A 461373-nucleotide genomic window follows, 5' to 3' on the forward strand; every position below is an offset into this window, starting at 1 on the left:
TGCCCTGCGTGCCGGAGGCGTCGTCCAGCACGCCATTGCCCAGCATCGCCATAGCGGTAGTCGGCTTTTTGCGGATGTAATACTTGCCCAGACCATCGCTGAATTCAAAGCTGTCGCCCACCACCTTGCCGTTGAATGTCCCTTGCAAATTGGTGAAGGTCAGGGTTTCGCTGCGGTATTTATCCCACACCCAGTCGATGTACTGATCCATATAGTGCGCATACGGGCCGCCGTCGTTAAAGGTGGCGTGCGCCGGGGCCATGATGCGATACGGTGCGAACGGCGGCAGGGCCAGGCCTTTGAATTCGGTCGGCGCATCAGAGGCAAAGCGCATGAACAGATTATCGCGCCGCTCGGTTTCGCCCACCGTCTGGTCATAGCCATCCATGCCCTGTAAACGTAAGCGCAGCGGGAAGCCGAATTGATCGACGCGCGTGGTGTTGCCGAAGAAGCCCAGATTCGGCACGATGGCCATTTCAGCAAAATCGAAAATCACATCAATATTCGGATCATCCGGGTTTTCGATGTTGGCGCCGGCATACGCCAGTTTGCCATTCACATCGGTATTCACCCAGATATACATCGGACTGCCGACCGAAATCATCAGGCGCGCCGAATTGATCGGCGGAATCGTCACCTGCTTGGCGTCGGCTAAGGTATGGAAGTAATTCGCATACGGTTTGCCGTTTTTCATCAACGCGCCATTGTCGCGCAAGCTCATCGGAATCAAACGTCCCTGCAAATCGACATGCACGAATTCATCGGTGTTCCAATCTTTGCCGATGATGGCCCAGTAAATCTGATTGTCGGCCCACTTGCCGCAGGTGTCATTCACCAGTTTGAAGGTGGTCATCTTATTCCACTGGCAATCCGCGCCGCTGCAGCTGGCCGGCGGATTCGGTTCCGGCGCCGGCGCCGGGTTGGCGCAGGCCGGGGTCGGTTTGACGCAAGCGCCGTTGACCAGCACATCCGGCGGCGTGCACACCGGCGGAATCTGGCATACGCCATTGATCAAGACTTGCGGCGGGGTGCAGGTCGGCGGCATGGGCACGGTGTATTCATAATTCGGACTGTCTTGCGCAGCCGGATTGCCATTTTTGCCGCCATACGTGAAGAAATACCTGAGCTGTGCGCCGCCGGCCACCGGATAGATTTTTTGCTCATAGCGCGCGGCTTGCGGATTGTATTGCATGGTCAAATCGCGCTGCGGATCATTATTGCGCTTGTAATGCACAATCTCCATATCAATCGCCGGATTGTTCGGCTTGAACCAGATCACCGCTTGATTGCCAGCCACTTCCACCCCCTGGTTGTAGCCGGGGACGGGCGTTGGCGTCGGTGTTGGCGTCGGCGTAGGCGTTGGTGTCGGTGTCGGTGTCGGCGTCGGTGTCGGAGATGGCGTGGGGCTGGGGGACGGCGTGGTTGCGCCGCCGATTTGCGCGCTTTGCCATGGGCTGTCATGTGCGCCTGAAGCATCGCTCCAGGTGTAGAAATAGCGCACATTCGATCCTGCCGGCGCATCCACTTGCGCTTCCCAGGCGGCGCGCTGGGCATTCCAGTTCATACGCAGATTTTGTTGCGCGCCTTGATTCACCTGGTAATGAATGTCCACCCACTGCACGCCATTGCCCTTGACCCACAGATAATGTTTGCCATCGACTGCCAGCAAGCCGGCTTGCGGCAAGCCCGGCGTCGGCGTCGGCGTAGGCGTTGGCGTAGGCGTTGGCGTGGGTGTCGGGCTGGGCGTGGGCGACGGGCTGGGTGTGGGCGTCGAGGAGCCGTCGCGCACGGTATGCGTGGTGGTCGGCGAATCATGCGAACCGCGCGCGTCATTCCAGGTGAAGGACAGGCTGACGCTGTCGCCCGGTTTGACCGATACCGGCTGCTCAAACAAGGTCGAGCCGGCTTGCCCGCCCATGCGCAGGTTTTGTTGCGCGCCGCCATTGATGCGGTAATGCACATCCACCCAATTGCTTTGATTCAGCGGGCGGAAACTGATCACGCCCTGATTATTGCCCTGGTAAATCACTGCATCCACATATTCCAGCGTCGGCAGGGGCGGCGGCGTCGGCGTCGGGCTGGGCGTCGGCGTCGGACTGGGTGACATGCCTAAAATCTGGAACGGGCTGTCATAGGCCGATGCGCCATTGTTATAAGTCCAGGCCGCATTCACCACCGAGCCGGGAGTGTAGGGAATCGTGAATTCAAAGCGGCTGCCATTTTGCCGCATCGTCACATTTTGCTGTGCGCCGCTGTTGATGATGTAGTGCGCATTCACCCAGGATGTGGAGACTTGCGATTTAAACCAAATGGTGGCGGTATTGCCGCCCCAGTATTCGAGGCCGCTGCTGAAATCCGCTGCGAATGCGGATGGTATGGCCCAACACAGGGCCGCAAACAGGGCAGTTTTGCCTGCCGACAGACGTTTTGACATGGTGTCTTCCTTTTCCTTGCTGGAAATACAGGATTTGTTCTCTTGTTGTGGGTGTTTCATCAGGATTGCTGTCTTTACATGCAATCATGGAAACGGCGCCAGTTTACATGTCGAAGATGGAACCAGACTTAGCCGGGCTTGCGCTTAAATACTGCAGCGTGGAGTAACGCTCAGCCTGCGCTTTTGTTGTGGGAGCTACTTCAGTCGCGAATCAGGTCATCAGATTGACCGGCTGTGGCGCACGATGTTGTGGCCTGGTCTTGGGTGGCGGGACAGTGTAAGGCTGGCAGCGCTGGCAAGCGGCAGTCCTGCGGATACCTTGGGAGGGGCTTCGGGCTTGCGCCCGCATGCGTTTATCTGAGTTGCGCCAGCCCCGGCATGGCGCCGTGATCCAATTCACATTGCCAACAGGCTGCCGCTTCCAGCATACATGGAGTGTTTTCGAAGCAAGCTTGGATGTTGCTGCAGCGGGAGTTTATTCCAACTTGTCAGGCCCGACATGACAAGTTACAACAAGCGCGTGCCGAATTGCGGTTGCAAAAGGCAAGGAGATGGTTTGTTGCAGTAATTTTTTTAACTCTTCACGCTTTTGGGCATCGGCTTCAGCTGCAGAATATAGGCCCTCTTGTTGCAGCACATCTATTTCCTGCAGTATCTCGTCCAGGCTTTTCCACCAGCCGCTTATTGCTTTCATTCTTTTTGCGCGCAAAGGACTGCCTGCACAATCCAAATTGAAAACCCGAATAGTCTCCTGGGCCTTGTGTCGCAGCTCCTGCGGCAGTCCGGGTTTGGGATGGATCTCGCCGGATGTCAGAAATTGCAAAAAATCATCCGTATCATCCTGATCCGGTTTGATCAAGTCTTCGCAACGCCAATTCTTAGCGCTGTTGTCTTTATGCTTTCCACAGCAGTACGGATCGTTGCATGAGCCAAACAAATTGGCCCATGCAAATCTGAGTTCGCGCCGCGCTTGCTGGCCGTTGCGCGGGTAAAAATGTTCAATGTGGCGCTTGTTTTCTGCAAGCTCAGACTCGCAATATGCACACAATTTTTCCTGCATGGCGTCCAGTGCAGACCAGATGGCTTTTTTATCCTCTCCCTGTGCCACATCCCAATCCAGATTGGCATTTTTTTTCTGCGCACGGCGCAGTCGTGCTAAGGCTTCTGGCTCAGGGGAACGTGTTAATTTACGCATTTGCACTTCCTGTGCGCATGGCGGCGTTGCGTTGCTTGAATTCAAACAGACGGATCAAGCGCTCACATTCAATCATTTCTTCATGCATCGCGCCAAAATGTGCAATCAATTTTGTGCGTAAGGTAAGCGCCTCCGCCTGATGGTGTTGTCCTCGTTCAATCATGGCGCGATACGCAAGCAAATCTTGCAGCGGGGGCGTATCAGGAATCGGGTTGATATGCATCACATGGGCAAGAACCGAAGACGGGTCGGCGCCTTCAGTTTGCCAATCGGGCTCCTGTGCCGTACATACGCCTTCTGGAGTGGTTTCAATGATGCGAATGCACTCTTTGGGCACACAGCTCAGGATTTGCGGGCTGTGTGTAGTCACAATGAATTGCATTTTTGGAAATGCGATGCGCAGCTGTTGCACCACGTTTTGTTGCCATTGCGGATGCAGATGCATGTCGAGCTCATCAATTAACACCACGCCGGAAGATATGCGCACGGACTCTTTGCCGAGATGAGGATTGAGTTTGACGCAGCGCCAAGCCAGGTCGCCGACCAGGGCCAGCATGCCGCGTATGCCGTCGCTGAGTTGGGTGACTTTTAAAGTCCCATAGTCATCATGCCGCATCACCAGCGAACGTTCGAGTTCAATGCTGAAATCCAGACTGTGCCAACCGCATGCCGGGCGCAGAACTGTGTCGATAGCCTCGCGCACGGCAGACAGCATCGGCCCCCATTTGCTGCTGCTCATCAATTCTTCTGCGCTGGCCTTATTGCGCACAATGTCTTCATTACGCCATTCACACAGCCAGGTGAACCATGCAATGAATTGGCTGAAATCTTTGTTTTCCTCCAGTGCGTCACGGTATGCATACAGCCTGAAATACTGTTCGTTGCCTATAGCCTGCCGGGATGAGGCAGGAGACTGTCCCCACAATCGGGCTGTGCCGTAGTTGGCGATCACCGGCAGGTTTACCGTCAGGTCGCTGGATTGGCGCAGCTTTTCTTGCAATAGAACGCCATATTTCTGCAAATCGTTGTGCGCGCTGGCATCCACTATTGGCGCTTGCTTATCGTCCGCGCGTTCATGATCGCGGCTTATGCGCCATTCGCAGTTGGCGGCGCCGGTCAGCAGCCTGACTTCCACTTCACAGGGCAGATCGCGCCGCAGGCCACCATAATCGTCCCGGCGTAAGCGGATATCGTCTTGCCGTAAAGTCGGCCCAGGCATATTCGCCAAATCAAAACGGGACAAGAAATCTTGCAAACACAAGCGCAGTGCGTGCAAAAGATTACTTTTGCCACTGCCATTGGGCGCAATCAAGACCGTAAAACCCGGGTGTAAATTGAGTTCTGCTTGTCTGGCTTGACGGAAATTGTGCAGCTGTAACGACTCGATTTGAATCTTGGCATTGTGTGTGATGTGCGCCGCAGCTTGAAGAACGGCAGTCTGAACGGAAGCGCCGGAGAGGTTGATGACTTTGCTTGTTGGAATTCTGCGTGGCAAATCAAACTGCCATACACCCTCGTCCGCATGTTGCGCTATCGGATGCGTAATCCAACCATGATTGAAGCGGAATAAATGTGCCGCGCATTTCTGCCCATCAGGATTTATTTCAACCAAATTCATGCCGAATTCATCTGCTGTCGCCGCGCCAAGCGCCCCGGCCCCAATCCGCACATGGTTCGTCGATGCTTCGATCCAGCTGTTGTTCATATGCCCAAACAGCCAGAAATCAAAATCGGAAGCAATGCGCACAGTGGCGTGCTCGCGGTCTGCCTCGCACAGCCAGTCCAACGGATGATGGATTAAACCGATGCGCACATCCACATCCTGCAATTTTGCAACTGCATGGTTGAATTGCCATTCTGCTCCTAACCATAGATCGCGCTCGTCTTCGTCGCCAGCGCAAGACCAGGCGGAATTGAACCCCGCCACGCCGAGTTTTACGCCGTCAATCTCAAGCTTGCATTCGTAGATGCAGCGTCCTTCTGGATCGCGCTGATGTGGTAAAAAATCCGCGATGAAGTCAGCGTAAGATCGCAAGCGCTTCATGGCGTTTTGAAAGGGTGCGGGTTTTTGCTCCAGTCGCTGATTAATGCGCGCGACATGTTGCCGCGAGTCTTGCGCCAACATGCGCAATGCGCTCTGCGCATCTTCATCCACTTTATTGCGGTCAATATCATGATTGCCCGGCACAAGAAACAAGCGCTCTTTATCCAGCTGGCACAGCGATAGCAGTTCTGTCAAAAACTCCCTGGCCTGCGCATACTGTTCGGCCATAGAGTGAGCCTGAGTTGCGCCAAATACAATATCGCCGGTGCAAAAAATCAAATCCGGGCGCGGCAGCTTGCCACTTTCAAAACGCTTTTGCAAAAAACTCAGCAACTCACGGCGGGGACGTGCGTCGCGCCAATTGTTTTTCGCATGAAAATGAATATCCGACAAATGCAGCCAGCTAAGCGCCATGGCAAACCGCCTGAAATGTGAGTTGCATGAGACTTGGATTGTAGCATTGCGCTCACCACACAAGCCCTCACCCCAACACCCGCGCCACCCCCAACACCCCATCCCCCTCAACCCGCCACTGCCACAACGCCACCTGCCGCTGCATCCCTTCCAGCTGCACCGTTTGCACGGCGCCATCCACAAAAGATTCCGCTTGCAGCACGATGCGTTTCGGCGAGAACAGGAAGCCGCAGCCCAGCGCTTTAGCGACCGCCTCTTTGCCGCACCACAAGCGCAAGAAAGCCTGGCTGACGGCGCTGTCCGGCAGGGCGTGCAGGTGGGCCAGCTCTTGCGCGTGGCAAAAGCCTTGCGCCAATTGACGCAGTTCCGCTGCGCTGACTTGCTGTGGAAATTCAATGTCCACGCCCAACCCGCCGCAGGGCTTGAATGCGGCTGTGCCGGCAGGCGCGGCAGGTGGGCCCAGGACGAGGGCGAAATGGCCATGCGCATGACTGAGATTCCAGGCCGGGGCAGCCTGTCCCGCCGGGCCGGGCAGGGCATAGGGTTTGTGTTGCGCGCTGAAAGCCAGCCGCACTTGCTCAGGCTGGCAAGCCAGTTCGCGCGCCAGCAGCCAGCGCAGCCAGGCGTGGCCGCACAGATATTCCGTGCGTCGCGCGGCGCTTTTGATGCGCGCCAGCGCGGCCTTTTCCTCTTCCTGCAGCCAGTCGCTGTCTTGCGCCAGCGCGGCCAGCGCTTGCAAATCGGCCTGCTGCGCCAGATACAGGCGCAGCCCGTCCACCTCGCGCCAAACCTGCCGGGCCGGGCCGGGCAGGGCTTGCAACTCAGCGTCGCCAGACATGCGCGGTTTTACGCCCAGCTCAAAGTCGAAGACGGCAGCTTATGCGCGCTGATGTGCGGGCTTAAACTCTGGCTGATGATGCGGCAAATCGCTTCTTGCTGTTCATTGATGAAAAAATGCCCGCCGGGGAAGTCGTGGATGGCGAAAGTGGCGCTGGTGTAGCGCTCCCATTCCAGCGCTTCTTCACGCTTGACCAGCACATCCTGGTTGCTGGCGAAAAACACAATATCCGCCGGCGTGATATGGATAGGCAGGCTTTGCCGGTACAGCTCAATGATGCGGTAATCATTGCGCAAAATCGGCAAAAACGCTTGCAGCAGACTTTTCATCTGGAAAAAATCGACCGGCGTGCCGCCCAGTTTTTTGATTTCATCCAAAAAGCTCTCATCGTCGAGTAAATGCAAATTGCGCTGCGGGTAGGCATAGTGGGGCGGATTGCGGCCCGATAAAAACATCGCTTGCGGCGCCGGCAAACCGGCTGCAGCGGCGGCTTTCACCAGCTCATAACACAGGGTGGCGCCCATGCTGTGGCCATACACCGCCCAGTTTTGTTCAGCACCCAAGGCGGCTTCCAACTGCCGCAGTAAATCGGTCACCGCCATTTCCAGACTGGCGGCAAACGGTTCCGCCATGCGCCGGCCATGGCCGGGCAATTCGAGCGCGTGCACCTTGATAGTGGCCGGCAACAAACGCGACCAGCGGCCATAAGTGGCGGCGGCCGAGCCGCCGGCATAGGACACGCCAAACAGATGAATAGACATAGGCCGTCCTTCCTTAAAAACCGATTTTCAGACTGAGTTCAGCATACCATTTATAAGGCACGCTGCCGAATTCACTATTTGCGCGACCATACGGAAACAGGGTGCGCAGGGTGATTTCCGAACGGTCCCAATAATTCGAGATGAAGGCCAGTGAATTCATGCCGGAATGGTCAGCCAGATTGCGCAGGCTGGCCACTTCCACGTTAAAGGTGTCCGTCAGACGCGAGCTGCCTTCCGTCAGCGGGCCTTTGCTGATTGACAGATTGAAATAGTTACGCTGACTGCGCCCGAATGACAATTGATTCAGCCAGGGCTTGGAGAGCGTGGCGCGCAAGGTGGTTTTTTCCGCCAGGGCGTCAATCACCTGTCCCAGCTGCGGTTTGGAAAGCGCATCGCCGATGTGATACAGCTCGCCCAGGATCAACACATTGCCATCCGCCTGATAACTCGCACCCAGCAGCCAGGAATGATAGCGGCCCGGCGCGCCGGCTGCGCCGACTGCCGGATACTGCGTTACGCTGCCATCCGCGTTTGCCAATACGCCTTGTTGCAAGGCCGGGAAGCGTGAACGTGTGTGCATGGCCCAGCCGCCAAACAACACCAGGCCGCTTAACTTCGGGTGCAGGATCTGTTCTGCATCGATGGAATACGAGGCCCCCACCGCATTGCCGGTGCTGGGGCCGTGGTAGGCGATAAAATCCAGATCCAACCCGGATTTCCAGGCCGGCGAGTATTTCACCCCGACACTGTCGAGCCGTCCGCGTTCGCGCCGCACCAGGGCGGTCACGGCGTAATCCGGGCGCACCCAGTCAAATGAGAGCGCCGGCACGCCGACCTTGGCCACATCCAGGCCGCTCGGATCAATCGGCGGATTGATCAAATCTGTCGGCACATAAATAAAGCCGCGTCCCCATAACACACGCTGTTTGCCGACCCGCATCTTGAGCGAGGAACTCAGATCCACTGACAGATTGAATTGATTCACCCGGCCCTTGTCCTGGCCGTAGGGGCGGAAGTCGTATTGCCCATCCCATACCAGGGTGTATTTGCCCGGCGAAGTCACTTTTAACACGCTTTGCACTTTGCGGCTGACTTGTGAAGTGGATGTGCCGGAGCCTTCATAGCCATACACGGAATCCGGGTTATACGCCTGCCAGCCGAGCAGGGAGGAGACGTGACCGCTGACTTTCCAGCCATCGTTGCCCCCTTGCGCGGCCTCATCCGCAGCAGGGGGCGCGCTTTGCGCCCAGGCCAGATTGATGCAGGCAGCCCCGAACAGGGCGCTGAGTGTGCGTTTCATTTACATGCCTCCAAAGTTTCAGCCGCAGGAAGCGGTGTGTTATGTGCCGTGGCGGCGGCAGCCGGCGCTGCGGGCGCGGCAGCTTGAAAGTCTTGCTGCGGCAAGAGTTTGTGCGCTTGCTCATCAAACACGCGCCAGAGCTTTTGCATATCCGGCTCAAAGCTGCAGAAAATATCAAAATGGATATTCCGCTCGACCACCGAGACCACCGCATACAGACTGGCGTAGCCGGTTTTTTTCTCGGTTTCTTCAATCTGGCGGCTCGAAAACTCAACGATTTTTTGATATTCCTCCTCGGCCTTGCCGACATAGTTCAGCAAAATCATGGGGTCAGTGCGGTGCAGCTTTTTCGGGTCTTGGGTTTTCAGCACATCCCACCACTGCATGCGCATTTTCCAGTTCAAGAGCATGTTCATGAAACTGACGTTATAGCGGTTGACGCAGCGCACTTTGCGCTGGATGCCATCGAGCATGCGCGCCGGGTCTTCCGGTGTGACTTTCACCAGCAAAGGCAAGACGTCAATGAACAGGCCCATGGTGTCAAAGTAAGACAGATCCTGGTATTGGCGGCCCTGATACAAGAGCTTGAGCGGTACGCTGTCAATCTCCAGATACTGGCCAAGCGCACAACACAGCAACATCAGGGTCAATTCCCAGGCGGCGTCATCGTCATTCGCCAGCCGGTATTGCGCCAGATCCAGGGTGTAACGCATTTTGGCGACGCGCGGCTGGCGGTTGGCGGCGATGCGCGCCTCGACCACATGTTTGACCCGCTCATATTCTTTCAATTCAAACAGATCAATCAGCTGCTCTTTGCTGATGCCTTGCGGGCCACGGTTGAGTTGATCCAGATAATGGCGGAAGCTCTTTACTTCTTCCATCTCGGCCTGACTGCCGGAGAGCAGCACGCGGTAGCGGTTTAACAATTGGCGGCGCAAGACCTGGCCGCTCATATTGTCAAAAATCGAGTGATCCAGATTGAACAGCAGGGTGTGGCGGCGGCGGTCAAAACGCAGCAGGCTGACGCGGAACATGACCCCGCCGCCAACGTCCAGATCGACCTGGTTTTCCGCTTGCATCAGCGCTTCGCACAGCCGCAATTGGGCCGGCGGCGTGAAGCCGCTCAAATCAATCAGCGGCAAGGGCAGCAGCGCTTGCGGGGCCGCGTGTTCTTCCCATTGCGCTGAGAGCAGGCTGTGGCGCGGCGTGCTGCGCAACAGACCTTGCACCCGCACGATGTCGGTGAAGGCGCGCCGCAACAGATCGACTTGCAATTCTTCATTGAAATCGATCAGATAAAAAGCGAAGCGGTTGTCTTCCTTCAAAAACATTTTCTGGAATGGCGACATGGGGTAGCGCGCTGCAATCGGCGCGCTGCAGATCTGCCGGTTCATCTCGCGCATCGCGCGCTGCACCAGGGCGATCTGGGCCGGCAGGAAATCCGCCGCTGCTTCCTCTTGCAGTTGCCAGGCTGACCAGGGGCTGTCCGGCTCGCTTTGCAATAAGGCCTGGGTGGCCGCCAGTTGCGACAGCGGCAGGATGCGGTGCGCTTGCAAATGCAGCGGCAGGCGCAGGCCGCGCAATTCGCGCTCCAGCATGGATTCTTGCGCCATCGCAGCGTCGCTGACAAACAGCAATTGCTGCGGCATGCCCTGAATCTGCACTTCCAGCGCCTGGCTTTCGCAGCCGCACACGCTGCGCAGATGCTGCTGCAGCCCAGCCCAGTCGCGCACCGCGCCGTGTTCGCTTTGCCGGTGCTCGTACAGATAGGCCGCCAAGGTGCGGATGGTGGGGCGGTTGAATACTTCATTCGACATCAGTTTGATGCCGTGCCGCTCCAGTTCGCCGGTCAGCTGGGCGACTTTGAGCGAGTCGCCGCCCAGTTCAAAGAAGTCGTCATCCGGGCGCACTTGCTCCAGGCCGAATAACTGGCCCCACACTTGTTGCAATAATTGCGCATACGCCTGCGCGCCTTCGAGCTGGGTGGCGGCGGCGCTTTCTTTGCGCACCGTGTGCGGTTTGGCCAGGGCGTACAGCGCTTGTTGCGCCGGGCGCAGGCAGACTTCCGCGCCGCCGGATTGCAGCGCATCCAGGGTTTCTTGCAGCAACTCGCCTTGCGGCAGTTCCGGCAGCCAGAGGCGGCGCCAATTCGCCGCGCCCAGATGGCTGCGCATGGCGGCGTCCAGCGCGCGTCCATGGCGCAATTTCACAATTGCATCGCCGCTGTGTGCGCCGCTGTGGCCAGGGGCCAGGGCGGCGCCAAAGCGCAAGCCGCTTTGCCCTTTGACCCACTGCAACAATGCCGCGCGCCAGCCCGGCAGCCAGTCGTGCGCTTGCTGACCGTCCAAGAGCTTGTCGCCAAACGCCTCAAAGCGCAGTTCGCCGTCAAACGGCGGCTGCTCCAGCAAGAGCAGGCCGTCAAGCGGCTGCGGCGGGGCCGGCAGGCGCCATTCGCCTTCAATATGCGCGCTTTCACGCGCCGGATTGTGCACGCTTTGCGCGATGATGATGCCGGTTTCCTGGCGCGCGCGTTGCAGCTCGCGCGGCGGATACACCAGCACATCGGTAAAGCCGGCGCGGCGCGCCACCCTTTCCCATTGGTCCAAGCCGATCAGCGGCGAGAGGGTGCGCTCGGCATCCTCAAAATGCCACCAGCCATCGGCCAGGCCCCAGACCAGATCGGCGTAACGCCGCATCACCGTGCGCTCCAGCAGGCACAGCAAGCCGCCATCTTTGAGCAGGCGGTGCAAATTCGGCACCGTGACATCCAGGTCGCGCGTGGCGTGCACCACGTTAAAAGCGAACACCAGATCAAAGCTGTGCAATTCCAAACCCTGTTCCGCCGGGTCGCGCGTGATGTCGAAATTGCCGAAGGTGAGGAAGTCGATATCCTGCTCCAGCGCGAATTCGCGCGCCTCGTGCAAAAAGGTTTTGCCGATGTCGGTGAAATAGTATTCGACCTGCCGCCCGCGCATCATGGGCGCAATGCGGCGCATGGTGAGGCCGAAGCCGCCGCCGGCTTCCAGAATGCGCAAGGGGCGTCCGCCGGCGGCGTCCAGAATCTGCCGGATCCAGTCTTCAAACACCACCCGCACCACGGCTTCTTCGAGTTCTTGAATCGAGCCTTGCGAGGCTTGGATCAGCATGCTGTTGCTGCCATCCGGATACAGCACTGAAATCGGCGAAATCTCTTCGCGCAGCGCTTCTTTGTAGTGGCGCACGCAATGCTCGACCAGACGCAAATTGCCGGGGAACATCGGGCTTTCCGCCACCACTTCCTGATATACCGTTTGATACGGGCGCAAAGCTTCGATGCCGCGCAAGACGCGGTAGTGTTCGCCATCGTGCTGGAGGATGCCGTCCTGGCTCAAAATCGCGAGGAAGTAATCGACATATTTTTGCATGCGCTCGGTGACGCCCAGCGCTTGCGCCAGATCCTGCCGGCTGAATTTATTGCCCGGCAGCAGCGGCAAACCATGCTGATGCACAAATTGCGCCACCAGAATGCCGCACGCCTCATCCACCAGATTGTGCGCCCGGCTGTAATCATGCAAGCCGTACTGGGACAGATCGCGCTCCAGGTACGGTTGCAGGAAATTGCGCAGGGCGGCGCCGTCCAGCGCCAGCGCGGAAGGGCTGCGATGCGGCAAGATCAGTTCGGCCGGCATGGGGTGTACGGTGGCCCCGCAGGCGGCGCTGATCTGCTGCGCCAGGCTGTGCAGCGTGGCGTGGCTGCGCTGGCGTTTTTCCAGCTCCGCCGCGCTGCCGTCCTGGCGCACCGGCAGGGGCAGCATCAGGCCCAGGGTTTTGCCGTGCAGACTGCGCGCCGCGCCTTGCGGCAAGTGTTGCGGCAGCAATTGGAACAGGCGGCGCACTGCGCCGTCATGGGCGGCCAGCAGCACATCGCGCGCATGGTCATTGAGCTCGTCTTCCATGATTTGCGCCAACTGCGGCAAGGCTTTTGCGCGCAGCAGGGCGCGGCCCGGCAGCACGGCGCGCAAATCGCAAGCCGGGCAGGCCACGCGCATGCGGCGCAGCCAGCCATCCAGATACAGGCTGGCGCTTTCATCCGCCTGTTCAAGCGGAATAAACAGTACGCATTTGAACATCTGCTGCGGGCATTCGGCGCGCAAACCATTCAGCATGCGCTGCACGCGGTCAGTAAACGCCTCCAGCGCGCCGCTTGGTTTGAGATCGGGGGCCAGCCAGACCACCAGTTCCGGCACGCCATCGACTTGCTTGAGATGGCGCAACAGGCGCCGGTAATCGGTGGCGCGGCTCAAATCGGCCTGGTGCAGACCGGCCCCGAAGGCGCGGAAAGCGGGGCCGGGACGCACCCAGTCCAGCCGCAAGCCTTTGACCTTGCCCAGGCCGGCATGCAGCGCTTTGTGCTCGCTGAAGCCAAGGCAGGGACGCACGCCAAGATTGTCTTCGGCAAACGGCTGGGCCGCGTTTTGCCATGTCGGGCAGGCCGCGCTGAAACTGGCCGCCGCCGGCGCGCTTTTCGGCGCGCTGCCGGCGCCGCTGTGTTTTTCCAGCAGGGTGTAGATATTGCCCCGGCCTACCGGGAAGCGGGTTGGCGCAAACGGGTAGAGCGGCAGCGTGAGGCGCTGGCGTTTTTGATTGGCGTACCAGGTTTTCCATTCAAAATGCAAACCCTGGGCCCAGATTTCACCCAGCGCGCGGGCGAAAAACTGCGCGTCGGAAAGCGGGCTTTTCGGGCCGGGGTGTAAAGCCACGCAGCGCGCTTGCCGCCCCGCCGGGGTGTTTTGCCGCATCAAAGAACACAGCACCGCGCCCGGCCCGGCTTCCACCATGGCCAGCTGCTCATCGGCCAGCAAAACTTGCGCGCCGGCGGCAAAGCGCACTGTGCCGCGCAGATGGCGGCAGTAATAATCCGGGTCTTGCGCCTGTTCCGGGGTGATCCAATCGCCGCTGACGTTGGACAGATAGGGCAGTTGCGGCGCTTTCAGCGGGATGCTGTTGAGCAGCGCGCGGAATTCTTCCAGCATCGGCTCCATCATGGCGGAATGGAAGGCGTGCGAAGTGTGCAGCGGCTTGCATTGAATGCCGGCGGCCTGCAATTGCGCCGCGCAGCTTTCCAGCGCGGCATGCGGCCCGGCCACGGTGCAGGCTTGCGGGCCGTTTTCCGCCGCCAGATCGACTCCTGGCGGCAGCAGCGCGCGCAGGGTGTCGGCGGCGGCGGAGACTGCCAGCATGCCGCCTTGCGGCATGCTTTGCATCAGGCGGCCACGCGCAATCACCAATTGCAAACCTTGTTCCAGGCTGAATACGCCGGCAATGCAGGCGGCCACATATTCGCCCAGACTGTGGCCGAGCATGGCGGCGATTTCCAGGCCCAGGCTCTGCAGCACGCGCGCGCTGGCGTATTCGACGATGAACAGGGCTGCTTGCGCAAATTCGGTGCGTTCGATCAATTCCTGCGCCTGCGCATCGTTTTCTTCCAGCAGCAGGCCGCGCAATTCCGGGCGTCCCAGGGTGGCGCAGATTTGCAGGCAGTTTTCGACTTCCTGCTTGAAGGCCGGCAGATTGGCGCTCAGGGTGCGCGCCATGCCGGGGTATTGCGTGCCCTGACCGGAAAACAGCAGGGCGCAGCGCAAGGGGGCCTGGCTGGCGGCGATCGGCTGGCTGCGGATCTGCGCATGCAGCGGCGGCGCTTCTGCTTCCGGCGGCAGCAAAGAGCAGGCGTGACGCAGCGCCGGCAGCAACTCGGCGCAATCGGAAAACGCGACTGAGGCGCGCAGACGCAGGCGGCGCCGGGTGTTCATGGTGTAGGCAAAATCGGCTGCCGCCGGCAATGTGCTTTGCCCTTCCAGCCAGCTCAGCAATTGGCGCTGCAACCTTTGCATGCCCTCTTCATCGTGGGCCGACAGGCACAGGGTATGCCAGCCCGGGGCCGGATCGGGGGCCGGCAGCGCCGGCGCTTCTTCCAGCAGCACATGGACATTGGTGCCGCCCACGCCGAATGAGCTGACGCCGGCGCGCAGCGGCCATTCGCCGTCGTCGCTTTGCGGGCGGCGCCAGGCCTGGCCTTCGCGCACCAGATAAAACGGACTGTTGGCGAAATCGATTTGCGGGTTGTAATCGTGAAAATTCAGGCTGGCCGGCAAATAGCGGTGGTGCAGCGCCAGCACCACTTTGGCAAAGCCGGCGATGCCGGCGGCGGCGTCGAGATGGCCGATGCTGGCTTTCAAGGCGCCGATGCCGCAAAAGCCGGTTTGTTTGCTGCGGAAGGCTTTTTTCAAGCCTTCGATTTCCACCGGGTCGCCGAGTGCGGTGGCGGTGCCGTGCGCCTCCACATAGCTGATGCTTTCCGCTTCGACTTCAGCCATTTTGATGGCGCGCCGGATCACTTCGGCTTGTCCCTCCACGCTGGGGGCGGTGTAGCCGACTTTGCGCGCGCCGTCATTATTGGCGCCGCTGCCGCGAATCACAGCCAGAATGCGGTCGCGGTCTTCCAGCGCGTCTTCCAGCGGTTTTAGCAGCACCGCCACCATGCCATTGCCTTCCACCGTGCCATTTGCATCGTCAGAGAAGGGGCGGCAGACGCCATCCGGCGACAAAATCATGCCCTGTTCATACACATACCCGTTTTTATAGGGCAGGGTCAGGCCGGAGCCGGCGGCAATCGCCATGCGGCAAGCCCCGGTCAGCAATTGGCGCACCGCCAGGTCAATCGCATACAGCGAGGTGGAGCAGGCGCAATGCAGGGTGATCGCCGGCCCGGTCAGATTCAGTTTGTAGGCGATGCGGGTGGCGAGAAAATCCTTGTCATTTAATTGAATCGCGGCAAATTGCGAAGCGCTGCCTTCGGCGCATTGCAAAATCGTGTCCAGTTCCCAGGTGAAATTATTCGAGGAGCCGATAAACAGACCGGTATTGCCCGGCTTGGCCGAATAACCGCCATCTTCCAGCGCGTGATACACGCATTGATGCAGGGCGCGCATTTGCGGGTCGAGCATGGCGGCGTCGGCGCGCGTGTATTCAAAAAAGCTGTGGTCGAAAAACTCCAGATTCGGGAACACGCCTTTGGTGGGCACAAAATTATTCCGCTTCAATAATTCCGGATGCACCCCGGCTTGCAGCAATTCATCGTGACTCAGGGTTGATAAGCCGGACTGGCCGGCCAGCAGATTTTGCCAAAAAGCCGGGATATCGGCAGCGCCGGGAAAAGCGCCGGCCATGCCGATCACGGCAATTTCCAATCCGGTGCGGGAGGTGTTAACTTTCATCGCTGTCCTTTCAATCCTCGTCATCCAGCGCACGCATCAAGCGCCGGGTTTTTTTCAGAGCGTCTTGCGCCTGCTGCAATTCGCGCGCCTCGGCTTGCTGGCGGGCGGCTTGCGCGGCCCCATCCTGATCCAGGAAGGCGGCCAGACGCGCAATGCTGGTGTGTTCAAACAGCGCGGTTAAGGGAATGTCACGGGCAAAAGCTTCTTTCAGGCGGTTGTTGATGGCGATCAGGTTTAAGGAATTGGCGCCGATGTCAAAGAAATTGTCATGGATGCCGATTTGCTCAAGGCTCAATACCTGCATGCAAATGGTGGCGATGGTTTGTTCGTTTTGATTGCGCGCCGGCGCGGAGTGCTCGCGCACCGCCGGTTTGCAATCGTCCAGCGGCAGGCTGCGTCTGTCCACTTTGCCGCTGGCGTTGAGCGGCATCTTGTCCAGCTGTAAATACCAGGTCGGCGTCATATACGAGGGCAGGCTGGCTTGCAGCGCCTGACGCATCTCCGCCGGCGTCCATTCGCGCGTGGCGCAAAAGAAGGCGTACAACTGTTTGCCGGACTGGTTTTCATGCACCACCACGGCGGCGGTGATCACGCCTTCGAGCTGGCACACATGGCGTTCAATTTCCCCCAGTTCAATACGGAAGCCGCGCAATTTCACCTGATGGTCATTGCGGCCGCGCAATTGCAACAGCCCATTCGGCAGCCAGCGCGCATAGTCGCCGGTGCGGTACAAGCGGCCGCCGGGGTTAAACGGATCATCCAGGAATTTTTGCGCATTCAGTTCGGGTTTGCCCAGATAGCCGAGCGCCACGCCATCGCCGCCGCAGCACAATTCGCCGATGGCGCCCAAAGGCAGCAGGCGGCCTTGCGCATCCAGCACATGGCAGGTCGAATGCGCAATCGGGCCGCCGATGGGCGGGCCTTCCGGCCAGTCGCGGGTGAAGGCGAAGGTGGTGGAAAGGGTCGTGTTTTCGGTCGGGCCGTAGCCGTTGATCACCAGCAAATGCGGATTGGCGGCGCGCACTTTGGCGATATGCGGCGGCGATAAGGAGTCGCCGCCCACCATCAGCGTGCGCAAGGGCGCAAACAGGCTGGGATCAGCATCCACCAGCTGATTGAACAGTCCGGTGGTAGTCCACACGGCATTGATCTGCTCATCGCGCAACACCGCTTTGAGTTGCTGCGGATCGAGAATCTGATTCAGCAGCGGCGTATGCAAGCTGCCGCCGCGCAGCAGACAACCCCAATATTCCAGGCTGGCCACGTCAAACGCCACCGAGCAAATTTGCAAGACGCGTAATGCAGGCCCCAGCGGCAGCGCCTGATTGCTCAAGGCTAAGCGCAAAATATTGCGCTGGCTGACCAGGCATCCCTTGGGCTGGCCGGTGGAGCCTGAGGTGTACATCAGATACGCCGCTTGCTGCGGCGGCGCATAGACCGGCTGCAATTGCGGCGCGCGCGCCAAGCGCGCTGCCGCGCCCAGCTGCAGGCGCGGCAAGTCTTGCGCAAGGCCGGCTTCGGGCTGGGCGTCTTGCAGCACGCAAAATAATTTCGCATTGGCGTCGCGCAAGGTGAATTCGAGGCGCTGCGGGGCCAGATCCATATCCAGCGGCAGATAGGTCGCGCCGCAATACAAAGCGGCCAGCACGCCGGCCACCATCCACGGGCTGCGCGGCATTTGCAGCGCCACCACATCGCCCGCCGTCACGCCGGCAGCGCGCATGGCTTGCGCAATTGCTTTCACTTCGTCCAGCAGTTCGCGGTAAGTCCAGCGCAGCACGCCGCCCTGATCTGCGCCGGAGACGGCTGGATTGTCGCTGTATTTGTCAGCGGCGATGCAGAATTGCTCAATCAGACAGGAGTCGCGCGCATACGGCTCGCCCGGCGGATTGAAGGTTTGCAGCAGCAGGCGGCTTTCCTCTTGCGCGCACAGGCTGACCTGATCCAGCGGGGTTTGCATATCCTGCGTCATTTGCCACAGGATATGGCGCAGACTGCGGCCTATGGTCTCTACCACTTCGGTGCGGAAGCGGCGCGGATTGTGCACCAGATTGATACGCAGCTCAGCGCCCGGGTTGACCACGATATGAAAATCATATTTCGCCGTCGGCTGCATCTCGGCGGCGCCGATTTGAATCGCGCCGCCTTCCAGGCCGCGCAACTGTTCTTGCAGCGGCAGGTTTTCAAAGGTGAAGATGTGCGAAATCAGGCGGTTTTTCAGCGGCGACAGCGACTGCACTGCCGACAGCGGGTAAAAATCCCAGGCGGCGGCGGCGAATAATTGCTGTTGCACGCGCTGCGCCAGATGCAGCAGGGTATCGCCGGCCTGGCTGCGCACGCGCAGCGGCTGGGTATTCAAAAACATGCCGATCATGGATTCGACCCCGGCCAGGCCGGGCGGGCGGCCGGCGATGACGCAGCCGAACACCACATCGTCCAGATTGTTATAGCGTTGCAGCAAAAAGCCCCAGGCGCTTTGCAGCAGGCTGTTGACGGTCAGTTGGTGTTTGCGCGCGACTTCCTGCAAGCGGCGGGTGAAATCCTGATCCAGCACAAATTCGCAATCCGCCGCATTCGGGCCGTCCGCTGCGCCGGATACGCCGCAGGCCTGCGCCGTGTCCGGGCCGACATCGCTATACGGGGTCAGGGTTTCGTTTTGATAGTCTTCCAGTTGTTGCCGCCACCAGTTTTGCGCCGCCGCCATATCCTGCTCTTCCAGCCAGCGGATATAGCCGCTGTAGGGATGGCTTTCGCGGTCGTCGATCTGGCAATCCGGATCGTTCGCATAGCGCTCGTAAAAGCCGAACAGATCGCGCAACAGCATGCCCATGCACCAGCCATCGAGGATGATGTGGTGAAAACATAAAATCAGATGGTTGCGTGCGCCGGCGCGCCGCACCAGGGCGAAGCGCAACAAGGCGTCCTGGCTCAAATCAAAAGCCTGGGCCCGTTGAGCGTTCTTGAATTCCTGCAAAGCCGCCTGCGCCGCCGCCTCATCCATGGCGCGTAAATCCAGCTCTTGCAAAGCGAGTTTTTCCGGCGCGCGCTGCTTTAACACAATCTGGCGCGGCAAATCGGTTTTGCGGAAGCTGAACACGGTGCGCAACACATCATATTTGGCGACCAGGCTGTAAATGCTTTTTTGCAGGGTGGGGGAGTCGATTTCGCCTTGCAGGGAAAAGTCGAATTGCTCGAAATACGCATCCGAGGCCGGATCCATCGCAAAATGCAGCAGCATGCCTTGCTGCATCGGGCTTAATGCGTAAATATCCTGCACATTTTCTTTGCTCAACATACTGCTTCCCCTAGTTCATATTCAAATCGGAAAAAATACCGTCGAGTTCATCCGCCGCCAGCTTGCTGCTGAAGTCGCTGGCGCTCTTTTCGCTGCCCTGCTGCGCTAAGCAATGCGTCGCCACGCTTTGCAGCGCTTGCGCCAGCAAGCCCGGCAGCTTATCGGCGCGTTTGGCCAGTTGCGCGCTGACATGCACCTGAACCTGGGCGCGCGCCAGATCGAGCACCACTTCCAGCTCCAGCGCATGCAGGTAATGCATCAAGAGCGGCGCGGCGACTTGGCGCCCGGCTTGCGGCGCAAGGATTTGCAGCGCGACTTGCGGATGCCAGGCCGCCAGCCAGCTGGCATGCGGCTGCGGGCAGGCCGGATTCAGATAACGCAGCGCGGCCCAGGCGGCGCCTTGCTCTTCATACTCGCGCTGGGTCTGTTTGCAGCTGCGGATCTGCTGCGCGCAATCGGCCTCAAAGCTCAGCGGCAGCGGGTAGGGCAGTTGCAGCGGGCCGGGGCCGGCTTTGTATTTGCGCAAGGCGCTTGCGGCGCGCGCATCGGTTTGCAGCAGCACATGGCAGTATTCGATTTCCGCCCAGGCTTGCAGCGCTTGCGCCAAGGCCGCCAGCGCCAGATCCTGGGTGCTGCTGGTGTAAGCGCGCAGCGCATCGTGTTGCAAATCGTCGCACAGGGCCGCCGGCAGCGCCTGGCTGAAACTGTGGCGCGCAAAACTGCGCAGCGCGCGCGGGGTGCAGATGGCGCCCAGTTCTTGCAGGCGGCCCCAGAAATCGAGCGCCTCCAGCGCTTGTTCCTGCGCCCAGCTGTGCAGAGCTTGGCCGGCGGCAGCCAATTCGGCAGGGCGCGCAGGCGGTTCGCTTTGTCCGTCTTGCGCCGCTTGCAGACAGGCTTGCCAATCGGCGTACAGCAAATCCAGGCCCGGGCCGTCGCACGCCAGCGGATGCAGCAGCCACAGCATGCCGCTCTCAGCGCCGGCGCGATCCGGCGCGCGCCACAGACCAAACACCGCGCTGGCGCCATCCGGCTGCGCCAGACTGAGATCCAGGGCGGCGCGCAAGGGCGCCTGGGCGGCCTCATCATCCAAGGCCGGCAGCGCGGCGGCAAAGCTGTGCAGGGGCGCGTGCGCATCCGGCCCCACGGCAGCCCAGGCCGCGCCCTGTTCCTGCAGGCGCAGACGCAAAGCCGGCTGGCGCCGCCACAGCCAGTCCAACGCCTGTTGCAACACGTCCTGCGCCGGCAATTCTGACAGCGGGATGCGCAGCTGCCAGGCTTGCAGCCCCTGGCGCCGGCTTTCGCTCAGGCTGCGCCAGGCGCACAGCGCCGGCACATCCGGCAGGACGCCGGCGGCCGCGTTTTCATTGGCCGGCGGCGGCAGGCTGACGGCCAATTCGGCAATCGTCGGGGTTTGGAACAGTTGTGCGACCTGCACTTGCAGGCCCTGATCCTGCAGGCGGGCGCAGATTTGAATCGCCTTGATCGAATCGCCGCCCAGTTCAAAAAAGTTTTGCTCAATCCCGACCTGCTCCACGCCCAGCGCGCTGGCGAAGGCTTGCGCCAGGCTTTGTTCGAGCGCATTGCGCGGCGCGGTTTGGCTTTCGCCGGCCCCGGCCAGCGCCGGCGGCAAGGCGCGGCGGTCGATTTTGCCATTCGGGTTCAGGGGGAAGGCCGCCAGCACACACCAGGCCGAGGGGCGCATATATTCCGGCAGCAGGGCGGCCACATGGCGCCGCACTTGCATCAGCCAGTCGGCTTGCTGCACATGCGCCGCATCTTGCGGCACGACCCAAGCGGCCAGACTGCGCCGTCCTTCCGCGTTCGCATCCGCCGTCACCAGACATTCCTTGACTTGCGCGTGCTGCAGCAGCACGGCTTCAATTTCGCCCAGTTCAATGCGGTAGCCGCGAATCTTGACTTGATGATCGCGCCGTCCCAAAAATTGCAGCACGCCCTGATCCACCCATTTCACCAGGTCGCCGCTGGCGTACAGCTTTTCACCGGGGCGCCAGGGATCATCGACAAATTTTTGCGCGGTGATCTCAGGCTGGCCCAGATAGCCAAGCGAAACGCCAGGCCCGCCGATGTACAGTTCGCCGGTCACGCCATACGGTTGCGGCCGCATCTGCCCATCCAGCACCAGGCAGCGGGTATTCGCCAAAGGCCGTCCGATCGGCACACTGTGGCGCGGGAAGCTGGCTTCCAGCACCGGGTAAGCGGTGGCGAATACCGTGGTTTCGGTCGGCCCATACACATGGATCAAGCCGCCCGGCCCCAGCAGTTCGCAGGCGCGCCGCATATGCCGCAGCGAAGCCGCTTCGCCCCCGGTCAGCACATGGCGCACTCCGCGCAGCGCTTGCGCATTGCAGTCAAGCAAGGCGTTGAACAGCGCGGTGGTCATGAAAAACACGCTCACGCCGCTGCTTTCGATAATCTGCGCCAAGCGCGGCATATCGGTCAGTTCTTTACGTCCCGGCAGGCGCAGGCGGCCGCCGTGCAAGAGCGCGGCCCAGATATTGAAAATCGAGCCGTCAAAGGCATAGCTGGAGGCGTGCAGCAGGCAATCCTGTTCGCTCAAATTGATGTAATTGGTCTCGCACACCACGCGCGTTGCGCTCATGTGGCGGATCAGCGTGCCTTTCGGCTTGCCGGTCGAGCCGGACGTGAAAATCACATACGCCAGGCTTTCGCCATTCGCATCGCAAGCGGGCGCGCTGGCGGGATGGGCTTGCAGCTCCAGCAGTTCCGGGCGGATCACTTCCAGGCCCAGGCCCTCGCCCAGCGGCTGCAGCTCAGCCCCGCACAGCAGGCGTTTGACGCCGGCCTGTTGCAAAATATCGTGGCAGCGCTCGCGCGGGCTGTCCAATTCCAGCGGCAGATAGGCGGCCCCGATTTTAAACAGCGCCAGCATGCTTTCAATCATGGCGAAGCCAGGCTCAAACTGCAGCGCCGCTAATTCGCCCGGCGCCACGCCGGCTTGCCGCAGCCAGTGCGCCAGACGGTTGCTGCGCGCGTCCAGCTCGGCGTAAGTCAGGCGCTGCGCGCCATCGTCCAGCGCAATCGCCTGCGGTGTGCGCGCGGCCTGCTGCGCAAACAATTGCGCCAGCGTGGCGTGGCGCGGGAAGGCGCTGGCGCAGTCGTTGAGTTCTTCCAGCAGATGCTGGCGTTCGGGCGCATTCAGCAATTCCAGCGCTTGCAAAGGAATTTGTGCGTCTTGTATGACTTGACGCAAGATCCGTTCATACCAATCCATCATGCGCTGCATGCTGTCAGCGGCGAATAAGCTGGTGGCGTATTCCCACTCCAGATGCAAGCCGTCAGCGGCTTCACGCAAGATCACGGTGATGTCAAATTTCGCGCTGCCATTATCAAAGCTGACGCTCGATACGCTGCCGCTCTCCAAACCCATATCTTCGTTTTGCAGCACGAAGTAAATATCAAACAGGGGATTGCGGCCTGCATTTCGCGGCAGCTGCAAATGCTCCACCAGTTCGTCATACGGATAATCCTGCTGCGCCAGGGCTTGCATGACATTGCTGCGCACCCGCGCCAGCAAGCTGGCGAAGCTGTCCGCTTCCTGCACATCCTGGCGCAGCGCCAGGGTGTTGACGAACATGCCTTGCAGGCTGTGCAACTCATGCCGGGTGCGACCGGCCACCGGCGCGCCCAAGACCAGATCGGCGCCGGCCCCGACGCGCCACAGCATGGCGTAAAAACCGGCCAATAAACACATGAACAGGCTGGCCCCATGCGCGCGCGCGGTGTGGCGCAAACCTTGCGCCAGCTCCGGCGGCAAGACGCGGGCTAAGCGCGCGCCTTTGAAATCCTGCCAGGCCGGGCGCGGGTAATCGGTTTGCAAATCCAGCACCGGAATCTCGCCGGCAAAGCGTTCCAGCCAATACGCCTGCTGCGCGGCATATGCGCCATCCAGGAAACGCTGGTTTTGCCAGGCGGCGAAATCCTGATATTGGCAGGGCAGGGCGGGCAGGCTGTGGCCGGCTTGCAAGGCCATGAATTCGGCGATCAGCACGCCCATCGAACTGCCATCGGTGGCGATGTGGTGCATGTCCAGCAACATATGGCATGCCCCATCCGGGGACAGGAAGAAATGCAAACGCAGCAAAGGCGGCTGGCGCAGATCAAACGGTTGCACCGCTGCGCGTGCGGCGGCGTGCAAAGCCTGTTCCACGCTTTGCCCGGCAGCCGGGGTGATGTGGTGCAAAATCGGCTGGCAGGGCGGCAGCTCATGCGCTGCGTACAGGGTTTGACGCAAGTCGCCGCTTTGGCTGTCATAGGCGCAGCGCAGCACATCGTGGCGCGCAATCAATTGCGCCAGCAGTTGTTCTGTTTGCTTCAGATCCGGCATCTGTTCCAGCCGCACCAGGGCGTGCACATTGTAGGCGCTGGCGCCGGGCGCAATCCGTTCGATCAAGAGCATGCGCGTTTGCGCACGCGACAGGGCGTATTGCGGGCGGCCGGCGGCGTCATGGCCAATCGGCTGGGCCGGCGCGATCAGGTCTTGTGCGGCCTGCGGCTGTTGCAGACGGCTGGCGAAGTTGTGTTCGGCCAGCAGTTTGGCGCCAAACGCGCCCAGGCTGGGCGCGCTCATCAAATCGGCAATCGTCAATTCCAGCGCGCAGGCGGTGTTGATGACATGAATGATTTTCAAGCCGATGATGGAATCGCCGCCGAGTGCGTAAAAATCATCTTCCAGCTTGACTTGCGGATAACCCAGCGCTTCGCTCCAGACCCAGGCCAGGGCCTGCCAGGCGGGGCCATCCTGCGCCGGCATTTGCTGCGGCGCTAAGCGGCATGGCGCTTGCAAGGCTTCCTGCACCCAGTCATCATTTTTGGCTTCTGCTTTGGCGACGGGCGCAGCGGCCCCGCGCACCGCTGCCGGTCTGTCCCAGAAATGATGGGCGACGAAAACCTGGCCGGGCAGGCTGATGCGGCGGCAGGGCCGGCCCTGGTACAGTTCTTCCCATTTCACCGGGACGCCTGCCAGCCATAATTGGCCCAGACGGGTCAAGGCGGCGGCGTCGCCGGCGCGTGCTGCCGGCAGCACATCATTGCGCTCGGCGCGCATGGCCGAGAGTGCGCCAGCGTCCGGCTTGGCCGGGCTGCGTTGCAGCTGTGCATGTTGTGCGCCGTCTTGTAAAGCGCTCAGCAGCGTTTGCAAGCCGCTTATCAGTTCACTGCGCCCGCTGTCTGGTGTGAGCGGCAGAATGGCGCGGCAAGCTTGCTGCTCGCGGCCGATGGCGGCGGTAAAACACAGATCCGCCAGGGCGAAATCATGTCCGGCTTGCAACCAATCGAGCCAGCGTTGCAGGCTTTGCGCCAACAGTTCAGGGCTGCGCGCGGACAAAATCAAGAGTTCGGCGCGTGCGTGTTCGGCTGCGCGCGGCTGCGCCGGCGCTTCTTCCAGCAAAACATGGCAATTCGTGCCGGACAGGCTGAAGGAACTGATGCCGGCTAAACGCGGCGTGGCGCTTTGCGGCCAGTCTTGCAAATGATCGACCACATACACCGGGCTGGCGGCGAAGTCGATAAAAGGGTTAGGTTGCTCAAAGTTTAAGCTGGGCGGCAATTGGCGTTGTTGCAGCGCCATCACCACCTTGATCAGCGAAGCCAGACCGGCTACGCCAACCGTGTGGCCGATATTGGTTTTGACCGAGCCGATGCCGCAAAACTGGCGGCGTGCGCCGAATTGTTCAAAGGCCCCGCTGATGCCCTTGATTTCAATCGGGTCGCCCAATTGCGTGCCGGTGCCATGGGTTTCGATATAAGAAATCTGCTGCGGATCAATGCCGGCGCGCCGCCAGGCCTGGCTCAAGACTTCTTTTTGCGCTTTCGCGCTGGGCGCGGTCAAGCCGTTTGAGGCCCCGTCATTATTCACCGCCAGTCCTTTGACAATGGCGTGAATGCAATCGCCATCGCGCAGCGCGGCGGATAAGGGTTTGAGCATGACCGCCGCCACCCCTTCGCCCCACACCGTGCCGCTGGCGCCTTTGTCAAATGCGCGCACCTTGTAATCGGTGTTTTCAATTTCCCCCACCAAGCCCTTGGCCGGAGTGAAAAACAGATTCGCCGCACCCACCAGCGCGGTTTCGCAATCGCCATTGCGCAGCGCTTTGCAAGCCTGATCCAAGGCCACCAGACCGGAAGAGCAGGCGGTGTCGGTGACCAGCGCCGGGCCTTTAAAATTGAACAGATACGACAGGCGGCTGGCCAGCACCGCTGTCCAGGAGCCGGTAATCGCATTGAAATCAATCTCGCGGATGAAGTTCAGATAGGAATTCACCAGGCGATGGGTGTGGTCATTGCCGACAAAAATGCCAACCGGGGCGCCATACAGCGCTTCCTTGTGATAGCCGGCGTCTTCCATGGTTTCCACCAGCACTTCCAGCAATAAGCGCTGGTAGGGGTCCATGCTGCGCGCCACCACCGGCGGAATCTGGAAGTATTCGTGGTCAAACCTTTCCACATCCTGCAAAAAACCGCCGTCAAACAGCGGCGTTTCATAGTTGTCCAGCGCGCCTAACAAATCGCGCCGGCGCGCCGGAAACGCGCCGATGCAAGACTGGCCGGCAGCCAAACGCTGCCAGAATTGCCATTTATCGTCAGCATGCGGAAAGCGGCAGGCCATGCCGATGATGGCGATTTGTTCTTCCTGCGCCGCGCTTTTTCCGGGGGGCGGGGTTTTCGCCAGCTCTTCCAGAAAACTCAGGGCCTGCTCTTTGGGCAAGTGTTTTTGTTTAACTTGCTCCAACAAAAAGCGCGCCAATTCTTTGCGCACATTTTGCCCGCCGGCGCTTGGCGCCCCATCGGGCGCCGCAGTGGACTGGGTATCGGTATGTTCGGCCATATGTTTTGCGTGATTCAAACTTCACTATCGGGCTTGACTGGCCGGCAGGCGCGCAGCGCCCGCCGGTAAGCGCGGCATCTGTTCAGAATTTATCCAGGAATGACTCCAGTCCTTCATCGCCTTCCAAGGCCTGATCCAGCATATCGGACAGTTGCGGGGCCTGTTCCGTCGCCGCCGGCTGTGCCGCCGCCGGCTGCAGGCGCGCCAGTTTTTCTTCCACATACGCCGCCATTTCATCAATTGAGGCGTAGGAGAAGATGTCGGAAATGTCCACCATCTGCGGGAAGTGGCTGTCGATCAACTTCAATAAATGGGTCGCGATAATCGAATTGCCGCCCATGTCGTGGAAGTTGGTGAAGACATCGATTTCCGTCAAACCCAGCACCACCGCATAAATTTTGGCCAATTTCAGTTCAGTCGCGCTGACATCTTCCTCATTCTTGCCGCGCAACACGATTTGGATATTGTCGGCATTCATTTCGGTGGCGCCGCCGCTGTCAGACAGACGGCGTTGCAATTCCGGCGCCAGCACAAACGGCAGTTCGCTGACAAAGGGGGCGATGCCGGCGGGGTTGATCGAGGAAGGCAGCAGCGCCTCGCGCCGGCCGTTTTGGGCATGTTGCAAAATCCGGCTCAGACGCGCAAAAGCATGTTCCGGGGCCAGGGCGGCAAAGGGGCTGTTTGACTCGTCCACGGCAAAATCAACCGCCATGCCGATTTCTTTCCAGGACGGCCAGTTCAGCGCCATCAAGGGCCGGCCCGCCTGCTGCGCCAGGGCGCAATACGCATCCATAAAGGCGTTGGCGGCGGCGTAATCGCTTTGTCCCTCGCCGCCGGTGAGCGCGGTGATGGAGGAGAAGCACAGCAACCAGTCGAGCGGATCGGCGGCGCTGGCTTGCTGCAGATTGTGCAAGCCTTGCAGCTTGGGCCGCAGCACGGCGTCAAAACGGGCATAGTCTTTGCGCAAGATAAAGCCTTCGCCGGCCACCCCGGCCAGATGCATGATGCCTTTGAGCGCGCCATGGCGCTGGCGCACGCCGTCCAGCGCGGCGCGCAGGGCGGCGCCGTCGGCGATATCGCAGGCCAGGCATTCGAGTGCGGCGCAGTCTTGCGCCAGTTTCACCAGCTGGGCGTATTTCGGCTCGCTGGCGGCGCGGCTTTCCCATTCGGTTTGCGGGGCGACCTGGCTGCGTCCCAGCAAGACAATTTTGCAGCGCGCCTGTTGCGCCAGATAAGCGGCGCAGGCCAAACCCAGGCCGCCCAAGCCGCCGGTGATCAGATACACCCCGTTTTCCTGCACCACCGGCGCTGCCGCCTGCGGTTCCGCCAAGCTCAGCGGATACATTTCCCGTTGCAGGCAGCGGCCTTCGCGCAGGGCGAATAATTTGCCCGGCGGGATGCTGAGCAGGGTGGCGGCGCTTTGCGCCGGCGTGCTGGCGGCGTCATAGTCGAGCAGACGGCACGGCAGCTTGCTGTATTCCATGCCGGCGCAGACGCCCAGCATCGCAGCGGCGGCGCCCATCGCCTCGCCCGCCGCGCTGGCCACCCCCAAGCCCCAGGGCAGCGCGGTTTTGGCGGCCAGCAGGGCTTGCACCAGGTGCAATAACAGATCCACGCTGGCGCCGCGCTGCGCAGCAAAGCTGGCGGCGTCGGCTTGCAGCAGGTTGCTGCCGGCGATGGCCGGCAACAGCACAATCCCTTGCGTGCCTTGCAACATATCGCCCTGGCACAGTTGGCGCATGCCATCCGCATCGGCGCTGACCGAGGGCGCGCCGGCGCCGTTGAGATACATCACACGGCACTCGACCCCGCAGTCTTGCAGCGCCTGGCGCCAGACCTCGGCGCGGCTGTCGGGGCCGGCCAGCAGCAGCAGGCGTTGCGGGGCTGCATCCGCCTCCGGCAAGGTGACAGGTTGCCAGCGCATCGCCAGATATTCGCCATCCGCGCCCGGCTCGGCCTTGCCGCCAAGACCGGCGAAGCTGTTGACCTTTTTCACCACATAGTCGCCGACTTCGGCAATGATTTGCCCATCCGCGCCAAACAGCAGCACGTCATAGCTCATGGTTTCCGCCGTGCCGGGGGTTTGCCCTTCGGGCAGGCGGCGCGCTTGCACATGGCTGTACATCGGCGCGCTGAATGGGGCATAAATTTTCAGCGATTTATAAGAAAACGGCAGATAGGTCACGCCGCTGTTCTGGCTTAACAGATTCATGGCGTTATCCATCACCGACGGATGCAGCTGGAAGGTGGCGACTTCATGCGCGAGTTGCGGCGGCAGCGCCAGCTTGGCCAGGGCGTCAGGCCCGATCAGCCAGGCCGAGCGCACCGCATCCCAGTGCGGGCCGAATTGGAATACGCCGGTATCGGTTTCGGCTTCAAAGGTTTCGATGCTTTCATGCGCCTGCGCTTTCAAGGCGGCGATATCCGGCGCAGTCGCCTGGCTTGCGCCGCATGCGGCGATTTTGCCTTCCACATGGCCTTGCCATTCTTTGCCGCCGGGGGCCGCGCTTTCAATCGTAAAGCGCAGTATCCCGCCATCCGGCTGCAGGCTTAAGCGCACATCGCGTTGCGCATCAGCCTCCACAATCATCGGTTGCAGGAAGAACACATCGCGCAATTCCACCCCGATCCAATCGGTGGTGTGCTGTGACAGGCGGGCGGCGGCGCGCGCCATTTCCAGATAGGTGGTGCCCGGCACCACGCACACGCCCTTGATTTTGTGGTCGGCCAGCACCCAATGGCTGTTGGCGCCAAAACGGGAGGAAAACACTTCGCGTCCGCCTTCCTGCGTGCTCTTGCGCTCTAACAGCGGATGCAATTTTTCCTGGCTGGTGACTTGGCTGACTTTCGGCCCGGCCCAGACGCGGATGCGCTGGAATGGGTAGGTCGGCAGCGCCAGCCAGTTGCGCGCTTCGCCGGCGTACAGACTGGCCCACGGCAAATCAGCCCCGGCCACATGCAGTGCGGCGAGTTGTTCCAGCCCCGTGCGATCCGGCGCGGCGAGCCAGGCGGCGACAGCTTGCGCAGCCTGGCCGTTCAATTCTTTTTTGCCCTTATCGCTCAGTTCGCCGGCGGCCAGTTGCTTTTTCTTGTCGCTGACCATCTGGTGCGACTGGTAAAAGCCGCCCGCCACGCTGACGCCATCGCTGATCAGCGCCGGCGCTTGCGTCAGTTGCGCACGCAATTCATCCAGATTGGCCGCCACCAGCGCCAGCCGGTGGCTGTAATGGCCGCGTCCCAGATTCAGGGTGTGGCACAGATCGGCCAGGGCCGGCAGCTGGCCGGCGAAATCCTGTTCTTGCAGATAGCGCTGCAGACGCGCCACGTAATCCAGCAACACCTCGCGCGTCTGGCCCGACAGGGTGCAGCAGTAAAAGGGTTTGCCCGGCGCCAGTTCGGCGCGCGGCGGCGCTTCTTCCAGCACCATATGGCAGTTGGTGTGGCTGAAGCCGAAGGAACTTAAGGCGGCGCGCCGCCCATGTCCCTCGGGGGCCGGCCAGGGCCGCAAAATATCATTCACATACAGCGGGCTGGATAAGAAATTGATATAGGGGTTGGGTTGCTCGAAGTTGATGGTAGGGGCCATTTCGCGGTGTTGCAGCGATTTCACCACCTTGAACAGCGAGGCCACGCCGGAGGCCGCCACCAGATGGCCCATATTGGTTTTCAGCGAACCGATGGCGCAGAACTGGCGTTTGGGCGTGAAGCGGCGGAAGGCGGCGCTCAAGCCTTTGAATTCAATCGGGTCGCCCAACACGGTGCCGGTGCCATGCGCTTCCACATACGACAGGGTGGCCGGATCAATGCCGGCTTTTTGCCAGGCTTTCACAATCACCGCTTCCTGCGCCTCAGGGTCTGGCGCGGTCAGGCCGGACGCCGCGCCGTCATTATTGATTGCGCTGCCTTTGATAATCGCGTGAATCGGGTCGCGGTCGGCGATGGCTTTGGCCAAGGGCTTGAGCATCACCATCGCCACCCCTTCGCCCCACACCGTGCCGTTGGCGCGCGCATCAAAGGTGCGGATGGTCGAGTCTTTCGATTCCACCGCATCCATTGACATACTGCCCTGAAAGCGCGGGTTCATTTCGCCGGTGATGATCAGATTGATGCCGCCGGCCAAGGCGGTGTCGCATTCGCCATTCAAAATCGCCTGCGCCGCCATATGCACCGAGACCAGCCCGGCGGAACAGGCGGTATCGACGATCATGCAGGGGCCTTTGAAGTCGAATAAAAACGAGATGCGGCTGACCATGATGCTCTCCCAGGAGCCGGTCAGTTTCATCGGATTGTTTTCGGTGGTGTAGCGGTACAGCGAGTAATTGGTGTTTTCACGGCCCAGATACACCCCGGTATTGCTGCCATACAGGCGCTGCGCGCCGTAGCCGGCGTTTTCCATGGTTTCCCAGGCCAATTCGAGCGCCACGCGCTGGTGCGGGTCCATGAAGGTGGCTTCGGTCGGCGGGATGCCGAAAAACTGGGCGTCGAATTTGTCGATTTCATCCAGATAGCCGGCGGCTGCATGCGCATGCGGGATGTCTTCTTCGGGAATCGCATCGCCGATCAAAAACTCGGTGTAGGAAGGATTGCGCAAAATATGTTCAAAGTCAGCCGCGCGCTGTTTGGGGAAGGGGCGGATGCAATTTAAACCATTGCGCAAGACTTGCCAGAATTGCTCAGCGTCGGCGGAGCGTGGAAAACGTCCGGCCATGCCGATGATGGCGATATCGTTGTTTTTCGGCGCGCCCGGCTCACTGTCTTTGCTGTTGCTCAACTCAGTCAAGAGTTTTTTTGCCTCATCTTGCGTCAGATTGCGCTTGGCGACTTGTTCCAGAATGTATTTTTTAATGCTTGACATAGGTGCTCCCTGATTGTGCGTAGCGCTTACAGCAGTTTCTGGGCTTCTTCCGCCGAAATATCGCCTTGCGCCAAGAGCGCGAGAATGCGATCCATTTCCTCATCTTCATTTGCCGCCGGCAGCGTGATCGGGGCCGCCGCTGGCGTGCCGGCGGCAGGCGTTTCGCTCAGTCCCAGCGCCTTGTGAATGAAGGCGCTTTGCGTGCGCAAGGTGGTGTAGCTGAACAGGTCCACCACATCCACCGTTCCAGGCCAGAGCCGGTCGAGTTCGGTATACAGCTGGGTGGTGAGGATGGAGTTGCCGCCATAATCGGCAAAATGTTCATCCGCGCCCAGCTCATGCAAGCCGAGGATGCGACCCCACAGGCGCGCCAGTTGTTGCGTCACCTCATCGGCTTCCATGCCGTCAATCGCCACCTCGCTGGCGCTGCCGCCTTCGCTTGACGCGCTCTTGCGCGCCGCCGGGCGTGCAAAGCGGGCGCGGATGCCATCATCAACTTCGATGTGCAGATTTTCGATGGCGGCAAGATTGGCGCGCGCATTGATTTCACTCAAAATCAAGACCGGCGGCAATTCGCCTTCATCGCACAAGACCTGTTCCATCAATTCCAGCGCTTCTTTATTGTCAATCGGCGCAAAGAATTCATTTTCATCCACCGCGCCATATTCGACCGCAATGCCGACTTCGCGCCAGGCCGGCCAGCACAGCGTAATCCCGCACAGGCCAATGCTGCGGCGGTAGTGCGCCAAGCCGTCCAGATAGGCGTTCGCGGCAGTGTAATCGCTCTGTCCCGGGCTGCGCAGCACGGTGGCGACTGAGGAATACATGATGAAAAAGTCGAGCGGATCGCCCAGCGTCAATTGATGCAAGACCCAGGCCCCGTCCACTTTCGGGCGCAAGACGCGGGCAAACACATCATGCGGTTTGTTGTGCAAAAAGCCGTCGCCGGCGCGGCCCGCAGCGTGCACCACACCGTTGATGCGGCCATATTCGCGCCGCAAATCCTGCAACACTTCTTGCATGCGCGCCATATCGCCGCTGTCGGCGGCGATGAATTCGACCCGGCTGCCGGCTTTTTCCAGCGCCAGCACACTGGCGATGCTGCGCCGCACTTTTTCCGCCGCCGGGCTGATTTCGCTATCGTCATTCACGATGTCATCCCACTCATCGCGCTGCGGCAGGCCGGTGCTGGAAATCAGCGCCAGATTCACCGCGCCTTTGCGCGTGAGCCAGCCGGCCAGCTCCAGGCCGAGTGCGCCCAGGCCGCCGGTGATCACATACACGCCTTCATGACGCGGGCTGAAGCGGGCGCGCTCAATCCGCGCAATGCTTTGCAGCCGCTCGCGGTAGCGCACTTGCTGACGGTACACCGCATGATCGAGTCCGTCCTGCGCTTGGAGTTGGGCCGCCAGCTGCGCGGCGTCGAGCGTGCCGTCGCTGTCAAAGCAGCGCCATTTCATTTGCGGGTTTTCCAGCCGCACGATGCGCGCCAAGGCCGCCAGCGCGCTTTGTTCGGGCCGCACCGGGGCCCCATGATCAGCCACATTGAAGGCGTGCTGGCAGTACAGCAGATAATTGCCGGCTACGCGCAGGCGCGCTTGCATGCAGGCGCTGTTGAAGTGGTAAAACTCATTCAGCAGTTGCGCCGGATCGGCTTGCAGCAGGGCGGCCTCGTGCGCGCTCTCGCTTGCCGCCGGGCTTAAATACAGCACGGCGGCAAGCGGCGTGTCGATTGCCGCCAGCGCGCGCGCATAATCGCTGCCGCTGGCCGGCAAATCGATGATGCGGCGTTCCGGATAAGCTTGTTGCAACAGCGCGTGCATGGTTTGCGGCGCGCTGTGCAGACCATGCGCCAGCAGAATCGCGCCCGGCGGCAAGGCTGCGCTGTCCGGCCCCAGTGCGCACTCGGCCAGTTGCAGCGCATGCATGTGACTTTCGCGCGCCGTGCCGCCCAACTCGCCTTCGGCCACCAGTTTCACCGTGTAGTCGTTGACCCGGGCGCATAAATGACCATGCAGATCAAACAATTCAATATCGAAGTGGAAGGCTTCGATGCTTTCGACCGCTTCTTCCTTCTTCTTCAAATGCACCCAGAATTCGGAAGGCAGGCGCTGCAAAATCTGCAGCCGGCGGTAGGCGAAGGGCAGGTACAGACCGCCATCGCCAACCAGATGGTTGGCGGCGTTGACGGCGGTGTCCAGCAGGGCCGGATGGAAGTGATACAGCGCGTTTTCGTATTGGTAGATGTCGGGCAGAGATAAGCGCACCAGCACTTCCGTGCCTTGCGTATTGAACCAGCCTTCCTGTACCGATTTATTCCAGCGCGCGCCGATTTCCAGGCCACGGCTGGCGTCGTCCTTGCTGGTGTAGATCATGCGCTCCGGCAGATGCGTCAGCAAACTGGCGGCGTCGCGCAAACGGGTGTCGGGCGTGGCTTCGGGGGTTAAGCGCAGAATCGCTTCGGCATGCACCTGCCATTCGCCGTCAACACAGCTGAGCACGCGCACCTTGTGCGCGCCATCCTGTTCCAGCAAGCTCAGTTGCAGTGCGCGTCTTTCTTCTCCTTCCAGCATGAAGGGGCGTAAAAACACCAGCTGTTCGAGTTGCATCGCCGGCACCCCAGGCCCGCCATGCAGGCGCGCGCCGACTTCCAGCAGCATTTCGATATACGCCGTGCCGGGCAGCACATAGTGTCCCTTGACCTTGTGTTCGCCCAATTCCCAATGCGAGGCGGCCCCCAGCATGGTTTCGTAGAGCTGGAATTGATAGCTGCTGGCGGCTAAGCGGTCGAGCAGGGGATGGCGGAATTGCTTGGCCGGCGCATGGCCGGCGGCGCGCGTGCCCAGATCGCTCACTTCCACCCAGCAACGGGTGGCGGCAAAGGGATAGGTCGGCAGCGGAATGCGGCGGCAATCCATGCCGGTGAACCATTGTTCCCATTCCAGATCCGCGCCGCGCACATACAGTTGCTGCGCTTCTTGCATGAGGCGGGCGCGGTTGGGCGCATCGGCGCGCGCAAACGCCAAACCCAGTTCCTGCGCCTGACGGTCGAGCTGTTTTTTATCGCTTTCGCTGATTTGCCCATCTTCACGGCTTTGTGCGCGTTTGTCGTCCACCACCCGGTAAAAGCCAAAGGCGACGCCGGGCGCATGGGCGCTTTCGGCGCCTTCCGCGCCATCGGCGCGCGCATGCGCCAAGCTGTGCGCCAGTTGCGTGCGCAATTCGTCCAGACTGGAAAACAGCAGGGCGGCGCGGTGATTATGATGGCCGCGCCCGGTGGCGGCGGTAAAGCACAGATCCTGCAGCGCGCCATCCCAGTACTGCAAATGCTTATGCCAGGCTTGCAACAGGCGTTCCAGCGCGTGCTCGCTGGCGGCCGCCAGCGGCAGTAAAAACGGCCCGTTGGCGCTGCTGCGCGCTGGCGCCGCCGGCGCTTCCTGCACGATCACATGGCAGTTGGTGCCGCTCAAACCAAAGGAATTGATGCCGGCCCGCAGCGGCTGGCCGGGTTCGCCCAGCCAGGTGCAAAAGCGGTCATTCACATACAGCGGCGATTGCGGGAAATTGATATTGCGGTTGGGCCGGTTGAAATTCAGGCTGGCCGGCAGGCTGCGGTGACGCAGGGCCAACACCAGCTTGGCCAGACCGGCCACGCCGGCGGCGTTATCCATATGGCCGATATTGGTTTTCACGCTGCCGATGGCGCAAAACTGGTTGCGCTTGGTGAAATGGCGGAAGGCGCGCGTGATGCCGGCCACTTCGACCGGGTCGCCCAGCTTGGTAGCGGTGCCGTGCGCCTCGATATACGACACGGTTTCCGGGTGGATTTGCGCATCTTCCAGCGCTTTCACAATCAAATCTTCCTGCGCCGCCATATTCGGCGCGGTGATGCCGACTGATTGCCCGTCCTGATTGATGGCGCTGCCTAAAATCACGGCGTGAATGGTGTCGCCATCGCGCTGCGCGGCGGCCAGCGGCTTTAATACAAACGCCACCACGCCTTCCGCGCCGGAAGTGCCTTCGCTGTCATCGTCAAAGGTTTTGGTGCGGCCATCGCTGGCCATGGTGGCCTGGATATCTTTGACGCCGACCTTGGTTTGCGGATCGTCCGCCACCGGCACCAGATCAATTTTGACCGCGCCGGCTAAGGCCACATCGCAATCGCCGTTTTGCAGCGCGCGGCAGGCTTGATGCACCGCCACCAGGCCGGAAGAGCAGGCAGTGTCGATCATCATCGACGGCCCGTGCAGATCGAGGTGGTAGGCGATGCGCGCGGCGATGATGGATTTGACATTGCCGACCACCGCCACTTCCGGCGCGTCCGGAGCCAGGGTGCGCACAATGTCGCGGTAGGCGTCGCCGAAATCCGCCGAAAAACCGACAAACACGCCGCAGCGCCGCCCTTTGAGCGCCGCGCCGCCATAACCGGCGTGTTCCAGCGCGCCGCAGGCGGCTTCCAGAAACATGCGCTGGTTAGGGTCGGTCAGATTCGCTTCCTGCTTGGCCATGCCGAAAAAACGGTGGTCAAAGCGGTCGATATCGGTCAGATATGACTCTTTAAAATAGTGCACTGCACGGCTGGAATGCTGGGCGCCCTTCAAACGCAAAAATTCATCGACATCGGCCTGGCGCGCATGCGGCAGACTGCGCCGGGTCATTTTGCCATCGCGCAATAATTCCCAGAACGCATCCAGGTCGGCGCAACTGGCGATTTTGCCGGATAAGCCGATGATCGCGATTTCATGCGCGCCGCGCGCCGCCGCCGGCTCCAATTGCACGCCGTCGGCGGCGCTGTCTTCATCAGCAAGCGAGAGCAAATCGCCCAATTCGAGCGATGACAGATCGGCCTCTGCTAAGGTCTTCATTGTTATTCTCCACTGGCGGCTTAGCCGCTGGTTTTTTTACGCAGCGCGAAGCGTTGCGTTGCTGCGCTGGCGTTTATGCAAAGCGGTAATCGGCGAATTGGGCTTTGCAAGCGCTGACTTCCAGGATCTGGTTTAAACGCCAGGCCCGCTCTTCCATCGGTGCGCCCTTGGTGGCGAAAATCTTGCCCAGCAAGTCCAGCGCCTCGCGCAATTCTTCCGGGCTGGCTTCGCGCGCATTGCGCTCGATTTCTTCTTGCAGCGCTTGCAGTCTTTGATACGGCTGCACCACGCCCTGCTGGTAGGCCGCGTCATCCCAGTTATTGTTGCGGGTGGCCACCGCCACCGCCATACATTTACCGATCAGGGACGGTTTTTCATGCATAGCGCGCAGATCGGCGGCAAAGGCTTGTTCAATGCCTTCCTGGTCTTCCTCATCGTCCAGCGCGAAGGCTTGCGCGCCCGGCACATTCGCCTGCGCCAGCTTGCGCAGCACAGCGCGCGGGCCGGCTTCCAGATAGCAGTCAATCCCTTCAGCGCGCAAATACAGCATGCAATCTGTCCAGCGCACCGGGCTGACCAATTGCTTGAGCAGCGATTGGCGGATCGCTTGCGGGTCGCCGTGCAATTGCCCATCCACATTCGCCAGCACCGGAATGCGCGGGCGGCGGATCTCGGTTTCTTCCAGCGCGCGCGCAAATTCCTCCGCCGCGCCTTGCATATACGGGCTGTGGAAGGCGCCGCTGACTTTGAGCGGAATGATGGTGGCGCCGGCTTTTTTCAGGGCTTCGGCGGCGCGTTCCAGCGCAGGCGCAGCGCCGGACAGCACGCATTGGTTGGGCGCGTTGTAGTTGGCGACCACAAATTCAGCGCCAAAGCCAGGCACGCCGGCGCACACTTCCTCCACCTTGGCCAAAGCCAGTTTGGTGACGGCTTGCATGCCGGTTTTTTGCGCCGCTGCGCAGCGGCTCATGGCCAGCCCGCGCGCACGCGCTAAACGCAGCCCGTCTTCCAGCGAAATCGCATCGGCGGCGGTGAGCGCGCTCAGCTCGCCCAGCGAATGCCCGGCCAGCAAATGCGGCTGCAAGCCGGTGCGGGCCTGGAAGTGGCGATAATCCAGCACGCTGCACAAGAGCAGGGCGGCTTGTGTGTTTTCGGTTTGATTCAAGCTGTCTGCGGGGCCGGAAAAGCAGAGTTGACGCAAGTCCAGCCCTGGCAGTGCGCAGACCTGATCGAACAGAGTGCGGCTCGCTTCGTCTTTCTCATACAGGCGTTTGCCCATACCAACATATTGCGAACCTTGGCCGGAAAACAGGATGGCTATTCGTTTCATTGTCGCGAACTCCCAAAAAGTTATTTTTCTGCGGCCAGCATGGCCGATTTTTCTTCAGCTTTGGCCTCACTCGGCGGCAGACGGCTGCCAAGCAGGGCTTTGATGAGTTTTAAATAATTCAGCAGGAAGGGCTTGAGTCTGGCCCCGTCCAGCCGGCTGGCGTCATAGTCCAGGCTGAACATCAGGGCGCCGGCCTGCTGACGCATGCGCAACACCAGATCATGTCCTGCGCGTTCTTTGTCCGGCAGCGCATTGCCGCTGGCGAACAGCATCAGGGCGCCATGTTGCATGCCTTCGCGCGCCGGATTGCCGGCCAGGGTGCGCAAGGGCGCCTTGGCTTGCGCCTGGCGTAACTGCTGGGACAGTCCGGCTACGCTCTTGGCCTGCTTGAAGTCAATCGCCAGCATCTGGCTGGTGTGCGGTGCGCCGAGTGCGGTCGGCAGACTGCATTCCTGCAGATTCAAGAGTTTGTGCAGATACAGCAGGAACAGCACGCAGGAAAATTCAGCCGGGCTTAAAGCCATTTCCTGCGCTTGCGCCTGCAGGCGGCGGCTGGCGTCGGCGTCCAGCGCGGCGCTGATGTTTTCTGCTGCGGCGCCGGCCCCGGCGGCGGCGAAAAACACGCCCGGCAACAAAATTTCCGGCAGCGCCATGCTGTTTTGCTGGTGCGCTTCAATCTGCGCTTTGAGCGCGGCAATGGTCGGGTTGGCGAAGATGTCCGCCACTTCCAGCGCGTCCGGATATTTTTCCGATAAGCGTCCATGCATCGCCACCAGGCTGAAGGAATTGCCGCCGACATCAAAGAAGCTGTCACGCGGGCCGATGCGGCGCGCGCCTAAAATTTCTTGCCACACCGCTAAAATTTCCGCTTCCAGCGCGTCGGGCGTAAACGGCGCTTCCATGCTGTCTTCTTCCATTTGCGGCAGGGCCGGCAGGGCGCGTCTGTCCAGCTTGCCATTCGGCGTGCTGGGCAATTCATCCAAGACCATGATGAAGGCCGGCGTCATGTAGTCGGGCAGGGCTTGGGCGCAATGTTGACGCAGGCGCGCCGCCAGATTGGCGCGCACCGCACTGTCCTGCGCCACACAATAACCGACTAACACCGGATTGCCGCTGCTTAATTCGCGCACCGCGACTGCGCCCTGGCGCACTTCCGGGTGGCTTTGCAGCACATGTTCAATTTCACCGATTTCAATCCGGTAGCCGCGCAATTTGATCTGATTATCGCTGCGTCCCCGGTACAGTAAATTGCCGTCAGCAGTCCAGGCCGCCAGATCGCCGGTGCGGTACATTTTCTCGCCCGGCGCAAAGGGGTCGGGGACAAAGGCGGCGGCGGTTTTTTCGGCGTCATGCAAATAGCCGCGCGCCAAGCCTTCGCCGGCGATGTACAGCTCGCCATGGCAGCCGATCGGGCGCAATTGGCGTTCGCCATCCAGCACATACAGGCGGGTGTTGGCGAGCGGCCCGCCCAAGCTGACCTGGCTGGCCTGGCTCAAGTCTTTGATGCTTGACCAGACCGTGGTTTCAGTCGGGCCATACACATTGAAGATGCGCAAGCCCGATACGCTTTGCAATTGCGTCAAGAGCGCCGGCGGCAGCGCTTCGCCGCCGACCAGCAGGGTGTGCAAGCCGCCTAAAGCCTGTTGCGGGCTGTTTTGCGAGAGCAGCATTTGCAGCCGGCTGGGGGTGGCTTGCATTACCTGCACCTGCTGTTGTTGCAGCAGATTGGCGAGCGCCTGCGGGTCGCGCTGCTGTTGTTCCGAGGCTAAGCACAGGCAGCCGCCGCGCAGCAGTGTGAGGAAGACTTCCAGCACAAAGATATCGAAAGAAATCGTGGTTAAGCCCAGGGTGCGCGCTTGCGCCGGCAGGCCCAATTTTTCTTCCATGCTGAACAGGAAATTCAAGACGCTGCGCTGTTCCAGCATCACGCCCTTGGGCGCGCCGGTCGAGCCGGAGGTGAAAATCACATACGCCAAATCTTCCGGCGCGCTGACGGGCAGTTCGCGCGCTTCGATTTCATGGTTGCGCAAGCTTTCCGGCTCCAGCAGCAAGCCGGAGAAGCCGGCGGCTTGCGCCAGGCCGGCATCGCCCAGCAGGATGCGCATGCCGCCGGCTTGCAACATATGTTGCAGGCGTGCCGGCGGGTAGTCCGGGTCCAGTGGCACATACGCGGCCCCGGCCATCAAGACCGCCAGCATGGAGGCGATCATGCCAGGCCCGCGCGGCAGCAAAATCCCGACCAGCTCGCCCGGCGTGACGCCGGCTTGCAAGATGTGTTGCGCCAGATTGTGGGCGTAGGCGTCGAGTTTGGCGTAAGACAGGATCTGGCTGCCAAAGGTCAGCGCCGGCAATTGCGCATGGTTTTGCGCGCTCTTGCGCAGCAGTTGCGCCAGCGTGCCTTGTTGCGTCCAGTTGCGCTGGCTGCGGTTGAATTCATCCAGCAGGCGCAGGCGTTGCGCCGGGTCCACCACCTGGTAGGTCGAGAGGCTTTGCTGCGAATCCTGCAAGACCTGTTGCAACAGCCAGCGGTAGTGGCCGGCCCAGCGCTCTACCGTTTGCGGTTGGAATAAGCGGCTGGCGTAGATCAGGGCGCAGTGGAAGTTGTCGCCTTCTTCGGTGATTTCCAGCGTCAAATCAAAGGGCGAGCCGCGCATCGGCAGGGAGATCGGTTCAACTTGCAAATCCTGGCTGGCGTATAAGCGCCGGTTGCCATTTTCAAAGATGAACATGGTGTCAAACAGCGGATTGCGGCTGAAGTCGCGCGTCAGCTTCAAGCGATCCACAATTTCTTCCAGCGAGCAATCGGAATGGTCATACGCATCGGTGCAGGCGTTGCGCACTTCTTCCAGCAATTGATCAAAGCGCACATTTGCCTGCGGTTGCGCGCGCACAATCAGGGTTTGCGCGAACATGCCCACGGTTTGCTCAAAATTGCCATGGCGGCGGCGGTCAAACGGGGCGCCGATGCAAATATCTTCCTGCAGGCTGAGTTTGTGCAGGAACAGGAAATAAGTGGAGAGCAAGAGCATGAAGGGGGTGGCGCGCTGCGCGCGCGCCATGGCTTTCACCCCTTGCTGGAATTCGGCCCCCAGCACAAAGCGCACCACGCCGCCGGCGAAGTCGTTTTGCGGCGGACGCGCAAAGTCGGCCGGCAATTCGAGCAGCGGCGGCATGGGCGTGAGGCGCTGCTGCCACCAGTCGAGCTGGGCGCGGTATTGCGCGGTTTGCACAAATTTTTGTTCCCAGGCCACGAAATCGGCGTAATGCGCCGCCACCGGGCTTAAGGATTCGCCTTGGTACAAGCGGAACATTTCTTCGATCAGGATAGACATCGAGATGCCGTCCGAAATCAAATGATGCATGTCCAGCAGCAAGACATGTTCCTGGTCAGTGATGCGCACCAGCGCTGCGCGCCACAGCGGCGCGCGGGCCAGATCAAAGCTTTGCACCAGATTATTCAAATGCGCATCCAGGCTTTGGCCCGGGCTTAATTCGGCATGCAGCAGCGGCAAATCGATTTGTTCTTCGCAGCGGTGCCAGATGCCGCCTTGCTGGAACACATAGGCGGTGCGCATGGTCGGGTGGCGTGCGGTCAGCATGCGCAAAGCCTGTTCCAGACGCGTTTTTTGCAGCGGCCCGCGCAGACGCAAAGCGCCGCTGACGTGGTAGGCGTCTTCGCCGCCTTTCATCAAGCTCAGCACATACATGCGCCGTTCTTCGCTGGACAGCGGGTAGGACAGCGGGGCCGGGCTTGGGGCCGGCAGGGCGGCGGCGCTGCTTTGCGGCGCGCGCGCGGCGCGGAATTCAAACCCGCCGGCGCGCAGCGCAGCGCAGGCGCGTTTGATCGCCTGCAAAATCTGCGCCGCATCTTCTTCGCTGTGCGCCAGTGAGAAAAAGGCGGTGCGGCGTTCCCAGAAGTACACCCCGTCCAGCAATAAATATTTGAACAGCAAATTCATTTCCAGCGAGATGCGGGCCGGATCGCGCGAGGGCCGGTTTTCAAAGCGGTACAGTGAACCGAAGCGCAAGGCGCGGATCGGGATTTCTTCCGCCTCAAAAAAGGCGTTGGCCTGTTCGATAAAGTCCTGGGTTAAGCGGTTGACCTTGGCGATTAAGGTCGCGCCTTCCGACTTCAAGCGCAGCAGCACCGCGCGCGCCGCCGCCATCGCCAGCGGATGTTTGCAGAAGGTGCCGGCAAAGAAGGTGGTTTCGCGCGAGGGGCCGGAGCGGTCGCCAAATTGCCATGCGCCGCCGTCAATCGCATCCATATACCAGGCTGAACCCGCCACCACGCCAATCGGCATGCCGCCGCCCACCACTTTGCCGTAGGTGGCCAGATCGGCGCGCACGCCGAACAGTTTTTGCACCCCGCCCGGATCGCTGCGAAAACCGGTGATCATTTCATCAAAGATCAGCGCGGCGCCCAGCTCGCTGGTGATAGCGCGCAATTGCTGCAAATAGTCTTGCGAATAATTTTCCGGATTGCGGCTTTGCACCGGCTCCACCAGCACCGCCGCCAAGTCTTCGCCCAGGGCGCGGATGGCTTGCAGCGAACCCGGGCTGCCATAGTGCAAGACCACGGTGTCTTCCACCGCCGCCGGCAAAATCCCCGGCGCCACCGGCACGGCGCCTTCTTCGCCGGCGTCGGCTAACACGGTGTCTGCGCTGCCGTGATACGAATTGATAAAGCGCACCACTTTATTGCGCCGTGTGACTGCGCGCGCCAGGCGCACCGCCACCATCACCGCCTCGGTGCCGGAATTGCAAAAGGCGACCCGCTCGGCGCCGGTCAATTCGGCGATTAAGCTGGCCACTTCGCCGGCGATATCCGATTGCGGGCCGAGTTCAAAGCCTTCGGCGATTTGCTCTTGCAGGGCTTGTACGATGAAGTCGGGGTTGTGGCCGAAAAACATCGCGCCATAGCCGCAGGCAGTGTCGATATAACGGTTGCCATCCTGATCCCAGAAATACGCGCCTTTCGAGCGCGCCGAGACGATGGGGTAGGCCATTTCCTTGGTGGTCAGGCTGAAATTGAGGGTCGCAATCCAGTCCGCCAGCACACCCCGGTAACGCGTCGCATAGGCGCGCGATTGCGGGGTTTTATCTGTGATTTGCTGCGCCAGCTGGCGGATGAATTCGAGTTGCAGCGGGGTGACGTCTTCTTCATGCAAGGTGATGTCGCGCAGGGCGTTCTTTTCTTGCAATTGATGGCTGGGATTGGCCGGGGTCTGTGCCCGCCGCGCCGGGCGGGCCGGGGCGGCGCTGTCAGCTGCGCCGCCAGCCTGAGCGCCTTCGCCGCGCAGCAGGGCTAATTGCTCGCGCATCAAATTGAGCTGGCTTTGAATCAGCGCCTCCAGCGCGCTGCCGGGGGCGGCTGCCGGCGCGGCGGCGCCGGCTGGCGCAGCGCCAGCCGGCAGGATGGCGGCGGCGGGCGCGGCGGCGGGCGTCGGGGCCAGCTCGGCTTGCAGCGCGCTGCGCGTGGCCGGACTTAAATTGGCCAGGATATGGCGGGCGATTTTTTGCGGGCTGTCCAGCTCTGAGAAGAACAGTTTGACCGGGATTTCCACGCCAAAGCGTTTGACCAGACGTTTATCGATCTGGGTCAGCATCAGCGAATCAATGCCGAGCGAGAACAGATGTGCGTCCGGGCCGACATCGGCTTGCGGCACGCCTGTCACCATGCTGATGGTTTCGCTGATTTCTGCGCTGATGAAGTCGGCGTCAAGCTGACGCCCGCCCTGTGTTTCCGCCGCTGCGACGAGCGTTGTGCTGGCGTGCTTGTGGCTGATCGCCAGCGGCATGGCGCGCGCCGCATCCAGCACATGCCAATAACGGCTGCGCTGCCATGCGGTGTTGGGCAGATCGAGGGCGCAGCCGCCGGGTGTGCTGCGCGCAGTTTCGCCATACAGGGCATGCCAGTGCAGGGACTGGCCGCGCAACCACAGCGCAGCCGCGCTTTGTTGCATTTGCTCCCAGGCGTCGCGCCCATCGCGCAGCGAGGGCAGGAAGCTGATTTTTTCGTCTTTGACAATTTGCGCACCCAGGCCGGACAGCGCTGCTGTGCCGCCGATTTCAATAAACACATCGACTTCTTGCGCCAGGGCGCATTGCAGGGCTTGCAAAAACAGCACCGGCTGGCACAGATGGCGGCTCCAATAAGCCTGGCCTATCTCTTGTCCGTGCTGAATCAGTTGCCCGCTCTGGCTTGACACCAGCGGCAGACGCGGATCGTGGAATACGCTGTGCTGCAAGGCGGCCGCCAATTCCTGCGCGCTGGCTTGCATATGCGGCGTGTGGAAGGCGTGTTGCATCGGCAGGTTTTCGGTGAAGATGCGGGCTTTGCGCGCGGCCTGGGCAAAGCCCGCCACCGCTTGCTTCTCCCCGCTCACCGTGACATTTTCGGCGGTGTTGACCGCCGCCACCCAGACATTCGGATGCTCGGCCAGCATGCGCTCAACCGTGGCTTGATCGGCCAGCACGCCCAGCATGGCGCCGTCAGCCGGCGCGTCTTGCATCAGGCGGCCGCGCAAGGCCACCATCTGCACTGCCTGGCCCAGACTCAGCACGCCGGCTTCGCAGGCCGCCACATATTCGCCAATGCTGTGTCCCATCAACAGGGCGGGGCGCACGCCCAGCGCTTGCCACAGGCGGCATAAGGCGTATTCGACGCAGAAAATCAGGGCTTGCGCATACAGCGGCTGGCGCAGGCGTTCATCTTCGCTGCTGCTGGCGATGTCGCGCAGGCTGGCTTGCAAATGCGCTGCGAACAGGGCGTCGCATTCGGCAAAGGCGCTGGCGAATTCCGGCGCATCACGCAGCAAAGAGGCGGCGATTTGCGGATACAGCGAACCTTGGCCGGTGAACAAAAAGCCGATTTTCAGCTGGCTCTTCGCGGTCACGCCCGGATCCGGATCTTGCGCAACTTTGCGCAGCCGTTTTTCCAATTGCTCATAGCTGTTGACCACGGTGGCGTAGCGGCAATCGTGGCTGCTGCGGGTGTAATTCACGGCGCGGCAGACTTGTCCCAAGCTTGGCGCCGCGCCGCCTTGGCGTGCGCGCTCAGCCAGAGCGGCGAAGTCTTGCGCCATCTGGCGCAGCGCTGCCGGGCTTTTCGCGCTCAGGCTGAACAGCCAGGCCGCGCGCTCAGCCGGCGCAGCGGCGCCGGCCGGCCCCTGATATTCCTGCAAAATCAGATGCGCATTGCTGCCATTGATGCCAAATGAGCTGATGCCGGCGGCGCGCCGGCCCTGTTTTTCCCAAGGCTGCGCGCGGTCCACCACTTGCAGCGGCAGGCGGCTCCAGTCCAGCAGGCGGTTGCCTTGATGGAAATGCAGATTCGGCGCAAATTCGCGCGCATTCAACATCAGAATCAGCTTGATCAGGCCGGCCACGCCGGCGGCGCTTTCCAGATGGCCGAGATTGGATTTGACGCTGCCGATTTTGAGCGGGCGGCTGCGTTTTTTAAACACTTGCGCCAAGGCGTTCAATTCTTGCGGGTCGCCCAGCCGGGTGCCGGAGCCATGCGCCTCGACATAATCGATTTCATCCGCCGCCAGACCGGCGTCTTGCAACGCCTGTTCAATCAAGCTTTGCTGCGCCGGGCCGCTGGGCACGGTCAAGCCGCCGCTGCGCCCATTGTGGTTCATGGCGGCGCCTTTGACGATGGCCAGGATGCGGTCGCCGTCGCGCTCGGCGTCACTCAAGCGTTTCATGACCACGATGCCGCAGCCTTCGCTGCGGATATAGCCATCGGCGCTGTCGTCAAAACTTCTGCAACGGTTGCTGGCTGCGAGCGCATTCAAGCGCGAAAAACTGATATGCCCGTCCGGCTTCAAAATCATGCTGACGCCGCCGGCCAAAGCCATATCGCAGCTGCCGGCGCGCAATTCGCGCATGGCTTGCGCCACCGCCACCAGCGATGAAGAGCAGGCGGTGTCTATCGCCACACACGGCCCCTGCAAGCCGAAGGTGTAGGAAAGGCGCCCGGCGGCGGTGTTGAACATCGAGCCGGTGAAGCTGTACGGGCCGGTCGGCTCGCCCTGTTCACGCGCGATGCTTTGGTATTCATTGGTGGAGATGCCGATAAACACGCCGCCGCGCACGCCTTGCAGCGCAGATGGGGCCCAGCCGGCGTTTTCCAGCGCTTCATGCGCGACTTCCAGCAGCAGGCGGTGTTGTGGATCAAGCGCTTGCGCTTCTGCCGGGGAAATATTGAAAAACAGCGGGTCGAATTGGTCGATGCCATCCAGAAAACCGCCTTCGCGCGTAGTCAGCGGCTCGGCCTGCTGCGGATCGGCTTGCCAGCGTTCCGCCGGCATGGGCCGCACCGGATCGCGCCCTTGCCGCAGCGTGTCCCAATAGGCGGCAGGGGTCGGGCTGGCCGGGAAGCGGCAGGCGCAGGCGACAATCGCGATTTCCGCCTGGCTGTGGGTAATTTGCAGCGGCAGCGGGCTGGGCGCGCTGGCGCTCGCGCGCGCGGCGCGGCGCGCTTGCGCAATCACGCCGGCCAGCTTGCGCACGGTGGGAAAGTCGAGCGCGCTGGTGCTGTCGAGTTCGACCTGGAAGCTTTCTTCCAGCGCGTTTTTCAGATTCAGCAGGCGTAAAGAAGTAAAGCCAAGCTCAAAGAAAGAGCGGTCAGGGTCAATGCTGGCGACATCCAACAGACGTGCGGCGACGCTGCAGGCTTGCTGCAAAATCGCTTCATCCGCAGCCAGGCCGCTGTCGGCGCTGGCCGGGGGCTTCGGCGCAGGGGCGGGCGCAGTCTGGCCCAGGCTGCGCTGCTCGCCCAGATCAGTCAGGGCGGCGTCATATTTGCCATCGCGCAATTCCTGCACCAGCAGATAGCGCTGCACTTTGCCGCTGGTGGTTTTCGGAATCCGCGCCACCGGCACGACGTGCAGGATGTCCAGACCAAAGGTTTGACGCACAATCTGACGCACTTCGCGCGCCAGGGTGGCGAAATCGCCTTCGCTCTTTTTGTGATAAATAAAGATCAGCAATTGCTCGCTGCCTTGTTGCGCATCGAAGGCGCCGCAGGCAATGTATTTATTGAGCTGGTTTTCACCCTTGGCGCGCAAAATCGCCTGTTCGATATCGTGCGGGAAATAATTTACGCCGCCGATGATGATCATTTCCTTGACCCGGCCCACTACATGTAAGCGGCCCTCGTGCAATAAGCCCAGATCCTGGGTGTTGAGCCAGCCTTCGGCGTCGATCGTGGCGGCAGTCGCGGCAGGGTTGCGGTAATAGCCATTGCTGACGGCCGGGCCACGGATCTCGATATGGCCGATGTGTCCCGGCGGCAGGGCCTGACGCGCACTGTCGGTGATTCTGACCTGGGTGTGCGGATAGGGCAGGCCGCAATCGACAAAATTGGCGGCGTTGGCGTCATCGGCGGCGACGATGCGCGCGGCTTCGCCTGCGCTCAGATGGCGGCGGTCCAGGTTTAAGGAGCGCAGACCGGATTCCTGCTGCGGGCACAGGCTGACGATCAGGGTTGCTTCGGCCAGGCCGTAGGCGGGTTTCATGGCTTGTCGCGGCAAGCCGTAAGGCGCCATTTCGCTCAGGAATTCTTCACATAATTCCTGCGAGATCGGTTCCGCCCCGTTGATGATCACGCGCACGCAGGACAGATCCCATTGCGGTTTTTTGCCGCGTCCGCGTTTGAACAGTTTCAAAAAGTGGCGATAGCCGAAATTCGGCGAACCGAGGATGGCGGCGCGATATTTATCCACCATCGCAAACCACAATGTCGGGTTCCAGACAAAGGCGTCGGTGCTCAAATGCACCTGATCGGCGTCCGCCACCACCGGGGTCAGATGGAAGGCGATCATCGCGAAGTCGTGTGTGATCGGCTTCCAGGTTAAAAAGCGTTGCTCCGGCTGGAATGCAATCGAGCCGAGAATATCGCCGACATTGGTCAGCAAATTGCGGTGCGACATGCGCACACCCTTGGGCGTGCCGGTCGAACCGGAGGAAAATTGGATGAAGGCCAGATCGTCCAGGCCGGGGTTGGGCAGTGCGGCGGCGCTGGCCTTCAAAGGGGTGGGATTTAGCAGGCGCGCTTCAATTTCCTGCCACAGCGCGGCGCGGCCGGTGTTTTGCGCATGGCCGCCGATTTTTTGCGTGACGCGCGCCGCATCATCGCAATACAGCCAGGGATGTTCCAGCACGCCCCACACCGACAACACCTTGTCGATGGCGGCCGCCTGTTCTCCCAATTCCAGCGGCACCGAGATGATGCCGCCGGCGATACAGGCCCAGTGCACCGGTATCATGCTGGCCAGATTGGAGCATTGCAGAATCAGTTCATGGCCGGCTTGCACGCCCTGCGCCTGCAGCGCAGCCAGAATCCCCAGCGCCTGCTGTTGCAATTCGTGATAGGACAGGAAGCTTTCTTCTTGCGAGCCTTCGACCAGATACACGCCATGTGCGCCTTGCGCGGCTTGCTGCAAGGCTTGATACAGATTGCTATGCTTCATCCCGGCTTCCTCACTGCTTTCTTGACGGTTGTTATTGCGCGCTGCGGCCTTTGCCCGGCAGGCGGTAACGGCGCACGGCGTAATCGGAAATCATCTGTTGCTGAATTTGTGAAGAACCTTCGATGATTTCCAAGACCTTGGCTTCGCGGAACAGGCGTTCGACCGGGTATTCCGGCGCGATGCCATTGCCGCCAAACAATTGCACGGCTTCGGTGCAGACTTTCATGGCCAAAGTCGAGCTGTGATATTTGGCGATATTCGCTTCTGTCACCGCGTCGTCGTTGTTTTCCATGCGCATGCGCGCGACCCGCTCACACAGGGCGCGCGCGCTGTGCGCGGCGCTGACCGCATCGGCGATCATGTGCTGGATCATCTGGTGCTGGCGCAGTTTTTTGCCGCCTTGCTCGCGGTTGCGCGCATAAGTCGCCATTTCTTCCAGCGCCGCTTCAAGCAGGGACACGCCAGCCCAGGCGATGCTGCAACGGCCATAGAACAGGGCGGTGTTGGCGACAAAGGAAAAACCGGCGCCCGGTTTGCCCAGCATGGCGCTGGCGGCGACTGGCGTGTTGGCGAAGTCGATATACGCCAGATGTGCGCCCCGGCTGGCCAGCAAATCGCGCATCGGGCGCGTTTCCAGGCCGGCGGCGCCGCGTTCGACTAAAAACGCGCAGCCCCCTTGTTCGCCATTCGCAAACACCAGCATCAAATCCGCCAGCGCACCATAGGTGATCCATTTTTTATGTCCGCTGATCTGGTAACTGCCATCGGCTTGCAGCTGGTAGCTGGTCTTGGCGGATGCGGCGTCGGAGCCGACTTCCGGTTCGGTCAAGGCGAAACAGGCCAGCAGCTCGCCGCGCGCCATGCGCGGCAGGTATTTTTCTTTTTGCGCGGCATTGCCTAAGCGCGCCAGGGTTTCGCCGACTAAGCTCGAATGCACCGTCAGGAGTGCGCGTGCAGAGCTGCAACCCTTGCCGATTTCATGCGACAGCCAGCCCCAGTTCAAGGCGTCCAGGCCGGCCCCGCCGTATTCCTGCGGCAAGGGCGCGCCTAAAAAGCCTTCCTGCGCCATTTGCTGCAATACTGCGCGTGGCACTCCCTGTTCGCGGTCAAACTGACCGGCTTGCGGGCGCAACACCTCTTGCGCAAAGGCGCGCGCCCGTGTGACCAAGGCGTGTTCAGCACTCATGCCGCACCTGCGCGGCTTTTGTTGATCAAGCCTATCATCGCGTCCACCGTGCTGAAATTGGGCAGCACGATATCGTCATCGGCGACGCTGATGCCGGCCAGATTTTCCAAAAAGGTCAGCAGGCGCATGGCGAAGATCGAGCTGACATAGCCTTTGCTGAAAATATTGTCATCGTCTTGCAATTCGACGTCATCATCGACGTTCATATTGCTTTCAATGAATTGGCGGATTTTGCTGCGCATGGTGTTTTCATCGTGGCTCATTTGCGTCCCTTTTTTCTTGGTTAGGCGGCAGCATCCTGCGGCGTGCGCAGGCGCAGGTAAGGCGGATAGTGTTGAATTTGGCTCAAATCGTTTTCAAACAGAATTTGGCCTTCCTCAGTGCGTGAGATTTCGCGGAAATTGGCGAATTGATAGGTCATCAGCATTTGCCGGTTGCGCTCGGTGCGGCGGAAATCGGCGCGCAGCCGGCGCCCGGCGGCTTGCGCCTGTTTCATCAAATACGTCAGCAGTACGCCGCCCACGCCGCGCGAGACGATGCGGCAGGACATCAAGAGCAGCATGATGTGGTCGTATTGTTCCTGATGTTGCACCAGGCACAGGCCGATTTTGCCGTAGCTGCCGTAGCGGTCAGTCAGCTCACAAATCAAGAGGCTGTGATCGGGCGAATGCATTAACGCACGCAATTGCTCGCTGTCATAGGTGACGCCGGTGGAATTGAGTTGATTGGTGCGCACCGTAAGTTCTTCTGCGCGCAGCAAATCGGCTTCTTCCGCCAGCGCGATCGTGAATTCCATGTCCAGCGTGGCGAGAAAGGCTTCGGGCGTGCCGGAAAAGCTGTCCTCATCCTGTTTGCGCGCCATGTCTTCCAGATACATAAAGCGGCGGCGCGCGGCGTCGTCGCTGATCTGCGCCGGATTCAAGCATTCCAGTTCGCACATCTGGCGATAATGGGCGGAGTCGAACACGCGCACTTGCGGGTGCGCCGCCTTGACTTCGTCGCGCTCAAACGGTTGGTCATCGATGAAGAAAAAAGTGTCGATGCCGATGTTTAAATCTTTCTGGATTTGCGCCACGCCTTGCGATTTGGCGTTCCAGGAGATTTGCGGATACAGAAAATATTGCGCCACATCCAGCGCCTGCAGCCGCGCCCATGCATCCTCATGGCTGTTTTTACTGGCGATGGAATGCAGAATGCCGCGCTGATCCAGGGTGCGCAGAATCTCCAGGATGCCCGGCTTTAATTGCACATCGTCGCCTTCGGCCAGAATCCCATCCCACAGGGTGTGGTCGAGATCCCACACCACACATTTGACCGGCTTGCCGGCCAGTGCTTCCAGTTCAGCTGTTGTAATCATAAAAACCCCGTCCCGATTTTTTGCCGTGCAAACCGGCGTCCACCATTTGCCGCAACAGCGGGCAGCAGCGGAATTTCGGATCCTGGTAATGCTGGTACAGCACGTCCAGCGAGTGCAATACGGTGTCCAGCCCGATCAAGTCGGCGGTTTCGAGCGGCCCCATTTTGTGGCCATAGCCTTCGCGGAAAATCGCATCGATTTCGGCTGGCTTGGCGACCCCGTCCTGCACCAGAAACGCAGCCTCATTCATGAACAGATGGGACAGGCGGTTGGCGACAAAGCCGGGAAAGTCTTTGACCACGATGGCGTTTTTGCCAAGCTGCTTTAACAACCCTTTGGCGGCCTCGATGCTGGCGTCCGAGGTGTGAAAGCCGCGCACCACTTCCACCGCTTTTTTCAAGGGCACTGGATTCATGAAGTGGGCCCCCAGCACGCGCGAGGGATCAGGCATTTGCGCCGCCAGTTTGGTGATTGGAATGCAGGAGGTGTTTACCGCATAGTACGTATCAGCGCGGCAGACGCGCGCCAGTTCGGCATACACCTGCTGCTTTAATTCGACATTTTCCGGCGCGCTTTCGATGATCCAATCGACATCCGCCAGCGGCGCATAGTCCAGCGTCGCCTGCACCAACTCCAGCATTTGCGCTGCAGTGCGGGTGAAGGTGCAGCCCATCATCTTGTAGCCGCGCAGTTTTTGCGGCAATTCGACGGCGAATTTGTCCAGCACCGCCTGATCCACATCTTTCAACACCACGCGCATGCCATGCGCCGCGCACAGGAGGGCGATATCCGCCCCCATCACGCCAGCGCCAACCACACCAATTGTCATCATGTCTGCCTCCGTCCGGCTCATTCCACGGTTTCCAGATAACCCAGGGTGAACATGGAGTCCTTCAGTTCATCCGCCTTCTTGGGCGTGACTTTTAAAATTTCCATCAGCGTGCTGCGGTCTTTATTGACCATGCTGGTGATCAGGACACTGCGCGGAATGCGGAATTTGCCGACTTCCTGTATGCCCTTAAATTGCACAGTTTTGATCATCGAGCCGGAAATGGAATAGCATTCATTCTTGATCAGACGCTTTTCTTTCGGCGAGATATAGCTGATCAGCTTGGCGTAGCCTTCCGTGTTGGGTTTGGCCGCCAGTTCCACCTTGAGCACGTTTTCGCCATCCAGCTGCACCTCGGAAAAGCTGGTCATGTTGTAGTCTTTGAGCAGATTGGTCTGCATCACGTCGTAGTTGTTGGCGTCGGTGCCCATGAAGGAGTCGCGCGCCGAAAGGCGGATGGAGCGCCGCACATCGCTGAAATACATCCACAGATTCAAGCCTGACTTGAGCAGGTATTTATGCTTGGATGTGGCCGGCCATTGCATCGCCAGCAGACTTTTATCATCCTTTAAGGACATCTCGAACGTGAAGTTTTTGATGACCTGGTCTTTTTTGTAATGCGACAGATTGAAGTTGGAAACCGAGTACTCCGGGAAATTCGTGCTTTCAATCTCGGTCAGAAGGCGTTGCACTTCTTTGACGTCCATCGCCGCATAGGCCGGCTGCGCCAGCAGGCAGACTGCGGCAAGCAAGGAGGGGGACAGAAATTTCATAGTGGTTCCTTTGCCTTTTTTCAATTGCTGATGATTTGCCCGCTTTTCATGCGCACCACACGGTCGCATTGGTCGATGATTTCCTGGTCATGGGTGGAAAACACCAGCGTGGTTTGCTCCTCACGATTGAGCTTGCGCAAGAGTTCGAGAATTTTTTGCGCCGTGTCGGCGTCCAGGTTGGCGGTCGGCTCGTCGGCCAGCACCAATTGCGGTTTGTTGACCAGGGCGCGCGCAATCGCCACGCGCTGGCGCTGGCCGCCCGAGAGTTCGTCCGGGCGGTGGGTGACGCGTTCATCCAGCCCCACGGTTTTAATCAAGTGCATGATCCAGTCACGCAATTGGTTTTTATCCTGCTTGCGCTGGCCGATGCGCGCCGGCAATTCGATGTTTTCATACACATTCAAAACCGGCATCAGGTTGAAGCTTTGAAAGATGTAGCCGATTTTTTCATTGCGCAACATCGCGCGCGCATTCAGATCCAGGGTTTTGACGCTGACGCCGTCAAACAGAATCTCGCCGCTATCCGGGCTGTCCAGACAGCCCAGCATATTCAACAAGGTGGTTTTGCCGCTGCCGGAGGGGCCGGCGACAGTGATGAAGTCTTGCGCCTGCACCTTGAAATTCACGCCCTTGAGCGCTTCCACCCGGGTCTTGCCCAGGTCGTATTCTTTTTTGACATTGCTCAGTACGATTTCCATGCATCATCCTGTAGAAGTGAGTGTCAGCGATCAGCCAGGGCTTCGGCCAGCGGCAAGCGCGAGGCGCGACGGGCAAACAAAAAGCTGGAGAAAAACGCCACCAGCAGTGGAACCAGCAATCCGGCCACATACCCCGCGCCATTGAAAGCAGGGAAGAAGTGGGACGAACCTAAAAAGCCGCTCAAATCTTTGTTATTGATCGGGATGCCATAGTGCGCGGTGATTAAATACAAGAGAATCGCGGCGAACATGCCAGCCAGGGCGGCAAACAGGGCCAGCACCATGCTTTCCCCCACCAGAATCCGGCGCACTGTGCGTGGCGTGGCGCCGAGCGCGCCCAGGGTGGCGATTTCTTTGGTGCGTTCGAGAATATTCATCATGGTGGAAAAAGCCAGGCTGGCGCCAACCATAATGATGATGATGGTGATTACCACCATATAACTGAGTTGCTGGGCGCCGATCAAATCATTAAAGGTGGAGGTGCCTTCTTCCCAGGACGTGATTTCGAGCGGCGGATTATCCTTGCTTTGATTTTGCTCCATCCAGCTTTGCACTGCGCTGCGCACCTTGGCAGGGTCGGCATCGTCTTTGAAGCTGACATTCAGACGGGTCAGGGTTTGCTTGTCGTTGACCAGCACGCGCGCCACATCAAGATCCAGATACACATAGTTGTCAAACCAGGCGGATAAGCTCTTGGTGTTGAACAGGCCGGTGACGGTGTAGTCGATCAGATTGACTTGATTGTTGGCAGCTTTCGCCAGCAGGCGCACCGAGTCGCCGACTTTGATCTGATGGCGGCGCGCAAAGTCTTGCGGCAGGATCACGCCGAATTCGCCGCTCTTGAACATGCGGCCTTCAGTCATTTCAAAATTCTGCTGCAAGCGGGTTTCGTGTTTCAAATCAAACGCCATCACGCGGAAGGGTGTGATGTCGTAATCGCCGACCACTTTGGCGTCAAATTCCAGCCGCTGCACCACATCAGACACGCCGGGCAGGGCGCTCAGGGTTTGCAGCGCTTGCGGACTGGCTTTGAAGTACAAGTACTCGCGGTCGAAAATGTTTTTATCAATGTCGCGCGTGATTTTTGATGACACATAAATATTGCCGCTGGCCAGCGAAACCAGGTTTTGCGTGAAATTGTGCTGCACCCCTTGCAAAAACTGGGAGAAATACACAATCGCCAGGCTGGAAGTGAAAATCAGCAGGCCCAACATCAAGTTGCGCGAGCGTTGCCGCAGCACGCTGCGCAGCACCAGCTTCCAGCGGCTGTTGGAAAACAGTCCTTGCCCGATTGCGGTTTGGTTTTGCATATCCGGATGTCCTCTCATTTACGGCCTGACAGTAACTCGATGGCGTCTTGGCTGCCCGACTTCCAGCAACTGAAGAAGGTGATCAGTAAAGAGGTGCTGATCACCAGCGCAAAGCCGCTCAGGGCATAAACGGGGTCAATCACCGGCACCAGGATCTTGCCGCCGTTCATGAATTGCTCCACCAGTGTTGCGGCCTTAATGCCGCCGGATTTTTGGATGCCGGTCAAAATGAACAGCGCCACCAGCATCCCGGCCAGGTAGCCAATCATGACCTTGATGGTGATTTCAGATAAAAATAATTGCAGCAAGCGGGAACGCGTCATGCCAAGCGACATCAGGGTGCCGATTTCTGCGCGCCGTTCAAACAGCCCCATGCGGGTCACAATCAGCACAATAATCAACATGATGAACATCACCACGCCGACCTGAATCGCCGCCATGCCGGTGGCGATATTGCCGACACTGTTGATGGCTTTCGCCACTTCCAGGTAGGTATATACGCCCAGCACCTCTTTTTGCTCTTTCGAGAACACAGCCTGAACCCGGTTTCTGACTTCTTCCAGGCGTTCTTCGTAACCTGGTTTGACGCGGATCGCGATTTCAGTCGCTATCTCATCGACATAGATCATTTTGCGCGCGCGTTCAATATTGATCATGAACATCATGTTCATGTACTCATCAATCAGCACGGGCGATTCGGCCAAGCCGACGATGTCATACGGACGGCCATTCACGTTTTCATCCGGCGTTTCAGACAAGACCAGAATTTCCTTGCCAATGCCGACGCCGCTTTTTTTGATCAGGTGCGGCGAGACCAGGGCGGCTTGCGGATTGCTTAACATTTTGGCGTACAGCGGCGCCATATCCGTCGTGACTTTGGCTTCCGCCACCGGGTCCAAGGCCATCACAAGAGCAGGGGTGGAGCTTTCGCCATTCCCGATCAGCGCGGAAAAACGCAAACGCGGCGCCGCCGCCGCAACGCCTTCGACCTGGGATACCCGTTGCAGCAGCTCGCGCAGCTCGGCCGGCTGAATCATGCTGATGCGGCGGCCCGAGGTTGCATCAAAGAACTCGCGCGGCGATTCTTTGGCCTTGATTTGCAAGTGGCCGGTGAGCGTGTCGGTCATGCCGCGCACCAGGGCCTGCTTGACCCCGCCAATCTGGCAGGTGGCGGTCACCAGCATCAGACTGGCGATTGCGATCACAAAGGTGCTCAGAAAAAAGCGTCCCTTATGCCGGAAAATATTACGCATTGCTAGTTGCAGTATCATCGTCCACTTTCCTGTTTTAAAACTGAGTGGCAGGCGCTGGCGGCTGCCGGATCATGGGCGCAATGTATTTTCACTCCACATTGCCGCACCGCTTTGTTTAAAACTTTTCATGCTTATGATCGCGAGAAAGGGGCAGTCCTTTTCTCTGGTATTGCATTGGGGCAATGCTGCACATCTGTGTCGGCTGGCAATTGTTTCAGCCTGAAATTTATACACGAGCAGCTGCTTTGCATCAAATCGCTTGCATCTTATGACTGTGCCTTGCTGCGATGCTGTACTGCTTATTTCCATGCGGCATCATCGTATTTCATTGCTGAGTCATCACTGTTCTATAGCGGTGCAAGCTGACAGTATGTGATTTTTATCAGCTGTTCTGCAGCGTAGAACATTTGCTGCATGTTGTTTTTTATTTTGAAGCCATCAATGAATGGCATTTACTATTATTTCATTCTGTTTAAGCTGGAGTAGATAATAAATTGCTTGATTCACGTTTTATGACTTTGCAGTCAGTAATTTGCGCACAATACCAAGCGGCTGCTTTCTAAACATATTTATCAGTTTGTCTTTTTCCAGGCAATAAAAACCCCTTTGCCCAATCAGCAAATATATAAGTAAGCACAACCTTTTCAGTTTGTGTGTGGCACAAACTTGGCAGAAAGAAAATATTTAACAATTGATCCCGAATTAACGGGAAATTGGTCATGCCGAAGCATCTCGCCATCCATGTCACGCCGCACACTGACACATACGAAGCGGATGACATTTCGTAAAATTTACTGCAATCCTATTGTCACGATATTTGCCGGGGAGCAGCACAGACTATTCGGAAGTATTGCTTCTGAAAAAACTGAGGCTGCATGCCATCCAGTTGTGACTCTCTTTTGCAAAATCAAGTGTAAACATATGAGTGAAATCGTATCTGAATTTAATGAAAGCTCGATGAAAATACTATTATGGTCTGCCCTGCAAGTAATTATGCATGTGACGCAAGTTTTAATTATTTTCAATCCTGCCAGGACGTCAAATTTTCCCGTCAAAATATGACAAAACAGCCTCCATTACACAAGCAGGCGAATGTCCGCGTCTTCGTTCAGATTAAGAATGAGCGCGCAAATATCCAGCTCAATCCAGTGAACGATGGATACACTTGTCTATATAACTATTCCGGATGGTGCGCATTGCCATTCATCTTGCGGATGGAATGCATCTATATTATGAGGATGATCGCCAGCATTGCCAGCTGGGGTATGCGCTTTTATTACTTTTTTCTGCGCCTTTGTTATGGGTTGCTATTATATGCAAAAAAGCATCATATTTCCAGCAGGCAGTAAAAAAATTTTCCTGAAAGCATGAAAATGCCCATTCTGCCTTTTTGCAGGTAAAACAGCAAGCGCTTGCTTACTGATATTCCCGCCTTTTATATGGCGGCGGGGCCATATTTAAATATTGCACAATGCGCGGTGATTCTCCTGTATTGGGCCGGCTGCCATGCGGCAGTGCGGCTTGCCAGATCAACAGATCGCCGGCCTGGCCGGGTATCGGCATGCCGCTTTCTTCGCTGCGCAATTCCTCGTCCGGGATGATGCCCTGCGGCAGCCGTTTGAGCCAGTCAGCCAGACGGTGCTGAAAACCGGGGACGCAGGTGAAGGCGCCTTGTTCGGCTGGCGTGTCGGTCAGATAAATCAGGGCCTGGGTATCAAATGGGACGGGGTTGTCAGGGGACAGCGCCAGATCCCAATGCAGATAGGGGCCTTGGAAGGGGTAGCCCTCACGTTCCGGCGGATGGAAGCTGCAATGATCAATGCTGCAATATAAATCATGGCACTCCCACAGTTGGGCGAAGGCTTTTTGTATGCGCGGCGCCGTGCGCGCAGCCTGCAAGGCCGGGTCTTGAAACAGGGTGGCCATGATGCCTTGGCGCTTGCGTAAATCGTACCAGCTGTCGGCTTGTTCCGGTTTGGCCTGCACATGACGGTACACCGCTGCGGCTGCGGCGGCGCAGGCGGCGGCGTCCAGCGCTTGCGGCAGCACGATATAGCCGTGTTCTTGCCAGAAGTCGAGTTCAGCATTGGAAAAAACCGGCGCCATCTGCGCCAGCGTTTCGCATTCCGCTGCAAGTTCCGGCGGATAGTCTTTTTGCTGCAATGCGCAGCTCAAGCGGCGTTGTGACAAGTCATGCAAACAGCCGTGACCGGGGCCGCCGTTCAGATGCGCAATCCAGGCGCATACGGTGTCAAAGTCGGCCAATTGCAGGGCTTCGCTCTGAAATTGCTCACGCCCCACGCCTAAACCGAACAACAGCATATCCTGCTCCAGTTGCTGGCGCCGGCTGGCGGCCGGGCGGGCTTCACGCACCTGTCCCCACAACTGACGCAAGGCTTGCAAAATCACGGGATCAAAGGCAGCTTGGCTCATATGCGCTTCCTGCTGTGACAGAATGTGACAGATTCTAGCCGCTTAGCTGCGCTTTGGCTTGCGGCAGTGCACAAAAAAGCCACTGCGCGGGCAGTGGCTTTTTGCGGTGAGGGTGCAGGTTTATTGCACTTTCGCCTTTTTCTTCAGATCTTCGATGAAGGCTTGCAGCTTCTTCTGGGTCAGGCTTTGTTCGATTTGCGGCTTGACTTCTTCCAGCGCCGGCGCTTTGGCGTCGCGCACATCATCCAGACGGATCACGTGGAAGCCATATTGGGTCTTGACCGGGGTTTCGGTCATTTTGCCTTTTTGCAGTGCTGCCAGAGCGTCGCCGAATTCCTTCACATAGGCATTCGCCGGGGCCCAGTCCAGAGCGCCACCGTTGGCGGCGGAACCCGGATCTTTGGATTCTTTGGCCAGATCTTCAAACTTGGCGCCGCCTTTGATCTTGGCGATGATGGCTTTGGCCTGGTCTTCTTTTTCCACCAGGATGTGACGGGCATTGTATTCTTTGCCGGACATGCCTTTCACCAGATTGTCATATTCAGCCTTGATATCGGCGTCGCTGACTTTGGCGCTCTTCATGTGCTCAGTCACCAGGGCGCGCGCCAGTGCGGATTGGCGCGCCATTTCCATTTGGTTTTTGAATTCGTCGCTCTTGCTCATGCCGCGCTTTTCAGCTTCCTGCACCAGCACTTCGCGCTCGATCAGCTGTTCTTTGATGTATTTGCGCAGTTCCGGGGTATCAGCCTGGCCTTGCGCGGCGGCTTGCTTGATCAGCATATCGGCGCGGGAGGCGGGGATCGGTTTGCCGTTGACCACGGCCAGGTTTTGCGCCGCAACCGGCAGGGAAATGGCAGCCAGCAGCGCCACCAACAAACGTGCAGAGTTAGACTTCATCTCTATTTCCTGGAAAAAAATCAAAAAAGCGCCGGCGTATGCCGGCAGGGGAGTAAAACGCATGCGGCAGCGCACGCATGGCGCGTCTGCCATTCCGCTCTTGCTTGCGCCTTGTTATCCGTCGCATTCCTGCGGCGTGCGTGCGCTGATGGCCAGAGCGTGAATTTCATGCGGAATCATTTCGCGCAGCGCATCATACACCAGCCTATGACGGCTGACCATGTTCAATCCATCAAATTTCGTTGATACGATAGTCAAACTATAATGCCCTGCGCCACCGGCTGCGCCGGCATGCCCGGCGTGCAAGTGACTCTGGTCGCGCAATTGACAGCTTTGCGGGGTAAAAGTTCGCTGCAAAATTTCTTCGATGCGCGCAACACGCGGATTGGGCGCGGCGGTTTGCTCATTTGCCATCTTTGCCCCCGTTTTCCGGTTCCAGATAAGGAGAAAGATAAAAACTTTGCGCAATGATGAAGACAAACATCAATACCGGCATGCCAAAGGTTTTAAAGCTGACCCAGGTGCTGGTTTGCACATTAAAGGCGACCAGCAGGTTTAATACACCGAGCGTGACAAAAAAGCCCATCCAGGCCAGGCCGAGCCGGTTCCAGACCTGATCCGGCAGGCTGATTTCTTTTTCCATCATGCTGCGGATGGCGTTTTTCTTGAACAGAAATTGACTGATGGCCATCGAGACCCCGAAACACCAGTACAGAATGGTGGGCTTCCACTTGATGAAGGTTTCATTGTGGAAATAAATCGTCAAGCCGCCAAACACGCCGATGATGCCCAGCGAGAGCATGAACATGCCGTCAATTTTTTGCCGTGTTCCCAGCAGCCACAGCAGCTGACCGAGGCTGGCCAGAATCGAGACCGAGGTGGCCAGCAGCACCGGCGCCACTTCCTTCGGCACTTTGCCATCGCTGATTAAAAAGCCGATGTAGTGCGAAACCCATTGCTGGCTTAGTTCGACATTTTTTTCGGCGTAATTAAAGACCACAAAGAAAACGATGACAGGAAACAGATCAAACAGGAATTTTTTCATATTCTTATTCAGAGTCAGGGGTAAAAGTCAGGGAAGCTGAGTTGACGCAGTAACGCAAGCCGGTCGGGGGCGGGCCGTCCGGAAAGACATGGCCAAGATGGGCGTCGCAGCGCTTGCATAAAATTTCCACCCGCACCATGCCATGGCTTAAATCGCGCTTTTCTTCGATCAGATCCGGCCCCAGGGCGCGGAAATAGCTGGGCCAGCCGCAGCCGGATTCAAACTTGGCGTCGGAGGCGAACAACGCCGTGCCGCAACACACGCAATGGTAAATCCCTTCATCGTGGTGATTCCAAAAATGCCCGGTGAAGGCGCGCTCTGTTGCGGCCTGGCGCGTAACCTGGTATTCCAGATCGCTTAACTGGGCGCGCCATTCGGCTTCGGTTTTGATGATTTTTTCTTGACTCATCTCATTATCCTCAGGAAGAGCAGGACACACACAGCTCACACGCCCAGGCCGGCGGCGGCCCGGCATAGGCGGCGTGTTCCGGCTGTTCGTCAAACGGTGTTTGCAGTATTGTCAGCAATTTTTGAATCTCGCTGAAGTCATTTTTTTGCGCCGCGTCGATTGCCGCTTGCGCCAGATGATTGTGCAGCACAAATTTGGGATTGCAGGCCAATTGTTGGCGCCAGCGCGCTTCATCTGTCAGGTTTTCCTGCTGCAAGCGGGCTTGATACTGCGCCAGCCAGGCGGCGCAGGCGGCGTCTGATTCCGCATTGCGGGTTTGCGCCAGCGCTTGCAGGTCTGCGATCTGCGCAGAGCCGCCGCTGCCGGGAAAGCGCGACAGGCTGCGCCAGAAGCTGGTATGGTCAAACTGGCCCAGCGTCAGCAAATCGTACAGCGCTTGCACCAGATTGCGATCAGCCGGCAGGCCGGTTTGCAAGCCGAGTTTGGCGCGTAGTTGCTGCAGTTGGGCCTGGGCGAACAGGGCAGGGTAGTCGTCCAGCGCGTCTTTGATCGCCTCGATATCTTCCACCAGCGGCACAAAGGTTTGCGCCAGGGCCGCGCAATTCCAGTGCCCGATTTGCGGCTGCATCTGATAACTGTAGCGGCCCTGATTGTCGCTGTGGTTGCAGATATGCGCCGGATCAAAGCCGGCCATGAAGCCGAACGGGCCGTAATCCAGCGTCAGGCCCAGAATCGACATATTGTCTGTATTGAGCACGCCATGCATGAAGCCGACCGATTGCCACTGCGCGACTAAACGCGCGGTGCGCGCAATCACTTCTTTGAGCAGGGCCAGATAAGGTTGCGGCTGGCTTTGCAGGGCGGGATAAAAACGCGCGATCACATAATCGGCCAGCTGTTTTAATTCTTCAGTGCGGCCCTGATAAAACCAGTGTTCAAAAGAGCCGAAGCGGATAAAGCTCGGCGCCACGCGCGCCACCACCGCTGCGCTTTCTGTGCTTTCGCGAAACACCGGATAATCGGCCCCGATCAGACTGAGTGCGCGCGTGCTTGGAATCCCCAGCCCGGCCATGGCTTCGGAACATAAAAATTCACGGATCGACGAGCGCAGCACCGCGCGCCCGTCGCCCATGCGTGAATACGGGGTTTTGCCGGCCCCTTTCAACTGCACTTCAAGGCGCTGGCCGGGCGTGGCGCTATCTTCCAGATCGCCCAGCAAGAGCGCGCGCCCATCGCCCAATTGCCCGGCCCAGACGCCGAACTGATGCCCGGAATACACCGCCGCCAGCGGTGCGCTGCCGGGCAGCACAGCATTCCCGGCCAGGCCCGCCACCCATTCTGGATGCGTGATGCAGTCCGCCAAACCCAGCCGCTGCGCCATCTCCGCGCTGTGCGCCAGTAATTGCGGCGCGGGCAGGGGCGTACCTTGCAGCCGGGTGTAAAAAGCCGGCGGCAGGGTGGCGAAATCGTTACTGAAAAGGGGCGCGGATGTCATGGGATTCCGGGTCATGAAAACGCACTATTTTGACAGAGTTTGCGAAAGCATGAGTGCGGCTGTATTTGCGCATCGCACAGCTGGCGCCAAGTTGCGCAATCGTTGTAAAAAGCAAGGCAGCGCCCGGCGCTGGGCCGGGCTTGGGGTCGCCTCAGGGGGGGGGCTTATTTGCCCTGATACTCTAAAGACGAGTGGTGCAGATTAATGCGCAGATTGCCCGCATCATCTTTGATGTAGCCCCATGTTTTGTCAACTGTGGTTACTTTCCCTGCCTTGTCGGTGAAGTGCACTTTGCCCATGCTGATTGCGCTGTTGCCATCAATGAAAATACCGGCATTCACGGCTTCGCATTTTCTCCAGCCCTTGAGCGCAAAGCCTGTGTCTTTAGGAAAAGACGCATCGCCGCCAACGAAATAGGACAAGGCGCCGGCGCGCGTCAGGCGGAATGTTTGCGGGTTGACGGTCAGGGTTGGCTTAAAGAGAACTGTGCCCATCTGGTAGGCATAAGCTGCATCGATCACCTTCCCGGCCAAGGCTTTCGCTGCGGCTTGCCCGTCTTTTTCGTAAGCGGCGTTGATATCAATCAGGGCATTGCACCAAGCCTGCTGGGCAGAAAGCACTTCCTTTTCTGTGACGGCTTGATTGACAACGACGACTTGATCCGCGCTTGCAATATTTGAAGCCAGCGCGAGCACTGATGCCAGAACGAGTGATTTGATGATCATGCTTATCATTCCTTTGGGTTGAAAGATTCGACAGTTTTTGGTCAAAATCAATTGCGTTTGATGTGGATATCATGGAGATAGACAATTTTGCCAGCGCAGCCCCGCACAGTGATGGTCGCAGAGCATCGCACCGCATTGCGTCAGATGATGATATCCGCCAGCATCATACGTCAATCGTGGGCTGCCCGTGGTTTTTGCCTGTGCCTTCATGCACATGGGGCGCAGCATACACTGATATTGTTGTTTGATCGCAATCGCATATCTGTAAAAGTGCATGCAGGCCCCAAGCCGGGAGGGCGGCGTCAGTGGCCGGCAATGTAAATCAGCGCGCATGCCTTCGGCCCGGCGTTGTGGAAGGCAGGAGGCGCCGCTATATCGAATCAAGCCAAGCTTGCATGTTCCCCCATCAGAGCCGATCTCACCATGCGCATAAATGCTGCACTGCAAAATTGAAAGCATTTGACCGTCTGCAATCCGCTTGGAAAAATCAAGCGCTTGTCTTCCCCTGTCGTCTTTCACCTGAATCGGAGTGTTTCGCATGACTTCCAGCTTTGCCACTGCCCAAGCTTTAGCCGCCGCCACGCCGTCTGATTTGCCGCGTTCGCCGCTGACCGGCTTGATGATGTATCAACCGCTCTTGATTTCCACCATCATCGAATATGCGCGGCGCCACTATCCGCATACGGAAATTGTGTCGCGCCGGGTGGAGGGCGATTTGCACCGCTATACCTATGCCGATTGCCATGCGCGCAGCTGCCAGCTGGCGCATGCCTTGCAACAAGCCGGTGTTGCGCTGGGCGACCGCGTCGCCACCCTGGCCTGGAATGGCTATCGCCACCTGGAAGCGTATTACGGTGTGTCCGGCATCGGCGCGGTCTTGCATACGATTAATCCGCGTTTGCATCCGGAACAGCTGGCTTACATCATCCGCCACGCCGAAGATAAATTCCTGTTGTTTGATCTGACCTTTTTGCCGCTGGTGGAAGCGATTGCGCCGCATTGCCCTGGCGTGCAGTGGGTGGCGCTGTGCGGCGCCGCGCATATGCCAAAGGAAAGCAAGCTGGCGCAGCTGATCTGCTATGAAGATTGGATTGGCGCGCAGCCGGCGCAAATCGACTGGCCGCAATTTGATGAATGCAGCGCCGCCAGCCTGTGCTACACCTCGGGCACCACGGGCAATCCGAAAGGCGTGCTGTATTCGCACCGCTCGACCGTCTTGCATGCTTACGGCTCGGCTTTGCCGAACGCCATCAATGTCAGCGCCTGCGATGTGGTGTTGCCGGTGGTGCCGATGTTCCATGTCAATGCCTGGGGTCTGCCATATTCCACCTTGCTGTCGGGGGCCAAAATGGTGTTCCCCGGCCCGGCGTTGGATGGCAAGAGTTTGTTTGAGATTTTTGAAAACGAGCGCGTCAGTTTTTCCGCCGGCGTGCCGACCGTCTGGCTGGGCTTGCTGACCTATATGAAGCAAAATCAGCTGCAATTTTCCACCTTCAAGCGCACTGTGATCGGCGGCTCGGCCTGTCCGCCGGCGATGATGGACAGCCTGATTGATGATTTCGGCGTCGAAGTGGTGCATGGCTGGGGCATGACGGAAATGTCGCCGCTGGGCACCGCCGGCAGCCTGATGGCCAGCCATCTGGCGTTGCCCAAAGACCAGCAGCGCAAGATTTTGCAAAAACAGGGCCATGCGGTGTATGGCGTGGATATGAAAATCGTCAATGAAGAGGGACAGGAGCAAGCCTGGGACGGCAAGAGCTGGGGCCATTTGCTGGTGCGCGGGCCGTGGATCGCCAGCGGCTATTTCAAAGGCGAGGGCGGCGATGTGTTGCATGATGGCTGGTTTGACACCGGCGACGTCGCCAGCATCGACCCGGATGGCTATATGCAGATCACCGACCGCAGCAAAGATGTGATCAAATCCGGTGGCGAGTGGATCGGCAGTATTGAGCTGGAAAACATCGCCATGGCGCACCCTGCGGTGGCGCAGGCCGCCTGCATCGGCTTGCCGCATCCGAAATGGGATGAGCGCCCCTTGCTGGTGGTGGTCAAAAAACCGGACGCAGAAGTGGATGCGCCGGCCTTGCTCGCCTTCTATCAGGAAAAAGTGGCCAAGTGGTGGATCCCGGATGATGTCGCGTTTGTGGAAGCCTTGCCGATTGGCGCCACCGGCAAAGTGCAGAAAAACAAAATCCGCGAGCAGTTCCAGGATTACCAATTCCCGGCTTAAGGCGCGCCGTTTGGCATGCAAACCGGCTGAACCTGGTTTGCATGCCCAATGGGTTAAGCGTTCGGATACATTTGTTGCAAAATAATTACTAAACAGCGATTGAAATCTTTCCTCGCTTTACATCGCGCTGTAGTGCGCTATATGCTTGCGGCTTGGTTTTACGCTCCTTATTCACTGATCCTTTTTTGCGAGTCGTTATGCGTGCATTCATTCCCGGTTTCGCCGCGTTGTCCCTGTTCTGCGCCATGCCTGCGCTGGCCGATACCATCAAAATCGCTTTTATTGATCCGCTCTCCGGCCCGTTTGCGCCGGTCGGGCAAAATCAATTTAAAACCTTCCAACTCGCCGCCGAGCAGGCCAATGCCGGCAAATGGGCCGGCGAACATAAATTTGAAGTGACAGGTTTTGATAACAAGGGCAGCCCGCAGGAAGCCTTGACCCAGCTCAAGGCGGTGATTGATCAGGGTTACCGTTTCGTGGCGCAAGGCAATGGTTCGGCAGTCGGCCTGGCCTTGCTGGACGCAATCAATAAACATAATGAGCGCAATCCCGGCAAGGAAGTGATTTTGCTGAATTACGCCGCGATTGATCCGGATATGACGAATGGCAAATGCAGCTTCTGGCATTTCCGTTTTGATGCGCATTCCGATATGAAAATGGAAGCGCTGACCACCTATATCGCGAAAAACAAAGCCATCAAAAATGTGTATCTGATCGGGCAGAATTATTCCTTCGGCCAATCGGTAAGCCGCTCGACCAAGGAATATCTGGCCAGAAAACGCCCGGATATCAAAGTGGTCGGCGATGATTTGCATCCAATTGGCCAGGTCAAAGATTTCTCGCCGTATATCGCCAAGATTAAAGCCTCCGGCGCGGATACCGTGATCACCGGCAACTGGGGCGCAGATCTGTCACTCTTGGTGCGCGCCGCCAAAGACGCCGATCTGAAAGCCAATTTCTACACGCTGTACGCCGTGACCTCCGGCGTGCCGACGGCAATGGGCGCGGCTGGCGCGGAGCGCGTGAAAGTGCTGGGCAACTGGTTGCCGAATGCTGACAATGCCGCCGCCAGCGCATCGGTGGACGCTTTCAAGAAAAAATTCAATGACGATCTGTACACCGCGCAAGCACATACCGCGCTGGCCATGGTCGGGCGCGCAGCCAAAGAAACCCGCTCGCTTGACCCGGTCAAACTGGCGTTTGCGATGGAAGGCATGAAGGTCAACAGCCTGAATGGCGAAGTCAGCATGAACAAGGTGGATCATCAATTGCAGCAGCCGCTGTACATCGCCACCTGGACCAAAATCAATGGCAAGGACGTCAAATACGATCAGGAAAACACCGGCTATGGCTGGAAGATCGAACAAAAGATTGATCCCTGGGTGGCGGCGCAGCCCACTTCCTGCCAAATGAAGCGTCCCGCTAAATAAGTCTGACGGTTATTTTTGCGGGAGTGCGCTTGGAGTTTGTGTTTTTCACCCTTCTGAATGGCTTGGCGTATGGCTTGCTGCTCTTCATGCTGTCTTCAGGTCTGACCCTGATTTTCAGCATGATGGGCGTGCTCAATTTCGCCCACGCCAGTTTCTATATGCTGGGCGCGTATGTTTCCTACAGCATTACGCGCACAATCGGTTTTTGGCCGGCCTTATTGCTGGCCCCGCTGGCGGTCGGCGTGTGCGGCGCGGCCATTGAACGTTACGGTTTGCGCCGCGTGCATCAACATGGCCATATCCCGGAATTATTGTTCACCTTCGGCCTGTCCTATGTCCTGCTGGAAGTGGTGCAATTGATCTGGGGCCGCGCGCCGCTGCCCTCGCAGGTGCCGGCGCTGTTGGATGGCCCGCTGTTTTCACTGTACGGCGCCAGTTTTCCGCGCTATCGCGCATTCATGATGTTAGTCGCCTGCCTGATGCTGGGCGCAATCTGGCTGTTGTTTGCGCGCACCCGCATCGGCCTGGTGATTCAGGCCGCCTTGACCCATCCGGCCATGGCCCAGTGTCTGGGACATGACGTGCCGCGCATTTTCACCCTGGTGTTTGGCGGCGGCTGCGCGCTGGCTGCTTTGGCCGGCGTGATTGGCGGCAATATCTTCCCGACTGAGCCGGCGATGGCCGGCGCGATGGGGTCGATTATTTTCGTGGTGGTGGTGGTGGGCGGCATGGGTTCTTTGCTCGGCGCCTTCGCCGCCTCGCTCTTGCTGGGCGTGCTGCAAACCTTTGCCGTGGTGCTGGATGTGTCCGCCGCCCAGGCTTTGCAGGCGCTCGGCTGGCAGGCTGCGCCCGGCAGCATCAGCCATGCCTTGCTCTCGATCACGGTGGCGCAGGCGGCGCCGATTCTGCCCTATCTTTTATTGATTTTGATGCTCTTGCTGCGGCCGCAGGGCATTGCCGGCAAGCGGGTGGATTGAGATGGCTGCTTTTCTTTCCGCCCATGCCAGCCGGCTTGTCTTGTGGAGCGGCTATGCCGCTTTGCTGGTCTGCCTGCCGCTGCTGTTTACCCAAGGCAGCGCGCTGTCACTGCTGTCGCAAATCGGCGCGCTGATGATTTTTGCGCTGTCCTACAATATGCTGCTGGGACAGGGCGGCATGCTCTCGTTCGGCCATGCGGTGTATTCCGGCCTCGGCGCCTTCATGGCGGCGCATGCCATGAACCAGGCGCGCGCCGCCGGCTGGGATTTGCCGCTGCCCTTGGTGCCTTTGCTGGCCGGCTTTGCCGGTCTGGGCGTGGGCGTGGTGTTCGGCTGGTTGTGCACGCGCAAATCCGGCACCGCCTTTGCCATGATCAGCTTGGGGCTGGTCGAATTGGTCTCGGCCTGCTCGCTGATGCTGCCGCAGTTTTTTGGCGGCGAAGGCGGGATTTCCACCAACCGCGTCGGCGCACCCTGGCTGGGTTGGAGCTTCGGCCCGCAAATCGAAGTCTATTACCTGATCGCCGCCTGGCTGTTTATCTGCACCGTGGCGATGTATGCCTTCACGCATACGCCGCTGGGACGCATCATCAATGCGGTGCGGGATAACCCGGAACGGGTGGCTTTTTTAGGTTATGACCCAAGCCATGTGCGCTGGCTGGTGCTGATCTTATCGGCATTTTTCGCCGGCATTTCCGGCGGCCTGGGCGCCATCAATTTTGAAATCGTCAGCGCGGAAAATGTCGGCGCCTTGCGCTCCGGCGCGGTGCTGCTGGCCACCTTCATCGGCGGCGTGGCGTTTTTCTGGGGGCCGATGTTGGGCGCGGTGTGCGGCGTGCTGCTGGCGGTGGTGCTGCCGGAATACAGCAAAGCCTGGATTTTGTACCAGGGCCTGTTTTTCATCGCCATTGTGTTATACGCGCCGGGCGGCCTGGCCAGTCTGCTGTTGCTGGCCTGGCGTTTAAGCGTGCGCGGCCTGTGGCGCCGTCTCGGCTGGCCGTTGCTGGGCCAGTTCGTGTCCCTGTTGTTGCTGATGTGCGGTTTGATTTTGGCGATTGAAATGCTGTATCAAAAAAATCTGGATGTGACAGGCGTGACGCAGATGCGCTGGTTTGGCGTGGAATTTGACAGCGCTGCGGCTGCGCCCTGGCTGCTGGCCTTGGGCTTGGGCGGGGCCGGTCTGCTTGGCATGCGTTTGCTGGCGGCGCCGTTCGCGGCGCGCTGGGCGCAGATTGTTCCGGCGCTCAAGGAGGATGGCCATGCACACTGATTGCGCATTGGCGCTGCGCGCCGTGCACAAATATTTCGGCGCCAGCCATATTATCCGTGGCGCCGAATTAGAAGTGCGGCGCGGCGAGCGGCTGGCCATCATCGGCCCCAACGGCGCCGGCAAATCCACCCTGTTTCATTTGATCTCGGGGCGCATCGCGCCATCCAGCGGTGAGATTTTGCTGAATGGCAAGCCGATTCACGGCTTGCCGCCGCAACTGATTTTCCGCCAGGGCTTGGCGCGCAGTTTTCAAATCAATCATGTGTTTTCCAATTTGAGCGTGTTTGAAAACATCCGATGCGCGCTGTTGTGGGCCTTGGGTTGCCGCTATTCTTTTTGGCAGCGCATCGCCGGTCTGCGTCATTTGAATGCGCGCACTGAAGAGGTGTTGCAGCGCATCGGCCTGTACGAGTGCCGCATGCGCATCGCTTCACAGCTCAGTTATGCGCAATTGCGCGCGCTGGAAATCGGCTTGGCGATTGCCGCCGATGCCCAGGTCTTGCTGCTGGATGAGCCGACCGCCGGCATGAGCCGCGCGGAAACCGCGCAGGCGGTGGAATTGATCCGCAGCGTCAGCGCCGGCAAAACCCTGCTGATGGTGGAGCATGATATGAATGTGGTGTTCGGCCTGGCCGACCGTATCGCCGTACTGGTGTATGGCGAAGTGATCGCCTGCGATGCGCCGGCGGCGGTGCGCGCCAATGCGCGCGTGCAGGAAGCCTATCTCGGCAGCCTGGGACAGGCCGGGGAGGGCGCGTCATGAGTTTATTGCAGATCAATGATTTGCACGCCTGGTATGGCAAAAGCCATGTCTTGCACGGCGTCACGCTGGAAGTGGGGGCGGGCGAAATCGTCAGCCTGATTGGCCGCAACGGGGCAGGGCGCTCAACCCTGGTCAAAGCCTTGATGGGTTTGGTGACACGTCGCGGCCAGGTCAACTGGCGCGGCCAGGACATCAGCGCCTGGGCCCCGCACCAGATCGCGCGCGCCGGGATTGCCTATGTGCCGGAAAGCCGCGAGGTGTTCCCGGCCTTGACGGTGGAGCAAAATCTATTACTGGGCGAGCAAAAGCGCAAAGCGCGCGCGCCGCGCTGGCGGCTGGACGATATGTATCAGCTGTTTCCGCGTCTGCACGAGCGGCGTGATGTGGCTGCCGGCGTGCTTTCCGGCGGCGAGCAGCAAATGCTGACCTTGTGCCGCAGCTTGATGGGCGACCCGGATTTGATTCTGGTCGATGAGCCGACCGAAGGGCTGGCGCCGAAAATTGTCGAGCAGGTGGCGAATTGTCTGGCCCAGCTGCGCGAGCGCGGCGTGGCAGTGTTATTGGTCGAACAAAAGCTGACCATCGCCTTGGCCTTATCGCAGCGTCTGTATTTAATGGGCCATGGGGAAATCGTTTTTTCCGGTGCGGCCCGGGAGTTGATGGACAACCCCGCCATCCGCCGCGAGTGGCTGGAGGTGTAGCCTCCAGCCGCCAGACACGGATGCGGGATGTTGAAAAAACAGTCGCAATCTTGAACAACCTTACCAGCCAATGCACCTGATGAATGCCCCCATATCCGCCCTGCGCACCCTGGCGCTGAGTTTCTTTTGCCTGGCCAATTTGCATGCCGCGCCGAATCCGGCAGGCGCTGACAGCTTTTCACCGGATGACTGCAAAGACGCGGAAAAAGCGCGTCAGATCGTGGCCGAACTGGAAAAACGGCAAGATGTGATTTTGCAGGAAGACGCTGAGCGCAATGCCAAATTGAACAAGCTGCTGGAGCAAAAGAGCGCCCAGGCCGGCATGGACCGCGCTGCGCGCAGCCGTTTTATGACGCAATTGCTGGCGGCCCCCGGCTTGCAGGCGCACCAGGCCGAGCGTAAAGATTTATCCAAAGCCATCAATCACTTGATGAACGCCGCTGAAAACAATCCGCCCGGCAGCCCGCAAGCCTGCTCACATATGGTGCTGGGGTTGACGCTGGCGCAAAAATTGCGCGAGCTGAATCAAAAAGAGCATGAGATTCTGCTGCAGGAAATCAATAAACTGGGCGCTAAAAATAAACCGGCCCGGCGCGAGCCTGAGCCTGATTCAGGCCGGGGCCAGCCTTAAGCTGAAAACAGCAAGCGGCGCAAGCGTGTCAGCCGATTGCCTGTCAGCCGGTGTCAGCTGCGCTGCAACATTTGCGGATTTTGCTTATCATTTATGCTTTCTTTCATTCGGGAAATATAATGTCTGCCAAAATTCTCCTCCCTCTGCTGTTCTGCGCCCAGTTTGGTTTGGCGCACGCTGCCCCTAAAGAAGCTGATTGCGCCAATCAGGCCAAGGCGAAGCAGGTGATGGCGGATTTGAGCAAAAAGCAGGCTGAAGATCAGCAAGCGGAAATGCAGCGCAATGAGGCCTTGCACAAACTGATGGAGAAAAATCCCGCCCTGGCCAAACTGGGCAAAGAGCAGCGCGCCAAGTTTTTGCTCGGTTTGATGAGCAAACCCGAGGTGAAAGCCATCGATGCGGAGCGCCAGAAAGTGATGGAAAGCATGGCGCAGTCGGTGGCGGAATTGTCCAAGGACAAAAAGCCGGACAGCGCCACAGAGTGCAAAATCATGTTGAAAATGGCGCAGATCAGCGATAAAACCCGTCCTTTGAATTTGCGCCAGCACGCTTTGCTGGAAAAAGAAATCAATCAAGCCAAATAATCCGCACCCCCCGGGATTGCGCCCGCGCCGTGCTCTGCGCCAGGAGATTGCTATGACAAGCGCCTTATTGATCATCGATGTGCAACAGGCATTGTGCTATGGCGAATGGGCGGCCTGGCAAGCGCAAGCGCTCATCGGGCGCGTCAATTTGCTGGCGCAACAGGCGCGCGCCGCGCGCCGGCCTGTGATTTGGGTGCAGCATGAAGAAGACGAGGGGCCGCTTGTATTTGACGCCCCCGGCTGGCGGCTGGCGCAAGGCTTGCAGACTGCGCCGGACGATCTGTATGTGCGCAAGCGCGCTTCAGACGCCTTTCATCAAACCGCCTTGCATGAGATCCTGCAGGCGCGCGGGGTGACTAATCTGGTGATCTGCGGCATGCAAAGCGAATATTGCATTGACTCCAGCTGCCGCCGCGCGCTGGCCTTGGGCTATGCCGTGCAACTCGCGGCAGACGCCCATTCCACCCTCGACAATCCGCATTTGCCGGCAGCGCAAATCATCGCCCATCACAACCACACCTTGAGCAACTTGGGCAGTTATGGCGTGCGTCTGCAGGCGCTGGCGGCGCAGCAGATTGTGTTTGCCTGATGTCAGCGGGATACTTGCAGCCTTGCATGCTTTGTCGCAAAAAAACATGTGTCCAAATCCCCTCACTGCCTTAGCTGTCCGGCTTCTTATATGATGGCGCAATAGCCTGATCCAGTTCATATTCTTTTGACAGCGCGCAATCAAGCATGGGACACAACAGTTTCAACATTGCATGGTGGAATACCGGCTTGGCGCCGGGCGCCAGGTCGAAATCTGCGCAAAACACATTGCTGCTTGCCTTGGGCCTCATTTATGAATTGCTGCATGAGCAAGCGCTTGACCTTTTGGTCTTGTGTGAAATCTCAGAAACAGAATTGCGCGCGCTGGCTGACTTGCTGGAGGCCAGTCCATGGCGCTTGCAGTCAGGTTTGCAGAGCGTTGGCCGGGCAAGGTTTGACACCTGTTTTGTGTATCGAGAGGAAAGGTTGGCGATTGCCGGATTGTTGGCTTTGACCCACCCATGCGGAGAGCGGATCCGCCGGCCCGGGCAACATTTGCGGCTGTTATTAGATCAGCGTGATCAGTTTCATTGCTTTGTCTCACATTGGCCAAGCCGCGTGTATGCTGATAAAGACGAGCGGAATCGCTTGGGGATGGAGTTGCGTGATGAGGTCAATCGTGTGCTGCGTGGCGACCCTGAGGCAAACATCATCATGATGGGCGATTACAACGACGAAGTCTTTGACGTTTCAATCACAGAGTATTTGCAGGCAAGCAGAGACAGGGAGTTGGTGCTGAGAAAACGTCATCTATTGTATAACCCGTTTTGGCGCAAACTTGGCGCCAGTCTGGATGGCGACTACTTCAGCGGCACAATTTTCGATTGGCGCGGTGAATTTACGAGATGGCGCAGCTTTGATCAAATCATGCTTTCCGCCGCGCTGCTGGATGGCGCTCAATGGCGCCTGGATGAGAGCAGTGCTAATATCTATTCAAGCGCCACGCTGTCAGCGTGCCTGCGCAAACATGAATTTGATCATCTGCCGGTGATACTGAATATGCAAAAGGTGATGTAAATGGTCGATGTGGATTTCTTAAGTGCAGTCAAGGCTGGCCTCGACTCGGCGCAAATGGCGCAACAAAACCAGGATGAGATTTTGCAAGTGTTCAACGAGGTGAATCGGCAGTTGAGCGCTGGATTTGACGGGCGCTTGCAGATCAAAAGTATCGCCAAAATTGAGCAGATGGGATTGGCCGGGGCCGCTGCCAAGGCAATCTTGAAAGCGACAGGGAACGCAAACGTGGAAAAAATCCAAGTCCCGCAATGCCTGGTCGCATACAACCCCAACACACCGGAGCGCGCGTTTGTGCTTGCTGAATGGGATTGGGGGGAGCATGGCTATCCCTGCTCGATTCAAGCGGATCAGGTGCGCACCCGCTGTGACAATGCAGAAGAACTGGCGCAAGCCTTGCAAACCTTGCTGCAATCCACTTCCGCAGGTAAGAAAATTCACCAACTGCTATTTGAGCCGCAAGCGGCCTGACAGCATGGCAGATAAACAGCGTGATCAAGCGCATAATCCTGCCGCCACTGTTGTCCACGCGCAATAGCTGGTTTATGATCCTTCAGCACACGTGCAATCTTTCCCGCGCCCACAGGTCGGAAGACCGCACGGGAAGCTTGCCAGAGATGTCAACTGACCAGGATAAGCAGATCAGATGAGTGTAACGCCGCCACATTCAGCAGCGCATGCATCCACGCCGGCGGCCCCCGGGTTTGATGCATTCGCACATGTATTGCAAATGCTGGCCGCGCCTCTGGCTTTGCTGGACGGGGGCGGGCGTTTTATCCATGCCAATGCGGCGCTGCAAGCGCTGCTGGAATTGCCGCCCGAGGCAAATCAGGGCCTTGCGCTGACGGATATGATGGACCCCGCCTGGCGTCAGAATTTATTGCAACAAATCAAATATTTGCAAAAAAGCGGGCAGGCCACGACCTGGGAGCTGAGTTTGCGCCGCGCCGGCGATGAACCGCTCAAGTTGCAGGTGTATGCGATCTGGCTGCCGCAACTTGCGCTGGCCGCACTGGCCTTCTTCGACATCACGCAATATCACCACGACGAAATGACGCTGCGCAAAACCCTGCTGGAACAGCAGGCGATTTTGGAAAATGCGGCGGTCGGGATTTTGTTCAGCCGGGATGGCGTGATTGTCGAATGCAATATCCGCGCCGCCGAAATGTTCGGCTTTGCAAGGCGCGATCTGGTCGGCCAGGTCAGCCGCGTGATTTTCCCATCAGAACAAAGCCATGCCGAATTATCGGTGCACGCGCAACCGCCTTTGAGCCAGGGGCTGGCGTTCCAGACCGAATGGAAATTGAAGCGGCGCGATGGCGGGCTGTTCTGGTGTCGCCTGTATGCGCGCGCCATCGATCCCTGGCATACCGAGCACGGCACAATCTGGATTGCCGAAGACATCAATGCGCATAAACAAGATGAAGCGCGCCTGCGCAACACCTTGCTGGAAATGCAAGCCATCATGGCGAACGCCCCGCTGGCGATCGGCTTTCATCGCGATAACCGCATCTTGCGCTACAACCAGCGCTATGCCGCCATGTTCGGTTTTTATGGCGACGAGGGGGCCGGCCAGGTGTCGGAAATTCTCTACCCCTCAATGGAGGCCTTCACCCAAACCGCCTTGCAAGCGCTGCCCTTATTGCGCCAGGGCCTGCCGTTTCAAGCCCAGATGGAAATGCGGCGCCAGGATGGCAGCCTGTTTTGGGCCCAGGCCATGGCCTATGTGGTGCACGCCGATGCTCCGGAGCAGGGGACGGTCTGGATCTTTGACGACATCACCTCGCAGCGCGAGGCGCAAGAAGCGCGCAAACATTTGCTGCTGGAGCAGCAGGCGATTTTGGATAATGCCCCGGTTGGCATCATGTTTACCCGCGCGCATCAAATCCAGCGCTGCAATCCGCGTCTGGAGCAAATGCTGGGACAGGAGAATGGCGACCTGATCGGCATGTCGGCGGCGCAAATTTTTGTCGGCGATGGTTACGCCAACGCGCGCCGCGCCGGCCAGGCGCTGCTGGCTTGCGGCCAAGCCTATGAAAACAATGAAGTCGAAATGCGGCGCGCCGACGGCAGCCACTTTTGGGCCAGCATCCGTTGCAAAGCAGTGGATGCGCAGCGCAGCGAAGAGGGCACCATCTGGATTTTGCAAGACATCAGCGAAAAGCGCGCCGAAGAACAGCAATTGCGCCGCACCTTGATGGAGCTGGACGCCATCATGAGCAATGCCTCGGTTGGCATTGTGTTTACCAAAAACCGCGTGATCACCCGTTTTAACCACCGTTTCCATGAAATGTATGGTTATGACGAGCGCCATCTTGGCATGCCGGGGCGCAATATGTATCCCAGCGAAGAGGCTTACCAGAAAGTCGGCATGCAAGCCGCGCCCCTGCTTTCCGCCGGCAAACCTTATCAGGCTGAGCTGGAAATGCTGCGCGTCGATGGCACGCCGATCTGGACCCAGTTAATCGGCTATGTGATCAACCCCCAGGACCCGGGACAGGGCACAGTCTGGATTCTGGAAGACCGCACCGAGGCGCGCCGCAATGAACAGTTTTTGCGCAACGCCTTGCTGGAAAACCGCGTGATTTTGGAAACCGCAGCCATCGGCATCGCCGTGATTGAATATGGCCGCACCCTGCATTGCAACCGCCGCATGGAAGAATTATTCGGCTATGACACCGGCGAATTGATCGGCGTCTCGACCTTGCATTTTTACGCCAGCCGCGCGGAATGGGATGCGGCGCGCGATGGCGCGCGGGTGGATTTTGCGCAAGGGCGCGAACATTGTTGTGAGCGCTTAATGGTCAGGCGCGATGGGCGCAGCTTCTGGGCGCGCTTATCCGGGCGCGCATTTGATCCCAGCCAGCCGCGCGGGCGCAGCGTCTGGCTGGTGGACGATATCACCGAGCGGCGCGCCGCTTCGCAGGCGGTAGAGCGCTCGCGCGATGAACTCGAATTGCGGGTCGCCGAACGCACCGCCGAGCTGGCCGGCGCAAACGCCAAATTGCAGGCCGAAATCATCGAGCGGCGCCAGATTGAGCAGCAAATGCAGCACATGGCGTATCACGACAGCCTGACCGGCCTGCCCAACCGCGCCTTGCTGGCCGACCGTCTGCAGCGCGCCATGCTGGCCTGCCAGCGCAATCAACTGCGCTTAGCCGTGATGTTCATCGACCTGGACCGCTTTAAAAATATCAATGACACACTGGGACACTTCATTGGCGATCAATTGCTCAAAGAAGTGGCGCAACGCCTGTTGCTGGCGGTGCGCGCCTCCGACACCGTGGCGCGTTTAGGCGGCGATGAGTTTGTAGTCTTGCTGCCGGAATTGCAGCAGGCGCAGGAAGCCGGCCTGGTGGCGCAAAAAATTATCGACAGCCTGGCCAGCCACTTCTTGATCGAAGAATGCGAATTGCATATCAGCCCCTCCATCGGCATCTGTCTGTACCCGGACGACGGCGATGATGTGGATACGCTGATGCGGCATGCCGATGCCGCGATGTACCACGCGAAAGACAGCGGGCGCAATAACTACCAATTCTTTGCGCAGCAAATGATTCAGGCTGCCGCCTTGCAATTTGACTTGGAGAGCCGTTTGCGCGGCGCCCTGGCGCGTGAGGAATTTGTGCTGCACTTCCAACCCATCATCGATATGGCGTCGCAAGAGGTGCGCGTGCTGGAAGTCTTATTGCGCTGGCAGCGCAGCGATGGCGTGCTGGTCAACCCTGACCACTTCATTCCGATCATGGAGGAAACCGGTTTGATTGTGCCAGCCGGCGCCTGGGTGATGCGGCGCGCCTGTTTGCAAATGCAGGAATGGATCGCGGCCGGCCATCCAGCCCTGCCGCTGGCAGTGAACCTGTCACCGCGCCAATTCATGCAGCGCGGCCTGATCGAATCGATCGGCGCGATTTTGCAGGAAACCGGCCTTGATCCGGCCTTGCTCGAATTTGAAATCACCGAAACCGCGCTGATGCAGCACGGCGCGCATACGCTGGACATCCTGGATCAAATCAACCGCATGGGAATCCGTCTCTCGATTGATGACTTCGGCACCGGCTATTCCAGTCTGGCGTATTTAAAACGCTTCCCGGTGAATAAACTCAAGATCGACCGCGCCTTTGTCAAAGATCTGGAACTCAGCAGCGATGACCGCGCGATTGTGTCCGCGATTATCGCGCTGGCCAAGAGCTTGCAATTAGCTGTGGTGGCGGAAGGGGTGGAGCAGGCCCAGCAATATGATTTGCTGCGTCAGGCCGGCTGTGATTATGCGCAAGGCTATTTGTTTGCGCGGCCATTGCCGGCCGCTGCGCTGTTGCAATGGCTGGCCGATTACAAATCCAGACTGGCCAGTACCGGGGTGTGATCCGAAGGTTGCTCCCATTTGCGCGGCAACTTGTCGATCTCACAAGCGCTGCACACCGCGCGCAAGGCGTCTGACAGCAAAATATGGTCAATCCGCAAACCCTTGTTCAGGCGGAAACCCATTTGCCGGTAATCCCACCAGGAATACAGCTTGGGCGCTTGCTCAAACAGGCGGAATGCATCATGCAAACCCAGTCCCAGCAAGCCCTGAAACGCGGCGCGCTCCGGCGCCGAGACCAGCACCTGTCCCTCCCATGCAGCCGGATCATGCACATCGGCGTCCGCCGGCGCAATATTGTAGTCGCCCAGCAACGCCAGCTTGGGATAGCGCTGCATTTCTTCTTGCAGCCAGCGCGTCAGGGCATCCAGCCACGCCAGCTTGTAAGGATATTTATCAGAATCCAGCGCCTGCCCATTCGGCACATACACAGAAATAATCCGCACGTCGCCAATCGTGGCGGCAATCAGGCGCTGCTGTTCATCCGGGAACAGGGGATTGTTCTTGACCACATCGCGCATTTCGCTGCGCGCAATAATCGCCACCCCGTTATATGTTTTTTGCCCGGAAAACACCACTTGCCAGCCGGCCTGATTCAATTCAGCCAGAGGAAATTTATCGTCGGTCAGCTTGGTTTCCTGCAGGCACAGCGCGTCAACCGGATTGTTTTCCAGCCATTGCAAGACTTGCGGCAGGCGCACTTTGAGAGAATTGACGTTCCAGGTGGCGATTTTCATGATGGTTTGGCAGAAAAAAAGCCGTGGGCGGTGAAGCCCACGGCTTGGGACAGACGAATTACTTGGCGGTGCGTTGACGCAGGAATTGCGTCAACAGGCCAACCGGACGCCCGGTTGCGCCCTTGGGCGAAGAACGCCAGGCAGTGCCGGCGATATCCAGATGGGCCCAGGTGTATTTGCGCGTGAAACGTTCCAGGAAGCAGGCCGCAATAATCGAACCTGCGCCCGGCGTGCCCATATTCGGGATGTCGGCGAAATTCGATTTCAGCTGGTCCTGATAGATGTCAAACACCGGCATACGCCAAGCCACGTCGCCGCTTTGACGGCCAGCCGCTAAAATCTCATCGGCCAGCGCATCATGCGCCTCATCGTGACGGGTAAACAGGCCGCTGGTGTGGTGACCCAAGGCCACCACGCAGGCGCCGGTCAGGGTGGCGATATCGATCACCGCCGCCGGGTTGAAGCGCTCGGCATACGTCAGCGCATCGCACAGAATCAAACGGCCTTCCGCGTCAGTGTTCAAGACTTCCACGGTTTGTCCCGACATCGAAGTGAAAATATCGCCCGGCTTGGTGGCGCGGCCCGAAGGCATGTTTTCACAGGCGGCGACAATCCCCACCACATTCAGCTTCAAGCCCATTTCAACGATAGTGCGCATGGTTCCAAACACCGAAGCGGCGCCGCCCATGTCGTACTTCATTTCATCCATATTCGCCGCCGGCTTGATCGAAATGCCGCCGGTGTCAAAAGTGATGCCCTTGCCCACCAGCACCACCGGCGCTTCCTTGGCCTTGCCGCCGTTGTACTTCATGACGATAAAGCGCGGCGGCTCGTCGCTGCCATTCGCCACAGACAGGAAGCTGCCCATTTTCAGCGCTTCAATCTGTTTGCGCTCCAGCACTTCGACATCAAATTTGAAATCTTTGGCCAGCTTTTTGGCGGTATTGCCCAGATAAGTCGGGGTCACCACATTGCCCGGCAGATCGGCCAGCTCGCGCGCCAGATTGACGCCGTTGCCGGTCGCGATGGCGGCTGCCAGATGCTGCTTGGCCAGCGTGGCTTCCTTGGCGGAAGCCACGCCCAGCGCCAGTTTTTTGAGGGGATAAGCGTCTTCCCGTTTGCTCTTGAGGAAGTCCGGCTTATATTCGGCATTAAAAGCCGCCAGGGTGGCGGACTCGATGCGCCAGCCCAGATCGCGTTTTTTCACATCCACCAGGGTCAAGGCGTTGATTGCATCAGCCGCGCCCAGGTTGGCCAGCGCTTTGTAAGCGCTTTCGTTGGCATTGAGGAAGTCGCGTTCGGCCACTTCCTCATCAGCCCCCAGACCGACCAGCAACACACGCTCTGCCGCCACACCATCCAATTTGCGCAGCAGCAGGGTGCTGCCGGCTTTGCCACTGATATCGCCGGCTTTCAAGGCGGCGGCGATATGTCCGCCGGCGTCAAGCGCGGCGGTGAAGGCGGGAAGTTTGCGGTTTTCAAACACGCCGCAGATGATGCAGGCGGTCTTGGCGGATGCTGCTTTGGGGTCCAGAGTTTTTATGCTAAAGTCCATAGGGTTCTCCTGTCTATCTTCGCCATTATAAAGTCAATGATCTTTCAGCGCGCATTGCAACGCGAATTAATCAGCACCGCGTCAGCAGTTTTCACGGCGATCTTCACCATCATCATTACCTTCATGCTGATCAAGATCCTGGGACAGGCGGCGGGCGGTAAAGTCGCCACCACCGATGTGATTGCGCTGATCGGCTTTGCCGCGCTCAATCATTTACCCATCTTATTTATCCTGACCGGCTTTATTTCCGTGCTGATGGTCGTCACGCGCAGCTATCAAGACTCGGAAATGGTGGTTTGGTTCGCCTCCGGTTTGAGTTTATTGCGCTGGGTCGGCCCGGTTTTGCGCCTGGCCCTGCCGCTGGCCCTGCTGACCGCCGTGCTCAGTCTGTGGGTGACACCCTGGGCCAACCGGCAAAGCGAAGTGTTTCGCGAACGTTTTGAAAAACGGGAAGACATTGCGCGCGTGGCGCCGGGCAAATTTCAAGAATCCTCAGCCGCCGAGCGCATCTTTTTTGTTGAAGGCTTATCCGGCGATGTGACGCGGGTGCAGAACGTGTTTGTCGCCAATACCGGCAAAGAAGGCGGCGTGATTGTGGCGCGCGAGGGACTGATCGAAACCAGCCCGCAAGGCGATAAATTCCTGGTCATGGAAAAAGGCCGGCGTTATGAGGGACTGGCCAGCGGCGGCATGCAATTGATGGAATTTGAACGCTATAAAGTGCGCATCGCCAGCCAGGGCGCGCAAATCGACTATGAAAAATCCTCGAAAGCCACCAACACCCTGGATTTGCTGCGCCTGCCCGGCGTGCACGCCATGGGTGAATTATTGTGGCGCATCTCACTGCCGCTGATGGTCTTGCTCTTGATGTTGATCGCGATCCCCTTAGGCTTTGTCAACCCGCGCGCCGGCCGCTCGGCGAATCTGATTATTGCGCTGCTCTTGTATATCACCTACAGCAATCTGGTCAGCGTGGCGCAGGCGAATGTGATCCAGGGGCGCGCCGCGTTTGCGCTGGCCTGGTGGCCGGTGCATCTTGGCTTTGTCTTCTTGATTTTGCTCATGTTCGCCTGGCGTTTGAATGTCAACAGCGTCTGGCATCCGCTCTCAGTCTGGGCGCGCACGCGTTGCCTGTTGCGGAGGCGCGCATGAAAGTCTTGCAACGCTATGTCGGACGCGAGGTGATGCAATCCGTCGCCTTTGTGCTGATCGCATTTTTAGCCCTGTTCGCATTTATTGATTTAAGCGGTGAATCGCAATCCATCGGCAAGGGCGCTTACCGTTTTCAGCACGCCTTTCTGTATGTGCTGTCCGGTTTGCCGGCCTATGTCTATGACGCAATGCCGATTGCCGCCTTGATCGGCACGGTGTATGCGCTGGCGCAATTGGCGGCGCGCTCGGAATTCACCATCATGCGCGCCTCCGCCATGTCCACCTGGCAGGCCGCGCGCATGTTGATGCGCATTGGCGTGCTGTTTGCCTTGATCACATTTGCCTTTGGCGAATTCATCGCCCCCGCCAGCACGCTGTGGGGCCAGCGCATGCGCCAGAGCCTGCTTGACGCCAGCAGCAAACTCGAATTCAGAAGCGGCATTTGGACCAAGGACATCATCAAAGACAAAGACGGCAAGGCGCAGGGCACGCGATTTTTAAATGTGCGCGAAAGCCGCCCGGATGGCCAGCTGCTGGGCCTCAAACTGTATGAATTTGACCATGAATTCCGCCTGATGGCGCAAATCAGCGCCGACAGCGCCCGCTATCAGGGACAGCACACCTGGCGCCTGCAAAACGTGACAGAAACCCGATTTGAGGCCGCCGCCCGCAGCGGGCAATGGGCGCAAATGCAGCCGCAAGCGCAGCAAATGCAGCTGGTTTCGGTGAAACAGGAAGCGCAGCGCGATTTGCACACTGAACTCACGCCGCAACTCTTGACCGTCCTGCGCGCCACCGACCCGGATCGCATGTCGGCCTGGGATTTGGCGCTGTACTCCAACCACCTGGAAGAAAACCGCCAGGACAATCAGCGTTATTCGATCGCATTTTGGAAAAAGCTGACCTATCCGCTGGCGGTGTTTGTGATGATGGCCTTAGCCCTGCCGTTTGCTTATCTGCAGGTGCGCAGCGGCGGCGTGAGTTTTAAAATTTTCATCGGCATCATGATGGGCATCAGCTTCCAGCTGTTGAACAGCCTGTTTTCCACGCTGGGCCTGCTGCACGCCTGGCCGGCGGTATTGACTGCGCTGGCCCCTTCCGCCGTCTTTCTCATGCTGGCCGCCGCCGCCCTGCGCTGGGTGCAGCGACATTGAAAGTTTCTATGGAAAAGCCTGACGCCCTGATTTTATTCGCCCACGGCGCGCGCGATGCGCGCTGGCGCATTCCCTTCGACAAACTGGCTGGACTGGTGGGCGCACAGCGCCCTGACTTACCCTTGCGCCTGGCGTTTCTGGAATTCATGCAACCCGATTTGCGCGGCGCAGTGCAAGAGCTGGCGCAAGCCGGCTGCCAGCGGATCTGTTTAACCCCGGTGTTTTTGGCGCAAGGCGGACATTTACTGCGCGACTTGCCGCCCATGTTGCGCGAGCTGGAACAGGAATTCGGCGTCGAGATCGCGACCCGCGCGGCGATAGGCGAAGACGACGATGTGTTGCGCGCGATTGCGGGGTATTGCGCAAGGGTGTGAGGCGGCTGGTGGCACAGATTGTGGGAACGGCTTTAGCCGCGAATACGCCCGCAAGCATCGCAGCCGCCGGTTTTCGCGACTGAAGTTCGCTCCCACAAAAACTCAGCGCAGTTGCGCAGCAGCAATTGTCAGCGTAAGCGTGCGGCACCGGACTTGCGAACGGATTTCTTGTGCAAACTTCGTATGGCGGGCAGCAAGCTTTGCTGCGCCAACGGCGGTTTTGCGGGCGGTGGACATTTGCGTCTTCTGTTGTTTTGATCCCCAAAGCGCCAGATAAAATCATTCCCATGCTTGCAACGCCAGCCTATCCAATGTCAGACTGTGTGCATTCGTGACTATTTGTAGGCAATGATGCAAGCAAGCGATGAAACCGTTGTCGCAACTCCGCGCAAGCAATGGGTGCTGCGTTCCAGCGATGCGTCAATCGAGGCTGGACAGTTTTCTGTGCTGGCCCTGGTTGAAATGGTGCTGGCGGTGGCGCTGTATTGGTTTATCGCCTGGCGCACCGGCTGGCCTTGGCTGATGTTCATCGGCTTGTTTGCCGCGCCCATGTTATTGATGCGCTCGCCGCAGTCGCTTGAATTGGGGCTGCGTTGGGCTGATGCTTACCTTAATCGTGAAGATGAGGATGTCACAAGAAAAGAAATAGTTTTTATCTTTGCCCTGGCTTGTGTTGCGAGTGCGCTGCTCAGTTTTTTCATCGCAAAATATTGGCTGATTGGCGCTAGCGATTGGGAATTATTCTGGAAAAGTGGGCTGATTGGATGGCTTGCGTTTGCGGTTGTGGGTACGTTTGTGGTTGCGGTTGCGGGTGCGGTTGCGGTTGCTGCTGCGGTTGCTAGTGCTGGTGTGGTTGCTGGTGTGGTTGCTGGTGCTGGTGTGGTTGCTGGTGCTGGTGCTGTTGCTGGTGCTGTTGCAGGTGCGGTTGTTGGTGCGGTTGCGGGTGTGCTTGCGGGCACTTTTTCTGAGAATAATGCTATACGCAAGATGCTATTGCTATTATTTTATTTTTCATTAACACTGCTATTTTTTATTGGTTTCTTGCTCCGAATTACAGCTATTCGCTTTTTCTCCTGCTTGCGCCATCCATTGCATGGAGTAAGTTCCTTGCCCGAAAATTGGCGCGCCATATTGTTGAAAATCGATTTCTGGCATCCGCCTGAATTGATGCCGAAAATCGCACTCGTGCGTGAGAAGTATTCTTTTCCAGTTTTTTTGGATAGGATTCGTGATGAAAAGGATTCTTCTTTGAAGATATTGTTAGTAGCCGTTCTCCCCATCCTTTATCTCCCCGCAATCGCCTACCGCTTGAGCTTAAAATCCACAGCATGGTTTTGGTGGCCTCTTGCCCTGGCCTTGCAACCGCCGCTCTATGGTTTGCAAGAAGAAGAAATCCAAGACCGCCTCAAACTGCTCAGCGCCTGGCAAAAATTTTTATTACTAGCGGCATGCGCCGCGTTGGCCTGGGCCTGGCTGCCCTTGATCCCCGCTTTGCAGCAATTAAACGATGAATTACCCAAAATCCTGCAAGTCTTGATTGGGCAGTTACCGGTTCTGCCAGCATTCAGCCTGCGGTTTTTGTTTTTGAATCTGGCATGCTTGATTTTGTTGTTGCAAGCAATACGCGTATTTAATATCAATGCGATCAATGATTCCAAAATTGATATGCAAAATCCAAGAGACTTACGCATGATGCGTCAGATCGATGCACTACGTTTGCCATTGGTCGCCTGCATTTTATTTTTCGGCCAAGCCTGGCTATTGGTGCTGGCAAATGAACGCTTCCCGGCATTTTTCCATGGCTGGTTGCCGAAAGGCGTGTTTGAAGTTTTGTAAATCTGGATCAGATTACAGTGTGCGCTATTGCGGTGACCATTCAGCCGAAATCAGGCCAAAAAACATAGGCTGGATTGAAAGCAGCGATAACCCAGCGTCCGACAGCGGTGGATCAACGAACGCGAGGGGCAAGCAATATGTGTCTCAGTCCTTCAAATACCTTGAAACAAGTTGGCGAGAATAGATACGTTGAGGGTTGAATAGCCACCTATTCACTAACAAGTCGGTTTATATGCCAAGCGGGTTGCAGCTTCATTGTGCGGAGCTTGTCGAACCATGGTTTTGGTTTTGCCGTTCGTGGTGAGCCTGTCGAACCACGGTTTTCCATGATCAACCATGCCCTTCGACAGGCTCAGGGCGAACGGAATCTGCTTCGTCCATCCTTATGATGGCTGAACAGTCACAATTCAGCATGAAAAAAACACTTCGGGGGCAAGCCGCCGACGGATTGCCCCCAGAAAATCTACGTTCAAGCGCTTGGCGCGCCAGCCTTAGCGCGTCACCCGCGTCTTCTGCCCATGGCTGACCAAACGCACTTTATCCCCCACTTTGAAGGTTTCATCCGCATCTTGAATCACGGCGCGCAATTCGCCGTTTTCCAGGCGCACCGTGATTTCATAGCCTTTTTTCAATTGGCCGCTGTTTTCCACTTGCTGGCCAATGATGCCGCCCAATACTGCGCCGGCCACGCCGGCAGCGGTGGCGCCGTTGCCGCCGCCGATATTTGAGCCTGCGGCGATGCCGCCTAAGATTGCGCCGGTGCTGGCGCCGACGCCGGTGCGGCCTTGTTCGATCTGCACTTCGCGCAGCGCTTCAACGGTGGCGAAACGCACTGTCATTTCGATCTGGGTTTCACGCGCTTTATACACATTGGCGGAATTGTTTTGGATCGCGCAGCCGGTGAAGCCAAACGCAGCGGCCAGGGCGAGCGGCAGCACGCGGGTGAAGAAAGTATGAGACATGGGAAAACTCCGGGATTGAAAACGCTGCCTACTTTAGCAGCACACATGAAGCAGCCGCGCCAGCCCCGGAGTCGCCACATAAAGTAGCAGATTTTTACCAGGACAGGCCCAAACGGCGATACAGGAAGCTTAACACGAATAAAGGCCCGATCAGCAAGAAGCGCAAATCATCCAGGAATGACGGTTTCTTGCCTTCGATTTTATGGCCGATGAATTGCCCGATCCAGGCCAGCACAAACACCACGCCGCAGGTTTTCAGCACATAGGCCGATGGAATCTGCCACAAAATCGCCAGCATCGCGCCCGACATCAACAACATGCCGGCGGCAAACGGCAGCGACAGGCTGCAATAGTAGAGCAGGGCAGCGATGGCCACCGCCAGCGCCACACCGGGGTGCAAGCTCCAAAACAAGCCCAGCGCGGTAAACACAATCACCGGCACGCACACAATATGTATCCATTCGTTGATGTGATTGCGGTGGCTTTCACGGTATTTTTCCAGCAAAGCGTCGATTGCGCGCAGGCTGCCAACTTGAGTATTCATCTGCCCCTCCTGTGATGATGGTGCAGACATTTTAGGCTGCTGGCGGGGCCTCTGGCTTGAACGTAATTGTCATCTTTTGCAGATGCGAAGGGGCAATCCCGATGGTGGCGTGAAAACTGCGGCTCATATGCGCCGCATCGGCGAAGCCGGCATGGTGCGCCGCTGCGGTGATGCTGGCGCCGCCGGCGATGGCTTGCGCCGCCGCTTCCAGCCTTTGCCATAAAACATAGCGCGATAGCGGCAAGCCCATTTGCGCGCTGAACCAGTGATGAAAGCGGCTCTCTGACATATGAATCGCCCCGGCCAGACGGGCGCCCAGGCCTTGCGCCGCTTGTCTGCTTTGCAAATCGGCTGCAATCAGGGTGCGCACCGCCTCCAGTCTTTGCGCATGCAGACGGGCGCGCATGCCGGGGGCGGGGGCCGGCTGCAAAACCAGATCCAGCCAGGCGCGTGCGAGTGCGCCGGCCTGACTCAGATCAGCATGTGGCGTCAATAAATCCAGCAAAGCCAGGCGCAGCGCGGCAAACCCCGGCGCCTGCGCATAAGCCGGTTGCGCGCCGTGCTGGCCGGACTGCAAACGCATGCCCGGCGGCAGCACCGCAAACACATGCAACAGACTTTGTCCCTGATTCCAGAGTTGATGCGCCTGATTGGGTGCAATGCAGGCGGCAGAGCAGGGCAGGCTGGGGCCATCGCCGCATTGCAGCGCGAAGGGCTGCGCAGCCAGACTGAGTTGCAGGGCGAAATGCGCATGCATGCGCGAATCGACACTGCTGCCGATCACCAGCGCCATGCCGGGCCACAGCAAAAGGCGGGCCGGCGCGGCGCGCTTCATAGCATGCCGTGTTGCTGGAAAAAGCGCTGCATGCGTTGCACCGCTTCGCGCATGCGCGGCAGCGCGGTGGCGTAGGACAGGCGCAGATAATCGCTGGCGGTGGCCGGGCCGAAATCCTTGCCGGGCGTGAGCACCACGCCAGTCTCTTCCAGCAGCGCATTGCACAGCGCATCCGCATCCGGCCAGCGCGCACCCAGAAAACGGCGGCAATCAGCGTACACATAAAAAGCGCCGTCCGGTTCTTGCGGAATCACAAAACCCAACTCACGCATGGCCCCCAGAATATAGCTGCGGCGCTGCGCGAATTCTTCTTTGCGCGCGCGGTAAATCGCTTGCGCTTCGGGCGTAAAACAGGCCAGCGCGGCATATTGCGCGATGGCGGACGGGCAGATAAACAGGTTTTGCGCCAGCCGTTCAACCGCTTCTAATAAATCTTCCGGCACAACCATCCAGCCCAGACGCCAGCCGGTCATATGAAAATACTTGGAAAAGCTGTTGATCACCGTCACCTGATCCGACAGCGCCAGCGCGCTGTGCGGCGCGCCGGTGTAGCGCAAGCCCTGATAAATTTCATCGATGATGGCAAAGCCGCCGCGCGCCTGGCACAGCGCCAGAATCTGCGCCAGTTCGTCTTGTGCAATCGACGTGCCGGTCGGGTTGGATGGGGTGGCCAGCAAGACGCCGGCGCTGTCGTCTGCCCAAGCTTGTTCGATTTGCGCCGCGCGCGGTTGAAATCCCTGTTCCGGGCCGCAGGGCAGCAGCTGGGCGCGGCCATTGAAGGCGGCCACGAAATGCCGGTTACAGGGGTAGCAAGGGTCGGGCATGATGACTTGCGCACCCGGCTCGACCAGCGCGGCGCAGGCCAGCAGCAGGGCGCCGGAAGCGCCGGCGGTCAGCACAATCCGCTGCGCCGGCACATCCAGACCAAAGTTGTCGGCATAGTGTTGCGAGAGCGCTTGACGCAAAGCCGGCAAGCCGAGCGCATTGGTGTATTGCAGCCGCCCTTGCGCCATGGCTTCGGCGGCGGCGGCCACCACTGGCGGCGGCGCGCCGAAATCCGGCTCGCCTATGCTCATCGAAATCATATCGCGGCCAGCGGCTTGCATCGCCTGCGCGCGCTTCAAGATTTCCATCACATGAAACGGCGCGATATGCGCAAGACGCGAAGCCGGCATGATTTATTCCTCTTCGCTGTCAGCGGCTTGCGGGCCAGCGACTTCCACCGCGCGCAGACGCGGGGCCAGTTTGTCCAGCACGCCATTGACATATTTATGGCCATCCGAGCCGCCAAACGATTTGGTCAGCTCCACCGCTTCATTGATCACCACGCGATACGGCACTTCCGGGTGCTCGCGCAATTCATACACCGCAATCAAGAGCACGGCATGCTCAACCGGCGAGATATCTTGCAAAGGGCGATCCAGGCAGGGCGCAATCACTTCGCGCAAGCTTTCGACCTGTTTGATCGTGCCCATCACCAGCGCGGTGAAGTGCTCGCCATCGGCTTTCTCAAAGCCGTGCGCATTGCGGATATTCGCCACTACCGCGCGCGCGTCGCTGGCGTTGAGCAGCCATTGATAAATCCCTTGCAGCGCAAATTCACGCGCGCGGTGGCGCGGGGTGCGGTGTTTGTTCGGGTTCGCATGTATGCTTTTATCAGTCATATTTCCATCCATCTAAAACAATTCCGGCGCCATCAGCGGCGCCAATAGGAAAAAGCGCCTTTGCCATTTTGCATCGGCGCTTCCCTGAAACAGCGGCCAGCCAGCCGCCGCGCATTTTTACCTTATTCTTCCTGTTCGATCTCGTCCACCAGCGTTTCCAGCGCCATGCACAGATTCGCCATCTCGACTGCCACGCGGGCGGCGTCGGTGCCTTTTTCCGCCATGCGCGCTTCGGCCTGCTCATCGTTTTCAGTGGTCAGCACGGCGTTGGCGATCGGAATGCCGTAGTCCAGGCCGATGCGGCTGATGCCGGCCCCGGATTCATTGGAAACCAGTTCAAAATGGTAGGTTTCGCCGCGAATCACCGCACCCAATGCAATCAGGGCGTCAAATTGCAGGGTTTCCGCCATTTTTTTCAACGCCAGCGGGATTTCCAGCGCGCCCGGCACGGTGACGTGCAAAATATCCTCATCGGCCACGCCCAGATGTTTTAATTCCGCCAGACAGGCCGACAGCAGGCCGTGGCACACATCCTGGTTAAAGCGCGCCTGCACGATGCCGATACGCAAGTCTTCGCCACTCAGATTGGCTTCGTAGTTTTCAACGCTCATAGTTTGCCTTTGTTGTGGAATACAGTTGATCGGGGCGAAGCATTATTCGTCATGCGGCGCAGCTTGATAACCCGCCACTTCCAGTCCATAGCCGGTCATCGAAGGCATTTTACGCGGATTGGCCAGCAGCACCATGCGCCCCACGCCCAGCTCTTTCAAAATTTGCGCGCCGATGCCATAGGTGCGCAAATCGCGGCTGGCGTCGCGTGCGCGCGCTTTCGGCGCTTCCGCGTTCAAGGCTGCAAAGCCGGAAAAGATTTGTTCCGCGCTGCCGTCGCAATTCAGCAGCACGGCCACGCCGCGCTCGGCTTGTTGCAAGGTTTTGAGGGAGGCGTCCATGGTCCAGGAATGGGTGGTGGCGCCGGTTTCGAGTAAATCCAGCACGGTCAGCGGCTGGTGCACGCGCACCAGGGTTTCCAGCTCGGGCTTGAGTTCGCCTTTGACCAGGGCCAGATGGGCGCCGCCGGAAGGTTTGTCGCGGAACGCCAGCATGCGGAAAGGGCCGTGCGCGGTGTGCACTTCGCGCTCGCCCACGCATTCGATCATGCTTTCGGTTTCACTGCGGTAGCGGATCAAATCGGCAATCGCGCCGATTTTCAGATTGTGTTGTGCGGCGATTTGCAGCAATTCCGGCAGCCGCGCCATGCTGCCATCGTCATTCATGATTTCACAAATCACCGAGGCCGGGCTTAAGCCGGCCATCTGCGCCAGATCGCAGCCGGCTTCAGTGTGGCCGGCGCGCATCAGCACGCCGCCATTCACCGCCCGCAGTGGGAAGATGTGGCCGGGCTGCACCAAGTCCGCCGGGCTGCTGTTTTTACCCACCGCCACGCGCACAGTGTGCGCGCGGTCTGCGGCGGAAATGCCGGTGGTCACGCCTTCGGCGGCTTCAATCGAGACGGTGAAATTGGTGCCGAAAGAGGTGCCGTTTTTCTTGGTCATCATCGGCAATTGCAAAAAGTCGCAGCGCTCTTCACTCAAGGTCAGACACACCAGCCCGCGCCCGTATTTGGTCATGAAGTTAATCGCTTCCGGCGTGACGAACTCCGCCGCCATCACAAAATCACCTTCATTTTCACGATCTTCATCATCAACCAGGATCACCATACGGCCAGCGCGCAGCTCGGCGACGATTTCTTCAGTAGTGGACAGGGGCATGATTGTCTTTCTTTCAAGAAGGCCGCCCGGCAAGCCGGACGGGGAGCGATTGCAGGCGGTATTGTAGCCGATTCGACCCCGCCCCGGGGCGGGGCGGCTTGTCGGCAAGTGGAGAGTTTTCTCAGTTAGTGAATTTCACTTTGTTGGTTTTAAAAAACAGAAAAAAGCTCTTTGGTAAAAAAAAATTGTATCATTAACTGAAATGGTGATGTTAGTCACAATCTACAACGTGTTAAGGGCTTGCTGAATGGTGACTCAGGTCATAAAGATCATGAAAATGGAAAATAAAAGAAGAGGGCGAAATGCTGGAATTATTACATTCGGCTGTAGTCGTAAAAGCGAAGATTTTTCACCTTTAATAATATGTAAATATAAAAAAATTCGAGTGGTTAGGAAAGGTAGGGTAGGTAAAAATACCGGAAAGGTTGTTGGTTCTGATGTCGTTTACGAGCAAAAAAAAGTTGATTCTGCAAAGGCGATTCTCGACAAGTCCGCTGAAACTAATCGAAACTTATTAATCGCATTTTATGCATTGCTTCCACTACTTATTGTTTTTTGTTTAAGTGTGACTGATGAAATGCTGCTAAATGGCAGTGCAACGATTCGGGTGCCTCTATTAAGTGTGGATTTGCCAATATTAGCTTTTGCGCTAATTGCCCCACTGTTGCTTACGGCAATTCACTTTGATCTCTTGCATAATTTGAACGAACACAGTCGTAAATTGGCAAATTGGGTCAATCTGTGGCTGGCTCTTAATAAAGAGAGGGATTCTGATTGGAGGGGTAAAGTAAGAGAAAAATTAAGAGATAGCATTGGATGGAGATTTGGAAAATTTATTTTGAAAAAAAGGAAAAATGCAATAAGTGAAAAAAGTGCAAAAAATAAAAACCAAGAAAAAAAAGAAATTTCTCGAAATTGCTACCCTTTTATTTACGATTATGCATGGATTTATGAGAAAAAAATGGGGCATAAAAACTCAAGTGTGCATTTATTGCCACTGCTTTGTTGGATGTTATATTGTTGGATACCATTTTCTGCATTATTGATTTTTATGATTAAATTTTCAGCTCTTCAAGATTACATTTATACTGGATGGCATGTTTTGCTATTGATTCTAGATTTTGTTTGGATTCGTAAATTTTGGCCTCCATTTGTTAATCAACAATATATTTCAAAATTTATTCTAAATACAATTTCTCTAACTCCAAGTTTATGGTTTTTTTCTCTTTATTGCAGTATCTTGTATTGTACAGATGAGAAAAGGTTGAATTCAGCTGGGGACTCTTTTGCAAAAAAATATGTTGAGTATGCATTGGAGGTTGAGTCTAATAATAAGCAAAATTTTTCATTTTCTATTGTTCCTCGAATTTCTATACCAGGATATCAATTGTTTTCGAAGCAGGAGGTTCTGCAAATGAAGCATGGAAGTAATGAAAAAAAATTAGATGGGCGAGATTTTAAGTTCGTTTATGCTAAACAAGGAAAAGATTTTAGTGGTCGACGTTTTGCATTTGCGGACTTTTCTGGAGGGGATTTTCAAAGCTCCTCATTGGAGATGTCTGTATTATGTTTTGCAAAGCTTAATGGTATAAATCTTGAAAATTCGCAACTTTCGAATATAAACATGTATGGGGCAACTTTGAATGAGGCGAAATTTCAAAGGGCAAATCTGGAAAATTCAAATTTTCAACGAGCAAGTTTAATAAGAGCAGATTTTCAAGGGGCAAATTTAAAAAAAGCTCAGTTGCAGCATGCAACATTGGAGAATTCTTTGTTATATGGTGCTTATCTATATGAGGCTCAAATGCAATACTCCATTGCAACAGGAGCACATTTTGAGGGAGCGATCCTGGACTATGTTCAGCTTCAGGATTCAAGCTTGGATTTGGCATCTTTGCAAGGGGCAAGGTTGAATTTTGCGCAATTGAATAATTCAGGGCTTGAGAAAACAAAATTTAGTGGTGCATACGTAGAAGGATCTGCCTTTGATGGTAGTAACTTGTCTCTGAGTGAAGGATTTGATGCTAGTTATGGAAACTATAGTTTTGATGCGATATGCAATCCTATAAATAATGAAGGTAATTTAACAGATAGATTTGGTAGGAAAAGATCTAATCTTAAGGGCTGCCTTCCTGCTTCATCCCAGATGCTTCCAATACAAAGTAAAGGAAATTTCATGTACTATTGGATGGAAAAAGTATGTGAGAATGAGTATACTTTTAAAAGCATGTTATTACATCATCCTCATATCATCACAGATCAGGATTTGGATGAATGGATTAAAAAACATAATAAATGTAGCGCATATATTAAATATATTGATAGAGGGTGATTTTTGGGAATTAGAATGTAAGCGCCCAACAGCCCCATCTCCCCAGCCCATAAAAACCAGCGCATGCTATGCCCATCAAAAAGGAGGCATAGGATGCACAGCAAATCACGCAAACAACGCAGGGAAGAATGGCTCGCGCACGTAAGGGCATGGCGCTTGAGCGGGCAAACGCAAACCGCATATTCCCGTCAGCATGAAATCAATCTGCCGGTCCTGCAATATTGGATCAAACGCAGCCGCACGACAGCAGAGCACAGCGCGCCGCTAACGCTGGTCGCCACGCAAGCGCCAGCCGACGTCATGCCGGCTTCCCCCGCTGGCCATCTCACCCTCGAAAGCGGAGTGCAGCGCCTGCATATTCCGCTGCATGTCACGCCGCAATGGCTGGCCGCATTACTGCGGGAGTTGGCATGAGTTGGCCGCAGCCTGGGCAAATTTGGCTGGTGCAAGAGGCGATTGATATGCGCGCCGGCATCGACAGTCTGGCCGCCCGTATTCAACACACCTTGGGACGCACGCCCAGCGACGGCGCGGCGTATGTGTTTCGCAATCGGCGCGCAAACCGTCTCAAGGCGCTGGTGTTTGACGCCAGCGGCATTTGGCTGTGTCAACGCCGTTTGCATCAAGGCGGCTTCACCTGGCCCGAAGCTGACGCACAACTTTTTATACTCAATCCTGCGCAATGGGAATGGCTTTGCAAAGGCGTCGATTGGCGCCGTTTGAGCGCGGATCGCATCCCGGATTGGCTGTATTAAAGCGCATTTTTGCAGCCATCGCATGGGCGCTTTCTCAAGCAGGAAAACACATGAAAAAAACCGCAAAAATCATGCCGTTTGCACAGAGCAATACACCGGCAAATGCTACACTTAGCGCATGGATTTCACTGCGCAAAAACACCGCTTGCAACACGCCGAAGGCATCCCGTCCCCGCTGCGGGAAGAGCTGCTGGCGCTGCTTGAGCAAGCCGCGCACGTCGAGCAAAATGCGTCCGCATTCGCGCAACGCGCCGCGCACGCCGAGCAAAAAGTCACATTGCTCGCACAGCAAGCCGCGCACGCAGAACGGCACGCTGCGCAACTGCAACAGCACAACGAAAGACTCCAGCAAGAAGTCGCGTATTTGCGCCGCATGCGTTACGGCGTCAAGAGCGAGCGGGTGGTGGATAGCCATCAGCGCAGCTTGTTCGAGGAAGACATTGAAGCCGACCTTGAAGCTGCGCAAGTCGAGTTGGATAAACTCGCGGCTGCGTCCCGGCAAGCCAAGCCGGCCAAGCAAAGGCGTCCCGGACGCCTGCCGTTGGCGGCGCACTTGCCGCGCGAAGACGTGTTGCACGAGCCGGCCAGTTACGACTGCCCGGAATGCGGCAAAGCGATGCGCAAAATTGGTGAAGATGTCACCGAAAAATTATCGGTGCAGCCCGCTGTGTTCAGCGTCAAGCGCCACCGCTATCCGAAATACGCCTGTCACGCTTGCCAAGCCATTCATCAAGCGCCAAGTGCGCCCTCGATTATTGACGGTGGCGGCGTCGAACACGATGTGCTGGCCTGGCTGGCGGTGGCGAAATACATCGATCATCTGCCGCTGTATCGCCTGGAACAGATCGGCGCACGCCATGAGGTTGCCTTGTCGCGCACCAAGCTGGCGCAGTGGGTGGGGCGTTTGGGCGTGGCGCTGGCGCCGCTGGCTGATCGCTTGGCCGAATTGCTGCGCCAGCGGCAATGCTTGCATGCCGATGAAACGCCGGTGGCGCAATTGGCGCCGAAGACGGGTAAAACCGAGCGCGGTTATCAATGGGTGTATCGCAGCAATGATCTGGAGCCGGGGCCGCGCATTGTGGTGTACGACTATCAGCCTTCGCGGAAGGGACAGCATGCGCGCAACATGCTGGATGGTTGGCGTGGCTATCTGATGGTGGATGCGTACTCCGGCTATGATGCCTTGTTTACTGGCGGCGTGGTGGAGCTGGGCTGCATGGCGCATGCGCGACGAAAATTCTTTGATTTGCATGCGACGCAGCCAACGCCGATCACGACCGAAGCCTTATTCCGCTTTGGCCAGCTGTACGAAATTGAGCGCGAAGCCAAGGAGATGAGCATCGAAGACCGCGCGGCCTTGCGACGACGAAAGAGCATACCATTGTTGACGGAGTTCGAGGCGTGGCTCACAGAAATCGGGGCCAGGGCGTCACCGTCCTCCGGCTTGCAAAAAGCGGTCATGTACACCATCAGCCGTTGGGCTTCGCGGGTGCGTTATGCGCACAGCGGCGATTTGCCGATTGACAATAATCCGGCAGAAAACGCCTTGCGCCCGATCGCTATCGGACGTAAGAATTGGCTGTTTTACGGCACCGAGCGCGCCGGCCACCGCGCATCAAGCATTATGTCTTTACTGACAACTGCCAAACTCAATGGCCTGGAACCGTATGCCTGGCTACTGGATACCCTCAATAAATTACCCACTTGGCCTACCAGCAGACTGGATGAGTTATTGCCGCTCGCGCCACTGCCTCAAGTTTGAAGGGGGGGCGTGGGCGCGTTGGGCGGTTACATTAGAATGCTATCGGATGCTTTCCGATAATCAATCCGAAAGTGGATATTGGAGCAAACAGTTGTAGTAATACATGCATATCAGCAATTTTCCTTGCTTGCGGGAGTATCAGTCTTCAGCCTGCAAAGGCAGCCACACCACAAACCGGCTGCCTGCGCCCGGGGTGCTGTGGACTTCAATCTTGCCGCCGTGTTGCTCGACAATGCGGCGCGTGACGCCCAAGCCTAAGCCGCAGCCCTGGCCCTCGCTTTGGGTGCTGTAAAACGGTTGGAAGATCTGCTCCATTTGTTCCGGTGTGATGCCGCAGCCATTATCCTGCACCCAGACTTGCAAGCCTTGATCGACTTGACGCAGGCCGATTTCCAGTTCGCCCCGGTAGGCCATGGCTTGCAAGGCGTTGTGGATCAGGTTGGCCCAGACTTGATTGAGCTGGTCCGGCTGACACAGCAGGGGCGGGCAAGGCTCGTAATGCCGCTTCAGACGCACGCCCTTGTCTTCATCCAGAAAGTGGCGGTACAGCGTGAGCACATTTTCCAGACTTTGCTGCAAGTCGCATACGCTCATCGCGCTGTCGCCTTCTTCGTGGGCGAAGGAACGCAGCGCGTACACAATTTTGCCCACCCGCGCCACCGCCTGAGCGATATTCCCGGCGTGCTGCAGGATTTGCGCAGTGTCGCGCGCGGCTTGCAGCAGGCACGGCGCGTCTTGCCGGCGCAGCAGCGGCAGCAATTCGTGCAGCGGCTGTTGGCAGTCCAGATCATGCAGCAATTCGGCAATCCGGCGCGCTTGTGCAATTCCCAGCTGCTCCAATAACTGGGCCGATTGGCGCAGTAATTCGCGCCGCGTGCGGCTGTTGTGCGCGCTCAGGCTGGCCGGGTCTTGCAGGCTTTGCAGGGCGTGTTGACAAAGTTGCAGCACGCTGGCGCGCATATCCGGCTCCAGGCTTTGCAGCAGCGCGGGGAAGTCGCGCAGGATGGCCGGCAATTGGCTGGCGATTTGATGCGCGCTGGAGTTGATCGCGCCCACCGGGGTGTTGACTTCATGCGCCACGCTGGCCACCAATTGCCCCAGCGCCGCCATTTTTTCCGCATGAATCAATTGCATCTGATTTTCTTGCAGCTCGTGCAGGCTGTGATTGAGGGCGGCGTTGGCGTCAAACAGGGCATGGTTTTTTTGCGCCAGTTCTTCGGTGCGCTCACGCACCGCTTGTTGCAGCTGGCTTTGCTGACGGCGCAGGGCCACGGTGCGCCATTGCACCAGGGCGGCCACGCCTTCCACCAGGCATAGCGCGAGCAGGGTGTAAAACCAGGCGCTTTGATGCCAGCGCGGGTGGATTTGCAATTCCAGGCGGCGCACCTTGCCCCATTCACCCTGCGCTTGCGCGCTGCGCAATTCGAGCGTGTATTCTCCCGGGGCCAGATTGGTCCAGCGCAAGTCTTGCGTGGCCGGGCTTTCCTGCCAGGGGGCCGGGGCGCTCCAGGGCCAGCGCCAGCCTTGCAGGCGCCAGCCGATTTTGCCGCTTTGCGGCGCGCCATAGTCGGGGGCCGCCATTTCCAGCCGCAGACTGTCGGCGGATGGGCCGAGTTCGAGCCGCTGCTGTTCATGCCAGCGCCCCGCCGGCAGGGGTTGCGCGCCGGCATGCAGGCCGGAAATGATGCTGGCCGGACGCAGTTTCTTGCTCTGTATGCCGCCGGCGGGAATCAGGCTGACCCCGCCCACGCCGCCAAACAGCAGGTCGCCATTGCCCAGCAGCGCGCCGCTGTTCCAATAAATCCCGATCACATCGCCGTCCGCGCTGCCATAGCTTTGCACTTGCAGGCTGCGCGGATCAATCGAGGCGATTCCGCTATTGGTGGAAACCCAGATTTTACCGGTGGCGTCGGCCAGAATTTTTTCCGCCTGGTCGTCCGGCAAACCTTGCCGGCTGCCGATATGGCTGAGCGTGTGCGGCCCCTCTTCCTGCAAGATGTCATGCAGCAGATCAATCCCGCCGCCCAGCAGACCAACCCATAAACGCTGTTGCGCGTCGGCATACAGGGTGGCGATGAAGGGGCCGCTCAAGCGCAGCGCGGTTGGATTTTGGTCAGGGACGGCTTTGCCGCTGGCCGGCAGCGCTGCGCCGCTGTGGGCGATGCGGCGCAATTCCTGGCTGGCGGGACGCCAGCGGTACAGATTGCCGCTGATGGCGCCCAGCCATAATTGGCCACGGCTGTCTTGCGCCATCGAGACAATCGCTTCGCGTTGCAGCGCCTCTGTGCCGGCTGGACGTTGCAGCTGGCCGCTGGCGTCGCTGTGCCACAGGCCGTCGCCGGCGCCGATCCAAACCTGGGCCGCATCCAGCAGCATGGCGCGCACCGACAGCGGCTGACTGCGGCCGGCGATGGACAAGGCTTGCGGCGGCGCGCCTTTGCGTTGCCGGTATAAACCCTGATCCGTGCCTATCCACAATACCCCGCCATGCGTGTCAGCCTGGTGCGCCAGAGCGTAGATGCGCGCCGCCGGCAAGCCGTTTTGCGGCGCCTTGCTGTGTTCAATCCGGCTGCCGCCATGTTCCCAGCTGATGTTGGCGAGTGCGCCGTCATCCATGCCCAGCCACAGTTCGTGGCGGCTGTGTGCAATCGCGCTGACTGTGCTGCGCGCGCGCGGCACGGCGGCCCCGCGCAGGGTTTGGATGCCGTCATTGCCGCCCAGTCTGCGCTGCAAGCCGGCCCAGGTCGCCAGCCACACCAGCCCATGCCGGTCGCGCAGAATGTCGCTGACCATATCGTCGGCCAGTCCGGCGGGGCGGCCTTGCACATGGCGCACTTCGCGCACCTGCAGACTGTGGGCGTCGATCTGCAAGATGCCCTGGCCGCTGCTGCCGACCCAGATTTCGCCCGGACTGGTTTCGGCGATGCTCAAAATCGCTGTATCGCGCCAGCTCTCGGGCAGGCGCACTTCGCGCGCTTCGCCGCGCGTTTCAATCAAATACAGTTTGCCGCTGCGGCTGCCGGCCCAGATCCGCCCCAGCTTGTCTTGCGCCAGCGCCAACAGCACGCCGGCATGGCTGGGCAGGGAAATCGCTTGCAGGCGCGGTTCACGCAGATGCACATAAAACAGACCTTGCGCGCCGCCCAGCCATAAACGGCCATCCGCGCCGCGCAATAATGTGCGCGCGCCGACGCTGTTCAAGGCGCGTTCCAGTTCAAGCGGGGGCGCTTGGCGCTGGCCGTTTGCGTCTAAGTGGTCAAGGCCGGCGCGGGTGGCGATCCACATGCCGCCGCTGTTATCCGGGGCCATGGAAAAGACGCCGGGGTGGCGCAAACCCTGTGCGCCGATGCTGCTGCGGATAAAGCGCCCCTGCGCCGCTTCAAAACGGGAAACCCCGGCCCCAATCGAGCCGATCCAAATCCGTCCCAGACTGTCAGCGCGCACGCTGGTGATGAAGTTTTCCTGCAAGCTGTAGGGATCTTCCGCATCATGTTTGAAGGCGCGCATGCGCAAGCCGTCAAAGCGCGCCAGCCCGGCCCCGGAGCCGATCCAGATCATGCCCTCGCCATCTTGCGCCAGCGAATTGGCGAATTCGCTGACCAGCCCTTGTTCCCGGCCATAGTGGGCAAACACCGGCTCGCTTAAATGCGCCAGGGCGGCGCGCGCGGCGCTTTGCGCATACGCCGGCAGCTGGAGGCACAGCCATAACAGCAGACAGAGTTGGAGCGCGCGCCTCATACCGCCTCCGCTGGCGCTTTGAGCGGCAGGAATACGCAAAACGTGGCCCCGGCTCCCGGCTCGCTGTGGACTTCGATTCTGCCGTGGTGCGCGGCGATGATTTTTTGCGCAATCCCCAGCCCCAGGCCGGTGCCTTCGCCCAGCGGCTTGGTGGTGAAAAAGGGATCGAAAATGCGCTCCCTGATTTCCGGCGCGATGCCGCAGCCGCTGTCGCTGATGGCCACCATCACTTCGTCGCCGCACTGACGCAGTTGAATGCGCAGGCGGCCTTTGTGCTGCATCGCCTGCAGTGCGTTATGGATCAAATTGGTCCAGACCTGGCTCAGGGCGTCGGGCTGGCATTCGATTACGGGAACTTCTTCGTATTCGCATTCCAGCTCAATGCCGCGCCCCGGTTTGAGTTGATGCTGATACAGGGTCAAGACGGTTTCCAGGGTGTCGCGCAAATTCACCGCCACGCGCAGGCCCAGGCTGTCGGCGCGTGAAAAATTTTTCAGCGCCAGCACCAGTTTGCTGACTTTTTCGACGGCGGCGCTGATGGTGTCGAGGTTGCCGCACAGCAGGGCGAGTTGGCACAGCTGCTGCAAGACCGCTTCCGCCTGCGCGCTGCGCAACAGCGGCAGACATTCTTCCAGCATGTTTTCGGCTTGAATCGCCAGCAATTGCTCGGCGCGGCGCGGGGCCGGGTTGATTTCCAGCGCTTGCAGGCGGCTGCTCAATTCACGTTGCGCGGCGCGCGCCTCGCGTGTGCTGCGCACCGCGCGCGGGCGGCAGGCGCAGGCCAGCAGGCGCAGGCACAGCGCCAATTGTTCTGCCGGCAGCGTAAGCAAGAGTTGCGGCCAATGCAGCATGGTTTCCGGCAGTACTTCCTGCATCAGGTCGCCGCTGGACTTGATCGCCCCCAGCGGATTATTGATTTCATGCGCCACATGCGCCACCAGCTGGCCGAGGGAGGCCATTTTTTCAGCCTGGATCAATTGGTTTTGCGCGGCTTGCAAATCCTGCAGGCTGACCGCCAGCGCCGCATTGGCTTCTTCGGTGCGCATTTTTTCCTGCATCAGCTCATCGGTGCGGCGCAAAATCAGCGCATTGGCTTGCTCCAGCCGTGAAAAGGCTTGCGCATTGTGCAATGCAATCGCGCCATAGCCGCACAGGGTGCGGAAGATCAGGCGTTCGCGCTCGCCAAAAGCCTGCTGCCGCTCGCTTTGCACCGAGAGCACGCCGACCACTTTTTGATCCACCAGAAGCGGTGCGAACAGCGCTGAATGCATCACCCGGGTGCCGGGAATATGACTGGGCGGAACTTGATCGGATGGCGTTTCGGCCAGAATTTCACGCTGTTCGCGCACGGCGCGCGCGGCCAGCGATTCGCTGTCATGCAAATCGATTTCATGGGCTTCGACGGTTTTGCCGTGCTCGACTTCAAACAGCGACTCCAAAGCGGCGCCGCTGGCATTGACGCGGTACAGCGCCACGCAATGCGCCTGCACCAGCGAACTCATATACAAATAAATCGATTGAAACACGGTTTGCGCATCCAGGCTGGCGGCGATTGCGCGCCCGATATCGCTTAATTGCTCCAGCGTGCTGGCGGCTTGCTCCAATTCGACATTCGCGTCATTTAATGCCTCATTGGCCTGATTCATGCGCGTATTGGCGTCGTGCAGCGCTTGATTGGCGCTTTGCAACTGTTCGCTGCGGCGGCGCAGATTGCGGGTGCGCCAGCATACCAGCATGGCGATTGCGCTGATGGCGCCCAGCGTATAAACCAGGCGCGCCCACCAGGTTTGATGCCAGGCTGGCAGCACTTCAATTGCGATATTGCGTTCTTCACCCCAGATGCCGTTGCGGCCCATCGCTTTGAGGCGCAATTTATATTGTCCCGGCGGCAGATTGGTCCAGGCCGGGTTGCGGCGGCCGCTATGGCCCTCCTGCCAGGCCGGGTCCCAGCCTTCCAGCCACCAGCCGACGCGATTGACCGCCGGCTCGGAGTAATCCAGCGCCGCAAGTTCGAGCGACAAGCTGTTTGCATGCGGCTGGATTTGCAATACTTTGCCTTGCCGCAGGTAGGGACGGGAGGGCAGCGCCTGATTGCCAACCCGCAGTTCCGACACCAGCGGCAGCGCGCGCGGGCGCCAGGGCGGCGGCGTATCGCGCACCACGCTGATCCCGCCATTGCCGCCAAACAGCAGCACATCGTCATAGCGTAATCCGCTGTTGGTGCGATACACCCGGATGGCGTCGCCATCGGCGCGCAACAGCGGATGCACATTCAGATTGCGGCTGTCGATCCAGACCAGGCCGGCCCCGGTGGCGGCCCAGATTTTGCCATCAGCGGCTTGCAGGATTTTTAAGACCTGGGGATTGGGTAAGCCTTGTTGGGCGTCAATGCTGCGCAAAAGTTGTGCTGCCGGTTTGCTTGTTTCTCCGCCCGGCCCGGGCCTCAACACCGCCATGCCGCCACCTTGCGTGCCGACCCAGATTCTGCCGTCGGCATCTTGCATCAGAGCGCCGATGGAATTGCTGGCGATTTCCAGCACGCCGGGCGCAGTCTTGTCGTCTTTGCGGCGCGCGGCGATTGCATGCGCTTGCTTGCCGTCGAATAAAAACAGTCCGTCAGACATGGTGCCAATCCATAAGCGCTGCTGGGCGTCGCACAGCATCACGCTGACATGCATGTGGTTTAAGGCTTCGCTGCCGCTTTGTCTGAATAAACCCTGACTTTTGTTGTAGCGCCATAGGCCATGGCTGGAGCCGACCCAGATTCCGCCGCAGGCTTGCGCAATGCTCCAGATAATTGTGTTTTCTCCCATGCCGGGCAGGGTAATCGGCTGTATTTTGCTTAAGCTGGCATCGCTGCGATACAGTCCATTGCGGGTGCCCAGCAGCAAGTCTTGTTGATCCTGCTGCACCGCATTAATCCGCACCTGGGGCAGATTGAAACTGCCCGGCGCATGCAGTTTGACCGCGCCATCCGGTTTGATGTTGATCAGTGCGCCATTGTCCTGGCCCAGCCACAGGCTGCCATCGGATTGCCGGGTGATGGCGGTGACCGCGCTGCGCGCAGCGCCGCTGATCGGTGTGGAAATGGTTTGAATCAACTCGCTTTGGCCGATACGCTGATTCAAACCGCCCCAGGAGCCAAGCCACAAGACGCCGCTTTTATCGCGCATGATGGCGGTCACTGAGTTATCCAGCAGGCCCAGTTTGGCCCCGGCTTGATAGCGCAGATTGCGGCTGCTGAGAGTTTTGCTGTCAATCCGCAAAAGGCCCTGGCCGTCTGAGCCGGCCCAGATTTCTCCCAGCGAGGCTTCATACAAACTCCACCAACGGGTTTGCTGCAGGGCAGGGGGCAGGCGCAAGGCTTGAATTTGCGTATTTGCCGGGTCCAGCACAAAAATCCCGGCGGCTTTGCTGCCGATCCAGATCCGGCCATCGCTGCTTTGCGTGAGCGACCAGATTTCAGGCTGTTCAATCACGCCCGGCAAGGGAATGTGCCGTATCGGCTTGCCTTCGCCGTCGATTTGGTACAAGCCGCGCATGCTGCCTATCCAAATTGAGCCGCCGACATCGTGCAGGACGGCGCGCACGCCGCCAGGCGGCAGCGCTTTGCCGATGCCGGCGCTGAAATGTTCCAGGCGCAAGCCGTCTTTACTCAAGTGGTCCAGCCCGCCCATGCTGCCGACCCACATGCCGCCCATATTATCTGCCGACAGCGCATAGACGGCGCCATTGCTGACGCCTTGCGCATCAATCCCGAAGCGGATAAAGCGCTCGCTTTGCGCATCGTAGCGCGCCACGCCGCCGCCCATCGCCCCGACCCATAAGCGCCCCATGATATCGGTCTGCAGCGTCACCACCAGATTTTCCGGCAGGCTGTAGGGATTGCCTGCCTCCTGCTTCCAGAGGCGAAAGCGCATTCCGTCCCAACGCACCAGGCCGCCTTCTGTGCCTATCCACAAATATCCATCGCCGTCTTGCGCGAGCGCATTCACAAATTCGTGCGGCATGCCTTGTTCCTGCCCCAATTGTAAAAACGCCGGACGGATCAAATCATCCCAGGGCTGGGCCGCAGCATGTTTGGGAAACAGGATAAAAATGAAAAATTGAAAGAAAGAAAAGCCAAAAAGAGCAGCGCATATCAGAGCGCGCCGGCGCTTGATGCTGGCAAGTGTGACATGCGGCTGAGGACTGGCTGGGACGCGCGTCATCTCCGTATCCTTAGGGCTGAGCGGATTGGGGCGCAGCTCATATTTGCTGCTCATCATAACGCCAATTTTGCGGATGGGGCAGGTTTTTGCGGGACAGTTTTTATCACACACTGCATCAAGCCTGGCTGTGTCATGGTGCGGCTGGCGGGATGGGGATTAAAAGCATAGGTTTGTACGCGGCATTGGCCGCTGCCATTTGCGCTCATTGCAAGCGCATGGCCGGCAGGACATCCACATGCGCCAAACTCGGGCGCGGGGCAAAGCACTTTTTGCATTTCCAGCAGCCCAACGAGCGTTGCAAGGCGAACGGCCCGTCAAAATACTGCTGACAGTTGTGCAGTATATATATGTGATGCCCTTGTTTCCCCTCCCCATACGCGCTGCGACTGCGCGCCTGCCCCCCTTCTGCGGAAAAAGACCGTGTTTGCCCGGCTGTTTGCCGGTTTGTTTTGCTCTGCTGCAATCAATAATCCATCCTGAGCGCTCGCAATCCGGGCGTATGGCTGAATCGTTGCGCATTGAGATGGAGTCTGCAGACAATCTGCGGGGAGAGCAGCATGAATGTGAAAAAATTTATCGCCGCCACATCGCGCGAAGCCTTGCGCAAGGTGCGCGAGGCCTTGGGGCCGGATGCGGTGATTTTGTCGAATCGCGCCGTGGAACAGGGCGTGGAAATTCTGGCCTTGGCCAGTGAAGATATTTCTTCTCTGGCGCAGCCGGCGGCGGATGAGGCGGCGCAAGAGGTGCATGAGCTGGACGGCGTGCCCAGTCAGGCGCGCGGGCATGCCGACCGGGGGCGCGCTTTGTTGCGCCCTGAGTCGCGCGAACGGCGCCCGGAGCCGCGTCAGGACAGCCGGGATATCAGGCAGGATGCGCGTCAGGATTACCGCCAGGAGGTGCGGCAGGAAGTGCGGCAGGAGGTGCGGCAGGAACCGCGTTTCGGCTGGGGCGAGGAAGAAGATGATGAGGGCGGCGAGGCCGGCGGCCTGCCGCCTATGCATGCGCCGCTGTTGGCGAATGTCCCCACGTATCAAACCAGCGCGCAGGCGCAAAGCCATAATGCGCTCGGGCTGGGGCAGGTCTCGAGTATGGCGGAATCGCTGGAAATGGCGCGCCGCGTGAATCAGGGCGCGGGTCAGGCTCAGGCGCCGGGCAATCTGGCCGGCAGCCGCGCCGAGAGTTTCGCCAGCCGCGCCGGTGCGCAAACCATGCGCGGGCAGCAGCCGGAACGTATGCAATCCGAACGTATGCAGCCGGAACGCATGGCCCCTGAGCGGGTGCAGGAGCGCGCCGCGCCGCGCAGCCGCAGTGACAGCGCGGTGCGCCAGGCGGCCCCGGCAGCGGCGCCGGCTCAGGCCGCGCAGCCGGTGCGCAATTGTGAGACGGAAATGGCGGAAATGCGCAACGAGATCCGCGCCATGCGCGATCTGATGGAAACCCAGTTGGCGGAAATCGCCTGGGGCGCGACGCAAAAACGCGAGCCGCATAAGGCGCAAGTGCTGCGCGAATTGCTGAGTGCGGGCTTTTCACCGAATCTGTCCCGCTTCTTAACGGAAAAAATGCCGCAGGCCGGTAATGAAGAGCAGGCCATGCAATGGATTCGCGGGGTGTTGGAGCGCAATATTCAAACCCTGAAAAATGAGCATGAAGTGTTGGAAAAAGGCGGCGTGTTCGCTCTGGTCGGCCCGACCGGGGTTGGCAAAACCACCAGCACCGCCAAGCTGGCGGCGCGTTGCGTGATGCGGCATGGCGCCGACAAGCTGGCCCTGATCACCACTGACGGCTACCGTATCGGCGGGCATGAGCAATTGCGCATCTACGGCAAAATTCTGGGCGTGATGGTGCACAGCGTGAAAGACGAAAGCGATTTGCGCATCGCTTTGCGCGAGTTGCGCGGCAAGCATACGGTTTTGATCGACACCATTGGCGTCAGCCAGCGCGATCAGATGGTGCAGGAACAGGCCGCCATGCTGGCCGCCGCCGATGAGCCGGTGCAGCGTTTGCTCTGTCTGAACGCGACTTCCACCGGCGAAACCCTGCATGAAGTGGTGCGCGCGTATCAGGGGACGGGGCTGGCGGGGGCGATTTTGACCAAGCTGGATGAAGCCGCCACCATTGGCAATGCGCTGGATGTGGTGATCCGTCACAAATTGTTGTTGTATTACGTCGCTAACGGCCAGCGTGTGCCGGAAGACCTGCACCTGGCTGAACGTCAATTCCTGCTTGACCGCGCATTGCGCAATAACAACAGCGCCAATCAGCTGCAAGATGCTGAATTGCCGCTGGTGATGGCGATGGCGCGGCAGCGTGAGGACAATCGCTCGATGGAGGTGCGCCTTGGCTAATTTCGATTTCGATCAGGCCGAGGGCCTGCGCCGCATGCTGGCCGGGGCGCGGCCACGGATTGTCACTTTTCTTTCCGCCACTGATCAGGAAGACCGCAGCGCGATGCTGGTCAATCTCTGCGCCTCGCTCTCAGACACCGGCACCGATGTGGTTTTGCTCGACACATGTTGCCATAGCCGCAGCGTGGCCAACCGGCTCGGTCTGGCGCAAGGCCCGGCGCTGTCCGATCTGGCGCAACACGCGTGCGAGCTGGATCAAATGCTGCGCCAGGCGCCGCAAGGCTTTCAAGTGGCGACGCTGGCGCCGCACAGCATCAACCCGCGCCGCCTGCTGCCGGCGGCCAGACAAGCCTTGAATCAAGCCTTTTCCACTCTGTGCAAACGCGCCAGCGTACTGGTGCTGGAGGCGGAATTTGATCCGGCCTGCGGTTTTGCCTTGCCAGCCATGGCTGAAAATGAGATCGTGCTGCAGGTATCCAACAGCGCGCGTTCAATAAAAGCCGGCTATGCATTGATCAAAAGCATCAGTCTTACCCTTGGCCGCCGTCCTTTCGGTATACTGGTGACGGGCGCCAGTGAAAGCGAAGCAAAACTGGTATACGATAATATGGCCCGGGCAGCGAGCCGGTATCTGGCGGTGGAATTGAAATCAATGGGCAGTGTGCCTGCTGATGAATATGTCTATCGTGCGGCGCGCCTGGGCAAGGCGGTGATCGATGCTTTTCCCTTGGCGGGGGCATCGGTTGCTTATCGCCGTTTGGCAGGCCGCCTGCGTGTGGTTCCAGGATGGCCGCAGATGGCTGGCGAGCGGGGCGGGGCGTTTTCCGCAAGGCTTGCCGGAACTTGATAGCCACAACCATAAAACATGTACACGGCCAAAGGGAAAACGGAAAAAGATCACCTGCTGGAGATGCATGCGCCGCTGGTCAAAAAGCTCGCCCATCAAATGAAGGCGAAGCTGCCGCCCAGCGTCGAAGTGGATGATTTGATCCAGGCGGGCATGATGGGTCTGTTAGACGCCATTGGCCGCTATGAAGAGACCCACGGGGCCCAATTTGAAACCTATGCCGTGTTGCGCATCCGGGGCGCTATGCTCGATGAGTTGCGCAGCAGCGACTGGATGCCCAGAAGCGTGCGGCAGAATATGCGCAAGATCGAGGAAGCAATGAGTATTTTGCAGCAGCGTTTAGGCCACCCGCCGAGCGAATCTGAAGTCGCCAAGATGCTCAAAATTTCCCTTTCCGAATATCAGGAGATGCTGTCCGACAGCGGCGGCCATCAGCTGGTGTATTACGAAGATTTCCATGATGGTGAGGGCAGCGACAATTTCCTTGACCGCCATCTGGTGGACGAGGGCAGCGACCCTTTGCAAAGTCTGTTGCAGGATGATTTCCGGCTGGCGGTGATCCAGGCGATTGACGGTTTGCCTGAGCGCGAAAAGCTTTTAATGGGCTTGTATTACGAGCAGGAATTGAATTTGAAGGAAATCGGCGCGGTGATGGGCGTGTCTGAATCGCGCGTGAGTCAATTGCATACCCAGGCGGTGGCGCGCCTGCGCGCCGCCTTGCGGGAGCAAAAGTGGACTGGGGAAGTGTAGCCGGCTTAGCGCTCGGCCTGGCTGCGCTGTTAGGCGGTCAGTTGCTCGAAGGCGGCAAGCTTGCCGTCTTGCTGCAACCTACCGCCATGCTGGTGGTGGTGGTCGGCACGCTGGCGGCGGTGTTGTTGCAAAGCCGTCCGCGCGCTTTCCGCCGTGGCCTGCTGATGCTGCGCTGGGTGTTTAAGCCGCCGCCTGATCGCAGTCTGGAAATCGGGCGTGAGCTGACCAACTGGAGTTTAGTCGCCAGGCGCGAAGGCATGTTGAGTCTGGAGCGCTACGCCAAGGCGGTCAAAGATCCGTTTCAAGCCAAGGGTTTGCGTCTGATTGTGGACGGGGTGGCGCCGGCCAAATTGCGTGAGATTCTGGAAGAGGATATCAATGCCTGGGAAAGCGCCGAGCAGCAGGCGGTGCGCATCTGGGAAGCCGCCGGCGGTTATGCGCCGACCATCGGCATCATGGGCGCGGTGCTGGGCTTGATTCATGTGATGGGCAATTTATCCGAACCGTCCAAATTGGGCAGCGGGATCGCCGTCGCGTTTGTCGCCACGATTTACGGCGTGGGCTTGGCGAATCTGGTGTTTTTGCCGATTGGCGTCAAATTGCGCACCCTGTTGCAGCGCGAAACCACGCTGCGTGAGCACATGGTGTCGGTGTTTGTGGATATCGCCAGCGGCGATAATACGCGGGTGGTGGAGGAACGCGTCACGCATTGGGGAGACTAGCATATGGCGCGGCGCAAACCCGAGGAACCGCCTGAAAACCGCGAACGCTGGCTGGTGTCCTACGCCGATTTTATTACGCTCTTGTTTGCCTTCTTTGTGGTGATGTATGCGATTTCCTCGGTGAATGAAGGCAAGTACAAAATTTTGTCCGACGCGCTGGGTTCAGAGTTTGGCGCTGCGCGCGCCGGCCAGCCCGGGCCGGATACCATCCCCCTGATCACGCCGCAGCAGATCGCCAGCCGCAAGCGCTCTGAAGCGATCAAACGCGAGCGTATCGCCATGACGCAAATGGCGCGCAATCTGCAAAAAGTCTTGGCCCCGCTGGAAAAAGAAGGCAAGGTGCGCGTCACTCAGGGCGTGCGCGGGGTGAGTGTGGAAATCAACGCCAGCGTCTTGTTTGCCCCCGGTGAGGCGCGTCTTTCGCCGGAGTCTGATCAAACCCTGCGTTTGGTGGCCACTGTGATGAGCGAGGATGAGCACGCGATTCAAGTCGAGGGGCACACCGATAATCTGCCGATTGCGAATGCGCTGTTTGCTTCCAATTGGGAATTATCCAGCGCGCGCGCATCCGCCGTGGTGCGCTTATTTATTGAGGCCGGGGTGGATGAAAAGCGCATGAGTGCGGTGGGACACGCCGCCACCCGTCCGGTGGCCGATAATAATCAGGCCGAGGGACGGGCGCGTAACCGGCGCGTGAATATCACAATTTTGACCGGCATTCCCGATCAGGTGGTGGAAGTGCCGACCAGCGGCCCGCTGCCCGCCGTTGCGCCCTGAGCGGGGCCGCCTCATACTTTGCGGATATCGAGCAGGAGCGAATTTTTGCGGCGTTTGTTATAAAACTGCTGCCAGTTCGCGCCACTGATTTTGCTGTAATCGCCGTCTTTCACCAAAAACACGATTTCTTTGTCCGTATTGTGGCCTTGCCGGTGTTCCAGCCCGGAAAACTCCCGTTTGCTGGCGTTTTGTACGTGATAACTCATGCACATCTGGCCGGATGAGTTCAAAAAGCCGGCGTAGCCCACCACGTGGAAATTATTAAAACCGGCATCCACCAGCGCGGCGGCAAAGCGCTCGGCATACGGGTCTTTGCGCCATAAACAATAATTGGTGCGCACCGAGGCCCCGGTAGCACAGGCGTGCAGGTAGATCGTGATCAGATTCGCGGGATTGACTGGCAAGCCTTCTTCAGTCAATTGACGCAGCAGGGTGCGGGCGCCGACTGAGGGATGGCCATGGGCGCCGATGCGGCCGCCGGCGTGGCCATGTCCCACCACATATAATTCGCCGCCCGGCGTATCAAGCCGCTCCAGCCCGGCTGCGCCATTGTGCCAGGTGATGCTGGCGTTGCAGCGCAATTTGAGATCTTGCATTGAATAATAGACATCCATATCTTCACTGGCTTTCACCATCCGGGTTCCGGTGTGATAGGCGATAACGGTCATGTTTTGCTCCTGTATTGTGATGAATGGCGCTGTCCGGCGCCGGAAATGCGGCGTTTGTTTTATGGGACTTTATGGATTTCGTAATACGTCTCCGGCCACCAGCCTTCGAGCGGATGGCTGACCTCCTGTTTCCATTTGCTGCCATGAATCTTGTTGTAATCCGTGGTGGTGACTTCGTACACCACCAGAATTTCATCGTCGAGCTTCAGATTTTTATGCATGCTGCCTTGATTAAAATTGCGCTTGCTTTCGTCGCTGGTGTTGTACTTGGTGGATACCCGTCCCAGATTGTTGACAAAACCGGCATAGCCGACCACTTTGAAATTGCTGCAGCCGGCTTCACGCAAGGCGCGGCAGAACCGTTCGACATACGGTTGTTTATGTTTGAAGTGATATGCGACGCGCACCGATGCCCCGGTGGCGCAGGCGTGCAGATGAATCAAAATCTGGTTTTTCGGGTTTTTCGGCATGCCTTCTTCCAATAATTGCTGCACCAGGGCATGCGCGCCTGCGCTTTCATGATGATGAGCGCCGATCGCGCTGCCGCCATTGCCATGGCCGACCACGTACAGGCGGCCGCCCGCAGTATCGAGCCGCCCGAGTTTGGCATTGCCATCGTTGATACAAATTTCGGCCTCACAGGCCATGCGGATATCATTCAATGCGCCATAGACCAGATTGTCGTCTTCTGCGGTGACTTCAGTGGTTGAGGGGCAATAGGCAATTGTCAGCGCCATGTTGTCTTCCTTTGCTTGGGTACGGTTGCGATGAAAGACATGATGCGCTGCAAATATGGAGCAAATATGGGGGCGCAGTAGAATCTGTCGCACCATGGCCGGCACTGTGCCTGCTTCGGCAATGTGTGCGGAAAAACAGACTTGGCGCGGCCAGCCCGGGCAGGGTTGTTTGCAGCCACGCCGTATTTTTTGGGGTTGGCAAACTTGGATGCCTTACTTTTTTATGATGCAAGGCGTAAAGGTAAAACTGAAAGCCTATAATTTGACACCCATCTCATAAGCCGCCCGCACATTCCAGCATGACACGACGCCCACCTGAAACCACCATCACCTTGAAAATTGCCGCTGGCAGTAAGGGCAAGACTTTGAACAAAGGGCAAAAGCTGTTCAATCAGCTGACCAAAAAGATCCAGAAGTTGCGCACCCAAATCAAAGATTGGGAAGTGCTGCTTCCCATGTATCAGCAGCACTATCAGGAAAAATTTGCGCCGAAAGTGCTTGCATACAAAGACCGGCAACAAGCTTTGCTGCGTTTGCTTGATCAGGCTTATCTGCAACAGAAATTCAGTAAAGCAGAAAAGAAATTCCTGCTCCAGCTGATCCATTCCCTGCTTGAGGAATTATTGGCGCATCAACCGAACCCGGAACTCAAGTGCCTGTATGCGCGCTATCACGGGAAAAACTATGATGTGGTGGAAGAAGGCATGCAAAGCAGCTTGCAAGCCATGATGGCGGAAATCACGGGGCAAGAGTTCACAGAAGAAGTTGATTTCCGCAATCCAGAAGCGTTTTTGAAAATGCTGGCTGAACAAGCGCAGGCGCAAAAGGAACGGCAAGCTGATGCCGATGAACAGGCCAAAAGCGCCAAGCCGGATAAGCGTGCCTTGCAACGTGAGGCGGCGCAGGCCTTGGCCGAGCAACAATTAAGCCAGAGTTTGCGCGAAGTGTATCGCAAGCTGGCCGCTGCTTTGCACCCGGATCGCGCGCCGGATGAGAACGAGCGCAAGCGCAAAACCGAATTGATGAGCCGGGTGAATGTGGCGTATGACAATAAAGACTTGTTGCGCCTGTTGGAATTGCAATGGGAGGTTGAGCAAATCGACGCCGCCGCCATCAATGCCTTGGATGGCGAGCGGCTGAAGCATTTCAACAAGATTTTGACTGAGCAGCACGAAGAGTTGAGGCACGAATTGCAAACCATCTTCAGCATTTTTGAGTTGCGCTTCCCGCAGATGTTGATCGAGTCCGGGCGTGGCGACAATATGCCTGAAGCTGCGCAGCAAATGCCTTATTTATTCCAGTTGATACAGGAATTGGATGAGGATCTGATGGATTTGAATCAACAATTGGAAGAATTGGCTGAACCGCAGGCGTTGAAGCAATGGCTGAAGGAGTATATGGAAGAACAGCGCTGCCGCGAGCGGGAAGAAAAGAGCGCGCGCCAGTTTGTTGAGCAATTCCTGAGTGAGGATGAGCGTGAGTTGTTGCGCTTTATGCAAAAGAAGGGCGGCGGGCTGTTTTAAGCCTGCACTGGTAAATATGCGCTGCTGAAGCAGGTGCGCCAAGCTGTCTGTCAACTTGGCGTGTGAGTCTCTTGCCAGTGTCAGCCTATCACCAGACGGCGTGAACCCTGGCTCAAGGTGGAGTGGCCGCTGGGGCCGTAAAGATGTTGCGCCGGTGTCGCGGCGGAAGGGGGTTGCAAGGCTTGCAGGGCGTTTTGCGTATTCGCCAGCTGGCGATTGATCAGCATGCCGTTCAAGCGGTTGATTTCTTTGGCCTGACGTGTCAAGTCGAGCAGGCTGTGCCAGGATTGTTGCAATTCGCTGCGGCCCAGACGCGTCAGCCAGGCTGCCATATTGGCTTCTTCCTGGGCAAAGCCGGCGGCGGCCAGTGCGTTCAGTCTTTGTTGCGACAATGCTGATGCGCGCTGCACCAGTTGATTTTTTTGCTCAGTAAGCTGGAGCAATTGTTCAACATCGGCGGCAATCAGGCTGTTTTGCTCTTGTTGCAAGGTTTCCAGCAAGTCCGCCATGACGGCGCGCTCGGCCTGCATGCCGCTGTCTAATTGATAGCCGGTATTGCCGGAAGATGCATTCATTGGTATTTCCGCCTGAATCAACGCTTGCGCGAGTGCAGCAAGTCTTTCACTGTTTCCAATAATCCATCGGCCACTTTTTCCGAATTGACCTGGAATTGACCGTCGGCAATCGCCAGCTTGATTTTTTCGACTTTTTTCGCGTCGAACACATTGCTGCTGGCGATCTTTCCTTCCAACGACTGCAGCTGGGAAGACAGACGCACGCTGTCCGTCGCTGCCGTCGTTGTCGCAGTGCCGGCCTTGTCGGCGTTACGCGCCGTGGCCGTCTGAGACTGACCTTGGCTGACCGGCAAACCGGTCTGGCCTTTGAGTGAATCGGTAATTTTCACAGCAGTTTCCTCGATTGGTTGGGGCAGGTTTCCCCGGGTTCTGCTTGTTTATCGGCGCGTGCCGCGCAAACTTTAGCAAACTGCGCGCCTTTTGCAGTTTCTGCCGCTTATGCCAGCATCTACTATAAACGCAGCGCGCCGGGATCGACGAATTGCTGTTTTATTTTCAAGCTTGTCCGTTGCAATTGTGCATAATCATCAGCCCGGCGCGGCGGGCTTAAAACTGCACCGCAACCACGCCTTCTGCTTGGGCCAGTCCGCTGATCTGTTGCCCATTTGCCAATTTTACCGTCACCGCACCGCCCAGGCTGGCGCCGCCGACAGCGCGCCCTTCGCCTTGCAGCGCGAATCCGGCCCCGCTGGCGACCAGTTTCACCTGTTGTCCATGTTGAATCAATGCCGGCTGGCGCAGTTGACGTGCGCTGATGGCTTGGCCGGCGCTGATGCTGTGGCTGCTTTGCTTGCCCAGCGCCTGTTGCATATCAGTCAGCACGCCGGGCGGCAAATTGGCCAGATCGCCTTGCTGCATGCTCAAGTGTTCGGCCTGCAGAATCTGGCCCGGAGCCAGCGCGCTGTTGGCGCTGACATAGGCCACTTGCACGCTGACGTGGGCCTGGGTGAACGCTTGCCAGGCCGGTTGCATGCAACGCACCCCGACCAGGGTTTTACCCCAGGGTTTGGCGCCTTGCGGGGTATAGGCTTGCAGTTGGGCGCAGGCCGGCAAGTGCAGCCGCGCATCAAACGGCGTCACGTTGATGCTGAGCGGGCCGGGCGCATTGCGGCTTTGCTGCTCCAGCCAGCTCTGCGCCACTAAGCGCATTTGCTCTAAATCCTGGCGCTGCGGCAGGCTTTGCGCGCGCGCCGCGCCGCACAGCGCAAGTCCAATAACTATATAGAGGTATCCGGGTTTCATTGTGTGCTCCAGCAAATCAGGCAGACGGCTTGATTGTAGGCTGGCAGGCGTAAAGGCAAAGCCTGAACTGGGCCGCTTTTCCCGCCTTTCTTGACGCTTTGCGCGCGGACTGGCGGGCCTAAGATGACAGGCATCGTAAAAAGATGTCCGTCGGCAACATTGGAGCTGAACATGATAGGCAAACTCGACCAACACTTCCGCTATAACGAATCAGTGCTGTCCTTGCGCTCAGAGCGGCAAAGGGTGCTGGCCAGCAATATCGCCAATGCGGACACGCCGAATTACAAGGCGCGCGATTTTAATTTCAGCGAGGCGCTCAGCAGCGCCATGTCCGGCCCGGGGCCGGCGGCCCTGGCGCGCACGGCGCCGCGTCATTTGCAGGCGCAGGATGTGGGGCCGGGCGGCGCGCCGCTGTTATACCGGCCTGAGGTGCAGGGCGCGGTCGATGGCAATACGGTGGATATGGATGTCGAGCGCACCCAGTTTGCCGACAATGCTTTGCGTTATGAGGCGGCGGTGACGTTTGTCAACAGCCAGATCCGTGGCATGCTGACAGCCATCACCGGCGGTCAATAAGTGACCTGAGGGAGCGCACAGATGTCACTCTTCAATATTTTTAACGTCGCCGGCAGCGCCATGAGCGCACAGGCGCAGCGCTTGAATGTGGTGGCCAGCAATCTGGCCAATGCTGATTCGGCCACCAGCGCAAACGGGCAGCCGTATCGCGCCAAACAGGTGGTGTTTGAGGCGCAGGCGGTGGACGCCAGCAATGCGCAAGGGGTGCGTGTAAAACAGGTGGTGGAAGATGCATCTCTGCCTAAAATGGTGTATGACCCGAAAAGCCCGCTGGCCGATGAACGCGGCTATGTGGCGATGCCGAATGTGAATGTGGTCGATGAAATGGTCAATATGCTGTCTGCCTCGCGCTCGTATCAAAATAATGTCGAGACATTCAACGCCGCCAAGACCATGGCCTTGAAAACCCTGACCATTGGTCAATGATGTGAAGCTGGAGATCTGTTATGGCGAATTCCATCAATAGCGTGTCAGATAATCTGATGCAGAGTATGAATCCAAAGTCGGCCAGCGCCGCCAAGGGCACCAGTGCGGAAGAAGTGCAAAACCGCTTTCTGACCCTGTTGGTGTCGCAGATGAAAAATCAAGATCCCTTGAGCCCGATGGACAATGCGCAAGTCACCAGTCAGATGGCGCAATTATCCACCGTGACCGGGATTGATAAGCTCAATGAGGCCATGAAAAGCTTGCAGGATAGCTATGCTTCTACCCAGTCTTTGCAGTCCGCATCCCTGATCGGCCATGGCGTGCTGACGCCAGGCAATCAATTGGTGCTGGATAAGGGCAAGGCGATTTTCGGGGTGGATATCCCGGAGCCGGCGGACAGTGTCAAAGTGTCCATCGTCAATGGCTCGGGTCAGGTCTTGAAATCGGTCGATCTGGGCGGTCAGGATGTGGGTGTGGCGCCGATGACCTGGGATGGTTTCAGCGATAACGGGGTGCAGCAAAGCGATGGCCGCTACACCATCAAAGTCGAAGCGATGATCGGCGATAAAAAAGTCGAGAGCGTGCAACCCTTGAGTTTTGGCATGGTCAGCAGCATTACCTCCGGGGTGCAGGGGGTGAAGGTGAATGTGGATGGCGTGGGGCCGGTGGAACTGTCCAAGGTGCGGCAGATTCTGTAAGCAGGGCGGATTGAATTCAGCAGGCAGCAAGACAGGAGAACATCATGAGTTTCCAACAAGGTTTGAGTGGTCTGAATGGCGCAGCGAAATCGCTGGACGTGATTGGTAATAATGTGGCGAACGCCAGCACGGTCGGTTTCAAACTGTCCAAAGCCCAGTTTGCAGACGTGTACGCCAGCTCACTCACCGGCGCGACCGGCAATCAGGCCGGTATCGGCACCAAGGTGGTGAATATCGCCCAGCAATTCACGCAGGGCAATATCGGCAATTCCAACAACCCGCTCGACATCGCCATCAATGGCGGCGGTTTTTTCCGCATGACCTATAACGGCACGGCGCAATATTCGCGCAATGGCCAATTCCAGCTTGACCGCAATGGCTATATTGTGAATGCGCAAGGGGCGAATCTGACCGGGTATATGGCCAATGCGCTGGGCGTGCTGTCCACCGGCGCGCCGGTTTCGCTGCAAGTCAATACCGCCGACCTGCCGCCGAAAGTCACAGAAAAAGTCGCAGCGGTGCTGAATCTGGACTCGCGCGCACAAGTGCCGCGCGATGCGCCGTTCAGCCCGGACGTGCCGACCAGTTATAACAGCGCAACTTCGGTGAATATTTTCGATACGCTGGGCAATCCGCACGTGATGCAAACGTTTTATGTCAAAACCGGCCCCAGCACCTGGGATGTGTACGCCACCAGCGATGGGATTGAGCGCTCCAGTCTGACTGTGCGTGAAGCGGCGAATGACGCCGACCGCGTGGTCGACCCGCCCCCGACGCCGGCTTCGATCGCCGCTGCTGTGCGCGCATTGGCCAACGCCACCCAGGCCGACGCGACGGCGGCGCGCACTACAGCTGATGCGGCAAGAGCGGCAGCGGTGACGCCGGATCAAATCGCGCAAGCTGAAGCGCTGACGCAGGTGGCGGTGCGGCTCGAAAGGCTCGCCACCTTCCAGGATAATGCTGCTGATGCCGGCGATGCCGAAGCGGCGGACCCCAACGCCACCCGCGCATCGGTGATTTCCGCTGTCACCATCGGCACCCCGGCCAATCCGCTGTTAGCGCCGCCGGCCCCGATCGCGCGGCTGGTGTTTACTCCCCTGGGCGCGCTGGACACCGCGACCAAGGCCGGCATGCCGTTCCGCGTCGATATTCCGGTGCACCCGCCGACCGGCGCGTTAAGCCCGATTTCGATGGAAGTCGATTACTCCGGCACCACCCAATTCGGCTCCAATTTCAGCACCAACGCCTTAAAGCAGGATGGTTACACCTCGGGCCGCTTGTCAGGTTTTTCCACCAGCTCGGATGGCTTGATGGTGGCGCGCTATACCAATGGGCAATCGAATGTGCTGGCGCAATTGGTGTTGGCCAACTTCACCAACCCGAATGGCTTGGCGCCGCTGGGCAATAACGCCTGGGCCGAAACCGCTGCCTCCGGCGCGGCCCTGGTCGGCGTGCCCAACTCCGCCAGCCTGGGCGTGTTGCAAGCCTCGGCGGTGGAAGATTCCAATGTTGACTTGACCCAGGAACTGGTGGAAATGATTACCGCGCAACGGGTGTATCAGGCCAATGCGCAAACCATTAAGACCCAGGACTCTGTGCTGCAAACCCTGGTCAACCTGCGTTAAATATTGCGCTCAAACCGGGACGTTCGCCAAACCTGCCTTGTTGCGTGCAAGGCCGGGCTTGGCGCGCCCATCACCATGCAAGAGGCGGCATATGGACAAGCTGATTTATACCGCAATGACAGGCGCGCGCCATATTCTGGAAAAGCAAGCCACCAATTCGCACAATCTGGCGAATGTCTCCACCAACGGATTTCGCGCCCAGCTCGACAGCTTTCGCGCTGTGCCGGTGGTTTCCTCCGGTTTGCCGACCCGCACCATGGTGGTCGATTCCACCGTTGGCAGCGACTTCACGCCCGGCGCAATTCAACATACCGGGCGCGAACTCGATGTCGCCTTGCATGGGCCGGGCTGGATTGCGGTGCAAATGCCGGACGGCAGCGAAGCCTATACCCGGCACGGGGCCTTGAAAGTGAGTGAGAATGGTTTGCTGCAAACGGCATCCGGCTTGAATGTGCAAGGCGAGGGCGGGCCGATCACGATCACCCCGGAAGTTTCGATCAGTATTGGCCGCGACGGCACGATTTCCGGCATCGCGAACGGCTTCAAACCAGGCGCCTCGACCGAAATGGGGCGCATCAAACTGGTTAATCCGCCACCCGGGGAATTGGAGCGCGGCGCGGATGGCTTATTCCGCCTCAAAAACGGACAGGAAGCCGAAGTGGATCCCACTGTCAAAATCGCCGGCGGCGCGCTGGAAGGCTCGAATGTGAATATGATTGACTGCATGGTCGATATGATCAGCATAGCGCGCCAGTTTGAAACGCAAATGAGTTTGCTCAAAAACGCCGAGAATAACGCGGCAAAAGCCGGTCAGATCCTGAGTTTGAATTAATCTCCTTCGCCGCATAATTATCCTCAAGGCACACAGGCGTCCATCCCGGGCGCCTGGCATCAGGCGCCAGGAGGAATCATGATACGTTCGCTGTGGATTTCCAAAACCGGGTTGGATGCGCAACAAACCCAGCTCGATGTGATCGCCAATAATCTGGCGAATGTCTCGACCACCGGCTTTAAGCGTTCGCGCGCCGTGTTTGAAGATTTGCTGTATCAAAACCTGCGCCAGCCCGGCGGCCAAACCTCGCAACAAACCAGCCTGCCTTCCGGCTTGCAACTCGGCACCGGCGTGCGCCCGGTGGCGACCGAGCGCATTCAGACCCAGGGCAATTTGCAGCAGACCAATAACGACAAAGACGTGGCCATCAACGGGGCCGGTTTTTTGCAAGTCTCGCTGCCCGACGGCACGCTGGCTTACACCCGTGACGGCTCCTTCCAGACCGACGCCAACGGTCAGCTGGTGACCGCCAGCGGGTATGTGGTGTCGCCCGCGATCACGGTGCCCAATAATGCGCAAAGTTTGTCGATTGGCCGCGATGGCACGGTCTCAATCACCACCGCCGGCAGCCCGACCCCGACCCAGATCGGCAGCTTGCAACTGGCCACCTTCATCAATCCAGCCGGTTTGGAGAGCAAGGGCGAAAACCTGTATGTGGAAACCGGCGCATCCGGCGCCCCCAACACCAATACCCCGGGCACGAATGGGGCCGGGATCTTGATCCAGGGCTATATCGAAACCTCGAATGTGAATGTGGTGGAAGAACTGGTCAGCATGATCCAGACCCAGCGCGCCTATGAAATCAACAGCAAAGCGATCACCACCTCTGATCAAATGCTGCAAAAACTGTCGCAACTCTGATACCGGAGGCTGTCATGAAACTGTTGCATTACCAAGCCCTCGGACTTGCCGTGTTATTGGCCGGCTGCGCCGCCACCCCGACCTCAATCATCAGCACGCCGCGCACCGCGCGCCCGGTTTCGCCAGAGCCGGTGCAGGCTTTAAGCGGCGCCATTTTCCAGGGCACGGCATACCGCCCGATGTTTGAAGACCGCCGCGCGCGCATGGTGGGCGACAGCATCACCATCACCATCAGCGAATCGACCTCGGCGATTAAATCCGCCTCCAGCAGCGGCAGCAAGAGCGGCAGCGCAGCGGTGTCCGTGCCGACTGTCACCGGCTTTCCGCTGAAAACCATGCAAGGCGCGCGCCTGACCGCCACCACCGCGAATAAATTTGAAGACAAAGACACCGAAAACGCCAGCAATACCTTCACCGGCACCATTTCCGCCACCGTGATCGACGTGCTGCCGAATGGCAATCTGGTGGTGGCCGGGGAAAAACAATTGGCCTTGGACAAGGGCACGGAATTCATCCGCGTATCAGGCGTGATCAGTCCGGATAATATCCAGCCCGGCAACACGATTGCATCTTCCAAAGTGGCCGATGCGCGGGTCGAATACCGCACCAATACGCAAATCGACCGGGCCAGCTTCACCTCCATGATTTCGCGCTTGTTTATGAGCGTCTTGCCATTTTGAGGGGAGTCTGCAAATGGCTAAATTCCTGCTCCTGATTGTGCTGCTGGCGCTGCTTACCCCGGCCCAGGCGCAAAGCGCGCGCAACGCCCAAGCCAAGCCCGAGGTGGTGGTGGAAAGCGCGCCGGCGCAAAGCGGATTGCGCATCAAGGATTTGGCCAGCATCCAGGGCGTGCGGCAAAACCAGCTGCTCGGTTACGGCCTGGTAGTGGGGCTTGATGGCAGCGGCGACCAGACCACGCAAACCCCGTTCACAGTGCAAAGCGTCTTGTCGATGTTGCAGCAATTGGGCGTCAATCTGCCAGCGGGCACAAGCTTGCAGCTGAAAAACGTGGCGGCTGTGACCGTCACCGCCAGCCTGCCGCCATTCGCCCAGCCGGGGCAAACCCTGGATGTCACGGTGTCATCCATCGGCAACGCCAAAAGCCTGCGCGGCGGGGTCTTGTTAATGACCCCGCTCAAAGGCGCTGATAATCACATCTACGCCATGGCGCAAGGTCAGGTGGTGTTAAGCCAGGTCGGCGCCGCGCCGAACGGGCAAAAAGCGCCGGCTAACCATTTAAGCGTGGGCCGGGTGCCGGATGGCGCCACAGTCGAGCGCGCGGTGGCCAATAATCTGGGGCAAAACAATCAGATTTCGCTGGAATTGCTGCAAAGCGACTTTTCCACCGCCAGCCGGGTGGTGGATAAAATCAACGCCGCTTACGGTTCCGATATTGCCTACGCCCAGGATGGCCGGGTGATCAAGGTGCGCGTGCCATCTTCCAGCGATCAGCGGGTGGCGTTTCTTGGCGCCTTGCAAAATCTGCGGGTCGAAGCCGATACCGCCGCCGCCCGCGTGATCATCAACGCGCGCACCGGCTCGGTGGTGATGAACCAGGCGGTGACGCTGGAGCCGTGCGCAATTTCGCATGGCAATTTGAGTTTGACCGTCGAGCCGGCCCCCGGCAGCGCCGCCGCCGCCAGTGGCGAAATCAAAAAAGAGCCTGGCAATGTGCTGGCCATCAAAGGCGGGGCCAATCTGGCCGAAGTGGTGAAAGCCTTAAACGCCATCGGCGCCACGCCGCAAGATTTGTTAGCCATCTTGCAGGCGATGAAGGCCGCCGGTTCGCTCAAAGCCGAATTGGAAGTCATCTGAGGGAGGCGCCATGATCAAGCAACCCGATATCAGCGCACGCTTGGTGCAAGACAGTAAAAGTCTGGACAGCCTGCGTCACAGCGCCAAGCAAAATCCGAAAGAGGCGGCGAAAAGTGCGGCCCAGCAATTCGAGGCGCTGTTCTTAAACACCATGATGAAGAGCATGCGCGAGGCCGGTAAAGTCGAAGGCGGCATGTTCGACAATGAGCAAAGCAAGATGTTTACCGGCATGCTGGATCAGCAATTGACGCAGCAGATGGCCAAACGCGGCATGGGCTTGGCCCAGGTGCTGGAAAAACAGCTGACTCAGCAAACCGCGCCGCCGCAATCGATTAAAAACGGCGTCGCGCCGGAACAGCTCAATAACAGCATGCCAGCCGGCCCCGGGCTTGGCGGCAAACTCAATAACAGCATGCCGGCTGCGCCGCAAAACGAAGCAGCGCTCAAAAGCAATGGCATGCGCGCCATGCAAGCGCCGGCTGCGCTGCAATTGCGCGGCAGTGTCGGCGATGCGCGCCAAACCCTGGCGGCATATGATCCCGCCGCCCGGCCTGCGCTGGCCAATCTGGCGACCATGGAAGATATGCGCGGCGCGGATTCGGTGCAGGATCTGGCCGAAGAGATTGATGATTTGATCGCCAGCCGCGAGCGCAATGTGGCGCAATTTTCCAATATCAGTCCCGGCGTCAAAACCCTGCTCAACGAAAACGGGGCGGCGATTGGATCATTGAAAAGCATGAAGAACAAGGCGATTGCCGAGCTTGGCGCCAGCACCCGCAGCCAGCCGGCGCATGTGCGGCATTTTCAAAGCAAGCTGGCCGGGGCTGCGGAGGAGGCCAGCCGCAGCACCGGCATTCCGCCCAAATTCCTGCTCGGCCAGGCCGCGCTGGAATCCGGCTGGGGCCGGCGCGAGATCACCGGCGCGGATGGGCGCGCCAGCCATAATCTGTTTGGCATCAAAGCCGGCAAAAACTGGAAAGGCAAGGTGGTGGAAGCCAACACCATCGAATACATCAACGGTAAGCCGCAAATGCGGCGCGAGCGCTTTCGCGCCTACGACTCTTATTCCGACGCCTTCCGCGACTATGCGCGCCTGTTGAGCAAAAATCCGCGCTATGAAAATGTGTTGGCCAATGCGCAGGACGCCAGCAGCTTTGCACGCGGCTTACAACGCGCGGGCTATGCCACTGACCCGAACTACGCGGCAAAACTGACCCGCATCATCAAGAATTCCTTGAGTTGATGTGAGAAAAATACAACAATGGCCTTGACGCAAATGGATTGTTTGATTCAAGTTTTGCGGCAAAATGCCGTAGAACAGGCCATATCAGGGAAGAAAGATCATGCCATCCAACCTTATTTCCATTGCTGGCACCGCAATTCAGGCAGCGCAGGCTGGTTTGAACACCACCGGCCATAATATTGCGAACTCCAGCACGCCTGGCTACAACCGCCAGCAAGTGATTCAAGCCACCGCCGCCGCGCAATACGGCGGTTTTGGCTTTGTGGGTGGCGGCACCAAAATTGCGGAAGTAAAGCGGATTTACAATGAATTCCTGTCTAATCAGGTGACCAGCGCTTCCACTTCGTACAGCGCTTTAAATGCTTATCACAGTCAGATTACCCAGGTCGATAATCTGCTGGCGGATCAAACCGCCGGCCTTTCCCCGGCCTTGCAGGATTTTTTCAAAGGCGTGCAGGATCTGGCCTCCAACCCCTCATCGGTGGCTTCGCGGCAGGCGATTTTATCCACCGGCGACGCGCTCGCTTCACGTTTTCAGGGTTTGAACAACCGGCTTTCGGAAATCCGTGAGTCGGTGGATGATCAAATCGTCTCCAGCGTCTCAGTGATCAATTCGATCGCCCAGCAAATCGGCAAACTCAATGAATCGATCGCCTTGCTGGCCGCAGACGAATTCAAACCGCCGAATGATTTGATGGACCAGCGCGACAAACTGGTGGCTGACTTGAATAAGGAAATCAAGGCCACCGTGATCACCCAGACCGACGCCACCTACACCGTCTCGATCGGCAATGGCCAGCCGCTGGTGGTGGGGAATAATGTGTTCCAGCTGACTCCCACCGTATCCAACTTTGACTTGAGCCGGGTGGAAGTCGGTTATGTCACCAATGGCAATATCAGCTCAATGCCGGAGAGCACATTGGTGGGCGGGCGCATGGGCGGCTTGTTTGAATTCCGCTCACGCACCCTTGACCCGACCCAAAATGCCCTGGGCCGTGTGGCCGCAGGGCTGGCCTCGACGTTTAATGCGCAACACCGTCTCGGGCAGGACTTGAATGGCAATCTGGGCGGTAATTTCTTCAATTCCGCCAGCCCGGTGGTTTCGCCCAACCGTTTGAATATCGGCAATGACGCAATTGTCGCCGACATAACCGACGCCACCCGCCTGACCATCAGCGACTATCAAATCAAATACGACGGCACGAATTACCAATTCTTGCGCCTGTCAGACAATGCGGTGCTGGCCAACACCACTCTGGCGGCGGCGGACACAGCGGCGCGCAATGAAGGCTTCAGCCTGACCCTGGTGGCCGGCACCCAGCCGATTCGCGCCGGCGACAGCTATCTGGTGCAGCCCACTATTAACGGCGCCAATGGTTTTTCAGTGGCCATCACAGACCGCTCCACTATCGCCGCCGCCGCCCCGATCCGCACCATTAACGGCGGCGCCAACAGCGGCACCGGCAAAATTTCCGGCGGCTATGTGGACAGCACCTATCTGCCGGCGAATGGCGGCAGCCCGATCATCGCCCCGGCGGAAGTCACGCTGACCTACGATGCGACGAATAATACCCTGTCCGGTTTCCCCCCGACCCAGGACGTGACCGTGACCGTGAACGGGGTGCCGACAGTCAACCCCGCCCCGGTGGCCTCGATCACTTATGCCGCCGACGCCTTGATCAGTTTTGGCGGCGTGAATGTCAGCTTCACCGGACAGCCGGCGAATGGCGACACTTTCACGATTCAGCAAAATCTCTCCGGCGTGGGCGATAACCGCAATGCCCGCCTGCTGGGAGAATTGCAGGGTAAAAACACACTGGAAAACGGCACTGCCACGTATCAGGGCGCATACGCCCAGCTGGTCGGGCAGGTCGGCAACACCTCGCGCGAAGTGCAGGTCAACACCACCGCGCAAGAAGAATTTTTGCGCCAGGTGCGCGAAGTCGAACAGGCCGAATCCGGCGTCAATCTGGATGAGGAAGCGGGTAATCTGTTACGCTACCAGCAGGCTTACCAAGCCGCTGGCAAACTGATGCAGATTGCGGCGCAGGTATTTGAATCCCTGATAGCCGCCGCGCGTTAAGGCGCGGCGCTCTGGTTTTTGCAAAAGCGTTAAGCAGGAGGCGGCAATGCGAGTCAGCACCAATGGCATCTTTGAGGTCGGCATCAATCAGGTAGGCACCTTGCAGGCCAATCTTGCACGCACCCAATTGCAACTCTCCACCGGACGGCGCAACATCACCGCCGCCGACGATCCGATTGCCTCCGCGCGCGCACTGGAAGTGATTCAATCGCAATCGGTGAATGAGCAATTCGTCACCAATCGCTTAAACGCGAAAAGTTCGCTGTCGCAGGCTGAAATTGCTTTGGCCGCCGCCACCACCTTGTTGCAGGATGTCAAAACCATCGCCATTAATGCCGGCAATGGCGGTTTGTCCGATTCCGACCGCGCCTCCCTGGCCACCGATCTGCGTGGCCGTCTGGATGACTTGTTAGGCTTGGCCAACGCCCAGGACGGGGTGGGCAATTATCTGTTTTCCGGCTTCAAATCGACCACCTTGCCCTTCATCAAGACCGCCACCGGCGCACAATACCAGGGCGATCAGGGGCAGCGTATTTTGCAAGTCGGCACGTCGCGCCAAATCCCGGTGTCAGACTCCGGCAACTCGATTTTTGAAGGCAATATCACTGGCAACGGCACCTTTGTCACCGCCGCCAATCAAGCGCCGCCGAATCGCGGCTCTGGCATTATTTCGATTGGCTCGGTCACCAATGCAGCGCAGCTGACCGGGGAAAATTACAGCATCACCTTTGCCATCAGCGCCACCCAGCCGCCGCAAACCACGTTTGATGTGGTCAACACCACCACCAACACCCCGGTTTTGACCGGCAGCCCGTTTGTCGCCGGGCAGCCGATTGCATTTGACGGCTTGCAATTTGACATCAGCGGCACGCCGGCCAATGGCGATGTGTTTACGGTTGAACCGAGCCAAAAGCAAAGCATCTTCACCACCCTGACTTCGCTTATCAATGCGCTGGGCCAGCCGGCCAGCGGCTCCACCGGACAGGCGAATTTAACCAATGCGCTCAACACCGCCAACGCCAACTTGAACAACGCGCTTGATAATATGCTCTCGGTGCGCTCAACCATGGGTTCGCATCTGCGCGAACTGGACTATCTCGACAGCTCAGGCGAAGACTTGGATATTCAATACAAGCAAACCTTATCCGACCTGCAGGACTTGGATTACACCAAAGCCCTGTCCAACTTCGCACAACAGCAAACCACGCTGGAAGCGGCGCAACGCTCCTACGTCAAAATTGCCGGCTTGTCGCTGTTTAATTACCTGTCCTGATCCGCCGTCTGGCGCAATGAGCAAGCCGCCCGCAGGCGGCTTGCTCAGGGCTTTTACCTTATTGCGCAATCAAACTCATTTCATCCAACAGGAAAGAAGTCTGGCGTTGCGCATCTTCCACCATCTTGAAATGCACCCGCACGGTTTTGCCTTTGTAGGCTGACATGTCCAGGGTATAGAGTTTATACGCGCTGGAGGCTTGCAGATTCGAGTAGCTGGCAAGCGTGCCCAATACCGCGCCGCTGCTGCTTAACACTTGCAAGCTCAGCTTATCGCGCGCCGTGCTTCCGCTTTCCGCCGTCGCCACCCGCATATAAAAACGCAGTTGCGCGCTGCCCGCCGTAGCCGGAATGCTGATTTGCTGATACAGCGTTTCAGTCGCGCTGGCGCCATGCCCGCCCAGCCAGGCCAGTTTTGTCCCCAGATGCGCCTGATAGCCATAGCTGGTGAAGTCGCCGATCGCCGCAGTCGTCCCCTGCCATGGCGTCACGCCGTTTTCAAACCCGCCGTTTTGCAGCAGATTGACGCTGCTTTGCGCATTCACCGTCAGCAACGCATCACTGCTGGCCACACTCCCCAGCGTATTGCTGACCAGCACGCTGTATGTCCCGGCGTCAGCCAGCGCGGCGGCGGCAATCGTATAAGTCGGGCTGGCGGCGCCGGCCAGCGGCGCACCGTTTTTGCGCCATTGATAACGCAGATCGCTGCCTTTGGCGACAACCGCAAAGCTGACCGGCTGCCCCACCGTCACCGTCTGATTTTGCGGTTGGCTGGTGATGGCCGGCGCAGTCGGCGTATCGCCGCCGCCGGCCCCGCCCATACAGTGGTCATCCAGCCGGGTCGGGAATTTATAGCCGGAAAACTCTTCCAGAATCGCCAGATTTTCCGGCGCATACACCCGTTCAATCAAACGCGGCACATTCGCCGAACCCAGCTTGGCGGCATAGCTTTCCGACATTTTGACGAAATACGACATGCGTAAAAATTGCACCAGCACATATTTGCGCAATTGCGGCTCAGCCTTGATTTTCTGCCAGAAGGCCGGATAGTTTTGCTTGGCGATGCGCAAATACAGCTGCAGATAACTCATATTGGTCAAGGCCAGATCGCGCGAATTCGAGGCCCCCACGCCATCGATATACTCGGCCACCATCAAAGCCGCCGGCAAGCCCATCAAGCTGGCGTTGAGTTCCGCCGTCACCCCTTGCAAATGGTATTCGCCTTGCTGGGCGTCTTTCAAATAAACTCCGTCCGTTGAAGCCGAGGCATCATCCTTGATCAGCGGCAAAATCTCCTTGCGCGCGAAGCCGTCATGCAGGGGCATCTTCATGAATTGGTAAGTACTGTCTATCCATGAGGAGGTGTAGTTATTCCATTCGGTGCGGCCAGCGGCCAAATCCCACATATGGGTTTCTTCATGAATCGCCACCATCATCGATTCCGCCAGTTTATTAAAGCTGGAGGTATCGACAAATTGTTTGAAATATTGGTCATTCGCCTGGGCTTGCGCCAGCGCTTGCCCGCTCGGCCAGCGCCGCCCATACATAGCGGTAATGGTTTGCAACCAGTTATTGGCGTTAAAGTTGTTTTTGATATCGCTGATATCCGCCGTGCGGTTATGCGTCTCCGCATAGCAGAATGTGCCTTTGTCGATATCATCCGGATTGATGCCGGCCAGCGCGCGCAACTGGCTGACGCCCGAATGCGTGGCCGGGACTTTGCCGGCCTGGCTGGATTGACTGCCATGCGCGAGCAGACGTGGCGCAGACGTGGTGGGATCGGCTTGGCCGCCGCAACCTTGGGTAAGGATAGCGGCGAGCGCAAGCGCAAGCGTGGCTTGAGATTTCATATTGTCTCCTGATTATGATAATGAAAAACGGGAACGCGATGCCGCATACAGCAGGCAAGGTGACAGATCAGCAGTGATAGCGCCAAGGCCATGCGTCCCGCATGGCGCAGCCAGCCTTGTGGGATGGTGCGCGATGTTGCGCAACGGCGATGTGCGCCGCACAACGTATCCGGCCAACTCAGCGCGTGGCCTGCCACATGGCGTTATCTGTCCCAATGATGGGGATGGACACGCGCGCTGTGGCTGCGCTGGTATGGTCGTCGGATGGAAAAAGTATAGTTATAAAAAAATTCATGCTGGAAATAAGAAATCAGGATGGCCCCATCATGAATGCTTATGGCCTGCCTGAAAACTTGCCGCCGGGGAAATTGTTTTTGAATCCTGTGCAGAAATGCGCGCAAGCGCTGCATATTTTCGTTGCAATATATGGGCTGTCGCCGATGAGTATTCAGGCGCAATATTTTGCATACAACGTGGCAAACCTGCCGCACCGGCGCGCATGATGCAGGCAGCAGTACAAAGTGGTATGCAAGCCCGCAGGCAAGTGGCATGCAGGCTTGCGGCGGCATCGGGGCCGCGCAGCGCACATGCTAAGATGGCAGTCGCGATATTAATTCAGGAGTGCAAGATGAGTATGGTGATTTGGGCGGAATTGGAAACCGAACACAGGCGTGCGCTGGCGCGTGGCGAAGAAGAGCTTGACATTGATTCCCTGCCGGATGATTTGCCGCAACTGCATGAAGCGCTGGAAACATTGAATGCGCGCAGTCTGCAGCTGGGGCAAACGGCGCTGATGGAAATGGTCGATTTTTCCGACCTGGAATACAACCATTCCGAAGAAGAGTTGCCGGACGACTGGCTCGACCAGCATGCCAAGTGGCTGGAGCCGCAAGCGCTGCGCCAAGTCATCACCGCCCTGGCCAATGATGTGGCGGCACAGGGCGGCCAAACAGACTTGCTGCAGGAGCTGCACCATGTGCTGGCGCGCTGCGGCCAGGCGCAAGCGGAAGAAAGCAGAATCCGCCTGGTGGTGGTGATGTAAGGCCGGTAAGTTTTGTGGCATTAAGTGCAAGGCTGTCAGAGGCTGATTTCTCACCATTGATCAACCTCACACCCCTCATGGCCATATTTGACAAGCCGTTGCGACCACCTTCCGCTGCAGTCAACAGCACGGGATCGACGCGTGTTGAAGCGCCTGTTGAAGTGCTAATGACGAACCGAAACTGCAGACAGGCCGGTTTCCTTCACGGCTGGAGGATTAAACTCCAGCCGTTGCGCGGAAGTTAAGCCGATTGAAGTCCGGGGTACGGTAAATCCGGCGTTTCCCGATTGAACATAAGGCGGGGGCTTTTGCTGAATTGTTGCAGCCGCTGCATTGAATGCGCCAATCGTTGTGCCCAGGCGTGTTTTGCACATGCTTTGGACGAACGGCGGGCGAAAACTGATCCGTCATTATGTCTAACAGCAAGCGAGTGCAAGCGCGCATAGTCATGCAGCGCCTCGCAGTATGCGGCAGCCGGGCTGTTTATTGAGCGCAGATCAGCTGCGCCTTTTCCCTGGCTCTTTGCGCACGCTTTTGTGCTTGCGTCTGTTGGCGCGGGTTGGCGCTTTGCGCATCCTGCTCTGACCAGCGCTGGCGCTGTTGCGCCAGTTTGCAGCGATCTTCTTTGGCCTTGGCGCGTTTTTGTTCCAGCGCAGCTTGTTTGGCGGCGCGCGCCTGGGCTTGTTCTTCCTTGGCTTTTTGTTTTTCGATTTGCGCTAATTGACGCTTGTCTTGTTTGGCGCGCGCCTCGGCGCTTTTGCGCTCGGACTCAGGGACAGAGGCCGGCGCGCTGATGGTGCTGTTTTTGCCTTGCGCGCAGGGGTTTTCACTGTAGATGGTCTTGCCGTCGATTTCGCATTTATTGATGGCCTGCGCAACATCCATGACGCTGAATGATCCGGCCAAGGCTGTGAGCAATAGCAGGCGGCGCGGCCAGGTGGACTGTGGCTTGGCGCGCGCGCATGCAGATGGAGTCGGCGGGACGGCTATAGCCGGTGCGGCGGCAGTGCGGAACAGCAGATGGGCGCAAGGCATGGCAAGCTCCAGGCAGTCAGGTATGCTGCATGATAAACCGGGGGCGCTGGTTTAGCGCTGCTCACGCGGAGTAATTGCGGGATGCCGGCCAGTCCTGTGGGGCCGGCGCCACACTCAATTGCAGTAATAATTGAATTCTTTCAGACGCATTTCGTAGTCTTTCTTTTGCTCTTCGCCGTAGCTGTTGCGCTTATCGTTCATGTCTTTTTGATTGGCGGCCATTTCCTGGCGCACGATGGCACATTTTTGTGCATTTAATGCATTCCGGCTGCGCCGCGCCTGCTCTTCGGCGGATTGTTGCGCTTGCTGGCTGCGGCGCTCAGCCTCTTCCTTGCGCTTTTTCTCGTCTTCCAGCGTTTCCAGTTTGCGCTTGAGCGCATCCAGCTTGGAAGGACCGGCGCTGCCCGCTTCATCTGAGGGATAGCGCTCGTTTCTTGCAAAGTGCGATGCCTGGACGTGGTTTGCCTGACTGGCGCCGTTTGCGCGCAATGGTCTGGCTTGACGTTCTGGCCTGGGTTCTTTCAACAACTCCAGCGTTGTCGTTTTGCCATTCGGGCAGGGCGCATCTGTATAGCTTACCTTGCCATTGATTTCACATTTATTGACGGCCATGGCGGGCAGCGCCGTGAGCAGCATGAAAGCGAAGCCGGTGAAAAGCAATTTCATAGTATTCCTGTAGCAAAATGCAGCACGGTGAGCGCATGCATGCCATCAATGCAAACTGGCAGCGAAGTGGGTAATGGCTGAGTGTTTGAGTGGCCCGAGCAGCGCGCTTGAGGCTGGCGCTGGAAGTGCGGTGGCGTCAAGTGCAGCCGAAAAATTTCTCAATTGCAATATTGTATGAAATTTTTATGGGATTTGATATAGATGACGTGTACTGACTGGGAAAAATTTACAGTGCTTTTACGCTGCTCAGGACAGTTCATCGCTGCGTGCAAACGTTGTCTCACGCGCTTTGCCGGGACTGGGCTTGCTTGCCTGCAGTCGGCGTTTTTTGCACAGCAACGCCGCGCGCCTGTGTATCCGACTCCTGCAGGGTTTTACTGGTTCAGAGTAATTTGCCGGGGTTCATGATGTGCAAAGGGTCGAGCGCTTGTTTAATGCTGCGCATCATCTGCAGTGCGGTCTCGGACTTATAACGCTGCAATTCTTCCCGCTTCAATTCGCCGATGCCATGTTCGGCTGAAATGGAGCCATCATGCGCCGCCACCGCATCGTGCACGATGCGATTAATCGATGTTTGTTGCAAGAGAAAATCCTCAGCCGCAATTCCGGCAGGGGGCGCGACATTGAAGTGCAAATTGCCATCGCCCATATGCCCGAAGCACACCAGCCGGCAACCCGGAAACGCTGCCTGCAGCGCGCTGTCAGTGCTGGCGATAAACTGCGGGATGGCCGAGATCGGCAGCGCGATATCGTGTTTGATATTTTTGCCGGCGCGCGCCTGCGCGCCTGAAATCGCTTCGCGCCAATGCCACAGCTGTTGCGCCTGACGCTGGTTTTGCGCTAACACCGCTTGCTGCAAATCGGCGGCTTGATACAGCGCTTGCAACAAATCCAGGGCGTGTCCCTCATCCTGATGGCTGGAGATTTCCATTAAAACATAGTATGCCGCCTCAAAAGAGGGCAGCGGCGCGGGCAATTCCGGCATGTATTGCGCCACCAGACGCATGCAATAGCCAGAAATCAATTCAAAGCCGCTCAAATGCGGCCCGCACAAAGCTTGCGCCTGTTGCAACAGATCCAGCGCCGCTTGCGCTGAGGGCAGGGCGGCGAGGCAGCATAATTCAGCCTTGGGCCGTGGAAACAGTTTCAAGACGGCGGCAGTGATGATGCCCAGTGTGCCTTCCGAGCCTATCATCAAATTGCGCAAATCGTAGCCGGTATTGTCTTTGCGCAAGCCGTGCAAACCATGCCAGATCTGGCCATCGGCCAAGACCACTTCCAGCCCCAGACACAGCTCACGCGCATTGCCATAGCGCAGCACGGCAGTGCCGCCGGCATTGGTGGCCAGATTGCCGCCTATGCTGCAACTGCCTTCAGACGCCAGTGAGAGCGGAAATAAGCGCCCGGCTTGCTGCGCGGCTTGCTGCACGGCTTGCAACGTCATGCCGGCTTCGACGCAGATCGTATTATTTTGCGCATCCAGCGCGCGCAGGGCTTGCATGCGTTTGGTGGAAATCACAATCGCGCTTGCGCTGGCGTCAGGAATGCCGCCAAACACCAGGCCGGTATTGCCGCCTTGCGGCACGATGGGGATGCGGTATTGCGCGCACAGGCGCACCAGGGCGGCGCATTGCGCGCTGTCCGCCGGCAGGCAGACCGCCAGCGCGCGTCCCTGGCGGCGCTGGCGCCACTCTTGCAAATAGGGTGCCTGGGCCGCGCTGTCGGTGAGGCAATATGGGCCAAGCAAGGCTTGCGCCTGGCGTAAAAACGCCGCACTCACGGCGCGGCTTCCTGTGACGATTCACGGGCTTGGGCGCGGGCGCGCGCCAGCGCCTCTTTGGCGGCGCGTTTGGCGGCTTGTTTATAGGGGCGCAAATACAGCAAACAAGCCAGGAAATACAATAAAACCAGGGCGATTTCAGCTTGCGCCAGATGCACCGAGAGGCGGTTGAGATCGCTGTAGCCGCGCACCACACCTTCGGTGAAATACAGCAAAATGAACATTGAACTCCATTGCATGGTGTAGATATTGCGCTTATATACCCCGCGCAGCGGAATGAAGAGCGGCAGAACTTTCAGGGCCGGCCACCACTGACCGGGGAAGGCCGGAGCCAGCCAGAGTTCCCAGGCCAGACACAGTGCGATCAGGGCGATCAGTGAATACAGGGCGCAGGCATGCCAGCGGTTGGCGCGTTTTTCGGCGGCGGCGTCAAGCATGGCGGCTCCGCAAGGCCTGCGCAGTGCGCGCTAAACGTGCGCCTTGCAAGATGCACAGGCTTTTTTCTTCGGCGGAAATGGTTTTTTCCTGATTTGCACCGGCCCAGTGGCTGACGCCGTAAGGGGTGCCGCCGCTGCTGGTTTGCATCAAACCGCTGTCGCGATACGGCAAGCCCATGATCAGCATGCCATGGTGCAGCAGTGGCAGCATCATGGACAGCAGGGTGCTTTCCTGTCCGCCATGCAAGCTGCCGGTGGAGGTGAATACGCTGGCCGGTTTGCCGCAGAGACTGCCGGCATGCCATTCGGCGCCTGTGCCATCAAGAAAATATTTCATCGCCGCCGCCATATTCCCGAAACGGGTGGGCGAGCCCAGCGCCAAGCCATGGCACTCGCGCAAATCTTCCATCTCGCAATACGGCGGGCCATCGGCGGGAATATCCGGGCTGCTGGCTTCGCAATCGGCGGAGACGCCGGGCACGGTGCGCAGGCGCGCACTGCAGCCGGGCACGCTTTCCACGCCTTGCGCAATGAGTTGCGCCATACGCGCCGTGGCGCCCTGGCGGGAATAATACAAAATCAAAATCAGAGTGTCAGAGTTCATACGCGTTATTATAGTCGTCCCTGTTGCAACATCGCGAATCATGGCTTTAAGCAATCACCCTGAGTTTGAAAACCGCCGCTTTTCCTGGCAGGAAGTGCGCAATCTGCTGGCTTTTGCGCGCAAGCGCCTGCGCGAAGAGCGTTTGGATGAGGTCGCCGGCAGCCTGACCTTTACCAGTGTGCTGGCCTTGGTGCCGATGCTGACGATTGCCTTTGCCTTATTTACCTCTTTCCCGCTGTTTAATCAGATGCGGGCTTCGCTGGAGACGTATTTTATTCAAAGCCTGATTCCAAAAGGCATCGCGAATACGATTTTGGGCTATCTGACCCAGTTTGCGAACAAGGCCAGCGGCCTGTCTTCGGTGGGCGCGGTGGCTTTGTTGGTGACGGCAGTGGCGATGATGAGCATGATTGAGCGCGTGTTCAATCAAATCTGGCGCGTCAAGACCGAGCGCCCGCTGCTGCAACGCTTTTTGCTGTACTGGGCGATTTTAAGCGTCGGCCCGATTTTGATCGGCGTCTCGTTTTCCGCTTCCACCAATCTGTTTACCGCCACCAGCCATGCGGTCGGGGCCTCGCGCGCGGTGAGCAATTTTTTACTCGGCGTTTTATCGCTCGGTCTGACCGGCGCCACCTTCGCCTTTTTATATCTGGCGGTGCCCAACCGCCCGGTGGATTGGCGCGACGCCGCCTGGGGCGGGTTTGTCGCCGCGCTGGCGTTTGAAATCGCCAAGCGCCTGTTTGCCGAATTCATCTCGCGGTTTCCCTCGTATGCCATGATTTATGGCGCGCTGGCGGCGATTCCGATCTTTTTGATCTGGCTGTATCTGTCCTGGATGATCACTTTGGCCGGCGCGGTGCTGACATCCAGCCTGGCGGTCTTGAAACATGAGCGCTGGTGGCGCGAACGTGTCACCGGCAGCGAGTTTGTGGACGCCATGGCCTTGCTGTTGCCGCTCACGCGCGCGCGCATGCTGGCTAGCGGCGCCGGCGTCAGCCTGCAGGATTTGCGCAGCCAGACCGGATTGGGTTTGCAGGAAATCGATGATTTATTGTCGCGCATGCAAAGTGTTGGCTGGGTCGGCAAAATCAGGAGCGAAGGCCAGCGCGGTTCCTGGCGCAGCAAGCGCAGTCATTTGCAACAGCAATGGGTTTTGCTGGCGCATCCTGAGCAATTGCGCTTATCCGATATCTGCCGTTATTTCATTTTGGATGGCAAGGAATTGCCGACATCCGTCAGCGGCAGCCTGGCGCTGCAGAGCGCGCAGCAATTGGCTGTGCAGGTGCAGGCTGCGATTGGCGATGGTTTGCCGCTCAGTCTGGGACAGTGGGCGCTGGCGCAGCCGCAGCCGCCTGCGCCAGCGGCCCCTGTTTTACAGTAAAAACATGATGGCCGCCATCACAGTCGGCAAGCTGGCGCCGAGCAAGAGCCAGAGCGCATTAATACTGTGGTTGGGAAAGCCGGTTTTCAGCAAGGCCGCGCCAGCCGGGTTGGGCGCATTCGCAATCACGGTCAAGCCGCCGCCGCCAATCGCGCCGGCCACCAGCATATATTTCGCTTCATCGCTCATGCCGGTGATCAGGGAACCCAGATAGGTCAGGGCGGCGTTATCGGTAATCGCGGTCAAGCCTAATGCGCCGAAAAACAGGGCCAGCGGCGGCAGGGTCGAGATAATCGGTTGCAACCACCATTGCTGCATGCCGCCCAACACCACCAAACCGGCCAAAAAGAAGCCGACCAATAAACTCTCTTTTAAGATCAAGGGGCTTTGGTGACGGTAATAAGCTTGGGTGTAGCCCAGGAAAAATAAAAACAGGCCGATGAACAGCACCGGATGATGCGCAAATAACACCACCATCGCCAAAAACAGCAGATGAATCGCGCTCACCAGCAAGGGGACGGGTTGATCGTCAGACTCAATGCTGACTTTGCGCAAATGCGGCGCCAGCAGCATGGTCAGCACGCTGGCGTTGATCATTACGGCAATGATGACGCGCCAGCCGAATGTCTGGAACATAAACAGACTGTCCCATTGCCAGGTTTTGGCCACCATCAAGACCGGCGGCGCGGCATACGAAGTCAAGGCGCCGCCGATGGAGATATTCACAAACAAGACGCCCAGGGCGGCGTATTTGAGTTTCGCCGGAATCGGGGTGTGAAACACCAGGGGGGCCAAGGTCAGCGCAGCCAGAGTCATGGCCGCAGGTTCGGTGATGAGGGAGCCGAGCAGCGGCAAGATGGCCAGCCCCAGCCAGCACAACACCACCGCATCATTCATCGGCAGCAAGCGCGCGGTCGCCACTAACAGACCGCGCACCAGGGACAGCACAGGGCGGGACGCAGCGATCACCATCACCACAAACACAAACAAGGGTTCGACGAACTGGCGCGATTCGGCATACGCCACCGCCTTTGCGCCGCCTTCGCTGATGGCCATGAAAACGATTAAGACAAAGGCCCAAAAGCCGAACACCACCTCCACTTCGCCCAGTAAGTGAAAGAGGCCGGCATGACGCGGTATTTTCTTCGACAGTTTTTCAAACAGGGTGGCGGAAAATGTGTGCAGCAAAGCGATGCCGAAAATCACGGCGCCAATAATTTGAATGGTGCTGGCTTGCATGGCAGGCAGTCCTTGAAAGAAAACATCATGATAATGCATTACAGCGTGCGCTAAATTAAGCTGCCGCAATACAGCGCAAATACGCTTCTTCCAGATTCGCGGCTTGTTGCTGCTGTATGCACTCAGCCGGGGCGCCGACAAAGCATAGTTTCCCGCCATGCAAGATGGCCATGCGATCACACAGCTGTTCAACATCAGATAAGGCGTGCGAGCTGAAAAACAGGGTGGCTTTGCGCTGGCGCAAGTCTTGCAAACGGGTTTTGAGGGCGGCGCGCGCGCGCGGGTCCAGCCCGCTCATCGGTTCATCCAGCACATACAAATCACGCTTGGCCAGCAGAGCGGCGGCCAGTCCCAGCTTTTGCGTCATGCCCTTGGAATAGGCGCGCACCGGTTTTTCCAGCGCATCCACGGCCAAATCCAGCGCATGCAGCATCTCTGCGGCGGCCTGGGCGTCCCAGGGCAAGTCCTGTAACTGCAGCATATATTGTAAAAAATCGCGTCCGCGCAGGTAGTAGGGCGGATTGAAGCGCTCCGGCAGATAGGCCAGCGGCGCGCGCGCCTGCGGGGCGCGATGATCATGGCCGAAAATCGCAATTTTGCCGCTGTCCGGCAGACAAAAATCGAGCAGACATTTGAGCAGCGTGCTCTTGCCCGCGCCATTCACCCCGACCAGGCCGAAAAATTCGCCGCGCGCCACCGTCAAATCAATGCCGCGCAACACCTCGCGCCCGTCAAACCGCTTGCAGACGGCGGAAAATTGCAAGGCAGGGGCGTCAGACATGGCAGGCTCCAGGATGGGGAAAATGGCAGCAATGTAACATTGCAGGAGCCGATTTGTCCTGGATTTTGCCCGCGCGCCGGGCTGGTTTGCCATGATTGTGGGCATTCCCCCGGGAAATTTCTTGTATTGTCAGGAATAAACTGCAGAACAGCCACGCGCCTGGTCTAAGATAGCGGAGTTGGCGAAACTAAGGGGGCAGCAGCATGGCAAGACCGGAAAAAATCCGCTTGGGGGAAATCCTGGTCCAGCAGAAACTCTTGACGGAAGAGCAATTGATTGCCGCGCTGGGCGAACAAAAGCGCAGCGGGCGCAAGCTGGGGCGGGTGGTGGTCGAATTGGGCCATGTCACTGAGGAACAGATTTCCGGCGCGCTGGCCAAGCAATTGGCGATTCCCTACATCAATCTCAAATTCTTCAATCTGCAGGCCGATGTGGTGCGCCAGATGCCGGAAACCCAGGCCCGGCGTTTTCGCGCCATTGTGCTGGAAGAGCGGCGCGGCGGGCTGTTGATCGGCATGGCCGACCCCACCGATTTATTCGCTTACGATGAAATTTCGCGCCAGGTCAAGAAAAATATCGATCTGGCGGTGGTCAATGAAAGCGAATTGCTGCAAACGATTGACCGCTTTTACCGCCGCACCGATGACATCACCGATTTTGCCCGCGAATTGGAGCTGGATCTGGGGGATACGCTGGTCGATTTCGGCGCGCTTGCCGTCACCCCGGGACTCGAAGAAGCGCCGGTGGTCAAACTGTTGCAATCTGTGTTTGACGACGCGGTGCAGGTGCGCGCTTCGGATATTCACATCGAACCGCAAGAAGGGCGCTTGCATATCCGCTTCCGCATCGATGGCGTGTTGCATTTGCAAACCGAGGCCGATATCAAGATTGCGCCAGCGTTGGCCTTGCGTCTGAAATTGATGTCTGACCTGGATATTTCTGAAAAACGCCTGCCGCAAGATGGCCGCTTTGCCGTCAAAGTGCGGCAGCAGCGGGTGGACGTGCGGATTTCCACCATGCCGACCCAGCATGGCGAATCGGTGGTGATGCGTTTGTTGAATCAGGGCGGGGTGAATCTGCGGCTGGATGCGCTGGGCATGCCGCTGGCCATGTTGAAACGCTTCCGCAGCATCATCCAGCGCCCGAATGGCCTGGTGTTAGTCACAGGCCCTACCGGCAGCGGCAAAACCACCACCCTGTATTCCGCGCTGTCTGAACTCAACTCCCTGGAAAAGAAACTGATCACGGTGGAAGATCCGGTGGAATACCGCATCGCCGGCATTAATCAGGTGCAGGTGAATGAAAAAATCGAACTCAATTTCGCCCGCGTGCTGCGCTCAGCGCTGCGGCAAGACCCGGATATTCTGCTGGTGGGCGAAATGCGCGATCAGGAAACCGCGCAAATCGGTTTGCGCGCCGCCATGACCGGCCACCTGGTGCTGTCCACCCTGCACACCAATGACGCCGCCAGCACGCCGCTGCGCTTAACCGATATGGGGGTGCCGCGCTATATGGTCAGCTCGTCTTTGCAGGTGGTGCTGGCGCAGCGCCTGGTGCGCCTGATTTGCGAGAGTTGCACCGAGCCGCACAGCTTAAGCACGGCGGAATATGAATGGCTGCAGGCGGTGCAGGGCGAACAGGCCAATGCGCAAGGGTATTTTCATGGGCGCGGTTGCGCGCATTGCAATGGCATGGGCTATCGGGGCCGGATTGGCGTCTATGAAATGCTGGAAGTCACGCCGGCGGTGGCGCATGCCGCCAGCCATCACGACCCGAATCATTTTCTCAAAGCCGCGCATGAGCAGATGCAGGGCCAGACCTTGCGCAGCCATGCGCTGGAGCTGGCGGCGGCTGGCCGCACCACCATCGCCGAGGCGATGCGCATTTCCAATCAGCAGGATGACTGAGGCCGCGCATGCCGTACTACGCATATAAGGCGCGCGATGCGCGCGGGCAATTGGTGGCGGGGGTGCTGGAATCGACCGACAGCAACAGCGCCGCCGAACAATTATTCGGCAGCGGCATGACGCCGGTGGATATTCATTCCACCAGCGGGCCGGAGGAAGAAAACTGGTTTGGCCGCCTGTTTGAAAAAAAAGTGCGCTCAATTGATGTGCAATTATTCAGCCGCCAAATGCATACCCTCTTGCGCGCCGGGGTGCCGATTATGCGCGGGCTGGCCGGTTTGCAGGAATCGGCCACCAATCCGGCGTTCGCCAAGGTGATCGCGGATTTGCGCGCCGCGCTCGATTCCGGGCGCGAACTCTCCTACGCCATGCGGCAGCATCGCGAAGTGTTTTCCGCCTTTTATCTGTCCATGGTGCGGGTGGGGGAGATGACCGGGCGTCTGGATGAAGTGTTTATGATTTTGTACGACCATCTGGAATTTGAGCGCGATATGCGCAACCGCGTCAAAACCGCTTTGCGTTATCCCATGTTTGTGGTGATTGCGATGTTGGCGGCGATCACCATCATCAATCTGCTGGTGGTGCCGTCTTTCGTCAAAGTCTTTAACAGTTTCAATGCGCCGCTGCCATTGATGACGCAAATTCTGATCGGCAGCTCGAATTTCATGGTCAAGTACTGGTGGCTGCTGCTGCTGGGGCTGGTGGCGGGCGTGTTTGGCTGGTTCCGTCTGCTCGGCACGCAGCAGGGGCGGATGAGTTGGGATCGCTTCAAACTGCGCATCCCGATTGCCGGCAAAATCATGACCAAGGCCACGCTGGCGCGTTTTGCGCGCAGCTTCGCCCTCGCTTCCAAGAGCGGGGTGCCGATTGTGCAAGGCTTGAATGTGGTGGCGCAAACCGTGGATAACGCCTGGCTCTCAGCCAAGGTGGAAGGAATGCGCGACGGGGTTGAGCGCGGCGAAAGCATTTTGCGCACCGCCACCGCTTCCGGCGTATTTACCCCGGTGGTTTTGCAAATGGTGGCGGTGGGCGAGGAAACCGGCGAACTCGATGATTTGATGGAAGAAATTGCCGATATGTATGGGCGTGAAGTCGATTACGAGCTGAAAACCCTGTCGGCCCAGCTTGAACCGATTTTAATTACCGGCTTGGGCATCATGGTCTTGATTTTGGCGCTGGGTATCTTCCTGCCGATCTGGGACTTGGGGCGCGCCGCCTTGCATAAATAAGGAGATAAGCTTGTTGCGCCGCCGATCTGCCGGATTCACGCTGTACGAATTGGTGCTGGTGGTAGCGCTGGTGGCGATTTTCATCGGCGTGTTGTTTGATCGCATGTTGTTTTATCGCGACCAGGCCGAACGTACTGCAATGCAGCAAGTGATTGGCAACTTAAACAGCGCGCTGCATTTGCAGCTCGGTTTGATGATAGTGCGCAACCGTGAAATGGAGCTGCCCTTGCTGCTGCAACAGAACCCGATGAACTGGTTGGCTGAGAAACCGCGCAATTATCTGGGCGAAGTCGGCCCGGATGATAAAGTGACACTGAGTCCGGGGCATTGGTACTATGACAAAAGCAGCGCGCGACTGGTGTATCTGATTGCCGGATCAACTGGAAAAAACGAAAGCAATCGGGTATATTTGAAGCTGAAATTGCTGCAGGCCAACACTTCAAGACAAGCGCCGCGCGGCGGTGGAGTGGAAGGTGTGGTGCTGGAACAAACCGGGCCAACATCCCTGCAGATTGATTAATGTGCCAGACAGGCTTTTCAGGCCGCAATGCACACTTTTTGGAGAAAGCGATGAACATGCAGAAAATGAGTTCCACCGGCGGCAGCGCACAAGCCGGTTTCACCCTGATTGAATTGATCGTGGTCATCGTCATCCTCGGCATTCTGGCCGCGACCGCTCTGCCCAAATTCGCCAATCTGGCCGGCGATGCGCGTATCGCCAGCCTGAACGCCGCACGCGGCTCCCTCTCCGCCACCGCCGCCATGGCGCATGGCAAATACCTGGTGGCCACCACGCCGCCGACTTCCATCACCGTTGAAGGCGCCACCATCACCTTCGCCACCGTGGCCAAATCCGGTTATCCGAAAGCCGATTCCGGCCTGGCTGCCGCCGCCGGCCTGAGCAGCACGGATTATGTGATTGTGCCGGCAGGCTCAGCCGCCACCGCCAACACCCCGGCCACCAGCGCCACCGAAATCGCCTTCATCCCGAAGAGCCTGGAAAACTCCCCGGGCGGTTTGAACTGCTATGTCAAGTATGTTGAACCGGTCACTGCGACCGATGCGCCGTCCGCGCCGGCTCCGGTGACCTCCTCCTGCGGTTAAAGCTGAATCTGTTTTTGCTTTGCACCACAGCCCGACCGCGTTTGGTTGGGCTGTTTTGTTTTGCGTGTCTGATTTTGCCCTGATTTTTCTGCCGATTTCTGACTGATGCCGCCTTCCATGCCCAGCCCCAAGTTGCCCCGGTTTGCAGCGTTCCGCCATGGTTTCACCCTGGTCGAATTGGTGGTGGTCATCATCCTGATTTCGATTTTGGCCACCGTTGCGGCCAGCCGCATGACGGAGCGCGAATCGTTTGACGCACGCGCCCTGAGTGAGCAGCTGCACACCATGTTGCACTATGCGCAAAAGCTGGCGGTGGCGCAAAACCGCCCGGTGTATGTGCGTTTGAACGGCACAAGCGTGGCCCTGTGTTTCAATGGCGTGGCCTGCGCCGCCGCCGACCGCGTGTTGCACCCTTTGGGTAAAAACAGCGGGCTGGCCGCCACCAAAAGCGCATGCAATAGCGATGACGCTTGGTACTGTGAAGGCTTTACCGCGCCGCTTACTGTGGCGCTTAACCCAAGCATTACCGGCTTTTATTTTGATGCGCTGGGCAAACCGTATGCCTTGAGCGACGCCTACCCCAGCCGCAATTCCAGTTTTGCCAGCCTGAATCTGACTGTGCAAAGCGGCATGCCCGGCGCCAGCACCGTGCTGACAGTTGAAGCGGAGAGCGGTTATGTGCATCAGTAAGCGCATGCGCCGCCAGACCGGCTTGACCATCATCGAATTGCTGGTCTTTATTGTCATCATGTCGATTGCCGTCCTGGCTTTATTGCGGGTCTGGGCCTTGGTGGTCAACCGCAGTCCCGATGTGCAACAGCGCAAGCAGGCGCTGGCCCTGGCCGAAGGGTTTTTGGAAGAAGTCAGCAGCGCACGCTTCACCTTTTGCGATCCGTTTTTGGATGCGCAAGCCGACGATCCGCTTGCGCGCCCGAATCCCGCCGCCTGCAGTGTGCAGGAAGATGTCAAACCGGAAGCCGGCAACAGCCGCCCGTTTGATAATGTGAATGACTACGTGACGCAATTCAATACCGCGACTGCTGCGTTTAACAGCGGCGCCAATCTGGTGGACGCCGCCGGCAATGCGCTCATTGATTTGCCCGGCTACAGCGTGAGCCTGAAAATCACACCTGAAAACTTGAATGGCATCACTTCCGGCAGCACGCCAGCCACCATGGAGGTGCTGAAAATCAGCGTTACTGTCAGCTATAACGGCGGGGCCGACAGCATCACCCTGGATGGCTATCGCACCCGCTACGCACCCTGGGCCACGCCATGATGCCGCGCATTGCCGCCCGCGCGCCGGGCTTTACCTTGGTCGAAGCGATTATCGTGATCATGCTCACCGCCATCGTGGTCGGCATGGTGGCGATGTTTATCCGCTTACCGTTTTTAACCCAGCTGGACGTGAAAGCGCGCGCCGAACTCAGCGATGCGGCGGATACCGCCCTACGCCGCGTGGCGCGCGATGTGCGTCTGGCCTTGCCCAACAGCGTGCGCCAGAGTGGCGATTATCTGGAACTGCTGCCAACCAAGACCGGCGGGCGTTATCTGGATGAGGAGGATGGCGTGGCCGGTTTTCCTTTGCAGTTTGAAAAAGCCGGCTTGAACTGCGCCTTGACGCCTGCCGATGCGGCTTGCAAGTTCAGTGTGCTGGGCGCGATGCCGGCAGCGCCCTTGGATATCGTGGCCGGTGATCAAATCGTGGTGTATAACCTTGGCATTTCAGAGGCCAGTGCCTGGGAAAATAATAAAAACCGCGCCACGGTGGCGCAAGTCAGCGGCAATGAGGTGCGCTTGAGCAATCAGCCTTTCGCCACGCAAAACCCGGCGCTGCGCTCGCCCACCAAGCGTTTCCAGGTGGTCAGCACGCCTGTCACCTATTTTTGCGACAAAGCCAATCGCCGCCTGTTGCGCTATGCCGGTTATGCAATCAGCGCAATTCAGCCGACGCCGCCAAGCGGCCCCGGTTTGCAGACTGCGCTGGTGGTGGATGGGGTGGAGAATTGTGTTTTCAGCTATGACAGTCTGGCGAATCAGCATACCGCCTTGCTGGGAATGCGGCTGGCCTTGCGCCGCCCCGGCGCGGGCGACAGCGGCAAGGTCGAGCTGTATCATCAAATGCATATCGACAACACCCCATGAGTACGTTCGTCAGGAGGGAGGGACAGATGCGGCATAGCGGATGGCGCACACAGCAGCAGGGATTTTCCCTGATGGTGGGGATTTTTCTCATTCTCGTGCTATCGCTGCTGTCTTTAGGACTGGTGACGGTGTACGGCGTGCAGCAACAGCAAAGCAGTCTGGATGTGCAAGGCGCGCGCGCTTATCAGGCCGCGCGCGCCGGCGTCGAATGGGGTTTGCACCGGCATTTGCGCGGCGCTCTGGCCTGCAGCGGCGCCACCACTTCCTTCATGCTGCCGGCCGGCTCCAGCTTGAGCGCATTTGCGGTCAGCGTGACATGTGTGCAAACCCCGTCCGGCGTGGTGACTGCCACCACCCGGCGGCAACTGACGGCGGTGGCCTGCAATCAGCCAGGAGCAGGCAATCTGTGTCCCAATCCGGGGCGCAGCAATGATTATGTGCAAAGAAAGGTGCAGGTGGAATTTTGATGCGCGCATGCAGATTTGCCGCTTGGCTGTGGTCGCTGGCTTGCCTGCTGTTGCTGTTTTGCGGCCAGGCCGGGGCGGTGGCGATTTCGATCACCGCCAACACCAGTTGGAATGCGATTAACAGCGGCAGCGGGCCTTCAGGCCGCCCCTCGGCGGCGGACACCATCACGGTCAGCAATAACGCCACTCTGACCGTGAATTCGACCGCAGCAGTGAGCGGCAATATCACCCTGGGCGGGGCCAGTCCCGGCACGCTGGCGTTTTCCAATTCCAGCGCGCGCCTGACTATTTCCGGCAGTCTGACGCTTGGGGCCGGCAGCGTGGCCGGGAATTTGAATCTGGGCGCGGGCAGCCTCACTTTGCAGCAATTTATCTACGTCAATGGCAGCTTTACGCCTGGCAGCGGGAGTGTCACCATGACCGCGAACAACAGCTTGCCCAACAGCAGCCAGTTCGCCTCTTTTTTCAATTTCACGCAAAACGGCGGCGTCACCACCATGACGCGCGATGTCAGCATCGGCGGCGTGCTCACGCTCACCAATGGCAGTATTGACAGCAATGGCCGCACCCTGACTGCGGTGGCGGCCAACTGCGCCAGCGCGGTGACGCGCACAAACGGTTTTGTGAATGGATTTTTGCGCCTGGCGCATCCTTCCGGCAGCAGCGCTTGCACCTATCCGCTGGGCAGTGCGACCGGCTATGCGCCGGTGACGATGAATTTCACTGCCAGCAGCGCAGGCACGCTGACCGTGGCCAGCCTGGGGGCTGAGCATCCGCAAATTTCCAGCTCCTCCATTGATTCGACACGCAATGTGAACCGCTATTACAGCATCTGGCAAAGCGGCGATACGGTGAATGTCACGGCCTGGGGTTTTACCTTGAACTATGTGGCGGGCGATCTGGATCTGGCGGCCAACAGCGCAAATTTTGTGCTGGGGCGCTACAACGGCGCCGTGTGGAGTCTGCCTTCCGGTTTTACTCGCACCGCTAATGCGATCACCTTGAATTTGAGCGGCGCTTTGAACAGTAATTTGCAATATGCGATTGGCGAAGTGAGCGCGACTTGTAATTTACCGAGTGATATCACCACCGCCATGTCTTGTGTCTGCGAAAACTTCCGCAGGCCGGTTCTCAACCCCTCCACCATTTATGGCGGCGATTGGGTCTTGTCTTCCAGCGGCGGCACGTTTGGCGTGCCGCGCATTGTCAACCAGGGACAGTTGCGCTTAACCGATAACAGCGCAACAGTCGCCACCGCCGCCACCATCCCGGCGAATTTTCCGGCGGCGGGCAATCTGATTCTGGTCGAATTCAAAGCCTATGCCTATAACGGCAGCGGCGCGGACGGCATGGCGATCACGCTATCCGATTCCGCCATCAACCCCTTGCCCGGCGCATATGGCGGTTCGCTGGGATATGCGCAAAAAGTGGGTTCTGACTGCACCAATCCATCCGGTTGCGCCGGCTTTGCCGGCGGCTGGATCGGGGTGGCGCTGGATGAGTATGGCAATTTTTCCAACCCCACCGAAGGCCGGGTCGGCGGCCCCGGTTCGCGCGCGGATGCGATTGTCGTGCGCGGCTCCGGCTCAGGCGCCTCCAGCAGTGCGGGCAATTATCCTTATCTGGATGGCACCGGCACGCTGTCACCCGGAATTGACAACCCATCTTCCAGCACTTTGCCGGCGGCAGTGTCGTATCGCGTGATGGTGGATGCGCGCGCCTATTCGCCGTCCAGCAAAACTGCACAGGTCTCGGTTTTTCGCGACACCACCGGGGCCGGCAATTTCACCCCCGCCACCCAGCTCTTGAATTTTGACGCTTATGTCAAAAATCCATCCCAGGCGCCGGTGCCTTCGAGCTGGAAATTGTCATTCACCGGCTCCACCGGCGGTTTATCCAATATTCATGAAATCGGCGATTTGAAAGTGTGCGCGCAAAGCTTGAATCCGCCCACCAGCTTTCGCATTGATGTCGATAATCTCTCGCCCAGCACCTGCACCACTGCGACCTCCGGGCGCCCGGTGATCACCATTACCGCGCTCGATATCAATCGCAACACCAACACCAGCTATAACAAAACCGTGATTTTGCGCGCCGTCAAAGCCGATGGCTCGCTCTCTTCGGCGGTCTGGAGCGTGTCTTCCGGCAGCGGCGTCTTGAGCGGCAATCAATACACGTTTGCCTTGGCGGATAAGGGGGTGGCCAAATTTGTCTTGACCGACAGCACGCAGGAAGATGTGTATGTCGGTGTGGTGGAAAACGGCAGCCCCTACAGCGTGAGTTACGCCAGTCCGCTGCAATTTCGCGGCGGCAGTTTTTCAATCGCCAATATCGACGCGCTGGCTGCCGGCAGCACCGAGGGCGGGGTGGTGGCCGGGCGGCCGCACTTATTTCAAATCACCAAAAACAATGGCTGCGGGGTTTCCAGCAGCTTTAATGGCAGCGTCAACCTGGATGGCTGGTACAGCCCGGCCAGCACCCACCCGGGCGGCGCGGCCGCGCCGCAACTCTGTCAGCCGGTTGGCAACGCCTGTATTCCGAATGTCGGCAGCTGTGTCAGCTTGCCGAATTCGCCGCCCGCCTTGTCGGCCAGCTCAAATAATCTGCCGGTTTTGAACTTCGTTAATGGACGCGCCAATGTTTGCCTGGTGACCACGGATGTCGGGCGTTATTCACTCAATGTGCGTGACGACAGCGATATCACAGCGCCGCTGGCCGGCGCTTCCAGCACCCTGACCGCGCGCCCCTTTGCGATTGTGCTGCGGGACGTGAAAGCCGGCGCCATCAATAATCCGGCCTTGGACAGCAACACCAATCCGGCGGCGCCGTGGAATGTCAGCAACCCGGAAAATGCGCCGCTCTTCATTGCCGCCGCCAAACCGTTCTCCGCCACCGTCGCGGCCTATCGCTGGAGCGCGGCGGCAGACAGCGGCAATAATGGTTTGCCGGGCGCGGGCGCCACCCTGGCGCAAGTCAGCGCCGCCGGCCTTACCGCTTCGTATGCCGATCTGGTCAGTCTGTCAAATCAAAGCGCGGCCGGCAGCTGGACGCCCGCCGCCGGCGTCGTCGGGGGGCTGAATTCCTCGGTCAGCGTGGTCAATGGCGGGGTGACGGTGAGTAATTTGAGCTATCCCGAAGTGGGCAGTTTTCAAATCAAGGCCACGCCCACGCAAAGTTTTTTAGGCAGCGGCGTGGATTTGGCCAACCGGGTCGCGATTTACGCCAATCCGGCGTTTGCCAGTCGCAGCGCCTGGATCGGGCGTTTTAACCCGAATCATTTCAGCCTCACCTCCAGCGTCACCCAACGCAGCGATATCAATAGCGGGGCCGGTTGCAGTCCGGCCTCGGCCTTTACCTATATGGGCGAAAGCTTCAACTTGAATTTCACGCTCAGTGCGATGAATTTCTCCGGCGTGCGCACACATAATTATTTCGGCCCCTTCGCCAAACTGGATGGCGCGAATTGGTTTGGCCTGGCCGCGAATAACTCTTTGGGCTTGGGCGTGTTAGGCGCTGGGGTGGTGCAGGGCGGCGCCACTTGCAATGCGGTGTTTGATCGCAACACGCCGGGCCGCACCAGCTTCAGAAATTGCAGCGGTGGCGCGCCCTCCGATATTCTGCGCAGCGCCGGGCCGCGTTTGAGCCTCTTGTCCGGCAGCGCCAACCCGGTCTGGAGCGCAGGGCAGGCGAATTTTTCCGCCAGTTTGCAATTTGAGCGCGCCGATGTCGCCGACGGCCCGTATAACACCTTCCAGATCGGCCTGGCGCCGACCGATGCCGAGGGCGTGAGCTTGCAAACGCTGGATCTGGACGCGGATCAAAACGGCGTCAATGAACGGCTGCGCCTGCACAGCATCGTGCAGCGGCATGGCCGGATGCTGATTGCGAACGCCTATGGTTCGGAATTGCTGCCGCTGCCGGTCAGTCTGCAAGCGCAGTACTGGGACGGCGCCAAATATGTGCGCAACAGCGATGACAATTGCACGCCATTGCCGGCGGCGTCGTTCAGCATCAATAACTGGAGCGCGAACGGCGGTTTGACTTCAAACAATATGAATGCGGCGAATATTCCGGCCAACAGTGGAGTCGTCAGCAGCGGCAATGGCGTGCTGCGCTTGAGTAAACCGGCCCCTTTCCCGGACCCTGCCACGAACATCAGAAAGCCCGGCAGTGTGAATTTGAATTCCCTGATCAGCTATTTACCGGGGACGGGGCGTTTGAGTTTCGGCCTGTATAAAGCCGGCCCGGTGATTTATATCCGCGAAGTCTATTAAGAGGAGAGTGCAAGATGAAGAAAAATGCCTTCCGGCCCGCCGCACGCGCAATCATCCTGGCGGGTTCGATCTGCAGCGCGCCTTATCTGGCGCAAGCGCAAACCTCGCCGCCGCCAGCCGCGCCGGCCCCGCCGCCCTGCGCCGCGCCGGAATGGCGCGCCTTTGATTTTTGGCTGGGCGAATGGAATGTCTATCTGCCGGATGGCAAACTGGCCGGACAAAACAGCATCACGCGCGAATATGGCGGCTGTGTGCTGCACGAGCGCTACAGCACGCCGCGCGCCTATGCCGGCGAAAGTTTGAACACCTGGGACGCACAGCGCAAAGTCTGGCATCAAACCTGGGTAGATAACAGCGGAACCCTGTTGTTGCTGGAAGGCGGCATGCAAGGCAAGAGCATGGTGATGCAGGGCATGGGAACAGACAATGCCGGCAAGCCGCAAATGCAGCGCATTACCTGGACGCCGAATGCCGATGGCAGCGTGCGTCAATTATGGGAAAACCAAACCGCCCCGGATAAGTGGGGCGTGGTGTTTGACGGCTTGTACAAACGCAAATCCTGAAGGTCTCAAATCTCGTAGTGATCCGGCTCTTTGGGCTGGACATGGTTTTTCGCATGGCGCAGCTTTGAAATCGCCTCGTACACCACCCTGCGTGCGCGATTGATGCCACCCAGGGGACGGTGCTCCGGCAGCGCATGCCAGGGGTTGAAAGACAGATTTTCGCCATACACGCGCTGCTCCGGGCTGTCGCATTCCTGCTGCGGAATGCGCAGCTCGGCCAGTTTGATAAACGGCGAGCGCGCCTCATCCCAGACAATGCCGGGGTCTTCAATCGGCATCGCTTTGGCATCAGTTTGCAACTGCACCATAAAATCAAAGCAAATGCCTTGGCGGCGCAGACTCTGCACCAGCGCTTCACGCATAAAATCCGGCCCCGGATTATCCGGCACGGCATCGGCTTTGGCGATTTGCGGGCGCAGGCAATAACGCACCGCCCGCCCTTCGCCAAACAGATACGGGGTCACGCTGTTGTAGGTGATGTGCAGCGGGTTGCCTTGCACCTTGTTGGCGCGCAAGAGATTTACGCCGCTGCGGATATGGGTCAGGAAAAACCAGATCAGGCTTAGCCAGCCTTTACGCATGGCGCGCACCAATTCCACAAACTCTTGCGTATTGCGCGTCACGAAAGACGTGGCGGAGATGGTGATGAAATCGTGGGTGGTGGCTTGCGCCTGATCGCTCAGCAGTTTTTCGCCAGGCACATGCATGAGCTTGACGGCCATGCCGCGAATATCCGGTATGTTGTCGCTTTGCGCTTTCGCATTCTGATTGGAAAAGCGCACCCAGGCCGGATATTGTTTGCCGGGTTGAAATACGCCCAGATGAAATTGCTGCGGCAAATCGGGATTCACCACAAATTCGGCCTTGACCAGTCCATGCATTTTGGGATGCGCATCGCGCCGCACGATATTCCCCGGCGGATACAGCTCTTCAATGTTTTTGCTCAGTAATTCGGTAAGTTCGGCAAAACTCGCCGCCTCGTCCGCACTGATGGTTTCCTGCGCCAATTGGCTGGACATTTTTCTCTCCTGTGGAATCTGTCCCGCCACAAAAACGGGACAGATAAAACGCCGCAGATTGTATGGTTTGCAAGGCATTGGCGCAAGCATTGCCTGCGCCGCAGATGGTCATTGTTTTGCCTTGGCCGCCTGCGCTGCGACAATGCTCTGACGCCGCCGCTCCAACGATTGCACCAATAATTGCCGGATCTCATTGAGAATTTGAAATTCCGCTTCGCTGGGCGGCGTCGGGGCCAGATCTTCGCCCCAATCGCCATAAATAAAACCGGCAGGATGTCCATTCAAACCCATCGGCAGGATTAAAAAAGAATGGGCGCTGTGCAAGCTCGATTTCCACCAATGCGGCAAACGCGCGGCGAATTCGGCATCCTTGGCATGCTCAATAAAAATCAATTTATCGCTTTGCAGCGCGGCGTGAAACACATCATGGTGAAAGGAATCTTCAAAAGCCAGATGCGGCAACATGGCGTGCATGCCGGCGCCGAAACTGATTTTGGCGACATATTTCGCATCTTTGTAGTTGTGCATAAAGGCCACCGCGCGCTTCATGCCCAAGCCAAGATAAATCGTCTCCAGCGCCATCGCCATCAATTGGCTGGGTGAGGCGGATGCGCTCATTTCGTGTAAATCGCTCAAACCCTGGCGCAAAAGATTGAGCAATTTTTGTTGATGCTGCAGATTGATTTGCGGATCTTTGCCTTGCACGCCTTTCTTCTCGGCATTCACGCGGCGCGCATTATGCACCGCCGTCAGATCCGCCGCCGAGCTTTGGCGCGCGCTTTCAATCGCCACCAGCATTTGTTCCGCCGGCACCCCCAGCATGCCGGCATAGCCGCGCGTTAATTGCTGCAATTGCGCCGCGCTGTCCTCATCAGCCTCGCACAAAGCGCTGGCGCAATCGGCCGACATGGTCGAGAGCGCGGCCATCCATTCCTGCGGCGGCAATTGTTGCGCCTGCTCCTGCGGCAAAATGCTGCGCATGGAAGACAGCAGATTCGGCGGAAAACCCCAGCGGCTGGCGGTGGCGCGCCCGATTTCCTCTAAAGAAATATGCAAGAGTTCATGCGCATATTCATCTTCGAGCTGGTTCAGATTGCGTGCGCCGGCGCTGCCGGCGTTCTGGCAGCGCGTATGAATTTGCTGCCAAAAATCGCTCAGATAAAACACCACCATCATCCGTCCCAGCGTGTGCAGCATAGAGCACACCACCGCTTCTTCGGCATCGTGATAGTTGGCGGATGAGGCAATCTGGCGCGCCACATGGCCGGCCAGCACCGCTTTTTCCATTTCCAGATGGGCGTTATTCGAGTCCGGCTGCGCGCTGCTGAGTTCATCGATCAGTTTTAAACCCAGCGCCAGATGGCCGATCGTTTCCGTGCCTAGCACAAACACGGCTTTCGAGACGGTGCCGATACGCTGCCCGAACGCGGAATACATGCTGCTGTTGGCTAAGCGCAATACTTTTTGCGTCAACGCCGGATCAGACAGCACGGTTTGCGTCATATTGAATTCCAACTCTTCTTCGCCGCGCATAGCGGACAGAATCGAGCTGATGGCTTTGGCGAAACCCGGCAGATCGCCTTGCATGCGCACACGTTCCCACAGCAGTTGTAAGGTCTGCTCTGCGTTGACGGGGGGAGCGGAAGAGGGACTCGGGGTCATGTCGGCCTTCCCATCGAAGTCAGAATGGAGGCATAGGTTTTTTCTTTCAGCGCCTCCAGCGCCACATGCGGCGGCATCGGCTTGCCGGTCAGATAACCTTGCACATACTGGCAGCCGCGTTCTGACATAAATGACATTTGCAACTCACTTTCGATGCCTTCGGCCACCACCGCAAGATCCAGATGTTTGGCCAGATCCAGCACAGCATGGCAAATCGCCGCATCTTTGGTGGATGCCGGCAAGTCTTTGATGAAAGCACGATCAATTTTCAACACAGAGATCGGAAAACGTTTCAAATACGCCAGAGAAGAATAGCCGGTGCCGAAATCATCAATCGCAATCCGCACCGCGCGCGCAATCATATTGTTTAACACCAGCTGCGCATGTTCCGGATCAATCATCAGGGTGCCCTCAGTGATTTCCAGCAGCACTTTCTCACCGGGGATGCCGGAATAGGCGATGGCTTCATCAAGCACGCGCAAAAATTGATCATTGCGGAACTGGCGCGGACTGACATTGACAGAGATATACAGCGGGCGTTTGGCCACTTCCTCAAAGCTTTTGAGCTGCATGCAAGCCGATTTCAAGGCCCAGGCGCCGAGCAGATTGATCAAACCATTGGCCTCAGCCAGCGGCACAAAATGCAGCGGCGAAACCATGCCCAGATTCGGATGCAACCAGCGCATGAGCGTCTCAAACCCCTGGATCTGGCGCGTTTGCGCATCCACAATCGGCTGGTAATACAGTAAAAATTCGCCTTCGCGCACCGCATGGAACATGGCCGCTTCCAGCGTGATATCGTGCTCCGGCGGCGGACTTTGCTGCGGGCTGTAAATCACACAGCGCGCCTTGCCGGTTTCCTTGGCGCGGTACAGTGCGGAATCGGCATGCGCCAGCAGCTTGACTTCATCATCCCCGTGTTCCGGGTAGAGCGCCACGCCGACCGAGGCGCCGATATAAATCGTATGCCCGTCCACCTCGAATGGCGATTGCACGGCGGCGATCAAGCGCCCCGAGATGATCTTGATTTCCGCCTCGCTGGTGGCGCCGGGCAGCAGGGCGACGAATTCATCGCCGCCCACCCGCGCCAGTGTGTCCGAGTCGCGCAGGGCTTTGGCCAAACGCATCGTCGCCACCCGCAGCAAATCATCGCCCACCGGATGGCCCAGCACATCATTGACTTTCTTGAAGCCATCCAAGTCCAACATCGCCACCGCAAAGCCCTGGTTACTGCGTTTGGCGCGCGCAATCGTCATGCGCAAACGGTCAGACAGCAAGAGGCGGTTGGGTAAGCCGGTCAGGGCGTCATGCGTGGCCATATGGCGCAAGCGCTCTTCAGTGGCTTTTTGCGCTGAGATATCGCGCCCCACCGCCAGGATTTCCAGCGTGCTCTCACGGTTTAAATACACCGCCAGCTGCAATTCCAGCCACAGATATTGCTCCGGTGTGGAAATGCGCACATCGACCCGGTCTGAACGCCCCTGACCGATCGCCGCCACCAGGGCGGCTTGAAATACATCCTGTTCTTCTTCATGCAAGAGTTGGGAGAAGGCTTTGCCATGCAGCGATTGGCGCGCGGCCAGCTGCACTTCATTTTTGTCATGCGGGGAACGTTGATTGTCGAATAACAGGATTTCCGCACCGCGTCGCGAAATATGGATGATTTCAGCGCGGGTGTTCAGGCGCAGCACGACATCGCCTGCAGCTTCCATCAGGCTGTCCAACTCACGGCTGGCGTCGGGCGCAGAAAAAGGGCTGGATAGCATCGTCCTGTTTGATTTCAATGCGGCTGGCCGGTGAGGGCTGCCTGATTAACGATAAGCGGCGGGGCTTGGGCCACATTATGTTGATGGCGATGTTATAAGAGGTTGCACCCGCTGCAAATCAAACGCTACGGCATCATTCCTGTTTGCAATAAATGTACCACCGTATCGTGGCGCTGTGGTGCAAAAAAAACGGCGCCGCGATGTGCAGCGCCGTTACAAATGCTCAGGAAGAATTGCTGCTCAGTCAAAATTTGGCAAAAAGACCACCTTGCGGCTTGAAACAGGCATTTAAAAGTCAGCTTTTCCCTGTTCCGCCCATGTCTGCAAAATCTGCGGTGGCGCAAAGCGTTCGCCATATTGCTGCTGCAATTGTTTCGCGCGCGCAACAAAGGCTTGCGCGCCGACATGTTGCACAAACTGGATCGCGCCCCCGCTCCAGGCCGGGAAGCCGATGCCAAACAGCGAGCCGATATTTGCATCGCGTGCGCTCATCAACACGCCTTCTTCCAGGCAGCGCAGCGTTTCCAGGCTTTGGATATACAAAATGCGGTCGCGCAAATCTTGCATCGGATACTCGCCGGCGCGGCCAAAATGCTGCGCCAATTCCGGCCACAGATATTTTTTGCCTTGCTCCGGGTAGCAATAAAAACCGGCCCCGGCGGCCTTGCCCTTGCGCCCGAATTCCTGCGTCATGCGCTTGATCACAGCAAACGCAGGATGCTGCTGCCAACTCTGGTCGCCTGCGGCTTCGGCTTGCCGGGCAATCGATAAAGTCAGACTCAGACTGACCTCATCTTGCACCGCCAGCGGCCCGACCGGCATGCCGGCTTGCAGCGCTGCCTGCTCAACTTGCGCCGCCGGCACGCCTTCGCCCAGCATGGCGATGCCTTCCTGCACAAAGCTGCCAAACACCCGGCTGGTGAAAAAGCCGCGCGCATCATTTACCAAAATCGGCAGCTTGCCGATTTGCAGCACATAGTCAAATGCGCGCGCCACCGCCGCATCGCTGGTGTTGCGGCCACGGATGATTTCGACCAGCTGCATTTTGTCCACCGGCGAGAAAAAATGCAGGCCGATGAAATTGGCCTGATCTTCCACCGCTTCCGCCAGGCTGGAAATCGGCAGGGTTGAGGTATTGCTGGCGAACAGCCCATCTTTCGCCAGATAGGGCAGGGCGGCTTTGCTGACCCGCTGTTTTAATTCCAGATCTTCAAACACCGCTTCAATCAGCAAATCACAGCCGTCAAAGGCGGCCGGCTCACAAGCCGGCGTGATCAGCGCCAGGACCTTGGCCGCATCATCCGCCGTTTTGCGGCCTTGCTTGATCTGTTTTTCCAGCAGACGCGCGGAGTAAGCCTTGCCCTGTTCCGCCCGTTCCATGCTGACATCTTGCAGCACACAGGGAATGCCACGGCTGGCGTTGGCCCAGGCGATGCCGGCCCCCATCATGCCTGCGCCCAAAATCCCGACCTTGGCCGCCTTGCGTTTTTCAAAACCTGTGGGACGGCTTTTGCCGCCTTGCACTTCCTGCATCTGGAAAAAGAAAGCGCCAATCATATTTTTCGCCACCTGGCCGCAAGCCAGCGAAGTGAAATAACGCGCCTCGATTTGCAAAGCATTGTCAAAATCGACCTGTGCGCCTTCCACCATTGCCGCCAAAATCGCCGCCGGGGCCGGGTAATTGCCGCGCGTTTTGGCGTACAGCATGGCCGGCGCAACTTGTTGCATGCCCATGGTGGCCGGCGTATTCGGCGCGCCGCCCGGCAGTTTCCAGCCTTTTTGATCCCAGGCTTGCGCGCAATTCGGGCTGAATTCCGCCTCTGCCGGCGCGTCTGGCAATGCGTGGCGCAAAATCAGCGCGCGCGCCGCCGGCAGCAAGTCTTGCGGCTGCGCCACCAGTTCATGCACAAAGCCAGCCGCCAGCGCATCCGCAGGCCGCATTTTCTTGCCTTCTGACAGATAGGGCATGGCGTTTTGCATACCCAGCATGCGCACCGTGCGCACCACCCCGCCGGCGCCCGGCAGCAAACCCAAGGTCACTTCCGGGAAAGCCAGTTCGAGCTTAGGCGCATTCAGACACACGCGGTAATGGCAGCACAGCGCCAATTCCAGGCCGCCGCCTAAAGCGCTGCCATTGATGGCCGCCACCACCGGACGGCCTATGGTTTCCAGTGCGCGCATGGCGCGGTGATTCGCCATCAGCATTGCATAGCACTGCGCGCGCGAAGCCTGGTCTTGCCCCAGCGCCAGTAATTCTTTCAAATCGCCGCCGGCAAAAAAAGTCGATTTGGCCGAGGCAATAATCACGCCGCGCAAGCTGGCGCGCTTTTCATACAGTTCTTTAACGCTGGCGGCAAAGGCGTGTTGAAACGCCTGATTCATGGTGTTGACCGATTGCCCCGGCATGTCGATGGTGAGGGTGGCGATGTGTTCGCTGTCATAGCTGATGTTGATCATGTCGCCCTCTTAAATACGTTCAATAATGGTGGCGATGCCCATGCCGCCGCCCACACATAAAGTCGCCAGACCATAGCGCGCCTGACGTAATTCCAATTCATCAAGCAGCGTGCCGATCAAGATGCAGCCGGTTGCGCCCAGCGGATGGCCCAGCGCAATCGCACCGCCGTTCACATTGATTTTTTCCAGCGGCACATCGAGTTCGCGCGCAAAGCGCAACACCACCGAGGCGAAGGCTTCATTGACTTCAAACAAATCAATTTGCTCCACCGTCAAACCGGCCATCGCCAGCGCCTTGCGCGTGGCCGGGGCCGGGCCGGTCAGCATAATCGTCGGTTCGGTGGAGGTGACAGCGCAGGCCACGATGCGCGCCCGCGCACGCAAACCCAGCATGTCGCCAATGGCTTGATTGCCGATCAGGCACAGCGCAGCGCCATCGACGATGCCGGAGGAATTGCCGGCGCTGTGCAGATGCTGGATTTGCTCAAGGTGCGGATATTTGGCCAGCGCCACCGCATCAAAACCCATGCCGCCCAATTGTTCAAACGCCGGTTTCAGTTTGGCCAGGCCTTCCAGCGAGCTGTCGGCTTTGATGAATTCATCTTCCGCTAAAAGCAGCGCGCCATTCATATCATACACCGGCTTCATGCTCTTAAAGCGGCCGGCGGCGCGCGCGGCGGCGGCTTTTTGTTGCGAAGCCAGGGCAAAGCGGTCTAATTCCTCACGCGAAAAGCCGGCCAGGGTGGCGATCAAATCCGCGCCAATGCCTTGCGGCACAAAGCCGGTCTGCATGCTGGTGGCCGGATCTGCGGCCCAGGCGCCCCCGTCATAACCCATGGGCACGCGCGACATACTCTCGACCCCGCCCGCCAACACCAATTGATCCCAGCCGGCGGCGACTTTTTGCGCCGCCATATTCACCGCCTCCAGGCCGGAAGCGCAAAACCGGTTGATCTGCACCCCGGCGCACTGTGTGTCCCAGTCTGCAGCCAAGAGAGCGGTCTTGGCGATACAGGCGCCCTGATCCGCCACCGGCGTGACGCAGCCGATCACGGCGTCATCCACCAGCGCGGTATTGAGCTGCAGGCGCTGGCGCATTTCACGCATCAAGCCGGCCAATAAATCGACCGGCTTGACGGTATGCAAGCTGCCATCTTTCTTCCCCTTGCCGCGTGGTGTGCGGCTGACATCGTAGATCAAGGCTTGATTCATGCAAAAAACTCCCGCGCCGGATGGCGCAATGTTGACGCCGCGACAGGCGGCAAAATCAGCGAAACACGCGCCGGCCATGATAGGAGGGATTCGGGAACAAAGCAAATGCTTGGTGTTTTGCCCTGGCTTGCGTGCTTTTGACAGTGACAACGCTTCACAAGACCTGATAAAAATTACAGTATGCCAATACTACTAATTGAGTTAGATTCTATTTTTGATATGCAATGAATTCCTGATTCTCTTGAAGTCAGGATTTGTTATGCACTTTTAAAGATGCAAATTAAGTGATTTGTATCTGACTGGTGCATCATCCAACAGCTTTGAGCATACCGGGCTGTATAAAAACCATATGCGCGATTGTGTGCAACTTAGGAGGAGTAATTTATGCGTAAAGCATTGCTATTTGTATTTGCTTTTGGCATCAGCGCCGGCTCAGCATTTGCGATTCCACGGGAAATCTGTCTTGACGATTGCTATAACAGATATTTAAACTGCGAAATCTGGGGAGGGAACAATTGTTTGTCCAGCTATAATCAGTGCACTTTGCGCTGCAGATAACCGGGCTTGATGCGTCATTGAAACAAGGCAGGGAAGTTGCGCTCAACTGCACTTTCCTGCTGCATGCGCCGGGTGAGGCAGAGGAAATAGTTGTCCATGCCGGTCGGCGTCATCAGCGTGTAAGTGTCCCCGATTTCCCCAAACCATCGAAAACCAGGCATGCCAGGCCCGCGCACCGTGGACTTAATCAAACGCCTTCAGCGCCATCCCTTTTTCCAGCATTTCTTGGGCATGGCGCGCCACCACATCTTCGGGCCAACCCGTGATCCGGCGCAAATTGGGCAGTAGCGCAGCATCAGCTGGCGAATGTACTTCAAAGCTGTCGCATTTGCCATCTCAATACAAAAAGATCTGGCGATAGACTTTATTGCCGCCATCAAAGCCTATGCTGCTGACTTGCTCCAGCAATGCCGGCGGGATCAGCAGGCCGGCAAAATACGCCAGGGCTTCCGGCACGATGGCATAGCCTTCTTTTTCGATCTGGATTTCGCGTGCGCTGTATTCATGCTTTTGCTGCGGGTTTGCAATGCATGCTGCAGATTTTTGATGCTCATGGTCTGGCCTTTTGTTGGGTATGCCAGATTTTGCATCAGATTGCGCAGAGATGTGGATAGAACAATCTGTGTGGCCGGGGGGGGCAGACAGGAGGCGCAGCACAAGGCTGTGCTGTCAGGAAAAGGAATAGTGTGGGTTAAATCTGCTTGTACAGAAAAAACGGGGCGCCACAGGCGTCCCGTTTTTTGCTGGTGAAATCAGATGTTGAGTGCGAGCAGTCCTTGATAGCTGACTGCCGGCTTGGCTGCGTTTACATCAGCATACAGCCAAGTTTGCACAGTCTGGTCTTGAAATTTGACTGGCGGCGAGGGTTCATGCAGACCGCTTGACAGCGTGACGGTTTGCGCACCGGCTTCCTCGAATTTGACCGGCGGCGAAGGTTCATGCAGACCGTCAGACAGCGTGACGGTTTGCGTACCGGCTTCCTCAAATTTGACCGGCGGCGAGGGTTCATGCAGACCGCTTGACAGCGTGACGGTTTGCGCACCGGCTTCCTCGAATTTGACCGGCGGCGAGGGTTCATGCAGACCGTCAGACAGCGTGACGGTTTGCGCACCGGCTTCCTCGAATTTGACCGGCGGCGAAGGTTCATGCAGACCGCTTGACAGCGTGACGGTTTGCGCACCGGCTTCCTCGAATTTGACCGGCGGCGAGGGTTCATGCAGACCGCTTGACAGCGTGACGGTTTGCGCACCGGCTTCCTCGAACTTGACCGGCGGCGAGGGTTCATGCAGACCGCTTGACAGCGTGACGGTTTGCGCACCGGCTTCCTCGAACTTGACCGGCGGCGAGGGTTCATGCAGACCGCCAGACAGCGTGACGGTTTGCGCACCGGCTTCCTCGAATTTGACCGGCGGCGAGGGTTCATGCAGACCGCTTGACAGTGCAACTGTTTGTTGCGCTGCTTGTTGGGTAATCAGGAGTGTGTTGGCTTGGCTGATCAAAAGATTGCCGGGTCCTGCTGCAAGGTGCAAGCCACGGTGCGCGGCGCAGACTTCAATCGTGTGAATGTGGGCTTGGGGCGGGATATACAGGTCAAGCATAGTGGCTCCTTGAGTTATTTTGATGCTGATTATTTCTTCAGCGCATCAATTCTACCTGTCCCTTGCATGAATGCCAGTAAGGGGCAGGCAGGAAGCTATGATCACACTGATAATGTGATGGTCTGGATTGTTGTGCGCCCAATCTCATTGGCGGCATGCCTGGGCAGGCAGACGGCAGGGCTTGATGCGGGCTTACTGTCAGATGCGCTGCCCGGCTATCACTATTCGTCCCTTAAATGCTTAGCCGCCTCGCGCAAGGTCAAGCCTGAAAAACGTTCGCGATGCTGTGCTAAAAACGCAGCCACCGCCTGCGGCGCAACGCGCGCATATTCCCGCAGCGCCCAGCCTATCGCTTTGCGGATGAAAAATTCCTTTTCATGCGCCAGCGCCAGGGCAAAGGCAAACAGGCGCGCCTGGTCGGTTTTTTCTTTGCAGGGCAATTGGTGCAGCATGGCGATGCGGCGTTGCCAGAAATCAGCATCCTGCAGCGCGTCTTGCATGGCGGCTTGCGCTGCCGGCTGATCCGGCGCATGCAGCACCAGATAGCCGATGATTTTGGCGAAGCCGTCAATACTGTCCCACCATACATGACGGCGCGCGAGTTGGCGCAGCCAGACGATATCTTCTTGCAGCAAGAGTTTGCGGTATTGCCACAGCCAGTCGAGTGCGACGTAATGACATTCGCGCTGCGGATAGTCCCACAATGCAGCGCAGGCTTGCAGCAAAGCTGTGCGTTCGCGCCAGCGCACGCCCAGCTCGCGTATCGCCGCGCGCCGTTTCGGCGTGGCAATGCCAAAGAATGCAAAGTGATGTTTCATATACGCCTGCATAGCGGGCGCGGCGCTGGCGTCGGCCACGGCTTGCAGGCAGGCGTGTGCTTGGGCGGCTGGAGTGGGCATGGCGGGGCAAAAATCATCAGCATAGCAGTAATGGCGTGAATACATGTTTTGTGCATTGTGATTGTTTGGCAATGCGGTGTCTGGCGCGGCAAGCCAACTTGTCGCATGCTTCATTGGAAGAATGCTTCACTTCACCGTGCAGCCTGAACATGCCATGAAAACTTGCGCCCCGATTGCCGTATAATCAGTTTTTTCCAGTATTGCCAAGCCCTGATGGGCGCAATCCCGCTAACTCAATAAGCCAGACACATGAAATCCGCAGAAATCCGGGAAAAATTCCTCAAATTTTTTGAATCCAAAGGCCATACCATCGTCCGCTCCAGCCCGCTGGTGCCGGCCAATGACAAAACATTGTTGTTGACCAATAGCGGCATGGTGCAATTCAAAGATGTTTTCCTGGGCACAGATGTGCGTCCCTACAGCCGGGCCACTTCGGTGCAGCGCTGTGTGCGCGCCGGCGGCAAGCATAACGATCTGGAAAATGTGGGCTATACCGCGCGCCATCACACTTTCTTTGAAATGCTGGGCAATTTCTCCTTTGGCGATTATTTCAAGCGCGATGCGATCCGCTACGCCTGGGAATTGCTGACCGAAACCTACGCTTTGCCCAAGGAAAAACTGTGGGTCACGGTGTATCAGGAAGATGATGAGGCGTTTGACATCTGGGCCAAGGAAGTCGGGGTGCCGGTCGAGCGCATCGTGCGTATCGGCGACAACAAGGGCGCGCGTTATGCTTCTGATAACTTCTGGCAAATGGCGGATACCGGCCCCTGCGGCCCCTGTTCTGAAATCTTCTACGACCACGGCCCGGACGTGTGGGGCGGCCCTCCGGGCAGCCCGGAAGGCGATGGCGACCGCTATATCGAAATCTGGAATCTGGTGTTCATGCAATTCAACCGCGACGAAGCCGGCAATATGACGCCGCTGCCCAAGCCTTGCGTGGATACCGGCATGGGCATGGAACGTCTGTGCGCGGTGCTGCAACATGTGCACAGCAATTACGAAATCGACACCTTCCAGGCCCTGATCAAAGCCGCTGCGCGCGAAACCGGCTGCACCGATCTGGAAAATAATTCGCTCAAGGTGATCGCCGACCATATCCGCGCCACCAGCTTTATGATTGTCGATGGCATCATCCCCAGCAGCGATGGACACGGTTATGTGTTGCGCCGGATTATCCGCCGCGCGCTGCGCCATGGTCACAAACTGGGCCAAAGCCAGGCGTTTTTCTACAAACTGGTGGAAGATCTGGATCGCGAAATGGGCGCGGCCTACCCCGAGTTGCGCGAAGTCAAACAGCGTGTGATGGATGTGCTGCGCCAGGAAGAAGAGAAATTCGGCGAAACCCTGGAATCCGGTATGAAGATTCTGGAAGCCGCGCTGGGCGGCGGCGCCAAACAATTGGATGGCGGCACCGCCTTCAAACTGTATGACACCTATGGCTTCCCGCTCGATTTGACTGCTGACATTTGCCGCGAGCGCGAAGTGGCGTTGGATGAAGCCGGCTTTGATGCGGCCATGGAAAACCAGCGCAAAATCGCCCGCGCCGCCGGCAAATTCAAAGGCAGCGATATCAAACTTGACTACGAGGGCGAGAAGAATCAATTCGTTGGCTATGAACATTTGCAGCAAGACAGCCGCGTACTGGCGATTTATGTCGAAGGCGTGCAAGTGCAAAGCGCCACCGCCGGTCAGGATGCGATTGTGGTCTTGGACAGCACGCCTTTCTACGCCGAGTCCGGCGGCCAGTGCGGCGACAGCGGCGTATTGCAAGCCGCCGGTGTGCGCTTTGAGGTGCACGATACGCAAAAAGTCAAAGCCGATGTGTTCGGCCACCATGGCCATGTGCAAAGCGGCAGCCTGAAAGTGGGCGATGCGGTGCGCGCGCTGGTTGACGCCGAGTTGCGCGCACGCACCATGCGCAACCACTCCGCCACCCACTTGATGCATAAAGCCCTGCGCGAAGTGCTGGGCAGCCATGTGGCGCAAAAAGGCTCCCAGGTTGATCATGAAAAAACCCGTTTCGACTTTTCTCACGGCGCAGCTTTGAGCGCGGCGGAAATCGCCAAAGTGGAAGAAATCGTCAACCGCGAAATCCTGGCCAACAGCGCAACCCAAGCCCAGGTGATGGCGTTTGACGATGCGGTCAAACACGGCGCCATGGCCCTGTTCGGTGAAAAATATGGCGACAGCGTGCGCGTGCTGGATATCGGTTCTTCGCGCGAGCTGTGCGGCGGCACCCACGTTGGCCGCACCGGCGATATCGGCTTGTTCAAGATTGTCGCGGAAGGCGGCGTCGCCGCCGGCGTGCGCCGTGTGGAAGCGGTGTCCGGCGAAGGCGCGCTCGCGCTGGTGCAGGAAAACAGCCGCCGTCTGCAGGAAGCCGCTGCCGCCTTCAAAACCCAGCCGGAAGAATTGAGCGGCAAAATCGCCCAGATGCAAGACCATGTCAAAGCGCTGGAAAAAGAGTTGTCCCAGTTGAAAGCCAAGATGGCGGCAGGCAAGGGCAATGATCTGGCGGCGCAGGCGATTGAGTTGAACGGCGTGAAACTGGTGGCGGCGGAAATCGACGGCGCTGATGTGGCCAGCCTGCGCAATACGGCTGACCAGTTGAAAGACAAATTGAAGAGCGCGGTGATTTTGCTGGCCGCCAAAGGCGATGGCAAGATCAGCCTGATCGGTGCGGTCACATCTGATGTGTGCGGCAAAGTCAAAGCCGGCGAATTGGTTGGCCATGTCGCGGCGCAAGTCGGCGGCAAGGGCGGCGGCAAGCCGGAAATGGCGCAGGGCGGTGGCACGGATCTGGCCGCGCTGCCGGCGGCGCTGGCCAGCGTGCAAGGCTTTGTCGCCGCCAAGCTGGGCTGAACATGCCGGATAAAATCGAGCCGCAACGCATCCGCATCCGCCGCATGTGCGCAGCGGATGCGCCCGCCTTGGCGGCTGTCATGGAATGGCCCAATGCGCAGAGCCAAACCATGCAACTGCCTTACCCCAATCTGGCCGGCTGGCAAGAGCGGGCCGCGCGCAATGAGCCGGAATTAAGCGCGCTGGTGGCTGAAGTGGATGGCAATGTGGTGGGGCATGCGTCTTTACGCCTGTTTGATGCGCCGCGCCAGCGCCATGTGGCGCATTTGGGCATTTCCCTGGCCGATCCCTGGGCCGGTTGCGGCATCGGTTCGCGCTTGATGGCGGCCTTGATCGAAATGGCCGATCAATGGCTGCAAGTGTTGCGGATTGAATTGACAGTGTTTGCCGACAATGCCGCTGCTGTTGCGCTGTATCAGAAATTCGGCTTTGAGCAGGAAGCGTGCTTACGCGCGTATGCGGTGCGCGATGGCGAATTGTGTGATTGCCTGCTGATGGCCCGACTGAAAAAAGGGAAGGGGGCGCCAGATGCATGCGCGGCTTGAGAAAATTGCGCCGGAACAGATAACGATCCGGCGCGCCACTGCAGCCGATGCCACCGCCATGGCGCAGGTGGCGGCCTCGCCTGGAACCTATCAGAATACCCTGCAGCTGCCCTACGCCAATCTGCCGCTGTGGCAGGGGCGGGTGGGGAAATTTGACCCACTCCTCACCTCCTTGCTGGCGGAAGTGGAGGGGGAGGTGGTTGGCATGGCCGCCCTGCTGCAGGAAAGTCAACTGCGGCGGCGCCATGCGGCATCGCTCGGCATGATGGTGGCGGGGCCTTGGATCGGGCGTGGCATCGGCGGCGCTTTGCTGCATGCTTTGCTGGAGATGGCCGATAATTGGCTGCAAATCGTGCGCATCGAACTCAATGTGTATGAAGACAATGCCGCTGCAATCGCGCTTTACCGCAAATTCGGCTTTGAACTGGAAGGCATGCGGCGGGCTGACGCCATGCGCAATGGCGCTTTTGCCAACAGCCTGGTGATGGCGCGCATCAAAGCTTTGCCGCGCTTGTGAAAAGTCTGAACGGAAAACAAGGCGCTCTGTTGCGGCGCATCAAGTCAGCCCTGCCATCTTTCCATGCCGCATTGTTGCCGCATACCAATTTTTGATTGGTATTGTGTTAAACTAATACCAGTTGCGTACCATACGCGCCTTCCGATGCAAATCCCAATTTTTGAGTAAATCCTCGAAAAAGTGCTGACAGCGCTTCGGCGCTGCCTGTGATGCAACTGTATGGTGCAGATGCGTCCCTGGAAAAGGGAATTTTCCCTGGCGCGGTGCAGCAAAAACCTGCGCATGCAAGGTTTTGGTGCGGCACACAGCAAGCGTCCGATTGGCGTTGCCATGGCGCAACGTGTCAAAAAATCAATTTGATGCATTGCGTCAAGCTTTGCGATTTGGAGTAAGATGCATTCATTCTGCGCAGGCCGGAGTTGCCCCGACTGACTTGCGCCAGGCCATTCTGATGGCGGCTGATGGGAGTTAAAAAACATGACGACAGCATTATTTGAAGAAACCCGGATCATGGAATACGACAAAGAGCTTGACGCACGCGGCCTGCATTGCCCGCTGCCGATTTTGAAGGCCAAGAAAGCCCTGGCCGATATGTTCAGCGGCGAAGTGCTGCGCATCGTCGCCACCGACCGCGGTTCTGTCCGCGATTTCCAAGCGTTTGCGAAACAAACCGGCAATGAATTGCTGCTGCACTCGCAAAACGACAACGAATTTATCTTCTTCCTGCAACGCAAATAAGTCTGCCGCGCCGCCATTCCCGCGTTTTCCCGCAGAGTAACGGTCTTTCCTGACGCACACGCGTTCAGGACAGGCCGTTTTTTGTTTGCAGCGGCGCCAATCTGCGCGCAATGACTGCATGATCTAGAGTTACGCCTCCAAAATAGCACGAGCGTTCTTAATTTTTCCGGCAAGCCCTGCAATTCTCTTTTATAATGCGATGGCAATTCGCAAACGGCAGAGGGGGCGACCCCGGGTCAGTGCTGACGTCTGCCTTCAACCGGTAAAAAAATTTCCCCAAGGGACAAATATGAAAGTATTGGTGCCAGTCAAACGTGTGGTTGACTACAACGTCAAGGTGCGTGTCAAATCGGATGGCAGCGGTGTCGATATCGCCAACGTCAAGATGTCGATGAACCCTTTCGATGAAATCGCGATGGAAGAGGCGATGCGTCTGAAAGAAGCTGGCAAGGTCAGCGAAGTGGTGGCCGTTTCCTGCGGCGTGACCCAGTGCCAGGAAACCCTGCGCACCGCGATGGCCATCGGCGCCGATCGCGGGATTCTGGTCGAATCCGCCGCCGAATTAGAGCCGCTGGCCGTGGCCAAACTCTTGAAAGCGGTGGCTGACAAGGAGCAGGCGCAATTGATCATTCTGGGCAAGCAGGCGATTGATGACGATTGCAATCAAACCGGCCAGATGCTGGCCGCATTGCTGGACTGGCCGCAAGCCACTTTCGCCTCCAAAGTCGTGCTGGAAGACGGCAAAGTCAGCGTCACGCGCGAAGTGGACGGCGGCCTGGAAACCGTGGCCCTGAAACTGCCGGCCATCATCACCACCGACCTGCGTTTGAACGAGCCGCGTTATGTCACGCTGCCCAATATCATGAAGGCCAAGAAAAAGCCGCTCGACACCGTCAAGCCTGAAGATCTGGGCGTCAACGTCGCGCCGCGCTTGAAGACGCTGAAAGTGGCGGAACCGGCCAAGCGCTCCGCCGGCATCAAGGTGGCGGACGCCGCCGCCCTGGTCGCCAAGCTCAAGACCGAAGCCAAGGTGCTGTGAGCCGCCCGCCAACTGCAAAGAATACAGGAACCATCATGACTGCATTAGTGATTGCTGAACACGATAACGCTGCCATCAAGGGCAGCACGCTGCACACGGTTGCCGCCGCTGCGCAATGTGGCGGCGAAGTCCACGTTCTGGTCGCCGGCCACAATGCCGCCGCCGCTGCGCAAGCCGCCGCCGCGATTGCCGGCGTATCCAAGGTGTTGCACGCCGACGCCGCGCATTTTGAACACGGTCTGGCCGAAAACATCGCCGCGCAAGCGCTGGCGGTCGCCGCCGGCTACTCCCACATCCTGGCCCCGGCCACCGCTTACGGCAAAAACATTCTGCCGCGCGTTGCCGCCAAACTCGATGTTGGCCAGATTTCTGAAATCACCAAGGTTGATTCCCCCGACACTTTCGAGCGCCCGATCTACGCCGGCAATGCAATCGCCACCGTGCAATCGTCTGACGCGGTGAAAGTGATCACCGTGCGCACCACCGGCTTTGACGCCGTGGCCGCCACGGGCGGTGCGGCAGCGGTGGAAAGCGTGACCGCTGTGGCTGACGCCGGCACATCTTCCTTTGTCTCGCGCGAACTGGCCAAATCCGACCGTCCGGAGTTGACCGCCGCCAAGATCATTGTGTCCGGTGGCCGTGGCATGGGTTCGGCTGACAACTTCAAGATTCTGGAGCCGCTGGCCGACAAACTCGGCGCCGCCATGGGCGCGTCGCGCGCCGCAGTCGATGCCGGCTTTGTGCCGAACGACTGGCAGGTGGGCCAAACCGGTAAGATTGTCGCACCGCAACTGTATATCGCCGTCGGCATTTCCGGCGCGATCCAGCATCTGGCCGGTATGAAAGACTCCAAGACCATCGTCGCCATCAATAAAGACCCGGAAGCGCCGATTTTCTCGGTGGCCGATTATGGCATCGTCGGCGATCTGTTTGAAGTCGTGCCGCAGCTGGTCAAGGAACTCGGCTGATTTCTATCGCAATCTGATCTGAGGGCCACAGGAGTTAAGCCGCCTGTGGCCTTTTTTCTTGGAGCAAAAAAATGACATACAGCGCACCTATCAAAGACATCAAATTCGCCATCAATGAATTAGCCGGCCTGGCGCAAGTCGCTGCGCTGCCGGGTTGCGCAGACGCCACCCCGGACACCGTGGAAGCGGTGCTGGAGGAATACGCCAAGTTCTGCGCCGAAGTGGTGGCCCCGTTGAACCATGATGGCGATAAAGCCCCCAGTTTCTGGCAGGAAGGCAAAGTCACCACCAGCAAGGGTTTTAAAGAAGCGTTCAAGGCGTATGGCGAAGCCGGCTGGCAAGGGGTGCAGCATCCGGCGGAATTCGGTGGCCAGGGCTTGCCCAAGCTGGTCGCCACGCCCTGTCTGGAAATGTTGAATGCGGCGAATATTTCCTTCGCCCTCTGCCCGCTGCTTTCGGATGGCGCGATTGAAGCGCTGTTGACCGCCGGCAGCCAGGAACAAAAAGACATCTATTTGCATAAGCTGGTGTCGGGCGAGTGGACCGGCACCATGAATCTGACCGAACCGCAAGCCGGTTCCGATCTGGCGGCGGTGCGCACCCGCGCCGAGCCGCAGGCCGATGGCAGCTACAAGATTTTCGGCACCAAGATTTTCATCACCTACGGCGAGCACGATATGGCCGACAACATCATTCACCTGGTGTTGGCGCGCACACCCGATGCGCCGCCGGGGGTGAAGGGCATTTCCCTGTTCATCGTGCCCAAGTTCATGGTGAATGCTGACGGCAGCCTGGGCGCGCGCAATGATGCGCACTGCGTCTCGATTGAGCACAAACTGGGCATCAAAGCCAGCCCGACCGCCGTGCTGCAATTCGGCGACCATGGCGGCGCTGTCGGTTTCCTGGTGGGTGAGGAAAACCGTGGTCTGGAATATATGTTCATCATGATGAATGCGGCCCGTTTCGGCGTTGGCATGCAGGGCATCGGCTTATCTGAGCGCGCCTATCAGCAGGCGGTCGGCTATGCGCGCGACCGCGTGCAATCGCGCGATGTGGGCGGCTCGCCGGCGGCGGTTTCCATCATCCATCACCCGGACGTGCGCCGCATGCTGCTCTCGATGCGCAGCCAGATCGAAGCCGCGCGCGCGCTGTCCTATGTGGCGGCGGCCATCAGCGACCATGCGCACCACCACGCTGACGAAGCAGTGCGCAAGCAAAATCAGGCGGTGTATGAATATCTGGTGCCGATTGTCAAAGGCTGGAGCACGGAAATCTCGATCGACATCGCCTCCACCGGCGTGCAAGTGCATGGCGGCATGGGCTTTATCGAAGAAACCGGCGCGGCGCAGCACTATCGCGACGCCAAGATTTTGACGATTTACGAAGGCACCACCGCAATTCAGGCGAACGACCTGGTGGGGCGCAAAACCGTGCGCGACAATGGCGCAGTCGGTAAATATCTGGTCGGCCAGGTCTTGCAAACCGCAGAAAGCCTGATGCAGCACAGCGATGAGAGCTTGCGCGGCCTGGGCAATGTCTTGCAGATGCACGCCGGTCTGCTGCAAAACGTGGTCGAATTTGTGGCCGCCAATGCGCGTGAAAAAGTGCGTGAAGTGTATGCCGGCAGCGTGCCGTATCTGAAGATGGCGGGCGTGGTGTTAGGCGGCTGGCAAATGGGCCGCGCCGCGTTGATCGCTTCCCAGCGTTTGCAGGAAGGCGCAGCCGACGCCGCGTTTTATCGCGCCAAGCTGGCCAGCGCCAGTTTCTATATGTCGCACATCCTGCCGCAAGCGGCAGCCTTGGGCACATCGGTGCTGACCGGCGGCGATGCGGTGATGGCGATGGAAATCGAGCAATATTAAGCGGGGCGGCGGCACACAGCTTCAGCCGTGTGCCGCCTGGGCCTCATGCTGCGCATGGGGCAGCGTTGCGCCCCGTCGCTGCAGCGCAGCGCTGCCAACAGGTGTGCTGTGTTGCACAGCAAAAAACACCCGCTCATGCGACAATAGGCCGCTTTCAGACAGCAAAAAACAGCGCCATGCAAGCGGAATACATTCTGACCTTATCCTGCCCGGATCAGCGCGGCATCGTGCACCGCGTTTCCGGTTTTCTGGCCGAACACGGCTGCAACATCCTCGATTCCGCCCAATTCGGCGACCCCGATTCCAAACTGTTTTTCATGCGCGTGCACTTTGCCGCCGAAGACGCTGCGCATGATGATGCGCGCCTGCGGGGGGACTTTGCGCAATTGTCCGCCAGCATGCAAATGCAAGCCCAGCTGCATGACGCGCACCGCAAAGTGCGCCTGATGTTGATGGTTTCCAAGATCGGGCATTGCTTAAACGATTTGCTGTTCCGCTATAAAAGCGGCTTGCTGCCGGTGGAAATTCCGGTGATTGTCTCGAATCACATGGATTTTTACCAATTAGCGGCTTCCTACAATATCCCGTTTTACCATTTGCCGCTGGCTACCGGCGCCAGCGAACAAGCCAAAGCCGCGCAAGAGGCGCGTGTGCTGGAACTGGCGCGCGAACATCAGATTGATCTGACCGTGCTGGCGCGCTATATGCAAATTCTGTCGCCCGCCATGTGTGATGCGCTGGCCGGGCGCGCTATTAATATTCACCACTCGTTTTTGCCCAGCTTCAAAGGGGCCAAACCGTATGCCCAGGCGCATCAGCGCGGCGTGAAACTGATTGGCGCCACTGCGCATTTTGTCACCAGCGCGCTGGATGAAGGCCCGATTATCGAGCAAGACGTGGAGCGCGTGGATCACAGCATGCGCCCGGAAGAATTGACCGCCATCGGGCGCGATGTCGAATGTGTGGTGTTAGCGCGCGCCGTCAAATGGTTTGTCGAACACCGCATTTTGCTCGACGGCCACAAAACCATTATTTTCAAATAAAGCCATGGCGCTCAAATCCAGTATCTACAAAGCTCAATTAAATGTCGCCGACATGGAGCGCAATCACTTTGCTGATTACAGCTTAACCCTGGCGCGCCACCCTTCGGAAACCGAAGAGCGTTTGATGATGCGCATTCTGGCCTTCGCCATGCGCGCGCAAGAGCGCTTAGAACCGGCGCGCGGTTTATCCGATGTGGAAGAGCCTGATTTATGGGCGAAAGATTATGGCGGCCAGATTCTGGAATGGATAGAACTGGGCCAGCCGGATGAAAAACGCCTGCAAAAAGCGCAAAGCAAGTCCGACAGCGTCTGGGTCTTGTGCTACAACCATGCCGCGCATGTCTGGTTTAAACAATTGGAAGGCAAACTGGCGCGCAGCGACCGCCTGCAAATCTGGCATCTGCCCAGCCAGCAGGCGCAAAGTCTGGCCGCCGCCTGCCAGCGCAATATGCAGGTGCAAGTCACGCTGCAGGAAGGCAGCATCTGGTTCACCGTGGATCAACAAGCGTTTGAGCTGCAGCCTGCGCGCTGGTTGTAAGGTTGAACATCATGGCAAAAGCAAAAACCCTGTTTGTCTGCAATGAATGCGGCGGCCAGAGCAGCAAATGGGCCGGCCAATGCCCCCATTGCCAGCAATGGAACTGCTTGCAGGAAGTGGTGCAAGAAGCCGCGAATAACCGTTACAGCCAGACCCCGCAAGCGCTCGCCGTGACTGCGCCGGTGCTCTCACTGGCCGAAATCGAAGCCGAAGAAGTGCCGCGCTTTACCACCGGGCTGGAAGAATTCGACCGCGTATTAGGCGGCGGCCTGGTGGCCGGCGGCGTGGTCTTGATCGGCGGCGATCCCGGCATCGGCAAATCGACCCTGCTCTTGCAAGCCTTGGCGCAAATGAGCAAAGAGCGGCGCGTGCTGTATGTCAGCGGCGAAGAATCCGGCGCGCAAATCGCGCTGCGCGCCAAACGGCTGCAAGTGGAAGCGCCGCAACTCAAGTTGCAAGCCGAAATCCAGCTCGAAAAAATCAGCGCCACGATTGCCCAGATGCAGCCGCAAGTCGTGGTGATCGACTCGATTCAGACCGTGTACACCGACGCGCTCGGCTCCGCGCCCGGCAGCGTGGCCCAGGTGCGCGAATGCGCGGCCCAGCTCACGCGCGCAGCCAAGCAGCAGGATATCAGCATCATCATGGTCGGCCATGTCACCAAAGAAGGCGCCCTGGCCGGCCCGCGCGTGCTGGAGCATATCGTCGATACCGTGCTGTATTTTGAAGGCGATAACCATTCCAGCTTCCGCCTGGTGCGCGCCGTCAAAAACCGCTTTGGCGCGGTGAATGAATTGGGCGTATTCGCCATGACCGAGCGCGGCTTGAAAGGCGTTTCCAACCCTTCCGCGCTGTTTCTGTCGCAACATGACAGCTATGTGCCGGGTTCTTGCGTGATGGTGACGCAAGAGGGCAGCCGCCCGCTGTTAGTCGAAATCCAAGCCCTGGTGGACGCCAGCCATTTGCCGAATGCGCGCCGGCTCTCGGTCGGCCTGGAGCAAAACCGCTTAGCCATGCTGCTGGCTGTGCTGCACCGCCACGCCGGGATTGCCGCCTATGATCAGGATGTGTTTATCAATGCCGTGGGCGGGGTCAAAATCACTGAACCGGCAGCCGATCTGGCGGTGCTGCTGGCGATCAATTCCTCCATGCGCAACAAAGCTTTGCCGCGCGGCCTGGTGGTGTTTGGCGAAGTCGGCCTGGCCGGCGAAATCCGCCCCGCGCCGCGCGGCCAGGAACGCTTGCGCGAAGCCGCCAAACTCGGCTTTTCAATCGCCATGATTCCCAAAGCGAATGCGCCGAAACAGGCGATGGAAGGGATGCAAGTGATTGCTGTCGAACGGATTGAACAGGCTTTCCAGCGCTTGCGCGAGTTGGATTGAGCGTGGCGCTGCCAAATTGCCATCCTCACGCTGAAGACCCAAGCCCCGGATGCGCCTCCGGGGCGATGCGGCGCGATGCTGGCGTTGCAAGAGCGCATGCTGCACAAAAAAATACCGTGGCAATGTGCATTCTGCCAAGCGGCTCAGCTATAATGCTAAAAATTGCATAAAAATAAATAGTAAACCGCTTTCATGTGGTTTATTTTGCATAAACCACCCCGCCTTTGCATCAAATAATCAACCCTGACCTTGCTGCGTGCAGACACGCCAGCATGGTTTGTCGCGTCCTCTGTATCAAAAACTTTCTTTCCAAAAAGGAGATGAATCCATGTCGCATCGCTTGTTGACGTCCGCATCATCTGGCCGATTCTGTGGCCTGTCCATCCTGACGCTGGGTATCTGCGCCTATTTTCCCCTGGCCGCACAAGCCGCCGCCCCGGCTGCCGGCATGTTGCTCAGTTTGATCAATCCGCTCAGCAATAAGGCGCTGGATGTGGCCGGCGCCAGCACCAGCGATGGCGCGAATGTGCAAATCTGGAGCAGCAATGGCAGCGGCGCGCAGCAATGGAAATTAAGCGCCAACAGCAATGGCAGCTATACCCTGATCAACCCCAACAGCGGCAAGGCTTTGGATGTGGCCGGCGCACGCACCGCCGACGGCACAAATGTGCAAATCGCCACCGTCAATGGCAGCGGCGCTCAGCAATGGCAATTCCGCGCCAATGCCGATGGCAGTTACACCTTGATCAATACCTTGAGCGGCAAGGCCTTGGATGTGGCCGGCGCGCGCACCGCTGACGGCACAAATGTGCAAATTGCCTCCCTCAATGGCAGTGGGGCGCAGCGCTGGCGTTTGCAGGAAGTCGGCAACAGCGCGTGGCGGCTGGTGTGGAGCGATGAGTTCAACGGGCCGGCGATTGATGGCAATAAATGGTCGTTTGAGGTGAATGGCAAGGGCGGCGGCAATAATGAATTGCAGTATTACACCGCACGTTCGCAAAACGCCAGAATTGAAAACGGCAAGCTGGTGATTGAAGCGCGCAAAGAGCAATACAGCGGCGCGGACGGGGTGCGGCAATACACTTCCGCCCGTTTGCGCAGTTTGAATAAGGGCGATTGGCTGTATGGCCGTTTTGAGGCGCGCATGAAATTGCCGCGCGGGCAGGGCATGTGGCCAGCGTTTTGGATGTTGCCTACTGATAATAAATATGGCACATGGGCCGCCAGTGGGGAAATCGATATCATGGAAGCTGTCAATATGCAGGCGGCTGGCGGCAATAAGGTGTATGGCTCGATTCACTTCGGCAATACCTGGCCGAATAACAAGCACATCACGGTGGCGAACACGCCGCCATCCAGCATCTCGGACAATTTCCATGTGTATGCGGTGGAATGGGAGCCGCGCGTGATCCGCTGGTATGTGAATAATGTGCTGTATTCCACCCAAACCCAATGGAATACCGGCAGCGCCCCTTACCCTGCGCCGTTTGATCAGCGTTTTCACTTATTGCTGAATCTGGCGGTCGGCGGCAACTGGCCGGGCAGCCCGAATGCATCCACAGTCTTCCCGCAGCGTATGGAAGTGGATTATGTGCGGGTGTATCAGAAATAAGCACGCTGCATGGCAAACACAGGCGCGGGCGTCTTTTGAATCGGCGGCGCCCTTTCCTGTGCGAATTCAGCATCAGCCCTCGAACGGCGTCCGCCTCACTTCTTACCACTCTTTCGCCGCCAGCCAGCCTTGCCAATGCGGCTTTTTCTGTTCCTCAAAGCTGTCTGTGGCGGCGCCGGTATGCGTTTGGAAGCGCGCCATTTCCTGCGCCGCCAGACGGCTCCAGTCATTGGCCGGGACCGGCGGCGCATTGTTTTGCAGCATGCCGGCGCCTGGTGTGCTTGCGCTCTGCGCGGTCAAGCCGGCGGCCAGATTCGCATTCAGGCGTGCGCTGACTTCAGCCAGATCCGCGCCGCGCCGCCCCGGTGTGATAAACCACACATCGGCAGTTTGATGCACGCTGCCATCGCTGGCCTGCCAGGTGCTTTGCAAGCCGACCCAATTGCCGTTATTGCGCAAATTCGCCGTCTGCGCCTGCACCGAGAGCGCGGCGATGCCGAGTTGCGCCGGGCTGGCCAGTTCCTGCGCCTGGCTCACGCCATCGGCATTATCGTCTTGCCAGATGCGCAGTTCGCCCCATGCCGGGTCGGCTGCATCCAGCTTGCCGTCGCCGTTGGCGTCGAGTTGCGCCATTGCCGCATAGCCATGCGCGGCGCGGCTGCCGTCGGCCAGCCGGGTGTGGTCGCCGAATAATTCGCCGCCATCGTCAATCTTGCCATTCCCATTCAAGTCGCGCGCCAGGATGCCGGCGCCGGGCGCGGCCCAGCCGCTGGCTTCGGCCTTGCCGTCTGCATCCAGATCAAAACTCACGCCGGCTTGCGGGGCCAGGGTTTGGATGCCATGGCCGCGCAAATCCAGCAAGACCGGGCTGGCCGCCGGCAACACCGCCAGCTGGCTGGTGGTGAGCGCGGCGTATTGCGCTGTGGTCAGCGCCATTACCTGGGTGCCGGACAAGACCGCGATATCCGCCGTGCGGATATAGGTGATCTGGGTGGTGCTGAAATACGGAATCTGGGTCACGCTCAAGGCCGTGGCCTGGGTCGTGGTGAGGGCATCGACCTGGGCCAGGGTCAGCGCTGCGATCTGGCTCGAACTCAAGGCGGCGGTCAGACTGGCGCTGAGGCTGCTGAACTGGCTGGTCGATAAAGCCCCGATCTGCGTCGCAGAGAAAGCCGCCAGCTGGCTGGCTTTCAAATTCGCGATATGCGTCGTGCTCAGACCGCCGATTTGTTGCGCGGTCAGCAAGGCCACCTGGCTGGAGGTGAAAGCGCCGATCTGGGTCGCACTCATTGCGCTGATCTGCGAAGCGCTCAAAGCCCCCATCTGATCCGATGTGAACACCGCAATCTGACTGTTTTTCAAGCCGCCGATCTGGCCCGAACTCAGGCTGCCCAGTTGCGCCAGACTCAGCGCCTGCACCTGACTCGTGCCCAGGCTGCCGATCTGGGTGGCTGACAAGGCCCCGATTTGCGAGACGCTGAAGGCGCTGATCTGGTCTGCGCTCAGCAAGGCCACCTGGCTGACTTTGAACACGCTGACCTGCGAGGTGGACAGCACGCCGATTTGCACATTGGTCAGCGCCAACACTTGATTTGTGCCCAGCGCCTGAATCTGGGTGGTTGAGAGCGACTGCGCCTGGGTGGTGCTGAAGGTGGCGATCTGGTCGGCGGTGAAGGCCACAATCTGGCTGGCCGTGAAGGCCGCCACCTGGCGACTGTTGAAGGCCACCACCTGATTCAGCGTCAGGGCGCTTAATTGCGAACTGGAGAGCGCGCCCAGCTGGCTGTTGCTCAGCGTGGCCAGGGCGTCATTCGACAAGGCTTGCACTTGCTCCCCGGAGAGTGCGGCCAATTGGCTGTTGGCGAAAGCGCCAAACTGGCTGCTGGACAGGTTTTGCAATTGATCCACCGTCAGCGCCTGGATTTGGCTGGCGCCAAACGCTTGCACCTGGCCGGTGGTGAGCGCCAGCATCTGGCTGGTGCTCAAGGCTTGCAGCTGGCTGCTGGAAAGCGCCTGCAGCTGGCTGGCGTACAGATTGGCCATTTGCGTACTGCCCAGGAAGCTCAATTGTTCGGTGCTCAAGACCTGCATTGAGGCTGCGCCGATGGCGCGCAACTGACTGGTGGCCAGCGCGCTGATCTGCGTGCTGCCCAGACCCTGGCTGATCTGGCTGGTCGAGAGCGCCGCCACATCACTTGTGCCAAAAGCGCCGATCTGGCCGGCGCTCAGCGCCGCCAACAGCGTGCTGGACAGCGCCCGGCTCTGGCTGGTGGTGAGCGCACTGATTTGCGCCGTGCTCAACACATCCAGCTGCGCCACGCTCAGACCGTAAGCCACCTGGGTGGTGGACAAGGCGGCGATCTGGCTGCTGGTGAGCGCCATGATTTGTCCGCTCAACAGTGCGGAGAATTGGCTGCTGCCGATTGCCGCGATTTGGCTGCTGCGCAATTGCTCCAAATCGCTGGCTTCAATCGCCGCCACATTATCCGCATTCAGCGCAGCAATCTGGCTGCTGGAGAAGGCGTACAACTGGCTGCTGGTGAGCGCTTCGATATGCTGCGGCGTCAGACCGTCGGCAATCTGGCTGGTGGAAAGCACGTTGATGCTGCGCGTGGCCAGCGCCTGCACCTGGCTGGTGGAGAGCTGCAAAAGCTGGCTGGTGGAAAGCGCCTGGGTCTGGCTGGTGGCCAGCGCTGCAATCTGGCTGCTGCTCAAAGCGCTGACCTGGCTGGCGGAAATCCCGTTGACCAATTGATTTGTGCTCAGTGCGGCGAATTGGCTGCTGCTCAGATAGGCGATTTGATTCGTGTTCAAGTAGCCAATCTGGGTGGTGCTGAGCGCAACGATGCGACTCGTCGAGAGCGCCGCCAGATCGCTGCTTTCCAAAGCCTGCAGGAAAAATTCACTCAAGGACGCAACTTGGCGCGTGCTCATATTAAACACCTGGCTGGTGCTGAGCGCGGCGATCTGGCTGCTGCCAAACGCCTGCTCCAGCTGGGTGGTGGTGAGCGCAATAATTTGCGTGGTGTACAGCGCCGCCACCTGGCTGCTGCCGAGAGCCGCGATTTGACTCGTGCCCAGATTCGCCAGCTGCGCCGTGGACAAACCTTGCGCCTGACTGGTGGAGAGCGCGGCAATTGATTCCAGCGTCAAGCCATAGGTCAGCTGGGTGGTGGAAAGCGCGCTGATAGTCTGGCTGGAGAGCGCGCTGACTTGCGTGGTGCCCAGGCTTTGCAACTGGCTGGTGGTGAGCGCGGCGAGCTGGCGGCTCAGCAACACATTCAAATCCGTGGTTTCCATCGCCCACAGCTGGCTGGTCGGCAGCGAGGCGATTTGGCCGGTGCTCAGGGCCTGCACCTGGCTGGTGGTGAGCGCCATCAATTGACTGCTGGAGAGCAGGCTCAGTTGCGTGCTGCCCAAGGCCGCAATCTGGGTGGTGCGCAAATTGCTGATTTGCGTGGTGTCCAAGGCCGCCAATTGGCTGCTGGTGATATTCGCAATCTGGGTCGCATTCAGGCCGCTGAGTTGCGCGCTGCTCAAGGCTGCGATATGAGTCGATGACAAGCCTTGCGTGATTTGCGCTGTGCTCATGCCGGACAGCGCGGTGCTGGAAAGCGCCGCCAATTGGCTGGTGGCCAGCAAGTCGAGCTGATAAGTGGTCAGCGCAATCACGCCTGCCGTGCCCAGACCTGCGATTTGCGCCGTGCCCAGCGCCTGGATTTGCGTGCTGTTCAAGACTGACAGCTGGCTGCTGCGCAAGAGCGCGAACTGCTGGCTGGTGAAGGCATTGATCTGGGTGCTCGATAAGCCTTCGCCGATCTGGCTGGAAGTCAGCGCCGAGATGCGCGAAGTCGGCAGCGCCACAATATGATTGGTGGACAGCGCTGTCATATGGGTGCTGGAGAGTTGCTGCAGCTGGTTGGCGCTCAAACTGGCCAGATCCGCAGTTTCCAGCGCCGCCACCTGGCTGGTGCTCAGGGCGATCAAGATAGCCGAAGAGAGCGCCTGCGCCTGGCTGGTGGTGAGCGCGGCGATCTGGCTTGTGCCAAAGCCTTCCTGTGTCTGGCTGCTGGCCAGCGCCGCCACCACACTGGTGCGCAGCGCCGCCACCTGGCTGGCGTCCAAGGCGTTAAGCTGGCTGGTGGTGAATCCGGCGGCCTGGTTTTTGCCAAAGGCGTTGATCTGGCTTGTGCCAAGCACAGCCAGATTGGCCAGCGTGATGCCGCCGGCGATTTGGCTGCTGCCAAGCGCGGCTAAGTGGGCGGTGCGCAAGTTGGCGATCTGGCTGGTGCTCAAGACTTCCAGCGCGGTGGTGCTCATACTGCCAATGCGGCTGGTGCGCATGGCGTTGAGTTGCGCACTGCTTAACACCTGGATCTGGCTGGTGGTGAAAGCCGCCATTTGCGCGGTGCGCAAGTCTTGCATCAAGGTTGTGCCCAGCGCAGCGATCTGGCTGGTTCCCAGGTCGTCAAATTGATTACTGGTGAAGGCTTGCAATTGGCTGGTGCGCAGCGCCGCCATCTGTGTGCTGGTCAACAGCGGCATCTGGGTGGTGGACAAACCGGCCAGCTGGCTGGTGCGGAAAGCGCCGATCTGGCTGCTTCCCAGCGCTTCAATCTGACTCGAAGTCAGTTCAATCAACTGGGTGGTGCTGAATGCGGCAATCGCACGCGTCGGCAGCGCCGTCACCATGCTGCTGCTGATCATGCCGATCAAGCTCGACGAGAGTGCGGCGGCCTGGCGGGTTTGCAGCGCCGCCATTGCCGTCGTGCCAAAGCCGCTGAATTGACTGGTCGAAAGCGCCAGCATCTGCGCCGTCGAAAGCGCCGCCACCTGGCTGCTGGAGAAGGCTTCCAGATGACTGGAAGACAAACCCTCACTGATCTGGCTGGAGGTCAGCACCGCGATATGCGAGCTGCGCAGCGCGCTGAAATCGCTGCTGCCCATCGCCCCCAGCTGGCTGGAAGTGAAGGCGCGCAATTGGCTGGTGCGCAGGCTGGCGAATTGGGCGCTGGTGAAAGCCTCGATATGGCTGCTGGACAAACCTTGCGCAATCTGGGTGGTGCTGAGCGCGGCGATTTGCCCGGTCGAGAGTGCGGCCACATCCGCGCTTTCCATCGCCTGCAATGCGCTGGTGGACAAATAGGCAATTTGCCGCGTGTTCAAGGCTTGCGCCTGACCGGTGTTCAAGGCCTGCAACTGGCTGCTGGAAAACGCCGCCAGCTGACCGGTGCTCAGCGCTTGCGCCTGACTGGTGGAGAGCATGGCGATTTGCGTGCTCGACAAGCCTTCCGTGATCTGGCTGGTGGATAAAGCGGCGATCTGGGCCGTGCTCATGGCGGCGAAATCGCTGCTGCCCAGGGTTTCCAGCTGGCTGGAGGTGAGCGCGCGCACCTGGCTGGTGCGCAAATTCGCCAATTGGCGGCTGCTCAAGGCATCGATTTGCGCGCTGCTCAAACCTTCTGCAATCTGGGTGGTGCTGAGCGCGGCCAGCTGGCCGGTGCTGAGCGCGGCGATATCCGTGGTTTCCATCGCACTCAGCAGCGTGGTCGAGAGCGTGGCGAGCTGGCTGCTGCGCAGGGCTTGCGCCTGGGCGCTGCTCAGGCTTTCAATCTGGCTGCTGGAGAAGGCCGCCAGCTGGCTGCTGCGCAAGGCTTGCAACTGACTGCTGGAAAGCGCGGCGATCTGGCTGCTGGCGAGCAATTCAATCTGGCTGGTGGACAGCGCCGCCGCATGGCGCGTGCCCAGGGCCAGAATCTGGCTTGTGCCAAGCAGCGCGATTTGCGCCGAACTCAGGCTGGCCACCTGCGCAGTGCGCAAATTGGCGATTTGCGCCGAACTCAAGGCTTCCAACTGGCTGCTGTACAAGCCTTCCTGAATCTGGGTGGTGGTGAGCGCGGCCAACTGGCTGGTGCTCATCGCGGCCAGATTGGAGGTGGCCAGGGCCAGCAGGGTGGCGCTGGACAAGCTGGCGACCTGACGCGTATTCAGCGCGCGCACCTGGCTGGTGCTGAAGGCGGCGATTTCACCGCTGTTCAAAGCGTCCAGCTGGGCGGTCGAAAGGGCCGCGATCTGGCTGGTGCGCATGCTGCCGAAATCGCTGCTTTCCAGCGCGCTGATCTGGCTGGTCGAAAGCGCGGCGATCTGGCTGGTGCGCATGCTGCTCAGCTGGCTGGAGGTGAGCGCTTCCAATTGGGTCGAGTTGAGCGCGAGCAGATGCCGGCTTTGCCAGGCGTCGAGCTGGCTGGTCGAGAGCGCGGCGATGTGGTTCGAGCTTAACATCGCAATCTGGGTGGTCGAGAGCGCCGCCACATGGCTGCTGCGCAAACCGGTGATTTGCGTGGTTTCCAGGTTTTCGATCTGGCTGGTGCTGAAAGCCGCAATCTGGCGCGTCACCAGATTGGCCAGCCAGGCCGTGCTCATATACGGCAATTGATTCAAATCGCCACTGATCTGGCTGGTGGTGAGCGCGGCGATCTGGCTGCTGCGCAAAGCCGCCAGCTGGGTGCTCGAGAGTTGCCCGATCTGGGTCGAACTCATGGCCGCAATGCGGGTGGTGGACAGCGCCGCCAGATCCGCCGTTTCCAGCGCCGCCAATTGGCTCGATGTCAATTCCAGAATCTGGCTGGTGCTCAAACCATCCAGCGCGCTGCTGGAGAGCGCCGCAATCTGGCTGCTGGAGAGCAGCACAATTTGACTGGTATACAGCGCCGCCGTCTGGCTGGAGCGGAAATAGCCGACCTGGCTGCTGGACAAGGCTTCGATTTGCTCCTGACTCAGCGCGCGCAATTGGGCGCTGCTCAACGCGGCGATTTGATTGCTGGCCAAGGCCCCGATCTGGCTTGTGCTCAACTGGTTGATGCGGGTGCTGGAAATACCGGCAATCGCGCTGCTGCGCAAAACCGCAAAATCACTGCTGTCCAGGGCATTCAGCTGGCTGGAGGTGAGCGCCTGGGCCTGGCTGGCGGACAAGGCCAGCGCCTGGCTGGTGCTCAAGGCGGCCAGCTGTGTAGAGCCAAGTCCTGCAATTTGCCGTGTCAGCAAGGCGGCAATCTGGGAAGTCTGCAGGCTGGCGAACTGGCCGCTGCTCAAACCCTCATTTAATTGGCTTGTGCCAAGCGCGCCAATCTGGCTGGCGCTTAAAGCCTGTAAATGGGTCGTTGAAAAACCATCGGCCAGCTGGCTATTGCTGAGGACGGCAATATCGCGGCTTTCAATCGCCGCCACCTGCGCAGCAGACAGCACACTCAATTGGGTGGTGGAAAACTCCACCCAATCTGAAGTGGCCAACGCGATGATTTGCGCATTGCTCAGCGCCATCACTTGCGCAGTTGACATTCCCGTCACGATAGACGCCATGCAGACTCTCCCGGTTTTGCCTGAACCTCAAAAAATTGCCATAAGGAAATAAGTGCTATCTTAGCGGCGCGTATGTGGCAGTCAAGGGCAAAACCGGCATTACTGTCTGTTGTTGCCAAGCTGATCAGCTTAGGCGCGCCGGCTTGCCTGCTTGCTATTTCCAAAGGCGTGGGCAGCCTTGCGGCTACCTGACCAGCTTATGCCGGTTAACGGCAAGGGAATGCCCGGAGCAAAGGGGGGAATAGGGGTTTATTTTGCGCTTTCAAAGCAGACGTGAATGCTGCCAGCGGCGCTGATCCGCTGTGCCAAGGGGAGGGCGCTGTTATTCGCCCGGCGTATTTCTTGCTTCACCGCAGCAGCCTTGCCAGAGGCGCAGCCAGCTTGTGCGCGCGCCATCACCGCAAGTTGTTGCTGGTGGCAAAGTTAATACTAATTTTGTCGAGCTATTTTTTGTAAATCGGGTTAATAAATGTATTCTTCTTGCGCCTGATCGGGCTGTGCGTTTTTCGATTGCTATAATGCGCCCAGCCTTTCACAGGCACTGAGTATCTCCCATGGAATTGCTTGCGCACAGCACATCATGCGCTGACCTCAAGCCACATTCCCGGCGTTTCGCCAAGCTCAGTCCAGCCCAGCCTGGTTATTCACAACCCTTCCCACCCACCTTTGCCTTAAATCTTGCCACGCAATCCCAGCCGGCAGCCGTGACATCTTTATGCTGATTTTGAAAGGACTTTCCATGCAAGTTGAAAGTGCACGCGAGCGTATGGTGTTTATTGACGCAATGCGTGGTCTCGCCATTATTTTTATGGCGCTTGATCATGTCCGCGACTTTTTTGGCGTGACCCCGTTTGCATTGCTTGATCTGAAACAAACCACCCCGGCCTGGTTTGTGACGCGCTACATCACGCATGTTTGCGCGCCCATCTTCGTCTTCCTGGCCGGTTGCAGCGCCTGGCTGTATGGCCAGACGGTGTCAAAGCGCGCCTTGAGCCATTATTTGGCGACGCGCGGCCTTTGGCTGATTTTTTTAGAGTGCACTTTCATCAGCCTGAGTTGGGGCGCGCTGCTGGGCGGCGTGGTTTCCTTGCAGGTGATATGGGTGTTGGGCTTGTCAATGGTGCTGTTGGCCGCGCTCCAGTATTTACCGCGCTGGGCTATCGGCGCGCTCGCCGTGCTGTTAATCGCTGGCCATAATCTATTGGATGGCTGGCATAGCAAAGATTTTGGCCAGTGGGGCTGGTTGTGGAGCGTCTTGCACGAGCCAGCGTTTCATCCCGGCGCCATCGAGGGAAGCGGCGTGTATGTCGCCTATCCCTTATTGCCCTGGCTGGGCGTGATGCTGGCCGGGTATTTCTGCGCGCCCTTCTTACAAGGCGATGCCGGCCTGCGTCAGCGCCGCTTGCTGGCCGCCGGCGGCGTCTTGCTGTTGGCGATGTTGCTGCTGCGTGCCGGCAATTGGTATGGCGATCCGCAGCCATGGCAGGCGCAAGCGCGCGGTGCGCTGTACACAGTATTTTCATTTTTGAATTTTGAAAAATACCCGCCCTCGCTTTTATATCTATGCATCACCTTGGGATTGAGCGCCTGGATGCTGGCCGCCCTGGCACGCATCAATCCAGCGCGCCTGGCATGGCTGACGGTGTATGGCCGTGTGCCGATGTTCTTTTACCTGCTGCATCTGCCTATGATTCATATCGGCGCACAAATCTGGGCGATTTTGCGCTATGAACAATTAAGCGGTTGGAACTATGCGAATGTGCCGGCGCCGCAAGACTATGAACCCAGTCTGCTGTTTGTCTATCTTGTTTGGCTGGGCTATCTGCTTGTGCTGTATTTCGCCTGTCGCTGGTATGGCGCACTCAAACGGCGCAAACCAAACAGCTGGCTGCGTTACGTGTGAAAAACAGCCCAGCCGCTCCGGCCTGCTTGATTCAGCTTGTGGCAGCGGCTTTGCGGGACGCAGCAAGCGCATTGGCCTGGCTGTGATATGCTTGCTGATAAATGGGGTCAGGTTGCATGCACAGCCATGTCAACCTGGCGCCATTATCCCCCCCAATCCCCCTTCCTTTTTAGATTTGCCATCATGAATGTTTTATTGCTTGAAGATGATCTTGCGCTCGGCGACGCCTTGTGCCGCGCCTTGCACCAGGCGGATATACGCGTTGTCTGGGTGCGCCGCTTGCAGGAAGCGCGTGCGTTTTTGCAGGAAAAAACGCAAGACGCCCTGTTACTCGATTTAAGCTTGCCGGATGGCGATGGCTTGAACTTGCTGCGCGAGTTGCGCAGCCATTGCAGTATGCCGGTGATTATTCTTTCCGCCCGCGACACCCTGGAAAACCGCCTCGAAGGCTTGCGTTGCGGCGCGGATGACTATTTGGTGAAGCCATTCGCCATCGCCGAACTGCTGGCGCGCCTGCAAGTGGTGACCCGGCGCAGCAGCGGATTTTTGTCATCGCAATGGCAAATTGGCGATTTGGTGATCAACACCGAAAACCGCTCAGCCAGCTTGGCCGGGGTCGATGTCGCGCTCTCGCCCTCAGAATTTTCCCTGCTGTTTGAACTGGTGCGCAAAGGCGGCAAGGTGCTCAGCCGCGAATACCTCATTACACATTTATGCTGCGACTCAGATAATGCATTAGAGGTGCATGTCTCCAATCTACGCAAAAAATTAGGCAAAGATTGGGTGCGCACGATTCGCGGCGTCGGATATTTATTGCCAAAGCCATGAAGACATTCCCTGTTCACTATGTTTCTTTGTATTGGCGCCTGCTATGGGTCAGCCTGAGTTCCATCCTGCTGGTCTGGTGCTTGTTGCTGGGCTGGTTTTATCTGGAAGTGACTAAAGTTGGATCAGGCCATTTTGATCGTGATCTGCGCAGTGTCGCCGATACGATTGCCATGGTGCACAGCGGGGCCTTCAAAGAAGCTGAGCGCAGCCAATTGATTAAAAAGAAAATTGACCATTTCAGCCGTTCATATAGCGATGCGGCGATGCCGGAAAACGAGTTTTCCTATCGCGTGATGGATCAGCAGGGACGGGTCTTGAAGCAATCGGCAAACTGGCCGGGTTTAGCGCAGACAAGCACAGCCGAATTGCCGCAGCGCGATGGGGCCTGGCGCAGTTTGATGGTCTCAAGTGAAGATGCGGAACTCACAGTGCAGGTGGCGATTGAAGAAAGTTTTGTACAGCGCGCCACCTTTGGGATTTTAATTTTCTTCTTGCTGCCGCTGTTGCTGGCCCTGCCGGTGATGCTGCTGTTATTGCAATATGGTTTCCGCCTTGCCTTAAAGCCGGTGACGCTGCTGGCCAATGCGATACGCAATAGCGAGCCGAAGCAAACCCAACCTTTAGTCAGCAATGCCTCGCACTATAAAGAGCTGGCCCCGGTGTTTGAAGCGGTCAACAGCCTGCTGTTGCGCTTAGCCGCGCACCGCGAAGCGGAGCGGCGTTTTTTTGCCGATGCCGCGCACGAATTGCGCACCCCGCTGGCGGCCCTGGGCGCGCAGGTGCATTTATTAAAACAGGCGGAAAACGCTAATCAACGCGCAGTCATCGCCGACATGCTGCAAACCAGCATCGAACGCAATGCCGAGCTGGTCGGCAAAATATTGGTGCTGTCCCGCTTGGAAGCCGAATCGGCGCAAGCCAATCTGCAGGTCTTCAATCTGGCGGCCCTGGCCCGCGCGGCAGTCGCGCGCAATGCGCCACATGCGATAGCACGCGGCAGTGAACTGTCTTACGACGGTATCAGCGAGCTGCGCTGTTGCGGCGATCCGCTGGCGCTGGAAAGCCTGTTTGATAATCTGATTGATAATGCGATTCGCCATTGCCCGCCCGGGGCGACAATCAGCGTTGAGGTAGAAGACGGGGTTTCCTTTTGCCGCATCTCCGTGCTGGACGACGGCCCCGGGATTGCGCCGGCCTGGCGCGAAGAGGTGCTCAAACGCTTTGTGCGTCTGCCCGATACCCTGGGCGCCGGCAGCGGCTTGGGCTTGGCGATTGTGCAAAAAGTGGTCGATCTGCACGGCGGCACCCTTTTATTAGGCGAGGGTTTGCGGGGCCGTGGTTTGGGGGTGGAGATACGCTTGCCGCCGATTGACTGCAAGCGGCATTAAACGCGCTGCAAGACGGCGCTGCGCATGCTTGCCGGGTTTGCCGCGCTTGATTCCTGATGCAGAACGCAACGCGTGATCAGATGGCGCGCATGAATCGCAAAGCGAATCGGATAAGCCCGGCCTGCCGGGTGCTGTTCGGATAAGTGCGTGCACAGGCGCAAGCTGAGCCGGCCTTGCGGCAGATGCAAATCATGCGCCAGCGCAGCGAGCCGCGCGCACTTGCGGCGCATCATGATCAAACCAGGGCATGAAATCCGGGACAGGCGTGCGCAATAGAGCACATGCGTGCAAGGCCAGTGCGTTCAGGATAGGTTCGGCTTGTGTACTCAAGCATTGTTTATGAAGATGCAATTCAATGTGTCAAACACTGTATGCATTCGTTCGTTTTCTGCTCAAGCCGCAAGCGCTTGCAACAATCTCGCCAATTCCTGTTGCTGCTCCAGGCTTGCCGCTCTTGTTTCAAACAGCGGCCATTGCGCATGATGCAGCGCGAGTGCGTTAGCAGCGGCATAGCGGGCGGCTTGCGGTGCATAGCTCACTACGCGCAGGCAGTGCGCGGCGTCTTCGGCTGCGCCTCCATACACGCGCCGACCTTGTGGTGCGTTTTGCTGGCGCCACCAAGCCTGCAAAGCGGCGTGGTGTGGCCAAGGCAAACCGGCGTCGGCATCGCTGACGGGGCGTTTGCGCTCGCTTTCCTCGCTGGCTTCAGGTTCTTCTGGCGCAGCTTGACTCATGCCGCGCGCCTCCAGGTCAATGCCTGTCAGCATGCTGATGGCCCAGCCGCATAAACGGGCTAATTCCGGGCGTTGGCTGGCGTCAATCAGCCAGGGCATACAGGCCAGATTGCCATGGCAGGCCAGCATCAGCACCATTTGCCGTGGTGGCAGCGCTTGCAAGCCGCTCATCCATGCCGGATCGCCATGCGGCAGGCACATGCCCCAGTGGCGCACCAGTTTCAAGGCTTTTTCTGCGCTGAGATCACGGCGCAACCCCCGTTGGCTTTGACTGAGTGCGTTGTATTCCAACGCGGCTTGATGTAAGGCTGCGCTGGCGCTCAGGCCAAGATAAGGGGCGGCGATAGCGGCAGCGGCGCGCACGCTCAGGGATTCATCCTTGAGCAATGCCTGCACTTGCAAGGTATATTGTCGCCAGCGCAGGCGGCCTGCCAGTTCTGCCGCAGCAGCGCGCACCTCTTCTTCGTCGGCATCAAAAAAAGGCATCAGCGATAAATCCGGCAAAGTGCGGCGCAAACCCACTGCGCGCAGGCTGGCGGCTTGTTGCATGGGTGTTGCGCCCGGCATCAGCCATGCAGCTATCCAGCGCTGCGCTGCTTCCGGGCGCAGCCATGCCAGGGCGGACACCATGCCATCCAGCATGGCTTCGGGGTCTTGGCGCAATATCTGCCATACGCTATCTGCGCGCGCGGCCTCGTTATGCTCCAGCGCTAACACACTGGCGACAAAGCATTCCCCAGCGCTGCGCCAGCGGCGTAAATTAGCCAAGGCGATTTGCCAGCCTTCATCGCCTGCTGTGCGTAAGCCTTGCAAGTGCGCATTGAGCAAACCATCAAAATGCGCCAGACGCTCCAAGGTCAGCAGAGGGGAATAGGTATTGCTGCTGCGTTGCATCCAGTAAAACGCGGCGTCTTGCGCATGGCGCATGACAAGCCCTTTGATGTTGGATTGCGCCAGCGCTTGCAGTTCATTCGTCTTCAAATTCATATCCTGAAAAAAGAAGTTCCCAGCGCTCGCCATTGTGCAAGGCGGCGCCACTGCCGCCACACACCAGCATTTGCTTGCCATCCGGGGAAACGTCGATGCGGTGCGCATGCAGCGCGATTTCTGTGGGAATCGGGTCTTGCTTGGCTTGGTGAGCGGCAACCAGCTTGCCATCTTCCAACACCATCATGCCGTAGTCGTTGGCGCACCAGAAGCGGTTTTTAAACCAGGCTGAATCGGCGTAGGGGATGCTGGTATTGCCTTTGTGCAGCAATTTCCAGCGTTCGCCCCTGCCTTGCCAAAGCGAACCACGAATGTCGGTGATATACACTTGGCCATCGCCGCCACAGGTAACGGTTTGCAAGGTTAGATTGCTGGGAAAGGCAAGGCTTTTCCAGATATTCCCGTTAAAGTGCCAGATTTGGCCCGCATCGCCTACGACATACATATCTTTCAGAGAAAAACCAGCAAGATCAAAGAAATTGCTGTTACCTAGGGTTTCGGTAATGACATCATCATCTTTACTTGACAACCCAGCAGGCAGCGGAATGCCTTTATGTTCGTACCATTGTTGATTTGGCATGCGCTGGAAAATGCGCGTAGGCCCGCCAACCGCAAACACGGTTCCTTCCACTCTTGTCACCCGTGAGATAGAACAACCCACTTCACCTGCAGCAGCATAACCATAACCTTTGCCGTCAAAAGGGATTTCAGGTTCGCTGCCTTTGTAGGCATTGGGTTTGTAGCTCCATAAACTCCGACCGACATCGACAAGCAAGAATTCAGTTTGGTTCGGTTCCCAGGCTGCGCTGAGTCTTGCCAAATCCAAATTGTCGCCTCCTCGGACATAAAATCTTTTCTCAATTGGATTGCTTAATTTAACGGCAACAAATCTAGTATACCAACCATAATCCAGATGTTCTCTGTCATCGTCAGGAACCAAATAGAAGCCGATGCGTCCATGTTCAAAGCCTAAAGTGCAATCACGCACCATGTAGCCTTTGAAAATTTGTTCCCACATGTATTTGTTGTAAAACATAAAATATCCCCATTAGTCTTCAAAACTCACATCTTCTTCAATGTCTTTCTTCCCTTTGCCATCATGCGGTACGACACTTGCATGCTTGCAATCCGGGCAACCCGGCCCTTTACTTGCAGCTTTACCGCAATAGTAGGCATCCAACTGTGCTTGCAAGCATTTCTTGTCACACCCATAAAGCTTGGATATTCGCCCCAAAATCAAGTCACGAGCTGATGTGTATGGCATCTCATTCTTGCTTGCAAAGCCAGCCTGTTTTAATTCTGCTGATGTCACTTCATGCAACACCCCATGCGAACCCGCATACTGATTCGCTCCTTCCGCACAAATCGTCGGCGAAGCCCCTTCAGAATACCCATCCCAGCACTTCAGCTTGGGCAGCTTGCTGCGCGGCATATCCTTGATTTTCCCTTTGTCGTTTTTATTTTTCGGGTCTTTATCCCATGCCTCTTTCGCGGCTTTGCTGCCAACGGGGTCACGAAACATTGCATCTGGCAACAGATGGTGGCCAGTCTGTCCCGGACAGCAGCCTTTGCCCATCCATTTATCCGCTGCGCCTTTGTTGTATGGAACCAAGGTGCATTTGCGCGCCCGCAAGCAGGGATTGGCGGCGGCGTAGGCCGCTTGCACATCCACCATCACTTCGCGCGCTACCTTGGCCTTGTCTGCCTTGGACAGTTTGCTGTAGTTTTTGAGCTGGTTCTCGTACTTCTGAAAGGTTTGTGTGATGTTGGCGGCTTGCTCTTTCAGGTTGCTGACGGTCGATTTGAGTTCTGTCACCGTGGACTTCAATTCATCAACCCTGGTCGCCACATCCACAGCCGTAACAGCCACATCAACCGCCGTCATGATCCAGCCAACTACAGGAATCCAACCGGTCAAGCCGCGCCTCAGCGCCATTTTGCCAAGTGCCTTGGCCCCATATTCCAGAATTTCTTTTTCAATCTTGGTGATGACTTTATCGCCCAAATCTTGCGCCAGCTTCGACATCACACTGCTGATGTCCTTGAAATCATCAAGCCATTCCTGGAAATTATCACCAGGCTGCACCAAGAGCGGCCCGCAATGATCCAGCACCCAGGCAGCATCTTTCTCGCCTGCTTTCAAAGTTGTACGCGATTTTGGCCGGCCTTTGCCGCGATGCTTGTTCTTTTCATCGGCCTTGCATTTCTGTTCTACCTGTTTCTGATCCTTGGCGCACTCCTTCTTTGCTTCGGCAGTGTCCATGTAGTAGTTGACTGGTGTATTCGGCCCGCTTGCCATGGTGCATCCCTTTTTCTGCTGCTGTGCTTATTTGTGGTTATGCGTCATCAGATCGACATGGCGGCATACATTGAAGCCTTCGATTTTGACATCGGCTGACCAGCTCGCAAAATAGGCTTTACCCTTGATCACCCCGCTGACAATGCCTTTCTGGAATTGCTCTGTGGCCGGTTCGTTGCCGGTACTGGTGGCGAAGTAGGATTTGTCTTTCAGCGATACCGATGTGCCGCAAATAAACACAGTCGTCGAGCCATTCGCCAAGTCTTTGGTGAAGGCGGTATTGGTGTAAGGAATCGGGACAGGGCCGGCTGCGGGGCCGGGCGGACTCCAGCAGACATCGGGTGTCGCTGCTGCGGATTTGCCGTCAGCGGCTTTGCTGCTGATTTCATTGCCATTGGCGTACACATGCGTTTCCATCCGGAATTCCTTTATTTAAATGTATTGCACGACACAGGCGGCGCGCAGGCCATTGTCATTGCCAAAATGCAGCAGTCCTGCTTTGCCAGGGCCATCCGGCGCAGCCATGATCTGGCTTAAATAGGCCAGACTGAGCGGGGCGGCTGCGGCGCCGGTTTCGCCGACACAATCAGCAAGGTGCAACATCGGCAGCAACTTACTTTCATCGGCCATGATGCGGGTGCAGGCATTGGCGGCTTCTTTGGCGAAAAACTGTTCCCCGTTCAGGTCGTTCATGCGGAAGTCCAATTGCGCAGGACAGATATTGGCGGCAGCCAAAGCTTGCCGCATGGCCTGGCTTAAACCCATGGCGCGGTTTGGCGTGTCGCCGCCTATGGTGGCGGCTTCACGCGCTACGCCGGCGCCTGTCAAAAGCAAACCCCGGCTGTGCGGCTGGGCCAGTTCCAGCAGCAGCGCGGCTGCGCCTTCGCCGGGAATAAAGCCATCGCTGTTGTCTGATGTCAGCAAACGTTCCTGATCCAAATAATGCCCAATGCTGACGTTGTTCAAATAGCTGTCCACGCCCAACAGCAAGACGCGGGAAACGGTTTGCCCGGCCAACAGGGCTTGCGCTTGCAACAACGCAGGCCCGATGCCGGCGCGCCCTTGCGGGGAAATCATGGACGTTTCATGAAACGGCATTAAGCCTTGTGCGGTGATGTGTTCCACGCAGGCATGCCAGATATCGGTGTAGCGTTCTGTCTCAGTATGCGGGCGTCCGCGCTCAGCCGCCATCAGCATCAGGGCGGTGCGCGGTGGACTGAAATCCGGCGCTTGCTGCAGGCAATCTTGCAAGGCCAATTGCGCGATTGTCGCTAAGCGCTTGGTTCCCCAGCTATCGTCAAAAGGCAGGCGTGCTAATTTCAGCGCTTGGCCTTGCTGATCATAGAATTCACTGAATTGAAAATGATCCATATTCGCACGCAAGGCGCTGACTGCGCTGGCCATGCGATAGCCCACGGCGCAGCACATCCCGGCGGCAACGATATGCAGCGGGCGCCATGGGGCTGTTTGCTGGTCTGGTGCGCTCATGCGGTCTCCTCATTGCACTCTTCTTCGCCTGGTGCGGCGTCTTGCGTAGAGCGCTGCTTGTCACAACTGGCGCAGGCATCCAAGCCCATGGTTTTGGCATCCCACCAATTTTTGCAAATGCCGGCAATGGCCACGGTTTTGACATCTTGAATTCGGCGCTTGAGCGGCAGACTGCTGCGCCAGACCACAGTAAAGCGTGACTGATCAGGCTCAAAGAACAGGGTATCGGCAACTACTGGCGGCTGATGTACGCTGAAATCACGCATCAAGATCCGTACCGGGGCTTTGTTGAGTTTGGGCAGTTTGAAACGGATTTCCGGGTGGCCGGATGTGAGATGCCATAGCACCACTTCCTCCCCGCCCTGCGGATAGTCGATTTGCTGATCTTCGGGCGCAGCCTGATAAAAGCGCGAATCAAAATCCTCCGGCAAAAAGGGAAACACGTCCTGTTTCCAGGCGGCGTCATAGGTTCCTGCCAGCAGGCGGCGCGGCAGGCAATTGCGCCCCAGCACGGACAAGGCCATCGGCGCATAAGGTTGATCGGGACGGGTGACAGGCTGCTGATGCGCTTCCAGTGATTGCATGTCCAGATCATGCGCGGCGGCAGGGTCTGTGCAAAAGCCGCTGCCCAAAGGATTGGCAGCGTAGATTTCACTTTGCCCGGTGTTTGCTAACAGGCGTGAACCGCCAAAGGCGTAGCCATAATGCAAGGGCATGACGTGAAACGGCTCTGCCTGGCCGGGCGCGGGTGGATCGCCTTGCCATCTGCGAGGGCCATGCACGCGCAAGACTTTTTGCTGTGTGCCTATTTGATAGCCGGCCAGCAATTCGCGCACTGCCTGTCCATTGGGAGCATATGCTTGTGCGGCAAACAGCACATCGCAGCGCGGTTTGTGCAGCACAAAATCACTTTCGTACAAAGTGGCGGATAAGCCGGCTTTGCCTGCATACAAATCGCTGTGCTGGATTGGCATTGCAGGAATCGGGCGCACAAAGCCAGGGCCGAATTGCCAGCTTCCTTTTGCCACAATCAACAGATGTTCTTGCCCGGTTTTATCCACCGCAACGGTAGCGTCCGCCACCAGGTATTTTGAGCCGATTGCTATTTCCATCTGGCGCGCTTTAGTTGATTTGTACTGATCCACCCAGCAGGCGCTGTGTGGCGCTGGCTTGGCTGGAGATATAAACGCCACGCAACAGAATCCGTCCGTCACTGGTCAGGATGATGGCGGCATCGCCACAGCGCAGGCTTAATTCTTCGCCTGCCTGCATCGTAATCTGCCGTTTGTCGATTTCCCATACTGCGCTGTGCGCTTGCTCGCCGGCGTCTGTGGGCTGCACACGCATTTCCACCGCTGCCCCCGCCTGCGCGGTAGCAGCATGGCTTTCATGCATGGGGCCAATAATCAAAGGACGGTGCGTATCGCCTTGCAAAAACATAACAGCAACGTTCATCCCCGGCGCTAACAAAGCCGGGGCGCACGCAGCTTGCGCCTGCGCCTGCGGTATGCCAATAGCATCCAGCGCAATCAGATAACTGCCTTCTGTCTGCACGTCGCAGAGTGTACCGACGACTACGCCATGCACCGCTGGCGGTGGCGGCTGAAACTCTTTTTGCAAGAGACTGGCCAAACCTGCCGGGTCAGATGTGGTAAATGGATTGTGCGCCAGGTCATCGCTTGAGGGCGTGCCGCTTTGCTGCGCACCGGATTGGCTGCTTGCATCTGTCATAACTCAATTCTCAAGAATGTTTTTAGCCTTAACGGTAATGTTGCCGTCTGCTTTGTAATGCTGTTCGCCTGTCGCACCGAGCACAATTTCATGCCCGTTAATGCTGATATGTCCATCCTTATCCATGCGCAGCACCGATTTACCACAGACGAATTCGATGCTGTCGCCGACCTCTACACGCCAATTGTTGCCGACTTTTTTTGTATCGTCTTTGCCAACTTCAGTTTGCCGATTGTCGCCAATGCTGATGGTTTCGTTATGATCCACCCGCTCTTTGCGGTCGTTGTGTACGGTGATGGTTTCATCATGATCCACTGTCTCGGTGCGGTCGTGTTTGACATGCACGGTTTCATCGTTGTCGATGGTTTTGCTGCGGTCATGGCCTACCCAGTGGCTTTCATCGTGCTCGACTTCGATGCGCTGATCTTTTTCAGCGTGCAACCAAACTTCCTCTTGTCCTTTTTTGTCTTCAAAACGCAAGGCGTTGGCGGTGGTGGCGTCGCCGCCTTTACTGGAACGGGTCAGGATGCCGCTTTGCGTCTGATTGGCTGGCAAAGACCAGGGCGGTAAGTGGCGTTCGTTGTACAACTGGCCGACCACTAAGGGCCGGTCTGGATTGCCTTGCAAGTACTGAATCACTACTTCCGTGCCGATACGCGGCACAGCGATGATGCCAAAGCCATTTTTGATGACGCCTTAACGAAGAAAAGGCGTTAGCGTTTTCTTTAGCAGCGATTCAAAGCGTTTATCATGGATCAAGTCTACACATCCCGGAATACGCAAAGTGACTCCATTAGGTTCCAAACTGGCTGCTGGCGCGCGGCTCGCCAGCTTTGCGAGCACGGGATACGCTTCTGCAGGCAAATTTCCGGCTTCAATCAGGCCGCCAGCCCAAGTTTGTGCTTCTGCCTCAAGCGGACTTCCCTTGTAGCGTTCCACTAAGCAGGCGGCAAACACATAATCACGCGCCAGTTTATATTCTCCACCTGATACGGCTGCGCTTGCCAGAGCAGGAGAAAGCAGGCAGATTGCATGCGCCAAGTGTTTTAAAAAGCCCATACTATGCGCCTTCCTGCTGCAATGACAATTCATGCAGCGCATCAGCTCCCCATTTCATCCGGCTTGCACACTGGATGAAGCAAGGCGCGGATAATAAGCTGCGCCTGTGCGCAGTAAAGACCAGGCCGCCACTTGCCGCGCCGCCATGCGGCCTTGCTGCAAGACCTGGCGCATGGCTTCGGGGTCTTGTTTCGGCATGCCACACAGTACCGCAGCTTGCCCGGCAAGCGCTGCCTGCATGTGTGGCAAGCCGCTTTGCACGGCGGCGACATCCGGCCATGGCAAGCCGGCGTCTGGATCAGCAAGGGGGCGCGCACGATCTGCCGCCATGCTGTCATCTTCGCTGGGCGCTGCTGCGCTCCAGCCGGCGCGCTCTAAGTCAATGCCACTGATCATGTGCAGGGCTGCGCCAGCCGCGCGCGCACTTTCTTGATGCGCGCATGCTTGCACCAGCCATGGCAGATTGGCAGGGTCGCCATGACAAGCCAGTAAATAGCAGAATTGGCGTAGCGGAATCGCACGCGACAAGCTGCCAAGCTGGGCGCTGCCGGGCGCCAAAACCTGTCCCAGCATGCCAGCCAATTGCTGCGCGGCGTCTGCCGCCTGCACGGCGCGCAGACCTTTGCCTTGTGCTGACTGATTGCAGGCCAACAATTCCTGTTGCGCCAAGTCCAGCAAGGCGGCATCGTGTGTTGCATTGGGCGTTTGCAGATGCAATAAACGGGCTTTGATGGCTTGCATTCTGACGTTGGCGTCTTCATCCCGCGCCAGCGCTTGCAGCTGCCATTGCCACTGCCGCGCCAAGCTCACTCCAGCGCAGCGCGCTGCTGCTGCGCGCACTTGCGGCGCATCATGATCAAACCAGGGCATAAGATCAGGCGCAGGCGCACGCAATAAAGCGCATGCGTGCAGCGCCAGTGCGTTCAGAATGGGTTCTGCTTGCGCACTCAACCATTGCGGCAACCATTGCAAGCAGGCATTCCCCTGCCAGGCGATAGCGCTGGCCATGCCGCGCAATAAATCGTCGTCTTGCCGAAGCATGGCGCATAAGGCATCAAAGCGGCTGCGTTTTTGTGCGGCATCCATGGCGGTGTGCAAGAGCAGCATGCCGGCCACAAAGCATTCGCCTGCGCCACGCCAGCGCTGCAGGTTTTTCCAAGCCATATCCCAGGCGCACTCACCCGCCAGCATCACGCCATCCAGATGCGCTTGCAAAAGGCGGTCAAATTGCACAAAACGGGCGTAAGGCATCAATGGGGAGGCGCGATGTGCGTCACGTTGCGACCAATAAAAGGCGGCGTCATCGGCATGGCGCTGGATGACTGGCTGAATCTGTGGCGGCGACTTTTCTTCAATCTGGAACATTTTTTGGTGATCGTTTTACGCTGGTTGAAGGTGCAATATGCGCTTATTTTTTAGTGGGGCTAACGAGTAACCCCTTGGATAATATAGAAATTCCTTAGGTAAGCGTCATTCAGAACTGTCACAACTATTGGGACACACTATCCCAATTAACCGTGACTGCCGCACTGTAGATGTAGTTTGGATCATCCACTTCTCGATAGTGTTTTGCATCAGGGTTAGCTTGCTTGGATTGCATATAATGCTGCTCGGCCAGTTCAATTTCTCCATCCAACCAATATAACAAACCTAATAACCAGTGATTCGAGTAGAATGAGCCTTTTTGTGCCGATTGTTCCAATAGGCTGATTGCCTGCTTGGCATTGCCATTGCGCCATGCAATTTCAGCTTGCACCCGCAATGCAAATGCATTTTCACTATCACGCTGCAAAGCCTGCAGCGCGATTTCTGCGGCTGCATTCCAATCCCGTAGCGCCAAAGCACAAATTGCGCCCTGGGTTAAACAGGTAAGTTCGGTATATGCCAACCTTTGAGGAAAACAGTCATATGATTTACGCAATAATGGCAGGGCTTGTGCGTATGCGCCAGCATTCTTCAAGCACAGCCCAGCATGTAATAACGCTTTGCTATATGTTGGCCACAGTCGTAATGCTTCTTTGAATTTCTGATATGCTCCATGATAGTCACCTTGTGATTTTAAACATAATCCAGCATTATAATGCGACAAAGCTTCTTTATTAAATTCTTCAACAAAGATGGATTTTTCATTTTTTAGTTTTTCGTAGATTTCGAATATTCGCCAGATGCTGCCGTTGTATCGTTCTGTTTCAATAGTTGTATAACATTCCGGTTTTAATGCATACGCCGACTCATGCCAAGTTAGCAATAAGTGGCATTCATCCATATCCTGCTCATAACAATCCAATTCATCAGAATCATACAATGCAAAAATACATGTATCTTGCTGGAGAATAAAGCTGTTTAAATCTATATACCATGAAAACAAATGAGGAGTATCAATCCGTCTTTGTGGTAGTTTCCTGACATCCTCATCATCTTCTGCGGATGCATGTGCAAGATACTTTATCTTTTCATCGCCACAAGTGACCTGTAGTGTGTGTATGCGAAGAAACTCAAACCTGCTATTCCCCGTCACATAATATTGACAAGCAACTTCACCGTGCACAATGAAGTTTCCATTTACCACCAACAAGCTGGATAAATTCCAATAACCAATCGCATCAAAATCACCATGTATTTCCAAGTCCCCATCATGATAGTAAACTTCCAAATCATCAAGTTCAAATTCCCCATAATATGTATCGGCATTATCTAAAAAATCGAATAAACAATCCAAGCCAAGGTTTTCACAGGCTTGTTCATAATTAATTATGCTGACTTGATGTTTTTCTAAGAAATCTGACATCATGCTTCCTTGTATTTTATATGATGGTGTTATTCAAAGCGGGCATTTTCTGCCGGCATGTGTTTAGCAAGCTATCTGATTACGCCAATCTTGAGCGCAATCAGATATTTGTCATGTATTACCCTATCAAGATGATAAATTTATTTCTTGCTGGCATACCCAGGTGAAAGTTTATGCCAAATTGTTGAAATCTATAATCCGATTCCACTGTTTTCCATCAAACAGGGTAGCGCCATACTGCCCGGCCAAGAGCAAGACGCCATCCGCAGCGGATAAATGCCCGGCGCACACGCGCACGCCATCGGGCAAATGGGCGCGTTTGACTTTGCCATTTTGGATATGCCAGACACCATAATCTGACGTACCCCATACGCGGTCTTGATACCAGACCAAATCGGTGTAGGACAAGGTAGTATCACCACGATGGATCAGCTTCCATTGCTCACCACGTCCTTGAAAAACCGCGCCCTCGTCCGCGCCGATATACACCATGCCATCACCGGCGCAGCACACCGTTTCCAAGCTCATATTGCTGGGAAAAGGGATCGCACGCCAGGTTTTTCCATCAAAATGCCAGACATCGCCATGGCCGCCTGCGGCGTAGATGTCGGTGCTGGAAAAGCCGTCGATGTCTTCAAAACCGCCATCGTCCATCAGCGATCTGTCTGGAATTGCGCTGTGCCATTCCCAAGTATTGTTACCTTGTCGGCGCATAACTGAGCGACCGCTGCCTACAATCCAAAGCCATCCGTCAATAGTCTTAGACTTTACGGCCCCACCTCTCATACCAGCCCATTCACCAGCATCGTTTTTCCCTGAGGACAAATCTTTCTCAAAGCCGACTTCTCCACTGCCAATCGCATATATATGGTGGTTGAGTGAAAAACCAACAAACTGCTCTTTCGGTTGATAGGCAACCGATGCCTTCATGTTCAGCATACCTTTTAACTCAGCAATACCCCATGGGCGGAGACCTGGCCTGTCATTGCAAGTAATCACTCTCGTCCAGGTTGTTTCCGTTTCTGGTCTTGGCGCATCATCTTCAAAGATGAAATAGAGCATATCTTTACGCCGGACTACTGCATCAATGAGCGTCGATCCTTTGATATATTTATCGAATGAAATTTTATCTAGTTTCACATTTATCTCCATTGTTATGCGGCATCAACTTCTACAGTACCATCACCTGTGTTTTCAACTGTTTTTCCTTTGCCACTCCTTGGCTTCATCTTCCCATTACACAACTTATCGTAGTAGCTCTTAAGTTGCGCTTTAAGGCATTCTGGATTGCATCCTGACTTGAAGGTTTCTTTAAGAGATTTAACGCCGGCGTCTATTGCTTGCTCGTTACTGATAGTGTCTTTGTGTTCTAGTCGATGGCGTTCCATCAGCTTATCCATACTATCATGCACCTTTTTGTGGCTAGCCGTGTTCTGGTTTGTCCCCTCAACACACAGCACTGGCGCATTATTATGCACACTGTTTGTGTAATCGGTGCAATTCTCAGGATCATCCACCTTTTTCATGATCGGCTTGCCATTCTTGTACTTCTGTCCTGTATCAACTTCAATCTTTCGCTTGAACATCTCCTTAGGCAGCAAATGATGCCCGGTCTGTCCTGGGCAGCAACCCATCCCGTGCTTTTTTGCGTTGAGCGCACTGGTTTGCGACATGGAGACCAATTGACAACGCCGCGCGCGAAGGCAGGCGTTTAAACTGCCGGCAAGTTCCATCGCTTCCGCCAGCACTTTGTCAGGATTGGTTTGCAAATCATGCAATGCCTGCGAAACAACTTCGCCAATTTTCAAGTTCTGTTGCACTGCTGCAAAAATTGCAGCACCTTCTTCCCCAGCCATGGCCGCCAACTCTGCGCCAGTGCTCAGCACATCAGTCACTGTCCAGGCAATCATGCCTGCCTCAACAGCAGTGCCGACCGTTCCAAGCGAGAGTACCGTGGTAAAAATACCGACGATATGTTTAGCCGCAGTTCGCAAGGCCAGGTTGCGCAATTTGGTTTTTGCGGCATCGCCAGCCTTTTCAATTGCTAAATCGGACAGCTCGGATATGCCATGCCGCACTAAACCCCATTTTTCGTTCTTCAGTTGTTCCAAGCCTTGCTTGAGTTTCTCAATCTCAGCTGCATTCATTGGCTCAATTGGCTTTAACCACATGAAATCACAGTGCGAATCCATCCAAGCGTTGCTTTGATTACGTGTGTAACCAGCACGCGCCAGACTGTCTAATCCTTCACCGGCTTTGCTGACAATTCCTTTAAGCCCCTTCTTCGCTGGTTTAGGCTTAGGCTTGCCATTCGCATCCTGCTCTGGTTCTGGATCAGGCTTGCATTTGCTTTCGATGCGCTTTCTGTCTTTTTCACATTCCGGCGCAGTCTGCATCACGCTCACATAGGGCTGTGGTTTGACGTTGGGGCCGGATTGGGTCGCCTTGTCTTTTGATTGTGCGCTGCTGCCGCTTTGGCTGGCGCCTTTGCTTTTTCTGCTCATTTGTGGTTCTGTGTCATCGGGTCAAGGTGGCGGCAGACGTTATAACTTTCGATCTTGACATTCGGCGACCAGTCCACGAATTGCGCCTTGCCTTTGATGACGTTGGAGACGATGCCTTTCTGAAAATTTTGCGTGGCAGGTTCATTGCCGGTGCTGGTGGCAAAACAGGAAATGTCCTTCAAAGCAGCCGGTTTCCCCTGTATAAACACGGTCGTCGAGCCATTGCTCAGATCGGTGGCGAATGCTGTGTTGGGATAGGGAATCGGAATCGGCCCGGCGGCAGGCCCCGGCGGACTCATGCATACATCCGGCATATTCGCCACCACTTTGCCATCGGATGTCTTGTTACAGATTTCCATATTGTTGGCATACACATGATGCTGTCCCATTTTCATCCTTTCCAATACGTCAGCGCCAAGGCGCTGCGGCGCCCGTCTTCGTTTGCTAAATGCATTAACCCTTGCAAGCCTGGGCCATCATTGCGCGGCATGACTGCCTGCATCCAGGCCAGCATGGCGCAGCCGGTTGCCGCACCAATCTCGCCTAAGCAATCCGCAGTGGTCAGGACGGGTAAGTCTATGCTTTCCGGGTTATCCGGGTGCGCCATCAGGCGCATGCTGGCAGTCGCGGCTTCGCGTGAAAAAAAGACTTCGCCGTTTTGATCGCTCAGCCTGAAATCCAACTCTGATGGCGTTAAATGTGCGCTGGCGCAAGCTTGCCGCATGGCGATGCTCATACCTTGTGCACGATTCGGCACACCGTTGCCCGGCTGCGCCTCTTCCATGCCCAAACCCAAACCACGCACATACAAACCCGGAATGATTTGTTCAGGCAATTCAAGCATGATGGCGGCTGCCGCTTCGCCAGGAATAAAGCCATTGCTTTGATAGCTGCACAGCAAACGATCTTGACGCAAATAGTGGTTAATGGTGGCGGCGTTCAGATAGCTGTCCAAGCCCAATATCAATACCTTCTGCACCTGCTTGCTGCGCAGCAAGGCTTGCGCCTGCCATATAGCATGCCCTATGCCAGCACGCCCTAGCGGCAGAATCAATGAACTGCTGTGAAATGGGCTTGAAAAAAGCTGTCCAATCGCGTCAAAGCTGGCTTGGTAGCGTTCCACATCCGTGTGTGGCCGGCTGCGCTCTGCAGCAAGCAACAACAGACAGGTATTGGCGCTATCGATCATTTCCTGGCGCGCGCAATCTTGCAAGGCATGCTGCGCCAACCAAGTTAAACGCGGCAAGCCGGCATGATTTTCTGCTGGCAAGGCGGCAAGCGCCAAGGCTTCGCCTTGATTATCCAAAAAAGCGCCTTCCTGGAAATGATCAATTCCGGCGCGCAAGGCGCAAACCGCGCTCGCCGCTTGATAGCCAACCGAGCAGCACAGGCCAATGCTGCGCACACGCATCACTTGCCATTCGGCCAATTCTTTTGGAAGTTCTATCATTCCGGGCAATCCTCAGTGGCTTGTGGTGCGGCAGCATTGGTTTTGCGCGCTTCTTTGCACTGTGTGCAGTTTTCTGCGCCAATTGATTTAGCTTCCCACCAGTTCTTACACACTTTGCCAATCACAACTGAACGGATTTGATGCAAAGAATCCACTGCCAAGCGACTGCGCCACACAGCGGAAAAACGCATTTTGTCAGGCTCAAAAAAGAGCGTATCCACAACAGGTTCTACTTCTTTCACTTGATAACTTTTCAACAGCACCCGCATGGGCAGGCGGTCAAAACGCGGCAAGCGGAAATGCAATTGCGGCATATCCGGGTGCAGATTGAAAAAGCTGACTTGTTCGCCGCCTTTCGGGTAATCGATTTGCTGATCTGCCGGCGCAGCCTGGGCAAAACGATCATCGAAGTCTTGCGGCAAGAACGGGAAAACCTCGGTTTGCCAAGTCTCATCATAGGTTCCGGCATAGCGTTGTCTCGGCTGCCAGTGTCGCGCAACAGGTGATAATGCGATGGCGGTTTGCTCCTGGTATGGCTCATTCACTGCGGGACTGCCCCAAGGGCGCAAACAAGGCCGGCTGGCGCCGTGTGCGCCCGGCGCATCCGGCATGACGCCCTGGGCGTCAGGGTGACAAAAACCAAGGCCAACAGGATTTTGCAGAAAATAGTTTGCTTCATTACTCTCTGCCCGATGCCAGGCGCCGCCAAAAGCATAGTCATAGCGCAAAGGCAAGCTCTGAAAAGCCTGGGGTAGCGTATGTTGCCAAGCCCCATCTTGCCAATACCAGCGGGATGGGCCGGTGACATGTATTAACTTTTCCAGCGCATCCAGCCGAAAGCCTGCGCCGATTTCCGTGGCTGGCTGGCCGTTTGGCGCGTAAGCCTGCGCATGGAACAACACATCACAGCGCGGTTTAAACAGTGCAAAATCACTTTCATAGATAGGTGCGGAAAGTCCTGGCGCGCCTGCGAAAGTATCCGCTTGCGCCGGTTTGTCTGCAGGCGCTAAGCGTGCAATGGCTTGTCCTGCTGCGCCATCCGGCACAATACTCCAGCAACCTTTGACCACAATCAAAAGATATTCCTGTCCGGTTTTGTCTTGCCCTGCGGTAATAGCCGCTTGCAGATATTTTGAAGCCACCAGCAATTCCATTGTGTCGCTTCCTTAATTGATCTGCACCGAGCCGCCGCGTATGCGCTGGCTGGCGCTGGCGTGGCTGGAAATATAGTTGCCGCGCAGAATAATGCGGCCATCAGCAGTCAGCAAAATACAGGCTTCGCCACAACGCAATTCCAACTCTTGTTCAGCTTCCAGCACCAAGCGCTGTGGCGTGTCGTCACATCGCACCTCTAACGCCTGTGCTTGTGCTGGCGGGCTGGCATGAAAAGCTCCCATCACGAGTGGCATATCTGGATTGCCTTGTGCAAACATGATGCCGACTGCTGCGCCTTCCTCGATTAAATCCGCCGCACAAATCAGGCTGGCGCGTACAGATTCCTTATGCAATGCGGGTATCTCAACTTCCACCATGTCAGCGTCCAACTTGCGCACAAGCCGCCCTTGCATCACGCCATCAATTCGCTGCGGTGTATTCTGTGGCTTCAACAGTAATTCTTGCAGTAATCCCGGCGCTTGTTCTGCGGCAGCATCCATGTTCGCATCTTGTGCGGCAGCATCAGTTTTAAATGGGGGCAATGCCATGCTTGACCTCAGTTATCAAAAATGTTTTTGGCTTTGGTGGTGATATTGCCCTTGGCCTGGAGGAATTGATCGCCGCTTGCGCCAAGGATGATTTCATGCCCGTTAATGCTGATATGTCCATCCTTATCCATGCGCAGCACCGATTTACCACAGACGAATTCGATGCTGTCGCCGACCTCTACACGCCAATTGTTGCCGACTTTTTTTGTATCGTCTTTGCCAACTTCAGTTTGCCGATTGTCGCCAATGCTGATGGTTTCGTTATGATCCACCCGCTCTTTGCGGTCGTTGTGTACGGTGATGGTTTCATCATGATCCACTGTCTCGGTGCGGTCGTGTTTGACATGCACGGTTTCATCGTTGTCGATGGTTTTGCTGCGGTCATGGCCTACCCAGTGGCTTTCATCGTGCTCGACTTCGATGCGCTGATCTTTTTCAGCGTGCAACCAAACTTCCTCTTGTCCTTTTTTGTCTTCAAAACGCAAGGCGTTGGCGGTGGTGGCGTCGCCGCCTTTACTAGGGCGTGTTGACAATTAACAGCACTTTGGATGGGAATTTTCAAAAAAAGCTGTTAACTTTTTGCCACTTGTGTTTACATTCTTGTTTTTGGGCAAAACAGAATGGCACGGATGATGTTACGGGACGATCAGTGGGCAAGAATTGAAGCCTTGGTACCAGGAAAGGTTGGCGATAGAGGCAGAACAGGCGTGAATAATCGGCTGTTTGTGGAAGCTGTTTTATGGATAGCAAAGACAGGCAGCCCGTGGCGGGATTTGCCTGCTGAATTTGGCCCATGGAACAGCGTCTATGTGAGGTTTGCGCGTTGGTCGGATAAGCAGGTATGGCACAAAATCTTTGCCGTGCTACGCGAGGACGCGGACTTTGAGGAAGTTTTTCTTGATAGCACTATCGTGCGGGCGCATCAGCATGCAGCAGGAGCCGCAAAAAAAAGGGGCCGCAATCCATTGGCCGGTCTCGTGGGGGATTAACCACCAAGATTCATGCTTGCGTTGAGGGCTTGGGCAATTTGGTTCAGTTCATCCTGACAGGCGGAGAAGTTCACGATATAACCCAGGCAACCGCGTTACTCAATGACGTCGCGCCACAAGCGGTGCTGGCAGATAAAGCCTATGATGCCAACACACTGATTGATTGCATTGAGGGAAAAAATGCCAAGGTCGTGATTCCACCAAAGGCGAACCGGAAAGAACAGCGGGATTATGATCAGTTCCAATATCGAAACCGCAATCTCATTGAGCGCTTTTTCGCCAAAATTAAGCAATTTCGACGGATCGCTACCCGCTACGACAAACTGGATACCCGTTTCTCTTCGTTTGTAACCTTGGCGGCATCAATGATATGGTTGAAATAAATGTCAACACACCCTAGAGCGGGTCAGGATACCGCTTTGCGTCTGATTGGCTGGCAAAGACCAGGGCGGTAAGTGGCGTTCGTTGTACAACTGGCCGACCACTAAGGGCCGGTCTGGATTGCCTTGCAAGTACTGAATCACTACTTCTGTACCGATACGCGGCACAGCGATGATGCCAAATCCTTTATTCGCCCAGGGCGTCATCACGCGCACCCAGGCTGAACTGTTTTCATTATGCTGGCCCATTCTGTCCCAATGGAATTGGACTTTGATGCGGCCATATTTGTCGGTGTAAATTTCTTCGCCATCCAAGCCCGTGACAATGGCGGTATCCACGCCTGGCACGCGCACATCTTCGCTATTGTGGCCGCGCGCCGGGCGCCAAGGCACTTTGCGGCGTAGGCAGGTAAAACTGTTGGCGTAGCTGCCCATGCCACCGTCGGAATTGAGCAGATTGTTATGAATGTCATGCGTGACAGACAGCAACAGGAATTCAAATTTATGCGAGGGGCCGCGAAACAGTTGTTTTAAATGGTCGCGTGTCAAGGTGAACCAGCGTCCTGTCTGCATCTGACGCACATTGCCGCGCCCGGCAAAGCATTTTGCGTCACCTTCGATTTGTTCCATTTGCCGTTCGGCGTATTGTTTGCCCTCATCTGGATTGGTAAAGCCATACAAGCCGCGATATTCATACACTTCGAGTTTGGCGATTTGTCCCTGTTCCTGCTGGCTGGTTTTGCCCACCAAGGCCGGTGTGGGGCGCTTGAAATCAAAGCTGGACAAATTGACTTTACTGGAAACGGCTTCGCGTTGGCCGCCAAACACGCCAATTTTGTCTTCCTTGTTGTCGCCGCCGCCATGGTGATAGGCAATGGTGTTATCTCCATCCACTGGTGGCGCAGCGCTGGAATCGTCCGACAAAATCAGACGGTGGCCACTGGCATCGTGCTCATACCAGTAATGCCAGCCCATCTCTTCCCAGCGCCGGTGCACATAGTTGTAGTCCGATTCATCATATTGGGCGCAATAGGTGTGGCGATGGCCGGCCTTGCTGACTTTGATATCAAACTTGGCCTGTGTGTAGTCTTCAAAAATCTCTTTGGTTTGCTCGATGTAGGTCTTGTTCTGGAAGATGAACATGTCTTTGCGCAAGCGCAGGAAAGCCAGCCAGGGAACCAGGGTCATTTTGTAGGTGGCTACGCTGTTGTCATACGATATCAGCTGAAAGTTCCAGCAATAGCCGGTGAACCAGCGAGAACCGCCATCATCGCGGTTGAGTTCGATGCCAACCAGCTTGCCTTGCACATCTTTGAGCGCGATTTCTGGATCGTCAGACAGCACATGCGCGGTGAATTCAAAGTCACGCGAAAATTCTTCTTCCGCATGCAAGCCTTCAATCAGCAGCGTGGATGCAGGGCCGTCTTTGCGCAAAAAACTGAGTTTCATCAGGCGTTTGGCGGACATCAGATTGGCAAGCATGGGCAAAACCTTATGATATGAAAACAGGGGAAAATGCGGCATATAACAATGCCGCATGTCAGGCGTGAGGGAATATTATAGTTAAAAAAATAGCAAAACAGTAATGTCTTTCAGTGATTTCCATCAGGGCAGCGGCAAGAGCGGCTTGCAGGAAGGGGGGGCTTTTACAGATAAAAAAAGCAAGGTGTACTGTGGCAGGCGTGGAGTTGCCCGCGTATTGATGACATGCGCAGGCACGAAGCTTCTTGCACGGCATAAAATCTGAATTTTGCTGCTGTGCTGGCGCGGCGTCTCATGGCTGATGCAGCACGCAACGCGTGATCAGATGGCGCGCATGAATCGCAAAGCGAATCGGATAAGCCCGGCCTGCCGGGTGCTGTTCGGATAAGTGCGTGCACAGGCGCAAGCTGAGCCGGCCTTGCGGCAGATGCAAATCATGCGCCAGCGCATCATGAAAATGAAAATAACGGCCAACCGCAGGGTAGAGCGCTTTAAACAGACTTTCTTTGGCGGAAAACAGCAGGCTGACCCAGATCGCGTATGGCAAACCATGCAAGCGGCCTACAGCCAGCTCAGACGCAATGGCCAGATGCCGGCTCACCGAATGCGCGCTGGCTTCCGGCAAAATCGCCTCCAGGTCGATGCCGATGGCCTCAAACCTGGCGCGATGGCCAACCACCGCCAAGGCCCAGCCCTGGCTATGGCTGATTGAGCCGATAAAAGCATCCGGCCACTGCGGGCAACGGTGCTCGCCAATGCCGATCTCCGCCGCACCGTGATAAGCCAATTGCCGTAAAGCCTGGCGCGCGCACCAGCGGCCAGCGGCAAATTCAATCTGCCTTTTCGGCGCGGCATGCAGCAGCGCAGCGGGCAGGGACGCATCATTTTGCGCAAAGTCATGCCAATGCTGCGTAAGCGAGTAAGCGCGGAAGATGGTCGCCAAATGCTGCTCAGCCTTGTCTTGCGCTTTTTGCACGCAAGCTGCGCGCGTGAATTGGCTTAAGCCGTCGCCCTCATCCGCATCGTGTATGGCGTCGAGCTGCGCCAATAAGCGCGCCAGCTGGGCCGGCTCAACAGACGCACCAGGCTGCGCAGCAAGCGTCTGATCCAAAGCGATCACGGCGCGTCTGGAGTGCCGGGCCAGGCCCCGCCCAGCGCTGCTTGCAAGTGCACATTCGCCAATAATTGCGCATGCCGTGCTGCGCTGACTTCCTGCTCGACTTGCAGCAGGGCTAATTGGCTGCGCCACTCACTTTGGGCATTGCCCAAGCCAGCCTTGCGCGCTTGCCGTTCTTTTTCCAATTGACGCGCGGCAATGCTGTGCACAGCCTGTAAATCATGCGCATTCTGGCGGCTTTCCAGCAAGCTGGCGCTGCCGCTTTCGACTTCATGCACCGCGCGGGTGATGGCCGCGTGCCATTGCAAATAGTGTTGTTCGGCGGCGGACTTGCTTTTTTCCAATTCCGCCTGGCGGCGCCCGCCATCAAACAGCGGCAGCGCGAATTGCGGCATCAAAGACCAGTGATTCGCGCCTTTTTTCAGTAAGCCCGCCGGGGCTGCGGCGTTGACCCCAATCACCCCGGCAATGCTGAGCGAAGGCCAGCGCGCCGCTTCAGCTTCATCAATACGCGAACGCGCCGCGTCATAGCGCGCCTGTGCGGCGGCCAGGTCAGGGCGTTGCTGTAATAACTGCGCCGGTACGCCATTGCCCAACTGCGGCAAGGCCAGCGCAGCAAGCGGTTTGCCGGCTGGCAAGCGGCATTCGCCTGGCATGAGATTGGCGAGCAGACACAGATTGCGCTCAACGCTTTGCCGTCCCTGTTCCTGTTTATTGAGTAATAAGCTGGCCGTCAGCAGCGCGCTTTCATGTTCTTGCAGCGCCTCTGTTTTGCTCATCCCCGCAGCCCGCTTGCGCTGCTCGCTTTGCAGCAATTGCTGGCGCAGCGCGATGGTTTGCCGGGTATTGTCGATATTCGCTTGCAATTCTGCGCGGCTGAGCCATAACTCGGCGGTTTGCCGCGCCAGACTCAGGCGCAGCGCAAGCAGATCATGCTGATTCGCGCTTTGCTCCGCCTCACTCGCCTTGCGCGCAGCAGCCAGACGCCCGCGCAGGTCGATTTCATAGCCGAAGCTGATTTGGCTGGTGTAGCGCGAGCTGGGGTTTTTGCTCTCACTTTCCCCCTGATCCAGCGCGGAATTTTTGCGCCGTTCAGCGGATTGCTCAAGATTTATGCTGGCGGATTGTTGTGCGCGCACCAAGCGCAAATCCTGCGCCGCGCTGTCGAGGCGCGCCAAACCAAGGCGCAGCTCGCTATTGCCGGCCCAGACTTGAGCGATCCAGGCGCGCAAGCCGTCATCGCCAAAATTGCTCCAGCGCGGCGCGCTGGCCTGATGCGCCGCCAGGCTCACACTGAACTGCGCGGGCAGGGCAGGGGCCGGGCGCACGGGCGTGAGTTGGCTGCAGGCTGCCAGACTGAACAGCACAGCCGCGCTGCCGCAGCGTAAAACCAGCTTGGCGCACTTCATTTTGGCGCCGCCTTATTCTGTGTTGCGCTGGCGGCGGCGCTGGAGCCGGCATGGGCCGCCCCGTGCGGCTTGGCGATTCGCACAATCACACGCTGGCCAATCCGCAGTTCTGGCGCATCAATCGCCAGGACGCACTCAATCACCCGCACATCCTGCTTTTCAGTCGGATCATCGGTTTCAGGCCGATTGCCAAACACCTGACCCAAACGCAAAACCCGCGCCTTATACACCTTGCTCTCGCTCGCCTCCAGCGTCACTTCGGCGCTTTGGCCAATTTCCACCGCACTGACAAAGCGCTCTTCCAGCTCGGCGCGCACAATGCGCGGGCCATGCGGCGCCAGAATAAATAAGGGCGTCACATTCAAGGTCGAAGTGCCATCGCCGGGACGGGCTTGACGCCGCACAATGCGCCCATCCAGCGGCGCGCGCACAATATGCTGATCCACCTCCAGGCGCGCCGAGCTTACCTGCGCCTCGGCAGTCGCCAAAGCGGCTTTCTCCCGCATCAGCTCGCCTTTGGCCAGTTTGGCCTCGTCATTTGCCTGGTCGCGTTGCTGACCTGTCACCACATCATCACCGGACAAGCTGCTCAAGCGTTTTTGTTCCCGCTCGGCGATAGTCAGACGGGTTTGCAGAAGCGCGATTGCAGGCTGATGCTGATCGCGCTCATGCTCGCGCACTTTCAGCGCCTGTTTCGCTTCGCGGTCGTCGATCTGCGCCAGCACATCGCCGGCTTTGACTTCCGCGCCTTCTTCCACCAAGACCGTTTTGACGATGCCGGGGCGGGCTGCGGCGATGCTGATCAAACCGCCTTCCACGCTGATGCTGCCCTTGGCGATGGCGGCCCATGGGCTGACGGGGACGGGTTTCTCAATTTTTGCTTCGCTACAGGCACTGAGCAAGATACAAGCCAATGGTAAGCTAAGCGCGCAACGTTGTAACAGCGAACTCATGGAGTCTCCAAGATATGGCGGGTGCGTTGATCCTTCACAATCCGACCGTCTTCCAAAGTAACAACGCGGTCGGCATGTTTGATCAAGCGGTGGTCATGCGAAACGCCCAGCACGGTGGCGCCTTGGCTTTGCGCCGCATGGTGCAAGATATCAATCACAATTTGCCCGTTTTGGCTGTCGAGGGCGCTGGTTGGTTCATCGGCGAACAGCAGCTGCGGGCGCTTAACCAAAGCGCGCGCAATCGCCACCCGCTGTTTTTCGCCGCCCGATAATTCAGCTGGCCGCAAATTCATGCGCGCGCCAAGACCGACCAGCTCCAGGCTTTCAGCCGCTTGCCGGCGCGCGATGGCGGGCGCGATTTTTGGCCCGTACTTAAGCGAAAGCAGCACGTTTTCCAGGGCCGTGAGTGAAGCAAACAAATTAAAACCTTGAAACACGAAACCGCAATGTTGCAAACGGAAGGCATCCAGCTCGCTGCTGGACAGCCGGTTCAGCTCAATCCCCAGCGCCTGCACCGTGCCGGAGTCTGCCGTCAATAAACCCGACAAGACAGACAACAAAGTGCTTTTCCCTGAGCCGGAGGGGCCGATAATGAGTGTTAATTCACCCGGCAAGACAGAAATTGAAATATCCGATAACACGGTCTGTTGCGTTTTTCCGGTATGGAAGCTGCGCGTCAGATTTTTGCCGACAATAGTGGGCGGTATGCTCATGCTCTCTTTCCCCGAATCAGCGCAATAAGGTAAAGGGTTCAGCCTGATTCAGCGCGCGCAGCGCGGCAAGGCCGGACAACAGCGCAATGCTCAGCACCAGCACAGCGGTGGCGATACAACCCCAGATCGGCAACTCCAGCGAAACATGGGCGGCGCGCGCCAACATCACCAGCACCGCGCCCACCGCAAAGGTGATCACCTGGCCGGCCATCCCTACCCAAAACGACTGCTCCAACACCACCGCCCGCAGTGAACCTGAGGAAACGCCGAGCGCGCGCAAGGTGGCGTATTCACGCAATGCGGCAACGATGGCGCCCATCAGGGTTTGGCTGGTAATCACAATCCCCACCAGCAAGCCGAGCGCGGAAGAGAACAGAAAACCAGCCCCGGCGCCAGACTCAAACAGCCAGTAAGCTTGCGATTGAATCGAAAATTCTTCAGCCGTCCATACCTGAAACTGTTTAAATGAACCGGTCGGCTGCAGTGCGTCGCGCACCGCTTCCGCCTGGCTGGGATGGTGCAGACGGAGCAAAAAATAGTCGGTGGTGTCGCGCCGCAGATAGGGATCAATGCGGCGCGCAGTGCTTAAGGAGGTCAAAACATTCGCCCCGCCCATCGAGCGCATGCCATTCACCGTGCCGGCCACACGCACCCGGCGGCCCAGTACTTCGGTGTAATCGCCAACCGCCACGCCGAGTTTTTCCAGGTCAGCAATATCGACCAGCACATTGCCCGGCTCGTTCAATAATTGGCGCAATTCCGGCGTCAGCAAGTAGGCGAATGTCATCGCGTCCGGGGACGGATCAATACCGATCAGGACGGCGCTTAATTTGCCCCCTTGCGGACGTTTCCAGTCGCCGACCGTCCAGGTAAAACGCTCCACCGCACTCACTTCCGGATGCATGCGCAGATGATTGCTGATCTTGCCGGGAATCGGGCGCGCCAAATCCACGCTTTGGGTTCCCGGATAGCCAACCCACAAATCCGCGCTGGAACGGTCGATATACACCGAGATTGAGCTGAACATGCCCAACAGCAGGCTCAACTGAACCTGCACCAGCAAACCGGCGAAAGCGACCGCCAGCGCCGCCGGCAAAAAGCGGCGCCACTCGTAAATCAGGGCGGCACGGGCGATCGAAACCATAGTTATGAGCGGTGCAATTGACGTGTTAAAGCAGCAGGCGCGCCTGGGCTGGAAAATAGAAGGGGGGACATTTGATGAACTCCACGATGAATTGCGGCGCATTATGCCAATTAAAGCTGAGGGTTTCCTGAGCGCGGCACGGATATGGAATTTCGCTGCGCAGCGCACCGCACAGGGGATTTTAGGAAAAAGATAACTATTGCGTTTGAATGTGCGGATTTCTGCTTGACAATTTTTTTTTCGATGCTGTAGGATAAAAAAAGATCGAAGCCCCCAATTCGCTACAATCGGCTCAGCAATGTTTTCAATGGAAGCATTTCATTCTTTGCTCAAAGCTATGTAAGGTATTATCTGCCGTTTTTCCGGCAATGCTGGAAAGTTGCGCAGCGATAAACCATGCTCTTTGACATTGCCGCCAGTCAATCAAGTCGGAAAGCAAGTTTCTTGCACTGATTGTTTCTTTTGAGATTGCATTTCAGCCAGCTCCCATTTGCTTGCGGGTTTGGCGCGGATTGTGGTGGATTCGGCTAAGTGACTGAATTTAAAAAAATTTTTGTCAATTGCTGATGCTTTTCCCGGGCACGCTTGATGCGACTCTGAGGGCTGGGCATTGGCTGGGCAAAAGTTTGGCGGAAATCGGGGGAAGTCTCTGTAATATTCCAGAAAGAAACACCGATTAATATGCTGAACGGTATGCCCTGATAAAGTCTGTTGCAGTGCGGCATGCTGCGGGAAGCAATGTCCCTGACTGAGAGACTTTATTTTTACCTGGTTTGCTGCCGGGCTGAGGTTTGTTTTGATGTTTCACTGCATATTATGGTTTGCTGCAATGGCATTTAATCTGTAATGGCAAGTGGTCACATCCGCTCAGTATTGAAAGTGTTGAAGCATCAGGTTTTGCAGCAAGCCAGGCCGGATAAGTCATTGATTTACATAAGGGTGCGAAGTTGCTATCTGATTCAATCAGCATTCCCTTAAGCGCTTTAGCTGGAAGTGGTATTTCATTGTTTCAAAATGTTTTACGATCGTATTAAATACAAAAGAATGTCTCTGGTCGGGCAATTCCGATGGCATTCGTAGCTAATACATTATTCAGCCAGGCAAAGTATTCCACGCAGGCCAGGATCACGCATGATCTGTGGCGCTGCTGAGTCCACCGCTAGCCATTTTTGTTCAATTTTGTTTGCCTGCACGCAGGCCCGGTTGCGCGCTATCGCGCAAGAAGGTCTGTCGCTTGCGTCGCGACGGGACGTTTGTCGGCTGTGCATCTGCGATTGGAACAATAAGTGTTTGTGCTGGCAGTGCTTATAGTTAAATAAATCTAGCTTTAACCAAGGAAATTGATTATGTACAAGGAGCAAAGGAATCACAGCGCGGCCGCTGATATCGCCATCGTCGGCATGGCCAGCCATTTTCCAGATGCGGCAACGCTGTATGAGTTTTGGACCAATGTGGTCAACAAAAAAGACTCGATTGTGGACGTCGATACGATGGATGGCGGGGAGTACTGGCGTAAAGCAGACTTCTACGATCCCGATCCCACTGCAGTCGATAAAACTTACGGCTACAAAGCCGGCTTTGTGCCTGAAATTGAATTCGATCCGGTCGAATTCAAAGTGCCGCCGATGATGCTCGATTCGATTTGCAGCGCACAGATTTTTGCCCTGTATGTCGCCAAACAGGCCATGATTGACGCCCGTTTATTTGGCGACAATCAACTGCCGGTGAATCGCGATAAAGTCGGCGTGATTCTGGGCGGCGCCGGCAATGGCAATACCTCTTTTTCCCTGGGTTCAAGACAGCAAGCGCCTTACCTGAAAAAGATTATGCTCAACTCCGGCTTGAGCGAAGCCGTGGCCGACGACATCATCGAGCGCGCCAATAATCTGTATCTTGACTGGACCGAGGACAGCTTCCCGGGCTTCCTGGGCAATGTCGCCTGTGGCCGGATCGCCAGCTATTTCGACTTGGGCGGCACTTCCTACATGGTGGATGCGGCATGCGCCAGCAGTCTGGCGGCGATTAAAGCCGCGATGGGCGAATTGGCCGATGGCAGCTGCGATGTGGTGCTGACCGGCGGCGTGAATCTGGAAAACTCCGTCTTCTCCTTCCTCTGCTTCAGTAAAACCCCGGCGCTCTCGAAGAGCAATATGTCACGTCCCTTTGATGACGACTCAGACGGCATGATGTTGGGCGATGGCGTTGGTTTCCTGGTCTTGAAACGTCTGGCCGATGCGGAACGGGACGGCGACCGGATTTACGCGGTGATTAAATCCTTGCAAGCCTCCAGCGACGGCCGCGCCAAGAGCATTTTCGCGCCGCGTTTTGAAGGCCAGGTCAAAGCCATGCAACGCGCCTATGAACGTGCGAATGTGACGCCAGCCGATATTCAACTGGTCGAAGCGCATGGCACCGGCACTGCTTCCGGCGATAAGACCGAAATCAAGAGCCTGCGCGCAATTTACGAAGCCTGCAATCTGCCGCCGGCCTCGGTCGCGATTGGCAGTGTCAAATCGCAAATCGGCCATACCCGCTGCGCCGCCGGCGCGGCGTCGATGATGAAAGTCGCCTTAGGCCTGTTTCACAAAGTCTTGCCGCCGACGATTAACGTCAAACAACCGAGCACCGATCTGGTCAGCGATGGCGGGCCGTTCTACGTGAATGTCGAAAGCCGGCCATGGTTTGCCCCTGTGAATGGGGCGCCGCGCCGCGCCGCCTTGAGCGCGTTTGGTTTTGGCGGCACCAACTACCATGCCATTTTGGAAGAATACAGCGCAGAACCGCAGGGCAAATTCCGTCTGAATCAACGCCCGGAAGTGGTGTGGCTGCACGCGCCGACGGTTGCTGAATTGCGCACCCTGTGCGAGAGCAAATTGAGCGCCTTCAACGGCCCGGATGGGGCTTTGCAATGGCGTATGCATCAACAGGAAAACGCCAGCGCGAAAATCGACGCAAAAGCGGCGCGCCTGTCTTTTGTCGCCTCCAATGTGGAGCAAGCGCGCGCTTCCCTCACGCTTGCCATTCAGCAATTGGGCAGCAATAACAGCCCGGCATGGGAGCATCCGCAAGGGATTTATTTCAAAGCAGCCGCGCAGCCATTGGATGGTCAAGTCGTGGCCTTATTCCCGGGGCAGGGCGCGCAATACGTGAATATGGGACGCGCCCTGGTCGGCGATTACCCGCAAATGCGTCAAGTCGTGCAAGGCATGGACAAGCAGGCGGCGGCGCTTGGTCTGCCGCCATTGTCAGCCACAATCTACCCTGTGCCGGTTTTCAGCGCAGAGGAAGAAGCGCAGCAAATGCGCGAGCTGACACGCAGCAGCCGGGCGCAACCGGCGATTGGCGCACTGAGCGCCGGCTACTACCGTATTTTGCAAAGCATGGGCCTGCGCGCTGACTTTATGGCGGGACACAGCTATGGCGAAGTGACAGCGTTGTGGGCGGCTGGCGTGCTTGACGATCAAGCCTTCTGCCAGGTTTCCTTTGCGCGCGGCGCCGCCATCGAAGCGCCCAGCAGCGCAGCCGAAGCCGGCGCCATGCTGGCGGCCTCGATCAGCAAACAGGCGGCGCTGGAAATCTTGGCGCAATGCCCCGGGGTGGTGATAGCCAACGACAACTCGCCACAGCAACTCGTGTTTGGCGGCGCGACGGCGGCGATTCACGACTTGCAAGCCAAACTGGCGGCAAAACATGTGCGCAGCCAGATTTTGCCGGTCGCCGCCGCATTCCACACCGAATATGTGCGCCATGCCTGCGCGCCATTCCAGCAAAGCCTGGCCAAGATCAAATTTGCCGCGCCAACGGCAGCGGTGTTCTCTTCCGCCACCGCAGAGCGCCACAGCCGGCAGCCGCAAGAGATTGCGGCGTCTTTGATCAGCCAATTGATCAGCCCGGTGCGCTTTACAGAAACGATTGAACGCATCTACGCCGAAGGCGGGCGCGTGTTTGTGGAAATGGGGCCGAAAGGCATTTTGAGCAAATTGGTAGCCGATATTTTGAAGGGCAAGCCGCATACCGTCGTGTCCCTTAATCCGGGCGCGAATGGTGAGGAAGCCCTGCAATTCAAGCGCGCCATAGCCAAGTTGGCGGTGGAAGGCGTGCCCTTTGCCAGCTTTGATCCGCAACTTGCCGACTTGCCTGTGGCTGCGCCGAAGAAAAAAGCGCTCACCTTCACCATGCGCGGCGGTTTCTTCCTGTCCAGCAAGGCCAAAGCAAAACGCGAACGCGCCTTGCGTCTGGATACCAGCACGGTGCAAGAATTTTTGGCCAAGCATCGCGCTGGCGCCTTGCCGGGCGCCGCAAACCAGGCCGCGCCTGCGCCGGACCCTGCGCAAATCGCAAAAGAAGTCGCCAGCCAGGTCGCCAGCCAGGTCGCACAAATCAAGCAAGAACTCGAAACAGCGAAAGCCGGGGAAATGGCGCAGTTGCTTGCCAGCGCCAAACAAGCCGAGGCCGAAGCGCAGCGCAAAGTGGCGGAAGTATTGCAAGCCGCCGAAGCCGTTAAGCGCGCTTACGAAAGCAAAGCAGCACAGCAACAGGCCGAACAAAAGGCCGAACAAGAAGCAAAAGCAGTAGCGCAATTGGCAATTCACAAGGCCAGTGGCGAACCAGCAGTGGCAGGGCAACATTTAGTACAAACCGGTATGACGGAGACATCTCCGCACCATGCTTTTCATAGAGAGGTAATGATGCAAAACGGTAATCCCGAGAATGATGTGCTGAGCGTCTTGGACGCTCAGATTCATGCACAGAATGTGCTGAGTCAGGTACATCAACAATTCCAACTGAACCAAAAAGACTACATTCAATTTCTGAATAACCTGGTGAGCAAGCAATTCTCACTGTTAGAGAAATTCCATGACAGCCATCAATTGCAAGATGTGGTTGGCAGCTTGAGCCAAAGCTTGCAATTGCTGGACAAAAATCAAGAGATGTACCACTTGAACCACGAGCATTATTTTGAAAATCAACAGTCAATGCTCGGTAATGTGGCGGCCCGTCCCCTGCGCAGCGCAGGCGGCATGAGCGCGCGCATTGCGCAACGCGCGCCGGTAGCGCTGCCGGCGGTCAGCCAGGCTGCGCCGGCGTTTGAGCCGGCAAAACCTGTGGCAGCTGCCGCCCCTGTTGCGCCCGTCGCCCCCGTCGCCCCCGTCGCCCCGCTTGCTCCAGCCGTGCAAGCCGCACCCGCCGCGCCGGCCGCACAAGCCGCCCCGGCCGCACCCGCCGCAGCGTTTGCACCGGTTCAGGCGCCGAAGGCCAGCGTGCAAGAATTGCCCGCTGCAGCGCTTGCCGCCGCTCCCGCACCCGCACCTGCACCCGCTGTGGCCCCGGCCCCGGCTGCGGTAAGTGCGCCGGCAGTTGAATTGAGTGCCGAAGACTTAGCCACGATCGCGCGTTTTGAAGCGCTCACGCAAGCCGATCTGGTGCGTCAACTGATCGAAATCGTTAGCGACCGCACCGGCTATCCGGCGGACATGATTAACGAAAACATGGATCTGGAATCCGATTTGGGGATTGACTCGATCAAGCGTTTGGAAATTCTGGGCGCCATGTTTGACGCCTTGGCCACCTCGGTGCCGCAATTCCAGAATGCCGAAGAACACAAAGAAATGGAAACCTTCGACATTGACGCTTTCAGCACCATTTTGCGTATGGCGAACTTCTTTGAAGACACCATCGCCGAATTGCTGGCCAAACTGAAAAGCGGTGGTGTGGCTGCGCCCGCCGAAGCTGCAGCGCCAGTGCAAGCCGCTGCGCCTGCGCCTGAAGCCGCGCCCAGCATCGCCATTGTCGAAACCCCACAGGCAAGTGCGCCCCCACTGCGCAAGATCGGCGTCGTTACCAGTTCACGCAAGGCCGCCGCAGCGCAGGAGGATCAGGCAGCAAAAAAATCTTCAGCTGAGTCGCGGGATATTGCATCTGCCCCGGCTCAGCGTTCACTTGTCAGTGATGCAGAGACAACTGCGTCTGAAACCATTTTCCGGTTTCAGGCGCAAAAAATCAGTTTGCCCAAACCTGATCAAACCGTCCTCAACCTTGCCGCTGGTCAAATTTGGCTGGTGACGGACGATTTGCAGGGTTTGAGCGATGAAGTTATTCAATTGCTGTTGGCCCGGGGACAGAAGGCAGTACGTCTGCAACCGGGCTGGCAGGCAGCGGCGCATGCTGCCGCACGCCCGGGTTTGCCGGGTGTGCCGCAGTACCGCGTGGAGAGCGCCGATGAACAAGCCTTGCAAAGCGTGTTGGCAAAAATCACTGCGGCGCATGGCAGCATCGGCGGCTTGATTCACATCAGTCCGGCGCAATCTCAAGCCGTGCGCGTCGCCAGCCCGGCCCAGTCCCTGCTCGATACCGGGCGGCACTACCAAACCGCGCTGGCGGTGTTTTGCCTGGCCAAGTTGCTGCAAGCGGGTTTTGCGGCAAATCAAGCCAGTCAAGGCAATCAGCAGTACTTTTTCTGCGTCAGCCAACTCGATGGCGAGTTGGGCATGGCGCAAAAAAACAGCTATCCAGCTTTGCAAGCAGGCATGAGCGGTTTAAGCAAATCGCTGGGGATTGAGTGGAGCGGCGTGTTTTGCCGCAGCGTTGATCTCGACCCCGCCTGCAGCAAAGCGCAGGCGGCGCAGATGCTGTTGGAAGAATTGGCTGACAGCCGCACCGACATCGCCGAAGTGGGGCGCAGCGCACAAGGCGCACGCATGACGATTGGTTTCCAAAAACGCCTGGGCAATTTCTATGCGCCGCAAACGCGCATCGAATCCAACAATGTGTTTTTAGTCACCGGCGGCGGGCGTGGCATTACCGCCCAATGTGTGATCGCCATGGCGCAACGTTATCCGGCCCGCTTCGCCTTATTGGGACGCACCTCGATTGAGGCGGCATTGCCGGCCTGGGCCGAGGGAAATACTGATGCGGCGGCGCTCAAGGTGCGCGCCATCGCCTGGTTGAAAGAGCAGGGCGAAGCCATCACCCCGGTCAAGGTCGATAAGATGTTGCGCGAAGTGGCGCAAACGCTGGAAGTCAAGCAAACCGTCAACTTGATCCGTCAGGCCGGCGGCCGCGCGATGTACTTCGCCTGCGATATTACTGACGCGCAAGATGTGGCGCGCGTGGTGGCCAGCATCGGCCAAAGCTTAGGCCCGGTGACCGGCGTGATTCATGGCGCGGGCAATCTGGCGGATAAGCGCATCGAAAAGAAAACCGCAGCCGACTTCAACTCGGTATTTGCGACCAAGGTGATCGGACTGGAAAACATTCTGGCCGCCTTGAATCCGGCGCAACTGCAATACATGGTCTTGTTTTCCTCGGTCTCCGGCTTTTTCGGCAATGCGGGACAAACCGACTACGCCATGGCGAACCAGGTGCTGGACAAATTCGCCTATCTGCTCAAAGCGCAGTACCCGCAGATGTTTGTGCGCAGCATCAACTGGGGGCCTTGGGATACCGGCATGGTGAATGATGTGCTCAAGCGCGCCTATGCAGAACGCGGCCTGGCGATTATTCCGACCCCGACCGGCATCGGCTACTTCGTGGACGAATTTTTATACGCCGATGAAGTGCAGGTGATCGTGGGCGGCGGCGCTTATAAAGTGGCGCGCAAGCAAAAAACGCTTGCCGCCGGCAACCGTTCTGTGCGCCGCCTGCAGCTGCAAGATAACCCTTTCCTGCATGATCATGTGGTGGATGGCAAGCCGGTGTTGCCAGCCACGGCGGCTATCGGCTGGATGGTGCAGGCGTGTGAAGATGTGCTGCCAGGCTATCGCTTTGAAAAGCTGCAAGACTTCCGCGTCTTGAAAGGGGTGGTGTTTGACAGCCAGGAGCAGCAAGACTTTACGGTCGAGATCAAGAGCGTGGCGGCGGACAGCGTGGCGGATTCCAAGCCGGGTGACAGACATACGTTTGATGTCAGCATTTTCAACCTGCTCAATGGGCGCGCGCTGCAGCGTTATCAAGCCCGCATCACCTTGAGCTTGCAGCCGGACAGCCAAGCGGATGCGCCTTTGCCGGCGCCGCTGGTCAGCAATAGCGTGATCAGCACGCCAGCCATGTACGGCGATATGCAGGAAGGCAGCTTATTGTTCCATGGCCCGGCATTTCGCGGCATCCATGTCTTGCGCAAGATTGACCAGGCCGGATTGCGCGCCAGCGCCAAGTTAGCCGCCAGCAGCCTCGCCAAGCAGGGACAGTTTGCGGTCAATTCCTTCAACCCCTATCTGGCCGATGTGTTTGTGCAAACGCCGCTGCTGTGGTTGATGTTGCAAACCGACTTGGCCGGCTTGCCCTCGCAAATCGGCGAGTGGCGGCAATATCGCCCCAGCGGCTTTGCGCAGGACGTTGAGCTGGTGATGGAAGTTGTGTCACTCAGCGCAGCGAATCTGCTGGTCAATCTGCTGGCGTATGGCAAAGACGGGCAAGTGCTCAGCAAATTAACAGGTTTGGGTTTTACAGTATCGAAAAAACTCAGGCAGATGTTATGCGAAGCAGCCACCGAAAGCGCAGTCTAATCATTCAACACCAACCACAACCCAAACATTACCCCGGATAGGCGCCGCCTGGCGTCCGCTGGCAGCGGGCAGATGCCCGCCGCCAGCGGCTGGCCGGCGCGCGCACATCTCACAAAATTGGCCAGATCAAGGTTTGAAAGCAATATGGAAAAAATCGCTATTATTGGTTTAGGTTGCTTATTTCCCGGCGCCGAAACGCCAGAGCAATACTGGCGTAATCTGTTGCAACGCATAGACAGCTGCAGCGAATTGTCCAGCACCGACTTAGACGCCGACCCTGCGCTCTACCATCATCCGCAAGCTGGCACGCCCGATAAAATCGGCTATAGCAAAAACGGCCATGTGCGCGATTTTCAATTCAATGCCGAGGGCTTCAAATTGCCGGCTGAGCAATTGCAGGCGCTCGACCCTTTGTTTCACTGGACTCTGTACGCCGCCCAGCAGGCCTTGCAAGACACCCGCTATGGCGCGCCGGCGCACGCGGATGTTCTGGCGCGCTGCGGCCTGATTATCGGCAATATCGGCATGCCCACGCATGCCGGCAAAAAGCTCATGCATGGCTTTTATCAGCAAGTCTTAGAGCCTTATTTGCAGACCTTGATCGAGCGTCCTGATTTTCATTTTCACCCGACTTGGCAAGCGGATGGCTTGTCTGAGTTGAATTTAAAAACGGTCAGCCATAACGCCACGATTGCCGCGCAAGCCCTGGGTTTGGGCGGGCCGTGCTTTGCGCTGGATGCGGCCTGCGCATCGGCGCTGTATGCGATTCAAATGGCGAGTTATTACCTGCAAACCGGCAAGGCCGATATGATGCTGGCCGGCGCTGTCTGCCGCGCCGATCACATCTACATCGACCATGGTTTCAATGTGTTGCAAGCCTTCCCCGGCGATGGCGAATCGACCCCGTTTGACCGCGAATCGCAAGGCTTGAAAGCAGGCGAGGGCAGCAGCTTAATCGCCTTGAAACGCTATAGCGATGCAGTGCGCGATGGTGATCAGATTTATGGCGTGATTGAAGCGATTGGCCTGTCCAACGATGGCGGCGCGAAACACATTCTGGTGCCGGATGTGAATGGCCAATTGCTGGCCTTGCAGCGCGCCTATGAGGGCATCGCGCGTGATGTCGATTACCTGGAATGCCACGCCACCGGTACGCCGGTGGGCGACCAGGTTGAATTGGCCTCGGTGGAAAGCTTTTTCTCCGGCTGCGCCAAACGCCCGCTGATCGGCGCCAATAAAGGCAATATCGGCCATATGCTGACCGCCTCCGGCATGGCCAGCACCTTGAAAGTCTTGCTGGCGATGCGCCATGGCGTGATTCCGCCGACCCTGCACGTGCAAAACATGGTTCCCACGCCAAAAGGCGAATTGGGCATTCAACACATTGTGCGTGAATGCAGCGCCTGGCCGCAGCAAGGGCGCTTGAAACGGGCCGGGATTAACGCCTTCGGTTTTGGCGGCGTCAACGGGCATATGGTTTTGTCAGAACATGATCCGCACGCCGCCGCGCCGGCAGCAACCCGGCCCGCGCAGCCATTTGTGAATATGGCGATTACCGGCACTGCCGTATTGCTGGCCGACACCGATTCAAACCAGGGCTTTATCGACACCGTGCAAAGCGGCCGCAGCGCCATGCGCGCCTTGCCGCGCACCCGCTGGCTGGGCTTGGAAGGCCGTCACGATTTGCTGGCGGCGCGCGGCCTGCAGGCTGCGCCAGTTGGCGGCTATCTGGAAAAATTTGAATTTGATTGCAAACGCTTCCGCTTGCCGCCGAAAGTCGTCGGCACCCATTTATTGGCGCATCTGTCCTTGATGCCGACCGCTGAGCGCGCATTTTATGACGCCGGTTATGTGATCGATGGCAAAAAACGCAATATCGCGGTGATTGTGGCCGGCGATATTGATTACAGCTGCCTGCGCTATCAGGCGCGCAATGAAATGGCCTGGCAGGTGCGCGACAGTTTGGCGCGTTGCGGCATTACCTTGACGCCTGCGCAAGTCGATGCCTTGGAAAAAATCGCCAAAGACAGCATGTTCCCGGAACCCTATCCGGAAGGCATTACCGGCGGCATTGGCAATGTGGCGGCGAGCCGGATCGCGGCGCATCTGAAGCTCGACGGCCCGGCCTTTTTCCTGGGTTCCCATGAAAATGCCGCTTTCAAAGCGCTGGAATTAGCCCAATTCATGCTGGCGCAAGAATTGGTGGAAGCCGTGATTGTGGCCGGCGGCAGCTTTGCCGGCGGCATTGAAAACGTCTTGTGGGCCGATGCGCGCGCCGATGGCCATGCCAACAGCTTTGGCGACGGCGCCGGCGTGATGCTGCTCAAACGTGAAGACCACGCGCAACAAGCGCAAGATCGCGTGTATGCCGTGATCCGCGCCTTGGCGATTGAACATGACAATGGTGCGGATTGCCAATTTGCGCCGCAAGAAAGCGTGGTCGCGCGCGCCGCACAGCGCGCTTTTGAACAAGCGCCGGATTGCGCCGGGCATGTCGATTACATCGAAGCAGGCGCCAATCTGCACGATGCGCAAGCGGCTGAACTGGCCGGTTTGGCGGCGGCTTATGCTGCGCCGCGCAGCGGCAAGGCGATCACAATCGGTTCAGTCAGCGCCAATTACGGCAATTTTGCCGCCGCCCAAGGCGTGCTTGGCATCATCAAAACCGCGCATTGCCTGTATCAGGCCGTGTTGCCGGCGGCAGCCGGCTGGCAACTGCCGGCCAGCGCAAGCGCACAAACCCTCTTGCATGCGGCAAATGCCAGCCAGGCCTGGCCGGCGCCGGCCACCGGTCTGCGCTGTGCAGCGATAAACAGCTTGGGAATTGATCGCGCCTACGCCCATCTGCTGTTGCAAGAACCAAGCGCCAGCATGCGCCAAATGGCAAAGCCGGCGCACTCCGCCACCGACGCCGGCGGCATGAGCTTGCTGACCACGGTTTATACCGGCCGCGAACAAACCATTCCAGAAATGATACTTAATCCAGCCAACTACGCCCTGTTTGGCACACAAGGGCCAAATGCAGACGAATTCGCCGCCGCATATGAAGCGCAATATCAGGCGCAAAAGCAAAGCCAGCCTGCAGCCGCGCAGGAAACTGACAGCACCGAGCCGCCGCTGATGCCAGAGGTCGCCTCAGAACTGGTGATGGCTGATCCCTTCCACCGCGCCGCCCTGCGCAATGCGCAAACCCAGATGCAGTATTTGCAAGCCGAGCAGCAGTTTTACCGGCGCATGCTGCACATGATGGAAGGCGAGTGGCAAGGCTTTGTCAGCGCCGGCAGCGCCATCGAGCTGGACGGGACGCCGGCGGCCAGCCCAGCCGCGCCGGCCAGCCCGGTGCTGTTTGACTTGGCGCAATTGATTGAGCTGACCGATGGCTCCGTGGCCAAGGTCTTAGGGCCGGATTACGCCGAAGCCGACAGCTATCCAATCCGCACCCGCATGCCATCGCCGCCGTATATGTTCGCTTCGCGCATTACCGCAATGTCAGCGCAACAAGGCAAGCTGGAGCCATGCTTTGTCGAATGGGAATGTGATTTGCCGGCGGACGCCTGGTATATCTGCAATCAGCGCGTGCCGGCCTTCGTCGCGCTGGAGTCTTCGCACGCCATGATTGTAGCCTTCACCGTGATTGGTTGCGATCAATTATTCAAGGGTGAATTGCGTTACCGCGCGGTCGATAGCCAAACCACGGTGTATGGCGAGATGCCGCGCGCCGGCGACGTGCTGCGCGGCCGGGTGGATATCAAATCCTTCCTGCGGGTTGGCCGCAACATCCTCATCACCTATGAATTCCTGTGCTATGTCGGGACGCGTCTGGTGTTTAAGCTGGAAGCCAATTCGGGCTTCTTCCTGCTCAAAGATCTGGAAAAATCAAAAGCCGTGAACACCGCGCCCTTCCTCAAAGTGACAGGGCCGAAAGACAGCTTCACGCCACCCCTGCGTTGCAGCAAAACAGCGTTTGATGCGCAAGATCTGGCGGCTTTGCAGGCGGGCGATTTTGTGCGCTGCTTCGGCCCCGATTATCACACTCCGCATGCCGCGCCGCTGTATGCGCCGGCGGCCAAAATGTTAGACCGTGTTGTCTCAGTGCAGGCGGATGGCGGCGTGTTTGGCTTGGGCGAAGTGGTGGGGGAAGTGGATATCGATCCCAATCACTGGGTGTTCCAGGCGCATTTCAAAAACGATCCGGTCATGCCCGGCACCTTCCTGGTGGAAGGCTGTGAGCAGCTGGTCAAGTTTTATCTGTGCTATCTGGGCCTGTACACCCAGCCGCACTTGACGCCGCACACCCTTACCGATCACCAATACAGCGCCAAATTCCGGGGTGAAGTGAAGTGTGAAGCCGAAACCCTGCGTTATCGCCTGACCTGTAAATCCATCCAGCGCAGCTATCTCGCTGATGGCCGTCTGGAAAAAGTGGCTTTGGTGTTCCTGGCGGAAATTATCTATCGCGGCAATGTGATTGGCGTGTGCGACAAGCTCGGCGCCGGTTTCGCCACCCAAACCATCGCCGCCACCGTGCCTTCGTCCACCGTCTTTTCCGAGGTATAAACTTGAACTCACTAAAATTAAGAGTGGCGACACGCTTTGCGCAAGCCCCCTATAAATGGCAAGCGCGCCATGCCTTGCAAGCGCAAAGCATGGCCCAAGCCCAAAGCGCCTTAGCGGATCTGAACAAGACTTTGCATGTCTTGGAGCATGCTTCGGGCGTGGTGCTGGAGGCTGGCGGCAGCATTAGTCAGGATGGCCATGTGGCCTGTCTGGGCGTGCTGCCGGCCTGCTCGCCGGAATCCTTCGGCGACCCCAGTTTCTTGCGTGAATATGGCGTGCGCTTTGCCTATTATGCCGGCGCAATGGCTGGCGGCATCGCTTCCGAAGAGATGGTGATTGCGCTCGGTTCGCGCCTGATCCTGAGTTCCTTTGGCGCCGGCGGCTTGAGCGTGGAAAGCGTGCGCAGTGCCATCCGCCGCATCAAAGAAGCCTTGCCGAATGGCCCTTACGCCATCAACCTGCTGCACAACCCCGGCCAGCCAGATTGGGAAATGGCGTGCGCCAAGCTGTTTATTGAGCAAGACGTGAAGGTGGTGGAAGCTTCGGCCTACATCAATCTGTCACCGGCGATTGTGTATTACCGCCTCAGCGGCTTGAAACTGGGCGAGAACGATACTGTTTTGCGCCGCCATCGCGTCATCGCCAAGGTCTCGCGGCGCGAAGTGGCGCAGCACTTCCTGAAACCGGCGCCGGAAAAAATCGTGCGTCAATTATTGGCCGATGGTTTGATCACCGAGCAGCAGGCCAGCCTCGCCGCGCGCGTGCCCATGGCCGATGATATTACGGTTGAAGGCGATTCCGGCGGGCATACCGATAACGGCGTACTGAGCTGCATCTTCCGTTCCATCGTCGAATTGCGCGATGAATTGAACCAGGCGCGTGTGGCGCAAGGTCTGGCCCCGCTGGCGGTGCGGATCGGCGCCGCCGGCGGCATCGGCAGCCCGCATGCCGTGCTGGCCGCGTTTGCCATGGGGGCCGCGTTTGTGGTGACAGGCTCGATCAATCAGGCATGCGTTGAAGCGGGCACTTCTTTGCAAGTGCGCCGCATGCTGGCCAAAGCCACGATTCAAGACGTGGCCATGGCGCCATCGGCGGATATGTTTGAACTCGGGGCCAAGGTGCAAGTGCTCAAAGGCGGCACGATGTACGCCCTGCGGGCGCAAAAACTCTACAGCCTCTACAAGCAATACGACAGCATCGAACAAGTGCCGGCGGAAGAGCTGGCGAACCTGGAAAAAAACGTCTTCAAAAAATCCGTGGCCGAAGTCTGGGCCGAAACCGAAGCTTTCTTCGCCGCACGCGGCAATCTGGCCCCGATTACCGCCGCCAAGACCAGCGCGAAGAAAAAGATGGCCTTGATTTTCCAATGGTATCTGGGCAACTCCTCGCGCTGGGCGATTGCCGGCGACCCGGCGTTTGCCCTGGATTATCAAATCTGGTGCGGCGCGGCGATGGGCGCGGCCAATGAATGGCTCAAAGGCAGCGTATTTGAAGCCGTGGAACAGCGCCGCGTGGCGGATATCGCCTGTCAATTGATGACCGGCGCGGCCTACCTGAGCCGGGTACAAACCTTACAGCAACTGGGTGTGCTGATTCCAGACCAGTTGCGTCGCTATCAAGCCCGCGCCGAAGCCGGCGCGGAGGTGGATGGCGATGAAGCCGAATTGGCTCAACAGCACCGCGCAGCAAATCTTGCTTCATCAACACAAGACTTATCTATCAACCAGAAAGAGACAGTAATCAAAATGGACGCAAAAACCAAACTCTCCCTGACCAAATCAAAAGATTTCTACAAACAATGCTGGGACTTGCTGCCAGGCGGTACGCATTACAACTTTGGCGACCCGGAACGCCCGCTGGTGATTCCTTTCAACCGTGGCCGCAACTCACGCGTATGGGATCTGGATGGCAATGAACATCTGGATTTGTTCTGCAAATTCGGCGCCCTGTTCGTTGGTCATCACAATCAGCAATACAACGAATCCCTCATCAAGTACATGGAAAAAGTCACCTCGGTGGACACCTGTGACTTGGAAGTCGAAGTCTGCTCGCAAATGATCAAGCACATTCCCTGTGCGGAAATGGTGCGCTTTTGCTTAAGCGGCACGGAAGCGGTGCAAAACGCCTTGCGTCTGGCGCGCGGCTTCACCGGCAAAAACCGCTTCATCCGCTTCCACGGCCACTACCATGGCAACGCCGATAACATCATGGGCTGGCGCAAAAAGAAAGACCTCAGCTTCCCGGTGCCGGAACAATTCAAAGGCGATTTGTTAGACACCCTGGGCCGCTCCGGCAGCTTGCTGGAAGACCAATCTTTCATGCTGCCCTGGAATGATATTCAAGCGCTGGAAGCCACCATCGAGCGCTACCACGGCGAAATCGCCGCTGTGCTGATGGAGCCGATTTGTATTAACGGCGGCGGCATCATGCCGCGCGAAGGGTATCTGGAACGCGCCAAAGAAATCTGCGAAAAATACAATATCGTCTTGATTTTTGATGAAATCATCACCGGCGTGCGTCTTGGCCTGTCCGGCGCGCAAGGCATTCTGGGCGTGACCCCGCACTTGTCCACCTTCGGCAAAGCCCTGGGCGGCGGCTCAATGCCGATCTCGGCCATCGCAGGCCGGCGCGACATCATGGATTTGTATTCGCGCGGCAAAGTGATTCACGCCGGCACCTTCAACGGTTATCCGCTCGGCCTGGCCGCCATCAAAGCCACCTTCGATCTGATCGAACAAGATCCGGGTTGCTACGAGCGCATGGCCGGCTTCACCCAGCAAATCTCCGACATCTTCGTGCAAGCCGCCAACGCCAATGATCTGCCGCTGGTGGTGCAGGGCATGCCGACCGCCCTGGTGTATCACTCCCAGGAAACCCCGGTTGACTTCTCCGAAGGCTATAGCGACAAGGTGAAATTCTGCGACATCATCATCCGCGAAATTTCCAAGCGCTACGGGATTCAATTCTCGCCTCTGTCGCGTATGTATTCCAACTTGCTGATGAACCAATCGGACGTGAGCTTCTTTGAAGAGCGCATCTATGACGCGATGGCGAATGCCAAACAAGTCATCGACATCACTTTTAAAGAAGGGATGGCGGCGTGACGCAACAAATAGCCGTAGTCACCGGAGCCGGCGGCGGCTTCGGCGCTGCGATCACCCAGGCATTGCTCGATGTGGGCTATGCGGTGGCGGCCACAGATTTAAACGCGCAAGCCTTGCACGACTTGCGCGCGCATCTGCAACAGCACCCGCGTCTGTCCACCTTTGAGATGGATGTCACCGACGCCGCCAGTGTCGAACAGGCGGCGCAGGCGATCAGCCAGTCTATGGATGGCGTCATCACCGTACTGGTGAATAACGCCGGCATTATCGGCCGCGCCTATTGCATCGCTGAAAAGAGCATCGATTTGTCGCGCCAGGTGATCGACGTCAATCTCACCGGGGCCTTTAATTGCACCGCCGTATTCTCGCGCTATATGGCGAGAAACAAGTATGGGCGGATTGTGAATATCGCCTCGGTGGCCGGCATCTGGGGTGCGGCAGGCGGGGCCGCCTATGCCGCCTCGAAAGCGGGCCTGATCAAAGCGTCTGAATCCTGGGCGCGCGAACTCGGCCCCTTGAATATCAGCGTCACAGCAGTCGCGCCCGGCATTTGCAAGACCAATATGCTCAACAAATTCGTTGACGAAGAGGCGCAGATGTCAGCCGATGAAGCCAAATTGGTGAAGTCGATTGTTCCGGTCGGGCGCTGGGGCACGCCGGACGATGTGGCCGAAGTCGTCACCTTCCTGGCGACGTGCAAAACCAATTATCTGAATGCCGCCGTGATTGCGATGGATGGCGGGATGCGGGTCGGCACGCTGTAGCAGGGGGCGAAAAGCCGGCTTGCGCGGCGCAATATCTGCGCCGCGCGCCAGGTTTTTTCTGAGTCCGACAGGCTCTCAGGCGGGCACAAATTGATGGCCTGGCGTGCAGCGCAGCCAGGCCCACCATACACCAAGGGATTTGCGGGAGAAGTGAAAATGAATCAGATGGCGGATACCAGCCTGAAAAATGTGTTGTTGACCGGGGCGACGGGCGTGCTGGGCGGCCGTTTGCTGCAGGAACTGTTATTAAGCACCCAATGCAATGTGCACTGTCTGGTGCGCGCCAAAGATGAGGCGCAAGGCTTGGAGCGGATTAAAGAAGTGTTGTTTGCGTATGACGAAGCGGGCCTGCTGAGCAATCAGGTGAACCGGATACGTCCTGTTCTGGGCGATGTCAGCCAGCCGCAATTCGGTTTGCAAGACAGCCTGTACCGCGATCTGGCCGGGCTTTGCGATATGGCCATGCACTGCGCGGCAAACGTCAGCCTGGTCGCTTCATACGCCAAAATTGCGCCGGTGAATGTCGGCGGCGTGGCCAATGTCATCGAGTTTTGCCTGGCCGCGCGCGCATCCCTGATGTACACCTCCAGCTTCAGTATGACCGGGGACAAACTGTATGAACCCGGCTTTGTGTTGAAAGAAAGCGATCTGGATGTCGGCCAGGGTTTTGAAGACATGGCTTACGAGCGCTCCAAATACGATGCCGAGCAATTGGTGCATGCCGCCAGCGCGCGCGGTCTGGACTGGGTGATTGTGCGTCCCGGCAATATCTGGGGCGACAGCGTGACAGGTTGCTACCCGCTCAAACAGACCAAGGTAAAAGGCATTTACTATGAAATGCTGAAATCCCTGGTGGAAACCGGCTTGAGTTTCCCCTCCGATGAAGATTTTGATATCACACCGGTGGATTATGTCGCCAAGGCGTCCCTGTTTGCGATGCTGAACTTGCCGGCCACCCGTCACTGCACCTACAACTTAACCAATCCTGCGCCGATTACCTATAACGATATCGTGCAGCAAATGCGCCGCTTTGGTTATCGGATCGATGAAATCGACACCAAACGCTATTTTGAAGCGGTTCAGGAAGGCCGCATGATGCGCGCCGGCAAACCCTACCGCTCGACCTTCACCGATTTGATGGCGATTTTCTACGACGGCAGCGATTGCAAAGAAGCCGCGAAATACGACACCAGCAAGATCGAGGCCTTGTTATCCGGCAGCAATATCACTTGCCATGCATGCGATCACAACTTGATGCAGCGCTATCTGGATTACGCCATCAAGTGCGAATTCCTGGCGCCGCCGAAAGACCAATTCCCGCTGGCGCAGATCAGTGATGCCTCAGTGCGCGGCGGCGGCTATATGGAAAGCCTGTACGACGCCGATCTGAGCCAATTAAAACAACTGAGCGAGGCCACGCATGCCGCTAGCAGAACTGCTTGAAGCGATTGCCAGCGACCCCGAGCTGTCGCAATGGCTGGATGAGGCGATGGACGAGGCCATCGACGAGATGTTTGAAGATGAGGCTGAAAAAGAGGCGAAGAAAGCGTTGCGCAAGGCCGGCCAGCAAGAGGCCGACAGCATGGATGCGCCCGCCGGGGCGCAGCTGCGTTTGCAATACCGCCTGATCAACAACGGCGATCAAGTCGGCACACTGGAAACCTGGCGCAGCACGCGCGAAGAGGGCGGCCAGGCAAACCTCTTGCAGCAACACCGTTTGCGCATCCACAGCGAAGGCTTTCTCTTCAGCTACCGGCTGGATGCGGATGAAAAAATGTTGATTGCGCCGGATGGTCTGCGCAATTACATCAATTCCGCCAAAGAAGATGGCGAGCGCAGCAGCATCGTGGCCGGTCTGGATGCGGGCGTGATGAAGCTGCGCCTGGAAGAAGACGGGGTCAAGCAATACCGCTTCCAGCAAAGCGAATATGACGCCACCTCAGAAGACGCGGCGCAAGTTTTCTTAGCCGGCGGCCAGAGCGAAGCGGTAATGCGGGTGTTGGATCTGGAGCACGCCAAAATCGATCAGATCCGCTATCACCGTCTGCCTGACGAAACCCTGGAGCTGGCCGGTCAACGCTTTCAGACGCGCGTGCTGAGTTTTGCATCAACACTGCGCAAAGCCTCAGGCCGGCAATGGTATGCGGCGCACAGCACAGGCGATGTGCTGGTGCGCGAATACAGCCAGGAGCCGGGCGAGAAAAACGAATGCATCTTGCAGCAGTGGATGTAAGCAAAATCAGCAAAACATGAAGGGAAGAATGTGATGGAAAACAATGTATCTCCGCAAGACCTGTGTTTGTCTTTTCTGCAAACCGATTTGGCCTGGGAAGCGCCGGCAGAAAACCTGCAGCGCTGCGAACAGCGCCTGCGCGATGTCGCAAACAGCCGGCTGATCGTGCTGCCGGAAATGTTTACCACCGGCTTCACCATGAACCCGGCCAGCGTGGCGCAGACCATGGATGGCGAAGCGGTGCGCTGGATGCGCCGCACCGCTGCCGCCAAGGGCGCGGATGTGGTGGGCAGCGTGGTGATTGAAGAAGGCGGCAAGTATTTCAACCGCCTGATCTGGGCCAAAGCCGATGGCGGCTTGCAACACTACGATAAAAAGCACTTATTCACCTTCGCCGGTGAAGACAAACACTACAGCCCAGGCCAGCAGCCTTTGATTGTGCCGATTCAAGGCTGGAATGTGGCGACCTTTATTTGCTTTGATTTGCGCTTCCCGGCCTGGTCGCGCAATCTCGATGGCAAATACGATCTGGCCTTGTATATCGCCAGCTGGCCGGAACGCCGCGCCAAACATTGGCAAGCCCTGTTGCAGGCGCGCGCGATTGAAAATCAAGCTTATGTGCTGGGCGTCAACCGTGTAGGCGTCGATGGCAATGGCATCAGCTATAGCGGCGATTCGATGTTGATCGACCCCTTGGGCGAAGTCTTATTCCATCAAAGTCATCAGGAATGCCTGCACAGCGCCACGCTGTCGCGCAGCTTGCTCGACGAGGTGCGCAGCAAATTCCCATTCTTAAAAGAAGCGGACCGCTTTGTCTTCAGCGCGTAATTGCCTGACAGAGCCAACTTAAATTGATCCCAGTGCTCCGGTGGCGGCGCATGCATTTGCAACAAATTTGATAAAGAAGTGTGGAATGAACATATTGCTTGAATTCAACCAAATTGCGGCGCGCTTTCCGGAGCAACTGGCGATTGAAAGCGGCCAGGGTCAACTCAATTACCGTCAATTGCAAGCCGCATTGGAGCAGCTGCGCTGTACGGTCGAGGACATGGCGACAGGGCGCATGGTTGTCACCTTCTTGCCGGCCTCGCTTGATTTAGTCAAAGCAGCGCTGGCCAGCATGGGGGCAGGCAAGATATTTGTGCCGATTGAGCCAAACTTGCCGGCCGCGCGCGTGGCCAGCATATTCACGCAATTGACGCCAGGCTTGATCATTACCCACCGCGCATATTTGCCGCAATTGCAAGCCGCCTTGCCGCCAGGCGCGCCGCTGCCGCCGTTTTTATGTCTGGATGATGGCCCGGCTGCGCTGGCGCCGCAAGCACGCGCGGCAAAGCCATTGTCAGATGATGCCAGTCATTGTTATTTGTACTTCACCTCCGGCTCGACCGGCACGCCGAAAGGCGTGTTGGGACGCAGCGACAGTCTTTTGCAATTCATCGCATGGGAACGCGAAGCACTGGCGGTGACGCCGCAAGACCGGGTCAGTTTGTTGACCGCGCAAATGTTCGATCCATTTTTGCGCGATATGTTATTGCCGCTGCTGAGCGGGGCTTGCCTGTGCATTCCGCCCAGCCGCGAGATCGTTTATGCGCCGCAGGAATTATTGACCTGGTTCAGCCAACAAGGCGTCAGCATCAGCCATATGATTCCTTCGCTTTGCCAGGTATTGCTGGAACAAAGCAGCGCGCGTGAGCATTTGCAAAGCTTGCGCGTGTTGGCCTTGGCCGGGGAAATGTTAAAAGGCGCCCTGGTGGCGCGCTTCTTTGCGCTTGGCCTGCCGCGCGCGCGCCTGTTTAATTTTTACGGCCCGACCGAAACCACGCTGGCCAAATTTGCCTATGAAGCCACGGCCAACGATGGCGTGCGCGCCGTGATTCCGGTTGGCAAACCGATCAGCGCCGCCAGCGCCTTTTTACTCGACGAGAGCGGGCGCCCGGTCGCCGATGGCGAGTTGGGCGAGGTTGTTATTTCCACCCCGTATATGTCAGCCGGCTATTTGCACGCCAGCCCGGAATCGGCCCAGCGTTTTGCCGTGGGCGCGCCGCTGGAGCAGGGCGGCCATGCGGAATTGGCCGGTTTGCCGCTGTACTACACTGGCGACCTCGGGCGGCGCTTAGCCAGCGGCGATATTGAATTGGCGGGGCGCAAAGATTTTCAAATCAAAATCGATGGCCAAAGAATCGAACTGGGTGAAATCGAAAACCTGTTAGAGCGCCACCCCGACGTACAACAAGCGGTCGTGCACTACAGCGAAGCTGCCGATGGCCACAAGGTGCTGCTGGCGTACTTGACCCTGCGGCAAAACGCATCTTGCGGCGCCAATCCGGGCGTGGCCGCATGGCGCGCCTATCTGGCGCCGCATCTGAATAGCGCCGCCATTCCCGGCCATTTCCAGATTGAACAGCAATTCCCGCTGCTGCCGAATGGCAAAATCAATCGCGCCGCGCTGCAGCCGAACATAGCGCCCGGCACGCACGCAGAGGCGCACAGCGCAGCGCAATGGAGTCCACTGCAAAAGCAATTGCACGCCATCTGGCAAGCGGTCTTGCCTTGCCGGCAGATCAATTTGGAAGATCATTTCTTCCATCTTGGCGGCACATCTTTGCTGGCCATCCGCATGCTGGCGCAAGTGCAGGCGCTGAGCGGCGTGGCGATTCCTTTCCCGCAATTTTTCCAACACGCCAGCCTGGCCGCCTTGGCGGCAATGATAGAAAATCATGGCGACAGCAGCGCCGCGCAGCAGCCACAGGCGGCGCGCAATCTGTTGCAGCCGCTGCATGCCACACGCGGCATCGCCAGCAGCGACCAGCAGCGCATCGTGTTTGCGCAACATCTCGCGCCGCACAGCTGCGTGTACAACATGGCTTATACCGCCATGTGGGAAGGCGCAATTGACGCCAGCGCCTTGCAAACCGCGCTGGATGGCCTGGTGCAGAGCACGCCAGCGCTGCGCACCCGCTTTCTGATCGAAGCCGGCGAAGCAGTCGCTGAGATTGTGCCGCCAGAGCAGGCCAACATCACAATCACATGGGTGGCCCCCAACTCCGCCAGCAAGGCCGCTGACTGGCTGGCGCAAGACGCGCAACGTCCCTTCGATCTGACGCAAGCCCCCTTGCTGCGGATTGCGATCTTGCGCCTGGCCCCGGCTGAACATGTGTTTTACCTCTGCCTGCACCATGCAGTGGCCGATGCCTGGACTTTGAATCTGCTGTGGGACAGATTGCTGGCGTATTATCAAGAAGCCCACGATGGGACATTCCAAGCCGCGCAAGACAGCAGCGCATTGACTATGTTGGATGTGGCCGCCTGGCAGCGCCAGCAATTGAATACGGCGGAATACGAGCAAGCGCGCGCGTATTGGCTGCAGCAACTGGCGCAGCTGCCCGGCGTGGCCCAGCTTCCTTATGATAAAACCTTGCCGCAGCAGCCAAGCCAGCGCGGCAGCCGGCTGGCCTTCAGTTTGCCGGCCAGATTAAGCAGCGATCTGCTGGCCATGGCCAAAGCCCACGCGGTGACGCCGTATATGCTGTTATTGGCCGCCTTTGCCGCATTTTTGCGGCGCTACACGCAACAAAGCGATGTGGTGATCGGGGCCCCGCTGGCGCAGCGCCAGGAAGCCGGTTTGGCGGACATCGCCGGCTTTTTAGTGAATTTGCTGGTGATGCGCCAGCAAGTCGAGCCGGGCAGCAATTTCCTGTCCCTGCTGGCGCAAGTGCGCGCGAATGTGCTGGCTGCGCTGCAGCACCAAGTCATGCCATTCGACAAATTGGTCGAACTGCTCAACCCGGTGCGCGAAGCCGGCGTTTCACCCTTATTCCAAGTGATGTTTGCCTATCAGGCGGCGCCGCCGGCGGCGCGCCAAGTGGCCGACCAGCATGTTTCGGCCCTGATGCAATTTGATCATGGCTTTGCAAAATACGATTTGACGCTGGAAATCTGGCAAGACGCGGCGCATTTCAGCGGCGTGTTTGAATACGCCTGCGAGCGCTTTGAAGCCGCCAGCATCAGCCGCATGGCGGCCAATTTTGCCAGCTGGCTGCAGGCGATTGTGCAGCAGCCAAGCCAGGCGATTGGCCAATTGCCGCTGCTGTGCGCCGCCGAACAAGCCGAATTGGCGGCCTGGAACCAGACCCAAGCGCCATTTTCCGACAATCTCTGCATTCAGCAATTGATCGAACAACAAGCGCAAGCCACCCCCGACGGCATTGCCCTGGTGTTCCAGGATACACAACTGAGCTATGCGGAATTGGACGCGCAGGCCAATCAGCTGGCGCATCGCCTGCTTGCCTTGGGCGTAAAACCGGGACTGACGGTGGGCATCAGCATTGAGCGCTCGCCGGCCTTGGTGATCGGCTTTTTGGCGATTTTGAAAGCGGGCGGGATTTATGTCCCGATCGACCCGGATTATCCGCTTGAGCGGCGCCGCTTCATGATTGACGATGCGCAATTGCATTTGCTGTTGACGCAGGAAAAATTTTTGCCGGTGTATCAGGATGTCGCAGTCGAATTGGTGTGCTGGGAACAGCAGGCCGCCAGCTTGCCGGATCTGCCGCGCAGCGCGCCGGCCTGCCAGACGACGGCGGATGATCACGCCTATATTATTTACACCTCCGGCTCGACCGGGCGCCCGAAAGGCGTCTTGATCCGCCATCGCGGCGTCTGCAATCTGGCGCAGGCGGAAATTGACTTGTTGCAAATGACGCCCGCCAGCCGCGTTTTGCAATTCGCTTCCTTCAGTTTCGACACCTCGATCTGGGAAATTGTCATGACCCTGTGCGCCGGCGGCGCCCTGGTGCTGGCCCCTGCCATGCAATTGCTGCCGGGGCCGGATTTGCTGGCCGTATTGCAAACCCAAGGCGTGACCCACGCAACCCTGCCGGCCTCAGCGCTGGCGGCATTGCCCTTCGCCCCCTTGCCGGATTTGGAAGTATTGATTGTCGCCGGTGAAGCCTGTGGCTTGGATTTACTGCGCAAATGGGGGCCGGGACGGCGTTTTGTGAATTCCTATGGCCCGACCGAAGCGACGGTCAGCGCCAGCAACGCGATTCTGCCCAGCGATGCCGAGCGCATCCACATCGGCAAACCCTTGCACAACACTGAAATCCATATTCTGGATGCAGACATGCAGCGCTTGCCGATTGGCGTGGCGGGCGAGTTGTACATTGGCGGCATCGGCCTGGCCAGCGGCTACCATCAGCGCGCAGAACTGAATGCCGAACGTTTCGTCAAGCATCCCTTTGCCGCACAAGAAGGCGCACGCTTATACCGCAGCGGCGATTTGGCGCGCTGGATGGCGGATGGCAATATTGAATATCTGGGACGGATTGATCAGCAGGTGAAAGTGCGCGGTTTCCGCGTCGAACTGGGCGAAATTGAAAGCCAGTTGCGCAGCGCGCCGGCAGTGCGCGATGCGGTGGCGATGGTGCGCGCGGACTATCTGGATGCGACAGCGATTGTCGCCTATGTCTTATTGGATGCGCCTGACTTGGAGAATGCAGCGGCGATCCTGAACCAGATCCAGGCCCAATTGCGCGCCAATCTGCCGGACTTTATGTTGCCCTCGGTGCTGCTTCCCCTGGCGGCATTCCCGCGCCTGCCGAACAATAAAGTGGACCGCGCGCGCTTCCCGCGTCCCGAACAAAGCAGCCCCGCCACCGACGCGCCGCCGCAAGGCGCAGTCGAAGTGGCGATTGCCGAAGTCTGGGGCCGCCTGCTGGGGCGCAGCGCGATTGGCCGGCATGATTCCTTTTTTGAACTGGGCGGCCACTCCTTGCTGGCGGCCAAAGCGGCGGCGATCCTGGGCGCCGACTACGGCATGCAAATCGGCGTGGGCGAGGTGTTTGCGCATCACAGCATTGCCGCCCTGGCCAGCCGCGTGCAAAGCGCCAGCGCGCCAGTCTTGCCGGAAACCGCCGTTGCGCCGCTCAGCCGCGCCCAGCAAAGAATGTGGTTTGTCGAGCAAATGGAGGCCGCATCAAGCGCCTACAATATTGGCGTGATGTGGCATTTTGCGGCTGACGTCAAGCTTGAACTGCTGCAACGCAGCCTGGCCCTGTTAGTGCAAAGGCACGCCGTCTTCCGCACCCGCCTGCGCGTAGTCGCCGATGCTGCGCCAAGCCAAACCGCTGCCGAGCAATACCACACAAACACCACACCCCCTTGCCAACTGCTGGAGCTGGGCCAACTCGATGCCGCCCAGTGGCAAGCCCGGGTGCAAGAAATCGCCGCACAAGCCATCCAGAGCCGATTTGTGTTGGAAGAACAGGCGCTGTGCCGCATGCAATTACTGCGCGCCAACCCGGCCAGCGCGGACAGCCGCTTGGCCTTGCTGTTCGTCGCGCACCACATCCTGTTCGATGCCGCTTCAATCGACCGTTTCGAGCACGAATTACAGGCAATCTACACCGCCTTGCTGAACGGCGCCGAACCGGCGCTGCCGGCCAGCGCCAGTTATGCCGCATTTGCAGCCTGGGAACGTTCCGCCGCCAGTCAGGCGCGTTGGCAGCCGCAGCTCGATTTTTGGCGCCAGCAATACGCCAGCCTGCCGCCAGCGCTGAATCTGCCTTGCGATTTTGCGCGTGACGCTGCGCGCGAAAGTGCGCATCAAGGCGGCTGTGCGCATTTTGTGCTGGAGCGCGCGCTCAGCGCGCGCATCAAAGCACTGGCCGCGCAAGCCGGCACGACCCCGTTCAACGTCATCCTGGCGGCATTTCAAATTCTGTTGCATCGCTATTGCGGCGAGCGTGATTTCAGCATCGGCGTACCGGTTACAGTACGTCCCCTGGCGCAAGTCGAAAACACCCTCGGCCTGTTCTTAAACACCCTGGCCATGCGCGCCCAACTGCCGGCGGCAGGCGCCTGCGATTTCTTCAGCTTATTGCAGGCCACCCACGCCCACAGCAGCGCAGCGCTGGCGCACCAGGAAGCGCCGTATGAATTGGTGCTGGACGCGGTGGATAAAAACCGCAGCCTTGCCGGGCAAGGTTTGTTCCAAGTGATGTTGGCGTATGCGGCCACAGCGCAGCAGGCCGGCGCGCTGCCATTGCGGCGTGAAAACATCGATACGCCGGCGGCGAAATTCGACTTGACCTTGTTTGTGGATGAACAGCCAGACCACTTCAGCGGCAAGTTTTCTTATCGCAGCGCCTTATTCTTGCCAGACACCATGCAAAGAATGGCGGCGAATTTTGTCCACTTAATGCAGGAAATTTGCGCCAACGCCCACACCCCGCTGCGCCAATTGACTGGCCTGGCCCCTGCCGAGCAAGCGCTGCTCTTGCAAACCTGGAATGCAACTGAGGCCGCCATGCCGGCCTTGCTGCCGCATCAGGAATTTGAGGCGCAAGTGCGGCGTGTCCCTCAAGCGATTGCGTTGCGCTATGGCGAACACAGCTTAACTTATGCCGAACTGAACCAGGAAGCGAATCGCCTGGCGCGCCATCTGCGCCAGAGCGGGATAGGGCGCGAATCGATTGTCGGCCTGTTTTTGCCGCGCAGCGAGCTGTTGGTGGTCGCCGTGCTGGGCGTGTTGAAAGCAGGCGCGGCGTATTTGCCTATCGACGCCAGCTATCCCGTCCAGCGCCTGGAATATATTGTGCGCGATGCGCAAGCGCAGTTATTGATCAGCTGCAGCGAATTGGCGGCCAAATTGCCCGCCGGCAGCGACACGCTCTTACTCGACCAGGCCCGGGCTGCGCTGGCCGCATGCGATGCCGGCGACTTGGACTTGCCGATTTCCGCAACAGATTTAGCGTATGTGATTTATACCTCCGGCTCAACCGGCCAGCCCAAGGGTGTGATGATTGAGCAGCGCGGCCTGAGCAATTATCTGGCGCATGCCAAAGCGCATTACGAGCGGGCAGACTGCATTGGCAATCCGGTGCATTCCTCGATTTCCTTTGACGCCACCATCACCAGCCTGTATTTGCCGCTGCTGTGCGGCAAGCAATTATTCATCGTGCCGGAAGAAGATGAAATCGCATGCTTGAGCGAAGTCTGGCAAGCGCAGCCGCGCTTGAGTTTGGCCAAAATCACGCCTGCGCACGTCGAATTACTGAGCAAAATCCTGCCCGCCAGCGCCGCCGCGCATACCGCCGTGCTGGTGGTGGGCGGGGAAGCGCTGCATGCGAATGCGTTGCGCTTCTGGCGCGAACATGCGCCAGCGGTGCGGGTGGTGAATGAATACGGCCCGACCGAAGCCACGGTTGGCTGCTGCATCTATGATATCGCGGCCGGCGACTGCCCAAGCGGCGGGGCCTTGCCGATTGGCCGGCCGATCCGCAACACGCAACTGTATGTGCTGGGCGAACAGATGCAGCTCTTGCCCATCGGCGCAGTGGGCGAGCTGTATATTGGCGGGGCCGGCCTTGCGCGCGGCTATTTGCATCGCGCCGCCTTGAGCGCAGAGCGTTTTGTCGCCAACCCCTTCAGCACTGACCCGGCGGCGCGCCTGTATAAAACCGGTGACTTGGTGCGTTACAGCGCGGACGGCATCTTGCATTTCCTGGGCCGGCGCGACCATCAAATCAAGCTGCGCGGCTATCGGATTGAGTTGGGCGAGATTGAAGCCTGCCTGAATGCGAATTCCATGATTTCGGAAGCCGCCGTGATCTTGCATGAAAGCCATGGCCGGCAACATTTATATGCCTGTGTGGTGCTGGTGGACGGTTTGGCAGAGCAGGGTGAGCAGGGTGCGGGCGGCGCCGGCGCGCAATGCGCAGCCGTATGCGGCCAGGTTTGCCCGCCGATTGAAGCGGCGATTGTGCAAGCCATCCGCCAGCAATTGGCGGCGCAGTTGCCAAGCTATATGCTGCCCTCAAAATTCATTCAAATCCCGGCCATGCCGCTCACCGGCAATGGCAAGATTGACCGCGCGGCCTTGGCCAAAGTGGCCTTGGCGCAGGCGGCGCCCAGCGCGCCGGCGGCAGATTCCGCCACCCCGGACGCAGCGCCGCGCGCCAGCTTGAGCGCGCTTGAAGCCGCCTTATTGGAAATTTGGCAAGCCTTGCTGCCGGGTCAACGCTTGGGCGTGCATGATAATTTCTTCGCCCTGGGCGGCGACTCGATTTTGAGTTTGCAAATTATCTTCAAAGCGCGTCAGGCCGGCATGCATGTCACGCCGCGCATGGTGTTTGAAGCGCCCACCATTGCCGAGCTGGCGAATTTGATCGCCTTGCAGCAAGCGCAGAGGCCGCAAAGCCTGGCGGCCGCCGAAGTCAAGGGCAAGCAGGTTTTAACGCCGATCCAGAATTGGTTCTTTGCGCATAATCAGGCCCAGCCTGAGCACTTTACCCAGTCCTTTGTGTTTGAAGTCGAGCCAAACCTGAATCTTGCCGCCTTGCAAAGCGCGCTTAATCTGGCCCTGCAACACCACGATGGTTTGCGCACCCGTTATCAGCAAGACAGCCGCGCCGCATGGCAGGCTGACATCGCACCCATGACTGCGTCCGACGTCGCGCCGCTCACCATTGCATGCCGCGCCTGGCCTGAAGATGAGCGCCAATTGGCAGACTGGTTTGCGCAACAGCAAGCGTCCCTGAATTTGCAAGCTGGCCCGATGATGGCGGCCTTGTTGGTGCAAAAAGCCGATCAAAGCCGCGCCGTCTTGCTGCTGCTGGCGCATCATTTGCTGATTGATGGCGTGTCGTGGCGGATTTTGCTCGATGATGTGCTGCAAGCCTATGCCGCTTTACTGGCCGGCAAGACGCCACAGCTGCCGCCCAAAACCTGCTCCTTCCAGCATTGGGCGCAGCAGCTCAGCCAACATTATCTGGCCCCGCAGACAGTGCGCGCCGGGCTGGCGTTCTGGCGTGAATATCTGTCCCGTCCCGTGGCCAGCCTGACTGCCGACGCTGCCGCCTTGCAGCAGCGCAATCAAGTCGCGCAGGCGCGCAAATTAAGCGTGACGCTGCCGGCGACTGAGCAATTATTGGCCAGCGCGCCGGCGGCCTACCATGCCAAAGTGAGCGATCTGCTGTTAGCCGCTGTGTTGGCCAGCTTGCGCGCTTGTCTGGGCGGTAAAAATTGGCGCATCGACCTTGAAGGCCATGGCCGTGACGCGCTCGATGGCGCTGACATCGAATTGGATGTCAGCCGCACAGTCGGCTGGTTCACCACCCTGTACCCGGTTTGCTTTGCCTTGGAAGAAGGGCAGGACGGCACGCCGCAAGCCTTGGATGCCCTGCTGAAACACGTCAAACAAGCTGTGCGCAGCGTGCCGCAAGCCGCATTTGGCTGGCTGGCCTATGGCGCAGACGAGGGGCAATGGCCGGCGCAGTTGGCGCGCAACAGCGAGATTTGCTTTAACTATCTTGGCCGCTTTGATGGCGACTTTATCGCCACGCCCTTGCTTGGCGTCTCTGCCTTGTCGGGCGGGGCGCGTCAGGCGGCTGACAATCAGCGCGCCCATTTGCTGGAAATCGACGCCTTTGTGCAGGGCGACAGCCTGACCGTGGAATGGACTTATCAAGCAGAGCTGCAATGCGTAGCCGCCTTGTCGAGCGAATTCACACGCCAATTGCAAGCCTTGCTGGCGCACTGCGCGGCGCAAAGCAGGGCGCACTACACGCCTTGCGATTTCCCGCTGGCCAAGTTGAGCCAGGCGCAAACCGATGTGCTGGCGGCCAAAGATGCGCATTTGCAAGATGTGTATCCGCTCACGCCAACCCAGGAAGGCATGTTGTTCCACGCCCTGCAAACGCCAGCGGCCAGTCTGTATATTGAGCAAATCTGCTTTAGCCTCACTGAAAGCGTTGATGCGGCGGCCTTGCGCGCGGCCTGGCAAAGCGTGGCGGCGCGTCATCCGGCCCTGCGCACAAGATTCGATTTGAACAGTGCAGGGCAGCCGCTGCAATGCGTCAGCAGCGAAGTCAAGCTCGATTGGCGCGCGGCCCACTATGCAGAGATGGGACAGGATCTGCAAGACGATGCGGCCGCCCTGGACGCCTATCTCTTAATTGATCGCGCCGAAGGTTTTCCTTTGTCGGCGGCGCCATACCGGATCTGCCTGTTTGATTTGCCGCAGGGCGGCCAATGCATGATTTTCAGCCATCACCATGCTTTGCTGGATGGCTGGTCAGTGCAAGTCTTGTTGGATGAAGTCACCCAAGCCTATCGCGGCGAAGCGTTCAAGCAGAGCGCGCGCCCATTCCGCAGCTATGTCCAGGCGCAGCAGCAGCAACAAGCGGCGGCGCAAGCACATTGGCGGCAGCGCTTGCAGGGCTTGGCCGAAGCCACGCCTTTGCCGGGCGCGCGCGCCGTGCTGGCGACGCAAGACGGGATTGGCCGCGCAGAATTCCTCATTGACAGCCAGACCCAAGCCGCCTTGCAACACTTTGCCAGAGCGCAGCACATCACCCTCAGCACCTTGGCCCAGGCGGCTTGGGGCTTGCTGCTGCAACGCTACACGGGACAGGATGATTGCGTTTTCGGGGTGACAGTTTCGGGCCGGGCGCAAGCCTTGCCGGGGATTGAAAACATGGTCGGCCTGATGATCAGCAGCTTGCCATGCCGCGTCAATCTGGATGGCCGCCAAAGCCTGTCAGACTGGTTGCGGCAATTGCAAAAAGCGCAGCAGGAAAACGAGCAGCACTGCAGTATTTCGCTGGCGGATATGAAGCAATTGGCCGGGCTGGATTGGCCGGGCGCACTGTTTGATTCGCTGCTGGTGTTTGAAAACTATCCGGGCAGCCGGCATGATGCGCCGCTGTTCCAGTTTGCGCGCGCGGCTGAGCGCACCAATTTCCCGCTCACCCTGGTGATTGCGGAAAATCAGGGCTTGCATGGTCATTTGCATTATGAACACCGCTATTACACGCCTGCCGCCGCAGAGCGTTTGCTGGCCCACTTTGTGCAATTGCTGCAAGCCATCAGCACCGGCGCAGCCAGCCGGCTTGCGCAAGTCAATATGCTCACAGCCGAACAGGAAGCCGCTTTGCTGGCCGCCTGGTCGCCGCCGCCTGTGCCATTGTTTGAGGGCTGCGCCCATCATTTGTTTGAACAGCAGGCGCGCGCGACGCCAAACCACATCGCCTTGCGCTATCAGGATCAAGCCATCAGCTATGCGGAATTGGATCAGCGCGCTGCGCAGTTGGCCCGCTATTTGATGGCGCAGGGTTTGCAAACTGAGCAATTGGTGGCGGTGTTTATGTCGCGTTCGCCGGATTTGGTGGTGGCGCTGTTGGCGATTCTCAAAGCGGGGGCGGCGTATATCCCGATTGACGCCGCGTATCCAGCCGAAAGAGTGGCGTATTTATTGGCGGACAGCCAAGCCGCCATCCTGCTCACCGAAAGCCAATTGGCGGCGCGTTTGCCGGCGGACAGCGGCGCTGGCGTACAGCGGCTCTTGCTCGATCAAGTCCTGCCTGCACTGGCGGCAACAGCGCAAACCGCGCCGGCGCCCGACTTGCCGGCGTTAAAAGGCAGCAACTTGGCGTATGTGATCTATACCTCGGGTTCGACCGGCTTGCCCAAGGGCGTGATGATTGAACATCGCGGCTTGGTGAATTACCTCAGTTATGCCCGGCGCAGCTATGGCAGCGGGGCGCATACCCTGGCGTTTTTGCATTCCTCGATCAGCTTTGACGCCACTATCACCAGCTTGTGGCTGCCGCTGGTGGCCGGCGGCGCCGTGATTATCATTCCCGATGCGCAAGACGCCACCAGTTTGGCGACGCAATTAAGCCCGACAGCAGAATTGGCCCAGCTTGCCTTTGATGCCCCGTGCAAGGCCGCGCACTTGCTGAAAATCACCCCGGTGCATCTTGAGTTATTGGGCCAAACCCTGCCTGCCGGCGCAGCGGCCAGCGTGCAAGCCATGGTGGTCGGCGGCGAAGCCTTGCCGGCGGCGTCTTTGCAAGCCTGGCGCGATGGCGCACCGCAGATCCGCATCTTCAATGAATACGGCCCGACCGAAACCGTGGTCGGTTGCTGTGTGTATGAAGTGCAGCCCGGTGAGCAGTTAAGCGGCAGCGTGCCGATTGGCCAGCCGATTGATAACACGCAGCTGTATGTGCTGGACAGCGAATTGCGTCCCGTCCCGTTTGGCGCGAGTGGCGAGTTGTATATCGGCGGGGCCGGCGTTGCGCGCGGCTATCTGGGACGCGAGGCGCTCACGCAGGAGCGTTTTATCGCCAACCCCTTCGGCCCTGGCCGCTTGTATCGCAGCGGCGATCTGGTGCGCGCTTTGCCGGATGGCAATCTGGATTATGTGGGCCGGCGTGATCAGCAGATCAAATTGCGCGGCTATCGGATTGAGCTGGGCGAAATCGAAGCGCAGTTAGCCACCCATCCCGCATTGCGTCAGGTGGCGCTGCGTTTGCACAAAGCGGCCAATGGCGCGGCCAGCGATGCACAGCTGGTCGCCTATGTGGTGCCGCATCAGCCGGCGCAAGCGCCGACTGCCGGCCAATTGCGCGAGTATCTGGGCCAGTTGTTGCCGCAACACATGCTGCCCGGCCACTTTGTGCAGATGGAAAGCATGCCGCAAACCGCCAACGGCAAGCTCGACTACAAAGCCTTGCCGGCGCCGCAAATCGGGGTGCGTCCTGCCATGCTGGCGCCGCGCAACAGCCTTGAGCAAAGCTTGCAAGCGATCTGGTGTGAGGTCTTGCAGCAGCAGGAAATCGGGGTGGACGACAATTTCTTTGATCTTGGCGGCCACTCATTGAAAGCCTTGCGCATGTTGGCGCGGATTGAGCAACAACTCAATCTCAGCCTCAGCATCAAAGATGTGTTTGAGCAAACCAGTATTGCGCAAATGGCGCACTTGATCGGGCAACGCCGCAAGCAGGGCGGCAGCCAGATGGCGGCTTCCTCTGCATCCGCGCCGATTGCGCGCATTGCGCGCGAGGGCCGACGGGTCTCGAATATGAGTAAGAAGTAAAACGGTATCAATTTAAGCGATGCAGTCGCGCCACGCCGCCATGCACTGCATCCTTTCCTAACATTTATCGCAGAAAGCGCATATGCAAGATTCAACCAATGTATCCACTGACTTGGGCGCCGGCTCAAGCTCTTACTTATTTACGCCATCCTTTGCCCAGCAGCGCATGTGGTTGCTGGATCAACTCGAACCGGCCTCGGCGCGCTACAACATCGTCACCGCCTTATCCTTGCGCGGGCGATTGAACCTGGCGGCCTTGGAGGCGGCTTTGAATCAGGTGGTGGCGCGCCATGAATCGCTGCGCACCGTGTTTGAATACGAAAACGGGGTGCTGCAACAATGCTGCCTGGAAAGCTTGGAGATTGCGCTGGAAGTGCTGGATGGGGCTGACTTGAGCAGCGCCGAATTCCTCTTGCAGCAATACCGCCAGACCTTCAATTTGCAAGCAGCGCCGCTGCTGCGTTGCCGCGTATTGCAGTGCGCGCCGGAGGAATATGTGCTGGCGCTGACCATGCACCACATTATTTCCGATGCCTGGTCGTCGGAAATCTTGGCGCGTGAATTGGCGCTGTGCTACCGCGCGCAGCTCACGCAAACGGCGCTGGAATTGCCGGAACTGAGCATTCAATACGCCGATTTTGCCGAATGGCAGCGCGAACAAGCCGCGAGCGGGCAAGATGAAGCCAGTCTGGCCTATTGGCGACAGCAGTTGCAAGGCGTCAGCCCGCTGGCCCTGCCGCTGGACAAAGCGCGCCCGGCGCGCATGTCGTATCGCGGCGCGACACAATATTTTGACTTGCCGCGCGCCACCACCGATGCCTTGGCCGCGCAGGCGCGCGCACAGGGCAATACCCTGTTCGTGCAATTGCTGACCGCTTTTTATGTCTTGCTCTACCGCTATACCGGGCAAACCGACTTGGTGGTCGGGGCCCCGGTTTCCGGGCGTGGCCGCCTGGAGCTGGAAAATCTGATCGGCCTTTTCGTCAACACCATCGCCTTGCGTGTGGATGTGCAGCCGCAAGCCAGCTTCAGCCAGTTGGCGCAGCAAGTGCGGCAAGTGGTGCTGGATGGCCAGGCGCAGCAAAATGTCGGCTTCGAGCGCGTCTTGCAAGCCTTGAATGTGGAACGTGATTTAAGCCATACCCCGATTTTCCAAGTCATGTTCGCTTATCAGGAAGCTTCTGCGGAACATTGGCAATTTGAGGGCATGCAAGTGGAGCGCGTGAACGTGGCGGCGGATACGGCCAAGTTTGACCTCACGCTCTCGCTGGAAAATCTGAATGGACAATTGCGCTGCGCGCTCGAATACAGCAGCGATTTGTTCAAGCCGGAAACGATGCAGCGTTTCAGCGAACACTTTACGCAATTGTTAGCGCAAATCGCCGCCAGCGACATCCAGCAAGTCAGACTGAACGAGTATGAATTTTTAAGCCAGGCCGAGCGCCGGCAATTATTGTCTTGCTGGGATCAACCGCTCGCGCACTATCCTGTCAGCGCATGCCTGCATCAGGCCTTTGAGCAGCAGGCCGCGCGCACGCCAGACGCGATTGCGCTGCGCGTGGGCGAGCAAAGCATCAGCTACGCCAGTTTGAATGCGCGCGCCAACCAATTAGCGCGCTATCTGCGCAGCGCCCTGGAGCAAAGCGGGACGGAGCCGGCCGGCGCGGATGAAAACCGGCATGCCCTGATCGGTATTTGCCTGCCGCGTGAAGATGATTTGGTGGTGGCGATTTTGGCGGTGCTGAAAGCCGGTTGCGGCTATTTGCCGATTGATCCGGCCTTGTCGCCTGAGCGGATTGCTTTTTATGTGACAGACTCCAAACTTTCCCTGGTGCTCACCAATGCGGAATTCAGTCCCCTGTTCGGGCCGGCTGAGAGCGCGCTGGTGTCTACCGTGTGCGTCGATAGCGAACGCGCGTTTATGCTGGCGATGGCGCAAGACAATCTTGATCTGCCATGCTCGCCGCAGCAATTGGCGTATGTGATTTACACCTCCGGCTCGACTGGCACACCGAAAGGCGTGCTGGTGCCGCACAGCAATGTGATGCGCTTATTCCACGCCACTGACGCCTGGTTCGGTTTTGGCGCGCAAGATGTGTGGACTTTATTTCACTCCAGCGCCTTCGATTTCTCGGTCTGGGAAATCTGGGGCGCGCTGTTATACGGCGGCCGCCTGGTCGTCGTGCCCTATATGGTGTCGCGCTCGCCGCAAGCTTTTTACGACCTGGTGCAAAGCGAAAAGGTGACGGTGCTCAATCAAACCCCGTCCGCCTTCAAATTGTTCAGCGCAGTCGATGCGGCGATGCCGCAAAACGCGGACAAACTGGCCTTGCGCTATGTGATCTTTGGCGGCGAAGCCCTGGAGCCGTCCAGCCTGCGCACCTGGATGCAGCGCTATGGCGACGCTGCGCCGCAACTCATCAATATGTATGGCATCACCGAAACCACGGTGCATGTCAGTTATCGCCGCATCACCCGGGCCGACGCGCAAAACCACGGCGCCAGCCCGATTGGCGTGGCGATTCCTGATTTGCGTTTATTCATTCTGGACGCCAATTTGAAGCTGGCCCCGATCGGTGTCACAGGTGAGATTTATGTGGCCGGCAGCGGCGTTGCCGAAGGCTATTTGCGCCGCCCCGAACTGACCCAAGAGCGCTTTATCGCCTGGCCGCCGGCGCTGCAGCAGGCGGCGGGCTGGCATCCTGCTGCGCGCCTGTATAAAACCGGCGACCTGGCGCGCTTCTTGCCGGATGGCAGTATCGAGTATCAAGGCCGCGCCGATGATCAAGTCAAAATCCGGGGTTTCCGGATTGAATTGGGCGAAATTGAAGCCGCCTTGCGCCAAGTGGAAGAGGTGCGCGAAGTGTGTTTGAGCACCTTGCGCGATCAGGGCGCGGCGCGCATCGTCGCCTACATCGTGGCGCAGCCCGGCGCCACGCCGCAAATTGAGCATCTGCGCGCCAGCCTCAAGCGCACTCTGCCCGAATACATGATTCCGGCCCACTTTGTGTTCCTGGACGCCTTGCCATTGACCAATAATGGCAAGATTGATCGCAAAGCCTTGCCCGCGCCGGCCAATTTGCGCCCGCATATGGCCAGCGAATTTGTCGCCCCGCGCAATCCGCAAGAACAATTGCTGGCCGATGTCTGGCGCCAGGTCTTGGGTTTGAGCGAAGTCGGCGTGCTGGATAATTTCTTTGCGCTTGGCGGCGATTCCCTGCGCGGGGTGCAGGCGATTGGTCAGGCGCGCGCCTTGGGCTTGAATCTGGCCTTGGTTGATTTGTTTGCGCACCAGACCATCGCCGGCCTGGCCAGCCAGGCAGCGCAAAACCTGCCGGCGCGCGTGAAAGCGGCGCAGCAGCCATTCAGCCTGATCAGCGCAGAAGACCGCGCGCAATTGCCGGCCAGCGCGATTGACGCCTACCCTCTGTCGCGCATGCAAGGGGCGATGTTCTACCACATGCAATTGGCGCCGGAATCGAATGTTTACCACTGCACCGGCACCTCGCATATTGGCTTGAAGAGTCCGTTTAATGAAGCCGCCTTCCGCCAGGCCGTGCAAGAAACCGTGGCGCGCCATGATGTGTTGCGCACCTCGTTTGAACTCAGCGGCTTTAACCAGGCGCTGCAAGTGGTGCATGCCGATGCCGTATTGCCGCTGGAAGTGGAAGATTTGCGCGGCATGGACACAGCCGCGCAAGAACAGCGCATTAAAGACTTGCTGGAACAAGAGCGCAACTCGCCGTTTGATCTGTCCAAGCCGACCTTGCTGCGCTTTTTCATTCAATTGCGCAGCGAGCTTTCCCTGCAATTCACCATGACCGAATGCCACCCGGTGTTTGACGGCTGGAGCTATCACACCATGATCGTCGAGGTGTTCAACCGCTATGCCGGCATCACCGGCGATGGCGACTTTGTTGAACCGCCGGCCTTGCAAGTGAATTACCGCGATTTTGTGGAAATGGAATTGGCCGCCGTGGCCGACCCTGCGCATCAGCAATATTGGGCCGACAAACTGGCCGACTGCACCATCTTGCGCCTGCCGCGCCTGCAGCCGCAAAACGATGCCGCGCACAGCACGGCGCCTTGCCTGAAAGCGGTGCGCATCCATTTGCCGGAAGAGGTGTATGCCGGCTTGCAAGCGCTGATGCATGCCGCTTCCGTGCCGATGAAGAGCGTACTGCTGGCGGGACATATCAAAGTGATGAGTCTGGTCAGCGGCGAGCGCGATATTTTGACCGGCATTCCAAGCAATGGCCGCCCGGAAGAAGTGGGTGGCGACGCCCTCTACGGTTTGTTCTTAAACACCTTGCCCTTCCGCTTTATCTTGCAGCACGGCGCCTCATGGCGCGACACGGTGCAGGCGGTGTTTGCCAATGAATGCGAAGCCATGCCATACCGCCGTTTCCCGCTGGCGGAAATTCAGCGCCAGTTTGGCCGCCAAGCCTTGCTCGATGAAGTGCTGTTTAACTATATGGACTTCCATGTCTATGAAAAACTCGACAGCAAGCTGGGTTTCACGGTGGTCGATACGCTCGATAGCGGCGAAGTGAATGAAGGCACCAACTTTGCCTTGAACGTGCACTTCCAGCACCTGACCCTGTCTTCACAGCTCAAGCGCAAGCAAATTTCGATTCAAATCGACTATGACGCCAGCCAATTGACGCGGCAGCAAATCGATGAGATGGCGGAATATTATCAAGCCGTGTTCAGCGCCATGGCCAGCAGCCCGCAAGCGCCGCACCATGCGCAAGACTTTTTGCCGCCAGCCACACGGCAAACCTTGCTGCAAGACTGGAGCGGGGCAAGCCGCACTGCGCCGCATCAGGGCGCGCGCAGCCTGGCCGCCTTGTTTGCCGAACAAGTCGCCAAACATGCCCAGGCCACGGCGCTGACCGATGGCGAGCGCAGCTATAGCTATGCGCAGCTGAACCAGGCCGCCAATCAATTGGCGCGCCACTTGCAAAGCCGGGGCTTGCGCGCCGGCCAGCATGTGGCCCTGTGTTTAGCGCGCTCGCCGGAAATGATTATCGCCATCCTGGCGATTGTCAAAGCGCAGGCGGTGTATGTGCCGATTGATGTGGAAGACCCCTTGCAGCGCATCGCCGGCATTGTGCAAGACAGCGCCTGCCAACTGATCATCAGCCAGGAGCGCTATGCATCGTATTTCCCGGCGCAGCAAGGTTTGCTGCTGCTGGAGCGAATCAGCACTGAATTGGCGGCCTTGCCTGCGGATGATCTGCCGCTTGTCCCCTCTGAGCAAGAGCCAAAGGCTTACATCATGTACACCTCCGGTTCAACCGGCGCGCCGAAAGGCGCGCTGATTCCGCAAGCCGGGATTGTGCGTCTGGTGAAACAGGCGGGCTTTGTGGATTTTGAGAAAAATGGCCGGGTCTTGCAGTTATCCAGCGTCAGCTTTGACGCCTCCACCCTGGAAATCTGGGGCGCTTTGCTGAATGGCGGCTGCCTGATTCTGTATCCGAACAGCCTGCCCAGCATTCCAGTGCTGGAAAACCTGATCGCGCAGCAAAAGGTCGAAACCGCCTTCCTCACCACCACCTTGCTCAATACCGTGGTCGATGAAAAACCGCAGATTCTGGCCCCGTTGCGCCATCTCATCAGCGGCGGCGAAGCGATGTCGCCGGCCCATGCGCGCAAGCTGTTGCAAGCGGCGCCGGGATTGCGCCTGACAAACGGCTATGGCCCGACTGAAAACACCACCTTCAGCACCACTTACGAGGTGAGTCTGGCCGATACGGAGCAAAGCGGCGGCATCAGCATTGGCCGCGCGATTGCGCAAACCCAAACCTATGTCCTGGATGCTTTCATGAATCCGGCGCCGATCGGCACGCCGGGGCAGTTGTATGTCTCTGGCGCCGGGCTGGCCTTTGGCTATTTGCAGCGCGAAGAATTAACGGCGGCCGCATTTGTCGCCAATCCATTTGACGCCAGCGGCCAGGCCCCGCGCCTGTATCGCACCGGTGATTTGGTTTGCTATCACAGCGATGGCAATCTGCACTATCTGGGACGGATCGATGGCCAGGTCAAAATGCGCGGCTTCCGTATCGAGCTGGGCGAAATTGAAAGCGCCTTGTGCCGCCATCCGGCAGTCAAACAGGCGGCGGTGCGGGTGTTGGAGATTGCCGGCGGCAAAAAAATCATCGCCTGGGTGGTGGCGCAGGAAAGCTTGGGTGCGGACACGACCGCATTAAAGATCTTCCTCTCGCAGCAGCTGCCTAAATATATGTTGCCGAATCAACTGATCCTGTTGCCGGAGATGCCGCTCACGCGCAATGGCAAGCTGGACAGCAAACGCTTGCCGGCCCCCGCCGCGTTGACAGCGGCGCAGCCGGCGGGCGCCGCCATGCAGCCGGCCAGCGTCATTGAGCTGGATATTGCCCAAGTCTGGCAGCAAGTCTTGCAATTGGCGCAGCCAAGTCTGGATGACAATTTCTTTGACTTGGGCGGCCATTCGCTGTCGCTGGCGCGCGTGCACCAGCAATTGCGCGCGCGTGGCTATGCCGAGTTGGCGATTGTTGATTTGCTCAACTACCCGACCATCCGCAGCCTGGCGCAGCATGTGCAAGAAAGCCGCCAGAACGCAGGCGCCAGCGCCAATCAGGCGGAAATCAATGCGCAGAGCGAGCAAAAACGCCTGGACGGGCGCCGCCGTTTAGCTCAATTGCAGCAACAAAAACAGCGCGCGTAATGGCTTGATTGCGGTTTTATCCCGGCACACGAAGGCTGCTGCCGCTGTGCCGGGAGATTGCAGCAAAAAGATATAAAAAATGAATGGAATTGGATTGAACATGCAAACAACTACTGGCTTGGAAATTGCCATCATCGGCATGGCAGGGCGTTTTCCCGGCGCCGGAAATGTCGAGCAATACTGGCGCAATATCGCCGCCGGCATCGAATCGGTGCGCCCGCTGCGCCCGGATGAGCTGGCTGCCGCCGGCGTCAGTGAAGCACAATTGGCCAACCCGGAGAATGTGAATGCAGGCGCGTTTTTAGAAGAGATCGAATATTTTGATGCCGGCTTGTTTGCTTACGCCGCCAAAGAAGCGCAGTTGATGGACCCGCAACACCGCCTGTTTTTGGAAACCGCATGGGAAGCGCTGGAACATGCCGGCTGTGCGCCGGATCAATTTGAAGGCCAAATCGGCGTCTTCGCCGGCGCGCCGGGCAGCAGCTATCTGCTTGAAACCGTGGCCAAAAATGCCGCTGCGCTGCGCCAGGTCGCGCTGTCTGATTTGATGTATGAAAACACGCATGATTTGCTGGCCACCCGCGTCTCTTACAAACTCAATTTGCGCGGCCCCAGCATTACGCTTGGCACAGCATGCTCGACTTCGCTGGTCTTGCTGCACTACGCCTGCCAGTCGCTGTTAGCCGGCGATTGCGATGTCGCCTTGGCCGGCGGCGCGCGCGTGAGTGTCCCGCACAAGTCGATTTATTCGTATGCCGAAGGCGGGATCTTGTCGCGCGATGGCCATTGCCGCAGCTTTGACGCCAAGGCCAGCGGCACCATTTCCAGCAATGGCGTGGGGGTGCTGGTGCTCAAGCGTCTGGAGGATGCGCTGCGCGATGGCGATACCGTGCATGCGATTATCAAGGGCACGGCAGTCAATAATGATGGCGCGCAAAAAGTCGGCTTTACCGCGCCTTCGGTGGCAGGCCAGGCCGAAGTTATTCAAAAAGCCCTGGCGGCGGCCGATGTCGAAGCGGAATCCATCAGCTATATCGAAGCGCATGGCACCGCCACCCATTTGGGCGACCCTATCGAATTGGCCGGTTTAAGCAAGGCGTATCGCCAACACACGCAGAAAACCGGCTTTTGCGCAATTGGCTCAGTGAAAGCCAATATCGGCCATACCGATACCGCCGCCGGTGTCGCCGGTGTGATTAAAGTGGTGCAAATGCTCAAGCATGCGGTGTTGCCGCCTGCTGTGAATTTTGAGACGCCGAACCCGGAAATCAACTTTCCCGCCACGCCGTTTTATGTCAACCAACAGCGCCAGGTGTGGGCTGCGCCGCTGCGCCGCGCCGGCGTCAGCGCGTTTGGCATTGGCGGCACCAATGCGCATGCGATTTTGGAAGCGGCAGAACCGGCCGGCCCCGGCTCCGCCTCGCGCGAATTGCAGTTGCTCTGTTTTTCCGGCAAAACCCGGGCCGCGCTGGAAGCCAATATCGCGCATTTCCGCAGCTGGCTGGAACATCACGATGACAGCGTGTTTGCCGACGCCGCCTATACCTTGAAAACCGGGCGCGTGAGCTTGGAATATCGCAGCGCCGTCTTGTGCCGCGACCGCGCTGATGCCCTGGCAAAACTGGGACAAGCATTGCCCGGCAACTACAGCCGGGTGCAAGATCGCGCCCTGGTCTTTATGTTCAGCGGCCAAGGCGCGCAATATCACAATATGATGCGCGGCCTGTACCAAGCAGAAGCCGTGTTTCGCGCCAGCGTGGACGCCAGCGCAGCCATCCTGCTCCCGCTGTTGGGACAGGATATCCGCGACGTGGTGTTTCTCGACGCCGCAGCACAGGACGAGGGTAAAGCCGCGCTCTTGCAGCGCACCCGCTACACCCAGCCGGCATTATTCGTGTTTGAATATGCGCTGGCGCAATTGCTGAGCAGCTGGGGGCTGCAAGCCAAAGCCGCGATTGGCCACAGCATTGGCGAATATGTGGCGGCCTGTTTGGCTGGCGTCTTCAGCTTGCCCGATGCGCTGAAACTGGTGGCGGCGCGCGCTGCCGCCATGGACGATATGCCCGGCGGCGCCATGTTGGCGGTCGGCTTGAGCGAAAGCGAAGTTGAAGCGTATCGGATTGCCGGTGTCTCACTGGCGGCGGTGAATGCGCCAAACATGGTGGTCTTGGCCGGCCCGCATGAGAGCATCCAGGCGGTGCAAGCCGCGCTGCAACAAGCGCCCGGGAATCCGATTTCCAACCGCCTCTTGCATACCTCGCACGCCTTCCATTCGGACATGATGCAAGGTTGTCTGGATGTGTTCGCACAAGCCTTTGAAGGCGTCACACTTAATGCGCCGACAGCGCCGTTTATTTCCAGCCTGAGCGGCGACTGGATCACCGCAGCGCAAGCCACGTCCCCGGCGTATTGGCTGGCCCAATTGCGCCAGCCGGTGCGCTTTGCCGACGGCGTGGCAAAAATCCTGAGCGACGCCAATCATGTGCTGCTGGAAGTCGGGCCGGGGCGCAGCCTGGCGGCCTTGGTCGAGCAACAGCTTGCGCCAAACCAGCGCGGCCAGGTGCTGGCCTGTGTGCGGGAAGTGAAACGCCAGGCCAGCGATGAGGCGGTGTTGTATGGCGTGTTGGGCCAATTATGGGCCTTGGGCGTGCGCGTCAACTGGCGCGGTTTTTATCAGGCCGAACAAAGACGCAAAATCGTCTTGCCAAGCTACGCCTTTCAACGGCAAAAGTATTGGCTGGAGCCAGTTGCTGCCGCCACTGCCGCCACTGCCGCTGCTGATCAAGCGGCGCAGGCCACGCCAGACGGCGCCCGCAAAGCGCTGCCAGACTGGTTTTATCAGCATGTGTGGCAGCAAGCCGCATTGCCAGTCAGTGCGCAGACCGGCGCAAGCGCTGGCAAAAACTGGCTGGTGTTTGACGATGAACATGGGGTGTCGGCGGCCTTGAAAGCCGGCTTGCAAGCAGCCGGGCACACGGTGGTCGAAGTCAAATCCGGTTCCGGCTTTCGCATGCCTGGCGGCAAAAACCCGCGCAGCGCGCAAGTGACGCCAGGGCAGGGCGCAGATTTCAAAAAATTATTCGCCTGCTTAAAGCAAGAAAATCTCTGGCCGCAGCATATTGTGTATTGCGGCGCCATCCAGGATCTGCCCAAGAGCGATGCGGCGGTGAGTTATGCGCAGTTTGAATCCCTGCTCAGCATTGCGCGCGAATATTCGCTGCTGGGCGCGGATGCCGAATGCCAATTCGCCCTGGTGCTCAATCATCTGGCCGAAGTGTGCGGCAGTGCGATTGATCCGGCCAAATCCTTGCTCAGCGGCGCATGCCGCGTGATTCCCAAGGAATACAGCCAAATCCATTGCAGCACGATAGATATCGTGCTGCCCGCCAAAGGCTTATTTGGCCGCGCCGGCAAGTTTGACGCTGAGGCTTTGCTGCGCGAGTTGCAGCGCGCGCCGCAGCATGGCGCTGCGCCAGTGGTGGCCTTGCGTGGCCGCAGCCGTTTAGTGCAAAGCGTGCAAGCTGTGCCCTTGCATGAAAGCGCGCCGGCGCCATGCTTCCGCCAGCAAGGCGTGTACCTTATCAGCGGCGGTTTTGGCGGCATTGGGGCCAGTATCGCACGCCATCTGGCCAGCCAATACCAGGCGCGTTTGATTCTGACTTCACGCGGCGAGACGCCCGCGCCTGAGGCATGGGAGGCCTGGCTGGCGAGTCACGATGTGTCAAATGACAAATCGCAGCGCATCCGCTTATTGCAGGAATTAATCAAGCTTGGCGCCAAGGTCGAGGTGATTTGCGCGGACGTGAGCGATGCCGCCGCGATGCAAGCCGGCCTGCAGCGCGCCGAAGCGGTATTGGGCAAGGTGCAAGGCGTGATTCACAGCGCAGGGATTGCCGATGGCGCCTTGATTCAACGCCGCACAGCCGCAGATTCCGCCAAAGTATTCGCCTCCAAAGTGATCGGCACGCAAAACTTGCAGCGTTTGTTTGCGCAACATCAATTGGATTGCTTTGTGTTGTGCTCCTCACTGGCCTCGGAAATCGCGCCGGTCGGACAGGCCGCTTACTGCGCCGCAAACGCCTACCAGGACGCATTCGCGCAAGCCCGGGCGGCGCAGGGTGGCGCCACCCGCTATCTGGCGATCGGCTGGGATTCCTGGCAGGAAGTCGGCATGGCGGTCAACAGCCTGGGCGCCGACAAGCTGCACTACATCCACCACGGCATCATGCCGGAGGAAGGCGTACAAGCCTTGCAGCTGGCCTTAAACAGCGGCTTGAGCCATTGCTATACCTCGACCCGTGGCCTGCCTTTGCCAACAGCCCGGCAAAGTGAGGCCGCGCCGGCCGCTGCAAGCGATGGGACGGACGCGGTCAAGCCGGATGCGGCTGCCGAGAGCGCCAGCCAATTTCATCCAAGGCCGGATTTATCGGTGGCCTATCTGGCCCCGCGCAACGAGATCGAAGCCAGTATTTGCGCCATCTGGCAAGACAAAATCGGCGTCGCCCCGCTGGGCGTACACGATGACTTTTTTGAACTCAATGGCCACTCTCTGATGGCGGTGCAAATCATCACCGAAATCAAGCGCAAGCTGCATGTCAGCCTGCCGGCCGGCTCGATTTACGACAATTCGACGATCGCACAGTTGGCGCAAAGTCTGGCGGCGCGCATGCCAAAGACCCCGGCTGTGGAAGAGAACTGAAAGGCCAATCATGACAACGCAATCTGCAGGCAAGCTTGCCACATACCCGTCGCCGGGACAGACGGAGCTAAGCGCCATCGGCCAGGAACTGATTGCCGAGGGGGTGGAATTTCCCCTGGGCTATGCGCAACTGTGTTTTTGGGTGGTGTATGAGGCGCTGGGCGAGACCGCGAATAATCTGTCACGCTTGATGATCGATGGGGAGGTGCAGGTCGGCTTGATGGAAAAAGCCATCAATTTGATGCTGCAAAGACATGATTCCTTGCGCGCCAGTATTTCCAAGAGCCAGCCGGTACAAAAAATCATGCCGCATCAAGCCTTTGATTTGGCTTTTTTTGATGGCGCTGCGGCAAGCGAGGCGGAATTCAGTGCGATGGTGGGTAAAATATCGCACCAAATGGTGGATCAAGCCTTTGATTTAAGCCAGGCCCCATTGCTGCGCGCACATTTATGCCGGCGCAGCGCAAGACAGTATGTGATGTTGCTGTGCTTCCCGCATATCATCGCCGATGGCGGCGCGGTGCACTTGTTTGAACAGCAGTTGATGGATACCTATCGGCGCCTGAGTCGCGCTGATGCGCATATTCCAGGCCGTGCGCAAACCTTGCAAATCGCCAATTTTGTCGAATGGGAGCGCCAGCGCAATGCGCAGCATGGCGCGGCCGCTTTACAGTTCTGGCGTGAGAAATTGCACGCCAGGCCATACGCGACTTTCCCTGACGCCTTGCTGGCCAAAGGCGCTTTGCAAGAGACCGATCATTACGCCAATTTCCCGGCAGCGAGTTTTACGCAATTGGCCGATGTGGCGAAACGCCATAAAGCAAGCTTGCAGATGGCGCTGCTGGCGGTGATCGCCTGCGCAGTGTTTCGCGTGACGGGACAGACGCAATTCAGCATCAATTCTGTGTTGGAAAGCCGCGACGAACATGGCACGGAAGGCTTGATGGCGGCCTTGTTGCGCGTGATGCCGGTACCGTTTTCCTTTACAGGCGAACTGAGTTTTGAGCAAGTTCTGCAGCAGGTGCGCCAGCATGTTTTGCAAGCATATGAGCACCGAGATTGCCCCTGGAGCATTCCGGTCGGCATCCTGGCCGAACAACGCTGGCGACAGCGTCCGGCGGGATATCTGGCGCTGATCAAGGCGTGCAGCAAGATTTACGCCAAAGTCTTTGCGCGCGCCAAGCTGTATCCGCGCTTCTTGGCTGATTTCTGGCTCATGGAAGCATTTCCGCCGGAAAATTGGCGCGCAGTGTTTGCTAAAAAACCGCCGCGCGCAGAACGTGGTGGCGTGGCGGCGCCGGTGCTGAATGTGAACATTTTGCAAAGCGCCTTCAAACGCGAGACCAATCAGCCCAGCCAGGCGGATGCGGCCGATAAAGAAGTACGCGCGGCGCAACTAACTGACCCGACACAATTGCTGTTGAGTGAGGCAGTGGACAACAACTGGGAAGAAGACAGCATCAATTTCTACATTCTTGATACAGGTCATGCAGAACCGAGTATCCGCATGATTTGTTCAAACTTAAACGAAACCGGGGTGCGCAGGATGATTGCCGCAGTGGAAGATATCTTGCGCACTGTGAGCGTGGCCCCGCACACCATCATCAATCAAGCAGGCTCAACTCAATAGACAGGTAAATGCCGAATGGATAGCAAAGAAAAAGTGATTGAATTTGCGGGCGTCAGCAAGCAATTCAAAGACCTCACAGCCGTCAATGATGTGTCACTCGATATCTATCGGGGCGAATTTGTTGCGCTCTTGGGGCCGAATGGGGCAGGAAAAACCACCCTGGTGGAAATGATCGAAGGCTTGAAAACCCCGGATCGCGGCAGCATCCGCATTCTTGGCCGCAGCTGGGCAAAAGATGAGGCTTTCCTGCGCATGCGCTTAGCCGGCGTTTTGCAAGAACCGCTCTTCATCAACAAATTGCGCGTGGTCGAGACGGTGAATTTGTTTGGCAGCTTTTATAAACTGCCGCGCAAGCGCAGCGATGAAGTGCTGGAGCTGGTGGAATTGTCGGGCAAGCGCAAAGCCCTGGTGGAAGAATTGTCGGGCGGTCAAAAACAGCGCTTAGCCTTGGCGATTTCAGTCTTGAATCAGCCGGAAGTGCTGATTTTGGATGAACCCACCACCGGTTTAGACCCGCAAGTGCGGCGCAGCACCTGGGAAATCCTGCGCCGTTTAAATCACGAAACGCGCTCGACCGTGATTTTAACCACGCACTATATGGAAGAAGCGGAATACCTGTGTGACCGCATTTGCATCATGCATCAAGGCCGTATTTTGACCCAGGGCACCCTGGCGCACTTGCTGCAAGTGCATGAGCCGGGCGAAATTGTGGAATATCGGGTGCGCGACGAAGCCGCCTGTAATGAATTGCGCCATCACGACAACGTGATTCAATACCACTACGACCAGGCCACCGCCAAAGTGCGCATTCTGGCGCATAACGGCACCGAGTTTTTATACCGCCTGGCCCGCTTTGTGCAAGATAAAAAAGTTGATATCGACCAGATCGTGGTCCGTAAAAAAACATTGGACGATTTGTTCCTTTCCATCGCAGGCCGAGGTTTCCATGAATAACGCATTGTTTAATTTAACCGCCACCCAATTCCGTCAATATTTGCGCGAACCGCAAATTTTGTTTTGGTCGTTTGGCTTTCCGCTCTTACTGGTGTGGTTGTTAGGCGTGTCCTTTGCCGAGCCGGATGTGAATGAACGCATTGTCGGCGTGGTTGTGCCGGCGCAGTCTGGCCCGGCGCAGGCGGAATTGAAAGCATGGGCTGCGCGCATCGAAGGTAAAGAACACACGATGCCATCCATCGTCAATCAAAATGAAGTCAAGCGCACCCATTTGGTCAAGGTCAAATATAAGTTCAAATTTTATGAAAGCCGCGAAGAAGTGGTGCGCGGTTTGAAACGTGGCGATGTGCAAGTATTTGTCGAGCCGGATGCGCAAGGTAAGCGCATGTATTTTCTGGACCCGCAAAACAGCGACGCCATGCTGACCTTCTTTTTCCTGCGTGACGATCCGGACAGCTTGAATAAAGCGGTCGAGAAAAACATGTCCGTCCTGGAAAGCCCCGGTCTGCGCTATATCGATTTCCTGGTGCCGGGTTTGATCGGCATGGCGATTATGGAAACCTGCTTAATCGCGGTAGGCTGGACCTTGATTGAAAAACGCGCCACCAAAGTCACACGTCAAATGCGCATTACGCCGATGAACCGCTACGACTTTTTAGGCGCCCATGTGCTGGCCTGTTTTGTGTTTTGCTTCATGGAGATTTTCGCGATTTATTTCTTTGCGCAGAGTTATTTTGATGTTCATGCGCAGGGCGGTTTGCTACCCTTCCTCTTACTGGTGATTGCGGGTAATTTATGCTTCGCCGGCATCGCCATCCTGGCCGCATCCCGCGCCTTAAAAGCACAAACCGCGAGCGGCATGCTGGAAGTGACTATTTTGTTCATGGTGATTTTCTCCGGTATTTTCTTCAGCTATAAACATTTCCCGGAATGGATGGTCAGCATCATCCAATACCTGCCGCTGACGATTCTGGCGGATTCCATGCGCATGGTTTTTGTTGAAGGCGCCGGCATTGCGGAAATCACCACGGCATTGGTGGTGCTGAGCCTGACCGGTTTGATCACCTTTGTAACCGGGGCGAAAGTGTTTAGATGGTATTGAGGCGGTGTTGATTGTGTAAGACGGCCGCACGGGAATTGTTCCTGTGCGGCTGGCGGGGAAATGGATTGAGGCGATTTGCCCGGAAAGCCTGATCTTGATCAAAAACGCAGGCGCTATTGGCGCAGCAGCGGGCCGAAAATTTAATTTTCAATCCAACCATGCTCCATCAGCCGCGCCCGCAACAACTTGCCGCGCGCCACATGTTCGGGATTGTCGGCAGAAACCATTTCCTGATCGAGCATGAATAAGGTTCCGCCCTGCGGCACAGCTTCCCAGCTAATGCCCATGCCCAGCAGCTCGGCGCGCGCTGGAACCTGATCGGGGGGGAGGTGGGAGAGGTAGGTGAGCCAATCGATACATGTCACTTGTTCGGGACTGATTGCTTCATTGAAATCAGGATTGCTGATGCGGGCATATTCAGGCGATAGCAGCGATATCAGTGAATGGAAGGAATCATTAACGTGCAAACGCTTAACTGCAGATGGTGAATTTTCTTGGTAGATAAATTTACATATAAGGCGATTTTTAACCGGCTTTTCTCCAAAGTAACCATCAGAATATGAGATTTTCGCTTGAATTTTTGAATCATTGAAGCATGAATGCGCTTCTAAATGACAGGTAAAACCATGCGGCGCCAAAGTGCAGTCAGTGATAAAACCGGCTTCGTCTGTATCAGTAAATTTTTGGTCTGTATGTGAAATTGATTTTCTTACTGAATCTTTTAATTCACTAAGATTTTCTCCTGCTGGCAAGCGTTCCCCTGCTTGAGTGCCAATAACTTTGAAATCGCTGACAACTGCTTTTGTATTTTTGAGTGAAGTGAGAATTTTTTTCAAATATATCGCGTACTCTGAAAAACTGAGTTTATTTTTACTCCAATAAAACCCAAAATATGCTTCCATTTTTTTTTACTCTTTCCCTAAAAATTTTAGCGTAATTCCACTTACTTCGTTTTCCCGGAATAATCTATTTACTGCAGATTTTGCCGCAGTATTGCTGAAGTGCCATTCGATCGGGACACCATCAGCCGCATGAATTTGTTTCATCGCATCTGCCAGAATCCCTTTTTTCCAAAATTCGGCATCCAAGGGTGGAAACTTCTCCCAATCCTTCGCATCAATCAAAACCTTGCGCACCGGGTCATAACCATCAAACAGCACCTTACCGCTGGGCACATCCGCATACGGCACGGCATATTCTACCCCACGCTCCACGCCGGTCACCAATTCCTGATATTCCGCACCCTTGGCGCGCAGCGGCGCCGCTTGCCAGACGCCGGGGCCGCCCTGGCTTTGGCCGATCAGGCTTTGCGCTGCCGTCAGCGGGGGCCGGCTGGGGATGGGCGCGGGGGCGGGTTTAGGCGTTGGCGCAGGTGCGCGGGGCGGCGGGCTGGCTGGCGGTGCGGATACTGCCGGGCGGGCGAAGGGGCCGGGCGCGGGTGCGCTGCCTGTGGGTTTCGGGCCGCTGCTGGCGTGGGCGTGCACTGGTGGTTTGACTTGCAGCAATGGGTGGCGGCTGGCGGCGGCGCCGTGTTGGCTGAGCCATTGCGCAAAGCGTTCGCCCAGTGCAGGCGCGGCGCGCACGCTGGCCAGCATGGCTTGCGCTTCGCCTTTGCCACGGGTGAACCAGGCCAGCAGGGCGCTCAGCAAGGCCAGGGAAAACAGCAGATGCCCCTCGGCAAAATGCTGGCTGGCGCGCAGCGTGCTGACTTTGCCCACGGCCATCCTATCTGTGTGCGGCATCGGCCCCCAGGCGTCCCAGAATCCGAGTTTGTAATGTTGCATGGCCTGCGGCATGGCTTGCGCCAGATACTGCGCCACCTCGGCGATGCCGACCAGATTCAAGAAAAAACCGCCCAGCTTGGCGCCCAGCACCGCGCCGGCAGCGGCGCCGGGCGCGGCGCCCACGCCAAACGCCAGCGAACCCGCCGCCCCACCCAACAGCGCACCCAAAGCCGCGCCGCCGCCCAGGTATAAAGCCAATTCCTTGCACAGTTTTTCCAGCAGCGGGAGCAAGCTGGCGATGTGAAACTGGCCGAGCGCGTTGTGCATGCGCTCCTGATACATGGCGTTGGCCTGTTCCAAGGCTTGCATGACGCGCTGCCCGCGCGCAATCGCCCCGCAGGCGTCGCGCGTCATGCCGAAAGCGCTGTCGCCGCTGGCAAAGCGGCAGGCGCGCTGTAATTCTGGCCAGGATGGCAGGCGCACACGTTGCAAGTCATATAAAAATGCTTGCACGCCGCGCTGCCAGATGGCGAAAAGGGGGGCTTGTTGCATGGGTGTCGGCAAAGAATGCGCAGAACAGCGCTTGTCACACGGGAAGTGCTGCAGTGTAGCATTTCCCTTGCTGCGCCTTGACTTATGCTTATAAATAAATAATTTCCATCAGAAAACGCAAACAAGCGCGGCAGTCAGGGGCGCTTAATTCTCAATCCAACCATGCTCCATCAGCCGCGCCCGCAACAACTTGCCGCGCGCCACGTGTTCAGGATTGTCAGCCGAAACCATTTCCTGATCGAGCATGAATAAGGTTCCGCCCTGCGGCACAGCTTCCCAGCTAATGCCCATGCCCAGCAGCTCGGATTTGGCGGGGACTTGCTCGGGGGGGAGGTGGGAGAGGTAGGTGAGCCAATTAATTGCGGTAATGTCCTCTTCAGAAATTTTATAAGCAAAATCTTGATCGCCTGAGCGTAAGGATCTGGGTTTGAACATGGAAATACTTAACAAAGCCAAATCTTTCAACTTTGTTTGCATCAGATAGAGAACGTGTCTGTCAGCTTTTCTGGTGTCAGGAAAGTTAATCAGGAAAAGATTGCTACTTGAAAATTCTCCATGTTTGCCATCGCAAAAAGATATATTAATTCCGCCGTCTTTTAATTTCCTGGAAGTGTTGAAAATTTCTCTAAATCCTAATTTACTTGTTGCATGATCGCTGATCATATTGTTTTCATCGACTACTGAGAAAATCTTGTCATCAGCACTGGATGACTCGCGCAAGATTTCTGATAAATTTGAAAAATCTTCAGCAATGAGGTGTGTTGCATCTTTCCCTTTTGCTATGTGACAGAAGTGTGAAAATGTGCTGTCAAATTCGCGTAATGTACTTAACGTTTTCTTGATATTAGTTGCAAATTCGCCAAAAGAAATGCATGTCTCATTCCAATAAGCTCCAAGCATGACATGTCTCATTTCTTATTCCTTTCCACTGGCTATCAGGCGTATGCCTTTGACTTCATTGTCATTAAACAGAACACGTACAGCATCTTTTGCCGAATGCGTGCTGAAATGCCATTCGATTGGGATGCCTTTTGCTGCGCGTAATTGCTTTTCCGCGTCGTTCAACACATTTGCATGCCAAAACTCAGCTCCAGCAGGCGGAAACTTCTCCCAATCCTTCGCATCGATCAAAACCTTGCGCACCGGATCATACCCATCAAACAGCACCTTACCGCTGGGCACATCCGCATACGGCACGGCATATTCTACCCCACGCTCCACGCCGGTCACCAATTCCTGATATTCCACCCCCTTGGCGCGCAGCGGCGCCGCTTGCCACACGCCGGGGCCGCCCTGGCTTTGGCCGAGCAGGCTTTGCGCTGCCGTCAGCGGGGGCCGGCTTGGAATAGGCGCGGGAGCGGGTTTGGGCGCAGGCGCTGGCGCGCGGGGCGGCGGGCTGGCTGGCGGTGCGGATACTGCCGGGCGGGCGAAGGGGCCGGGCGCGGGTGCGCTGCCTGTGGGTTTCGGGCCGCTGCTGGCGTGGGCGTGCGCGGGTGGTTTGACTTGCAGCAATGGGTGGCGGCTGGCGGCGGCGCCGTGTTGGCTGAGCCATTGCGCAAAGCGCTCGCCCAGCGCAGGCGCGGCGCGCACGCTGGCCAGCATGGCTTGCGCTTCGCCTTTGCCACGGGTGAACCAGGCCAGCAAGGCGCTCAGCAAGGCCAGGGAAAACAGCAGATGCCCCTCGGCAAAATGCTGGCTGGCGCGCAGCGTGCTGACTTTGCCTAAGGCCATCCTATCCGTGTGCGGCATCGGCCCCCAGGCGTCCCAGAATCCGAGTTTGTAATGTTGCATGGCCTGCGGCATGGCTTGCGCCAGATACTGCGCCACCTCGGCGATGCCGACCAGATTCAAGAAAAAACCGCCCAGCTTGGCGCCCAGCACCGCGCCGGCAGCGGCGCCGGGCGCGGCGCCCACGCCAAACGCCAGCGAACCCGCCGCCCCACCCAACAGCGCGCCCAAGGCCGCGCCGCCGCCCAGGTATAAAGCCAATTCCTTGCACAGTTTTTCCAGCAGCGGGAGCAAGCTGGCGATGTGAAACTGGCCGAGCGCGTTGTGCATGCGCTCCTGATACATGGCGTTGGCCTGTTCCAAGGCTTGCATGACGCGCTGCCCGCGCGCAATCGCCCCGCAGGCGTCGCGCGTCATGCCGAAAGCGCTGTCGCCGCTGGCAAAGCGGCAGGCACGCTGTAATTCTGGCCAGGATGGCAGGCGCACACGCTGCAAGTCATATAAAAATGCTTGCACGCCGCGCTGCCAGATGGCGAAAAGGGGGTCTTGTTGCATGGGTGTCGGCAAAGAATGCGCAGAACAGCGCTTGTCACACGGGAAGTGCGGCAGTGTAGCATTTCCCTTGCTGTGTGTTGACTTGCGATTGCAAATAAATGATTTCCATCAGGAAATTCAAGCAAGAACGAGCGTAACAGCGCTGTTTGTTGATGTACGATGTACATCCATGACTGGTGAAATCAGTTCGCAACATGCAGATTGTTGGGTCTGGAAATTACGCTGAACTCAATCTGCAGAATTGGGTAATTTATTTTGGCAGGGGCACGCCAAACTCACCAAATCAGGACCTTGCCTAAGGAGTGATTTACGTCGCATTCCAGTTTGTCGGACAGTGCCTCTGCCCGGCAGGTTTATGCTTCATATCCATGAACTGCGAGAATCACGGTCAGTTCCTTCTGCTTCGATATGGGTAACTGCCAGACAGGTTTTCGGATCACATCGTGTGGGTCTATCAGCGTGAACTTGGCGCCTAGGGTGAGAAGTAAATCAACAGCCTCAGCTTGACCCCCTTGCAGTGCGTGTATCAAAGCAAATTCAGGGATTATGGCGCCCAAGCTGTGCAGCAAACGAATTCCATCTGTATGATTTTCCACGGCCAAGCAATGCAGCACCGTTTCTGCAGAGTGATTATTGAACTCCAGAATTCCGGGTTTCTCTTTTACCAACTGTGGAACTGTCTGCGGACGTTCCAATACAGCTTCCAAGAGGCTGTTGAAGCCAGAAATTTCCTCCGCTGTGGCAGTTCCCATGCGTCTCATATGGCGTTTAAGGTGCAAGGTTTGCGCGGGGGCGGGGCAGGCAGCGCAGTGATCGGCTGGCAAAAAATCATATATTTATGCGGGCGGCTCTGTTGCCAAACCTACCGCCAGATTACAGCAAACTCACCCCCGCACCTGCCCACTCCCGAACACCACATACTTCAGCGAAGTCAGCCCCTCCAGCCCGACCGGGCCGCGGGCATGCAGTTTGTCGTTGGAAATGCCGATTTCCGCGCCCAGGCCATATTCAAAACCATCGGCGAAACGGGTTGAGGCGTTGACCATGACCGAGGCGGAATCGACTTCGCGCAAAAAGCGCATGGCGCGTCCATGGTGCTGGGTGATGATGGCGTCGGTGTGTTTTGAGCCATGCCGGTTGATGTGCGCAATCGCCTGATCCATATCGTCCACCACGCGCACGGCTAAAATCGGGGCCAGGTATTCGCTGTCCCAGTCGGCGTCGCTGGCTTGCGCCAGGTGCGGGTAGCCTTGCAGCAGGGCGTGGCTGGCGGCATCGCAGCGCAATTCCACTTGCTGCGTTAAATAGTCTTGCGCCAGCAGCGGTAAGATGCGCGGCGCTATTGCGCGCGCCACCAGCAGGGTTTCCATGGTGTTGCAGGTGCCGTAGCGGTGGCATTTGGCGTTGAAGGCAATCGCGCGCGCTTGTTCCAGCTCGGCGTCTTCGTCAATATACACATGGCAAATGCCATCGAGGTGTTTGATCATCGGCACTGTCGCTTCTTGCATCAGCCGCTCAATCAAGCCTTTGCCGCCGCGCGGCACGATCACGTCCACATAGCGGTTCATGGTGATCAAATGGCCGACGGCGGCGCGCTCGGTGGTGTCCACCACTTGCACCGCTTCAGCCGGCAGGCCGGCGTCAAGCAAACCCTGTTGCACCAATTGCGCCAGCAGGCGGTTGCAGTGGATGGCTTCTTTGCCGCCGCGCAAAATACTGGCGTTGCCGCTCTTGATGCATAAGGCTGCCGCATCCACCGTCACATTCGGGCGCGCTTCATAAATGATGCCGATCACGCCCAGCGGCACGCGCATCTGGCCAACCTGAATGCCGCTGGGGCGGATTTTCAGATTGCTCATTTCTCCCACCGGATCCGGCAGGCTGACGATTTGCGTCAAGCCTTCGATCATGAGGCCAATCGCTTTGTCGGATAATTGCAAGCGGTCGAGCAGGGCCGGCTCCAGCCCGACCTCGCGTGCGGCTTGCATATCTTGCGCATTCGCCGCTTTCAGCGCTGCGCTTTGCGCGCTGATCTGCGCTGCAATCGCCTGCAAGGCCCGGTTTTTGCGCGCACTGTCGGCGCGCGCCATGGCGGCGGAGGCGGCGCGCGCGCGCTGCCCGAGTTGCTGCATATAGTCTGCTAAGTGTTCTTGATTCATCGCCTGTGTTTCCATCATTCTCAGCGGGCTATTGCTAAGCCCAGTTGCAACAGCGCGTCCCAGCAATCGCCGGAAAGTTGCCGGCTTTTTAAGCCCTTGATGATTTTATCGATCTGGGCGGCCTGGCGCAGGGCGGCTTGCAATTGGGCCAGACTGAGGCGGCGCAAGGCGTCGCCGATCAGGCGTTCGCGCGGGCCGAAGACGCGGTTTTCTTTCATGGCTTGGGCTAATTGCGCCCCGCGCGCCTGCGCGCACTTGAGTTTGAGCAGGGTGCGCACTTCTTCTGTCATGGCCCATAAAATCAGCGGCAGCGCTTCGCCTTCGCCCTGTAAGCCCTGCAGCATGCGCGCTACGCGCAAGGGTTCGCCTTTTAACATGGCTTCTGAGAGTTTGAACACATCGTAGCGCGCCACATTCAAGACGCTGGCATGGATGTCTTCCAATTCCAGTTTGCCGGGGCCGTGCAAGAGGCCCAGTTTCATGATTTCCTGATGCGCTGCTAATAAATTGCCTTCGACCCGGTTGGCGATGAAGTCCAGCCCTTCGCGGCTGGCGCTTTGCTGTTGCAGGCTTAAGCGTTCTTCGATCCAGGCCGGCAGGCGCGCCCGCTCGACCAGGGGGATTTCCAGATAGGCGGCATGTTGCTGCAGGCTTTGCACCCAGGCCGCTTTTTGCGTCTGCCAATCCGGTTTCGGCATGGAGAGCAGGCACAGGGTGTCGTCGCCCAACAGCGGCGGTAAATCCTGCAGCATGCGTGCGCCTTCGACCCCGGGTTTGCCGCCGGGCATGCGCAATTCCAGTATTTTGCGGTCGCCAAACAGCGATTGCGATTGGCAGGCGGCGGCCAGCTGGCCCCATTTGAAATTGCGCTCGACATGCAAGACTTCGCGCTCGGTATAGCCTTGGGTGCGGGCGGCGGCGCGGATCGCGTCCGCCGCTTCCAGGGCTAATAAGTGCTCATCGCTGGCGATGACATACAGGCTGGCCAGGCGGCCTGCCTGTAAATGCGCTTTGAGCTGTTCCGCGCGCAATTGCATGTCAACGCTCCGGGCGGATCGCCGCCAGCCGGCGCAGGATTTGTTGCACCAGATCGCTTTGCATATCGCGCCACAACAAGGCTTCTTCTGCTTCCTTGGCCAGCACTTGCGCTTCGTTAAAGCTGATGGTGCGGCGCAGATTGATGTCGGAGGGCATGAGCAATTCCCGTCCTTTGTTATCAATCACGCGAAAGCGCAGGGTGTAGGTGAGGGCGAATTCGCGCACCCGGCCTGCGCTGTTGAGCGAAAGCACGGTTTTATCACGCGTATCGGCCATGATTTGCAAGACCGCGTCGGCCTGGCTGGCGTTGGCGGCGAGTTGCAAGCGGCTGCCGGCGCGCAAATTGCGCGTCAGTTCGATGGCCAGCGGCGAGCGCGCATCCGCTTCCAGGTACAGGCTGGAAAAGGGCAGGGCTAACAGCGCATCATTGCTGCGCAACTGAAAGCCGCAGGCCGACAGCAGCAGGGCGCACAGGGCCAGCAAGCCCCATGCGCGTTTGGTCAGGCGCATCATCAGACGACGATGTTAACCAGTTTGCCGGGCACGATGATGATGCGCTTGGGTGTGCCTTCGATAAACTTGACGACCGATTCCGCCGCCAGCGCCGCTGCTTCAATCGTCGGTTTGTCGGCGTCGCGTGCGACTTTGATCGCGCCGCGCAGCTTGCCATTGACTTGCACCATCAATTCGATTTCCGCTTGCTCTAAGGCCGCCGGGTCAACTTGCGGCCAGGGCGCGTCCAGCAATTCGCCCATTTCCGCCGCGTAGCCGAGTTGTTGCCACAGGGCGTGCGTGATGTGCGGCGCCACCGGGTACAGCACGCGCAGGAAGATGCCGAGGGTTTCTTTTTGCACCGCCATGCTTTGCGCGCCCGGGGCCAGCTTGGCGCCTTCGAGCAAGTTCAACATCTTCATACAGGCCGAGACCACGGTGTTGTACTGGATGCGGCGCATGTCCGAATCGGCTTGCTGCAAAACTTTATAAATTTCGCGGCGCAGGGTTTTTTGCGCTTCATCCAGGGCGTTGATATCCAGCGCCGGCGCTTCTGAGACGGTGGCTTTGTGGCCATAGGCATAGGCCCAGACGCGGCGCAGGAAGCGGTGTGCGCCTTCCACCCCGGCGTCATTCCATTCCAGGGTTTGTTCCGGCGGCGAGGTGAACATCACAAACAGGCGTGCGGTGTCGGCCCCGTATTGGTTGATCAAGTCCTGCGGGTCAACCCCGTTGTTTTTGGACTTGGACATGGTGGTCATTTCATATTCCAGCGGCGAGCCGTCGGCTTTTAAGCTGGCCCCGGTGATCTGGCCCTTGTCGTCGCGCAGCACATTGACTTCGTGCTCCCAGTAATAATTTTTACCGGCGTCGGCAGGTTTCTGGAAGAAGGCGCCTTTTAACACCATGCCTTGCGTCAAGAGATTGACGAATGGCTCATTCACTTTCGTCAGGCCCAGGTCGCGCATGACCTTGGTCCAGAAGCGCGCATACAGCAAGTGCAGAATTGCATGCTCAATGCCGCCGATGTATTGATCCATCGGCATCCAATAGTTTGCGCCTTCGGCCACCATGGCTTCCTTGTTTGCGGGGTCGCAATAGCGCATGAAATACCAGGACGAATCGACGAAGGTGTCCATGGTGTCGGTTTCGCGCCGCGCCGGCTTGCCGCATTTGGGGCAGTCAACCTGGAGGAAATCTTCGCGCTTGTTGAGCGGGTTGCCGCTGCCGTCCGGCACGCAGTCTTGCGGCAGCACCACCGGCAAGTCTTGTTCCGGCACTGGCACGGCGCCGCAGCTGTCGCAGTGGATGATGGGAATCGGCGTGCCCCAGTAGCGCTGGCGCGAAATGCCCCAGTCGCGCAGGCGCCAGGTGGTTTTCTTTTCGCCATCGGCTTGTTGCGCCAGGTCTGCAGCGATTTTATCCACCGCCGCCTTGTAGCCCAGGCCGTCATACGCGCCGGAATTCACAGTGACGCCGCGCTGCTTGTCGCCATACCATTCGGCCCAGGCGGCCTCGGAATAGCTTTCGCCTTCGACTGCAATCACTTGTTTGATAGGCAGATTGTATTTTTTGGCGAATTCAAAATCGCGCTCATCATGGGCCGGCACGCCCATCACGGCGCCGTCGCCATAGCTCATCAAGACATAATTGCCGACCCAGACTTCGACTTGTGCGCCGTTTAAGGGGTGGCGCACAAACAGGCCGGTCGGCATGCCGGCTTTTTCGCGCAACGCCAATTCGGCTTCGGTGGCGCCGCCTTTTTTGCATTCATCGATGAAGGCCGCCAGCGCCGCATTGCCGGCGGCAGCGTGTTGCGCCAGTGGATGTTCCGGCGCCACGGCGCAGAAGGTCACGCCCATGATGGTGTCGGCGCGGGTGGTGAAGACAAACAGCTTGCCATCCTGGATCAAGGCGCCGGCGGCGTCGCGAATCTCATGGCTGAAGGCGAAACGCACGCCTTCGCTCTTGCCGATCCAGTTTTCCTGCATCAGGCGCACGCGTTCCGGCCAGCCCGGCAGTTGATTCACCACGCAATCGAGCAATTCTTCGGCATAGCCGGTGATGTTCAGATAGTAGCCGGGGATTTCGCGCCTTTCGACCAGGGCGCCGGTGCGCCAGCCGCGCCCGTCGATCACTTGTTCATTCGCCAGCACGGTTTGATCCACCGGGTCCCAGTTGACGACCTGGGTTTTACGGTAGGCGATGCCTTTTTCCAGCATCTTCAGGAACAGCCATTGGTTCCATTTGTAATAAGAAGGGTCGCAGGTGGCGATTTCGCGCGACCAGTCAATCGCCAGCCCCATCGCCTGCATCTGCTTTTTCATATAGGCGATGTTGTCATAAGTCCATTGCGCCGGCGGCACTTTGTTTTTCATCGCCGCATTTTCCGCAGGCAGACCGAAGGCGTCCCAGCCCATCGGCATTAAGACATTGTGGCCGTTGCTGCGCAAAAAACGCGCCAGCACGTCATTGATGGTGTAGTTGCGCACATGGCCCATGTGCAGTTTGCCGGAAGGATAGGGCAGCATCGAGCAGGCGTAGTATTTGCCCTTGGGGAAACGCGGGTCGTTTTCAATCGCTTTATAGGCGTCAATCGACTGCCAGTGTTGTTGGGCGGCGGCTTCTACTTCGGCGTGGCTGTATTTATCTTGCATGATCAGCGGTCAAGGTCTGGTTAGGCAGCGCAAGCTTGCGCTGCACGGTTGTCTTGCGTGCAAAACGTCCATTATAAGCGGGTTTTTTATCAGGCTGCGGCTTGTTTGTTGCAGCGCAATGCGGCAGCGCGCCGCACGCGGCGGCGCATTGCCGGGTGGGGCGAAGCGGATTAACGTAAAACCAGCTGCAAAGCCGGCTTTTCTCCATAATCTTCGTAACGTTCGTTAATGCCGCCTACGCAATAGGTGATTTCTTCCAGGATGTCGGGTGCGCGTTCGCGCATGATTTGCGCGCCATCGATCACGATTTCCAGTTTTTCATTTTCATTGAGTTTAAAGCGGGTCATGCCGTCATCGTCGCGCAGATAGCTTAAGCAATCGACCCAGGCGTCCATATTCCGCCCGTAGTAATCAGGAAAGCCGAAAGCCTGTTGGCATTCATCATGAAAACTGTCCCAATCGCGAATTTTTTTTCCATCCAGCTTGGTGCTCGCCATGGCTGTCCTCATTCCGTTGTGCCGGTCATTCCGGCTTGATTGCAGGGGCCTTCGCGGGCGCAGTCGCGGCAGGCTGTTTGGGGCCGGCAGGCGGCGCAGGGCTGCGTGGTTCCGTCACGAAGCCTATGCGTTGCAGACCGGCTTTGCGCGCTGTCGCCATCAGCGTGACGACTTCCTCATAGCGGGTTTCATTATCGGCGCGCATGCGTAATTCGGGTTGCGGCTGTTTTTTCGCCGCTTCCAGCAGTTTAGGCAGTAATGCCGGTTTTTCCAATACTTGATCGTTCCAGAACAATCGGCCGTGACTGTCGATGGATACCGTAATGGCTTCCACTTTGTTGCGCATCGGCTGCGCCTCCAGCGCCGGCAGATTGAGCGGGATTTGATGTTGAAACAGCGGCGCGGTGATGATGAAAATCACCAGCAGCACCAGCATCACGTCCACCATTGGTGTGACATTGATTTCTGAGATGGGCGTATGCGCGCCTTTGTTGTCAAAGCTGCCAAATCCCATACGGCCTCCCGGTGTTACGACAGGCGCTTGAGCGCCGCCAGCAAATCATGGGCAAAACCATCCAGTTCCGCCAGTGTGATGCGGTTGAGGCGGGCAAAGCCGTTGTAGGCCAGCACTGCCGGAATCGCCACCGCCAGTCCGAGGGCTGTCATGATCAGCGCCTCGCCCACTGGGCCTGCCAGTTTGTCGATTTGCGCCATGCCGGCGTGCGAGACGGCTGACAGCGAGTGGTAAATGCCCCAGACGGTGCCGAGCAGGCCGACAAAGGGGGCGGTGGCGCCGATCGAGGCCAGCAGGGTCAGGCCGCGCTCCAGTTTGCGGGTGGCGATGTGGATTTGTTCGCGCAACAGACGGGTGGCCAGCTCTTCGCCTGACAGTTTGGCGGCCAGGCTGCCTTCCGCCGGGCGCTGTTGCAAGGCCAGGGCTTGCGCGGCGAGCGGGGCGAAAATCGCTTCGTCATCGGCTTGCGCCAATAATTGATGGCCGTCCTGCAGGCTTTGGGTTTGCCAAAAACCGCCCAATACGCGCGCCGCCTGTCTGGCGCGCCAGGCGGTCAGCCCTTTGGAGAGGATGAAAAACCAGGACAGAATCGACATCGCCAGCAAGACCAGGCTCAGGGCGTGGCTGACGCTGTCGCCCTGGTTCCAGAAGTGCAGCAAACCGCTGCCGCCAAACGGGTTGTTCATGTTTTTATGCCTTATTCAGTGGCGCAAAACCCAAAACCTGTTGCATATCGAATAAGCCGCTTGCGTGGTTTTGCAAAAAGCGCACACAACGCAAAGCCCCCAGCGCATAGCTGATGCGGCTGGAAGATTTGTGACTGATTTCGATGCGCTCGCCGATGCCGGCGAACAAGACCGTATGGTCGCCGATGATATCGCCGCCGCGCACAGTGGCAAAGCCGATCGATGAGGGGTCGCGCGCGCCGGTCACGCCTTCGCGCGCAAATACGCCCACTTCGCGCAAATCGCGCCCCAGCGCTTGCGCAATCACTTCGCCCATCTGCAAGGCGGTGCCGGAAGGCGCATCGACTTTATGGCGGTGATGCGCTTCGATGATTTCAATGTCATAGCCTTCGGATAACTGGCGCGCGGCCAGTTCCAGCAGTTTCATGGTGACGTTCACCCCCACGCTCATATTCGGCGCCGCCACCAGCGCCATGCGCTGGCCATATGCCGCCAGGGTGCTCTTTTGCTCTGCCGAAAAGCCGGTGGTGCCGATCACCATTTTGACGCCATGTTCTGCGCAATACGCCAGATGCTGCAGGGTGCCTTCGGGGCGCGTGAAGTCGATCAGATATTCCGCATCGCGCAAGCCCTGCGCCAGGTCGGCGCAAATCGGCACGCCGCAGTGGCGTCCGGCGAAAGCCCCGGCGTCCTGCCCCAGTTGCGCGCTGCCGGGCAGGTCAAGCGCGCCGCACAATTGCATATCGGGTTGTTCCAAAATGGTTTCGATCAGCATCCGGCCCATGCGGCCGGAGGCGCCAGCGACGGCAATTTTCATGGTCGGTCCTGTTGCGGTGGCGGCATGAAGCCGCAAAATATGATTAAATGCGCAGCCTTTGCGGCCATGCTTATTTGGCTTCGCGCGCCGGGCCTGCGATGCGGTTCAGATAATCTTTTTCGCTTGGCAATTCGCCGCTTTCAATGCGTTCCACTTTGTCATCCTTGAAAAAGATGGCGATACGGCTGGTGGTGGTTTCGCCGCTGCCTTTTTGCAAGCGGAAGGGGTAATCCCAGCGCGCGCCGTGGAACACATCAGCCAGCAGCGGGGTGCCGGCGATGAAACGCACCTGTTCGCGCGTCATGCCGGTTTTTAACTGTTCCACCATTTCCTGGGAAATGAAGTTGCCTTGTTGCACTGTGACGCGGTAGGGCGAGAAAAACCACAGTACGCGCTGGGAAGCGGAGAGCGAAGTGGTTTTCGCATCCAGATCGCCGGGGCCGGTTTGCGGCTTGCCCGCAGCGCTTTGCGCCACCGGCGCTGCGGCCTGCTTGGCGGCGGGCGCCTCGTCGATCAGCGGATTTTTGCTGGCGCAAGCGCACAGCAACAAGGCTGCGAGCGCCACACCGCTGCGCGTTTGGAAACGGGTGGACTTAAAAGAATGTAAGAAAGACATGGTTTGCATATCGAAGCCGGTCAGGAGCACCAAAACGCTATATGATAAAGCAGTTGAACCCATGACGAGAAACAATGCTATGAACAAACCTGCAGATCTGAAGTCCAGTGGCCTGAAAGCAACCTTGCCGCGCTTGAAAATTCTGGAAATTTTTCAAAACAGCGAAGTGCGCCATCTGACTGCGGAAGATGTGTACAAGGTCTTGCTGGCGGAAAACATGGATGTCGGCTTAGCCACCGTGTACCGCGTACTGACCCAATTTGAGCAGGCCGGCCTATTGCACCGCAATCACTTTGAGAGCGGCAAGGCGGTATTTGAATTAAACCAGGGTTCGCACCATGATCATCTGGTCTGCCTCGACTGTGGCCGGGTGGAAGAATTTTTCGATGAGGAAATCGAAACGCGCCAGCAGAAAATCGCGGCGGAGCGCGGCTTTACGATTGCCGAACACGCGCTCGCGCTGTATGTCAATTGCGCCCGCCAGAATTGCCCGCATAAAGGCTGAGCGGGGCCGGCTTACAGCCCTCGCGCCCGATTCAATGCCGCCTCTGTGGTTTTCAACACGGTGGCGGTGTTGAATGGCTTGAGAATAAAGCCGTGCGCGCCGCGCGCAAGTGCGGTTTGCACGGTTTCGCGGTCGCTGCTGCCAGTCACCATCAAGACCGCGCAGCGCGGCAGGGCTTTGCGCACCTGCTGCAAAATTTCCAGTCCGCTGGCGCCGGGCATCAACACATCGAGAAACACCACATCCGGTTTGGCGCGCAAAATCATTTCCAGTCCGCTGACGCCATCGGTGGCTTCGCCCAACACCTGATAGCCGTCATTGCGCAACGCGGTGCGCAGTAATTCACGCGTCATTTCATTGTCATCAATGATGACAGTGGAAATATATTTGTCCATCCAGCCTCCTTATTGTGCTGAGCAGGGGATCAACTCCGGGGTTCATTCTGGCTTAATGCATTTGACAGTAATTTGGCGGTGATATCGACAATCGGAATCACCCGTTCATAAGCCATGCGGGTGGGGCCGATCACGCCCAGTGTGCCGACTATTCTGCCATTCACTTCATACGGGGCGGTGACGATGCTCATTTGATCCACCGGCACCAATTCAGAATCGCCGCCGATATAAATCTGCACGCCGCTGGCCTTGGCCGAGACATCGAGCAATTGCATCAGGCTGGTTTTTTGTTCAAACATATCAAACAGTTGGCGCAGCGAAGTCATATTTGAGGACAGATCATTGACCGACAGCAAATTGCGCTCGCCCGAGATGACCACATCTTCTTCCTGTTCCGCCATGGCGGCGCTGCCGGCTTCCACCGCCGCCTGCATCAAATGCGCCATATCGTCTTTGAGCTGACGCAATTCCGCCTGCAGGCGCCGGCGCACCTCATCAAAACTCAAACCGCCGAAATTCTGGTTCAGATAATTCGCCGAGGCCACCAGCTGCGCCGGCGAATAATCGACATCGGTCAGCAGCATGCGGTTTTGCACATCGCCATGCGGCGTCACGATCACCAGCAGGATGCGTTTTTCCGCCAGGCGCAGGAATTCGATTTGTTGAAATACCGATTCGCGCTTGGGGCTTAACACCACGCCGGCGAATTGTGACAGTGAGGACAGTAATTGCGCCGCATTCGCAATCAGCTTTTGCGGCTGTTGCTGTTGTGATAAGCCGGCTTCAATCTGCAGCGCTGCCTGGTCCAATGCTTGAGAAGTCAGCAGGCTGTCCACAAACAGGCGGTAGCCGCGCGGCGTCGGCACCCGGCCTGCCGAGGTGTGCGGACTGGCCAGAAAACCTTGTTCTTCCAGATCCGACATGATGTTACGGATTGTCGCCGGAGACAGCTCAAGGCCCGAGAGTTTGGACAGCGCGCGCGAGCCGAGCGGCTGGCCTTCGGCGATGTAACGCTCAACCAGAACTTTGAGCAGGGTTTGGGCGCGTGAATCAAGTTGCATGGTTTCAATCAGACAAGGGGCTGGCGGCGCCAACCCTCAATTTCAATAAATCTTGCTCATTGTGGGCAGATTTTCCGGCGTGCGCAAGTTGCAATGCGTCTGCATCAAGTTTGTTGCTGCAACCAGGCGCACATTTCGCGCAAATCGGCGCACACCGCATCAGCATCGGACTCAGCTTGCGCATGCGCGCGCGGCGCGACGTCGTTGCGCTTGAGCCAGACGCTGCGCAAACCGGCGCGGCGCGCGCCCAGCACATCCAATTCCGGATCATCGCCCACATACACTGCCTGTTGCGGCGCGATGCGCAGGGCTTCGCAGGCGGCCAAAAAGATTTCCGCATCCGGCTTGGCGCGCCCGAAGCGGTGCGCCGCCAGCCTGACTTGAAAAAACGGGGCCAGTCCGATTTGCTGCAAATCGGCAAAGCCGTTGCTGATTGTGCCCAGCAGATAATTGCCTTTTAATTCGCGCAAGACCGGTTGCACATCGGCATACAGCGTGACTGCATTGCGCGCTTTGACATACGCCTGCATGGCGCCGGCGCAGATGGTTTGCTGCGGATCCGGGGTGCCGCTCCTGGCCAAGGCATTGCGCAAAACGGTCAGCCGCAAATTCCATAAATCGACTTGCAATTGCGGCTGGCTGGCCAGCAGTTCGGCGCGCTCGCGCCGCAACAGCTCCGCGCCATTCTCCAACACACGCGGCGCATGGCGCGCCAGATACTGCATCATTTGCTGTTCCGCATTGGCTAACAGGCGCGCCGCCGGCCATAAAGTGTCGTCCAGATCGAACAGCACGGCGCGCAATGGCGTTTGAGTAGGTGCTTGCATGGCGTTTCCTGCCAAATTGTTCCGAATTATGGTTTAATCATGTTGCCCGCCGCCAGCCGGCGGGCAGTGCCCGGCGCATCCCGCCGCATTATTTCCGCTTTCCTATGCATAAAACCATCGCACTGATTGCGCGCCATCATACGGCAGGCATCGAAACCGTGCTGCAGGAATTGGTCGAATTCCTGTTGGCGCAAGGCCATCAGCTGTTTTTTGAAGCTGATACCGCCATGCACATCAAACGCGAGGGCGTGTTAGCCCAAGTGGCGCCGATGAGCGTGACGGAAATCGGCTTGAACGCCGATCTGGCCATCGTCCTGGGCGGCGACGGCACCATGCTTGGCATCGCGCGCCAGCTGGCCCCGTTTGATATTCCGCTTATCGGCGTCAACCAGGGACGGCTGGGCTTTATGACGGATATCTCGCGCGACCGCATGATCCCCGCTGTGACAGCGATTCTGTCAGGCAATTATAAGTCCGAGCGGCGCAGCATGCTGGAGGGCCGGGTGATCAGAAATGGCGCGCCAATCTTCTTCGGCCTGGCGGTGAATGATGTGGTGGTGGCGCGCGGTTCCGGCGCCGGCATGGTGGAATTGCGGGTTGATGTGGATGACCACTTCATGTACAACCAGCGCTCGGACGGCTTGATTTTAGCCACCCCGACCGGCTCCACCGCTTACTCCCTGTCTGCCGGCGGCCCGTTGATGCACCCCAGCCTGCGCGGCATTGTGCTGGTGCCGATTGCGCCGCACGCCTTGTCCAACCGGCCGATTGTGGTGCCGGAGACCAGCGAGATTTTGATTGAAGTCAAAAACGGGCGCGATATCAGCATCAATTTTGATATGCAAACTTTCACCAGCTTAATGCCGCGCGACCGCATCAGCGTGCGCCGCTCACAGCACACTGTGACCTTTTTGCATCCGGTGGGCTGGAGTTATTACGATACGCTGCGGGAAAAACTGCATTGGAATGAAATCCCCACTTTTGAACGCAGCCCGGTTGTCTGAGCTGCTTTGTTAATTCTGCCAAACATGTTGCATACCCTGCATATCCGTGATTTTGTCATCGTTGATCAGATCGAATTGGAATTTGCCCCCGGCTTCACCGTGTTTACCGGCGAAACCGGGGCCGGCAAATCGATTTTGATCGACGCCCTCAGCTTGGCCCTGGGCGCGCGCGGCGACGCTTCCATGGTGCGCGAAGGCGCATCGCGCACCGACATTTGCGCCGCCTTCAAAGCCACGCCGGAGGCCCTGGCCTGGCTGAATGAAAATGAAATGCAAGCCGAAGACGGGCAGATTTTATTGCGCCGCGTGATCGACAATAATGGCCGCAGCAAAGCCTGGATCAATGGCGCGACGGCTTCGGCCAGCCAATTGCGCGATATCGGCGAATTGCTGGTCAATATTCACGGCCAGCACATGCACCAATCCCTGCTCAAAGACAGTGCGCAGCGGCAAATGCTGGACAATCTTTTGCCGCCAGCCGCGCAAAGCCTGTTGCCGCAAGTGCAGCAAGCCTGGCGTCAGTGGCAGGCGACAGCGCGGCAGTGCCGCGAATTTGAAGCCAACGCCAAAAACGTTTTGCAAGAACGCGAACGCCTGCAATGGCAGGTCAGCGAATTGGAAAAACTCGCCCCCAAAGCCGGCGAATGGCAGGAAGTGACGCAGGAGCACAGCCGTTTGGCGCACGCCGCCAGTTTGCTGGATGGGGCGCAAGAAGCCCTGCAAATCATTTCCGAATCTGACCACCCGATTCTGTCGCAACTCTCTTCGCTCAATCAGCGCCTGGGTAAATTGGCGGCGTATGATGAAAATCTGAAAAGCGTGCTGGATTGCACCGAGCCTGCGCGCATCCAGTTGCAAGAAGCGGTGTATGCGCTGAATGATTATCTGGGCCGGCTCGAACTCGATCCGGCGCGCTTGGCGCAAATTGAAGCGCGCGTCGAAGCCCTGCACAGCGCCAGCCGCAAATTCCGGGTGCAGGCGGAAGACTTGCCGCAGGAATATGAAAATCTGGCGCAGCAATTGCAGCAGCTCGACGCCGTGGCCGATATGGACGCCTTGCGTGCGCAGGAAGAAAAATTGCAGCAAGTCTGGCGCAAACTGGCGCAGCAATTAAGCGCGGCGCGCCAGGATACCGCGCACAAACTCTCGCAAGCGGTCAGCGACGCCATGCAAAGCCTGGCGATGGCGGGCGGGCGCTTTGAAGTCAGCGTGCAAGAAGGCGCAGCGCAAGCGCATGGCGCTGACAATATCGAATTTCTGGTGGCAGGCCACGCCGGCGTCAGCCTGCGGCCTTTGGCCAAAGTGGCGTCCGGCGGTGAATTGGCGCGCATTGCGCTGGCCATTTCCGTTATCGCCAGCAGCGCAGCCACCACCCCGACTCTGATTTTTGACGAGGTGGATAGCGGCATCGGCGGCGCCACGGCGGAAGTGGTGGGGCGTTTATTGCAAAAACTGGGACAGGAGCGGCAAGTCTTGTGCGTGACCCATTTGCCGCAAGTGGCGGGGCAGGGCAATCAGCATTTCAAAGTCGCCAAGCGCGGTCTTGAAAATGGCCGCACCGCATCCTCAATCAATCTGCTGAGTGCCGATGCGCGGGTGGAAGAAGTGGCGCGCATGCTGGGCGGCTTGGATATCACCGACACCACACGCAAAATGGCGCGCGAATTATTGGCGCTGTAAAGTCTGCGCAGCAAAACAAAACGGCCTGCATTTGCAGGCCGTTTTTTATTGCGCGCGATTAAATTTTGCTCTGGTCGCCGCGCACCGTCAGCGCAGCCGAGCCAAACACAATGCCCAGACCCATCACATACCACAAGGGCAGGCGGCTGCCTTCAGCCACCATGATGCCGGTGGCGAAAATCACCAGAATCACCGCCGCCGCCGCCGCCAGCAACATCAGGGCCGCGCCCGCTCCGCGCGTGATTTTGGCGACTGCCGGATCGCGCACTGAACCGGCCAGAAACAGATAGCCGAGCATAAACAGCCCGGGGAATAAGAGATAAACCGCCATCCCGTCCGGCTGGTGCATCAATCCCAAGGGGGCAGCGACGATTGCGCCGCCGCATAGCAAGCCGAGCACGAGGAACAAAATACCGATTGCCTGAAACATGGATGACTCCTGAAGAAGTGAGAACATGCATACATGATATACCGGCGAGGCAGTTTGCGCGGGCCTGAATCTTGCCGCGCTTGCCTGCCGGGGGCGCTGTCGGCGTGCGGGATTGTTGGGGAAATGTGACCATTACTTAAATCCAAGATGAAATTCCCTGCTATGATGTGCGCTCCAAGCCAAATAAAGCGGAAGATGAATTAACCATTTGACGCTTTTTTCTTCTGTTATTTCGATGTTTTCATACTGTTTCATCAGTATAAAACTGATGATTGTGAAAAATCCCGCATAACTTGACCCATTCCTCATCCGGATATATATTACTGACTCGAAAGTAAGTAATTTGCAAAAGGGCTGTCGCCTGTTTTGCAAAGATCAACTCATCCGCTAAGACAAGGTTTGGACATGGAATGCCCCTTTGGCGTCAAGCCGCGCTGGGCGCGTCGCAAAGACGCCCGGCCACAGGAATTGCTCGCGGCTGCGCTTGATATATTTGTCGAGCGTGGTTTTGCCATGACCCGCCTGGAAGATGTGGCGCGTCGCGCCGGCGTCTCCAAAGGCACACTGTATCTGTATTTCACCAATAAAGAAGAATTATTCAAAGCCGTGGTGCGCGAAAACATCGTGCCCACGCTCGGCCAGGCCGAGGACATGGCCGCCAATCACCAGGGCAGCGCGAGTGAATTATTGCGCTGCATTGTGCTGGGCTGGTGGGAGCGCGTGGGCAACACCAAATTATCCGGCATCACCAAGCTGATGCTGTCTGAGAGCGGGAATTTCCCTGAACTGGCGCGTTTTTATCAGGAAGAAGTGATCATGCGCAGCGATGCGATTGTGCGCAAGCTGCTGCAACGCGGGGTGGACAGCGGCGAGTTCCGTGCTGAATTGCATACCGGCAACAGCAGTTTGACCAAGGTCATGGTGTCGCCGATTTTGATGTTGATGCTATGGCAGCATTCTTTTGGCATGAACGCCGGCCTGCAAATCGATCCGCAAACCTATCTGGAAGAATATCTTGATCTCTGCCTGCACGGTCTGTGCCGGCAGCCTGTCACTGCTGACGCATCCGGCGCGGTTTGCTGCGCCAAGGATTCTTTATGAAAAAAACCATTCTCATCAGCGCAATCATTCTGGGGCTGGCGGCCCTGGGCGTGGCTAAAGTCAAATCCAATCCCAAAGCGCCGGCCCCGGCCAGCGCGGCAGTCGAGAATGTGCTTGAACTGCTGCCCGGCGATTTGGCCAGCATCGGGCAGGGCAGTGTGCAGCAAGTTTTGCAAGTCTCAGGTAATGTGCGCGCGCTGCAGCAAGCCACGGTGAAGGCCAAAGTCGCAGGCGAAGTGTTGAAAGTGCTGGTGCGCGAAGGCGAAAGCGTGCGCGCCGGGCAATTGATTGCGCAAATCGACACCAATGATGCGCGCGCGCGGCTGGAGCAGGCGCAAGGCAATCTGCGCGCCGCCAGCGGTCAGCTGGAAATCGCCAACAACACGCGCAATAACAATCGCCAGTTGCAGGCTAAAAATTTCATCTCTAAAAACGCGCTGGATACTGCCGAACAGCAATGGGCGATCGCGCAAGCCAATCTGGATGCGGCGCGCGCAGCGCTGGATGTGGCGCAAAAGGCCGTGCGCGACGCCGAAGTGCGCGCGCCGATTGATGGCGTGATTGCTTCCCGCAGCGTGCAGCCGGGCGAGAAAGTGGCGCCGGATGCGCGCCTGCTGGAGATTGTCGATTTGCGCGAATTGGAGCTGGAGTTAAGCGTGCCGGCCCCGGATATTCCTGCGCTCTCATTGGGACAGGAAGTGCGCGCCAGCTTTGACGGCCTGGCGCAGCCGCTGACAGCGCGTATCAGCCGCATCAGCCCGGCCGCCTCCACCGCCTCGCGCAGCCTGAATGTGTACGCCAAACTTGCCGGCCCCGGCGTGGCGCAACTCAAGACCGGCATGTTCGCGCAGGCCAAGATTGTGCTGCAAAAGAAAGAGGGCGTATTCAAAGCGCCGCTATCTGCGCTGTATCAGAACCAGCAGGAACAATATATATGGCTGGTGCGCGATGGCCGCCTGCAGCGTCAGGCGGTTAAAACCGGTTTGTCCGGGGAAGATGAGAGCGGCGCGGTGATCGAATTGCAAGCCGCACCGTCCGCGCCGCCGCTGCTTGTCGGGGCCACACTGGTAGGGCTGAATTTGGGACAGCTGCAACAGGGACAGGCAATCCGCCTGCGTCAGGCGAAAGCGAATCCGGCCAGCGCCAGCAGCGCTGCGGCGAAAGCGCGCTAAGCGTCAATTCACGCGCATACAGCGCAGAAACAGGATTTTTCCATGTGGTTTACCCGGATCAGCATAGGCAACCCGGTCTTTGCGACCATGATGATGATGGCCCTGGTGGTATTGGGCCTGTTTTCCTATCAGCGCATGCGCGTCGATCAGTTCCCGGATATCAATTTTCCGGTGGTGGTGATTCAAACCGATTATCCGGGCGCCTCGCCTGAGACGGTGGAAAGCGATATCTCGCGCAAGGTGGAAGAAGCGGTCAACACCATCAATGGCATCAATGCCCTGACTTCGCGCTCGTATGAGGGCAGTTCGGTGGTGATTGTGGAATTTGATCTGACCATCGATCCGGCCCAGGCGGCGCAGGATGTGCGGGAAAAAATCGCCGTCATCAAAACCACTTTCCGTAAAGAGATCAAAGAGCCGCGCGTGACGCGCTACGATCCGGCGGATCGGCCGATTTTCTCGATTGCCGTGACGCAGGATGAAAAGCAGAACAAATACAGCCTGCGTGATTTATCCACCATCGCCGATCAGGTGATTAAAAAGCGCATCGAAAACGTGCGCGGCGTGGGGTCGGTGAATCTGGTGGGCGCGGTCAAGCGTGAAATTCATGTGTATTTGAACCCGGAGCAGCTCGAAGCTTATGGCGTCGGGGTCGATCAGGTGAGCGCTGCGATCCGCAATGAAAATCAGGAGTTGCCCAGCGGCGCGGTGCGCACCTCGAAAGATGAAAAAGTGGTGCAGATCCTGGGACGGGTGAAACAGCCGGAAGAGTTTGGCCGCATTATCGTCGCGCGCCGCGCCGGCCAGCCGGTGCAATTGCGCCAATTGGCGCAAATCGTGGATGGCCAGGAAGAACAGGAAAATCTGGCGCTCTACAATGGCCGGCGCACTCTGGCGCTGGATATTCTCAAAGCCCAGGGGCAGAACACCATCCAGGTTGCAGACAGTCTGCAAGAATCGATGAAGGAAATCCAAACCCGGCTCGACGCGCTGTATCCCGGCGTCAAAGTCGAGGTGATCCGCGATGGCTCGCGCCAGATCAGAGTCGGGGTGGATAATGTGCAACGCACCTTGATCGAAGGCGCGCTGCTGACGGTGCTGATTGTCTTCCTCTTCCTCAATTCCTGGCGCTCGACCGTGATTACCGGCTTGACCTTGCCGGTGGCCTTGATCGGCTCGTTTTTGTTCATGTATATGTTTGGTTTCACCATCAATATGCTGACCCTGATGGCGCTTTCGCTCTCGGTCGGGATGTTGATTGACGACGCCATCGTGGTGCGTGAAAACATTGTGCGCCATACCGGCATGTTGCATGAGGGTAAGCCGAAAGACCACCACCGCGCCGCGCTCGACGGCACCGAGGAAATCGGCCTGGCGGTGCTGGCCACCACGTTTTCGATTGTGGCGGTGTTTTTGCCGGTCGGTTTCATGGGCGGCATCATCGGACGCTTTTTCCACCAATTCGGCATCACCGTGGTGGCGGCGGTTTTGATTTCGATGTTTGTTTCTTTCACCCTCGATCCGATGCTGTCTTCGATCTGGCATGAGCCGCCGAAAAATCCGCAAAGTCTGTACTGGCGCCTGCTGGGGCGCTGGCTGGATTGGTTTGAGCGCAAAATGGAAGATCTGGCGCTGTGGTACCAGGGTTTGCTGGCCTGGTCTTTAAAACATCGCGGCTTGACTATGCTGATTGCGCTGCTGAGTTTTGTTGGCGGCTTGGCCTTGCCGGCCTCGGGGCTGATCGGCTCTGACTTTGTGCCGCAGGCGGATTATTCTGAAACCGGGGTCACTTTATACACGCCGACCGGTTCTTCGCTTGAATTCACAGAAAGCAAAGCGCGCCAGGTGGAATCGATTTTGCATGAAATGCCGGAGGTGCTGGACACCTATGTCACGGTCAACACCGGCAATTCGCAAGGTAAGAATTACGCCACGGTGTTTGTGCGCCTGGTTGCGCGCGCCGAGCGCAAGCGCAATGCCTATCAGCTCGGGATTGAGTTGCGCCAGCGCATCAATCAAGTCGGCGGCATTGTCGTCACCCACGTCGGCAATCTGGACGGGGTGGGCGGCGACAATAAGAATCTGCGGCTTTCGATTCAGGGACAGGATTTGGCCCAGTTGGCGAAACTTGCGGAACAAGTGCAGCAAAAAATGCGCGCCATCCCCGGTATTGTTGATCTTGACACCAGTTTGAAGGCGGAAAAACCGACGATTGCGATCACGCCCCGGCGTGAGGCGGCGGCGGATTTGGGCGTGGGCGTGGCCCAGATCGGCGCTGCGCTGCGGCCTTTGCTGGCCGGCGATGCGGTGTCCAGCTGGCGCGCGCCGGATGGGGAAAACTATGATGTGAATCTGCGCCTGGCGCCGGAGCGGCGTAACAGCATGGCCGATTTGCAGCGCTTGATGCTGTCCAGCAGCCAGCCGGGTGCGGACGGGGCGCAGAAGCTGGTGGTGTTATCCCAGGTGGCTGAGGTCAAACTCTCGACCGGGCCAAACCAGATCAACCGGCGCGATTTGCGGCGCGAAGTTGAGTTGTCCGCCAATGTGGTGGGCCGTTCCGGCGGCGAGGCCGGGCGTGAAGTCAAGGCGGCGCTGGAGAGCATCAACTGGCCGCCCGGCTACAGCTTCAAAATGGGCGGCGCCACCAAGAATATGAATGAATCTTTTGCCTACGCCATGTCGGCGTTGCTGCTGGCGATTATTTTCATTTACATGATCTTGGCCAGCCAGTTCCACAGCTTTATGCAGCCGCTGGCCATCATGTCGAGCTTGCCGCTGACCCTGATCGGGGTGTTTTTAGCGCTTTTGATGTTTAATTCGACCTTGAATCTGTTTTCCATCATCGGCTTCATTATGCTCATGGGGCTGGTGACGAAAAACGCGATTTTGCTGGTGGATTTCGCCAATCAGGCGCGCGCAGCCGGGAGTGAGCGCAGCGCGGCCCTGTTAGAAGCCGCGCATGTGCGCTTCCGCCCGATTCTGATGACAACTCTGGCGATGGTGTTTGGCATGGCCCCGCTGGCCTTCGGCATGGCCGAAGGTTCCGAGCAGCGCGCGCCGATGGGACAGGCCGTGATCGGCGGTGTGATCACTTCCACGCTCTTGACCATGGTGGTGGTGCCGGTGGTGTACACCTGGCTGGATGATCTGGCGGCCTGGTTTAAACGCAAGCCGAAAGCGTGAATGTGCAGCTCATCCCGCCAAAAGCGCGATTCGTCGCAAAGGCACAGGCAAAGCGCTGGATTGCCCTTAGTCTTGCGTTCAAGCAAGCAAGGGAAAATCCCGCAGTTTTTGGAAGAAAGCGCAATCGCAGCTAAAATGCTGTCTTTCCGACCCTTGCAGAAAATGTACAGAACATGAATATCGAAAAAGCCCGATTCAATATGATTGAACAGCAGATCCGCCCGTGGGATGTGCTTGATGCCGGCGTGCTGGACCTGCTTGGCATCGTCAAACGCGAAGAATTCGTGCCGCAGGAATACAAAAACCTGGCCTTCGCCGATACTGAAGTGCCGCTGCCTTGCGGCCAGCATATGTTGGCGCCGAAGGTGGAAGCCAAGATTTTGCAGGCGGTCAATCCCGGCAAACATGAAACCGTGCTCGAAATCGGCGCCGGTTCCGGCTATATGGCGGCGCTGCTGGCGCATAAGGCGCGCGTGGTGCTGGCGCTGGAAATTGAAGCCGAATTGGCAACCATGGCGCAAAAAAATCTGGCGCGCCAGGCCGTCGCCAATGTCCGTGTGGTGCAAGGCAATGGCGCGCAAGGCTGGGCCGGCGACGCCAATCTGTGCGCGCCCTGGGATGTGATCGTGGTCTCGGCCTCGCTGCCCACGCTGCCGCAGGAAATGTTGCAACAACTCAAAATCGGCGGCCGTTTGGCGGTGATTCTGGGTGAGGCGCCTGTCATGAGCGCGCAAATCATCACCCGCACCGGTGAAAACGCCTTTGACACAGTCAAGCTGTTTGAAACCTGTGTCAGCCCCTTGCGCGAAGTGCAAGCGGCCCCGCAATTCAAATTCTGATGGAAACACCATGAAGCAAATCACCGCCACTGAATTGGCTGCCTGGCTGGCTGACGCCAGCCGTCCCGATCCGCTGTTGCTGGATGTGCGCGAACCCTGGGAATTTGAGCACTGCCGCATTCCCGGCGCACAATTGATGAGTATGCAAAGCGTGCCGGCCCGTATGCAGGAGCTGGATGAGGACGCTGAAATCGTCTGCATCTGTCATCACGGTGGGCGCAGTATGCAAGTGGCGGCGTTTCTGGAGCGGCACGGTTTTCAACATTTGAGTAATTTGAGCGGGGGTGTGCACGCCTGGGCGGCGCAAGTGGATCCCTCGATGCCGACTTACTGACACTCTGGTTTTGAATCACTCCTTTGGAGAATCGAATGCGTAAAACATATTTGGCCCTGCTTGCCGCAGGCGCACTGGGATGTTCGCCGGCATATGCGGCGGACTTGATGCAAGTCTATAAGCAAGCCCTCAGTAATGACGCACAATACGCCAGCGCGCGTGCTGCGCAAATTGCAGGGCAGGAAAAAGTGGTGCAAGGCCGTTCTCTGGTGTTGCCTACGGTAGGCTTGTCCGGCAATGTCACCCGCAGTGATACGGATTTTCTCGCATCAACTGGCACGGTTAACCGCAGCAGCACAAGCAGAGAAATCAAAATTGCTTTGAGCCAGCCTCTGTATGAACCGGCGCGCTGGGAGCAATACGAGCAGGCGAAATTGGCTGGCGCTTTGTCTGAAGTGCAATTCGCCCAGGCCAAGCAGGAATTGATTTTGCGCGTGGCGCAAGCGTATTTTGATGTGCTGACGGCGCAAGACACGCTGGAAGCGGTGAAAGCGCAGAAAACCGCCACCGCCGAACAGCTCGCCTCGGCCAAGCGCAATTTTGAAGTTGGCACGCAGACCATCACCGATACCCACGAAGCGCAAGCGCGCTATGACTTGATCATGGCGCAGGAATTTGCGGCGCAAGCTGACCTGGACATCAAGCGCACCGCTTTGCTGCAGATCACCGGGCAAGATCCGGGTGCGCTCGCACCGTTGCGTGCGAATGTCAGCATCAGCGCGCCGCAACCGGCCAAGGTGGAAGACTGGGTGCTGGCGGCGGAAAAGCAAAACACCGGCGTACAGTCGGCAGACATTGCCTACAACATCGCCAAATCGGAAATCAAGCGCAGCCGCGCCGGCCATATGCCTACCGTGGACTTGTTCGCCTGGCACAGCCGGGGGCGCGGCGGCCTCAGCGGCGATAACAATAACAATACCATCGGCGTGCAATGGTCGGTGCCCTTGTTTGCCGGACACGCCATCACCAGCAAGGTGCGCGAATCGATCGCGCAGGAAGATAAAGCGCGCAATGATCTGGAAAGCGCCAAACGCGCCGCCAGCTTTGGCGCACGCCAGGCGTTTTTAGGCGTTTCCAGCGGTCTGGCCCAGGTCAAAGCGTTGGAAGCGGCGGAATTGTCCAGCAAATCAGCGCTGGACTCGAACAAGCTTGGTTATCAAGTCGGGGTGCGCATCAATATCGACGTGTTGAACGCCCAGCAGCAAGTGTATTCGACCCGCAAAGACCTTTCCCGCGCGCGCAATGACACCCTGGTCAATGGCCTGCGTCTGAAATCAGCCGCCGGCACATTGAAAGAAGAAGATCTGGCGCAAATCAACGCCTTATTGCAAAACTGATATGGAATCACAAACGGGGGCCGCATGGCCCCCGTTTTGCTTTTGGAGAACACCATGCGCTTTTTACACACCATGCTGCGGGTCGGCGACTTGCAACGTTCCATCGACTTTTATACCGGGGTGCTTGGCATGCAATTGCTGCGCAAGAGCGAGAACCCGGAATATAAATACACCCTGGCGTTTTTGGGTTATGGCAGCAATCCCGAACACGCCGAAATCGAACTGACATATAACTGGGGCGTGGAAAAATACGAGATCGGCACAGCCTTTGGCCATCTGGCGCTGGGGGTGGACGATATTTACGCCACCTGCGAGGCCTTGCGCGCAGCCGGCGGCGTGATCACGCGCGAACCCGGCCCGGTCAAAGGCGGCAGCACTGTGATTGCCTTCCTGCAAGACCCGGATGGCTACAAAATCGAATTGATTGAACGCAAGTTTTAATTGCTCAGCCGGGGAGAGAGTATGCGCCGCGTTTTTGCTGATTGTGGCGCTGCGCTTGAATTTTTCCATCGATTGGGCGTGAAATTTAGCAGTACTTGCTATTTCCAGGCTGCAAGAGTGAATTGTAAGTATCAGCCCAAATTCTGTGGTGTTTATATGGACATAGGCGCCAGCAAGTGCTGATACTCAGGGAGCTGCGGTTTTACCGCGCACTCTTGCATATAAGCTTGTTTCATCTCACTTTGCGCTTGGCTCAATGCAAACAGGATTTCCTGCGCATCGGCTTCGAGATCATCAATATTGCCTTGCACACTGGCCTTAATCTGGCTGATTTCAGCATGCACCGACTGAATGGCAATCATGAGTGTGTCTGTACTGATGTGGGGCATAAAATTCTCCAACTATTTTGTATTACTTCCGCGCATCTTCATATTGTTTAGCAATTGCGTTTCTTGCTAAATTATCAAGTGCGGCCTTAAAGGAGTCAACCGGCATGCGAATACTTGAGGCTTCGATTTGATAGTGATCTGCGCCGTAGGTATCGTTACGTCCTGTGAACCTGATTCGGAGGGAGTCTGGTATCACAGTGCCAACAGGAATTGTAAAGTACCACCAATGCTTGGTCCCGAATGCCTTATCTTTATCAAACAACGATGTGCCGCCGCCAGGATCGATGACTTCTTGCCCACCATACGAATAGGGATAAACGTCGGCTTTCCTGATTTTTGTTATTGTCTTGCCAGCAACATTAGCATGGTATGTTGTATCTTTGAAGCTTGGGTATAAAGTCCCTGTCACAACTCCGCTGGACGACATTACGCCATTTGGAAAGTCGTCTTTTCTTACGCTTCTATATAAATTGACACTGGTTGTTGTCATTGGTGTCTCCAACTGAATTATTTCTGTTTAGAAATATATATAAGTGAGTAATGAGTATTATACGTCATTCAGGGAGCATATGTACAATTCACCTGCTGTCAAGGGTGGTTAGCAGGAATGTGTCGCTGAGGAAAAAGAAGCGATGCGGACAAAACTGCTGGGTTCGTAAGTGGTGGCAGGGCTTGGACACAAGTGCATCATGAATGATCGCGAGGGCAAGATCATGATCGACTTGCAAGACTCGCAAGGCGCCTACCCGGAAACCACCAGCGTGCTGGAGACAACGGACAAGCTCTACATCCAAAGCTTGCACGCCAACAGCCTGGCGTGGCTGCCGGCCAAGCAGGCAGCTTTGCCATGATGCGACGATTCAGCGCAATGCATGCATGTTTTTTTGCAGCAGCTAAAATCATTGTCTCGCCACTTTTCGCGCCGTTGTTGCGCTGCTCCCATGCAAATCGAGATTGATGACTTAAGGCGCCCGCAAGTGCATGCGCTCCTGCAAGAGCATTTGGACAATATGTATGAACTTTCGCCGGCAGAATGCGTGTTTGCGCTTGATCTGGCGCGCCTGAAAAGCCCGGATATCACTTTCTGGACCGCCTGGGAAGATGGGATTTTGCTGGGCTGCGGCGCATTAAAGCAACTCGACGCCAGCCAGGGCGAAATCAAATCCATGCGCACCCCCAAAAACTTGCGCCGGCGCGGCGCCGGGCGTGCGATTCTGGCGCATATCGTGGATCATGCGCGCGCCCGGGGTTACGCCTGGCTGTATCTGGAAACCGGCACAAACAGCGCATTTGCGCCGGCGCAGCGCTTGTATAAAGCCATGGGTTTTGAGTATTGCGGCCCATTTGCCGCTTATCAGCCAGATCCGCACAGCGTATTCATGCGCCGCAACTTGTTATGATGTGCAGCCTTTGTCACACCAGCAAGAAAGCACACCATGGGAATCCGACAATTCGTCAGCAATTTGAACGCCCTGATTTTCCCGGGCAAACAAGAGACCGCACAGGCCGCGCCCAGTCCATCTGAACAGCTGTGGCGTGAAAATTATGATGCGCGTGAAGCGTATTTTGAACGTGCGGTCGGCCCGCTGCCGCCGGATATTTTGAAAATGCTGCATATGGCCGCAGTGTGGCCGGGCGGCGGTTTGTGTGTGATTCCGGCCCCCAGGCTGGGGCCGGGCATGTGCTTGTACACCACCTTTGGCCTGAGCAATGCAGACATGCCGACCATGTACAAAATGCGCGATCTCAGCTTGCAGGATGAAGGCGGGGGTGGTAAGCGCGTTTCCGGCACAGTCGAAGTGCGCGAACCCGCGCCCAGGCGCCCGGGTTTTGCCGGCTACGGCTATGAAATCTGCATGCTGGCGGCGGAAAATCAAAGCTGGCCGGTCAATTTTCTGCAATGGGCGGTGAATGCGGAAATGAATCAGGATGTGGGCTTTTTGCAAAAAGTTGAGCAATATCAGGGTTTGACCATCGAATCGATTCTGGTGGCCCCTGGCATGCACATCCATGTCTTGATCGCCAAAGCACAAGCGCCGCTGCCAGATGGCTGTGCGCTGCCGGCTGGCCGCATGGAGATGCTGGCGGCCTGTGTCATCACGGAAGAAGAAATGCGCTGGTCGCACCAGCATGGGCGCGACGCCTTGCTGCAGAAATTACAGGCTGCCGGTCTTGGGTATGCCAGCACGCCAGGACGTAAAAGCGTGTTGTAAGGCCTGCTGCGTCACACAAAATCCTCTTCGCGCTGATGGCGCCAGGCCAGAATCGTCACGGTTTGCGCGTCGTCAATCTCAAACAGGGCGACATAACCGCCGGCGCCAAAGGAAATCAGCAATTCACGCAGCAAGGGCGTGTCGGCGGCGGCTTTGCGGCAGGTGAAGGGAAAATCTTCCAGCACGCGCATGGCTTTGCCGATGGCGGCGCGGGCGCGTTTGGCGGCGGTGGCGTCGCTCTGCAGTAAAAATGCAAACAGGCGCTGCAAATCCGCACGCGCCTGTCTGGTATACCGCACCCGGTAGCTCAGAGCGCCTCCCCGGATTGCGCCAGCATCGCATCCAGTTCTTCCAGCACTTGATCGGCGCTATAGTATTCGTCGCTGGCGCGCGCTTCTTGTGCGGCAGCGATGCCGCGCGCTAAAAACGCTTGTTGCGCCTGGCGCGCGGCCAAGGCGTTGCGCAAGGCGTTTTCCATAAACAGGGAGAGGGTTTCACCTTCTTGCAACACGTTTTCGACGGCATTGCGCAGCTCTGGCTCGACCCGCAGTGAGGGCATGGCGGCGGTTTTCATTGGAATTCCGTTAATGCGTTGCAGATGCGATGCATTGTAAGCGGGAATCTTGCGCGCTGCAATTCGCCGCTCATCCGCATCAGCTTGCGCCCAGTCGCCACAAGCTGCTGACTTCTTGCATGCGTTCGCGGTAAAACGGGTCGTCCGGGTCGCGCCGGTGTTGCGGCTGCACATCGTGCTTTTCCAGCACCTGCAAGCCGGCTTGCGCAATCCAGTCCAGCAAATCCTGGCGGCTGCGCAGGCGCAAGTGTTCCGCCAGATCCGACAAAATCAGCCAGGCTTGCCCGCCGGGGCGCAGATGCGCTTTGGCGCCTTGCAAAAAGCCGCGCAACATACGGCTGTCCGGGTCGTAAATCGCCGCTTCCATGCTGCTGCCGGCCTTGCCCGGCAACCAGGGCGGATTGCAGACCAGCAAATCATAGTCTTGCCCGGACGGAAATAAATCCGCCTCCAGCACACGCCAGCGGCAGGCGGCGGGCATCAGCTGTTGCAGATTGTCACGCGCACAGGCAAGCGCGCGCGGCGCATTGTCTGTGGCGTCGATTTCAGCAATCCCGCGTTTGGCCAGGATCACAGACAGCACGCCGCTGCCGGCCCCGACATCCAATGCGCGGGCGCAGCCCGGCGGCAGTGGCGCGCTCAGCAGCAAATCCAGATATTCATTGCGCTGCGGCGCAAATACGCCCCAATGCGGCGTCAGGCGCGCGCCATCCAACTGCGCCAGCGCCAAACCCTGGCGCCGCCATTCCCAGGCGCCGATGATGCCTTGCAACTCGCGCAGGGAAATCAAACCCGGCAGCTGGGCTTGCCAGTCCGGGCAAGTGGCGTGCAGCGCTGCCTGCACATCCGGCGCGCGCGCGGCCAGAATCCGCCAATCGGCATCCACTTCCAGCAGCAGCGCGCCCAGCACGCGTGCGCGTTGCGCCTGGCCCATGCGCCATTGGTGAAAGGCTTGCGGCAGGGCCGGCGGCGTGGCGCCCGGTTTTGGCGCGCTTTTTTTATCCAGGCGGCGCGCCAGCGCTTGCAGCAATTGGCGCGCTTGATGATAGTCGCCGCGCCACAGCAGGCTGGCGCCCTGGCTGATTGCGCTCATGGCGGCATCCGCCGCCAGATTGTCCGCCGCCAGCTGCAGGCGCGCCGGAGCTTTGCCCTGTTTTGCGCTGAAGAAAACCGCGCTGCGTGTCTGCGCGCCTTCCTGCCAACTGATGTGCTCCATCAAAACGCCTCGTCTTCACGCAGATAACGCCATTGCCCGATCGGCAAATCGCCCAGCGTCACGCGGCCAATGCGGATGCGTTTTAAGGCCAGCACTTTCAAGCCGACCGCTTCACACATGCGGCGGATCTGGCGTTTTTTGCCTTCTTTCAAAACAAAGCGCAATTGGTCTTCGTTTTGCCATTCCACCCGCGCCGGCAGCAGCGGCTTGCCATCCAATTCCAGGCCATGGCGCAGGCGCTCCAGCTCTTCCATCGGCAAGCGTTCGCCATGCTCATAGCGCACCCGCACCAGATATTCTTTTTCCGTTTCGCTATCCGCGCCGATCAATTGCCGCGCTACCCGGCCATCCTGGGTCAAGACCAGCAAACCGACTGAATCAATATCCAGACGGCCAGCCGGGGCCAGGTTTTTCAACTGGCGCGGGTGGAATTCGTGGCCGGATTGACAGCCTTCCCAGCGGTTTTCCGGCAGCACCAGCACCGAGGCCGGCTTGTAATCATCTTCCGCCTGACCGCTGACATAGCCAATCGGCTTGTGCAATAAAATCGTCACCAGGCGCGCTTGTTCACTCTTGGCCTGGCGCTCAATCTCGATTTTCTGCTCGCGCGTGACTTTGCTGCCCAGCTCAGAAATCACCTGGCCGTCCACCCGCACCCAACCTTTGACGATCCATTCATCCGCCTCGCGCCGCGAGCACAGCCCGAGTTCCGACATGCGGCGCGATAAGCGCATGCTGTCCGGCGCGTCGTCGCTGCTGTCTTTGCGCGGCGTATGCGGCGCATGGCCGCCCTTGGCTTCAACATCGCGCCGCGCGTAGCCTTGCGATGCGTCGCGCTCAGCACGGGGACGGAAGCCGCCTTCGCGGTTTTCACTGCGTTCGCCGCGTTCAGGACGCGCGCCCCGCTCAGACCAATCACGCCGCTCGCCGCCAAAGCCTTCGCCCTTGCGTTCAAAACGGCGGCCATCCTGGTTGCCGCCTTCGCGTTCTGCACGGGGACGGAAGCCGCCTTCGCGGTTTTCATTGCGCTCGCCGCGCTCAGGACGCGCGCCCCGCTCAGACCAATCGCGCCGCTCGCCGCCAAAGCCTTCGCCCTTGCGTTCAAAACGGCGGCCATCCTGGTTGCCGCCTTCGCGTTCTGCACGGGGACGGAAGCCGCCTTCGCGGTTTTCATTGCGCTCGCCGCGTTCAGGACGCGCGCCCCGCTCAGACCAATCACGCCGCTCGCCGCCAAAGCCTTCGCCCTTGCGTTCAAAACGGCGGCCATCCTGGTTGCCGCCTTCGCGTTCTGCACGGGGGCGGAAGCCGCCTTCGCGGTTTTCACCGCGCTCGCCGCGCTCAGGACGCGCGCCCCGCTCAGACCAATCACGCCGCTCGCCGCCAAAGCCTTCGCCCTTGCGTTCAAAACGGCGGCCATCCTGGTTGCCGCCTTCGCGTTCTGCACGGGGACGGAAGCCGCCTTCGCGGTTTTCACTGCGTTCGCCGCGTTCAGCACGCGCGCCACCATAACCCTCGCCTTTGCGTTCAAAGCGGCGCCCCTCTGATCCGCCTTCATCCCGCTTGAAGCGCGGCTTGAAGTCGCGTTCAGCGCGTTCGCCTCTGTCACTGCGTTCCGCACGCTCGACCGCATAACCTTCACCTTTGCGCGCAAAGCGGCGGCCTTCCTGGCTGCCTTCTTCACTTTTCAAGCGCGGCTTGAAACCGTCTTCCCGCCGCTCGCCACGTTCGGCGTCGAAAGCTTCATCCTTGCGTTCAGAACGCGGCTTGAAACCGCCTTCGGGACGGGCCGCGTCAGCCTTTGGGCGCACCCCCGGCGTCCAGGTATAGCCTGGCGTTGCGCCGCTTGCCGTCGTGCTTGCGCTCACCGCCTGTTGCGGATAGGGTTTGCGCGGGCCGCCATCCTGATCGGCATAAGGTTTTTTAAAAGGCTTTTTAAAAGCTTTGCCGCCGGCCTCATCGTCGTGCGGGCGGCGCGTATGGTTGCGGGCGCCGCCGCTGCGGGCGTCTTGCGTGGGCATAGGCGCGGGCGCGCGCTTAAAGCGTGGGGTTTGCATGGGACTATCCAAAAAAAGGGTCAGACTTTGAGCACGCTCAGTAATTCGGTCTCGAATTGCATCTGGTTGCGGCTGTTATTCAAAATCACGCCATCAATCAAAAACACATCCTCCACCCGTTCTCCCAAAGTCATGACTTTGGCGGTATGCAGGTTCACCTTGTATTTGTTCATGACATTGGCGATCGAATACAGCAGACCGGTGCGGTCATTCGCCGAAATCGAGAGCAGCCAATATTGGCCGCGCTCATCAGGGCGCAAATACACGGCGGGGGTGATAGGGAAGTTGCGTGACAGGCGCGATAAGCGCGCCTTGGTCGGCGCCGGCAAGGGCGCGTCGGATTGTATCAATTCGCACAACTCATGCTCGATCAGGGTGATGATGTCGCGATAGCTGTTGGCGAATGTTTGCTCTGTCACTAAAAACGTGTCCAGCGCATAGCCATGACGCGTGGTGTGAATCTTGGCGTCGAGGATACTGAAATTTTTACGGTCAAAATAACTGCAGATGCGGGCGAATAAATCCTGCTTGTCCTGCGCATACACCGCCACTTGCAAACCCTCGCCGATTGGCGCCAGGCGGCATTTGACCACCGGCGCCTCACTGTCGAGTTTGTCATACAGGGTGCGGGTCTGCCAGGCGATGTCAGAGGCGTCATGGCGTAAAAAATACGCCACGTCGAGTTGTTTCCACAGCGCGTCATGGGCATGGGCCGGCAAGCCGTACAGGCGCAGCGTTTTGAGCGCTTCTTCCTGGCGGTTTTTCAATTCGTGATCGGTGGAAGGCTGCTCGCCGCCCAGCACGCGCAGGGTGATGCGGTACAAGTCTTCCAGCAGCTTGCCTTTCCAGGCATTCCACACCTTGGGACTGGTGCCACGGATATCGGCCACTGTCAGCAAATACAGCGCGGTCAGATGGCGCTCGTCTTTGACGATGGCGGCGAAATTGGCGATCACATCCGGGTCGGATAAATCGCGCTTTTGCGCCACCTGGCTCATGGTCAGATGGTGTTCCACTAAAAACACCACCAGGCCGGTATCGGCATCCGACAAGCCATGTTCGCGGCAAAACTGTTCCGCATCCGCCATGCCCAGTTTCGAGTGGTCGCCGCCACGTCCTTTGGCGATATCGTGAAACAAGGCCCCGACATAAATCAGCCAGGCTTGCGGGAAATTCGCCATCAACTGGCTGCAAAACGGATATTCATGCGCATGTTCGGTCATGGTGAAGCGGCGCACATTGCGCACCACCATCAAGATATGCTGGTCCACCGTATAGACGTGGAATAAATCATGCTGCATCTGCCCGATGATGTGGCGGAAACTGGGCAGGTAGCGTCCCAAAATGCCGAATTGATTCATGCGCCGCATGGCGTGGGTGATGCCGCGCGGGGCTTGCAGAATCTGCAGGAATAATTGCTTGTTCGCCGCATCCTGGCGGAATTCATGGTCGATTTTATGGCGTGCATGCCACATTGCGCGCAGCGTGCGCGCGCTCATGCCCTTGAGTTCGGGGTGTTGCGAGAGCAATAAAAACACTTCCAGCAAAGCCGAGGGGTGCAGCTGGAACACATCTTCATGCGTGATATCAATCACGCCATTATTGTCATTAAAGCGCGCATTGATGGCGATCGTGTTGGCGGCTTGCGGAAACAGCAGGCTTTGCAGACTTTGCAACATGATTGCATTGAGCTGCGTCACCACGCGTGCGGCCCAGTAATAGCGCTGCATTAAAAATTCACTCGCGCGCCGCCCCTGCATGCCTTCGCCGCTGTCTTGCAGGCCAAAGGTTTTGGCGATCGCGGTCTGCACATCAAACACCAGGCGGTCTTCGCGCCGTTTGCAATGGATGTGCAGGCGCACCCGGATATCTTTAAAGGCGCGCTCTTTTTCCATCAGCTGGCGCGCTTCAACATAGGTGATCAAGCCGCGCTGCGCCAACTCGCGCCAGGAATGCCCCAGCCCTGCCGCCTTGGCGACCCATAAAATCACTTGCAAATCACGCAAACCGCCCGGGCTTTCTTTGCAATTCGGCTCTAAGCTGAAGGCGGTGTCTTCGTATTTTTGATGGCGCTGCCGCATTTCCATCATCTTGGCCTGATAAAAGGCTTGCGGGTTCAGGGCGGCGTAAAACAGTTGTTGCATGGCTTGCAGCAGGGCTGCATTGCCGCACACCAGGCGCGCTTCCAATAAGCTGGTTTGCACCGTGATATCGGCGGCGGCTTCGGTAATGCATTCTTGCGGGGTGCGGATCGAGTGCCCGATATCCAGCCCCAAATCCCACAGACTTTGCACCAGGGCTTCCAGCTTTTCTGTCAGCGCAGCGTCAGGCGGGGCTGGCAACAGAATCAGTAAATCGACATCGGAATAGGGAAACAGCTCACCGCGCCCGTAACCGCCGACCCCGACCAGGGCCAATTCCGGCGGCAGCGCGCAAGCCTGCCACAGCTGTTGCAAAACCGCGTCCACATTCTGGCGCAGGTGACGCAACAGCTTTTCCGGTTTGCCATCCTGCTCAAAAGCCGCGATCACGGCCTTGCGATCAGCCTTGATCTGTTCGCGCAGGGTGCTGGTGAGACTGGCGCAGTCTGGCATCTCAGGCGGCGGCGGTTTCGGCGGCGGCGTGCTCGACCGGCTTGACAAAAGCCGGCGGCGGCGGGCTGCCCGCTGAGACGGTCAACACTTCGTAGCCGTGTTCGGTCACCAGCACGGTGTGTTCCCATTGGGCGGACAGGCTGCGGTCGCGGGTTTTGATGGTCCAGCCGTCGCTCATTTCGCGGATCTCACGGCGGCCGGCGTTGATCATCGGCTCAATCGTGAAAATCATGCCGGCTTGCAGCTTCGGCCCGCTGTTCGGTTTGCCGTAGTGCAGAATTTGCGGCTCTTCATGGAAACCCTTGCCGATGCCGTGGCCGCAAAATTCGCGCACCACCGAATAACCGGCTTTTTCGGCGTGGAGTTGAATCGCGCTGCCGATATCGCCCAGCGTGGCGCCGGGTTTGACTTTTTGTATGCCAAGCCACATGCATTCATAGGTGACTTCGGTTAAACGCTTGGCCAGAATGGACGGCGCGCCGATGTAAAACATGCGGCTGGTGTCGCCGTGATAGCCGTTTTTGATGACGGTGATGTCGATATTTAACACATCGCCGTTTTTAAGCACTTTATCGCCCGGAATGCCGTGGCAGATCACATCGTTGACTGATGTGCAAATCGCTTTCGGGTAGGGCGTGTAGCCGGGCGGGCAGTAATTCAAGGGGGCGGGAATCGTACCCTGCACATTGACCATGAATTCATGGCAGAGGCGGTCGATTTCGCCGGTGCTGATGCCGGGCTGGACGTAGGGGGTGATGAAATCCAGCACTTCCGAGGCTAAGCGGCCTGCCAAACGCATGCCGGCGATGTCTTCTTCGTTTTTGATGATGATGGCCATGATCTGCTCCTGTCAAGGTGGGAATTATATGCGAGCAAGGGCAGGGCTGCACGGGGGATTGAAAGCGGCAGGCGGTTTGTTGATTTTCCTGTCTTTGGCGCCAGCGCTGTATTGCAGGGTGCTGATGTTGCTTTTACAGTAATTCCTCATCTATCACCGGCGGCGAAATATTTCTTCGTGCAGATACCCCGAAGATCTGGCCGGGTGTCCTTTGCCAGCTGCGTGTTAAAGAAGTTGTAAGCCAGACCAGGCAAACGATGGTTTTTGCGGCCTCATCCTGACGCTATCGATTTCCGTGATACATGTCATTCATTTTCTGAATTGGCATTCATTGTTGCATTTGGGTAATATGCGCGGCCCTCAAGCGCAGCCCATCGCATTCTCCGGCTTTGTGCCGCGTCGCCGCGCTATCCGCGCTGCTTGAGGCAAACAACCCCAACCCGTCACTCATAAAAAAATCTATGCAATTCTCGAAACTGGCCCTGCACGGGGCTTTGCTGCTGGCATTTACCCAAGCGCCGGCGCAAGCAGCACAACAAGACGCCTTGGCCAACCCCTTTGCCAAAGGCCCCGCCGCGCAAGCGATCAATACGCCGCAAGCCGCTGTCGCCAGCCCGTATTACGCCGGAAGCCTCTATTCCGCAAGCACATTCAATCAATTCGCCAAAAGCGGCGGCGTTTTAAGCGCCACGGGCCGCTCGGTGAAATTTTTGATCGACAACCGCAACCCGGCCAAACGCAGCCTGAGTTTTATCAATGGCAATTACAGCAGCGGCGGCTATATCCCGAATTATGCGAAATATCACTACGATTTCGCCAAAGTGCGGCACAACATCGGCGATGATGTCGCCACCTTTAATAACAGCACGTATTTTGCGCAAAACAAACGTTTTTACGCCGGCACGCTGCAGACTTACACCCTGGGCGACGCCGCCAGCCCCAGCTATGCGGTGCAGTTTTATCCGGATGATGTGGTAGCCGAAGCCAGCTTGCTGGATGCGCTCAAAACCATCAAAGCCGGCTTTGCGATTCCCAACGCCAAGCTGATTTTCATCGCCACCGGCCCGCAACAAACTTTCGCCACGATTCAAGCCCAAGCGCAAGCGCTGGGGATTGAATTGTTCACGATTGATCAGGTGCTGGGCAATATTCAATACATCGGCTTGAATGCCGGCGAAGCCTGGGGTTATTTGCGCTTATTCCCGCAAAACGTGGACAATCTGCGCCCGACCGACATCCCGGTATTTGACGAGTTGCCGCTTGATTTATCAGTGGTGGCCGGCGTCATCACCAAGGCCTATCAGGATATTAATTCGCACGTCAATTTAAAATCCAAAGAACGGCAAACGCCGAATATGGTGTTGCGCGACGCCAGTTTGCAACATCCGGCTCTGGCCGCCTGGGCCGATAAGCCGGTGCATCTGGTGGTCGGCCCGCAAGGCTGGAAAATCGAAGCCAGCACAGCGGAAATCGTGGCCGCCAAATTGGCGCAAAAACTGAATAAACCCTGGACTCCCTTGCCGCAGGTGAATGAAAGCCGGGTGCAAAGTTTTGATGTGCTGTGCAGCACCGCCAGCAGCTGTTTTGAACCGTCCAAACGCTATGGCGGCAAATCCAGCGGCCTGGCCTTTTTGGTCAAAGCCCTGGGCCGCGCCAACCAAAGCGGCACAATCAGCGCTGCCGCCGGCTACGATGTAAGCCCGAGCGGCATCGGCATTCCGGTGCAGTATTACCGCGACATGCTGGCGCTGCCGGCGAATGCCGCCTTGAAGAGCAAAGTGGACGCCCTGATCGCCGCTGAAAAAGGCGGCGCACTGTCCCCGGCGGAACGCAACAGCATGGCGGCGCAAGTACAGGCGCTGTTTTACAAAGCCACGCTGCCGGCCGGTTTGGTGGAAAACGTCAAAACCCGGCTGGCTGCCGCCAGCCCGGGCGTGAGCAAGTTCAAATTCCGCTCCAGCGCCACCTCGGAAGACGTGGCCAACTTCAATGGCGCCGGTTTGTATGACAGTTTTTCGATTGAACCGGAGAAAGTTGACAATGCGGACATGTCTTGCGTGGTGGAAGCAGAAAGCGCAAACGGCGTGATCACCAAGCTCAAAGTCAAACCCAAGACTGTGCAATGCGGCATCAAGGCGGTGTACGCCAGCTTGTGGAATCCGCGCGCCCTGGTGGAGCGCAGCTATGCGCGCTTGGATCACGCCAGCGCCGGCATGGGCATTGCGGTCAATCCTTCGTATGGCGATGAAGCCGCGAATATGGTTTTGGTGACGCGCGTACTGGGCAGCGATGTGTATGGCTATTCGCTCTCGACCCAGGTGGGTGAAAACCTGGTGACCAATCCGACCCCGGGCACGATCTCGGAATACACGATTGCCGCCTTCTCCGACGCCACCCGCCCGCCGCGTTTCACCACCACCCGCTACGCCAAACCGACCGTGACAGACCCGGTGCGCAGCGCCACGGTGCTGACGGTCAAGCAAATGACTGAGATTGTGGAAATCGCCCGCAAGATCGAAGTTGCGTACTGCAAGGCCAAGCCGTCTTACTACCCGAACGGCAATTGCAACACCGTGTGGCAAGATAAAAACAAACCTCTGTCACTCGACATGGAAGTCAAAATCCTGCCGGACGGGCATTATCTGTTCAAGCAGGTGCGCGAATTTCACGGTAAGTGATGTGAAGCTGGCGGCTTAAGCAGGGAAGGGGGCATATCTTGGGTATGCCCCTTTTTTAGGCTTGACAGCGCTGGCGCGCTTGCATCGGGGCCTGCATGCCAACAGCGATGCCGATCTGCGGCCGATGATTGGCCATTTGCCCCGGGTTTTCGACGCTCATTTGTGGTCAGCGCTTTATCCCCGCTATATTGTCTCAATCAATATTCTGGCGACATACGCCGTGCAACCCTTGAGCTTGTGAAAATATCAGCATGGCGCGTTGAAATTTTGCCGCACACATGCTGTTTTGATTCAAAAAGCATAAAAAATCCGGGAAATCCTGGATTACGCTTGACGCATTGCAGCAGTCCGCGTAAGATTTGTGTTTTCGGAGTGTGGCGCAGTCTGGTAGCGCACCTGCTTTGGGAGCAGGGGGTCCAAGGTTCGAATCCTTGTACTCCGACCAATTTCAAAAAACGGGCTTTGCGCCCGTTTTTTATTGCCGCAGCACGATATTCACTGCATGCATCAAAGCGCAAGACGCTTGCCACATGCTATGATTTACGCCTTGCAGCATCCTTCATGCAGATACTGCCCATAGCTCAGTCGGATAGAGCATCGGCCTTCTAAGCCGAGGGTCGCAGGTTCGATTCCTGCTGGGCAGGCCAGTTTCTCTATCTTCCCCCGCCTTGCCGTATTCAACCGCACCGCGTTTTTGTCAAATATTGCTGGTTTCAGATGCTGCTTTCCTGATCCGCCCTATAAACGCATCCCCAGCCAAATCACGCTTTCTGTCGCTATACGCACCAGCGGTTTGAAGATGGTGGGCCAGAAAGCCCCGGCTTGCTCATGCAATGCCGCCTCGTCATGATGGCGCTGTTCGTCCGCCACAATCGCGCTGACTGCCGCCAATGCCATCTCATCTGTCCCTTGCAAGGTGCGCATTTGATGCTGCAAATGATGCAGCACCACCGCTTCCACCGCCACTGTGGTGGCGGCGATTGCCGCCGGGCCGCATACGCCGCTGATGAGGCCCAAGAGATAGCCGCCGATGCCGCACAAAGCATAGCTGCGGCAGCGCGCTATGCCGCGCCGGCGCAATTCTGCAGCGAAGATATCGCGATGGCGCAATTCATGTGCGCGGAATTGCTGCAGCTGCGCCACTAAAGCTGGCGCGCGCCAGCGTGCGATGGCGATTTGCGCGGCATAAATTTGAATCGCGCCATGTTCGCCGGCATGGTTGACTTGTAATATGCGTCCGCCGTAAGGGGTGGTGCGGCTGGCGAGGCTTGACAACATGCTTAGGGCAGGACAGGCAAGGTCATGCTTTGCATCGTCTTTTCCAGCCAGCAGCGAAAAGCCGCTTCCAGATCGGTGAAGTGCCGGCGCTCGCTCACTTGGCCGCGTTCGATATAGCACACCGCGTAGCCATTGCCATCTTCCAGCAACAGAAAACCTTCGCCTGCGCCCGGTTTTCTGACAAAACGCGCCAGCCCGCCAGGCTTGGCTGCGCACACAATCTCATTCATGCCGACAGTCCAATTTTTGCGCAGCACAAGCCAGGAGCCAAAACAATATTGCTGCAGCAGATCGCTGACGCTTTGATTCAGGATGGCATTGATCTGGGCTTCACGCGGGATTTCCATCGCTCTCATGCCCCCAGTTTTTCCAATTGTGATGTGACATAGCCGGCGGCAGCGGATTTGGGGGCCAGCTCCAGATAGGTTTGATAGGCTTTTCTGGCCTTGTCTTTTTGTTCCGCCTTGGCCAGCGCATCCCCCAGATTCAGCCAGGCAATCGCGCGCGAAGGGTCCATTTGCAGCGCTTTTTCATACCAGCGCGCCGCTTCCAGGTATTTATCCTGCTTGTAGAAGGAAAAACCGAGGTTGTTGGCGGCTTGCGAAAAATCCGGGCGCAGTTTCAAGGCTTCGGTGAATTCCAGCTCTGCTTTGGCGTATTGTTTTTCCTTGAAGAGTTGCAGACCGCGATCATTGGCGCGTTGCGCCAGCTGACGGTTATTGCTGGGAATTGCGCTGGGCGGGGTGATTTTTTGCTCGCCGCCATGCAAATCTTTGACCAGTACCGGGGCCGGTTTTTGCGTCGGCTTGATCGCCGTTTCCGTCACCGCCGCCGGCGCGCTGGCGGCCGTCAGCGCGGGGGCCGGACGCGCTGCCGCCAGCTTGCTGTTCAAGGCAATCGCATCATTGCTTAATTGCGCGGTCTGCGGGCTGATGAATTCTGTTTCGGATGGCAATTCAAAAATGAAATCGCCGCCTTCCGAGCCGGGCAGGCTGCCAAACGCCGGGGTTTGTTGCGATACCGCCGAGACCGAAGGTGCGACCCAGGCCGCCAGTTCGGTGGCGGTGATCAACCCGTCCCCATTCAAATCGGCCTTGCCCTGCATGCCCTGCAACAAGGCCCAGGTGAACACCGAATGGCCATTCGGCCCGCCATCGGCCACCAACTGATCGGCCCCGCCGGCGGTCAGCATTTGCCGGCCCAGACGTTTGGCGTTTTCACGCAGAAAATTCGGATTGCCGGCGCCTCGCGTCAAACCCAGCCCGCTGTAACAGGCGTCCATCACAAACAGCACATGCCGTGCTGACAGGCTTTCGGCGATATTTTGGATTTCCGTCATCGGAATCGCTTCCGCCGCCACTTGTTTCGGATCGGCGTCAGCCGGAATGATATAGCCCAGATCGCGTCCCGAACTCAGTTTCACCGTGGCCCCGTGGCCGGCGTAAAACACAAAAATGCGGTCATTCTTTTTTGCGCTGTGTTGCAAGCGCTCATGAAACGCCGCCAGAATCCCATTGCGCGTGGCGGCGCCGTTTGTCAGCGTGATCACATGCTCAGGCGCAAAGCCGAATTTCTCAATCAGGGTTTGCCGCATCGCCTCAGTGTCGCGCACCGCGTAATGCAGCTTGGGCCATTTCGCATAATCATCAATCCCGATCAATAAAGCCCAGGAGTTGCTATAGCCGGAATCCACCACCACCTTGTTTTTCTCTTCGCCCGGCGTGCCCTTGACCACTTTAAATCCATTCCCATCCCAGGCCGCGAAGGCATAGCCTTCGGCGCTTAAACGCTGCAGGATTTTGGGCAGGGCCTTGACGGTGCGTTCGTGAATATCGTGAAACAGGATGATGCCGCGCTTTTCCTTTTCCAGGGTGCGGAACACCCGCTCCACAATTGATTCCGGCACCGGGTCGGCCCAGTCCAGCGAATCAATATTCCACATCACGGAAGTGAGTTTGGCTTCGCTTAACATTTGCATCCCTTCGCCATTCCTGGCGCCATAGGGAAAGCGGAACAGCGGGGCGCGTTCCTTATCGACTGCTTTCAATAAATTGTCAGTATTTAAGATTTCTGCTTTGAGCGTCTCGCCGCTGGTTTTCGCCAGCTGGGCATGGGTGTAGCTGTGATTGGCCAGCGCATGCCCGGCGGCGCGCAAGCGGCGGCTGACGTCGGCCCCGGCTTCGAGTTTGGCTGCGCCTTTGTCATACTGACCGATATTGCGCCCGACAGAAAAAAACACCGCCGGCACGCTGTATTGTTTCAAAATCGCCGCAATTTCGTCGCTGTAGCGGCGGTGCGGGCCGTCGTCAAAGGTCAGCACCACGGTTTTCGGCGGTAATTCCGTACCCAGAATTTCCGTGCCATCGTTTTTTCCCACCGGCTGCGGATAGGCTTGGATATAGCCGTATTCCTTCATGATTTGCTCGCGCTGATACAGCTTGCGCAATTTGGCCAGATAATCCTCCCAGCGCTCGCGCTTGAGTTCAATGCTGCGCGTGCCGAGCTGGCTGAAAATCTGCTGAATTTCTTTTTCGTAATTGCGCTCAATTTCCGCCAGCGCATCCAAATCCTCGCCAATGCGCTTATGCAGCTTGATGCCGGCCAGGGCCGAGTCGCGCGTCATGGCGGCTTGCAAGCTGACCAGCAATTCGCGAAACGCCAAGCGGTCTGCGTCGAATAAATCCGGGTCGCTTTCGACAAAATCCAGCCATTGGCTCAATTCTTCATGGCGTTTGGCGTGATTGCCGGCAGCAATTTGCTGTAAGAGCTGCTCAAGCTGGTTGCGGCGGTTTTGATTGTCATGAAAAATCGCCTGGCCGATGCTGCGCGCCTGCTGCTGCGCGGCCTGGTTCTGGCCTTTATCTTCGGCCAGCAGGACAATGATTTTGCGGTAATTCGCCAGTAACTCGCGTGAGGCCGGAATCAGTTGCGCCGCCGGCGCAGGCGCGGCGGGGCTGGCGCTTGTGGCGGCGGCGCTGGCTGGCGCAGTCGCTGCGGGTGTGCGGTATTGATGGTAAATGGAAAAAACAGCCAAGCCGACGGCCAGTATCACGCCGGCGGCAATCAGGTAAAGCAGCGTTTTGGTTTTCATGTGCGTGCCTAAGCTTTGCTATGCACGCAAGTGTAAACCATGGGCTGCCTTACTCTGTGTTCTTACTGGCCGTTTTTTTGCAAGTTCTGCAAGTCCTGTTTGGCGCGCTCCACGTCCGCCGCATATTCCGTTAAATAGCGCTCGCGTTGCTCGCTGCTCCATTCGGCTTCAGAAAATTGCTCAAGACTGTATTTCTTGCTGGTGTGGGCGATGCCGATGAGGCGCGGCATCATAGCGCGGTCGGGGTCGGCGTTTTCATACAGGATATAACCATCGACATCGCGCAAAGTGAGTGGAAACACCGGCTTGCGATCGCGCAGCAGGCGGCCAAACAATTGCAGCCGGACTTCCTGTTCGCCCGGCGCCAGCACATCATTAAAGCTCAGCAGCGCCACCGGTTTGCCGCTGGCGTCATCCACCCGTCCCGCAATCAGGTAACGCCCGCCTTCACGCACGCGCGCTTTCAGGTAGAAATTCAGGCTGCCATCCGCCAGCGTTTCCCGCACCCCGCCGCTCCATTGCGCCGGCGCTTGCGGCGTGTGGATGAAATCAAAATTGACTGAGCCGGCCTGATCGCCGGCCTGATATTGCACTTCGATGCGCACCGCGCCATGCCAGCTGGCGAACGCGCTGTTGGCAGGCGTCAGGCTGGCGCTGACGATATTGTCGCCGGCTTGCAAATCGCCCTGCATGCCATTGTCGGCAAATTGCAGGCTGGCCGAGGGCAGGGCGGCGCTGCCGCGTCCGGCCGGGCTGCCGGAATTCGGCAGCGCCTGCGCCTGCGCCCGCGTCACAAACAGGGGCAGACGTTTGCCATCTTTGCCTTGCGCCTGCATGCTCAGAAGCAGATGTTCGCCGGCCCCGACAAAAATCCGGTTTTGCGTGGTTTTCAGAGTGATCGTGGGATGGGTCTTCCCATCTTTTTGCCGCATGGCGTGACTGTCTTCCACCGGGCGGTTGGGCCAGATCTGGTCAGGATGTTCTTCAATCGGACGCGAGTTTTGCGGGTAGCGCGTGCCTTCGCGGTAGCTTTGATACGTGTGCTCGGCCAAGGCCAATTGCTGTTTGGCCAGAATCACCCGCGCCGCATGACTGTCCGGCGCCACGCCTGCAGGCAGCGGCTGCGGCGCGGGCGCCTGCCGCGCATGCGCCGCTGCGCCGGCTGGCGCCGCAGCGGTTTTGCCGGTGGCCTGATTCACCCAGTCAGCCTGGCCTTGCATCGCCTCTTGCTGCTCGGCATGGCGCCACAGCAGCATGCCGCCCAACAGCACAAGCGCGCCCAGACCCAGCGGCCAGTAACGGCGCAGCAGACTGGGCTGCGCGCCGTCGGTGTCTAGGGTGTGTTGACATTTATTTCAACCATATCATTGATGCCGCCAAGGTTACAAACGAAGAGAAACGGGTATCCAGTTTGTCGTAGCGGGTAGCGATCCGTCGAAATTGCTTAATTTTGGCGAAAAAGCGCTCAATGAGATTGCGGTTTCGATATTGGAACTGATCATAATCCCGCTGTTCTTTCCGGTTCGCCTTTGGTGGAATCACGACCTTGGCATTTTTTCCCTCAATGCAATCAATCAGTGTGTTGGCATCATAGGCTTTATCTGCCAGCACCGCTTGTGGCGCGACGTCATTGAGTAACGCGGTTGCCTGGGTTATATCGTGAACTTCTCCGCCTGTCAGGATGAACTGAACCAAATTGCCCAAGCCCTCAACGCAAGCATGAATCTTGGTGGTTAATCCCCCACGAGACCGGCCAATGGATTGCGGCCCCTTTTTTTTGCGGCTCCTGCTGCATGCTGATGCGCCCGCACGATAGTGCTATCAAGAAAAACTTCCTCAAAGTCCGCGTCCTCGCGTAGCACGGCAAAGATTTTGTGCCATACCTGCTTATCCGACCAACGCGCAAACCTCACATAGACGCTGTTCCATGGGCCAAATTCAGCAGGCAAATCCCGCCACGGGCTGCCTGTCTTTGCTATCCATAAAACAGCTTCCACAAACAGCCGATTATTCACGCCTGTTCTGCCTCTATCGCCAACCTTTCCTGGTACCAAGGCTTCAATTCTTGCCCACTGATCGTCCCGTAACATCATCCGTGCCATTCTGTTTTGCCCAAAAACAAGAATGTAAACACAAGTGGCAAAAAGTTAACAGCTTTTTTTGAAAATTCCCATCCAAAGTGCTGTTAATTGTCAACACGCCCTAAGTTGAAGTCGTGTTTCATTCCTATTTGGCGTAGTTGACCATGGCGTTGCGCACTACCGAGATAATGCCGCCCCAGGCCCCATTCGCATAATGGTTGTAGGCTTCGTTATCATCGCGGAAAGTGACGGAGTGATACGACCATTTTACCGAACCGCCTTCATTTGCGGCTGTGCCAAGCGATAAATCATTGCTCAGCCAGTCGGCAGGATTGCCCAGCGATGTGCCGCTGCTGCCAGCCACGCCGCCGGTGCTGTGATAGGCCACCGCTTCATCATCCTGGCCCGGCAAAATGCTGGAATACAAGGTGCCGCTGGCGCCGGCATACATATAAAACCAGATATTGCGGGTGTTGTTGTGGTCATACAGGGCGCGCGCGGTGGTGGTTTTCAAATCCTTCACCAGCGGCTCCGAGGTGCTCCAGGAACCGTAATCAGACAATTCCGAGCCACCCGAGGCGCCTGAGGCGTTGCGCACCCATTTGATATTCCAGCCGGTTTGGGTTGTGCCGTCGCTGTTGCCGCATTGGCCGGCGCTATTCGGCGTGGCGTTTTTCTTATAACGCGCGCTGCCGCCATAATTGGCCAGGTTATAGCCCAGCATTAAATTGCCGGCGCTGTGGGTGGCGATATAACACCAATTGGCGCCGGTGCAAAAACAATCCAGCGCATCGCGGATTTTGCTGCTTTGGCTGGAAATACTGTTATAGCCATCCCAATTCACGGATTTCTTATTAATCCCGGCGGCGGTTGTGCCCGGCCCCCAATATGTCCAGCTATTGTAATTGCCGACTGCGCCGCCGCCGGTGCGGCCATTAATCCATAAAGTGTAATTTGCCGCCTGCGCGCTTAAGCTGGAAAACAGGCAAAGCGCGAGCGTGCCGCGCAAAATGCGAGCCAATTGATTCATGTCGTCTCCGTATCGTTCTTGTCGTATGAAAAACAGGTTTTCGCGTCAGCCTCCCAAGCCGGCGGAAAAAACGCAGCACAATGGCAAACCCCTTTGCCGCCGCAAACTTGATTGTTTGCAACAATTTGTGAGCTGCAGCTATGCTAATTTTGCGGTGGATGACTGTCAACAGAAAATGGAGCAATTGCTCGGCATATCATGAAAATTTGAATCGTGAATATCATTCATCAGATTTGTGAATAATAATCACTGAAACAATATGGGGGGGATATTGGCATGTTCAGATGGGAAATGTGTTCGCTGCGGCATCGTTGAGCAATCGTGATAGATGATGCGATGCTGTCTATGTGAGCCATTGACTGATAAAAAACACTTGCATCAAGTGGCCGGCTCAGCGTGACAGGGCAATAATTTCATTCGCCTGGCGCAAGCGCTGCGATAACAAAATCGCGATATTGCGGTAGATGCGCAAGGCGATGTCGGGCAATTTGTCCAGGCAGCCGCCATCGATGCGCAGCGCTTTGCAGGGGGTGGCGGCGCGTACTGAGGCGCAGCGGGCGCGGCATTCAATCAGGGACATCTCGCCAAACGCCTCGCCCGGCCCCAGACGTTGTATCACTTTCTGCGCGCCGTGCACCCGTTTGCAGATATCCACCTGGCCGGCGATGATGACAAATAAATGCTGGCCCTGTTCGCCTTCGCGAATGATGTAGTCCGCCGCCATGTAATCAATCAATTCGGCATGATCGAGCAAAATCGCCAACTGTTCATCCTGCATACCCTTGAACAGTTTCAATGCTAATAACATTTTCCTGGTTTCGCTTAAGCAATACACAGTCATGCCAGCCTCCGCTCCATATGCGCTGCAAACAGAATCAGTATCGCCAGTTTGACGGACGGCGGCAAGGGGCCAGCGCCGTCAAGCGGGGGAGGCGTCGGCGCTATAATGGGACGCAACCGGGAGATGTGGATGTGGATTGACAGTCATTGCCATTTGGATGCGCCGGAATTCGCCGGCGCCGGGCGCACGCTGGCGCAGCAGGCCTTGGCGGCGGGGGTGGGCGGGGTTTTGATTCCGGCGGTCGAGCGCGCCAATTTCGCCGCCTGCGCCGCCTTGGCGCAGGATGTGCCGCAGTGCGCCTACACCCTTGGCATCCATCCCCTGTATGTTGGCCGCGCGCATGAAGACGATCTGCACTTTTTGCGCGATCAAATCCGCGCCGCGCTGGCGGATGCCGCTTTTGCCGGCGTCGGTGAAATCGGCCTGGATTTTTTTGAACCGGCCTTATGCAGCCCGGAAATGCGCGAACGGCAGTTGTATTTCTTTCAAGCCCAGCTGAAATTGGCGCGTGAATTCGGCTTGCCGGTGCTCTTGCATGTGCGCCGTTCACAAGATCAGATTCTGGCGCAATTGCGCCGCATCACCCCGCCGGGCGGCATCGCCCATGCTTTCAATGGCAGCTTGCAGCAGGCGCAGCAATTCATCGCCCTCGGTTGCAAGCTGGGCATGGGCGGGGCGATGACGTATCCGCGCGCCTTGCAAATCCGCCGTCTGGCCGTGGAATTGCCCTTAAGCGCCCTGGTGCTGGAAACCGACGCACCCGACATTCCACCCGAATGGTTGCACGCCAGACATGGCGGCAGCGGGCCGAATACGCCGGCGCAATGTGCGCGCATCGGCGCCGTGCTGGCGCAATTGCGCGCTGCGCCGCTGGAGCAGGTGGCGGCGCAAACCAGTGAAAATGTCTGCCAGGTTCTGCCGCGCCTGCGGCAACGCCTGACAGGGCAGGCCGCGCCGCGCTGAAGTCATTGCGGCGCGCCGTTTTTGCCTGAGCGCAAGAACTGCAGCAAAAAACGCCACAGCCGCTTGCCCGCAAACCTTGCTGCCCGCACCATGCAGCAAACAGGATTGCGGGAGGCGGGCATGCGCAGTTTTTGCGCCGGATTTTTGCTTGGGGTCTGTGGTTTGCAACAGTTGGCGCGGCTGCCATCCTGGGGCCAGACTGCGCTGTATGGCGGCGCGCTGCTGGGGCTGGCCCTGGCCTGCGTCTGGCTGGCGCGGCGTCTGCGCGCGCGCCGGCAGTTGGCCCGCGCCGCCATGCTGTGCGCCGCCGCCTCTCTGCTGGCCGGCGGCCTGGGCGGTTGGGTCTGGGCCGCATATTGTGCGCAAGAGCGGCTGCAAGCGCGCCTTGGCGCACAATGGGAGCGGCGCGATGTGGTGTTAAGCGGCGTGATCAGCAGCCTGCCGCATCAAACCCCGCTGGGCCTGCAATTCATTTTCACGCCCGATCCGGGACAAGTCCTCAGTCCGCAGCAACGCCTGTATCTGGGCTGGCATAAAGAAGAAAGCAGCGATCGCGCGCCAGTGGCGCATGCGGCGGAACGCTGGCGCTTTTGTCTGCGCATCGGCGCTCCGCATGGGCACGCCAATCCTGCTGGTTTTGATTATGAAGCTTGGGCTTTTGCGCAAAATCTGCAGGGCGGCGGGCAGGTTGTGCCGGCGCGCAAAAGCGCGCCCGATTGCCAGCCGCAACGCCTGGCGGCGCAGGCCGGCGGCCCGGGGGCGCGTCTGGCGCGCTGGCGCGAAGACTTGCGCAGCCGCATCTTGCAGGCGCTGCCCGGCGCGCCCTATGCCGGGGTGCTGGTGGCGCTGGTGATTGGCGAGCAGCGCGCGATTGCGCATAGCGACTGGCAGCTGTTTAATGCCGCCGGCATCGGCCATTTGCTTTCCATCTCCGGCTTGCATATCACGATGTTGGCGGCCTTGTGCGGCGCACTGGCCGGCTGGCTCTGGCGGCATTCTTTTTTCACCCGCGCCAGTCTGCCGCTGTACTGGCCGGCGCCGTATGTGGCCGCCGTTTGCGGCTGTCTGGCGGCGGCCGGCTATGTCTTGCTGGCCGGGGCCGAAGCGCCCGCTTTGCGCACCTTGTATATGCTGATTGCTGCCACCCTGTGCCGCATGCTGTGGCGCAATCTGCCCATTTCCGTGGTCTTGGCCTGGGCCTTGCTGGCGGTTTTGCTGCCCGATCCCTGGGCGGTGCTGTCTGCCGGTTTTTGGCTCTCTTTCGGCGCGGTCGCGCTGCTGCTGTATGCCGGCAGTGGCCGCCGGCGCGATGCGCAAGAGCGGCTGACTGAAATGGCCAGCTGGCGCCGTCAGGCCTGGGTGCGGCTGCGCCAAGAGGCGCGCGCGCAAGGCGCGGTGACTTTCGGCTTGCTGCCGCTTAGCGTCTTGCTGTTTGCCCAGATTTCTTTGCTCAGTCCCTTCGCCAATGCGCTGGCGATTCCACTCATCAGCCTGGGCGTGACGCCGCTGGCGCTGCTGGGGGCGGCCAGCCTGACTTTCCTGCCGGAGGCATGCGGCGCGGCCTTGCTGCAAGCCGCACACTGGCTGCTGCAAGCACTGGCCGCGCTGGTGGCGCAGATGCACAGCGTGTTGCCGCCCTGGCGCCTGCCGCAAGCCGGCTGGCCTGCCTTCGCCTGCGCCAGCGTGGGGTTGCTGTTCCTGTTTTTGCCGCTCTGGCGCGCCCGTCTGTGCGCGCTGGCGGCGATGTTGCCGCTGGTATTGCAGCCAGCCGCCCATCCCGCCCCCGGCGCGCTCTGGCTCACTGCGCTGGATGTGGGGCAGGGCACTGCGCTCCTGATCGAAACTGAGCGCCACAGAATGTTATATGACAGCGGCCCGGCCTATCCTTCAGGCAGCGATGCCGGACAGCAAATTCTTTTGCCCTATCTGCAGGCGCGCGGCATCAGCGCGCTCGATGGCATGATGATCAGCCATGCCGACGCCGACCATGCCGGCGGGGCCGCCAGTCTGATGCAGGGCGTGCGCCTTGGCTGGTGGCGCTCCAGCCTGGATCCGCAGCACGCTTTGCGGCAAAGCGCGGCGGCCCAGGCGCTGCCGCACATTCCCTGCCGCGCCGGCCAGGAATGGGAATGGGATGGCTGGCGCTTTGCCATCTTGCATCCCGATCCGACATTCGCCAACGCCAGCCGCAGCAATGCGCGCAGCTGCGTTTTGAAAATCAGCCACGCGCAGGCGCCGGCGCTGTTGCTGGCCGGCGATATCGAGGCGGCGCAGGAAGCGCATTTGCTGGCCAGGGGCGCTCCGCTGCGCGCCGCCATCCTGCTGGCGCCGCATCATGGCAGCGGCACTTCATCCAGTGTGCCGTTTTTGCAAGCGGTGCAGCCGGAATTGGCATTGTTTCAAGTTGGCTGGCATAACCGCTACCGCCATCCGCGCGCCGATGTCTGGCAGCGCTATGCGGAATTGGGCATATGGCGCGCGCGCACCGATCGCGAAGGCGCGCTGCTGCTCCAGCTTGACGCCGCCGGCTGGCGCATGCACAGCCAGCGCGCCAGCCGCCAGCGCTATTGGCAAACGCCGATGACGCCGGAATAAAGATGCCAAACACCAACATTTGCCCATCAGGCAAGCAGGCAAAGCCGTGTCACAGCGGAATTTCCCTGTAGAATCGTCGAGAATGCAAGATTGCGCCCAAGGCGCACCTTTACCGTGGACATGGCATGCGTTTCTTTTCAGCAAACAGAAAGCGATCAGGTTGGATGGCGATAGGCTTCGCCGCCGACGCCGTGCGCGCCGCCTGCATTAAGCGGATACCGGGACATAAGCCCAAGGTCAGGCTGGTGCAAACCGTCGAATTTGAAGGCGGCAGCGCGCGCCCGGTGCGCGAAGCGCGCGCCGCCGCGCTGGAAGAATTGACGCGCCAATTGCAAATCGAGCGTCATCACTGCACCAGTCTGCTGGCCAATGGCGAATACCAGATCCTGCTGCTGGATGCGCCGCAAGTGCAGGCCGAAGAATTGAAAGGCGCCTTGCGCTGGCGCTTGAAAGACATGATTGATTATCCGGTCGATATGGCCACCTTCGACCTCTTGCCGCTGCCGCAGGATAAACAGGGCGGCGAACGCGCCCAGGTGTTTGTGGTGGCCGCGCGCAACACCCTGATCACCGAGCATCAAAACCTCTTCGTGCAAGCGAAAACCGGCTTGCGCACGATCGACATTCCCGAATTGGCGCAACGCAACCTGGCGGCTCTGGTCGAACCGCAGGGAAGCGCGCTGGCCTTGCTTTCTTTTGATGATGAGGGCGGCTTGCTGACCATCAGCCATGGCGGCGATTTGTATTTGACGCGCCGCATCGATGTCCGCCTGTACACCCTGGAACACCGCGACAGCGAAGAGCGCGCCGCCATCCTGGAGCGCATCACACTCGAATTGCAACGCTCGCTGGACCATTTCGACCGCCAATACCACTTCATGAATCTGTCCCGGCTCATGCTTGCGCCCTTGCCGGAAGCAGGGCAAAGCCTGTTTAACTATCTGGCGAGCAATCTGTATCTGCCGGTCGAGTGGCTGGATTTGCAAGATATTCTGGATTGCGGCCATGTGCCCTCATTGAAAGACGCTGCTATGCAACAACGCTATTTCCAAGTGCTGGGCGCTGCCTTGCGCCTGGAGGAGGGCACGGACTGATGCGTCAGATCAATCTGTTCAATCCTGCGCTGTTGCCGGCGCGGCAACAATTTTCCACCCGCATGATGTTGCAGACCGCCGCTTTGCTGGCGCTGGTGGTCATGCTTTTGCTGGGCTGGCAAGTCTGGCGGGAGCAGGAATTATTGCAACGGCAGGCCGCCGCCGCGAAACAATTAAAAGGCTTGCAAGAGCGCCTGACTGCGCTGCAAGCCGCCGCCCCGCCGCCGGAATTGAGCCAGCAATTGCAAACCAGGGTGCAGGGCATGGAACAGCGCTTGCAGGGCTTGCAACAGATGCAAAACTGGCTCAGTAACGGCCAGCGCGGCAATACCGAAGGCTATTCGCGCTATCTGCAAGCGTTTGCGCGCCAGCACCTGGAAGGCTTGTGGCTGACCGGCTTTTTGATCGATAGCCAAAGCTGTTGCCTGGAATTGTATGGCCGCGCGCTGCAGCCGGAATTGGTGGCGCAGTGGCTGGGCAAGCTCAATGCCGAACCGGTATTGCGCGGCAAGAGCCTGCAAACGGTGCATCTTGAGCGGCCCATGCTCAGCGCTCAGCTGCAGGAGGAGGCGCCTGTCGCGCCCGCCGCCGCGCCAGCGGCCCCAAGCAGCCCGGCGGCGCAGGATTTATTGCCAGGCGGCGCGCTGAACGCCCAGCAACTGCTCGGACGCTTAAACAGCGCACTGAATCAAAGCGCAGCGCCAGCCGCCCCGCCGGCGCCGGCCCCCGCTCCGGTGCGGGCGAAGGTGGAGAAAACGCCGGCCCCGCGTCCGGCGCCCTGGGTTGAATTCAGCTTGAAAGGAGGCGCGGTATGATGCAACTGCGCCAGCGCTGGCAGCTCATGCTGCAAAAAGTGGACGCCATGAGCCAGCGTGAAAGAATGTTGATTTTTGCCGCGCTGCTGGCTTTTTTCTATGGCGTGGCGAATCTGCTGATGCTGCCGTTTGATAAAAATCAGGCCGCCCTCAAAAACCAGCTCGACAATGACAATAAGCAAATCTCGGCGGCTGTCGATGAAATCAATGCGCGTTTGAGCAAGGCCGCCAAAGATCCGAATATCGCCCTGCGCGCGCGCGAACAAGACATCCAGCAGCAAATCGCGCGCCTGCAGCAGGATTTGCAAACCCGCCAGCAATTCCTGGTGGCGGCGGAAAGCGTGCCAGGCCTCTTGCAAAACCTCTTGCGCGAACACCAGCAAGTGCAATTGCGCAGCATGCGCAGCCTGCCTTTGCGCACGATGCGCATTCATGCCGACGGCGCCATGCATGAAGAAGCCGCGCCCGCGCCGGACGATCCGGCCCTGGCGCGCGAGCGCGCCATGCGCGAGCATGTGCTCAAAGGGCAGGGCAGCGGCAAGGTTGAGCAAGCGCTGGCGGCGGCGCAGCAAGAAGCGGTGCAAAACGCCGCCAAACTGCTGCCCGGCGGGGCCGACGCCAATCTGCCATCGCAAATCGCCGCCAAGGCGGCAACGCAACAGGCCGCTGCGCCGGCCCCGGATCTGCCGCGCATCTATCAACATGAATTGGAATTGGAATTAAGCGGCGCCTATGCCGATTTGATGCGCTATCTGCAAGCCCTGGAAAAATTGCCGAATCGCCTGTATTGGAGCCAGGCGCGCCTGCAGGTGGACGAGCATCCGCGCTGCACCTTGCGCTTGCGCGTCTATACCTTGAGTCTGGATCAGAAATGGCTGACATTATGAAATCCTGGCGCCTGTCCTGTCTGTGCCTGCTGCTTTGCGCGGCGGGACAGGCAGCCGCCCAAAGCGAGGTCTTGCCCGACCCGACCCGGCCACCGCCGCAGTTTCAGTCCGGCAAGGCGGACGCCAGCCCCGGCGCTGCAGAGCAGGACGGCTTGCGCCTGGAATCGGTCTTGCGCGCGCCGGGCCGCGAATTGGTCATCATCAACGGCCAGACCTATCGCGTGGGCCAGATGGTGCAAGACGCCAAGCTGCTGCAGATCCATGAACAACAAGTGGTTTTATTGCGCGGCAATCAGAAAGTGCTGCTGAATATGTATCCGGATGTGCAAAAAATCGCAGCCGGCTCCGGTAAGCGCAAAACCACCGATGCAAAACGCGCACCAGCGCAATCCCAATCAGTCAAGAGTGAGTAAAACCCATGGCGAAACATGCAGCAAAACAAGCGGGAAAAACGGCAGCCATGCGTGCCGGCGTCTTCTGCCTGGCCGGGCTGTTTCTGGCCGCTTGCAGCTCGCCGGCGGCGCGGCGCGAAGCCTACGACGCCGCGCGCGCCGAATTGAAAGCCGAAATGAGCCAGATGGCCGCGCAACTCGCGCTGGCCCAGGAAAAAGCCAAACAGGAACAGGATGCAGTCAGCAAGGCGCTGCTGCCGCCAGTGGCCGGGATGGCGGCGCGCGCCCCGCGTGAAGAGCGTTTTTCGCTGGCCTTGAACAATGTGCCGGCGCAACAGTTTTTCAATGCCGTGGTGGCCGGCTCCCGCTACAACATGCTGGTGCACCCGGATGTGGCGGGCAATCTGTCGGCCAATCTGAAAGATGTGACCCTGTTTGAAGCGCTCGATGCGATTCGCGAAGTGTATGGCTATGACTATAAAGTCGAAGGCAACCGGATTTACATCAAGCCGCTGACCATGCAAACCCGCATTTTCCAGGTGAATTATTTAAACCATGCGCGCCTGGGCGCTTCCGATTTGCGCGTGGCGAATGGCTCAGTGTCGGATGCGATCAATAACAGCTCCAACAATAACAACAATAACAGCACAAATAACAACAACAGCAACGCCAATAACAGCAATAACAGCAACAACAATAATAACGGCGGCAGCCAGCGCAGCTCGGTCGAAAGCAGCCGCGTCAGCACCGCCACCGTGGCCGATTTCTGGAGCGAACTCAAGTTCACCCTGCAAGCGATTATCTCGACCCGGGGTGAAGGCCGCAGCGTCACCATCAGCCCGCAATCCGGGGTGGTGGTGGTGCGCGCCATGCCGGATGAGTTGCGCAGCGTGGAAGAATATTTGAAAGCCACCCAGCTCTCAGTCGAGCGCCAGGTGATTTTGGAAGCCAAGATTTTAGAAGTGCAATTAAACGACGGCTATCAAAGCGGAATTAACTGGTCAGCTTTCACCAGCCTGGGCGGTAAACATGACAACCGCTTCAGCGCCGGCTTAATCTCGCCCGGCAGCACCATCGGCACACTGGGCACAGGCGCGCAGAGCAGCAGCGGCGATATGGGACTGACCGTCAGCATGCCAGGCAGCATTCCCGGCGGCGGCATGGCCAGCCCCACCACGGCGCTGGGCAGCCTGTTCGGGATTGCGTTTCAAACCAATAACTTTGGCGCCCTGATTTCCTTTTTAGAATCGCAAGGCACGGTGCATGTGCTGTCCAGCCCGCGCATCGCCACCCTGAACAATCAAAAAGCGGTGCTGAAAATCGGCACCGATGAATTTTTCGTCACCGGCGTCACGCCCAGCGTGACCAATACCAACACCAATGGCAGCACCGTCACCAATCCGCCTTCTGTCACCCTGACCCCGTTCTTCTCCGGCGTGGTGTTGGATGTCACGCCGCAAATTGATGATCGCGGCAATGTCACCCTGCATGTGCATCCGGCGGTGAGCCAGGTCAGCAATGTGAATAAAACCGTGAATCTGGGTTCCAGCGGCGTCTTCACGCTGCCGCTGGCCACCTCGTCCACCTCGGAAACCGATAGCGTGGTGCGCGGTCAGGATGGGCAAATCATCGCCATCGGCGGCTTGATGCGCCAGTCCGCCGTGTATGAGCGCGACCAGTTGCCGGGTTCCGACAAGCTGGGGCCGCTGAGCGGAGCCTTTGGTAATACGCGCCAGAGCACGGCCAAGCGCGAGCTGGTGATTTTGATCAAACCCAGCATTGTTAAAAACGGCGAAGCCTTTTCGCGCGACTTGCAGCAAAGCATAGACAAGCTCGAACGTATGGGACAGACGCCGGCCAAAGCTGGTTCCTGATATGTATCTGGCGCATTTCGGCTTGCAGGAAATGCCGTTCGGGATCACCCCGGACACCGCTTTTTTTTACCCCGGCAGCAGCGCCCAGCAAGCTTTGAACACCTTGCTGGTGGCGTGCGATGCGGGCGAGGGTTTTGTCAAAATCACAGGCGAAGTCGGGGCCGGCAAAACCCTCTTGTGCCGCAAATTGCTGTCCCTGCTGCAAGCCCCGCAACACAGCCAGTATTGCACCGCGTATATTCCGAATCCGATGATGGACCCGCGCAGCCTCTTGTTTGCGCTGGCGGATGAAATCGGCCTGCAACTGCCGGAGCGCGCCGATCAGCATCTCTTATTCAAAGCCATTAACAGCCATCTGCTCAAATTGGGGGCGCAGGGCAAGCGCCTCTTGCTGTGCATGGACGAGGCGCAAAGCATGCCGCTGCCCACGCTGGAAGCGCTGCGCCTGTTGTCCAATCTGGAAACCGAAAAACGCAAGCTGTTGCAAATCGTGCTGTTTGGCCAGCCCGAGCTGGAACACAAGCTGGCGCGGCGCGAGATCCGCCAGCTGACCCAGCGCATCAGTTTTCAATATCATTTGCAAGCCATGCCGCGCGATGAAATGCGCGCCTATCTGGCGCACCGCATCGCGCACGCCGGCGGCAATCCACACCTGATGCAAAGCGGGGCCGCCGACGCGATCTGGCGCGCCAGTCGCGGCATTGCGCGCGTGGCCAATCTGTTGGCGCATAAAAGCCTGCTGGCGGCGTATGGCATGGGCGCGCCACAGGTGCAAAAACAACATGTGCGGCGTGCTGTGGCCGACACCCCGGCCAGCCATAGTTTCTGGCCGCGCGCCTGGTTGAGGTGGATATGAGTTTGATCAATCAAATGCTGCAGGATCTGGATGCGCGCAAGCAGTCCGCCCAATCTGCCGCCAGCGCGCCGGCGGCGGCCTGGCAGGCCGCGCATGCGGTGCGCCAATCGCGCTGGCGCGCCCTGCGGCGCAGTCTGGCCCCCATCTTGCTGCCATTCCTGTGCCTGCTGCTGTTTGCCGCGCTGGCCGCATACTGGCTGTTTGCCGCACGCCATGCCGCAGCGCCGGCGCCGGTGGCAAATGTGGCGTCCAGCGCACCCCGGGCGGGGCCTGCCGCAGCGGCCCCGGCGGCGCAAGAAAGCGCGAGCGCGCCGGCGCGCAGCAGTCTGGCCGGATTGTTGGACGGCCTGCCCGGCGCCGCCATCTTAGGCCAGCCGCAAGAACGCGAATTGCCGCAGGAAGTCGCCGCCCCGCTGGTGCAGGGTTTGAAACTGGATATGCAACTCAAAACCGCCCAGGCCGCCAGCGACAAGCGCGAAGACGCGCCCGCCGCCCAGGCGGATAAAAGCGCGCCGAAAGCGTCCGCGCAAAGCGCCGGCAGCATGCAAATTCTGCCGGCCTCAGACAGCAACCGCGCCGAAGCGGAATACCGCAAAGCCACGCAATTACAGCAAAACGGCAAATCGCTGGAAGCGCTGGCGGCGCTGGAATCGGCCTTGCTGATTGACAAACGCCACAGCGCAGCACGCCTGTCCTTAGCCTCGATCTTGAGCGCGCAGGGACGGCCTGAAGATGCCCTCAAGCGCCTGCAACACGGTTTGGCCATCGACCCCGGCAACACCGCTTACACCATGCTGGCGGCGCGCATCAAAGCCGAGAGCGGACAGCTGGCGCAGGCGATTGACAGCCTGTACGGCAGCCTGCCGCTGGCCGTGCGCGACCCCGAATACCAGGGCCTGTTAGCCGCGTTGCTGCAAAAAGACCGCCGCCACAAAGACGCGATCGAACATTTTTTCGCCGCGCTGCAGGCGCGTCCCGATTATGGCGTATGGTGGATGGGTTTAGGCATTTCCCTGCAAGCTGAAGGTTTGCTGGCGCAAGCCCGCGATGCCTATCTGAAAGCGCGCGGCAGCCAGGGCATGTCGCCGCAACTCCTGACCTTCATTGATCAGCGCCTGCTGCAGATAGTGCAAGCCACCGGCAAACCCCTGCCCGAGCACGGCGGGCAATAAGCGCCGGCTGGCTTGCGCGAAGCGATAAGCCGGCGTCCGACGCCGGTGGATAGGCAAAAGAATTTGGTGTGCCGCATCCGACACCATTTGATTCACAAAGGAGCCATAGCCAGCGTTAAGCAAGCCACCGTTCCATCCCCTTGAAACATGCACCATAGCTAATCCCAGGAGAATATGATGTTGCAATTACATGGTTTTTCCGTCAGTAACTACTACAGCAAAGTGAAGCTGGCCTTGCTGGAAAAAGGCGTAGCGTTTGAAGAAGTGCTGGTTTGGCCCTATGGCGATGCGGAAGTCTTGCAATCCTCGCCGCTGGGCAAGATTCCCTTCTTGAAGACGGAACATGGCGCACTGTGCGAATCGCAAGTCATCGCCGACTACATCGAAGCCGCTTACCCGCAACCTCCCTTAATGCCGGCTGATCCTTTTGCCGCCGCCAAGCTGCGCGAGCTGATCACCTTCATGGAATGGCATCTGGAAATTGTGGCGCGCGAATTGATTCCCGCCACCTTTTTCGGCGCCGGCACGACGGATGAAGTTAAAGAACGCGTCAAAAAGACGCTGCAAAAAAACATCGCCGCCTTCGCCCGTCTGCCCAAGGCCAGCCCCTGGCTGGGCGGCGAACAATTCACCCTGGCCGATTGCGCCGCTGCGGTGCATTTCCCGCTGATCAGCGCGATTTGCAAAATCCAGTTCGGTGAAGATTTGCTGGCCCCGCTGCAATTGGATGACTATCTGACGCGCCTGGCCGGGCGGCCGCATGTGCAGAAAGTGCGCGCCGATGCGCAGGCGAATATGGTGCAAATGATGGCCAGAATCAAGGCTGCATCAGGGGCTTGAAGCGGCTGCTTTGGCAAAGCGCAGCGCGGCCTTGCTCATGGGCAAGCAGCAGGGCCGGGCAGTTTTTTTGATCAGTGTGAAAATCGAGATTTGTCCCTGCTGGCGTCTATGACTGGCGCTGTTGATGGCTGCGCCATGCATTTCCTGGCGAGGTATTTTGCTTTGATTGTTTGTTGTTAAGGCGACATGTTGTGGAAGTGTGCTGCAACTTTGCCCGCATGTTTCCACTTTCATCGTAAAGATAAGCGCCCTGCGCGATATTCAACCGGCGGGCTTGGCGCGCTTGCGTGCAGCGCCAGACGGCAGAGAGCGGGGGGGGGGCGCGTCGCCCGGAGACGGGCGACGCGCTTGCAAAACTGAAGCTTTACGCCTGACGACGGCGGCGCAGCATGGCCAGCGCGCCCAGACCCAGGCCCAGCATGGCCCAGGTTTCGGCTTCCGGCACCGGCGCGGTGTCTGTCACTGAGAGGCGGCGGAATACCGCCACGTCCGGGGTGTTGCCGGCGAATTGTTCCAGCATCAAATGCGCCGGCGCGCCGCCCAGCACTGCATTGTCAAAATACACGCTGTAGCGGTGGAATTGACCGTCATTGATCAGGCGCACAGGAGTCGAATAGGTGACAGAACCACCGGCATACCAGTAGTGGTTGCCGGGGAAACCGGCGCTGATGCCGAAATAGCCGCTGGTGTCAAAACCAGCCGTGCCTTTGTATTCAAAATTGAAATAACCACGGGTGAAGGTTTGGTTGGAGAAAATATCGCCAGCCGAATTGCCGGAAGAAAAATGCAATTCATTATTCGTGGTGTAGGCAAATGACCAGCCTGCTTTGCGCGTCCAGTTATTCAGATTATCCAGATTGTCCTGGAACAGAACGGCGGCTTGTGCTTGCGCACACAGAGCCAGCGCGGCGACGGCAAGGGCGATGCGTTTCATAGTTTCTCCAAAGTGTGGAATTGAGGACTTCGCGCCGGCGATGGGCGAAAGAGGCGACATCTTGCGCAAAGTCAGCAAAAATGTCAAACGTGTTCTGTACCATCTGTGCAGGACAGTTTGCATATGAGGTCTGTTGCTGGTGCACTGTTCAGTCTGCCCGGCATCACAACATGCCGTAATTTTCTGCAATTTTCTGTGTTGGGCCGGATTCCAGCAAGCCGGCTTCCTCGCTGCCGACGCCATAATCCAGCACCGCGCTGCTGGCGCATTGCATGGTCTGCCCCAAGACATACGCCGGGCAGTCGTATGGTTCGCTCTCCAGGGTGCAAATCACTTGCTCTGGCGTGCTCCAGTCAATCGGGCGCACCCAGACATATTCCAATCCGCCGCTGCTTGTCGGCAAGGCGATTTTCAAGCCCAGATTCAAACCGTCCATGCCATTCAGATAGCGTGCACGCAAGGCCGGCAGCAGGGCTTGCACCTGGGCCTGGGCGTGCGCCAATTCGGTTTCATAGCTGTTCGCAGGGGAGGGTAAATCCTGGCCCAGAGCGCGCGCGCAAAACGTGATCCAGCTGGCGTAATCGCCAGCCCAATCCGGCCCCGGCAAGGGGGTGATGAAGAGCGGATGGCCTTCTTCCTCTTGCGCCGCTTGGTGTGTTGCCTGTGGGCCGGGGCGCCAATCCAGCACCAGGCTGACGCTGGCGGCGCTGTCAGCCAGCTCGGGATAGTCGCTGGTCAGCGCGCTGCAGGCCGCCACATCCGCGCGCGATAAACACAGGGTGTACGGAAAGTCCGCCGGCGCATCAGCATCAGCCTCTTGCGCCATCTGTTCCAATTTGGATGTCAACAGGCTGAGCAGAAAATTGCCGGCGCGGTATTGATTCGGCGCCAGCGGCAACAGTTGCAAAGGCGTCACATCCATCGTGGTAAACCAGTGTCTGCCATCTTCCAGGCGGGAATGCAAGACCGGGGTAAAACCAAAGAACATCAGACTCTCCCAATGTGAATTGATAGCAGGGCAGCCGAAGCCACGCCACAAAGCGCAGGCCGGGTTGAGCGCAATGCCGACCCGGCGTCCGACACCGGCAGTTTATCAAAGGAGCCGGAGCCGGCCCATACGCCCGCCACATTTTCACCCCCGCAGCAACAGGCGTGAATTCACATCGCCACGGCACGCTTATTGCAAAGGCGGCAGCGCTTTGGCGCGTAATTGCGGCGCCGGCGCGGCCTGGATTTTCTCCTGCAACAGTTTGATGGCCTGCTCCAATTGCGCATCCTGTCCCTTGAAGCTGGCGTGCGGCAGGTTCTCCACATCAATATCCGGGGTTACGCCCACGCCTTCAATGGTGAATTCACCGTGGGGCAAAAGATGCTGCGCATTTTCCGAGGCGCGCATGCGGCCACGGTCGGCCAGATTATTATTGTCGCTCAGCCATACCCCGGCCCCGCTGGTGCGCCGGCCCAGCAGCGTGCCCAGGCCCATTTGCTTGATCGCGGCGGCGAAGGTTTCGCCATCGGAATACGTTTGCTCATCGGCTAACACCACCAGCTTGCCAAGGAAGGCGCCTTGCATATTGGTTTCCGGCAAACCATGGCGCGGCTGCCAGAAAGCCCAGGCGCGGCGCAACAGTTTTTCAGTAATCCAGCTGTCTATGCTGCCGCCGCCATTGCGCCGCACATCAATAATCAAGCCGGCGCGACCGATATGCGCGTAATACTCGCGCACAAACTGTCCCAGATCGGGGCCGGTCATATCGCGCAAATGCAGATAGCCGATGCGCCCGCCGGAGGCTTGCAGCACTTTTTGCGCATTGCGCCATTCCCAATCGGCGTAACGCAAATGCGCCTGGCGCTTATCATCCACCGCCTGCGCAATCGCTTGCCGGCTCTGCAGACGGCCTTCGCTGTCCGGGCGCAGATAGTCCAGCAAGACGCTTTGATTGGCCTGGTTTTCCAGCGCCAGACTCAAATCGCTCAGGCTGCGCAGCTTGCGCCCATTCAGCGCCTGCACGATATCGCCTGCTTTCAGTCCGGTTTCGGGACGCGCCAGCGGCGCCGCCTGATCCGGTAATTCGGCCTCGTGCTGATAGATATGGCTGATGCGCAAGCCGTTTGCCACCGGCTCAAACTGCGCGCCCAGAAAACCTGGTTTGGGCGCGTCTTCTGCGCGCCGCACATCGCCGCTGCGGATCTGCGAATGCAGCGTGCCCAGTTCGGCATTCAATTGCGCCAGCAAATCATTCAACTCGACCCGGCTGGCGAGGCGTTCGGTGAGCGGCGCATAACGCGCATACATGGCTTGCCAATCGACCCCGCGCATCTTGCGGTCAAAGAAATAATCGCGCTGCATGCGCCAGGCGTCATCAAACATTTGCCGCCATTCCGCCGCCGGCTCAATCGCCAGCGGCCAATCCGCCAGCGCCATGCTGTGCTTGCTCAGATCCGCGCCCGGTTTGCTGGCCGCATCCAGAATCAAGAGTTCCGGCGCGCCGTCGCGATTGCGCTGCAGCATGAGTTTTTTGGCGTCTTGCGACAATTCAAAATTGGCCACATTGCTTTGCCAGACTTCAAAGCCCTGTCCCTGCTGATCAATCGGCGCCACTTTCAGCTGCGCCTGGCCATCTGCCGTTTGTTCCAGCACATACAAACGCTTGCCGTCATTGGCCAGGCGGGTGTAATTGCCAGACGGCAGCGGAACCTCGTGAATGCGCTGCGCAGCCCCGGCCAAATCCAGGGCGGCAGGGGCTTTTTTGGCCTCATCAGGCTTGCTCTCCAACTCATTTTTGGGTTGGAAGGGGAAGCGCAAGCCGGGCCGCAGCGCATACGCGTACAACTTGCTGCGCTTATCAAAACTCACTCCCATACGGCGGTCGCCCCAGGGACTGGTTTGATTGCTGTGGAAGTGCCGCTCCGAGAGCAGATACAGCCAGTCGCCATCCGGGCTGAAACTGGGCGCATGTGAGACATATTTATCGCTGGTCAGCTGATGCAATTTTTTGCTGGCCAGCTCCAGCAGCCAAACTTGATTAACGTCGCGCATCTCGCCGGTAAACCCTATGGCCAGGGTTTTGCTGTCAGGGGAAAAACGCAGATCTTGCAGATAGCTGCTCTTGATCTGCATCAGCTTGCTGTTATTGCCGCTGGCGATATCAAGCAGCCAGAGTGTGCCGTCCAGATTGCTGTGCGCCAGCGTTTTGCCGTCCGGGCTTAAGGCCAGGTGGGTGCGCTGGCCCTGGCCATCGCGGGTCAGCATGCGCACGCCTTCAGCGCCATTCGCCGGCAGGCTGCAGATTTCCTGTTCGCGCCCGGCTTGATCGCATACGCCGTAGATCAATTTACCGTCATGGCTGAACATCGGGTGGCGCAAACGCATGCCGGCGGGCAAATTCAATTGCAGGCGCCGTTGCGGCGGCAGACCGCCCACCAGCCCCTGACCGCGCACATTGAACACCACCCGCTCACCTTGCGGGGCGATCGCGGCGTGGCTGAGAAAATCAAAGGGACGTTTCACCCAGCGCCGCTGTTGCTGCTCCTGCGCGCTGTTTAAACTGAGCGCAATCTTGCGCGTGTCGCCGTTGGCGATTTCATGCAGCCACAGATCCGCCCCTTGTTGCCAGACGATGCGGCCCTGATTCAAACGCGGCTGGCGCACTTGGAAATCGCGCGCCGCGCTGATTTTCTGCAAGCCGCCGCCGTTTTCCTGCATGCGCCACAGATTGTCGTGTCCATCACGGTCGGAAATGAAATAAATCTGTCCCTGCCACCACATCGGGCTGCGCTCATTGGCGCGCCCATCGCTGATTTTTTGCGCTTCCGGCATCGAACCGTCCAAGGCAAAGCGCCAGATTTGCTGTTGCGCGCCGCCGCGATACAGGCGCGCATTGTCGTTGCGCAGGCCAAAGCGGGTGAAAAAAATCTGTTTGCCATCGGCGGATAAGCTGGCTTCCGTCACATCCAGCAAGGGCAGGGTGCGCAGTGCGCCGCTGGCGATGTCCACAGCCTTGAGCACGCTCTGTCCCGTTGGCCCGTTTGCATATTGGGTGCTGTACAAGACTTCGCCGCGCGCGCTCCAACCCAATACCTGGCAGGGCTGGTTTTCAAAACTCAAACGGCGCGCCGCGCCCCCTGCCAGCGGCATCAACCATACTTCCGGCACGCCGGCGGCGGCAGCCTGGTAAGCGATCCACTTGCCATCGGGCGAAATTGCGGCCTGGCTTTCATCATCCGGCGCGGTGCTCAAGCGCTGCGCCTGGCCGCCGGCCAGCGGCGCGCGCCATAAATCGCCTTCGGCGGAAAACACCAGATATTCACTGGAAACGGCGGGATGGCGCACATACGCCGCTGGCGCAGCATGCGCGCTGGCGAATTGCAGCAGACAGGTGAGTAAGGGAATGGATGCAAGCGCGGCGGCGGAGGGCAAATACACGGCAAGGCTCCTGAAAGAAAAGATAGGCGCTGCGTCTGACTGTGCCAGTCTGGATCAGTTCCACCGCATGTCAGCCGCCGCCGGGACGGGGCCAGTGGCCAGCATACCGCCTGTCATATTCCGGCTGGGCGGCGGGACGCGCATGCCAGCCCCTGCAAGAGTGCGCGCAGGGCGCTTTGCGGAGGCTGCTGAAATTTTTTTGGTCTTGTTGAAATAAGACCACTTTCAAATTCAGGGGTAAGTGGTATGGTCCGGTAAAAACCCTGCGCCTGAAAAGCAATCTCTGGTTTGACACCGATCTTATTTGCAAAATTGATACTTTAATGCCCTGATCTTTGCATTCCAAGGCATTTTCATAGTGCAATTTTTGCAGGAAAAGTGACACGATGCCCGTCATTTGACATTGCATTTATGTAATCCTTAATTGTTTCACATTGCAACAAAATCAAGTGGTATTGGTTTTGGTCAGATAGAATAAAACCACTTGACTACCAATTTACGGGCGCTCATGCTGTTCTTGCAACAAACGCCCACAACAGCAGCCACAAGGCACGAAGCGGGGCACAGACCGCACAGGCATGCGGCAAACATTCCAAGGAGACAAAGTGAAAACCAAGCAAATCAATGGCCTTGCGCTGGCCATCATCAGCGCTACCTTAGCCGCATGCGGCGGCGGCAGTGAAGTGCAAAATGGCGCCAGCCCCAAGCTGTTGGCGAGCAAAGCCGCCGCCAGCTGCGAAGCCTGGAGCGCCAGCAATGTGTACACCGCCGGCATGTGTGTCACCTATAACGGCAAGACCTGGAAAGCCAAGTGGTGGACGCAAAACAATGTGCCGGGCGCTGACCAGTGGGGGCCGTGGGAGCTGCAAAGCGCCACGCCGACGCCTACGCCAACCCCAACGCCAACCCCAACGCCGACTCCAACGCCAACCCCAACGCCGACTCCGACCCCGACTCCAACTCCAACTCCAACGCCGACTCCTGGCTGTCAGCCGTATAAGGCCGGCACAAGCTACAAGGCGGGCGATGTGGTCAGCAATGCCGGCGGCGTGTATCAATGCACGGTAGCGGGCTGGTGTTCTTCCGGCAATTCGGCCTATGAGCCGGGAGTGGGCTGGGCATGGCAGCAAGCCTGGAGCGCAACGACCTCGAATTCCTGCACCACGCCGACGCCGACGCCGACCCCGACGCCTACGCCTACGCCTACGCCAACCCCGACGCCTACGCCGACCCCAACCCCAACCCCGACGCCGATTGGCCGCCAGGTCGGTTCTTACTTCGCGCAGTGGGGCGTGTATGGCCGCAATTATGAAGTGGCCGACATCCACACCACCAAGACCGTGGTGAATGGCGTGCCCACCAGCATTGCCGATCAGCTGACTTTCATCAATTACGCCTTCGCCAATGTGTACGCCAAGAATGGCGGTTATGAATGCGATATGGTGACGCGCGCCGAAGTCGGCAATGACAATCCGACCTCACCGGCGGCCGGCACCGGCGGCGATGCCTGGGCCGATTATCAGCGCAGTCCGGGACGCACAGTGGATGGTAAAACGATTCCCTGGGACGCGAAATTAAATGGCAATTTCCAGCAATTCAAATTACTCAAAGCGGCGCATCCGCATTTGAAGATCTTTATCTCGCTGGGCGGCTGGACCTGGTCGAAGAATTTCTCGGCGGCAGCCAAAACCGACGCGCTGCGCAAGCAAATGGTGTCGTCTTGCATCAAGATGTTCATTGCCGGCGATTTGCCGGTGCAGGATGGACGCGGCGGCCCTGGTTCGGCCAAAGGCGTGTTTGACGGTATCGACATCGACTGGGAATACCCGGGCGGCGGCGGTCAACCGTACAACACGGTGGACCCGGCGGATAAGCAAAACTTCACTTTGCTGATGCAGGAATTCCGCGCCCAGCTGGACGCCCAGGGCGCCAAAGATGGCAAACGTTATCTGCTCACCGCAGCCATCGGCGCCGGGGTGGATAAAATCGCCAACACCGAGCCGGCCAAGTATGCGCAATACATGGATTGGGTGAATGTGATGACCTATGACTTCCATGGCGCCTGGGAAAAAACCACCAATTTCCATTCAGCGCTGTATGCTGATCCGGCGGACCCTTCCACCGGCAACGTCAAGAAGTACAACTCGCATGACGGCATTTCCGCCCTGATTGCCGCCGGCATGCCGCGCAACAAGATGCTGCTGGGGATCGGTTTGTATGGTCGTGGCTGGACCGGCGTGCCGGCTGCCAATGGCGGCTTGTATCAAACTGCCACCGGCGGGGCCAAGGGGACATATGAAACCGGGATCGAAGACTACAAAGTCTTGAAAAACAAGGCAGGCGCCCGCTCGATTCATCCTGTCACCAAGCAATTGATGTTGTACACCAGCAATGGCGAGTTCTGGACGTATGACGATCCGGCTGTGATCAAGACCAAGATGCAATATGTCAAAGATCAAGGTCTGGCCGGCGCCTTCTCCTGGGAGTTGGACGGCGACACCAGCGGCGACTTGCTGACCACCATCTGGCAACATCGCTGACACAGCGCGCCCCCGCAGCAGCGGGGGCTGATCCCACGCCGCCGGCAGCACAGGCCGGCGGCAAATCACAACACTCACCGGAATAAAGAGAATGGCGCATTTGGCTAGCGTGCAGGCCGCGCCTGCACCCCGTATTGATGATTCCTGGCGCAGCTGGATTGCGGAAAATCTGATGTTAGGCGGCGCGCCGCAAGATTTGGCGCGGGTCTTGGCCAGCCAGGGTTTTCATGTGTTCGAGATTGAACGCGAATTGCAACTGGCCTTGTCCAGTCCCTATTTGCGCGGCGTGCGCCGCTTGCAAAACCGCATCGCCAAGCGCGATTGGCTGTTGGGCATTCAGCAAAAACTCAATCGCTTGCGCCCGCCTGTGATTGAGCGGCGCGCCAAACTCAGCCGGGAAGCGTTTTTGCATGACTACTACGCGCAAAACCGCCCGGTGATTATCACCGGCATGATGGAAGATTGGCCGGCGCTGCAAAAATGGAATCTGGATTGGCTCGCCGCCCAGTTTGGCGCGCGCGAAGTGGAAGTGCAATTTGGCCGCAATGCTGACGCCAATTACGAACTCAACAGCATTGCGCATAAAAAGAAAATGCGCTTTGGCGAGTATTGCAATTTGGTGCGCACGGCGGGCGCGACCAATGATTTTTACATGACCGCCAATAATGACAGCGCGAACCGGCAAGCCTTGATTGAGCTGTGGCAGGACATTGTGCAGCTGCCGGAATATTTACGCGCAGACGACGCGCAGCGCGGCTTTTTCTGGTTTGGCCCGGCTGGCACCATCACTCCGTTCCACCATGACTTGACGAATAATTTCATGGCCCAGGTGATGGGCAGAAAGCGCGTCAAAATCATGGCCGCCTGCGACACCCCGCTGTTGCGCAACTTCCGTCACTGTTTTACCGAAATTGACGGGCGCAATCCGGACCCGGCGCGCTGGACTGAGCTGCGCGATGTGCAAATCCATGAATGTGTGCTGGAACCCGGTGAAATTCTGTTTTTGCCGGTCGGCTGCTGGCACTTTGTCGAGGGGCTGGATATTTCCATCACCATCGCTTTCACCAATTTCCTGTGGGATAACGATTTTTTCAGCAATTACCCGCAAGACCACGACTTTTAAGCCGCGCCAGACGGTTTTTTCAAACAAGGGGAGACTATGAAACAGCAGATTTCACTGATCACGCTGGCCGTTTTGGCGCTGGCGGGTTGCGGCGGTGAAGCGCCGCAAAGCGCGCCGCAGTTATTGGCCGCGCGCGCAGCGCTGGCCTGCGAGGCCTGGAACGCCAGCGCAATCTACACCGCCGGCATGTGCGCCACCTATGGCGGCAAGACCTGGAAGGCGAAATGGTGGACGCAAAACAATGTGCCGGGGGCGGATCAATGGGGGCCATGGGAATTGCAGAGCGCCACGCCGACGCCCACACCCACGCCGACGCCTACGCCCACACCTACGCCCACACCGACACCGACGCCAACGCCAACGCCTGGGACATGTCAGCCATATCGAGCCGGCGCGGCCTATCAAACCGGGGCCATCGTCAGCAATGCCGGCGGGGTGTATCAATGCACGGTCGCCGGCTGGTGTTCAAGCGGCGCAGCGGCTTATGAGCCGGGGGTAGGCTGGGCCTGGCAACACGCCTGGAGCGCGGCGCCGGCCAACAGCTGCACCACGCCGACACCGACGCCCACACCCACACCCACGCCGACGCCGACGCCGACGCCCACACCAACGCCGGGCTTGAAAAAGCATATGCTGGTCGGCTATTGGCATAACTTCAGCAATCCCAGCGGGCCGACTTATCCGATCAAGCAAGTGGCGGACGAATGGGATGTGATTGTGGTTTCGTTTGGCGACAATGCCGGCAATGGCAATGTGGCTTTCAAACTCGATCCGGCCGCCGGCAGCGAAGCGCAGTTCATCCAAGACATCAAAGATAAAAAAGCGCTTGGCAAGAAAGTGATTCTGTCCCTTGGCGGGCAGGATGGTTCGATCACGCTGAACACTGACAGCGATGTGGCGAATTTCGTCAACAGCCTGCATGGCTTGATGGTGAAGTATGGCTTTGACGGGATTGATATCGATCTGGAAAGCGGTTCCGGCGTGACGCATGGCGCACCGATTATCAATAATCTGATCAAGGCGGTAAAACAGCTCAAAGCCAAGGTCGGGCCGTCGTTCTATCTCTCGATGGCGCCGGAACATCCTTATGTGCAGGGCGGCTATACCTCGTATGGCAGTATCTGGGGCGCATATCTGCCCATCATCGACGGCTTGCGCGATGATCTTTCGGTAATCCATGTGCAGTACTACAACAATGGCGGCTTTGATACACCGTATGCCGCCGGAACTGTGCAGGAAGGGACAGTCGATGGGCTGGTGGCCGGCAGCAAGATGTTAATCGAAGGCTTCCCGCTGGCGCGCGGCAGCGCTGGCCAATTCAAGGGTTTGCGTGCGGATCAGGTGGCGTTTGGCGTGCCCTCCGGGCGGCAATCTGCGAATCGCGGCTTTGTCACGCCGCAAGTGGTGGCGGATGCGCTCAATTGTATGAGCCGTTTGCAACATTGCGGCAGCGTTAAACCGAACCAGGCCTATCCGGATTTCCGTGGCGTCATGACCTGGTCTATCAACTGGGACAGATACGACGGCTTTAATTTCTCCAAGCCGGCCGCCGCCGCTTTGAAGACGATGCCTTAAACCGGCCCCGCCCGCAGTACGCACCCGGCGCCAAGGCCGGGTGCGGCAAGACCCTGCGCTGGACACAGATCCGGCCTGAATCAACAGGAGACCAAATGAAATCTATCCAATATCCCGCCCGTTTGGGCGTGAGCATGCTCTTGCTCGGCCTGTTAGCCGCATGCGGCGGACAACAGGAAAGCAGCACCAATACGCCGCGCTTATTGGCCAGTCGCGCCGCTTGCGCAGACTGGAGCGCCGCCAGCGTGTACACCGCCGGCCAATGCGTGACATACAACGGTAAAACCTGGAAGGCCAAATGGTGGACGCAAAACAATGCGCCCGGCGCTGACCAGTGGGGGCCGTGGGAATTGCAAAGCGCTACGCCGACGCCAACCCCGACGCCGACACCGACGCCGACGCCAACGCCCACACCCACGCCTACGCCAACGCCGACGCCAACACCGACGCCAACACCGACGCCAACACCCACGCCGACGCCAAGCTGTCAGGCGTATAAAGCCGGCAACGCCTATACCCAAGGCCAGGTGATCAGCCACGCCGGCGGCTATTACGCCTGTCTGGTGGCGGGCTGGTGCTCGTCCGGCAACAGCGCTTACGAACCGGGGCGCGGCTGGGCTTGGAGCCAAGCCTGGAAGCAGGTGAATTCCTGCAACGGCGGCGATACGCCGACGCCAACGCCGACGCCGACGCCAACGCCTACCCCCACCCCGACGCCGACGCCGACGCCGACACCCACCCCAGGCGTGCCGAGCAAGGCGCAGGCAGAGGCGAAAGAAGTGCAGCTCACCGATACGCCATTTTTCAAAACCGTGAAAGCTTCCGTGCGCACGCTGGCTTCGGCGGAAGTGGAGAAAGTCACGCCGGGGAATGCGGCCAACCCGCTCAATGTGAAACGGGTTGAGCGTCTCTTGCCGGCAGCCAAATGGGATTACTACTTTGCGGTGCGCGACGCCAGTTACAGCTATACCCGTTTCCTGCAGGCCGTGGCCAAATTCCCGGCGCTGTGCGACGACTACAGCGATGGCCGCAACGCGGATGCGATTTGCCGCCATTCCCTGGCGACGATGTTCGCCCACTTCGCCCAGGAAACCGGCGAACACAACGCTAACAGCAGCATCCCGCAATGGCGCCAGGGTTTGTACTATTTGCGCGAAATGGGTTGCAGCGAGACTGGCGGCACATGCGGCTACAACACGGAATGCAATGATCCGGTGTTTAACAAGGTCTGGACTTGCGGCAAAAATGCCGACGGCACGTTCAAGAAATATTTTGGACGCGGGGCCAAGCAGCTGAGCTACAACTACAACTACGGCCCGTTTTCGCAGGCGATGAATCAAGGCGATCAATTCGCGCTCTTGAATAACCCGGATCTGGTTGCCTCCACCTGGCTTAATCTGGCTTCGGCCACCTTCTTCTTTGTTTATCCGCAACCGCCCAAGCCCTCGATGCTGCATGTGGTCGATGGCACATGGGTTCCGAATGCGGCGGACAAGGCCGCCGGGGCCGGCAATAACTTCGCCACCACCATCATGATTATCAATGCGGAATGCGGCACGGGGACAGAAAAGCCGGCGGCGCAAAACCGCATTGATTATTACAAGCAATTCTCAGCCGACCTGGGCTGGGATTACAGCAAGGAACAATTATCTTGCGCCAGCATGCAGCGCTTTGGCCCCAACAGCTCAGCCGCATACAACATCTATTGGGAGAAAAACTGGAATGCCGGCGGCGAATACCAATGCCAGCTGGTCAGCTACCAGACGCCGTACAGCGCCTTGATTCCGGGCAATTACGTCAAGTGCGTGCAAGACAATTGGAATGTCGTATTGAAATAAGCAGCGTCCCCCCTGCCGCAGCAGGGGGAAATATAACGATAGAGGAGATGATCCGTGAAATTCACACACAGCATCAGTTTGAGCATTCTGGCCGCCGCCGCCTTGGCGGCTTGCGGCGGCGGTGCGGAAGCCCCGGCCCCGGCCACCAAATTGCTGGCCAGCAAAGGCGTTGCGGCTTCTTGCGAAGCCTGGAGCGCAAGCGCGGTGTACACCGCCGGCCAATGCGTGACATACAACGGCAAGACCTGGAAGGCGAAATGGTGGACGCAAAACAATGTGCCCGGCGCTGACCAGTGGGGGCCATGGGAGTTGGTGACGGCTACGCCGACCCCGACGCCAACGCCGACGCCGACCCCGACGCCGACCCCGACGCCGACCCCGACGCCGACCCCGACGCCGACGCCGACGCCAACGCCGACCCCAACCCCAGGTTGTCAGCCCTATAAAGCCGGCAACGCCTATAAAGCCGGCGATATCGTCAGCAATGCCGGCGCGGTGTATCAGTGCACGGTAGCGGGCTGGTGCTCGTCCGGCAATTCGGCGTATGAGCCGGGCGTGGGCTGGGCTTGGCAGCAAGCCTGGACTGTGAGCAGCGCGACTTCCTGCACCACGCCGACGCCAACGCCGACGCCAACGCCGACGCCAACGCCAACGCCGACGCCAACGCCAACGCCAACGCCGACGCCGACGCCGACCCCAACACCGACGCCAACCCCGACCCCGGTGGCTTGTAAGCCCGATGGTTTGATCACCGCCGTGCCGAATGTGCCGTATTGCCAGGTGTATGACAGCAATGGGCGCGAGATGCTGGCGAATGGCTTGCAACGCCGCATCGTGGGGTATTTCACTTCCTGGCGCAATGGCGCTGATGGCAGCCCGACGTATCTGGTGAAAGATTTGCCCTGGGACAAAATCACCCATATCAACTATGCCTTCGGTACGGTGGACAAAACCAGCTTCAAGCTCAGCATAGGGGAGGGCGCGAATAATCCTGACACGGCGATGAGCTGGCCGGGCGTGCCGGGCGCGGAAATGGATCCCAGCCTGCCATACAAGGGACATTTCAATTTGCTGGCGCAATATAAAAAGAAATATCCCAAGGTCAAGCTCATGCTGTCAGTGGGCGGCTGGGCTGGCAGCACCGGCTTTTACACCGCCACCACGAATGCGGATGGCAGCATCAATAATGCCGGCATCAATACCCTGGCCGATTCCATGGTCGCGTTCTTGCGCAAATATCCCTTCTTTGACGGGATTGATGTGGATTACGAACATCCGACCACCAATAATGAAGCCGGCAATCCGCTTGATTTCTCTGTCTCCAAGCCGCGCCTGGCCGGTTTGATGAAGAGCTATAACGTCCTGCTCAAAGTGCTGCGCGATAAATTCGACGCCGCCGCCGTGGCCGACAAGAAATACTATATGTTGACCATCGCCGGCTCCGCTTCCGGCTGGGTTTTGCGCGGTGAAGAAAATATGTCCGGCCTGCAATTCCTGGATTACGCCAGCATGATGTCGTATGACTTGCATGGCGGCTGGAATGAATTTGTCGGCCCCAACGCCGCCTTGTTTGACGATGGCAAAGACGCTGAACTGCTGGCCGGCAACGCCTATTCGTATAACAACATCGGCTATCTGAATGGCGATTGGGCTTACCGCTATTACCGTGGCGCGCTGCAGTCTGGCCGCATCGTGCTGGGGGTGCCGTATTACACCCGTGGCTGGCGCAATGTGACAGGTGGTGTGAATGGGCTGTGGGGCAAGTCCGGCGTGGTGCAGGATCCGGTCTTGTGCGCCGGCGTGCCCAAGTGCGGCACTGGCGCGATTGGCATCGACAATGTCTGGTATGACCTGGATAGTCAGGGCCGGCCATTGGCGGGCGGCGGCAATCCGATGTGGCACGCGATGAACCTGGAAAAAGGCATCGTGCCGTCTTATCTGGACGCCTATAAAGTGACAGATAAGACGCTGACCGGGACATATGTGCCGCATTACAGCGCGACTCTGGTGGCGCCGTGGCTGTGGAATGAGTCGAAAAAAGTCTTTATCTCGACCGAAACCCCGCAATCGCTGAAAACCAAGGCGGAATGGGTCGCCGCCAATGGTTTGGGCGGGGTGATGATCTGGGAAATGGCGGGTGACTATGCTTGGCACGCCAACCGCAATGGCGGCAAGGGCGAGTACTTCATGGGCACAACCCTGACCGACACCCTGTACAACACCTTGAAAGCCGCCGGCCCGTATGGCAATAAGCGGGCGGAGAGCGCCATGCCGGCCTCTACGGTGAATGTGGCGATCACCTTGGGCGGCTGGAAGATGGGGGACTCGAATTACCCGATCAATCCGGTGATGACAGTCAAAAACAATACCGCAAGCACGATTCCGGGCGGCACGGTGATTGAATTTGATTACCCGGTATCGGCGCCGCAGGATATGTCAGACCAGTCCGGCTTTGGTTTGAAAGTCACCAAGGCAGGCTATACCGGCCCGAATAATATCGGCGGCTTTAAAGCCAATTTCAATCACGCCCAATTCACTATTCCGGCCTGGCAATCGCTGGCGCCGGGGGCTTCGGTCAGCTTGACTTTGAACTACAAGCTGCCAATCTCAGGCCCGTCGAATTATGTGATCACAATTGGCGGCAAGAAGTATGCCTTGAGTCAGGAATATCCTGATTTGCCGCAGGGCATCAGCAGTTTGAAGGCGAAGTAAGCAGCGTTTTGGGGTGCGTCCGGCCACAAGCCGGCGCGCACCGCCGGCGTTGAAGATGTGTTTTTCCATTTATCCGCATTGGCCGTCGGCGCTTGGGGGCGCCGGCGGATTTTTTTTGGCCGCAAATTCCGGGCCGGCTTGTGACGCGGGCCGGCGTCGCCTGGCCCTGAGCGCTTGAGGCTGGACTCAATCCTGCTGTTCAATCTGGGCCAAGCTCAGCCCTTCGCTGTCTTTCCAGCAGTGCAAACCTTGCACCGGCGCGCCATGGATCACGGCAGCCGCACAGGCCGGGGTGGGAAATTCGATATCGCGTGCAAAGCGCAGGCAATCGTCTTCTTCTTCCAACAGACCTTCATCAAGCAGCTGTTCGCGCAAGAGCGCAATCCAGAGTGCGCGCTCGGGGTGTTTGACTTCCAGCGTGGTTTGCGAACCGGCAAACACCACAAATCCGCTCGGGCTGGGGGTGCCGCTGGCTTGCAATCCGTGCACATCGCAATACAACACATCCTGGTCGTCGGTGGCGTCAATGCTTTGGGTCGAAGGCACCAGCAGTTCACAGCCCAGCGCCGGCAGCAGTTGGCGGATATTGTGCAAAAAACCTTCCATATCAGCGCGCTCAGATTCAGGCAGGGCGCGCACCGGCGGCGGTTCATGGTTGACCTGGGCGCGGCCTGCGCCTTGCGCAATCTCGGTCAGGCGCGCGGCCAGATAACGCAGTTGCGGTTTGCCCAGCGGGCCATCTTTGCTGACAAAGCAAATCACATTGTTCCAAAAGTCCTGCCCCAATTGCTGGCGCAGACATTGGCGCAGGCAATCCGCTTCGCCGATCGCCAGCGCATCCAGACCGCTGGCGCCATCGACCCCGGTCAACACATAGACGCCCGGGCCTTGCAATTCTTCGCGTGCGCAAAGTTGCGCAAATTCATGGCGCGGCGCAGTGATCGCCTTGCCGGTCCAATTCGATAATTCAGCGGTGCGCAGGCGCTTTGCTTCGCCATGCACCAGGAAAATTTTTACGGTTGCACTCATGGTTTTGTATAGGGGTTGTTCCGGTTTTGCCGGGATTGTTCGGTGATATAGGCAATCTTATGGCAGTAGCTATGCGCTTGGATTAACCATAGGCGCCGCCGGTCCAGAGCAAATCAAAGCTGCGGGCCAGCAGGGCGATTGTGGCAATCGCTCCGGCGCCAAAGGTAAACACCAGCAATAAGGCCAGCGGCCAGCCGGAAGCGCTTTGTCTGCCGCTGGCGGGATTGTGGCGCGCATCCCATTTTTCATCCGCGCTCAAGCCATAGACAAGGGCGGTCAATACGCCGGCCAGGGCTGAGAGCATCAGCGGCAGCATGTCGAAAAAGGTATGTCCGGGAAATAAAGTCAGCAATACGCCAGAAGGAATGATGCTGGCTGCGTGCAGCCAGGCGGCGCGGTCTTGCCAGCCGTATAAATAGAAACGGTGTAGGCCCAGCGCGCCGCCAAAGGCGGCGAGCAGGGTGGCGAATGTCTTGTTTTTGTGCGCGCTAAGCGCTTGCGGCAGGGTGCTCATCATGGTCTTTTTGTGCCAAAGCTGGCGCGCATTGTACGACAAATGGGCGGCCTGTGTTTTTTGTTGCGACAAGCCGCGCAGCCGGACTGATGCAGTACAAACCGCAGCCAGTCCGTGTTGCGCGCCGTTGCCCGGCTTACCAGGCGGGCAGCGGCAATGGTTTTTGCCATTTCACAGTCGGGCGTTTGGCTGGCGCCGGCAAGGGCGTGCGCACCTCTTGCCGCGCCGGGGCGGCTGGCGGCGGCTTGCCTTGATCCAGCACAAACAAAGACATCAAATGTTGCATTTGCTCCACTTGGCTGCTCATTTGTTCCGAGGTGGCGGCCAATTCTTCCGCCGCCGCCGCATTTTGCTGGGTGTTTCTGTTCAAATCATTCATGGCCTGGCTGACTTCAGACAGGCCGCCGGCCTGTGCTTGCGAGGCTTGCGCGATTTCCTGCACCAGATGCGAGGTTTGGCGTATGCCCGGCAGCATATCTTGCAGCGCTTTGCCGGCGGTCTCTGAAATGCCGAGGCTGGAATCGGCCAGATTGCTGATTTCGCGCGCCGCGTTCTGGCTGCGCTCGGCCAGTTTGCGCACTTCCGCCGCCACCACCGCAAAGCCTTTGCCATGTTCGCCGGCGCGCGCGGCTTCGATGGCGGCGTTGAGCGCGAGCAAATTGGTTTGATAGGCGATGTCGTCCACGATGCCGATTTTGGCGGCGATTTGCTGCATCGCGTGTATGGTTTGCGTGACCGCCTGGCCGCCGCTATCCGCTTCCTGCGCGGAGCGCGCGGCGATGCCGTCGGTGATGCGCGCATTATCGGCGTTTTTTTCCACCGAACCCAGCATCGAGGCCAGGGCTTTAGAGGAACGCTCGGTGTTGCCGGCCTGGCTGGACGCGGCACTTGATAAGCTGTTGGCGGTGCTGCTGACCTGTTGCGCGGCGGATGAGAGAGAATCTGCGGCGCTGCGCACTTCGGCGATCAGGCCGGCCAGTTTTTCACAGGTGGCGTTGGCGTCATCTTTGAGCCGGCCAAAAGTGCCTTCATAGCGGGTTTCGATGCGTTGGCTCAAGTCGCCGCGCGCCAGCGCCGCCAGCATGCCGGCGATTTCCTGCAAGCCCTGCTCACTGCCTTGCAGCATGCGGTTCATGCCATTGGTCAAATTGGCCAGGAAGCCTTGTTTGCCTGCGCTCTCTAAACGCAGCGAAAAGTCGCCGCGCGCTGCGCTCGCCACCACTTCTTCCACTTCCTGTTCCGCCGCCAGCTCTTGCGTGCGGTCTTGCCATTCCAACACCGTGCCCAGCCTTTGCCCGTCATGAATCACCGGGCTGGCGGTCAGCTTGAAGCTGCCGGGGCCGAGTTGACATTCATGTGCCTGCTTGTTCTGCAATTGTTGCAGCCAGTCGGCTGGCAGGCCGGCGGCTTGCGCCAGTGCCTCAAACGGGCTGCCCTCCAGTTGCGCCGGCAGACCTGGCGCCGCCTGCGCCAGCACGCTGTTGCCGGCGCCAAACAAGCTTTGCATCGATTGGTTTTGATAATTGATCCGCCCCTGGCTGTCGCAAATCATAATGCTGGTGGCGCACATATCGAGCGCCTGGCGGATACGCGCATTTTGCCGCGCCGCCTGTGCTTCCTGCTCTTCGCGGGTTTTATCCATCCATTCCAGCACGCAGCCCAGACGTTGCCCTTCGGCGCCGAAAATCGGCGTCGCCAGCCAGCTGAACAAACGGGCCCCAAGACGCAATTGCCCGCCCTGGCTTTGGCTTAATTCGCCTGCTTGCGGCAACGTTGCGCCGAAGATATCCAGGCGCCCGCCCTGCAGCGCCGCCGCCTTGAATTCCGGCAGGCTGACGCGGATATCGTCTTGCGCCTCGCGCATCAGTTTTTGCAGGGCTTCATTCTGATAAATGATTTGGCCCTGGGCATTGGTGATCATGATGTTGGCGCTGACGCTGGCGATGGCGGTTTGCTGGATTTGCACTTCGCCTTTCATCCGCATATCTGTTTCGGCCAATTGACGCGTCATATCCGCCAAGGCGCGCATCAGGTCGCCGATTTCATCTGTGCCTGCTTGCGGCATGTCGATGTGGAAGTTGCCTGCAGCCACTGCTTGCGCAATGCGCACGGCGTCATTCAGGGGTTTGGTGACGCTGGCCGCCACCATGCTGGAAATCGCCAGCACGCCAAACAGCGCCAGCGAAATCGTGCCGCCAATCACAAACAGCATTTCGATATTCACGGTTTTGCTGGTGGCCAGGGCGGCGGCAGTGCGCTTATCCAGGTCTTGCACCGTGAAATCCAATTCTTTTTTGATGGCTTGATAATGCCCGGCGGCAGATTGCATGGAGGCAATCCCGGTGTTGGCATCGATGCTGCCCATATCCAGTGCGGCGCTGATCGCCATTTTGTAATTGCCCAGGCGGGGCAGGGTGCGCTCACCCAGGTTTTTGAGCACAGGATTTTGTTGCATCTTGCCGAATTCCTGCTCGATATTGTCGAGCCGCTTGATGAAGTCTGTGGTCATCTTTTTGATGGCGGCTTCATCCATGCTGCTCATGATGGCGATTTTTCCATACACTTCGGCGTGCAACTCGCCCAGTTGTATCAGTTCCTGGCTGGCGCTGCGATAGGCGGCTTGATTGACTTCGCCCAGCTCTACCATGCGGCTGTCCTGCGAACGCATGGCCATAAATGACAACAGCCCCAGAAGCAAGATGCAAGCCAGGGCTGTCATTGGTGCGATATACATCCGTTGTTTGATTTTCATACGCAACCTCATTTGCTTTTTGCCAACATGACGTGGCAACGGATGCAGCGGTGAGTTTGCCTGGCGGCTGGCGCGCCGCCAGGCAAATGATTATTTATAAATCCCGCCGCATACCGCAGTTTCACCCAGGCGTTCGCAATACATCTGCTTGGGTTCGACTTTGCGGCTTTCAGGGTTGGTGAATTTATAGTCTTGCCAGAAATTGGCTTTGGCTTTGGCCAGCTCGACGCGCTCTTTGACAAAAGGCTTGCCGTCGATATCTTTGAAGTCGATGAGATTTTTGCCAACCATTTTTTGATTGGCGCCGTGCGCCAACACCGTGCCATCCAGACCATATACGACCAGATATAAGTCGCGATCTGAGAATTGGCCGCCTTTTTTGCTGATTTCCGCGTAGCCTTTTTCAGCGCCGTTGGCTTTGATGAAGGCTACCCCTTTTTGCACCATGGCGACGGCCTCTTCTTTGGTGGCGTTGCCAGCGGCGGCGGGCAGGGAAAGCGCCGCCAGGGACAGATAAAACAGGGAATTGCGCAGTACAGTGATCGACATGGTGATCCTCATCTGGTGAAAAATCCTGTTAAGAACAAAGTGTCTTACTGCACCCATTTTAAGACACAATTTTCTGAATGGGGGCGGTTTTTTTATGTGCGCAATAACCTCATCCGCAGTAGTGCTTTATTCCTGCGGCGGACTGACCGGGCTGGCCAGGGGCTTACCCGGTTCCACCAGGTACACAGCGAATACTTTGAGCGGGCCTGCGCCATGATTTTGTGCGTCATGCGCAACCCCGGCGGGAATCACAAAACTGTCGCCGGCCTTGAGTTTGCGCGGCGGCTGGCCGGCAATGTGCAAAGTGGCTTCGCCTTCATTGATCTGGCTGATTTCTTCTCCCGGATGCACATGCCAGCCGGCGCGCACCCCTGGCGCTACGCTGACGCTGGCGGTTACGATTTCGCGCGCGCCGGCGCCTGAGGCCATCTGGCGCGAAAGAATCTGGCGCTCGATTGGCGCTTTGGGCGCGTTTTTTTCCTGCGCAAGGCAGGTTCCGGCAAGCAGGCCGGTCAGCATGGTGGCCAGCAGGTGGGCAGGTTTCATGGTTTCTCCAGTTCATTCACAGTTTCGGCGTCGCGCCGCCAATATTCCGCACGGCCATAAGTGTCGCGCAGAAAATCAACAAAAGCGCGGATGCGCAGCGGCAGATGGCGGCGTTGCGCAAATACCGCGTAAATATCATTGCCGGGAGCGGCAAACTCATCCAGCACGGTCACCAGGCGGCCACTGGCGATGTCGTTGCCGACTTCCCACATGGAGCGCCAGGCCAGGCCGCGACCTTCCAGCGCCCAGGCGTGCAACACCTGGCCGTCATTGCAGCGCAAGCGGCCGGCCACTTTGCAGACGATGTTTTTGCCATGCTGGCGCAGGGTCCAGCCATTTTGGCTGCCTTCGCTGCTGATGGTTAAGCAGTGGTGGCGTTGCAAATCATCCGGGGTGCGCGGCACGCCGTATTTTTTGAGATACGCCGGGGTGGCGCAGATCACCCGTTTATTGTCGGCCAGCTTGACGCCGACCAGGGAGGAATCCGAGAGGGCGGCGATGCGGATCGCGACATCGATGCCTTCGCCGATCAAATCAACCACCCGGTCGTTTAAATTCAGCGTGACTTGTAAATCGCCGTGCCGCGCCAGAAATTCCGGCAGCAGCGGGGCCACATGCTGACGGCCAAAACCCGCCGGGGCGGAGATCAGCAAGTGTCCGCTGGCGTGCGCACTGCGCGCGGAAACCGCGCTTTCGGCTTCGTCGAGTTCGCGCAAAATGCGCTGGCAGTCTTCCAGAAAGGCCGCGCCTTCTTCGGTGAGGGCGATTTTGCGGGTGGTGCGTTGCAGCAGCTTGACCCCGAGTCTTTCCTCTAATGCGTCCAGGCGCCGCCCTATCATGGCGGGGGCGATTCCTTCGGCGCGGGCGGCGGCAGAGAGATTGCCGCGCGCCACGACTTCGACAAAGGTGGAGATTTGCTTGAATTGATCCATAAACAGAAGTAAATGTGCTGAAATCCAGCTTAATTTAACACTAAAATGCAAAAATGAAATGCGTTTTGCCATCTGTTCTGTGGCATTTTTATCCCTATACTTGAAAACTGATGCGTCAAGCGGCGCCGCTGGGTGTAGCATTTGCTTGGCGCTGGCATGTTGCAGTGCATGATGAGCTGCCCAGGCCTTACCTTTCTTTTTTCTGGAGTTTTGAATGAGCCAACTTACTTTGCCGCAGGGAATGGAAATCATCGGTGAGATCAAGCCGGGTTTTGAGCGGGTGCTGACCTTGCCTGCCTTGGAACTGGTCGCCAAATTGTCGCGCAGCTTTGAGGCGCGGCGTCAGGATTTGCTGGCGGCGCGGGTGGTGCGCGCTGCGCGTCTGGATGCTGGCGAGCGCCCTGATTTTCTGCCTGAAACAGCGCATATCCGCAATGGCGATTGGACGATTGCGCCCTTGCCGGAAGCGCTCAAGACGCGCCGCGTGGAAATCACCGGCCCGGTCGAGCGCAAGATGGTGATTAATGCCTTGAATTCCGGCGCGGACAGTTATATGACTGACTTTGAGGATTCCAATGCGCCGAATTGGGATAATCAAATCAGCGGTCAAATCAATATGATGGACGCGGTGCGCCGCACAATCAGCCTGGAACAAAACGGCAAGTCCTACAAACTCAATGAAAAAGTGGCGACCCTGGTGGTGCGTCCGCGCGGCTGGCATCTGGATGAAAAGCATGTGCTGGTCGATGGCAAGCGCATTTCCGGCGGGATTTTCGATTTCGCCCTGTTCATGTTCCACAATGCAAAAGAGCAATTGGCGCGCGGCGCCGGCCCTTACTTCTACCTGCCGAAGATGGAGTCGCATCTGGAAGCGCGTCTGTGGAATGATATTTTCGTGATGACGCAAAATGAGCTGGGTTTGGCGCAAGGCACGATCAAGGCCACGGTGCTGATTGAAACCATTCTGGCCGCCTTTGAAATGGATGAAATCCTGTACGAGTTGCGCGAACACAGCAGCGGTTTGAACGCCGGGCGCTGGGATTACATCTTTTCCTGCATCAAGAAATTCAAGCTGGATAAGTCTTTCTGCCTCGCCGATCGCGCCAAAGTGACCATGACGGCGCCGTTTATGCGCGCTTACGCCTTGCTCTTGCTGAAGACTTGCCACAAGCGCAATGCGCCGGCAATCGGCGGCATGTCGGCCTTGATTCCGATTAAAAACGACGCCGAAAAGAATGAAATCGCGATGGGCGGGGTGCGTAGCGACAAAGCGCGCGACGCCAGCGATGGCTATGACGGCGGCTGGGTGGCGCATCCGGGACTGGTCGATCTGGCGATGACTGAGTTCAAGAAGGTGTTGGGCGATAAGCAAAACCAGATCGATAAGCAGCGCCCGGATGTGACGGTGAGCGCAGCTGATTTGCTCAATTTCCAGCCGGAAACGCCGATCACGGAAGCCGGTTTGCGTTACAACATCAATGTCGGCATTCATTATCTGGGCGCATGGCTGGCGGGCAATGGCTGTGTGCCGATTCATAATTTGATGGAAGATGCGGCGACTGCTGAAATCTCGCGTTCCCAGGTGTGGCAGTGGATCCGTTCGGACAAAGGCGTGCTGGAAGATGGGCGCAAGGTAACGGCAGATATGGTGCGGGCGATGATTCCGGAAGAATTGGCCAAGGTGCAGGCGGTGGCAGGCGATGGCGCCACTTACCCGCGCGCTGCGCAAATTTTTGAAAAGATGTCCACCAGCGAAGCTTTTGAAGAGTTTTTGACCTTGCCCTTGTACGAAGAGATTTAAGAAGTGACGCGGCCTTCTGGCCGTGTATAAAAAAACGCGCTGCAGTTCAAGCAGCGCGTTTTTTATTGCGCCTTGTATCAGGCGGCGTCTTCGGTGACGGTGGCCAAGCCTTCTACTTGCAAATGCGCTTTAGAGAGAATGAACTGCTCGAATTTGTCGGCGGGAATCGGTTTGCTCAAATAGTAGCCCTGCAGGATGTCGCAAGCCTGTTCCCGCAAGAAGCGCAGCTGGGCTTCGCTTTCCACACCTTCGGCCACCACTTCCAGCCGCAGGCTGTGAGCCAGGGCGATGATGCCGGTGACAATTGCCGCGTCATCCGTGTCGTGCGGCGTGTCGCGCACAAAGGAGCGGTCAATTTTGATGATGTCCACCGGGAAGCGCTTCAGGTAGGAGAGGGAAGAATAACCGGTGCCGAAATCGTCAATCGATAAGCGCAGCCCCAGATTGCGCAAGCGGGTTAAGGCTTCCAGCGTATCGCCGGCGTTTTCCATCAAAGTGCTTTCGGTGATTTCCAATTCCAGCGCATGCGGCGGCAGGCCGGTCGAGGCCAGTACGGATTCGACGGTGCTGGCGAAATCTTTTTGCAGCAATTGTTTGACCGATAGATTCACCGCCACCCGCAGCGGCGGCATATTGCTCATTTCGCTCCAGCGTTTGATTTGCTGGCAGGCGGTGCGCAAAACCCAATCGCCCAGCGGCTTGATCAAGCCGGTTTCTTCCGCCAGCGGGATGAAGTCTGCCGGCGAGACGATGCCACGGATAGGATGGTGCCAGCGCACCAGCGCTTCCATGCCGATGATTTCGCCGGTGTCTAAGCGCGCCTGCGGCTGGTAGTACACATCCAGTTCCTGATTATCTAAGGCGCGCCGCAAATCGCTTTCCATGCGCACATGTTCAGAGATGGAATGCTCCATCGAGGCTTCAAAGAATTGGAAGCCGGAATTGTTTTTCTTGGCGCGGTACATTGCGGTATCGGCATGCTTGACCAGGGTGCTGACATCTGCGCCGTCGCTGGGATACATGGCGATGCCGACGCTGCTGGTGACGAAAATGTCGTGGCCGTCAATCTGGAAGGGCGCGGATAAGACGCGGCAGATATTTTGCGCCGCAGTAGCCGCCGCCGCCGGCCCGTCAAGCTCATCCAGCACCACGGTGAATTCATCGCCGCCCAAGCGCGCCACGCAATCGACATTGCGCACGCTGCGCCGCACCCGGTGCGCCACCGCCACCAGCAGGCGGTCGCCGACATCATGGCCCAGATTGTCGTTGACGTATTTGAAGCGGTCCAAGTCCAGGAACAGCACGGCCAGCTGACCGCCGCTGATCCTGGCCTGATCCAGACTTTTGCCGAGTTTGTCAAAGAACAGGGTGCGGTTCGGCAAGCCGGTCAGCAAATCGTTATAAGCCAGATGGCGGATGCGTTTTTCAGCGCGATTGGCCTCGATGATGCGGCGCACGCGCTGGCTCAGCACGGCAAAGTGAATCGGTTTTGGAATATAGTCGCTGGCGCCGGCGGCAAAGGCGCGTTCAACTGATACATTGTCTTCCAAGCCGGTGATCATCAAGACCGGAATGGCGCGCCCGTTGGGCATTTCCTGAATCCTGGCGCAGGCGGTGAAGCCATCCATTACCGGCATCACAGCATCCATCAAAATCACATCCGGCTGGAAGCGTTTGAGCATCATCAAGGCTTGTGCGCCATCCGCCGCTTCTTCGACCCGGAAACCATCGCGCAGCAGGGTGTGGCGCAGGGCGCTGCGTGTGCTGCGGTCGTCGTCCACCACCAGCACTTGCGCCATTTCCTCTTCCTGTTGCGGCAAGAGAACATCTTCAATCGATACTTCGGAGTTGAGCACGCGGGCCACTGCTTCAAATGCGGTGCGCAGATGCGGCAGCAGGGCGGCGATGTCGCCGACCTGATGATCCAGCGCCAATTCTTCCGCCTGCTTGGCGATTTGCGAGAGTTGCACCGCGCCCAGATTGCCGCTGCTGCCTTTGACCGCATGGGCTGCGGCGCGCGCTTTTTCGGCGTTATTGTCGCGCACGGCGACTTCGAGCTGATCCAGATAGCCGGGCGTATCTTCGAGGAAGGGTTTGACCGCCTGATCCAGCGAGGGGCCGAGGATCTCGCGCAGCTTGTCGAAGATCACATGGTCGAGCGGGCCGCCTTCCGGCAGATCCGGCAGATTGCGCTCGCCTGCCGCCGGGGCGCTTTGCGCGTTGCCCAGCTCTTCATCTTTGACGCGCGGCAGCCAGAGTTCCAGTTTTTGCCGCAATTCGATCAGGGTGATCGGCTTGGCCAGATAATCATCCATGCCCGCCGCCAGACATTTTTCTGCATCGCCTCTTTGTGTGTTCGCCGTCATCGCGATGATCGGGGTGCGCAGGCCGGCGCTTTCTTCATAATTGCGGATATGCGCGGTGGCTTCGTAGCCATCCATTTCCGGCATGCTGCAATCCATCAAAATCAAATCAAAGCGGGCGCTGCGCGCCATTTCCATCGCTTCGCGCCCATTCGCGGCAAATTCGCAATGACAGCCGTTCATGGCCAGCATGCCCGCCGCCACCATCTGATTGGTGCGATTGTCTTCGGCCACCAAAATCCGGAATTCCTTATTCGCCAGCGGCGCGCTGCTGCTGCTTAGGCCGGCAGAGTTTGCTGTGCTTAGCTCGTTTTCCTCGGTCATCAATTGTTTGATGGTTTCCAGCAAACGGTCTAAACGCAGCGGTTTGCCAAGGGTGGCTTCAACCCCGCTTTGGGTGATCGCGCTGGGCGTGCTGTAGCGATCCAGCACCAGGATGCGGACTTGATTGGCGGGGTAGTCGGCATGAATGCGGCGCGCCAGATCAATTCCGTTTTCATCGATTGCGCCGATATCCATGATCACCAAGCCGTACTGATGCAGGTTTTCCTGTTTGGCGCGACGTAATTCCTGCACGGCTTCGTTGCCATTGCGCACGGTATGGCAATGCATCAAGCTGCGCGTCAGATTTTGTTCCAGGAAACTGCGCACAATTTCGCTTTCATCCACCACCAGCACGCGCAGTCCTTTTAAGCTGTGATCCTGGGTTTGATCCGGTAATTGGTCGGCTTGTTTGTAGCGGATCGAGAAATAAAACGTGGTGCCTTTGCCATATTGGCTGGCGACGCCGATTTCACCGCCCAGCAATCCCACCAATTGTTTGCAGATTGCCAGCCCCAGACCGGTGCCGCCATATTTGCGTGTGGTGGAGGGGTCTGCCTGCGCGAAGGCGGTGAAGACATGGTTGACCGCATCCTGCGTCATGCCGATGCCGGTGTCGGCGACTTCAAAGCGCAAAAATAATTGCCCATCGCTGCTGTCGCAACGGCTGATACGAATCGCCACTTCGCCTTTGTCAGTGAATTTGACTGCATTGCCGATCAGATTGATTAAGATCTGGCGCATGCGCAGGGAGTCGCCCTTGATCCGGTCCGGCACATCCGGCCCCAGCAGATAGCCAAGCTCCAAACCTTTTTGCTGGGCTTGTTTGGCGATCAGCTCGATCACTTCTTCCATCAGCTTGCGCAAATCGAAGTCGATTTCTTCCAGCTCCAGCTTGCCGGCCTCCATTTTGGAAAAATCGAGAATATTGTTGATCAGATCGATCAGGGTGCGCGAGGAGCTCCAGGCCACTTCCACGCATTCCTGCTGGCGTTTGGTCAGATTCATTTCCTTGAGCATGTCCAGCATGCCCACCACCCCATTGAGCGGGGTGCGCACTTCATGGCTGACTGTGGCGGCGAATTGCGCTTTCATCAACGCCATATTCACCGCTTTGTCGCGTGATTGCTTGAGTTCTTCTTCGCGCTCTTCCAGCACATTCATCATTTTGTTGAAAGCGTGCGCCATTTCGATCAGGTCGCGCGGGCCTTGCGCCTCGGCGCGCATACCCGATTCGCCAGCTTCCGCGCGCCGCATCAGATTGGACAGGGCGTTCAAGGGGATCAAAGCGTGTCGCGTCAGCCAATTCACCAGCAGCAATAAAATCGCTGTAAACAATAAGGTGACGGCAAGATTGGTGATGAAGAGGGAGGTGGTGAGGCGGTTTAATGTGTTTTTGGCGATCACCACATGCACATAGCCCAGCAGCTGCGGCTGACGCGCCTCTTCAAAGGGCGAACTTTCAGCTTGTCCTTCATACACAGGCGCCCCGAAGCGCCACCATTCGCCGGTCTCATGTTCCATTTTGGCGATGGAGAGGATTTGCGGCGGCAATTTGGGGAAATTGGCGTTGCGGGCGCCGGCTTTGGCCTGGATCACCAAGGGTTTATGGTTGGCGTTGGTGATTTCAACCTGCAGCACATCGGGAAAGGTGAGCGTGGTGGCGACGCCTTCGCGCGCATTGTCGCCTGAGTGGTAGAGTAAGGCCAGCGTGCTTTGACGCGCCAGATTTTCAGCTATGCGCTCACCCTGTTCCACAAAATAACCACGCATGCGCCGGCTTGCCTCCAGCGAGTTGGTCATGGAAGAGAATAAAGCCAGCCCCAGAATGGCCGTGGAAATGATCACGGTCAATTGCAGGCTGAAGCCGGTGCGGCGTAGGTAGTTGCGAAACATTGCCAATCAGTAATCTTTCCGAAAAAACTGCTCAAGCCAAGCTGGCGGGAATCGTTTTCTGAAGTTCTTCAGATTATGCTTGTGCTGGAACAAAAGTGGGCGATGCAATGCGATCTATCTGCAGCTTTGTTGCCTCCTGAGAACAGTTCGGCGGATTTTGCCGCTCAAGGACAATTATTCGTTGTCAATCTGGCAGCAGTCAGTTAAGGCAGTGTGCGTTGTCTGCCTTCTGCCGTGACTATACATCATGGCTTCGGGAAAATGAAACCCTGTATTCCTTTTGCAGTGTAAAAGTCATGGCAGGCGTAAAAGACGCGCGATTTTTTTCTGCCGCAGCGCTTGAAATATGCCCGCGCATCCCCATTTCGGGCGAATCTTTCCACAACCCTGTTTCCAACGAGGAAGAAAAATGAGCGTTTCAGAAAAGCAAACCCTGGGATTTCAGGCTGAAGTCAAACAACTGCTGCATTTGATGATTCATTCGCTGTATTCCAATAAGGAAATTTTTTTACGCGAGTTGATATCCAATGCTTCAGATGCCGCTGATAAATTGCGCTTTGAGGCGATCAACAACGATGCGCTGTACGGCAATGACCACGAATTGCTGATCAAGATCAGCTTCGATAAAGATGCGCGCACCGTGACGATTTCCGACAACGGCATCGGTATGAGCCGCGACGAGGCAATCCAGCATCTGGGCACCATCGCCAAATCAGGCACCAAAGAATTTTTCGGCAAGCTCTCCGGCGATCAACAAAAAGATGCGGCCCTGATCGGCCAGTTCGGCGTAGGCTTTTACTCCGGTTTTATCGTTGCCGATAAAATCACCGTCAAATCCCGTCGCGCCGGCGCCAGCGCTGAAGAAGCGGTGTGCTGGGAATCCGGCGGCGCGGGTGATTACACCGTGGAAACCATCCACAAAGAAAACCGTGGCACCGATATCATTTTGCATTTGCGTGAAGAGGAAGATGAATTCCTTTCCGCATGGAAACTGAAGTCCATCATCCGCAAATATTCCGACCATATCTCACTGCCCATCCGCATGCTCAAAGAAGAGTGGGATGAGGAAAAGAAAGAAATGGTGACCAAGGATGAATGGGAAACCATCAATCAGGCGAGCGCTTTGTGGACTCGCAGCAAGTCTGATGTGACGCATGAGCAATATGAAGAGTTCTATAAACATGTGTCGCATGATTTTGAAGCGCCGCTGACCTATACCCATAACCGGGTGGAAGGGCGCAGCGAATACACTCAGCTGTTGTATGTGCCGGCGCGCGCGCCATATGATTTATGGGATCGCAACAAGCGCGGCGGCATCAAGCTGTACGTCAAGCGCATCTTCATCATGGATGACGCTGAGCAGTTGATGCCGACCTATCTGCGCTTCATCCGTGGCGTCATCGACTCCAATGATTTGCCGCTGAATGTCTCGCGTGAGATTTTGCAAGAGTCGCGCGATGTGAAAGCGATCCGTGAAGGTTCGACCAAGCGCGTGTTGTCGATGTTGGAAGAATTAGCCAACAGCGAAGAACAGGCGAATAAGGACAAATACGCCACTTTCTGGGGTGAGTTCGGCCAGGTGTTGAAGGAAGGCATTGGCGAAGACAGTAATAATAAAGAGCGCATCGCCAAATTATTGCGCTTTGCCTCCACCCATCATGACAGCGATGCGCAAACCGTGTCATTGAGCGATTACCTGGGGCGGATGAAAGAAGGTCAGGAAAAGATTTTCTATGTCACGGCAGATAGCTATGTGGCGGCGAAAAACAGCCCGCATCTGGAAATCTTTAATAAGAAGGGCGTCGAAGTCTTGCTCTTGACCGACCGGGTGGATGAATGGATGCTCTCCTTCATCAATGAGTTTGATGGCAAGGAACTGGTCTCGGTGGCGAAAGGCGGCCTGGATCTGGGCAAGCTGGAAGATGAAGCCGAGAAGAAGCAGCATGAGGAAACTGAGGCATCTTTCAAAGACCTGGTTGAAAACATGAAGGATGTCTTGAAAGAAAAGGCCAAGGAAGTGCGCGTCACCCACCGCCTGACCGGCTCGCCGGCCTGCCTGGTGGCGGATGAGCATGAAATGTCCGGCAATCTGGTGCGCATGCTCAAAGCTGCCGGCCAAAAAGCCCCGGACGCCAAGCCGATTCTGGAAATCAACCCGGACCATCCGCTGGTGCAAAAACTGAAATACGAAGACAGCAAGGGTGGCAAGTTTGCCGACTGGAGTCATGTGCTGTTTGATCAGGCCTTGCTGGCTGAAGGCGGCACGCTGGAAAATCCGGCTGGTTTTGTGAAGCGCATCAATGAAATGCTGCTTAATGCGGCCTGAGGCATACGCTGTTTATCAGCCTTAGATTGTTTGCTGCAGCATCCCCCGCACTGTTTACAGGCGGGGGATGTATGCATATTAATTAACTGACCAGCAGCGGGATTGCGTCTGGGTCGTATTCCTGTTTTTGCAAAATTTCCTTCAGGACGTATACCGCGTCCCAGATATCCACAAAGCGCACATAGAGCGGGGCCAAGCCGAAGCGCATGATGTCCGGCGCCCGATAATCACCGACCACACCGCGCTTGATCAGTGCTTGCATGACGCCATAAGCATGCGGATGCGCCAGGCAAATCTGGCTGCCGCGACGGGCGTGCTCGCGTGGCGTGATGACTTGCACATCCAGTCCGGCGCATTCCTGCTCCAGCAGCGCCAGCATCAAATCGCCCAAGGCCAAAGATTTTGCCCGGATCGCCTGCATATCGGTGCGCGCAAACACATCCAGCCCGCATTCCACCAGAGACATTGAAACAATGCACTGCGTGCCACAAAGCGCGCGCCCGATGCCAGGCGTGGGCCGGTATTCCGGGCGCATCGCGAATGGCTCAATATGGCTCCACCAGCCGGACAGCGGTTGCTCAAAATCGCGCAGAAAACGGCTGTGGATCCAGATAAATGCTGGCGCGCCCGGGCCGCCATTCAAATATTTATAGGTGCAGCCGACCGCAAGATCCGCGTCGCAGCCGCGCAAATCCAATGGAACCGCGCCGGCAGAGTGAGCCAGATCCCACAGCATCAAGGCGCCATGCTGGTGCGCCAATGCGGTGATTTCCTGCATCGGCAGCATGGCCCCGCTGCGATAGTTGACATGCGTGAGCATCAGCACCGCGCATTCTTCATTCAAGACCTTGGGCAGGTCGGCTATATCATCGAGCAACACCAGTTCATGCCCCTGCTCAAGCCAGTTGGACAGGCCTTGCGCTATATATAAGTCGGAGGGGAAATTGCTGCGTTCACTGATGATTTTTTTACGCGCGGGATCTTTCTGCGCTTGATGCTTGAGGCAAAACGCCAGCGCTTTGAACAGATTCACCGATGTGGTGTCGGTCACCGCAACTTCATTCGGCCAGGCTCCCAGCAGATCCAGCATTTGCATGCCCAGTTTCATGGGCAACTCAAACCAATGCGCTTTGTTCCAGCTTTGGATCAAGTCTTGCCCCCATTGTTGGTCCACCACTTGTTGTGCGCGCAGACTGGCGGCTTTGGGCTTGGCCCCTAAAGAATTGCCATCCAGATAAATCAGCCCTTCAGGCAGATCAAAAGCGTCACGCAAGGCGCTGATGGTGTCCTTGGCATCGAGTTGCAGGCAATCTTCACGGGTCAGCATCTGATTACTCCTGTTGATATAGACGGGCAGGGCGTTTTCCTGCGCCCCCGGCATGATAAGACGGCAATGGGCGAAGGACGTGGCACGCCTGGATTTTATGCTGATTCTGCGTCATCACCTGTTTTGCGCAAGGTGAGCCGAAGATGAAAATTTTTTTTCATCAAACCCTAAAGTTGGCCTCAAGCCTGCCGTTAAGTAGTTTAGATACGCGTGAATCCGTGTTGAGGGCAAGAAAATTATGAGTGTGATAAGATTATGTTGTGTATCTTGTCTAAAAGCTTGCCGGTTGATAGCTAAAAAATTTTTAAAAAATTTTTCACTTCAACCCTAAAGTTCCTCAAGTTCGTGCCGTTAACCAATCCAGATGCCCGGAAAAGGGTTTCAAAAAAAGTTTCAGACAGGCCTAAAGTTCTCGTTTGCGTTGCCGATACATCGCTTAAGTTGAACAAGCCTGAAATGCAGCAAGATCGCCGGAAGGGTGTTTTTGTTGTGAAAATGCATCGTTTTGCTGTGGTTGTTGTGAGCAGTCAGCGGTTGTTTGATCAGATTCCTTGTGTGCATTGCCGATACAAAGCGCACAAAACTGGGAAAAACAGCAGTAAATCGATGCTTTCCCAAGCTTGCTTTTAGCTTGTCTTCGCCTCTATTTCCTTGATTTTCAGGGATTTTCCCCATTGTGCTGTGCGTTTGTAAGACAAACGCCTACGGCCTTGCCTTGTTTACTCTTACAAAAAAAACAGTCAGCGTCCTATTCACGGCAAATCCTCCCACTTGCAGAATGTGTCTCATCGGCAATGCAAACAGCGACAGTACAACTGATCGAGGAGAACGACATGACTGCAAATGACATGATGGCTGAAATCCGTGACGCCAATTTGAGCTATCTGATGCTGGCTCAGCAAATGATCCGGGCAGACAAAGCCAGCGCAATTTTCCGCCTTGGCATCAGCAAAGATATTGCTGAATTGATCGAAGGCATGAGCAATGCGCAAATTCTCAAGCTGGCTGGCTCCAATATGATGCTGGCGCGCTTCCGCTTCGACGACAGCGCCATTCTGATGATGCTCACCAACTACAACAAAGACCGCACCCTGGCGCAGTCGCATGCCGCCATTCTGATGGCCGGGCAGGCTGTTGAAGCGATTGCTTAATGCGGTTCGTTTGAAACGGGGAGAATGATCATGGCGCAAAAGAGCGTGGTGTCGGAAGCACATGAAATCCAACTGGCGATTGAGTTAATCAATCTTGGCGCACGTTTGCAGCTGCTGGAGTCTGAAGTGGCCTTGTCGCGTGAGCGCTTGCTCAAGCTCTATAAAGAACTCAAGGGAGTCTCGCCGCCAAAAGGCATGCTGCCATTCTCCGCAGACTGGTTTCTGACTTGGCAGCCGAATATTCATTCCTCGCTGTTTATGAACATCTACCATTATCTGGTGGAGCATGCAGGCATCAGCGGGATTGAGGCGGTCATGAAGGCTTACAAGTTATACTTGGAGCAAACGCCGTATGAGCCAGGTGAAGAGCCGGTGCTGTCATTAACCCGGGCTTGGACGTTGGTGCGCTTTTTTGGCAGCGGGATGCTGAAAACTGCATGCTGCGACAAATGTGGCGGACACTTTGTGGTCAACTCTCTTGATCTGAATAATGAATATGTATGCGGCTTGTGCCATATGCCTTCACGCGCCGGCAAAACCCGCAAAGCGCTTGATGCACGCCAAATGGCTGCTTGATACAGGGTTATGCGCATGACGCCGTCACAGACGGCAGCCTTGCGCCGTCCCTGGTGGCGCAGTCCGGCCTTGCGCGCCTTGTTGGCGCAGTTGTTCGCCCTGGTGTTGTTACGGCTTTGTTTGCCATATCTGGTGCGGCTTGTGCCGCCGGAAGATGCGGCATTCCGCATCTTGTTGCTCGCTTGCATGCAGGGGGCGCTGGCTGCGGCGTTGGCCTTCATGCTTGGTTTGCAGCGCTGGTGGTGGTTGATTCAATTTCTGTTTCCACTGGCCTTAGTGTATGCCTTGCAGTGGCGTATCGCGCCTGCGTGGTATTTAGCCGCTTTTGTGTTCTCCGTGTTGTTGTATTGGAGCACTTTCCGCACCCAGGTTCCTTACTATCCCTCCGGCTCAATCGTGTGGCGGCAAATCCTGAGTCAATTGCCTGACGGCCCATGTCGCGTCGCCGATCTTGGCAGCGGCTTGGGCGGTATGTTGCTTTTTCTTGAAAAGCAGCGCCCGGATCTGATTTTGCATGGTGTGGAGATGGCCCCCTTGCCATGGTTGATCAGCCGCCTGCGCGCCAAACTGTGCGGCAGCCGTGTGCAATTTCTCAGATGCGATTACCAAAGCCTCGACTTGGGGCAATACGATCTGGTGTTCGCCTACCTGGCCCCGCCGGCCATGCCTTCGCTATGGCTCCAGCTGAAAGAGCAGATGCGGCCAGGCAGTCATTTTTTCTCATACGAATTCCCAGTGCCGGGACATGTTGCGGATTACAGCATAGTGTTGGGGCGGCGCGCCAGGATTTTGTATGGTTGGCGCTTTTAAGACGTAAATCATGCGATTTGCTTGCTAGCGGCGCATTCTCACGCTATTGTTCTTCCTGAGGGGCAAGCTTGGTTCTCCGCAGCTGAATCGGGGACAAGCGGCTGTGCGCTGCAGTGGCTTTGTGCTGGAATAGGACTTGCGCCACCGGTTCCGTCACTTTTGGGGCGGATTTGACGGATGGCTCTTTGCTCTAACGCTAAGGAGTGGCAAGCTTGTTAGTCATCATCGGATATGTGATCGTGTTGGCTTCGGTGTTTGGTGGTTTCGCCCTTGCCGGCGGTCACCTTTCATCGCTGTTTCAGCCTGTTGAATTGCTGATGATCGGCGGCGCGGCAGTCGGCGCTTTCCTGGTCGGCAACAATGGCAAAGCCATCAAAGCCACGCTCAAAGCGCTGCCTACTGTGCTCAAAGGTTCGCGCTACAACAAAGACCTGTATCTCGAATTGATGGCCTTATTGTTTGACGTGCTGAGCAAAGTGCGCAAAGAGGGCCTGATGTCGATCGAAGGCGACATCGAAAAACCGGAGGAAAGTCCGGTCTTCTCAAAGTATCCCACCGTTCTGGAAGATCACCATATTGTCGAGTTCATGACTGACTACCTGCGCCTGATGGTGTCAGGCAATATGGATGCTTTTCAAATTGAAAATCTGATGGATAATGAAATCGAAACCCACCATCACGAAGGTGCAGTGCCGGCGCATTGTATCCAGGCGCTCGGCGACGGTATGCCGGCGTTCGGCATTGTGGCTGCGGTGATGGGGGTGGTGCATACCATGGCTTCAGTCGGGATTCCGCCGGCGGAGTTGGGGATTTTGATTGCCAATGCGCTGGTCGGCACCTTCCTGGGGATTTTGCTTGCATATGGCTTTATTGGCCCGCTTGGCAGCTTGTTGACGCAAAAACTCGAAGAGTCGTCCAAGATGTTCCAGTGCGTCAAAGTGACATTGCTGGCAAGCCTGAATGGTTATGCGCCTGCTTTGGCGGTGGAGTTCGGGCGCAAAGTGCTGTATTCAACTGAGCGTCCCAGCTTCTCTGAGCTGGAGGAATATGTGAAAAAAGGCAAGTCCAAGTAAAGGCAGGGTGGACGGATGGCAGACGAAGGTATACGGCCCATTATCGTCAAGCGGGTCAAAAAGCATGGTGGCGGGCATCACGGCGGCGCCTGGAAGATTGCCTATGCTGATTTCGTCACCGCCATGATGGCCTTCTTTTTGTTGATGTGGTTGCTGGGCTCGACTACCAAGGGCGATTTGAACGGGATTGCCGAGTATTTCCAGACTCCGCTCAAAGTCGGCTTGCTGGGAGGTTCTGGCAGTGGCGACAGCTCCAGCGTATTGCAAGGCGGCGGCAAAGATCTGACCAAGAAGGAAGGGCAGGTGAAGCGCGGCAGCGATCCGCCGCAAAAGAAAAACTATGATTTGAAAGCGGCAAAGGCGGAGTTGGAAAAGGTCGAGGCTGAGAAGCTGAAGAAACTTAAGGAAAGGATTGAGCAGGTCATTGTCAATGATGTCAATCTGAGTGAATTTAAAAAGCAACTCTTGATTGATATCACCACTGAAGGCTTGCGTATCCAGATTGTGGATGAGCAAAACCGCCCGATGTTCGCTTTGGCAAGGAGTGAGTTGCAACCTTACACTAAAGAAATTTTGCATGTGATAGGGATTGCGCTCAATGGCGTGACAAACCGGGTCAGTTTGTCCGGGCATACGGATTCAAAACCATATGCCAGTGGCGACAGGGGTTACAGCAATTGGGAATTGTCAGCGGATCGCGCCAATGCCTCACGGCGTGAAATGATCGCAGGCGGGATGGATGAAAACAAAGTGGTGCGGGTGGTGGGATTGGCGGATTCAGTGCATTTGGACAAATCCGACAAGTACAATCCGATCAACCGGCGCATCAGCATTGTGGTCATGAATAAGCGCACCGAGGAGTACATCACTTCGGATGGCGCAACGATGGAAGTCAGTAATCAAGTGGAAGCCGCTCCGGCGCCGGTGCAAGCTGGCAAGCAGTGACAGTCAGCGCCGACTGCCTCGAGGAACCCGAGCGATAGGAAGGTAGCCATGAGCAGAAATAAAGCATTGAGTTCGCATGTCAAGCGTCTGCTGACCGGGGTCTCTGATCATGGGATACGGCATTTGACAGAAGTGGAAGCCGATTTGCGGCAAACATCGTTGTTGCTTGAAGAGGCCATCGAAAAGTTAGGCGCCAACTTCATGGCGATTCATGCGGTTGTAAGTGCGCAACAGCAAACTATCGATTTGCTGCTCTCCGGTGGAAAGCCGGAGGCGGATGCGGTGGCCGGGTTGGTGGCGATGCCGGATGCTATTGGCGGCCATGTGAATGCGGCGGTGACATGCATGCAATTTCAGGACATGACGAACCAGCTGCTTGACCGCACATTGAAACGGGTGACCGGTTTGCGTGAATTTTTGGGTACACTGGGATCAAACGGTGCGGAAATTCATCAACAGGCGGAAAATGATGACATCATGAATGTCTTGAGCAATATCAATACCGCGCTTGCCGTACAAAGCCTGGAGTTGCGCAGCGTTTTGCGCAAAGCGGTTGATCAAAAGCATCTGGAAAGCGGCGATATTGAGCTATTCTAAGGGAAACAGTCTGCATGTGCGGGGGTGGCATCAGACTAATCTTGAACTGTGGGAGTGGAGATGGCAAAGACAATTCTGGCAGTTGACGATTCTAGCTCACTGCGACAAATGGTGGCGTTCAGCCTGAAAGCTGCGGGTTATCAAGTGGTTGAAGCAGTGGATGGGCAGGATGGGCTCGAAAAAGCCAAAAATCAGACCGTTGATCTGGTGCTGACAGACCAAAACATGCCGCGCATGGACGGTTTGGCCTTGATCAAGCTTTTGCGTGGCTTGGCCAGCTACCAGAAAGTGCCAATTTTGATGTTGACGACAGAGTCAAGTGATGAAATGAAGGCAAAGGGCCGTGCCGCCGGGGCAAATGGCTGGTTGGTGAAGCCTTTTGATCCGCAACGATTGATTGAGGTCGTGAAAAAAGTGATTGGTTGAGAGATTCTCACCGCCATGAAATCCGACCGTAACGGAGTCTGATAATGACCATCGACATCAGCCAGTTTTTTCAGGTGTTTTTCGATGAGGCCGAAGAATTGCTCGCTGAAATGGAGCGCTTGCTGTTGGCTGTGGATGTTGCGGCCCCGGACTCTGAAGATTTGAATGCGATTTTCCGCACCGCGCATTCAGTCAAGGGGGGCGCCGCCACCTTCGGCCTGACCGATATGACCGAGGTGACGCATATTCTGGAGTCTCTGCTGGATCGTATCCGCAAAGGCGAAATGGCATTGACCGCCGAGCATGTCGATGCGTTTCTGGTTGCAAAAGACATTTTGAAGATGCAACTTGACGGGCATAAGCTCGGCACTCCGGTGGATCAGGATGCCGTTGGCAATGCCCGTATGATGTTGCAATCCTTATCTGAGGAGCCGGTCGCAGTCGCCGCATCGCAAGGGCCTGTATTGGCCTTCCAGTCAGTACTGCAAGCCAACAGTCCGATTCCACAGGGGGCACACCGTTATCGGATTGAATTGCCGAAATTGCCGGAGCGGGATATCAATGCCCTGGTCGCCGAACTGGGTTTATTGGGACAGATTGCAACCAGTGCGATAGATTCCTCCCGCTATGCCCTGACTCTGACCACAAGCGAAGGGGTGGACGACATCGTTGCAATTTGTTCCTTCGTACTTGATCCAAACGATCTGAAGATCACTGAAACCGGCAATCTGAGCCCGGAGCAGCAGGCGCAGGAAAAAGCGCAGCAAGAGAAGCTTGAGAAAGAACGCGGTTATGGCTTTTTTGAGCCCATGGAAGAGCCGGTCAGCAGCAATGCCGAAGAAATGTCGGATGATGAGCGCGGCTATGGCTTTTTCCAACCGCTGGATGAAATCCGCAGTAATGCCAAAGCGCCACCTGCCGGTATGGAGACTGTGCTGGCGGCCTCTGCCGCACGCAGCGAGAATACTGCAGCAGCGGCGGATGTGGAAGCCGTCAAAGTTGAGAAGAAACTGCCGCCTAAACGCGAAGGCGCACCAGAAAAGGCCCCGGCTTCTGCCGAATCTTCTTCCATTCGCGTCAGTATTGAGAAAGTTGATCAGCTTATCAACCTGATCGGTGAGCTGGTTATTACCCAGGCGATGATTGAGCAGCGCACCAGTTCATTGGATCCGATGTTGCATGAACGGCTGCTCAACAGCGTCAGCCAGCTCACCCGTAATACCCGTGACTTGCAGGAAGCGGTGATGTCTATCCGCATGATGCCGATGGATTTCGTGTTTTCGCGATTCCCACGCATGGTGCGCGATCTGGCGGCCAAGCTGGGTAAAAAGGTGGACTTTATCACCCATGGCGCTGCGACAGAATTGGACAAAGGCTTGATTGAGCGCATCGTTGATCCGCTCACTCACTTGGTGCGTAACAGTATTGACCATGGTATCGAAATGCCGGCTGCGCGTGTGGCGGCTGGCAAAAGCGAGGCTGGCCGCCTGTTTTTATCCGCAGGTCATCAAGGCGGCAATATCGTGATTGAAGTCAGCGATGATGGCGGTGGCTTGAACCGGGAAAAGATTCTGGCCAAAGCCAAACAGCAAGGGTTGCCGGTTTCTGATGGCATGAGCGATAGCGATGTCTGGCAATTGATTTTCGCGCCCGGTTTTTCAACGGCGGAAACGGTGACTGATGTTTCCGGGCGTGGCGTCGGCATGGACGTGGTCAAGCGTAATATCACCACCATGGGCGGTTCAGTTGACATCCGCTCCGCTAAAGGTTTCGGCACCACAATTTCGATCTCGCTGCCCTTGACCTTGGCCATCCTGGATGGCATGTCGATTAAAGTCGGCGAGGAAATTTACATTCTGCCGCTAAGTTTTGTGGTCGAATCGCTGCAACCAGTGCCTGCCGATATCAAAGAAATCAGCGGCAAGGGCAGAGTGATCAAGGTGCGCGGCGAATATCTGCCGCTGATTCCTCTGTACCAGATGTTTGATATCGAACCCAGATTTACCGATCCATCACAAGGCATAGTTGTTATTTTGGAGTCGGATGGCAAAAAAGCAGGGTTGTTTGTCGATGACCTGGTAGGGCAGCAACAGGTGGTGGTCAAAAATCTGGAATCCAACTATCGCAAAGTCACCGGGATTTCCGGGGCAACCATCCTGGGCGATGGTGGCGTGTCCCTGATTTTGGATGTGGCCGCACTGTTGCGTTCAAGCAGGCAGCTGGCGGATGAGTCAATTTTTTCTTGAATGATTGATGAGGTTTGATCATGGCACAAACAGCACAAGGAGCAGTGGCGGGCATGAGCGTTGGCGCGAACGATATTGCCGGCCATGAATTTCTTGCCTTCAAATTGGGGCAGGAAGAATATGGTATCGATATCTTGAAGGTGCAGGAAATTCGTGGTTATGAAGCGGTTACGCGGATTGCCAATGCGCCTGAATTCATCAAAGGGGTGATCAATTTGCGCGGCATCATTATTCCTGTCGTGGATATGCGCATCAAGTTCAATCTGGGCACCCCGGTTTATGACCAGTTCACCGTGGTCATCATCCTCAACATCAGTGGCCGGGTGATCGGGATGGTGGTTGACAGTGTGTCAGATGTCACCACGCTGTCGCCTGAGCAAGTCAAGCCTGCTCCGGAAATGGGTACGGCGTTTAATACGGATTACTTGATTGGCCTGGGCACGATTGATGAGCGGATGTTGATTCTGGTCGATATCGATAAATTGATGTCCAGTTCTGAAATGGGCTTGATTGAGCGCTTGGCAGCTTGAGTGTCTCGTGTAGCGTGCAGTACAGCCGGGCAAATGAAGCGCTTTTGCAACGGATTCGAACTGTATAGCTGGTTCGTCGGTTTTTCTGGTGGATAATTGTGCATCACATCAGTTTGTGGCGAGGGGCTTGATTACCTTGCATTGGTTTTCGCAGCCGCATAGCTGGCAATTGTTGTGAAACTTGGCTTCCATCAGACCGACTCATTCTGGAATGACACTATGAAATTTAGTAACTATCGAATTGGCGCCAGGTTGTATGCGGGTTTCGGCTTCGTGCTGGCGATTCTGGTTATTACTGTTGTGCTGACGGTGATGCTGACGCAGCGCAATAAAGATAAATTGATGGCGGGGCTGGATGTTGCAGACGCCAAGTCAATTCAAGCCAGCGTGATGAAGAGTTCGCTGCTTGAAATAGGCGTGGCCATGCGTAATATCGGCTTGTTGGCTGAGGTCGGGGCAATGCAGAAAGAGCAGGCCAAGGTCGAGGCGCAACGGAAAAAATACAATGAGGCCAAAGACAAATTGACCAAACTTGGTTTGTCTGACGGTGAGACCAAACTGCTCAAGGATATTGAAAGCATTGACTCTAAAGTCAAAGGCCGGTTTGCTGAGGCGATGGGGCAGGCGATGGCTTTCAATAGTGAGGGGGCGGCCAAGATCATTATCACTGAGATTGATCCACTTTTTTCCCAGACTATTCAAAGCACAAACAAATTGGTTGAGTTGCAGCAAGAAGCCTCCTCCAAATTGTTATCGGACTCTGTAGTGCTGGATAAGCGCTTATCTGTAATACTTGCTGGAATCAGTTTGTTCGGCTTGGTGCTTGGCGTGGGCTGGGCTTACGTGATTACGCGCAGCATTGTGCTTCCCTTGCAAGGTGCGATTGATCTGGCGAAAACGGTCGCAGCCGGGGTGTTGACATCTGACGTCAAGCTGGAGGGGAAGGACGAGACCAGCGAGTTGTTGGGCGCACTCAAGGAAATGAATGACAGCCTGGTGCGTACCGTGGCTGATGTGCGCAGCGGCACTGAGACAATTAACGTCGCTTCTCATGAGATTGCGTCGGGCAATGCTGATCTGTCTGCCAGAACGGAATCTCAAGCCAGTTCACTTGAAGAAACCGCAAGTTCGATGGAAGAATTGACTTCAACCGTCAAGCAGAATGCTGATAATGCCAGACAGGCAAATCAACTGGCTTATTCGGCATCCACAATCGCCTCCAAAGGCGGTGCAGTGGTCAATGAAGTGGTGTTGACCATGGGGTCGATCAAAGAAAGCTCCAACAAAATTGTGGACATCATTGGCGTGATTGATGGTATCGCGTTTCAAACAAACATCCTTGCATTGAATGCCGCAGTTGAAGCTGCGCGTGCGGGGGAACAAGGGCGGGGCTTTGCTGTGGTGGCGGGTGAGGTGCGCAGTTTGGCGCAGCGCAGCGCAAGCGCCGCCAAAGAAATCAAATCCTTGATCGGTGATTCGGTGGAAAAAGTAGAACGTGGCAACCGCTTGGTGGACGAAGCTGGGCAGACCATGGATTTGCTGGTGACATCGGTCAAACAGGTTGCCGATATCATGGGAGAAATTACTGCAGCCACGCAAGAGCAAAGCAATGGCATTGAAGAAATCAATCAAGCAGTGAGCTTGATGGACGAGATGACGCAACAGAATGCCGCTCTGGTGGAGCAGGCTGCAGCAGCGGCTGAAAGTTTGCAAGAACAGGCTGACCGTCTTTCGACCGCAGTCAGTATTTTCAAACTGGATCAAGCTGCCATTAACCGCGTGCTTGGATCCAGGCCGTATGAAACACAGCCTATTCACCAATCCGTGTCGAGGCCGGCAGCAGCTGTTCGCAATGCGATTGTCCCGGTAAAAGCCGCAGCCAAACCTGCGCAGAAGAAGGCTGCAGTGCATGCTGAGGATGGTTGGGAAGAGTTTTGATCAAGCGCGCCCGGAGGGTGTTTGTTCAGCGCAGTATAAATTGACAGGCGGAAAATAGTGAAACCAGGCCCGCACAATAAAAGCGATACCAGCAAAGAATTTGAGTTCACAGCTCAAGACTTTGAACGTGTGCGCGCCATGATTTACAAACGGGCAGGCATTGCGCTGGCTGAGAGTAAGTATGAGATGGTGTACAGCCGTTTGGCGCGCCGCCTGCGCGCCAATGGCTTGAGTTCATTCTCGCAGTATCTGGATGAACTGGAGAGTGGCCGGGCACAAGATGAGTGGGAGGCGTTTACCAATGCCCTGACAACCAATCTGACTTCATTTTTTCGTGAAGCCCACCATTTTCCGATTTTGGCTGAACATATTCGTGATAAGCGCGATATTAATATCTGGTGTTCGGCCAGTTCCACCGGCGAAGAACCCTATTCGATTGCGATTACCGTATGTGAGGTTTTTGGCACCTTAACACCGCCGGCGCAAATTATCGCGACGGATATTGACACCAATGTTCTGGCGACTGCCTCCAACGGCATTTATCCGATTGAGCGGATAGATAAATTATCGCCGGAACGGGCGCGCCGGTTTTTCCTGCGTGGAAAAGGAGAGCAGGCTGGATTGGTCAGAGTGCGGAATGAATTGCGCAATATGATTACATTCAAGCAGCTGAATTTGCTGTCTGATTCCTGGCCGATTTCCGGAGCATTTGACGTTATTTTCTGCCGGAATGTCATGATTTATTTTGACAAACCGACGCAAGCCAGAATTTTGTCGCGCTTTGTTCCTTTGATGAAACCGGATGCCCTGTTGTTTGCTGGACATTCCGAAAATTTCCTGTATGTTTCAGACGCTTTGAAATTACGGGGGAAAACGGTATACGAACTGGGGGCGAATTTGCATCGCCCTGTTTCGGAAAAAATGTCGTCTCGTTCGTGAGAACTAAATATGAGTCATCTCTATGAAGAACAGTTGGCCAGCAACGTGTACTATGACCGGACATTCGATTGCGATGCGGCCAAAATTTTGCCGGGTGAGTACTATTACACCAGCAAAGATATGCTGATTGTGACAGTGCTTGGTTCCTGTGTTGCTGCATGCATCCGTGACAGGGTTTCCGGCCTGGGCGGCATGAATCACTTCATGTTGCCGGATAGTGGCGATGGCGACAGTCCGATTTCCGCCTCAATGCGATACGGCACCTACGCGATGGAAGTTTTGATCAATCAGCTCTTGAAATCCGGCGCGCGGCGGGAAAACATGGAAGCCAAAGTATTTGGCGGTGGTGCGGTGTTGCGCGGTTTTTCCGCCATCAATGTCGGTGAGCGCAATGCTGAATTTGTTCTCAAATATTTACGCAATGAAAAAATGCGCATCACGGCAGAAGATTTGAATGATGTCTATCCGCGCAAAGTGTATTTTTTTCCGCGTACAGGCAAAGTACTGGTTAAGAAACTGATGCAAGTGCATAACGATACCCTGGTCAAACGCGAACAGGACTACGCTACCCGCTTGCGTGGCAATTCCGTCGCTGGTGACGTTGAATTGTTTTAATAATATTTCCGCCCCGGGAATCGCGGTTTTCCAGGTGTCCTGTTTGGAGACATGAAATTATGAAAATCAAGGTCTTGATTGTTGATGATTCTGCACTCATCAGAAGTGTCATGACCGAAATCATCTCCAGCCAGCCAGATATGGAGGTCGTCGGTGTGGCTCCGGATCCGTTGGTGGCGCGCGAGCTGATTAAGCAAACCAATCCGGACGTTCTCACATTGGATGTGGAAATGCCGAAGATGGATGGGCTTGATTTTTTGGAAAAGCTCATGCGTTTGCGCCCAATGCCGGTAGTGATGATTTCCTCTTTGACTGAGCGCGGTTCAGAAATCACCATGCGGGCGCTGGAGCTTGGCGCGGTCGATTTTGTCACCAAGCCTAAGCTTTCCATCCAAAGCGGTATGCGCGAATATTCTGAATTGATCGCAGATAAAATCCGCACCGCTTCCAAAGCCAGGATCCGGCCCAGGGTTGCCTTGCCTGCCGGCGCAAGCAAAGAGGGCGGAACGCCGTTGCCTTCTTTGCGCAATCCGCTTACCAGTAGTGAGAAGCTGATCATTATCGGCGCTTCTACCGGCGGTACGGAAGCAATACGGGAATTTTTGATGCAAATGCCTTCAGACTGTCCGGGCATCCTGATTACGCAGCATATGCCTGAAGGTTTCACCCGTTCTTTTGCCAAGCGCCTGGATGGCCTTTGTAAAATTTCGGTGAATGAAGCTGCTGGCGGTGAGCGTGTATTGCCGGGGCATGCATATATTGCGCCGGGGCACTCGCACTTGTTGTTAGCCAGAAGTGGCGCCAACTATGTAACGCAGTTGGAGCAAAGCGCACCGGTCAACCGCCATCGCCCCTCGGTGGATGTGTTGTTCCGTTCCGCCGCCAATGCGGCCGGGAAAAACGCAATCGGTGTGATTTTGACCGGTATGGGCAAAGATGGGGCAGCCGGCATGTTGGAGATGCGCAATGCCGGCGCATATAACTTTGCGCAGGATGAAGCCACTTGCATTGTGTTTGGCATGCCGCGCGAAGCGATTGCGGTTGGCGCTACGCATGAGGTCGGGCCTTTGCCTTCCCTGCCAGGAATGGTCTTGAATCATCTTGCAGCACAGGGTGGCAGAGCTTTGCGTGTTTGATTGTGCAAAAGCGCACTTTTGCAGTGGAAGTGCTATGCTAGGTGCAGTGCCGCCTTTTCAATAACTTGTGAATCAATGGAGTAATTCATGGCTGATCCTAAAATGAGATTTCTGGTTGTTGACGACTTCTCAACGATGCGCCGCATCGTGCGTAATCTGTTGAAGGAATTGGGCTACTCCAACGTCGATGAGGCAGAAGATGGCGTGATGGCATTGGCAAAATTGCGTGCCGAGCCCTTCGACTTTGTGGTTTCTGACTGGAATATGCCAAACATGGACGGGTTGACGATGTTGCAAAACATCCGCGCCGATCCTCAGTTGGCGAAAATCCCGGTGCTGATGGTGACAGCCGAGGCCAAGAAGGAAAATATCATTGCCGCAGCGCAAGCCGGGGCGAATGGTTATGTGGTCAAGCCGTTTACTGCTGCGACCCTGGATGAAAAGCTGACCAAGATATTTGAAAAACTCGAAAAAGTCGGAGCCTGATGTGGAAAATTCATCCGCCAATCCGCCTGACAAGGCGGAAACCGCTGCTGCTGGCCAGGTGAATTTGGGGCAGCACGAAGAGTTCTTAGTCCGTATCGGTCATATGACCCGGACATTGCATGATTCCTTACGGGGTCTGGGGCTGGATAAGCTCATTGAAAGAGCTGCGCAGGATATTCCTGATGCGCGCGACAGGCTTGATTATGTTGCGCGGATGAGTGAAAAAGCGGCGCAAAGAGTCTTGAATGCGACCGATGCCGCCGGCCCGTTGCAGCAGCAGATTGACGATGGTGCGCGCGAGTTATCGACGGAGTGGCAGGCTTTGCTTGAATCAGGGCAATTGCCGGATTCATTGCGCGAGCTGACCGAAAAAACCACGCGCTATCTGGACAAGACGCATATGTCTGCGATGGAAACCAAGGGCCATTTGATGGATATTATGATGGCGCAGGATTTCCAGGATTTAACCGGGCAAGTGATCAAGAAGGTAACCGGGATTGCGCAAAATCTTGAACAGCAATTGGTGCAATTGTTGATTGATTATGCGCCAACTGAGTTCAAGCGCGAACTGGATTCCGGATTGCTCAACGGGCCTCAAATCAACCCTGAAGGTAACAGTGAGGTGGTGGCGGATCAAGGGCAGGTGGATGACTTATTGGAGAGTCTGGGTTTTTAACCAAACCCGCTGTAGTCATGACTGATGGACCGGCATCAATTCGGCGCCCTGCTGTACAGTCACTTTTTGCATGTTTCGCTGTTTCTTTGCGGCCCGCTTGATTGGACTGAATCAAAATGCAAGAAATAAACTTTATTGTGCGGGAACCCCTGTTAGACCCCAAACAGCGTGTCATTGGTTATGAATTGACATGGCAATTGGCTCATGCCGGCAAACCCACTGCGGAAGACATGGAAGCTTTGATGGGTTTCGTCGCTGAGCAGCTGGTCAGTGAAGACGGGGATTGGCTGCTGCGTAAGAAAATCCTGTTCATGGATGCGGTGCCTGAGCTGCTGTCCACCGATGCGCTGCACGCTATGCCGCCGGAATATACAGTGCTGACCTTGTCGCGCAGCGATTTGCAAAATGAAGATACTTTATCCGCCGTGCGCGCCTTGCGAGCCGGGGGCGTGGGTATTGCGTTGCGGGATGCGGATTTAAGCAAGCTTGAGAAAAAGCTGTTGAGTGATATCTCATATATCGAGGTGCGTTTTACAGGGGCTGATGTGGCGGCGCAAGCGCGCGCCTATGCCGCATTGAAACAATCTTCTGTGCGTATGGTTGGGCGGCCTGTCACCACCTGGGCCGATTTTGACGCCTGCGCCATGCTTGGATTGGATGCATTTGTCGGTAAATTGCATTTGACGCCGCGTCCCGGCAATCCGGTGAAAGGCTTGAATCCGGCGCAAACCGTGATTTTGCAATTGATGCAGCTGGTCAAGAAGAATGCCGATGTGCCGCAGCTGGAAAACGTGTTGAAACGCGATGCTGCGCTTTCGTATAAATTGCTCAGATTTATCAATTCAGCCGGTTTCGGTGTGGGGCGTGAAATTCAATCTTTGCGCCAGGCGCTTGCCCTGTTAGGGTATGCGCCTTTATACCGTTGGCTGACATTGTTGCTGGCGACCGCGTCAACCAGCGGCTATTCCCCTGTGTTGATGGAAACTGCTGTGGTGCGCGGCCGTTTGACTGAATTACTTGGCATGCCGTTTTTGCCCAAAGGTGAAGCGGAAAATCTGTTTGTCGCCGGCATGTTTTCCCTGCTTGATCGATTGTTGGGGATGCCGATGGAGCAGGTATTGGAAACGATTCAACTTTCCGATGAAGTGGTGCAAGCTTTGCTCAGCCGCAGCGGGATTTATGGACCTTATCTGGCTTTGGCCGAGGCCTGTGAATTGAATCCAGTGCTGGTTGGTTCTCTGGCGTCACAGCTTGAAATTGAGCCGGAAGAAGTCAATAAGGCGCATTTACAGGCACTGGCTTGGGCGCAAACAATTGAAACCTGAAACGGTGATCCAGGCTGTGATGCAAAAGCCCCGCAGTTGCGGGGCTTTTTGTTTTGTGCATCCGGATCAGATTTCCAGATTGTCGATCAAGCGCGTCGCCCCCAGTTTGGCGGCTGCTAACACCACCAATTTTTCACCAGCGGCGACTTCATCTGCTGCCGGCGTCTGTAAATTGGCGCGTTTGCGAATAGCAATATAGTCCGGTTTCCAGCCGCGTTGCGCCAGATGTTGCATGACTTCCTGCTCCAATGCGGGCAGATCATGCCGTCCCTGATGGATTTGCTGTGCGATATGGCTCAATTGTTGATACAAAACAGGCGCTTCCGCACGTTCTGTGCTGGATAGATAACCGTTGCGCGAGGACAGCGCCAAACCGTCGTCCGCGCGATAGGTTTCAGCAGCAATGATTTCAGTCGGCAAGGCAAATTGTCCAGTCATCTGGCGCACGATCATCAATTGCTGATAATCTTTTTTGCCAAACACAGCGACTTTCGGCTGTACGCAGGAAAACAGTTTTAACACCACGGTGGTGACGCCGGTGAAAAAGCCGGGACGGAATTCGCCTTCCAGCATATTGCCCAAGCCATCCGGCGGGCGCACCCGGAATTCTTGCGGCTCTGGATACAATTCTTTCTCGGTGGGCGCGAATAAAACATATACGCCTTCTTTTTCCAGTTTTTCGACGTCAGCTTCAAAGGTGCGCGGATATTTATCAAAGTCTTCGTTCGGGCCGAATTGCAGGCGGTTGACGAAAATAGAGGCAACCACCGGATCGCCATGTCTGCGCGCTAAGCGCATCAAAGATAAGTGGCCCTCATGCAAATTGCCCATGGTGGGCACAAAGGCGGTGCGCAATTGGCCTCGCAACTGATCGCGCAATTCTTCGATCGAAGTAATGATTTTCATTGCTTGCTTTCAAAAAGGGGTAAAACAGTTTATACCGGGGAGTAAGCTAAGCGCACATAAATTGGCGCAAAGGCTTCCGCCTGGGTAATTTCAATCAGGGTTTCTTTGGCCAGCTCCAGCAGGGCGACAAAATTCACTACCAGCACCGGGATGCCGCGCTGCACGTCAAATAATTCAGTGAATTCAACAAAACGCGCATTTTGCAATTGGCGCAAAATCGCGGTCATGTGTTCGCGCACCGATAATTCTTCGCGCGTGATCCGATGGTGTTGGGTCAGTTTGGCGCGCTTGAGCAGGCCGCGCCAGGCTTGTTGCAGATCAAGCGCATCAACTTCCGGCCAGATAGGCGTCAAACTTTGCTCGATGAAAATCTGGGTGCGCACAAAATCACGTCCCAGTTGCGGGATTTGATTCAACTCAAAGGCGGCCAGTTTGATTTGCTCATACTCAAGCAGGCGGCGCACCAGTTCGGCGCGCGGGTCGTGCTCTTCGTCTGTCGGATCGGCCTGCCTGGCGGGCAACAGCATGCGTGATTTGATTTCAATCAGCATGGCCGCCATCAAGAGATATTCCGCTGCCAACTCCAGGTTTTGCAGGCGAACTTGTTCAATGTAATTCAGATACTGGCGGGTGACTTCCGCCATTGGGATATCCAGAATATTGAAATTTTGCTTGCGGATCAGATACAGCAGCAAATCCAGCGGGCCTTCAAAGGCTTCAAGAAAGATTTCCAGCGCATCAGGGGGGATGTAGAGATCTTGCGGCAGTTGCAGCAGCGGTTCGCCATACAGGCGCGCCAGCGCGGCATCGGTTTCGATGGCCTCAGCTGGCGGCGTTAGCTGCTCTGCGGTCAAGGTCAAACCTTGGTTTGATAAACGTAGGCTTGCTGTTTGATGCTGGATTCCAGCGTGCGGCGGCGCTCATCCAGCACCAGCGGTTCCTTATCCCACAGCAGGGCGCGGCCTTCACGCTGCTTTTGCTCAAGATCCGGCTTTTGCTGTTTGAGTTCTTTCATCCATTTGGTGAAATCGGATTCGTATTCGTTATGCTGATTCAGGAATTTCATGGTGTTCTCTCACGAAAAGACGGGCGGTATTTTACCGCAAACCCCGGGTTGTGCTTAAGCGTACAGGAATTTGCGCATGACCCAGGGCGGCGGCGCATCCTGACTGGCTTGAGAATATTCAATTTCCGGCGCGGATTCAAAGCCGAATGCGGCATAAAAGTCTTGCAACTGCGGCGCATCGCCGCGCAGGGCCAGCCGTAATTCGCTCACTTTACAGCTTTGCGCATGATGAATCACGGCTTCGAGCAGATGCTCAGACAGATTTTGTCCGCGCCAGGCTGGCAAAATTCCCATGCGCATAATTTCCCAGACATCATGATCATCGTCCAGCGGGCGCCAGCGCACTGAGCCGATCGGCGTTTCATCCTGCATCAGAATGAAGCCGCCGCCGGCGTGCAGGTCGTCCAGCACGCGCTCCACATCTTCCCGGTGCCCGCTGGAAGAGGGCGCGACTTTGCCGGCCCAGGATTGCCGGGTGAGTTGCGCCACCAATTCTGCGTCATCCAGACCCGCCTCTCTCAGCACGATGTCCATGGCAAGTCCTTACGCTCAGCGCACCCGCATGCCCGGCTTGGCGCCTGGCCAGGGATTGAGCACATACAAGCCGGGATCGGCTTTTTCATCGGCAGCCGAGGCGGCCAGCACCATGCCTTCTGAGATTCCGAACTTCATCTTGCGCGGCGCCAGATTGGCCACCAGCACCGTGAGCTTGCCTTTCAGGTCTGCGGGTTGATAGGCGCTCTTGATGCCGGAAAACACATTACGCAAGCGGCCTTCGCCTGCGTCCAGCGTTAAGCGCAATAATTTGTCAGAACCTTCCACCAGTTCGCAATCAACGATTAAAGCGATACGCAAATCGACCTTGGCGAAATCATCAATCTTGATTTCTTCCGCCAGCGGTTCAATGGCGGCGGTTGCCGCTGCCGCTGTCGTCGTCGCCGGTGCGGCTTGCGCCTTGGCGGCGGTGACCGGTTCAAATAAAGCGTCCAGCATGGCGGCGTCAACACGCTGCATCAAATGTTCATACACCCCGATTTTTTGCGGAGTCTGCTGCAAGTCCGACCAGACCAGATCACGTTCAATGCCAAAGAAGGCCGCCACTTTACGCGACAGCGCTGGCAGCACCGGCGAGAGGAAGATGCTGAGCTGCCAGAATGACAGCAGCAAATCGGAGCAGACATCTTGCAACAGGGCTTTTTGACTTTCATCCTTGGCCAGCACCCAGGGTTTTTGCTGGTCCACATAGGAATTGATTTCATCTGCCAAGGCCATGATCTGGCGCACGGCTTTGCCGAACTCGCGCGCCTCATACGCCTGGCTGATCTGTTCAGCCGCACCTTGCTGCAAGCTGTTCCAGAACGGGTTGCTGCTGCGCGCGCGCGGGTCGGTCAGCACGCCATCAAATTTTTTCGAGATGAAACCGGCGGCGCGGCTGGCGATATTGATGTATTTGCCGATTAAATCGGAATTCACGCGCGCCACAAAATCTTCCGGGTTGAAATCCAGATCTTCCACCTTGGCGTTGAGTTTGGCCGCCAGGTAGTAGCGCAGCCATTCCGGGTTCATGCCCAGTTCCAGGTAGCGCAGCGGGGATAAACCGGTGCCGCGCGACTTCGACATTTTCTCGCCCGAGAGGGTCAAAAAGCCATGCACAAACACGCTGTCAGGCGTTTTCATGCCGGAGAAATGCAGCATTGCCGGCCAGAACAGCGTATGGAAATACACAATGTCTTTGCCGATGAAGTGGTATTGCTCGGTGGCGGGATCGGCCATGAAGGCGTCAAAGTCCAAGCCTTTTTTGCCGAAATAATTTTTCAGTGAGGCCAGATAGCCTACCGGCGCATCCAGCCAGACATAGAAATATTTGCCCGGCGCATCCGGGATTTCAATGCCAAAATAGGGCGCGTCACGGCTGATGTCCCAGTCGCCCAGGCCGCTGTCTTCCCCTTCCTTGCCTTCCAGCCATTCACGCGCCTTGTTGGCCACTTCGGCTTGCAGGCGTGGTTTGCCATTGGCTTCGCCCAAGGCCCATTCGCGCAGGAAATTGACGCAGGCCGGATCAGATAAGCGGAAGAAAAAGTGTTCGGAGGATTTCAGCACCGGCGTTGCGCCGGACAGGGCGGAATAGGGGTTTTTCAATTCGGTCGGCGCATACACCGCGCCGCACGCTTCGCACGAATCGCCATATTGATCTTTCGCGCCGCATTTCGGGCATTCGCCTTTGATATAACGGTCGGCCAGGAACATATTCTTGACCGGATCGTAGAATTGCTCAATGGTTTTGCTGGTGATCAAACGCAAATCCCCATTGTGGCTGCCATCGCGCAGGCGGCGGTAAATTTCCTGTGACAGTTGATGGTTTTCCGGGCCATCGGTGGAATGCCAGTTGTCGAAGGAAATGTGAAAACCATCCAGATATTGTTTGCGGCCGGCTGCGATTTGCGCCACAAACGCCTGCGGCGAGAGGCCGGCTTTTTCAGCTGAAATCATGATCGGCGCGCCATGGCTGTCGTCAGCGCAGACGAAATGCACTTCTTCGCCTTGCATGCGCTGATACCGGACCCAAATGTCGGCTTGGACATATTCCATGATGTGGCCAATATGGAAGGCGGCATTGGCGTAGGGCAGGGCAGTGGTGACGAACAGCTTGCGTGTCATGATCGTGGGAATTGAGTGGAAAAGGCTGATTTTAGCAGACCGCAGAAGCATTGGCGGGCAAGATGCGTTGGCCAGCTGAATGCAGCGTTTTAGGCTAGACTTGGCGGTTTTCCATTTTTTGCGGAAGTGCAAATGAATCTGGATGATGTGAAAGCGGCCTTGTCCGCCTTGCAAGACCCTGTGGCCGGCGTTGCTTTGGGGCGGGCAGTCAAATCGCTCAGCCTGCAAGATGGCCGCGCCCAGGCTGTGATTGAGTTGAGTTATCCGGCTGCGTCTGCCGATGCGCAATTGCGTCAGGCGGTTGAGGCGTTTTTATTGCAGCAGCCAGGCGTCAACGAGGTTGCGCTGACGGTGCAGAGCAAAATCGTGCCGCATGGCGTGCAGCGCGGCTTGAAGCCTTTGCCGCAAGTAAAGAACATTATCGCTATCGCCTCCGGCAAAGGCGGCGTGGGTAAATCGACCACCTGCGTTAATCTGGCGCTGGCGCTGGCGGCGCTGGGCGCACGGGTTGGCATTCTGGATGCGGATATTTATGGCCCTTCGCAGCCGATGATGACCGGGATTGCCGGTCAGCCAGAGAGCCGCGATGGCCAAAGCATGGAGCCGATGCAGAATTATGGCTTGCAAGTGGCCTCCATCGGTTTTCTGATCAAGCCCGAAGACGCGATGGTCTGGCGCGGGCCGATGGTGACACAGGCTTTGCAACAATTGTTGTTGCAAACCAATTGGCAGGATTTGGATTACCTGCTGGTGGATATGCCGCCCGGCACTGGCGATATTCAGCTCACCCTGTCGCAAAAAGTGCCGCTCACCGGGGCTGTGATCGTCACCACGCCACAGGATATTGCTTTGGCTGACGCTTTGCGCGGTTTGAAGATGTTTGAAAAAGTCGGCGTGCCGATTTTGGGCATTATCGAAAATATGAGCATGCATATCTGCAGCAATTGCGGTCATCATGAAGCCATTTTCGGCGAAGGCGGGGCGCAGAAGATGTGCCAGCAGCATGGCATTGAATTCCTTGGCGGACTGCCTTTACGGCGCAGCATCCGCGAGCAAGCCGATGCCGGCAAGCCCAGCGTGATCGCTGAGCCGGATGGCGATGTGGCGCAGATTTACCGCCGGCTGGCTTTGCAGCTGGCTGTCAAACTGGGCCAGCAAAGCAAAGACATGAGCAGTAAATTCCCGAATATTGTCGTTAAACACGACTGAGCAGATTACACAGTATTGAAGAAAGAGGCATGCAATGACAGTCAGAACCCGTTTCGCCCCCAGCCCGACCGGCTATTTGCATTTAGGCGGCGCGCGCACCGCGCTGTACAGCTGGGCCTATGCGCGCCATTGTGGCGGCACATTTATTTTGCGGATTGAAGATACCGATCTGGAGCGTTCCACGCCCGAGGCGGTGCAGGCGATTTTGGACGGCATGCAATGGCTCGGCCTGCAGCATGACGAAGGCCCGTTTTATCAGATGCAGCGCATGCCGCGTTATCGCGAAGTGGTGGCGCAAATGCTCAAAGAGGGGACTGCCTATCATTGCTATTCCTCACCCGAGGAAGTGGAGGCGATGCGTGAGCGCGCCCGCGCGCAAGGACTGCATCCGCGTTACGACGGCACATGGCGGCCTGAGCCGGGTAAGACCCTGCCGCCGGTTCCTGCAGACCGCCAACCAGTGGTGCGCTTTAAAAATCCGGCTGAGGGTGAGGTCAGCTGGGATGATCTGGTCAAAGGCCGGATTACGATTTCCAATGCTGAACTGGATGATCTGGTGATTGCGCGTCCGGATGGCACGCCAACCTATAATTTTTGCGTTGCAGTTGATGACTGGGATATGCAAATCACCCATGTGATACGGGGTGATGATCATGTCAATAACACGCCGCGCCAAATCAATATCCTGCGTGCAATTGGCGCAACCGTGCCGCAATATGGTCATTTGTCGATGATTTTAGGGCCGGATGGACAAAAACTCTCCAAGCGCCATGGCGCAGTCAGCGTCATGATGTACCCGGAGCTGGGCTATTTGCCTGAAGCGATGCTCAATTATCTGGCGCGTCTGGGCTGGAGTCATGGCGATGATGAAGTGTTTTCCATGCAGCAAATGGCGGATTGGTTTGATTTGACGCACATCACCGCGTCCGCCGCGCAGTTCAATATGGAAAAACTGGCTTGGTTGAATAATCACTATATCCGTGCGGCGGACAATGCCCGTCTGGCGCAAATGGTCAAGCCACAGATGGAGCAGGCCGGCGCGCAATTTGCGCATGCGCCGGCGCTGGAAGATGTGCTGGCGCTGATGAAAGAGCGCTGCAACACCACGGTGGAACTGGGCGAAGCAGCCATGCTGTTTTACCGTGAACCGCAGCCGCCGGCGGATTTGCTGGCGCAGCATTTGAGCGAGGCGGCGCGTGCCGCATTGCAGGATTTCCTGGCGGAATCTGTCACTATTTCCTGGGATCGTGCTACAATCTCGTCTTTGATCAAGAGCTTGCTTGCCAAGCACAAGATGAAAATGCCGCAGCTGGCTATGCCGCTGCGTTTGCTGGTGACAGGGCAGTTGCAAACGCCAACCATTGATGCTGTGCTTGAGTTGTTCGGGCGCGACACAGTGCATGCGCGGATTGCAAAAGCTGTTTGAGCTGTGTGCAGGATTGCAGCGTGAAACGTGAAACAGCAATCTTGCACAGATCAAAAAATGACTATATAATTCTGTTTCTCGACACATGACGAGAAAAACTTAAAGCAAAAAGATGCTTAAAGTTCTGGTTATGTAATTGGGGGTATAGCTCAGCTGGGAGAGCGCTTGCATGGCATGCAAGAGGTCAGCGGTTCGATCCCGCTTACCTCCACCAAATCGGGAAGCAGTATTGCAGTTCAAGGTCCCCATCGTCTAGAGGCCTAGGACATCACCCTTTCACGGTGAGTACAGGGGTTCGAATCCCCTTGGGGATGCCAGGATTTTCGCCCGGCATCAATAATGCATGACGGGTATGCAATGCCCTGATCAAATCCAGCGGATCAGGGCATTTTATTTTGAGCTTGGAAGCGGACAGATTTTGTCCCCATCGTCTAGAGGCCTAGGACATCACCCTTTCACGGTGAGTACAGGGGTTCGAATCCCCTTGGGGATGCCAAGTTTGACTTGCGCAATGGCGTCATTGTGTAAGAATGGGGGTATAGCTCAGCTGGGAGAGCGCTTGCATGGCATGCAAGAGGTCAGCGGTTCGATCCCGCTTACCTCCACCAAATTGCAGTTGCAGTAAAGTCGTACAGTTCAGGGTCCCCATCGTCTAGAGGCCTAGGACATCACCCTTTCACGGTGAGTACAGGGGTTCGAATCCCCTTGGGGATGCCAATACGGCATGCAGTAAAAATTCCGGAGTCATCCGGCAGGCTTGTACAGGACAGATTTTGTCCCCATCGTCTAGAGGCCTAGGACATCACCCTTTCACGGTGAGTACAGGGGTTCGAATCCCCTTGGGGATGCCAAGCTTTGGCGCTTCGCGCGCCACAATCGGGGGTATAGCTCAGCTGGGAGAGCGCTTGCATGGCATGCAAGAGGTCAGCGGTTCGATCCCGCTTACCTCCACCAAAACAAAAAACGCCGCACACATTGTGCGGCGTTTTTGCATTTACGCGGGAGAAAACATGCGCAGCGCAGTTTTGTTTTGCCGGGTGATCGACAATTTTGGCGATATCGGCGTGTGTTGGCGTTTAGCGCGTCTGCTGCAGCATGCATATGGCTGGCAAGTCAGCATCTGGGTGGACGATTTGGCCAGCTTTGCCAGGTTGTGTCCCGGCCTTGATGTGCAAGCCAGCCATCAGGCGTATGAATCAATCCAGGTGGTGCATTGGTGCGATCAGATGCCGGCGGCGGAATGGCGACAATTGCAAGCCAATTTGTTGATTGAGGGCTTCGGTTGCCGCTTGCCGGACGCCGCCTTGGAACGTATTGCGCAATTGCGCCCGCATTGGATCAATCTGGAATATCTTTCAGCAGAATCCTGGGTTGAATCCTGCCATGGTCTGCGTTCGCCCGATGCCCAGACCGGACTTTCCAAATATTTTTTCTTCCCCGGATTCAGCGCGAAGACCGGCGGCGTGTTGTATGAGCCTGGATTGGATGCTGAGCGGCGCGCATTCCGCCGCCAAGCAGCGCTGCGCACGCAATTCGTGCAAAGCTTGCATCTGCCGTTGCCGGTGCAGCAGGCCTTGGATGATCCTGCGTACTTGAAAGTGCTGATGTTTTGCTATCCGCAATCCGGTCTGTCTGCGCTCATTCAAGCTTGGCAGGAGGGCGCGCAAGAGTTGCTTTGTTTATTGCCGCAAGGGGTGGCAACGGCGCAGGCGCAAGCTTTTTTGGGGGGAGAGGCGCAAGCCGGAGCCTGGCGCCGGCAGGGAAATTTGACGCTTGCCATTCTGCCCTTTGTGCCGCAAGCGCGCTTTGACCGCTTGTTGTGGCTGGCTGATATGGCCTTTGTGCGCGGTGAAGATTCTTTTGTGCGGGCGCAGTTGGCTGGTTTGCCGCTGGTTTGGCAAATTTACCCGCAAGAAGCTGATGCGCATCTGGAAAAGCTTGAGGCTTTTATGCAGGCGTATCTGGCGCGCCTGCAGCCGCCTGCCGCGCATGCGCTGCAGGCCTTGTGGCAAGTCTGGAATCAGCCTGAGCACTACGCCGGTCTGGGAGCAGCCTGGCGGCAGTTGCAAGCCAGTTTGCCGCAGTTGCATCGGCATGCCTTGCGCTGGCGGCAGCGCTTGCGGCGCAATGGCGATCTGGCCGGCAATCTGCTCCAATTCATCCAAAAAATCGGGTAAAATGTCGCCCTTTGGCCCGAGCGCAGCGTAACGGCCCTCCACTCCCCGGTCAGCCGGGGGAAGACTGTTTTTAAACCTATACACAAGCAAATCCGCTATGAAAACCGCACAAGAAGTCCGCGTTGGCAATGTTGTCATGATTGATAAGCAGCCGATGGTCGTGATCAAGACCGAATTCTCCAAATCGGGCCGCAACTCTTCCGTCTGCAAAATGAAGCTCAAGGGTCTGTTGACCGAATCCAGCACTGAAACTGTGTTCCGCGCTGACGACAAGCTCGAAACCGTGATGCTGGACAAGAAAGACGCCACCTATTCCTACTTCGCTGATCCGCTGTACGTCTTCATGGACGCTGACTACAACCAGTACGAAGTTGAAAAAGAAAACATGATTGACGCCCTGAATTACCTGGAAGACGGGATGGCGGTGGAAGTGGTGTTTTACAATGAAAAAGCCATCTCGGTTGATCTGCCCACCAGCGTGGTGCGCGAAATCGTGTACACCGAACCGGCTGTCAAGGGCGACACCTCGGGCAAGGTGCTGAAACCGGCCAAGATCGCCACCGGCTTTGAAGTGGCGGTGCCGCTGTTTGTGGAAACCGGCGACAAGATCGAAATCGATACCCGCACCGGCGAATACCGCAGCCGCGCCAACAAATAATTGGCATGTGCAGCAAAAAACGGCGTTTGTATAAAACGCCGTTTTTTTCTGTAACAGCGGTATTAACGAATAATTCTATAAAATTGAAGTATATAAATTTAATTCTCCGGTAGCGCCTGCCAGCACATCACCAGGGCTTTTTGTACATTCCGATTTGCTGTGTCAAGATGCAAGCATTCATGTTATTGGAGAATTGAAATGAGTCAGCAAATACTGGTGCGCCGCGACACCCCTGCCTGGATTGCGCAAGTCTGGATCGCTTTCATTCTGTCCCTTTCCTTATGCGCATATGGCGTGATGATGGTGCAGCTGCAGGATTTGGAAAAAGCTTTTATCGCCACCGGATTTGTGTTTGTGCTGTTCGCCGCCCTGGTGTTAGCCAAGAGCTTGCGCGATAACCAGCATGAAAAAGTGGATACCCCCATCTGGCGAATCTTGATTTGGATCGGTTTTGCCGCTTCATTGGGCATGTTGACCTGGGGTTTGATGAGCATGGCGCTGCAAGACTGGCAGCTTGCTTATTTGCTGGTCAGCGGCTTATTCATGCTCTCATCCGCATTTACCGTCTCCAAAACCATTCGCGATAAACATGAAGCGGATTTAGTGGAAGGCCGGCATGGCGCCAGCAGCGAAGAGTAATCAGATCAAGCCGTATCCGCCGTCCTGCGCCTGGCAGGGCGGCGGTTTTTATTTCTGCTTTAAAAATTCTGTATGCGCCGCTTGCCGCATCTGCAAACCCTGGCGCAGATTGACGGAACAGGCTTGCAGTTTTTCCAGCACCAGCGCGCATTGCTGCGTCAGCGCTGCTTGCGCATTGGCATCGCGCGCTGGCGGCGGTAATTGCAAATAGGTCTTCAGCGCCTGCGGCAGATAAGCACTGATGCTCTGGCGCACAAAAAACGCTTCTTGCACGTCATACAAGCCGGGCGCGTCCTGCGCCATGAGCGGCAAAATAAAAGTCAACTCGGCTTGAATCTGCGCCAGCACTGCGCGCGCCTGCTCCGGCAATTGCGCCGTATGCGCTAACAAATCCTGATCAAACTGTTGCGCCAGCGCCAGCATGTCCTGCGCTTGTGCGGCGGCAGGCTTGCGGGCGCAAGCCCAGCCCAGCGCCGCGCCAGCGGCCAGCGCCGCCACACTGCACAAAGCCGCCACCGGCGCACTGGCGAACAACCAGGGCAGGGCGGCTGTTGGAATGCCGCTGATGGCCGCTAACTGCAGTGCGCGACGCAGATCCACAGCAGAGCCGCGCCGCCTGTTTTGCAACTTGGCTTGCAAACCATCCGGCCTGGCGCGTCCGAAAGCGCGCAAAGCGCGTTCTTGTGCCAGCGGCGAAGGCGCGTCGGGTTTTACGGCTCCGCCGCGCGCCTTTTTCAATTGCTCCGGCGTGGCTTGCAGCCAGCCATCTTTCGGCTTATCTCCGCTCATACCAGCCCTGCGTTCGCCTTATTCCGGCGCCACTTGCAAGACCAGCTTGCCGAAATTTTTGCCCTCAAACAGCATTAACAGCGCTTGCGGGAAATTTTCCAGGCCCTGCACCACATCCTCGCGGCTCTTGAATGCGCCTTGCGCCATCCATTGGCCGATCTGGCGAACCGCTTCCGGGTAGCGCGGCGCATAATCAAACACGACGATGCCCTCCATGCGCGCACGGTTTACCAGCAGTGAGAGATAATTCGCCGGGCCTTTCACCGGCGTCGTATTGTTGTATTGCGAAATCGCGCCGCAAATCACAATCCGCGCCTTCATATTGATACGCGTCAGCACCACATCCAGAATATCGCCGCCGACATTATCAAAATACACATCCACCCCTTGCGGGCAGTGCTGTTTCAAACCATCTTTGACGGAGCCGTTTTTGTAATCAATGCAAGCATCAAAACCCAGCTCCTCCACCACAAACTTGCATTTATCCGGCCCGCCGGCAATCCCCACCACGCGGCAACCGAGCTGCTTGGCGACCTGTCCCACCGTTTGCCCCACCGCACCGGCGGCGCCGGACACCAGCACCGTTTCACCGGCTTTGGGCTGGCCGACATCGAGCAAACCGAAATACGCGGTCATGCCCGGCATGCCCAGCGCATTCAACCAGGCCGGCAGCGTCGCTAAGCGCGCATCAATCTTAAAAAAACTGCCGTGCTTATCATCCGCCGCGCCAATCCAATATTCCTGCACCCCGACCCCGCCGCTGACGATATCGCCCTCAGCAAACTTGGGCGATTTGGACGCGATCACCCGGCCGATCCCGCCTGCGCGCATCACCGCGCCCAGATCCACCGGGCGGATATACGATTTACTGTCATTCATCCAGCCGCGCATGGCCGGATCCAGCGATAAATACAAAACCTTGACCAGGATCTCGCCGTCTTGCAATTCGCGCACCGGCTCGCTGCCATATTGCCAATCGCTATCTTTGGGCAAACCCAGCGGGCGCGCCGCCAAGCGGTACTGATGATTCATCAGAGTGCTCATACAAGTCCTTTGTAGTGGTGTAATCATCTGATGTTAGCACGCCGGCAGCGCTTGTCCGCGTTCCTGAATCGCAGCAAAAGACGTCAAGCCTCCTGTTTGGCTGCAGCCTCTGATGCGGCGTGGCGCGTGTTGTGCCCCATTTGCCGGTTAATCGCCGACAACACCGCCTTGAACGACGCGGTGACGATATTGCTGTCCATGCCCACGCCAAACAGGGTCGGGCCGTCATCTAAGCGCAACTCAACATAGCAAGCCGCTTGCGCATTCGCGCCGGCGGAAATCGCGTGTTCGTGGTAGTCCATCAGGCGCACATTTAAGCCCAGCGCATCGACAAAGGCGTCAATCGGCCCATTGCCGGCGCCGGACAAGGCGGTTTTTTCACCGTCCAGCATGACATCGATTTCAATTTCCACCGCATCATCGCGGCTGGAATCTTCATGCGTGCGGTGCGCCAGATAGCGGTAGGGGGCTTCCTGCTGCAAATATTCCTGCTGGAAGATGCTGAAAATCTCTTTCGCCCCGACTTCCTTGCCGCTTTGATCGGTAACGCGCTGCACCGCGCGCGAAAACTCGATTTGCAGACGGCGCGGCAACACCAGGCCGTATTCCTGCTCCAGCAACCAGGCCATGCCGCCTTTGCCGGATTGGCTGTTGACGCGGATCACCGCATCGTAGCTGCGTCCCAGATCCGCCGGGTCAATCGGCAGATAGGGAATCTGCCACAAGCCGTCCGGATCGTGTACGGCAAAACCTTTTTTGATCGCATCCTGATGCGAGCCGGAGAAGGCGGTAAACACCAGATCGCCGACATAGGGGTGGCGCGGGTGTACCGGCAATTGATTGCATTCCTCCACGCATTGGCGCACCGCGTCAATATCGGAAAAGTCCAGATGCGGATGAATCCCCTGAGTGTATAAATTCAGCGCCAGCGTGACGATATCCACATTCCCGGTGCGCTCGCCATTGCCAAACAGGCAGCCCTCGATGCGCTGCGCGCCGGCCATCAAGGCCAGCTCAGCGGCGGCAATCGCGCAACCGCGATCATTATGCGGGTGCACAGAAATCACCAGACTGTCGCGGCGCGCCAGGTGGCGGTGCATCCATTCGATCTGATCGGCAAACACATTCGGCGTGGCGGCCTCCACCGTGGCCGGCAAATTCACAATCATTGGCCGTTGCGGCGTCGGCTGCCATACCGCTGACACGGCGTCCACGATATCGCGCGCAAATTCGAGTTCGGTGGTGGAAAACGATTCCGGCGAGTATTCAAAACCCCACTCTGTTTCCGGGTGCGCCGCCACCAATTCCTTGACCAGTTGCGTGCCCTTGACGGCGATTTGGATGATTTCCGGCTTATCCATCTTGAACACCACGCGGCGGAACACCGGCGCCACCGAGTTGTACAGGTGGATGATGGCGCGTTTTGCCCCGATCACAGATTCAACCGTGCGGTGGATCAATTCCTCGCGCGCCTGAGTCAAAACGATGATGCTGACATCATCCGGAATCCGTTTTTCTTCAATCAGCATGCGCACAAAATCAAAATCGGTTTGCGATGCCGAGGGGAAGCCGACTTCGATTTCTTTCAAGCCGATGTTGATCAGCATCTCAAAAAATTGCAGTTTTTTGGCCGGGCTCATCGGCTCGATCAGGGCTTGATTGCCATCGCGCAAATCGGTGCTCATCCAGATCGGCGCTTGAGTAATCGTGCGCCCGGGCCATTGCCGGTCAGGCAGATGGATGGCGGGAAATGCTTGATATTTTGAAGACGGGTTGCTGTGCATCATGATTTTTCTCCATTCATTGACAAGTGTGCGGTGGCGGATTGCCCAACCGGCTGCCACCAGGGCGCAGGGCCGGCTGAGCGCGGCTTAGGCGCACAGCGTGAAGTGATGAAGAACACGGCGCAGGACATTGCAAGCACATGTTTGCCTCTCAATTGGGTAAAAACCCGGTTTTTCAGTGAATGCCCGGTTGGCGGGCGGAAGGTGTTTCAGATCAGGACGGGGCCTGGATTCATGCCGATAGCGCCGCTAGCGCTAGTGCAGGCGCAGATAGTTGTAGTAGCGAAGCAGGGGAGGAAAGCGATTGACCGGAAGGGAAGTACAGCGCAGCAATGCAGTTTTGCATTGTCTGGGGGGAAAAGCGCTGTGCGGTCAAAGAGTTCATGAGCGTCAATCTACTGGAAGGCGCTGGCGGCTGTCAAGCTGAAACGGCAATTTATTTTGCAATGCCGCATTTTCTTCGCCAGGCATGCGCAATTGCGCATCAACATCAGTGTTCGCGCGTGATGCCGGCCCCCAGCACATAATTGCCATGCCGCTCGACATAGGTTCGTTTTTTCTCGATTTTGTGGCTGATCGGATGCGGCCAACGGTAATCCACCCAGCCGCGCCCGGTGCGGCTCTTGCCAACTTTCATGATCTCAATGGCGGGCAAGACGCCATCCGGGTCGCGGATATGACGTAAATCCTTGCCGATCAGATTCGGATACGCGCCATGCGCTAAGCAAAACGCCTCTTTGCGGCCATCAAACAGAAACACATAAAGCTCGCCATCGCGAAACGGCCCGTGCGGGCTGTTGATTTCGGCAATGGTTTTATCCGGGCCGTGTTCGCGCAAATAGGCGATCACTTTTTGCACCATGGCCTGCGCCTGTTGCTCATTGCGGCGCGCTTGCTTGAGATCCGGCGGCGTGCTGGGCGCCACCGCCTGGCCATTCACAATCCGGGGCATGGGGCCGCCGGCGCCGCCGCTGGAAACCGCATGCGTGGGCAGGCTGGCGCTCAGACAAAGCAGAAGTGTACAGATTGTCGATAATGCTTTCATGCCGATATGCTGCGGAAATCCGGATCTCAAAATGGATAGGCCGGCCATGCCAATATGCAGGCAATATGCCGGAGCTGTATCCATCATCTGCAATTGCGCCGGCCTTGTCAAATTCACGCCAGCTCCAGCCGCGCGCTTTCACCCGCTCCCTGGATGCGGCCAATCACACCGGCCTGGGCAAAGCCCTGTTGCGCGAAAATCGCTTGCACCTTTGGCAAAGCCTGTTCATCGCAAGCCACCAGCAGACCGCCCGAGGTTTGCGGATCGGTCAGCAGCATGGTTTGCCATTCGGCAAAGCCATCCTGCACAGCCAGTTGCGTCTGGCAGGAAGTCAGATTGCGGCGCGAGGCCCCGGTGATATAGCCGGCTTGCGCCAATTCCTGCGCCTGCGGCAGCCAGGGCAGGGCGGCCCAGTCGATCCGGGCGTGCAAGTTTTGCGGACGCAGCATTTCCAGCACATGGCCCGCCAGGCCAAACCCGGTCACATCCGTAATCGCGTGCACACCCGGCGTTTGCGCCAGCAGCGGCCCCGGCGTATTCAAGCGCGTCGTGCTGTCTATCATCTGCGCATAGCCGGCGGCGTTCAATGCCTCTTTTTTCAGCGCGGCGGAATACACGCCGACCCCAAGCGGCTTGCCCAGCACCAGATAATCCCCGGCTTGTGCGCTGCTGTTGCGTTTGATCTGCTCAGGATGGGCCAGCCCGAGCGCCACCAGACCATAAATCGGCTCCACCGAATCAATGCTGTGGCCGCCGGCGACAATAATCCCGGCTTCGCGGCAAACTTCCTCGCCGCCGCGCAAAATCGCGCCTATGGTTTCAAGCGGCAGGGTGTTGATGGGCATGCCGACAATCGCCAGCGCAAAAATCGGTTGTCCGCCCATCGCGTACACATCCGAGAGCGCATTGGTGGCGGCAATCCGGCCAAAATCGCGCGCATCGTCCACCACCGGCATAAAAAAATCGGTGGTGGCGATCAAGGCTTGCTGCGCATTTAACTGCCAGACGGCGGCGTCATCGCTGGTTTCAATCCCGACTAGTAACTGTGGCGGCAGCGCGCCCTGGTGTTGCTGCAAAATCTGCGCCAATACGCCCGGCGCGATTTTGCAGCCGCAACCGCCGCCATGCGCCAGCGCGCTCAAGCGCGGTATCGCTTTGTCATTCATGTCTGTGGCTCCACTGGGCAGTGCCTCATGCCGCGCGCAGATGGGAGAGTCGCTTGAGCACGGGCAGGTTTTCCAAAATCGTGTAACAGGCGCCCATTGTATGGTAATCGACCTTGCCAGCCGGACTTTTTTCATCCGAAATACGGCTGTTATCGCGGCGCAGAATGCGATACCAGGCGCCATGACGGTGGTCCACAAAATGGCGCCAGCAGTATTCCCATAATTGCTGATAGCAATCCAGATACGCCAGTTGTCCGGTGCGCGCAGCCAGCATGGCGGCGGCGGCCAAGGTTTCCGCCTGCACCCAGAAATATTTATCGCTGTCGCAGATCTGCAAATCCGGTGCAAAACCATAGCACAGCCCGCCATGCTCAGTGTCCCAGGCGTAGCGCAGCGCGGCGTCAAACAAGGCTTGCGCACGCGGCGCCAGCCACGCCAGCGTATGCGCCGGCATGCTCGGCCCGGCGGCGGCTTCGAGTTGCAGCAAGAGCTTGGCCCACTCGGTGAAATGACCGGGTTGAAAACCCCAGGGACGGAACAAATGTTGCGGGTCATGCCGGTTGTAATTCAGATCAAGCCGCCACTCCTGATCGTAGTGCTCCCAGATCAAGCCATTCGCCTGTCCCGCCAGCTGATTGCACACCGTATCAGCGATACCGATGGCGCGCTGTAAAAAATGCTGGTTGCCGGTCGCGCTGTGCGCCGCCAGCAGCGCTTCGCAGGCATGCATATTCGCATTTTGGCCGCGATACGGCAGCACCCGCCATTGGCTGTCGGCCTGATCAGCGTACAAGCCATATTCCTCCTGCCAGAAATGGCGGTCCAGCGTGGCCATGCACTCCTGCAGCCAGCCGCCGGCCTCGCTCACGCCAGCCGCCAGCGCTTCGGCATAGGCCAGCAGCACAAACACATGGCCATAGCAATATTGCAAGGGATCGGGATCGCTTACCTTGCCATTGATGAAATCAAATTCCCACAGGTAGCGCGTGTCCGCCGGATCGCTGGCCGGCTGCCGGTGCACATTGCGCAAAAAATCCAGCGCATGCAATAAACCGCTGCGATATTCCGCCCGTTTGAATTGACGCCAGGCGCGCGCATAAATAAACACCAGACGCGTACTGCTCACCAGGTGGCGCGTGTGCGCATTGTAAATACTGCCGTCATCGCGCAGAAAATGATAGAAGCCGCCCGCAGCATCAAGCGCGCGCGGGTGGTAAAACCCCATGCTGTGGGCGATATGGCGCAGCAGCACAGCGGGTTGCAGGAAGTCGGGGGCGGGTAAATCTGCGGCAAAGGATGTGGAAATCATGCTGTATCGGCGCTGAGAATACGTTTGTCACGGTGGCATTGTGCCATGGATGTTGTCATTTACGAAAGTGGTATGCATCCACATGCGCACTGTGCGTCTGCCTCGCATATAATAAATTTCCCCCGACTGCAGGACGATCTGATGACTGTGATCACCCATCCGCTGCGTTTTGCCACCATCGCCCAATTAAACGAGGGCTTGCAACATGCGCGCGCCAACCTGCTTTCCCTGTATGAATGTTTTGTCGATGCCGGCCTGGATGCGCCGCCGGCCTTGGCGCCGCGTGCTGAAATCAATCCGCCGCGCTGGGACATGGGACAGATTGCCTGGTTTTGCGAGTGGTTTGTGCTGCGTCAGGCCGCCAGCAGTCATCCGGGCGCGGCGCAGCGCCCATCGTTGCTGTCGCTGGGCGATGACTGGTTTGACGCCAACACCGTACCGCATGGCATGCGCTGGCAATTGCGCCTGCCCAGCGCCGGCGCGATGAAAACCTATTGCCATGAAGTGCTCGACCGCAGCCTTGACCAATTGCAGCGCAGCACGGCGGACGACGCCAGGCTGTTTCCCTGGCGGCTGGCCTTGGCGCATGAAGATTTGCGCTGTGAAGAACTGGTCTGCAGCCTGCAATTGACCGGCGTGCAGGCCCCGCCGCGTCTCTCAACGCTGGGTTTGAACAGCTGGGCGCAAGGCGAGATCCGGTTTTCCGGCGGCATCCTGCAACAGGGCAGCCATGCCGGCGGTTTTGTGTTTGACAATGAAATGCCGCTGCAAGTGCGCCAGGTGGGCGGTTTTGTGATGGACGCCACACTGGTCTCAAATGCGCAGTTCCTTGAATTTGTGCAGGATGGCGGTTACCAGCATCCGCAATTCTGGAGCGCCGCCGGACAAGCCTGGCTGATGCAGCAAGAGCGCAGCGCGCCGCGCTATTGGCAGCGCCAAGGCGCGCAATGGGCTTGCCAGCGCTTTGGCCGGCTGCATGCGCTACCCTTGAGTGAACCGGTGCGGCATATCAATTTATACGAAGCGCAAGCCTGGTGTATGTGGGCCAAGCGGCGCTTGCCGACCGAAGCTGAATGGGAATTCGCCGCCCGCTCCGGGCATCCGGCGTTGCGCTGGGGCGATTTGCGCGAATGGTGCGCCACCCCTTTTCAGCCCTATCCAGGCTTTGTCCCCGGCCCCTGGGCCGAATATTCGCAAGCCGCCTTCAACGCCTGCCAAGTGTTGCGCGGCGTCTCCTTCGCCACCCCGGCGCGCCTGCGCAGTCCCAGCCTGCGCGGTTTCGCGCTGCCGCATACCGACCATCTGCTGACCGGCTTTCGCAGCTGCGCCTGGTGAGGGGCGGCGCGCAATGATTGTTTTTGCGCTTAATTACCCTGGCCCGTCACCCAGCCGCGCGGACATTTGACTTGGGACAGCAGGCGCGCATATTCACCCGAGGCGCGCAATTTTTTCAAGCCGGCATTGAAATCCTGAATCCGCACGGCGCTTTCCGGCCGTGTGCGCGGCAGCATCACATGGGTGGTGAATAATTCCGTCATCCACTTCGGATGGGTGGCCAATTGTGCGCCATCGCTTTCGCTGAAATTACGTGAGAGCAGATCGCAAGCCACATTGCGCTCCATTGGGGCGACCTCGACTCTGCCCAAAATCAACATACGCAGCGCAGAGACATCATCTTTCAAGCGCTCATACTTGAGTTCGCCGGCATTCGCCATGGCCCAGATTTCCGGGGTGTAGGTGTAGTCTTGAATCATGGCGAAGCGGTAAGGGCGCAAGTCTTGCAGGGTGCGCCAATCGAATTTGATGCTTTTGTTATACACAAACACCCATTGCTCGGTCAGCACATTGTCAGACAGGTGAAAACTGTTGTCGTGTTCTGGCTTGTGCCCCCAGTAGGCGGTGCCATCCCATTTGCCGATGCGTGCTTCCGCCAGGCTGCGCGACCAGGGCAGGAAGGTATATTCAACCTGATAGCCGGCCAACTCAAAAGCGCGCCGCACAATTGACAGCGCAATGCCTTTATCAGCACGGCTTTCGGTAGCGTAGGGGGCCAGTTCGCCGGTGGCGATTTTAAGCACGGGTTTGTTTTGCGCCGCTGCCCATGTGCTGCACAGCAGCAGCAGCGCAGCCAGGCTGAGCCGGCGCATACGGCCCAGGCTGAGCCGGGTCAAGCCAAGTGAATCATGTTTCATAAGACTGCTCCCGGCTGTAATGCCTGTGTCACGCGGATGCTTTGATTTTGGTTTGTGCAGTCAAGCGCGTCAAGCAAAAAAAAGCACGCCCTGCACATGCGCGCCGATGATGCGTGCCGGCGCGCTCATTTTTTGTCCGTCCCGGCCTCCTCTTGCCAGCCGGCGGTGGCTTGGCGCGTGTCCTGGCGCGCCAATTCGGCCAGCATATCGCGCTCAAAATGCTCGCGCGCGGTTTTCAGACGTTTCGCCAGATCGTTTTCATTGTGCCGGTACGCCGCCATCTCACGCAGGAAGCGGTAGGAATTGCGGCGGAATTTGTCGGCCATGGTTTTCGCCTGGAAGCGGTCAAAACCCAGCACTTCAAGCGTGGCGCGCGCGCTTTTGAGCGAACTCTCCAACACCTCGCGCTGGATATCGTGCACGCCGATTTCAGCCAGCTCCATATTGTGCATGGCGTCGCGCGCGCGGGCGATGATTTGCAAGTCCGGGTAATGCTGGCGCAGCCAGGGCGCCAGATGGTTGATTTGCTCGCGATCGTCCAGCGCCAGCACAATCGCGCGCGCATGTTCGATGCCGGCGGCGTGCAGAATGTCATGCGAACAGGCGTCGCCGAAATACACCTTAAAACCAAAGCGGCGCGCACTGTCCACCGTGTCCGCGCCATGGTCAATCACCACCGGTTTGACGCCGGCGGCCAGCAACACCCGCGCCACCGTCTGCCCGTAGCGGCCAAAGCCGGCCACGATCACCGGCGCAAATTCGTTTTCAATCGCATCCGGCGGGCGCGCTTCCGAACTGCCTTTGCACCAGCGGTCAAACACAATCAAGAGCAGCGGCGTGCTGGCCATCGACAGCGCCGCGATCAGGGTCAGCAGGCTGGCGTCTTGCGCCGGCAGCACTTGCGCGCTGCGTGCGGTGGCGATGACGACAAAGGCGAATTCGCCGACCTGGGACAAGAGCAGGGCCAGCAACATGCGCTGCCGCCCCTCGATGCCAAGCAGGCGCGCAGTCAGCCACAGCGCGCCGGTTTTACCCAGCAGCACCAGGGACAGCCCCAGCGCCACTTGCAAGGGCTGGCTGGCCAACAGCGCCAAATCCATACTCATGCCGACGGCGATGAAAAACAGTCCCAGCAGCAGACCTTTGAAGGGTTGGATATCGACCTCCAGCGCATGCCGGTATTCCGAGCTGGCCAGCAGCACGCCGGCCAGGAATGCGCCCAGCCCCATCGATAGGCCGACTTTTTCCATCAGCGCCGCCACCCCCAGCACCAGCAGCAGGGCGCAGCCGGTGAATAATTCGCGCACTTGCATCGCGGCCACAAAGCGCATCAGGGGATAGGCCAGAAAACGCCCGGCCAGAATCACCCCGGCCACCGCACCCAATTGCAGCCAGGGACTGACATTGCTGTGCGCGCCGGCTTGCGCCACGCCCAGGGCGCCGGCCAGCGCGAGCAGGGGAATCGCCGCAATGTCCTGGTACAGCAGCATGGAAAACGCGCTGCGTCCGACTGACAGCGGCATCAAATTGCGCTCTTGCATGATGGCCACCGCAATCGCGGTTGAAGACAGCGCCAGCGCCAGACTGCCCACCAGCGCCGCCTGCCAGCGCCAGCCCAGCAGCAGGCCAAACGGAAACAGCACGGCGGCGCAGAGCAGCATTTGCAGCGTGCCGCCGCCAAACACCGCTGCGCGCATGGCCCACAGGCGGCGCGGCTCCAACTCCAGGCCGATCACAAATAACATCAAGACCACGCCCAATTCCGAGACATGCAAAATCGCCGCAGGGTCAGACACCAGTTGCAAACCGAAGGGGCCGATGGCAAGACCGGCGGCCAGATAGCCCAGCACCGCACCCAGGCCCAGGCGCACCGCGATTGGCACAAAAATCAAGGCGGCGGCTAAAAACAGAATGGCTTGAATCATTGTGCTTCTCCAATGCGCTCAGCCAGCAGGCGGTGCGCTTGCGCCAGCAAGCCGGCGCGCGTGCTTTGCCATTGCGCGGCATCGGCTTGCGACATGCCATGGGTGATAAAGGGCGGCAGCCAGTGCATGCCGCAATATTCAGCAATCCCCTGAATCGGTGCGATGTATTCGGCAAACGGGCGGTGATGTGAACCGCTGGCGCTGTATTCGCGCGCATCGGCCCCGGCGCTGGCCACCCACCACAGATTTTTGCCATGCAAGGCGGCGCCGCCGCGCCCATACGCCCAGCCATAGGTCAGCACATTGTCTATCCAGTGTTTCAGCAAGGACGGCACGCCATACCAATGCACCGGGGCTAACCAGATCACATTCTGCACAGCGCGCAAAGCGTGCTGCTCGGCTTCAATATCAATATCAAAATCGGGATACAGATGGTAAAGCGAGCGCACGCTGGTGTGCGGCAAACTGCTCAAGGTTTCCAGCAGCGCGCGCGTGACTTGCGAGCGGGATTGGGCGGGGTGGGCGTGGATGATCAGGGTAGGGCGGATGGCTGCAGTCGGTGCTTGACTCATATTCGATTCTCACTGGGTGGGCAGGCTGCAACAGGTGGCGAAGCGCTTTTACAACAGTCTTGATTTTACAAAAGATTGCAGCACGCCAGCAACGCAATCGATGAGGACTGCCGCCGGCCTTGGCGCACCGAGGACGCGCCGGCTGTTAAAATCAGTCCGCCCCCACATTGTCGGAGTTGCGATGCGCAATCAATTTTCCCGCAGACTGCTGGCCGGTCTGATGCTGTGTTTATGCTGGCCGGCCTTGGCCGGGGATGGCGGCTTGACGCCGGCGCAGGCGGCGCAGGAAATGCGGATCGTCAAGCGCAGCTTGCAAGCGTTGCATCCGGCTTTGACCAAATACCGCAGCCAGGCTGAGATTGAACAAGCCTTCGCACGGTTTGAAAGCGCCGCCCAGGCGGCTGGCGATAGCAGCCGGATGTATCTGGCGGTGGCGCAGTTGAGTGCGTTCATCCGCTGCTCGCACACCTGGCCGAATGTGAATAATCAGCAAGGCGGCAGCAAAGCGGCGCTGCTGGGAGCGGCCAATAAATTACCGTTCACCCTGCGTTTGGTGCAGGGGCGCTGGCTGGTGCTGGCCAGCGCTGTGCCGGAGGTGGCCGCCGGCGATGAGATTGTGGCGCTGAATGGCCTCAGCGCGCCGCAAATAGTGGCGCAGATGCTGCCCTATTTGCGCGCCGACGGCGCGAGCGACGCCAAGCGTTTGCAGCAGTTAAACCATGATCGCAGCGACTACAGCCAGATGGATATGCTCTGGCCCTTGCTCTCGCCGCCATTAGCGGGCCGTTACCGGGTGCAACTGCGCCAGCCGGATAGCAGCGTGACGCGCGAGCTGGAGGCGCCCGCGCTTACCCTGCAGGCGCGCGCGGCGGCGCTGGCCAAGCAAGGTGTGAGTGGACCGGACAGCGCATGGCGGTTTCAGATTCAAGGGCAAACCGGCTATCTGACCTTGCCCAATTTTGCATTTTGGAACAGCAAATTTGATTGGGCCGGATTTTTGCGCCAAAGCTTTGCCGAATTGCAAGCGCGCCAGACGCCCTATCTGGTGATCGATATCCGCCAAAATGAAGGCGGCGATGGCGCGATTGCCGACGCCTTGCTGAGTTATCTGCTGAAACAACCCTTGCAATACAGCCTGCAGCAAAACATCAGCCAATATGAGCGCGTCCCTTACAACCTGGTGCGCTATCTCGACACCTGGGACTACAGCTTCTTTGACCGCACCGGCGAGGTGGAAAAACTGAACAGCGGCACGGCCAGCGGCAAATATCTGGTCACAGCGCGCCAGGGCATGCACACCATCACACCGCAGCCCCGGCCTTACGCCGGCAAAGTCTATCTCTTGATCAGCGCGGAAAACAGCTCGGCCACTTTTGTCTTGGCCAAATTAAGCAAGCAAAGCGGAGCCGCCACCCTGGTCGGACAAAGCACCGGCGGCAATTTGCGCGGCTTGAACGGCGGCCAGCTGACCTGGCTCACACTGCCGCATTCCGGCGTGGCGCTGGATATCCCGCTGCTGGCCGGGCAATACAGCGCCGATACGCCGGACGCCGGGATCGCGCCGGATGTGCCGGTGCAGCGCAGCTTTGCTGCGCAGCGCGCCGGACGCGATGAAGAAATGGAAGCGGTGCAGCGTTTGATTCAGGCGCAGGGCGGCAATTAAGCCGCACGGTATTCATACAGCACATCGGGACATTTTTCCTCGTTCCCGCTGCCATCGCCAAACGCAAGCGGGACAAAGCCATGGCGCTCATAAAACGCCCTGGCGCGGCTGTTTTGCGCAAAACAATACAGCCGCAGCGGCCGTCCGCATTGGGCCAAGGCGTGTTGCAGCAATTGCCGGCCCACGCCTTGCCCCAACAGCTGCGGGGCCAGATACAGCTGGTCCAGCCAATGGCATGCGCCATCAAAAGACAGCGCCAGCACCCCGGCCACGCGCCCATCCTGCAGTGCAACAGTCACGCCGCCGCCCGGCAGCAGGGTGTGCGCGACCCATTGCCGGATATCCGCAGCGCTGTGCGGCGAAGGCGCAAACGGTAAAAACAGTGCGCGCGCAGTGATCAGAATATGCGCCACCGCATCCGCATCTGCGCTGTGCGCCGGGCGTAGATGAATGCTCATGCCCATTCCTTATTTCACATACTGGCGCGCCACCTCGCGCACCGCATCCAGATAGCGCACATAGCCGGTGCAGCGGCAGATATTCTCGCCCAGGGCTTGCAAAATCAGCTGATCGAGTTGCGCAGCCGGCACAGGTTTTTGCTTGAGGCGGGCAAGCAAAACGCTGGCCGCCATCAAAAAGCCCGGCGTGCAATAGCCGCATTGAAAAGCGAAATGGTCTAAAAAAGCCTGCTGCAAGGGGGCCAGCGCATCCGCATTTCCCAGTCCCTCGACGGTCTGCACCTCGACCCCGGCCAAGGCTGAAACCTGCAGGCTGCAGGCGCTGGCTTTTTCCAGCGTCTGGCCGGGGCGTTTGAGCGCCACCGTGCAGGCCCGGCACAGCCCGGCGCCACAGCCGAATTTAGTGCCGGATAAGTGCAGGCGCTCATGCAAAAACTCCAACAAGCTCATATCGCTTTCTTCTGCACTGCAGCTGGCGGCGCGGCCATTGACATAAAAATGAATCGGCGCACTCATCGCAAAGCCTCCAGTATTTGTTGCGGCGTGACCGGGGTGGCGCTAAAGCGCTTGCCGCACGCCATCGCCAGCGCATTCATCAAAGCCGGGCCGGTGGGACAGAATACCGCCTCGCCGATGGCGCGCGCGGTATTGTCATCAGGCGGCGCGGGCAGGGTGATCAATTCCATGCTTGGCATATCGCCCATTTTCGGCACATGGTAGCGATGCAAATTCCACGCGCCATTGCCGGGGCCGCTGGCGTCGGTCGGCGCATCTTCGGTGAACAAAGAGCCGAGCGCCATCGCCACCCCGCCGTGATATTGGCCGGCCACAATCTGCGGCGACAACAGGCGCCCGGCGGATAGCGCAGTGACCACCTGCTCAACCTTGATCGCGCCGGTTTTCGGGTTCACGCTCAAGCCCACCAGACAGGCGGCGGGCGCATACACGCTGCGCCCGCAACGCGCCGCTTGCGCCGGCGGATTGCGCAAATTGCTGCGCGCCAAACGCTGCACCGGTTTGCCGGGGTCGCCGCCATGCATGCCAAAACCCAGCCAATCCAGCGGCAGATCGTGCACGCCGCTGTGCAGGGCGAAATCAGCTTGCGCAAAGCGCATGCCAAACGTGGCGTGGGCCACGCAATACGCCGGCAAGGCCAGTTGACGCAAGGCCGCCATCAGCTGCGGCATGCTCAGGGCAGGCAAATCAGCTTGTTTTGCCGCATGCAAACGTCCCTGCCGCCATTGGCAATCATGCGGCGCCACCGCGCGCTGCCACAGATGGCGCGCGGCCGGCACAATGCTGTGCAAAAACAGGGCCTGCGCGGCATATTGCACCACATGAAAATTATGAAATGCGCCCAGGCAAGCCGCCGCCGGCCCCGCCAGGCGCAATACTTGATCGAGCGGGTCGCTGCTGGCCGGCGGCTCGCCGGTTTGCGCCGGCAGCCCCGCATTCTGACAACCCTGTTGATTATTGCCCGACTTGCGCCCGGGCGAATGCAAGCCCAGCCCGGTGAAGATGGCCATCTGTCCCATCGCAATGCTGCTGGCGTTGCGTCCCAGTCCCCAGGCCGGGGCCAGACCCAGGGTGGTGGCAGCGCCATTGCCCATATCCACATATGGCGTATGCACAATCACCGCGCCATCCGCGCCCAGCTCGACCGCACCGAACATGCCATCCATCGAGGTGCCATAAGCTTGATTGCTCATCGCGAAACCCACCCCGTAGCGCAAGCCCTGACGCGCTTTTTTGGCCTGCTGCGCGGCGCGCTGGCGCCACAGCGGATGCGTCTCCAGGCGCCGCATCATCTCCAGCAATTGCAAATCCTGCTGCAGCGGGGCGCCGCTGATATTGCGCGCACCGCTTTGCATCAAGCTCTTGCGGCGCAGCGCAAACGGGTCGATTTTCAATTCCGCCGCCGCTTCATCGAGCAGGGTTTCAATCGCCATATACGCTTGCGGCCCGCCAAAGCCGCGATGCGAGCCGCCGATGATGTGGCGCGTCTTGATCGCTTTTGCGCTGGCGGCAGCGAGTGGAATCTCATAGCAGCTCATCGAGGACAGCGCGGCCAGATTGGCGACATAGGCCGAATAATTGCGCTCGCCGCCGCTGTCAAACACATAATCGGCCAGCAGACCGCGCAGGCGGCCATCGCTTTGCAGTGAGATTTGCATGGAAAATTCTGTCGGACAGCGTTTCAAGCCGACCTGGAATTGCTCATAGCGGTCAAAATGCCAGCGCAGCGGTTTATCGCAACACGCCGCCAGCAGCGCCAGATAGGGCGCAAAAAACGAGGCGTCGCGCCCGCCAAAACCGCCGCCGGGCGGGCAACAGATCAAGTCAATCCGTTTCAGCTGCACGCTGCTGCAATCGTACACTGTGGCGCAGTCGGCAATATCAACCCCGGGCGATTGTGTCCCCATCACCAGGTGCAGCGCGCCTTGGGCGGCGTCAAACCAGGCCAGACCGCTTTCCGGTTCCATAAACATCGGATCCAGCGCCTGGGTCGAAAAGCTGCGCGCAAAATGGCGCAAACCGGCTTCATCCGAGAGCGTGGCGCGCACCCCCAGGGCCACCACCTCATGCCGTTGTTGGTACACCTCGGCCGGAGTTTGGTAAAAAGAAAAATCCAGCCTGTCGTCGCGCACAATGCGCGAAACCGGGCCGTAATCCGCCTTTACCGGCGCGGCGGGCGCACCCCAGCGCAAGACATCTTGATTAAATTGCAGCACTTTGCGGGCGCGCCGGTAAGTATTGAAATCAGCAAAAATCAAGATCGCCGCTGGCTGCCCATACCAATCCGGCGCGCTGCCGATGCGCGTGAAAAACGGCGCATTCATGCTGGCGGCCTTATCCGGCAAACCGCGTTTTTGCAGGCTTTGCGCATCAATTATCATATGCGGCTTAAGCGCTGGCGGCAGCAGCGACAAATCAACGCCGAGCAAGAGCGCATCCACGCGCGGACAGCGCAGCGCATAGGCAAAATATTCCGCATCTTGTGGCCAGTCTGGAAAATCGCGCGCCGCCAGATCGCGCGCATACAGTTTTTGCCCCAAGACCTTGGGCAAACCGTCGATGCGCCGGCGCGCCACCCCCGGCTTGGGCGCCCAGGCCGGGCTGGCCGGGTCGGCTGCGGCGGACTTGGTCGGGGCCGCCTGGGCCGCCGGGGAAATGGGCAGGGCGCTGATGGACAAACTGACCACCGCGCCATTGCCCAGGGTTTTCAAAAATTCGCGCCGCGCCATACCGTTTGCGGGATGTGGCATACCGTCTCCAGATTTGATTGCTTTGCTGCAAGTGTAACCTTTTCCTGCCTGAAATTTGCCAGCGTGACCATATGCGGCAAGCCGCTGTTTTGTTCACGCCAGTTAGATAGGTACAGTTAGCTTATTTTTAAAATTGTTACGCAAACAGATTTCATTTATAGGGGTAGGTGCATATTTTCAGTTGCAATATTTCCTCATTGCAATTTATAATGCACACGTCATACGCCAAGCGTTTGATCCATCCCGCCGCCTGCTGCATGGTTCATGTGCGGCCTCACTCTGTTCTCACCATTTTCTCACCATCCAATCACAGGAAAAAATATGCGTAATCTGATCTCCGCCCTCGTTTTGAGCATCGCCAGCCTCGGCGCCCAAGCCGCCACCGTGTTGCCGAATGGCAGCCTGCTGGATCTGGGCTTGTTCGGCCCCGGCTCTTACCGTCTGACCGCCAGCGGCACGATTGATTTGTGCGGCGACAGCAGCTTTACGATGGGGCCGGACGGGCGCCCGGTCAGCAGCGTGACTTGCGGCCATTATGGGAGCGTGTTCAATCCGGACGGTTCGTATATCGCCGACGGCACAACTGGCCGCGCTGGCATGAACGCCAAAATCGGCGCCTTGATCGGCACCTTCAACGCCAACGCTTACACCGGCAACAACCCGAATGCCGCCCAAGCCGATGACTGGTTTTTGATCGGCTTTGATAAGACTATCAATCTGACCCAGGCCGGCCATATCTATGCTTCGGTGAACGACACTTACCACCCGAATAACATCGGGGCCTTCCAGGTGAATGTGCAAGCGGTGCCGGAAGCGCAAACCTGGGCCATGATGGCCGGCGGTCTGGCTTGCCTGGCCGCCTTTGCGCGTCGCCGCAAAGCTGCTTAATATAAGCTGCGCCGGCTTGCTGCAAGCCGGCGATTAAAAGCCTTCCTCCAGTCGCAGGCTTGAATCAAGCCTGCGTCAAACGCTATAATTCCGACCCGTCGCAGGCCACGATGCTGCCTGCAGGCTCAACGCCAGTCCTGTTTTCAGCCGGCCCGCCCGGCAAGCCTTTTTCCCTTTGTTTTGTTTCGCAATGTGCGTATGCGCATCGCATTGTTTTTCTATTTAATTCTTATAAATAATCTTTAAGAAAGATTGCTTTTATATGCAAGCTCAATACGCTCACGCTCCTGATTATGCGCATATCTTTGACCAGCGCGCCGATGGCTACCACGCCGCCATGCGCTTAATGCCGCAGGCGCGCCGCGCCGAATTCACCACCCTGTTTTCCGAGATTCCTCTGCAAGCACATGACAGCATGCTGGACATACCCAGCGGCGGCGGCTATCTGCAACATTATCTGGATACGCCATGTGCGATTCAATGTTTTGACTTCAGCGCCGGGTTTGCGCACGAAGGCGGCGCGCATGTGCAAAAAATCGACGCCCACGCCCCATTCTGGCCAATCGGCGTCGCCAGCCGCGTGGTGAGTCTGGCCGGCTTGCACCATTTTGATGATCCGCTCGCCGCCGTGGCGCGTTTATTGCGCCATGTGCAGCCGGGTGGCGTGCTGCATGTGGCGGATGTGGCGCAAGACAGCCCGCAAGGCGCCTTCTTGAATGGTTTTGTCGATCGTTACAACCCGCAGGGACATAAAGGTAATTTCTTCCCCACCGCGCGCAGCGCCTGGCCGGCGGATTGGCGCATCAGCCGCTTGCGCCAGGAAAACATTCCCTGGGTGTTTGCCGATGTGCAAGCGATGTGCTGGTTTTGCTGCAATCTGTTTGGCGTGCCGCTGCAGCACGCTGCGGCGCTGCAAGCCGAATTGGCGCGCCTGCCCGGGTATACCGAGTATGCAGACCGCTGCGAATTGCATTGGTCTTTGTTGTATCTGGATGTGCATGCGCCAGCCTGAAGCGGCTCTGCGCATTACGCCAGCCAGTGCGGCGCATGGCTGCCCGGCGCCATCGCCGGCAGCCGATAGCGCGCCGGCGTATCGCGCAGCTGCGCGCTGTGGCGCAGCGCTTGCATGCGGCCAAAACCGCTCGCGCTGCACTCTGTAAAAGGCAGATGATCCGGCAGCGGGAATGCAATGCCATCGCTGATCTGTCCCAGGCTGCGCAGCCATTGCGCAGTTTGCGCCAGCGAGACCTCAACCGCCCAGCTGCCGCCTTCCTGGATTTGTTTAAGCAGCGCGGCTTGCGCCGCATATGCGATTAAAAAGCCGCTCGCGTAATCCAGAATCTGCACCGGCAGCGCCTTGGCTTGCGCGCTGCCGAAGGCTTGCGCTTCGGCATGATTAAAGCCGCTCGCAGTTTGCACCAGCGAATCAAAGCCGCGCCGCTGCGCCCATGGCCCCGTTGTGCCATAGGCGCTGAGCGAGACGGCGATGATGCCGGGACGCAGCGCGGCCAGGCTGCCCGCCTCAAACCCCAATTGGGCCAAGCCGCCGGGACGGTAGCCCTGAATAAAAATATGGCAATCGCGCAGCAGGGCGCGCAAGGCGTCCTGGCCGGCTTGCTGGCGTAAATCTAATAGTGCAGAGCGCTTGCCGCGCGACATATCCATCAGCGCGTTGATATTCGTCAAATGCGGCGCATTGATCATCAACACATCCGCGCCATGCGCCGCTAAGGTGCGCGCGCCGACCGGGCCGGCGATGATGCGGGTCAGATCCAGCACACGCACGCCGGACAGCGGCTGTTCGCCTGCGCCAGGCAAGTTCAGCGGCGGCGCCGCGCCAATTTTGCGCAGAGTCAGCAAGGGTTGCGCCGCCAGCGCAGCCGCTTGCGGGTGCATGTCCCATTCGGCAAAGCTGCGCATGGCCGAAACCACCAGCCCGCGCGCATTGGCGGCCTCTTCAAACGCTTGCGCGCGCCAGCTTTGCAGCGCGCGGATGACATCTTCTTTTTCCGCGCTGGCGGCTGACAGCCCCAAAATATCCAGCGCACCGTCGCGGTGATGAGGGAAATTGGCGTGAATCCGCACAAAGCCATCCTGACAGGGATACAGGCCGGAAAATTTTTCCCACGCCGCCGGGGTATTGCCATCCACACTGAACCAGCCGCAACACTCCATGGCCGCCGCCAGCATATCCACCGCCACCGCTTGCCGGGGCGCGCCGCGCACATGATGCAACTCCGCCGCCGCCAAGGCCGCCGCCGCCACCGTCGCCTGCGCTGCTGCGCCGACCCGAAAAGACGAGGGCAGCACCGGATCGGCGCCAGTGAGCGTCAGGTAGTTGAGCGCGGCAGGGGGAAGTTGTAAAAGACGCCAGAGATCGGCGGTGATGTCATGGGTAGGCATGGAGGGGTGGGGTAAAGATGAAGACAATGAATTGTATATCGCGTGCATTGGATGTTCTTGTGTGCTGAAGAGTGCTTGGAAATTTTGGTCTCTATTCAGCCGCTGCGCTAAGGAAATGCTGATTTAATGAGCTGGACGATTTCTGGTCGCGCCGCATTCAGCTTCAATCCTCACAATTTTAGAACTCTCCCCCCGTTCGCTGAAACGCCTCAATTCGACGTGGCGCCTCAGCATGCCTATCCAATTCCAGATGTGCACCCCTCATTGCGCCAGTTGGTATCGCGACGCAACAAACCCGCTGCGCAGCTCGCAGTTTCACTGTGCACTGCAAAAAAATTTCCCGAATCTTGAACACAAGCCCGCGAATTCGCGTAAAATGCCGCGCTGCTTCAGTTGGCGTGCGTGATTGAAAAATCCGCCCCGGCTGAATGCATATTGTTAAACGCGAACCGCTTCGCCAAGGGTGCCGCCAGGATGGCGGTGACTGAGCCGGTTCAAGAACCAACCCTAAGGAAATATTATGTCCGTCACAATGCGTGAAATGCTCGAAGCCGGTGTCCACTTTGGTCACCAAACCCGTTTCTGGAACCCGAAGATGGCTTCTTACATCTTCGGTCAACGCAACAAGATTCATATCATCAACCTGGAAAAGACCATGGTCATGTTCCAGGAAGCGATGAAACATATCCGTCAACTGTCTTCCAACCGTGGCACCATCCTGATGGTGGGCACCAAGCGTCAAGCGCGCGACATCATTGCGCAAGAAGCGCAGCGCGCCGGCGTGCCTTTCGTTGACCAGCGCTGGCTGGGCGGCATGCTGACCAACTTCAAAACCATCAAAAGCTCCATCAAGCGTCTGAAAGACATGGAAGCCGCCATCGAAGAAGGCGCGCTGGAAAAAATGTCCAAGAAAGAAGCCCTGATGTTCCAACGCGAATTGGAAAAGCTGCAAAAGTCCATGGGCGGCATCAAAGACATGAACGTGCTGCCTGACGCGCTGTTCGTGATCGACGTCGGCTACCACAAAGGCGCTGTGACCGAAGCCGCCAAGCTGGGCATCCCGGTGATCGGCGTGGTTGACACCAACCACAACCCGGAAGGCGTGACCTATGTGATCCCGGGCAATGACGACTCCTCCAAAGCGATCGCGCTGTACGCCCGTGGCGTGGCAGACGCAATCCTGGAAGGCCGCGCCAACGCCACCACCGAAGTGATCGAAGCCATCAAGTCCAACGCCACCGGCGACGACTTCGTGGACGAAGAAAACGCAGACGCCTGATGCCCCAAGGCGGCATGCCGCCGGCAACAGCAAGAAAAGGGGGCCAGGCTGGCCCCTTTTTTTGAATCAGATTCATATGTTGAGTAGCGCTTCATGAGAGCGCAAAGTTTATCGAAAACAGGAGAAAAACATGGCCGCAATTACAGCAGCGATGGTAGGTGAGTTGCGTGGCAAGACCGACGCACCGATGATGGAATGCAAAAAAGCGTTGGTGGAAGCTGAAGGCGATATGGCGCGCGCGGAAGAAATCCTGCGTGTGAAACTGGGCGGCAAGGCTGCCAAAGCTTCGGCCCGCATCACCGCTGAAGGCACAGTCGCTGTGTACGTCGAAGGCGGCGTGGCGGCGCTGGTGGAAGTCAACTGCGAAACCGACTTCGTGTCCAAGAACCCGGAATTCCAAGCCCTGGCTGACGCCGCCGCCAAACTGGTGGCCAAGCACAACCCGGCTGACGTGGCTGCGCTGGGCGCGCTGGAAGTTGACGGCCAATCGCTGGAAGCGATCCGCGCCGCTCTGGTGGGCAAGATCGGTGAAAACATGAGCTTCCGCCGCTTCAAGCGTTTTGAAACCGCTGACAAGCTGGCTTCTTATTTGCACGGCACCCGCATCGGCGTGATGGTGGAAATCGCCGGCGGCGACGAGCAAGTCGGTAAAGACGTGGCGATGCATATCGCTGCCATGAAGCCGGTGGCCCTGTCTTCGGATCAAGTGTCGGCTGAGCTGATCGAGCGTGAGCGCAGCGTCGCCACCCTGAAAGCACAGGAAGATAACGCCAAGCTGGAAGCTGAAGGCAAATCGCGTCAATCCGACGAGATCATTGCCAAGCGTATCGAAGGCGCAGTGCAAAAATACCTGAAAGAAGTGTCGCTGCTGAATCAGGCTTTCGTGAAAAACGACAAGCAAACCGTGGAAGCGATGTTGAAAGCCGCCGGCGCTACCGTCAAATCCTTCACCCTGTATGTGGTGGGCGAAGGGATTGAGAAGAAGGTGGATGATTTTGCCGCTGAAGTGGCGGCGCAGGTTGCAGCAGCCAAGGGTTGATGCAAACAGCAAAACGGGCCGCAAGGCCCGTTTTTTTAAGCTGTGCTGCGCCGCATCCCGGCGCAGGTTGTTGAATGTCTGAGCGCTGTTGCGCATCGCGCCTTAGCGCTCGCCACCATGAGGAATACAGATGAGCAATTCCAGCCAGGAAGCAGGCAAACCCGTTTATAAGCGCGTGCTGCTGAAATTGTCGGGCGAGGCCTTGATGGGTGAAGATGCCTATGGCATCAACCGCGCCACGATTGAGCAAATGGTGAAAGATGTGGCGGAAGTGGCCAAGCTCGGCGTCGAGCTGGCGATTGTGATCGGGGCCGGCAATATTTTCCGTGGCGTGGCCCCGGGCGCCAAGGGCATGGACCGCGCAACTGCCGACTATATGGGCATGCTGGGCACGGTGATGAACTGCTTAGCCCTGGCGGACGCGATGCGCCAGGCTGGCATGACCGCGCGCGTGATGTCGGCCATCAATATTGAGCAAGTGGTGGAGCCGTATGTGCGGCCCAAGGCGCTGCAATATCTGGAAGAAGGCAAGATCGTGGTGTTTGCCGCCGGCACCGGCAATCCGTTTTTCACCACCGACACCGCAGCGGCCTTGCGCGGGGCTGAGGTGAGCGCGGAAATCGTGTTGAAGGCGACCAAGGTCGATGGCGTGTACAGCGCTGATCCGAAAAAAGACCCGAACGCCACGCGTTACGCCACCATCAGCTTTGATGAAGCCATCACCAAGCATTTGCAAGTGATGGATGCAACGGCCTTTGCCTTGTGCCGCGACCAGAAATTGCCGATCAAGGTGTTTTCCATCGTCAAGCCCGGCGCCTTGAAGCGCGTCATCATGGGCGAGGATGAGGGCACCCTGGTGCACGTCTGAAAGTGTGGCGGCGGGCCTGTGCGGCCCGTTTTGCCTGCTTCTGCTTGCGGCGAAACGTCGCGCCGGCGCGCAATGTAATACAATGCGCTCCTTTGGAGTGCAGCATTTCTATTCAGGAGGGCTTTATGGCCTTGGCAGATATCAAGAAAAGTACTGAACAAAAAATGAATAAGTCGATCGAGACGCTCAAGGCCAATCTGGCCAAGGTGCGCACCGGTCGCGCCCACCCTGGCATTCTTGACAGTGTGATGGTGGATTATTACGGCAATCCGACGCCGATCAATCAAGTCGCCAATCTGACCCTGATCGACGCCCGCACCATCGGTGTGCAGCCGTGGGAAAAGAAAATGCTGGGCGCGATTGAAAAAGCGATCCGCGATTCGGATCTGGGCTTGAATCCGGCCAGCTTTGGCGAAATGATCCGCGTGCCGACCCCGCCTTTGACCGAAGAGCGGCGCAAGGAAATGGTGAAATTGGCCAAGGGCGAAGGCGAGGACGCCAAAATTGCCGTGCGCAATGTGCGCCGCGACGCCAATGAAGCGCTGAAAAAGCTGCTCAAAGACAAGGCTTGCACCGAAGACGAAGAGCGCCGCACCCAGGAAGAAATCCAGAAACTGACGGATAAATTCGTCGCCGAAATCGATAAAACGGTAGCGGAAAAGGAAAAGGAAGTGATGACGGTTTGAGGTCATCGCGCGCCGCCGTGCAGGCGGCCCGTGTCAGCGGCAGGCCGGCCCGGCTTGCCGTTTTTTCCTGGTTTTCGGGCAGCCCGGGCCGCTGGCGGCAAGCGGTGTGCAAATGCGCCGGGCAGTCTTTGGATAGATTTTTCACATGATATTTACCAGTTCGACGAAGGCGATTCCTGCTGTCAGTAAAGTGCCGCGCCATATCGCCATCATCATGGATGGCAATGGGCGCTGGGCCACCAAGCGCTTTATGCCGCGCGTGGCCGGCCATGTCAAAGGCGTGGATGCGGTGCGCGGCATCGTTGAAGCCTGCGTCGAACGCGGCGTCGAATACCTGACCCTGTTTGCCTTCAGCTCGGAAAACTGGCGCCGTCCGCAGGATGAGGTTTCACTCTTGATGAAGCTGTTTGTCACCGCGCTTGAGCGTGAGGTGGCAAAGATGCACGCCAACAATATCCGCTTGCGGGTGGTGGGCGATTTGAGCCGTTTTGAGCCGCGTTTGCAGGAATTGATTGCGCAGGCCGAGCGTAAAACCGCCAACAATACCCGCTTGACCGTCACCGTCTGCGCCAACTATGGCGGGCGCTGGGACATTATGCAGGCCATGGGCAAATTGCTGGCGCAAGGGATGCCGCCGCCCGCAGCCGGCCCTTTGCCTTTCTCGGAAGAGCAGCTGGCCGAACATCTGGCCCTGTCTTTTGCGCCGGAGCCGGATTTATTCATTCGCACCGGCGGCGAGCAGCGCGTTTCAAATTTTCTGTTGTGGCAGCTTGCATACACCGAATTTTATTTCTGCGACACCTTCTGGCCGGATTTTGATGGCGCCGCCCTCGATCTGGCGATTGCTTCCTACCAAGAGCGCGAACGGCGTTTTGGCCGCACCAGCGCGCAACTCGAACAAGGTGAGTAAAGCATGTTAGGCACACGCATTCTGACAGCCATTGTTTTGCTGGCGCTGATTTTGCCGGCGCTGTTTTCCGGCTACTATGCGGCGTTTGCGCTGCTGGCCTTTGTGTTTTACGCCGCTGCGATCTGGGAAAGCCAGCGTCTGTTTTTCAGCCCGCGCCCCAAATTGCAAATCGGCATCTGGTGTTTTGCCTATGCGCTGGTGCTGGGCATTCCACAGCCCGCCGGTGAGAAATTCGGCGGCGTCTCGATTTTATTCGCGCTGGCTTGCGGCATCTGGGCCTTGCGCCTGAGTCCCAAATTGAATCTGGGCTTGCCGCCCGCCGATTCCCTGGCCAACCGTCTGCTCTCCAATATCTATAATCTGAGTCTGCTGTGCTGCTTTATCGCCCTGGCGTATCTGCAACAGCGCTCGCCGGTGTATCTGGTCTCAGCCATGGCGCTGGTGTGGGTGGCGGATATCGGCGCTTATTTTTCCGGGCGCACTTTTGGCCGGCGCAAGCTGGCGCCTTCGATTTCGCCGGGCAAATCCTGGGAAGGGGCGATTGGCGGCGCGCTGATGGTGCTGGCGCTTTCCAGCGCTGTGGTGTTGGCGGCCCCGTCCTATCCGTGGATGCATGACACTTTCGTGGTGTATCTGCAGGCGCGCTGGGGCTGGCTGGCCTTGATTCCGGCTTTGCTCTTGATTTGCGCCGCGTCGGTGGTGGGGGATTTGTTTGAATCCATGTTGAAACGCCGCGCTGAGATGAAAGACTCCAGCAATTTGCTGCCGGGACATGGCGGGGTGTTAGACAGAATCGACGCCTTGATCCCGGTCTTGCCGCTGGTCGGCCTGTTTGATTTCATGTTGAGGCAGCCGGCATGAAGCAGCGGATTACCATTTTAGGGGCCACCGGCTCAATCGGCATGTCCACCCTGGACGTGATTGCGCGCCACCCTGAACAATATGAAGTGTTTGCCTTGAGCGCGCACAGCCGTGTGGCGGAATTGGGCGATTTGTGCCTGCAATTTGCGCCGGCTTTCGCGGTGGTCGATACGGCGCAACAGGCGCAGGATTTGCAGGCCCGTTTGCGTGCGGCGGATTGCCGCACCGAAGTGCTGTACGGCGCGCCGCAGCTCGAAGCGGTGGCCGCCAGCAGCCAGACTGATTGCGTGATGGCGGCGATTGTCGGCGCGGCCGGCCTGGCCCCGGCGCTGGCGGCGGCGCGCGCCGGCAAAAAGATTTTATTGGCGAATAAGGAAGCGCTGGTGATGTCGGGCCGCATCTTTATCGATGCAGTGGCCGCCGGCGGCGCGACCCTGTTGCCGATTGATTCCGAGCACAATGCGATTTTCCAATGCCTGCCGGGCGATTTTGCCCACAGCGCGCCGGCGCGCGCCGGCGTGGCCAAAATTTTGCTGACCGCTTCCGGCGGGCCGTTCCGCACCCGGGCGCTGGAGAGTCTGGCCGCAGTCACGCCGGAAGAAGCGGTGGCGCATCCGAATTGGGTCATGGGGCGCAAGATTTCGGTCGATTCCGCCACCATGATGAATAAGGGCCTGGAAGTGATCGAGGCGCACTGGCTGTTTGCTGCGCCGCCCGAACAAATCGAGGTCGTGATTCATCCGCAAAGCGTGATTCATTCCATGGTCTCGTATGTGGATGGCTCGGTATTGGCGCAGATGGGCAACCCTGATATGCGCACCCCGATTGCGCACGCGCTGGCCTGGCCGCACCGTATCGTTTCCGGCGTGGCGCCGCTCGATCTGGCGGCGGTGGCGCGGCTGGATTTTGAAGCCCCTGATTTCACCCGCTTCCCCTGTTTGAAACTGGCGTATGAGGCTTTGCATGCCGGCGGTACGGCGGCGGCGATTTTAAACGCCGCCAATGAAGTCGCAGTCGAAGCGTTTTTGGCGCGCCGCATCGGTTTTCGTCAAATCGACGCCGTGCTGCAAGCTGTGTTGGCGCAAGTGGCGCATGCGCCGGTGGCGGATCTGGATCATTTGCTGCAACAAGACGCTGCTGCGCGTCGCGCCGCCGCTGCCTATATCGCGGCGCATTAAACCCGGGGCGCGCAAATGCAATCCCTGCAAACCGGCCTGTTTTATCTGCTGGCCTTTATTTTTGCCTTTTCGCTGCTGGTGCTGTTCCATGAATTGGGACATTATCTGGCCGCGCGCGCCTGCGGGGTCAAAGTATTGCGCTTTTCGCTGGGTATGGGACGGGTGCTGTTTGCGCGCAAACTGGGGGCCGATCAAACCGAATGGGCGCTCTCGCAATGGCCGCTGGGCGGTTATGTCAAATTACTGGATGCGCGCGACCCGGAGCAGCAAATTTTGCCGCAAGACGCCGGGCGTGAATTCACCGCCAAGCCGGTGGGCAGCCGCATGTTTATTTTAGCCGCCGGCCCGGCCGCCAGTTTTTTGCTGGCGATTTTACTGTTCTGGTTTTTGAATCTGGTCGGCACGCAGGAGCCGGGCACGCTGTTGCGCCAGGTGGCCCCGAATACGGCGGCGGCGCAGGCCGGATTAGAGGGCGGCGAGCGGGTCTTGCGCGTCGATGATCAGGACGTGCGCAGCTGGAGCGCGTTGCGCAAGCAAATCATGCTCGCGGTCTTAGAGCGCAAGCTGATTGTGCTGGAGGTGGCCAGGCTTGGGGTGGATGGCTTGCCGCTGGATGCGCGCCGGGTGCAGCTCGATCCGGGGGCGATTTCCGCCGCTGATCTGGAGCAGGGCGATTTTATGAGCAAGCTGGGCCTGGAAATGGCGCGCAAGCCGGCGCGCTTAGATACGGTCGAGCCGGGCGGGGCAGGGGCCAAAGCCGGCTTGCAAAGCGGTGACGTGGTGCTGCAAGTCGATGCCCAGCCTGTGCCGGATGGCATGCGCCTGGTGCAATTGGTGCGCAATGCGCCGGGCCGCGAATTGCTGTTGCAGGTGCAGCGCGGCGGCCAGACGCTGGAAGTGCGCGCCACGCCGGTAGCGCAAACCGATGCCAAAGGTAGCAGTATTGGCCGCTTGCAAATCGGGCTTGATCCGGCCCCGCGCGATATGCAGCTGCTGCGCTACGGCCTGTTTGAAGGTTTATACCTGGCCTGCGCCGAGACTTGGGACATGAGCATCATGTCCCTGAAGATGCTGGGCAAGATGCTTACCGGCCAGCTGTCATGGCGCAATCTGACCGGGCCGATCACGATTGCCGACTATGCGGGACAAACCGCAAGCATCAGCTGGCAAGCGTATTTGCACTTTATCGGCTTTATCAGTTTGAGTGTGGGTGTGATGAATTTGCTCCCGGTTCCGATGCTGGATGGGGGGTATTTGCTGTATTATTCGCTGGAGCTTTTGCGTGGCAGACCTTTGCCGGAAAACATCATCGAATTTGCTCAGCGTGCAGGCTTTTGCATACTGATAGGCATGATGTTTTTAGCACTGATCAACGATGTGGCGCGTCACCTGGCATGAAGGGTTATGCCAGGATGGGAGCGCATTTGCATTCCGGCTGCGACAAACCGAACAATTTTTTTGCAAGTTTTAACCGATGAAATTTTCTTTTCAGCGTTTCCCCGTGCTGCGTAAAAGCACGTTCGCTCTTGCAGCGCTTGCGCTTTGTCAGTCCGCTTTCGCGGTGCAACCCTTCACCGTGCGCGATATCCGCGTGGAAGGGATTCAGCGCACCGAAGCCGGCACCGTGTTCAGCTATCTGCCGCTGCGCGTTGGCGATGTGTTCAACGATGAAAAGAGCACAGCCGCGATCAAGGCCCTGTACGCCACCGGCTTTTTCAAAGATGTGCGCATTGAAGTCGAAGGCGACGTGCTGGTGGTCTTGCTCGATGAGCGCCCGGCGATTGCCGGCGTGGACTTCACCGGCATGAAAGAGTTTGAAAAAGACACCCTGACCAAGGCCCTGAAAGACATCGGCGTGGCCGAGTCGCGTATTTTCGATAAGGCTTCGGTCGATCGCGCGGAGCAGGAGTTAAAGCGGCAATACCTCTCGCGCGGCTTGTACGGTGTGAAAATCACCACCACCATCACGCCGCTGGAGCGCAATCGGGTCGATATCTCGTTTATCGTCGATGAAGGCGAAGCGGCGCGCATCCGGCAGATCAATTTCATCGGCAACAAGTCGTTTAAAGACAGCGAGTTGCGCGATCAGATTTCGCTCTCCACGCCGGGCTTGATGACCTGGTACAGCAAGGCCGACCAGTATTCCAAGCAGAAACTGACCGCTGACATTGAAAGCCTGCGCTCTTTCTACCTCAATCGCGGTTATCTGGAAATGAATATCGAATCGACCCAGGTCTCGATTTCACCGGATAAAAAAGACATCTACATCACCATCAATCTGGCCGAAGGCGAGAAATACAATGTGGCCGGGGTGAATTTTGAAGGCGAGATGTTTGGCCGCGAAAGCGAGCTGCGCGCCTTGATGCGTCTCAAAGCCGGCGATGTGTTCTCCGGTGAAAAGCTGACTGAGAGCACGAAAGCGATTTCTGATCGTTTGGGCACGTTTGGCTATGCCTTCGCCAACGTCAACGCCAATCCGGATATCAACCGCGAGAAAAAGGAAGTCACCTTCACGGTGCAAGTCGATCCGGGCAAGCGCGTGTATGTGCGCCGCATCAATATCGGCGGCAACACCAAGACGCGCGATGAAGTGATCCGGCGCGAATTCCGCCAGTTTGAGTCGTCCTGGTATGACGGCAACAAGATCAAAGCCTCGCGCGACCGGGTGGATCGTCTGGGCTATTTCAAAGAAGTCAATATCGAAACCCCGGAAGTGCCGGGCACGCCTGACCAGGTCGATGTGAATTTGAGCGTGGTGGAACGTCCCACCGGCAACTTCCTGATCGGCGCCGGTTATTCGCAAGCGGATAAGCTCACGCTGTCAGGCTCGGTGCAGCAAGCCAACTTCGCCGGCAGCGGCAAGACGGTGGGGATTGATATCAACACCAGCAAAGCCAACCGCACGGTCAGCTTTTCGCAAACCGATCCGTATTGGACGGATGACGGCGTGATCCGCAGCTACGATGTGTATCTGCGCACCACCAACCCGAATACCTCTTCGGTCGGTAATTACAAAATCAAGACCGCCGGCGGCAAGATCAGCTTTGGTGTGCCGTTCTCGGAAGTTGATACTGTGTTCTTTGGCATCGGCTATGAGCGCAACCGGGTTGAGACCGATGAATCCAGCCCGCTGGTGTATCAGAACTACACCGCCACCTTTGGCAATGTGTATATTGACGAATTCGGCTTCCGCCATGGTCTGGCGCGGGTGAATTCGGTGCCGCTGACTGCCGCCTGGCAGCGCGACAGCCGCGACAGCGCGCTGACGCCCTCGATTGGCCGTTATCAGCGCGCCAATCTCGAATTGGATTTTGTCGGCAACGTCAAATACTGGCGCGCCACCTATCAGCACCAGTATTACATGCCGCTGCCGCGCAAGATGACGCTGGCGATGAATGGCGAAATCGATTACGGGCGCGGTTTGCGCGGCAAGCCATATCCGGTGTTTAAAAACTTCTACGCCGGCGGCATCGGCTCGGTGCGCGGCTATGAAACCAGCACCCTCGGGCCGCGCGACGTGAATGGCGATGCAATCGGCGGCGCCGCCCGCATCTTCGGCAATCTTGAATTACAATTCCCCTTCCCTGGATCGGGCACAGACCGCAGCTTGCGCTGGTTTGCCTTCGTGGATGCCGGCAATGTGTTTGCCGAACGGGAAAAAATCCGCTTGCAGGATTTGCGCGCCTCGGCTGGTTTGGGCTTGAGCTGGATATCACCATTCGGCCCCTTGAAACTGAGCTATGGCAAACCGCTTAACGCCAAGCCGACAGACCGTTTACAACGCTTCCAATTCCAAATCGGCAGCGGTTTCTGATCACAAGCGGGCTTTCTGCACAGGCAGCGGCCCGCAGGCATTTCACATTTTCGGAGAATTAAGTTGAAGTCGCATAAACGTTCACGCATTGCTTCACTCAGCACAGCTTTGATCCGCCCGGCCAGCCTGGGCCTGTTGGCCCTGGCCAGCGCGTTTGTCACCCCGGCGGCGCTGGCGCAGGAATTGAAGATCGGCTTTGTACGCGCTGACCGCATCAGCGAATCCGCCCCGGCCAAGGCCGCCATCGCCAAGCTGGAAAAAGAGTTTTCCCCGCGTGACAAAGAGCTGCAAGACATGGCCGCGCGCTTGAAAGTGATGTCTGACAAGCTCGATAAAGACATGCCGGTGCTCTCAGAATCCGAGCGCGTGCGCCGTCAGCGTGAATTGGCTGATCTGGACAAGGAAATCCAGCGTAAAAACCGCGAATTCCGCGAAGATCTGGCGCAGCGCCGCAATGAGGAAATCGCCGCCGTGTCCGAGCGCGCCAATAAAGTGATCAAGCAGATTGCGGAAAAAGAAAAATATGATCTGATTCTGCAAGAAGCCGTGCATGCCGGCCCGCGTGTGGATATCACCGACAAGGTGTTGTCCATTCTGAACAAGTGATGCAGGCAGAACGTATGCGCGCCACCTTAGCGCAATTGGTGGCGCGCTTCGGCGGTGAATTGCATGGCGCGCCGGAACTGGAAGTGGCTGGCGTGGCGCCGCTGGAGTCAGCCGGGCCGGCGCAGATCAGTTTTTTATCCAATCCCCGATTCAAGCACAAGGCGGCCAGCTCGCAAGCCGCCGCCTTGATTGCGCCGCCGGCTATGCAGCAGGAATTGCAAGGCTATGGCGGGGCCTTGATCTTGCATCCGAATCCCTATCTGTATTACGCCTGGCTGTCGCAATATTTTGCGCCGCCCGCGCCGCTGCGCGCCGGCGTCGCCCCCAGCGCTGTGCTGGGGCAGGATGTGGAAATTGATCCGAGCGCGCAAATCGGGCCGCAAGTGGTGCTTGAAGACGGGGTGAAAATCGGCGCGCGGGTGCGGATTGACGCCGCCTGCGTGATCGGGGCCGGGGTTGAAATCGGCCCGGATACGCATATTTTTCCGCGCGTGGTGGTGTATGCCGGCTGTGTGATCGGCGCGCGCTGCACCCTGCATGCCGGCAGCGTGATCGGGGCGGACGGCTTCGGCTTTGCCAATGACGCCGGAGCCTGGGTCAAAATCGCCCAGACCGGGCGGGTCGTGATCGGCGACGATGTGGACATCGGCGCCAATACCTGTATCGACCGCGGTGCACTGGATGACACCATCATCAGCAATGGCGTCAAGCTGGATAATCAAATCCAGATCGGTCATAACTGTAAAATCGGCGCACATACCGCGATGGCCGGTTGCGTCGGCGTAGCCGGTTCCGCCGTGATTGGCAGCCATTGCACCTTCGGCGGCGCGGCCATGGTGCTGGGACATCTGGAAATCGCCGACCGCGTGCATATTTCCTCCGGCAGCATGGTCACGCGCTCAATTCATGAGCCGGGCCAATATACCGGGCTGTACCCGCTGGCGAAAAACAGCGAATGGGAAAAAAGTGCGGCGGTGGTGCGCAATTTGGCGTCCTTACGTGAGAAAATCCGCGCGCTTGAAAAACAATTGAAGTCTCTCAACCCACAGAATCCATCATGAACAGTCTCGATATTCAGCAAATCAAAAAATTGTTGCCGCACCGCTATCCGATTCTGTTGGTTGACAGAGTGTTGGATATGGAGCCGGGCAAACGCATCACGGCCTTGAAAAACGTCTCGGCCAATGAAGAATTTTTCAATGGCCATTTCCCGCACAAGCCGGTAATGCCGGGCGTGCTGATGATTGAAGCGCTGGCGCAAACCGCTGCGCTGCTCTCCTTCGCATCAGCCAATATTTCCGCCGATGAAAATTCCGTTGTGTACTTTTTAGGGATTGACGGCGCGCGCTTTAAGCGCCCGGTAGTGCCTGGCGACCAGCTGAAAATGGATGTGGAAATTGTGCGCGTGGCGCGCGGCATTTGGAAATACAAGGCGGTCGGTTCAGTGGACGGCCAGGTGGCGGTGGAAGCTGAATTGATGTGCACCATCAGAAGCGCAGACGATCCGAGCCAGAACGCGGCGGGGAATGCATGACGCAGATCCATCCCACCGCACTGGTTGATCCGGCGGCTGAGCTGGGAGAGGGCGTGTCGATTGGCGCGTATTCCATCATCGGACCGCATGTCAGCATCGGCGCCCACACCGAGGTTGGCCCGCATGTCGTGATTGAAGGCCACACCACGATTGGCCAGCACAACCGTTTTTTCCAGTTTTCCTCCATCGGCGCCGCGCCGCAGGACAAGAAATACAAGGGCGAACCGACCCGCCTGGAAATCGGCGACCGCAACACCGTGCGCGAATTTTGCACCTTCAATCTGGGCACGGTGCAAGATGGCGGCGTCACCCGTCTGGGCAATGACAACTGGGTGATGGCGTATGTTCATCTGGCGCATGACTGCCAGATCGGCAACAACATTATCTTCGCCAACAATGCGCAATTGGCCGGCCATGTCGAAGTGGGCGACTGGGTGATTTTGGGTGGCTTCACCCACATCCATCAATTTTGCAAAATCGGCCCCCACGCCATGACCGGCATGGGCTCCTGCTTAACGCAGGACGTGCCGCCGTTTGTGGTGACTTCCGGCAATCCAGCCGCAGCGCATGGCATCAACAGCGAAGGTTTGAAGCGGCGCGGTTTTGCGCGCGAGCAAATCAGCGCGCTGCGCCAGGCGTATAAACTGATCTACAAATCCGGTTTGACGCGCGAACAGGCATTGCGCGCGCTGCAGGAACTGGCCGCGCAACAGGCCCACAGCCAGCAATGGATTGCCCTGGTGCATGATTTTTTGGAACGCTCGCAACGTGGCATCGTGCGCTGACAGCCAGGCATTGCAAATCGCCATGGTGGCGGGCGAGGCGTCCGGCGATTTGCTGGCCGCGCGCCTGTTAAGCGGCTTGCGTGTCGCCGCGCCGCAAGCCGTCACGCATGGCATTGGCGGGCCGAAAATGCAGGAACTCGGGTTTCGCAGCGACTTTCCGATGGAAAAGCTGTCAGTGCGCGGCCTGTTTGAAGTGCTGGCGCATTATCGCGAGATCAAAGGCATACAAAACGCCTTGCGCGCCCAGCTGCTGCAAGAAAAACCGGCCGTATTTATCGGCGTCGATGCGCCTGATTTCAATCTGGGGCTGGAAGCCGCCTTGCGCGCCGCCGGCATTCCCACCATGCACTATATCGGCCCCTCGATCTGGGCCTGGCGCGGCGGGCGCATCAAAAAAATCAAACGTGCGGTCTCGCATATGCTGGTGGTGTTTCCTTTTGAGCCGGAAATCTATCAAGCCGCCGGCATCCCCGCCACCTATGTCGGGCATCCGCTGGCGCAAGTGATTGCCCTGGCCCCGGATCTGGCGGCGGCGCGCACCCGCCTGGGCTTGCACGCGGCGGCCCCGGTGCTCACCGTGTTGCCCGGCAGCCGCATGTCCGAACTCAAATACAATAGCGCCGCCTTCGTCGCCGCTGCGCATTTACTGGCCAAACGCGCGCCGGGCTTGCAAATCGTTTTGCCGCTGGTGTCCGCCGCGCATGCCGATTATCTGCGCGCACTGCTGGCCCAGGCCGGCGTATCGGCAGATGGCCTGCAGATTGTGATCGGCGGCTCATATGATGCGATGGCGGCAGCCGATGTGGTCTTGGTCGCCTCCGGCACCGCCACCCTCGAAGTGGCCTTGCACAAAAAGCCGATGGTGATTGCCTACAAAATGATGGCCGCCTCCTGGCATATCTTAAAACACATGGGATATCAACCCTGGATCGGCCTGCCGAATATCCTGGCGCGTGAATTCCTTGTGCCCGAACTGCTGCAGCACGCCGCCACCCCGCAAGCCCTGGCCGACGCCTTGAGCGCGCAATTGGCGCGCGACGCCGCCCCGCTGCAAAAGCGTTTTCTCGACATGCACCACAGCCTCTTGCGCGACAGCGCGCAGGAAGCCAGCCGTGCCGTGTTGCAAGTGATCAAGGCCGGCGCATAAACCCCGGCCACCTGACGATGGTAAAAGCATTGTGAATTTTTCCCTGTTTGATGAAATCCCCGTGTTTCCCGATTTATTGTGCGGCGTGGATGAGGCCGGACGCGGCCCGCTGGCCGGCGCGGTTTTTGCCGCCGCCGTCATCCTCGATCCGGCGCGCCCGATCGCAGGGTTGCGCGACTCCAAAAAATTAAGCGAAGCCAAGCGCGACGCGCTGGCCCTGCAAATTCAAGAACAAGCCCTGGCCTGGGCCGTGGCCCAAGCCTCGGTGGAAGAAGTGGATCAACTCAATATTCTGCACGCCAGCATGCTGGCGATGCAGCGCGCTGTGGCCGCGCTTACGCTCACGCCGGTGATGGTGCTGGTGGACGGCAACCGCCGCCCGGTGTTGCCGATGCCGGTGGAAGCGATTGTCAAGGGCGACGATAAAATCGAAGCCATTTCCGCCGCCTCGATTCTGGCCAAAACCGTGCGTGACGCGGACATGCTGCGTTTGCACGCCATCTATCCGCAATATGCCTTTGATCAACACAAAGGCTATGGCACCGCCTTGCATCTGGAGCGCTTGAGCGCACACGGCCCATGCGAGGCGCACCGCAAGAGTTTTGCGCCGGTCGCCGCCAGCCTGCAAGCGCGCGAATTAACGCCGCAGATTGACGCTGCGCCGGCCGTCATCTGAGAGGGTCTATGAAGCACATCAGCTCACGCGACAATCCGCAATACAAACAGCTGAAACTGCTGTGCGGCCCGGCCAGCGCCAAAAAACGCGGCGATCTGGCGGCAGCCGAAGGCATCCACTTATGCCAGGCCATGTTAGAGCAGGGCATACAGCCGCAGATGTGCGTGCTGTCTGACAGCGCCTTGGCGCACCCCGAAGTGCAAGCCCTGTTGCGCGCCATCGATCCCGCCAAGGTTGCCATGTTGCAATTAGCTGACAAACTGTTTGCCGACCTCAGCAGTCTGGAAAACGGGGTAGGGGTGTTGTGCCTGCTGCCTGTTCCCCGCCCGCGCTTGCCAGAGCGCATCACCGACGATGCGGTGGTGCTGGATGCCGTGCAGGATCCGGGCAATCTCGGCTCGATTTTGCGCAGTGCGGCAGCGGCTGGCATCCGTGATGTGTTTTGCGGCGCCGGCAGCGCGCAATGCTGGTCGCCCAAAGTGCTGCGCGCCGGCATGGGCGCACATTTTGTCTTGCGCATCCATGAACAACTGGACTTGACGCAACTCTTGGCGCATGCCGGAATCCCCGTTATCGCCACCAGTTCACATGTGCAAGAGACGGTTTTCGAGGCGGATTTACGTTCCCCGCGAATTTGGCTGTTCGGTAATGAAGGACAAGGTGTATCATCTGTATTGCTGCAGCGCGCCAATTTACGCCTTGCGCTGCCACATCTTGGTAAAATCGAGTCTTTGAATGTGGCGGCGTGTGCGGCGGTGTGCCTGTTTGAGCAAATGCGCCAAAGAATCATGGCGCAACAGCGCTGAAAAGCGTCAAAAAGCCTGTCATGCAGATAGCATGACCGATGCGAATGAAGCATAATGAAGGCGCGCCGGCAGCGCACAAGCGCCGGCGGCCAATCGCGGACGAGAGGATACAAGATGCAAATTGCCGATGTGAATTTTCTGGTTGCGGAAGATGATCCGGTGCAAAGCTGGGCCTTGGCCACGCAGCTCAAAAAACTGGGGGCGCAACATGTCACCGAAGTGGCCGACGGCCAGGAAGCGCTGGCCGTATTCCAGGACCAGGATCGGGAAGCCATCGACATCGGCCTGATTGATTTGAACATGCCGCAAATGGATGGCATGGAATTGATCCGCCACCTGGCCAAAGCCGATATCCACGCCACCATTATTTTAGTCACCGCACACGACCGCTCCCTCCTGTTTTCAGTCGAAACCATGTCCAAGGCGTATGGCATCGATGTGCTGGGCACCATCGAAAAGCCGGTCACGCCGGAGCATTTGCAAGCGCTGTTGCGCGACTATCTGAGCTCCTCGCGCAGCAAAGACAAAGGGCGCGTCCGTCCGCCCGTGTTTTCACTGGAAGAAATTGAGGAAGGCTTGCGTGAAAACCAATTCGAGCCTTTCTTTCAACCCAAAGTCGAACTCAAAACCGGCTATATCAAGGGGGCGGAAGCGTTTGCGCGCTGGCGGCACCCGCAGCACGGCATTTTGCCGCCCTCCGCCTTTCTCCCGGTATTAGAGCAGCATGGCGTGATTGACACCCTGAACTGGGTCATGATCGAAAAAGCGGTGGCGGCCTGCCGCTCCTGGCATGATCAGGAATTCCCGGTCGCGGTGTCTTTGAATATTTCCGTCTCCACCCTGGCCAACCCGGTCTTCACCGACCGCATGATCGAATGCGCGCAGCGCTACGGTCTGGAGCCGGAATATGTGATACTCGAAATCACCGAATCCGCCGTGCTGGCCACAGATCCGCAATTCTGGGAAACCTTAACGCGCTTGCGCATGAAGGGCTTCGGTCTCTCGGTGGACGACTATGGCACCGGCAACTCGAATATCCAGATGTTGGCGCGCATTCCTTTCTCCGAACTCAAGATCGAACGCAGCTTTGTGGCGGGCGCAGCGCAAAATGAGGCGCTGGGCATCGTCTTGAATTCCTGTTTATCGCTGTCGCGCAGCTTAAACCGTTTTTCGGTCGCGGTCGGGGTCGAAACCAAACAGGATTGGGACTTTTTGCAAGGCATGGGCTGCACCTGCGCGCAAGGTTTTTACATCGCCAAGCCGCTGGAAGCCAAGGCCTTCCCGGCCTGGATGGAAGAATGGCAGCACTTTTTCTGATCTGAACAAGCTCTTTTGTGCAACCCCGGGCGCAAGCCCGCTTTTTCTGGAAAGAACAACAACAATGCCAGCCGACATTCATACAAGCGTCGATGGCCCGGTGCGGGTCGAAATTGGCGACTGGGCGACTTTAGCCGATGACGCCCACTTGATCCGCCATGCGGTGTTCGTGGAAGAACAGCATGTGCCGGATGAAATCGAGCAAGATCAAATGGACCCCTATTGCTTGCACGCGGTGGCGTATGACGTGAAAAGCGGCGCCGCTTTAGGTACAGGCCGCCTGCTGCCGGACGGCCATATTGGCCGTATGGCGGTGCTGCCGGAAGCGCGCGGGCGCGGCATTGGCGGCATCATCCTGCGCAGCCTGATGCAACACGCACAGCAGCGCGGCCATGGCCGCGTGGTCTTGAATGCGCAAACCACAGTGCAAAATTTCTACACCCAACACGGCTTTGACCGCACCCCGCTGCAGGAATTTGAAGAAGCCGGGATTGCGCATGTGGAAATGCAGCATGTGTTTAGTGCGGGAAAAGCAAGCGATACGGAGTAAATCTTTCTGCGGCGATTGTGCATAATGCAGAGCATAATCGCCAGCTGGCTTGTGCTCTGGTAATGGCAGAATTCCCCGATGCCTGAGCTGGATGCCGCAATCAGTCAAAAGGGGAGTGATGCAGCGGGCCGGTGACGCTGGTGATGCATGTTAAGCAAAAGTGCATGTATTATTTATATGGAAAATGAAATCCATGTACATCATGCGCCAGCACCGCCGGCAGCATGAAGTTGTTTGCGCAGCCTCTGAATTCATCCGCCTCAGCGCACCAGCCGCTCCACCAGACAAGGATCCTGATCCCGGTTTAATTTCGCCACGCTGGATACCCGCGTGCCATAGCTGCCGGATTCAATGCACACAGGCGAGAGCATGCGTTCCCATTCGAGCGGCACGCCGGTGTCAGGCAGGCGGAAATCGGGCGCGCGTGCGGTGTCGGCCAGCATCTCAAAATATGCATCCGCCGGCGCGCGCTGGCAAATCAGGCTGCCGAATTGGGCCTTGGTTTTGACCACTTTCGGCCAGGCCGTGTCTAAGGCGGCATTCGATAGGCCGTAAATCCCCGGCGCGAGCGGCTGGCCGTTGCGCGCATCATCGCTGCGGTTGGAAAACCAGATCAATTGTTCGCGGTCGGCCAGCAATAAATTAAAACCTTCATACGCATCCGCCTTGGCTTGCACCAAGGCCAGATAGCGCTCCGGCGTGATTGTGTCATCGCACAGAAAATCCGCCACCAATTCGCCGCGCGTGGGTGCTTCCGGGCGCTTCGGCGCGCCGCTGCGCACCGCAGTCAGGGCGGCGAAACGCTGGCCGCGCGGGCCGCTCTTGGAGACGCCAAGCCAAGTGCCGCCGCCTTGCAAATCGCGACCGGCCAAGACATGCGGATGGTTTTCCCACCAGGCCGCAGGGCTGGCCGGACGGGCGTAAAACTCATCGCGGTTGGCCGCTGCAATCAGCGGCGCGCAAGGCACCATTTGCCAAGCCAGAACGATCAAACACATGGCGCGCACTCCAGGCTGACAAAATGCTCAATGTGCCGCACGCCAAACAAATCCAGACCGCTGGCGGCGGCGCTCACTTGCAACAGCTCCGGCACATGGCCGGGGTCCAGCTTGCACACATCCAACATGCGCCAGACTTCCAGCAACGTCAATTGCTCAGCCGCATCCTGCTTTAACTGCAATTCACCATAAAATCCCAGCTTGGCCAGATGCGCGCGCATCTGCGCAAAACCCAGTTGCGCGCGTTCCAGCTGGCTGGCTTCCAGCTTGTAATACTGATACCAGGTGTGCATGTGCTTATTCCTGCACCGGAATCTGGTAAGGCAATTCCAGCAGGCGCAACGCCGCGCCGCCGGCGCTTAATTGGTCGCCGCTGAATGCGGTCTTCAATTCAATCAGGCAATCCACGCCGCCCTCAGGAGCTGGCGCGCTTAACACCAGCTGGCCGCAAGCCTGCTCCGGGTCTTCTGCGCCAAACACTTCCACCCCGGCGGGCAAAGCGTCAAGCGCGCTATGTGCTAAAAACATGCGGCGCTTGAGTTTGCCCAGATACTGGCTGCGCGCCACCACTTCCTGGCCGGGGTAGCAACCTTTTTTGAAATTCACCCCGCCAAGCACTTCCAGATTCACCATCTGCGGCACAAAAGCTTCAAAGGTCGCTTCCGTAATCCAGGCCATGCCGCTGCGCACATCCAGCCAGTCGCCGCCGGCTGCCGGCTGTTGCGGCAGGCTGGCCGGCAGCGTGCTTTCACGCGGCGCCAGCCACAGATGGCGCGCAATGCCGCAGCTGTCAGGCAAGCGCAGCACGCACAGATTGTGGGCTTGGGCGTGGCGCAACGGCGCGATGCCGCTGGCGCCGTCGCTGCCCGCGCCGCACAAGCGCAGCACTTGCAAATCGCTGATACTGAGTTTGACCTTGGCGCGCAAAATAAACATCGACAAGCGCTTATGCAAGCCGGGCGCCAATTGCGCCGGGCACAGCAGGCGGATGTGCTCAGGCCCGGCGCGCCAGACCAGCATAATCGCCTGCAGCCGGCCTTTGTTATTGCAATATCCCGCGTAGCGCACCTCATCGGCTTGCAGATGCAAAACATCCTGGGTTAATTGCTTATGCAGAAAATCAGCGGCTTCCGGGCCGTGAGCGTCGAGCACGGTCAAGGCCATGCCATCGCAAATCGCGCCTTGTGATAATTGCTGCAAATCAGGGCAGCCCTGCATGATGGAACTCTGGTTCATAGAATGTGTGTGTGGCTTGGGTTATCATTACGCCCGCCGGGGGCATAGCATGGTGCGATGCCATTATAAGGTTGCTGCTAAAGCTCTGCAGGACACGCACCAAATACAGGGCTGACGAGCTGCCTTGCCGGGACAATTTTTTGCGTCAGCCCTAAAATCCATAGATCAGGACGGAATGAAGAAATTTTTTGCACTGCTGCTCAGCCTCTTGCTGCTTACCGGCGCGCTTGGCGCCGGCTTTGCATGGTGGGCGCAACAGCCCATACTGGAGCAAGGCGCACCGATTGAATTCACCATCAAACCGGGCAGCAGTCTGCCTGCGGCCATGCAGCAAATCCAAAGCGCCGGCGTGCCGGTGCAAGCCGCGATGCTGGGCCTGCTGGCGCGCTTGAGCGACAAGGGCGGCCGCATCAAAGCAGGAACCTATGAACTCAAGCCCGGAACCACGCCGGCCGGCTTGCTCAATCAACTGGTGCGCGGCGAATTCGCACAAGAGAGCCTGGTGATTATCGAAGGCTGGACTTTCCGCCAGATGCGCGAAGCGATTGCCGCCCATCCTGCCCTGAAACACGATACGCGCGAGTTGAGCGATGCGGCGCTTTTGCAAAAGCTGGAGATTGATTACAAACTGGCCGAAGGTCTGTTTTTCCCTGACACCTATTTATTCGCCAAGGGCGCCAGCGATATGCAAATTTATCGTCAGGCGCATGCCGCTCTGATGCGCCGCTTAGGCGAGCAGTGGGATAAGCGGGCCAAAGATCTGCCCTATAAAAGTCCCTATCAAGCCTTGATCATGGCCTCGATTGTGGAAAAAGAGACCGGCCAAAGGAGTGAGCGCGCAGAAATCGCCGGCGTGTTTGTCAACCGGCTGCGCCTTGGCATGCTGCTGCAAACCGATCCCACCGTGATTTACGGCATGGGCGAAAAATACCAGGGTAAGATTTATAAGCGCGACCTGGAAACCGACACGCCTTACAATACCTACACCAGAGCTGGCTTGCCGCCATCGCCGATTGCGCTGCCCGGCGCGGAATCTTTGGCCGCCGCGCTGGCCCCGGCCAAAACCGAATCACTGTACTTTGTCGCCCGTGGCGATGGCAGCAGCAAATTTTCCTCCACCCTGGACGAGCATAACCGCGCCGTCAATAAATATCAGCGCAATCAACCATGAGCACAATCACTTATCAGCCGCGTTTTATCAGCATGGAGGGCATAGACGGGGCCGGCAAATCCACCCATCTGCCCTTTATCCGCAGCTTGCTCACGCAAGCCGGGCTGGAAGTGGTGCAAACCCGCGAGCCGGGCGGCACGCCCCTGGGCGAAACTCTGCGCGCGATTCTGCTCAGTCAAACCATGTCTGCGCAAACCGAGGCCATGCTGATGTTTGCCGCGCGCCGTGAAAATTATCTGCAGGTGATTGCGCCGGCATTGGCGCGCGGGGCCTGGGTGCTGTGTGACCGCTTCACCGATTCCAGTCTGGCGTATCAGGGCGGCGGGCGCGCCATGCCGGACGCTGAGCTTGCGCAATTGCAGCAGATCGCCATCGGCCCGGTGCAGCCCGATTTGACGCTGCTGTTTGATGTGCCGCTGGAAGTGGCGCAGGCGCGCATCGGCAGCAGCCGCGAGCTGGACAAATTTGAACAGGAACAAGCCGATTTTCACGCCCGCGTGCGGCAATATTATTTACAGCTGGCCGCCGCCAATCCGCAGCGTTACCGCCTGCTGGACGCACGTCACAGCATTGCAGAACTGCAAGCGCAATTGCAGCAGATTTTGCAAGACTTTTTGCATGGGGCGCGCTGCTGATGGCCACCCGCGCGCCCAAAAAAGAAGCGAATGAAGACGGCCTGGCCGCCAGCCGGCCAGGCGCTGAGCCGATGTTCGCCTGGCATCTGCCGGTGTTTGAAAGTTTGCTGCAGCAACGCGCCAATCTGCCGCATGCCTTGCTCGCATATGGCCCGGCGGGCAGCGGCAAAACCGTGTTTGGCGAGCGTTTAGCGCAAGCCTTGCTGTGCGAAAACCGCAGCCCGCTGGCGCAAGCCTGCGGCGTGTGCCCCTCCTGCACCTGGTATTTGCAAGGCAACCATCCCGATTTCCGCCTGCTGCGCCCGGAGAGTTTTGAAGCGCAAGCGCAAGCCAAGGGCGACGCCAAAACCGAGGGCAAAGAAGGTAAAGAAGGCAGCAAGGAAATCCGCATTGATCAGGTGCGCGAGCTGGCCGACTTCATCAACCTTTCCACCCACCGACGCGGTCTGCGCATCATTTTGCTGTATCCGGCGCAAAGCTTGAACCTGGCCTCTTCAAACGCCTTGCTCAAGACCTTGGAAGAACCGCCGCCTTCGACCCTGTTTATTCTGGTGGCGGACAGTCTGGACCGCCTGCTGCCGACGATTTTATCGCGCTGCCGCAAGCTGGCCCTGCCGGCCCCGACCCCGGCCCAGGCGCTGGCCTGGCTGCAAGCGCAGGGCGTGCCTGAAGCGGAAGTCTGGCTCGCCAGCCAGGGCGGCGCGCCGCTGGCCGCGCGCGAGATGGCGCAGCAGGGCAGGGGGGAAGAACTTGATCTGTGGTTATCGCATTTAGCCGCGCCCGGCACGGAAGGCGCGTTGCGCACCGCTGACAAACTGCAAAAAACCGCGCCCCTGCAACTCTTGTCCTGGATGCAACGCTGGTTGTACGATATGTTATCGTTAAAGTTGGCGCAGCAATTGCGGTATTACCCGCGCCACCGCAGCCAGCTCGAAGCGCTGGCCGCGCGTGTGACGCCGCAACAAATCACGGCGGCGCTCAAAGCCTGCAAAGAGCGCCGCCTGATTGCAGAACACCCCTTGGCGCCGAAGTTGTTTATTGAGGATATGTTGCTGGAATATCAGAGCTGTCTGAAGAAAACCGCTTAAGTCCAAGGCAATCACAGGAAGACTATGAGCACTCCAAACCCCACAGCCGCCGGCGCACCGGTGGCGCGGCCGTCAGTGTTATCACTGGCGATCAAAGAAAAAGCGGCGCTGTACGCCGCCTACATGCCCTATCTGAAAAACGGCGGCATCTTCGTTCCCACCAATAAACCTTACAAACTGGGCGATGAGATTTATCTGATTCTGGCCCTGATGGACGACCCGAATAAATACCCGATCGCCGGCAAAGTGGCCTGGATCACCCCCATGGGCGCAGCCAATAACAAGGCGCAGGGCATAGGCGTGCATTTTCCCGATGATGAAAGCGGGCAGCGCGTGAAATTGCGCATCGAAGAATTATTGGGCGCAGCGCTGCGCTCGACCCGCGCCACCCACACCCTGTGAGCGCCGGCATGTTGACTTACCGTTTGGCGCGGCCCGAAGACTTGCCGCAAATTGTTGCGATTTACAATTCCACCATCGCCTCGCGCATGGTGACAGCGGATACCGAAGCGGTGAGCGTGGCCAGCCGTCAGGCCTGGTTTGAGGCGCATCACCCCGACATGCAGCCGCCGCGCCCCTTGTGGGTGGTGGATGGCAGCCGCCCCGGCGAGCTGGATGGCTGGCTGTCTTTTTCCAGCTTTTATGGCCGTCCGGCGTATGCCGGCTGCGCCGAAGTTTCGATTTATCTGGCGCCGCAGGCGCGCGGGCGCGGTTTGGGCCGCGCCTTGCTCGATGCCGCAATTCAGGCCGCACCCGCACTGGGTCTGCACAGCCTGCTCGGCTTTATCTTTGGCCACAATGCGCCCAGCCTGCGCCTGTTTGAGGCCGCCGGTTTTCACACCTGGGGCGCCTTGCCCGGCGTGGCCATTTTGGATGGCGTGGCGCGCGATTTATTGATTCTGGGACGTAAGCTGGATGCGTAAAAGAGCGCCTAGTGCGCGTTTTCCCGCCGTCCCGGGCGGCTGCCTGCCTTGCTGTTTTATCTTTTGAATGAAATTATGTTTGTTGACTCTCACTGCCATATCAACTTCCCCGAACTGGCCCAGCGCATGCCCGAGCTGCTTGAGAATATGCGGCAAAAACAGGTGCGGCATGCGCTCTGCGTCAGTGTGGATTTACCCACTTTGCCGCAAGTCATGGCGCTGGCTGAGCAATATCCGCACATTTGGGCCTCGGTCGGCGTGCATCCCGATTATCCCGACACCGAAGAGCCGACAGAAGCGCTGTTATTGCAATTGGCCAATCACCCGAAAGTGGTGGCGATTGGCGAAACCGGCTTGGATTACTACCGCTTAGAAGGCGACTTGGAATGGCAGCGCGCGCGCTTTCGCACCCATATCGCCGCCTCGCGCGCCTGCGGCAAGCCGCTCATCATCCACACCCGCGCAGCGGCGGATGACACCTTGCGCATCATGCGCGAAGCCGGCGCCGCCGTGCAGGATGGCGGCGCGGGCGGCGTCATGCACTGCTTTACCGAAAGCCTGGCGGTGGCTGAAGCGGCGCAGGAAATGGGCTTTTATATTTCCTTCTCCGGCATTGTCACTTTTAAAAACGCCAAAGCGCTGCAGGAAGTGGCGGCGGCGGTGGATGTCTCGCGCATCTTGATTGAAACCGATGCGCCCTACCTGGCCCCGGTTCCGCATCGCGGCAAAATCAATGAGCCGGCCTATGTCAGCCATGTGGCGCAATATCTGGCCGACTTGAAAGGCATGCCGCTGGAAGAATTCGCCCGCCGCACCACGGATAATTTTTTCACCCTGTTTGCCCATGCCAAGGAGCATGCCGATGCGGCGCGCTAATCTCTTGTTGATCCTCACGCTGTGCCTGCCGCTGCTGACCCCTGGCTGGCAGGCAGCGCATGCCGCACCCGCCGTCCAGCGCAATGACGACCCGGCGCCGGAGACGCGCGAAGAGCAGGAGACGGCCTTGATTCGCGCCGCCAAAGTGGACAATGTGAGCGAAGCCCGGCGCGTGTTAGCGCTGGGCATTGATCCGAATCTGATCGCCAATGAGCGTGGCGAAACCGTGTTAATGCTGGCCGTGCGGGAAGAAGCGCCGCGTGTGCTGGCCTTGCTGTTGGACAGCCCGGGCATTGAAATCGAGCGCCAAGCCAAAAATGGCGACACGGCCATAATGCTGGCCGCGTTTAAGGGACAGGTGGAATTCATGCGCGCGCTGCTGGCCAAAGGGGCCAAGCTCAATCGCAGCGGCTGGACTCCGCTGCACTATGCGGCGTTTGGCGGTCACGCCGAGGCGCTGCAATTTCTGCTCAAGCAACAAGCGGAATTGGAAGCGCCGGCCCCGAATGGCAGCACGGCCATCATGTTGGCCGCCTACGCCGGGCAGATTCAAGCCGTCAAAGTCCTGCTGGACGCCGGAGCCGATCCTTTGCGCCGCAATCAGCAAGGCATGAACGCGATAGACATGGCGCGGCAAATCGAGCGCCAGGATATTGTGGATGGCTTGATCTGGCAGATGAAAAAACAGGGGCGCATGTAAGGCGCCGCGCAAACAGCTCAGTTTGGCGGCAGCGCGCCGCCATCTGTCTGTGCGCATGCGAAGCGGTCTTTGCCCTGGCGTTTGGCCTGATACATGGCGCTGTCAGCGCACTCCAGCAAAGCCGCCGGCGCTGTCGCATCTTGCGGATAGCAGGCGATTCCGATCGAGGCTGAAATCCGCGCTTCCTGTTTGCCGCTGGCCAGAGGCAAAATAAAAGGCTGGCGCAAAGCGTGCAGCAAAGCTTGCGCCAAATGGCTGGCCTGGGCATGCGTATTGACATCGCTCAACATCACAATAAATTCATCGCCGCCCAGCCGCGCCACGGTGTCAGAAGCGCGCACCCTTTGGACGATTCTTTGTGTCACCTGTTGCAACAGCAAATCGCCGGCGGCATGTCCCAGGCTGTCATTGACTTCTTTAAAATGATCCAGGTCAATAAATAAAAGCGCCACTTCGCTTTGATTGCGCTGAGCTTTTTTCAGCTCGGTTTCGAGCCGGTCTTGCAGCAGACGGCGATTCGGCAAGCCGGTCAAGGCATCCAGATTGACTTGCCGCCATTTCTCTTCACTGGCCTGTTTTTTGCCGGTGATATCAGAAAACATCGCCAAATGCCGCCACACCGCGCCTTGCTCATCGTGGATCACATCAATAGTCAGCCATTCCACGATTTCACTGCCATCACGCCGCTTATTCCAGATTTCACCCTGCCAATGGCCCTGAGTTTGCAGGCTGTGCCACAGGAGGCGGTAAAAATCAGCATCATGCCGCCCGGAGCTGGCGAAGCTGGGATTTTTACCCAGCGCCTCGGCGGCGGAATAACCGGTCATGGCGGTATACGCCGGGTTGACCGCAATGATGCGGTTGGCCGCATCCGTCACCAGCATCGCCTGGCGCCCTTGTTGATAGGGCATGGCGGCGCTGTGCAGGCTGGCCAATTCCAGCAGCTCCGCACTGATGTCGCGCAGGCACAGTAAAAAGCCATGCGCAATCCGGCTCAGATTGGCGCGATAACTGCGTAACGCTTGTTGCTGCAGTAATTCAATCGTCAGCTCGCAGTGCGCCGGCGCAGTTTGCTGGCGCAGCGTGGCGCACGCTTCGCGCCAGCGCGCCGGCTTGTGCAGCAGGGTGGAAAAATCCGCCTGTGGTTCCAAGGCCGGGGACAGGGCGGCGTCTTGCCGCCAGCATTGGTTGGCGGCCAGCAGCCGGCCATCATGGTCAAAAATGCAGGCGGCAAAGGGCAGGGCGTTAAAACAATCCTGCCAAAACGCCTCGGGCAATGGCGCGGCCTGCCGGAACGCGGCAGGAGGTTGCGGAAAATCTGGGGGAAACTGTGCATTCATGGGGTGGATCGCGCAAGGCATAGCTTGTTGCGAAGACGCACCAGGGGGCGCCCGGACCGGTCAGCCCAGGCGCAGGCCGACCGTGCCTCAACCGGAGACTTGCCCTGTTCTATGGTTTTACGGCTGCACCGGTCTTACATTCATTTTGTACAATTTCTTGAATGCGTGCAACTGTTTCAGCCCGGGCATCATATAAAAGACAGCAAACCTGCGCAGTATGTCCCAGTAAAGGGGGCGCCAGTTTTTACAAAAGCGGCGCCCGGCTGGCCTGAGCAACTGAAATCAACGCCGCCGTTTTGGTGTCAACACCGTCGGCAAGGCTTTCGGCAGGGTCGCCGGATAATCGCGGCTGGTGTGCAAACCCCGGCTTTCGTGACGTGATTTGGCCGACTTGACAATCAAGGCCGCGCAATCGACCAGATTGCGCAACTCCAGCAAATCGCTGGTGATGCGGAAATTGCGGTAATACTCATCAATTTCCTCGCGCAGCAAATCAATCCGGTGCTGCGCGCGCTCCAGACGCTTGCTGGTGCGCACAATGCCGACATAATTCCACATAAAGCGGCGCAACTCATCCCAGTTATGCGCAATCACCACTTCCTCATCCGCATTCGTGACCCGGCTTTCATCCCAGTCCGGCAACCCGCTTTGCGCGCTGCCTGTCCTTTGCAAAATATCCGCCGCGCAAGCCTGGCCCAGCACCAGGCATTCCAGCAGGGAATTGCTGGCTAAGCGGTTGGCCCCGTGCAAACCGGTGTAAGCCGTTTCGCCCACCGCATACAAGCCGGCGGCGTCGGTGCGCCCGGCATTGTCAGTAATCACCCCGCCGCAGGTGTAATGCGCCGCCGGCACCACCGGAATCGGCTCGCGCGTGATATCGATCCCCAATTCGAGACAGCGCTGATAGATATTCGGGAAATGGCTTTGTAAAAAGGCCGGGCTTTGGTGGCTGATGTCCAGATGCACATAATCCAGGCCGCGCTTTTTCATTTCAAAGTCAATCGCGCGCGCCACGATATCGCGCGGGGCCAATTCGGCGCGCTCATCATGCCAGGGCATAAAGCGCTCACCCGCCCGCGCCCCGGCCTGCGGCGGCAATTTCAGCAAACCGCCTTCGCCCCGAATCGCCTCGGTAATCAGGAAGGACTTGGCGTAGGGGTGGTACAAACAGGTGGGGTGAAACTGGATGAATTCCATATTCGCCACGCGGCAGCCGGCGCGCCAGGCCATGGCGATGCCGTCGCCGGTGGCGGTATCGGGGTTGGTGGTGTACAGATACACCTTGCCGGCCCCGCCGGTCGCCAGCACGGTGTGCGCAGCGGCCACCGTGTGCACACGCGCGCTCTTTTGATCCAGCACATACAGGCCCAGGCATTGCGGCTGGCTGTCGCCCCGTTTGGCGCCGGGCAGCCGGTCAGACATGATCAAATCAATTGCGCAATGGTGTTCAAACAGAGTGATATTCGGATGCGCGCGCGCCTTCGCTTCCAGGGTGTTTTGCACCGCCGCGCCGGTCGCGTCGGCGGCGTGAATGATGCGGCGCTGGCTGTGTCCGCCTTCGCGCGTCAAATGAAAGCCCAGTTCCGCGCCCGGGTCCGGCGTGAATGGCACGCCTTGCGCAATCAGCCAGTCAATCGCGGCACGCCCGTTTTCGACGATAAAACGGGTCGCCCCCTCGTCGCACAAACCGGCTCCGGCCACCAGCGTATCGGCGATATGCTGTTCATGGCTGTCCGCCGAATCCAGCACGGCGGCAATGCCGCCCTGCGCCCAACTGCTGGCGCCCTCATGCATACTGCGTTTGGCGATTACGGCCACGCGGCAACGATCAGCCAAATGCAAAGCCACCGTCAGCCCGCCCAGACCGCTGCCGACGATGGCCACATCGAAATTCATCATGATCTATTGGAAAAAACGGGAAAACAGGCATTATCAACGATTTGCGCCTGCAATGGGAATTGCCGTGCAGGGCACAAGCGCGGCAAGCGCCTTGCTTCGCAGCGCAAGGCATGCAAGCATCATTGCCCCAGATGCAAGCCCGTCCGAACCGCAAAAGGCAATGAGCCAGCCGCATCTAACCCCTTCCACCCCACCTGAGGAACCCGCGCCAGCCCAAAAAAGAACCCAGGCCGCCATGATAAAATGCGTTTTTTTGCAGACAGGCGCATCATGGGCAAGTACATCAATTTATTTACCGACTTCGGCTTTAAAAAAGTCTTCGGTGAAGAGCCGAATAAAGACCTGCTCATCAGCTTCCTCAACACCTTGCTGCCGGCCAAACACCAAATCGCCAGCCTTGAATTCAGCCGTAATGAGTGGCAAGGCGTGTCGATGCTTGACCGCAAAGCGATTTTTGACCTGCATTGCAAAACCCCGGACGGCAGCTATTTTCTGGTCGAATTGCAAAAAGCCAAGCAAAACTTCTTCAAAGACCGCAGCCTCTACTACGCCAGCTTTCCGATTCAAGAGCAAGGGCAAAAAGGTGATTGGGATTACCGCCTGCAAGCGGTGTATACCATCGGCATTCTCGACTTTATTTTTGATGAAGCCGATAAGCACGATGTGATTCATACCGTGCAGCTGAAAAATCAGCACAATCAAGTGTTTTACGACAAGCTGACCTTCATCTACCTGACCTTGCCCAATTTCAGCAAGACCTTAGAAGAACTGCATACTTTGCAAGACAAATGGCTGTTCGTGTTCCGTCATCTGGACGAATTGGAAAGCCTGCCCGATGTGTTGCAAGAGGAAGTGTTCGTAAAACTGTTTCAAATTGCCGAATTGATCGCGTTTGAACCACAAGACCGCGCCGCATATCAAGCCAGCCTCAAGTATTACCGTGATTTAAAAAACGTCACCGATACCGCCTATGACGAAGGGAGGGCAGAAGGGCGGGCAGTAGGGCGCGAAGAGGGCCGCGAAGAGGGGCGGCAGAAGCAAAGTGCTGCGGTATTGCAAATGCTCTTGCGCCAACGCTTCGGCGCTATCCCGGAGCAAGCCATGACTGCCATCGCGCAGGCCGACAATGCGCAACTGGAGTTATGGCTGGCGCGCGTCTTGACGGCGCAGCAGCTTGCCGAGGTGTTTGCTTGACGTTTTGCCCGCGCAGCATGGCAAACCGGCCAGCATGACGCGCAGCGATAAGCCTGCTTCAGACTGCGCTTGCGTCCCACAGGAGTCAGATCAAGCACAAAACAAGCGGAAATAACACACGGCCTCAAGTCAAACCATGAAGCTCAACAAAACATATGCCCTCCTGCTGGCCTTGTGTCTGCACTGCGCTCCGGTGCAGGCTGTCAGCAAGCCGGCCAAAGCGCTGCCGCCGCCATACAACACCGTACCGCTGTTGGTGCGTTGCGATTTCACCTATCCCACCAAAGCTGCACGCGAGGGCGCCGAGGGTACCGTGCAGCTGTATGTTAAAGTCAATCGCATCGGCTTGGTGGAAGAAGCTGTGGTGTATCGTTCGAGCGGTTATCGATATTTGGATTACCCCGCGCGCGACTTTGCGCTGGAGACTTGTGTGTTTACCCCCGGCTTGCATAATGGTGTGGCGGTGTCGAAGTGGACGATTTTAACGGTGCAGTGGGAATTGGATTAACGCAGTTTTGCGCGATATGGATGCCAGGCGCTTGTGCCCCGTCCGGCGCAATGAAGAACAGCTAAGGGATGAGTATGAAACAGATTGCTTTGCCTGAGATTCTGCTCTGCCTGGTCATCCCGGCCTGCAGCGCGCCGGCCTGGGCGCAAGCCAGTTCTGATGCTGACACTAGCCATCAGCCTGATCAAGGCGTGACGCTTGACGCGCGCCTGCCGTATCAGCAATACCCGTACCAGCCTGGCCATAAGGATCGGTGCGACTGGGCGAGGTATCCACCCCGTGCTGCGCGTAGTGGCGTAGAGGGCAGGGTGGAGATGGAATACAAGATTGACGAAACCGGCAAATTATTGTCAGCCAAGATCAGCAAAAGCAGTGGCAATGCCGATCTTGATCAAGCATCGCTCGTATGGCTGAAGAGCTGTACCTTCACCCTCTATCGCAAAAGTGCGCAAGATGCGCCAGAACCTTACCAGAGTAAGGTGCTTTATGTTTGGAAACTGGAGTGATGGCGCAAAAAAACGCCGCCGGCCTGTTGGCGCGGCGGCGTTTTGATGTATCAGACGGAGATTATTGCAGCAGCGGCTTGGCCAGATTCATGCTCCAGTATTTCGCCAGCTCGGTGGCGCCATCGGCGCTTTGCACGGTGGCCAGCAGTTTAATCGCTTCATCTTTCTTGCCGGCATGAGCGTAGCCGATGGCGGCCAGCAAACGGGTTTCGTCGGCTTTCTTGCTCGGCATTTTCAAGCCTTGCTCAATCAAAGCCAAACCCTTGTCATTGCTGCCATTGATCAGCAGCGCATAGCCGGCGTTCACCAGCGCGCTGCCGTCTTTGACTTTGGCCGGGCTGACCGAGTCCAGTGATTTGGCGTCATCCGCCGCCGCTTTGTTGACACGATCGCGCAGCGCGTTCAACTTCTTCGCGTCGCCGCCTTTGCCCAGCACGCCGGCTTCAAAGCCTTTGTCCAAAACACGCTTTGCCTCACCCGGCTGGCCAAAACGCAGCAGCAAGTCAGCCATATCGGTGTATTCATCCGCGCCATTCATCATATTCATGAAGAATTTCAAACGGTAGAAGCTGGGGATGAAGCGGTCAGCGTTCTTGGTCGAACCAATATAGCGGCCCAGCAGATCTTCCCAGTATTCTTTGCGCGGATAGTGGGTCGCCAGCAAACTCATGCCTTCCACATAGCCATCTTTGTCGTTCAGCGACACATAGCAGTTGAGCAGCAGCTTCAAGCTGTCTTCCAGCGGGGTCTTGCCTTCTTTGGCTAGCACTTCAAAATCTTTGCGCGCTTCAGCGATGGCGCGCTTGTAATCTTTTTGGAAATACAGGGCCTGGATGCGCATATTGCGCAGATTCGGCTCCAGTGCGGCGGTTTTTTCCTGCGCGTCCAGCAATTCCACCACCTTGCCGTATTCCTTCATGTTGTAGCGGATGCCGATCAGGGCTTGCCCGAACTTGTTTTGATCTTCAGGCGAGAGACGCTTAAAGCTCAGAGTTTTTTCAATCGCGGCGGCGGTGGCCGGGTTGTCGCCCATCGAAGAGGCGGTAGCTACGCGCATGCGCCAGATCGAGAAATCTTCAAATTCGGTGCGGTTGGCAACGCCATCCATCAAGGCCAGCTTTTCCATGGCGGTCTTGAAGTCTTTGTTCTTCATCGCTTCTTCATAGGCTTTGACGAAGGGCGAGAATTCAGCGCGCATGGATTCAGCCTTGGCTTCAGCAGCAGGCTTGTCGGCAGCGTGGGCGCTCATGGCGGGGGTGAGGCAGAAAGCTGCAAGCAGCAGAGCGGTGGTGTTGGCGATACGGGCAAAGCGGATTTGCATGGTGAGTCTTTCAAAAAAAACGCGACAAGCCGCGCACTTGGGGTTGAATGCAAGGGCCGTATTATCGCAAATTCAGCGCGCAAATGGGGGCGATGTTCTGCGCCTGGGGCGCGGCAGGCGCGCCCGCGCCATGCTTCATTCTTTTTCCGGCAGATCTAAAAAGAATGACAGCGCAATCACTGGAATCGCCGCCAGCAGCGCCCACAAAAAGAAGTGCTGATAGCCCAGCCATTTTTGAATATCGCCGCTGATGATGCGTGAGAGCGATAGACCAAGTTGCATCACGCCGGTGGCCAGGGCGTAATGCGCGGTGGGGTAGGGGCCGGGCGCAACCACTTGCATCATGTACAGCATCAAGCCGACAAAGCCAAAGCCAAAGCCAAACATTTCCACCGCGAGCGCGGCGGTGATGATGATTTGGCTTTGCGGCTGTGCGCTGGCCAAATACCAAAACGCCAGATTCGGCAGATTCATGGCGATGATCAGGGGCAGGAGCGCGCGTTTGAGACCCAGCGCGGCGGCGAAATAACCGCCGGCGATGCTGCCCAGAATAAAGGTGATGGTGCCGGCCACGCCGTAAATCATGCCCAGCTGTTCAGTTTTCAAACCCAGCCCGCCGGCTTCTGTTTTGTCGAGCAAAAACAATTGGCTGACTGTGGCGATTTGGCCTTCGCCCAGACGGAACAGGATGATGAAGGCAATCATCAGCCACACCCCGCGCTTGGAAAAAAAGCTCGATAAAATTTCCAGCAGCGGCACGCCCGATTCTGCCGTGGCGCCGGCCTGACGCGTGCGCGTATCCGGCAGGGCGAAGCTGTGATACAGCGCGAGCAAGGCCATGCCGCCGGCTAACAGCGCGAAAATCGCCGTCCAGGCGGCTTTCACGCCGATCATGCCTTCCAACATCCCGGCCAAGACCGGCATGCCGCCCACCGCCACCAGTTTGGCGCCATTGAAAAACGCGCCTAACCAGCCGGAATATTGCGCTTGCGCGGTTTTATCCAGACTGGCGATGTATAAGCCATCGCACGCAATATCATGGGTGGCGCTGGCTAAAGCCAGCACCGCCATGCAGGCGATGGTGGTGAGGAAAAAGCCCGGCGTTTGGATCAGCAGGGCGCATGCGGCCAGTGCGGCGGCGGCCACCGCCTGGAAAAACACCACGATTTTCTTTTTGCTGTCATACGCTTCCAACAGCGGACTCCAGAGCGGTTTGAAGACCCAGGCAAAGCCCAGCGCGCCGGTCCAGCGCGTGATCTCTTCATTTGGCACGCCCAGTTGTTTGTACATCAGCACGGAAATCGTCATCACCACAAAAAACGGCAAACCTTGCGCGAAATACAGGGTGGGTATCCAAGTCAGCGCGGACAGGCGCCGGGTTTTTTGCGGGGCCAAGTCCGCATACTGTGGAAGAGATGTGCTGCTGTGCTCCATGGTCTGCCTCTGCTCTTGTGGTAGGTATTATGATGATGAAACCAGACGCCGGCCTGCGGCGTCGAAAAAATGACAATGCGCCGCCTCCGGGACCAGTTTGCCCTGGGGCGGCATGGTTTGCCAATCGTCCTTGCTGCGCAGGCAAAAACGGCTTTGACTGGCGGCGTGTTGCACATAAATCTGGCAGCAATCGCCCAGATATTCGCCATGCGCCAAGCGCACCGGCAAACCGTCTTGTTCGCTGTCAGGCGCCAGCAGGCGCAAATGTTCGGCGCGCACCCCGAGTTCCTGCGCGCCGGCGGGCGGCTGCAACCAGGGAAACAGGGCGGCGGGGGCGAAATTCATTTGCGGCGTGCCTAAAAAACCGGCCACAAAACGGTTCACCGGCTGTTGATACAGTTCGCGCGCGCTGGCGCATTGCGCAATCTGGCCGCCTTGCAAGACGGCAATGCGCTGGCCCAGCGTCATCGCTTCAACCTGATCATGCGTGACATAAATAATGGTGGCGCCGGTTTGTTGATGCAGGCGCGCCAATTCGATGCGCATTTGCTCGCGCAAGGCGGCGTCGAGATTGGAGAGCGGCTCATCAAACAGCAAGATGCCCGGCGCGCGCGTCAAGGCGCGTCCAATCGCCACGCGCTGGCGCTGGCCGCCCGAGAGCGCAGCCGGCTTGCGGGTGAGCAAATCCTCAATCTGTAAAATCTGCGCCACTTCCGCCACCCGCTGCGCGATGTCGTGTTTGCTGCGGCCCGCCATTTTCAGCGGAAACGCCAGGTTTTGCGCCACCGTCATATGCGGGTACAGGGCGTAAGACTGAAACACCATGGCCAGCCCGCGCTGATCCGGCGGGGTGTGGTTGGCGGGCTGGCCGTGCAGCAATAATTCGCCGCTATCGGCCTGCTCCAAACCGGCAATCACCCGCAGCAGGGTCGATTTGCCGCAGCCCGAGGGGCCGACCAGCACCACGAATTCACCCGGCTGCACGCACAAATCCACTGCTTGCAAGGCGGGCCGGCCATCGGCCCAGCGCTTGCTGATCTGGCGTAATTCCAGCGCTGGCGCCATCATGCCACCTGATCAATGCAGGGGTTGCGCCCGCTGGCCCCGACTTCGCCGCGCAGCCAGCGCAAGGCGGAACGGATGCCGGGCGCCGCAAAGCCATAGGTCAGCAGGGCCGGGGCCGCCACATCCAGCGCCTGGAAAGGATTCCACAGGCAGACATGCAAATCAGGCCGCCAGTGTTCGCGCACGCAGGGCGGATAGCGCAGCCGGCTGGTCGAGGCCAGCAGCACAAATCCGGGATGGCTGGCGCGCCAGGCGGCCCAGTCAAAACTTTCCGCATCTTCAAAGGTCGAGAGTTCGACTTGGTAATACGGGCTTAAATAACGTTTCAATTCCAGTGCCGACAAGCCTTTTTCAGATACGCCGTCATGCGCCACATCGGCGCGCACCAGCAGTTGCAGCGCGCTGCCGGCGGGCAGGGCTTGCGGCAGCCGGCCTTGATGCGGCAGCGCAGTCAAGCCACGCAGCCAGGCTTCTTCCATCAAAGCATGGTCAGCCGCTTCACGCGCATAGGCGCCGTCCGGCTGTTGTGTCACCGGATAGCGCGCCGCCAGTCTGTCCAGCCGGCCTAAACGCTGCTGAATTTCTTCCATACTGATGGCGCCGGAGGCGATGGCGTGTTCCAGCGCATCCAGGGTTTCCAGCTGGGTTTCGGTATTGCCCAGCGCCATCACCATATCGGCCCCGGCCAACAGCGCTTGCGCCGCCGCCTGGCCGGCGCCGTAGCGGCCTGCAATCGCATGCATATCCATGCCGTCGGTGATGATCACGCCATCAAAGTTCCAGCTGCTGCGGATCAAGCCTTGCAAAATCGCCGGTGACAGGGTGGCCGGGTGTTGCGCATCCAGCGCCGGATACACGATATGCGCCGTCATCATCGCCGGCGCATCGCTGGCCAGCGCGGCAAAAGGTTGGAATTCGAGTTGCTGCAATGCCGCCAAAGGCTTATCGACGGTCGGCAGGTCGCGATGCGAATCGACATGGGTGTCGCCATGGCCCGGCGCATGTTTGACGCAGCAGGCCACGCCTTCGGCCAGACTGCCGCGCATCCAGGCCGCCGCCAGGGCGGATACCCTGGCCGGATCAGCGCCAAAGCTGCGCTCGGCAATCACCGGATTGTGCAAATTATTGTTCAAGTCCAGCACCGGGGCGAAATTCCAATTAAAGCCCAGCGCCTTGACGCCGCGCGCCACCGCAGCCCCGACTTGCTCGGCCAGGGTTTCATCATCCGCCGCGCCCAAGCCCATCGCCGCCGGCGGCGCCGGCAACCAGGTGGCGCGCACCACGGCGCCGCCTTCCTGGTCAATCGCGATCAGCGCATCCGGCCCCATCGCTGCGCGCAAATCCGCCGTCAGACGGCACAACTGTTGCGGGTTGGCCATGTTTTGCCGGAACAGGCAGACCGCGCGGATATGGTTGTCGCGCAAAAACGCGGCTTGCTGCGCGCTCAATTCCTGGCCCGGCATGCGGATCATGATCAAACGGCCAGCGGCCTGGCGCGGGGTGATGCGCATTTCTTGTATTCCTTCATGCAAATTCATTTCAAAGCTCCATCCAAGCCGCGCAGGAAAAAGCGCTGGCAAGCCAAAAATAAAAGTGTCACCGGCAAAACAGTGATGATCGCGCCGGCGGCAATCACCTGGGCATTGCTGCCAAATACGCCTTTCAGATACAGCACGGCGGCTGAGAGCGGCAAATCTTCCGGGCGGCTTAACACGATCGAGGGCCACAGATAATCATTCCAGGCTTCCACCGCGCCTAAAATCGCCACCGTCGCCAGCCAGGGCGCAAGCAGCGGCAGGGCGATATGAAAAAACACCTGGAATTCGCCCGCGCCATCTAAGCGCGCGGCATCCATCAGATCCGCCGGCAGTGCGGCAAACGCTTGCTGCAACATGAAAATCGACACCACATGCACCAGATTCGGGGCTAACACGCCCGCCAGACTGTCATGCCAGCCGAGTTTGCTGATGGTGATGAAATTCACCAGAAAATTGACTTCAGAGGGCAATAGCAGGGTCGCGAACAAAATCCCCAAGGCCAGCCGTTTGCCGCGAAACCGCCAGCGCGCCAAGGCCCAGGCCGCCAGGGTGCAAAACAGCAGGCGCAAGCCGACGGTGGCGGCGGTGATCAGAATCGAGTTGCCCAGATGGCGCGCGATGGGCAGATTGTTCGCCACTTCAACAAAATTGCCCAAACCGGGATTGGCCGGCACAAGCGGCGGCGGCCACAGCGGCGCGCTGTCTTGCGCCAGCGCCTGGCACAGCGTCCACCAAAACGGGTACAGACACAGCGCCGCCATCAAAAACAGCAGCAGATATTGCAACGCGCGCAGGGGCCAGGGACTGCTCATACCGCCCCCTTGCGCCGCGCCAGATGCAAGCACAGCGCCACCGCGATGCACAGCAAGGACGCCAGCATCGAAGCCGCCAGTCCCTTGCCCAGTTGCAAATGCTTAAAGCCCTGGTCATACGCGTAATACAGCAGGGTGAAGCTGGAATTCATCGGCCCGCCCTGGGTCAGCACATCCACTTCCTGATATGTTTTCAAGGCCGCCAGCAGCGACAACAGACTGCACAAGGCTAACGTGGGACGGATCTGCGGCAGCGTGATATGCCAAAAACGGCGCCAGGCCCCGGCCCCGTCCAGACGGGCGGCGGCCAATAATTCCGGCGACACCGCCTGCAGCGCGGCCAGATACATCACCATATACCAGCCCAGACCGCGCCAGAGCGTGACAAACATCACCGCCCAGATTGCGTAATCCTCATCCTGCAACCAGTCGCGTCCCTGCTGCAAAATATGCAAATGGGTCAGCACAAAATTCAGCGCACCCTGTTCATGCAGCAGAAAACCCCAAACAATCCCGACCACAGACACCGTAGTCACCACCGGCAAATAAAAAATCATGCGAAACACATGGATGCCGCGCAAAGCCTGATTCGCCAACAGCGCTAAGGCCAGCGCGGCGGCTTGCATCAGCGGCACAAGTAAGAGAAAACGCAGAGAATTTTGCCAGCCGTTGATAAATAAAGGATCGTCCAGCAAATCGCGATAATTGCGCCAGCCGACAAACTGCGCCGGCTGGCCCAGGCTGTAATCAGTGAATGAGAGCCAGGCCCCATACGCCACCGGCCAGAATGAAAACAGCGCCAGCAAACACAGCGCCGGGGCCAGCCACAACCAGGCGCGCAGGGTGTGGCGGGCGGTGGGCGGATGGCTGGCTGACATGCTTATTTCCCGCCCGGCTTGGCTGATTTTTCCAATTGACGGTTGCAAAACGCCACCGCCTCATCGAGCGCCTGTTTGACCGGCATGCGGCCTGTCACCGCCGCCTCAACTGCGCGGCTTAAGGCGCGTTGCATTTGCTGATAATCGTCAATCCCGGCCACATACAGGGTGCGCGCCTGGGCCACCGATTTGCCGGCCTGCACGCGCGCCAGATCATTTGCGTCGGGGTTTGCCGGCAGCTGCGAAAACCAGGAATCCGCCGCCGCCTTGGCGCTGGTCGGAAACACATTCGCCGCGCGCGCAAACGCCAGTTGATTGGCGTCATTGGTGAGAAAGCGCGCCAATTGCGCCGCCGGCGCGCTGATACTGGCCTCGCTTTGTTTGGGAATCGCGAAATGAAACAGCCAGCCGCCATCCGCAATCCCGCCCGGGCCAAGCGGCGCGGCGGCAATCCCGGTATCGGCAAACACCGCCGGCGCATCGCCTTGCACCCGCTTAATCACAGCGGTGGCGCCGAGCATCATCGCCAGCCGCTTGCTGTTATATGCGGCCAAGACCTGGGAAAAATTGTTTTCCGCAAACAAGCCGTCTTTGAGCAAGGCTTTTTTCTCATACGCAAGCCGGAAGCGCTCGACAAAGGCGATATGCGCGGGCGAGTTGAACACCGCGCGGCCGTCTTTGAACAGCGGCAAACTTTGCTGCAGAAAATAATTGTCCATCTTGCCCAGCGGCGGCGCGAATCCGGCTTGTCCGGTTTTCGCCGCCACCCGTTCCGCTGTGCTTAAAATCTGTTCCAGGGTTTGCGGCGGCTGCGTCACGCCGGCAGCAGCGAGCAGACTTTTGTTATACGCCAGCACATTCGCATTGGTGTAATGCGGAAAGCCCCAGGTCTTGCCCTGAAATTGCAAGTCCGCCAGCGGCCCGCCCAGATACGGCGCCGGCTTGCCCAATTCGGCATCGACCGGTTGCAGCAAACCCTTGCGTGCATATTCGCCGGCCCAGGGCGCATTTAACTGCACCAGCGCGGGCGGTTTGCCGGCGGCCAAGGCCGCCGCCAGCCGCGCTTGCAGGACTTCATGAGGATAGTCTGTCCATTCGACTGTCACGCCGGGGTGCTGCGCCTGGTAGCGTTGGCGCATCTCTTCAAACAAGGGCGTAAAGCGCGGCTTCATGCCCATTGTCCACACCTGCAAGGTCTGGCCCTGGGACAGATTGGCGCTCAAGGCCAGAGCAAGCGCGCTGAGCGTGCGCCAGAGCAGGGGACGGATAGCCGACATCATCGCCTCAGTTGGTTTTGGTGACTTTGGACAAATGGCGCGGCTGATCCGGGTCCATGCCGCGCGCTTTGGCCAGATGCGCCGCCATCACATAAAACGCTTGAATCGCAGTGAGCGGATCAAGATCGGGCAGGCTGGCGGTGGGTAAGAGCAAATCGCGCTCTGTCACATCGGCCGGCGCGGCTAACAGCACGCGCGCGCCGCGCTGGCGCATTTCCGCCGCCAATTGCAGCAAGCTGGCCTGGGCCGGGCCGCGCGTGGCGAAAATCAAGAGCGGGTAGCCTTCATCAATCAAGGCCATCGGCCCGTGTTTGATTTCCGCGCCGGAAAACGCTTCGGCCTGGATGCTGCAGGTTTCCTTGAATTTCAAACCGGCTTCCAGCGCCACCGGAAAACTGATGCCGCGCCCGACTACCATGATATTGCGCGCATCTTTTAACACATCAATCGCCGCCGACCAGTCAACCTCGGCGGCGCGCAGCAAATCCTCCGGCAACTGGGACAGGGCGGCATTCAATTCAGCATCGTTTTGCCAATGCGCCACCAGACGCGCGCCGGCGGCTAAGCTGTTGATAAAGCTCTTGGTGGCGGCCACCGACAACTCCGGGCCGGCGTGCAGCGGCAGCGTCCATTCCGCGCTCTCGCCCAAAGGGGACGCGGTTTGATTCAGCAGCGCGATGGTGGAAGCGCCGCCGGCGCGGAAATAGCGCACCGGCTCCACCACGTCCGGGCTTTGCCCGGATTGCGAAATGGCGATGGTCAAGGCGTCGCGGGTTTGCAGCGGCGACTTGTACAGCGTCACCAAAGACATCGGCAAAGACGCCACCACCTTGCCCAGGCGCGCCATGATCAGGTAGGCCAGATAATTACTGGCGTGGTCGGAACTGCCGCGCGCCACCGTCAGCACATTGGCGAAATTGCGGCTGCGCAAATGGCGTCCCAATTCCTGATACAAGTCAGCGTCTTGCGCCATCAATCCGGCCACCGTGCGGCTGGCCGAACAGGCTTCTTCAAGCATCTTCGAGCTCAATCTGTTCTCCTTCGATAAACACAGCTTTCAATTGCAAATCACGATCCAACACCACCATGTCGGCAAAACAGCCGGCGGCGATGCGGCCGCGCTCAGTCAGTCCCAGATAATCTGCGGCATAGGTCGAGACACGGCGCGAGGCGTCGGCCAGATCCAAGCCCAGCGACACCAGATTGCGCAAAGCTTGATCCAAGGTCAGGGTCGAGCCGGCCAGGGTGCCGTCAGCCGTGCGCACCCCGCCCAGACATTTATTGACCTGCATGCGGCCTAACATATATTGGCCGTCCGGCATGCCGGTGGCGGCGGTGGAATCGGTGACGCAATACAGGCGCGGAATGGCGCGCAAAGCCGCCTTGATCGCACCCGGATGCACATGTAAGAGATCAGGAATCAGCTCGGCATACTCGGCATGCGCCAAGGCCGCGCCGACCATGCCCGGCTCGCGGTGATGCAAGCCGCTCATGGCGTTGAATAAATGGGTGAAGCCGGCAGCGCCATGATGCAGCGCGGCCACGCCGTCTTCATAGCTGCCCAGCGAGTGACCGATCTGGACCCGGATGCCGGCTTGCGTGAGCGCCTGCACCAGCTCCAGATGGCCGGCGATTTCCGGCGCCACCGTAATCACCGGCATCGGCGCCAGCGCGGCCAGACGGCGCACTTCGTCAATATTCGCCGCAGCGGTGAAATCCGGTTGCGCGCCCAGTTTGCCGGCATTGATATACGGCCCTTCCAGGTGCGCCCCCAGCACACGCGCACAGCCGGGGCGGCGTTCGCGGCAGGCCTGGCCGATGGCTTGCAGCGCCAGCTCGATTTCAGCCAGCGGCGCGGTCATGGTGGTGGCCAGAATGCAGGTCGCGCCATGGCGCGCATGCGCGCGCGCAATCGTGTGCACCGCATCGCCGCCTTGCATCGTATCCTTGCCGCCGCCGCCATGCACATGCAAATCAATAAAGCCGGGCAGAATATACGGTTGCGTATCCTGTCCAGGATCGCAAGCCTGTCCCGTGATGCGGGAAATATGGCTGTCAAATTCGACTGCGCCGGCCAGCCAGCCGTGCGGCGTCAAAATCGTGCCGCGTAGCGTTTGCTTATTCATCTGCGCGACTCCGCTACGAATTCATAATAATCACTGCGGCAATAAGAATGCGTGAGTTCAATCGCACTGCCGTTTTCCAAATACCCGATGCGCGTAATGTGCAACATCGCCACGCCTTGCCGGATGCCGGCTAAACGCGCCTGCTCGGCGCTGGCGTTAATCGCGCGGATGTGCTGCAGCGCGCGCACCGGAACCGTGCCGCATGATTCCAGATAGCCATACAGAGAATCCGTGACATGCGCCGGATTGGGTAAAAACTGCAGCGGAATGGTGCTGGTTTCAATCGCCATCACCACATCATCCGCCGTGCGCAAACGTTTCAAGCGCGCCACCATCGTATTCGGCGACAGGCCCAGGCTCATCAATTCTTCCGGCGAAGCCACCCCGGTTTCGCGCAACAGCCACTGGCTGCCGGCGTTAAAGCCGCGCAAATTCAATTCTTCAGAAAAGGAAGATAAGCGCGATAAAGGTTGTTCCAGTTTGGGCGTGATATACGTGCCCGAGCCGCGCCGGCGCGTCAGCATGCCGCGTTCGCACAGCATATCAATCGCTTTGCGCGCGGTGACGCGCGAGATATGCAGCGAATCTGACAGCATGCGCTCAGAAGGCAGCGCTTCATTCGGGCGCCACACGCCGGCGGAAATGCTCTCAGCCAGCTTATTGGCCAGCTGCAAATACAGCGGCGTGACGCTGTCAGCGTCAGGCCGGAATTGGCGCAATTGCTGTTGCAATTGCAAAGAAGCGTGCTGGCTCATACAGTTTGTCGGGAAGGTGGGTTACAGGACGCCGGCCTCATGCCAGCGCCTTGTGTTTCATATGCTGACGGATTAATTCCAAGGCCCCGGCGGCGGCGTCGCCTTGCGGCGCGCGCAGGCGCGCTTTGAGCGTCTCTGGCAGATATTCCGTAAGCGGCGCGGCCAAGCCGCCGCACAGCGCAATCGGAACCGTGCCGGCGGGGTCGAGCGCGGCGGCGATTTTCGCCACTTCCTGACCTGCGGCTTGCATAAACGCCAGCGCGGCGGCGTCGCTGCCGGCATATTCAATCACCAGGGGCGCTAATTGCGCATAATTGGTCTGGGTGGCGCGCGCTAACCAGTCAAACAGGGCGTCGCGCTCGCCGCCGCAAAATTCCAGCACCGCGCGCGCGAATTGGGTGTTGGCGGCGCGTCCATCCAGCGCATGTTGCGCATATTGCACCGCGCGCATGCCAAGCCAGGCCCCGGAGGCTTCATCAGAAGAAGGAAAACCCCAGCCGCCAACTTCGCGCCGCACGCCATGCGGCAGCAGCGCCTCGCCGACGCTGCCGGTGCCGATGGCGATAATCGCGCCCGGTGCGCCGCCATGCGCGCCCAGCAGGGTGGTGAAGGCATCGGTTTCCAGCGCCATGGCGGCGAAACCGGGATTTTTGGCGGTGAATTTGGCCGCCCATTGTTTATTGTGCACGCCGGCTAAGCCCAAACCAATCGCCAGCTCTTGCAAAGGCGGGCGCGCGCGCCCGGATTCGGCAAAGGCATTGTTCAAGGCGTCCAGCACTGCATGCCAGGCCTGGCTGATGCCATGCATTAAACCGGAAGGGCCGGCCACGCCGCGCGCCACTTCCTGCCCGTCAATGGTCTCCACCCGCACCCGGGTGCCGCTGCCGCCGCCATCGACGCCGATCACATATTCAGCAAAATTCTTCACATTCAGATCCATGGTTGGCGCGCTTGAGGAAGCTTGCCAGATTGACACATACCAGCATGATACCGGTATTCTCTGGCGCTTCAGTCTCCTCACTACACCGTTTCCGGCGTCATTCAAGTCGCGCTTTGCTTTTGTTATCCGCTGTCCTGCCGTGCGCCGCTGTGGCGCATATTGCCCGGCACACACAAACCGGCCTGATCTGTTATGTGGAAAATTCGGCAAATGCAGAAAATATCCAAGCGCTATACGGAAAAATGGGCGTATAGAAAAGGAAAGTTTGTTTGCTGTCTTTTCCCATGCGAGGCAAACCCGGGGTGTGCTGCAAGACTTCTGGCACTATAGGGATGCTGCATCTGGTTGTCAACAGGTATTTAAGTGGTATTGAAAAAAATTCTGAAATTGCACCAGAATGGTGCGAATGAGCATCTGAAAGCCCATTGGAGATGCTGGAAGAGCTTGGGAAAGGCGGGCGGGGGCTTGGTTTTGGTCTTGGTTTGGTATTGCATATTTTTCAGGCGGGGCCTCCACTGCGCCCCGCCTGCCCAGCCGCTGCTTACACCGTTTTAGTCAAGGCCTGCCCATCCGGCTTGCGTCCGGTGGCGCGTAAGTTCACTACTTTGCCCAGCAAATCAAACCAGAAAGGCGCACCCAGAGAAATCGCGAAAATCGAAATTGACAAGCCGATGATTTTGCCTAACACATGCCAGATGTCGTGATGCCAGGGCTTGCGCCAGGCCTTGGCCGGGTTTGGCGCTTTTTCGCCCGCGCCTTGCGGCTTGTCGCCGGCCTGCGCAGCGGCGGGCCGCTTGCCGCTCATCCAATCGCCCGCCATTTTCAGCGGGTTTTCATCTTCCGCCCAGCCCAGCGGCAGTTTGACATTTTCATTATTCACATACTTCACAATGTAGTCTGTCACTGCAGATGACACTTGCGCGCCGCCCGGATTCGCGGCTTCCCCGTCGGCCACGTTCTGGCTTGCCGCCGCCGGCTTTTGCGCTTCCATGGCCGCCTTTTTATCCAATTCCACCACTTCCGACGCTGCCGACACCAGCGCGCCGCGCATTGCGCTGTCATTCATCAAGCGCACCGCCAATTGCAAACTGTCCACATTGCAGGCCAGCACCAGAATCGTGGCGAAAATATAGGAAATATTTTGCGACCAGCGCTTATACCAGCCCGAGACCCGATCCATGCTTTGATTGAACCAGCCTTCCAGGTTTTGGCGGTAATTTTCCAGCGCATCGTCGCCGGCTTGCATTTGGCGCCGGGTTTTATCCAGCAATACCGTCAAGACTTCGCGCGTATGTCCCTCCGGCAAATGGGCGATGCCGCGCGCCAGATCGTCCAGCGTGGCCGGCAGCTGGTCTTTCAACTCGCGTCCGAGCACAAGCGAAGTGCGTGACAGATCCAGACTGGCGCGCAGTTCTGCGCGTTGCTGCGGCGTATCCGCCTTGGCCAGCGCGGCGCGGCGCAAGGCCAAAAGCTTGGGCGCGGCTTGCGCCGTCTCCAGCGCATTTTGCGCCGCCAGCAGCGCCTGCGCCGCATGACTGTCATTGGCCTGGTCGCGGGCATTGCTTTGCGCTTGCGCCAGCTGATGTTTTGCATTCTCAATCTGGGTTTGCAGAGCGGTTTCCGCGTGTTGCTGGCGCGCCTTGGCCGCTTCAATGGTGGCTGTATCGGCCGCAGCCTGGGCCGCGAACAAGGCTTCATCCGCCGCTTCTGCCTCAAGCAAAGCCGGGCTTTTGGCGGCGGCGGCCAAGCCGTGCGAGGTCAGCAAATCCAGCAAGGCCAGTGAAAAATTGTCCGGCGGCATATACGAAGGCGGGCGGTTGGCTTTACTGTCGCTGATGGCGTTGCGCGAAATGCCGGTGATCAAGCCATGCTCATACAGCTGCCGCGCCAGACCGTTGAACAGCGGGTCATTGAGCATGTTTTTAATCCCCTCCAGCAAATTTTTGCCGCGCTTATTCAAGAGCGTGGACAGGGTTTCATTTAACGCCGTGCACAATACGCCAAACAACAGGTAAATAAACATCATGCCAATGGCGACGTCGATGATGCTGGAACCGGGCATGGCAACCTCCGCAACAGATGGTGGAAACGCGATTTGTAAGGAAACGCCATTGTGCCCGACCAATCAGTGTTGCGCAGCAATTTCATGCCACTGTCGCATTTATGGCAAGATGGCGCTATGTCCCGCACCACAGCTGCACACAGGGCGGGAAGGCTGGATTTGTTTCCATATGGTAATATAATGTTTGCATGGCAATACGTCATGCGCTGTCAATATTTTTCATTAAAGGCAAAACGGGATATGAAAAGACGTGATTTCCTGCAATACGCAGGTGCGGCTGCGATGTTGGGTACGGTTGCTGCGCCAGTGCTGGCGCAACCGGCTGACAATAAATTTGCGCTGGTGGGATTTGATGAATCTGCGCAAAAGCTGCTGCGTCTGGAAAACTATCTCGGCAAAGTCTGTCTGATCAGCTTTTTCACCTCGGCCTGCAATTTATGCAATCACGATTTGAAATTGATGCGGGAATTTTATCTGAGTAATAAAAAGAAAGATTTCATGCTGATCGGCGTGAATATGGATGACAGCCGCAACGATTTTGACAGCTACCGCAAACTGGTCGAATTGACCATTCCGAAAGAGCAAAGCTTCCCGCTGCTGTGGCGCAAAGGGACGGAGTACGTGGATAACTTCGGCCCGATCAAGCAAAAGCCGACCCACTTCGTACTCGACAAAGCGCACAAGCTGGTCTTCAAGCGCGAAGGCACATTCCAGCCGGACGACTGGAACCGCGTGTGGGATAAGGTCAACGGGCAATAAGCCAGCCGGGCGCATACTGGCGGCGGTATTGCGTGGCAGGCTGAGGCAAGATGAAGACGCGTCCTTGGCTGGACGCGGCTTGTGTGTCAAGGTATGGCTTGAAGCTGGCTGACATGCGCCAGGGGACGTGCTCTACTTTTTGTTAAAACTGTTTTCAATCGCGCTCGCCGCCACCACATCGCCCACATTGCTGCCGATGATGGTGATGTTGTTCACGGTGTGCGCTGCTGCAGCTGCAGCTGGCGTCGGCTCAGGCGCTGCGGCATGCTTGTCAAAATACAACTTAAGCTGCTGCGCAAACTGCAGTTTTACATCTGCTGTGCTCTTGTAATTGGTCCAAAAATGGCCCAGGGTATTGAGCTTGTCCTGGAAGGCCCACAGCGATTGCATATCTTCGCGGTTGATGGTGGCGGTGTTTAAGGCCGCTTCACGGAAGAAGGTGTAAATCCAGGGCTTGCCGCTGGCTTGAAATTGCGCGTGCGCCACATCAAATTCTTCTGCCGTGTACTTGCCGGTTTTGGTGGCGAACAGGGCCAGCACGATATCGCATTGCTTGAGCGCGGCATTGTAATCATCCTGCTTGCGCGTGGCTGACATCGCATCCAGGAAATATTCCCAGCGGATGATTTTCAAATACCGGCCTTGTTCGCGCAAATCATCATTCATCTGACGCAAAAACAAATCCAGCGCATCGCGTTCTTCGCGCATCTCAGCAGATGAGGCCAGGAAAATCGTGGTGTCTTTGCTGCTGGCCGGGATGGGCGGGGGCGGCATTTCATTCTCCTCTGCAATCAAAGCGGCAGCGTTGCGGCCATAGCGCCGTGCGCGCTGATCGGCGGCGCGGCGCTCCAGGCTGACAAAAAGTTGCAACACCTGGTTCACATCATAGACCGCGCCGGATTCGGCGATGAATTCATCCTGGCCGGCTTCGGCATGCGCCAGCACTTGCGCATAGGAGGCGCGTGCGGTGTCCACGGTCTCCATGATGTCTGCGCGCGTCGAGGCGGGGCGCAGCAAGGCGCGTGTTGGCAAGAGCAAGAATTCTTTGTAATCAACTGCGCTCAACCTGCCTAAAATAGTCGCCAGGGTATCGCGTAAAATATTCAGATAATCCCGCGCATCATGGCCGCTCAGCCAAAATTGCAGGCGGCGGCTGCGATAATCCACCAGCAGCAGGGCGCGCGCATTCCTGTTTGCCGCTTGCAACACCACCCCATATTGCCAGACCAATTGCTTGCCTTGTTCTGACATAATTTCCGCATGTCGCGTGACAATCAATTCCGGCAAAATATGGCGCGGTAAAAACACCGGGAAAAATAATTCAAACATCAAAGCCTCGCTCTGGTAAGTCGCAATCGCGGGCTGCTCCACAGTCAATAGCGCGGGGATGATGTAGGTGTTTGCTTTGTTCGCCAAGGCGTAGCAGAGTTTAAATTCCTGCATTGCGCTTATAATCAGATGGCAATGGCTGGCGGTGTAAGAAAGTAAATTGCCATGTAAATCTATTACCTTGTTTTGCGATAAGATATCGATGACTTCATGCGCCGTAATCTGCGCCCGCTTGGCATACATCACCGTGTACACACCCCAGGTCAGCCAGCGCGGATTTAAAACATAACCATCTGCAAAAGGCAGCGTTTTGAAATGAATAATCACGCCCAATTTATCTAATATATCCAATAACCATGCGCGTCCGGCGTTGATGTCCCTTGTAATGTGATATTGTTCGCATAAGGCTTCAAATGCCGCTTTGCTTAAAAATGAGGTTTTCGGGGTTTGTTCGCGCAAATTTTGCATCACTGCAAATTGCTCTGCTGTGAATAATATTTGATGCGTGCCAAGTTGGCGCAATTGCTGACAAAATTCCTGATGGAAAGCCTGGTAGTGTGAAGCATGGCTATCCTTGGCATGCCGGCAGGAGAGCGGGAAATAACGCACAATATTGGGATATTTTTGCTTCAACATCCCCATATCAATATTCAAATCCACTTCTTCGGCGCGATTGCCAACGATGATGATATTGGCATTGCCGCCAAAACTCTTCACATGCTCCAGCCAATATTCCGCCTGTTCTGTGGCATTGATTTCACTGCGCGCACTGATGACCAGCACATATAAGCAGGATTCACGTAAAAATAATTGATGCGTGGCATGCGCCATCACCTGGCCGCCGAAGTCCCATAAATGGGCTTTGATTTGCGTGCCAGGCACTGACCATTCATGAATATCGACGCCAGGCGTTTGTTCTTCCCGCGCTTGCACTGGCAAATCATGCAATACGCGGATTAAAGAAGTTTTGCCCGCTTCGCCATGGCCAATAAAAATAGCCCGCACTAAATTCAATGGCGCGCTTGCGCTTTTATTGCGAATGCGCATGAGGTAGGCATTGACGGCGGCGGCGCCTTGTTGATAAAGCGAATCCGGTATGGTCGCAGCTTCAAGCAAGAGCTTAAAATCAGATGGTTTGCCAAGCAGGCGTTCTTGATAGAAATCCAGCCAAAATTGAAAACCTGGATCAAGGGCGAGCGCGGCTTTTTTAAATTCAGGCAGCAGGGTTTGAATAAAATTAGGGATGCGATCTGGCCATAATGGCTGTTCCAGAAAAGCCGTGATATTTTCTGGCGCGGCAGATATTTTTTTAATATCTGCCTGGGTGGCGTGGATGATATAATCGGCGGCGGAGTCGGCGGCGGCGGCGTAGGCGGCGGCGGCGGCGGCGTCGGCGGCGTAGGCGGCGGCGGCGGCGGCGTCGGCGGCGGCGGCGGCGTAGGCGGCGTAGTCGGCGGCGTCGGCGGCGTAGGCGGCGTAGTCGGCGTAGTCGGCGGCGGTGGCGTAGGCGGCGGCGTCCAATGAGCGACGCCGCCACACCATCATCTGCTCCAAAGGTATTTTCCTGTCTTTGGCTTGCGTGAAGCTGGCATTGCAAGCCCCTAAAAGCGCCAGTAAATGTTCTGCCCTGCGATTTTCCGGCCAATACTCAAACCGCTCAGTTTGATTCTTTGAACTCTGGGCCAGGATGGGCAAGGTGCGCAAAGCGCACCGCGCTGCAAAGGCCAGCACAGCACGAAGCGGTAGTTTTTCCAAAGAAGCCCGAACTTCCCGCCTGAAGCTTTCCCTATTCACACCCCCCCCTATGCAGCAACAGAAACCGCCAGTATAAGCCATTCCCGCGCCCAGTCATGAATATGCACTCAGGCCAGCAGCCAATAGCGCAATGCTGCTGAATAACTGAATATTGGCAGGAGCGGCTTTAGCCGCGAAAACAGCCTTGGCAGACCGCAAGCGCCGATTCGGGGCCAATGTGCCAAATCCCCTCCCTAATTCATTTTGCAGCCAGTGATGGCGCCAAGCGCTGTCTGTGGCAAAGCGCACAGCCGCATTGTCAGCGGGCAGGAGCGGCCTTAGGCGCGCAAACGCAGCGCGCCAAATCATCTGCCGGTTTTCGCGCCTGCATTCGCTTTTGCAAGCAAGGCCGTCCATCGGCGCCGCGCATGGATTGGCGCAAGCGCACCTGCCTCGCCCATGCTTTTCCTCACCATGGCGCCGGATGGGTGCGCATCCAATGATTCGCGATATCAATTCTGCGCGCCACCCACACCCCGGGCTTGCTCAAGACATAATCCAAAAAGCGCGCCAGTGAGGCTGCGCGCGCCGGGCGGCCCAGCAGGCGGCAATGCATGCCGATGGATAACATTTTCGGCTGATTCAAGCCTGCCGGGTCGCCTTCCGCATACAGCACATCAAAGGCGTCTTTCAAATAATCAAAAAACTGGGTTCCGCTGTTAAAACCCTGCGCGGCGGCAAAGCGCATATCGTTGGTGTCCAAGGTGTAAGGGACGATTAAGTGCGGCGTTTGCTGTGTCCCGCCTTGCGGGTTCTGATGCGTCACCAATTGCCAGAACGGCAAATCATCGCCGTAATAATCAGCGTCATAGGCAAAGCCGCCATGTTCCACCACCAGCCGGCGCGTGTTGGGCGAATCGCGCCCGGTGTACCAGCCCAGCGGCGCGCTGCCGCACAGATCGCGCAAAATCTCAACCGCCTGCGCCATATGCGCGCGCTCGGTGGCTTGGTCGATCTGCTGGTATGAAATCCAGCGCAAGCCATGGCAGGCGATTTCATGTCCCAATTCGCAAAACGCCGCCGCCGCTTCCGGGTGCCGCCGCAGCGCCTCGGCCACCGCGAAAATGGTGAGCGGCAGGCGGCGTTCTTCAAACAGCCGCAACAGCCGCCACAAACCGGCGCGCGAACCATATTCATACAGCGATTCCATGCTCATATGGCGCATATTGAAACTTTGCGCACCGATGATTTCAGACAAAAATGTCTCAGAACCGGCATCGCCATGCAGTACGCAGTTTTCGCCGCCTTCTTCATAATTCAACACAAATTGCAGCGCGATTCTGGCGCCTTGCGGCCAGGCGGCGTGCGGCGGCGTGCGGCCATAGCCGATCAAATCGCGGGGGTAGGGCAGGGACATGGCGGCTCCTTTGCGGTGGGAATCTTGGCAGGGTAATCAAAAACCGTGCGTTTGTGCAGATCGCGTTGCGCTTTTTCAAATACGGCGCACCAGCTTTTTTACGCCTTATTTCGCGGGTGCATGCTATCGTCCGTTTTCTTTGGCGACTTTTTCAGCGATAGGGGATATTCATGTGGCAGCTTGGTTTTGGATTGGTTCTGCTGAGCAGCCTGGCGCTGCCGCAGCTGGCGTACAGCGCAGACGCGGCCCAGCCTGGCGCGGCGATGCAGCATGACGGTTTTTTACAGCAAACCCCGCCCAACCCAAGCCAGGCTCTGGTGTATGTGTATCGCAGCGACTCTTATCTGCTGGATGAGCATGCGATTACGCTGAGTTTCAATGGTAAGCGCTTGATGAGCCTGGAGCGGCACACTTATTCCTGGGTGTATCTGGCTCCGGGCGAGTATGAGATCCGGCAGCGCTGGCCGGCGGAAGTCCCGGTCGGGCGCGATACCCGTCTGCAGCAGCGCTTTGAAGGCGGCAAGACGTACTTTTTGCGCTTCGATGCCTTCCTCAAAGAAGTGTTGCAGAGAAACCATCCGAGTTGGAAGTTTTATCTGACTGAACGTTCAGCGGTATTGGAGCCGATGCGCGGCGCCAGAGCCGTCCCGTCCCTGCCTGCAGATTGAAAGCCAGCCCCGGTTTTGGCTTTTCATAAGAAATCGCTTTCACAAAACTGAAATAAATCTCCCAAAAAAGCTGAAAGCGCAAGGCAAATCCAGCCGAAACAGCAATCCATCCGGCACGCCAGGCCCAAACATGGCTGGCAACCCTGATCAGCACAGCGCGCCGCGCCTTGCTTTTTGTCAAAATCAAATTTCCCCTATGAAATAAGGAGTGCCAGAAAGCTCGATAGTGGCTTCAAGGCGCACCGCCATGCTGTTTTTTTCTGCATTATCTGCCAGCTTGTGCCACAAATGTATTTTGAATACAATGCAAACGCTTTCATAAATGTATTAATACTACATTGCCGGCAGGCAATCAAAACAGCACAATATTCTGGAGGAGGAAGGTATGAAGCAACATCAGATCAGCAAGCTCTGTCTGGCGCTGGCCCTGGCCATGAGCGGTATGGCTTTACATGCGGGACCGGCAACGCCGGCGGCAGCGCCGGGGCAGGCGGTGAAAGCGGCCGCCTGGCAGCTTGGCGGGCCGCCCGCGCATGCGCAAGGGAGCAATTCGGTGCGCGCCGGGGTCACAAATCTGGCCGACTGGCCGTATGTGGGCAGCAAAATCGTTAAAGATCCGGCGATGGAAGCGCGCATTGCGCAAATCGTGGCCGGCATGACACTGGCGCAAAAAATCGGCCAGATGACGCAGCCGGAAATCAAATCCATCACCCCGGCCCAGGTGCGCCAGTATTACATCGGCTCGGTGTTAAACGGCGGCGGCTCCTGGCCCAACAATAATAAGCGCGCCAGCGTTGCCGATTGGCTGAACCTGGCGGATCAGTATTACAACGCGTCGATTTCCACCGATATGGCGGTGAAGATCCCGATTTTATGGGGCACGGATGCGGTGCATGGTCACAATAATGTGTATGGCGCGACGCTGTTTCCGCACAATATCGGGCTGGGCGCGGCGCGTGATCCTCTGCTGGTGCAAAGGATCGCCGCCGCCACCGCCATCCAGGTGCGCGCGACCGGCATCAATTGGGCCTTTGCGCCCACGTTGGCGGTGGCGCGCGATGTGCGCTGGGGCCGCAGCTATGAGAGCTTTGCCGAAGATGCGATGCTGATCAACAGCTATGCCAGCGCCTATATCAATGGCCTGCAAGGCGTGTTGAAGACTGACGCGAATGTGGTCGGCACGGCCAAGCATTTTATCGGCGACGGCGGCACGGCGAATGGCGTGGATCAGGGCGAAAGCCAGGTCAGCCTGTCAGAAATGATCAACCGCCACGGCCAGGGGTATTACGGCGCGCTGGCGGCTGGCGCGCAAACTGTGATGGCCTCATTTAACAGCTGGAATAACCCGCAACAAAACATCGCGGTTGGCAAAATGCATGGCAGCAAGGCGATGTTGACCGATGCCTTGAAGCAGAAAATGGGCTTTGACGGCCTGGTGGTGTCGGATTGGAATGGCATCGGCCAAGTGCCCGGTTGCAGCAACAGCAGCTGCGCGCAGGCGATTAACGCCGGCTTGGACATCATCATGGTTCCCGATGAATGGCAAGCCTTCATCACGAACACCATCAACCAGGTGAATGCCGGCCAGATTCCCATGGCGCGCATCAATGACGCCGTGACCCGCATTTTGCGCGTAAAAATGCGCGCAGGTTTATTCAATTACAAAAAGCCATCGGCGAATGCGTATGCGACTTCGCCGGCGAATTTGCAAGCGCGCGCGCTGGCGCGCGAAGCGGTGCAAAAATCGCTGGTGCTCTTGAAAAACAATGGCGGCCTGCTGCCATTTGCGCGCGGCAAGCGGATTCTGGTGGTGGGCAAGGGCGCGGATAATCTGGGCTTGCAAGCCGGCGGCTGGTCGCTGAGCTGGCAGGGCGATGGCAACAGCAATGCCGATTTCCCGAATGGCGACACGATTTTGAGCGGCCTGCGCCAGGCCGGCGCGGTGACATACAGCCTGGATGGCAAAGGCGTGAATGTGTCGCCGGATCAATTTGATCTGGTGCTGGCGGTGATCGGCGAAACCCCGTATGCCGAGGGTTCGGGCGATATCGGGGCCGGCTCATTGCGTCACAGCGCGCGTTATGCCGAAGATTTGAGCGTGCTGCAAAGCGTGGCCGGCAAGGGCGTGCCGGTGGCTACCGTGTTTTTATCCGGGCGCCCGCTGTATGTGAATGATTTGCTGAATCTGTCCAACGCCTTTGTCGCCGCCTGGTTGCCGGGGACAGAAGGGCGCGGCGTAGCCGATGTCTTGTTTAAAAACAGTGCGGGACAGGTGAATATTCCATTCAGCGGCAAACTGCCGTTCACCTGGCCGGGCGGGCCATGCCAGATTGTGCATGCGGATGACGCCGGGGCCACACCCTTGTTTGCGTATGGCTATGGTTTGGCCTCGGGCGCGCACGGCAATCCGGGCATCTTGCCGGTGGATAATACGCGCAGCTGCAGCAGCGCTTCGGGCAGCGTGCCGGTGTTTAATCAAACTGAAAAAGCGCCATATAAATTGTATGCCGGCAGCGCCGCGAATGATTGGCAGGGCGTGGCGATAGGCAGCGATTTGAATGCGGTGATCAATGTGCCGGCAAGCAATCCTTCGATTTCAGTCGCCACCAGTCAAATCAATGTGCAGCAGGACGCCAAGAAAATCACCTTTAACGCCGCCTCCCAGCTGTATGCGCAAAGCGCGCAAGCGGTCGATTTTTCAGCTCTGGCGGCGAATGGCGCTTTGATGTTTGATCTGGTCACGCACAGTCTGCCGCAAGGCGCCAGCATGCTGGCGATGGACTGCGGCTGGCCCTGTCGCGGCGCGCTCAATCCCGCCTATCTGTTTTCGCGCGCGCCCTTAAACCAAAAGCAAAGCGTGACGATCCCCTTATCCTGTTTTGCCGCCAAGGGGGCGGATATGAGCAAGATCAACACGCCGTTTTTGCTGTTTGCGGAAAAGCTGCAAGTCAGCGTGACAAATATCCGCGTGGTGCAGGGCGCAGCCGGCAATGCAGATGCGATTGCCTGCAGCAACTTGCCTTAAATTTACCGCAAAGACAAAGCTGGCAGGCGCCTGCGCGCCCGCCAGCTGCGCTGGCCACCCCGACTAAGGCGGGGAGTCTCAACTGTCCCGCTTATTGTTGATGACGCTCTTTCTCCAGCCGCGCTTGCAATCGCGCGCCGGCCCCTTGCGCCAGCTTGCTGCAGGCTTGCGCATCCACCAGCGCTTGCTGCGGTTGCGGCCCTAAGCGTTGCCACATGGCGCTGGCCGATGGATGGGGCGTGAGCAGGATCTCGCACGGCAGGCCGGCCACCATTTGCAGGGTTTTGCGGAAATTCGCCACATATGCCGGGTTGTCAGAAAAGCGGTAAGTATCATCCGAAATCGCAGTCAGGCTGTCCACATAAGCCATTTGCCGGCATTGCTTGTCTTCACAGGATTGCCAAGTCCAGCTGCCGCCGCCCGGGCTGTGGCCGGGGCCGGCGTGGGCTTGCAATTGCAGGTTGCCGCTGCGCACAATTTGCCCATGTTTTAAGGGCTGCAGATTGGCCACTGGCGCCATCGCATCCAATTCCAAAAATTGCGGATCTTCGCGCGTCGCCTTGCCGCTTTGCAACACGGGCAGCGCCGCCGGCAGCGCATGCACCTGCGCCCCGCTGACACGCTGCAAATGCGCCACTCCGCCGGCATGGTCAAAGTGTTCATGCGAAATCAAAATATGCCGCACATCTTGCATCTTAAAACCGAGCGCTTTGATATTCGCTTCAATCAAGGGGCCGCCCTTATTGGTGGCGCCGTCAATCAAAATATGTCCCTGCGGCGAAGTGATCAAAAGGGAGGTGATGCCGCAAGTGCCGACATACCAGGTGTTGCCAAAAATCTTAAATGGCTTGGCCGGATCATTCCAGCCGGAATCATTGTGGCAGGCGGCGGGGCTTGCGCTGGCAGCTTCCGCGCCGGCCTGGTGCGCCTGCGCCGGGCTGAACAACAGGCTGACGCTAAAGGCCGAAATCAATACATGCTTCATGGTGGGCAGAGTGTTGAATCAAAGGCGGCAAACATAGCATATTGTTGTGCGGAATCTGCAGGTTTGCGGCTGGCAGGCCGGGGAAAATTGTCTGCATGCCGGGGCTGCTGCTCAAACAAGGCCAGTGCTTTTGCTGCGGACTGCATCGGGACTGAAGGCCCTCCCACAAGCGGCGCAAAGCTCGGCGCCAGCTCAGCCAGCAGCAATATTGCAGCCACAAATTGCAAAACCCGCAACATCCCTGTTCCCATCCCTTTAGCTTACAATCAGCATCAAACCACCCGCAACCGCCCCGGGAGCCAGTATGCCGATTGAGCGTATTTTGAGCATCAGCAAACAATACAACATCGCCCAGCAAGATTTCTTGCATGTACAGTTACTCGACGCCGGACAAGGCGAATTCATCGAAGAGTATGACGATATCGTGCTGCCGCGTGCAGACGATGCGCTCTGTCCCGGCTATAGCGTGGGCCAATTTCTGCAAGGCTTTCACCGTGGCGAACCCTTGCTGGAAGAAGCCCGCCATTATGGCTGCCTGCTATATCAAGCCTTATTTTCCCATTCACCCAAACTGGCGCCGCAATGGCAGGCCGCCTGTACGCAAGCCGCCGCGCGGGATGCCAATGGTCAGCCGCTGGGCTTGCGCCTGGAAATCCGCATCGCACAAGACAGCCCGGCCCTGAGCTGGGATGGCGCGCCCTTGTCCATGCTGCCGTTTGAACTGCTGCATGACGGCAAAGGTTTTTTATTCCTGCGCCCGCGCTGGAGCAGTTTTCGCACTCAGCGCAACCAAGCCACGCGCGCGCCGCATGCCAGGGCGGCGCGGCAGGCGTCTTTGCCGCGTGTGATGCTGGCGTATGCGAATACCTGCAATCTGAATGGCGCACGACTGCCGCAACAGGATTTCATCGTCCATGAGCAAGCCTTGCAAGTGCTGCAAAAAGAGGGCAGGGCAGATTGCTTGCCCCCTTTGCGCCACGCCAGCAGAGAAAATTTGGATCAAAGCTTGAGGGACAACGCACCGCAAGTCTTGATTTGGATAGGCCATGGCGCCAGCCAAGGCAGTGCGCTGCTGCTGCATAATCAAACCCATCCCGCCTACCCGCAAGACACGGGCGAGTCCATCAGCGCCCAGGACTTTGCCTGCCTGGCGAACCAGGCCAAGCTGGATTTGGCCATGCTGTGGAGCTGCCATGGCGCCGGCACGTCGCAAGAGCTGAGCCAGGGCGTGGCTGAAGCCTTGCTCGACCCGGATTATGGCGATGTGATGGCGGTGCTGGCGGCCCATTCTGCGCTGGACGCGAAGTTAAGCGCCCAATTTTCCAGCCATCTGCTGCAAAACCTGGCGCAGCGCGCCGATGGCGATTTGGAGCAAGCTTTGGCGGCATCGCGCGCCGCCATGTCAAGTGACACGCTGTTTTGGGCCAGGCCGGTGCTGCATTCACGCGCCAAACGGCAGCAACCGGTGTATCAATTACCGAAACTGAGCGCCGCGCCGCCCGCCGCGCCCGCGCTGTTGCGCGACTTGCCGTCACTGCCGCCGCTCAGTCCGCATTTCAGCGGGCGCGATGATGCCTTGGCGCATGCCATCGACAGTTTGCAAACGCATGCCGTGCTGGTCTTGGAAGGTATGGCCGGCGTGGGCAAAACCGCGCTCGCGCTCGCCCTGGCGGCGCACTGGCGCGCCCAGGGCAAAAGCGTGGCCTTTGTCGCCATGCATGCGTTGGCCGACTTGAGCCAACTTAAATATGCAATGGCGCAATGGCGCGGCTTGCAGGAAGTGAGCAGCGATGCAGAGTTATTCGCCGCCTATCACAATCTTGATTGGCTGCTGCTGGTGGACAATGCCGAAGACATTTTGCAAGACGCTCCCATGCAAAACAGTATGCTGGCGTTTTTGCAAGGCATGCGCGCCGCTTCGCCGCATTTCCGCTGCCTGCTGACCTCGCGCCGCGCGCTGCCGCAAGCCCAACCCTGGATCGCCGCGCGCGAAGTGCCGCCGCTGGCCAGCGGCGACGCCTGCGCCTTATTTATCGCCAGCGCCGGCCCGCGTTTAGCGCCAGCCGACCATGCCAAGCTGCCGCAGTTGATGGAAAACATCGCCTGCAATGCGCGCGCCATTGTTTTACTTGCTGGCCAGCTTGGCGCGCAAATCGGCGTGGCGCAATTATTGCTGCGCCTGGCGCAAGCCGGGCCGTCTGCCATCAGCACCGAAGAGTTATTCCAAGACCCGGTGCCGGAGAATTGGAGTGTGGCGAAAAAGAAGCGTTTTGCACAAGAAAGCCTCTTGCTGTCTATGCAACTTACCTTGGATGCCGCCGGGCGGGAAAACCCGCATGCGCTGCTGCTGTTTGATGTGCTGGGCGCGTTTCCTGCTGGTTTGGCGCAAGAGTTATTGCCGCATGCAGATTTTCCCTGGCTGGCGGATGCGCTGTCGATTTTGCTGCAATACCATTTGCTGAGCTTGCATGGCGAAACCAGGCGCTTGCAGCAGGCGGCGCCGCTGGCTGTGTTTGCGGCCTTGCGTTTGCAAAAGCGCGAAGATCAAGAGCAGGCTTGGCCCTTGTTATGGGCTTTGTATCAGCGCTTGGCGGCGCGGACAGTTGCTTGCGGTAATAAATTTGGCACAGAGGAAATGCCGCAAGCCTTGCGTTGGATGCAAATGGAAGAAGGCAATTTGTTGCAAGCGTTGGCGCAATTGGCGGCGCGGGGGGATGAGGCAAGCGCGGATTTGGCGCTGGGCTTGCTGCAAGACCTGGGGAAGAGTTTTGACTTCGGTGACAGGGCGCAGGCTGGGGTGGAGAAGCTTGGCAAATTGCTGCAATCGGTTTTCAAGGTTTGGCCACGGCATGCTGCAAGTCCTGTCGGGCATCGTGTTCTGGGCAACTTGAAGCTGTTCGTGGACGATTTGCCAGGGGCGCGCGCGGACTGCCAAAGCGCACTGGTGCTGTATGAGGCGATAGACGAGAAACTGGGGCAGGCCAATGCGCTTCTCGCCTTAGGCGAGGTGAAGCGGCGCATGGACGATTTGCCAGGGGCGCGCGCGGACTGCCAAAGCGCACTGGCGCTGTATGAGGCGATAGACGAGAAACTGGGGCAGGCCAATGCGCTAAGAGCCTTAGGCGAGTTGAAGCTGCGCGTGGACGATTTGCCAGGGGCGGGCGAGGACTACCAAAGCGCACTGGCGCTGTATGAGGCGATAGACGACAAACTGGGGCAGGCCAATACGCTAAAGGCATTAGGCGACTTGAAGCAGCGCGTGGACGATTTGCCAGGGGCGCGCGCGGACTACCAAAGCGCACTGGCGCTGTATGAGGCGATAGACGAGAAACTGGGGCAGGCCAATACGCTAAGGGCCTTAGGCAACTTGAAGCTGCGCCTGGGCGATTTGCCAGGGGCGCGCGCGGACTGCCAAAGCGCACTGGCGCTGTATGAGGCGATAGACGACAAACTGGGGCAGGCCAATGCGCTTCTCGCCTTAGGCGAGGTGAAGCGGCGCATGGACGATTTGCCTGGCGCGCGCGCGGACTACCAAAGCGCGCTGGCGCTGTATGAGGCGATAGACGAGAAACTGGGGCAGGCCAATATCCTGCAAGTGCTGGGGCTGTGCGATGTGGAGCAAGACAAGCTGGCTACCGCCTTCCGCCATCTCATACAGGCTTGGCAAATGCATGAATCAATACAAAACCAGCTTGGCATGGCGGCATGTTTTGGCTACCTGGCCAGAATTGCCGCCCAAGCTGGCCGCCTCATGCAAGCTTGCGCACTCAATGGCCAGGCCCTGCACATATTGACCGCGATTGACGATCGCTACGGCCAAAAAATTGCCCTGTCCGACCTTGGGCAATCTTTACTGTCGCAAGATCAGCAATTAGGCTTGGCCGCACTCTACCGCGCCTGGCAAGTCGCGCAAGCCATTCAAGACCCGGGGGCTGAGAACTTGGGCCGAAAATTTACTGTGCAGCTCAAACAAGCGCTGCCCGCCGATGAATACGCCACCCAGATGACAGCGCTCGCCACAGATTTACAAACCGCCCTCGACGACTTCCTGGCCGATCTGGCCGCCAAAGTCGCTGCTGGTGAAATTGATTTATTCGCCCCGCCGCCGGATACAGAAGGAGATGCATGAAGATGCCCAGCCAACAAGATCATCCGCCGCTGTATGTTTTAAGCGATTTACACCTGGCCCCGCGCAGTGAGGCCTTGAGTTTTCACAGCCATGCCGCCCTGGTCGGCCTGCTGGAATATATGCGCGCCCAGGCGCAGCCGGTGCGCCTGATTTTGAACGGCGATGTGTTTGATTTTTTGCAATTGCCGGATTACGACACGCTTTCCCTGCCCATGGCGGCGCCGCGCATGAGCGCCATTTTGGACGCACTGGACAAAGAAGACGCCGCGCACAATATCGTGCAAGCGCTGCGCCGCTTCACCCAGGCCGGCCATATCCTGCACTGCCAGCCCGGCAACCACGATCCCGAATTGCATTGGCACAGTGTGCAAGAGGTCTTGCAAGCGCGCTTAGGCGCCAGCCCGCCCTTGCCGTATAACCTGGCTTGCTGGTCGGTGCAGGCTTACGGGCATCAGGTGCAGGGCATGCACGGCCATTGGCAAGACCCGTTTAACGCCATCAGCGCGGAAACCATGGGCAAGGCTGAGGCGGATGGCGACGCATCGGTCAAACTGCCGCCCGGTTCAAACATGGTGTTGCAAGTCATCAACCCCTACCGCCGCGCGCGCGATGCGCAAGGGCGCAAGCGTTTTCCCTTCATCGACGGCATGCCTACGGAAATGGCGGTGATTTTCAGCTTGCTGTATCTCGATCCGAAACTGGCGTGGAAGCGCATCCAGACGGCTTTAGGTTTGGGCGCGCAGGCGCTGCTGCGCCGTTTGGCTTTATACCTGCGGCCTGCGCATTTGCTGACTGAAGAAAGCCAAGCCATCGATGAAAACCCTGTGCTCAAGCAATTAGCCGATGATTTGTTCATGCGCATGACGCCAACTGAACGCATCCCGCAAAACACCGACATGATTTGCCAGGAGATTGAGACGTATTTGCAAGGCGCGCAAGCCGCGCCAAACACCTTGGCGGCGTCCGACGGCTGGTTTGGCCGCCTCTTGTTGCGCGCCCTGGCGCATGAAATCAGCCAGGCGCAGGCGGTGCAAGATGCGGCCTGCCAGGATGCGCTGGCGGTGGACAGCATCACCACCTGGGGCCGCCACCCCAGCGGCCCGATGATCGCCATCACCGGCCACACCCACGCGCCCAAGCAGATTCAGTATGTGGGCGGGCTGTATTTGAACAGCGGCAGCTGGCAGGACAGTTACGCCTTGCCGCAAGATCTGACAGAGGAGGGGGTTAAGCAATGGCTGCAGGATTTGCAGCAAGCAAAACTGCCAGCGCTAAGGCGCTGCCCGGTATTGCGGGTGGATGAAGCGGGCGCGGGTTTGCTGGAGTGGGATGGGACGGGCTTGCGGGCGTGGTAAGGCGGTTTGTCCGGGGCGGCATAGCAAATGCAGTATTTGCGGCGGATTTCTTTGTAAGCCGTACAATCACGAACTGTTGATCTGGCGCGTGATTTGAATTTGCCTGTGCGCGCTGATACTGGATGGTATTTTTGATGATTACATATAAGCAAGGTAATTTGCTGGAAGCGCCGGTTGAGGCGCTGGTGAATACCGTGAATACCGTTGGGGTGATGGGCAAAGGCATTGCGCTGATGTTCAAAGAGCGCTTCGCCGACAATTTTCGCCAGTATGCCGCCGCTTGCAAAGCGCAGCAGGTGCAAACCGGCAAGATGTTTGTCACCCGGGTGCATGAGTTGGATGGGCCGCGCTGGATTGTCAATTTTCCTACCAAACAGCATTGGCGCGCGCCATCGCGCATGGAGTGGATTATTCAAGGCTTGCAGGATTTGCGCGGCTTTTTGCTGGAACAAGAGGTGCAGTCTATCGCGTTGCCGCCGCTGGGCGCGGGGAATGGGGGGCTGGCCTGGGAAGCTGTGCGCGAACAGATTATTACCGCCCTGGGCGATCTCCCGCTTGAGATTCTGGTTTATGAGCCGACTGCGCAATACCAAAATGTGAGCAAACGCAGTGGCGTCGAAAAACTGACCCCGGCGCGCGCCCTGATTGCGGAGCTGGTGCGCTGCTATGCTGTGTTGGCGATGGAATGCAGTTTGATGGAAATTCAAAAACTGGCCTGGTTTTTAGAACGCGCCATCGTCAACCACAATATGCAGGATCATGAATTGCATTTGCAGTTTGTTGCGCACAAATATGGTCCTTATGCGCAGCGTTTGCACCACTTGATCAACCATCTGGACGGCAGTTATTTGCATTCTGAGAAACGGATTGCTGACGCCGGCCCCTTCGATGTGATCTGGTTTGATGATGCGCACAAGCATGTGTTGCAAAGCTATTTGCAATCTGAAGCACAGAATTATCAAGCGGCGCTGCAGGCCTGTATTCAACTCATCGATGGCTTTGAATCTCCGTTCGGACTGGAATTGTTGGCCACGGTCGATTGGCTTGTGGTGCAAGAACAGGTGGCCCCGAGCGTGCCTGTACTGCGTGATGCTTTGTTGCGCTGGCCCGGCGGCAAAGATGCGGCTGAACGTAAAGCGCGGATTTTTGATGAGCGTGCGCTGGGGCTTGCGTTGGCCCGTCTGCAAAGCTGTCTGCCCGCGCCGCCGGCTAAGTCGGGCGTGCAGGCTGAGCCTGCGCTGATTTGATTCATGAAGGCTCAGCCGGCGCCTTCGCCGTAATACTGCGTCTGAAGTGATGCAGACCGGCGCCCGGTAGTGCGTGCTGACGCCATTCACGGTCAGCAGCACTTCACCCTGCGCCAGAATGCTTAAATGATCAAAACGGTGGCGATGACTTTGCGCCACATGGCCGGCAGGCAAAGTCATTTGCCGCACATATACGCCGCTGGAAAAGTGGTGTTGGATATCCAGATCAGGCATGGCTTGTCTCCAATTTTGCCTCCTTTTTTGTCATCTGATTTTTTGTCGGAATTTTTCCCTGTTCTTGCTTGAAAGCAGAAAAGGCGGCGGAACGGATGCAAACAATCAAGGCCAGGCGCTCTTGTCCGGAATCGTTGTGCACGCTGTGGGGAACGGAATTGTCAAACCAGGAGCAGTCGCCCGGTTTGGCGGGAATCTCGCCATCCGGGAAGCGGAATACCGCGCCGGGTGCGTTTTGCAGGGCGATATAGAACTTGTCGTAAGTAAGCGCCCAACGCCCCCATCTCGATCAGACCTGAATCACAGACCCAAGCGGCAATAGCTCATCCAAGCGATTGGCTGGCCAAGTGGGCAATTTGTTGAGCGTATCAAGCAGCCATTCGTATGGATCAAGGCCATTAAGCTTTGCCGTGGCCAGCAAAGACATGATGCAAGAGGCGCGATGGCCGGCGCGTTCTGTGCCGTAAAACAGCCAGTTCTTGCGCCCGATGGCCACCGGGCGCAAGGCATTTTCCGCCGCATTATTATCTATCGGCAAATCCCCGCTGTGTGCATAGCGCACCCGCGCAGGCCATCGGCTGAGGGTGTACACGATCGCTTTTTGCAAGCCGGAGGACGGACTGGCGCGGGCGCTGGTTTCATTCAGCCAGGTCTCGAATTCCGCTAACAGAGGCAGACTTTTTTCCCGTCGCAAATCCGCGCGTTGTTCTACGCACATGTCTTTTGCTTCGCGCTCAATTTCATATAACTGAGCAAAGCGATGCAAGGCTTCGGTGGTGATGGGCGTTGGACGTGCTGCGTGCAAATCGAAGAATTTGCGCCGCGCATGCGCCATACAGCCCAGCTCCACCACGCCGCCAGCAAATAATGCCTGATAGCCGGAATACGCATCCGCCATCAAATAGCCGCTCCAGCCCGCCAGCATGTTGCGCGCGTGCTGTCCCTGGCGTGATGGCTGATAGTCATACACCACAATCCGTGGCCCAGGCTCCATATCGTTGCTGCGGTACACCCATTGATAGCCGCGCTCGGTTTTGCCGGTTTTCGGCGCTAATTGCGCCACCGGCGTTTCATCGGCATGCAAGCAGCGCCGCTGTCGCAACAATTGCGCCAAGCGATCCGCCAACGGCGCCAGCGCCACGCCTGTACGTCCTACCCACTGCGCCAGCTTGGTGCGGGACAGGGGCACATTATGGCGCTCACCGATCTGCTCCAGGCGATACAGCGGCAGATGATCGAGATATTTCGACACCAGCAACCAAGCCAGCACATCGTGCTCAACGCCGCCGCCGTCAATAATCGACGGTGCGCTGGGCGCCTGATGAATGGATTGGCAAGCCTGACAGGCATATTTCGGATAGCGGTGACGCTTGACGCTGAACACTGCCGGCTGCACCGATAATTTTTCTGTGACATCTTCGCCAACTTTGCGCATCGCTTTGCCGCATTCCGGGCAGTCGCAACTGGCCGGCTCGTGCAACACGTCTTCGCGCGGCAAGTGCGCCGCCAGCGGCAGGCGACCAGGGCGCTTTTGTTTGACCGCTTCTTTTTTTGGGGACGCTGCTGCGAGCTTATCCAACTCGGCTTGCAGCGCCTCAATATCGGCATCCAAATCTTGCTCAAACAAATCGCGCTGCGTGCTGTCAGCCATGCGCTCACTCTTGATGCCGTAACGCATGCGGCGCAAGTACGTGACTTCTTGATGGAGTTTTTCGTTTTGCTGGCGCAGTTGATCCGCATAGCTTTGCACTTGTGCGGCTTGCTGCTCTGCATGTGTGGCGCGTTGTGCGAATGCAGCAGCTTTTTGCTCTGCCTGCGTGGCTTGCTCAATGAGCGCCAACAGCTCTTCCCGTAGCGGGGACGGGATGCCTTCGGTGTGTTGCAAGCGGTGTTTTTGCGCAATGAAATCCATGCCTGAAGTGTAACGCTTTCAAGCGCTTTTTCCTGCGTAAACACCATCTTTTTTGCGGTTTCTTTCATGGGATTTTTTTACCTGATCAAGAACCAGTCGGATCGTTGCCAAAGCGCATTTCAATACAGCCAGGCGGGGATGTGGGCAGCGCTCAGACGGCGCCAATCCACGCCTTTACACAGCCATTCCCATTGTTCTGTGTTGAGCAGAAACACTTGCGCGCCCGGTTCCGGCCAGGTGAAGCCGCCTTGATGCAGACGGCGCTGGCACAGCCAAATGCCGCTGGCGTCAAACACCAGCGCCTTGAGGCGATTGTTGCGCCGGTTGCGAAACACGTATGCAGCGCCATCCGACGGCGTGCGTCCCAAGCTGTGCTGAATGCGCGCGGCCAGGCTATCGATGCCGGCGCGCATATCCATCGCTTCTTGCACCAGCCAGATTTGCTTAGGCTGCGGCCAGCTCACGCCAGTTCTCGCAATAAAGCAGCCAGCCATTGCGCCGGAACATGCAGCGGAATATGCAGCCGCTGCGCGCCGCATTCCAGCGTCAGATTGCCGCTGATGGGGGCAGAAATGGCGCCAGTTGGCGCTTGTGCGGCAACCAAGGTCAGCGGCGCGCTTTCAGATCCGCTGCGGCTGCGCTTGATCCAGTATTGCAGGACCGGCAGATTGATTTCGTGCTGCCGGCAATACGCGCTTTGCGTTTGCCCACTCATGCGCCACGCCCGCACGTGCGCGAGCCATTCTTCTCTGCTTTTCTTCGGTGATTTGCTTTGCATACTTGCCCCTCCTGTTTGATGGGCACAGCATGCGCGGGTTTTGTGGGCTTGGGGAGATGGGGCGGTTGGGCGCTTACTGTCGTAATAGCTGGCATGCCAGCCGGCATCGACATGCGGCGCGATTTCTGCACCAGCAGGCAGGCGGGTAATCAACACGCCGCCCAAGCGTTCGCCGCCAACTAAATGCATCAAGTCAAACAGCAACGCCTGCAAGGCCGGCAGCGCGGCATAGGCCGGATACCAGACGGCATCATGTTCATCATTGAAGGACGGGCCAAAGTTGGCCGGATAGTTGTAGCGCACCCAGATATCGCTGACCGCCTGGTGTGGCGAATCCGGCGCGCAGGTGCGATAGGGAAAAGCGTCAAACAAATGCGGCTGCGCCGCTAAAGCGCCAGCAGGGGCGCGATGTGCAGGCCTTGGGGCTTTGCAGGAAGTGTGGCATGTCCCTTTCCTCGGGTCTGGTGGATAACAGGCCGATGGTAAGAGCGCTTTAGAAAAATCTTGGAATTTAGATTTTGGAGGTTAAAGATTGGAGAATTATAATTTGGTAAAAAAATAAATATTTTGCTTAAATCAATTACCTGTAAAAATTTCCAGGTTGACAAATCAACATAAGTTGAGGATAGTCCTATAAAAACCACTTAACAACTATAGAAAATACTTTAAGGAAATGCTGATTTAATACAACAGTAAGCTCCCCCCCCATACCCTAATAAAATCAAAAATTTATAGTGTGGCTTTTGCTTGCAAGCTAAATAAATCAACATTTCTTTAACGTACTAGGTAATATCCAAACTCTGGCCTACAAAGATGAAAGATGGGCCTTAGTTACCATGCGACACTGGATGTCTGATGCGGCATTTGCTTTTGCATTAATGAGCAGTTTTTCGTTGATTAAAGCATGCATCAGAAAATATCATTATCGAGGCTCTTGCAAAACTATATAAATTTTAAGCAGAACACCTACATTTAGTGCATTAAGCATCGTATGAATCAATATATGATGGTGTCCCTGCTAGGAAAATGAGCTTTGCAAGAAACTCAATTTAAATCGGTCTATTAAATCAACCCAGTATCTTAAAATGAATAAGATAACTAATCACATAATGATATATGCAGTAAGTCTAAAAGAACGCATAGATAGGCAAGAAAAACTACTTTCACAGATACATCCACATACTCCTCTTTTTAGTTTTTCTCTTCAAGAAAAAGGGAGATATATTGTTGGAAAAAATGCGCAGGTATATGATTGGAGAATTGACAGTGACAATCAATGGTGGAACAGGGAAATGAAATTAGGTGAGATTGATTGTTTTCTTTCTCATTTGGCTTGCTGGGAAAATGCTAAGTCCCATCAAGAAGTGAAATATTTCTTATTTCTGGAGGATGATGTAATAGTTCCAAATTTTAATATTGGTACAATTAATCATATTTTGCAAAAATTATCCGAGCAGCACGCAGATTGGGATATGTTGTACCTCGGACGAGAAAAACTCGAAAATGATATATTTGATCATAATTTTTTTGTTGTGCCAGGGTTTTCATATTGCACATACTCATACATTCTATCAAGAAAAGGTCTTGATAAACTCTTAAATTATCATCCTCAAAAAAAAATAATACCACTTGACGAATTCTTGCCCGCAACATACTTAAAACATCCAAGGCATGACATCGCGAAATCAATTCCTCCATCAATTAATGCATTTGCTTTAAAGTCGGAAATGGCTTATGAGGGACCAAAAGAAATATATGGCAGTGACACAGAAAACAGCCCCTACTTTAAATGATAATTCACAAAATCCAATCAGGAAAAATCACTTTTCTTTATGAGGCAATTAAATGATCGAGAAAAACATAACTATTAAGACTCCAGATAATATTATGCTGGATTCTATTCTGACAACGCCACTATGTTGGAAAAAATCTGATGCTATGATAATATTAGTTCACGGTATTACGGCAGACTTAAATGAGTCTGGGACATATGAGAAATTAGCCAGAAGACTTGCATCGAAGGGCTTAGCATCAATTAGATTTAGTTTCCGTGGACATGGAAATAGCTCATTAGCATCAGAATATGTAACAATTTCAGGTGAATGCATTGATTTGCTAACCATATTAAGTTACTGCAAAACACATTTTTCAGACAATATATCAATTGTCGCTTCAAGTTTCGGGGCAGTCCCATTAGGTTGTTTATGTGAATATCTTAACAGTCAAATCACATGCCTTGTGCTGCTGAATCCAGTAATAGATACTTGGGGAACATTTATTTCGCCAACCCTAGATTGGGGAATTAAAAATTTTACAG

The 461373-nt window shown here is 57.8% G+C and carries 345 protein-coding genes, 9 tRNA genes and 3 pseudogenes (2 of these 357 cut by a window edge); 183 read left to right on the top strand and 174 right to left on the bottom strand.

Annotation, left to right across the window (positions count from 1 at the left end):
- The 29 genes from V8J88_RS05695 to V8J88_RS05835 all read right to left on the bottom strand — a co-directional run.
- Positions 1–2494 carry the 5' portion of a glycoside hydrolase family 64 protein gene (locus V8J88_RS05695; protein WP_338848347.1) on the bottom strand. The gene continues 266 nt to the left of window position 1, outside the view, so the window shows 2494 of its 2760 coding nt (coding positions 1–2494); its start codon is at positions 2492–2494; the stop codon falls past the left edge of the window.
- A gap of 415 nt (positions 2495–2909) precedes the next feature.
- Positions 2910–3629 (bottom strand): retron Ec78 anti-phage system effector HNH endonuclease PtuB, encoded by a 720-nt coding sequence (ptuB, locus tag V8J88_RS05700; protein ID WP_338848348.1) that lies wholly within the window; start codon positions 3627–3629, stop codon positions 2910–2912.
- Entirely contained in the window at positions 3622–6087 is a 2466-nt protein-coding gene (locus tag V8J88_RS05705) for an AAA family ATPase (protein WP_338848349.1), read from the bottom strand. The genes ptuB and V8J88_RS05705 overlap by 8 nt, the downstream gene beginning before the upstream one ends.
- Before the next feature lie 67 nt (positions 6088–6154).
- Positions 6155–6925, bottom strand: coding sequence for a 4'-phosphopantetheinyl transferase superfamily protein (locus V8J88_RS05710; protein WP_338848351.1), 771 nt, complete (start codon positions 6923–6925; stop codon positions 6155–6157).
- An 8-nt stretch (positions 6926–6933) separates the two neighbouring features.
- Positions 6934–7686, bottom strand: coding sequence for an alpha/beta fold hydrolase (locus V8J88_RS05715; RefSeq protein ID WP_338848352.1), 753 nt, complete (start codon positions 7684–7686; stop codon positions 6934–6936).
- A 13-nt stretch (positions 7687–7699) separates the two neighbouring features.
- Positions 7700–8986 (bottom strand): hypothetical protein, encoded by a 1287-nt coding sequence (locus tag V8J88_RS05720; RefSeq protein WP_338848353.1) that lies wholly within the window; start codon positions 8984–8986, stop codon positions 7700–7702.
- Positions 8983–16239 (bottom strand): beta-ketoacyl synthase N-terminal-like domain-containing protein, encoded by a 7257-nt coding sequence (locus tag V8J88_RS05725; protein WP_338848354.1) that lies wholly within the window; start codon positions 16237–16239, stop codon positions 8983–8985. The genes V8J88_RS05720 and V8J88_RS05725 overlap by 4 nt, the downstream gene beginning before the upstream one ends.
- Before the next feature lie 10 nt (positions 16240–16249).
- Positions 16250–19534 (bottom strand): amino acid adenylation domain-containing protein, encoded by a 3285-nt coding sequence (locus V8J88_RS05730; protein WP_338848356.1) that lies wholly within the window; start codon positions 19532–19534, stop codon positions 16250–16252.
- 10 nt (positions 19535–19544) lie between these two features.
- Complete coding sequence (locus tag V8J88_RS05735; RefSeq protein WP_338848357.1) at positions 19545–26399, bottom strand: amino acid adenylation domain-containing protein; 6855 nt, start codon at positions 26397–26399, stop codon at positions 19545–19547.
- 82 nt (positions 26400–26481) lie between these two features.
- Positions 26482–31254 carry an SDR family NAD(P)-dependent oxidoreductase gene (locus tag V8J88_RS05740; RefSeq protein WP_338848358.1) on the bottom strand — a complete coding sequence of 1591 codons (4773 nt, stop codon included), beginning with the start codon at positions 31252–31254 and terminating at the stop codon, positions 26482–26484.
- Positions 31255–31280: 26 nt separating this feature from the next.
- Complete coding sequence (locus V8J88_RS05745) at positions 31281–36119, bottom strand: SDR family NAD(P)-dependent oxidoreductase (RefSeq protein WP_338848359.1); 4839 nt, start codon at positions 36117–36119, stop codon at positions 31281–31283.
- A gap of 73 nt (positions 36120–36192) precedes the next feature.
- Positions 36193–37449 (bottom strand): ACP S-malonyltransferase, encoded by a 1257-nt coding sequence (fabD, locus tag V8J88_RS05750; protein WP_338848360.1) that lies wholly within the window; start codon positions 37447–37449, stop codon positions 36193–36195.
- Positions 37450–37469: 20 nt separating this feature from the next.
- On the bottom strand, positions 37470–47930 hold the full coding sequence (locus tag V8J88_RS05755; protein ID WP_338848361.1) for an amino acid adenylation domain-containing protein: 10461 nt from the start codon (positions 47928–47930) through the stop codon (positions 37470–37472).
- A gap of 31 nt (positions 47931–47961) precedes the next feature.
- Positions 47962–49116 carry an acyl-CoA dehydrogenase family protein gene (locus V8J88_RS05760; RefSeq protein ID WP_338848362.1) on the bottom strand — a complete coding sequence of 385 codons (1155 nt, stop codon included), beginning with the start codon at positions 49114–49116 and terminating at the stop codon, positions 47962–47964.
- Positions 49113–49379 (bottom strand): hypothetical protein, encoded by a 267-nt coding sequence (locus V8J88_RS05765; protein WP_338848364.1) that lies wholly within the window; start codon positions 49377–49379, stop codon positions 49113–49115. The genes V8J88_RS05760 and V8J88_RS05765 overlap by 4 nt, the downstream gene beginning before the upstream one ends.
- A 20-nt stretch (positions 49380–49399) precedes the next feature.
- Positions 49400–50473, bottom strand: a complete 1074-nt coding sequence (locus tag V8J88_RS05770; protein ID WP_338848365.1) for an HAD-IIIC family phosphatase — start codon at positions 50471–50473, stop codon at positions 49400–49402.
- Positions 50457–51305 (bottom strand): 3-hydroxyacyl-CoA dehydrogenase family protein, encoded by an 849-nt coding sequence (locus V8J88_RS05775; protein WP_338848366.1) that lies wholly within the window; start codon positions 51303–51305, stop codon positions 50457–50459. Before V8J88_RS05775 ends, V8J88_RS05770 begins: the two co-directional genes overlap by 17 nt.
- Positions 51306–51322: 17 nt before the next feature.
- On the bottom strand, positions 51323–52075 hold the full coding sequence (locus tag V8J88_RS05780) for an outer membrane lipoprotein-sorting protein (protein WP_338848368.1): 753 nt from the start codon (positions 52073–52075) through the stop codon (positions 51323–51325).
- Positions 52076–52095: 20 nt separating this feature from the next.
- The gene (locus tag V8J88_RS05785) at positions 52096–52773 is read right to left on the bottom strand and encodes an ABC transporter ATP-binding protein (RefSeq protein ID WP_338848369.1); all 678 of its coding nucleotides are present in this window, start codon (positions 52771–52773) and stop codon (positions 52096–52098) included.
- Positions 52774–52796: 23 nt separating this feature from the next.
- Positions 52797–54083, bottom strand: a complete 1287-nt coding sequence (locus V8J88_RS05790; RefSeq protein ID WP_338848370.1) for an FtsX-like permease family protein — start codon at positions 54081–54083, stop codon at positions 52797–52799.
- A gap of 14 nt (positions 54084–54097) precedes the next feature.
- Positions 54098–55336, bottom strand: coding sequence for an FtsX-like permease family protein (locus V8J88_RS05795; RefSeq protein ID WP_338848371.1), 1239 nt, complete (start codon positions 55334–55336; stop codon positions 54098–54100).
- A gap of 1416 nt (positions 55337–56752) precedes the next feature.
- Entirely contained in the window at positions 56753–57769 is a 1017-nt protein-coding gene (locus V8J88_RS05800) for a phytanoyl-CoA dioxygenase family protein (protein WP_338848373.1), read from the bottom strand.
- A gap of 120 nt (positions 57770–57889) precedes the next feature.
- Positions 57890–58666 (bottom strand): peptidylprolyl isomerase, encoded by a 777-nt coding sequence (locus V8J88_RS05805; protein WP_338848374.1) that lies wholly within the window; start codon positions 58664–58666, stop codon positions 57890–57892.
- Positions 58667–58780: 114 nt separating this feature from the next.
- Positions 58781–59080: a BolA family protein gene (locus V8J88_RS05810; RefSeq protein ID WP_338848375.1), complete on the bottom strand. Its 300-nt coding sequence runs from the start codon at positions 59078–59080 to the stop codon at positions 58781–58783.
- Positions 59070–59711, bottom strand: coding sequence for a septation protein A (locus tag V8J88_RS05815; protein ID WP_338848376.1), 642 nt, complete (start codon positions 59709–59711; stop codon positions 59070–59072). Before V8J88_RS05815 ends, V8J88_RS05810 begins: the two co-directional genes overlap by 11 nt.
- Positions 59712–59715: 4 nt before the next feature.
- Positions 59716–60120 carry a peptide-methionine (R)-S-oxide reductase MsrB gene (msrB, locus tag V8J88_RS05820; protein ID WP_338848378.1) on the bottom strand — a complete coding sequence of 135 codons (405 nt, stop codon included), beginning with the start codon at positions 60118–60120 and terminating at the stop codon, positions 59716–59718.
- A gap of 10 nt (positions 60121–60130) precedes the next feature.
- Entirely contained in the window at positions 60131–61615 is a 1485-nt protein-coding gene (locus V8J88_RS05825; protein WP_338848379.1) for a YdiU family protein, read from the bottom strand.
- Between the two features lie 164 nt (positions 61616–61779).
- The gene (locus tag V8J88_RS05830) at positions 61780–62340 is read right to left on the bottom strand and encodes a hypothetical protein (RefSeq protein ID WP_338848381.1); all 561 of its coding nucleotides are present in this window, start codon (positions 62338–62340) and stop codon (positions 61780–61782) included.
- Positions 62341–62409: 69 nt separating this feature from the next.
- Positions 62410–62880: a hypothetical protein gene (locus tag V8J88_RS05835; protein WP_338848382.1), complete on the bottom strand. Its 471-nt coding sequence runs from the start codon at positions 62878–62880 to the stop codon at positions 62410–62412.
- Here V8J88_RS05835 and V8J88_RS05840 point away from each other — a divergent pair.
- The 12 genes from V8J88_RS05840 (at position 62879) to V8J88_RS05895 (ending at position 76894) form a co-directional block, all read left to right on the top strand.
- Positions 62879–64570 carry a 3-(methylthio)propionyl-CoA ligase gene (locus V8J88_RS05840; protein ID WP_338848383.1) on the top strand — a complete coding sequence of 564 codons (1692 nt, stop codon included), beginning with the start codon at positions 62879–62881 and terminating at the stop codon, positions 64568–64570. The genes V8J88_RS05835 and V8J88_RS05840 overlap by 2 nt on opposite strands.
- 197 nt (positions 64571–64767) lie before the next feature.
- Positions 64768–66000, top strand: a complete 1233-nt coding sequence (locus tag V8J88_RS05845; RefSeq protein WP_338848384.1) for a branched-chain amino acid ABC transporter substrate-binding protein — start codon at positions 64768–64770, stop codon at positions 65998–66000.
- Between the two features lie 23 nt (positions 66001–66023).
- Entirely contained in the window at positions 66024–66977 is a 954-nt protein-coding gene (locus V8J88_RS05850) for a branched-chain amino acid ABC transporter permease (protein ID WP_338848385.1), read from the top strand.
- Between the two features lies 1 nt (position 66978).
- Complete coding sequence (locus tag V8J88_RS05855) at positions 66979–68247, top strand: branched-chain amino acid ABC transporter permease (RefSeq protein ID WP_338848387.1); 1269 nt, start codon at positions 66979–66981, stop codon at positions 68245–68247.
- Positions 68231–69010, top strand: a complete 780-nt coding sequence (locus V8J88_RS05860) for an ABC transporter ATP-binding protein (protein WP_338848388.1) — start codon at positions 68231–68233, stop codon at positions 69008–69010. The genes V8J88_RS05855 and V8J88_RS05860 overlap by 17 nt, the downstream gene beginning before the upstream one ends.
- Positions 69007–69711 (top strand): ABC transporter ATP-binding protein, encoded by a 705-nt coding sequence (locus V8J88_RS05865; RefSeq protein ID WP_338848389.1) that lies wholly within the window; start codon positions 69007–69009, stop codon positions 69709–69711. Before V8J88_RS05860 ends, V8J88_RS05865 begins: the two co-directional genes overlap by 4 nt.
- 79 nt (positions 69712–69790) lie before the next feature.
- The gene (locus V8J88_RS05870) at positions 69791–70342 is read left to right on the top strand and encodes a hypothetical protein (protein WP_338848391.1); all 552 of its coding nucleotides are present in this window, start codon (positions 69791–69793) and stop codon (positions 70340–70342) included.
- Positions 70343–70461: 119 nt separating this feature from the next.
- The gene (locus V8J88_RS05875; protein ID WP_338848392.1) at positions 70462–70926 is read left to right on the top strand and encodes a hypothetical protein; all 465 of its coding nucleotides are present in this window, start codon (positions 70462–70464) and stop codon (positions 70924–70926) included.
- Positions 70927–70978: 52 nt separating this feature from the next.
- On the top strand, positions 70979–71515 hold the full coding sequence (locus tag V8J88_RS05880; RefSeq protein ID WP_338848393.1) for a cysteine hydrolase family protein: 537 nt from the start codon (positions 70979–70981) through the stop codon (positions 71513–71515).
- 146 nt (positions 71516–71661) lie between these two features.
- Complete coding sequence (locus V8J88_RS05885) at positions 71662–72531, top strand: hypothetical protein (RefSeq protein WP_338848394.1); 870 nt, start codon at positions 71662–71664, stop codon at positions 72529–72531.
- Positions 72532–72999, top strand: a complete 468-nt coding sequence (locus V8J88_RS05890; protein WP_338848395.1) for a hypothetical protein — start codon at positions 72532–72534, stop codon at positions 72997–72999.
- 175 nt (positions 73000–73174) lie between these two features.
- The gene (locus V8J88_RS05895) at positions 73175–76894 is read left to right on the top strand and encodes an EAL domain-containing protein (protein WP_338848396.1); all 3720 of its coding nucleotides are present in this window, start codon (positions 73175–73177) and stop codon (positions 76892–76894) included.
- Here the strand turns inward: V8J88_RS05895 and xth are convergent.
- On the bottom strand, positions 76861–77628 hold the full coding sequence (gene xth, locus V8J88_RS05900) for an exodeoxyribonuclease III (RefSeq protein WP_338848397.1): 768 nt from the start codon (positions 77626–77628) through the stop codon (positions 76861–76863). The two genes, V8J88_RS05895 and xth, sit on opposite strands and share 34 nt — an antisense overlap.
- A 58-nt stretch (positions 77629–77686) precedes the next feature.
- Positions 77687–79183, bottom strand: a complete 1497-nt coding sequence (locus V8J88_RS05905; protein ID WP_338848398.1) for a leucyl aminopeptidase — start codon at positions 79181–79183, stop codon at positions 77687–77689.
- Positions 79184–79219: 36 nt separating this feature from the next.
- On the opposite strand from V8J88_RS05905, the gene lptF reads away from it, so the two are divergent.
- From lptF to V8J88_RS05920, 3 genes are read left to right on the top strand one after another with little or no spacing between them, the layout of a single operon-like run.
- Complete coding sequence (lptF, locus tag V8J88_RS05910) at positions 79220–80335, top strand: LPS export ABC transporter permease LptF (protein WP_338848399.1); 1116 nt, start codon at positions 79220–79222, stop codon at positions 80333–80335.
- A complete protein-coding gene (gene lptG, locus V8J88_RS05915; protein ID WP_338848400.1) occupies positions 80332–81489 on the top strand; it encodes an LPS export ABC transporter permease LptG in 1158 nt (385 codons plus the stop codon). The genes lptF and lptG overlap by 4 nt, the downstream gene beginning before the upstream one ends.
- Before the next feature lie 8 nt (positions 81490–81497).
- Positions 81498–81863 (top strand): CbiX/SirB N-terminal domain-containing protein, encoded by a 366-nt coding sequence (locus V8J88_RS05920; protein WP_338848402.1) that lies wholly within the window; start codon positions 81498–81500, stop codon positions 81861–81863.
- 102 nt (positions 81864–81965) lie between these two features.
- Here the strand turns inward: V8J88_RS05920 and V8J88_RS05925 are convergent, their stop codons facing one another.
- Positions 81966–82100, bottom strand: coding sequence for a hypothetical protein (locus V8J88_RS05925; protein WP_338848403.1), 135 nt, complete (start codon positions 82098–82100; stop codon positions 81966–81968).
- Positions 82101–82211: 111 nt separating this feature from the next.
- Here V8J88_RS05925 and V8J88_RS05930 point away from each other — a divergent pair, with 111 nt between their 5' ends.
- Complete coding sequence (locus tag V8J88_RS05930) at positions 82212–83699, top strand: hypothetical protein (protein WP_338848404.1); 1488 nt, start codon at positions 82212–82214, stop codon at positions 83697–83699.
- A 491-nt stretch (positions 83700–84190) separates the two neighbouring features.
- On the opposite strand, the gene V8J88_RS05935 is transcribed toward V8J88_RS05930, so the two are convergent.
- From V8J88_RS05935 to ribBA, 7 genes are all read right to left on the bottom strand, one after another.
- On the bottom strand, positions 84191–84661 hold the full coding sequence (locus V8J88_RS05935) for a hypothetical protein (protein ID WP_338848406.1): 471 nt from the start codon (positions 84659–84661) through the stop codon (positions 84191–84193).
- Positions 84662–84755: 94 nt separating this feature from the next.
- Positions 84756–85205, bottom strand: coding sequence for an Mpo1-like protein (locus V8J88_RS05940; protein ID WP_338848407.1), 450 nt, complete (start codon positions 85203–85205; stop codon positions 84756–84758).
- A gap of 31 nt (positions 85206–85236) precedes the next feature.
- Entirely contained in the window at positions 85237–86040 is an 804-nt protein-coding gene (locus V8J88_RS05945; RefSeq protein WP_338848409.1) for a helix-turn-helix domain-containing protein, read from the bottom strand.
- On the bottom strand, positions 86037–87215 hold the full coding sequence (locus V8J88_RS05950) for a pyridoxal phosphate-dependent aminotransferase (RefSeq protein ID WP_338848410.1): 1179 nt from the start codon (positions 87213–87215) through the stop codon (positions 86037–86039). The genes V8J88_RS05945 and V8J88_RS05950 overlap by 4 nt, the downstream gene beginning before the upstream one ends.
- A 3-nt stretch (positions 87216–87218) precedes the next feature.
- The gene (gene nusB / locus V8J88_RS05955; RefSeq protein ID WP_338848411.1) at positions 87219–87704 is read right to left on the bottom strand and encodes a transcription antitermination factor NusB; all 486 of its coding nucleotides are present in this window, start codon (positions 87702–87704) and stop codon (positions 87219–87221) included.
- Positions 87705–87826: 122 nt separating this feature from the next.
- Positions 87827–88315, bottom strand: a complete 489-nt coding sequence (gene ribH / locus V8J88_RS05960; RefSeq protein WP_338848412.1) for a 6,7-dimethyl-8-ribityllumazine synthase — start codon at positions 88313–88315, stop codon at positions 87827–87829.
- 42 nt (positions 88316–88357) lie between these two features.
- Complete coding sequence (ribBA, locus tag V8J88_RS05965; RefSeq protein WP_338848414.1) at positions 88358–89473, bottom strand: bifunctional 3,4-dihydroxy-2-butanone-4-phosphate synthase/GTP cyclohydrolase II; 1116 nt, start codon at positions 89471–89473, stop codon at positions 88358–88360.
- Between the two features lie 271 nt (positions 89474–89744).
- Here ribBA and V8J88_RS05970 point away from each other — a divergent pair, with 271 nt between their 5' ends.
- From V8J88_RS05970 to V8J88_RS05985, 4 genes are all read left to right on the top strand, one after another.
- Positions 89745–91805 (top strand): pentapeptide repeat-containing protein, encoded by a 2061-nt coding sequence (locus tag V8J88_RS05970; protein WP_338848415.1) that lies wholly within the window; start codon positions 89745–89747, stop codon positions 91803–91805.
- 93 nt (positions 91806–91898) lie between these two features.
- Positions 91899–92219, top strand: coding sequence for a hypothetical protein (locus V8J88_RS05975; RefSeq protein WP_338845586.1), 321 nt, complete (start codon positions 91899–91901; stop codon positions 92217–92219).
- Complete coding sequence (gene tnpB / locus V8J88_RS05980; protein ID WP_338845587.1) at positions 92216–92560, top strand: IS66 family insertion sequence element accessory protein TnpB; 345 nt, start codon at positions 92216–92218, stop codon at positions 92558–92560. The genes V8J88_RS05975 and tnpB (V8J88_RS05980) overlap by 4 nt, the downstream gene beginning before the upstream one ends.
- 118 nt (positions 92561–92678) lie before the next feature.
- Positions 92679–94322 carry an IS66 family transposase gene (locus tag V8J88_RS05985; RefSeq protein WP_338845588.1) on the top strand — a complete coding sequence of 548 codons (1644 nt, stop codon included), beginning with the start codon at positions 92679–92681 and terminating at the stop codon, positions 94320–94322.
- A 138-nt stretch (positions 94323–94460) separates the two neighbouring features.
- On the opposite strand, the gene V8J88_RS05990 is transcribed toward V8J88_RS05985, so the two are convergent.
- Complete coding sequence (locus V8J88_RS05990) at positions 94461–98060, bottom strand: ATP-binding protein (RefSeq protein WP_338848416.1); 3600 nt, start codon at positions 98058–98060, stop codon at positions 94461–94463.
- Positions 98057–102070: a two-component regulator propeller domain-containing protein gene (locus V8J88_RS05995; protein ID WP_338848417.1), complete on the bottom strand. Its 4014-nt coding sequence runs from the start codon at positions 102068–102070 to the stop codon at positions 98057–98059. Before V8J88_RS05995 ends, V8J88_RS05990 begins: the two co-directional genes overlap by 4 nt.
- Positions 102071–102136: 66 nt before the next feature.
- On the opposite strand from V8J88_RS05995, the gene V8J88_RS06000 reads away from it, so the two are divergent.
- The 6 genes from V8J88_RS06000 (at position 102137) to motD (ending at position 107712) form a co-directional block, all read left to right on the top strand.
- Entirely contained in the window at positions 102137–102439 is a 303-nt protein-coding gene (locus V8J88_RS06000; RefSeq protein WP_338848418.1) for a hypothetical protein, read from the top strand.
- A 389-nt stretch (positions 102440–102828) separates the two neighbouring features.
- Positions 102829–104616 (top strand): flagellar biosynthesis protein FlhF, encoded by a 1788-nt coding sequence (gene flhF / locus V8J88_RS06005; protein WP_338848419.1) that lies wholly within the window; start codon positions 102829–102831, stop codon positions 104614–104616.
- Positions 104609–105463 (top strand): antiactivator of flagellar biosynthesis FleN protein, encoded by an 855-nt coding sequence (locus V8J88_RS06010; RefSeq protein ID WP_338848421.1) that lies wholly within the window; start codon positions 104609–104611, stop codon positions 105461–105463. The genes flhF and V8J88_RS06010 overlap by 8 nt, the downstream gene beginning before the upstream one ends.
- An 18-nt stretch (positions 105464–105481) precedes the next feature.
- The gene (locus tag V8J88_RS06015) at positions 105482–106213 is read left to right on the top strand and encodes an RNA polymerase sigma factor FliA (RefSeq protein WP_338848422.1); all 732 of its coding nucleotides are present in this window, start codon (positions 105482–105484) and stop codon (positions 106211–106213) included.
- Positions 106195–106935 carry a flagellar motor protein gene (locus tag V8J88_RS06020; RefSeq protein WP_338848423.1) on the top strand — a complete coding sequence of 247 codons (741 nt, stop codon included), beginning with the start codon at positions 106195–106197 and terminating at the stop codon, positions 106933–106935. Before V8J88_RS06015 ends, V8J88_RS06020 begins: the two co-directional genes overlap by 19 nt.
- A 3-nt stretch (positions 106936–106938) precedes the next feature.
- Positions 106939–107712 (top strand): flagellar motor protein MotD, encoded by a 774-nt coding sequence (gene motD / locus V8J88_RS06025; protein ID WP_338848424.1) that lies wholly within the window; start codon positions 106939–106941, stop codon positions 107710–107712.
- An 11-nt stretch (positions 107713–107723) separates the two neighbouring features.
- Here motD and V8J88_RS06030 read toward each other — a convergent pair whose 3' ends face one another.
- Both V8J88_RS06030 and V8J88_RS06035 read right to left on the bottom strand, forming a co-directional pair.
- Complete coding sequence (locus V8J88_RS06030; protein ID WP_338848425.1) at positions 107724–108380, bottom strand: hypothetical protein; 657 nt, start codon at positions 108378–108380, stop codon at positions 107724–107726.
- Between the two features lie 59 nt (positions 108381–108439).
- Positions 108440–109117 (bottom strand): hypothetical protein, encoded by a 678-nt coding sequence (locus tag V8J88_RS06035; RefSeq protein ID WP_338848426.1) that lies wholly within the window; start codon positions 109115–109117, stop codon positions 108440–108442.
- Positions 109118–109416: 299 nt separating this feature from the next.
- Here V8J88_RS06035 and V8J88_RS06040 point away from each other — a divergent pair, with 299 nt between their 5' ends.
- Positions 109417–110640 carry a hypothetical protein gene (locus tag V8J88_RS06040; protein ID WP_338848427.1) on the top strand — a complete coding sequence of 408 codons (1224 nt, stop codon included), beginning with the start codon at positions 109417–109419 and terminating at the stop codon, positions 110638–110640.
- An 80-nt stretch (positions 110641–110720) separates the two neighbouring features.
- Here V8J88_RS06040 and V8J88_RS06045 read toward each other — a convergent pair whose 3' ends face one another.
- The 3 genes from V8J88_RS06045 to flgA all read right to left on the bottom strand — a co-directional run bounded on the left by V8J88_RS06045 (position 110721) and on the right by flgA (position 112457).
- The gene (locus V8J88_RS06045) at positions 110721–111215 is read right to left on the bottom strand and encodes a flagellar protein FlgN (RefSeq protein WP_338848428.1); all 495 of its coding nucleotides are present in this window, start codon (positions 111213–111215) and stop codon (positions 110721–110723) included.
- Between the two features lie 17 nt (positions 111216–111232).
- Entirely contained in the window at positions 111233–111544 is a 312-nt protein-coding gene (gene flgM / locus V8J88_RS06050) for a flagellar biosynthesis anti-sigma factor FlgM (RefSeq protein WP_338848429.1), read from the bottom strand.
- Between the two features lie 217 nt (positions 111545–111761).
- A complete protein-coding gene (gene flgA / locus V8J88_RS06055; protein ID WP_338848431.1) occupies positions 111762–112457 on the bottom strand; it encodes a flagellar basal body P-ring formation chaperone FlgA in 696 nt (231 codons plus the stop codon).
- Between the two features lie 171 nt (positions 112458–112628).
- Between flgA and flgB the strand changes: the two genes are divergently transcribed.
- From flgB to flgL, 11 genes are all read left to right on the top strand, one after another.
- Positions 112629–113033, top strand: coding sequence for a flagellar basal body rod protein FlgB (gene flgB / locus V8J88_RS06060; RefSeq protein WP_338848432.1), 405 nt, complete (start codon positions 112629–112631; stop codon positions 113031–113033).
- Between the two features lie 21 nt (positions 113034–113054).
- Positions 113055–113459 (top strand): flagellar basal body rod protein FlgC, encoded by a 405-nt coding sequence (flgC, locus tag V8J88_RS06065; protein ID WP_338848433.1) that lies wholly within the window; start codon positions 113055–113057, stop codon positions 113457–113459.
- A 20-nt stretch (positions 113460–113479) separates the two neighbouring features.
- The gene (locus tag V8J88_RS06070; RefSeq protein WP_338848434.1) at positions 113480–114157 is read left to right on the top strand and encodes a flagellar hook assembly protein FlgD; all 678 of its coding nucleotides are present in this window, start codon (positions 113480–113482) and stop codon (positions 114155–114157) included.
- A gap of 44 nt (positions 114158–114201) precedes the next feature.
- Positions 114202–115782: a flagellar hook protein FlgE gene (locus tag V8J88_RS06075; protein WP_338848435.1), complete on the top strand. Its 1581-nt coding sequence runs from the start codon at positions 114202–114204 to the stop codon at positions 115780–115782.
- Positions 115783–115873: 91 nt separating this feature from the next.
- Positions 115874–116614 carry a flagellar basal-body rod protein FlgF gene (gene flgF / locus V8J88_RS06080; protein ID WP_338848436.1) on the top strand — a complete coding sequence of 247 codons (741 nt, stop codon included), beginning with the start codon at positions 115874–115876 and terminating at the stop codon, positions 116612–116614.
- 78 nt (positions 116615–116692) lie between these two features.
- Complete coding sequence (gene flgG / locus V8J88_RS06085; protein ID WP_338848437.1) at positions 116693–117475, top strand: flagellar basal-body rod protein FlgG; 783 nt, start codon at positions 116693–116695, stop codon at positions 117473–117475.
- Positions 117476–117489: 14 nt separating this feature from the next.
- Positions 117490–118155, top strand: coding sequence for a flagellar basal body L-ring protein FlgH (locus V8J88_RS06090; RefSeq protein ID WP_338848438.1), 666 nt, complete (start codon positions 117490–117492; stop codon positions 118153–118155).
- Positions 118156–118168: 13 nt separating this feature from the next.
- On the top strand, positions 118169–119290 hold the full coding sequence (locus V8J88_RS06095; RefSeq protein WP_338848439.1) for a flagellar basal body P-ring protein FlgI: 1122 nt from the start codon (positions 118169–118171) through the stop codon (positions 119288–119290).
- A 10-nt stretch (positions 119291–119300) separates the two neighbouring features.
- Entirely contained in the window at positions 119301–120533 is a 1233-nt protein-coding gene (flgJ, locus tag V8J88_RS06100) for a flagellar assembly peptidoglycan hydrolase FlgJ (RefSeq protein ID WP_338848440.1), read from the top strand.
- 100 nt (positions 120534–120633) lie between these two features.
- On the top strand, positions 120634–122616 hold the full coding sequence (gene flgK, locus V8J88_RS06105; protein ID WP_338848441.1) for a flagellar hook-associated protein FlgK: 1983 nt from the start codon (positions 120634–120636) through the stop codon (positions 122614–122616).
- A gap of 46 nt (positions 122617–122662) precedes the next feature.
- A complete protein-coding gene (gene flgL, locus V8J88_RS06110; protein WP_338848442.1) occupies positions 122663–123889 on the top strand; it encodes a flagellar hook-associated protein FlgL in 1227 nt (408 codons plus the stop codon).
- A 58-nt stretch (positions 123890–123947) separates the two neighbouring features.
- On the opposite strand, the gene V8J88_RS06115 is transcribed toward flgL, so the two are convergent.
- Positions 123948–125738: an immunoglobulin domain-containing protein gene (locus V8J88_RS06115; RefSeq protein WP_338848443.1), complete on the bottom strand. Its 1791-nt coding sequence runs from the start codon at positions 125736–125738 to the stop codon at positions 123948–123950.
- Between the two features lie 101 nt (positions 125739–125839).
- Between V8J88_RS06115 and V8J88_RS06120 the strand changes: the two genes are divergently transcribed.
- Both V8J88_RS06120 and V8J88_RS06125 read left to right on the top strand, forming a co-directional pair.
- Positions 125840–126241, top strand: a complete 402-nt coding sequence (locus V8J88_RS06120) for a hypothetical protein (protein WP_338848444.1) — start codon at positions 125840–125842, stop codon at positions 126239–126241.
- Between the two features lie 125 nt (positions 126242–126366).
- The gene (locus V8J88_RS06125; protein WP_338848445.1) at positions 126367–126780 is read left to right on the top strand and encodes a hypothetical protein; all 414 of its coding nucleotides are present in this window, start codon (positions 126367–126369) and stop codon (positions 126778–126780) included.
- A gap of 483 nt (positions 126781–127263) precedes the next feature.
- Here the strand turns inward: V8J88_RS06125 and V8J88_RS06130 are convergent, their stop codons facing one another.
- The 5 genes from V8J88_RS06130 to wrbA form a co-directional block, all read right to left on the bottom strand.
- Positions 127264–127815, bottom strand: coding sequence for a hypothetical protein (locus V8J88_RS06130; protein ID WP_338848446.1), 552 nt, complete (start codon positions 127813–127815; stop codon positions 127264–127266).
- 114 nt (positions 127816–127929) lie between these two features.
- Positions 127930–128481, bottom strand: coding sequence for a DUF4124 domain-containing protein (locus V8J88_RS06135; protein WP_338848447.1), 552 nt, complete (start codon positions 128479–128481; stop codon positions 127930–127932).
- 382 nt (positions 128482–128863) lie between these two features.
- A complete protein-coding gene (locus V8J88_RS06140) occupies positions 128864–130261 on the bottom strand; it encodes an FAD-binding oxidoreductase (protein ID WP_338848449.1) in 1398 nt (465 codons plus the stop codon).
- The gene (locus V8J88_RS06145; protein WP_338848450.1) at positions 130258–130698 is read right to left on the bottom strand and encodes a DUF2069 domain-containing protein; all 441 of its coding nucleotides are present in this window, start codon (positions 130696–130698) and stop codon (positions 130258–130260) included. Before V8J88_RS06145 ends, V8J88_RS06140 begins: the two co-directional genes overlap by 4 nt.
- The gene (gene wrbA / locus V8J88_RS06150; protein WP_338848451.1) at positions 130691–131302 is read right to left on the bottom strand and encodes an NAD(P)H:quinone oxidoreductase; all 612 of its coding nucleotides are present in this window, start codon (positions 131300–131302) and stop codon (positions 130691–130693) included. Before wrbA ends, V8J88_RS06145 begins: the two co-directional genes overlap by 8 nt.
- A 40-nt stretch (positions 131303–131342) precedes the next feature.
- Between wrbA and V8J88_RS06155 the strand changes: the two genes are divergently transcribed.
- Positions 131343–132683 (top strand): YihY family inner membrane protein, encoded by a 1341-nt coding sequence (locus tag V8J88_RS06155; RefSeq protein WP_338848452.1) that lies wholly within the window; start codon positions 131343–131345, stop codon positions 132681–132683.
- Here V8J88_RS06155 and V8J88_RS06160 read toward each other — a convergent pair.
- Positions 132675–133922: a putative Na+/H+ antiporter gene (locus V8J88_RS06160; protein WP_338848453.1), complete on the bottom strand. Its 1248-nt coding sequence runs from the start codon at positions 133920–133922 to the stop codon at positions 132675–132677. The genes V8J88_RS06155 and V8J88_RS06160 overlap by 9 nt on opposite strands.
- 55 nt (positions 133923–133977) lie before the next feature.
- Positions 133978–134703, bottom strand: a complete 726-nt coding sequence (locus tag V8J88_RS06165) for an ABC transporter ATP-binding protein (protein ID WP_338848454.1) — start codon at positions 134701–134703, stop codon at positions 133978–133980.
- A gap of 203 nt (positions 134704–134906) precedes the next feature.
- Between V8J88_RS06165 and V8J88_RS06170 the strand changes: the two genes are divergently transcribed.
- The 10 genes from V8J88_RS06170 to V8J88_RS06215 all read left to right on the top strand — a co-directional run bounded on the left by V8J88_RS06170 (position 134907) and on the right by V8J88_RS06215 (position 146392).
- Positions 134907–136610, top strand: coding sequence for a GspE/PulE family protein (locus V8J88_RS06170; RefSeq protein WP_338848456.1), 1704 nt, complete (start codon positions 134907–134909; stop codon positions 136608–136610).
- A gap of 8 nt (positions 136611–136618) precedes the next feature.
- Entirely contained in the window at positions 136619–137839 is a 1221-nt protein-coding gene (locus V8J88_RS06175; RefSeq protein WP_338848458.1) for a type II secretion system F family protein, read from the top strand.
- Positions 137840–137849: 10 nt separating this feature from the next.
- Positions 137850–138359, top strand: a complete 510-nt coding sequence (locus V8J88_RS06180; protein WP_338848460.1) for a type II secretion system protein — start codon at positions 137850–137852, stop codon at positions 138357–138359.
- Positions 138360–138409: 50 nt separating this feature from the next.
- Positions 138410–138943 carry a type II secretion system protein gene (locus tag V8J88_RS06185; protein ID WP_338848461.1) on the top strand — a complete coding sequence of 178 codons (534 nt, stop codon included), beginning with the start codon at positions 138410–138412 and terminating at the stop codon, positions 138941–138943.
- A 117-nt stretch (positions 138944–139060) separates the two neighbouring features.
- Complete coding sequence (locus tag V8J88_RS06190) at positions 139061–139633, top strand: type II secretion system protein (protein WP_338848463.1); 573 nt, start codon at positions 139061–139063, stop codon at positions 139631–139633.
- Positions 139620–140222 carry a type II secretion system protein gene (locus V8J88_RS06195; protein ID WP_338848464.1) on the top strand — a complete coding sequence of 201 codons (603 nt, stop codon included), beginning with the start codon at positions 139620–139622 and terminating at the stop codon, positions 140220–140222. Before V8J88_RS06190 ends, V8J88_RS06195 begins: the two co-directional genes overlap by 14 nt.
- Positions 140219–141088, top strand: coding sequence for a prepilin-type cleavage/methylation domain-containing protein (locus V8J88_RS06200; protein WP_338848466.1), 870 nt, complete (start codon positions 140219–140221; stop codon positions 141086–141088). Before V8J88_RS06195 ends, V8J88_RS06200 begins: the two co-directional genes overlap by 4 nt.
- Entirely contained in the window at positions 141085–141555 is a 471-nt protein-coding gene (locus V8J88_RS06205; RefSeq protein ID WP_338848467.1) for an agglutinin biogenesis protein MshP, read from the top strand. Before V8J88_RS06200 ends, V8J88_RS06205 begins: the two co-directional genes overlap by 4 nt.
- Entirely contained in the window at positions 141555–145829 is a 4275-nt protein-coding gene (locus tag V8J88_RS06210; protein WP_338848468.1) for a DUF6701 domain-containing protein, read from the top strand. The genes V8J88_RS06205 and V8J88_RS06210 overlap by 1 nt, the downstream gene beginning before the upstream one ends.
- 14 nt (positions 145830–145843) lie before the next feature.
- Positions 145844–146392, top strand: a complete 549-nt coding sequence (locus V8J88_RS06215; protein ID WP_338848470.1) for a hypothetical protein — start codon at positions 145844–145846, stop codon at positions 146390–146392.
- Positions 146393–146397: 5 nt separating this feature from the next.
- On the opposite strand, the gene V8J88_RS06220 is transcribed toward V8J88_RS06215, so the two are convergent.
- From V8J88_RS06220 to V8J88_RS06250, 7 genes are all read right to left on the bottom strand, one after another.
- On the bottom strand, positions 146398–147411 hold the full coding sequence (locus V8J88_RS06220) for a catalase family protein (RefSeq protein WP_338848471.1): 1014 nt from the start codon (positions 147409–147411) through the stop codon (positions 146398–146400).
- Positions 147412–147519: 108 nt separating this feature from the next.
- Positions 147520–149073 (bottom strand): HDOD domain-containing protein, encoded by a 1554-nt coding sequence (locus tag V8J88_RS06225; RefSeq protein WP_338848472.1) that lies wholly within the window; start codon positions 149071–149073, stop codon positions 147520–147522.
- Entirely contained in the window at positions 149070–150839 is a 1770-nt protein-coding gene (locus tag V8J88_RS06230) for an EAL domain-containing protein (protein WP_338848474.1), read from the bottom strand. The genes V8J88_RS06225 and V8J88_RS06230 overlap by 4 nt, the downstream gene beginning before the upstream one ends.
- Before the next feature lie 288 nt (positions 150840–151127).
- Positions 151128–153296, bottom strand: a complete 2169-nt coding sequence (locus V8J88_RS06235; RefSeq protein WP_338848476.1) for a 3-hydroxyacyl-CoA dehydrogenase NAD-binding domain-containing protein — start codon at positions 153294–153296, stop codon at positions 151128–151130.
- Positions 153297–153305: 9 nt separating this feature from the next.
- On the bottom strand, positions 153306–154508 hold the full coding sequence (locus tag V8J88_RS06240) for an acetyl-CoA C-acetyltransferase (protein WP_338848477.1): 1203 nt from the start codon (positions 154506–154508) through the stop codon (positions 153306–153308).
- A 1310-nt stretch (positions 154509–155818) separates the two neighbouring features.
- On the bottom strand, positions 155819–156664 hold the full coding sequence (locus tag V8J88_RS06245) for a hypothetical protein (RefSeq protein ID WP_338848478.1): 846 nt from the start codon (positions 156662–156664) through the stop codon (positions 155819–155821).
- A gap of 221 nt (positions 156665–156885) precedes the next feature.
- A complete protein-coding gene (locus tag V8J88_RS06250) occupies positions 156886–157563 on the bottom strand; it encodes a DNA alkylation repair protein (protein ID WP_338848479.1) in 678 nt (225 codons plus the stop codon).
- Positions 157564–157812: 249 nt separating this feature from the next.
- Here V8J88_RS06250 and alaS point away from each other — a divergent pair, with 249 nt between their 5' ends.
- The 12 genes from alaS (at position 157813) to V8J88_RS06310 (ending at position 170672) form a co-directional block, all read left to right on the top strand.
- Complete coding sequence (gene alaS / locus V8J88_RS06255; protein ID WP_338848480.1) at positions 157813–160428, top strand: alanine--tRNA ligase; 2616 nt, start codon at positions 157813–157815, stop codon at positions 160426–160428.
- A gap of 2 nt (positions 160429–160430) precedes the next feature.
- Positions 160431–160973, top strand: coding sequence for a GNAT family N-acetyltransferase (locus V8J88_RS06260; RefSeq protein ID WP_338848481.1), 543 nt, complete (start codon positions 160431–160433; stop codon positions 160971–160973).
- Positions 160957–161490, top strand: coding sequence for a GNAT family N-acetyltransferase (locus V8J88_RS06265; RefSeq protein WP_338848482.1), 534 nt, complete (start codon positions 160957–160959; stop codon positions 161488–161490). The genes V8J88_RS06260 and V8J88_RS06265 overlap by 17 nt, the downstream gene beginning before the upstream one ends.
- A gap of 219 nt (positions 161491–161709) precedes the next feature.
- A complete protein-coding gene (locus V8J88_RS06270) occupies positions 161710–161850 on the top strand; it encodes a hypothetical protein (RefSeq protein ID WP_338848483.1) in 141 nt (46 codons plus the stop codon).
- A gap of 150 nt (positions 161851–162000) precedes the next feature.
- A complete protein-coding gene (locus V8J88_RS06275) occupies positions 162001–162228 on the top strand; it encodes a sulfurtransferase TusA family protein (protein ID WP_338849839.1) in 228 nt (75 codons plus the stop codon).
- 289 nt (positions 162229–162517) lie between these two features.
- Entirely contained in the window at positions 162518–163267 is a 750-nt protein-coding gene (locus V8J88_RS06280) for an electron transfer flavoprotein subunit beta/FixA family protein (RefSeq protein WP_338848484.1), read from the top strand.
- Between the two features lie 35 nt (positions 163268–163302).
- On the top strand, positions 163303–164235 hold the full coding sequence (locus tag V8J88_RS06285; protein WP_338848485.1) for an FAD-binding protein: 933 nt from the start codon (positions 163303–163305) through the stop codon (positions 164233–164235).
- A 71-nt stretch (positions 164236–164306) separates the two neighbouring features.
- Positions 164307–166097: an acyl-CoA dehydrogenase gene (locus tag V8J88_RS06290; protein WP_338848486.1), complete on the top strand. Its 1791-nt coding sequence runs from the start codon at positions 164307–164309 to the stop codon at positions 166095–166097.
- 176 nt (positions 166098–166273) lie between these two features.
- On the top strand, positions 166274–167140 hold the full coding sequence (gene purU / locus V8J88_RS06295; RefSeq protein WP_338848488.1) for a formyltetrahydrofolate deformylase: 867 nt from the start codon (positions 166274–166276) through the stop codon (positions 167138–167140).
- A gap of 4 nt (positions 167141–167144) precedes the next feature.
- Positions 167145–167678 (top strand): YaeQ family protein, encoded by a 534-nt coding sequence (locus tag V8J88_RS06300; protein WP_338848490.1) that lies wholly within the window; start codon positions 167145–167147, stop codon positions 167676–167678.
- 11 nt (positions 167679–167689) lie between these two features.
- Complete coding sequence (gene radA, locus V8J88_RS06305; protein ID WP_338848491.1) at positions 167690–169060, top strand: DNA repair protein RadA; 1371 nt, start codon at positions 167690–167692, stop codon at positions 169058–169060.
- A 328-nt stretch (positions 169061–169388) separates the two neighbouring features.
- Positions 169389–170672 carry an RICIN domain-containing protein gene (locus tag V8J88_RS06310; RefSeq protein WP_338848493.1) on the top strand — a complete coding sequence of 428 codons (1284 nt, stop codon included), beginning with the start codon at positions 169389–169391 and terminating at the stop codon, positions 170670–170672.
- Positions 170673–170774: 102 nt separating this feature from the next.
- Here the strand turns inward: V8J88_RS06310 and V8J88_RS06315 are convergent, their stop codons facing one another.
- Entirely contained in the window at positions 170775–178010 is a 7236-nt protein-coding gene (locus V8J88_RS06315) for a hypothetical protein (protein ID WP_338849840.1), read from the bottom strand.
- A 760-nt stretch (positions 178011–178770) separates the two neighbouring features.
- Here V8J88_RS06315 and V8J88_RS06320 point away from each other — a divergent pair.
- From V8J88_RS06320 to V8J88_RS06330, 3 genes are all read left to right on the top strand, one after another.
- Positions 178771–179934 carry a heparan-alpha-glucosaminide N-acetyltransferase domain-containing protein gene (locus V8J88_RS06320; RefSeq protein ID WP_338848495.1) on the top strand — a complete coding sequence of 388 codons (1164 nt, stop codon included), beginning with the start codon at positions 178771–178773 and terminating at the stop codon, positions 179932–179934.
- Between the two features lie 183 nt (positions 179935–180117).
- Complete coding sequence (locus V8J88_RS06325; protein WP_338848497.1) at positions 180118–180762, top strand: response regulator transcription factor; 645 nt, start codon at positions 180118–180120, stop codon at positions 180760–180762.
- On the top strand, positions 180759–182150 hold the full coding sequence (locus V8J88_RS06330) for a HAMP domain-containing sensor histidine kinase (RefSeq protein ID WP_338848498.1): 1392 nt from the start codon (positions 180759–180761) through the stop codon (positions 182148–182150). The genes V8J88_RS06325 and V8J88_RS06330 overlap by 4 nt, the downstream gene beginning before the upstream one ends.
- Here V8J88_RS06330 and V8J88_RS06335 read toward each other — a convergent pair.
- The 19 genes and pseudogenes from V8J88_RS06335 to V8J88_RS06425 form a co-directional block, all read right to left on the bottom strand.
- Positions 182147–182383 carry a hypothetical protein gene (locus tag V8J88_RS06335; RefSeq protein ID WP_338848499.1) on the bottom strand — a complete coding sequence of 79 codons (237 nt, stop codon included), beginning with the start codon at positions 182381–182383 and terminating at the stop codon, positions 182147–182149. The genes V8J88_RS06330 and V8J88_RS06335 overlap by 4 nt on opposite strands.
- A gap of 159 nt (positions 182384–182542) precedes the next feature.
- Positions 182543–183865, bottom strand: a complete 1323-nt coding sequence (locus tag V8J88_RS06340; RefSeq protein ID WP_338848501.1) for a hypothetical protein — start codon at positions 183863–183865, stop codon at positions 182543–182545.
- Positions 183852–184907 carry a hypothetical protein gene (locus tag V8J88_RS06345; RefSeq protein ID WP_338848502.1) on the bottom strand — a complete coding sequence of 352 codons (1056 nt, stop codon included), beginning with the start codon at positions 184905–184907 and terminating at the stop codon, positions 183852–183854. The genes V8J88_RS06340 and V8J88_RS06345 overlap by 14 nt, the downstream gene beginning before the upstream one ends.
- Positions 184908–184919: 12 nt before the next feature.
- Positions 184920–186170, bottom strand: a complete 1251-nt coding sequence (locus V8J88_RS06350; protein WP_338848504.1) for an HNH/endonuclease VII fold toxin-2 domain-containing protein — start codon at positions 186168–186170, stop codon at positions 184920–184922.
- Between the two features lie 27 nt (positions 186171–186197).
- On the bottom strand, positions 186198–186587 hold the full coding sequence (locus tag V8J88_RS06355; protein WP_338848505.1) for a DUF4150 domain-containing protein: 390 nt from the start codon (positions 186585–186587) through the stop codon (positions 186198–186200).
- Between the two features lie 15 nt (positions 186588–186602).
- Positions 186603–187658 carry a hypothetical protein gene (locus tag V8J88_RS06360; RefSeq protein ID WP_338848506.1) on the bottom strand — a complete coding sequence of 352 codons (1056 nt, stop codon included), beginning with the start codon at positions 187656–187658 and terminating at the stop codon, positions 186603–186605.
- Positions 187655–188770 (bottom strand): DUF2169 domain-containing protein, encoded by a 1116-nt coding sequence (locus V8J88_RS06365; RefSeq protein ID WP_338848507.1) that lies wholly within the window; start codon positions 188768–188770, stop codon positions 187655–187657. The genes V8J88_RS06360 and V8J88_RS06365 overlap by 4 nt, the downstream gene beginning before the upstream one ends.
- Positions 188771–188780: 10 nt before the next feature.
- On the bottom strand, positions 188781–189389 hold the full coding sequence (locus tag V8J88_RS06370) for a DUF6484 domain-containing protein (RefSeq protein ID WP_338848508.1): 609 nt from the start codon (positions 189387–189389) through the stop codon (positions 188781–188783).
- A 3-nt stretch (positions 189390–189392) separates the two neighbouring features.
- Positions 189393–190073 (bottom strand): annotated as a pseudogene (locus V8J88_RS06375) (phage baseplate assembly protein V); the annotation flags it as partial.
- 12 nt (positions 190074–190085) lie between these two features.
- Positions 190086–190448 carry a hypothetical protein gene (locus tag V8J88_RS06380; protein ID WP_338848509.1) on the bottom strand — a complete coding sequence of 121 codons (363 nt, stop codon included), beginning with the start codon at positions 190446–190448 and terminating at the stop codon, positions 190086–190088.
- Positions 190449–190502: 54 nt separating this feature from the next.
- Positions 190503–191813, bottom strand: coding sequence for a hypothetical protein (locus V8J88_RS06385; RefSeq protein WP_338848510.1), 1311 nt, complete (start codon positions 191811–191813; stop codon positions 190503–190505).
- A 124-nt stretch (positions 191814–191937) separates the two neighbouring features.
- Complete coding sequence (locus tag V8J88_RS06390) at positions 191938–193239, bottom strand: tetratricopeptide repeat protein (RefSeq protein WP_338848511.1); 1302 nt, start codon at positions 193237–193239, stop codon at positions 191938–191940.
- A gap of 168 nt (positions 193240–193407) precedes the next feature.
- Entirely contained in the window at positions 193408–194376 is a 969-nt protein-coding gene (locus V8J88_RS06395) for a hypothetical protein (protein WP_338848513.1), read from the bottom strand.
- A 14-nt stretch (positions 194377–194390) separates the two neighbouring features.
- On the bottom strand, positions 194391–195740 hold the full coding sequence (locus tag V8J88_RS06400) for an HNH/endonuclease VII fold toxin-2 domain-containing protein (RefSeq protein ID WP_338848514.1): 1350 nt from the start codon (positions 195738–195740) through the stop codon (positions 194391–194393).
- Positions 195737–196129 carry a DUF4150 domain-containing protein gene (locus V8J88_RS06405; RefSeq protein WP_338848516.1) on the bottom strand — a complete coding sequence of 131 codons (393 nt, stop codon included), beginning with the start codon at positions 196127–196129 and terminating at the stop codon, positions 195737–195739. The genes V8J88_RS06400 and V8J88_RS06405 overlap by 4 nt, the downstream gene beginning before the upstream one ends.
- A 2-nt stretch (positions 196130–196131) precedes the next feature.
- A complete protein-coding gene (locus V8J88_RS06410) occupies positions 196132–197190 on the bottom strand; it encodes a hypothetical protein (RefSeq protein WP_338848517.1) in 1059 nt (352 codons plus the stop codon).
- Positions 197187–198344 (bottom strand): DUF2169 domain-containing protein, encoded by a 1158-nt coding sequence (locus V8J88_RS06415; protein WP_338848518.1) that lies wholly within the window; start codon positions 198342–198344, stop codon positions 197187–197189. Before V8J88_RS06415 ends, V8J88_RS06410 begins: the two co-directional genes overlap by 4 nt.
- Before the next feature lie 12 nt (positions 198345–198356).
- Positions 198357–198845: a hypothetical protein gene (locus V8J88_RS06420; protein WP_338848519.1), complete on the bottom strand. Its 489-nt coding sequence runs from the start codon at positions 198843–198845 to the stop codon at positions 198357–198359.
- A gap of 56 nt (positions 198846–198901) precedes the next feature.
- Positions 198902–199420 (bottom strand): annotated as a pseudogene (locus V8J88_RS06425) (type VI secretion system tip protein VgrG); the annotation flags it as partial.
- 105 nt (positions 199421–199525) lie between these two features.
- On the opposite strand from V8J88_RS06425, the pseudogene V8J88_RS06430 reads away from it, so the two are divergent.
- A pseudogene (locus V8J88_RS06430) lies at positions 199526–200265 on the top strand (IS5 family transposase).
- Positions 200266–200268: 3 nt separating this feature from the next.
- On the opposite strand, the gene tssI reads toward V8J88_RS06430, so the two are convergent.
- From tssI to V8J88_RS06460, 6 genes are all read right to left on the bottom strand, one after another.
- Positions 200269–201744: a type VI secretion system tip protein TssI/VgrG gene (gene tssI / locus V8J88_RS06435; RefSeq protein WP_338848520.1), complete on the bottom strand. Its 1476-nt coding sequence runs from the start codon at positions 201742–201744 to the stop codon at positions 200269–200271.
- A gap of 292 nt (positions 201745–202036) precedes the next feature.
- Entirely contained in the window at positions 202037–202864 is an 828-nt protein-coding gene (locus tag V8J88_RS06440) for a 4'-phosphopantetheinyl transferase superfamily protein (RefSeq protein ID WP_338848521.1), read from the bottom strand.
- Positions 202861–204270 (bottom strand): TolC family protein, encoded by a 1410-nt coding sequence (locus V8J88_RS06445; RefSeq protein ID WP_338848522.1) that lies wholly within the window; start codon positions 204268–204270, stop codon positions 202861–202863. The genes V8J88_RS06440 and V8J88_RS06445 overlap by 4 nt, the downstream gene beginning before the upstream one ends.
- The gene (locus V8J88_RS06450) at positions 204267–205223 is read right to left on the bottom strand and encodes an HlyD family efflux transporter periplasmic adaptor subunit (protein WP_338848523.1); all 957 of its coding nucleotides are present in this window, start codon (positions 205221–205223) and stop codon (positions 204267–204269) included. The genes V8J88_RS06445 and V8J88_RS06450 overlap by 4 nt, the downstream gene beginning before the upstream one ends.
- Positions 205220–205936: an ABC transporter ATP-binding protein gene (locus V8J88_RS06455; RefSeq protein WP_338848524.1), complete on the bottom strand. Its 717-nt coding sequence runs from the start codon at positions 205934–205936 to the stop codon at positions 205220–205222. Before V8J88_RS06455 ends, V8J88_RS06450 begins: the two co-directional genes overlap by 4 nt.
- A gap of 16 nt (positions 205937–205952) precedes the next feature.
- Positions 205953–207080, bottom strand: coding sequence for an FtsX-like permease family protein (locus V8J88_RS06460; RefSeq protein ID WP_338848525.1), 1128 nt, complete (start codon positions 207078–207080; stop codon positions 205953–205955).
- A gap of 4 nt (positions 207081–207084) precedes the next feature.
- On the opposite strand from V8J88_RS06460, the gene V8J88_RS06465 reads away from it, so the two are divergent.
- From V8J88_RS06465 to V8J88_RS06530, 14 genes are all read left to right on the top strand, one after another.
- Positions 207085–207276, top strand: a complete 192-nt coding sequence (locus V8J88_RS06465; RefSeq protein ID WP_338848527.1) for a hypothetical protein — start codon at positions 207085–207087, stop codon at positions 207274–207276.
- A 1150-nt stretch (positions 207277–208426) separates the two neighbouring features.
- On the top strand, positions 208427–215584 hold the full coding sequence (locus tag V8J88_RS06470) for an SDR family oxidoreductase (protein WP_338848528.1): 7158 nt from the start codon (positions 208427–208429) through the stop codon (positions 215582–215584).
- Positions 215585–215728: 144 nt separating this feature from the next.
- On the top strand, positions 215729–220141 hold the full coding sequence (locus V8J88_RS06475) for a beta-ketoacyl synthase N-terminal-like domain-containing protein (protein WP_338848529.1): 4413 nt from the start codon (positions 215729–215731) through the stop codon (positions 220139–220141).
- A gap of 2 nt (positions 220142–220143) precedes the next feature.
- A complete protein-coding gene (locus V8J88_RS06480) occupies positions 220144–223245 on the top strand; it encodes a PfaD family polyunsaturated fatty acid/polyketide biosynthesis protein (RefSeq protein ID WP_338848530.1) in 3102 nt (1033 codons plus the stop codon).
- Entirely contained in the window at positions 223242–224009 is a 768-nt protein-coding gene (locus V8J88_RS06485) for an SDR family NAD(P)-dependent oxidoreductase (protein WP_338848531.1), read from the top strand. The genes V8J88_RS06480 and V8J88_RS06485 overlap by 4 nt, the downstream gene beginning before the upstream one ends.
- A 156-nt stretch (positions 224010–224165) precedes the next feature.
- Positions 224166–225452: a thioester reductase domain-containing protein gene (locus tag V8J88_RS06490; RefSeq protein WP_338848533.1), complete on the top strand. Its 1287-nt coding sequence runs from the start codon at positions 224166–224168 to the stop codon at positions 225450–225452.
- Entirely contained in the window at positions 225430–226242 is an 813-nt protein-coding gene (locus V8J88_RS06495) for a hypothetical protein (RefSeq protein ID WP_338848534.1), read from the top strand. Before V8J88_RS06490 ends, V8J88_RS06495 begins: the two co-directional genes overlap by 23 nt.
- A 33-nt stretch (positions 226243–226275) precedes the next feature.
- Entirely contained in the window at positions 226276–227070 is a 795-nt protein-coding gene (locus V8J88_RS06500; RefSeq protein WP_338848535.1) for an amidohydrolase, read from the top strand.
- A gap of 85 nt (positions 227071–227155) precedes the next feature.
- Positions 227156–240127, top strand: coding sequence for an amino acid adenylation domain-containing protein (locus tag V8J88_RS06505; RefSeq protein WP_338848536.1), 12972 nt, complete (start codon positions 227156–227158; stop codon positions 240125–240127).
- A gap of 82 nt (positions 240128–240209) precedes the next feature.
- Positions 240210–246836, top strand: a complete 6627-nt coding sequence (locus V8J88_RS06510; RefSeq protein WP_338848537.1) for an amino acid adenylation domain-containing protein — start codon at positions 240210–240212, stop codon at positions 246834–246836.
- Between the two features lie 100 nt (positions 246837–246936).
- Positions 246937–251535: an SDR family NAD(P)-dependent oxidoreductase gene (locus V8J88_RS06515; protein ID WP_338848538.1), complete on the top strand. Its 4599-nt coding sequence runs from the start codon at positions 246937–246939 to the stop codon at positions 251533–251535.
- Between the two features lie 10 nt (positions 251536–251545).
- A complete protein-coding gene (locus V8J88_RS06520; RefSeq protein ID WP_338848539.1) occupies positions 251546–253165 on the top strand; it encodes a condensation domain-containing protein in 1620 nt (539 codons plus the stop codon).
- 15 nt (positions 253166–253180) lie between these two features.
- Positions 253181–254119: an ABC transporter ATP-binding protein gene (locus V8J88_RS06525; RefSeq protein WP_338848540.1), complete on the top strand. Its 939-nt coding sequence runs from the start codon at positions 253181–253183 to the stop codon at positions 254117–254119.
- A complete protein-coding gene (locus tag V8J88_RS06530) occupies positions 254112–255221 on the top strand; it encodes an ABC transporter permease (RefSeq protein WP_338848541.1) in 1110 nt (369 codons plus the stop codon). The genes V8J88_RS06525 and V8J88_RS06530 overlap by 8 nt, the downstream gene beginning before the upstream one ends.
- Before the next feature lie 140 nt (positions 255222–255361).
- On the opposite strand, the gene V8J88_RS06535 is transcribed toward V8J88_RS06530, so the two are convergent.
- From V8J88_RS06535 to V8J88_RS06600, 14 genes are all read right to left on the bottom strand, one after another.
- Entirely contained in the window at positions 255362–256123 is a 762-nt protein-coding gene (locus tag V8J88_RS06535) for an Imm52 family immunity protein (RefSeq protein ID WP_338848542.1), read from the bottom strand.
- Between the two features lie 6 nt (positions 256124–256129).
- On the bottom strand, positions 256130–257497 hold the full coding sequence (locus V8J88_RS06540) for a DUF6861 domain-containing protein (RefSeq protein ID WP_338848544.1): 1368 nt from the start codon (positions 257495–257497) through the stop codon (positions 256130–256132).
- Positions 257498–257641: 144 nt separating this feature from the next.
- Complete coding sequence (locus V8J88_RS06545; protein ID WP_338848546.1) at positions 257642–258409, bottom strand: Imm52 family immunity protein; 768 nt, start codon at positions 258407–258409, stop codon at positions 257642–257644.
- Positions 258410–258412: 3 nt separating this feature from the next.
- A complete protein-coding gene (locus V8J88_RS06550; RefSeq protein WP_338848547.1) occupies positions 258413–259780 on the bottom strand; it encodes a DUF6861 domain-containing protein in 1368 nt (455 codons plus the stop codon).
- Between the two features lie 353 nt (positions 259781–260133).
- Entirely contained in the window at positions 260134–260532 is a 399-nt protein-coding gene (locus tag V8J88_RS06555; protein WP_338848548.1) for an ankyrin repeat domain-containing protein, read from the bottom strand.
- A 132-nt stretch (positions 260533–260664) separates the two neighbouring features.
- Positions 260665–261939, bottom strand: coding sequence for a glutamate-5-semialdehyde dehydrogenase (locus V8J88_RS06560; RefSeq protein WP_338848549.1), 1275 nt, complete (start codon positions 261937–261939; stop codon positions 260665–260667).
- Between the two features lie 20 nt (positions 261940–261959).
- Positions 261960–262976, bottom strand: a complete 1017-nt coding sequence (gene holA, locus V8J88_RS06565) for a DNA polymerase III subunit delta (RefSeq protein ID WP_338848551.1) — start codon at positions 262974–262976, stop codon at positions 261960–261962.
- Position 262977: 1 nt separating this feature from the next.
- Positions 262978–263490 carry an LPS assembly lipoprotein LptE gene (gene lptE / locus V8J88_RS06570; protein ID WP_338848552.1) on the bottom strand — a complete coding sequence of 171 codons (513 nt, stop codon included), beginning with the start codon at positions 263488–263490 and terminating at the stop codon, positions 262978–262980.
- Positions 263490–266126, bottom strand: coding sequence for a leucine--tRNA ligase (leuS, locus tag V8J88_RS06575; protein ID WP_338848554.1), 2637 nt, complete (start codon positions 266124–266126; stop codon positions 263490–263492). The genes lptE and leuS overlap by 1 nt, the downstream gene beginning before the upstream one ends.
- Before the next feature lie 170 nt (positions 266127–266296).
- Positions 266297–266623 carry a barstar family protein gene (locus V8J88_RS06580; RefSeq protein WP_338848555.1) on the bottom strand — a complete coding sequence of 109 codons (327 nt, stop codon included), beginning with the start codon at positions 266621–266623 and terminating at the stop codon, positions 266297–266299.
- Between the two features lie 25 nt (positions 266624–266648).
- Positions 266649–267137: a biopolymer transporter ExbD gene (locus tag V8J88_RS06585; RefSeq protein WP_338848557.1), complete on the bottom strand. Its 489-nt coding sequence runs from the start codon at positions 267135–267137 to the stop codon at positions 266649–266651.
- Positions 267138–267151: 14 nt separating this feature from the next.
- Positions 267152–267823 (bottom strand): MotA/TolQ/ExbB proton channel family protein, encoded by a 672-nt coding sequence (locus tag V8J88_RS06590; RefSeq protein ID WP_338848559.1) that lies wholly within the window; start codon positions 267821–267823, stop codon positions 267152–267154.
- A gap of 4 nt (positions 267824–267827) precedes the next feature.
- The gene (gene dapB / locus V8J88_RS06595) at positions 267828–268640 is read right to left on the bottom strand and encodes a 4-hydroxy-tetrahydrodipicolinate reductase (RefSeq protein ID WP_338848560.1); all 813 of its coding nucleotides are present in this window, start codon (positions 268638–268640) and stop codon (positions 267828–267830) included.
- Positions 268641–268710: 70 nt separating this feature from the next.
- Positions 268711–269256: an outer membrane protein assembly factor BamE gene (locus tag V8J88_RS06600; protein ID WP_338848561.1), complete on the bottom strand. Its 546-nt coding sequence runs from the start codon at positions 269254–269256 to the stop codon at positions 268711–268713.
- Between the two features lie 79 nt (positions 269257–269335).
- Here V8J88_RS06600 and fur point away from each other — a divergent pair, with 79 nt between their 5' ends.
- Positions 269336–269761: a ferric iron uptake transcriptional regulator gene (gene fur / locus V8J88_RS06605; RefSeq protein WP_338848562.1), complete on the top strand. Its 426-nt coding sequence runs from the start codon at positions 269336–269338 to the stop codon at positions 269759–269761.
- Positions 269762–269772: 11 nt separating this feature from the next.
- Here fur and V8J88_RS06610 read toward each other — a convergent pair whose 3' ends face one another.
- The 3 genes from V8J88_RS06610 to V8J88_RS06620 form a co-directional block, all read right to left on the bottom strand.
- Positions 269773–270156: a response regulator gene (locus V8J88_RS06610; RefSeq protein WP_338848563.1), complete on the bottom strand. Its 384-nt coding sequence runs from the start codon at positions 270154–270156 to the stop codon at positions 269773–269775.
- A 29-nt stretch (positions 270157–270185) separates the two neighbouring features.
- Entirely contained in the window at positions 270186–271217 is a 1032-nt protein-coding gene (gene hrcA, locus V8J88_RS06615; protein WP_338848564.1) for a heat-inducible transcriptional repressor HrcA, read from the bottom strand.
- A gap of 104 nt (positions 271218–271321) precedes the next feature.
- Entirely contained in the window at positions 271322–272044 is a 723-nt protein-coding gene (locus tag V8J88_RS06620; RefSeq protein WP_338848566.1) for an HAD family hydrolase, read from the bottom strand.
- Between the two features lie 104 nt (positions 272045–272148).
- Here V8J88_RS06620 and V8J88_RS06625 point away from each other — a divergent pair, with 104 nt between their 5' ends.
- Both V8J88_RS06625 and recN read left to right on the top strand, forming a co-directional pair.
- Positions 272149–273048 (top strand): NAD kinase, encoded by a 900-nt coding sequence (locus V8J88_RS06625; RefSeq protein WP_338848567.1) that lies wholly within the window; start codon positions 272149–272151, stop codon positions 273046–273048.
- A 24-nt stretch (positions 273049–273072) separates the two neighbouring features.
- A complete protein-coding gene (recN, locus tag V8J88_RS06630) occupies positions 273073–274728 on the top strand; it encodes a DNA repair protein RecN (RefSeq protein WP_338848568.1) in 1656 nt (551 codons plus the stop codon).
- A gap of 58 nt (positions 274729–274786) precedes the next feature.
- Here the strand turns inward: recN and V8J88_RS06635 are convergent, their stop codons facing one another.
- Positions 274787–275158 (bottom strand): hypothetical protein, encoded by a 372-nt coding sequence (locus V8J88_RS06635; RefSeq protein WP_338848569.1) that lies wholly within the window; start codon positions 275156–275158, stop codon positions 274787–274789.
- 405 nt (positions 275159–275563) lie between these two features.
- Between V8J88_RS06635 and V8J88_RS06640 the strand changes: the two genes are divergently transcribed.
- The 7 genes from V8J88_RS06640 to gloA all read left to right on the top strand — a co-directional run bounded on the left by V8J88_RS06640 (position 275564) and on the right by gloA (position 283565).
- Positions 275564–276259, top strand: a complete 696-nt coding sequence (locus V8J88_RS06640; RefSeq protein WP_338848570.1) for a TetR/AcrR family transcriptional regulator — start codon at positions 275564–275566, stop codon at positions 276257–276259.
- Positions 276256–277431, top strand: a complete 1176-nt coding sequence (locus V8J88_RS06645; protein ID WP_338848572.1) for an efflux RND transporter periplasmic adaptor subunit — start codon at positions 276256–276258, stop codon at positions 277429–277431. Before V8J88_RS06640 ends, V8J88_RS06645 begins: the two co-directional genes overlap by 4 nt.
- A gap of 42 nt (positions 277432–277473) precedes the next feature.
- Complete coding sequence (locus V8J88_RS06650; RefSeq protein WP_338848574.1) at positions 277474–280614, top strand: efflux RND transporter permease subunit; 3141 nt, start codon at positions 277474–277476, stop codon at positions 280612–280614.
- Between the two features lie 173 nt (positions 280615–280787).
- Positions 280788–281453, top strand: coding sequence for a protein-L-isoaspartate O-methyltransferase (locus V8J88_RS06655; protein WP_338848576.1), 666 nt, complete (start codon positions 280788–280790; stop codon positions 281451–281453).
- Between the two features lie 10 nt (positions 281454–281463).
- On the top strand, positions 281464–281787 hold the full coding sequence (locus V8J88_RS06660) for a rhodanese-like domain-containing protein (protein ID WP_338848577.1): 324 nt from the start codon (positions 281464–281466) through the stop codon (positions 281785–281787).
- A 35-nt stretch (positions 281788–281822) separates the two neighbouring features.
- Positions 281823–283124 carry a TolC family outer membrane protein gene (locus V8J88_RS06665; RefSeq protein WP_338848578.1) on the top strand — a complete coding sequence of 434 codons (1302 nt, stop codon included), beginning with the start codon at positions 281823–281825 and terminating at the stop codon, positions 283122–283124.
- A 54-nt stretch (positions 283125–283178) separates the two neighbouring features.
- The gene (gene gloA, locus V8J88_RS06670; protein ID WP_338848579.1) at positions 283179–283565 is read left to right on the top strand and encodes a lactoylglutathione lyase; all 387 of its coding nucleotides are present in this window, start codon (positions 283179–283181) and stop codon (positions 283563–283565) included.
- A gap of 152 nt (positions 283566–283717) precedes the next feature.
- On the opposite strand, the gene V8J88_RS06675 is transcribed toward gloA, so the two are convergent.
- Together V8J88_RS06675 and V8J88_RS06680 are read right to left on the bottom strand one after the other, a co-directional pair.
- Positions 283718–283954 carry a hypothetical protein gene (locus tag V8J88_RS06675; RefSeq protein ID WP_338848580.1) on the bottom strand — a complete coding sequence of 79 codons (237 nt, stop codon included), beginning with the start codon at positions 283952–283954 and terminating at the stop codon, positions 283718–283720.
- Positions 283955–283976: 22 nt separating this feature from the next.
- Complete coding sequence (locus tag V8J88_RS06680) at positions 283977–284444, bottom strand: hypothetical protein (RefSeq protein ID WP_338848581.1); 468 nt, start codon at positions 284442–284444, stop codon at positions 283977–283979.
- 199 nt (positions 284445–284643) lie between these two features.
- Between V8J88_RS06680 and V8J88_RS06685 the strand changes: the two genes are divergently transcribed.
- The 3 genes from V8J88_RS06685 to V8J88_RS06695 all read left to right on the top strand — a co-directional run bounded on the left by V8J88_RS06685 (position 284644) and on the right by V8J88_RS06695 (position 286167).
- Positions 284644–284805, top strand: a complete 162-nt coding sequence (locus V8J88_RS06685; RefSeq protein ID WP_338848582.1) for a hypothetical protein — start codon at positions 284644–284646, stop codon at positions 284803–284805.
- A gap of 90 nt (positions 284806–284895) precedes the next feature.
- Complete coding sequence (locus V8J88_RS06690) at positions 284896–285354, top strand: GNAT family N-acetyltransferase (protein WP_338848584.1); 459 nt, start codon at positions 284896–284898, stop codon at positions 285352–285354.
- Between the two features lie 36 nt (positions 285355–285390).
- The gene (locus V8J88_RS06695; protein WP_338848585.1) at positions 285391–286167 is read left to right on the top strand and encodes a suppressor of fused domain protein; all 777 of its coding nucleotides are present in this window, start codon (positions 285391–285393) and stop codon (positions 286165–286167) included.
- An 11-nt stretch (positions 286168–286178) separates the two neighbouring features.
- Here V8J88_RS06695 and V8J88_RS06700 read toward each other — a convergent pair whose 3' ends face one another.
- The 6 genes from V8J88_RS06700 to map all read right to left on the bottom strand — a co-directional run bounded on the left by V8J88_RS06700 (position 286179) and on the right by map (position 293443).
- Entirely contained in the window at positions 286179–286478 is a 300-nt protein-coding gene (locus tag V8J88_RS06700) for a type II toxin-antitoxin system RelE/ParE family toxin (protein ID WP_338849841.1), read from the bottom strand.
- Positions 286475–286741: a YlcI/YnfO family protein gene (locus V8J88_RS06705; RefSeq protein ID WP_338848586.1), complete on the bottom strand. Its 267-nt coding sequence runs from the start codon at positions 286739–286741 to the stop codon at positions 286475–286477. Before V8J88_RS06705 ends, V8J88_RS06700 begins: the two co-directional genes overlap by 4 nt.
- Positions 286742–286820: 79 nt before the next feature.
- Positions 286821–287957 carry a class I SAM-dependent methyltransferase gene (locus V8J88_RS06710; protein ID WP_338848587.1) on the bottom strand — a complete coding sequence of 379 codons (1137 nt, stop codon included), beginning with the start codon at positions 287955–287957 and terminating at the stop codon, positions 286821–286823.
- Positions 287957–290011: a pseudouridine synthase gene (locus V8J88_RS06715; protein WP_338848589.1), complete on the bottom strand. Its 2055-nt coding sequence runs from the start codon at positions 290009–290011 to the stop codon at positions 287957–287959. The genes V8J88_RS06710 and V8J88_RS06715 overlap by 1 nt, the downstream gene beginning before the upstream one ends.
- Before the next feature lie 20 nt (positions 290012–290031).
- Positions 290032–292605, bottom strand: coding sequence for a [protein-PII] uridylyltransferase (locus tag V8J88_RS06720; RefSeq protein ID WP_338848590.1), 2574 nt, complete (start codon positions 292603–292605; stop codon positions 290032–290034).
- A gap of 1 nt (position 292606) precedes the next feature.
- The gene (map, locus tag V8J88_RS06725) at positions 292607–293443 is read right to left on the bottom strand and encodes a type I methionyl aminopeptidase (RefSeq protein ID WP_338848591.1); all 837 of its coding nucleotides are present in this window, start codon (positions 293441–293443) and stop codon (positions 292607–292609) included.
- 461 nt (positions 293444–293904) lie between these two features.
- Here map and V8J88_RS06730 point away from each other — a divergent pair, with 461 nt between their 5' ends.
- The 3 genes from V8J88_RS06730 (at position 293905) to V8J88_RS06740 (ending at position 296768) form a co-directional block, all read left to right on the top strand.
- Positions 293905–296121 carry a PEP/pyruvate-binding domain-containing protein gene (locus V8J88_RS06730; protein WP_338848593.1) on the top strand — a complete coding sequence of 739 codons (2217 nt, stop codon included), beginning with the start codon at positions 293905–293907 and terminating at the stop codon, positions 296119–296121.
- 368 nt (positions 296122–296489) lie between these two features.
- A tRNA-Pro gene (locus V8J88_RS06735) sits at positions 296490–296566 on the top strand.
- 125 nt (positions 296567–296691) lie between these two features.
- A tRNA-Arg gene (locus V8J88_RS06740) sits at positions 296692–296768 on the top strand.
- Positions 296769–296859: 91 nt separating this feature from the next.
- On the opposite strand, the gene V8J88_RS06745 is transcribed toward V8J88_RS06740, so the two are convergent.
- The 7 genes from V8J88_RS06745 to V8J88_RS06775 all read right to left on the bottom strand — a co-directional run bounded on the left by V8J88_RS06745 (position 296860) and on the right by V8J88_RS06775 (position 304409).
- Positions 296860–297399, bottom strand: coding sequence for a demethoxyubiquinone hydroxylase family protein (locus tag V8J88_RS06745; RefSeq protein WP_338848594.1), 540 nt, complete (start codon positions 297397–297399; stop codon positions 296860–296862).
- 2 nt (positions 297400–297401) lie between these two features.
- Complete coding sequence (locus V8J88_RS06750; RefSeq protein ID WP_338848596.1) at positions 297402–297746, bottom strand: hypothetical protein; 345 nt, start codon at positions 297744–297746, stop codon at positions 297402–297404.
- A 5-nt stretch (positions 297747–297751) separates the two neighbouring features.
- A complete protein-coding gene (locus V8J88_RS06755; RefSeq protein WP_338848597.1) occupies positions 297752–300490 on the bottom strand; it encodes a polysaccharide deacetylase family protein in 2739 nt (912 codons plus the stop codon).
- Positions 300491–300552: 62 nt separating this feature from the next.
- Positions 300553–301746, bottom strand: coding sequence for a hypothetical protein (locus tag V8J88_RS06760; protein ID WP_338848598.1), 1194 nt, complete (start codon positions 301744–301746; stop codon positions 300553–300555).
- A 94-nt stretch (positions 301747–301840) separates the two neighbouring features.
- Positions 301841–302592 (bottom strand): IS5 family transposase gene (locus V8J88_RS06765; protein WP_338846097.1). Its coding sequence is split into 2 segments (ribosomal slippage): positions 301841–302262 and positions 302262–302592, totalling 753 coding nucleotides; the frame shifts between segments, so codons are not numbered across the junction.
- Between the two features lie 124 nt (positions 302593–302716).
- Positions 302717–303601 (bottom strand): hypothetical protein, encoded by an 885-nt coding sequence (locus tag V8J88_RS06770; RefSeq protein WP_338848599.1) that lies wholly within the window; start codon positions 303599–303601, stop codon positions 302717–302719.
- A 391-nt stretch (positions 303602–303992) separates the two neighbouring features.
- Positions 303993–304409 carry a cyclic nucleotide-binding domain-containing protein gene (locus V8J88_RS06775; RefSeq protein ID WP_338848600.1) on the bottom strand — a complete coding sequence of 139 codons (417 nt, stop codon included), beginning with the start codon at positions 304407–304409 and terminating at the stop codon, positions 303993–303995.
- A 162-nt stretch (positions 304410–304571) separates the two neighbouring features.
- Here V8J88_RS06775 and V8J88_RS06780 point away from each other — a divergent pair, with 162 nt between their 5' ends.
- From V8J88_RS06780 to V8J88_RS06825, 10 genes are all read left to right on the top strand, one after another.
- Complete coding sequence (locus V8J88_RS06780; protein WP_338848601.1) at positions 304572–305405, top strand: TatD family hydrolase; 834 nt, start codon at positions 304572–304574, stop codon at positions 305403–305405.
- Between the two features lie 120 nt (positions 305406–305525).
- Positions 305526–308000 (top strand): DNA internalization-related competence protein ComEC/Rec2, encoded by a 2475-nt coding sequence (locus tag V8J88_RS06785; protein ID WP_338848602.1) that lies wholly within the window; start codon positions 305526–305528, stop codon positions 307998–308000.
- Between the two features lie 164 nt (positions 308001–308164).
- Complete coding sequence (locus V8J88_RS06790) at positions 308165–309094, top strand: agglutinin biogenesis protein MshI (RefSeq protein WP_338848603.1); 930 nt, start codon at positions 308165–308167, stop codon at positions 309092–309094.
- Complete coding sequence (locus tag V8J88_RS06795) at positions 309094–309909, top strand: hypothetical protein (RefSeq protein WP_338848604.1); 816 nt, start codon at positions 309094–309096, stop codon at positions 309907–309909. The genes V8J88_RS06790 and V8J88_RS06795 overlap by 1 nt, the downstream gene beginning before the upstream one ends.
- Positions 309906–310796 (top strand): hypothetical protein, encoded by an 891-nt coding sequence (locus tag V8J88_RS06800; RefSeq protein WP_338848605.1) that lies wholly within the window; start codon positions 309906–309908, stop codon positions 310794–310796. The genes V8J88_RS06795 and V8J88_RS06800 overlap by 4 nt, the downstream gene beginning before the upstream one ends.
- Complete coding sequence (locus V8J88_RS06805; protein WP_338848606.1) at positions 310781–311209, top strand: MSHA biogenesis protein MshK; 429 nt, start codon at positions 310781–310783, stop codon at positions 311207–311209. The genes V8J88_RS06800 and V8J88_RS06805 overlap by 16 nt, the downstream gene beginning before the upstream one ends.
- Before the next feature lie 47 nt (positions 311210–311256).
- Positions 311257–313062: a secretin N-terminal domain-containing protein gene (locus V8J88_RS06810; RefSeq protein ID WP_338848607.1), complete on the top strand. Its 1806-nt coding sequence runs from the start codon at positions 311257–311259 to the stop codon at positions 313060–313062.
- 1 nt (position 313063) lies between these two features.
- A complete protein-coding gene (locus V8J88_RS06815; protein WP_338848608.1) occupies positions 313064–313918 on the top strand; it encodes an AAA family ATPase in 855 nt (284 codons plus the stop codon).
- Positions 313915–315090, top strand: a complete 1176-nt coding sequence (locus V8J88_RS06820; protein ID WP_338848609.1) for a tetratricopeptide repeat protein — start codon at positions 313915–313917, stop codon at positions 315088–315090. The genes V8J88_RS06815 and V8J88_RS06820 overlap by 4 nt, the downstream gene beginning before the upstream one ends.
- A gap of 177 nt (positions 315091–315267) precedes the next feature.
- Positions 315268–315930, top strand: a complete 663-nt coding sequence (locus V8J88_RS06825; RefSeq protein WP_338849842.1) for a glutathione S-transferase — start codon at positions 315268–315270, stop codon at positions 315928–315930.
- Positions 315931–316294: 364 nt separating this feature from the next.
- On the opposite strand, the gene V8J88_RS06830 is transcribed toward V8J88_RS06825, so the two are convergent.
- From V8J88_RS06830 to V8J88_RS06845, 4 genes are all read right to left on the bottom strand, one after another.
- On the bottom strand, positions 316295–316864 hold the full coding sequence (locus V8J88_RS06830; protein WP_338848610.1) for a PEP-CTERM sorting domain-containing protein: 570 nt from the start codon (positions 316862–316864) through the stop codon (positions 316295–316297).
- Between the two features lie 163 nt (positions 316865–317027).
- Positions 317028–317852, bottom strand: coding sequence for a hypothetical protein (locus tag V8J88_RS06835; RefSeq protein WP_338848611.1), 825 nt, complete (start codon positions 317850–317852; stop codon positions 317028–317030).
- A gap of 189 nt (positions 317853–318041) precedes the next feature.
- Positions 318042–321290, bottom strand: a complete 3249-nt coding sequence (locus V8J88_RS06840; RefSeq protein WP_338848612.1) for a S41 family peptidase — start codon at positions 321288–321290, stop codon at positions 318042–318044.
- Between the two features lie 70 nt (positions 321291–321360).
- On the bottom strand, positions 321361–321687 hold the full coding sequence (locus V8J88_RS06845; RefSeq protein ID WP_338848613.1) for a hypothetical protein: 327 nt from the start codon (positions 321685–321687) through the stop codon (positions 321361–321363).
- A 208-nt stretch (positions 321688–321895) separates the two neighbouring features.
- On the opposite strand from V8J88_RS06845, the gene V8J88_RS06850 reads away from it, so the two are divergent.
- The 5 genes from V8J88_RS06850 (at position 321896) to V8J88_RS06870 (ending at position 331078) form a co-directional block, all read left to right on the top strand.
- Positions 321896–323830 carry a glycosyl hydrolase family 18 protein gene (locus V8J88_RS06850; protein ID WP_338848614.1) on the top strand — a complete coding sequence of 645 codons (1935 nt, stop codon included), beginning with the start codon at positions 321896–321898 and terminating at the stop codon, positions 323828–323830.
- Between the two features lie 91 nt (positions 323831–323921).
- Positions 323922–324953, top strand: coding sequence for a cupin-like domain-containing protein (locus tag V8J88_RS06855; RefSeq protein ID WP_338848615.1), 1032 nt, complete (start codon positions 323922–323924; stop codon positions 324951–324953).
- A gap of 36 nt (positions 324954–324989) precedes the next feature.
- Complete coding sequence (locus V8J88_RS06860; RefSeq protein WP_338848616.1) at positions 324990–326528, top strand: glycosyl hydrolase family 18 protein; 1539 nt, start codon at positions 324990–324992, stop codon at positions 326526–326528.
- A 95-nt stretch (positions 326529–326623) separates the two neighbouring features.
- The gene (locus tag V8J88_RS06865) at positions 326624–328366 is read left to right on the top strand and encodes a glycoside hydrolase family 19 protein (RefSeq protein ID WP_338848617.1); all 1743 of its coding nucleotides are present in this window, start codon (positions 326624–326626) and stop codon (positions 328364–328366) included.
- A gap of 54 nt (positions 328367–328420) precedes the next feature.
- Complete coding sequence (locus tag V8J88_RS06870) at positions 328421–331078, top strand: glycosyl hydrolase family 18 protein (RefSeq protein WP_338848619.1); 2658 nt, start codon at positions 328421–328423, stop codon at positions 331076–331078.
- Positions 331079–331264: 186 nt separating this feature from the next.
- Here the strand turns inward: V8J88_RS06870 and V8J88_RS06875 are convergent, their stop codons facing one another.
- The 6 genes from V8J88_RS06875 to V8J88_RS06900 all read right to left on the bottom strand — a co-directional run bounded on the left by V8J88_RS06875 (position 331265) and on the right by V8J88_RS06900 (position 337400).
- Complete coding sequence (locus V8J88_RS06875) at positions 331265–332107, bottom strand: GIY-YIG nuclease family protein (RefSeq protein WP_338848620.1); 843 nt, start codon at positions 332105–332107, stop codon at positions 331265–331267.
- A gap of 82 nt (positions 332108–332189) precedes the next feature.
- A complete protein-coding gene (locus V8J88_RS06880) occupies positions 332190–332624 on the bottom strand; it encodes an NINE protein (RefSeq protein WP_338848621.1) in 435 nt (144 codons plus the stop codon).
- A gap of 133 nt (positions 332625–332757) precedes the next feature.
- Positions 332758–335373 (bottom strand): methyl-accepting chemotaxis protein, encoded by a 2616-nt coding sequence (locus tag V8J88_RS06885; RefSeq protein WP_338848622.1) that lies wholly within the window; start codon positions 335371–335373, stop codon positions 332758–332760.
- Between the two features lie 90 nt (positions 335374–335463).
- A complete protein-coding gene (locus V8J88_RS06890; RefSeq protein WP_338848623.1) occupies positions 335464–335922 on the bottom strand; it encodes a cache domain-containing protein in 459 nt (152 codons plus the stop codon).
- A gap of 126 nt (positions 335923–336048) precedes the next feature.
- The gene (locus tag V8J88_RS06895) at positions 336049–336468 is read right to left on the bottom strand and encodes a cupin domain-containing protein (RefSeq protein WP_338848624.1); all 420 of its coding nucleotides are present in this window, start codon (positions 336466–336468) and stop codon (positions 336049–336051) included.
- Positions 336465–337400: a LysR family transcriptional regulator gene (locus V8J88_RS06900; RefSeq protein WP_338848625.1), complete on the bottom strand. Its 936-nt coding sequence runs from the start codon at positions 337398–337400 to the stop codon at positions 336465–336467. Before V8J88_RS06900 ends, V8J88_RS06895 begins: the two co-directional genes overlap by 4 nt.
- A gap of 214 nt (positions 337401–337614) precedes the next feature.
- Between V8J88_RS06900 and aceB the strand changes: the two genes are divergently transcribed.
- Complete coding sequence (aceB, locus tag V8J88_RS06905; RefSeq protein WP_338848626.1) at positions 337615–339201, top strand: malate synthase A; 1587 nt, start codon at positions 337615–337617, stop codon at positions 339199–339201.
- Positions 339202–339278: 77 nt separating this feature from the next.
- On the opposite strand, the gene V8J88_RS06910 is transcribed toward aceB, so the two are convergent.
- Entirely contained in the window at positions 339279–343781 is a 4503-nt protein-coding gene (locus tag V8J88_RS06910) for an EAL domain-containing protein (RefSeq protein WP_338848628.1), read from the bottom strand.
- Between the two features lie 409 nt (positions 343782–344190).
- Here V8J88_RS06910 and htpG point away from each other — a divergent pair, with 409 nt between their 5' ends.
- Positions 344191–346107, top strand: coding sequence for a molecular chaperone HtpG (htpG, locus tag V8J88_RS06915; protein ID WP_338848629.1), 1917 nt, complete (start codon positions 344191–344193; stop codon positions 346105–346107).
- Between the two features lie 82 nt (positions 346108–346189).
- Here the strand turns inward: htpG and kynU are convergent, their stop codons facing one another.
- A complete protein-coding gene (gene kynU, locus V8J88_RS06920; protein WP_338848630.1) occupies positions 346190–347434 on the bottom strand; it encodes a kynureninase in 1245 nt (414 codons plus the stop codon).
- A gap of 393 nt (positions 347435–347827) precedes the next feature.
- A complete protein-coding gene (locus V8J88_RS06925; protein ID WP_338848631.1) occupies positions 347828–348109 on the bottom strand; it encodes a hypothetical protein in 282 nt (93 codons plus the stop codon).
- A 158-nt stretch (positions 348110–348267) separates the two neighbouring features.
- Here V8J88_RS06925 and flhD point away from each other — a divergent pair, with 158 nt between their 5' ends.
- The 16 genes from flhD to V8J88_RS07005 all read left to right on the top strand — a co-directional run bounded on the left by flhD (position 348268) and on the right by V8J88_RS07005 (position 362903).
- On the top strand, positions 348268–348585 hold the full coding sequence (gene flhD / locus V8J88_RS06930) for a flagellar transcriptional regulator FlhD (RefSeq protein WP_338848633.1): 318 nt from the start codon (positions 348268–348270) through the stop codon (positions 348583–348585).
- Between the two features lie 30 nt (positions 348586–348615).
- Positions 348616–349161, top strand: coding sequence for a flagellar transcriptional regulator FlhC (gene flhC / locus V8J88_RS06935; protein WP_338848634.1), 546 nt, complete (start codon positions 348616–348618; stop codon positions 349159–349161).
- Between the two features lie 15 nt (positions 349162–349176).
- Positions 349177–349971, top strand: a complete 795-nt coding sequence (locus tag V8J88_RS06940; protein WP_338848635.1) for a class I SAM-dependent methyltransferase — start codon at positions 349177–349179, stop codon at positions 349969–349971.
- A gap of 212 nt (positions 349972–350183) precedes the next feature.
- The gene (motA, locus tag V8J88_RS06945) at positions 350184–351044 is read left to right on the top strand and encodes a flagellar motor stator protein MotA (protein WP_338848636.1); all 861 of its coding nucleotides are present in this window, start codon (positions 350184–350186) and stop codon (positions 351042–351044) included.
- 15 nt (positions 351045–351059) lie between these two features.
- Complete coding sequence (gene motB, locus V8J88_RS06950) at positions 351060–351989, top strand: flagellar motor protein MotB (RefSeq protein ID WP_338848638.1); 930 nt, start codon at positions 351060–351062, stop codon at positions 351987–351989.
- 48 nt (positions 351990–352037) lie between these two features.
- Positions 352038–352586 (top strand): chemotaxis protein, encoded by a 549-nt coding sequence (locus V8J88_RS06955; RefSeq protein WP_338848639.1) that lies wholly within the window; start codon positions 352038–352040, stop codon positions 352584–352586.
- Positions 352587–352646: 60 nt separating this feature from the next.
- The gene (locus tag V8J88_RS06960) at positions 352647–353012 is read left to right on the top strand and encodes a response regulator (RefSeq protein ID WP_338848640.1); all 366 of its coding nucleotides are present in this window, start codon (positions 352647–352649) and stop codon (positions 353010–353012) included.
- A gap of 44 nt (positions 353013–353056) precedes the next feature.
- A complete protein-coding gene (cheA, locus tag V8J88_RS06965; RefSeq protein ID WP_338848641.1) occupies positions 353057–355258 on the top strand; it encodes a chemotaxis protein CheA in 2202 nt (733 codons plus the stop codon).
- 20 nt (positions 355259–355278) lie between these two features.
- On the top strand, positions 355279–355788 hold the full coding sequence (locus V8J88_RS06970; RefSeq protein ID WP_338848643.1) for a chemotaxis protein CheW: 510 nt from the start codon (positions 355279–355281) through the stop codon (positions 355786–355788).
- A 219-nt stretch (positions 355789–356007) separates the two neighbouring features.
- Entirely contained in the window at positions 356008–357726 is a 1719-nt protein-coding gene (locus tag V8J88_RS06975; protein WP_338848644.1) for a methyl-accepting chemotaxis protein, read from the top strand.
- Between the two features lie 57 nt (positions 357727–357783).
- Positions 357784–358665 (top strand): CheR family methyltransferase, encoded by an 882-nt coding sequence (locus V8J88_RS06980; protein ID WP_338848645.1) that lies wholly within the window; start codon positions 357784–357786, stop codon positions 358663–358665.
- A 9-nt stretch (positions 358666–358674) separates the two neighbouring features.
- Positions 358675–359280 carry a chemoreceptor glutamine deamidase CheD gene (gene cheD, locus V8J88_RS06985; protein ID WP_338848646.1) on the top strand — a complete coding sequence of 202 codons (606 nt, stop codon included), beginning with the start codon at positions 358675–358677 and terminating at the stop codon, positions 359278–359280.
- A gap of 59 nt (positions 359281–359339) precedes the next feature.
- Positions 359340–360416, top strand: a complete 1077-nt coding sequence (locus V8J88_RS06990) for a chemotaxis response regulator protein-glutamate methylesterase (RefSeq protein ID WP_338848647.1) — start codon at positions 359340–359342, stop codon at positions 360414–360416.
- A gap of 87 nt (positions 360417–360503) precedes the next feature.
- Positions 360504–360902, top strand: a complete 399-nt coding sequence (gene cheY, locus V8J88_RS06995; RefSeq protein ID WP_338848648.1) for a chemotaxis response regulator CheY — start codon at positions 360504–360506, stop codon at positions 360900–360902.
- A 58-nt stretch (positions 360903–360960) separates the two neighbouring features.
- Positions 360961–361578: a protein phosphatase CheZ gene (gene cheZ / locus V8J88_RS07000; protein ID WP_338849843.1), complete on the top strand. Its 618-nt coding sequence runs from the start codon at positions 360961–360963 to the stop codon at positions 361576–361578.
- A gap of 116 nt (positions 361579–361694) precedes the next feature.
- Positions 361695–362903 carry an HDOD domain-containing protein gene (locus V8J88_RS07005; RefSeq protein ID WP_338848649.1) on the top strand — a complete coding sequence of 403 codons (1209 nt, stop codon included), beginning with the start codon at positions 361695–361697 and terminating at the stop codon, positions 362901–362903.
- 66 nt (positions 362904–362969) lie between these two features.
- Here V8J88_RS07005 and panC read toward each other — a convergent pair whose 3' ends face one another.
- Genes panC through metG form a run of 5 tightly spaced genes read right to left on the bottom strand, consistent with a single transcriptional unit; the run spans position 362970 to position 367533 of the window.
- Positions 362970–363809, bottom strand: coding sequence for a pantoate--beta-alanine ligase (panC, locus tag V8J88_RS07010; protein ID WP_338848651.1), 840 nt, complete (start codon positions 363807–363809; stop codon positions 362970–362972).
- A gap of 29 nt (positions 363810–363838) precedes the next feature.
- The gene (locus V8J88_RS07015) at positions 363839–364663 is read right to left on the bottom strand and encodes a ScpA family protein (protein WP_338849844.1); all 825 of its coding nucleotides are present in this window, start codon (positions 364661–364663) and stop codon (positions 363839–363841) included.
- Between the two features lie 2 nt (positions 364664–364665).
- Complete coding sequence (locus tag V8J88_RS07020) at positions 364666–364875, bottom strand: DUF3460 family protein (RefSeq protein WP_338848653.1); 210 nt, start codon at positions 364873–364875, stop codon at positions 364666–364668.
- A 54-nt stretch (positions 364876–364929) separates the two neighbouring features.
- A complete protein-coding gene (locus V8J88_RS07025) occupies positions 364930–365409 on the bottom strand; it encodes a GNAT family N-acetyltransferase (protein ID WP_338848655.1) in 480 nt (159 codons plus the stop codon).
- Between the two features lie 15 nt (positions 365410–365424).
- Positions 365425–367533 carry a methionine--tRNA ligase gene (gene metG / locus V8J88_RS07030; protein ID WP_338848657.1) on the bottom strand — a complete coding sequence of 703 codons (2109 nt, stop codon included), beginning with the start codon at positions 367531–367533 and terminating at the stop codon, positions 365425–365427.
- Positions 367534–367659: 126 nt separating this feature from the next.
- On the opposite strand from metG, the gene apbC reads away from it, so the two are divergent.
- The 12 genes from apbC to V8J88_RS07090 all read left to right on the top strand — a co-directional run bounded on the left by apbC (position 367660) and on the right by V8J88_RS07090 (position 373642).
- Positions 367660–368742 carry an iron-sulfur cluster carrier protein ApbC gene (gene apbC, locus V8J88_RS07035; protein WP_338848659.1) on the top strand — a complete coding sequence of 361 codons (1083 nt, stop codon included), beginning with the start codon at positions 367660–367662 and terminating at the stop codon, positions 368740–368742.
- 34 nt (positions 368743–368776) lie between these two features.
- Complete coding sequence (gene gltX / locus V8J88_RS07040) at positions 368777–370168, top strand: glutamate--tRNA ligase (RefSeq protein WP_338848661.1); 1392 nt, start codon at positions 368777–368779, stop codon at positions 370166–370168.
- Positions 370169–370306: 138 nt separating this feature from the next.
- Positions 370307–370382, top strand: a tRNA-Ala gene (locus V8J88_RS07045).
- A gap of 27 nt (positions 370383–370409) precedes the next feature.
- Positions 370410–370485, top strand: a tRNA-Glu gene (locus tag V8J88_RS07050).
- A 103-nt stretch (positions 370486–370588) separates the two neighbouring features.
- Positions 370589–370664 (top strand) — tRNA-Glu (locus V8J88_RS07055).
- Positions 370665–370700: 36 nt separating this feature from the next.
- A tRNA-Ala gene (locus tag V8J88_RS07060) sits at positions 370701–370776 on the top strand.
- 33 nt (positions 370777–370809) lie between these two features.
- A tRNA-Glu gene (locus V8J88_RS07065) sits at positions 370810–370885 on the top strand.
- Between the two features lie 58 nt (positions 370886–370943).
- Positions 370944–371019, top strand: a tRNA-Glu gene (locus tag V8J88_RS07070).
- 27 nt (positions 371020–371046) lie between these two features.
- Positions 371047–371122: transfer RNA gene (locus V8J88_RS07075), tRNA-Ala, on the top strand.
- Positions 371123–371178: 56 nt separating this feature from the next.
- Positions 371179–372345, top strand: coding sequence for an elongation factor P maturation arginine rhamnosyltransferase EarP (gene earP / locus V8J88_RS07080; RefSeq protein WP_338848663.1), 1167 nt, complete (start codon positions 371179–371181; stop codon positions 372343–372345).
- A gap of 97 nt (positions 372346–372442) precedes the next feature.
- The gene (gene efp / locus V8J88_RS07085; protein WP_338848664.1) at positions 372443–373003 is read left to right on the top strand and encodes an elongation factor P; all 561 of its coding nucleotides are present in this window, start codon (positions 372443–372445) and stop codon (positions 373001–373003) included.
- Between the two features lie 198 nt (positions 373004–373201).
- Positions 373202–373642 (top strand): YiaA/YiaB family inner membrane protein, encoded by a 441-nt coding sequence (locus V8J88_RS07090; protein WP_338848665.1) that lies wholly within the window; start codon positions 373202–373204, stop codon positions 373640–373642.
- Positions 373643–373690: 48 nt separating this feature from the next.
- Here V8J88_RS07090 and V8J88_RS07095 read toward each other — a convergent pair whose 3' ends face one another.
- The 6 genes from V8J88_RS07095 to V8J88_RS07120 form a co-directional block, all read right to left on the bottom strand.
- Complete coding sequence (locus tag V8J88_RS07095) at positions 373691–374431, bottom strand: hypothetical protein (protein WP_338848666.1); 741 nt, start codon at positions 374429–374431, stop codon at positions 373691–373693.
- A gap of 18 nt (positions 374432–374449) precedes the next feature.
- On the bottom strand, positions 374450–375475 hold the full coding sequence (locus tag V8J88_RS07100; protein ID WP_338848668.1) for an NADP-dependent oxidoreductase: 1026 nt from the start codon (positions 375473–375475) through the stop codon (positions 374450–374452).
- An 83-nt stretch (positions 375476–375558) separates the two neighbouring features.
- The gene (gene leuA, locus V8J88_RS07105; RefSeq protein ID WP_338848669.1) at positions 375559–377262 is read right to left on the bottom strand and encodes a 2-isopropylmalate synthase; all 1704 of its coding nucleotides are present in this window, start codon (positions 377260–377262) and stop codon (positions 375559–375561) included.
- A 487-nt stretch (positions 377263–377749) separates the two neighbouring features.
- Positions 377750–378304 carry a cache domain-containing protein gene (locus V8J88_RS07110; protein WP_338848670.1) on the bottom strand — a complete coding sequence of 185 codons (555 nt, stop codon included), beginning with the start codon at positions 378302–378304 and terminating at the stop codon, positions 377750–377752.
- A 113-nt stretch (positions 378305–378417) separates the two neighbouring features.
- On the bottom strand, positions 378418–379470 hold the full coding sequence (selD, locus tag V8J88_RS07115) for a selenide, water dikinase SelD (protein WP_338848671.1): 1053 nt from the start codon (positions 379468–379470) through the stop codon (positions 378418–378420).
- A 25-nt stretch (positions 379471–379495) separates the two neighbouring features.
- A complete protein-coding gene (locus V8J88_RS07120) occupies positions 379496–380779 on the bottom strand; it encodes an AGE family epimerase/isomerase (protein ID WP_338848672.1) in 1284 nt (427 codons plus the stop codon).
- A gap of 141 nt (positions 380780–380920) precedes the next feature.
- On the opposite strand from V8J88_RS07120, the gene V8J88_RS07125 reads away from it, so the two are divergent.
- Entirely contained in the window at positions 380921–382114 is a 1194-nt protein-coding gene (locus V8J88_RS07125) for an SUMF1/EgtB/PvdO family nonheme iron enzyme (protein ID WP_338848674.1), read from the top strand.
- Between the two features lie 29 nt (positions 382115–382143).
- On the opposite strand, the gene V8J88_RS07130 is transcribed toward V8J88_RS07125, so the two are convergent.
- The 3 genes from V8J88_RS07130 to V8J88_RS07140 form a co-directional block, all read right to left on the bottom strand.
- On the bottom strand, positions 382144–382971 hold the full coding sequence (locus V8J88_RS07130; RefSeq protein WP_338848676.1) for an ABC transporter substrate-binding protein: 828 nt from the start codon (positions 382969–382971) through the stop codon (positions 382144–382146).
- Positions 382972–383096: 125 nt separating this feature from the next.
- The gene (locus V8J88_RS07135) at positions 383097–384896 is read right to left on the bottom strand and encodes a monovalent cation:proton antiporter-2 (CPA2) family protein (RefSeq protein ID WP_338848677.1); all 1800 of its coding nucleotides are present in this window, start codon (positions 384894–384896) and stop codon (positions 383097–383099) included.
- Entirely contained in the window at positions 384893–385468 is a 576-nt protein-coding gene (locus V8J88_RS07140) for an NAD(P)H-dependent oxidoreductase (RefSeq protein ID WP_338848678.1), read from the bottom strand. The genes V8J88_RS07135 and V8J88_RS07140 overlap by 4 nt, the downstream gene beginning before the upstream one ends.
- A 181-nt stretch (positions 385469–385649) precedes the next feature.
- On the opposite strand from V8J88_RS07140, the gene V8J88_RS07145 reads away from it, so the two are divergent.
- Positions 385650–387131: a S41 family peptidase gene (locus tag V8J88_RS07145; RefSeq protein ID WP_338848679.1), complete on the top strand. Its 1482-nt coding sequence runs from the start codon at positions 385650–385652 to the stop codon at positions 387129–387131.
- Here V8J88_RS07145 and V8J88_RS07150 read toward each other — a convergent pair.
- The 3 genes from V8J88_RS07150 to V8J88_RS07160 are packed head-to-tail and all read right to left on the bottom strand — an operon-like array spanning position 387128 to position 390855.
- Complete coding sequence (locus V8J88_RS07150; protein WP_338848680.1) at positions 387128–387589, bottom strand: GNAT family N-acetyltransferase; 462 nt, start codon at positions 387587–387589, stop codon at positions 387128–387130. The two genes, V8J88_RS07145 and V8J88_RS07150, sit on opposite strands and share 4 nt — an antisense overlap.
- 9 nt (positions 387590–387598) lie before the next feature.
- Positions 387599–388105, bottom strand: a complete 507-nt coding sequence (locus tag V8J88_RS07155; RefSeq protein WP_338848681.1) for a (2Fe-2S)-binding protein — start codon at positions 388103–388105, stop codon at positions 387599–387601.
- Positions 388102–390855, bottom strand: a complete 2754-nt coding sequence (locus tag V8J88_RS07160) for a molybdopterin cofactor-binding domain-containing protein (protein WP_338848683.1) — start codon at positions 390853–390855, stop codon at positions 388102–388104. The genes V8J88_RS07155 and V8J88_RS07160 overlap by 4 nt, the downstream gene beginning before the upstream one ends.
- A gap of 321 nt (positions 390856–391176) precedes the next feature.
- On the opposite strand from V8J88_RS07160, the gene V8J88_RS07165 reads away from it, so the two are divergent.
- Positions 391177–391743 carry a PEP-CTERM sorting domain-containing protein gene (locus V8J88_RS07165; protein ID WP_338848684.1) on the top strand — a complete coding sequence of 189 codons (567 nt, stop codon included), beginning with the start codon at positions 391177–391179 and terminating at the stop codon, positions 391741–391743.
- Positions 391744–392005: 262 nt separating this feature from the next.
- Positions 392006–392755 carry a methyltransferase domain-containing protein gene (locus V8J88_RS07170; RefSeq protein ID WP_338848685.1) on the top strand — a complete coding sequence of 250 codons (750 nt, stop codon included), beginning with the start codon at positions 392006–392008 and terminating at the stop codon, positions 392753–392755.
- A gap of 14 nt (positions 392756–392769) precedes the next feature.
- On the opposite strand, the gene V8J88_RS07175 is transcribed toward V8J88_RS07170, so the two are convergent.
- Positions 392770–394146: a CoA transferase gene (locus tag V8J88_RS07175; protein ID WP_338848687.1), complete on the bottom strand. Its 1377-nt coding sequence runs from the start codon at positions 394144–394146 to the stop codon at positions 392770–392772.
- 520 nt (positions 394147–394666) lie between these two features.
- Here V8J88_RS07175 and rpsB point away from each other — a divergent pair.
- The 18 genes from rpsB (at position 394667) to V8J88_RS07265 (ending at position 412202) form a co-directional block, all read left to right on the top strand.
- Complete coding sequence (gene rpsB, locus V8J88_RS07180; RefSeq protein WP_338848689.1) at positions 394667–395425, top strand: 30S ribosomal protein S2; 759 nt, start codon at positions 394667–394669, stop codon at positions 395423–395425.
- Between the two features lie 130 nt (positions 395426–395555).
- On the top strand, positions 395556–396464 hold the full coding sequence (gene tsf / locus V8J88_RS07185) for a translation elongation factor Ts (RefSeq protein WP_338848690.1): 909 nt from the start codon (positions 395556–395558) through the stop codon (positions 396462–396464).
- A 130-nt stretch (positions 396465–396594) separates the two neighbouring features.
- Entirely contained in the window at positions 396595–397332 is a 738-nt protein-coding gene (gene pyrH / locus V8J88_RS07190) for a UMP kinase (protein ID WP_338848691.1), read from the top strand.
- A gap of 125 nt (positions 397333–397457) precedes the next feature.
- Positions 397458–398018, top strand: a complete 561-nt coding sequence (gene frr / locus V8J88_RS07195; protein ID WP_338848693.1) for a ribosome recycling factor — start codon at positions 397458–397460, stop codon at positions 398016–398018.
- 145 nt (positions 398019–398163) lie between these two features.
- Positions 398164–398928: a polyprenyl diphosphate synthase gene (gene uppS / locus V8J88_RS07200; protein ID WP_338848695.1), complete on the top strand. Its 765-nt coding sequence runs from the start codon at positions 398164–398166 to the stop codon at positions 398926–398928.
- Between the two features lie 3 nt (positions 398929–398931).
- On the top strand, positions 398932–399789 hold the full coding sequence (locus tag V8J88_RS07205) for a phosphatidate cytidylyltransferase (RefSeq protein WP_338848696.1): 858 nt from the start codon (positions 398932–398934) through the stop codon (positions 399787–399789).
- Positions 399786–400967 (top strand): 1-deoxy-D-xylulose-5-phosphate reductoisomerase, encoded by a 1182-nt coding sequence (gene ispC, locus V8J88_RS07210; RefSeq protein ID WP_338848697.1) that lies wholly within the window; start codon positions 399786–399788, stop codon positions 400965–400967. The genes V8J88_RS07205 and ispC overlap by 4 nt, the downstream gene beginning before the upstream one ends.
- A gap of 15 nt (positions 400968–400982) precedes the next feature.
- Positions 400983–402365: an RIP metalloprotease RseP gene (gene rseP, locus V8J88_RS07215; RefSeq protein ID WP_338848699.1), complete on the top strand. Its 1383-nt coding sequence runs from the start codon at positions 400983–400985 to the stop codon at positions 402363–402365.
- Positions 402366–402441: 76 nt separating this feature from the next.
- Positions 402442–404781, top strand: a complete 2340-nt coding sequence (bamA, locus tag V8J88_RS07220) for an outer membrane protein assembly factor BamA (protein ID WP_338848700.1) — start codon at positions 402442–402444, stop codon at positions 404779–404781.
- 108 nt (positions 404782–404889) lie between these two features.
- Positions 404890–405387: an OmpH family outer membrane protein gene (locus V8J88_RS07225; RefSeq protein ID WP_338849845.1), complete on the top strand. Its 498-nt coding sequence runs from the start codon at positions 404890–404892 to the stop codon at positions 405385–405387.
- Positions 405387–406448 (top strand): UDP-3-O-(3-hydroxymyristoyl)glucosamine N-acyltransferase, encoded by a 1062-nt coding sequence (lpxD, locus tag V8J88_RS07230; RefSeq protein WP_338848701.1) that lies wholly within the window; start codon positions 405387–405389, stop codon positions 406446–406448. The genes V8J88_RS07225 and lpxD overlap by 1 nt, the downstream gene beginning before the upstream one ends.
- Positions 406445–406921: a 3-hydroxyacyl-ACP dehydratase FabZ gene (gene fabZ / locus V8J88_RS07235; RefSeq protein ID WP_338848703.1), complete on the top strand. Its 477-nt coding sequence runs from the start codon at positions 406445–406447 to the stop codon at positions 406919–406921. The genes lpxD and fabZ overlap by 4 nt, the downstream gene beginning before the upstream one ends.
- A complete protein-coding gene (gene lpxA / locus V8J88_RS07240; protein WP_338848704.1) occupies positions 406918–407706 on the top strand; it encodes an acyl-ACP--UDP-N-acetylglucosamine O-acyltransferase in 789 nt (262 codons plus the stop codon). Before fabZ ends, lpxA begins: the two co-directional genes overlap by 4 nt.
- Positions 407690–408853 carry a lipid-A-disaccharide synthase gene (gene lpxB, locus V8J88_RS07245; protein WP_338848705.1) on the top strand — a complete coding sequence of 388 codons (1164 nt, stop codon included), beginning with the start codon at positions 407690–407692 and terminating at the stop codon, positions 408851–408853. Before lpxA ends, lpxB begins: the two co-directional genes overlap by 17 nt.
- 31 nt (positions 408854–408884) lie before the next feature.
- Positions 408885–409529: a ribonuclease HII gene (gene rnhB, locus V8J88_RS07250; RefSeq protein WP_338848706.1), complete on the top strand. Its 645-nt coding sequence runs from the start codon at positions 408885–408887 to the stop codon at positions 409527–409529.
- An 8-nt stretch (positions 409530–409537) separates the two neighbouring features.
- A complete protein-coding gene (locus V8J88_RS07255) occupies positions 409538–410335 on the top strand; it encodes an RNA methyltransferase (protein WP_338848707.1) in 798 nt (265 codons plus the stop codon).
- 114 nt (positions 410336–410449) lie between these two features.
- Complete coding sequence (locus tag V8J88_RS07260) at positions 410450–411652, top strand: EAL domain-containing response regulator (RefSeq protein ID WP_338848708.1); 1203 nt, start codon at positions 410450–410452, stop codon at positions 411650–411652.
- Positions 411653–411716: 64 nt separating this feature from the next.
- Positions 411717–412202, top strand: coding sequence for a GNAT family N-acetyltransferase (locus tag V8J88_RS07265; RefSeq protein WP_338848710.1), 486 nt, complete (start codon positions 411717–411719; stop codon positions 412200–412202).
- Between the two features lie 260 nt (positions 412203–412462).
- Here the strand turns inward: V8J88_RS07265 and V8J88_RS07270 are convergent, their stop codons facing one another.
- Genes V8J88_RS07270 through V8J88_RS07280 form a run of 3 tightly spaced genes read right to left on the bottom strand, consistent with a single transcriptional unit; the run spans position 412463 to position 414436 of the window.
- Positions 412463–413200 (bottom strand): NRDE family protein, encoded by a 738-nt coding sequence (locus tag V8J88_RS07270; RefSeq protein WP_338848712.1) that lies wholly within the window; start codon positions 413198–413200, stop codon positions 412463–412465.
- Positions 413191–413493, bottom strand: a complete 303-nt coding sequence (locus V8J88_RS07275) for a hypothetical protein (protein WP_338848714.1) — start codon at positions 413491–413493, stop codon at positions 413191–413193. Before V8J88_RS07275 ends, V8J88_RS07270 begins: the two co-directional genes overlap by 10 nt.
- A gap of 4 nt (positions 413494–413497) precedes the next feature.
- The gene (locus V8J88_RS07280; protein WP_338848715.1) at positions 413498–414436 is read right to left on the bottom strand and encodes a folate-binding protein; all 939 of its coding nucleotides are present in this window, start codon (positions 414434–414436) and stop codon (positions 413498–413500) included.
- Positions 414437–414611: 175 nt separating this feature from the next.
- Between V8J88_RS07280 and mltG the strand changes: the two genes are divergently transcribed.
- The 7 genes from mltG (at position 414612) to V8J88_RS07315 (ending at position 419829) form a co-directional block, all read left to right on the top strand.
- A complete protein-coding gene (gene mltG / locus V8J88_RS07285) occupies positions 414612–415607 on the top strand; it encodes an endolytic transglycosylase MltG (RefSeq protein WP_338848716.1) in 996 nt (331 codons plus the stop codon).
- Positions 415604–416242: a dTMP kinase gene (tmk, locus tag V8J88_RS07290; protein WP_338848717.1), complete on the top strand. Its 639-nt coding sequence runs from the start codon at positions 415604–415606 to the stop codon at positions 416240–416242. Before mltG ends, tmk begins: the two co-directional genes overlap by 4 nt.
- Positions 416242–417330 carry a DNA polymerase III subunit delta' gene (gene holB, locus V8J88_RS07295; protein WP_338848718.1) on the top strand — a complete coding sequence of 363 codons (1089 nt, stop codon included), beginning with the start codon at positions 416242–416244 and terminating at the stop codon, positions 417328–417330. The genes tmk and holB overlap by 1 nt, the downstream gene beginning before the upstream one ends.
- Before the next feature lie 24 nt (positions 417331–417354).
- A complete protein-coding gene (locus tag V8J88_RS07300; protein WP_338848720.1) occupies positions 417355–417732 on the top strand; it encodes a PilZ domain-containing protein in 378 nt (125 codons plus the stop codon).
- 8 nt (positions 417733–417740) lie between these two features.
- Positions 417741–418253, top strand: coding sequence for an N-acetyltransferase family protein (locus V8J88_RS07305; RefSeq protein WP_338848721.1), 513 nt, complete (start codon positions 417741–417743; stop codon positions 418251–418253).
- Between the two features lie 75 nt (positions 418254–418328).
- Complete coding sequence (locus tag V8J88_RS07310) at positions 418329–419129, top strand: TatD family hydrolase (protein WP_338848722.1); 801 nt, start codon at positions 418329–418331, stop codon at positions 419127–419129.
- Positions 419116–419829 (top strand): ankyrin repeat domain-containing protein, encoded by a 714-nt coding sequence (locus V8J88_RS07315; protein WP_338848724.1) that lies wholly within the window; start codon positions 419116–419118, stop codon positions 419827–419829. Before V8J88_RS07310 ends, V8J88_RS07315 begins: the two co-directional genes overlap by 14 nt.
- A gap of 17 nt (positions 419830–419846) precedes the next feature.
- On the opposite strand, the gene V8J88_RS07320 is transcribed toward V8J88_RS07315, so the two are convergent.
- Positions 419847–421106: a diguanylate cyclase gene (locus V8J88_RS07320; protein WP_338848726.1), complete on the bottom strand. Its 1260-nt coding sequence runs from the start codon at positions 421104–421106 to the stop codon at positions 419847–419849.
- Positions 421107–421451: 345 nt separating this feature from the next.
- On the bottom strand, positions 421452–423065 hold the full coding sequence (nadB, locus tag V8J88_RS07325; RefSeq protein WP_338849846.1) for an L-aspartate oxidase: 1614 nt from the start codon (positions 423063–423065) through the stop codon (positions 421452–421454).
- Between the two features lie 273 nt (positions 423066–423338).
- On the opposite strand from nadB, the gene V8J88_RS07330 reads away from it, so the two are divergent.
- From V8J88_RS07330 to V8J88_RS07340, 3 genes are all read left to right on the top strand, one after another.
- Entirely contained in the window at positions 423339–424262 is a 924-nt protein-coding gene (locus V8J88_RS07330; RefSeq protein ID WP_338848728.1) for an Rpn family recombination-promoting nuclease/putative transposase, read from the top strand.
- A 136-nt stretch (positions 424263–424398) separates the two neighbouring features.
- The gene (locus V8J88_RS07335) at positions 424399–424770 is read left to right on the top strand and encodes an energy transducer TonB (RefSeq protein ID WP_338848729.1); all 372 of its coding nucleotides are present in this window, start codon (positions 424399–424401) and stop codon (positions 424768–424770) included.
- 74 nt (positions 424771–424844) lie between these two features.
- Positions 424845–425276, top strand: coding sequence for an energy transducer TonB (locus tag V8J88_RS07340; RefSeq protein WP_338848730.1), 432 nt, complete (start codon positions 424845–424847; stop codon positions 425274–425276).
- 61 nt (positions 425277–425337) lie between these two features.
- On the opposite strand, the gene V8J88_RS07345 is transcribed toward V8J88_RS07340, so the two are convergent.
- The 12 genes from V8J88_RS07345 to V8J88_RS07400 form a co-directional block, all read right to left on the bottom strand.
- Positions 425338–426597: a hypothetical protein gene (locus V8J88_RS07345; protein ID WP_338848731.1), complete on the bottom strand. Its 1260-nt coding sequence runs from the start codon at positions 426595–426597 to the stop codon at positions 425338–425340.
- Positions 426598–426732: 135 nt separating this feature from the next.
- A complete protein-coding gene (locus V8J88_RS07350) occupies positions 426733–428031 on the bottom strand; it encodes an MFS transporter (protein WP_338848732.1) in 1299 nt (432 codons plus the stop codon).
- A 27-nt stretch (positions 428032–428058) separates the two neighbouring features.
- On the bottom strand, positions 428059–429099 hold the full coding sequence (locus V8J88_RS07355) for an ABC transporter ATP-binding protein (RefSeq protein ID WP_338848733.1): 1041 nt from the start codon (positions 429097–429099) through the stop codon (positions 428059–428061).
- Entirely contained in the window at positions 429096–430634 is a 1539-nt protein-coding gene (nagZ, locus tag V8J88_RS07360; RefSeq protein ID WP_338848734.1) for a beta-N-acetylhexosaminidase, read from the bottom strand. Before nagZ ends, V8J88_RS07355 begins: the two co-directional genes overlap by 4 nt.
- Entirely contained in the window at positions 430631–431446 is an 816-nt protein-coding gene (locus tag V8J88_RS07365; RefSeq protein ID WP_338848735.1) for a carbohydrate ABC transporter permease, read from the bottom strand. The genes nagZ and V8J88_RS07365 overlap by 4 nt, the downstream gene beginning before the upstream one ends.
- Complete coding sequence (locus V8J88_RS07370) at positions 431443–432324, bottom strand: sugar ABC transporter permease (RefSeq protein ID WP_338848736.1); 882 nt, start codon at positions 432322–432324, stop codon at positions 431443–431445. Before V8J88_RS07370 ends, V8J88_RS07365 begins: the two co-directional genes overlap by 4 nt.
- A gap of 2 nt (positions 432325–432326) precedes the next feature.
- The gene (locus V8J88_RS07375; RefSeq protein ID WP_338848737.1) at positions 432327–433604 is read right to left on the bottom strand and encodes an extracellular solute-binding protein; all 1278 of its coding nucleotides are present in this window, start codon (positions 433602–433604) and stop codon (positions 432327–432329) included.
- 4 nt (positions 433605–433608) lie between these two features.
- Positions 433609–434619: an SIS domain-containing protein gene (locus tag V8J88_RS07380; protein WP_338849847.1), complete on the bottom strand. Its 1011-nt coding sequence runs from the start codon at positions 434617–434619 to the stop codon at positions 433609–433611.
- Positions 434612–435727, bottom strand: coding sequence for an N-acetylglucosamine-6-phosphate deacetylase (gene nagA / locus V8J88_RS07385; RefSeq protein ID WP_338848738.1), 1116 nt, complete (start codon positions 435725–435727; stop codon positions 434612–434614). Before nagA ends, V8J88_RS07380 begins: the two co-directional genes overlap by 8 nt.
- On the bottom strand, positions 435724–436482 hold the full coding sequence (locus V8J88_RS07390; RefSeq protein ID WP_338848739.1) for a GntR family transcriptional regulator: 759 nt from the start codon (positions 436480–436482) through the stop codon (positions 435724–435726). The genes nagA and V8J88_RS07390 overlap by 4 nt, the downstream gene beginning before the upstream one ends.
- A gap of 37 nt (positions 436483–436519) precedes the next feature.
- Positions 436520–437410, bottom strand: a complete 891-nt coding sequence (locus tag V8J88_RS07395; protein WP_338848740.1) for a BadF/BadG/BcrA/BcrD ATPase family protein — start codon at positions 437408–437410, stop codon at positions 436520–436522.
- A 553-nt stretch (positions 437411–437963) separates the two neighbouring features.
- The gene (locus V8J88_RS07400; protein WP_338848741.1) at positions 437964–439484 is read right to left on the bottom strand and encodes a hypothetical protein; all 1521 of its coding nucleotides are present in this window, start codon (positions 439482–439484) and stop codon (positions 437964–437966) included.
- A gap of 240 nt (positions 439485–439724) precedes the next feature.
- Between V8J88_RS07400 and V8J88_RS07405 the strand changes: the two genes are divergently transcribed.
- On the top strand, positions 439725–440243 hold the full coding sequence (locus V8J88_RS07405) for a redoxin domain-containing protein (protein WP_338848742.1): 519 nt from the start codon (positions 439725–439727) through the stop codon (positions 440241–440243).
- Between the two features lie 132 nt (positions 440244–440375).
- Here the strand turns inward: V8J88_RS07405 and V8J88_RS07410 are convergent, their stop codons facing one another.
- Both V8J88_RS07410 and puuE read right to left on the bottom strand, forming a co-directional pair.
- Positions 440376–443117 carry a COR domain-containing protein gene (locus V8J88_RS07410; RefSeq protein WP_338849848.1) on the bottom strand — a complete coding sequence of 914 codons (2742 nt, stop codon included), beginning with the start codon at positions 443115–443117 and terminating at the stop codon, positions 440376–440378.
- 658 nt (positions 443118–443775) lie between these two features.
- Positions 443776–444723, bottom strand: a complete 948-nt coding sequence (gene puuE / locus V8J88_RS07415) for an allantoinase PuuE (protein WP_338848743.1) — start codon at positions 444721–444723, stop codon at positions 443776–443778.
- 170 nt (positions 444724–444893) lie between these two features.
- On the opposite strand from puuE, the gene V8J88_RS07420 reads away from it, so the two are divergent.
- Both V8J88_RS07420 and V8J88_RS07425 read left to right on the top strand, forming a co-directional pair.
- A complete protein-coding gene (locus V8J88_RS07420; protein ID WP_338848744.1) occupies positions 444894–445391 on the top strand; it encodes a DUF2846 domain-containing protein in 498 nt (165 codons plus the stop codon).
- Between the two features lie 385 nt (positions 445392–445776).
- Positions 445777–448416, top strand: coding sequence for an exo 1,3/1,4-beta-D-glucan glucohydrolase (locus V8J88_RS07425; protein ID WP_338848745.1), 2640 nt, complete (start codon positions 445777–445779; stop codon positions 448414–448416).
- 91 nt (positions 448417–448507) lie between these two features.
- On the opposite strand, the gene bla is transcribed toward V8J88_RS07425, so the two are convergent.
- Positions 448508–449401, bottom strand: a complete 894-nt coding sequence (gene bla, locus V8J88_RS07430; RefSeq protein ID WP_338848746.1) for a subclass B3 metallo-beta-lactamase — start codon at positions 449399–449401, stop codon at positions 448508–448510.
- A 304-nt stretch (positions 449402–449705) separates the two neighbouring features.
- Here bla and V8J88_RS07435 point away from each other — a divergent pair, with 304 nt between their 5' ends.
- From V8J88_RS07435 to V8J88_RS07450, 4 genes are all read left to right on the top strand, one after another.
- The gene (locus V8J88_RS07435; protein ID WP_338848747.1) at positions 449706–453530 is read left to right on the top strand and encodes a tetratricopeptide repeat protein; all 3825 of its coding nucleotides are present in this window, start codon (positions 449706–449708) and stop codon (positions 453528–453530) included.
- On the top strand, positions 453527–454885 hold the full coding sequence (locus V8J88_RS07440; RefSeq protein ID WP_338848748.1) for a metallophosphoesterase: 1359 nt from the start codon (positions 453527–453529) through the stop codon (positions 454883–454885). The genes V8J88_RS07435 and V8J88_RS07440 overlap by 4 nt, the downstream gene beginning before the upstream one ends.
- Positions 454886–455019: 134 nt before the next feature.
- Positions 455020–456132 carry a macro domain-containing protein gene (locus V8J88_RS07445; protein ID WP_338848749.1) on the top strand — a complete coding sequence of 371 codons (1113 nt, stop codon included), beginning with the start codon at positions 455020–455022 and terminating at the stop codon, positions 456130–456132.
- 126 nt (positions 456133–456258) lie between these two features.
- A complete protein-coding gene (locus V8J88_RS07450) occupies positions 456259–456438 on the top strand; it encodes a hypothetical protein (protein ID WP_338848750.1) in 180 nt (59 codons plus the stop codon).
- Positions 456439–456655: 217 nt separating this feature from the next.
- Here V8J88_RS07450 and V8J88_RS07455 read toward each other — a convergent pair whose 3' ends face one another.
- The 3 genes from V8J88_RS07455 to V8J88_RS07465 all read right to left on the bottom strand — a co-directional run bounded on the left by V8J88_RS07455 (position 456656) and on the right by V8J88_RS07465 (position 459428).
- Positions 456656–458278 (bottom strand): IS66 family transposase, encoded by a 1623-nt coding sequence (locus V8J88_RS07455; RefSeq protein WP_338844871.1) that lies wholly within the window; start codon positions 458276–458278, stop codon positions 456656–456658.
- Positions 458279–458397: 119 nt separating this feature from the next.
- A complete protein-coding gene (tnpB, locus tag V8J88_RS07460) occupies positions 458398–458742 on the bottom strand; it encodes an IS66 family insertion sequence element accessory protein TnpB (RefSeq protein ID WP_338844870.1) in 345 nt (114 codons plus the stop codon).
- Positions 458739–459428 (bottom strand): hypothetical protein, encoded by a 690-nt coding sequence (locus tag V8J88_RS07465; RefSeq protein WP_338848751.1) that lies wholly within the window; start codon positions 459426–459428, stop codon positions 458739–458741. The genes tnpB (V8J88_RS07460) and V8J88_RS07465 overlap by 4 nt, the downstream gene beginning before the upstream one ends.
- Positions 459429–460141: 713 nt before the next feature.
- Here V8J88_RS07465 and V8J88_RS07470 point away from each other — a divergent pair.
- Positions 460142–460849 (top strand): glycosyltransferase family 25 protein, encoded by a 708-nt coding sequence (locus V8J88_RS07470; RefSeq protein WP_338848752.1) that lies wholly within the window; start codon positions 460142–460144, stop codon positions 460847–460849.
- A 52-nt stretch (positions 460850–460901) separates the two neighbouring features.
- Positions 460902–461373 carry the 5' portion of an alpha/beta fold hydrolase gene (locus V8J88_RS07475; RefSeq protein WP_338848753.1) on the top strand. 329 nt of this gene lie beyond the right edge of the window, so the window shows 472 of its 801 coding nt (coding positions 1–472); it begins with the start codon at positions 460902–460904; its stop codon lies beyond the right edge, outside the window.

This window comes from Massilia sp. W12 (genome assembly GCF_037300705.1).
GTDB lineage: Bacteria > Pseudomonadota > Gammaproteobacteria > Burkholderiales > Burkholderiaceae_D > JACPVY01.

Coding starts and splice junctions, on each gene's coding strand:
- V8J88_RS07300 (WP_338848720.1), top strand. CDS start 417,355: ATGAGCACTCCAAACCCCACAGCCGCCGGCGCACCGGTGGCGCGGCCG.
- V8J88_RS07455 (WP_338844871.1), bottom strand. CDS start 458,278: ATGGATTTCATTGCGCAAAAACACCGCTTGCAACACACCGAAGGCATC.
- V8J88_RS05815 (WP_338848376.1), bottom strand. CDS start 59,711: ATGAAAAAATTCCTGTTTGATCTGTTTCCTGTCATCGTTTTCTTTGTG.
- V8J88_RS05830 (WP_338848381.1), bottom strand. CDS start 62,340: ATGATCATCAAATCACTCGTTCTGGCATCAGTGCTCGCGCTGGCTTCA.
- lptG (WP_338848400.1), top strand. CDS start 80,332: ATGAAAGTCTTGCAACGCTATGTCGGACGCGAGGTGATGCAATCCGTC.
- V8J88_RS06155 (WP_338848452.1), top strand. CDS start 131,343: ATGGCTTTAAGCAATCACCCTGAGTTTGAAAACCGCCGCTTTTCCTGG.
- V8J88_RS07370 (WP_338848736.1), bottom strand. CDS start 432,324: ATGTCAGCCAGCCATCCGCCCACCGCCCGCCACACCCTGCGCGCCTGG.
- V8J88_RS06115 (WP_338848443.1), bottom strand. CDS start 125,738: ATGAAATCTCAAGCCACGCTTGCGCTTGCGCTCGCCGCTATCCTTACC.
- V8J88_RS05935 (WP_338848406.1), bottom strand. CDS start 84,661: ATGTCTCATACTTTCTTCACCCGCGTGCTGCCGCTCGCCCTGGCCGCT.
- V8J88_RS06415 (WP_338848518.1), bottom strand. CDS start 198,344: ATGGAATTGCTGGTGGCTTCAAAATATCTGCAAGCGGCTATTACCGCA.
- V8J88_RS06830 (WP_338848610.1), bottom strand. CDS start 316,864: ATGAAACGCATCGCCCTTGCCGTCGCCGCGCTGGCTCTGTGTGCGCAA.
- V8J88_RS06285 (WP_338848485.1), top strand. CDS start 163,303: ATGACTGCATTAGTGATTGCTGAACACGATAACGCTGCCATCAAGGGC.
- V8J88_RS06625 (WP_338848567.1), top strand. CDS start 272,149: ATGCATAAAACCATCGCACTGATTGCGCGCCATCATACGGCAGGCATC.
- gloA (WP_338848579.1), top strand. CDS start 283,179: ATGCGCTTTTTACACACCATGCTGCGGGTCGGCGACTTGCAACGTTCC.
- V8J88_RS06195 (WP_338848464.1), top strand. CDS start 139,620: ATGTGCATCAGTAAGCGCATGCGCCGCCAGACCGGCTTGACCATCATC.
- V8J88_RS06805 (WP_338848606.1), top strand. CDS start 310,781: ATGGCTGACATTATGAAATCCTGGCGCCTGTCCTGTCTGTGCCTGCTG.
- V8J88_RS06095 (WP_338848439.1), top strand. CDS start 118,169: ATGGCTAAATTCCTGCTCCTGATTGTGCTGCTGGCGCTGCTTACCCCG.
- V8J88_RS06600 (WP_338848561.1), bottom strand. CDS start 269,256: ATGTCTTTCTTACATTCTTTTAAGTCCACCCGTTTCCAAACGCGCAGC.
- flgL (WP_338848442.1), top strand. CDS start 122,663: ATGCGAGTCAGCACCAATGGCATCTTTGAGGTCGGCATCAATCAGGTA.
- flgA (WP_338848431.1), bottom strand. CDS start 112,457: ATGAAACCCGGATACCTCTATATAGTTATTGGACTTGCGCTGTGCGGC.
- V8J88_RS07005 (WP_338848649.1), top strand. CDS start 361,695: ATGCAAGAAATAAACTTTATTGTGCGGGAACCCCTGTTAGACCCCAAA.
- holB (WP_338848718.1), top strand. CDS start 416,242: ATGGCCACCCGCGCGCCCAAAAAAGAAGCGAATGAAGACGGCCTGGCC.
- V8J88_RS05920 (WP_338848402.1), top strand. CDS start 81,498: ATGGAAAAGCCTGACGCCCTGATTTTATTCGCCCACGGCGCGCGCGAT.
- earP (WP_338848663.1), top strand. CDS start 371,179: ATGCGCAGCGCAGTTTTGTTTTGCCGGGTGATCGACAATTTTGGCGAT.
- ribH (WP_338848412.1), bottom strand. CDS start 88,315: ATGAGCGTTGAAAACTACGAAGCCAATCTGAGTGGCGAAGACTTGCGT.
- flgJ (WP_338848440.1), top strand. CDS start 119,301: ATGATCAAGCAACCCGATATCAGCGCACGCTTGGTGCAAGACAGTAAA.
- pyrH (WP_338848691.1), top strand. CDS start 396,595: ATGAGCAATTCCAGCCAGGAAGCAGGCAAACCCGTTTATAAGCGCGTG.
- V8J88_RS05735 (WP_338848357.1), bottom strand. CDS start 26,399: ATGGCCGAACATACCGATACCCAGTCCACTGCGGCGCCCGATGGGGCG.
- V8J88_RS06620 (WP_338848566.1), bottom strand. CDS start 272,044: ATGCAAGCACCTACTCAAACGCCATTGCGCGCCGTGCTGTTCGATCTG.
- tmk (WP_338848717.1), top strand. CDS start 415,604: ATGAGCACAATCACTTATCAGCCGCGTTTTATCAGCATGGAGGGCATA.
- V8J88_RS07275 (WP_338848714.1), bottom strand. CDS start 413,493: ATGCACACCTGGTATCAGTATTACAAGCTGGAAGCCAGCCAGCTGGAA.
- V8J88_RS06120 (WP_338848444.1), top strand. CDS start 125,840: ATGGCGCAGCCAGCCTTGTGGGATGGTGCGCGATGTTGCGCAACGGCG.
- V8J88_RS06960 (WP_338848640.1), top strand. CDS start 352,647: ATGGCAAAGACAATTCTGGCAGTTGACGATTCTAGCTCACTGCGACAA.
- V8J88_RS06885 (WP_338848622.1), bottom strand. CDS start 335,373: ATGAAAATCAAACAACGGATGTATATCGCACCAATGACAGCCCTGGCT.
- V8J88_RS06800 (WP_338848605.1), top strand. CDS start 309,906: ATGATGCAACTGCGCCAGCGCTGGCAGCTCATGCTGCAAAAAGTGGAC.
- V8J88_RS06030 (WP_338848425.1), bottom strand. CDS start 108,380: ATGACCGTTATCGCCTATCACACCGGAACCCGGATGGTGAAAGCCAGT.
- V8J88_RS06815 (WP_338848608.1), top strand. CDS start 313,064: ATGTATCTGGCGCATTTCGGCTTGCAGGAAATGCCGTTCGGGATCACC.
- V8J88_RS06290 (WP_338848486.1), top strand. CDS start 164,307: ATGACATACAGCGCACCTATCAAAGACATCAAATTCGCCATCAATGAA.
- aceB (WP_338848626.1), top strand. CDS start 337,615: ATGAGCCAACTTACTTTGCCGCAGGGAATGGAAATCATCGGTGAGATC.
- V8J88_RS06835 (WP_338848611.1), bottom strand. CDS start 317,852: ATGTTCTTTGGTTTTACCCCGGTCTTGCATTCCCGCCTGGAAGATGGC.
- V8J88_RS06260 (WP_338848481.1), top strand. CDS start 160,431: ATGCCGGATAAAATCGAGCCGCAACGCATCCGCATCCGCCGCATGTGC.
- cheD (WP_338848646.1), top strand. CDS start 358,675: ATGAGTCATCTCTATGAAGAACAGTTGGCCAGCAACGTGTACTATGAC.
- V8J88_RS07355 (WP_338848733.1), bottom strand. CDS start 429,099: ATGATGGCGCCAGCGCTGGAATTACGCCAGATCAGCAAGCGCTGGGCC.
- ispC (WP_338848697.1), top strand. CDS start 399,786: ATGAAGCAGCGGATTACCATTTTAGGGGCCACCGGCTCAATCGGCATG.
- V8J88_RS06910 (WP_338848628.1), bottom strand. CDS start 343,781: ATGTTTCGCAACTACCTACGCCGCACCGGCTTCAGCCTGCAATTGACC.
- V8J88_RS06490 (WP_338848533.1), top strand. CDS start 224,166: ATGAATCAGATGGCGGATACCAGCCTGAAAAATGTGTTGTTGACCGGG.
- V8J88_RS07400 (WP_338848741.1), bottom strand. CDS start 439,484: ATGCCCGGTTCCAGCATCATCGACGTCGCCATTGGCATGATGTTTATT.
- nagZ (WP_338848734.1), bottom strand. CDS start 430,634: ATGAATTTGCATGAAGGAATACAAGAAATGCGCATCACCCCGCGCCAG.
- V8J88_RS06220 (WP_338848471.1), bottom strand. CDS start 147,411: ATGTCCAGCCAATTGGCGCAGGAAACCATCAGTGCGGACGAGGCGGCG.
- V8J88_RS06660 (WP_338848577.1), top strand. CDS start 281,464: ATGAAGCAAATCACCGCCACTGAATTGGCTGCCTGGCTGGCTGACGCC.
- V8J88_RS06640 (WP_338848570.1), top strand. CDS start 275,564: ATGGAATGCCCCTTTGGCGTCAAGCCGCGCTGGGCGCGTCGCAAAGAC.
- radA (WP_338848491.1), top strand. CDS start 167,690: ATGGCAAAAGCAAAAACCCTGTTTGTCTGCAATGAATGCGGCGGCCAG.
- V8J88_RS06075 (WP_338848435.1), top strand. CDS start 114,202: ATGAGTTTCCAACAAGGTTTGAGTGGTCTGAATGGCGCAGCGAAATCG.
- V8J88_RS05995 (WP_338848417.1), bottom strand. CDS start 102,070: ATGCCGCACGAATTTGTGAATGCGCTCGCGCAAGACGGCGATGGATAT.
- V8J88_RS06390 (WP_338848511.1), bottom strand. CDS start 193,239: ATGATGTCAGATTTCTTAGAAAAACATCAAGTCAGCATAATTAATTAT.
- V8J88_RS06160 (WP_338848453.1), bottom strand. CDS start 133,922: ATGCAAGCCAGCACCATTCAAATTATTGGCGCCGTGATTTTCGGCATC.
- V8J88_RS06175 (WP_338848458.1), top strand. CDS start 136,619: ATGCCGTACTACGCATATAAGGCGCGCGATGCGCGCGGGCAATTGGTG.
- V8J88_RS06505 (WP_338848536.1), top strand. CDS start 227,156: ATGAACATATTGCTTGAATTCAACCAAATTGCGGCGCGCTTTCCGGAG.
- htpG (WP_338848629.1), top strand. CDS start 344,191: ATGAGCGTTTCAGAAAAGCAAACCCTGGGATTTCAGGCTGAAGTCAAA.
- V8J88_RS07375 (WP_338848737.1), bottom strand. CDS start 433,604: ATGATGTCGGCTATCCGTCCCCTGCTCTGGCGCACGCTCAGCGCGCTT.
- V8J88_RS06810 (WP_338848607.1), top strand. CDS start 311,257: ATGCGTGCCGGCGTCTTCTGCCTGGCCGGGCTGTTTCTGGCCGCTTGC.
- V8J88_RS05795 (WP_338848371.1), bottom strand. CDS start 55,336: ATGCGTAATATTTTCCGGCATAAGGGACGCTTTTTTCTGAGCACCTTT.
- V8J88_RS06135 (WP_338848447.1), bottom strand. CDS start 128,481: ATGAAATTGCTTTTCACCGGCTTCGCTTTCATGCTGCTCACGGCGCTG.
- V8J88_RS06310 (WP_338848493.1), top strand. CDS start 169,389: ATGTCGCATCGCTTGTTGACGTCCGCATCATCTGGCCGATTCTGTGGC.
- V8J88_RS06715 (WP_338848589.1), bottom strand. CDS start 290,011: ATGCAAACCCCACGCTTTAAGCGCGCGCCCGCGCCTATGCCCACGCAA.
- V8J88_RS07340 (WP_338848730.1), top strand. CDS start 424,845: ATGAAACAGATTGCTTTGCCTGAGATTCTGCTCTGCCTGGTCATCCCG.
- V8J88_RS05990 (WP_338848416.1), bottom strand. CDS start 98,060: ATGAGGCGCGCGCTCCAACTCTGTCTGCTGTTATGGCTGTGCCTCCAG.
- map (WP_338848591.1), bottom strand. CDS start 293,443: ATGGCCATCATCATCAAAAACGAAGAAGACATCGCCGGCATGCGTTTG.
- V8J88_RS06525 (WP_338848540.1), top strand. CDS start 253,181: ATGGATAGCAAAGAAAAAGTGATTGAATTTGCGGGCGTCAGCAAGCAA.
- V8J88_RS06225 (WP_338848472.1), bottom strand. CDS start 149,073: ATGACCCCGAGTCCCTCTTCCGCTCCCCCCGTCAACGCAGAGCAGACC.
- V8J88_RS06540 (WP_338848544.1), bottom strand. CDS start 257,497: ATGCAACAAGCCCCCCTTTTCGCCATCTGGCAGCGCGGCGTGCAAGCA.
- V8J88_RS07365 (WP_338848735.1), bottom strand. CDS start 431,446: ATGAGCAGTCCCTGGCCCCTGCGCGCGTTGCAATATCTGCTGCTGTTT.
- V8J88_RS06275 (WP_338849839.1), top strand. CDS start 162,001: ATGGAATACGACAAAGAGCTTGACGCACGCGGCCTGCATTGCCCGCTG.
- V8J88_RS05845 (WP_338848384.1), top strand. CDS start 64,768: ATGCGTGCATTCATTCCCGGTTTCGCCGCGTTGTCCCTGTTCTGCGCC.
- V8J88_RS06545 (WP_338848546.1), bottom strand. CDS start 258,409: ATGAGACATGTCATGCTTGGAGCTTATTGGAATGAGACATGCATTTCT.
- V8J88_RS07350 (WP_338848732.1), bottom strand. CDS start 428,031: ATGGAGCACAGCAGCACATCTCTTCCACAGTATGCGGACTTGGCCCCG.
- V8J88_RS06230 (WP_338848474.1), bottom strand. CDS start 150,839: ATGCTATCCAGCCCTTTTTCTGCGCCCGACGCCAGCCGTGAGTTGGAC.
- V8J88_RS06370 (WP_338848508.1), bottom strand. CDS start 189,389: ATGACAGATGCAAGCAGCCAATCCGGTGCGCAGCAAAGCGGCACGCCC.
- V8J88_RS06770 (WP_338848599.1), bottom strand. CDS start 303,601: ATGAATCAATTGGCTCGCATTTTGCGCGGCACGCTCGCGCTTTGCCTG.
- V8J88_RS07095 (WP_338848666.1), bottom strand. CDS start 374,431: ATGAGCGGAGATAAGCCGAAAGATGGCTGGCTGCAAGCCACGCCGGAG.
- cheY (WP_338848648.1), top strand. CDS start 360,504: ATGGCTGATCCTAAAATGAGATTTCTGGTTGTTGACGACTTCTCAACG.
- V8J88_RS06560 (WP_338848549.1), bottom strand. CDS start 261,939: ATGAATCAAGAACACTTAGCAGACTATATGCAGCAACTCGGGCAGCGC.
- V8J88_RS05895 (WP_338848396.1), top strand. CDS start 73,175: ATGAGTGTAACGCCGCCACATTCAGCAGCGCATGCATCCACGCCGGCG.
- V8J88_RS07130 (WP_338848676.1), bottom strand. CDS start 382,971: ATGAAACATGATTCACTTGGCTTGACCCGGCTCAGCCTGGGCCGTATG.
- V8J88_RS06535 (WP_338848542.1), bottom strand. CDS start 256,123: ATGGAAGCATATTTTGGGTTTTATTGGAGTAAAAATAAACTCAGTTTT.
- V8J88_RS05805 (WP_338848374.1), bottom strand. CDS start 58,666: ATGAAGTCTAACTCTGCACGTTTGTTGGTGGCGCTGCTGGCTGCCATT.
- V8J88_RS07315 (WP_338848724.1), top strand. CDS start 419,116: ATGCGGCGCGCTAATCTCTTGTTGATCCTCACGCTGTGCCTGCCGCTG.
- panC (WP_338848651.1), bottom strand. CDS start 363,809: ATGAAAATCATTACTTCGATCGAAGAATTGCGCGATCAGTTGCGAGGC.
- V8J88_RS06955 (WP_338848639.1), top strand. CDS start 352,038: ATGAGCAGAAATAAAGCATTGAGTTCGCATGTCAAGCGTCTGCTGACC.
- V8J88_RS06335 (WP_338848499.1), bottom strand. CDS start 182,383: ATGATGCGCCGCAAGTGCGCGCGGCTCGCTGCGCTGGCGCATGATTTG.
- bla (WP_338848746.1), bottom strand. CDS start 449,401: ATGAAGCATGTATTGATTTCGGCCTTTAGCGTCAGCCTGTTGTTCAGC.
- V8J88_RS05885 (WP_338848394.1), top strand. CDS start 71,662: ATGGGACACAACAGTTTCAACATTGCATGGTGGAATACCGGCTTGGCG.
- V8J88_RS06775 (WP_338848600.1), bottom strand. CDS start 304,409: ATGTTATTAGCATTGAAACTGTTCAAGGGTATGCAGGATGAACAGTTG.
- V8J88_RS06780 (WP_338848601.1), top strand. CDS start 304,572: ATGTGGATTGACAGTCATTGCCATTTGGATGCGCCGGAATTCGCCGGC.
- purU (WP_338848488.1), top strand. CDS start 166,274: ATGCAAGCGGAATACATTCTGACCTTATCCTGCCCGGATCAGCGCGGC.
- V8J88_RS05975 (WP_338845586.1), top strand. CDS start 91,899: ATGCACAGCAAATCACGCAAACAACGCAGGGAAGAATGGCTCGCGCAC.
- V8J88_RS06555 (WP_338848548.1), bottom strand. CDS start 260,532: ATGGGAACTGCCACAGCGGAGGAAATTTCTGGCTTCAACAGCCTCTTG.
- V8J88_RS06320 (WP_338848495.1), top strand. CDS start 178,771: ATGCAAGTTGAAAGTGCACGCGAGCGTATGGTGTTTATTGACGCAATG.
- uppS (WP_338848695.1), top strand. CDS start 398,164: ATGATATTTACCAGTTCGACGAAGGCGATTCCTGCTGTCAGTAAAGTG.
- V8J88_RS06040 (WP_338848427.1), top strand. CDS start 109,417: ATGACACGACGCCCACCTGAAACCACCATCACCTTGAAAATTGCCGCT.
- V8J88_RS06170 (WP_338848456.1), top strand. CDS start 134,907: ATGGCAAGACCGGAAAAAATCCGCTTGGGGGAAATCCTGGTCCAGCAG.
- V8J88_RS05825 (WP_338848379.1), bottom strand. CDS start 61,615: ATGACATCCGCGCCCCTTTTCAGTAACGATTTCGCCACCCTGCCGCCG.
- V8J88_RS06325 (WP_338848497.1), top strand. CDS start 180,118: ATGAATGTTTTATTGCTTGAAGATGATCTTGCGCTCGGCGACGCCTTG.
- V8J88_RS06610 (WP_338848563.1), bottom strand. CDS start 270,156: ATGGACAAATATATTTCCACTGTCATCATTGATGACAATGAAATGACG.
- flgK (WP_338848441.1), top strand. CDS start 120,634: ATGCCATCCAACCTTATTTCCATTGCTGGCACCGCAATTCAGGCAGCG.
- V8J88_RS06845 (WP_338848613.1), bottom strand. CDS start 321,687: ATGACGGGCATCGTGTCACTTTTCCTGCAAAAATTGCACTATGAAAAT.
- V8J88_RS05770 (WP_338848365.1), bottom strand. CDS start 50,473: ATGATTACAACAGCTGAACTGGAAGCACTGGCCGGCAAGCCGGTCAAA.
- V8J88_RS07425 (WP_338848745.1), top strand. CDS start 445,777: ATGAAGCAACATCAGATCAGCAAGCTCTGTCTGGCGCTGGCCCTGGCC.
- V8J88_RS06215 (WP_338848470.1), top strand. CDS start 145,844: ATGAAGAAAAATGCCTTCCGGCCCGCCGCACGCGCAATCATCCTGGCG.
- wrbA (WP_338848451.1), bottom strand. CDS start 131,302: ATGAACTCTGACACTCTGATTTTGATTTTGTATTATTCCCGCCAGGGC.
- xth (WP_338848397.1), bottom strand. CDS start 77,628: ATGAAAATCGCCACCTGGAACGTCAATTCTCTCAAAGTGCGCCTGCCG.
- V8J88_RS06745 (WP_338848594.1), bottom strand. CDS start 297,399: ATGTTGTCAAGCCTCGCCAGCCGCACCACCCCTTACGGCGGACGCATA.
- V8J88_RS06500 (WP_338848535.1), top strand. CDS start 226,276: ATGGAAAACAATGTATCTCCGCAAGACCTGTGTTTGTCTTTTCTGCAA.
- V8J88_RS06245 (WP_338848478.1), bottom strand. CDS start 156,664: ATGCTTGACCTGTATATCCCGCCCCAAGCCCACATTCACACGATTGAA.
- V8J88_RS06760 (WP_338848598.1), bottom strand. CDS start 301,746: ATGCTGCTGTGGCGCCATGCCGAGCAGCAAGAGGCGATGCAAGGCCAG.
- cheA (WP_338848641.1), top strand. CDS start 353,057: ATGACCATCGACATCAGCCAGTTTTTTCAGGTGTTTTTCGATGAGGCC.
- V8J88_RS06900 (WP_338848625.1), bottom strand. CDS start 337,400: ATGGATCAATTCAAGCAAATCTCCACCTTTGTCGAAGTCGTGGCGCGC.
- V8J88_RS07270 (WP_338848712.1), bottom strand. CDS start 413,200: ATGTGTTTGATCGTTCTGGCTTGGCAAATGGTGCCTTGCGCGCCGCTG.
- V8J88_RS06790 (WP_338848603.1), top strand. CDS start 308,165: ATGGCGATAGGCTTCGCCGCCGACGCCGTGCGCGCCGCCTGCATTAAG.
- V8J88_RS05765 (WP_338848364.1), bottom strand. CDS start 49,379: ATGAGCCACGATGAAAACACCATGCGCAGCAAAATCCGCCAATTCATT.
- V8J88_RS05745 (WP_338848359.1), bottom strand. CDS start 36,119: ATGAAGACCTTAGCAGAGGCCGATCTGTCATCGCTCGAATTGGGCGAT.
- V8J88_RS05780 (WP_338848368.1), bottom strand. CDS start 52,075: ATGAAATTTCTGTCCCCCTCCTTGCTTGCCGCAGTCTGCCTGCTGGCG.
- V8J88_RS07140 (WP_338848678.1), bottom strand. CDS start 385,468: ATGAGTCAAGCACCGACTGCAGCCATCCGCCCTACCCTGATCATCCAC.
- V8J88_RS06460 (WP_338848525.1), bottom strand. CDS start 207,080: ATGGTTTCGATCGCCCGTGCCGCCCTGATTTACGAGTGGCGCCGCTTT.
- V8J88_RS05860 (WP_338848388.1), top strand. CDS start 68,231: ATGGCCATGCACACTGATTGCGCATTGGCGCTGCGCGCCGTGCACAAA.
- V8J88_RS06720 (WP_338848590.1), bottom strand. CDS start 292,605: ATGCCAGACTGCGCCAGTCTCACCAGCACCCTGCGCGAACAGATCAAG.
- V8J88_RS05945 (WP_338848409.1), bottom strand. CDS start 86,040: ATGAAGCGCGCCGCGCCGGCCCGCCTTTTGCTGTGGCCCGGCATGGCG.
- tssI (WP_338848520.1), bottom strand. CDS start 201,744: ATGCTTGCCAATCTGATGTCCGCCAAACGCCTGATGAAACTCAGTTTT.
- V8J88_RS05940 (WP_338848407.1), bottom strand. CDS start 85,205: ATGAATACTCAAGTTGGCAGCCTGCGCGCAATCGACGCTTTGCTGGAA.
- V8J88_RS06385 (WP_338848510.1), bottom strand. CDS start 191,813: ATGTTCCAGATTGAAGAAAAGTCGCCGCCACAGATTCAGCCAGTCATC.
- V8J88_RS06265 (WP_338848482.1), top strand. CDS start 160,957: ATGCATGCGCGGCTTGAGAAAATTGCGCCGGAACAGATAACGATCCGG.
- V8J88_RS06730 (WP_338848593.1), top strand. CDS start 293,905: ATGCAATTCTCGAAACTGGCCCTGCACGGGGCTTTGCTGCTGGCATTT.
- V8J88_RS06360 (WP_338848506.1), bottom strand. CDS start 187,658: ATGAGCGCACCAGACCAGCAAACAGCCCCATGGCGCCCGCTGCATATC.
- V8J88_RS07260 (WP_338848708.1), top strand. CDS start 410,450: ATGCAAATTGCCGATGTGAATTTTCTGGTTGCGGAAGATGATCCGGTG.
- leuS (WP_338848554.1), bottom strand. CDS start 266,126: ATGCAAGATAAATACAGCCACGCCGAAGTAGAAGCCGCCGCCCAACAA.
- V8J88_RS06940 (WP_338848635.1), top strand. CDS start 349,177: ATGACGCCGTCACAGACGGCAGCCTTGCGCCGTCCCTGGTGGCGCAGT.
- lptF (WP_338848399.1), top strand. CDS start 79,220: ATGATCTTTCAGCGCGCATTGCAACGCGAATTAATCAGCACCGCGTCA.
- hrcA (WP_338848564.1), bottom strand. CDS start 271,217: ATGCAACTTGATTCACGCGCCCAAACCCTGCTCAAAGTTCTGGTTGAG.
- V8J88_RS07255 (WP_338848707.1), top strand. CDS start 409,538: ATGAAGCACATCAGCTCACGCGACAATCCGCAATACAAACAGCTGAAA.
- V8J88_RS07445 (WP_338848749.1), top strand. CDS start 455,020: ATGATTACATATAAGCAAGGTAATTTGCTGGAAGCGCCGGTTGAGGCG.
- V8J88_RS06975 (WP_338848644.1), top strand. CDS start 356,008: ATGAAATTTAGTAACTATCGAATTGGCGCCAGGTTGTATGCGGGTTTC.
- V8J88_RS06125 (WP_338848445.1), top strand. CDS start 126,367: ATGAGTATGGTGATTTGGGCGGAATTGGAAACCGAACACAGGCGTGCG.
- V8J88_RS05925 (WP_338848403.1), bottom strand. CDS start 82,100: ATGTCCACCGCCCGCAAAACCGCCGTTGGCGCAGCAAAGCTTGCTGCC.
- motD (WP_338848424.1), top strand. CDS start 106,939: ATGGCGCGGCGCAAACCCGAGGAACCGCCTGAAAACCGCGAACGCTGG.
- V8J88_RS05790 (WP_338848370.1), bottom strand. CDS start 54,083: ATGCAAAACCAAACCGCAATCGGGCAAGGACTGTTTTCCAACAGCCGC.
- mltG (WP_338848716.1), top strand. CDS start 414,612: ATGAAGAAATTTTTTGCACTGCTGCTCAGCCTCTTGCTGCTTACCGGC.
- V8J88_RS06345 (WP_338848502.1), bottom strand. CDS start 184,907: ATGTTTTACAACAAATACATGTGGGAACAAATTTTCAAAGGCTACATG.
- V8J88_RS06455 (WP_338848524.1), bottom strand. CDS start 205,936: ATGAGCATACCGCCCACTATTGTCGGCAAAAATCTGACGCGCAGCTTC.
- flgC (WP_338848433.1), top strand. CDS start 113,055: ATGTCACTCTTCAATATTTTTAACGTCGCCGGCAGCGCCATGAGCGCA.
- rseP (WP_338848699.1), top strand. CDS start 400,983: ATGCAATCCCTGCAAACCGGCCTGTTTTATCTGCTGGCCTTTATTTTT.
- V8J88_RS06315 (WP_338849840.1), bottom strand. CDS start 178,010: ATGTCAACTGCGCAAGTGATGGCGCTGAGCAATGCGCAAATCATCGCG.
- selD (WP_338848671.1), bottom strand. CDS start 379,470: ATGAATGACAAAGCGATACCGCGCTTGAGCGCGCTGGCGCATGGCGGC.
- V8J88_RS07090 (WP_338848665.1), top strand. CDS start 373,202: ATGAGTCAGCAAATACTGGTGCGCCGCGACACCCCTGCCTGGATTGCG.
- metG (WP_338848657.1), bottom strand. CDS start 367,533: ATGACACGCAAGCTGTTCGTCACCACTGCCCTGCCCTACGCCAATGCC.
- V8J88_RS07390 (WP_338848739.1), bottom strand. CDS start 436,482: ATGAGCCAGCACGCTTCTTTGCAATTGCAACAGCAATTGCGCCAATTC.
- flgG (WP_338848437.1), top strand. CDS start 116,693: ATGATACGTTCGCTGTGGATTTCCAAAACCGGGTTGGATGCGCAACAA.
- V8J88_RS07450 (WP_338848750.1), top strand. CDS start 456,259: ATGATCAAAACGGTGGCGATGACTTTGCGCCACATGGCCGGCAGGCAA.
- V8J88_RS06530 (WP_338848541.1), top strand. CDS start 254,112: ATGAATAACGCATTGTTTAATTTAACCGCCACCCAATTCCGTCAATAT.
- V8J88_RS06465 (WP_338848527.1), top strand. CDS start 207,085: ATGAGCGGTGCAATTGACGTGTTAAAGCAGCAGGCGCGCCTGGGCTGG.
- V8J88_RS07305 (WP_338848721.1), top strand. CDS start 417,741: ATGTTGACTTACCGTTTGGCGCGGCCCGAAGACTTGCCGCAAATTGTT.
- V8J88_RS06795 (WP_338848604.1), top strand. CDS start 309,094: ATGCGTCAGATCAATCTGTTCAATCCTGCGCTGTTGCCGGCGCGGCAA.
- V8J88_RS06875 (WP_338848620.1), bottom strand. CDS start 332,107: ATGAGTGCAACCGTAAAAATTTTCCTGGTGCATGGCGAAGCAAAGCGC.
- V8J88_RS06865 (WP_338848617.1), top strand. CDS start 326,624: ATGAAATCTATCCAATATCCCGCCCGTTTGGGCGTGAGCATGCTCTTG.
- msrB (WP_338848378.1), bottom strand. CDS start 60,120: ATGAGTCAAGAAAAAATCATCAAAACCGAAGCCGAATGGCGCGCCCAG.
- V8J88_RS06015 (WP_338848422.1), top strand. CDS start 105,482: ATGTACACGGCCAAAGGGAAAACGGAAAAAGATCACCTGCTGGAGATG.
- alaS (WP_338848480.1), top strand. CDS start 157,813: ATGAAATCCGCAGAAATCCGGGAAAAATTCCTCAAATTTTTTGAATCC.
- V8J88_RS06880 (WP_338848621.1), bottom strand. CDS start 332,624: ATGATGAGCACCCTGCCGCAAGCGCTTAGCGCGCACAAAAACAAGACA.
- tnpB (WP_338845587.1), top strand. CDS start 92,216: ATGAGTTGGCCGCAGCCTGGGCAAATTTGGCTGGTGCAAGAGGCGATT.
- V8J88_RS06210 (WP_338848468.1), top strand. CDS start 141,555: ATGCGCGCATGCAGATTTGCCGCTTGGCTGTGGTCGCTGGCTTGCCTG.
- V8J88_RS07175 (WP_338848687.1), bottom strand. CDS start 394,146: ATGCCTACCCATGACATCACCGCCGATCTCTGGCGTCTTTTACAACTT.
- V8J88_RS06520 (WP_338848539.1), top strand. CDS start 251,546: ATGACAACGCAATCTGCAGGCAAGCTTGCCACATACCCGTCGCCGGGA.
- fabD (WP_338848360.1), bottom strand. CDS start 37,449: ATGAAACGAATAGCCATCCTGTTTTCCGGCCAAGGTTCGCAATATGTT.
- fur (WP_338848562.1), top strand. CDS start 269,336: ATGAACAAACCTGCAGATCTGAAGTCCAGTGGCCTGAAAGCAACCTTG.
- V8J88_RS07160 (WP_338848683.1), bottom strand. CDS start 390,855: ATGCCACATCCCGCAAACGGTATGGCGCGGCGCGAATTTTTGAAAACC.
- V8J88_RS06895 (WP_338848624.1), bottom strand. CDS start 336,468: ATGAAACCTGCCCACCTGCTGGCCACCATGCTGACCGGCCTGCTTGCC.
- nusB (WP_338848411.1), bottom strand. CDS start 87,704: ATGACTGATAAAAGCATACATGCGAACCCGAACAAACACCGCACCCCG.
- V8J88_RS07345 (WP_338848731.1), bottom strand. CDS start 426,597: ATGCAAATCCGCTTTGCCCGTATCGCCAACACCACCGCTCTGCTGCTT.
- frr (WP_338848693.1), top strand. CDS start 397,458: ATGGCCTTGGCAGATATCAAGAAAAGTACTGAACAAAAAATGAATAAG.
- V8J88_RS05875 (WP_338848392.1), top strand. CDS start 70,462: ATGTCTGCCAAAATTCTCCTCCCTCTGCTGTTCTGCGCCCAGTTTGGT.
- V8J88_RS07330 (WP_338848728.1), top strand. CDS start 423,339: ATGGGCAAGTACATCAATTTATTTACCGACTTCGGCTTTAAAAAAGTC.
- V8J88_RS06890 (WP_338848623.1), bottom strand. CDS start 335,922: ATGTCGATCACTGTACTGCGCAATTCCCTGTTTTATCTGTCCCTGGCG.
- V8J88_RS05705 (WP_338848349.1), bottom strand. CDS start 6,087: ATGGCGCTTAGCTGGCTGCATTTGTCGGATATTCATTTTCATGCGAAA.
- V8J88_RS06090 (WP_338848438.1), top strand. CDS start 117,490: ATGAAACTGTTGCATTACCAAGCCCTCGGACTTGCCGTGTTATTGGCC.
- V8J88_RS06695 (WP_338848585.1), top strand. CDS start 285,391: ATGGGAATCCGACAATTCGTCAGCAATTTGAACGCCCTGATTTTCCCG.
- V8J88_RS07025 (WP_338848655.1), bottom strand. CDS start 365,409: ATGGACATCGTGCTGAGAGAGGCGGGTCTGGATGACGCAGAATTGGTG.
- V8J88_RS06855 (WP_338848615.1), top strand. CDS start 323,922: ATGGCGCATTTGGCTAGCGTGCAGGCCGCGCCTGCACCCCGTATTGAT.
- V8J88_RS06200 (WP_338848466.1), top strand. CDS start 140,219: ATGATGCCGCGCATTGCCGCCCGCGCGCCGGGCTTTACCTTGGTCGAA.
- V8J88_RS05970 (WP_338848415.1), top strand. CDS start 89,745: ATGAAAATGGAAAATAAAAGAAGAGGGCGAAATGCTGGAATTATTACA.
- V8J88_RS06785 (WP_338848602.1), top strand. CDS start 305,526: ATGCGCAGTTTTTGCGCCGGATTTTTGCTTGGGGTCTGTGGTTTGCAA.
- V8J88_RS06270 (WP_338848483.1), top strand. CDS start 161,710: ATGGTGCAGATGCGTCCCTGGAAAAGGGAATTTTCCCTGGCGCGGTGC.
- gltX (WP_338848661.1), top strand. CDS start 368,777: ATGACAGTCAGAACCCGTTTCGCCCCCAGCCCGACCGGCTATTTGCAT.
- fabZ (WP_338848703.1), top strand. CDS start 406,445: ATGAACAGTCTCGATATTCAGCAAATCAAAAAATTGTTGCCGCACCGC.
- V8J88_RS06445 (WP_338848522.1), bottom strand. CDS start 204,270: ATGAAGTGCGCCAAGCTGGTTTTACGCTGCGGCAGCGCGGCTGTGCTG.
- V8J88_RS06750 (WP_338848596.1), bottom strand. CDS start 297,746: ATGGAAATCCCGCGTGAAGCCCAGATCAATGCCATCCTGAATCAAAGC.
- V8J88_RS06190 (WP_338848463.1), top strand. CDS start 139,061: ATGCCCAGCCCCAAGTTGCCCCGGTTTGCAGCGTTCCGCCATGGTTTC.
- V8J88_RS07100 (WP_338848668.1), bottom strand. CDS start 375,475: ATGAGCACTCTGATGAATCATCAGTACCGCTTGGCGGCGCGCCCGCTG.
- V8J88_RS06680 (WP_338848581.1), bottom strand. CDS start 284,444: ATGACAACAACCAGTGTCAATTTATATAGAAGCGTAAGAAAAGACGAC.
- V8J88_RS07125 (WP_338848674.1), top strand. CDS start 380,921: ATGACTGTGATCACCCATCCGCTGCGTTTTGCCACCATCGCCCAATTA.
- V8J88_RS07470 (WP_338848752.1), top strand. CDS start 460,142: ATGAATAAGATAACTAATCACATAATGATATATGCAGTAAGTCTAAAA.
- V8J88_RS05755 (WP_338848361.1), bottom strand. CDS start 47,930: ATGAAGCATAGCAATCTGTATCAAGCCTTGCAGCAAGCCGCGCAAGGC.
- V8J88_RS07280 (WP_338848715.1), bottom strand. CDS start 414,436: ATGAACCAGAGTTCCATCATGCAGGGCTGCCCTGATTTGCAGCAATTA.
- puuE (WP_338848743.1), bottom strand. CDS start 444,723: ATGTCCCTGCCCTACCCCCGCGATTTGATCGGCTATGGCCGCACGCCG.
- leuA (WP_338848669.1), bottom strand. CDS start 377,262: ATGATGCACAGCAACCCGTCTTCAAAATATCAAGCATTTCCCGCCATC.
- V8J88_RS06705 (WP_338848586.1), bottom strand. CDS start 286,741: ATGAAAACCGCCGCCATGCCCTCACTGCGGGTCGAGCCAGAGCTGCGC.
- V8J88_RS07440 (WP_338848748.1), top strand. CDS start 453,527: ATGAAGATGCCCAGCCAACAAGATCATCCGCCGCTGTATGTTTTAAGC.
- V8J88_RS06045 (WP_338848428.1), bottom strand. CDS start 111,215: ATGAATGCATCTTCCGGCAATACCGGCTATCAATTAGACAGCGGCATG.
- V8J88_RS06130 (WP_338848446.1), bottom strand. CDS start 127,815: ATGCCTTGCGCCCATCTGCTGTTCCGCACTGCCGCCGCACCGGCTATA.
- V8J88_RS06145 (WP_338848450.1), bottom strand. CDS start 130,698: ATGCTTGACGCCGCCGCCGAAAAACGCGCCAACCGCTGGCATGCCTGC.
- V8J88_RS05930 (WP_338848404.1), top strand. CDS start 82,212: ATGATGCAAGCAAGCGATGAAACCGTTGTCGCAACTCCGCGCAAGCAA.
- V8J88_RS05800 (WP_338848373.1), bottom strand. CDS start 57,769: ATGAGCCAAGCTGCCTTTGATCCCGTGATTTTGCAAGCCTTGCGTCAG.
- V8J88_RS06635 (WP_338848569.1), bottom strand. CDS start 275,158: ATGTTTCAGGCAATCGGTATTTTGTTCCTCGTGCTCGGCTTGCTATGC.
- V8J88_RS07170 (WP_338848685.1), top strand. CDS start 392,006: ATGCAAGCTCAATACGCTCACGCTCCTGATTATGCGCATATCTTTGAC.
- holA (WP_338848551.1), bottom strand. CDS start 262,976: ATGCAATTGCGCGCGGAACAGCTCAAAGCGCATTTACAGGCAGGCCGC.
- flgF (WP_338848436.1), top strand. CDS start 115,874: ATGGACAAGCTGATTTATACCGCAATGACAGGCGCGCGCCATATTCTG.
- V8J88_RS06515 (WP_338848538.1), top strand. CDS start 246,937: ATGCAAACAACTACTGGCTTGGAAATTGCCATCATCGGCATGGCAGGG.
- V8J88_RS06665 (WP_338848578.1), top strand. CDS start 281,823: ATGCGTAAAACATATTTGGCCCTGCTTGCCGCAGGCGCACTGGGATGT.
- V8J88_RS06240 (WP_338848477.1), bottom strand. CDS start 154,508: ATGAATCAAGCCTTGATCTACGATGTCAGCCGCACACCACGCGGCAAG.
- V8J88_RS06400 (WP_338848514.1), bottom strand. CDS start 195,740: ATGAGCAGAAAAAGCAAAGGCGCCAGCCAAAGCGGCAGCAGCGCACAA.
- V8J88_RS07020 (WP_338848653.1), bottom strand. CDS start 364,875: ATGAAATTCCTGAATCAGCATAACGAATACGAATCCGATTTCACCAAA.
- V8J88_RS06495 (WP_338848534.1), top strand. CDS start 225,430: ATGCCGCTAGCAGAACTGCTTGAAGCGATTGCCAGCGACCCCGAGCTG.
- V8J88_RS06330 (WP_338848498.1), top strand. CDS start 180,759: ATGAAGACATTCCCTGTTCACTATGTTTCTTTGTATTGGCGCCTGCTA.
- V8J88_RS07155 (WP_338848681.1), bottom strand. CDS start 388,105: ATGAGTGCGCCGATTCATTTTTATGTCAATGGCCGCGCCGCCAGCTGC.
- lpxD (WP_338848701.1), top strand. CDS start 405,387: ATGCAGGCAGAACGTATGCGCGCCACCTTAGCGCAATTGGTGGCGCGC.
- V8J88_RS05740 (WP_338848358.1), bottom strand. CDS start 31,254: ATGTCAAGCATTAAAAAATACATTCTGGAACAAGTCGCCAAGCGCAAT.
- V8J88_RS06510 (WP_338848537.1), top strand. CDS start 240,210: ATGCAAGATTCAACCAATGTATCCACTGACTTGGGCGCCGGCTCAAGC.
- V8J88_RS05880 (WP_338848393.1), top strand. CDS start 70,979: ATGACAAGCGCCTTATTGATCATCGATGTGCAACAGGCATTGTGCTAT.
- flgB (WP_338848432.1), top strand. CDS start 112,629: ATGATAGGCAAACTCGACCAACACTTCCGCTATAACGAATCAGTGCTG.
- lptE (WP_338848552.1), bottom strand. CDS start 263,490: ATGATGCGCCTGACCAAACGCGCATGGGGCTTGCTGGCCCTGTGCGCC.
- V8J88_RS06070 (WP_338848434.1), top strand. CDS start 113,480: ATGGCGAATTCCATCAATAGCGTGTCAGATAATCTGATGCAGAGTATG.
- V8J88_RS06380 (WP_338848509.1), bottom strand. CDS start 190,448: ATGGGCTTTTTAAAACACTTGGCGCATGCAATCTGCCTGCTTTCTCCT.
- V8J88_RS06710 (WP_338848587.1), bottom strand. CDS start 287,957: ATGGAGCACATCAGTTGGCAGGAAGGCGCGCAGACACGCAGCGCGGTT.
- V8J88_RS06645 (WP_338848572.1), top strand. CDS start 276,256: ATGAAAAAAACCATTCTCATCAGCGCAATCATTCTGGGGCTGGCGGCC.
- V8J88_RS06860 (WP_338848616.1), top strand. CDS start 324,990: ATGAAACAGCAGATTTCACTGATCACGCTGGCCGTTTTGGCGCTGGCG.
- V8J88_RS06280 (WP_338848484.1), top strand. CDS start 162,518: ATGAAAGTATTGGTGCCAGTCAAACGTGTGGTTGACTACAACGTCAAG.
- ptuB (WP_338848348.1), bottom strand. CDS start 3,629: ATGCGTAAATTAACACGTTCCCCTGAGCCAGAAGCCTTAGCACGACTG.
- V8J88_RS06205 (WP_338848467.1), top strand. CDS start 141,085: ATGAGTACGTTCGTCAGGAGGGAGGGACAGATGCGGCATAGCGGATGG.
- V8J88_RS05730 (WP_338848356.1), bottom strand. CDS start 19,534: ATGTTGAGCAAAGAAAATGTGCAGGATATTTACGCATTAAGCCCGATG.
- V8J88_RS05760 (WP_338848362.1), bottom strand. CDS start 49,116: ATGAGTGCTGAACACGCCTTGGTCACACGGGCGCGCGCCTTTGCGCAA.
- V8J88_RS07120 (WP_338848672.1), bottom strand. CDS start 380,779: ATGATTTCCACATCCTTTGCCGCAGATTTACCCGCCCCCGACTTCCTG.
- lpxA (WP_338848704.1), top strand. CDS start 406,918: ATGACGCAGATCCATCCCACCGCACTGGTTGATCCGGCGGCTGAGCTG.
- V8J88_RS05985 (WP_338845588.1), top strand. CDS start 92,679: ATGGATTTCACTGCGCAAAAACACCGCTTGCAACACGCCGAAGGCATC.
- V8J88_RS06925 (WP_338848631.1), bottom strand. CDS start 348,109: ATGGGGAAAATCCCTGAAAATCAAGGAAATAGAGGCGAAGACAAGCTA.
- V8J88_RS06420 (WP_338848519.1), bottom strand. CDS start 198,845: ATGGATGCTGCCGCAGAACAAGCGCCGGGATTACTGCAAGAATTACTG.
- V8J88_RS07265 (WP_338848710.1), top strand. CDS start 411,717: ATGCCAGCCGACATTCATACAAGCGTCGATGGCCCGGTGCGGGTCGAA.
- V8J88_RS06165 (WP_338848454.1), bottom strand. CDS start 134,703: ATGTCTGACGCCCCTGCCTTGCAATTTTCCGCCGTCTGCAAGCGGTTT.
- V8J88_RS07405 (WP_338848742.1), top strand. CDS start 439,725: ATGAAAAGACGTGATTTCCTGCAATACGCAGGTGCGGCTGCGATGTTG.
- V8J88_RS07310 (WP_338848722.1), top strand. CDS start 418,329: ATGTTTGTTGACTCTCACTGCCATATCAACTTCCCCGAACTGGCCCAG.
- V8J88_RS06470 (WP_338848528.1), top strand. CDS start 208,427: ATGTACAAGGAGCAAAGGAATCACAGCGCGGCCGCTGATATCGCCATC.
- flhC (WP_338848634.1), top strand. CDS start 348,616: ATGGCGCAAAAGAGCGTGGTGTCGGAAGCACATGAAATCCAACTGGCG.
- nadB (WP_338849846.1), bottom strand. CDS start 423,065: ATGAATTTCGATGTGGCCATCGTCGGCAGCGGTCTGGGCGGGCTGACG.
- V8J88_RS06235 (WP_338848476.1), bottom strand. CDS start 153,296: ATGATCAACATCAGCTATGACAGCGAACACATCGCCACCCTCACCATC.
- V8J88_RS07165 (WP_338848684.1), top strand. CDS start 391,177: ATGCGTAATCTGATCTCCGCCCTCGTTTTGAGCATCGCCAGCCTCGGC.
- V8J88_RS06405 (WP_338848516.1), bottom strand. CDS start 196,129: ATGGGACAGCATCATGTGTATGCCAACAATATGGAAATCTGTAACAAG.
- V8J88_RS06825 (WP_338849842.1), top strand. CDS start 315,268: ATGTTGCAATTACATGGTTTTTCCGTCAGTAACTACTACAGCAAAGTG.
- V8J88_RS06970 (WP_338848643.1), top strand. CDS start 355,279: ATGGCACAAACAGCACAAGGAGCAGTGGCGGGCATGAGCGTTGGCGCG.
- V8J88_RS06475 (WP_338848529.1), top strand. CDS start 215,729: ATGGAAAAAATCGCTATTATTGGTTTAGGTTGCTTATTTCCCGGCGCC.
- V8J88_RS05890 (WP_338848395.1), top strand. CDS start 72,532: ATGGTCGATGTGGATTTCTTAAGTGCAGTCAAGGCTGGCCTCGACTCG.
- V8J88_RS06685 (WP_338848582.1), top strand. CDS start 284,644: ATGAATGATCGCGAGGGCAAGATCATGATCGACTTGCAAGACTCGCAA.
- V8J88_RS05835 (WP_338848382.1), bottom strand. CDS start 62,880: ATGCGAAACACTCCGATTCAGGTGAAAGACGACAGGGGAAGACAAGCG.
- V8J88_RS05840 (WP_338848383.1), top strand. CDS start 62,879: ATGACTTCCAGCTTTGCCACTGCCCAAGCTTTAGCCGCCGCCACGCCG.
- dapB (WP_338848560.1), bottom strand. CDS start 268,640: ATGAAAATTGCCGTCGCTGGCGCCTCCGGCCGCATGGGCCGGATGCTG.
- V8J88_RS07205 (WP_338848696.1), top strand. CDS start 398,932: ATGTTAGGCACACGCATTCTGACAGCCATTGTTTTGCTGGCGCTGATT.
- efp (WP_338848664.1), top strand. CDS start 372,443: ATGAAAACCGCACAAGAAGTCCGCGTTGGCAATGTTGTCATGATTGAT.
- V8J88_RS05950 (WP_338848410.1), bottom strand. CDS start 87,215: ATGCCGGCTTCGCGTCTTGCGCATATCGCGCCGTTTCATGTGATGGAA.
- V8J88_RS05725 (WP_338848354.1), bottom strand. CDS start 16,239: ATGAAAGTTAACACCTCCCGCACCGGATTGGAAATTGCCGTGATCGGC.
- V8J88_RS06755 (WP_338848597.1), bottom strand. CDS start 300,490: ATGAAAACCAAAACGCTGCTTTACCTGATTGCCGCCGGCGTGATACTG.
- V8J88_RS06000 (WP_338848418.1), top strand. CDS start 102,137: ATGTTTGGGAAACAGGATAAAAATGAAAAATTGAAAGAAAGAAAAGCC.
- V8J88_RS05720 (WP_338848353.1), bottom strand. CDS start 8,986: ATGAAACGCACACTCAGCGCCCTGTTCGGGGCTGCCTGCATCAATCTG.
- V8J88_RS06650 (WP_338848574.1), top strand. CDS start 277,474: ATGTGGTTTACCCGGATCAGCATAGGCAACCCGGTCTTTGCGACCATG.
- V8J88_RS07135 (WP_338848677.1), bottom strand. CDS start 384,896: ATGATTCAAGCCATTCTGTTTTTAGCCGCCGCCTTGATTTTTGTGCCA.
- V8J88_RS06675 (WP_338848580.1), bottom strand. CDS start 283,954: ATGCCCCACATCAGTACAGACACACTCATGATTGCCATTCAGTCGGTG.
- kynU (WP_338848630.1), bottom strand. CDS start 347,434: ATGCTGACCCGTGAAGATTGCCTGCAACTCGATGCCAAGGACACCATC.
- V8J88_RS05905 (WP_338848398.1), bottom strand. CDS start 79,183: ATGGACTTTAGCATAAAAACTCTGGACCCCAAAGCAGCATCCGCCAAG.
- V8J88_RS06355 (WP_338848505.1), bottom strand. CDS start 186,587: ATGGAAACGCATGTGTACGCCAATGGCAATGAAATCAGCAGCAAAGCC.
- V8J88_RS06690 (WP_338848584.1), top strand. CDS start 284,896: ATGCAAATCGAGATTGATGACTTAAGGCGCCCGCAAGTGCATGCGCTC.
- V8J88_RS06365 (WP_338848507.1), bottom strand. CDS start 188,770: ATGGAAATAGCAATCGGCTCAAAATACCTGGTGGCGGACGCTACCGTT.
- V8J88_RS06250 (WP_338848479.1), bottom strand. CDS start 157,563: ATGCCCACTCCAGCCGCCCAAGCACACGCCTGCCTGCAAGCCGTGGCC.
- bamA (WP_338848700.1), top strand. CDS start 402,442: ATGAAATTTTCTTTTCAGCGTTTCCCCGTGCTGCGTAAAAGCACGTTC.
- V8J88_RS05785 (WP_338848369.1), bottom strand. CDS start 52,773: ATGGAAATCGTACTGAGCAATGTCAAAAAAGAATACGACCTGGGCAAG.
- V8J88_RS05865 (WP_338848389.1), top strand. CDS start 69,007: ATGAGTTTATTGCAGATCAATGATTTGCACGCCTGGTATGGCAAAAGC.
- V8J88_RS07110 (WP_338848670.1), bottom strand. CDS start 378,304: ATGAAAGCATTATCGACAATCTGTACACTTCTGCTTTGTCTGAGCGCC.
- V8J88_RS06550 (WP_338848547.1), bottom strand. CDS start 259,780: ATGCAACAAGACCCCCTTTTCGCCATCTGGCAGCGCGGCGTGCAAGCA.
- V8J88_RS05870 (WP_338848391.1), top strand. CDS start 69,791: ATGAATGCCCCCATATCCGCCCTGCGCACCCTGGCGCTGAGTTTCTTT.
- V8J88_RS06185 (WP_338848461.1), top strand. CDS start 138,410: ATGAACATGCAGAAAATGAGTTCCACCGGCGGCAGCGCACAAGCCGGT.
- V8J88_RS06035 (WP_338848426.1), bottom strand. CDS start 109,117: ATGGCGCTGACAATTGCCTATTGCCCCTCAACCACTGAAGTCACCGCA.
- V8J88_RS05855 (WP_338848387.1), top strand. CDS start 66,979: ATGGCTGCTTTTCTTTCCGCCCATGCCAGCCGGCTTGTCTTGTGGAGC.
- ribBA (WP_338848414.1), bottom strand. CDS start 89,473: ATGCCCCTGTCCACTACTGAAGAAATCGTCGCCGAGCTGCGCGCTGGC.
- rpsB (WP_338848689.1), top strand. CDS start 394,667: ATGTCCGTCACAATGCGTGAAATGCTCGAAGCCGGTGTCCACTTTGGT.
- V8J88_RS07435 (WP_338848747.1), top strand. CDS start 449,706: ATGCCGATTGAGCGTATTTTGAGCATCAGCAAACAATACAACATCGCC.
- V8J88_RS06585 (WP_338848557.1), bottom strand. CDS start 267,137: ATGGGATTTGGCAGCTTTGACAACAAAGGCGCGCATACGCCCATCTCA.
- V8J88_RS07150 (WP_338848680.1), bottom strand. CDS start 387,589: ATGAGCATTCATCTACGCCCGGCGCACAGCGCAGATGCGGATGCGGTG.
- V8J88_RS07410 (WP_338849848.1), bottom strand. CDS start 443,117: ATGATGGTGTGGCGGCGTCGCTCATTGGACGCCGCCGCCTACGCCACC.
- tsf (WP_338848690.1), top strand. CDS start 395,556: ATGGCCGCAATTACAGCAGCGATGGTAGGTGAGTTGCGTGGCAAGACC.
- V8J88_RS06410 (WP_338848517.1), bottom strand. CDS start 197,190: ATGATAGAACTTCCAAAAGAATTGGCCGAATGGCAAGTGATGCGTGTG.
- V8J88_RS06300 (WP_338848490.1), top strand. CDS start 167,145: ATGGCGCTCAAATCCAGTATCTACAAAGCTCAATTAAATGTCGCCGAC.
- V8J88_RS05810 (WP_338848375.1), bottom strand. CDS start 59,080: ATGGCAAATGAGCAAACCGCCGCGCCCAATCCGCGTGTTGCGCGCATC.
- V8J88_RS07380 (WP_338849847.1), bottom strand. CDS start 434,619: ATGCTTGAAGAAGCCTGTTCGGCCAGCCGCACGGTGGCCGGATTGATG.
- V8J88_RS06450 (WP_338848523.1), bottom strand. CDS start 205,223: ATGAGTTCGCTGTTACAACGTTGCGCGCTTAGCTTACCATTGGCTTGT.
- flhD (WP_338848633.1), top strand. CDS start 348,268: ATGACTGCAAATGACATGATGGCTGAAATCCGTGACGCCAATTTGAGC.
- V8J88_RS05710 (WP_338848351.1), bottom strand. CDS start 6,925: ATGTCTGGCGACGCTGAGTTGCAAGCCCTGCCCGGCCCGGCCCGGCAG.
- V8J88_RS07420 (WP_338848744.1), top strand. CDS start 444,894: ATGTGGCAGCTTGGTTTTGGATTGGTTCTGCTGAGCAGCCTGGCGCTG.
- V8J88_RS07145 (WP_338848679.1), top strand. CDS start 385,650: ATGCGCAATCAATTTTCCCGCAGACTGCTGGCCGGTCTGATGCTGTGT.
- V8J88_RS05715 (WP_338848352.1), bottom strand. CDS start 7,686: ATGTCTATTCATCTGTTTGGCGTGTCCTATGCCGGCGGCTCGGCCGCC.
- V8J88_RS06820 (WP_338848609.1), top strand. CDS start 313,915: ATGAGTTTGATCAATCAAATGCTGCAGGATCTGGATGCGCGCAAGCAG.
- nagA (WP_338848738.1), bottom strand. CDS start 435,727: ATGAATAAGCAAACGCTACGCGGCACGATTTTGACGCCGCACGGCTGG.
- flhF (WP_338848419.1), top strand. CDS start 102,829: ATGAATGTGAAAAAATTTATCGCCGCCACATCGCGCGAAGCCTTGCGC.
- motB (WP_338848638.1), top strand. CDS start 351,060: ATGGCAGACGAAGGTATACGGCCCATTATCGTCAAGCGGGTCAAAAAG.
- recN (WP_338848568.1), top strand. CDS start 273,073: ATGTTGCATACCCTGCATATCCGTGATTTTGTCATCGTTGATCAGATC.
- V8J88_RS06655 (WP_338848576.1), top strand. CDS start 280,788: ATGAATATCGAAAAAGCCCGATTCAATATGATTGAACAGCAGATCCGC.
- V8J88_RS07335 (WP_338848729.1), top strand. CDS start 424,399: ATGAAGCTCAACAAAACATATGCCCTCCTGCTGGCCTTGTGTCTGCAC.
- V8J88_RS06990 (WP_338848647.1), top strand. CDS start 359,340: ATGAAAATCAAGGTCTTGATTGTTGATGATTCTGCACTCATCAGAAGT.
- V8J88_RS06580 (WP_338848555.1), bottom strand. CDS start 266,623: ATGGCGAGCACCAAGCTGGATGGAAAAAAAATTCGCGATTGGGACAGT.
- V8J88_RS06350 (WP_338848504.1), bottom strand. CDS start 186,170: ATGGCAAGCGGGCCGAATACACCAGTCAACTACTACATGGACACTGCC.
- V8J88_RS05775 (WP_338848366.1), bottom strand. CDS start 51,305: ATGATGACAATTGGTGTGGTTGGCGCTGGCGTGATGGGGGCGGATATC.
- V8J88_RS06590 (WP_338848559.1), bottom strand. CDS start 267,823: ATGAACAACCCGTTTGGCGGCAGCGGTTTGCTGCACTTCTGGAACCAG.